Here is a 449664-nt window from a genome sequence, read left to right on the forward strand (position 1 = left end):
CCCGCGTCCTGACCGCCCGCATTGAAAAAGAGGTCGAGGTCGACCTGCCCTCCCTCGTCTCGACCGACAGCGTCGCCGCCTTCCGCGCCGTGCGCGCCCGCGTCCTGGTCGACGGCGACCTGGCCCGCATGACCCCCGACGTCGCCGCCGCCCTGAAGATCAAGGACGGCGCTGTCGTCCGCGTGAAATCCTGAACCGAGTGCCCGCCATGACCCGTTTCACCTCGACCAACCCCGCCACCGGCGAAACCGTCTGGGAGGGCGAAGCCGCCTCCGTCGAACAGGTCGGCGCCGCCGTCGAGGCCGCCCGCGCCGCCTTCCCCGACTGGGCCGACCGTCCGCGTCAGGACCGCATCGACGCGGTGAAGCGCTATCAGGCCGTCCTGAAGGAGCGCGCCCCGGAAATGGCCGAGGCCATCAGCCGCGAAACCGGCAAGGCCCTGTGGGAGACCAAGGCCGAACTGGCCTCCATGCAGGGCAAGGTCGACATCTCCATCCGCGCCTATGACGAGCGCACCGGCGAGCGGTCTAACGACACCGCCTTCGGCCGCGCTGTCCTGCGTCACCGCCCGCACGGCGTCTCGGCGGTGCTCGGCCCGTTCAACTTCCCGGGCCACCTGCCCAACGGCCACATCGTCCCGGCCCTGCTGGCAGGCGACACCGTGGTGTTCAAACCGTCCGAGGAAACGCCCCTGACCGGCCAGCTGATGGCCGAATGCCTAGAGGCCGCCGACCTGCCCGAGGGCGTGTTCAACATGGTGCAGGGCGGGCGCGAGACCGGCGCGGCCCTGCTGGATCAGCCCATCGACGCCCTGATGTTCACCGGCTCGGGCGCGGCGGGCGCGCACTTCCGGCGCAAGTTCGCCGATGATCCCCACGTCATCCTGGCGCTGGAGTTGGGCGGCAACAATCCGCTAGTCGTCTGGGACGCCGCCGACGCCGAAGCGGTCGCGGGCATCGTGGTCCAGTCCGCCTTCGTCACCACCGGCCAGCGCTGCTCCTGCGCCCGCCGCCTGATCGTGCCGGAAGGCGCCCAGGGCGACGCCATCGTCGAGGCCGTGGCGGCTATGTCCGACCGCCTGAACTTCGCTCCGTGGGACAGCGACCCCGAACCCTACGCCGGGCCGCTGATCTCGGAAAAGGCCGCCAGCAACGCGCTGGCCGCCCTGCAGCAGCGCATCGACGCGGGCGCGCGCGTGATCCGCGCTTCGGATCCGGTCGACAACCTGCCCGGCGCCTTCGTCAAACCCGCGATCATCGACGTCACTGGCGTCGCGGTCGAGGACGAAGAGATGTTCGCCCCCTTCCTGCAGGTGCTGCGCGTCCCAACCTTCGACGCCGCCGTCGCGGCCGCCAACGCCACCAAGTACGGCCTGTCCGCCGGTCTGGTCAGCGACGACGCCAAGCATTGGGACCGCTTCATCAACCGCATCCGCGCGGGCGTGGTGAACTTCAACCGTCCGACCACCGGCGCGGCGGGCGACATGCCCTTCGGCGGCCTGGGCGCCAGCGGCAACCACCGCCCCAGCGCCTGGTACGCCGCCGACTACTGCGCCTATCCGGTCGCCAGCTTCGAGGCCGATTCGGTCAAGAACATCGAAAGCGAGATCAAGGGCTTGCGGGGATGATCTCAGCAGTCGAGGCCAACGCCGACGGCCTGATCGGGCCGACGCACTCCTATGCGGGCCTGTCGCCGGGCAATCTTGCGTCCAGCCTGAACAAGGGCGAGGCGTCGAACCCGCGCGCGGCCGTCCTTCAGGGCCTCGACAAGATGAAGACCCTGGCCGACCTGGGCCTGCCCCAGTTCGTCCTGCCCCCGCATGAGCGGCCGAACATCCCCTTCCTGCGCTCGCTCGGCTTTTCGGGCTCCGACGCCCAGGTGCTGGAGCGCGCATGGAAGGATGCGCCCTCCTTCGCCGCCGCCGCCTGTTCGGCCTCGCCCATGTGGGCCGCCAACGCCGCCACGGTGACGCCCAGCGCCGACGCCCATGACGGCCGCGTCCATTTCACCCCCGCCAACCTGATCACCAACCTGCACCGCAGCCTTGAGCACGATCAGACCAAGCGCGCGCTGGACGCCCTCTTCCCCCACGCCAGCCGTTTCGCCGTCCACGACGCCCTGCCCTCGGTCGCCCATCTGGCGGACGAAGGCGCGGCCAACCACGTCCGCCTGTGCCGCGATCACGGCGAGCCGGGCGTCAATCTGATGGTCTGGGGCCGCGAGGCCTGGGAGCATTGGGACGGCCCCTATCCCGCCCGCCAGACGCGCGAGGCGTCCGAGGCGATCATGCGCCGCCACGCGGCGTCCGGCGCCGTCCTGGCGCGTCAGGGCAAGGCCGCCATCGCCGGCGGCACCTTCCACAACGACGTGGTCTGCGTCGGCGCGCTGGACACCCTCTTCTTCCACGAGCTGGCGTTCGAGGACACGGAGGCGACCAAGGCCGCCATCCGCGCCGCCGCCGACGGCTTCGAGCCTCAGTTCGTCGAGGTCTCGACCGCCGACCTGCCGCTGGCCGACGCCATCAGCTCCTATCTGTTCAACTCCATGCTGATCCGGGTTCCGGGCCAGGACCGCCTGACCCTGATCTGCCCGACCGAGACGCGCGACAACCCGCGTAGCCACGCGGTGGCGCAAGGGCTGGCCGCCTCCAACGGCCCGATCGGCCATGTCGAGTACGTCGATGTGCGCCAGTCGATGCGCAACGGCGGCGGCCCCGCCTGTCTCCGTCTCAGGGTCGTCCTGACCGAGGCCGAACTGGCGGCGACCAATCCCGCCATGCGCCTGACCGACACCCTGCACGCCCGCCTGTCCGACTGGGGCCGCCGCTGGTATCGCGACAGCCTGACGGCGCACGACCTGGCCGACCCCGCCCTGCTGGACGAGACGCGCGGCGCGCTGGACGAACTGACCCGGATCCTGAACCTCGGCGGCGGCTTCTACCCGTTCCAGCACGGCTAAGACGGGACCATCGGCCGCAGCCCGCGTCACCGCGCGGTCAAGCCGCCGTCATTGGACCGTAATGCACCGCTCGTAATCACGACGCATGATCGCTTCACGCCGCGCCTTCATGGCCTCCGCCGCCGCCCTCGCCCTGTCGGGCTACGCCAAACGCGCCCAGGCCGCAGCCGCCGAACCGGGCGGCTTCGTCGACGGCCCCTCGCGCAACGAGGTGTTCGGCTACGGCCCGATGAAGGCCGATCCCTACGGCCTGCTGGACCTGCCCGAGGGCTTCTCCTACCGCGTGGTGTCCCAGGCGGGCGAGACCATGGCCGACGGCCTGCTGACCCCTGACAAGTTCGACGGCATGGGCTGTTTCGGACTGGACGAGGACCGGGTGATCCTGGTCCGCAACCACGAGGTCAATCCGCTGGAGTTCAACGCCAGCGCCTGGGGCGCCAACCACCGGCTGGTCGGCGACCTGGATCGCGCCGATGTGTATGGCGTCTATCCTGACGAGTCCGGCGTCTACCCCCTGGGCGGCGGCACGACCACCGTCGTCTATAATCTCAGGACCGGCCGCACCGAGCGCCAGCACCTCAGCCTGGGCGGCACGGCGGTCAACTGCGCCGGGGGCGTCACCCCCTGGGGCTCGTGGCTCAGCTGCGAGGAGATCGTCGCCGGAACAAAGGACGGCCTGCCCCAGGATCACGGCTGGGTGTTCGAGGTGCCGTCGCGCGCCACCGGCCTGGTCGACCCGACGCCGATCCGCGCCATGGGCCGCTTCAAGCACGAGGCCGCCTGTATCGATCCGCGCACCGGTGTCGTCTACATGACCGAGGACACGAACGAGAGCCTCTTCTACCGCTACCTGCCGATCGACCCGCGCCGCCTGCAGGCGGGCGGCCGTCTTCAGGCCCTGGCCCTGGTCGATCAGGCGCGCGGCGACACCCGCAACTGGAACGACGTCCTGTGGCGTCAGGGCCAGCGCCTGGCCGTGCGCTGGGTCGATCTGGACCACGTTGAAAGCCCCGACGGCGACCTGTCGCTGCGCGGCCACGCCTCCGGCGCCGCCATCTTCGCGCGCGGCGAAGGCGTCCACTGGGCGGGCGACCACCTCTATTTCACCTGCACCTCGGGCGGCGTCGGCCGCCACGGCCAGATCATGCGCTACGTCCCCAGCCCGCGCGAGGGCCAGTCGGACGAGGCCAGCCAGCCGGGCATGCTGGAGCTGTTCGTCGAGGCGGGCGACCGCGCCGTGCTGGACTATGTCGACAACATCGCCATCGCCCCGAACGGCCACGTCATCGGCTGCGAGGACAAGCAGGTCGGCACCCAGCATGTGAAGGGCATCGCGCCCGACGGCCGCGTCTACGCCATCGCCCGCAACGCCATGCGCCACGACGCGGATGAATCGAACACCGAGTTCGCCGGCGTCTGCTGGGCCCCGGACGGCCGGACGATGTTCGTGAACCTGTACTCGCCTGGCATGACCCTGGCCGTCACCGGCCCTTGGGAGGGGTTCAGGGCCTAGGTTCCCGTCGCTCTCACGGTGCGGCTTGCCCGAGCGCGACGCAGATGGGGAGGACGTCAGCGCATCCTCCCCTTCCAAACGCAGGAATATCCCGGCGTCGGGGCGCGCGGACCCGCGCTTTCCTAACGCCGCCCGCGCCCATGCGATGATCTTTCCCCCGCGCCGCCGCAGAGGAGAGATTCAGACGATTCAGACGAATTGGACTCTGTTTTTTCGTCGGCTTTCGTCAGGCCGCGAAGCGTCCGCCCTTGGCCGCATAGGCTTGGGTGCCGCGCGTGAAGACCTTGTCCGTCGGCAGAACGGCCTCGATCGGCAGCGCCTCGGCGCCCTTCAGCCGCTCATAGACCGGACCGAAGTCCTGCAACGTCACCGTCTTCAGCGCCTCGATGCTGTCGATGACGAAATAGACCTGCTGGAAGTCGTCGATGCGGTACAGGGTCTTCATCACCCGCTCCAGGTCGAAGCCCAGGCGGTTCGGCGAGGGGTCTTCCAGGCTGAAGACGCTCTCGGTCGCCGACGAGACGATGCCCGCGCCATAGATGCGAAGGCCGTCCGCCTCCTGCATCAGGCCGAACTCGACGGTGTACCAGTACAGACGCGCCAGATTCGGCAGCATCCCCAGGGACGCCGCCCGCTGCCCGCCCTTGCCGTAGGCCTCCATATAGGCGGCGAAGTCGGGGTCGGTAAGCATCGGCACATGGCCGAACACGTCGTGGAAGATGTCCGGCTCCTGCAGGTAATCCAGTTGATCCGGCTTGCGGATGAACTGACCCGAGACGAAGCGGCGGTTGGCCAGGTGGTCGAAAAAGACCTCGTCCGGCACCAGTCCCGGCACGCACACCACGGCCCAGCCGGTCAGGGCCTGAAGCTTGGGGTTAATGACGTCGAAGTCGGGAATGCCGCCCGCGTTCAGGTCCAGGGCATCCAGCCCGCGCAGGAAGGCCTCGCTGGCGCGACCCGGCAGGACCTTCATCTGCCGCTCGTAAAGCGTGTTCCAGGTCTGATGCTCGACCTCGGTATAGGCCGACCAGTTCTGGGGAATGGTCCAGTCGGCGGCGGCGCCTTCCGGCGGCTGCTCGAAAACGTGCTCGAAGTCGGACATGGAACGCTCCTCACGGCTCTGATGGCCTTTCGGGGCAGATTAGCGCGGCGGTTCGTTGTCGTCACGCATGACTATTGCAACGCTGGGACGAGCCGCCTCATTCGTCACCGCCGGCGACGATGGGCTGGCGCGACAGGGAGTCGCGGTCTAACCTGTCGGAGACGGGCGCCGCTTCGGACCGCCCACATGAAAGCTCGGCCCATGCCGGAGACCCCTGGCGCGCCTGAACGGCGCGACTCGCGGTCCCTGCCTCGGCGTTCCCGCAGCGGCGGGAGCATCGATCGAGACGCCCCTCTGTACGGCGCGCTCGACCTGGGGACCAATAACTGCCGCCTGCTGATCGCGCGCCCGTCGCGCGATGGCTTTCGCGTGGTGGATTCCTTCAGCCGGATCGTGCGTTTGGGCGAAAGCCTGTCGCGCACCGGCCGCCTGGATGACCGGGCGATGGATCGGGCCTATGACGCCCTGGCCCTGTGCGCCGAGCGTCTGGTGCGCAAGGGCGTTGATCCCAAGCGCCTGACCGCCGTCGCCACCCAAGCCTGCCGCATGGCCGAGAACGGGCCTGCCTTCGTCGAGCGCGTGCGGCGCGGCACCGGCCTTCGCCTGCGGATCATCGACCCTTCCGAAGAAGCCGCCCTGTCGGTCGCGGGCTGTCTGAACCTGTTCGATCCGCGCGCCGAGGCGGTGCTGGTGATCGACGTGGGCGGGGGCTCGACGGAGCTGTCCTGGCTGATGAAGGGCGCGCGCGGCTTTGACACGGTCGCATGGATGTCGGCGCCGCTGGGCGTCGTCAGCCTGGCCGAGCGCCACCCGGAGCCCGAGGGCGGGACGAGCGAATGGTATGAGGCCATGGTCGCCGACTTCGGCGCCGCCATCGCCTCTGGCGGTCCCGACGGCCCCGACTTCCGCGCCCGCGTCGCAGAGGGCCGCGGCCACATGGTCGGCACCTCGGGCGCCATCACCAGTCTGGCCGGCATTCACCTCGGGCTGAGGCGTTATCAGCGCGACTTGGTCGATGGCCTTTGGATGACACGCGTGGACTGCGAGAAGGCGGCCGACCGCCTCATCGCTCTCGGCCCCGCCGGCCGCGCGGCGGAAAGCTGCATCGGTCCGGACCGCGCCGACCTGGTTCTGGCCGGCGCCGCGATCCTGGAAGCCGTCCAGCGCGCCTGGCCGTGCGAGCGCGTCCGCGTCGCCGATCGCGGCCTGCGCGAAGGCCTGCTGTTGCAAAAGATGCGCGAGGAGCGGCAAAAGCCCCGCCGTCGACGCCGCCGACGCGGTGGCGGCGCCAAGGCCGCCCCGTCAGAATAAGGCGGGGCTAGTCGACCTCGACGGGCAGATCGACGTCGCAGACCGAGAAGTCTGCCCCTCTGGCCGTCCGGGTCGCCTCGACCAGGGTTCGGAACGGGGCGCTGTCCGTGCTCAGCATGCGCACGGCAGGCCGCTCGCTCTGCGCCAAGTCGCCCGCCACCCGCACCCGCGTCATCGTGTCCGGGTCCGCGACGATGCCGTCAGGATTGGGGCTGAACTTCAAGGCCCGCACCACGTCCAGTCCCGAAACCACCCGGCCCCAGACCGTGTAACGCTTGTCCAACGCCGGATAGGGTTGGCGCATCAGGAAGAACTGGCTGTTGGCGCTGTCCGGCGCGTCATCGCGCGCCATGCCCGCCACGCCGGGGCAGTACAGTCCCCAGGCGTGAACCTTGCCGTCCGCCGTCGTGGCCATCACAGCGTCAGGCTGGGTCTGGACCGGCAGGGACTGCACGAAACCGACCAGCGCGCCCGCCGGGGCGGCCACGGCGGCGAAGGGCGTTTGGGCGTCGCGGCGGAAGGTGAACTCGGCCTTGAGGTCGGGGTGCCAGCTCTGCCCCTCGCCCGTGCCGAGCGGATCGCCCGTCTGGGCCATGAAGCCGTCGATGACCCGATGCCAGGGGATGCCGTCATAGAAGCCCGCCTTGGCCAGCAGGCGGATACGAGCGACATGGCCCGGCGCCGTCTCCGGTGTCATCTCCACCAGGATGCGGCCCTTGTTGGTGTCGATGACCAGCAGATTGTCCGGCGCGACAGCGCGCCAGTCGCCGGCGGCGATCGGCGACGCCTCGCTCTTTGAATCCGGGACCGCCGCCGCTCGGGCCTCGGCCGAGTTCACCAGAATGGCGGCTGTGAAAGCCGCTCCGATCGCAAGAAACCGCCGCTTCATGTCGCCGCCCCTCCCCGAGCGTGGCGAGCGCCTCAGCCGCCCTGCACAGGCGGCTGGACGTCGCAGATGTTGAATGTCCCGCCCTTTTCGGCGCGAGCCGCCTCGACGGCGGCGTTGAAGGGCGCTGAACCCGGCACTGCCACGCGGATCGTCGGCCGCTCGGCGTCAGGCATGGCGGAGGCCAGGCGAACGCGGGTCATCGCGTCGGCATCGGGGCCGACAGCGCCGTCGCTGGCCTCATCACCCTTCTTCAGCGATTTCACGACGTCCAGCCCCTGAACCACGCGCCCGAAGACGGTGTAGCCGCCGTTCAGATTGTCGTTCTGGCCCGTCATCAGGAAGAACTGGCTATTGGCGCTGTCGGGCGAGCCGGCGCGGGCCATGCCCGCCACGCCGGGGCAGAACAGCCCCTGCGCCGAGGTCTTGAAGTCGGCCGTGACGAACATCTGGGCGTCCGGTTGGGTGACGATGGGAATAGAGCCCATGACGCCGCGCAGGCCCGGCCCGCTGTTCTCGACCGGGGCGAAGCCGCTGTCGCGCCCGCGGCGGAAGGTGAACTCGCCCTTCAGGTCCGGCAGTTCGCTGCCGCCCTCGCCGGTGCCCTTGGGGTCGCCGGTCTGCGCCATGAAATCGGGAATGACGCGGTGGAATTTCAGCCCGTCGTAGAAGCCCTGATTGGTCAGGGTTCGGATACGCTCGATGTGGTTCGGCGCCGCGCGCGGCTCCAACTCGACCAGGATTCGGCCCTTGGCGGTGTCGATGACCCACAGGTTCTCGGGCGACACGGTGCGCCAATCACCCGACGGAGCGCTCGACTGAGCCATCACGCCGCCGGCCAGCAGGGCGGCCGTCGCCGCCAGCGCCATCACAGACTTGATCTTCAAACCCGACCTCAAACCTTCTGGACCTTGGCCAACACGCTCGCGGCGACGGCAGGGCTGACGAAGCTGTCGATCCGGCCGTCCAGCCGAGCGATTTCCTTCACCAGTCGCGAGGCGATCGCCTGATGCCGCGGATCGGCCATCAGAAACACCGTCTCTATGTCGCTGTTGAGGCGCTGATTCATCGCCGTCATCTGGAACTCATACTCGAAATCGGCGACCGCGCGCAGGCCGCGCACGATGACGCTGGCGTCCAGTTCCTCGGCGAAGTGCATCAGCAGGCTGGAAAACGGCCGCACCTCGATGTCGGCGTTGAAGCGCGCGACCTCAGACTTCAACATCTCGACCCGCTCGGCGGTCGAGAAGAGCGGGCCCTTGTCGTCGTTCTGGGCGACGCCGATCACCAGCCGGTCGACCAGCTTCACCGCCCGCCCGATGATGTCCAGGTGGCCGTTGGTGACCGGATCGAAGGTGCCCGGATAAAGTCCGATACGCATGGCCGCAGCCTCCCCATCGTTTGGGTCCGTTTAGCAGGTGCGAAATGAACGGCCTAGATTTTCTGACACGGCTGTGATCGCCACAGGGCGCCTATTTGCTGCACTGCACCAGTCGCGCCAGTGAAAACGTGGCCGTCGACGGCCGCGATTTCGGCCGCAGGGGTGGCGCTGTTGCACAGGAAAGCGCCGTCGAAACGGGGCAAGTCCCCCAGGCGCACCACCGCCGTGCGCTGCGGCGATCCGGCGCGGTCCAGCGCTTCCCGGATCAAGGCCTGCGCCACGCCGCTCAGCATGGACGCCTGGGGCCAGACGACCGAATCGCCTTGGATGAAACCGACATTCCACAGCGAGCCTTCGGAAACTCGGCCTTCGCCGTCCGTGAACAAAGCGTCGTCAAATCCCGCCAGCCGCGCCCCACGCCGCGCCCGCAGAAGGCCCATGGTCGCGACGTGCTTCAGATGTGGCGCCTCGCGGGCATAGGTCTGGCTTTGCAGGCGCACCCCGTGCGGCAGCGGCGACGGCAGCGGCGATACGCTGATCATCACCTGGGGCGCGCCCATCCAGTCCGGCTGTCGAAGGGATAGCTCCCGCGAGAACAGACTGATGCGCAGCCACGCCTCGGTGCGATCGGCCAGAGCCGTCCGCATTTGATCTCGCAGGCGGTCTTCAGCCACGGCCTCGCCGAACAGTTCGTTCGCCGAGGCGTGGAGCCTCTCAATGTGCCGGTCCAGCCCGCGTACGCCGCCCTCCTCCACGCCGAAGGAGGTCAGGGCGCCGTAGTTGAACAGGGCCTGATGGCCGAGATCCTCAAGCCCGGCGGGCCGGCCGTCGATCCAGAGTTCAGGAGCGACGGCCATGCAGGATCAGGCCTCGCCGCCCTCAACCGCCGGGGCATCGCCCGCGTCGCCGTCATCTTCGTCGTCGCCGCCAGAATCGGCCAGACGCTCGACCGAGACGACCTTCTCGTCCTTGCCGGTGCGGAAGATGGTCACGCCCTGGCTGGAGCGGCCGACGATGCGGACCTGGCTGACCGGGGTGCGGATCATCTGGCCGCCGTCGGTGACCAGCATCAGATCGTCCGACTCCTCGACCGGGAAGGCGGCGGCCAGGCGCGTGCCCGCGCGACCGCCCAGGCCGTGGGCCGTCAACCCCTGCCCGCCACGACCGGTGCGGCGATACTCATAGGCCGAGGACCGCTTGCCGAAGCCGGTTTCCGTGACCGTCAGGATGAACTGCTCGGCCGCGCCCAGCTCAGCGATGCGCTCCACCGACAGGGCGGCGTCGCCCGCATCCTCGTCGTCCGCCTCGACCGTGACGCCCTCGTCTTCTGCATCGGCCCCGGCCAGCGCCTTGCGCATGGCGTTGGCGTGCTTGACGTAGGCGGCGCGTTCTTCCGGCGACGCATCGACGCGGCCGAGGATAGCCATCGAGATGACCGTGTCGCCGTCCTGAAGACGGATGCCGCGCACGCCGGTCGAATCGCGGCCCTTGAACACGCGCACGTCGTCGGCCTTGAAGCGGATGGCCCGGCCCAGCGCGGTCGTCAGCAGCACGTCGTCTTCAGCCGTGCACAGGCCGACGCCGACCATGCCGTCGCCGTCCTCCAGCTTCATGGCGATCTTGCCCGCGCGGTTCACTGTGGCGAAGTCGCTGAGCTTGTTGCGGCGCACGTCGCCCGACTTGGTGGCGAACATGATGTCGTAGTCGCCCCAGGTCGCTTCGTCCTCGGGCAGCGGCAGCACGTTCATGATGCTGTCGCCCGGCTCGATCGGCAGCAGGTTGACGAAGGCCTTGCCGCGCGATTGCGGATTGCCCAGCGGCAGGCGCCAGGTCTTCAGCTTGTAGGCCTTGCCGTTGGTGGCGAAGAACAGCACCGGCGTGTGGGTCGAGGCGCTGAACACGCCGGTGATGGCGTCCTCGTCCTTCATCGACATGCCGCTACGGCCCTTGCCGCCGCGATGCTGTGTCCGATAAGCGTTCAGCGCCACGCGCTTGACGTAACCCGAGTGGGTGACGGTCACGACCATGTCCTCGCGCGGGATCAGGTCTTCGTCTTCCATCTCGGCGTCGCCCTCGCCGATGAGGGTGCGCCGGTCGACGCCGAACTGATCCTTCACCAGGAGCAGGTCTTCGCGGATGATGGCCAGGACGTTCTTGCGATCCGACAGGATGGTCAGGTGGCCCTGGATGGTGTCGGCCAGGGTGCGCGCCTCGCCGAAGATGTCGTCGCGGCCCAGACCCGTCAGACGCGACAGCGTCAGGGCCAGGATGGCGCGGGCCTGTTCGTCGGTCAGGCGGATCTTGTCGCCCTCGACCAAAACAGTGCGCGGGTCGGCGATCAGCTCGACCAGGGCCATCATGTCCCCGACCGGCCAGGCCTTGGCCTGCAGACGCTCGCGCGCCTCGGCCGGGTCGGCCGAGCTGCGGATGATGTGGATGACCTCGTCGATGTTGGCGACGGCGACGGCCAGACCGACCAGGACGTGGCCGCGGTCGCGAGCCTTGGCCAGCTCGAACTTGACGCGGCGGACTACCACCTCTTCGCGGAATTCGAGGAAGGCCTCCAGCAGGGCGCGCAGACCCATCTGCTCGGGCCGCCCGTGGTTCAACGCCAGCATGTTGACGCCGAACGAGGATTGCAGCGCCGTATAGCGATACAGCTGGTTCAGGATCACGTCGCCCGAGGCGTCGCGCTTCAGTTCGATCACGATGCGCATGCCCGCGCGGTCCGACTCGTCGCGGACGTCGGCGATGCCTTCCAAACGCTTCTCGCGCACCATTTCGGCGATGCGCTCGATCAGGGTCTGCTTGTTCACCTGATAGGGCAGTTCGGTGATGATGATGGCGTCGCGATCCTTGCGGATCTCTTCGACCGAGGCCTTGCCGCGCACGATGACCGAGCCGCGCCCGTCGCGCAGGGCGTTGCGCGGGGCCGTGCGGCCCATGATCTCGCCGCCCGTGGGGAAGTCGGGTCCCGGAACGATATCCAGCAGTGCTTCGTCCGAGACTTCAGGATCGTCCAGCAGGGCGACAGAAGCGTCGATCACTTCGCGCAGGTTGTGCGGCGGGATGTTGGTCGCCATGCCGACGGCGATGCCGCCCGCGCCGTTGACCAGCAGGTTCGGTATCCGCGCCGGCAGGACGACGGGCTCCAGTTCCTTCTCGTCGTAGTTCGGCTGGAAATCGACCGTGTCCTTGTCGATGTCGGTCAGCAAGGCCACGGCGGCCGGGGCCATCTTGGCCTCGGTGTAACGCATGGAGGCCGGCATATCGCCGTCGACCGAGCCGAAGTTGCCCTGACCGTCGACCAGCATCAGCCCCATGGAGAAGTCCTGGGCCATGCGGACCAAGGCCATATAGACCGAGGCGTCGCCGTGCGGGTGGAACCGGCCCAGCACGTCGCCGACCACACGGGCGCACTTCGAATACGACCGCTCGGGCGTCATGTTCAGGTCGTGCATCGAGTACAGGATGCGGCGGTGCACCGGCTTCAGACCGTCGCGCGCATCCGGTAGAGCCCGGCTGACGATCACGCTCATGGCGTAGTCGAGATAGGAGCGCTTCAGCTCATCCTCGATGGTGATGGTCGAGATATCGCCCGGCGCCGAGGGGGCGGCGTTTTGGTAGCTGTCGTCGGTCAATGAAATCAGGCTTTAAATGGCCGGAATCGGAACGTGATCCGCTGTTCCGGTTTCTATCATCCGGGGGCCGTGGTGGCAAAGAAACGCCGCTGAAATCCCCATGCCGAAAAGGACAGGAAAGCCATGCGTCTAGCCGCTTCGAAACTGATCGCTCCCAGCGCTCTCGCCATCACGCTGATCGCCGGGGCCGCTTGCAGCCAGAGCCCGGCCTCGCCGCCGGCTTCCGATGCCGCTCCTGCAGCTTCCACCGAGGCCGCCGCCCGCACTACGCCGGGTCAGACGGCGCAGGTGGCCATCATCAATGGCCAAGGCGCCGAAGCAGGCAGGGCGACGTTGAAGCAAGGCGCCACTGGCCTGCTGATCAAGGTCGAGGCCACGGGGCTGACGCCGGGCTGGCACGGCATCCATATCCACGCCACGGGCCAATGCGAGGCGACCTTCACCTCGGCCGGCGCCCACATCAATCACGGCGACCCGAAACAGCCGCACGGCCTGCTGAACGCCGACGGGCCTGACGACGGCGATCTGCCCAACGTCTTCGCCGACACATCGGGCGCCGTGAACGCCGAAGTCTTCACCACCCGCGCCCGTCTGGCGGACGCCGGTCCGGGCCAGTGGCTGCTGGACGACGACGGCTCGGCCCTGGTGATCCACGCCAACGCCGACGACCACTCCAGCCAGCCGATCGGCGGCGCGGGCGACCGCGTGGCCTGCGCCGTCATCAAGGCGCAGTAAGCAGACCTAAACCTTGGCGGGGGCGCCGGCGCGCAGGCCGCGCTCCCCCAGGGCCACCGTCACTACGCCCAGCAAGGAAATGGCGACGCCTGTCAGGATCTGCGGCGTCAGCACGTCGCCCATGAACAGGCCGCCGATCATGATCGACACCAAGGGCGAGCCCAGCAGATAGGGCGTCACCCGCCCGGCCTCGCGCCGCTGGACCAGCCAGAACATCAGGCTGGTGGCGAACACGGACGAAATCACCCCAGCCCAGATCAACGTGCCCCACACCAGCGGCGTCGCGGCCTTGGCGGCTTCCCACTGCCCGTTTTCGAACAGCGCAGACCCCAGGGTCAGAACCGGAAAGGCCATAAGAGCCAGCAGCCCCTGCATCTTCAGCGGCGGAATCGAGGTCGTCCGACGCGCGATCACCGTCGTCAGCGCCCAGGCCGAGGCCCCCAGCGCCCCGACCAGAATGGCCTTCCAGTCGTTCAGCGCATGCGGATCCAACGTCATCCAGGCCACGCCCGCAAAGGCGATGACCAGGCCAATGGAGGCCATCCTCGAAATCCGCTCACCCAGCATCAGGAAGGCGAACAGGGACGTGAGGGGGATCCACAGCTGGGTCGCCACGGTCACTGGGCTGACGTCGTTGGCGAGCCAGAACGCAAGATAGATCAAGCCATAATGGATCGGGCCGCCCACCACGGCGATGATCAGCAGGCTCTTCCAGTTCGGGAACGGCGGCCGCACGAACCAGACCATGCACGCGGCGGCGATGGCGAAGCGTAAGGCCCCTGTCATCAGGGGCGGCAGCACCTCGGTGGCCAGCTTGGCGGCGGCGTTGTTCACCCCCCAGATGACCAGAACGGCCACGATGGCCGCGATTTCGAGCGGCGTCAGCGCGTGCGGGGAGGAAGAGGAGGAGCTGGACACGCCCTCATGCTTGCCACAAGGCGCGACGTTTTGCCTCTCACGAAGCATGAGCGGAGGTTACCCCTCCCCCTCCCTACTCAACGAAAAAGGCCGCGCCCCCAGGCGGAGGCGCGGCCATTTTTCGATCCAGCGAGCCTTTAGAACGGAATGTCGTCGTTCAGGTCGTAGCTTTCCTTCGGACCCGAGGGCTTGTTGGCGCCGCCGGTCGAGAAGCCCGAGGAGTAGTCGTCGTCGCGGCCGCCGCCGTAGCCGCCGCGATCACCGCCGCCCTGGCTGTCGCCACGGCCGCCCAGCATGGTCAGCTGGCCGTTGAAGCGCTGGATGACGATCTCGGTCGAATACTTCTCGACGCCCTGCTGATCGGTCCATTTGCGGGTCTGCAGCGAGCCTTCGATGTAAACGGTCGAGCCCTTCTTCAGATAGTTCTCGGCCACCTTGACGATGTTGTCGTTGAAGATGACCACCGAGTGCCACTCGGTCTTTTCCTTGCGCTCGCCCGTCGACTTGTCGCGCCAGGTCTCAGAGGTGGCGATGCGCAGGTTGGCGACGCGGTCGCCGTTGTTCAGCGAACGGATTTCCGGATCGCGACCCAGATTGCCGATGAGGATGACCTTGTTGACGCTGCCCGCCATGACGAATGTCCTTTTATCTTCTTGCGTCGAGTCCTAGCGGATTTCGACGAGATGTTCCAGTTTTGTTCACGCTCGATTTCGAGCGCTGAATCAGTTTGGGGCGACCGCGACCGGGCGTCCGTCGATCTCTCGCTGGATCGCGCCCGGAATGGCCAGGCGGCCGTCCCCTGTGCGCGCCAGGGCGAAGAACCGGGGCCCGTTCAGGGATTTGCCGAACTTGACCCCCGCACGATCGATAAAGATGAACTGCCCCTGATAGGCGCCGATCATCTCGGTCTTGTTGCCGCCGATGCGCAGGAAATGCAGACGCATTTCTTCCAGGCGCGCCGCACAGAACTCGATCTGCGGCTGGTCGCGCGCGACGACGTTGAAGCGCGCCGCGCCCTCGGCGTCCTGGCCCATGTGATAGCAGACGCCCGCCCCGCCCGGCGCTTCGGCCGTGTTGGCGCAGGCAGCCAGGCCAGCCGCCGCGGCGATGGCCGCCAGCAGGCTGATTGAAGCGCGGCTCACGGTCACAGCTCCGGGAACTGACATTGGCGGTCCTGTTGGGCCAGGGTGCGGAAGCGGTTGTTGTCGGTCGACTGCTCCACGCGGCGCGGGACGAGCCGCAGGGTCGTATCGCCCCATCGGCCATAACGCGCCTCGCCCGGCGCGACGCAGGTTCCCGAGTAGAGGGCCTGCACGCAGGCGGCCAGGCTCATATTGCCCGACACCTGACGCCATTCCGATCCCGTGTGACGCAGGCAGGCCGTGCCCGTGTTCGAGGGCGCAGCGCGCGTATCGTCGGCGGCGCCCGGCTGGCCAGCCGGAGCGAGCTCGATCGCCGGCGTCGAAGGCAGTTCCGGCGGCGGCGCGAAAGAGGCGGTCGGCGCAGCGACCAGCGAGCCCGAGGCGTCCAGCCCGACGTCGAGGGCGCTGGTGGCCACGCCGTTGCGCTGGGCGCAATCGGCCAGGGTCGCCAGGCCCACAAATTGGCCGTCCACGAAGCAGCGCAGTTCGCGCGTCGGCTCCAGCGTCGGGGCCTCGGCCACGTCGATCGTCAAGCCGCCCTTGGACGCAGGCGGCGGCTCTGACGGCGCATCCTTCCCGCCGCTGAAGACCAGGGCGGCGGCCACGGCGCCGACGACGGCCAGACCCGCGCCGACGATCAGAACCGTACGATTGTCTTTCGAAAGGGCCATGCAGCTCTCAACGCGCCAAAGAAGGCCCCACTAACCCCGAGCGCCCCACAGCCGTCAACCGAAAGCGCCCTCAACCCCGGCTTAGCCTGTGAGTCTCGCCAGGGCGGCCTGGTAGTTGGCCAGTTGCGCCTGCAGGTAGGCTGGGGCCTGACCCGTCACCTTGGGCTTGGAGCTTTCCGGGGCCAGGGCGCGATAGGCGTCGCGCATCGCTTTGATCGCCAGTTGCACCTGATCCGTGGACTTGGCGATGGCGTCCGGGTCGGCCAGGTTCAGCAGCGGCGACAGGTCGATGCCGAAGGTCTTGGTCTTGTCCTCCGTCTTGCCGATGAAGCCGGGCGTCAGGCCCAGGCCCGCCAAAGCATCGCGTCCCGCCTCGCCGGGCGTCAGCACAGCGCCGGCCCGCCCATCGGCGCTGGTGATGGACAGGCGCTGGACCCCGCCGCTGGTCACCCGCTCATCGCCATCCATGCCGGTCAGGTAGTCGCGGTCGTTCTTGATCGTGACCTTCAGATGGCGACCCGACGCCATTTCGATCTTGCGCGCAAGCGACTGCAGCGTGTCCTTGGCGTCGATCGTCACCGCCGTTTTCCGGCCCGTGGCGGGGTTCTGCACATAGAACCGGTCGCCTGCGCGGACGGCTGTGGCGTCCACCAGGGTTTTGGACTGGCTCTGGCTGATCTCGCCTTGCGGCAGGCCCAGCCGATCCAGCACGCTGGCCCCGCCTGACGACACGGTCAGGGCCAGAGGCCTGGCCTGACCGTCCGCCGCCGTCCAGGTCTGGCTCCATTCCACCTGCCCGGTCTGCACGTCCAGCCGCGCCAGATAGCCGCGAGAGGCGTCTTCCGGCTTGGCGCCAATGGCGCGGTCCGACAGCCCCGTCAGCCACACCTTGCCGTCGTGCACCTTAACGTCGGCGGCGGTGTCGTCGCCCGCCCCGCCGTAATAGGTCACCCGATCTGCGCCCGAGGCGGCCAGATCCGTGGACAGGACAGCGACGAAGGCGTCCTGACCTCCCGCATGAGCATTGGCGACCTGGCCCGCATCCAGGGCGCCGCTGCGCGTGGCGCCCGATACGACCAGCCGGCCGTCCGCCACCGCCAGACCGGCGATCTCGCCTCCAGAAGCAGCGCCCAGATTACGCACGCTCAAAAGCTCGGGCTCGCCTGTCGCGCCGACGCGGAAATGGCGCACCACGAAGGCGCCGTTCTCGACGCCTGCCGTGTACAGATTGTCGCCATCGACGGTCATCGCCTGGACGTTGTCGTCGCCGACCGTCCCGAACTGGGTCGTCCCGGTCGCGGTCGCCTTGACCGGCGCCAGACTGTGGACCTGGCTTTCGCTGAAAGCCTGGACGTAGCCGTCCCAGCCGCCCACGGCCAAGGTCCCCGGCATGGCGGACTTGGCTCGTCCCGCCACATAGACCCGACCGTCGGCGCCGAAGGAAACGGCAGTGGCTTCATCCTCGGCCTTGGCGCCGCGCCTCTGGGTCCACTGTTCGCGCCCCTGGGCGTCGAAGACGGTGACGAAGCTGTCGGCCGTCGTGGCGGAGGCGCCCGCCTCGCCAGGGACAAGGGCGCCGATCACCGATCCGGCCACGGCCACACGCCCGTCCGCATCCACGGCGATGGCGTAACCGCTGGCCTTGGACGCCGCGCCCAAAGCGCGGCTGACGACCACATTGCCCGCCGAATCCAGCTTCATCAGAACGACGTCGCCCTGTCCCTTGATCGGCTGGGTGGAGGCGCCGGCGCTGACATCGGCCACGATCCACATCGAACCGTCCGGCCCGGCCGCGCTGGCCCGCACCGTCTCGACGCCGTCCGGCAGGGACGAGACGCCGCTGCGACCCTCAACCCAGAACCCGCCGCCAGAGCCCGCAACCGGATTGCCGTCCGGGTCGAACTTCAGCACCTCATGGGCGCCCTTGCTTCCTGCACCCTGCACGACCTGGATCGAATCTCGCGCCTCGGCCGGGGTGAAGCTGATCGTTTCCAGCGAGACGCCGGCCACCGTCAGCCCCCAGCGCGCCGGACCTGCCGGAAGGGTGATGGTCTTGTCGCCAGCCTTGATCGTTCGTGGCTCGGCTTCGATCGTCTGACGGTGGATGCGGGTCTGCACGCCCGCCTCCTCCAGCTTGCCGTTGATGTGCTGCACCACCGCATCCATCGTGCGCGGCGTCGATCCCATGTCGGCCAGGTCGATATCGACCGTCTGGCTTCCAGTCATGGTCTTCACCGTGATGCCGAAGCGCACATCGCCCTGGAAGACGGCGACCTCGTCAGTCAGGACGCCGTCGTGAATCGGACCGGTCAGGTATTTCGGATTGTCGCGCGGCACGGCGGCTGTCGACTGGCTCTGCGAGGCGGACACGCCCTGAACCACGCGCACGCCCTCGAACTGGGCTGCGGAGAGAAAATCCTTCACCTCGGCGATGCCCGAGGCGAATCGCCGCGACAACTGCTCAGATTCCATGCGGGTAACCCCGCGTTCGCCCGCGCGCGTCGTCAGCGCCTCAAGCATGGAGAGGCCCTGGTACAGGGCGAAAATCTTGCGGTAGTCGCTCGAAGAGACGCCTTTAAAGTCAAGGACCGCATTGTCCTCATTGACGAGCTTTCGACCGCTCAGAGCGGCGCGCAGAAGGTCCGACTGGTTCGGCTTTTCCTTGCCGGTCAAGGACCAGGGGGCGGTCGGCTGTGTCTTCGGCTTGGGCGCGGCCTGCGCGGACGGGAACGCGCCCGCTCCGCCAGCGAGACCGTAAAGACCCAGCAAATAGCTGTTGTTGATCACCGCCACGAAAGCCTCCGCAGACCAGCCTGCCGCAGATGCGGTAACGATTTGTTTAACCGCCGCGCGCAACCGCCCCGCGCCAGTCGCAGTTCCAGTTCGTCTGCAGCCTGATGTGGAGATGTTTCATGTCGCGCGTACGCTGGCTTCTGATGCGGCTGATGAGCCTTTACGGCCTGATGCCGCGCCCTGCCCCGCCGCGACGGCGACCGCCCGTCATCCTGGGATACGGGCCGACCCGGCGAATGGGCTAGCGTCCTTAGCCCTTGAACAGCGACAGGATGATCTGCGGCGCCTGGTTGGCGATCGACAGCGCCTGAGCGCCGAGTTGCTGTTGAACCTGCAACGCCTGCAGGCGCGCGCTTTCACGCGCCATGTCTGCGTCCACCAGATTGCCGACGCCGACTTCCAACGAATCCATCAGCTTGGTGACGAACAGCGTGTGCTTTTCGATCTGCTTGGACTGAGCGCCCAGCTCAGCGAGCTTGGAGTTAGCGTCGTTCAGCGCCGCCTCAACCGCTGCGAGAGCGATAGCAGGGTCTGTTTCAAGCGACAGCGTCATTATATGCCCCATGACAGCAGGAACCGCGGGAACAACCGGCGGACCCGGATCCTCGGGAATGGCCGCCGAGATTTCGCCCCAAGTCGCCAGTCCCAGTCCCGACAGAGACATATCCTGCCGATTCATGGTGATGGTTTCAGATGCATCCGCATTAGCCAGGAAATTAAGCGGCGTCAGTGTCGTCGGCGGCGTGGCTGAGGGGTCGGGGCGCGAACCGTTCACCTTGCCGTTCAGGATATTCTCGCCATCGAATGAGGCGTTGTCCGCAAACGACTGCAAGGACTTCAGCAGCGACTGAAATTCATCGTTGTAGGCCTTGCGCGTCGCGTCCGACGCTGACGGGTCAGCCGCCGCCGTGGCCTTCTGGCGAAGCTCCACCAGGATGTCGGAAATCTGCTGACCGGCCGCCAAGGCCACATCGGCGACCGATGTGGCGCGGTTCAGGCTGGTCTTGACCGATTCCAGCGCATTCATGTCGGCGCGCTGGTTCTGAGCGATGGCCCAGGTGGCGGCGTTGTCCTTGGCGCCCTGGACCTTCAGCCCGGTGTTCACTCGGCTCTGGGTCGCCGCCAACTTGGAGTTGGTGGCGTTCAGGTTCTGAAGCGCGATAAGCGCCGACGCATTGGTGATTACGCTGTTGGTCATGGCCATTCTCGCCTCAGATCCGATTCTGACGAGCAGTAATGACGCTGATTCCTGAGCGTATGGTTAACGGCGCCGCAACGCCTGTTAACGCCGCCGCCTTCCGGCGCCCAGACCGCCGCTCAGATCTCGGTCTTGATGATCTTGCCCACGTCATAGGCCGGGCTCTGACGCAGCTTCAGGACCTCTTCACGAGGGAACTGGCGAACCACCTCCCCGGTGACGCGATCCAGGGTCTTGTAGACGTAGCCGGTCGACTCGCGTTCGATCGTCAATCGGTAACGACCTGCGTCGTCGCTATCTTTCTGCACGTCCTGCACAGGTTGCTGCGCCTCGATGGCGCCGCCCTGCGGCTCGCGATCGAGGTAGGTTACGCTGGACACTCCCGCGACATTGTCAGCCATATCCTTTCGCGCGGACGCGCCGCGCCTCCCGTATCGAACGACACGAGAAAGGGGCGAACCTTACGGCCCGCCCCCTTCCTAATCGCGTCGGATTAGCGGAACAGGCCCAGCAGGATCGAGCTGGACTGGTTCGCGATCGACAGCGCCTGCACGCCCAGCTGCTGCTTGGTCTGCAGAGCCGTCAGGCGAGCGCTTTCCTTGGCCAGGTCGGCCGCCACCAGGTTGTCGACGCCGACTTCCAGGGCGTCTTGCAGCTTGCCGACGAAGACGTTCTGACGGCCCAACGACTTGGACTGGGTGCCCAGCGTCGCCAGATTGGCGGTGAAGCCCTCAATCGCCGTCTGGATGGCGTCAGCGTCGTCGTAGTCGCCAGCCGTGACGCCCGAGGTGACAGCGTCCTCGAAGCCCACGTCATAGGTCGCGGTCGAATCCAGGCCGGTGCGCACGGTCGTAACCGTGCCGTCGAACAGGTTGATGCCGTCGAACTTCGCGCCTTCAATGGCCGAGTCGATTTCTGCAACCAGCGCGTCATAGTCAGCCTGATAGGCCGTCTCGGCGGCGCTGTCGGTCTCGACGGTCTCCAGGGCGACGGCGATGCTCTTCAATTCCTTGAAGGCTTCGACGACGGTGTCGCCGGCCGCCAGGGCGACATCCACCAGCGACTGACCGCGCGAGACAGAGTTCTTGACTGCGTCCAGCGAGGCGATGTCAGCGCGTTGGTTGGTGGCGATGGCGAAGATCGCGCCGTTGTCTTTGGCGGTGGCGACCTTGAAGCCCGTGTTCACGCGGTTTTGCGTGACGTTGAGGTCACGGTTGGTCGCGTTCAGGTTTTGCAGCGCAACGAGGGCGCCAACGTTCGTGTTGATGCTGTTAGCCATTTTGGCTGTCCTTTGTCTTCAGACGATGTCCGACGCCATTTTGGCTGCCGGGAGCTTTCTGCTCGGAAGGTCAGGTCGCAAGTGGCGGGCCAACAGAGCGTCGCTGGTTCCAAAAGCCAGCGCATTGATTTTTCAGTGTTAGATTCTGGAAACCATATCAGAACGCCCGGCACTTCCTGCCGTCAGCGAGCGTAGGCGGCAATAAGTGCCGGGCTTATCGGCAAAAAAAGCCGCCTGCTGTCCTATCGAAAAGACAAACTCACGGACGGGAATGCACCCATGCGTCGATCAGGGCGCGTTCGGCCTGAAGCGTCTCAACCGCCAGTCGCCGCGCCGCATCGCACGTCAGGATCTGCCCGCCGCGCCGCACATAGGCCGCCTCCAGATCCGCCGTCGTGGCCGCCTCGGGCAGCACCGCCAGATCACAGGGCCGCGTCACGGCGTCAGAAAGGATCAGACGCGGCGGCGCAACCGGCGACGGCTGGGGCAAGGCGGCACAGCTCGCGGTCATGATCGCGCAGACGCTGAGCGCGAGCGGGGTCCAGAGGCGTATCGGCGTCATCGGCGGTCCTTGCTCGGGTTTCGGCCGTCGCGGTCGCCCGCGCCACGGCCTCGGCATGATGGTGAAAGGCGTCCAGAACCTCGACCTGGCGACCGCGCGCGGCGGCCTCCAGAGCGCGGGCGGCCGCCAGGGCCTCGGCCTGATCCGCGCGGCGCTGAACGGCTTCAAGACGGCGCGCCTGCAGGTGCAGCGGATCCCACCGCACCCCGAGTCCTCGCCCGACGATCAGGATCAGAACTACGACGACGCCGAACGCCGCCAGCCAGCCCAGCGGCGTCAGGGTGCGAAGAAGGCCGCCGCTCATGGATAGGCCCCCCGGTCCAGTTCGAAATGCGGGCCGTCGCGCAGACGCGGCCAGTCGCCTCCCCAAATCAACCGCACACCCCGCCCTTTCGCCGCCGCCTTGAAGGCCTCGGCGATACGCGGATAAAGCGGCCAGTCCCAGCGGACCTGCCCGTCGACCCAGGCGGCCACATCGATGGCGTGCCCGGTCAGGTGGCGCGAGTTCAGCGTCCGGCTGGCCCCTGCCCGCACCAGTTCCGCCTGACGCGCCGCCGTGCGCAGGCCCTCGGTGACCATGAAATCCACCGGCGTCAGCTCGATTGCGGCCTCGACCACGGCCACCAGGTCGGGATGCACCCCCTGCAGCGCGGCGCGCGAGCGTTGCGAAAGCCGGAAGCTCATGGCCGCCCGCCCGCGCGCAGGCGCATCATATTGACGATCTGCTGGGCGCTTGGCGCCACCAGATAGAGCAACAGCATCAGGGCGATCAGTCCCATCAGCCCCTCAGCGATGCGCGGCAGGTCCGAGGCCTCAGCCCGGCTCACCGCCAGCCGCAGCAACAGCCACAGGGCCAGGCTGGCCGCATAGACATAGATCCGCCGCCACAGCCAGCGGCCCTCAGCGAGATCATGCGTCGGTTCCTTGGGCGTCATCATTGGTCGTCCTCCGGATCAAAGGGCGCGGCGGAGACCCGCCAGTCGGCGCCCAGATGGTCGAAACAGTCGTCGGCGCTGAGCCGGTCAGGCGCGGACCAGGTCTCCTCGTCCGGCAGTTCAGGCAAAGGAGGCGCGGCCTCGTCCCACGGCTCCACAGTTTGAATGATGCGATGCAGGCGCTGGGTCATGACGTCACCCGATCGCCGTCAGCCGGACCACGCCGGGCGCGCCCGCGCCGCCTGCGCCCGCCGCCGTCACGCCCGCGCCGCCCCCGCCGCCGCCGCCGCCGTAAAGGCCCCCGTCGCCCCCTGCACGCCCGGCTCCGGACGCCTGAGCGCCGCCCCCCGCGCCGCCGCCGCCCGCCCAGTGCAGATCGTTCAGAGGCGCGTTCTGTCCGGCGTTTCCGACGCCAGCGCCGCCCGCCCCGCCGGTCGCCTTGACCGACAACAGGCCGCCATCGCCCCCGGCGCCGCCCGACTGGACGATATTGGCCGCGCCGACGCCCCCTCCTCCGCCGCCGCCGCCCGGTCCATCAGGCCGCGCGCCGGACTGGCCAGCCATGCCCATCGCCGTGACCGAAGAGGCTCCGCCCCCATTGGATGCCATCAGGCCGCCGCCGCCGGCGCCGCCAAGCCCGGCCGCGGACGCGCCGCCCGCCCCGCCGCGCCCGCCCTCGCCGGTCAACAGCGTCACGCCGCCCAGCGTGATGCGGCTATCGGCCCCCGGCGCGCCCGCAGCGGCCGAGCCGGAACCACCGCCCCCGCCAGCCCCGACGACGATGCTCAATCCGGCGCCTAGCGCCTCGACAGGCCAAAGGGCGCTCATCACCCCGCCCGCGCCGCCGCCGCCGCCGCCGTGGCGGCTGGTCCCGGCCGGACCGGCCAGCCCGGCCCCGCCTCCTCCGCCGCCGCCGACGCAGACCGCTTCGACCCAGCGCGCCCACTCCGGCGGGGACCAGGCGCCGCCCGCCGTCAGGGTGGTGGTCTCACGCCGCGTCGCGCCGCGGGCGAACCAGGCGCGGCCGGTGTGCCGGTCGGTCATCAGCACCTCGCGCCAGGTCCCGCCGTCCGCGCTGACCTTCAGCCGCAGGTCGTCGTCGCCGATCAGGCCCAGTTCAGCCCGGCCGCCCCAGCCGCTCTGGAACAGCAGGGACAGCACGTCCGCCGATGTCTGCTTGTTGAAGGTGAAGCGCAGGTCGCCGTCGCCGCCGCTCTCGCTTTCCAGCGCGGTCCACAGGGCCTTGTTCGCCCGCACCGTCACTACGTTCGTCGCGTCCGCCGTGGCGTTCACGCCCAGGCGGGTGATCTGCTGCAGTTCGTCCGGCGTCGCGGTCTGAAGCGGCGTCCAGTCGCCATTGCGGCGCACGACGATCTCTTCACTGTCCAGCACCACGGCCAGATGTCCATCCAGCGTGGGCGCCACGGTCCAGCCGCCCATCTCATGACGCATCAGCGCCCCCGCCGCCCGGCCCGACCAGTCATCGCCCGTCGCGCCTTCCGGCAGAATGTAGAGGTCGCCGTCCGACGCCTCGGCCGGCTGGGTCGCCGTGGTGCGGCTGACCACCGCCGTCTGGGTCAGGGCGTCCAGAAAGGTCAGCGCCTCGTTCAGAGTGACGTGCTTCTGCAGTTGTCCGGCCGCCAGATAGGGCAGGCCCAGCCGCGCGCTGGCGTCGATGCTCATGTTCAGTCTCCGTGGATCAGGAGATGTCAGTCTGTGCAGCCGCCCCATGCAGGCGCGTCGATCGGGTCAAGGCGTCGCCAAAGCCGGGAATTTTCAGGCATCGGCGTATTCGGTCGCGATAGCCGCGCCGTTTCTGCGCGCGGAACGGCCGCCTCGACAGCGCCCGGATCGGCGGCTAACCGGGACAGCCCCTCCCCCGCGTTCGCGATTGCTGCATGACCCTGTTTCAGGCCCTGGCGCGTCTGACCGCCCTGACCGTTCTGGCGCCGCCCGCCCTGGTCGCCGTCTCAGCGCTCAGCCGCGTCGGACACAGGCTGCCCGATCTACTGACGCAGTTCACCGCCCCGGCCCTGATCGCGACGGGTGCGGTGTGCGTGGTCTTCCTGTTGCTGAAGCTGTGGGACATGGCGGCGCTGGGCGCGGTCATCGCCGGGTTGCTGCTGGTCGCCGTCTGGCCGCAGTGGACGCCGCCGCGCGGGACGCCGGCCGACGGCGCCGAAACGCTCACCCTCTATTCCGCCAACCTGTGGGCGCGGAACAATGATGCGGACGCGGTCGCCCGCTCCATAGTCGCCGCAGACGCCGACATCGTCATGCTGATCGAGCTGGGCGACGGCCCCAACGCCCGGCTGGACGAGATCCTGGCGAGCTATCCCCACCGCGTCGCCACTCCGCGCAAGGATCGGCCCAGCGGCGCGGCGCGCTCGGTGATCGCCTCGAAACGGCCGCTGCACCGCGTGCGCGACGCCGACGGTCAGGGGCTGGCCGCCCTGGTCGCCGAGGCCGAGACGGCGCTGGGTCCGATCAATCTCATCGCCGTGCACATGACCCGCCCCTGGCCCTTCCAGCATCCCTACGGTCAGATCAGTCAGGCCGAGCGGCTGGCCGGACTGCGCCACGGACTGAAGGGCCCGGTTGTCGTGGCGGGCGATTTCAACAGCGTCTCGAGCGGTCGCATCGGCCGTCAGATCAAGGCTGAGACAGGCCTGATCCCGGCTCCCGCCTGGCCAGGCACCTGGCCCGCCATGGCCCCGTCGCCGCTGGGCATCACCATCGATCATGTGTGGCGCTCGCCCGATCTGGCGCTTTTAGACCGGCGGCTGGGCGGCAAGACCGGCTCGGACCACCGCCCGGTGATCGTCAAGCTTACGCGCGCGCAATAAGCGCCTTCAGCCGGACCTCATGATCGTGGTCGGGGAAGTCGTCGGCGATCCAGCCGTCTTCAAAGGCTTTCAGGACGCGCCCTGTCTCGGGCCCCGGTTTCAGGCCCAGTCGCGCCAGATCGCGCCCGCCGACCGGCAGCTTCGGCGGCGCCCAGTCGGCCGCGAGGGCCAGCAAGGCCTGCATCCTCGCCGCCTCGGCGCCCGCCGCCCAGGCACGCCTGACGCGATCCTCGAACGCTTGCCGCCCCTCGCGCCAGATGACGGCGCGCGCCTGAGCGTCGCTCGTATCCGGGTCGAGCGGCGCGCGGACGGCGGCGATCAGCCGGTCCTTCTGGGCGTTGGATAGCCGCAACCGGTTCGCCGACGCGCGCACCGCGTCAGCGTCTGCCGGCAGCAGGGCCGACAGCCGCAGCACCGGGTCCGGGCTGACCCCGACCATCGCCTCGAACAGCGTCAGGCCTCCGGGCGGCGGCAGAATACGACCCAGCACCCCCGCATCCCGCATCAGCCGCGCCGCCGGGCGCGGATCGGGCGCCGCCAGCAGCTTGAGCAACTCCTTAGACACCCGTTCGGCCGACAGCCGCTCGACCCCTTCGGCCAGGGCCGCGCAGGCGGCCACCGCGGCCGCATCCGGCGCGCCTCGCCCATACCAGGCGAAGAAGCGATAGAAGCGCAGGATGCGCAGATAATCCTCTTCGATGCGCTGTTCAGGCTCGCCGACGAAGACGATCCGTCCGGCCAGAGCGTCGTCATACCCCGCGCCCGTCGGATCCAGGATCACACCGTCGGAGTCGGCATAGAGGGCGTTCAAGCGAAAATCCCTCCGCGCCGCGTCCTCGGCCCAGTCGTCGGTGAAGGCGACGGTGGCGCGCCGTCCGTCGGTCGATACGTCTCGGCGCAGGGTGGTGATCTCGAACGGCTGACGCTCTGATATGGCCGTGACCGTGCCGTGGTCCATGCCGGTCGGCACGCTCTTCAGGCCCGCCGCCTTCAGCGCTTTCACCACCGCTTCGGGCGTGAGGACGGTGGCGATGTCCACGTCGTCGATCGGCGCACCCAGCACGGCGTTACGCACGCAGCCGCCGACGAAGCGGGCGCAGTCCGCCCCGCCCGCCGCCGCCAGAGCCGCCATCACCGCCTGCGTCGCACCGGCCGTAAGCCAGTCCTGTCCTTCAAGCACATGGTTCATCCCACGCGCTCGCTCGCGTCAGCCTCGGCGGCCCTGTGCGGCGCAGCTTCCTCGCCGTAGAGGCGGTTGAACAGGCCCTTCAGAATGCCCGCCGTCGCGCCCCAGATGTAGCGCTCGCGATAGGGCATGGCCCAGAACCAGCGGCGCGGCCCGTTCTCCTGGTCATAGTAGTCGCGGCGATGGTTCACCGGGTCCATCAGGAAGTTCCACGGCGCCTCGAACACCTCGGCCACCTCGGCAGGCGAAGGGGTGACGTCCGGCGGTATCGTCAGCCAGCCCACCACTGGCGTCACCAGAAAGCCGGTGCCGGTCTCATAAGGATCGCCAAGCCCCAAGGGCTCGACCACAGCCGGGTCGAGGGCAATCTCCTCCCACGCCTCGCGCAGGGCAGCGTCCAGCGCCGTCTCGCCTGGATCAAGCCGGCCGCCCGCAAAGGCGATCTGTCCCGTATGGCTGGCCAGACTGTCAGACCGCCGCGTCAATAGGACGGTGGGGCCATCCTCACGCGCGATGATGGGGATCAGGACCGCAGCAGGCTTCAGCTTGACCTTCGGACGGCTGAGATCGGGGTTCAGGTCATAGTCGGACCGCGTCGCCCCGCGCTGAGGGGACCACGCCGACACCGGGTCCAGCCGCTGTTGCAGCCGCGACTTCAAGCCGGAACAGGTCAAAGCCCTGCGCCTTCCGGCCCCAGCGGGAACGTCACCCCGCCCGAGCGCACCGCCAGCCGTCCGTCCGCCTCCTGCGCCCGCTCGACTAGTTCATAAAAGACAGGCCGCGCGATCCGCGCCCACAGATCGCCTCGCACATGGACGCGCGGCGCAGGCTCGCCCGTCGTCGCATCCGTCTCGACGACGATGACGTGGTCAGGTCCGGCGGCGGTCTCGTCGCCCTGATCCGTGGTGAAGACCAGGGCCTCGCCCTCTTCGCGCACGGCCACGGCGCGGAATGGCAGGTCCTCGACCGCGATCTTCAGCTTCTCGACGGGCGTGACCAGGTGATAGCCGTCCGGGTCTTTCCTCAGCACCGTCGAGAACAGCCGCACCAGTTCGGCCCGGCCGATGGGCGAGCCTTCATGCATCCACACGCCGTCGGCGCGGATCAGGATGTCGATCTCGCCGCAATGTTCAGGATGCCACAGATGAACGGGAGGCAGACCCCTGCCCGGCGCCTGACGAGCAGCATCGGCCACGCCTGTCAGACCCGAGGATGTCGGTGGGTTCGTCATGTCTGAACTATGGGATGCGTCGCCTCGCAAAGGAAGGCCGCGCCCGGCTCAGACGGCGGGGCGAACCGCGCCGACCGGCGCCGCTTCAGTGAAGGGCAGCCACATGACCCGGCGCTGATCCACCGGCCCCGGCAGCACGGCGTCCGGCGCAGGCACAAAGCCGAAACGGGAGAAATAGGGCGGATCGCCGACCAGCAGGATGCCGTCCAGCCCCAGCGCCCTCGCCTCTTCGATGCACGCCCGCACCAGTTCGCCGCCCAGCCCGGTGCTGCGGCTAGCCTGATCCACGGCGATCGGCCCCAGAAAGACCGAGCGCGCCTCGCCCGTGAGGATCGACCACAGCCGCACCGAACCAATCAGGCGGCCGTCTTCATGCAGACAAAACCCGGCCGCCCGCGGCGCGCGCTCACGCAGACGTTCGGCCGTCTTGGCGAACCGGCCAGGGCCAAAGGCGGCGATGACCAGGGCGTCGACAGCGGCCGCATCGGCCGTCGTCTCACGCGTGATCGGCCCCGCGATCTGCGGGTCGTCTGGAGGAGCGGAGGCGGGCGCGGCGTTCATGCGCGGCCCCTAGTCCCCCGCGCCCGTCGAATCAATCGCGATCTTCGGCGAAACCGCGAGAAATCAGCCCAGTTTGGAGAAGTCCGGCGCACGCTTCTGGCTGAAGGCCATGAAGGCCTCCATCGCCTCGGGGCTGCGCATCTGCGAGCCGAAGGCCTCAGCCTCACGCTGCATGACCGTCCACAGCGCCTCGGCGTCGCGCATCAGGGCCTTGGTCTTGCGGATGGAGTTGGGCGCCCGCGCGGCCAGCTTGGCCGCCAGTTCCGCCGCCGTCGCCTCGACCTGATCGGCCGGAACCGCGCGGTTGGCCAGTCCCCAGGCCAGCGCGGTCTTGCCGTCGATGGCCTCGCCCAAGGCGAAGAGCTCGAACGCCCGTTGATGTCCGATATTGGCGCCCAGCAGCAACGACGACGCCGCTTCCGGCGCCAGGGCCAGGTTGACGAACGGCACGGACAGCAGGGCGTCCTCGGCCACCACCACCATGTCGCAGTGCAGGAGAAGGGTCAGGCCGATGCCCACCGCCCGGCCGCGCACCGCCGCCACGGCGGGCTTGTCCAGCTCGGCCAGCGCCTTCAGGAAGCGGAACACCCCCATCTCGACCAGATCCCCCTCGGTCTGCCCCAGGGAAATGAAGTCGGCGATATCGTTGCCCGCCGAGAACGCGTCGCCCTCGCTGCGGAACAGGATGACGCGCACGGCGTCGTCGACCTTAGCCTTCTCCGTCGCATTGGCCAGCGCCGTATACATCGCCTGGGTAATGGCGTTCTTCTTGTCGGCGCGGTCGAAGACGACCGTCAGGACGCCGCCTTCCAGATGGGTTCGAATATGTTCGCTCATTGGCCTGTCTCCGAGAGGCTCCACCAGTCCACGCCGTCCCCGTCCCGCTCGCGGCGGACACGTCCTTGACGGTCTAGATAATTGAGGTGCGCCAGGGCTTCGCCCGTCGCCATGCCCAGCACGCCGTCGCCCACCGGACGGGCGAACAGGGCGCCGAACACATCGATGACGCGACGCGGCGTCCGCAGCGTCTTCTCCAGCCGCTTCAGCGCGGTTTCATGTCCGCGGATCAGGGCGTCCAGCCGCAGGGTCACGCCGTAGAAAGGCTCTCCATGCGAAGGCAGCACCAGCAGGTCGCCGGGAAGCTGGCTTCTCAACGCCGCCAGCGAGCGCAGCCAATCTCCCAGGGGATCAGCCAGCGGCTCCGTCGCCCAGACCGAAATGTTCGAGGAGATTCGCGGCAGGATCTGATCGCCGGCGATGAAGACGCCGTCCTTCTCGCGCCACAGGCAGACGTGTTCGGGGCTGTGCCCCTCCCCGACCACCACGCGCCATTCGTCTCCGCCGATGATCAGGACCTCGCCGTCTTGCACCCGGCGATAATCGCGCGGAAAATCCTGAACCATACGGCCAAAGCCGCCATAGCCGTCGCGCCAGCGCGCGATCTGCTCGTCCGACCAGCCCGCCGCCCGATAGAAGGTCTCGGCGCTTGACGGAGGCCCCAGGGTCTCGTCGCCGATCAGCAGTCGCGCCGTCACATACTCCGTCCGCGACATCAGCAGCGGCGCATCGAACTGCCCGCACAGCCACCCTGCCAACCCGATGTGATCGGGGTGCATGTGAGTGCAGATAACGCGTGTGATCGGCCGGCCGCCCAACGCGCCCGCCAGCGCCTCCATCCACCCCTCGCGTGAAGCCGCCGTCGCCATGCCCGCATCCACGACCGCCCAGCCTTCGCCGTCCTCGATCGCGTAGATATTGATGTGGTTTAGCGCCATCGGCAGGGGCAACCTGAGCCACAGTACGCCGGGCGCCGCCACGGTCGCCTCACCGGCGGCGGGCATTGCCAGGGCGGGATAGGTCAGACCGCGCTCCGTGCGGGTTCCTGCAAGGGTTTCGCCGTCAGACAAGTCCGTCTCCAATCGCAACTGCATAGTCAGCGGGTATTTGTCTGTCCAGCCGCTAAAAGTGCGCTTCTGACGACTTGACCGAGAAGGGGGGCATCGTCATGGCTGGATCAAACATGATCGGGAGAGTCTCGTGCTGAACAAGTCGCTAAATAGAACTGTCGTCGCGCTCAGTAGCGCGCTGGCTCTGACGGCCCTAACCGCCCTTCCAGCGCTTGCGCAAGACAATACAGGGACGGGCCACGGTCCAGCGTCTTCCCAAAGTCCTATTAGCGCCCCGTCAAGCCGCGTCACCCCATCCCGCATGGACCGGCAGCGCCAAAATCGGGAAAGTCAGCGTCGCGCCCCCGCTGCCCCTACACCCGAAGAAATCCAAACGGCTGCCCAAGGCTTGTTGGTCGCCACCAACACCAACTGTCAGATCACCGAAACCAAGCTTCTGGGCCAGTCGGCGGCAAAGGAGTCTCTCTATGAGGTGTCCTGCGCCAGTGGTCCTGGTTATTTACTGCTGGACTCAGCCGCTCCAGCGGCGACGGACTGCCTGACCCTCGCGGCGTCGGCAGAAGCGGCTCTAGCGCGCGACCCGAACGCCGATGTCGGCTCGCAATGCACCCTGCCCGCCAACGACAACGCCATGGCCGTCTTCACCGCCTTCGCCAAGGAAGCGGGCGTGGCCTGCACCGTCGACCAAGGCCGCATCGTCGGCGCCAAGTCGGGCGGCGCGGTGGTCTATGAAATCGGCTGCGCCGGCGTCGACGGCGCCCAGATCAACAAGGCCGGCGCCGGCTGGGAGGTCGTGAACTGCCTGGAACTGGCTTCGGCCGGCGCGTCCTGCACCTTCACCACGCCGCAGGAGCAAGCCGCCACGGTCAAGGCCATTCTGGCCGGTTCGGACGCCGCCTCGTGCGACGTGTCGCAGGTCCGCTACATGGGCAAGAACGCCAACGGCGCCTTCTATGAAGCCGCCTGCAACGGCGCCGACGGCCTCATCGCCCGCGTGAACACCGAAAACGCGGTGCAACAAGTGTATCCTTGCGCAACCGCGCAACAAATCGGCGGCGGCTGCAAGCTGACGACCACGCCGCCGGCCGCGACGCCGAACACCTGATCTTCGCATCAGACTGACGTTTCAGACGCCGCCGGAGCGATCCGGCGGCGTCTTTGTTTTGTCCGCCCCTCTTTCCCAAAGCAGCGGCTCACCTTAGCCTTGCGTCCCATGCGCATCGCCACTTGGAACGTGAATTCGGTCAACGCCCGCCTGCCTACGGTGCTGGAGTGGATTCAGGCCGCCAATCCCGACGTCGCCTGCTTCCAGGAGATCAAATGCGTGGACGAGAAGTTCCCGCGCGAGGCCTTCGAGGACCTGGGCTACAACGTCGAGACGCACGGCCAGAAGAGCTACAACGGCGTCGCCCTGCTATCAAAATACCCGCTGTCGGACGTGCGGCGCGGCCTGCCCGGCGATGATACGGATGACCAGGCGCGTTACATCGAGGCCCTGATCGAGGCGCCCCGGCCGGTCCGCGTCGCTTCCATCTACCTGCCCAACGGCAATCCGATCGGGACCGAGAAGTTCGCCTACAAGCTGGCCTGGTTCCAGCGGCTTCAGAACCACGCGCGCGAGCTGCTCGCGCTGGAAGAGCCGCTGGCCCTGTGCGGCGACTACAACGTCATCCCCGAGGCCGAGGACGCCAAGAACCCCGCCGCCTGGGCCGAGGACGCCCTGTTCCAGCCGCAGAGCCGCGAAGCTTTCCGCGCCCTGAAGTGGCTCGGCCTGGCCGATTCCCACGAACTGGGTCGCGAGCCGCCGGGGACCTTCACTTTCTGGGACTACCAGGCGGGCGCCTGGCGCCGCGACCACGGCATTCGCATCGACTTCGCCATGCTGTCGCCGCACGCCGCCGACCGCTTCCGCGCCATCGAGACCCACCGCGAGGCGCGCGACATGGATAAGCCCAGCGATCACGTGCCCGTCGTCGTCGACCTGGATCTGGAGGCCTGATCCATGGGCGACACGTTCAGGGCCATTCTGCTTATCGCCCTGATCGCCGCCTTCCTGACCACCAGCGTCCTGCTGTTCTCCTGGTGGATGGAATCCGAGCGGCGGCTGCGACGCGCGATGACCAAGGCGCTGGGAGCGCCAGCCGACACCCTGGCGCTTTCACCTTATGAAGGCCGCGCGGCCGGGCTCGACCTTGAGGGCGGCCAACTCGTCGTCCTGTGGAACCGGGGCGCCATGGGGCTGGTCTACGCCTTCGAAGAAGTGCTGGGGGCCGAGATCATCGTCGACAGCCATCTGGTCGCCCGCGTCCTGCGCGGCCAGATGCGCAAGGAGATCGATCTGGACGCGCCCGACGCCGAACTGGTCGTGCTGCGGCTGATCTTCAGCGACCCGCACAACGCCGAGTTCGAGATCGCCCTGTGGAACGGCACGCACAACGCGCCCGCCTCGGAGGCCGAAAAGACCAGCGGCGCCCGCTCGCCGGGCGAGGGCCTGCGGCTGGGGCGGCGCTGGTTGTCGCACGTCGAAGCCGTGATGCAACGCTGATCGCCCTTCACGGCTTGAGTCCGGGCGGCTAGAACCCCTCGTCCTCCTTTGCTTCTTTCTTCAGGAGCCCCCGTGGCCCGCCTTTTCGACGCCTACATCATCGCCAACTGGACCGCCGCCGAGGGCAAGAAGCTGGGCGAACAGACCCTGTGGGTCGGCGTCGCCAAGCGCGACGTGCGCTTCCGCCTGTATGCCGAGACCCACAACGTCGCCACACGCGCCGAGGGCGAGAAGCTGATCGCCGACCTGCTGGCCGAACACCGCAAGCGCGGCGACCGCGTGCTGGTGGGCTTTGACTTCGACTTCGGCTTCCCGGCTGGAACCGCCGCGCGCCTGAAGCTGGACGGCCGCCCGTGGGATGCGATGGGCAAGTTCCTGGCCGCCAACATCGTCGACAAGGCCGACAATTCGAACAACCGCTATCAGGTCGCGGCCAAGATGAACCGCCTGATGACGGACGAGCCCTGGCCTTTCTGGGGCGCGCCCGCCAGCCAGGCCCAGCGCTGGCTGACCACGACCAAGCCGCCCGAAGGCGCCGGCGCCGACATCCCCGAGTTCCGCGCCACGGAACTGGCCGCCCGCAAGGACAAGCTGCCGCCCAAGAGCGTCTGGCAGATGCACGGCGCGGGCGCCATCGGCGGACTGACCCTGGTCGGCGTGCCCATGCTGCGTCGCCTGCTGGACACGCTGGGCGCCTCGGCGGCCGTCTGGCCGTTCGGCACCGGCTGGCGCGAGCTGACCGAGGCCGACATCGCGCCTCTGTCGGCCGTCGTGGTCGAGGTCTGGCCGCTGATGTTCGAGGCCAAGCGCGGCGTGAACGCCGAAGGCGTCAAGGAATACAAGACGCAGGCCCAGGTCCGCGCCGCCGCCGAAGCCTTCGCCCGCATGGACGACACCGGAGCCCTCCAGAAGGCCTTTGCGCCGCCTGCTGGCGCGGATGAGACGCTGATCGCCCAGGTCGAAAACGAGGAAGGGTGGATTCTGGGGGTCTGAGCCTTCTCCCCTTGCGGGAGATGGGGGCGGTCAGCCGATCAGCACCCGCGCCGCCGCGCGCGCCTCATCGGTGATCTCGGCGCCGGACAGCATCCGCGCGATCTCTTCCTGACGCGGGCCTTCCGCCAGCACGTCGATGGATGTTCGGGTGCGCCCCTCGACATCCGCCTTGCGCACCTTCCAGTGGGCGTGGCCGCGCGCGGCGACCTGGGGGCTGTGCGTCACGACCAGGACCTGCGCCCCGCGCGACAGGCGTTGCAGGCGCCCGCCCACGGCTTCGGCCACGGCGCCGCCGACGCCCTGATCCACCTCGTCGAAGATCATGACCGGCTGGCGCTGGTCTTCACGGCTGGCCAGCGCCGCCTTCATCGCCAGGGCGAAACGCGCCAGCTCCCCGCCAGAAGCCACGGTGTCCAGCGGGCCAAAGGCGGTGCCGGAGTTGGTTGAGACCTCGAACCGCACCGTCTCGACGCCCAGCGGGCCGCGACGCCCCTCGATCGGTTCGAGCGTCACGCGGAAGCGCGCGCGTTCCAACTTCAGGGGGCCCAGTTCGTCCATGACGGCGTCCATCAGTCGATCCCCCGCCGCCTCGCGCGCCGAGGTCAGCAGAAGGGCGGCGACGTCATAGGCCTCGATCGCGGCGGCGACGTCGCGGCGGGCCTTGGTCAAGGCCTCCTCCCCGTCCTCGATCAGACGCAGTTGCTCGCGCAGGCGCACCCGCAGCGCCGGCAGGGCGTCGACCGTCGTGTTCAGCTTGCGGGCCGTGGCGCGCAGGGCGAACAACCGCTCCTCCGCCTTGTCCAGACGACCCGGCTCGAAGTCGAAGGCGTCAGCCGCGGCGTCGACGCAGGCCACGGCCTCGGTCGCCTCGACCAGGGCGCGGTCCACAGCCTCAGCGGCCTGGGCCAGCTTGACGATGATGGGGTTGTCGCCCTCGGCGCCCGCCTGCGCCGCCCGTTGGCGTGCGTGCTCCACCGCGCGCAGGGCCGACGCCAGGCGCTGGCTTAGCTTGTCCCCGCCCAACAGATTGCGCGCGTCGGCCAGATCGGCGACCGCTTTTTCCGCCGCGCCCAGGATGGCGCGTTCGCCCGCCAGTTCCGTCTCTTCGTCCGGCTTGGGGTCCAAGGCGTCGAGGTCCGCCAGATTCAGCGCGATTTCCTCAGCCTTGGCGGCCGCCTCGGCTGCGGACGCCTCGAGCTCGTCCAGATGGGCCTGCGCTGTCTTCAGGCGCTCGGCCGCCCCCGCCACGCCCGCCAGCTGCGGCTGCAACCCGCCGTAGTTGTCGAGCAGAGTTCGGTGCGTCTTCCAGTCCAGCAGGCCGACCGTCTCGTGCTGGCCGTGCACCTCGACCAGCAGAGAGCCGATCTCGCGCAGAGCCGTCACCCCGGCGGGCTGGTCGTTGACATAGGCGCGGCTGCGGCCGTCGGCAGACACCACCCGGCGCAGGATCAGTTCCTCGCCCGGCGCGATCTCGAAGCCGCGTTCGGACAGCAGGGCGATCAGGGCTTCATCATCAGGCGCCGTGAAAACAGCCGTAGCGGAGGCCTGCTTGGCCCCATTACGCACCAGTCCGGCGTCGGAGCGGGCGCCCAGCGCGAGGCCAAGCGCATCCAGAATGATGGACTTACCCGCCCCGGTCTCGCCCGTCAGCACGGTCAGGCCGTCCTCGACCTCAAGGTCCAGGGCGTCGACAAGAACGATGTCGCGGATCGAGAGCGTGGTCAGCATGGGCGATCTGATTCTAGGTTTCGCCGCATCCTATCCGGAAACAGAACAGGAACGCAGCGACTTAATCACCACGCGCCTGTTTTGCTGCGACCGGATCAGGCGCCGCCGGGAATCAGGCGTTGCAGCCAGGATTCGCGCTTGCCCTGCGGCTGGACTTCCGGGTTCTCGCCCCGCTCGCGCAGCAGGGCGTAGGCCTCGGCGTACCAGGGGCTGCCCGGATAGTTGTGGCCCAGGACGGCGGCGTTGCGGGTCGCCTCTTCGGTCAGGCCCAGGCTCAGATTGACCTCGACCAGGCGATACAACGCTTCAGGCGTATGCGAGGTGCGCTGGAAGGCCTCGTTGTTGATCACCGCCTTATAGCGGTTCAGGGCGCCCAGCGGCTGGTTTGCGCGCTGATAGAAGCGGCCCACGGCCATTTCCTTGCCGGCCAGCTGGTCATTGACCATGTCGATCTTGACCCGCGCGTCGGTGGCGTAGGTCGAACCCGGATAGCGGCGCACCACATCGCGCAGCCCCGCCAGAGCGGCCTCGGCGTAGCCCTGGTCCCGGCCGACGTCGACGATCTGCTCAAAATTACAAACGGCCTTCATGTAGAAGGCGTAGGCCGCCGAGGGATTGCCGGGGAACAGGGCGATGAAGCGGTCGGCCGCCGCGATCGCGTCCTGATAGGCGTTGTTCTGATAATAGGCGTAGACCTGCATCAGGATCGCCCGGCGCGCCCATTCCGAATAGGGGTGCTGACGCTCGACTTCCTGGAAGTAGTCGACGGCGTCCATCCAGCGCTTGGACTGGAGCCGCTGATAGCCCGCATTGTAGAGGGCCTCGACCGGACGCTCTTCATAGGCCAGGCGCTGGCGGGGCTTGGTGCCCGAGCAGGCGGAGACCGTCAGGGCCGCCGTCGCCGCCGCCAAAAGGATCAGGCCGGACCGGGATTTCGAAGCGAGCCGAGTGTTCGAAGCAGGCAAGTGCGACCTCATCAAGATGCCTTCGGGACGCGGACACGCGACACGCGCCCTCGTTAGCAGGATGCGTCCTCTATAACAGCGCCCGCGTCCAAGCCAATCGGCTGAAATCGAAGATACGTCCGGAACACGGCTGGACGCCGCTCCGTTCGCCGCCTAGAGAGCGCGTCCAGAAACGCCTCCGCGACTATTGGCGGGGCGATGACGGCGAAAGGATGACCGGTCAATGAAGCTGCTCGCAGGCAATTCGAACCGGACGTTGGCTCAGGCCATTGCGACCCACCTGGACATGCCGCTGACCAAGGCTCAGGTGAAGCGCTTCGCCGACAATGAAGTGTTCGCCGTCGTCGAGGAAAACGTGCGCGGCGAGGATGTCTTCATCATCCAGTCGACCTCCTATCCGGCCAACGACAACCTGATGGAAATGCTGATCATGACCGACGCGCTGGTGCGCGCCTCGGCTCGTCGCATCACCGCCGTCATGCCCTACTTCGGCTATGCCCGTCAGGACCGTAAGACCGGGGGCCGCACCCCGATCTCGGCCAAGCTGGTCGCCAACCTGATCACCCGCGCGGGCGCCGACCGCGTCCTGACCATGGACCTGCACGCGGGCCAGATTCAGGGCTTCTTCGACATCCCGACCGACAACCTGGTCGCCACCCCCGTGCTGGCGCAGGACATCAAGGATCACTATCCGAAAGGCGACGACCTGATGATCGTGTCGCCCGACGTCGGCGGGGTGGTGCGCGCCCGCTCGCTGGCCAGCCGCCTGAACGCCGACTTGGCCATCGTCGACAAGCGCCGCCCCAAGGCGGGCGAGAGCGAAGTCATGAACATCATCGGCGACGTCGAAGGACGCCGCTGCATCCTGTTCGACGACATCGTCGATTCGGGCGGCACCCTGGTGAACGCGGCCAAGGCCCTGATCGATCGCGGCGCGACCGAGGTGTCGGCCTATATCAGCCACGGCGTCCTGTCCGGCCCCGCTGTTGATCGCGTCACCAATGGCCCGCTGAAGGAGCTGGTGATCACCGACTCCATCGAACAGCCTGACGAAGTTTTGAACTGCTCGAAAATTCGGCGGGTATCCGTTGCGCCGCTTATGGGCGAGGCCATCCGGCGCATCGCCAATGAAGAGTCGGTCTCCAAGCTGTTCGATTAAGGTTCGGCTAACCATTCCCTCGGCGATATAAGAGACTGTAGTTCCGAGGCCTCGCGTCTCGGACGCCGTCCAAGTACGTATCGCTTAAACAAGGGAAGATCGCCGATGCCCCAGGCCTTCTTGCGCCGCGGCCTCTCCGTCGCCGCTGTCGCAGCCGCCGCCGTCCTGGCCAGCTGTTCGACGCCCGAACCGGAAGCGCCCCCTCCTCCCCCGCCGCCTCCGCCCCCAGCGTTGGCGCTGAATCAGAGCGTCGCTGAAGCTGCATCGGTCTACGTGGCCTTCGTGCGCGAGGTCGGGTCGATCCAGGCCGGCTTCCCGGACGCCGAATCCATTCAGGGGGCCCTGCGACGGGGCGCCGCCGTCGAGGCGGGCCAGCTGTCACGCGGCATGATCGCCTATGGCGCCATCCTGGCTCTGCAATCGCCGGAGTACGTCGCCGGCGTGCGTCAGTACGCCACCGATCCCGCCCAGCGTCAGCAGATGGTGGCGCGAATCGTCGCCGACCCCGCCTATGCCGCAACGCTGCCCGGCGCCGAATCGGCCGCCGGTCTCATCGCCAGCACCATGGGCCGCGACGCCGAAGCCATGACGGCTCTGGCCGAAGCGGTCGAGACCGACGCCTATACGATCCAGGAGCGCACCGACCCGCGTCGCCGCTGGGCCACCCAGCCTGTCGCCGACCGCGACGGCCGGCTGGAAGGCGCCAAGAGCTTGTCGGCGGTCCCGCGCCTGCCGTCGGCCGAAGACAGCGCCCGTCTGTTCGCCGCCGCCAACAGCGGTACGGGCCTGAATCTCACGGCTGCCCAGCGCGGCGCGCCCTTCACTCCGGCCATCGTCAACTCCCTCGCCATTGCGGCCCTGGCGGCGCTGGGCGCGGCCGGAGAGGACGCCAAGGCGAACACCGACGCCCTGACGACCGAATCGAACAATGAGTTCTGCCTCAACATGTCCAAGTTGATGCTTTTCCAGTGCCTGGCGGCCGCCAAGCCGAACTATGAGGACATCTTCTGCGCCGGCCGCCACGTCGTGCGCGACCTGGCCCAATGCACGGCCCAATACACGGGGCCCATGCCGACCATCACAGTGGCCGTGCCGCCTGCAGGCGCTCCCACGCCGATGGCCCAGGCGCAAAACCAGTCAGCGCCGGCGGTCTCGCCGCACGGTTAAGGCTGAATATCGCTGCGGGCTGAGCCGGGGCGGTTGCGTCCGCCCCGTGTTCCGTGTAATAGCCCGCCCTCTTGAATTCGAAGGGTTCATGACCCCGCCGCGCGGGCCCCGGTTCCGCGCAGGCGTTTACTTGTATTGAAGGCGAGCCCGATGGCCGAGATCATTCTGAACGTTGATGTCCGCGAAAACGTGGGCACCGGCGGCGCCCGCGCCGCGCGTCGCGACGGCGCTGTGCCCGGCGTGCTGTACGGCGGCGACAAGGCCCCGGTGGCCATCTCCGTGAACGAACGCGAGTTCCGCAAGTCGCTGTACACCGGCAAGCTGATCGGTCACCTGGTGACCCTGAAGTACGGCAAGGAAACCCAGCCGGTCATCGCCAAGGACATCCAGTTCGACCCGGTCAGCGACCGTCCGCTGCACTTCGACCTGATGCGCGTCGGCGCCAAGGAAGAGATCAAGATCGAAATCCCGGTCGCCTTCATCAACGCCGACGAAGCCCCCTACACCCGTCAGGGCGGCATGCTGGAAGTCGTGCGCCACACGGTCGAGATCATGGTCCGCGCTGACCGCATCCCGGCTGAACTGGTCGTCGACCTGAAGGGCCGCGAAATCGGCGAGAACATCCGCATGTCGGACATCCAACTGCCGGAAGGCGCCGCAGCGACCATTACCGATCGCGACTTCATGATCGCGGCGATCAAGAACTCGGCCGCTGGCCAGTCGGACGCTGGCGACACCACCGTCGAAGGCGAAGCCGAGGCCTGATCGGTTTTGTTGCTTCCCCCAACGCCCTGCGCTCGGCGCAGCGCTGCTTGAGGGGATCAGGAAATCAGCCCCGCCCGGTTCGCCCGGCGGGGCTTTTCTTTGCCTGAAGCACGGGGCATGAGGACCGCATGATCATCATCGCAGGCCTGGGCAACCCCGGCGCCAAATACGAAAAAAACCGCCACAACATCGGCTTCATGGCCGTGGACGAGATCGCCAGCCGCTGGCGTTTCGGCCCCGCGCGCGCCAAGTTCCAGTCGATCGTCGCCGACGGCGAGGTCGAGGGGACCAAGGTCCTGCTGATGAAGCCCCAGACCTATATGAACGAGAGCGGCCGGGCCGTCGGCGAAGCGGCGCGCTTCTACAAGGTGAAGCCCGAGCACGTCATCGTCTTCCACGATGAGATCGACCTGGCCCCCGGCCGTTTTCGCATGAAGAAGGGCGGCGGCGCAGCGGGTCAGAACGGCGTGCGCAGCCTGATCAGCCACCTGGGCGCCGACTTCCGCCGCGCCCGCATGGGCATCGGCCACCCCGGCGAGCCGCAGTTGGTCATGCACCACGTCCTGGGCGACTTCCACAAGGCCGACAAGCCGTGGCTGGACGCCATGCTTCAGGCCTGCGCCGACGCCTTGCCCTTTGCTGTGGCGGGCGACGACGAACGCTATCAGGGCGAGGTCATGCGCCTGGCCCCCGCACCCAAGTTCAGCCCGAGGCAGGCGGCCCGAGGGGAATAACCCTCGCCCGATCGGAGAGGGTCGCGACGGCTCAATCCGTCGTCGTCCACGCCGCCTTCAGCGTCGCCGCGCCGTTGGCAGGCACGGTCAGCGTCCAGACCGGATAGCCGGTGTCGTCCACCCGACTGCGCACCGACTGGCTGCGGAAGCGGAAGCCGCGCTGCATGGCGGCATCAGCAACCAGTTCCACAGTGACGGCCTCAGAGCGGGCGTTGGTGACCGTGGTCTCGATTTCGGAACGCCGGGTCGTCACAGCACCCCGTCGAGAACTGCCGCTCTTCACCAGCCGCGTCTGCACCCGCACATCCGCCGACTGGCCGAAATGCAGCCGCACCGGCAGGCCGACGCCCTTGTCCTCAAACCGGTCCTGACCGGCCAGCAGAACGCCGCCCTCACCATCCGGCTGCATCACCGCCACCGAGCCGCCCGGCAGGGCCACGCCCAGCCCGGCGCGTTCTTCGTTGCGCAGCTTCAGGACGACGCCCATGGGACGCGACTCGTCGTCTGCGTTCAGCACTCCGGCGCGATACACCCGCTCATAGGCCACTCCGTCGCGCTCCAGGAAGCGCACCTGCTTGGTCTGGCGCGCCGCGACGGTCGTCGGTTCGGGCAGGGAGTAGAGCTTGTAGTCGCCTAGCTCGCCCTGCCGGGCGATGCGGGAGCCAGTGACTACGATTTGGTCCATCGCCTCATTGGCCATCATCCGCATCATGGGCGCTGCGGGCGGCGGAGGCGGAGGCGCGGGCGGAGGGGGCGGCGGCGGAGCGCCTGCGAACCGTCCCGATCCAAGCGTCGTGGTCCCCTGGGGCCAGCACTCGTTCTGCTGATAGCGGATCAGAGGCTCGACCGGCGTGGTGCCTGCGTCCTTACGCAGCGTGCCCGCCACCACTTGCACCGGCGCGTCGGGGAAGCCTGTGCCGCCGAAATTGGCCAGCGTCACCCACCCCGTCAGGTCCAGCGTCCCGTCGCTCGGGTCCAGCCGCGCGACATAGTCGGCCGACCACTGCAGCCCCGTCGTCAGATAGGCCAGAGTCACCGTGTGTCGCCCCGCCCGCTCGGCGCGCGTGCGCACCGACAGGGTCGGCTGGTCGCCCAGCCCCTCGGGCACACGGTCGAACACGACCCGCTCGGTCAGGCCCGAGCAGTCCAGCGCCTCGAACCGGCCGTCGATCTCCAACACCACGCCTTGCGCGCCTGCGCGGATGACGGCGGCCTTTTCGACCTGTTCGCCGGTCGCCGGATTGGTGCGGACGACGCGCACCACCTCGCCCACCGACTTTTCCAGCAGGCTGGCGGGCGACAGCAGGTCGAAGTCGGCGTTGCGCTCGACCACATGCGCGGGCAGGCCCTCCAGCACCGCGCTCTGCGGCACAACGCCGGTGGCCAGCCCTCGGAAGCGGATGACCCCCTCCCCGGCGGGAAGATCGACCGTGCGGGTCTCGACGATCAGGGCCAGCCCCTGCCGGTCCAGCCGGTTCCACGGCTGGCGCGACTGCGCCATCAGTTGGACCGTATCGACCGGCTGGTCGCGATAGATGACCACCGTCGCCCCATCGGGACGCGCGGACACGCTTTCCGTCTGCGCCCAAGCCGTGGGCGCCAGAACGCTCAGCGCCGTGGTGATCGCCAGAAGGCGGCGCATGGATCAGCCGCCCGTCGTGATGGTCGCGGTCAGCTTGGTCTCGCCGTTGGCGGGCACCGGCACACGCCAGACGACGGTGCGCGCGTCGCGCATCTCGCCCTCGATGCTCTGTTCCGTCAGTTCGGTGTCGCGGCCCAGACCGCGCTGGCGCACCTCGACCGTGACCGCCTCAGGCCGGGCGTTGCGGACGGTGTATTCCATCGCGTAGCGAGTGCGGAAATAGTCGACCAACCGCTTCGACACCCGCTCGGACGAGACCAGGCGCGGCTGCACCGTCACGTCGAAGGCGTCGCCGGTCGTCACCACGATCTCGGACCCGGCCGGCGAGTGATCGACCTGGCTTTCGCCGATGAAGCGCGGCTCGCCCGCCTCATCCTTCACATAGACGCGGATCACCCCCGCCGGCAGGGCCCGCGCGGCGGCGCCTGATCCGTTGGTGAAGATGACGCCGACCTCGGCCGCTATCGGCTGTTCTGCGGTGAAGAAGCCGTTGATCACCCGCAGATAACGCTTGGTCGCGGGCACGCCGGCCGCGTCGATCAGTCCGACCTGCTTGGTCTGATTGTTGGCCACGGTGACGGCCTCAGGCAGCGGATAGACATAGACGTCGGCCAGAGCGCCTTCTCCGCCCGACTGGGTTCCATTGCCGCGCACGCCGCCGCCGCGAACCGGCTGGCGCGGATTATAGCCGCCCTGATTGCCGATCAGATTGACGTCGCCCGCCACCACCCGCGTCTGGGCGTTGCTGAAGGTCGCGCCCGAGTTGTTGGTCAGCGTCACCCAGCCGGTCAGGTCCAGCTGGCCCGCCTTCTCATCGAAACGAGCGACATAGTCCGCCTTCCACGTCAGACCACTAGTCAGATAGGACAGCGTCGTCTCGCGCCGACCGGCCCCTTCGGCGTCCAGGGTGACGCTGAGCGTCGGGCGCGGGCGCAGGTTCTGGGGTACGCGGTCGAAGATGACCCGCGTGGGCACGCCGTCGTCGCGCAACACCTCGATACGGTCGCCGATCTGCAGCACCACGCCCTGATTCGCCGCCAGCACGCGGGCGCGCTCGGTCGTTTGCGCCCCCGAGCCGGGGTTGGTGCGGACGATGCCGATCTCATTGCCGACAGCGCTTTCCATCAGCTTGCCGGGCGTCAGCAGGTCGTAGTCGAAGTTCTGCTCGACCACCGACAAACCGCGCCCCGACAGCCCCACCGTCTCGGGCCGGATGCTGGCGGATACGCCCGGAAACTCCTGGCGAGAGCGTCCGGCGGGCACGTTCAGGTTCCGCACGTCCTCAACCAGGGCGATGTTCTGATTATAGACCGTCAGGGAGACGCGGTCGGGACCGCCCGGCCCCTCCTCCACCTGTTGCGCGTTTGCGGGCGCCGCGAGAAGCAGGGCGAGAGCGAAAGGTCCGATGGCGCGGATCATGCGTATCCTCGATGGCTGTTCGACCGCCACGCTGGCATGGGTAAAGCGGCATTGTCGAGGCGCCGCGCGACCGTCGGTTGCCCTCCCCGGTCTGGCTTCGCGACATGGGAAGGTTTAAGGGGCCAGCATCGTGACCCGCTCCCAGGCTGAAAACTGGTCGACCTGGCGCTCGCTGGCCTTCCTGGCCGCGACGTTCGCCATCGTGATCGGCAGCCTGATGCCGTTTGCGGCGCTGGCGGCGTCGACGCCCGGCCAGCCTATCGTCATCTGCTCGGCCGACGGTCCCCAGACCATCCAGTCCGGCGGCGTCGACGGCCCGATCAAGGCCGAGATGGGCGCCAAATGCGCCGCCTGCGTCATGCCCCTGCTGGGCGCCCTGCCTGCGCCGCCTGCGCCGGAACCGTCGCCGGTCGTGCGCCTGTCGCAGGCCGTCGTCTACGCCCCCTTTATCGCCAGCCTCCCGCCCCCGGCCCGCGCTCCGCCGCGCCCGCCGTCGCGCGCGCCGCCTCACGCCTGAAACCAGAAACCTCTGCCGCTTCGCCCGCGTCCAATAGCGACGCCTGCGACTGCACCTCTGTTTTCAGGACTTCAGTTTCATGTTTCTCAAGACCGCTGCGGCGCCGTGCGCCCTGGTGATCGGCGCCGGCCTGGCGCCATCCCTCGCCCACGCCTACGACCTGCCCGGCCCGGACAGTCCCACCGTTGTCGACAGCATCATCGTCACTGGGCGCCGCAACGTCGAAGACCCGGCCGTCGTGGCCGAAGCTCGCGACCGCCTCAGCCGCACCCCCGGCGCCGTCGCCGTGGTGTCGGCCGAAAGCTATGCCGACCGCTTCGTCCAGGGCTTCTCCGACACGCTTCGCAACGTCCCCGGCGTCCTGGCGCAGAAGCGCTATGGCGAGGAGAGCCGTCTCTCCATCCGCGGCTCGGGCATCGCCCAGGGCTTCCACCAGCGCGGGGTCCTGTTCGCTCAGGACGGGGTGCCCTTCGCCGACGCCGACGGCTTCTCAGATTTCCAGAGCGTCGATTCCCTCAGCGCCCGCTATGTCGAGGTGTGGAAGGGCGCCAACACCCTGCGCTTCGGGGGCGCGCAGTTGGGCGGGGCGATCAACCTGATCACCCCCACCGGCCGCACGGCGAACCAGCGCGCCCTGATGCAGGTCGAGGGCGGCAGCTACGGCTTCGTGCGCGCCCACGGCGCCGTCGCCGAGACCTATGGCGACTGGGATGTCTACGCCGCCGCCACCGCCATGCAGGGCGACGGCTGGCGCGACCACAGCCAGCAGTCGCAGGGGCGCCTGACGGTCAATGCGGGCCGCTCATTCGGCGAGGACCGCGAGGTGCGCCTGATCGTTCAAGCCGCTGACATCAAACAGGACATGCCCGGCTCCCTGACCCTGAAACAGGCGCTGGAGAACCCGCGCATGGCCTCGGCCAGCGCCCTGTCCGGCGATCAGGCCCGCGACCTGACGGTCAAGCGGCTGACGCTGCAGACCCGCTGGCGCTTCAATGAATCCACCCTGTTCGAGGGCGCCATCTGGGGCTGGGAGAAGTCACTCTATCACCCGATCTTCCAGGTGATGGATCAGGACAGCGCCACGCGCGGCGCCTTCGCCCGCATCGACTGGACCGGCAATGTCGGCGGCCTGCGCGCCGACGCCTTCTACGGCTTCTCCTGGCGGGACGGAGTGGTCGAGGCCCTGCGCTATGTGAACCTGGCGGGCCAGCGCGGCGCCAAGACCGCCGATGCGCGTCAGAACGCCTCCGGGCTGGACATCTTCGGCGAGGGCCGCCTGTTCGTCACCGACCAACTGGCGCTGGTCGCGGGCGGCTCGTGGGGGCGCGCAACGCGCGACTATCTGGACCGGATGACCCCGGCCAACGACGCAGGCCGGGACTATGAGTGGTTCTCGCCGCGTCTGGGCCTGTTGTGGGAAGCCGAGGACGGCGCCCAGGTCTTCGCCAACATCACCCGCTCGGTCGAACCCCCGACCTATGGGGCCCTGGTGCAGGCGCCGCTGACCGGCTTCACCCCGGTCGAGGTTCAGGACGCCTGGACCGGCGAGATCGGCACGCGCGGCCGTCGCGGGCCTCTGGCCTGGGATCTGGTCGCCTATCGCAGCGAGATCGACGGGGAATTGCTGAACTTCATCACCGGCCCCGACATTCCCGCCGCCACCTTCAACGCCAGAAAGACCATCCACCAAGGCGTCGAGGCCGGGCTGGACTGGACCCTGCCGCTGGAACTGGCGGACGGGTCGTTGATTCTGCGTCAGGTCTATAACTGGAGCGACTTCCGCTTCGACGGCGACGCGCGCTGGGGCGACAACCGCCTGCCGGTCGTGCCTGAGCACCAATATCGGGCCGAGCTGACCTGGCGCCATCCGACGGGCATCTTCGTCACCCCCTCGGTCGAGTGGCGGCTGTCCAGCCCCTATGTCGACTACGCCAACACCATGAAGGCTCCGGACTACGCCGTGCTGGGCCTGACCGGCGGCTTCAGCATCGGCCCGAACGCCACGGTCTATATCGACGCGCGCAACCTGACCGACAAACGCTACGTCGGCGAGTTCTCGGCTGTGACGGACGCCAGCACAACACAGACGGCCGTCTTCTTCCCCGGCGAGGGCCGTTCGGTCTTCGTCGGCCTGCGGTTGGCCTACTAATGACCGTCTCTCTCAAGACCAAGGCGCCGGACGTGATGTCCGGCGCCTATCGGGCCGTCTGGCGCTGGCACTTCTACGCCGGGGGTCTGGTCATGCCGTTCCTGATGCTGCTGACGCTGACGGGCGGCCTTTATCTGTTCAAGGACGAGATCGACCACGCCCTCTATCGCTCCATGATCGAGGTTCCGGCCCGTTCGCAGCAGGCCGATCCCGATCAGTGGCTGGCCGCCGCCGCGCTTGCAGGCGAAGGCCGGGCGGCGAATGTGCTGGTCCCTGACCGCGCCGATCAGGCCGTGCGCGTCCGCGTCGACCGGCCCGACGGCGCCCAGCGCACCGTCTTCGTCGATCCGCATACGGCCACGGTCACCGGCGTCACCGCCTATGGCGGCGTGACCGAGACGATCAAGAAGCTGCACTCCCTCAGCCTGTTCGGCGGCCCCATCGGCACAGCGTTGAACATTCTGGTCGAGATCGTCGCGGGCTGGGCCATCGTCCTGTGCGCCACCGGCCTCTACCTGTGGTGGCCCCGCCGCCGCACGGGCGCAGTGCTGAAGCCCAGCGAGACGGACGCCCGCCGCCGCCCCTTCTGGCGCGACGTTCACGCCCTGACGGGCTTCTATGTCGGCGGAGTGATCATCTTTCTGGCGCTGACGGGGATGCCGTGGTCCGCCGTCTGGGGCGATCAGTTCATGGGCGTCATGCGCGGCACAGGACTGGGCCGTCCGCCCGCGCCCGCCGCCGCCAGTCCCTGGAGCCACGCCAAACCCCACGACGCGCCGTCTGGCGTGGGCTGGACGCTGGAGAACGCCGTCCTGCCCGCCCATGAGCACGGCCATGGCCACGCCGCAGCCCCCAGCCTGACGCGCGTGCTTCAAACGGCGCACGAACAGGGTCTGCCGCGCCCGTTCGTCGTCAGCATCCCCCAGTCGTCCGATCTGGCCTGGACCGTCGCGCGCGAAACCCGTCGGGCCGAAGGCGCGCGCAGCCTCTATGTCGACGGCGCCAGCGGGGCGGTCATCGCCGACCTGCGCTGGAGCCAGTTCGGCGTCATGGCCAAGGGCTTTGAATGGGGCATCGCCGTCCATCAGGGGATGCAGTACGGCTGGATCAACCGCATCGTCATGCTGATCGGCTGCATCGCCGTCTGGCTGCTGGCGATCAGCGGCCTGATCATGTGGTGGAAGCGCCGTCCGCCCAGCCTGTCGCGCCGCCGCTCCGGCGCACCTACGGCGCCGCCCGGCCCGCACGCGCGAATTGTCGTGCTGTGCATCGTCATCCCCCTGTCCATCCTCTATCCCTTGACGGGACTGAGCCTCGTGGCCGCCCTGCTGCTCGACCGAGCCGTGCGTGCGTTCACCGGGTCCAAGCCCGTCGCAGCCTCTTGATAAGGAGCTTCAACATGAAACGTCTGTTCGCCCTGACCGCCCTGTCGGCCGCCGCCCTGACCCTCGCCGCCTGCGGCCAGCCCGCCGAAAAGTCGGCCGAAGCCGCCAAGGACTCCACAGTCGCCCCCGGCACCGTGCAGGTCGCCGACGCCTGGTGCCGCCCCACGCCCAACGGCGCCAAGGCCGGGGGCTGCTACCTGACCCTGACGGCGGGTTCCGACGACCGTCTGGTCAGCGTCTCGACCGCCCTGGCGCAGTCGGCCGAGGTTCATGAGATGAAGATGGACAACGGGATCATGAGCATGGGCCACCTGCACGATGGCCTGCCCCTGCCCGCCGGAATCCCGATCGAGCTGAAGCCGGGCGGCAACCACATCATGCTGATGGGCCTGCGCGACCCGCTGGTCGACGGCCGCATCGCCTCCTTTACCCTGACCTTCGAGAAGGCCGGTCCGATCAGCGTCCACGCGGCGATCAAACAGCCGCCGGTGGTGGATTCGGAGGAGTAACGGCCTCTCTTGGCGGCGCGAGCCTGACAAACCGGCCCGAACCGGCTAAAGGCTCGCGCTCACGAGGAATACCATGGCCCTGAAAGTCGCGATCGTCGGCTTGCCCAACGTCGGCAAGTCCACCCTGTTCAACGCCCTGACCAAGACGGCGGCCGCCCAAGCGGCCAACTATCCGTTCTGCACCATCGAGCCGAACACCGGCGACGTGGCCGTGCCGGAACCGCGCCTGAACGTCCTGGCCGGCATCGCCGGGTCCAAGGAGATCATCCCCTCGCGGATCACCTTCGTGGACATCGCGGGTCTGGTGCGCGGCGCGTCCAAGGGCGAAGGCCTGGGCAACCAGTTCCTGGCCAACATTCGGGATTGCGACGCCATCGCCTTCGTCGCCCGCTGCTTCGTCGATGACGACATCACCCACGTCGAGAACCGCATCGACCCCATCTCGGACCTCGAGATCATCGAGACCGAGCTGATGCTGGCCGACCTGGAGAGCCTGGAGCGCCGCCGCGTCCAGATCGAAAAGCGCGCCAAGGGCGGCGACAAGGAATCCCAGCTGAACCTGAAGCTGATCGACGCCGCGCTGGAAAAGCTGCGCGACGGCAAGCCCGCGCGTCTGGCCGAGGTGTCCAAGGAGGACAAGAAGGCCTGGGACATGCTTCAACTGCTGACCGCCCTGCCCGCCCTCTACGTCGCCAACGTCGAGGAAGGCTCGGCCGACAAGGGCAATGAACTGTCCGACCTGGTGGCCAAGCGCGCCGCCGAGGACAACGCCAACTCGGTGGTCATCTCGGCCCAGATCGAGTCGGAGATCGCCGTCCTGGACGACGAGGAGCAGCAGGAGTTCCTCGAGACCCTAGGTCTGGAAGAGCCTGGCCTGAACCGCCTCATCCGCGAGGCTTACAAGCTGCTGGGCCTGCAGACCTACTTCACCGTTGGCCCCAAGGAAGCCCGCGCCTGGACCATCCCCGTCGGCGCCACCGCGCCGCAAGCGGCGGGCGTGATCCACACCGACTTCGAAAAGGGCTTCATCCGCGGCGAAACCATCGCCTTCGACGACTATGTCGCGCTGAAGGGCGAAGCGGGCGCCAAGGAAGCGGGCAAGATGCGCGCCGAAGGAAAGGCCTATATCGTCAAGGACGGGGATGTGATGCATTTCCTGTTCAACAACTAGGACGATTTCTCAGGGCGGTTAGAAAATCTGACCGCCCTGATAGAATTGCTGCAAACTTATGCCCTTGCGGGCACCGGCAAAGCCCTGGATGAATCAGCCCGACTGACGCTGAAAATTCTCCAGGGAAGCCATGAAGTTCGATACCCTCGCCGTGCACGCGGGCTACGCGCCCGATCCGACCACCAAATCGGTCGCCGTGCCCATCTATCAGACGACAAGCTACGCCTTTGACGACACCCAGCACGGGGCCGACCTGTTCGACCTGAAGGTGGCGGGCAACATCTACACCCGCATCATGAACCCCACGTCCGACGTGCTGGAGCAGCGTCTGGCGGCGCTGGAGGGCGGGGTCGCGGCCCTGACCGTGGCCTCGGGCATGGCGGCCATCACCTATGCGATCCTGACCATCGCTGAGGCGGGCGACAACATCATCGCCACGGGCGCCCTGTACGGCGGCACCTACAACCTGTTCGCCCACACCCTGCCTCAGTACGGCATCGAGGTGCGCTTCATCGACGCCGACGACATCGCGGCGGTGGCGGCCAACACGGATGCCCGGACCAAGGCCGTCTTCTGCGAATCCATCGGCAATCCGCTGGGCAATGTGGTGGACTTCGCCGCCCTGGCTGACGCCGCCCACGCGCAAGGCCTGCCGCTGATCGTCGACAACACCGTGCCGACCCCCTACCTGACCCGCCCGATCGAGCACGGCGCCGACATCGTCGTCCACGCCCTGACCAAATACATCGGCGGCCACGGGACCAGCATCGGTGGCGCCATCATCGACGGCGGGACCTTCCCCTGGGCCGAGCACAAGGATCGCTTCCCGCGCCTGAACACCCCCGAGGTCAGCTATCACGGCGTGGTCTATACCGAGGCCTTCGGTCCCGCCGCCTTTATCGGACGAGTGAGGACTGTGCTGCTGCGGAACACCGGCGCGGCCATTTCGCCGTTCAACAGCTTCCTGATCCTGCAGGGGCTGGAGACCCTGGCGCTTCGCATGGACCGCCACGTCGAGAACGCCACCGCCATCGCCCAGTGGCTGAAGGCCCACCCCAAGGTGGACTGGGTCAACTACGCGGGCCTGCCCGAGCACAAGGATCACGCACTGATCCAGAAATATTTCGGCGGCAAGGCGTCCGGTCTGCTGACTTTCGGCGTCAAGGGCGGCCGCGAGGCGGGCGCCCGCTTCCAGGACGCGGTCAAATTGTTCACCCGCCTGGTCAACATCGGCGACGCCAAGTCGCTGGTCTGCCACCCGGCCTCGACCACCCACCGCCAGCTGTCGCCCGACGAGCTGAAGAAGGCGGGCGTGACCGAGGACACCGTGCGCCTGTCGGTCGGCATCGAACACATCGACGACCTGATCGCCGACCTGGATCAGGCTCTGGCGGCGGTCTGATCGATCACCCTGCCAGAGTGGTGCAGCGGGTCAGCCGAACCGGCTGGTCCGCTGCCCGATCCAACCAGGTCAGATTCAGCGTCTCCGCTGTAGCGACGAAGCGGACGCGTTCAGACGTTTTCACGCCTTCGCCCTCACAGCTCAGGGCCGCCTCATAGCCGTTTGACTGCTCATCAATGCTGTCGATGGAGCAGCGGTTTTCGTATCCGCGCAACTCGCTGGTGGTGATCTCAATGGGGCCGCCCTCCCCGGTCGTCTGGGCGCACCATTCGGCCTTGGCCGCCCAGCGGCCGATGAAGGTAGGAGGCCCAGCCCCCGGCAAGATGCTTTCCATGCCAGCCGGCCGTTGCGCCGGCGGCGCTGCGGCGGCCGGTCCTTGAACAGGCTGAGCGGGTTCTGTGGGCGGATTGACCCCGCCCGGCCGGTCGCAGGCGCTCAGGCCCGCCACACACGGCGCCGACATGCAGATGACAGCCAGGGCGTGAAGCGATCTCATCACCCCATCAACGCCCCGACCGCCGCTGCGTTGCCGTTTAGCGCCGCGCGGCCTCGGTGCGCTCACGGACCTGGCCGAACTCAGAGGCCGGCTTCCAGGTCGGCCACTCGTCGCCGTTGGCCAGATCCAGACCCAGGCGATACAGCAGGGTCAGATTTTCGACCGCCGAGCGCAGGTCCCAGTCCGGCGACCATTCGTCGCTGGGCTTGTGGTAGTCGGCGGCGAACTTGGCCGTCCAGGCCGCCAGACCGGCCTCGCGTCCGCCCTCGACCCAATCCACGCCGTGCCAGGGCATCAGCGCCGGCACGCCCGCGCGGGCGAAGGGGAAGTGGTCGGAGCGATAATAGAAATTCTGCTGCGGCTGACCGTCGTCGGAGACATAGCGCCCCTCCTTCTCGGCCAGGGCCTGCAGATCGTCCTCAAGGCTGTTCTGCCCCTTGCCGAAGATCGGCACGTCCTTGGTCGGGCCGCTGAGGGGCAGCATGTCGATGTTGATGTCGGCCACCGTCGTCTCCAGCGGATAGACCGGATCGGCGACATAGGCGTAGGCGCCCAGCAGGCCCATTTCCTCGGCCGCCATATGGGCGAAGACGATGCTGCGCTTCGGCGTGGGCGCAGCCTTCAACTGGCGCGCCATCTCGACCACGCCGATGGTGCCAGAGGCGTTGTCCCAGGCGCCGTTGAAGATCTTGTCGTCGCCTGCGGTGTTCTCATTGACGCCGACATGGTCCCAGTGCGCCGAATAGATGATCACCTCGTTCGGACGCTCGCTGCCGGTGATGCGGGCCAACAGATTGTGGGTGCGCAGGATTTCGACTGCCTCCTCGGCCGAGGCGGTAATCCGCACATCCAGCGGATAGGCGCGGAAATCGCCGGTCTGGAGCCGAGGCTTCAACGTCGCCACATCCACGCCCATCGCGGCGGCGACATCGCCATTCACGGCGCCGCTGAGGCTCAATCCCGCCGACCCGGGAGTCAGGGTGCGGGTGCGGGCCGCCCCGCCCGTTTCGCGCCGCCAGGCCGCCGCGCCGGCGTCTCCCTCGATGACAGTCAGGACCGCCACAGCCCCCCGGCGCTTGGCTTCGTCCGCCTTATAGGCAGCGGACTGATAGTTGGTGGCGTAGGGGCCGTTGAACAGGTCGCCGTCAGGCTCGCCCGCAACGACCAGCACGACCGCCCCCGTCACGTCCAGATCGCCATAGTCGTCCCAGCCCCGTTCAGGCGCATGGATCCCGTAGCCGGCGAAGACGACGGGCGCATTGGTCACCGCCCCGGCCGCCCGGTCGTTCATGGCGCGCAGGGTGAAGTCCGTACCGGCGCTCAGGGCTCGGCCCTCCGACGTCGCGCTCGACCAGTTCAGGATCGGCTCGCCCTTGGGCGTCAACCGCTTCAGGTCGATCACCTGCAGCCATTGGCCGTCCGGGCCGCCTGGCTCCAACCCCATCGCCTCATACTGCGCCTGCAGCCAGTCCAGCGTCTTCTTCTCGCCTTCAGTGCCCGGATAGCGGCCCTGGAAGTCATCGGCGCTGATGGTGCGGATCTCATCCGACAGGCGTTGGGCCGAGAAGTCCTGAGCCGAAACGGCGCCCGCGACGAGCAGCAGAGCCGCAGCGGCGACGCCGCGAATGAAACGATGATGCATGGCGATTCCCTTGGCCTCCCCCACGAGGCTCTTGCGCACAGTCATAGGGCGGCCCCTTGCGAGGCCGCCCCTTACATTTTCGTCATGTTCGTGTCGGAAGACCGATCAACGTTGAGCGGCGCTCTTGGCCCGTTCGGGACCGAACTCCGAACCGGCCTTCCACTCAGGCCAGTCGCGGCTGTTGGCCAGTTCCTGGCCGACCTTGAACATGACCTCCAGGTCTTGGAGCATGCCGGAATAGTCCCAATCGGCCTCCCACTCGTCCGCCGCCTGGTGGTAGCGGTTGGCGCGATAGTCAGCGGCGCGCGCCTGACGCGGCTCGATCGGCGCGTCGACGAACTCGCCGGTCGAGGACAGATAGGCCATCGGCACGCCCTTCTTGGCGAGGGGGAAGTGGTCCGAGCGGAAGTAGATGCCCGCCGCTGCCCCGGCATCGCCCACGAAGCCGCGCCCCTGCGCCGCCGCCGCCGCGATCACCGGCTCGTCCAGCTCCGAATGACCGTAGCCAGTGACGCCCAGCTTGCTCATGCGGCCGAACACGGCGGCCGAGTCCAGGTTGAAGCCGCCGACCGTCTTCTCCAGCGGATACAGCGGGTTGGCGGCGTAGAACTCAGAGCCCAGCAGGCCGCTTTCCTCGCCGGTGAAGCTGATCATCACGATGGTGCGCTCAGGACGCGGCCCCGCCGACCATTGGCGCGCCATCTCCAGCAGGCCCGCCGTGCCCGAGGCGTTGTCGATGGCCCCGTTGAAGATGCGGTCGCCGTTGGCGTCCGGCTCGCCCATGCCGATGTGGTCCCAGTGGCCGGTGTAGAGGATGGTCTCGTCCGGGTGAGTCGAGCCTTCCAGCTTGGCCACGACGTTGTGGGTGACGATGCGGTCCGTCTTCACGTCGAAGCTGGCGTCGAGGGTCGCGCCCTTCAGCTCGACCGGCTGGAAGTCGCGGCTGCGCGCCTTGATCTTCTCCTGCTCGAAATCGAGCCCGGCGCGGCGGAACAGATCAACCGCCAGATCGCGCTGGATCCAGCCTTCCATCGCCACGCGCTCGGCCGAGGGATCGGCGCGGACGATGTCGAACTGCGGCACGCCCCACGAGTTGGCGACCGTGGTCCAGCCATAGGATGCGGGCTTGGTCTCATGGACGATCAGCACGCCAGCGGCGCCCTGACGAGCCGCCTCCTCATACTTGTAGGTCCAGCGGCCGTAATAGGTCATGGCCTCGCCGCCGAAGGTGTTCAGCGACGGATCTTCAAAGTCGGCATCGTTGACCAGGACGACGATGACCTTGCCGCGCACGTCGGTCTTGAAGTCGTTCCAATCGCGCTCGGGCGCGGTGATGCCGTAGCCGACGAAGACCAGGGGCGCGTCCTTCAGGTCGACCGCAGCGCCAGGCAGGCGCGTGGTCATGGTGACTTCCTGGCCCTGCGTCAGCGGCTGGCTCCAGTCGCCCAGCTTCAGCTGGCCAGCGACGTTAGCGACGGCGAAGCGGTTCAGACCCACTGCCTGGGTCCAGCCGCCGTTCTCGCCGCCCGGCGCGAAGCCAGCGGCGGCGTATTGGCGGCTCAGATAGTCGATGACCTTCTGCTCGGCCGGGGTGGCGATGCCGCGCCCCTCGAAGCTGTCATCCGACAGGACACGGATGTCTTCGGAAATCCGCGCGGCGTCGAACGCAGGCGCGCTCTGGGCCTGAGCGTAACCAGACACCCCCAGGGCGGCGGCGAAGGCCAGAACGGCGACGGACGATGAAATACGCATACAGGCTCACCCCTCGGAAAATTCGATGGTGGGACCGTAGTCAGCCGGATCGCGGGTGTCGACTGCCGGCAGGCGCCCACAGACCACGAAAAAACCCGCCGGATCGCTCCGGCGGGTTCATTCATTCCGATCGAACGAGCGCGGCTCTTAGTGAGCGACGCCCCTCCAGATGCGGCGATAGCTGGCGTAGGTCACGCCCGCAAAGGCCACCAGGAAGATCAGCACGCCGAAGCCCATCTGCTTGCGCTCGACCATCTTCGGCTCGGAGGTCCAGGCGATGAAGGCGGCGACGTCCTTGGACATCTGGTCCACGGTCGCCTCGGTGCCGTCGTCGTAGGTGACCTGACCGGCGCTCAGCGGCGCGGGCATGGCGATGAAGCCGCCCTTAGGCACGGGGCCCTTGCCCTCCCAGAACGGGGTCATGTCGCCCGGCATGTAAGGGTTGTAGTGCTGGCCCGCCGCCATGTTCAGCCCCGCCGGCGGAGCCGAATAGCCCGACAGCAGCGAGTAGATGTAGTTGGCGCCGTCGTGACGGGCCTTGGCCAGGACCGACAGATCCGGCGGCATGGCGCCGCCGTTGGCCGCAGCCGCCGCCGTCGCGTTCGGATAGGGGTTGGGGAAGCGGTCGGCCGTGGTGGCGTCGCGCATCAGGGCCTCACCCGTTTCCGAGTCGATGTCGCCGACCTGGATTTCCTTGGCCAGAGCCTTCACGACCGGGTTGTCGTTCGGATTCGGATACTTCGGATTCCAGAACGGCCCGTGCTTGTCGCCCAGGTTGCGGAAGTGCACCAGGTCCATGCCGTGGCAGGAGGCGCAGACCTCACGATAGACCTTGTAGCCGCGCTGCAGCTGGCCCTGATCGAAGGTGCCGAAGGGCCCGGCGAAGCTGAAGTCGCCGTCTCGCGGGTGCTTGGCGCCCCCGGCGGCCATCGCCGGAGCGGCGATGGCGACCAGGCCGACAGCGGCCGTCACGGAGACAAGGATCTTGCGGAAGGACACGGTCTTTTTCTCGTTGCTCATCATCGCGCTCAGGCCTTCTCGGCTGCGGTCGACGGGAGCACGGGCTCCGAGATCGTCGCCGGGATCGGCAGCGGCTTCTCCCGCAGGCCGATGACAGGCATCAGCACCAGGAAGAAGACGAAGTAGTAGGCCGTGAACAGGCGGGTCAGCCACAGGTAGGAGTTCAGCTGGCCGTCGATCAGGTTGAAGCTGGGCATGCCCGGCACGACCGGCGCGTCCGGCAGCTGCGCGCCGCACCAGCCAAGGCCGAAGCAGACGAACAGGAAGATGATGAAGAAGGTCTTCATCGTCGGACGGTAGCGCATCGAGCGCACCTTGGACGTGTCCAGCCACGGCAGGACGAACAGCACGCCGATCGCCGCGAACATGGCCACCACGCCGCCGAACTTGTCGGGGATGGCGCGCAGGATCGCGTAGAAGGGCAGCATGTACCACTCAGGCACGATGTGCGCCGGGGTCTGCAGCGGGTTGGCCGGGATGTAGTTGTCGGCGTGGCCCAGGGCGTTCGGCTGATAGAAGACGAAGACCGCGAACAGGATCAGGAACAGGATGATCGCGAAGCCGTCCTTGACCGTGAAGTACGGGTGGAAGGGCAGCATGTCCTTCTTGGCGCGGTCCTTCGGGATCAGGATGCCGACCGGGTTGTTCTGACCGGCGGCGTGCAGGGCCCACAGGTGCAGCACCACGCAGCCGGCGATGACGAACGGCAGCAGGTAGTGCAGCGAGAAGAAGCGGTTCAGCGTCGCGTTGTCGATGGCCGGGCCGCCGCGCAGCCAGATCAGGATCGGCTCGCCGACGACCGGAATGGCGCCGATCAGGTTGGTGATGACCTCGGCGCCCCAGAAGGACATCTGGCCCCACGGCAGGACGTAGCCCAGGAAGGCGGTGGCGATCATCAGGAAGAAGATCACGCAGCCGATGATCCAGATCATCTCGCGCGGCGCCTTATAGGAGCCGTAGTAGAGGCCCCGCAGCATGTGCAGATAGACGGCGATGAAGAACATCGACGCGCCGTTGGCGTGCACATAGCGGATCAGCCAGCCGCCGTTCACGTCGCGCATGATGCGCTCGACCGAGGCGAAGGCCATGTCGACGTGCGGGGTGTAGTGCATGGCCAGGACGATGCCGGTGATGATCTGAGTCATCAGGCAGAGCGCCAGGATGCCGCCGAAGGTCCACCAGTAGTTCAGGTTCTTCGGGGTCGGCAGGTTCGCATAGTCCATGCCGAAACGGATGATCGGCAGGCGGGTGTCCATCCACCGCTCAACAGCGGTTTTCGGGACGTAGGTGGATTCGTGATCGCTCATGGTTCCTCTGTCCGTCCTCAGCCGATCTTCACGCGGGTGTCAGACATGTATTCGTAGTTCGGCACGATCAGGTTCAGCGGCGCCGGACCCTTACGAATGCGGCCCGAGGCGTCGTAGTGCGAACCGTGGCACGGGCAGAACCAGCCGCCGTACTCGCCGGCGTTGAAGGTCGGCACGCAGCCCAGGTGGGTGCACGAGCCGATGACCACGAGATACTTCTCGTGACCGGCCTTGGTGCGCTCGGCGTCGGTCTCGGGCGGGGAGCCGACGGCGCCCTCGTCGATGACCTTGGTCAGCTCGGCCGGAGTGCGATAGCGCACGAAGACCGGCTTGCCCTGCCATTTGATGACAACCTGCTGGCCTTCCTGAACCTTGGTCAGATCGAATTCGATCGACGCCAGGGCCAGGGTGTCGGCCGCCGGGTTCATCTGGTTGATCAGCGGCCACGCCACCATCACGCCCGCGCCGGCCGCAGCTGCGCCCGCCGCAATGTGGATGAAGTCGCGGCGGGTGGCGTCGCCACCCCCGTGTTGGCCGTCAGGCCCGTCAGCATTCACGACCGATTCGGCCACGCGTTTCACCTCTGCATCGCCGGTCGTCCGCTCCGAGATGGAGCGTCAACCGAATGGAACCCTTTGCGAAAACGAATGCCTGTCCGTGCGGCCCTAGTTTCGCCTGCTCCAAAACAAGTCGCGAAAGCGATTTGCGAAACAGTCGCAACAAAAGCCGCGACAAGGCCCCGCCCCGCGCGTATGAGGGCCTTAGAATGCGTCTCGCCCTTTTTCAACCTGACATCCCCCATAATGTCGGCGCCTGCATCCGTCTGAGCGCCTGTTTCGGCGTGGAATTGCACGTCATCGAGCCCACGAGCTTTAATTTCGACGATCGCGCGATGAAGCGGGCGGCCCTGGATTACGGGCCCTTGTCCCACATGACGCGCCATGCCGATTGGGACGCGTTCCAGCGTGACCGTGCGCCGGGACGGCTGGTGCTGTTCACCACGCGCGCGGCCGAGCCGCTGGCGGATTTCGCGTTTCAGCCTGACGACGTCTTGCTGTTTGGCAAGGAGAGCGCCGGATCGCCCGACTACGTCCACGCGGCGGCCGATGCGCGAATCTATATTCCGATCCGGCCGGAGACCCGGTCGCTGAACCTGTCGGTCAGCGCCGGGATCGGCCTGCATGAGGCGCTCAGGCAGCTGAACGCCCTGCCGACGCGTTGATCCTTCTCCCTTTATGGGAGAAGGATTCGACTCGCTTTACTCCGGCGCGCCGTCGTCCGGCAGCTTGGCCAGGCTCGGCCGCTCGCCGCGCTTACTCTCGGCCACGCGCTCGACCGCCCGCATCACACGCAGCAGGTTCTCGCCCGAGATCTTGCGGATATCTGCCTCGCTCCAGCCGCGGCGCATCAGCTCGGCCAGCAGGCGCGGGTAGCCGTCCACGCCCTCCAGCCCGACCGGCAGGCTGTCCACCCCATCATAGTCACCGCCCAGACCAATGTGGTCGATGCCCGCCACGTCGCGAATGTGCTGGATGTGGGCGACGACGTCCTCCATCGTCGCCTTGGGCGCCGGGTTGGCGGCGTTCCATGCGTCCATGCCCGCCTTGACCGCTGCGGGATCGCCGGGGTTGAGAGCCGTAAGCCGCGTCATCTCTGCTGCACGCGCCGCGCCCGAGGCCCGCACGGCCTCGCTGATGAAGCCCGGCACGAAGGTCACCATGACGATGCCGCCGTTGCCCGCCATCTGGCGCAGCACGGCGTCAGGCACGTTGCGCGGATGAGCCGTCACCGCCCGCGCCGAGGAGTGGGAGAAGATCACCGGCGCCGAAGACACCCGGATCGCATCGACCATGGTGTCCTCGGACACGTGGCTGAGGTCGACCATCATGCCCAGGCGGTTCATCTCCCGGACCACGTCCTCGCCGAAGGCGTTCAGCCCCTTCCACTTGGGCGCATCAGTGCCGCTATCGGCCCAGGTGGTGCTCTTGGAGTGGGTCAGCGTCATGTAGCGCGCGCCCGAATCATAGAACTCGCGCAGCAGGCCCAGGGAATCATCGATGGAGTAGCCGCCTTCCATGCCGATCAGGCTGGCGATCTTGCCCGCGCGGTGGATGCGGACCAGGTCATCGGCGGTCGTGGCGATCTCGAAGGTGTCGGGATAGGCGGCGGCCATGCGCTTGACCGTGTCGATCTGCTCGAAGGTGGCCTTGGCGGCCTCGACCGGCGCCATGCTGGCCGGAACATAGACAGACCAGAACTGACCGCCCACGCCCCCGGCGCGAAGGCGCGGGATGTCCGTATGCAGGCGCGTCGAAGCCGACAAATCTGCATTTAGGTCAACGCCATGCGGGTCATTTCCAAAGCCCTGCCGCAAGGCCCACGGCAGGTCATTGTGTCCGTCGATCAAGGGCGTGCGTTTCAGAATCTGCATCACCCGCGCCTCTTGCGGCTGGCTTTGAGCCAAAGCCGGTCCCGCCAGAACGGCGATGGAGGCGGCGGCCAGCAGACTGGCGCGCATTCTGGCGTTCAGGGCGATGCGGATCATGATTTTCCCCTCTTCGAGATACTAGGCCCGCCCGGTCGCCCCACGGCGCCGCTCCTTACGGGCGCGGCAGGCTGGCACAGCCGGGACGCAGAGGGAACCGTTCGTATACCGTCCTGGCGCGGGCCGATTGTGATCTGGATCAAGGCCCCCTCGCCTCGCCTGCGGCATCAGGCCCTCATCCGCACACCCCGCCGGACTGTTCAGAAAGGCCGCGTCATGGTTGAAGCCCTCATGATCCAAGCTGACCCCGCCCTGATGATTGAGCGCCGCGAGCGCGCCCGCGTCTGGTTCGAGACCCTGCGCGACCAGATTCACGCCGGCTTCGAGGCGCTCGAAGACGCCGCGCCCGCTGACCTGTTCGCCGGAGACGCCGGTCGTTTCGTCCGCACCCCCTGGGACCGCCCGGAAGGCGGCGGCGGCGTTATGGGCATGATGAAAGGCCGCCTGTTTGAAAAGGTCGGCGTCCACTGCTCGACCGTTCATGGCGTCTTCCCCGCCGACTACGCCAAGAAGGTGCCGGGCGCAGAGGAAGACCCGCGCTTCTACGCCACCGGCATCAGCCTGATCTGCCACCCGGTCAGCCCGCGCGTGCCGGCCGTGCACATGAACACCCGGCTGATCTCGACGACCAAGACCTGGTTCGGCGGCGGCGGCGACCTGACGCCCGTGCTGGATGCGGACCGCCGCGACGACCATCCCGACACCATCGACTTCCACGCCGCCATGAAGGGCGCCTGCGACGCCTTCGATCCGGCGTGGCACGCCAAATACAAGCAGTGGTGCGACGAGTATTTCTTCCTGCCACACCGGAATGAACCGCGCGGCACCGGCGGCATCTTCTACGACCACCACGATAGCGGCGACTGGGAGAAGGACTTCGCCTTCACCCAGACGGTCGGCGAGGCCTTCCTGAAGGTCTATTCGGAGATCGTCGCCCGCCGGATGCAAGAGCCCTGGACCGCCGAAGAGCGCGAAGAGCAGTTGGTCCGTCGCGGCCGCTACGTCGAGTTCAACCTGCTGTATGACCGCGGCACCATGTTCGGACTGAAGACCGGCGGCAACGTCGATGCAATCCTCAGCTCCATGCCCCCTGTGGTGAAGTGGCCATGAAGTTCGCGGATCAGGCCGGGACCTGATCCGCCTCGCTTCTTACCGCCCCCTCGATCGCCTTTGTTAGGGCCGCCACTGTCAGGGGCTTGGTCAGATGGCCGTCAGCGCCGGCCGCACGTCCCGCCTCGACATGTTCTTTTAGCGCATTGGCGGTCAGCATCAGGACAGGGGTTCGCGACGCGCCGGTCGTGCGCTCGTGCTGACGTATGGCGGCGGTCGCGGTCAGGCCGTCCATCACCGGCATCTGCATGTCCATCAGCACCAGGTCGAACCCGTCGCGCCGCAAGGCCTCGACCGCTTCCGCGCCGTTTGCAACGCTGACCAGATCCACGGGCATGGTCTCAAGCATGACCTGAACGACCAGACGGTTGGCCGGATGGTCATCGGCCAGCAGAACCTTCAAACGCCCCTCAGAGGCGGCGGACAGCACCGTCGGCGCGACCGGCTGAACCTCTGAATCGGGCGCTGACGGCAAGGCGAGTTCAAACCAGAACCGCGCTCCTCCCTCCGCAGGCGAGTCGCAGTCCAGACGCCCGCCCATCAGTTGCACCAGGTCAGCTGAAATCGCCAATCCTAGTCCGCTGCCGCCGAAACGCCGGGTGATCGAACCGTCGGCCTGCTGAAAACGGTGAAAGATGCGCTGCTTGAACTCCTGATCGAAACCGATTCCGGTGTCTGAAACTGCAAATAAGGCGCGACCGTCGGCGGCGCGTCCGACCTCAAGCCGCACCTCGCCTACTTCTGTGAATTTCACCGCGTTGCTGACGAGATTGGTCAGCACCTGACGCAAACGAACCGCGTCGCCGACGAAGACGGCGTCAAGGCGCGGGTCAACGTCCAACGAAAGATCCACGCCCTTCTGCATGGCCAGCGGGGTCCACAACGCGACGATCTCGCGCAGCATGGCGCCCAGGTGGAAGGGCGCCGTGTCCAGCTTTATCTCGCCCGTCTCCACCTGCACCGTGTCGAGAATATCCGACAGCAGCCGTTCAAGAGTGACGCCGGACGAACGAATGATATCCACCAGCTCGCGGTCCTTGGGAGCCAGCTCTCGCCGCGAAAGGACATCCGTCATGGCGACGACCCCGTTCAGAGGGGTGCGGATTTCATGGCTCATATTGGCCAGGAACTCGCTCTTGGCCTGATTGGCCTCTTCAGCGCGCAGTTGAGCTGCCCGCAAGCGCCGGGACTGGCGGCGCTGCCAGACCACAACGAACAGCACCGACAGAACGAAGAGGAGCCCGATGCCCAGGATCCAGTTCTGGCCCCGAATAACCGCGCGTTGCAGATCAGTGTTGGCCCGGGCGGTCTGCAGCTGGCGGCGACGCTCGGCCAACTGTTCCTGCATGTCGCCGGTGACCTGATGGATCCCGGCGCTGAAGCGCTGCGCCGCCTGCACGGCGCGGCGCTTCTCATAGTCGCGCAGCACGTCAAAGGCCTCGGCTATCCTTCCGGTGGCCCTCAGCAACTCCGCTTCGACCAGCCGTTCACGCGGGTCGACGATGCCGTCCGGTGCAAGCTCTCGCAGGCGCTCCAGATCACGTCGCGCACCCGTCAAGTCTCCCATTCGCGCCCGCGCCACCCCGCGCATGGGCAGAATGTCGAGCGATAGGAAGGCCTTGCGGTCGATTAGATCCGAGTGAGGAGCCAAGCATTCCAGAACCTTGGCCGACAACTGCTGCATATCGGCGACCGACGCGCACAAGGCCGCGTCATAGGCGCGAATGGCGGCAATGCCAGACCGCTCAGCCAGACGGTGGTGTGCAGCGTAATAATGCTCAGCCCGCGGCAGGTCGCCGACCTGAACCGACATCTTCGTCAGATTGTAGAGGCTGTCGAAATCCGGACGAGGATAGGCCGGGTGCGAATAGTCCACTTCAAACCGATGAAAGGCGGTCGCCGCACCGGCTACATCATTGAGCTTCATCAGGCCCATGCCGGTCATTTCCCAGACCCCGGCGCGAGCCGTGCCTGCGAACGGATCGTCGGCCGGGATTTCGGACTCGACCATGGCCAGCAGACGCAGTCCCTCGCCCACTCGATCCTGGTCCATGAGGGCCAGCGCGGCAAGGCGAGCGGCGTGCGCCTTGACGAACCAGTCATCGGTTGTCGCCGCTATGCGCTCCATTTCGTCGGCGACGGCCATATCGCCCTGATCATACCGCGCGGTAAGCCCATTTAGCCGGGCGATCTCGATGTACCGCTGATCGTGCGCCGCCCTGGCTCGAGCCTGCAAGTGGCCGTTCCACAGAGCCGCGCGCTCGAAATCACCCTGATTCAGAAAGGTCCAGGCGACGTGATACAGGCGGTTCAGCCCCTCGCGGTCGCGACGATTGAGGGCCTGGCGACCAAAAGCCTCGAGCGCGTTGAAGTCGGTCCGCATCGCCCGCTGCTCGACCGCGTGAGCCAGCTCAACCGCCGCCACGGGAGGCGACGATTCGGCGCTGATCGGGTCAGCGCCGGCGATCGAGACCGCTGCGACGCCAGCGAGAACGAAGCCCCTGAATAAAACACGGCGCTTCAAAGTCTTCCTCCCGACTGGTCCGAGCGCGACAGTGAGGGCGAGATATTGAACAAGGCTTAGCAGCCCGCCGTCGTCACGCCTTATTTTTCGCTTGCGCTCGATACGTCGAGGAAGTTGCGGAGCCAGGCGCCCAAGATCGCCCTGTCGTCCGGTCGTTTCAGGCTTGCCTGCGCCTCGTCCACCAGATGCTCGGCGATCCGCCCGCGGCGCCCTTCAGTCAGAGCCGCGGCGAAGGCGGGATCGAACTCCGGGTGGCATTGAAAGCTGATGGCGCCATCCCCCCAGGCGACGCCGGCATGGGGCGTGAACGGGCTGGCCGCGATCACCCGCGCGTCGTCCGCCAGGGCGACCACCTGGTCCTGATGCGAGGCGGGGATCGACAGGGTCGCGGCCGGCGGCTGCATCCAGGCCTCGTCGCCGGTGACCTCATAAGTGTGGAGGCCCACGCCCCAGCCGCGCCCCGACTTCTCTACCCGGCCGCCGAACGCCTGAGCCAGGATTTGATGGCCAAAGCAGATGCCGACCAGGCGCGTCTTGCCGCGCGCATCGCGCAGCCACTGCGCCAGCGGCTCGATCCACGGAAGGTCCTCATAGACGCCCGCCGCCGAGCCCGTAACGATGACCCCGGCGAAGGCCGCAGCGTCATCCGGAAGGTCGCCGGCCTGAACGTCAAAACGCCGCGTCACCACGCCCTCGCCCAGCAGGGCGCGGAACTGCTCGACGTAGTCGCCGTATCGGGCGGCCAAGTCTGCAGGCGGTCGCCCGGTCTCAAGAATGGCGATGACGGTCATGCTCGATTTTTCACTCCAGCAGACGCACGAGAAAGAAGCGTCAGCCCTTGGATTGGGGTAGAAGACCCAGGAAGGCAATGGGACGAAACTTAATGGCGGCAACCGACGATCCGGTCGTGCTGATCAACATCTTCAAGTGCGACCAGCGCCACCTGGACGAACTGATCGAGCGCCTTGCGGGGCTGGCGAAGGTGCAGTCAGGCCTGCCCGGCTTCGTCTCGGCGACCCTGCATCGCGGACTGAACGGCCGCGTCGCCGCCAATCACGCCGTCTGGGCCAGCGCCACGGACTGGAAAGCCATGACGCGCCATCCTCAGGTCGTCGCCGCCATGGGCCCGATCCTGGCTATCGCGACGTTCGAGCCTCACCTCTACGAACCGGGCGAAACGACCGGCGGCTAGCCCGCGCGCCAGACCTCGGCTCGCGCCCCGGCGTCGCCCAGCGCCTGAACGGTCCAGCCGCAGATTTCAGCCGCCGCAGCTTCGGCCCCCGATGGTGCATTGACCACCGTCATCGCGCAGCCGTTCATCTTCATCGGGTTGTTCAATGGCCGCAGGCGCGCCTCAGCGACCAGCACCCGCGACAACCCCGCCTGCTCCAGCCGCCGAATGAAGCCGTCGAACGTCTCCAGGTCCTTCAAAGGCGTCCAGATCGCGACGCACGCCGTCGGGTCGGCGCGCACTACAGCCGCCGCCGTCTCGGCCGAGCGGACATAATCATCAGGCCGCTCGAACGGCGGGTCGATCAGCACCAACGGCGCCTTGACGCCTCTGGCCGCGCGCACCGCCTCTTCATAGCCGTCGCCCGCCCGGCCCGTCGCATTCGGCCATGCGGCGAGCGCCTCGGTCAGCAGGGCTTCGACAGGCGGGTTCAACTCGAAACCGCGATAGGAATCCTCGGCCCGCAGCGCCCGCGCCGTCAGCACCGGCGAGCCCGGATAGAACCGCACGCCGCCCTCAGGATTCAGCGCAGCGACCTCTGCGGCCAGCGCCTCGATCAGCGGCGGCCGCGCCTCGGCGGTCATCAGCCGCGCCACCCCAGCCTCGGCCTCGCGCGAGCGCTGGGCGTCTCCCGACAGATCATAGAGCCCCGCGCCCGCGTGGGTGTCGAGCACGGTCACAGGCCCCCTGGCCTGGCGATCCTTCAGCAGCCACAGCACCAGGGCGTGTTTGACCAGGTCGGCGAAGTTTCCGGCGTGAAAGCTGTGACGATAGTTCATCCCGCTCCGTCCCTCGCCCGCGCCTTCAGGTCAAGCCATCGGCAAACTCAGCTAAGGAACCGCCTGACGCCGCCGCCGTTGCCGTATGCCGCCTGAGAAGAGCCATGATGATCGACCACCCGGTCCTTTCCGATGAAGACCGCACCCCCAACGCCGCCATCGCCAAGGCGGCCCGGCAAGGCTTGGCCCTTCGCGAGCAACATGGGCGCGGCGGGACCGAGGTCGGGGTTCGCCGCGCCGAGCAGCTGATGTCCCGCAAGCCGCTCAGCGATCGCGACATCAAATCCATGTACAGTTATTTCGCCCGACACGCCGTGGACAAGCACGGTCGCCAGTGGGCCGATCCGATCAAGCCCTCGGCAGGGTACATCGCCTGGAACCTGTGGGGCGGCGACGAGGCCCGCGACTGGATCAACATCCTGCGCGCCCGCCTGCGAGAGGTCGGCGTGTGACGCACCCTCATCCCTCTCCGCCGAAAGGGCTGACCTGGTGCAACGACGACAGCCCCGGCTTGACGCGCCGTCGTTCCGGTCGCGGCTTCTGCTATCGAGGTGCTGACGGCGGTCTGATCCGGGACGCCGCCACGCTGGATCGCATCCGCAGCCTGGCCATCCCTCCGGCCTGGACCGATGTGTGGATCTGTCCGCGCGCCACGGGCCATATTCAGGCGACGGGGCGCGATGCGCGCGGCCGCAAGCAGTACCGCTATCACCCCGGCTGGACCGCCCATGCGGCCGAGAACAAGTTCGAGCGCCTGCCCGCCTTCGCCCGCGCCCTGCCCCGTCTGCGACAGCGCGTCGAGGACGACCTGTCCCGGCGCGGCCCCTGCCGGGAAAAAGTGCTGGCGACCGCCGTGCGCCTGCTTGAGATCACCCTGATCCGGGTCGGCAATGCCCAGTATGCCCGCCAGAACCGCTCCTATGGCCTGACCACCCTCAGCAAGCGGCACCTCGATGTGGACGGCGCCGCCCTGACCTTCGCCTTTCGCGGCAAGAGCGGCATCGAACACAGCGTCAGCGTTCGGGACCGGCGCCTCGCTACGGTGGTGCGATCGCTGCGCGACCTGCCAGGCCAGCAGGTGTTCAAATACCGCGACAGCGACGGAGCCCTTCATCCCGTCACCTCCGATGAGGTGAACACCTATATCCGCGAGGCGGCCGGAGACGAGTTTTCGGCCAAGGACTTCCGCACCTGGGCCGGCACGGTCTCGGCGGCGCGCGCCCTGCGCGACACGGAGGCGCCGATCTCGGCCGCCGACGCCAAACGCAAGGTGACGATCTGCATCAAGGCGGTGGCAGGCCTGTTGGGCAATACGCCGACGGTCTGCCGCTCGTCATACGTGCACCCGGCGGTCATCACCCTGTTCGAACAGGGCCGGTTGGCGCAAAGCCTGCCGAAGTCGGACGCGACGGCTTTTGAGACCGCCCTCATAAGGCTGCTGGCGGCGTCCTAGAAACCACGGTTGTTCCGATTGATGAACCTGCGTTATTCAATATAGTCCTCGGCTACAAACGATGACCGAGGGCTGGATATGGACCACCGCCTGTCGAACCGCCTCCTGCGACTCGCCGTCATCTTCGCCCTGATCGGCATGGGACTGGGATACTGGATGGGGGCCAGCCGGGATTTCACGGCCGCGCCGGTGCATGCCCACATTAACTTGCTGGGCTGGGTGGCGATGGCGCTCTACGGCCTATTTTACCGCATCCTGCCCCAGGCCGCACACGGCCGGTTGCCCCAGGTCCATTTCTGGACGGCCCTGGTCGGCCTCCTGATCTTCATGCCGGCGCTGGCCGCAGAGTTGGTCGGAGGCCCCGCGTGGGCGTCGTTCGCCCACATCGGCCTGATCGCGGGGCCGACCCTGACCCTGCTGTCGATGGCGGTGTTCGCTGCCATCGTGTTCCGGGCCACCAGGCCGCTGACGGCGGCTGTCTGAAGCGCCCCTGCCTCTCCCTACGAGAGGGAGAGGGAGAGGGAGAGGTCGCCGCGTGCCCTCAGTCGGCCCAGTTCAGGACGACCTTGCCGGACTTGCCCGACTTCATGGCTTCGAAGCCCGCCTCGAAGTCCTGATAGGGCATCTGGTGGGTGATCAACGGCTGCAGATCCAGCCCCGCCTTCAGCAGGCCCAGCATCTTGCGCCAGGTGGTGAACATCTCGCGCCCATAGACGCCCTTGATGGTCAGAGCCTTCAGGATGATCGCGCCCCAGTCCGTCTCCATCGGCCTGGAGGGAATGCCCAGCATGGCCATGCCGCCGCCCATGATCAGGGTGTCGACGCACTGTTTGAAGGCGACGGGCGAGCCCGACATCTCCAGCGCCACGTCAAAGCCGACCTTCAGCCCCAGCTCATGCATGACATCGCGCAGGTCTTCCTTGGTGGTATTCACCGTGCGCACGCCCGGCGCGACTTTCTGAGCAAGTTCCAGGCGGAAGTCATTGATATCCGTCAGAACCACGGTGCGCGCGCCCGCATGACGCGCCACCGCCGCCGCCATCATGCCAATCGGGCCGGCGCCGGTGACGATGACGTCCTCGCCCAACAGATCGAACTGCTGCGCCGTGTGCACAGCGTTGCCGAACGGGTCGAGGATGGAGCCGATCTCATAGGGCACGTCGTCCGGCAGTTCGATGACGTTGAAGGCCGGGGCGACCACGTACTCTGCAAAGGCGCCCTGACGGTTCACGCCGATCCCGCGCGTGTCGGGGTCCAGGTGGAAATGACCCGCGCGGGCCGCCTCGGAGTTCAGGTCGATGACGTGCCCCTCGGCCGAGACGCGCTGGCCCACCTTCAGGCGGCGATCCACGTCCTTGCCAATGGCGACGATCTCGCCCGAAAATTCGTGGCCGGTGATCATCGGCACGGGCACGTTCTTCTGGGACCACTCGTCCCAGTTCCAGATGTGGATGTCGGTGCCGCAGACGGCGGTGCGGTGCACCTTGATCAGCACGTCTTCGTCGCCCGCGACGGGGATGGGGGCGTCGATCAGCTCCAGCCCCTCGGCCGGTTTCGTCTTGGCCAGGGCCTTCATCGTGTCGGTCATGGTGGTGCTCCCGTTGCTCGGCTTCAGCCGCTAAGCCGCCTTGGGCCCGACCGCAAGCGGTTGACCGCGAAAACCAGAGTTGGCGAGTTCCTGGAACCACACTGAATAACAGCAGTCGATCGCCGCTGTCAGGCATCTCATGAATCAGTTAGCTACGGTGTTCCTAACACGCCGTCCTCATATCCGGCGGTCTCGTCCATAGGGATCAGTTCGCCGCCAATGCCGCGTTTTCTCAAGTCGCCCGCCGTTCAGTACCTAGCCCTGTTCGCCCTTATAGCGGTCGCCCTGTTCAGCGCCCTGGCGACCCCCTGGGCCGAGCGTCTTTTTGTCCAGCCCTTCACCCAGCTGCTGGTGGATATCTGCGCCGCCGTGCTGCAGCCGTTTGACGGGCGCGTTCAGGCGCAGGGCGACATCCTGCGCTTCAGCGACGGACTTGGCGCTGTGCAGGTGCTGGCCGGATGCAATGCGGTTGAGGTCTGCGCCCTGCTGACCGCCGCCATTCTGGCCTTTCCGGGACGGCTGCGGGACGGCGTGGTCGGCGCCGTCGTGGGGGTCGGGGCGCTGCAACTGGTGAACCTGCTACGGATCATCAGCCTGCTCTATCTCTCGCGCGGGTCGGAATCGCTGTTTGAGTTCTTCCACCACTACGTCTGGGACGCGATGATCGGCCTGGAGGGTCTGCTGGTCTTCTTCTTCTGGACGCGCTGGCAGGCACGTCAGCCGGCCAAGGCCGCCGCCCAGGAGACCGTCTGATGACCGCTTGGCTCCACACCCTGGGCGCCCGCACGCCTGAAGAGGCTGCACGTCGCCGGTTCGGCCTGTGGTCGCTGGGCATGTTCCTGCTTCTGCTGCCGCCCTGGTGGCTGTGGGGCGCCGACCTGGCCACGACCGCCCTTCGGCCGCTGGCGAGTGTGGTCTTCCCGATCTTCGGCCTCTCGGGCGAGATCATCACGCGCGCCGACGGCGGCTGGGGAGTCGGCACGCATCTGACCGCGGACGGCGCGCCGGTGATCCAGGAGGTGGCGCACACCGCCATCCGCCGACTGCTGCTGGGCGTTCCGCTGGCCGTCGCCTTCCTGACGGCGCCCCCGCGAACCGACCGCCCGATCAGAGCGGCTCTGATCGCGGCGGTGGTTCTCACTACGCTTTTCCTGCTGTCGCTGGTCTGCCTGATCTGGGGCGAGCTGGCGGCGCAGTTGAACCCCGAACTGGCGCCCCGCAGCGCCGGGATGCTGTCCTCGCTAGATCAGCCGCCGCTGCATCCGATCGCGGCCCAGGTCGCCATCGTCGGCCGCTATATCGGCATGTCGGTAGCGCCGCTGATCGCCGCCATCCTGCTGTGGGCAGCGCTCAATCCGACAGGCCGGTCAGTTGTCATGGCCGACGACAGCCTGAAGGACTGAACCGGCTCCGCCCGCTTGCGGGGGTCAGATGACCCCCAACTCCCTGCCCGCCTGAGTGAAGGCGGCCACGGCGGCGTCGATCTGTTCGAAGGTGTGGGCCGCCGACATCTGGGTGCGGATGCGGGCCTGGCCGCGCGGCACCACGGGGAAGCTGAAACCGATGACATAGACGCCCAGCTCCAGCAGGCGCGCCGCCATGTCCTGCGCCAGCTTGGCGTCGCCCAGCATCACCGGGATGATCGGATGTTCGCCCGGCAGCAGGTCGAAACCAGCCTCGGTCATCGCCGAACGGAATCGCGCGGCGTTGGCGAACAGTTGGGCGCGCAGGGCGTCGCCCTCCTCGCCCGAAGCGATGCGGATGGCCTCCAGCGACGAGCCGCACACGGCCGGCGCCAAGGCGTTGGAGAAGAGGTAGGGCCGCGCGCGCTGCTTCAGCAGCTCGACCACGTTCTTGCGGGCGCAGATGAAGCCGCCCATGGCGCCGCCCAGCGCCTTGCCGAAGGTGCCCGTGACGAAGTCGACCTCGACGCCGCAGTGGGCGAACGAGCCCTTGCCCTTGTCGCCCAGGAAGCCGGTCGCATGGCAGTCGTCGACCATGATCAGGGCTTCATACTGGTCAGCCAGGCCGCGGATCTGATCGATCTTGCCGATGTAGCCGTCCATCGAGAAGGCGCCGTCGGTGGCGATGATGATGTTGCGCGCCCCGGCGGCGCGCGCCTCCTTCAGCTTGGTCTCCAGATCGGCCATGTCCGAGTTGGCGAAGCGGTAGCGCTGAGCCTTCGACAACCGCACGCCGTCGATGATGGAGGCGTGGTTCAGGCTGTCCGAGACGATGGCGTCCTCAGCCCCGAACAGCGGCTCGAAAATGCCGCCGTTGGCGTCGAAGGCGGCGGCGAACAGGATGGCGTCCTCAAAGCCGAGGTAGTCGGCGATGGCGCGCTCCAGCTCCTTGTGGATTTCCAGCGTGCCGCAGATGAAGCGCACCGAGGCGGTGCCCGCGCCCCACTTCTCCTGCGCCTTGATCCCGGCCTGGGTGACACGCTCGTCGCCCGCCAGGCCCAGATAGTTGTTGGCGCAGAAGTTCAGCACGTCGCGGCCGTTGACGGAGATCACCGGCCCCTGGCGCGAGGCGATCACGCGCTCGGGCTTGGTCAGCCCCTGGGCGTCGATGTCGGCCAGTTCGGCGGAGACGCGATCGTAGAAAGCCTGGTTCGTATTCTGGGTCATGTTTGCTCCGCTACGCTGAATCTCGGCCGGTTTGAACCCCTAGCCTGCGGCGGCCACCGCGGGCTGAGTCGAGGCTTCGGCCACAGGGCGCAGGGGGCTGACCTCAACCTGCCCGCCGCAGGGCGTGAAGGCCAGCGGCAGGGCGATGGCGCTCGCCGCGCCCGGCGCCGTGACCCGCACCGTCTTGGCCGAAGGACAGGTCGTCTCGCCCTTGTCCTCGTGCGGGATGACGCTCCAGGCCAGATCAAACCAAGCAGCCTGCTGGGGGCGGATTTCAACCGGCGTCGGCGTCCCCCCCTGTGCGAAATAATTACCCGGCGCCTGAACCGCCCGAACGCCCGTCAGCAGCTTGCCCTCGCCGTCCAACAGGCTGACAGACGGATAGCCCGCGACCGTGCAGGCGGACGGGCCTGTGTTCCTGAGCGCCAGCGTCGTCACGCGGTGGCCCATGCCCGCATCGCCGCCCTCTACCGCTAGACGCAGCGTCTCGGCGGCGCAGGGCGCGCCCGAGGGCGGCGGCGCCACGGCGGCGACCGGGCGGCTGCAGCGTTCGATGATGACGCCGCCCGCCTGATCGCCCTGTCCCGGACGGCTCAGCGTGCCGCTTTCCGTCTCACCCCGGCTGGCCGTCCACCACTCCAGCCCCTGCCCCGCATAGCGTGCGCCGCTCGCGGAGACGACGCTGGTCAGGACGTAGTCCTTGCCGTCGTAAGAGACACGCGCGGTTTCGGCGTCAGGATAGGCGACCACCACCGTCTTGCCGCTCTCACAGGCATAGCCGATGGCCGCCGAGTTCTGAGCCGCCGGAGCTTCGATCGGCGAAGTCGGCTCGGGCGGCGCCTCGGGCGAACAACCCGCGACCAGAAGTGCCAGCCCGGCGGTCAGGGCGATGGTCGAAAAAGTGACGGATCTGCTCATAGCGGCCCCCTCGAAACAGCGACCCTGCTGCAACGTCGAGAGCCTGTGAAGGCTCCGCCAGCGGAAATCGACTAAGAGCGGTTGCGAAGTGATATACTATAACATATCAAGCCTCCCATCGTTGTAACGGGGATGCGTGATCATGCGTTTTCAGACCTTCCTGCTGACCGCCGTGGGCGCGGCCGCCCTGACCGGCCTGGGCGGCGTTGCGCCCGCGCTCGCCGAGGACGTGCTGCAGCGCCAATCGCAGGCCGATCCGCATAACCACGCCCCGACAGCCGCTGACGCCTATGAGGTGGACGAAGTCGTGGTGCGCGCCCTGCCCCTGGGCCGCTCAGGCGACGACGTCGGTTCGCACGTCGCCCTGCTGAGCGGCGACGATCTGGTTCACCGACGCCAGTCAACGCTGGGCGAGACGCTGAACAGCATCCCCGGCGTCAACTCTGACACCTTCGGCGGGGGGGCCAGCCGCCCGGTGGTGCGGGGCCAGACCTCGCCGCGCGTGAAGGTGCTGAGCGAGGGCGCTGGGCTGATGGACGCCTCCGAAGTCTCGCCCGACCACGCCGTCAGCGGCGAGCCGCTGCTGCTGGAAGGCGTCGAGATCCTGCGCGGCCCCGCAGCCCTGCTTTACGGCGGCGGCGCCATCGGCGGCGCGGTCAATCTTCTGGACAAGAAGATCCCGACCCGCATCCCGGCTGAGGGCGGGGAAGGCGTTGCCGAATATCGTCGCGGCTCGGTCGACAATGAGGAAGCCGGCGTGGTCGGCATGACGGTCGGCGCCGGCAACTTCGCCCTCCGCGTCGAGGCGGCGGCGCGCAAGTCGGACGACTACAAGGTTCCGGGCTGGGACGAACCGCGGCTGGACGGCTCCTACAACGAGACCTCGACGGCGACTCTGGGCGCCTCCTGGATCGGCTCGCGCGGCTATCTGGGCGCGGCCTATACGGAACAGACCAGCCGCTATGGCCTGTCCGGACACACCCACGAGTATGAGGGCTGCCACCCGCACGGCGACCACCTTCACTGCGGCGCCGGTCACGACCACGGTCATGACGACGATCATGGCCACGGCGACGATGATCACGGCCACGATCATGAAGGCGACCACGATCACGCCGCCCCCGAGGTCCGCCTGAAGAGCCGGCGCGTCGATCTGCGCGGCGAACTGCGCGACCCGCTGCCGGGTATCGAGAACCTGCGCCTGCGCGCCGGCTACACCGACTATGAGCACAGCGAGCTGGAGGAAGGCGTCGTCGCCACCACCTTCACCAACAAGGGCTACGACGGCCGCATCGAAGCGCAGCACCGCGAGATCGCGGGCCTGCGCGGCGTAGTCGGCCTGCAACTGAGCAAGAGCGACTTCGCCGCCGTCGGCGTGGAGAGCTATCTGGCGCCCAGCACGACCAAGAACACCGGCCTGTTCGTGATGGAGGAATACGAGATCGGCCTGTGGCACCTGGAAGGCGCGCTGCGTCAGGAGTGGCAGGAGGCCTCGGCTGTCGGCCTGCCCGACGTCGAGCACAAGCCCTTCTCCGTCTCCGGCTCTGCCGTGTGGCACTTCACGCCCGGCTGGTCGGGCGCCCTGTCGCTGTCGCGCTCGCAGCGCGCGCCTTCGGCTCAGGAGCTGTACGCCGACGGCGTCCACCTGGCGACCAACACCTATGAGATCGGCGACGCTGCACTCGACGTAGAGACGGCCAACTCCATCGAGCTGACCCTGCGCAAGACTGAAGGCCCCCTCACCGGATCGGTCAGCGCCTACCACTATGTCTATGACGACTACATCTTCGCCCGGACGCTGGACCAGTTCGAGGACTTCCGCCTGATCCGCTACAGCCAGGCCGATGCGACCTTCACCGGCATCGAGGGTGAGCTGACGCAACAGTTCACGCCCTGGCTGTCGGGCACGGTGTTCGGCGACTACGTCCAGGGCGAACTCAAGGGCGACGGCGGCAACCTGCCACGCATTCCGGCGGCGCGGGCGGGCGTTCGCCTGGCCGCCTTCCAGGGGCCGTGGTCGGGCGACGTCGAATATAGCCGCACCTTCAAGCAGACCGACATCGCGGCCTTCGAGACCGAGACGCCGGGCTATGACATGGTCAATGCCACCTTGGCCTACGACATCGACCTGGGGCCGGTGCGCTCGCAGATCTTCCTGCGCGGGACCAATCTGCTGGACGAGACGGCGTTCAACCACGCCTCCTTCCTGGCTGATACCGCCCCTCTGCGCGGGCGTAATGTGACGATTGGCGTACGCGCCCGCTTCTAGAGCTTTTCGCGACTGCAAAATAACAGGGACGGGATCCGACGGATTCCGTCCCTTTGCCCGTTGGAACCATGTCGGTTCGGATGGGACTAAGCCCCTTGTTACAGGAGTTTAATCCAGAAGAGCGAACGCGCCATTTTTCGGCGTGCATCGTTCTCTAGTCCAATCGATGCGACGGACGGGACAGGGCGTCGGTCGCAAACGTGCCTGCTTTTTTGGTTGCCTTAGGACTCGACATGTCGCCAGTCGCCTTGCTGTTCGCTCTCGCCTCCCTGTCTCCTGCCGACACTGCCTCCAGCACTCCGCCGCAGTCCGCCCCTGCCCAGACGGCCACCCCCGTGCCGCAGCAGGAGGTCGAGGCGGACACTTATGATCTCGGCACGCTTGAGGTCGTGACCACCGCGCGGCGCGGTGCGGCCCTGGGCGACTACGAACCCGAGCTGACCCTCGACGAGGAGCAGATCAAGGCCTACGGCGCCAGCAGCATCGAGGAGCTGATGACCCTGCTTGAGCCGGTCACGCGCAGCTCGCGCGGAGGCTCGCCGGTCTTCCTGGTCAACGGGCGGCGCATCTCTGGTTTCCGCGAGATTCGCGGCATCCCGCCCGAGGCCATCGAGCGCACCGAAATCCTGCCCGAGGAGACCGCCCTCTCCTATGGCTACAGCGCCGATCAGCGGGTGGTGAACTTCGTGCTCAAGGCCGACTTCCGTTCGGTCACCATGCAGGCGACGGCCCGTCGGCCGGATCAGGGCGGCCGCACCTTGACCGATCTGGAAAGCAACGTCCTTCGCATCGCCGGCAAACAGCGTTGGACGCTGGATCTGGAGTACGAGCGCGACACCCCCCTGTTCGAGACCGAGCGCAACATCGTCCGCGACGGAACGCCCTTTGACCTGATGGGCAACGTCACGTCGCCCGGCGGCGGCGAAATCGATCCTGCCCTGTCGGCTCTGCTAGGCCAGAGCGTGACGACCGCCTCGGTGGGCGCCGGCGCAGCAGGCGGCGCCAGCCTGGCCGACTTCGGCGTAGGGCCGCGCACCGACGATCTGACCGCCTATCGCACCTTGTCGCCCAAGCGCGAGAACAGCTCCATCTCCGGCTCCCTGGTGCGCGACCTGAACCAGACGATGTCGCTGACGCTCAGCGGCGAGTTGGAAGACACGTCCAGATTCTCTTACCTGGGCCTGCCGGGCCTCAGCCTCGCCCTTCCCTCGACCAGTCCCTACTCGCCGTTCGCCAGCGACGTCCTGCTGTACCGCTACGTCGATGCGCCGGGCGCGCTTGGTCGACAGACCGACACTTTGGCAGGCGAGCTCGGCTTCCTTGTCGACGGCTATCTGGGCGACTGGCGCTGGACGGTGAACGGCGGCTACGATCGCAGTGAAACCAAGACGCGCACCGGACGCGGCCTCAACGATGACGCGCTGCAGGCGGGCGTGACGGCGGGGACGATCGACCCCTTCGGCGACCTGGGCCAGCTGCCGACCAATCCGTTCGACACGGCGCGGTCAATTTCCAGCAAGTCCAGCATCGAGGGGGTCATCAACGGCACGGCCTGGGAGGGTCCCGCAGGCTCGCTGACCTCGACGTTCAAGGTCGGCTTCGACAGCCAGTCGCTGGATTCCGAGACCTTGCGTTTCTCGGAGCAGGAACAGGCCAGCGTCTTCTCCGAACGCTCGCTGTCGCGCGACCGCACCAGCGCCTCGGGCAACTTCAACCTGCCCATCGCCAGCCGCGACCGCGAGGTGCTGGGCGCACTGGGCGACCTGTCGGCCAATCTGAACCTGGCCTATGAGGACCTGTCGGACTTCGGCGGTCTGTCGGCCTATACGGTCGGGCTGAACTGGTCACCGTGGGAGCCGGTCAACTTCAACGCCAGCTGGGCCGACGAGCAGAAGGCTCCGTCGATGGCGCAGCTGAACGGCCCGACCCTGTCGACGCCGAACGTGCCGGTCTACGACTTCGCCACCGGCCAGTCGGTGACCATCACCCGCATCGAGGGCGGCAACCCCAACCTGTCGGAAGAGACCAAGCGCGTCCTCAAGCTCGGCGTCAATCTGACGCCGCTGAAGGACAAGGACCTGCGCCTCACCGCCAACTACACGCGGACCGAGACGGAAGGCTCCATCGCCTCCTTCCCGACCATCACGCCGGAACTCGAAGCCGCCCTGCCCGAGCGGTTCACCCGCGACTTGGACGGCAACCTGCTGTCGATCGACGCCCGGCCGCTGAACTTCCAGAAGGCCGAGCAGCAGGAACTCCGCTGGGGCCTGAACTTCTCGACCGCCTTCGGCAAGCCGGACCCGGCGGCGATGGCTCGCATGAACGCTCGCAATGGCGGTCAGCGCGGTCCGGGCGGCGGAGGAGCGGTCACGCGGGTCGAGGGCGGCCCGCCTGCGGGAGGCCGTCAGCGCGCCGGCGGCTCATCGTCGGGCGGGATGCGGATGCAGGGCGGCGGCCGCGGCCGGGGCGGCGGCATGATGCCCGGCCAGGGCCGGTTCAACATCTCGCTGTATCACACCTATCGCATCCAGGATGAGATCACGATCCGCGACGGCCTGCCGGTGCTCGACCTGCTGGACGGCGCCGCCATCGGCGCGCGCGGCGGCCAGTCCCGCAACGAAGTCCAGTTGCAGATGGGCGCCTTCAAGAGCGGCATGGGCGGCTTCCTGAACGCCAACTGGAAGGAATCCACCCGCATCAACGGCGGCTCGTCGCCCGATGACGACCTGAGCTTCTCGGACCTGACGACGGTGAACCTGAACCTGTTCGCCGACTTGTCGTCGCGCGAAAACCTGGTCTCGCGCTATCCGTGGCTGAAGGGGACGCGCGTCAGCCTCGGCGTGGAGAACATCTTCGACCAGCGGCTGGACGTGCGCGACGGCCTGGGGAACACGCCGCTGTCGTATCAGCCCGACTATCTCGACCCGATGGGCCGGACCTTCCGGATCAGCCTGCGCAAGATCTTGTACTGATCGGCGTCCCGCTACTCGCCGTCATAGAAAAGGCCCAGTCTCGCGACCGGGCCTTTTGTCTTCAGTGCGCCTCTTTCGGCGTCTCCATCAGTTCGATCAGCACCCCGCCCATCTCCTTGGGATGCAGGAACACCACCGGCGTGCCATGCGCGCCGATGCGCGGCTCGCCCGTGCCGAGGATGGTCACGCCCTTGGCGCGCATATCGGCGATGGCCGCGTGAATATCAGCCACTTCGAAACAGACGTGGTGCTGCCCGCCCTTGGGGTTCTTGGCCAGGAAGCCGGTGATCGGGCTGGTCTCGTCAAACGGCTCGATCAGCTCGATCTGGGCCGTCGGCGTGTCGATGAAGCAGACCTTCACCCCCTGCGCGGGCAGGTCGAACGGCTCGCCGATCTTCGTCGCGCCCAGCACGTCGCGATACAGTTTGATCGACTCGGCGATGGAGGGCGTGGCGACGCCGACGTGGTTCAGATTGCCGATCACTTCTTCGTCTCCACAGGCGTCGGCTGGGCATAGCCCAGGCGCTGGTTCAGCTTTTCGATCAGGTCCACGGCCGTCTCGGCGATGACCGAGCCAGGCGGATAGACCGCCGCCGCGCCCATATCGATCAGAGGCTGCACGTCCGACGGCGGGATGACGCCGCCGACCACGATCATAATGTCCTCGCGGCCCAGCTTGGCCAGTTCGGCCTTCAGTTCGGGCACAAGCGTCAGATGCCCGGCCGCCAGCGACGAGGCGCCGACCGCGTGGACATTCTTCTCGACCGCATCGCGCGCGGCCTCGGCCGGCGTCTGGAACAGGGCCCCCGCCATCACGTCGAAGCCGATGTCGCCATAGCCGGTGGCGACGACCTTCTGGCCCCGGTCGTGGCCGTCCTGGCCCAGCTTGGCGATTAGGATGCGCGGCGGGCCGCCGTCGTTCTCGACGAAGGCCGCCACCATCGAGCGGGCGCGGGCGACCTTGGGATCGTTCCCGGCCTCCTTGGCGTAGACGCCCGAGACCGTCTTCACCGTGGCGATGTGGCGGCCGAAGGCGGCCTCCAGCGCGTCGGAGATTTCACCGACGGTGGCCTTGGCGCGGGCGGCCCGCACCGCCAGCTCCATCAGGTTCTCATTGCCGCGCGCGCCCTCGGTGAGAGCATCGAGAGCGGCCTCAGTCGCCGCCTCGTCGCGCTCGGCCTTCAGGCGCTGCAGCTTCTCGATCTGGCGGGCGCGCACCTCGGCGTTGTCGACCTTCAGCATCGGAATGTCGTCGACCACGGGGTTCAGGTACTTGTTCACCCCCACGACCGTCTGCTGGCCGGTGTCGATGCGGGCCTGCGTCTTGGCGGCGGATTCCTCGATGCGCAGCTTGGGAATACCCGCCTCAATGGCCTTGGCCATGCCGCCGTAGGCCTCGACCTCCTCCATCAGGGCGCGGGCCTTGGTCGCCAGCTCCTGCGTCAGGCGCTCGACGTAGAAGCTGCCGCCCCACGGGTCGATGACGCGCGTCAGGCCGGTCTCGGCCTGCGCCAGGATCTGCGTGTTGCGCGCGATCCGGGCCGAGAAGTCGGTCGGCAGGGCCAGGGCCTCGTCCAGGGCGTTGGTGTGCAGGGACTGGGTCTGGCCGCCCGCCGCCGCCATGCACTCGACCATGGTGCGGGGCACATTGTTGAACACGTCCTGCGCCGCCAGCGACCAGCCCGAGGTCTGGCAGTGAGTCCGCAGGGACAGCGACTTGGGATTGACGCCGCCCTCCCGCTTCACCGCCTCGGCCCACAGCAGGCGGCCGGCGCGCATCTTGGCCACCTCCATGAAGTAGTTCATGCCGATGGCCCAGAAGAAGCTCAGGCGCGGCGCGAAACGGTCGATCTCCATGCCCGCCGCCTTGCCCGCGCGCAGGTATTCGACCCCGTCCGACAGGGTGTAGGCCAGCTCGATATCCGCCGACGCCCCCGCCTCCTGCATGTGATAGCCGGAGATGGAGATGGAGTTGAACTTGGGCGTTTCCTTCGCCGTCCACTCGAAGATGTCGGCGATGATCCGCATCGAGGGCGCAGGCGGATAGATGTAGGTGTTGCGGACCATGAACTCCTTCAGAATGTCGTTCTGAATGGTCCCGGTCAGTTTGGCGTGGTCGACGCCCTGTTCCTCGCCCGCCACGACGTAGAGGGCCAGGATCGGCAGCACCGCGCCGTTCATCGTCATGGACACCGACATCTGGTCCAGCGGAATGCCGTCGAACAGGGTCCGCATGTCCAGAATGCTATCGATGGCCACGCCCGCCATGCCGACGTCGCCCTTCACCCGCGGGTGGTCGCTGTCATAGCCCCGGTGGGTGGCCAGATCGAAGGCGACCGACAGGCCCTTCTGACCGGCCGCCAGGTTGCGGCGATAGAAGGCGTTGGACTCCTCGGCGGTCGAGAAGCCCGCATACTGGCGGATGGTCCACGGCGCGCCGGCATACATGGTCGGATAGGGACCGCGCACGAAGGGAGCGAAGCCCGGCAGGCCGTGGATGAAGTCCAGACCCTCGACGGCCTCGGGGCCATAGGCCGTCTCGACCGTCAGGCCTTCGGGCGTAGTCCAGGCCGCGCGCTCCGGCCCGGCGTCGGTGGCGTCGAGGTCGAGAGCGACCTTGGAAAAGTCAGGGAAACTCATTGGGCGGCCTCCTCGAAGGCGGCGGCGAAGCGGACGGGCGACAGGGCCTCGAACGCCTCGGCGACGGCAGGTGCGACGGGCGCGGGCGTCACCGGCGCGGGGCGCACGTCCGGGTCGACGAATTTGGTGACGCCGATAATCTGGGCGGCGCCGTCCTTGAAGGCTTTCTCGGCCGTGTCGCGGGCACGGGCGATGCGGGGCTGGATCAGCCCGCCTTCCAGACAGGCGATCACGCCGCCCTCAGCTTCGAGGGTCTGGAACTCGGCCCAGGCGGCCTGCGCCAACTCGCGGGTGCGCGCGTCAAGATACCAGGAGCCGCTGGCCGGATCGTCGACGCGGCCCAGGTTGGACTCCTCCATCAGGATCAGTTGGGTGTTGCGCGCCTGACGCTTGGCGAAGTCGTCCGGCAGACCCGCCGCGCGAGTGAAGCCGTCCAGCACCACCGCATCGGCCCCGCCCACGGCCCCGGCGAAACCGGCCGCCGTCAGACGCAGCATGTTCGGCCATGGATCGCGCGCAGACAGCATCCGCCGCGACGAGCGCGCCTCGATGATCGCGGGAAGTTCCACGCCGAACGCCTTGGAAACGCTGGTCCAGATCAGGCGCAGGGCGCGGATCTTGGCCAGGGAGTCGAAATAGGCCTGATCCGCGGCGACGCTCAGGACCACGCCCTTCAGCGCCGCCTCGACCGACAGGCCCGCCTCAACGGCGGCCTTCACATAGGCCACGGCAGACGACGCGGCGAAGGCCAGTTCCTGCGCGATGGAGCCGCCTGCCTCATGCGCCACACGGCCCGAGGCCATGAACAGCGTCGCCTCGGGATAGGTCGCGGCGTGGGCCGCCGCCGCCGTTGCCGTCTCGGCCATGACGGCCGCGAAATCGCTCGGCGCCCCGCCCGCCTCGGCATAGGCCGAGATCGGATCGAGGTGAAACGCCAGTTTGGCGCGGGGCGAACCCTTCGCGACCGCCGACAGGGCCTCGGCCGCCTTCACGCCGTCGAACCCGGCATCCAGCGCCACCGGCGCCAGCTCCAGCGCCACCCCGTCCAGGGCGCGGGCCAGCTTCGCAGCATCCGCCGCTGCCGGCCCGGCGATCAGGACGGAGGCCGCCCCGTTCTCTAGATCGGTCAGGATGGCGCGGTTAAGAGCGTCTGCGTCCTCGCCTTCATTCAGCGCCCGCACGTCCCAGGCCCGGCCTTCGGAATCTGAGGGCCGGGGCGCGAACACCGGCTCGCCGCCGTTCGCCGCCCCATACAGGGGCTTGGTCGCCAGATGGTCCGCATCCAGATGGATGAGGCTCTCCAGCGGACGCTCCTTCAGCGCCTTGACGGCGGCGTCGCGCCACTCGAGCGGGGTCGGGACGGCGAACTCGGTCATTTACTCGAACTCCACCAGCACGTCGTCAGCCGCCACCGGATCGCCGGCCTTGGCCTTGACGGCCTTCACCTTGCCGTCGCGCTCGGCCTTGAGGATGTTCTGCATCTTCATGGCTTCGATGATGGCCACGGTCTCGCCGGACTTGACCTCCTGGCCCTCGACAACGGGGATGTCGACCACCAGACCCGGCATCGGCGACAGCACCAGCTTGGAGGTGTCCGCCGCCTGCTTCTCGGGCAGCAGGGCGTATAGATGCGCCACGTCGGGACGCAGAATGCGCACCCGCGCCTTGGCCGCGCGGTGGCGGATATCGAAGCCGTCGGCGGCGCGCTTCACCTCGGCGGTGAAGGCGTCGTCGTCCAGCACCGCCTTGAACAGCGACAGGCCCGGACGCCAGTCGATCTCGGACAGGGAGACCTCCTCGCCGTCGATGGCGACGATCAGGTCCTCGGCCTCGTCATAGCCGACCTCGACCTCATAGGCCGTCTTGTCGACCAGCACGGTCCAGTCGGTGCGCTCGCTGGGGTCGCCGTCCTGTTCGGCGATGACCTCATTCATGGCGACGGCGCAGGCGATCAGGATCTTCACCTGCTCGGCCGACGGCGTCAGACCGTGGAAGCCGTCGGGGAACTCGTCCTTGATGTAGCTGGTCGACAGCTGGCCGGACTGGAAGCGTTCCTGATCCATGACCGCCGCCAGGAAGGGCACATTGTGGCCCAGCCCCGCCAGATGGGTGTCCTCCAGCGCGCGGGCCATGCCGCGCACGGCGTCGTCGCGCGTCTCGCCCCAGGCGCACAGCTTGGCGATCATGGGGTCGTAGAACATGCTGATCTCGTCGCCCTCGCGGACGCCCGAGTCATTGCGGACTGTATAGTCGCCCTGATCGCCCTCTTCCGGCTGCTCATAGCGCACCAGACGGCCGATCGACGGCAGGAAGCCGCGATAGGGGTCTTCGGCGTAGATGCGGCTCTCGATGGCCCAGCCGTTGATCGACAGGTCGTCCTGCTTGATCGCCAGTTGCTCGCCCCAGGCCGAGCGGATCATCTGCTCGACCAGATCGACGCCGGTGATCAGCTCCGTCACCGGATGCTCGACCTGCAGACGGGTGTTCATCTCCAGGAAGAAGAACGACTTGTCCTGACCGGCGACGAACTCGACCGTGCCGGCCGAGTCATAGTTCACCGCCTTGGCCAGGGCGACGGCCTGCGCACCCATGGCGGCGCGGGTGGCCTCGTCCAGCAGGGGCGACGGCGCCTCCTCGATGACCTTCTGATTGCGGCGCTGGATCGAGCATTCGCGCTCGAACAGGTGGATGACGTTGCCGTGCTTGTCGCCCAGCACCTGAATCTCGATGTGGCGCGGATCGACGATGAACTTCTCGAGGAAGACGCGGTCGTCGCCGAAGGCGTTCAGCGCCTCGGCCTTCACGGCGGCGAAGCCCTCGGCCATGTCGTCGTCTGAATGGGCGACGCGGATGCCCTTGCCCCCGCCCCCGGCCGAGGCCTTGATCATCACTGGATAGCCGATCTCGCGCGCGATCTTCACCGCCTCGTCCGGCGTTTCGATCAGGCCCATGTGGCCCGGCACGGTCGAGACGCCCGCCTCGGCGGCGAACTTCTTGGAGGTGATCTTGTCGCCCATGGCGTCGATCGCCTCGGGGTTCGGCCCGATGAAGGCGATGCCCTCGGCCTTCAAACGCCGCGCAAAGCTAGCGTTCTCCGACAGGAAGCCGAAGCCGGGGTGCACGGCCTGCGCCCCCGTCTGCTTCACGGCGTCCACGATCTTGTCCTGGATCAGATAGGACTGGGCGGCGGGCGACGGGCCGATGTGAACCGTCTCGTCCGCCATCTCGCACGCCAGCGAACCGGCGTCGGCGTCGGAGTAGACGACCACCGTCTTGATGCCCATGCGACGGCAGGTCTTGATGACGCGAACAGCAATTTCGCCGCGGTTGGCGATCAGAATTTTATCGAACATTTCTGTGCCTTACAGCGGGATGTTGTCGTGCTTCTTCCAGGGATTTTCCTGGGTCTTGTTCTTCAGCGTCTTCAGGGCCTTGATCAGGCGACGGCGGGTGCCGTGGGGCATGATGACGTCATCGATGTAGCCGAGCCCGGCCGCCACGAAGGGGTTGGCGAAGCGTTCCTTGTATTCGGCCTCGCGCGCCGCCAGGGCCTCGGGGTCGCCGGCCTCCTTGCGGAAGATGATCTCGACCGCGCCCTTGGCGCCCATGACCGCGATCTCGGCGGTGGGCCAGGCGTAGTTGACGTCGCCGCGCAGGTGCTTGGAGCTCATGACGTCATAGGCGCCGCCATAGGCCTTGCGCGTGATGACCGTCAGCTTGGGCACGGTGGCTTCGGCATAGGCGAACAGCAGCTTAGCGCCGTGTTTGATCAGGGCGCCGTATTCCTGCTTGGTGCCCGGCATGAAGCCCGGCACGTCCACGAAGGTCACCAGCGGGATGTGGAAGGCGTCGCAGAAGCGCACGAAGCGCGCGGCCTTGCGGCTGCTGTCGATGTCCAGCACGCCCGCCAGCGTCTGAGGCTGGTTGCCGACGATGCCGACCGGCTGGCCGTCCAGGCGGCCGAAGCCGCAGATGATGTTCTTGGCAAAGTCGGCGCCGATCTCGAAGAAATCGGCCTCGTCGACCGTCTTCAGGATCAGTTCCTTCATGTCATAGGGCTGGTTCGGATTAGCCGGGACCAAGGTGTCCAGCGAGGCTTCGTCGCGATCCGGCTCGTCATAGGTGTCGCGGACCGGCGGCGTCTCGCGGTTCGACAGCGGCAGGAAGCCGATCAGGCGGCGCACCTCCGACAGGGCCTCCAGATCGTTCTCAAAGGCGCCGTCGGCGACGCCCGACTTGCCCGCATGGACGCGGGCGCCGCCCAGATCCTCGTGGCTGACGACCTCGTTGGTGACCGTCTTCACCACGTCGGGGCCGGTCACGTACATGTAGGAGGTGTCCTTCACCATGAAGATAAAGTCGGTGATGGCGGGCGAATAGACGTCGCCGCCCGCGCACGGGCCCATGATGACCGAAATCTGCGGGATGACGCCGCTCGCCAGCGTGTTCTGCAGGAAGATGTCGGCGTAACCGGCCAGCGACTCCACCCCCTCCTGAATGCGCGCGCCGCCGGCGTCGAACAGGCCGATGATCGGGGCGCCGGCCGTCAGGGCCATCTTCTGGATCTTGACGATCTTGGCCGCGTGGGCGCCCGACAGCGAGCCGCCGAACACCGTAAAGTCCTTCGAGAAGACATAGACCAGACGGCCGTTGATCGTGCCGCGCCCGGTGACGACGCCGTCGCCGGGGATGCGCTGATCCTGCATCCCGAAGTCGTGGCTGCGGTGCTCCACGAACATGTCGGTCTCTTCGAAGGAGCCTTCGTCCAGCAGGACGCCGATGCGTTCGCGGGCGGTCAGCTTGCCCTTGGCGTGCTGGCTGGCGATGCGCTTCTCGCCTCCGCCCAGCTTGGCGGCGGCGCGACGGCGCTCGAGCTCCTCGAGGATGGCCTGGCTCATGGTTGGGCGACTCCCTGACTTCGTTCACGGTCCAACAAGCCGTTTCATCGCAGAAAGGCAATCGCAACTTTGCAAAAGGTGCGTAAGTGCGTAAGCCTGCCAAGGCGGACAAGCGTTTTTGCAAAGTTGCAACGCCTGCGACACGGCGCGGATCATGGCTCAGAAACTCTACCTCGGGACCAAGGTCCGCAAGCTGCGCGAGACGCGCGGATGGACGCTGGAGCAGTGCGCCGGGCGGTTGGCGCTGTCGCCCTCCTACCTGTCGCAGATCGAGACCAACCAGCGCCCGGCCACGGCGCGGGTGCTGATCGCCCTGACGCGCGCCTTCGACGTGGACGCCAGCCTGTTCGATCTGGACGGCGACGCCCGCCTGATCGCCGACCTGCGCGAGGCGACCACCGATGTCGCCGGCCACGCCGAAGCGCCGACGGCGGGCGAGCTGAAGCAGGCGGCCATGAACGCGCCCCGGCTGGCGCGGCAGTTCCTGGCCTTGCATCAGGACTATCGCCGTCTGGACGAGCGGCTGAAGACGCTGAACGAGACCCTGGGCCGTGACGAGCGGGGTACGCCGGCCGCCCCCGCCCTGCCCTATGAGGCGGTGCGCGACTTCTTCCACTATCGCGACAACTACATCGACGCTTTGGACCGGGCGGCCGAGGATCTGGCCGCACGGCTAAACCTGGGCGACGGCGCCCACCCGGAGCGGGCGCTGGAGGCCGCCCTGAACGATCTATGCGGCGTGCGCGTCGCCACCAGTCAGGGACGCGGCGCCATGCGGCGTTTCGATCCCGGCGCGCGCATCCTCTATGTCGACGCCAGCCTGCCGGGCGCCACCCGCGCCTTCCAGATGGCGCACCAACTGGTTCGCTTACGGTTCGAGGATCTGATCGAGCACGAACTGGATCGGGCCGCCTTCGACATTCCTGCCGCGCGCGACGTGTGCAGGGTCGGTCTGGCCAACTATGCGGCGGGGGCGCTGCTGCTGCCCTATCGCGCGTTTCTGGAGGCGGCGCGGGAGTTGCGGCACGACGTGGACCGCCTGCGCAACCGCTTCCATGTCAGCTTCGAACAGGCCTGCCACCGGCTGAGCACGCTACAGCGCCCCGGCTGGCGCGGCGTGCCCTTCTACTTCGCGCGGGTCGACATGGCCGGGAACATCACCAAGCGGCACAGCGCGACGCGCTTCCAGTTCGCCCGCTTCGGCGGCGCCTGCCCGCTGTGGAACGTGCATGAGGCGTTCAGCGCCCCGGATCGCATCCTGGTCAATCTATCGGAGATGCCCGACGGCGCCCGCTACGTCTGCATCGCCAAGAGCGTGTCCAAGCCCGGCGGGTCGTTTTTGGAGCCGGATCGGCGCTATGCCCTGGGTCTGGGATGCGAGATCGAGCACGCGGCTCAGTTGGTCTACGCCGACGGACTGGACCTGAACGGCCCGCCGACGCGCATGGGGGTCAACTGCCGCATCTGCGAGCGGACGGACTGCACCCAGCGCGCGTTTCCGCCGATCGACCGGACGCTGGCCGTGCCGGAGAATGAGCGGGGGGTGATCCCCTATACGCTGAGCTGACTTTCTCCTCCCCACTTCGTGGGGGAGGTGAATCGGACGCGGAGCGGCCGAGACGGAGGGGCCGCTTGGTTCCGCTGCCCTAAGAGGCCCCTCCACCACTTCGTGGTCCCCCTCCCCACTGGCGTGGGGAGGAAAGCGCGCGGCGTCAGCTCATCGTCGGGATGATGAAGCTGCTGTCCTCGTGCTCCAGCGCGCTGTCGGGCCAGCGGGCGGTGACGGTCTTGGTCTTGGTCCAGAACTTCACGCCTTCCATGCCGTACTGGTTGGTGTCGCCGAAGCCCGAGCGTTTCCAGCCGCCGAAGGAGTGATAGGCCACCGGCACCGGGATCGGCACGTTGATGCCGACCATGCCGACGTTGACGCGGGCGGCGAAGTCGCGGGCCGCGCGGCCGTTCTGGGTGAAGATGGCGACGCCGTTGCCGTACTGGTGCTTGCTGGGCAGGCTCAGCGCCTCTTCAAAGTTCGCGGCGCGGACGATCTGCAGCACCGGGCCGAAGATCTCTTCCTGATAGGACGACATGTCCGTCGTCACATGGTCGAACAGCGACGGGCCGATGAAGTAGCCCTTCTCATGCCCCTGCAGGCTGAAGTCGCGGCCGTCGACGACCAGTTCGGCGCCTTCCTCGACGCCCTTGGCGATCCAGCCGGCGACGCGGTCGCGGTGCTGGGCCGAGACCACCGGGCCATAGTGGGCCTGATCGTCGGTCGAGACGCCGACGCGCAGGGTGGGGATTTCCGCGACCAGACGCTCGCGCAGCTCATCGGCGGTCTTCTTGCCGACCGGCACCACGACCGGCAGGGCCATGCAGCGTTCGCCGGCCGAGCCATAGGCCGCGCCCGACAGGTCCTTGATCACCTGGTCCAGATCGGCGTCGGGCATGACGATGCCGTGGTTCTTGGCCCCGCCCATCGCCTGGACGCGTTTCCCGTGCTGGGCGCCCGTTTGATAGACGTAATGCGCGATGTCCGACGAGCCGACGAAGCTGACGGCGTGGATGTCAGGGTGGGCCAGGATGGCGTCGACCGCCGTCTTGTCGCCGTGGACGACGTTCAGCACGCCGTTGGGCGCGCCCGCCTCCATCATCAGTTCGCCCAGGCGGACCGGCACGGACGGGTCGCGCTCTGACGGCTTCAGGATGAAGGTGTTGCCGACCGCGATGGCGACGCCGAACATCCACATCGGGATCATGGCCGGGAAGTTGAACGGGGTGATGCCCGCCACCACGCCCAGCGCCTGACGCGAGGAATAGACGTCGATGCCCGGACCCGCGCCCAGAGTGTATTCGCCCTTCAGCGCGTGCGGGATGCCGCAGGCGAACTCGATCACTTCCAGACCGCGCTGGATGTCGCCCTTGGAGTCGGCGATGACCTTGCCGTGCTCGCTGGACAGCATTTCGGCCAGTTCGTTCATGTTCGCCTCGACCAGGCGCTTGAACTCGAACATGACGCGGGCGCGGCGCTGCGGGTTGGTCGAGGACCAGCCTTCGAAGGCGGCCTGCGCCGACCGGACCGCGCGGTCCAGCTCCGACGGCGTCGCCAGCTGGACGCGGGCCTGAACCTCGCCGGTATTGGGGTTGAAGACGTCGCCGAAGCGGCCCGACGCCCCTTCGAAAGCCGCACCGTCGATGAAGTGGCGAATGTCGCGCATTGGCGTCTCTCCCGCTGATTATCGTTCTTCGTGAGCCTGCCCTAGCAGAGCGGCGCAGTCAGGCCCATTGCAATCTTGCAGGTGATGATGTGCATATCTGCATATGTTCGACTGGGATGATCTGAGGGTGTTTCTGGCCGCCGCCCGCGCCGGCTCATTGGCCACGGCAGCGCAGCGGCTGGGCGTGGATGCGGCCACGGTGGGACGGCGCGTCGCGCGGCTGGAGACGGCGCTGAAGTCGACGCTGCTTGTGCGCTCGGCGGCCGGGCTTCAACTGACGGCGACGGGCGCCCAACTGCTGGAGCGAGCGCTGGACGCCGAAAGCGCGATGGAGGCCGCCGGGCGCGTCACCCAGCCCGACCTGATCGCGGGCGCCGTGCGGATCAGCGCCTCGGAGGGCTTTGGCGGCGCGGTGCTGGCCCCCGCCCTGCCCGGCCTGCTGGCGGCGCATCCGGGGCTCAACGTCGAACTGGCGGCTAGCTCCGGCTTCCTGTCGCCCAGCCGCCGCGAGGTGGACATGGCCATCACCCTCAGCCCCGCCGACAGCCCGCGTCTGATCGTCGAGCCGCTGACGACATACCAGCTCGCGCTCTACGCCTCGGCCGAGCATATGCAGCGGCACGGCGTGCCGGAAAGCATCGACGACCTGAACCGCTTCGACATGGTCGGCTATGTCGACGACCTGATCTATGCGCCCGAACTGCGCTATCTCGAGGAGATCCGGCCGAACCTGCGGCCGCGCCTGGCGTCCTCGTCCATCCGCGCCCAGCGGGACATGGTGGCGGCGGGCGGCGGCATCGGCGTGCTGCCCTGCTTCATGGCCGAAGGGCTGACCCGCGTCCTGGCCGATCAGGTGCAGATCGAGCGGCGCTTCTGGCTCAGCACTCACCGCGAGGTTCATGGGTCCGCGCGACTGAAAACCGTCCGGCGCTGGATCAAGGCCCTGTGTCGGGACGAGGCGCCTCGCTTGACGCCTCTGCCAAGCTTATCGGAAGAGGAATTCAACCTTTCCGCGAGGTGACCATATTTTACATTTACCGGCACCCCTAAACTGCCGCTTCCACCGTTATGCTTCACCTATTCCTGGAGCGTGAAGACTTATGAAAATCGCGGTGTTGGATGACGATCCGGTCCAGTTGGAGTTTATCTCCGACGTGGTCGAGGACGCCGGTTATCGCGCCACTCTTTTTTCGCGCGGCCAAGCGTTGATCTCGGCGCTGCGCAAAGACACTTTCGACATGATCATTGTCGACTGGAACCTGCCGGACCGGTCGGGCCTGGAAATCCTGACCTGGGCACGAACCAATCTGAAGCCGGCGCCGCCGATGCTGCTCGTCACCAGCCGCGCCGAGGACGAAGACGTCGTCGCGGGGCTGGACGCCGGAGCGGACGATTATCTGCCTAAACCTCTGTCCAAGCCGGTGCTGGCCGCCCGCATCAACGCCCTGATCCGCCGCGCCTACGCCCAGCCGGTCACCCCGGGCATAGAGACCTACGACGACATCGCCTTCCACGAAGCCGCTGGCAGCGTCGCCCGGAGCGGCGAGACGATCGCCCTGACGGCCAAGGAGTACGCCTTGGCCCTGCTGCTGTTCCGCAATCTGCACCGGGCGTTGTCGCGGACCTACATCCTGGAGACGGTCTGGGGCAACGAGCCCAATCTGAACAGCCGCTCGCTGGACATGCACGTCTCGCGAGTGCGCAACAAGCTGGAACTGCGGCCAGAGCAAGGCTTCCGCCTCACACCCATTTACAGCTACGGTTACCGTCTTGAGCGCGTCGCGGGGGCTGAAGCCGCCGTCGACGCCTGAGGTCCGCGGATGAGGCGAGGCATGAAGTCCAACTGGTCCTGTGTTCTGGCGGCTGCGGTTCTCCTGTCGGCCTCGCCGGCGCTTGGGCAATCGACCGCGCCTTCGCGCCCGACCGAGACTCTCGACTACGTGGTGCGCCGAGGCGACACCCTGTTCGACCTGGCCACCGCCTATATGAACAGGCCGCTGGATTATCGTCGGGTCCAACGCGAGAACCGCGTCGTCAACCCGCGCCGCCTGGCCATCGGCCGCACCCTGGCGCTTCCCGTGGATCTGCTGCGCGCCGATCCAGATCAGGCGCGCATCGCCGGCTTTCGCGGCGCCGTGACCTTGCATCAGGATGGCGTCGCAGCCGCGCCCACAGCCGGTCAGATTGTTCGCGAATCCGCCGTCCTGAGCACTGGCCCCAACGCATTCGTCCGCTTGGCGCTATCGGACGGCAGCCATGTGGTGGTGCCATCCAATAGCCGCGTACGTGTCAGCCGCCTGCGCCGCTACGCCATCAACGGCGCCGTAGACCACGCCCTGACGGTCGAGGCAGGCCGCGCGGAATCGAAGGTCACGCCCCGGACTCGCCCCGGCGGTTTCGCCATTCGTACGCCAGTCTCGGTGTCGGCCGTGCGCGGCACCGACTTCCGCGTCTCGTTCGACGAGGCGAGCGCGCGCTCCGCCACAGAAGTCTTGGAAGGCGCCGTCGTGGTGGCCGCCGGCGAGGCTGGAACCCTCGCTGCAGCCGATCAGGGCGTCAGCGTTGCGGTCGGCGCCGTCCTCCTGCTGCCCCTGCTGCCCGCCCCTGCCCTCGCCCGCCCTGACGCGCCTCAGACGCGGGCCCAGGTCGTGTTTGAGGTCGAGCCCCTGGCTGGCGCTGAGCGCTATCGCGGCCGCGTCGCTCAGGACGCCGGCATGGTCGAATCCTTCGCCGAGGCCGACAGCGCGCCCGGCGGCCCCCTGATGTTCGGAGAGATGGAAGAAGGCGCCTATTTCCTGCGCCTGACCGCCCTGTCGCCCGAAGGGCTGGAGGGGAAGGCCACAACCTATAGCTTCATTCGCGCGCGCAACGGCGTCGGCGGCCTGGCTTCGGCTATGGAACGACGGGAGCGCAGGCGGTTCTATCGCTTCCGTTGGGAGGCCGAGGGCGTAGGCCAGGCCGCCTTCCGCTTTCAGCTGTGGGGCGAAGCTGAAGACGGCGGCGTCGACGGCCCCATGCTGATCGACCAACCCGGCCTGACCGACGAGGCCTTCACGCTGAGCGACCTGCCGCCCGGCGTCTACAACTGGCGGGTGCAGAGCGCGCGCCATCGCTTCGGCCGCCTGCTCGAGGCCTGGTCCGAGCCTCAGCAACTGCGCATCGGGCGCTAGACTTGGCTGCGCCTGCCGCGCCGACTGGCGGTTGGAAAGGCTGGTTCGGCGCCAGGCTCTCAGGCCGTCGCGTTTTGATCGAATGGGCCGTTGTCGCGGCGTCGTCAGCCCTCCTGGTCGCCTGGCTGGCGCTGTCACCTGTGGCCGACGGCGCCGACCATCTGGCTTATGACGCCCTGATGCGGGCCCAGGCCGGACCGGCCGACGACGCCATCGTCATCATCGCCATCGACGACCGCAGCCTGGAAGCTTTGGGCCAGTGGCCCTGGCCGCGCGATCTCCATGCGAGACTGATCGACCGCCTGACCCAGGCCAGCGCCGGGCCGGTGGCCTATGACGTCCTCTTCACCGAACCCTCAGCCCAGGATGACGGCTTGGCTGGCGCCCTGAGCCGTAACGGCAAGGTCAGCCTGCCGGTTGTGGTGGACGCCCCGGGCCTGAACGGCGCCGCCTTTCGCGAAGACGCCCCCGCGCCTGTTCTCGCCGAGGCGGCGGCGGGGACGGGTCACGTCAATCTGACCGTCGATAATGACGGCGCCGTGCGACGCCTGCCGCTCTATCTACAGTCAGGCGATCGGACCTGGCCTCATCTGATCCTGCCTCTCGCCGCAACCCGGCGCGCTGTCCCGGTGCCGCCGGCGCCGCGTACCGATGACACGTTATATGCCGGATCGTCGGAAGCCGTCGTCTACCGTGGCCCGCCCGGAGCTTTCCGCACGCTGTCCTTCATAGACGTGCTGAACGGCGAAACGCCCGCTGGCTTCCTCAAGGACAGGCTGACGCTGGTGGGAGCCACGGCGCCCGGCCTGGGAGACCGATACGCTACGCCTGCCACCCCGCATGGCGAGCTGCGCCCTGGGGTCGAGGTACAGGCCGCCCTGCTGCAGACGCTGCTTGATGGCGGCGGGCCGCGAAGCCTGTCCCCTGGCTGGGTGCTGGCTTTATCGCTGCTGCCGCTCAGCTTGCTGATCGCGGGCTTCCTCGTTCTCCGCCCCGCCGCGAACATGGCCCTGGGCGCGGGCCTGATCGCACTGACCTTGTTCGCCTCGGCGTTCGCCTTCCTTGCGGGCGACCTGTGGTTCCCGCCCTCGGCGGCGGTGGCGGGTCTGGTTCTGGCCTATCCGTTGTGGAGCTGGCGCCGTCTGGCCGCCGCCTCAGCCTATATGCAGAGCGAGGTCGAGGCCTTCGAGCGCGACGGCGTGGGCCTGACCGGCCCGGCCCGAGGGGGCGACGTGGTCGCCCGTCAGGTTGACGCCTTGCGCGCCGCCGTGCGCCAGGTCCGCGACCTGGAGCGCTTCATCTCGGACGCCCTGCGCAGCCTGCCCGACGCCACGGTGGTGGCCGATCCTCACGCCCGCATCATCCTGTCCAATGACCGGGCCGAGGCTCTGTTTGGCGGCCGGTTGCAGACGGACGCCGATCTGCCCCTGTTGTTTCAGTCGCTGGGAGAGCCGGCCTGGCGCCGCTTCCTCGACCCTGACGGCGACCCCGGCGAGATCACGACCCCCGACGGCCGCATCCTGAAGGCGGCCGCTTCGGTTCTGACGGACGCTGAGGGGGAGCCGGTCGGCCACATCGTCCGCTTCGCCGACATGACCCGTTTCCGCGCCGCCGAGCGCCAGCGAACCGAGGCCCTGCAACTGCTCAGTCACGACATGCGTGCGCCTCAGGTGTCGATCCTCACCCTGCTGGACGGCCCCGCGCCGGGTCTAGATCCGGCCACGGAGCGCCGTATTGCAGACTACGCCCGCCAGACCCTGGACCTCGCCGAAGGCTACGTTCAGCTGGCCCGCGCCGAGAGCCAGCCCTATCGCTCAGAGCTCCTGGACCTGGGTCAGGTCGCGATGGACGCCGCCGACATCCTGTGGCCCCAGGCGTCGAAGAAGGGCGTGCGCATCCTGACGCCCGATAGCGAAGACGAATACCTGGTTCAGGGCGATCCCGCCCTGCTGCGCCGCCTGACCACCAATCTGTTGGACAACGCCCTGAAATACGGCCCCAAGGACGGCGCCATTCGGGTCAGCCTGAGCGGCGCTGAAGAAAACGGCCGCCCGGTCTGCGTCCTCAGCGTTATCGATCAGGGGCCCGGTCTGTCCGAAGACGCCGCCCGGCGCCTGTTCCAGGCCTTCGGTCACGGCGGCGCCGACCACAGGGGCGCGGGCCTCGGCCTCGCCTTTGTCCGAACGGTCGCCGAACGTCACGGCGGAACCATCCGTCACCAGGCCGGATCGCCGGGCGCGACATTCATCTTGACCTTACCGCGGGTGATGGACGCAGAGGACAGTCCGGTCAGCTAGTCGACAGCGCCCAGTTGGGACACAGCCGCATCCGCCAGCAGGCCCGGCGCTGCATCGGCCTGACCTGGCCCCAAGACCGAAGTCGCCGACACGCGATAGGCCCCAGCCTCATCACCCGGCCCTGTCAGGATCACGCTCAACGTATGGACCTGACGGCGGCGGCTCCAGAAGTGCGGCAGGCGCGGCGCCTCGGTCCATTCGCCGTCTCGCGCATCGACATCGGTGAAGACGCCGGTCTTCTGAGGCCGCACGGCGTAGGCCGTCTCGACCCGCCAAGCGGTCTTCTCATCGACCTCTCGCCATCCTCGCGCGGCCAGCGCCTGTCGCACCGCGTCGGCCGCCGCGCGGTCGGTCCCGGTCGGAGCGTCTCCCTCGAACAGGCGATAGGCCGTCACAGCATCGGGCACGGCGGCCGATAGTCGGGTCTCGATACGAGGCGGCGAGGCGCATCCCGCCAGGACCGCCACACTGATCAAAGGAAGAGCCAGACGTGAGAACATGATCGCGATACCTGCCCCGCCCGGACGCCCAAGTCCACAGCCGACGACGGGCCGAGATGAAAACCCTCTAGACGCCGGACGCGAGCGCCCCGCTGACGCCCAGCGTCCCGTCGGCGTTTTCGACAACGCCCAGTTCTTCGATCCGCGCCCCGCCTGCCTCTAGCGCCGCCAGCCAGCCGAAGGCCTGGGCCGTTGTGACACGCTCCAGTCGGAAGCCGAGCCGCCCGCCCTCCGACATCCCCAGGGTCGGCTGCACGCCCGCCGCCGAGGCCGTCGTTGCAACCAACGCCTGCAGGTCAACCGCCTCGGTCGGTCGCGCTCCGCGCTGCGCCGCCGCCGTCTGAACTTGAAGCAACTGACGCTCGGCCGCGACGCGGGCGCGGACCTGATCCGCCTTCCAGCCGTCCAGCGGCCGCACCACGGCTAACCAGACCACGACGCCCAGCACCAGCGCGCCCATAGCCGCCAGCATTCGCCGCTCGCGCACGGATCTGCCGTCCCACCAGGCGACGCCGGAGTCCCACTGAGCCTTCATCGGACGCCTCCAATCGTAAGAGTGCTGACCATACGACCCGCCTCCTCGGCGGAGGTTTCGTCGACCACGGCCAGACCGGCCTCGGCCAGATCGGCGCGGACCGCGTCAAGGTCGCTGAATCCGGGATGGGCCAGCGTGACCCGCAGTCCTTGTCCGCCCAAGGTCGCATCGTCCAGCTCTGCGCCCGGCACTCGCTCGACCGCGGCGAAGACGGCGGCCAAGGCGCGCGCGGTTCCGCCGGCAGGCGGACCGGCGTCAAGGCGGCTAAGGGCCTCGGACGCCGGATCATCGGCCGTCGCCAGCTCGGGATAGAGCGCCACCGCGCCCACTCTAGCGGCCGCCTCGGCCTGATCGGCCGCCGTCCGGTCGCGCAGACCTTCCGCCGCCAGCAGGATCAGGGGGGACACCAGCAGGGCCGCAGCCAGACCGGCCGCCAGCCGCCACCCCTTGGCGGACTTCACCCGTTCGCGCCGGTCGTGGGCTTGCAGCAGGTCCACCGGCGCCGCCAGCGCACCCATCGCCAGAGCCGCATCCAACGCCTCGCCCTCCAGCCAATCCAGGCTTCGTCCGGCCGCAATCGCCTCTACGAGATCAGGCTGCACCGTCACGCCGAAGGCCGAGCCCCGCAGAGCCACATCCGCCCCCGTCCGCGCGGCGGTCAGGGCATCGGGCGCCAGCGGCGCGGGCAGGCTGAGATTGTCCGGCACGACGGCTTCGGGCCGGATGTCGAAGGTCTCCATCCAGCGCAGCCAGGCCTGCAGAAGCTTGGCCGACACCGCCGCCGTCATGCGCGGGCCGCCGTCGGCAGGCGCCACGCCCAACGCCACGTCCAGCGCCTCGATCTCGCCCGCCGCCTGATCGCGCAGCGCCCAGCGTGCGGCGGCTCTGGCCTGCGCCATATTGCCCGGCGGCAGGTCCAGCCAGCGCGTCATGATGTCGGCGCCGGGCGCCACGGCGATGGTGCGGATTGTCGGCGGCGTATCCGCCTGATGCGGGTCCAGCTCGCCGCGCCCGACGACCCGGCCCTCGCGGTCGACCAGCAGGAAACGCGCGGGCAAGGTCGCGTTGGTCGGGATGAACAGGATGCGGGCGTGGCTCATGTCCTGGGGCTCATTCTTCTGGAGTCCAGCGGCGGATGACAGTGCGCGCCGCGCCATCGGGCGCGACGTGGATCAGGGCGGTGCGGACGGCGCGGGCGTCGCCGTGCTCGATCTCGACCCTCAGGTCGAAATAACGGGTGGCCAGGGTGACCTGACCCTTGACTTCTTCATCGACGACCACGCCCGACAAGGCGGGCTGAGCCCAGAAGGCGTCCGGGCTGCTCCAACCCGTCGCCGGGCGCGCCGCGATGGCCGCCTTGGCCGCGTTCAGCCCCACCACGCCCCGGCTGATGGCGACCAGAAGCACGGCGTCCTGCGGCTCCAGCGTATTGGGGTTCAGCGGCGACAGCCGCGCCTCCGGCAGGGCGCACAGATGGGGCCAGAGGCGGCGATAGAGCGCCTCATCCACCCCGGCCACGGCGCGCAGCTCGCTGACTTCGGCCAGCATGACCCCGCCGGTGCGATAGGGCGTCGGGCGGCTGGCGTAGGTCGAATCCTCTGCCCCCTGCGCCGAGACCTCGGCGTCGCCATCCATCCAGTCGGTCAGGGCCGCCGCGACCGCCGCCATCCGCCCGCGCGGCACGCCCAGCGCGGCTCCCAAGGCGATGAACTGCGCCGCGCCTTCGGGCCGCGCGATCAGGTCCTCGCCCTGGCCCAGAACCAGACTGTTGAGGTTGAAGCAGGACTGGCCGTCGCGGATCACCGCCCGCCCCTCGCCGTCTGCCAGCGGCAGGGTGAAGACGCGACCGTTCCACTGCGGCTGAAGCGGCGTGCGGGCGGGATCGGCGCGAACCAGGTCGGACAGGCGGCGCCGAGCCAATGCCTCCGCCCCCGCCGCAAAGCCTTGCGCCTGCGCCTGGCTCTCGGCGTTGGTCGTGCGGCGCACGGAAAAGCGCACGTCGTCCAGCAGCACCACGCACAGCGCCGCCATCACCGCCACCAGCAAAAGGACGGTCAACAGGGCCATGCCCTGACGGTTGCGCGCGCCCCGCGTCATGCAGCCGCGACCAAAAACAGCTGCTCGACCGCGCCGAAGCCGTCGAGCGTCAACGTCACCCGCACCGCGTCCGGCAGGGGCCGGTCGCTGCTGGCGGAAAAGGCGGGGGCCTCGGACCCGTTCTGAATGAAGGCGACGCGCGCGTCCTTCACCCCGCGATACAGCACCTGCGGCGGCCCGGCTCGCGCCCCGTCCAGGTAGGGCGCGACGCGGCGCTCCAGCCGATCCTCGACCAGCCGGTACTCGACCCGCTGCAAGGAGGCGCGCGGCGCGCCGTCGGGATTGCTCCACCCGCTGCGGGCCAGCACCAGCAGGGGATCGCCCGGCATTTGCGGCCCCATGATCGCCTGCGGCGCCGGACGCCCCGTGGGCCCGCGCACGCGCCGCCCCGTCGCCTGGGCCAGATCGGCGCGGAGCATCGCCCGCGTGCGTTGCAGCGCCGCCGTGCGGTCAGCGTTGGCCTTGACCGCGAACCTCGTCTCGATCGACTGCCCCAGCACCAACGCGCCCGCCCCCGCCAATAGGGCGAAGATCAGCAGGGCGATCATCACTTCGACCAGGGTAAATCCGGCTCTCTTTCTTCCGCTATCGCTCGCCGCGCGGCGGCTCGCTGCTTGAGCGGGTTTGCGCCACGCCTTCATGCGCCCGCCGCCCGGAACAGCACCCGCTCGGCGGCCTGCTCCTCATCGGCGAAGACGCGCACGTCGATGCGGCCGACGCCGGGCATATCCGTCGCGCTGACCACCCGCACCCAGCGCCAGTCGCGGCCGCCCAACGCCGTCTGCCCCGACACCGTGCCGCTCGGTAGGTCGCGCGCGATCATCGCTTCGGCGGCCACATTATCGGCGACGATGCCGCCCAGCGTCCGCGTCTCGACCCGCGCGGCGGAGCGCGTGCTCTCGCCGGACAGGTTCAGCAGCGCCATCGCCGCCAGACCGAACACGGCCAGCGCCACCAGACACTCGATCAGGGTGAAGCCCGTGCGGGGCGAACACTCACTCATGGATCGTCACCTCGCCCGCGCCGTCGATGGCGACGATCACGGCCTGGCCCTCGCGCTCCAGCCGTACGCTGGCGGCGTCGGCGCCGCCGGTCGGGTCGAACACCGCGCGCGCCGGCGCGGCGACGGCGGCGCCTTCCCCCCATGCCGTGGGCGCCAACACGCCGGTCAGCGGAGTCCAGACCGCGCCGTCAAAGGCCTCGAAGCCATAGCCGCCCGTGTCAGCCCGCAACGCGACCGGGCGGTTCGTCATCACCGCCTCTTCGCGCGCCAACGTCAGGCGCGCGGCGAACCGCTCAGCCTCCACCGCCAGCGTCGGGCGCGGGTCCGGCATGGACAGCAGCACCGCCCCCGCGGCCACGCCGATGATGGCGATGACCACCATTAACTCGACAAGGGTGAAGCCCATTCTTGGTGCGCTACCGCGCGCGCCTCGGGCGCGCGCTGCTTGAGCGAGTTGTCGTGGGCTACCGCTCGCCGCGCGGCGGCTCTCTACATGAGCGCATTGTGCGCGCGCCGACCGAGCCCGGTCAGCCCTGCCAGTTGCCGATGTCGGCGTCATTCCCCTCGCCCCCTTCCTGACCGTCGGCGCCGAAGGACCAGATGTCGAACTGGCCGCCGTGCGCGCTGCGGCGGCGGTACTGGTAGGGGTTGCCCCACGGGTCTTCCGGCAGGCGGCGGACATAGCCGCCCTGGCGATAGCGCTCCGGCCGCGCCAGATCAGCGGGCGGCGCTGTCAGGGCCTTCAAGCCCTGCTGGTCCGTCGGGAAGGTCAGGTTGTCGAGGCGATAGGTCTCCACCGCCTGCTCCAGCACCGAGATGTCGGCCCGCGCCTTGCCGACCATCGCCTTGTCCTGACTAGGCAGGACGTTGATCGCCACCACCGTCGCCAACAGGCCGATAATGACGATGACGACCATCAGCTCGACCAGGGTGAAACCCTGACGTTTCCGACGCTTGTCCTGAGTTTCTTCGCTGCGCATGGAAGGTCTCCTCACCCCAAGGCCAGGGTGTTGATCTGAAGGATGGGGAGCAGGATCGACAGCACGATCACGGCGACGATCCCGCCCATGACCACGATGATCGCCGGCTCCAGCAGGCTGAGCATCACGGCGGTGAAGTTGGAGAACTCGCGCTCGAGATAGTCGGCGGCGCGCTCCAGCATGGGCTCCAGCCGACCGCTGCTTTCGCCGGATGCGGTCATGTAGACCAGGATGGGCGGGAAGACCTCGGCGCGGCGCATGGCGGCCGACAGGCCCCCGCCCTCGCGCACGGCCTCGGCCATCTGTTCGGTGGCGCGGCGCAGGGCGCGGTTGGATACGGTGCGGGCGGTGATCGTCAGCCCCTCCAGGACCGGCAGGCCCGCCGCGATCATGGTCGACAGGGTGCGGGCCATGCGCGCCCCGTGCAGGTCGCGCGTCAGCCGCCCCACCAGCGGCAGCCTGAGCACCCAGGCGTCCAGCCTCAGCCGCACCGCCTCGCGCCGCCGCGCGATCAGCCCGGCGGCGGCGACGGCCGACAGCGTCAACAGGATCAGCCAGCCCCAGTCGCGCATCAGATCCGACAGGCCGATGACCAGCCGCGTCAGCAGCGGCAGGGTCTGGCCCATGCTATCGAACTGATCGACCACCTTGGGCACGATGTAGGTCATCATGGCGACGATGACGCCCAGCGCCACCACCGCCAGCACGCACGGATAGACCAGCGCCGTCAGCACCTTGCCGCGCACCTGCTCGTCGCGCTCCAGCCCATCGGCCAGCCGTTCGAGGATGGGTTGCAGCGCGCCGGACTGCTCGCCCGCCGCCGTCATCGCGCGATACAGCGGCGGAAAGGCCGCGCCCTGCTGGCCCATGGCGTCGGACAGGCGCCGCCCCTCGATCACCCCGGCATGGACGCCTTCCAGCACCCGGCGGACGTTCGGCCGGTCAGCCTGAAGCATCAGGTTGCGCAACGCCTCTTCCAGCGGAGAGACGGAAATCAGCGTCGCCAGCTGCCGCGTGGTCAGCGCCAGCGTCTTGGGCGACAGCCGCCCGACTTTGCCGACCTTCGACGGAGCGGCGACCGCGCCCGAACGACCGGGCGAAAGTTGCAACGGGGCCAACTGACGCTTCGCCAGCGCCTTGCGCGCGGCGGCTTCGTCGGTGGCGGTCAGGGAGCCGCTGACCGTGCGCCCCATGGCGTCGGCGGCGATGTAGTCGAAGGCCGCCATCAGGCCGCGACCTCTTCGGCGGCCGTCTCCTGACGCGCCACGCGCAGGGCCTCCTCGACCGAGGTGACGCCGTCCAGCACCAGCGCCCGCGCCCGATCGGCCAGCGTCCCGCCGCGCGCAAAGGCGGCGTCGAACACGGCGTCTTCGTCGGCGCCCGAGGCGATCAGGCGGCGCACCTTCTCGTCCACCGTCAGCGTCTCATAAAGGCCGATGCGCCCGACATAGCCGGTCGAGCCGCAGTCGGCGCAGCCGTGCGGCCGCCAAACGCGCACGCCTTCCTCGGCGCCGATCAACCGCGCTGTGGCCTTGTCCGCCGTCTCCTCGATCCGGCAGTGCGGGCACAGGCGCCGCACCAGCCGCTGCGCCACCACCAGCCGCAGGGTCGAGGCCAGCAGGAAGGGCTCGACCCCCATGTCGCGCAGGCGCGTCACCGCCCCGGCCGCGTCGTTGGTGTGAACCGTCGACAGCACCAGGTGACCGGTCAGGGAGGCCTGAACGGCGATGGACGCCGTCTCCGTGTCGCGGATTTCGCCGACCATCACCACGTCCGGATCCTGGCGCAGGATGGCGCGCAGACCGGCGGCGAAGGTCATGCCGACCTTGGGGTTCACCTGGGTCTGGCCCACGCCCTCCATGGCGTATTCGACCGGATCCTCGACCGTCAGGATGTTGCGCGAGCCGTCGTTCAGCAGCGACAGCCCGGCATAGAGGCTGGTGGTCTTGCCCGAGCCGGTCGGCCCGGTGACGAGGATGATGCCGTTCGGCTCGGCCAGCGCATGGCGGAAGGCCTCCAGCGCCGCCGGGTCCATGCCCAGCCGGTCCAGCGTCAGCCCGGCCTGATCCTTGTCCAGAATCCGCAGCACCACCCGCTCGCCCGCCCGCGACGGCAGGGTCGAGACGCGCACGTCCAGCGACTTGCCGCCCAGCGTCAGGGGGATGCGACCGTCCTGCGGCTTGCGCTTCTCGGCGATGTCGAGCCGCGCCATGACCTTGATGCGCGACACCAGCAGCGGCGCCACGCGCGGGTTCAGGCTCAGCGCCTCGCGCAGCACCCCGTCCACCCGCATCCGCACCAGCAGCCGCGTCTCATAGCTTTCCAGATGCACGTCCGAGGCGCCGATGCGGGCCGCCTCGGCGATGACGCCGTTGATCAGGCGGATGACCGGCGCGTCGTCTGTGGCGTCCAGCAGGTCCGCCGCCGCCGGAATGTCGTCCACCAGACTGTCGAGGCCCACCGGCAAGGACAGGTCGTCGCCGTCGGCGGCCGTGAGCTGCTCCCCGGCGTAGACTTCCGACAGCTTGCGGTCGTAGGCGGCGGCGCTGAACGGCGTCGCCTCCAGCGGGCGACCCAGCGCGCGGCGCGCCTCGACCAGAGCCAGAGGGTCGGCGCCCTCGCGCACCCCGACCGCCATCACCTCGCCCGCCGCCAGCAGCAGGACGCCGTGGGTTTTGGCGAAACCGTAAGGCAGGCGCGGATCGACGACGGTGATCACCGGGCAGCCCCCGTCACGGGCGGCAGCGGCTGGGCCGCGACCGGCGCTGCGGGAGCGATGACCAAAGGCTCGCCTGCGGCAGGCGCGGCGGGCGGTTGGGCCTGCATATAGTCGCGCAGCAGGGCGTCGAGGCTGGGCTCGCGATCGGGGTGAACCCGCTGCTGCTCGCCGCGCATATAGCCCCAGCGGTCCGCCGCCAGCCCCTGTGCGTCAGCAGACGTGCGCAGGATGGTCGGGCGCAGGAAGACCATCAGATTGGTCCGCCCCCGCTCGCGGCTGGTCGAGCGGAACAGGGCGCCGACGCCCGGAAGATCGCCCAGACCGGGCACTTTGCTGATCTCCAGGCGGTCGTTCTGGTCCAGCAGGCCGCCCGCCACGGCGATGTCGCCGTCATCGACGACCAGCGTCGTCTCCAACTCGCGCTTGTCGAGGATCAGGTCGTTAGCGCCGCTGGTCAGCAGGCCGTTGATGCTCGACACCTCCTGCCGCAGCGTCAGGGTGATGGAGCCGCCGGCGTTGATCTGGGGCCGCACCGTCAGGCGCACCCCGATGTCCTTGCGCTCGGTCGTGGTGAAGGGGTTGGAGTTGCCGTCCAGAATGGTCTGGCCGGTGGTGATCGGCACCTCCTGCCCGACCAGGAAGGTCGCCTCTTCGTTGTCCAGCGTCATGATCGACGGGGTCTGCAGCAGGTTGGAGCCCGCGTCGGTCTTGGCCGCATTGATGATGAAGCCGAACAGGCCGTCGCCCCACTTGCCGCCCGCACCGCCGACGAAGCCGTTGGCGCCCAGCAGGCTGTTCAGGGCCAGGTTCTGCAGCCGCTCGCGCAGAGGATCGTCCTTGTCGAGCTGACCGGCCGCCGCCCCGCCCGCGATGGGGACCAATGGCGCGGCGCGGTCGGAATAGTTGGTCAGGCCGACGCCCTGTTCCCCGGCCATCAGCCATTGCACGCCCAGGTCGCGCACGGCCTTGTCGCTCAGTTCGACGACGATGGCCTCGATCAGCACCTGCTGGCGGCGCACGTCCAGCTGGCGGATCACCTCGGTCAAAGTGCGTTGCAGGTCCGCCGGGCCGGAGATGACCAAGGCGTTCGCGCCGGGGAAGCGGGCGATGGTGGCGCGCTGGCCGGTGGCGGTCACGGAGGTCGAGCCGATCGGCCCGCTGTCGCCCTCGCCGGTCGTGGTCAGGCCGCCCTGCCCCATGCCGCTGGTCGTATTGGTCGCCCCGGCGCGGGCGGTGCGGAGACGCGGAGACGACGGCGTGGCCGCATCGGCAGGCTGGCCCACGATCTGCTGCAGGACCGGCAGCAACTGCTCGGCGTCGGCGTGCTCCAGGAACACGACGTTGACGTCCTGGCTGGCCCGCGCCCGGCCGTCCAGATCGGCGATCAGGCCGCGCACCCGCGCCAGCGCCTGGCCGTCGCCGCGCAGCACCAAGGCGTTGGAGCTTTCGACCGGCGTGATCGTCACCAGACCCGGACCGCCGGGGCCGCCCGTCACCTGTTGCAGCACGCCCGCGATCTCGCGCGCCGAGGCGTTCTCCAGCGCCACCACCTCATAGGCGGAACGGTCCACGTCGATGCGCCCCACCAGCGCCCGGATGCGCGCCAGGTTGTCGGCGAAGTCGGCCACCACCACGCTGTTGGCGCCGGGATTGGCCAGCACCTGCCCCTGCGCCCCGACCAGCGGCCGGATCGTCTCGGCGGCCGAGGCGGCGTCGATGTGGCGAAGGGTGAAGACCTCGGTCGAGAAGCGCTCGGCGCCGACGGTTGCCGGACCCTGCGCCGCGCCCTGGGCCGGACTGATGCGATAGGCGCCCGACGACGTCGGCGTCACCACCAGGCCGTTGGCTCGCAGGGTCGACAGGAAGACCTCGAACAGCTGGGTGCGGGTCAGGGGCCTCGGGCTGGACACCGTCACCGTGCCGGTCACCGCTGGATCGACGATGAAGGTGCGGCCTGTCGTGCGCGCCACATCCTGCACGAAGGCGCGGATGTCGGCGTTCTGGACGTTCAGCGTCTGACGCGCCTCCTGTGCTCCGACTTGGGCCATCACAGGTGCGGCGGCCAGCGGCTGAACCGCCAGGACGGCGGCCAGAACGCCGGTGAGCAGAGAGCGGCTGCGAGCCTTCATGGACGCGTCCTTACGGTGGTGGAGCGGACTTGGCCGTCGCGCTCGAACTGGATCTGGGCCGAGGGAGCGTCGGCGAGCTGGCCGCGCAGGGCGGCGAGCGCCTGCGGGCTGTTCAGGGCCGTGCCGTTGACCGACAGGATGACATCGCCCGAGCGCAGGCCGGCGTTGCGAAGCTCGCCCCCGTCGCCCGAGGCGGAGACGGTCAGGCCGTTGATCCCCAGCCCCTGGATGCGCGGCCGCAGCCCCGCCTGAGCGATCAGGCGCTGAGGATCGACCACCGCCCCCTCGGCCGAGGTCGGTTCGGACGCCGCGGCTGCCGGTTGTACGGTTGTCGAAGGCGCTGCTGGCGCAACGCCGGACGCCATGTCGGGAAAATCGAGTCGGAACGGCGCGCCGCCGCGCGACAGCATGACGTGATCAGCGGCGACCGAGGTCAGCTTAAGCCCCGGCTCCAGTTCCTCGCCTGCGCCGACCGAAACCTGGCGGCCGTCCGCCAGGCCGATGATGGCCGAGCCGCCGCCCGCACCGTCCGCGCGCACCCCGAACAGGGTCAGGCCGCCGCCATCCGACGGCGCCGCCTCGGCCCCGCCGCCGCCGTTGCGGAAGAAGGCGTCGAAGCGCGACAGCACGCCCAGGTCGATGTCCGGCAGGGGCCGCGCCTGCGGCGCTTCCGGGGTCGGCGCCGCAAACAGCCAGATCACCCGCCCGCCCTGCACCAGAAGCACAAGGATCAGCGCCGCCTCGACCGCGCGCCGCAGCGGCGGACGGCGAAGGGGCAGGCCGCCCTTGCCCAACGAAACGGCGCTCAATTTGCGAAGGCCAGCGAGCAAGGAAGACATCCCCCACGGCCTCTCGCGGCCGCCATGCCTCCCTAGGCGGATGCTCCGTACCCGGCCCGCTCCGAACCATGACAGCGCCGAGAATTTGTCACGACATATGAAGCGGGTTCGGATGAAATGACGCGTAATCGTCACCCACCGCTCTCGTCAGAGGAGGCAATGAAAAAAGCCGGGAGACCGCTGAGGACCTCCCGGCTTGATTGTCCGGCGTTGCCGCCGCTTAGAAGCGGGCGGTCAGGCTGACCGAGGCGCTCTGGCCCAGGTCGTACTGGTTGATGCGGATCCGGTTGCCCTTCTCCTGATACTCCTCGAAGTCCGTCCCGAGCAGGTTGCGCAGCTCCAGGGCGAAGCCCAGGTCGCGGCCCTTCACGGTGAAGTCCTTGCGATAGACGAAGTCGAGGAAGGCCCCCGGCTCCTGCAGGTAATCCGGCTCGCGCGCCGTGCCGACGCCTGCGCCGCGTGCGGTGATCCGCTCCGAGACGTAGTTCAGGATGAAGGTCGCCTGCGAGCGGGCCGTGTCGTCTTCCCAGCCCAGTTGCAGATTGGCGACGTGTTCCGACTGGCCTTGCAGACGGCTGCCGTCCTGAATAAAGAAGGCCGCCTGTTCGGGACGTCCGCCGCCGCCCAGGGTGATGACGGTGTCGCCCTCGCCCACCGAGACGTCAGAGTCTGACCAGGTGTAGTTGGCCTGCACCAGCCAGCGCTTGTTGGAGATGAAGGACGGCTGGTCGGCGAACTCGAAGTATTTCTTCACCTCGACCTCGACGCCCATGACCGTCGCTTCCGGCGCGTTCAGGAAGGTCTGCTGCCGCTGGTTGCCGACGTCGACGATCACCGCCTCGACCGGCTTGTCCAGCTTCTTGTAGAAGACGCCCGCCGTCACGAACTGCTGGCGGCCGAAATACCATTCCCAGCGCGCGTCCAGGTTCAGGATTTCGGTGTCGGTCAGATACGGGTTGCCGATGAAGACGCGGTCGCTTTCCGGGTCCGTATAGGCCTGGGGCGCCAGCTCGCGGAACTGCGGACGGCCGATGGTCTTCGACGCGCCGAAGCGCAGCTGCTGGTCTTCGGTGAAGTTCCACGTCGCCGTGAACGACGGCAGCCAGTACTGCTCCTCGATCTCCGTCGCGTCATAGGACGTCGTGCCGCCGAACAGGTCGCGCGGGGTCACGCTCTGCTGGCCGTCCTCGAAGCGGACGCCGAAGGTGGTGCGCACGGTCGGCACGAACTCGGCGTCGACCATGGCGTAAACCGCGTTGACCTTCATGTCGGCGTCGTAGGCGTTGGCGCCGTTCGAGCCGGCGATCTCACGCAGCTGCAGGGTCCACGGATTGATGTTGAAGTCCGAGAACAGATAGTCGATCCGCGAGTGCCGCTGGCTGTCGGTCAGGCCGTTGACGGCCTCGAACTGCAGGTCGTGACGCTCGGCCGAGCGGGTGTTGTCCAGGGTCGAGGCGCCGACGCTGATGGTCGCCTCGCGGCCCGCCGCCATCGGCAGCTTGTAGGCCAGGTCCACGCCGCCGGACCAGACTTCGTCGTCCAGTTCACTGAACGAGATCTGATTGCCCTGGACGTTGTGGATGAAGCGGTCCTGAGCGTCCACGCCGTACTGGAAGCGCGATTCATAAGGGGCGTCGCGCGACGTCGTGGCGTAGGCCGCACGCCAGTCCAGCTTCCACTCGCCGTCGGCGCCGAAGTAGTGCTCGCCGGCCAACTGGCTGGTGAACAGCTGGCGCACGAACCACTCGGTGTAATCGTTGCGGATCACGCTGCCGCCGGCGTCAAAGTCCGGCCCGGCCGAGGTGCGCGCGCGCTTGGTCGTGGTGCGAACGTAGAGGTTGGTCCACTTCACCTCATGATCGTCGGTCGTCAGCGACAGACCGCCCAGGAAGTTCAGGCGCACGTCGTTCTGGTTCGACTCGACGTCGAAGGTCGACACCGGCACCAGGTCGTCGCCCTGGAACTGGCCCTCTTCCTGGATCGCCTGACGGGTGCGCCAGGAGTTGTCGTAGCCGGCGACGGCGATGACGCCCAGGTCGCCGATCTCGGTCGGCGTACGGAAGCCGCCCGCCAGTTCCAGGCTTCCGTCGACCGGCGTCTGCTGGCGCTGCATCAGGCGCAGCGGCGCATTGACCAGCGAACGGCCCATGGCCTGCACTTCAGAGGCCGAGAAGTTGGCCAGGTTGATCTGCTTGCCGAGGCGGAAGGCCTGGGCGATCTGGCCCGGAACCTTGCGCGTCTCGTCGTCGAAGCCGGTCCAGTCGGTGTCCGAGCCGTAGTAGACCAGATTGTCGCGCGCGGTGGTCTCGGTGTTGCCGCCGACGCCGACCTTGAAGGTCAGGAAGGGATCGGCCGGGGCGTCTACGGTGCGCAGGTCGATGACCCCGCCGCCGAACTCGCCGGGATAGTTGGGGGAATAGGACTTCTGAACCGTCACGCCCGCCAGGATGCTGGAGGGGAACAGGTCCAGCGGCACCACGCGCTGCAGGGGCTCGGGGCTGGGCAACGGCGAGCCGTTCAGCAGGGCCGAGGAATAGCGCTCGCCGAGGCCGCGCACATAGACGAAGCGGCCATCGACGATCGACAGGCCGGTCACGCGGGTCAGGGCGGCCGCGGCGGTGGAATCGCCGGTGCGTTGCAGGTCCTCGGAGGTCAGGAAAGCAGCCACTTCGGCGCTCTGGCGATTCTCCTGCGGGATGTTGCGGCCCAGAACGACGATGTCGCCCAGCTGGGTGGCCGGGGTTTGCGACACCTGATCCGGGCTCTCCGGATCGGCGGGCAGTTCAGTGCTCAACGCCACGGCGGCGGCGGGGGCGGCCGTCTGTGCGACAGCCTGGGCGAGCGCGAGGCTGGGCGCGCCGAATGCGGCGACGAGGGCGCTGCTGGCCAGCAGCACCCCGTTACGGGTCAGGGTCTTGTTCTTCATGTTCGGCTGCCTTGCGAAGGTCGAGAGAGGCTGGACGCTCAATGGGTCGGCGGCGGCCCTTTCGGACCGCCGCCTCGCCAGAGGGTTCATCAGCACTTCAGGTTGGCCGTCAGGCCGCAGGTCCAGCCCTGCCACCAGGTGTCCGAAGCGTTCTTCACGGCGCCGATGTAGTCGGTGTCGGTGAAGGCGGCGTGGACGCTCGAGGCCTTGACCGGGGTCACGGCGGTCTCGTTGGCGCCGTTGATGAAGGTCAGGGTCTGGTTGGTGATGGTGACGCCCGAGGTCGGGGCGGCCAGGGTCGAGGTCCCCTTGACCGTGTTGTTCGAACCGGCCGTGAAGATCGGCTCCGAACGAGCGGCGCCGCTGGCGCGGTAGGAGATGCCGCAGGACATGAAGACCGAGTTGAACACCGGGTTCACGCTGGCGGTGTCGGCGTCGGCGATGTCCAGGCACCCGGACAGCGAGCCGGACACGCTGGTGAAGACCGAGTTGACCACGGTCGCCTTCGTGCCCGTGTCGAAGTGGGCGACAGTGTGGGCGTCGGTCGGCGAATTGCGGCCCACCAGCGTCCAGTTGGCGATCTTCGGCTGCGAGTTGTAGCGCTGGGCCAGCGGCGTCGAGGCCGGAGCGGCCGAAAACTCGAAGCCCGCCGAGCGGCTGGTCGCGTTCGGGGCGCGCTGGGTCACGATGCCGAACTGGGCGCCGCCGCGCCAGCCGGTGTCGGTGTCGAAGGCGTCGTCGTCAGCGCCGTTGATGACGATGTGCTTCAGGTTGACGTTGCCGCCGAAGATTTCGATGCCGTCGTCCGACGAATTGAAGGACTGGACGTATTCGATGGTGGTGCCGGCGCCGACGCCCGCCAAGGTGAGGGCCTGCAGCTCGTTGCCCGTCGAGATTTCAAAGCCCGAGTAGCGGATCTGGACGTAACGCAGACGGCCCGAGTTGTCGTTGGCGTTGCCGCCGCCGTAGAAGGCGTTGGTGCCTTCGACCTGGCCGGTGCAGGTGACCGGGGCGGTCAGCTGGCAGTTGGCTTGCGGCGCGCGGCCGGCGATGACGATGCCGCCCCACTGGCCGTGCGAGTTCTCGTTGGTCGTGCCTTCGACGTTCTGGCGGCTGGTGAAGATGATCGGCTGGGCGGCCGTGCCCTCGGCGTAGATCTGCGAGCCGCGGTTGACCAGCAGATAGTCGCCGCCGCCCGAGGCGAAGATGGTCACGCCCGGCTCGACCGTCAGAATGCCTTGCGTGCCGGAGTTGGCCGAGGCGTCGACGCCCCCGTCCGTGCCCACCGCCGTGCGGCCCGAGATCGAATAGATGGTGCCGGCGCGCAGCGGCACCGTCAGCGAGCCGTTGATCTGCTGCGGCAGCTGGCAGTTGCGCAGGGTGTTGTTGGCGATGGTGCCGACGTTAGCGAAGCCGGTCGGGCAATCCGCCGCCGCCTGGCCCGTACCCGGCGTGCCCGGACCGCCGGGGTTGCCGCCGCCGCCATTGCCGAAATCGCCTTCGCCCGGCGAGGCCACCTCGGCGGAGCCGCCGCAGGCCGCCAAGGCCAGGGTGCTGGCCGCCACCACGAGCAGGGTCTTGAAGCTGCTGTTCATCATCGTTCCACCGGTTGGGTCAAATAGCTGCGGCGGGAGACGGTCTTTGCCGACGGATGACGTCGACGCCCCTCCTGCCCGGCGGCGAGGGATAGCGAAAAGCGGGGCAGAAGCTTGCGCAAGGCGGTGACGGATCAGCCTCGGTTTCGTGCCGTTTCAGCGCAGAAATCGTGACGAGAATTCCGCCTTCGGATCAGAAATTCGGGCCGCAGGTCCGACAGAGCCGCCACGGACCCTTGTAATGGCCGCCTATCCACAGCAAACCCCCTGCCATTACGCACTCCCAGATAGGATCCACGATGGGCGGCCCCGACGCGCAACCGCGCTCCAACGCAGACTCAGGCGGCCAGAGCCTCGCGCGAAACCTCAGTTGGCCGCATCTGTTGGCCATGGGCGTGGGCGCGATCGTCGGCACAGGCATCCTGACGCTGATCGGCATTGGTGCGGACAAGGCGGGCCCCGCCGTCCTGCTGTCGTTCCTGATCGCCGGCTTCGTCTGCGCCTGCGCCGCCATGTGCTACGCCGAAATGGCCAGCACGGTGACGGCTTCGGGCAGCGCCTATACCTACTCCCGCGTCGTACTGGGCCAGGCCGCCGGATGGATCATCGGCTGGAGCCTGATCCTGGAATACAGCCTGGTGGTCAGCGCCGTAGCTGTCAGCTGGGCTGGCTACGCCGCGCCCCTGTTGCGCGACTGGCTGGGCCTGCCGATGGCCCTGATGCAAGGACCGCATGCTGGCGGGATCGCCAACATTCCCGCGTTGTTCATCATTGTGGCGGTGGGGGCCCTGCTCCTGACGGGCGCCAAGAAGAGCGCCACGCTGAACCTGCTGCTGGTGGCGGTGAAGCTGTCGGCGCTGGCCTTGTTCGTCTGGGCCGCCCTGCCCCATTTCAACGCCGCCAACCTGGAGCCCTTCAGCCCGTACGGCTTCGCTCGCCAAATGGGACCGGATGGCGTCGAGCGCGGCGTCATGGCGGCGGCGGCCATCATCTTCTCGGCCTTCTACGGCTTCGACGCCATCGCCACGGCGGCCGAGGAGACGCGCAATCCCAAGCGCGACCTGGCCATCGGCATCGTCGGCTCCATGCTGGCCTGTGCGGCGATCTACACCATCATCGCCACCGTAGCCCTGGGCGCGACGCCCTTCACCCGCTTCGCCAACAGCCCCGAGCCGCTGGCCCTGATCCTGCGCGAAATCAACCAGCCCGGCGCGGCTCACTTCCTGGCGGTTACGGCGGTGCTGACGCTGCCGACGGTGATCCTGGCCTTCTTCTACGGCCAAAGCCGCATCTTCTTCGTCATGGCGCGCGACGGACTGCTGCCGCGTGGTCTGGCTCGCGTGTCCAAGGGCGGCGCCCCGGTCCGGATCACCGTCTTCACCGCCTGCGTGGTCGGGACGATCGCCTTGTTCTTCCCATTGGAAGAGATCGTGGCCCTGGCCAACGCCGGCACCCTGGTGGCGTTCAGCGCCGTGGCCCTGTGCATGCTGATCCTGCGGCGCCGCTCGCCGGACATGCCGCGCGGCTTCCGCACGCCCCTGGGCTGGATCGTCGGCCCGATCGCCATCGCAGGTTGCCTGTATCTGTTGGCCAGCCTGCCGCAGAGTACGCAGATCTGGTTCGTGATCTGGAACGTGGTCGGCCTGGGCGTCTACTTCGTTTACGGGCGCAAGCGGGCAGCGAAAGCGGCCCAGGGCGACGTCACGGAAAGCTGAACCGACGGCTTTCGCCGAACAAAAAGGCCGCCCGAGCGAATCGGGCGGCCTTTTCATTTGCATCTGTGCGGAGGCTTAGTCGTCAGCCCCCGTCACGGCCGGTCCGTAGAACAGAGCGTTGAACAGCAGGCGCGAGGAAGCCCGCGCCTGAGCCCGGTTCACCACGTCGGGCCCCAGAACGATCACCCGGCCCTCGCCGTGCTCCAGATCCAGCACCGCATCGGCGCCCGACAGTCTGTCCGCCCCGATCGCCCAGCCGCTGGAAACCTCGACCTTCTGCGGATAGCGCACCATCGACGCCCCCTCGCCCGCATGACGGAAGCCCGCATTACGGTTGAAGAAGACGTTCATCCGCGACGGTGCCCCGAAGGTCAGCGGACGGCTGGTATCGACCTCGGTTTGCATCACCGCGCCCGGAATGAAGAAATCCGTCGAGGCCAGAGGCTTGCCGTCCGTTCCCGTCAGCACGTCCTGCACCGGCGCGCCCATGGCGGCGGCCAGTCGGTGGGCCGAGCCGATGGTCACCACGCTGCCGCCCGCCCGCGCAAAGGCGTCGATCTGTGGCACCGTCTTCTCGGCGGTGATGTGGCCCAGCCAGCCGCGGTATTCAGCGGGAATGCTCTCGGGCGCCGGCTGCTCACGCTGCGCCGAGGCGGCCAGGTCGGCCGGGATCATGTCCGAGGCGAAGACCAGAACGTCGAAATCCTTGTTCAGGTCGCCGGCGTCGAGGCGCTGGGGATAGATGACCTCGAACGGATATTCGAACTGCTCCAGCATCCACTGGGTCCAGCCCGAGGCCATCGAGCCCCCGTAGCGGTCGACCAGCCCGACACGCACCGGCTTCAGGGCGACGCGGTCACCGCCTGGGGCCCGGGCCACGGCGTGAGCGTTCAGGCCCAGGTCGCGCACGGCCGCCTCGACGATCGGGCGGGCCTTGTCGTCGGCCGGGATCCACAGGGCGCCGGGCGGCAGGGTCGTGCGGCCCGCGCGGGTTTCGCCTTCCTGCCAATAGACGGGCACGCCCGCCGCCAGCAGGCGGTTGGTCAGGATGTAGCCGTTGATCGGCGCGTGATCGATCAGCCAGCCCGCGCGGCCCGTCCCCTCGATGCGGCCCGGCGGCGGGGCCATGACGTCGGCGACGCGCTCGGTCGGCGCCTCGAAGCCGTCCAGGATGCGGTCGAACTGAACGCCCATCTGCATCGCCAGGGTGTAGCCGGTCGCGTCATAAGGCAGTTTGGGCGGGCCGCCCGGATACTGCAGGTCGTGCGGGTGGTCCTGCGGCTCGAACATGTCCAGCACATGCGGGCGATAGGCCTGGGCGGTCTTCACCACATACGAGCCCGCCGGATAGGTCTTAGCCCCGATGGTGAAGGCGCGCGTCGCCCGCTCCACGTCCACGCCGGTCTTGATCAGGCTGTTCAGGAAGGCGACGGCGGTGGGCAGGTCGGCCTGGTCCGCCGGGATGACATAGGCGCGCGGATCGCGCCGGGCCGGATCGCGCAGGACGCTGTCATACAGGCCGGGATCGACTCGGCGAGCGTTGTCGCCCGCCGCCGCGTTCAGGGCGTCGATCGCCGAGGGCGTGACCCGCCAGGTGTCGGCATTGCCCTTATCGATGGCGTTCTGGCCCATGCGCCAGATGTTGAACAGCACCCGGTCCTTGTTGCGCGAGGCGTAGTTCAGCACCGCGCGGTTGATCGACTGCGAGTAATCAATCGACTGGGCGAAATGCCAGGTTTGCGGCGCCACCGGCATGGGCAGGTCGTTGCGCGGCAGCTGGTTGTCCGGGATCAGGCTGATCTGGCTGGGCGTCGGATGGCCGGTGATCTCGGTCAGCAGGCCGACGGCGTTGTGGAAGTAGGTGACGGAGCGCTCCATCCCGTTGTTCCACGTCGAATAGCTAGCCCCGCTGCGCATGGTAGAGCCGGGCTTGCCCTCTTCAATCAGGCGGCTGTGCATGGCGGCCCCGACCTCAGAAAGGGTGCTCATGACCAGGGGGTCATAGTTGTAGTTGAAGGGGTCGCGGAACGGCGGCATGAAGACCACAGTCCCCGCCGGCGCCGTCTGGTGGTGATTATAGATGATCTGCGGGAACCACTCGCGGAAGAACTGCCGGTTGACGTTGGTCGTCTCCGCCATCGCCGACAGGTAGTAGTCGCGGTTGTTATCGTGCCCGACGTACTTCTGATACAGCCGAGGAATAGAGGCGTATTCGCGCTTCAGCGGGTCCTCGTTGCGCATATACCAGGTCGAGACCAGTTCCCATCCGTCCGGGTTCAGCGGGGCGAACAGGATGACCACGTCGTCCAGGATCCGCCTTGCCTCGGCGTCCTCGGCCGTCAGCCATTCATAGAGGGCGGCGATCAGGGCCTGGGGCGGCACGGTTTCGGTGGAGTGCAGGCCGCCGTCGATCCAGACCACGGCCTTGCCCTCGGCAGCCAGGGCGCGGGCCTCGTCCTCGCTGACGCCCTCGGCCTTGGCCAGGCGCCGCGCGATCTCCTGGTAGCGGTCAATGTTCGCCAGGTTCTGCGGCGAGGAAACGACCGAGAGATATTGCGTCCGCCCTTCGGAGGACTTGCCGATCTCCAGCAGCTTCATCCGGTCCGACTGGCCGGCCAGGGTGTGCAGATAGCGCTCGAACTGGGTGTAGGTGATCAGATGATAGTCCGCCCCCACCTCATGGCCGAAAGCCTCCAGCGGGGTGGTCAGCCCGCGCACGGGCGCTGCCTGGGCGACTATCGCCGCCGGGGCCGAACCGGCCTCCAGCGCCAGGGCGCTGACGGAAGACAGAGCCAGAATGGCCAGGCTGGCCGCAAGCACGGCGGGCGGACGGGTCATGGAATCTCCTGATGCGTTCACTCTCAGCCTTCTGCGAGGCTTGGCGGCAGCTTGGCGTTTTCGCGTCAGGGACGCAATTTGCCCGCCGACCTAAAATGCCCCGCGTTGCAGTTACCCACAGTCCGGCCCGAGATCGCGCCCTGCCCAGCGCCAGAAAACAAAAAGGGCGACCGGATCGCTCCGGCCGCCCTTTCGGCATTCCAGCGATGAAGCCTGAAATCAGGCTTCGTCGTCGCCCTCGATGGCGAAGACCGGACCAGAGTCCATGCCCTTGGCCTCGACGTCGCGATCCACGAACTCGATGACGGCCATCGCGGCGTTGTCGCCGTGACGGAAGCCCGCCTTCATGATGCGGATGTAGCCGCCGTTACGCTCGGCGTAACGAGGAGCCAGGGTCTCGAACAGCTTGCCGACTTGCGGCACGTCGCGAACGGCGCTGATGGCCTGACGACGAGCGTGCAGGTCGCCCTTCTTGGCCAGGGTGACCAGCTTCTCGACGAAGGGACGCAGTTCCTTCGCCTTGGGCAGAGTCGTCGTGATCTGCTCGTGCTTGATCAGCGAGGCGGCCATGTTGGCGAACATGGCCTGGCGGTGGCTGGCCGTACGGCCGAGCTTGCGATAGGCGGCGCCGTGGCGCATCGGGGTCTCTCCTACTCGACCCTGGTTTCTCGTCCCTACTTTGCGGACGAGACCTGGGGCCTCTCATTCTAACCGCCCCAACCGATCCACGCGGGACCTGGGCGGAGGGGTTAATGATCAGATCTGGTCGTCGAACTTCTTGGCCAGATCTTCGATGTTTTCCGGCGGCCAGTTCGGCACATCCATGCCGAGGCTCAGGCTCATGGACGCCAGAACTTCCTTGATCTCGTTCAGCGACTTGCGGCCGAAGTTCGGGGTGCGAAGCATTTCGCCCTCGGTCTTCTGGATCAGGTCGCCGATGTAGACGATGTTGTCGTTCTTCAGGCAGTTGGCCGAACGGACCGACAGCTCCAGCTCGTCCACCTTCTTCAGCAGGGCCGGGTTGAAGGGCAGTTCGGGCTTGCCGTCCGACTGCTCGACAGCCTTGGTCGGCTCATCGAAGGTGATGAAGATCTGCAGCTGGTCTTGCAGGATGCGCGCGGCGTAGGCCACGGCGTCAACCGGCGAGACGGCGCCGTTGGTTTCAACTTCCAGGATCAGCTTGTCGTAGTCCAGCGACTGGCCCTGACGGGTCGGCTCGACGCGATAGGCGACGCGCTTCACCGGCGAATACAGGGCGTCGACGGCGATCAGGCCGATCGGAGCGTCTTCCGGGCGGTTCAGTTCGGCGGCGACGTAGCCCTTGCCGTTCTGGACCGTCAGTTCCATGCGGACCGAGGCGCCGTCATCCAGGGTGCAGATCACGTGATCCGGGTTCAGCACCTCGATGTCAGCCGGCAGCTCGATCTGAGCCGCCGTCACCGGGCCGGGGCCCGTGGCGCGCAGCGTCATCCGCTTCGGACCTTCTGCGTGCATACGCAGGGCCAGTTGCTTGATGTTCAGAACGATGTCGACGACGTCCTCGCGAACGCCTTCCAGCGACGAGAACTCGTGAACAACGCCGTCGATCTGAATGGCCGTGACCGCCGCGCCTTGAAGCGAAGACAGCAGAACGCGACGAAGCGCGTTGCCGAGCGTCACACCGAAACCGCGCTCGAGAGGTTCGGCGATCAGACGCGCCTTGTGCTGCGGGTCAGACCCGCCCTCGACTTGCGGTTTCTCGGGACGGATCAGCTCTTGCCAGTTTCTTTCGATCATAAAGTCCCTCGAACGGGTTTCGGCGGCTCCGTGTTCTCACGTTCAGAACAACAGGAGCCGCCGGGAGAAGGGGTAGGCGGCGTGAACCTTAGACGCGACGGCGCTTCGGCGGACGGCAGCCGTTGTGCGGCATCGGCGTCACGTCGCGGATGGTCGTGATCGTCATGCCGACGGCCTGCAGGGCGCGCAGGGCCGACTCACGGCCCGAACCCGGACCCGAGACGTTCACTTCCAGCGTCTTGACGCCGTGCTCGGCGGCCTTCTTGCCAGCGTCTTCCGCAGCCATCTGAGCGGCGTACGGCGTCGACTTGCGCGAGCCCTTGAAGCCCATGTGGCCGGCCGACGACCAGGAAATCGCGTTCCCTTGAGCGTCGGTGATGGTCACCATGGTGTTGTTGAACGAAGCATTCACGTGGGCGACGCCCGAGGTGATGTTCTTGCGTTCGCGGCGCTTAACGCGACCCGGTTCCTTAGCCATCGGTCAGGCCTCTCTCTTACTTCTTCTTGCCGGCGATCGGCTTGGCCGGACCCTTGCGGGTGCGAGCGTTGGTGTGGGTGCGCTGGCCGCGGACCGGCAGGCCCTTACGGTGACGCAGGCCGCGATAGCAGGCCAGGTCCATCAGACGCTTGATGTTCATCGAGGTCTCACGACGCAGGTCGCCTTCGACGGTGTAGTCGCGGTCGATGGCTTCGCGGATCTGCAGGATCTCCGCGTCGGTCAGCTGGTTCACGCGGCGAGCCGGCTCGATGCCGATCTTGGCCGTGATCTCCTTGGCGTTGTGCGCGCCAATGCCGTGGATGTACTGAAGCGCGATTTCAACGCGCTTGTTGGTCGGAATGTTGACGCCTGCGATACGGGCCACGAAATTCTCCAAGTACGCGTTAATCAGACGCAGAAACCGCTCCGGTCAACAGACCAGGAGCGTGTACGCCCTTCGCGGAAGGCCGCCCTTATACAGGGGATTCCCGATGCGTCAACGGGCAAGCGCCGTGAGCAGGATGGTTCAGGGCCATTCAACCCCCACCCGGACCTCTCGACCATCAATCGGCGCTCCGTTCTGCGTCGGAGGACGAAAGCGGAAATATCGCGAGGCCGCAAGAGCCGCTTGACCGAATCCCATCCCAGGGGGCGCTTCGTCCACCAGGCGGCAGTCGCTTAGGGTGGTGTCCAGGCGGACGCGGCAGGCCAGCGTCGCCCGCCCTCCCCGCCGCTGGCGGAAGGCTTCAGGAGGATGCAGCGTCCTGAGTTCGCCTACGGTGGGGCCGCGAATGATACGCGGCGGCCCGTCACCGACTCCGGGTCCCGAGCCGGAACCGCTGCCGCCGCCGCTACCCGTCCCCTGCCCGCCCTGACCTTGGCCCGGCGTCGGACCCGGCTCGGGCGCCGCGCCGACGACCAGAGGCTGTTCAGGGGCCGGGCGCGGGGGCGCGACGATTTCGGGCGGAGGCGGCGCGGGCCGCGGACGCGGGGGACGCACGGTCGAGGCGGCCGCGGGCGCTCCGCCCCCTTGGGTCACGGCCGGCTCAACAGGGGGAGGCGGTGGCGGCTCAGGACGGTCGAACGGGACCAGGTCGACAATGATGAGCGGCGGCGGCGCGTCGAAGGTCGTCGCGGGCCGCCCTACGCCCAAAAGCACAAAGGCGCCGAGGTGCAGAAGAGCCACAAGCCCCGCTGCGCCCCAGCGCCATTGTTTCATTCGTTCCGGTCGCAACCGTCTCTCCCGCACAGGCTTCCGAAAGCTAACGCTTCAGAAGTCGAGGAGATCAGACCGCCCGTACGATCAAGCGTCCAGCGCCGCGTCGATGGCGGCGGCCACGGCGCCGATGTCGCCCATGCCGTCCACCTCGGTCAGCTTGCCTTGGCCTTCGTAGTAGGGAAGCAGCGGCGCGGTCTGGCGGTTGTAGACGGCCAGCCGGTCTTTGAAGGTCTCGGGGTTGTCGTCAGGGCGGCCCTGCTCGGCGAACCGCTTGCCGATCCGATCGGTCAGGGCGGCGTCGTCGACCTTCAGGCGGATGACGCTATCGATCTTGGCGCCGCGCTTGGCCAGCATGGCGTCCAGCGCTTCCGCCTGGGCCACCGTGCGGGGGAAGCCGTCGAAGATAGCCCCGCCGGCAGCTTCAGCTTCCGGCAGACGGGCTTCGATCAGTGCGATGACGATCTCGTCGGTGACGAGGTCGCCGCGCGCCAGCACGTCCTTGACCTTAAGGCCCAGCTCGGAGCCGGAAGCGATCGCCGCGCGCAGCATGTCGCCGGTCGAGAGCTGGACCATGCCGCGCCCTTCGACCAGCCGCTTGGCCTGGGTGCCCTTGCCGGCCGCAGGCGGCCCGAACAGGATCAGGTTCATTATGTCTTCGGGCCCCCTACCCGATCAGCGACGGGCAGGAGCGGAACCGCCCCGGCCACGGCCGCGCAACTTGGCCTTCTTGATCAGGCCCTCATACTGGTGAGCCAGCAGGTGCGACTGGATCTGGGCGACCGTGTCCATCGTCACCGAGACCACGATAAGGATGGACGTGCCGCCAAAATACACGGCGTTGCCCAGGCTGCTGATCATGAACTCCGGCAGCAGGCAGACGGCGGTGATATAGCCGGCGCCGATCACCGTCAGGCGGGTCAGCACGTAGTCCAGATACTCGGCCGTCCGCTTGCCCGGACGGATCCCCGGCAGGAAGCCGCCGTACTTGCGCAGGTTCTCGGCCGTGTCCTCGGGATTGAAGGTGATCGAGGTGTAGAAGAAGCAGAAGAAGATGATCAGGGCGGCGTACAGCACCATGAACACGGGCTTGCCGTGCGTCAGCTGCGCCGTCACCAGCGGCAGCCAGCTCATCCACTCAGGCAGGTTCGCGTTCGCCGTGAACTGAGCCACCGTCGTCGGCAGCATCAGCAGCGACGAGGCGAAGATGGCCGGGATCACGCCTGCGGTGTTGACCTTCAGCGGCAGGAAGCTGCGCTCGCCGCCCGTCATGCGATTGCCTTCCTGGCGCTTCGGATACTGGATCAGAAGACGGCGCTGGGCGCGTTCCATGAAGACGATGAAGACGATGACCGCCACCGCCATGATGGCGATGAAGAACAGGGTGAAGGCCGACATCTGGCCCTGCTGGGCCAGGCCCAGCATCCGCGCCACCGTCGACGGCAGAACCGCCACGATGCCCGCGAAGATGATCAGCGAGATGCCGTTGCCGACGCCGCGCGCCGTCACCTGCTCACCCAGCCACATCAGGAACATGGTGCCGCCGGTCAGGACCGTGACCGTCGAAATAATGAAGAACAGGCCGGGCTGGTCGATCAGGCCGGGCTGGGCGTTCAGGCCCACCGCGATGCCGAAGGACTGAGCCAGGGCCAGGAACACCGTCAGGTAGCGGGTGTACTGGTTCAGCTGCTTGCGGCCCGACTCGCCGCCTTCCTTCTTCAGCTTCTCCCACGGCGGATACACCGCGCCCATCAGCTGGACGATGATCGACGCCGAGATGTAGGGCATCACGTTCAGCGCGAACACGGCCATGCGCTCGACAGCGCCGCCCGAGAACATGTTGAACATGTCCAGGATGCCACGTTGGCCATCCGGATTCTGGAAGAAGGCCAGGAAGGCCTCGCCATTGATCCCAGGGATCGGAACATAGGTGCCGATCCGATAGACCAGCAGCGCGCCCAGCGTGAACAGCAGGCGCTTGTGCAGCTCGGTCGCCTTGGCGAACGAGCCCATGTTCATATTGGCAGCAAGTTGTTCAGCGGCCGAAGCCATCAGGCGCTCCCCACACGGTCACCATAGTCATGCCCGTGCTCAGATAGGCGGAAAGCGGCGCTCTTGCGAGGGCCGCTTTCGGAAAATCGTCATCCCTGTCCGGACGTTCCCGGCGGAGGCGCAGCGAACCGCGCCCCCGACGGATGACGATATCGGATTTTAGGCCTTGGCCGCGGCGCGCTTGGCGCGAGCCGAGACCTTGTTGGCGTCGCCCAGCGGAGCCTTCGGCGCCGGGGCCTTGCCGCGAGCCGCATTGCGCTTCTCGAGACGGGCGGCAGCCTTGGCTTCAGCTTCGATGCGCTCTTGCTTGACCGAACCGCCGGCGGCTTCCACCGCCTTGATGGCGCCGGCCGAGGCCGACCAGACCACCAGGTTCAGCTTGGCCTTCAGCTCGCCTTCGCCCAGGACGCGCACGCCGTCCTTGACGCGACGGATCACGCCGGCGGCGACCAGGGCCGCGCCGTTGATCTCGGCCTTGGCGTCCAGCTTGCCGCCGTCGATGGCCTCTTGCAGACGCCACAGGTTGACTTCAGCCAGCTTGGGCGCGTTCGGCACGTTGAAGCCGCGCTTCGGCATACGCATGTACAGCGGCATCTGGCCGCCTTCGAAGCCGACCTTGCCGCCGCCCGAACGCGAGTTCTGGCCCTTGACGCCGCGACCGGCGGTCTTGCCCTTGCCCGAACCCGGGCCACGGCCGACGCGCATGCGCTTCTTGGTTGCGCCTTCGTTGTCGCGGATTTCGTTCAGTTTCATTGCCTGATCCTTTCGGGTTCTAGCGCCAGGTCCGCCAGGCGGTCCTGACTCGGCGTTGGAAAAATTGAAGGGTCGCTGATTAAGCGACCCGCGTCTGCATCGCAAGATGCTTCCTGCATAAAGCGAAAACGCCCTCCCCCGCGAACGGGAGAGGGCGAACCGTCTTACTTCTCGACCACTTCGATCATGTGGGCGACCTTGGCGATCATCCCACGGACGGAAGGGGTGTCTTCCAGGGTCGACTCACGGCCGATCTGGTTGAGACCCAGGCCCACCAGGGTGGCGCGCTGATCGCCCTTGCGGCGGATCGGGCTCCCGACCTGACGGACGGTCACAGTCTTGTTTTCGGTCTTGGCCATCTATCAGCCCTCCACGGCTTCCGGCGCCGAAGCGCCGTCATTGCGGCGGCCCATCAGGTCGGACACCTTCTTGCCCCGCTTGGAGGCGATCTGGCGCGGCGACGACTGGACCTTCAGAGCTTCGAAGGTGGCGCGGATCATGTTGTACGGGTTCGACGAGCCGGTCGACTTGCCCACGACGTCCTGGACGCCGAGGGTTTCGAGGACTGCACGCATCGGACCGCCCGCGATGACGCCGGTGCCCGGAGGCGCCGCACGCATCATGATCTTGCCGGCGCCCCAACGGCCATTGCCGTCGTGGTGCAGGGTGCGGTTCTCGCGCAGCGGAACCTTGATCATGGTCTTCTTGGCTTCTTCGGTCGCCTTACGGATGGCTTCCGGCACTTCGCGCGCCTTGCCATGACCGAAGCCGACGCGGCCCTTGCCGTCGCCGACGACCATCAGGGCCGCGAACGAGAACCGGCGGCCGCCTTTGACGGTGGCGGCGACGCGGTTGATGTGCACCAGCTTCTCGACGATGTCCGAATCCGGACCATCAACGGGAGCGTTGCGGTTGTCGCGACGGTTGCGGTCGCCGCCGCCGCGTTGGGGTTCACGAGCCATGCTTGCCGTTCCCTTAGAAGTTCAGGCCGGCTTCGCGCGCGGCTTCCGCCAACGCCTTGACCCGGCCGTGATAGATGTAGCCGCCACGGTCGAAGACGACGTCGGTGACGCCCTTCTCGATGGCGCGCTCGGCGATCAGCTTGCCGATCATGGCAGCGGCTGCGACGTCCGAACCCTTGGACCCCTTGCCGCCTTCCAGCGACGAGGCGGCAGCCACCGTGACGCCCTGGGCGTCGTCGATGATCTGGGCCGAGATGTTCTTGTCCGAACGGTGAACCGACAGACGCAGGCGACCGTTGGCGACAGCCTTCAGGCGACGGCGAGTGCGCTCGGCGCGGCGCTTGGCTTGTTGTTGAAGAGAGAGAGCCATGACTTACTTCTTCTTGCCTTCCTTGCGCCGGACGAATTCGCCCTGATAGCGCACGCCCTTGCCCTTATACGGCTCCGGCGGACGCATCTTGCGGATGACGGCGGCGATTTCACCAACGACTTGCTTGTCGGCGCCCGAGATCTTGATCTCGGTCTGCTTCGGCACAGCGAAGGTGACGCCTTCCGGCGGAGCGATGTCGACGTCGTGCGAGAAGCCGAGCTGCAGCGAGAGATCCTTGCCCTTCAGGGCGGCGCGGTAACCGACGCCGACCAGTTCCAGGGTCTTCTCGAAACCGTCGGTCACGCCGGTCACCATGTTGGCGACCAGGGTACGCGACAGGCCCCACATGGCCTTGGCGCGCTGCGTGTCCGAACGCGGGGTCAGCGACAGTTCGTCGCCTTCCTGCTTGACTTCGATCTCTTCGGCGACGGTCCAGGAGCGTTCGCCCTTGGGACCCTTCACGGTGATGTCCTGGCCGTTGAGCGTGACAGTCACGCCCTTCGGCACAGCGATGGTTTTCTTGCCGATACGAGACATATCAGTAGACCCTGCACAGGACTTCGCCGCCGACGTTAGCGTCGCGGGCGGCGGCGTCGGACATGACGCCCTTCGAAGTCGAAAGGATCGAGATGCCGAGGCCGTTCTTGATCGGCTTCAGATCGCCGATGGCCGAATAGACGCGACGGCCGGGCTTCGACACGCGGGCGATCTCGGCGATCACCGGCTGGCCGTCGAAGTACTTCAGCTCAATCTCGAACTGCGGGAACTCGCCGGGGTTTTGAACCAGCGAATAGCCGCGGATGTAGCCCTCGTCCTGCAGCACGTCCAGGACGCGCTGGCGCAGGCGGGAAGCCGGGGTGAGCACCGACGAACGCTTGCGGGTGGCCGCGTTCTTGATGCGAGCGATCATGTCGCTCAGGGGATCGTTGATCATCATGTCTGTTCGCTCCCCTTACCAGCTCGACTTCGTCAGGCCGGGGATCTGACCCAGGTTGCCCAGCTCACGCAGGGCGACACGGCTCATCTTGAGCTTACGGTAATAAGCCCGCGGACGACCCGTCACTTCGCAACGGTTGCGAATGCGGCTCGGGGCCGAGTTGCGCGGCAGAGCCGCCAGCTTCAGGCGCGCATCGAAACGCTCCTCCAGCGGCAGGCTCTCGTCGTTGGCGATAGCCTTCAGGGCGTCCCGCTTCGCGGCATACTTCGCAACCAGGGCCTTGACGGCTTCGTTGCGGTTTACGGCGCTTTTCTTAGCCATTGTTCTCTTCCCTTCCCGCTCAGTTCACGAACGGGAACTTGAACTCGGTGAGGAGAGCCTTGGCTTCCTCATCGGTCTTGGCCGTGGTGCAGACGATGATGTCCATGCCCCACATCTGATCGATCTGGTCGTAGTTGATCTCCGGGAACACGATGTGCTCCTTCAGACCCGTGGCGTAGTTGCCGCGACCGTCGAACGAGGTGCCTTTCAGGCCACGGAAGTCCTTCACGCGCGGAAGGGCGATCGTGATGAACCGGTCCAGGAACTCGTACATCTGGGCGCCACGCAGGGTGACCTTGCCGCCGATGATCATGCCTTCGCGCAGCTTGAAGCCGGCGATGGAGTTACGAGCCTTGGTCGGCACGGCCTTCTGACCGGCGATGGCCGTCAGGTCCTTGAGGGCCGCAGTGGCCTTCTTGGAGTCAGCGACGGCTTCACCGATGCCCATGTTCAGGACGATCTTGTCCAGCTTGGGGATCTGCATCTCGTTCGTGTAGCCGAACTTTTCCTTCAGGGCGCCGCGAATGCGGTCCTGATATTCGGTCTTGAGACGCGGCATGTACTTGGTGTCGGCCATCAGATGACGTCTCCCGTCGACTTGGCGAAGCGGACCTTCTTGTCCCCCTCGACCTTGAAGCCCACGCGGGTCGCCTTGCCGTTGCCGTCGACGATGGCGACGTTCGACAGGTGAAGCGAGGCTTCCTTGTGCTTGATGCCGCCTTGCGGGTCAGCCTGGGTCGGGCGCGTGTGGCGCTGGACCATGTTGACGCCTTGCACGACGACGCGGTTCTCGGTCGGCAGGACCTGCAGCACCTGGCCGGTGCGGCCCTTGTCCTTGCCGGTCAGGACGACGACGTTGTCGCCCTTTTTGATCTTGGCGGCCATGTTACAGGACCTCCGGAGCCAGCGAGATGATCTTCATGTGGTTCTTGGCGCGCAGCTCGCGCGGAACCGGGCCGAAGATACGGGTGCCGACAGGCTCGTTTTGCTTGTTGACGATGACGGCGGCCGACTTGTCGAAACGGATGACAGAGCCGTCCTTGCGCTGGATGTCCTTGGCGGTGCGCACGACGATGGCGCGAACAACGTCGCCCTTCTTCACGCGGCCGCGCGGAATCGCTTCCTTCACCGAGGCGACGATGGTGTCGCCGATCGAGGCGTAGCGGCGCTTGGAGCCGCCCAACACCTTGATGCACATGACCCGGCGAGCGCCCGAGTTATCGGCGACCTCCAGGTTAGTTTGCATCTGGATCATGGGATCCGATCCTTCTTCTTACGAAGCCGAAGACGGGGAAATGATTTCCCAGCGCTTCAACTTGGACTTGGGGGCGCATTCGATAATGCGCGCGATATCGCCGACTTTGAGAGCGTTCGCCTCATCGTGAGCGTGGTAGTTCTTGGACTTACGAACCGTCTTGCGAAGCAGCGGGTGCAGCAGGGTGCGCTCGACCTTCACGACGACGGTCTTGTCGCCCTTGTCGGAGACGACCACGCCTTCAAGAATGCGTTTGGGCATCGGTGTTTCCTTACGAGGCCGCACGCTTCTCGCGCAGAAGCGTCGAGATGCGAGCGATGTCCTTGCGCACTTCCGAGACCCGGTGGGTCTTTTCCATCTGGCCGGTAGCGGCCTGGAAGCGCAGGTTGAACTGTTCCTTCTTGAGCTTCAGCAGCTCGTCGGACAGTTGGTCGACGGTTTGCGACCGGAGATCGGCGATCTTGGTCATTAGGCGGCTTGCTCCGTAACGATGCCGGCGTCCAGGCGGGTGACCACCTTGGTGCGGATCGGCAGCTTGGCGGCGCCGAGGCGCAGCGCTTCACGAGCCACGTCGTCCGGCACGCCGTCGATTTCGAACATGATGCGGCCCGGGGCCACGCGAGCGGCCCAATGGTCCACCGCGCCCTTGCCCTTACCCATCCGCACTTCGGCCGGCTTGCCGGAAACCGGCACGTCGGGGAAGATACGGATCCAGACGCGGCCCTGACGCTTCATCTGACGGGTGATCGCGCGGCGAGCCGCTTCGATCTGACGCGCCGTGATGCGCTCCGGCTCAACGGCCTTCAGACCGTAGGAGCCGAAGTTCAGCGAGAAACCACCCTTGGACGAGCCGTGGATGCGGCCTTTGAAGGCCTTGCGGTACTTGGTCTTTTTCGGTTGCAACATGGCCTATCAGCCCTCACGACCACGGCGAGGACCGCGATCACCGCGGGGGCCGCCACGGCCTTCGTTGGACGACGGACCCGAGGCTTCCTGGGCCCAGCGCTTGTCCTGAGCCATCGGGTCGTGCTCGAGCACTTCACCCTTAAACACCCAGACCTTCACGCCAATGATGCCGTAGGTCGTCTTGGCTTCATAGAAGCCATAGTCGATGTCGGCGCGCAGGGTGTGCAGCGGCACGCGGCCTTCGCGGTACCACTCCATACGAGCGATTTCGGCGCCGCCCAGACGGCCCGAGACGTTGATGCGGACGCCCTTGGCGCCCAGGCGCATGGCCGACTGCATCGAACGCTTCATGGCGCGGCGGAACGCGATACGGCGTTCCAGCTGCTGAGCGATGTTCTCGGCGATCAGCTGAGCGTCGGTTTCCGGCTTGCGGACCTCGACGATGTTCAGGTGAACTTCGCCTTCGGTGCGAGCGGCGATGTCCTTGCGCAGCTTCTCGATGTCAGCGCCCTTCTTGCCGATCACGACACCCGGACGGGCGGCGTAGATCGTCACGCGGCACTTCTTGTGCGGACGCTCGATGATGATGCGCGACACGCCGGCGGCCGACAGGCGTTCCTTCAGCCACGTGCGCAGCTTCAGGTCCTGGTGGAGCAGTTTGGCGTAGTCGGCGCCGCCGGCGAACCAGCGGCTGTCCCACGTGCGGTTCACGCCGAGGCGCAGACCGATCGGATTGATTTTCTGACCCATCAGGCGGCCTCACCTGCTTCGCGAACCACGATGGTGATTTCGCTGAACGGTTTCAGGATGCGCGACGAGCGGCCGCGAGCACGGCTCGCGAAACGCTTCATCACCAGGTTCTTGCCCACGAAGGCCTCGGCGACGACCAGGTTGTCGATGTCGAGGTTGTGGTTGTTCTCGGCGTTCGAGACGGCCGAGTACAGCACCTTGCGGACGTCGCCGGCGATGCGCTTGCGGCTGAATTCCAGCTCGTTGAGAGCCTTCTGTACCGGCAGGCCGCGGATCGATTGGGCCACCAGGTTCAGCTTCTGCGGGCTGATGCGGACGTTGACCAGCTTGGCGCGGGCCTCGGTCGTCGCAACGCGACGGGGGTTCTTGGTCTGGGCCATGGATTACTTCCTCTTGGCCTTCTTGTCCGCCGCGTGGCCCGGGAAGTTCCGGGTCGGGGCGAACTCGCCGAACTTCATGCCGACCATTTCTTCGGAGACCGACACCGGCACATGCTTCTGGCCGTTGTGGACGCCGAACGTCAGACCGACGAACTGCGGCAGGATGGTGGAGCGGCGCGACCAGGTCTTGATCACGTCCTTGCGGCCCGACGATTGAGCGGCGTCGGCCTTCTTGAGCAGATACCCGTCGACAAACGGGCCTTTCCAGGAGGAGCGGGCCATTCTTAGCGAGCCTTCTTCACGTGGCGAGTACGGATGATGAACTTATCCGTAGCCTTGTTCTTGCGGGTGCGGGTGCCCTTGGTGTCCTTGCCCCACGGCGTAACCGGGGTACGACCACCAGAGGTCCGGCCTTCACCACCACCATGCGGGTGGTCGATCGGGTTCATGGCAACGCCGCGGACGTGCGGACGCCAGCCCATGTGACGCTTGCGACCAGCCTTGCCCAGGTTCTGGTTCATGTGCTCGGGGTTCGACACGGCGCCGACCACGGCCAGGCACGAGTCCAGAACCATGCGCAGCTCGCCCGAGCCCAGACGGATCTGGGCGTAGCCCTGATCGCGACCGACCAGTTGAGCGTAGGCGCCGGCCGAACGGGCCAGCTGAGCGCCCTTGCCCGGCTTCATCTCCACGTTGTGGATGATGGTGCCGACCGGCATCGAACGCAGGGGCATGGCGTTGCCCGGCTTCACGTCGACCTTTTCACCCGCGACGATGGTGTCGCCGGCGTGCAGGCGCTGCGGAGCGATGATGTAGGCCTTCTCGCCGTCGGCGTAGTTCACCAGAGCGATGAACGCCGTACGGTTCGGGTCGTACTCCAGACGCTCGACCGTGCCGACCACGTCGAACTTGCGACGCTTGAAGTCGATCTTGCGGTACAGCTTCTTGGCGCCGCCGCCGCGGAAGCGGACAGCGATGCGACCGCCCTGACCACGGCCGCCCGACTTGGTCAGGCCCTCGGTCAGCGACTTCTCCGGGCGGCCCTTGTGCAGCTCGGAGCGGTCGACCAGCACCAGGGCGCGGCGGCCCGGCGACGTCGGATTGTAATGCTTCAGAGCCATGGTCTTAGAGCCCCGTCGTGACGTCGATCGACTGACCATCGGCCAGCGTCACGATCGCTTTCTTGATGTCCACGCGGCGACCGAGGATGCCCCGGAAGCGCTTGGTCTTGCCCTTTTGAACCAGGGTGTTGACCTTGAGGACGTTGACTTTGAACAGGCTTTCGACCGCAGCGGCGATCTCATCCTTGGTCGCCGTGCCGGCGACGCGGAAGACGACCTTGTTCTGCTCCGACAGGATCGTGGCCTTCTCGGTGATCACCGGAGCCAGGATGGTGTCGTAGTGCTTGGCGGTGGGTTGAGCGGCGGCCATTATGCGGCTTCCTTCTCAGCGAAGCGGGCCTCGATCGCCTCAACGGCGGCCTTGGTCAGCACCAGTTTGTCCGCCCGCAGGATGTCATAGACGTTCAGGCCGGCGTTCGGCAGCACGTCGATGTGCGGGATGTTGCGCGCGGCCAGGCCGAAGTTGGCGTCGACTTCCGGACCCGCGATGATCAGAGCCTTGGTCCAGCCCAGCTTGCCGAAGGTTTCGCGCAGGGCGGCCGTCTTGGCTTCCTTGACCGAAACGCTGTCGACGACGACCAGATCGCCAGCCTTGACCTTGGAGGACAGGGCGTGACGCAGGGCCAGAGCGCGGACCTTCTTGGGCAGCGAGAAGCCGTGGTCGCGAACGACCGGGCCGAACGCCGGCGAACCGCCGACGAACTGGGGCGCACGACGCGAGCCGTGACGGGCGCCGCCCGTGCCCTTCTGCTTGTACATCTTCTTGCCCGTACGAGAGTTCTCGTTGCGGGTTTGAACCTTGTGGGTGCCAGCGCGGCGCTTGGCCAGCTGCCAGTTGACGTAACGGGCCAGCAGGTCGCCGCGGATGTCGGAGATGCCGAAGACGGCGTCCGACAGCTCAACGTCGCCAGCAGCCTTGCCGTCGAGTTTGATGACCGAGAGTTTCATTACGCTTCACCGCCTTCGGTCGCTTCCACGGCCGGAGCTTCTTCAGCCGGCGTCGAAGCGGGTTGAGCAGCGGCCGACTTCACGGCGCCCGGGAACGGGGCGTCCGACGGGCGGGCCTTCTTGATGGCGTCGCTGATCTTGACGTAGGCGCCATCGTGACCCGGGACAGCGCCCTTGATCAGGATCAGGCCACGCTCGGCGTCGACGCGGACGACGGTCAGGTTCTGGGTGGTGACGACTTCCTGGCCCAGGTGACCGGCCATCTTCTTACCCTTGAAGACGCGACCCGGATCCTGACGCTGGCCGGTCGAACCGTGCGAGCGGTGCGAAATCGACACGCCGTGCGAAGCACGCAGACCGCCGAAGTTCCAGCGCTTCATGGCGCCCGCAAAGCCCTTACCAATGGTATGGCCCTGGATGTCGACCTTCTGACCCGCGAGGAAGTGGTCGGCCGACAGTTCGGCGCCCACGTCCAGCAGGGCGTCTTCGCCCACGCGGAACTCGGTCACATAGGCCTTCGGCTCAACCTCGGCCTTCGCGAAAACTTCGCGTTGAGCCTTGGCCGTGTTCTTGGCCTTCTTAACGCCAGCGCCCAGCTGAAGGGCGACGTAACCGTCGCGCTCCTTGGTACGTTGGCCGACGACTTGGCAGCCGTCGAGCTGGAGTACAGTGACCGGAACGTGTGCGCCGTCATCGGCGAACACGCGGGTCATCCCCAGCTTCTTGGCGATCACGCCCGTGCGCATGTCGGATCCCGCCTCTTTCTTTCTTAGATCTTGATCTCGACGTCCACGCCGGCGGACAGGTCGAGCTTCATGAGCGCGTCCACGGTCTGCGGGGTGGGGTCGACGATGTCGAGCACGCGTTTGTGCGTGCGGATTTCAAACTGCTCGCGCGACTTCTTGTCGACGTGCGGCGAGCGGTTCACGGTGAACTTTTCGATCAGGGTCGGCAGCGGGATCGGACCACGAACGGTCGCGCCCGTGCGCTTGGCGGTGTTGACGATTTCGCGCGTCGAAAAGTCGAGGACGCGGTGATCGAAGGCCTTGAGCCTGATGCGGATGCTTTGATCCATATCGGTTGTTATTCCCATGCGGCCGGAGCCGCGTCCCTGTGAACCATTTCAAAGACCGAAGCCCCGAGACGAAAACTCGTCCCCAGGAAACGCAAATCCGCAAAAACGAGCGGCCCACGCAGTCCCCCGCGAAGGCCGTAAGTTCCCAAGAAGCTGCAAAGAACAGTAACTTAGGTCGTTCCTGCGGACCGCGTCTGCACCCGAAAGTGCACAGCCGGTCCAACAAGAGGGGCGCTTATGCCCTCCGATTCCGTTTCCGTCAAGCGTGGAAATCCCCGCCCCGTCAGCGTTTGCGACTCGCAGGGCCCGCACGCCCCTGCGACGGGGTTCAGCGACATAACACAGGCCTTTCGTTAGGAACTGAGGCTGGATAACGGCCAGATGAACGCGCCGATAAGGCGCCGCCGCATTGCCTACTGCATGCTGACGCAGTTCTGCCGCAATGCGTCGCTTTTGGGCAACATTGCCCCTGATGTGACGACGCCATGACATGTTTGTTACGGCAAAGCGCGAAAGTGCGACCTATGTCTTGCGCATCGCCGGGCGGCTCAGCTTGCTCGGCGGCAGTACATAAGGACAAAAAAATGAAAACCGTCTTTCTCGCTTCGGTCGCCGCCGCGACCCTGATCGCCGCTCCCGCTTTCGCTCAAGACGCCATCGGCTCGGTCGGCGTCGCTTACAACTACGCCGACGTTGAAGGCGTGGACGTGAACCGCGGCGTCATCGACGGCACCGTCGCCTCGTCGGTGTTCGGCGACTGGACCGTCACCTTCAACGCTGAAGGCGCCTACACGGACATCGACGGCGCGGGCGACGAAACGACCCTGGCCGGCGCCGTCCACCTGTCGAAGAAGATCGAAGACATGCGCTTCGGCGGCTTCTACGGCGCTTCGGAACTGGGCGCGACCACGCTGAACACCTTCGGCCTGGAAGCCCAGAAGTACCTGGACCGCGCCACCCTGACCGGCGTCGTCTCGTACGGCTCGGCTGCTGACGCCGACATCTGGACCGTGGCCGGCGACGCCGCCTTCTACGCCACGCCGCAACTGCGCCTGAGCGGCGGCGCCGCCTACACCAACGTCGACGCCGACAACATCTTCGTCGGCGCTGGCGACGTGGACGCCTGGTCGGCTGGCGTGGCGGCTGAGTATCAGTTCGCTGACTCGCCGTACTCGGTCTTCGGCGGCTACGACTACGTCGAGTCCTCGGACCTGAACATGGACGCCAACGTCTTCACCATCGGCATGCGCTACAGCTTCGGCGGCGGTCTGCAAGCTCGCGACCAAGCCGGCGCCAACCTGGGCCGCACGCACAACGGCGTCTCCGCCCTGTTCGGCCGCTAAGCAGTCTGTGCGGCCTGCAAGGGCCGCTCGGAAACAGGAAACCCCGGCGGATCGCTCCGCCGGGGTTTTTTGTTTGCCGCCGTCCGCGCAACGGCAGGCGTGAAAAAGGCCCGGAGGGTTCCACGCTTCCGGGCCCTTTCTTCAGAGGCTTCGTGCGGCGTCAGCGGCCGATACGAAGATCCCCCGATCCGACGATCGAGCGCGACACCCGACCGGTAGCTTCAGCCACCCGCACATCGCCCGACCCGGCGATCGACGCCGACACGTCGCCAGCCTCTCCTTCAAAGCGCACGTCGCCGGACCCGCCGATCGAGACCCTCAGCACCGGTGCGTGGCCGCCGCGGACGCGCACGCCGCCAGAGCCGCCGATCGCGATGGCCGTCTCGCCATCCACTCGGGCGACATCTACGCTGCCCGAGCCGCCGACGCTGGCGTCCAGCGTCCCAGTGGCGCCTGCGAACACCGAACCAGAGCCGCCGACTGCAGCTTCCAGATTGCGCGACGTGCCTGCGCGGATGCTGCCCGAACCGCCGACCGACAGCTCCACATCTCCATCCACGTTGGCCACCGTCCAAGAACCGCAGCCGCCAGAACCGAGGTCTACCGAGCGAGCGCCGCGGCCGACGGCGCCGAACACGGCCCCACCCCCATTGACGTCAACGTCTCTGGGGGTCCGCAGCACGATCAGCGGCGCATCTTCCATGCGGATCCGCCCCTTGCCCCGAACCTCGACCGTTGCGCCTTCGCCCGGTTGGCGCGCATCAGCCGGTCCGCTGTTGCATGAGCCTATCGGTCCGCCGTTGAAGCTCATGCCCCGCCCGCGGCCCAGGCCGCCGTCTATGCGCACCTGGCCCCCTCGGCGCTCGAGGCGCAGTTCCGGCAGGTCCGCCGAGCCTTGCGTGATCTCGACACCCACATCTGCGCGGTCTTCAGGAATCACGATCACGCGCGCCACCGCATTGCGGATGGTCACTTCAGCGGCGAATGCGGGCGCCGCAAGCACGGCGGATACAGCCAGCGCGGATCCCAAGGCGGCGGCGATAGCGGCGGGTTTCATCAGCGAGCTCTCCCTGTCTCTGTGTCCAGACAAGACTGAGGTCCCCGCACCGCAAAGTCAGTTTAAATCGAGGTCATGAACCCCTTTTAACCTTGGCCTCCCGCCGCCTCGGCGTTCAGTCGACCGGCGCCGTCCACGGCGCCCGCCTCTGGCACGAAGTCGCGCTCGAAGTCCTCCAGGCGGCTCTTGAGAGCGCCCGTCTTCTTCAGCAACACCGACGCCGCCCAGCGCGCGGCCAGTTCAGGCGTTCCCATCTGATCGGTCGAACGGGGCGCCCCTCCCCGGCTTCGCAGCACGGCGTTGGTGTAGAGGGCGCCTCGTCTCAGGCGCGAGCTCCAGGTCTGGAAATCGACCGACAGGGAGACGCAGAACCGGTCCAGATTCTCCACCCGATGCGGCGCAAAGAAGGGCCAGGTCAAAGCCTGACCAGGCTCCAGGTCGATCGCTCGAGCGTCCTGCTCAAACGCGCGGACATAGGGAATCTCCTCGGTCGTCTGCCGCGCAATCACCTGCTCCATGCTGTGCTCGGACAGATGCGCCTCATCGCCGGGAAAGACGAACAGCCGCTTGCGGCCGCGCATGTGGAACAGGATCACCCCGGACGCGTCGAAGTGATAGGGCACCCGCGCCTTCGGCGACGACAGGATCAGCTGGCCGTTGCGACTGACCGCCTTCAGGCCCGGATAGGCGTCGCCCATGATCCGGTCGAACTCAGCCATGGTCGCCTGCCACAGCTCGGGCCAGCCGCGCTCGACATCGCGCATATTGACCCACAATCGGCCCTGCTGGATCGCTTCCAGAAGCTCGGCGCCGTTCAGCCGCCCGCGCGCGCCGGTGCGCAGGCTGACCTGTCCCTCGTCGTCGTAGTCATACAGGTTGATGTCGAACAGGTCGGCCGGATAGCGGTCCAGGACCTCGGCCAGCGCCTGATCCTCGGCGAAGCCGCTGGCGACCAGGCTGTGAGGATGCACCTCGGCCTGGCTGATCGGGCCCGCATAGCGCGTCATGGCATTCGTCATCGCGTTTCCCTGCTTCAGCGGCCGTGACGGCCGCCCTTTCTATTTCCGCACCATGTCCACGGCGGCGCGCAGCGCTCCCGAGGTTCGACCCGTCCAACTCGTCTCGCACGCCTCGATCACGGACCAGCGACGCTGGGTGCTTGTCCGCAACCGCCGGGCCCGCTCGCGCCCCACCAGGCCGACGACGGCGCTCGCCGAGTCGCAAAGCGCCTTGGTTAAGCCAGGTCGGGCCACGAGGCCTTCAACAGTCACAAGACCCCCGTCATCGTAATACTTCTTGTAATTGCCGCCTACGCCTACGCCGTAGTCAAAGACACGGTAGCCGCGCCCGGCCCCCAAACGGATGGTCTCCTGCGTCAGGACTATGCCCGGAGACCAGCGCGCCACCTCCTGCGCATAGACGGGGAACCACAGGTGGAAATGACGCCCCGCGTGCATCGAATACTCCATCGCCACCACGCGCCCGTCGACCCGCAGCACCGCCATCGAGGCGCCGAAGCCGTCTTCGCCTTCGCTGTCCATCAGAGCGTGCAGCACCTGGCCCGTCCAACCGCAGGAGAAAATGTCATGATGGCCGGTTCGGCGATACTGCTCGCTCTTCTCGATGATCAGGCGCTCCAGCAGGGCGTGATCCCGCAGGCAGATTTCGATCTCGACCGTCCCGAAGGCCCCGTCCAGCCCTCGACGCGAACGTTCCTTGTCCTTGAAGTACTTCGGAAAGGCCTTCCTGCGCCGCGCGTACCAGGCGTCAAAGCCGCCGTCGTCGGGCACGATCGACACCACGCTGGAGTAGCGCGGCATCTCTGCAGGGGCCTCGCCGATCCAGGCCGCCGCCGCGAACCTCGGTGCTCGAAGCAGGCGCGCGGCTTCCTGCATCGACGGCTTCAGGTCGCGAGGGCCGATAACTCCGTGATAGTCGTTCATTGGCGCGGCCAGCGGCTGGATCGTCCCGCCCCGACGCTGATGCGGATAATAGCCGACCACGCGACCGTCCCGTTTGAAGACAGCGACAGCCGACCCAGGACAGATGGGGCCCGCCGTCCGGGCGAACTCCCAGCGAAAATAGGGGCTGCTCAGGTCGGGATCCGCGCGCGCCCAGTCATTCCACTGCGCGCCCTCACCAGCCGACAGCTCAGCCACGCTACGAATTTCGACTGATAGTGGTCCCGACATGACGCTCCCTTCCGGAACAAGCACAGCAAGTCCCGTTCCAAGCCTGGCTGATACGTCCAAGCTCTTGAGGCCGGGTTAGCATCCGGCGGACAGCATCAAGGAACGGAGCCTCTTGTCCGCCCCCGCATTGTCTTGGGCAGGAGGTACCCATGACAACGCCCCGCCCCAAGACCCGAGAAACCGAGAACGAAGACCTGCGACCCGACACGGCCGGCCATCCGCCCCGCCCTGCCACAGAGCCGCGAGGCGCCGAGGGCAGCAGCAACTCTGGCCGCACCGAAACCGACCCGGCCACCGGCGAACCGAACGACTGACAGCAAAACGGCCCCCAGATCGCTCCGGGGGCCGCTCTGTTACGCTTTACGCTTGGCCTAACGCCCTTGCGGGCTGCTTGAGGCCATTACTGCGGCCTGCCGCCCTTTCGGGCTGCGTGAGGCCGGTACGCTTACTCGTTACTGGCGAACCAGCGAGGGCCGAAGCCCCCGCCCATTCTGACGTCGATTACTCGACGATCTTGGCCACGACGCCGGCGCCGACGGTGCGGCCGCCTTCACGGATGGCGAAGCGCAGCTTCTCTTCCATCGCGATCGGCGTGATCAGCTCGACGTCCAGCTCGGCGTTGTCGCCCGGCATGATCATTTCCACGCCTTCCTTCAGGTGCACGATGCCGGTCACGTCGGTCGTGCGGAAGTAGAACTGCGGACGGTAGTTCGTGAAGAACGGCGTGTGACGGCCGCCTTCTTCCTTGTTCAGGATGTAGGCTTCAGCCACGAACTTGGTGTGCGGGGTGATCGAACCCGGCTTGCACAGCACCTGGCCGCGCTCGACGTCTTCACGCTTGGTGCCGCGCAGCAGCACGCCCACGTTGTCGCCGGCTTGACCCTGGTCCAGCAGCTTGCGGAACATTTCAACGCCCGTGCAGGTCGTCTTCTGAACCGGACGGATGCCGACGATTTCGACTTCTTCACCGACCTTGACGATGCCGCGCTCGACGCGACCCGTCACCACGGTGCCGCGGCCCGAGATCGAGAACACGTCTTCGACCGGCATCAGGAACGGCATGTCGATCGGGCGTTCCGGTTGCGGGATGTAGGCGTCGACCGCCGCCATCAGCTCTAGGATGCGCTCTTCGCCGATGTGGGCGTCGCGGTCTTCGACGGCGGCCAGGGCCGAGCCCTTGACGACCGGGATGTCGTCGCCCGGGAACTGGTACGAGCTGAGCAGCTCGCGCACTTCCATTTCGACCAGCTCCAGCAGTTCCTCGTCGTCGACCATGTCGACCTTGTTCAGGAACACCACCAGGGCCGGAACGCCGACCTGACGCGACAGCAGGATGTGCTCGCGGGTCTGCGGCATCGGGCCGTCAGCGGCCGAGCACACCAGGATCGCGCCGTCCATCTGAGCGGCGCCCGTGATCATGTTCTTCACGTAGTCGGCGTGGCCCGGGCAGTCCACGTGCGCGTAGTGACGGTTGGCCGTCTCATATTCCACGTGCGACGTGTTGATGGTGATGCCGCGCGCTTTTTCTTCCGGCGCGTTGTCGATGTCGGCGTAGTTCATCGCCTTGTTGCCGCCGGCCTTCGCCAGCGTCATCGAGATCGCCGCCGTCAGCGTCGTCTTGCCGTGGTCAACGTGGCCGATCGTGCCGATGTTCACGTGCGGCTTATTACGTTCGAACTTTTCCTTGGCCATTCTCTAGCTCCTGGAATCCCCAAAACGGGGGTCCAAATGGGTTTGGGGATAGATGGGGCGATTTGTGCTCAAACCGCCCCGTTTTCAAGTGGGCCCGTCAGAAAGACGGACTTAGGCGTACTTCTTGATCACTTCGTCGGCGACGTGTTGCGGCACCGATTCATAGTGGTCGTACTGCATGGTGAACTGGGCGCGGCCCTGCGACATGCCGCGCAGCGTGTTCACATAGCCGAACATGTTGGCCAGCGGCACGAAGGCGTTCACGACGACGGCGTTGCCGCGCATGTCCTGACCCTGGATCATGCCGCGACGGCCGTTCAGGTCGCCGATGATCGAACCCAGGTACTCTTCCGGGGTCACGACCTCGACGGCCATGATCGGCTCGAGCAGCTTCGGTCCGCCCTTTTCCTTCAGTTCACGGAACGCGGCCCGCGAGGCGATTTCAAACGCCAGCACCGAGGAGTCGACGTCGTGGAAGGCGCCGTCGATCAGGGTCGCCTTGACGTCGATGACCGGGAAGCCGGCCAGCAGGCCGTTGTCCTTGGCCGACTTCAGGCCCTTTTCCACGCCCGGGATGTATTCCTTGGGCACGGCGCCGCCGACGATGGCCGACTCGAAGACGAAGTCCGAACCCGGCTCGCCCGGCTCGAACACCAGCTTGACGCGGGCGAACTGACCCGTACCGCCGGTCTGCTTCTTGTGGGTGTAGTCGATCTCGGCCTTGCGGCTGATGGACTCGCGATAGGCCACCTGCGGCGCGCCGATGGTCGCTTCGACCTTGTAGGTGCGCTTCAGGATGTCGATCTTGATGTCCAGGTGCAGCTCGCCCATGCCCTTCAGGATCGTCTGGCCCGACTCGTGGTCGGTCGAGACGGTGAAGGACGGATCTTCCGAAGCCAGCTTGGCCAGGGCGACGCCCAGCTTCTCCTGGTCGGCCTTGGTCTTGGGCTCGACGGCGATCTCGATCACCGGCGCCGGGAATTCCATCTTCTCCAGGATGACCGGCGACTTCAGCGGATCACACAGGGTGTCGCCGGTGCGAGTTTCCTTCAGGCCTGCCAGGGCGACGATGTCGCCGGCGTAGGCTTCCTTGATGTCTTCACGGTTGTTCGAGTGCATCAGCAGCATGCGGCCGACACGCTCGCGCTTGTCGCGCGACGAGTTCAGCAGCGACTGGCCGGTTTCCATCTTGCCCGAGTAGATGCGGCAGAAGGTGATCGAACCGACGAAGGGGTCGTCCATGATCTTGAACGCCAGAACCGACAGGGCTTCGTCGTCCGAGGCCTTACGCGTGGTCGGCTCTTCGGTCTTGAAGTCGATGCCCGGGATGGCGGGGATGTCCAGCGGCGACGGCAGGTAGTCGACAACCGCGTCCAGCAGGGGCTGCACGCCCTTGTTCTTGAACGCCGAGCCGCACAGCACCGGATAGAAGTGACCTTCGATCACGGCCTTACGGATGCAGCGCTTCAGGACTTCGACCGACGGCTCTTCGCCGCCCAGGTAGGCTTCCATCGCCTCGTCGTCGAGTTCGACGGCGTTGTCGACCAGGTACTGACGCGCGGCAGCGGCGGCGTCGGCCAGCTCAGCCGGGATGTCGCCGACGATGGCGGCGGCGCCGACCTGATCGGTTTCCCAGATCAGACCCTTCATTTCGACCAGGTCGATCACGCCCTTCAGGTTCGATTCCGAACCGATCGGCAGTTGAATCGGCACAGCCTTGGCGCCCAGGCGGTCGCGGATCGACTCGACCGACTTCTCGAAGTCGGCGCCGATCTTGTCCATCTTGTTGACGAAGACGATGCGCGGAACGCGGTATTTGTCGGCCTGGCGCCAGACGGTTTCCGTCTGCGGCTCGACGCCGGCGTTGCCGTCCAGCACCGTCACGGCGCCGTCGAGCACGCGCAGCGAACGTTCGACTTCAATGGTGAAGTCCACGTGGCCGGGGGTGTCGATGATGTTGAGGCGCTTTTCTTTCCAGAAGGCGGTCGTCGCGGCCGACGTAATGGTGATGCCGCGTTCCTGCTCCTGGTCCATCCAGTCCATCGTGGCCGAACCGTCGTGGGTCTCGCCCATCTTGTGGTTCTTGCCGGTGTAGAACAGAATCCGCTCGGACGTCGTCGTCTTGCCCGCGTCGATGTGGGCCATGATGCCGAAGTTGCGGTAGTCTTCGATTTTATGTGTGCGGGGCATTCGATTTGCCTTCCGGGAGCTTCGCGGACGCGCGAGCGCCCTGGGGTGTCGGATATGACGGCGCGGGCGGTTCAGTCTGAACGCCCGCGCCGGATCGTCTGATTGGCGACCGTCCCATTATCCGAAGAACAGGGACGGTTTTAAGACGTTTACCAGCGGTAGTGGCTGAAGGCGCGGTTCGCCTCGGCCATCTTGTGGGTGTCTTCGCGCTTCTTGACCGCGGTGCCGCGGTTGTTCGAAGCGTCCAGCAGTTCGGCAGCCAGCTTTTCCGTCATGGTGTTCTCGCCGCGGTTGCGCGCAGCGTTGACCAGCCAGCGGATGGCCAGGGCGCGACGACGGTCCGGACGGACCTCGACCGGCACCTGATAGGTGGCGCCGCCGACGCGGCGCGAACGGACTTCGACGGCCGGGGCGACGTTTTCCAGCGCAGCGTGGAAGGTCTCGACCGCAGTCTGCTCCTTCTTCTTGTCAGCCAGGATGTCGAAGGCGCCGTAAACGATGTTTTCGGCGACGGCCTTCTTACCTTCGTACATGACGTAGTTCATGAACTTGGTGACCACCAGGTCGCCAAACTTCGGATCCGGCAGAACTTCACGCTTCTGAGCGCGGTGACGACGGGACATGGATGTATCCTCTTAAATCTGTAGGGCGCTAAGGAGCGGATTACTTCGGACGCTTGGCGCCGTAGTGCGAACGACGCTGCTTGCGGTCCTTGACGCCCTGGGTGTCGAGCACGCCGCGCAGGATGTGGTAGCGAACGCCGGGCAAGTCCTTCACGCGGCCGCCGCGGATCAGCACGACCGAGTGCTCCTGCAGGTTGTGGCCTTCGCCGGGGATGTAGCACACGGCTTCGACGCCGTTCTTGGCCAGGCGGACCTTGGCGACCTTACGCAGGGCCGAGTTCGGCTTCTTCGGGGTCGTGGTGTACACGCGGGTGCAGACGCCGCGACGCTGGGGCGAACCCTCCAGGGCCGGGACCTTGTTGCGGACCGGCTTCGGCTTACGGGGCTTGCGGATCAGCTGGTTGATCGTGGGCATTCGAATTCGTCTCTTTTCGATGTGGAGGCGTGTGTCTTTCGACCGGAGCGCCTCATGAGCCTTCTTTTGGACGAGGCCGAAGCCCCGCCCGGGTGTTATCGAGCCGAACGAGACGCCCAAACAGAAAAACCGGAACGCGCGCTTCGGGCGTTCCGGCGGGCACAGCCCGTCCGTTCGATTGTCACGATCTGAGCGAACGGCGAACCGCCCACTTCTCGAAAGTGGGCGGCTTCTACGCGCGATCCGTTAACAGGTCAAGGGATTCGCGCACGCGGCCCGCCCGTCGATCGCCAAGGTCCGCCGCTGAGCGAGCGCGGTTCCCCATACGCTGATTTGCGCCCATATATGGCCATGCTTGGCTTGGCATGATCGCTCCACACGGGGGGAGGCTCAATGAGCGTTGCAGTTCTGGCCCAACTGAAGGCCCGGCGGCAACGCCCTGGCCTTCGACGCGCACTGACCGGCGCCGCATCGGTGCTGATGCATGTCGTCGTCTTCGGCGGCATGGCGCATATGGCGGCCAGAGACAAGCTGGCCCAGCCGTCCACTCCGCCCCCGCCGACCATCATACAGGTGGAGATCCAACGCCGGGAAATCCTCCCAGAGCCCCCACTGCGGCTCCCTCAGCCGACGCCCATCCCCACGCCGCCGCGCCCGGCGGAACGCGAGCGCCAGATCCCCGCTCCGGCCGAGGCGCCTCCCAGGCCGGCGCCGGCCGCGGCTGCGCCCCAAACGCCAGCGCCGGTTCCGGCTGCCGCTGAAACACCCCGACCGGCGGCGCCTGCGCAGGTTCCCGCTCCCGCCCTCGCACCGCCCGCCGCTGCCCCGGAACGAGCGCCCGCCGCTCCTGCGGTCGTCGCCCCGATCATTCGCCGCAAGAAGGACGAGGACGAAGGACGGGAAGGCGCGCCCGCCCCGCCGGCGCCGCGTCTGGCCAATCCGGCGGCCGGGGCCCCCTCCGCCGCAGCGTCCGGGGTTGCCGGGGTGTCTGACGCGTGGCGCGTGGCGCCCGAAAGCCAGGCCGACGCGAATGCCCGCGCGTTACGGACTTCCCCCGCCGGTTGCCCAGCGACGCAGATGCTGAGAAACGGCGAAAAGCTTATCTGCGACGAGCGCTACAACGAGCGAGCCGCAGAAGGCGCCGAGCGCGGCCGAATAACCGGCACTGGCAACGCCGGGCGCGACGCCCGCTTCGCTCGCGAAGGCGCCCGCGAGATGCAGCGCTATGAGGAAAGCCGTCGGCCGCCCAGCGGGGGCATCGGCATTACCCGCCCGCGGGACTGTCCCGGCTCCAATTTGGGCAGCGGCTGCGCCGGCGACCTTCTGGACCCGTCCATGCGCATGGATTCGACCCAGAACATCCGCACGTCCCGCGACGGCCCGGCGACTTCCGCGACGCCTGCGCCGCGGCCCCCTGCACGGCGACAGTAGCCCGCGCTCGGCAAGGATTAGCGACAAAGAAAAAGAGCGGCGCCTTTCGACGCCGCTCTCTTCAGTCTTTCAGGATCTGAACCCGGATCAGTCGGCCGACTGCTCCAGTTCCAGGGCCAGGTCCGCCGGAAGCGGCTCGACCGCCTCTTCGCGGGCCTGGGTCAGCTCAGCGTCCCGCTCGTTGGCGATCTTCTGCAGGCTGCGCAGGTAGGCGCCCGTACCGGCCGGGATCAGACGGCCGACGATGACGTTTTCCTTCAGGCCTTCCAGCATGTCCTTCTTGCCGTGGACCGAAGCCTCGGTGAGGACGCGGGTGGTCTCCTGGAACGACGCCGCCGAGATGAAGCTGCGGGTCTGCAGCGACGCCTTGGTGATGCCCAGCAGGACCGGCTGCGTGATCGCCAGACGGCCGCCACGCTTCTCGACCTTGGCGTTTTCGACAGCCGCTTCAGCCACTTCGACCGTGTCGCCACGGATCAGGGTGGTTTCGCCGGAGTCGATGACCTCGACCTTCTGCAGCATCTGGCGGACGATCACCTCGATGTGCTTGTCGTTGATCGGCACGCCCTGCAGTCGGTAGACCTCCTGCACTTCGTTCACCAGATACTCGGCCAGCGCCTCGACGCCCTGGATGCGCAGCAGGTCGTGCGGATCCGGGTTGCCGTCGATGATGTAGTCGCCCTTCTGGATCAGATCGCCGTCGTGGACGGAGATGTGCTTGCCCTTCGGGATCAGGAACTCGACCGCTTCGCCCTGGTTGCCGTCGGCATCCGGCTCCGGGGTGATCTTGATGCGGCGCTTGTTCTTGTAGTCGCGACCGAATTCGACGCGACCGTCCATCTCGGCGATGACCGCGCAATCCTTCGGACGACGAGCTTCGAACAGTTCCGCCACCCGCGGCAGACCGCCGGTGATGTCGCGGGTCTTGGCGCCCTCGGTCGGGATACGGGCGATGATGTCGCCCGGCTTGGTCTCGTCGCCGTTGGCCACCGACAGGATGGCGCCGACGGGCAGGAGGTAGCGCGCGTCGGAACCGCTCGACAGCTTGGCGTAGCTGTCGCCCTGGGTGACGCCCATGGCCGGACGCAGGTCCGCACCGCGCGGGCTGGCGCGCCAGTCGGAGACGACGCGCTGGGCGATGCCCGTGGCTTCGTCGGTCTCTTCCTTGACGGACAGGCCGTCGACCAGGTCCTCGAAGCGCACCACGCCGCCGACTTCCGTCAGGATCGGGGTGGTGTAGGGATCCCACTCGGCCAGGCGCTGGTTCTTGGCGACTTCAGAGCCTTCCTTGACGCGCAGGCGCGCGCCGTACGGCACCTTGTAGGATTCGCGGTCCTTGCCGTCGACGGTCACGGTGACCACGACGTTGCGGCTCATGGCCACCGGGTCGCCGTGAGCGGCGATAACGGTCGGACCGACGACCTTGATGACGCCGGCGTTGGTCGCCTCGAAGAACGAGGTCTCCGCCACCTGAGCCGTACCGCCGATGTGGAAGGTCCGCATCGTCAGCTGGGTGCCCGGCTCGCCGATCGACTGGGCGGCGATGACGCCGACCGCTTCGCCGATGTTGACGTTGGTCCCACGCGCCAGGTCGCGGCCGTAGCAGGTCGCGCAGATGCCGGTATCGGCTTCACAGGTCAGGGCCGAACGAACCTTGATGGACTGGACGCCCACCTTGTCGATCAGCTCGACTTCCTCTTCCTGCAGATAGGTGTCGGCAGGGAACAGGACTTCGCCGCCCGGCTCCTTGATGTCCTCGGCCGCGTAACGGCCCAGCACGCGCTGGCCCAGCGAGACGAGCACGTCGCCGCCTTCGACCACGGCGCGCAGGGTGATGCCGCGCGTCGAGCCGCAGTCTTCCTCGGTGACGATGGAGTCCTGCGCCACGTCCACGAGACGACGGGTCAGGTAACCCGAGTTGGCGGTCTTCAGCGCGGTGTCGGCCAGACCCTTACGGGCGCCGTGGGTGGAGTTGAAGTATTCAAGGACGGTCAGGCCTTCCTTGAAGTTCGAGATAATCGGCGTCTCGATGATCTCGCCCGAGGGCTTGGCCATCAGGCCGCGCATCCCGCCCAGCTGCTTCATCTGGGCCTGCGAACCACGGGCGCCCGAGTTGGCCATCATGAAGACCGAGTTGATGTCCGGCTCCTGACCCTTGATCAGGACGCGCGGCTGGGCGATTTCGCCCATCATCTCATCGGCGATCTTGTCCGTGGCCTTGGCCCAGGCGTCGACGACCTTGTTGTACTTCTCGCCCTTGGTGATCAGGCCGTCAGCGTATTGCTGCTCGTACTCTTCGACCTGGGTGCGGGTCTCGTTGACCAGAGCTTCCTTCTTGGCGGGAATGACGATGTCGTCCTTGCCCACCGAGATGCCGGCCTTGGCCGCTTCGCGGAAGCCCATCTGCATCATCTGGTCGGCGAAGATGACCGTCGCCTTCTGACCGCAGTGGCGATAGACCTGATCGATCAGGTTGCCGATTTCCTTCTTGGTCAGGTTCTTGTCCAGAAGGTTGTAACCGATGTTCGGGTTCAGCGGCAGCAGAGCGCCCAGCTTCATCCGGCCCGGCGTGGTGTCGATCACCTTGGTCACGACTTCGCCTTCCGAGTTCATCTCGGTCCAGCGCGCCTTGATCTTGGTGTGCAGGGTCACGACGCGGGCGTCCAGCGCCGCATCGATTTCGCCCATGTTGGCGAACAGCTTGCCCTCGCCCGGCTGACCTTCCTTGACCAGCGACAGGTAGTACAGACCCAGGACGATGTCCTGCGACGGCACGATGATCGGCTTGCCGTTGGCGGGCGACAGGATGTTGTTCGTCGACATCATCAGCACCCGCGCTTCCAGCTGGGCCTCGAGGCTCAGCGGGACGTGCACAGCCATCTGGTCGCCGTCGAAGTCAGCGTTGAACGCCGTACAGACCAGCGGGTGCAGGCGGATGGCCTTGCCCTCGATCAGCTTGGGCTCGAACGCCTGGATGCCCAGACGGTGCAGGGTCGGGGCGCGGTTCAGCAGCACCGGGTGCTCGCGGATGACCTCGTCCAGGATGTCCCAGACGGCGGGCTGTTCGCGCTCGACCATGCGCTTGGACTGCTTGACGGTGCCCGACAGGCCCTTGGCGTCCAGACGCGCGTAGATGAACGGCTTGAACAGCTCCAGCGCCATCTTCTTGGGCAGGCCGCACTCGTGCAGCTTCAGCTCGGGGCCCACGGTGATGACCGAACGGCCCGAATAGTCGACGCGCTTGCCCAGCAGGTTCTGACGGAAGCGGCCTTGCTTGCCCTTCAGCATGTCGGCCAGCGACTTCAGCGGACGCTTGTTCGCGCCGGTGATGACGCGACCGCGACGGCCGTTGTCGAACAGGGCGTCGACCGATTCCTGCAGCATCCGCTTCTCGTTGCGGATGATGATGTCCGGCGCGCGCAGCTCGATCAGGCGCTTCAGGCGGTTGTTCCGGTTGATGACCCGGCGATACAGGTCGTTCAGGTCCGACGTCGCAAAGCGGCCGCCGTCCAGCGGCACCAGCGGGCGCAGCTCGGGCGGGATGACCGGCACGATGGTCAGGATCATCCACTCGGGCTTGTTGCCCGACTCGATGAAGGCCTCCAGCAGCTTCAGGCGCTTGGACGCCTTCTTGGCCTTCAGCTCCGACGGGTTGTCGGCCAGCTCGGCGCGGTGCTTCTCGGCCTCGGCGTTCAGGTCGATCGCCATCAGCAGGTTGCGGACCGCCTCAGCGCCGATCTCGGCGGTGAAGCCGTCGTCGCCGAACTCTTCCTGGTAGTGATAGAACTCGTCTTCCGTCAGCAGCTGGTTCTGCTTCAGCGGGGTCAGGCCCGGCTCGGTGACGATGTAGTTCTCGAAATACAGGACGCGCTCGACGTCCTTCAGCGCCATGTCCAGCATCAGCGAGATGCGGCTCGGCAGCGACTTCAGGAACCAGATGTGGGCGACCGGGGCGGCCAGGTCGATGTGGCCCATCCGCTCGCGGCGGACGCGGGCCAGGGTGACCTCAACGCCGCACTTCTCGCAGATGATGCCCTTGTACTTCATGCGCTTGTACTTGCCGCACAGGCATTCGTAGTCCTTGGTCGGGCCAAAGATACGGGCGCAGAACAGGCCGTCACGCTCGGGCTTGAACGTGCGGTAGTTGATGGTTTCCGGCTTCTTGATCTCGCCGAACGACCACGAACGGATCTTTTCCGGCGAGGCCAGGGCGATCTTGATCTGGTCGAAGGTCGGCGTGACCGGGACCGGGTTGAAGATGTTCAGGACTTCCTGGTTCATCTTTTTTCCTTCTGCGGGACTGCCCCGCGAAAATCATTCAGAGAGGAGAACAGGCGGACCGCCCTCCCCCGCCGAGGCGAGGAAGGGCGCTTGATCCGATCAGCTGTTTTCCAGCTCCACGTTCAGGCCCAGCGAGCGCATTTCCTTCACGAGCACGTTGAACGACTCGGGGATGCCGGCTTCGAAGCTGTCGTCGCCGCGGACGATGGCCTCGTAGACCTTGGTCCGGCCAGCCACGTCGTCCGACTTCACCGTCAGCATTTCCTGCAGGGTGTAGGCGGCGCCGTAAGCTTCCAGAGCCCAGACCTCCATTTCCCCGAAGCGCTGACCGCCGAACTGCGCCTTACCGCCCAGCGGCTGCTGGGTAACGAGCGAGTACGGGCCGATCGAACGGGCGTGGATCTTGTCGTCGACCAGGTGGTGCAGCTTCAGCATGTAGATGTAGCCGACCGTGACCGGACGCTTGAACTGCTCGCCGGTCTGACCGTCGTACAGGATCGACTGGCCCGAACGGTCCAGGCCCGCCGATTCCAGCAGGTCCTCGATGTCCGAGATGCGCGCGCCGTCGAAGACCGGAGTCGCGAAGGGCACGCCCTTCGACAGGTTCTTCGCCAGCTCGATCAGGTCTTCCTCGTCGTCCGGCAGCGGGGTGTCGGCGCCATAGACCTCGGTCAGACGCTCGATCAGAGCCTGCTTCTGACCGCCATGCTGCCAGGCTTCCAGCAGACCGGAGATCTGCTTGCCCAGACCGGCGGCGGCCCAACCCAGGTGGGTCTCGAAGATCTGACCGATGTTCATGCGCGACGGCACGCCCAGCGGGTTCAGCACGATGTCGACGTGGGTGCCGTCTTCCAGATACGGCATGTCCTCGATCGGCAGGATCTTGGAGATGACGCCCTTGTTCCCGTGACGGCCGGCCATCTTGTCGCCCGGCTGCAGCTTGCGCTTCACGGCCACGAAGACCTTGACCATCTTCATGACGCCAGGCGGCATCTCGTCGCCGCGCTGCAGCTTCTCGACCTTGTCTTCGAAGCGGCGGTCGAGGGCCTTACGGGCGTCCTCGAACTGCTTCTTCATGGCCTCCAGCTCGCCCATCGCCTTCTCGTCGTCGAGGGCGACCTGCCACCACAGGCCCTTGGACACTTCGGCCAGCTTCTCTTCGGTGACCTCGCCGCGGCCCATGCCCTTCGGGCCGGACACGGCGGTCTTGCCGAGCAGCAGCGGCTTCACGCGGCCGTAGACGTTGCGCTCAAGGATCTTGAGCTCGTCGTCGCGGTCCTTGCCCAGACGCTCGATCTCGGCGCGCTCGATGGCCATGGCGCGCTCGTCCTTGTCGATACCGTGGCGGTTGAACACGCGCACATCGACGATGGTGCCGGCGACGCCGGGCGGCAGGCGCAGCGAGGTGTCGCGCACGTCCGAAGCCTTCTCGCCGAAGATGGCGCGCAGCAGCTTCTCTTCCGGGGTCATCGGGCTTTCGCCCTTCGGCGTCACCTTGCCGACCAGGATGTCGCCCGGCTGGACTTCGGCGCCGATGGCCACGATGCCGGCCTCGTCGAGGTTGCGCAGGGCTTCCTCGCCGACGTTGGGGATGTCGCGGGTGATTTCTTCCGGGCCCAGCTTGGTGTCGCGGGCCATGACCTCGAACTCTTCCAGGTGGATCGAGGTGAAGATGTCGTCGCGCACGATCCGTTCGGAGATCAGGATCGAGTCTTCGAAGTTGTAGCCGTTCCAGGGCATGAAGGCGACCAGGGCGTTGCGGCCCAGAGCCAGTTCGCCCAGGTCCGTCGACGGGCCGTCGGCGATGACGTCGCCGGCCTTCACCGCATCGCCCACGCGCACGATCGGGCGCTGGTTGATGCAGGTCGACTGGTTCGAACGCTGGAACTTCGACAGGCGATAGATATCGACGCCCGAGCGGCCGGCTTCCACGTCGCCCGTGGCGCGAACCACGATGCGGGTGCCGTCGATCTGCTCGACCACGCCTTCACGACGGGCGACCACGACAGCGCCGGAGTCCACGGCCACCACGGCTTCCATGCCGGTGCCGACCAGCGGCGCGTCCGACTTCACCAGGGGCACGGCCTGACGCTGCATGTTGGCGCCCATCAGCGCGCGGTTGGCGTCATCGTTTTCCAGGAACGGGATCAGGGCGGCGGCGACCGAAACGACCTGCTTCGGCGACACGTCCATCATGTCGACCGTTTCCTTGGTCAGCAGCTGAGAGTCGCCGTTGATCCGGCCCGGCACCAGCTCCTCGACGATCTCGCCGTCGTTCAGCTCGATGTTGGCCTGGGCGATGACGTGCTTCGCCTCTTCCATCGCCGAGATGTAGACCACCTCGTCGGTCGCCTTGCCTTCGACCACGCGACGGTACGGGCTTTCGATGAAGCCGTACTTGTTGACGCGAGCGTGGGTGGCCAGCGAGTTGATCAGACCGATGTTCGGGCCTTCCGGCGTTTCAATCGGGCAGATACGGCCATAGTGCGTCGGGTGAACGTCGCGGACTTCAAAGCCCGCGCGCTCGCGCGTCAGACCGCCCGGGCCAAGGGCCGAAAGGCGACGCTTGTGGGTGATTTCCGACAGCGGGTTCGTCTGGTCCATGAACTGCGACAGCTGCGACGAGCCGAAGAATTCACGCACCGCGGCGGCGGCCGGTTTGGCGTTGATCAGGTCGTGCGGCATGACCGTGTCGATATCGACCGAGCTCATGCGCTCCTTGATGGCGCGCTCCATGCGCAGCAGGCCGACGCGGTACTGGTTTTCCAGCAGCTCGCCCACCGAACGGACCCGGCGGTTGCCCAGGTTGTCGATGTCGTCGATCTCGCCGCGGCCGTCCTTCAGGCCGACCAGGATCTGCAGCACCTTCAGCACGTCGTCCTTCTGCAGGACGCGGATTTCGTCGGAGACCTCAGGGGTTTCCAGACGCATGTTCATCTTCACCCGGCCCACGGCCGACAGGTCGTAGCGCTCGGCGTCGAAGAACAGCGAGTTGAACATGGCCTCGGCCGCTTCCGGCGTCGGCGGCTCGCCCGGGCGCATGACGCGATAGACGTCGAACAGCGCGTCCTCGCGGCCCGTGTTCTTATCCACGCGCAGGGTGTTGCGCATGTAGGCGCCGACCGTCACGTGATCGATGTCCAGCACGTCGATGGTGGTGAAGCCGTTGGCTTCCAGCAGCTCGATCGCGGCGGCGTCCAGCTCGTCGCCCGCCTCGGCGTAGATTTCGCCGGTTTCGAAGTTGACGGCGTCGGAGGCCAGATACTTGGTCAGCAGGGCGTCAGCCGCCAGCGACAGCGACTTCAGACCCCCGTCGGCCAGCTTCTTGGCGGCGCGGGCGCTGATCTTCTGACCGGCCGGGGCGACCACTTCGCCGGTGTCGGCGTCGACCAGGTCGAACTCCGGCTTCACGCCGCGCCAGCGTTCCGGCTTGTAGGGCGTGACCCAGCCTTCGCCGCGCTTCTCGTACGGAACCGTCTCGTAGAAGGTCTTGAGGATCTCTTCCCCGTCCATGCCCAGGGCATAGAGGAAGGTCGAGGCCGGCAGCTTACGACGACGGTCGATGCGGACGTAGACGATGTCCTTGGCGTCGAACTCGAAGTCCAGCCACGAGCCGCGATAGGGGATCACGCGGGCGGCGAACAGCAGCTTGCCCGACGAGTGGGTCTTGCCCTTGTCGTGGTCGAAGAAAACGCCCGGCGAACGGTGCATCTGCGAGACGATCACGCGCTCGGTGCCGTTGACGATGAAGGTGCCCTTGTCCGTCATGAGCGGGATGTCGCCCATGTAGACGTCCTGCTCCTTGATGTCCTTGACCGAACGAGCGCCCGTTTCTTCCTCGGTCTCGAACACGATCAGGCGCAGCTTGACCTTCAGCGGCGCGGCATAGGTCATGTCGCGCTGGATGCATTCCTCAACGTCGTACTTCGGGTCCTCGAACTCGTAGGAGACGTATTCCAGAACGGCGCGTTCGTTGAAGTCCTTGATCGGGAACACCGACTTGAAGACCGCCTCGATGCCCTCGTCGTTGCGCAGACCGGGGCGCGACTCACGTTGCAGGAACTGCTCGTACGAAGCGCGCTGAACCTCGATCAGGTTCGGCATCTGCACGGCTTCGGGGATGCGCCCGAAGCTGTAGCGAATGCGCTTCTTGCCGGTAAACGACGTGGCGGCAGCGATCTTACCCAAGGCGAGACCGTCGGTGGACTTGGCCATTCTGTTTTCCCAATCGCGGCCCCTTGCGAGGCCCGCTCTCAATGCAGCAGCCACGGCGCGCCGACCGGCGATCCGTGACCGTTAAATGTCTCTCGGCGTCCACCCTCGATCCGCTCGCGGATCAGGACGCCTGGATGTATCCGCCCCCTTGGGGAGGGGCGACGCCTTCGCACCGGTCGGAGGGCGACAAACCGGGCCTCGGCGCTTTCGCGCGGGATTCATGGAATCTGCGGAGCGCGCATATATACGCCCTTCTTCGGCGAAATAAAGACCCCCGCACGCGGGCAGGTGACAGTTTCGATTAGCGTGATAAGCCTTGCTTCATGAAGCACATCGCCCTGCCCCTTCTCGCCGCCGTGTCGCTCGCCGCCTGCGCCTCGACGCCCGATGTCGGCTACCCCGGCCTGCGAGAGGCGGTCGGCCCGGCGACCCAGGAGAACTGGGAAGTCGGTCAGGCCGCCTATCTGATGTGGAACAGCCAGCGTCGCGGCTGGACCTCGACGCCGTCGGGGCTGCAATACCGGCTCGTCAGCAAGGCCAACCCCGAGGGCGCGCAGCCGACCGCGACAGACACGGTCAAGGTCCACTATCGCGGCACCTTCATCGACGGGCGCGAGTTCGACAGTTCCTATTCGCGCAATGAACCCGCCACCTTCCCGCTGAACCGCGTCATCAAGGGCTGGACCGAGGGCGTGGCTCTGATGCGCGAGGGCGAGACCTATGAGTTCGTCATCCCCGCCGACCTGGCCTACGGCTCACGCTGGATGGGGACGGAAATCCCCGCCAACTCGGCGCTGCGCTTCACGGTCGAACTGCTGGAAGTGAATCCGCAGGGCTGACGGACCGTCCGCGACACGGAATCGTCATCCGTCTTGACGACGCCTGCGACACGCTGTCGTCTGCGCCTCCTTGTCGAGGTCGCGTGGGGGCGGCCGTCCTGAGATAGCCGTCATGCAACGTTTCCTTCTGGCCGCCAGCGCCTCGGTTCTCCTGTTCGCGACGGGCGCGCCCGCGCTGGCGCAGGTCGGCACGCCCGCCCTTCCCGTCGCCCTGGCGCCGATTCCGGCGGCCAAGGACGAGGCCTATCCGGGCGTCATCAAGCTGGATGTCGACGCCACCGACATCGACCGCCGCCTGATCCAGGTGCGCCAGACCATCCCCGTCAGCGGCCCCGGCCCGCTGGTGCTGTTCTATCCGCAATGGATTCCCGGCCAGCACGGCCCGGTCGGCCCGGTCGCCAACGTCGGCGGCCTGACCTTCACCGCCAACGGCCAGCGACTGGAATGGGTGCGCAACACCGTCCAGCCATGGGCCTATCAGATCGAGGTTCCCGCCGGGGTGAGCGAGGTCGATGTCGCCTTCCAGTGGCTGACGCCGATCGAAGGCGCCCAGGGCCGCGTCGTCGTCACGCCCGAGATGCTGAACATCCAGTGGGAGAAGGCCCTGCTCTATCCGGCCGGCTATTACTCGCGCCAGATCACCTTCCAGCCGACGCTGAAGCTGCCGCAGGGCTGGAACTACGGCGCCGGGCTCGACACCGTCAGCTTCGAGAACGGCCTGGCGACCTTCGCCCCCATCACGCTTGAGCATCTGGCCGACAGCCCTGTCTTCGCCGGCGCCCACTATCGCCAGATCGACCTGGACCCGGGCGGCCGCTCGCCGGTGCGCCTGAACGTCGTCGCCGACACCGCCAAGATGCTGGAAGCGAGCGACGAGCATATCCAGTTGCACCGCAATCTGGTGCAGCAGGCCGACCGCCTGTTCGGGGCGCGCCACTACAACCACTACGACTTCCTGCTGGCAGTGACGGACAAGCTGGGCGGCATCGGCCTTGAGCATCACCGCTCGTCCGAGAACAGCGTCGATGTGAAGTATTTCACCGACCGCGAGGCGACCCTGGCCGACCGCGACCTGCTGGGCCACGAATACACCCACAGCTGGAACGGCAAATGGCGCCGCCCGGCCGACCAGCTGACGCCCAATCTGAACGAGCCGCTGCAGAACTCGCTGATGTGGGTCTATGAGGGCCAGACGCAGTATTGGGGCCTGGTCCTGACCGCGCGCGCCGGACTGATGTCCAAGCAGCAGGCGCTGGACGTGCTGGCCATGAGCGCGGCCAGCTTCCAGAACATCCCCGGCCGCCAGTGGCGCGCCATGCAGGACACCACCAACGACCCCATAATCAGCCAGCGTCGGTCGCAGCCGTGGGGCTCCTATCAGCGCAGCGAGGACTATTACCGCGAAGGCTCGCTGATCTGGCTGGACGCCGACACCCTGATCCGCGAGCGGACGGGCGGGAAGCAGTCGCTGGACGACTTCGCCAAGGCCTTCTTTGGCGTCGAGGACGGGAACTGGGATCCGGCCCCCTACACCTTCGCCGACGTGACCTCGACCCTGAACGGGGTGCAGGCCAACGACTGGGCCGCCTTCCTGCGCGAACGGCTGGACGCGGTCGGCCCCAACTCGCGCGGCCCCTTGGACGGCATCGAGCGCGGCGGCTACCGCCTGGTCTTCAAGGAGCAGCCGTCCGGCTACATGGGCGCCCTCTATAAAGAGCTGGGCCGCAACGACTTCACCTATTCGCTCGGCTTCATGATGAACGGGTCGAACAAGATCACCTCCGTCCTGTGGGGCGGCCCGGCGTTCGAGCTGGGCCTCACCTCGGGCTGGGAAGTGGTCGCTGTCGGCGGCCGCGCGGCCTCGGCCGATGTGCTGAAGGAGGCGGTCACAGCCGCCAAGGAATCCTCCGAGCCCATCGAGCTGATCCTGAAGAACGGCGAGCGCTTCAAGACGGTGCGCTTCGACTATCACGACGGCCTGCGCTACCCGCACCTGGAGCGGATCGAAGGCACGCCGGATCGGCTGGGCGACATCCTGTCGCCTCGCCGTCGCTGACGCCGCCTGCCAAGCCAAGACCTGACTGCTTTCCGAGTTCTGGATACCTGATGACCCGACGCCTGCCCGCCGCCGCCCTCGCCCTGCTGCTGACCTCGGCCGCCTCGACCGCCCTCGCCCAGCAATGGACCGGCCCGCAGGCGCCGGTCGCGCCCACGCCGCAGAACACGCCCCTGGCCCTGCCCCGCGCCCTGCCGCCGATCCCGGCCCCGACGGCCGAGGCCTATCCCGGCGTCATCCGCTACGAGGTCGACGCGACGGACGTCGAGAAGAAGATCGTCCGCGTGCGCCAGACCATCCCGGTCACGCCCGGCCACCTGGTTCTGCTCTATCCGAAATACCTGCCCGGCAACCACGCCGCCACCGGCCCGATCCAGCTGGTTTCCGGCGTCACAGTCCAGGGCGGCGGGGCGCGCATCGACTGGCTGCGCGACACCATCGACCCCTACGCCTTCCACATCGACGTGCCGCAGGGCGTCAGGGAGATCACCGTCGACTTCCAGTGGCTGACCCAGCCGGACAACTCGACCTGGCGCGTCGTCATGACGCCCGAGATGGTCAATCTGCAGTGGGAGAAGGCCCTGCTCTATCCGGCGGGTTATCGCTCGACCGGCATCACCTTCGCCCCGTCGATCCGCCTGCCGCAGGGTTGGCAGTACGGCGTCGCCCTCGACACCGAGAGCTTCGTCGACGGCCTGGCGACGTTCGCACCGACCGACCTCTACACCCTGATCGACAGCCCCCTGTTCGGCGGCGCCCACTTCCAGCGCATCGCCATCGACCCGCGCCGAGGGAACGGCGAAGGCGCCGTGCACCTGAACATCATGGCCGATACGGCCAAGGATCTCGCCCCCACGGCCGCGCAACTGAGCTGGTTCGAAAATCTGGTGACCCAGACCGACCGTCTGTTCGGCGCCCGCCCCTATGACCGCTACGACTTTCTGCTGGCGGCGACGTCCAAGCTGGGCGGCATCGGGCTGGAGCATCACCGCTCGTCGGAGAACTCGGTCCCGGCCGACTTCTTCACCAACTGGGGCAAGAGCCTGGGCGCGGTCGGCCTGCTGCCGCACGAGTTCACCCACGCCTGGAACGGCAAGCGCCAGCGCCCGGCCGACGAACTGACCGCCAACCACAACATCCCGACCCAGAACACCCTGCTGTGGGTCTATGAGGGCCAGACCGAATACTGGGGCGACGTGCTGACGGCGCGTTCGGGCCTGGCCTCCAAGGCCGACATCCTGACCAGCTTTGCCGAGGTCGCCGCCTTCTACGACAACCAGCCGGGCCGCGAGTGGCGTCCGCTGCAGGACACCAACAACCACAACCTGCTCGGCTACCGCACCGGCAATCCCTATTCGTCGTGGATGCGCGGCACCGGCGACTACTATCGCGAGGCCCTGCTGATCTGGCTGGACGCCGACACGCTTATTCGCGAGGCGACGGGTGGGAAGAAGTCGCTGGATGACTTCGCCAAGGGCTTCTTCGGCGGCGACGACGGCTCCTGGGCGCCGCGCGGCTATGTCTTCGACGACGTGGTCGCCGCCCTGAACGCGGTCCATCCGTATGACTGGGCGACCTTCCTGCGCACGCGCCTCGACGCCAACGGGCCGGACGCCAAGGCGCCGCTCGACGGTCTGGCGCGCGGCGGCTATCGCCTGACCTACACCGACAGCCTGTCCGCCGACGAGAAGCGCATCCAGTCGGGCTGGGCTAACGACTTCCAGTATTCGCTGGGCTTCACGCTGTCCTCGACCAACAAGCTGACCGGCATCCGCTGGGGCGGCCGCGCCTTCGAGGCCGACATCGGGCCGGGCTGGGAATTGGTCGCCGTCAACGACGTCGCCGCCTCGGCCGAGAAACTGCGCGACGCCGTCACCGCCGCCAAGGGAACCGACGCGCCGATCCGCCTTCTGCTCAAGAACGGCGACCGCTATCGCACGGTCGACTTCGACTACCACGACGGCCTGCGCTACCCGCGCCTGGAGCGCATTCCTGGCGCCCCGGACCGCCTGGGCGACATCCTCAGCCCCCGCCGGCGCTGATCGACACGAGACGCCGAAACGGCCCGGGAGCGATCCCGGGCCGTTTTCTTATGCGCGCGCCTAGCAGCCAAGAAAAACGGGCCGGAGGTTTCCCTCCGGCCCGCTTCGCTTTGACTTGTCTCTGGCGAACCAGAGGCCAGTTCCGAAATCTTACTTGATTTCGACCTTGGCGCCGGCAGCTTCCAGCTTGGTCTTCAGCTCTTCAGCGGCTTGCTTCGAGACGTTCTCGACGACCGGCTGCGGAGCGCCTTCGACCAGGTCCTTGGCTTCCTTCAGACCCAGGTCGGTGCGGACGCCGCGGACTTCCTTGATGACGTTGATCTTCTTGTCGCCGCCGTCCACCAGGACAACGGTGAACTCGGTTTGCTCTTCAGCAGCTTCGGCCGGAGCGGCGGCGCCGCCGGCGGCAGCAGCGACGGCGACCGGAGCGGCGGCCGAGACGCCCCACTTCTCTTCCAGCAGCTTCGACAGTTCAGCGGCTTCCAGGACGGTCAGAGCCGACAGTTCTTCAACGATTTTGGCGAGATCAGCCATGTTAGTCTTCCTTCGGTAGGATGAGGTTCAGAGAGATATGCAGAGATGACGGGGCTTAGGCGGCGTCTTTGGTCGCGTACGCGTTGAAGACGCGCGCCAGTTGGCCGGCCGGCGCCTGCAGGACGCCAGCAACCTTGGTCGCCGGGGCTTGCAGCAGGCCGATGAGCTTGCCGCGCAGTTGATCCAGCGACGGCAGCTTGGACAGGGCCTCGACGCCCTTGGCGTCCAGAACCTTGTCGCCCATGAAACCGCCAAGGATGTTGAACTTGTCGTTCCCCTTGGCGAATTCGGCCGTGACCTTGGCGGCGGTGACGGGGTCGGCTGCATAGGCGATGCCCACGGGGCCCTTGAACAGGCTGTGGTACTCGCTGCCTTCCTCAACGCCCAGCGCCTTGAGCGCCAGACGGTTCTTCACCACCTTGAACGCGGCGCCTTCTTTACGAAGACGACCACGCAGGTCTTCCATCTCCACAACGGTCAGACCCAGGTTGTGGGTCACGACCACGGCGCCCGCGTCGGCGAACACGCTCTTCAGCTGTTCGATCGACTCGGCTTTTTGTGCGCGGTCCATTGTGGTCTCCAGTTTTGGCATTCGCCGCCGGGCTTATTCCCGACGACGGATTTGGCTTAAGCGCCATGCATCGCTGCACAGCGTTCAGGCCGGTCTTATTGTCCGAAGGAAGCGCGGCCCGCCCGCCGGATACCGGCAGGACGAAAGCTCTTTGCATCCCCATCTCCCCACGGCGCCAGAGGGCTCTCTGGACGATTATGACGCGGGCGACCCCCGCATCCCGAAGTTCTCGGACAGGCATCGTCAGAACCGAGGTCCTGACGAGATGCGGGGTCTATACACGGCCCTGCGGGAAAATCAACGGCTGGGCGTGGGCGGGACGCAAAGCGCCCTACTCGGGCGCGCCGCTTGGCTGGAAATGAAGGATCAGCTCGGCCAGTTCCGCCTCGTCCACCACGGCTGCAGCGTCCTCAACCGACATCCAGCGACGTTCGCGCTGGGCGTCCTCGGGCCAGGCGCCCAGTTGGATGAAGACCTCCAGCGGATAGACGCTGGCGATGGTGGCCTGGACCCGGCCTGACTTGAGCCGCTTGCCGTACCGGAACCAGCCGATGGGGGCGCCCATGACGTCGCCCTGAACGCCCGCCTCCTCATAGGCTTCGATCACGGCGGCCTCGGCGTCGGTCTTGCCGGCCATGCGATTGCCCTTGGGAATGACCCAGCGGCGCGTCTCGCGCGAGGTGATCATCATGATCTCGACGCCGTCCGGGCCGTGCCGCCAGGGCAAAGCCGCGACCTGGCGCGTTTCCGATGACAGGGTGCGGGGCTTGCTCGACATCAGGTCAGGAACAGGCCGCCCAGGGCGTAGAACAGGGCGCCGATGGCGGCCGCGGCGGGCATGGTGATGAACCAGGCGGTGACGATGCTGCGCGCGACGCTCCAGCGCACGGCCGAAACGCGCTTGGCCGCCCCGACGCCGATGATGGCGCCGGTGATGGTGTGGGTGGTCGACACCGGGATGCCCATGCTGGTCGCGGCGAACAAGGTGATCGCCCCGCCGGTTTCAGCGCAGAACCCCTGCTGGGGGCTCAGCCGTGTGATCCGCGACCCCATGGTGTGCACGATCTTCCAGCCGCCGAACAGGGTACCCAGGGCGATGGCCGCCTGACAGGTGATGACCACCCAGAAGGGCACATGGAACTCGCCGCCCAGCATGCCGCGTGAATAAAGCAGGATGGCGATGATCCCCATCGTCTTCTGGGCGTCGTTGCCCCCGTGCCCCAGGGAATAGGCCGAGGCCGACACGAACTGCAAACCGCGGAAGATCCGGTCCGCGAAGTTCGGATTGGCCTTGGCGAACAGCCAGGACACGATCAGCACCAGAAGCAGCGCCAGCAGGAAGCCGATCGCCGGAGACATGAAGATGGCGCCAACCGTCTTCAGCACGCCGCTGACGACCACGGCCCCGCCGCCCGCCTTGGCGATCCCGGCCCCCAACAGGCCGCCGATCAGGGCGTGCGAGCTGGACGACGGGATCCCGAACATCCAGGTGATGACGTTCCAGCTGATGGCCCCCATCAGGGCGCCGAAGATCACCTGATCCGAGATCACGTCAGGAGAAATGATGCCCCGGCCGATCGTGTCCGCGACGTGAAGGCCGAAGAACAGGAAGGCGATGAAGTTGAAGAAGGCCGCCCACCCCACCGCATAGATCGGCGGCAGGACGCGCGTCGCCACGATGGTGGCGATGGAGTTGGCCGCATCGTGCAGGCCGTTCAGAAAATCGAACAGCAGGGCGACGCCGATCAGGAAGATCAGGATCAGGAGGGCGTGGTCCATGACGGTCCTACAGGTGCTCGACCAGCACGCCATTGATGCGGTTGGCCACGTCCTCGAAACGATCGATCACCTTCTCCAGGTGATCCAGCAGTTGGCTGCCGATGATGAAGCCCAGAGTGTTGCCGCCCGTGCTGTCATGGCGGTGCGCCTCATACAGGGCCTTCATCCCGGCGTCGTAAAGGTCGTCGCTGCGCGCCTCCAGATCCGTGATCTGCTCGGTCAGAAGGTTCAGCCGGTCATGATTCTTGCGCATGGCCGGCAGCAGGGTGAACGCCTCCTGCGTCAGCGCCGCGCACTGGACGGCGATGTCGGCGAGCTCCTGCATCTTTGGCGAGAAGGCGCGCATCTCATACAGGGTGACGACCTTGGCCGCCTTCTGCATCTGGTCGATGGTGTCGTCCAGCGAGTTGGTCAGGCCGCGGATGTCCGCGCGGTCGAACGGCGTGATGAAGCTGCGGCGCACGGCGAACAGAACCTCGCGCGCGACCTCGTCGGCTTCTTCCTCATGGGCGACCACCTTGGCGCACCAGTCGCCCGTCTCCGGGCCGCCGTCCATCATCTTGCGCAGCGCGGCGGCGCCGTGGACCAGGCTCAGAGCATGGGCGTCGAATAGCCGAAAGAAGTTGTCTTCCTTAGGCAGCAGCGCCTGAAACCAGTTGAGCATGAAGCCTCTCCGATGCGGTCGCCGCAGGGCGCACGGGCTCCAAGACCGGATTCCCCCCCTCCCCGTCAAGTCGTCCGGGTACAGAACAGTGGATTAGACGCCCGCGTCCCTTCCATCATACGCCGATTGCGACGCTGCGACCTGCGCCATGCGCGTTTCGGCCCAGTCGATCATTGGGCGCAGGGACTGCACCAACTCCTGTCCCAGCGGCGTGATCGCATAGGTGACCGATACGGGCACGCTGGCCTCCACCGTGCGGGTGACCAGACCGTCGCGCTCGATCTGACGCAAGGTCTGGCTCAGCATCTTCTGGGACACGCCCTCTATCCGGCGCTTCAGTGCGTTGAAGCGCATCGGGCCGTCGTCAAGCGTCGTCAGCAGCAGAACCGTCCATTTATCGGCGATCCGGTCCAGCAGCAGCCGCGTCGGACAATCGGCGGCGTAGACGTCGCCGCGCCCCTTATCCCGCGGAGCGGTCACCGTCGGGGAACCTGGTGAGGAAACAGTGCCTTCTTGCATGATTGATCCCCATATCACACCTGGTACCCATTGGTAACCTTAAGGGATCAAATCGATGAAAGTGACTGTCTTGGGCGCCAGCGGTCGCGCCGGTTCGGAGATCGTCAAGGAACTGGCCCGGCGCGGCCATACGGTAACCGCCGTCGCCCGGCGGCCTGAACGAGTTCCAGCAGCGCCGGGCGTGACTGCCGTGGCCGGGGATGTGAATGAACCCGAGACCCTCCCCCCTGCCCTGAGCGGCGCCGACGCCGTCGTCAGCGCCATCATGTTCGTCGACAGCAACCCGGAGCTGTTGATCAAGGCGGTCAAGGATGCTGGCGTCTCGCGCTATCTGGTCGTCGGCGGCGCCGGCAGCCTTGAGGTCGCCCCCGGAAAGGCCCTGGTCGACACCCCCGACTTTCCCGAGGCCTACAAGGCCGAAGCCTAGGCCGGCGGCCGTTTCCTAGAAGCGTTGCGGGCAGAGCCGGAACTGACGTGGACCTTCCTGTCGCCCTCCGCCCTTTTCGACGGATCAGAGCGCACCGGAACCTTCCGCCTGGGCGGCGACGCCCTGCTGACAGACGATCAGGGGAACAGCCGCATCTCCTTCCCCGACTACGCGATCGCCATGGTCGATGAGATTGAAGCCCCCCGCCATCCGCGCGCCCGCTTTACCGTCGGCTATTGAGCAACTCGCTCCCAAGCCGCGCCTAGGAGCATGGCTCAGAGCAAAGAAAACGGCCCCGGAAGATCGCTCTTCCGGGGCCGTCGTCATTCTTAGCCGTGAAGCCTTATCAGGCGCCCAGCGAAGCCGGGTCGACCTTGAAGCCCGGGCCCATCGTCGAGGACAGGGCGATGCGCTTCACATAGGTGCCCTTGGCGCCCGACGGCTTGGCGCGGACGAGGGCGTCCACGATGGCCTTGACGTTGGCTTCCAGGGCGTCCTGGGTGAAGGAGGCCTTGCCGATGCCGGCGTGGACGATGCCCGCCTTTTCGACACGGAACTCAACGGCGCCGCCCTTGGCGTCCTTGACGGCCTGAGCGACGTTCGGGGTCACGGTGCCGACCTTCGGGTTCGGCATCAGGCCGCGCGGGCCCAGCACCTTACCCAGACGGCCGACCAGGGCCATCATGTCCGGCGACGCGATCACGCGGTCGAACTCCATGAAGCCGCCGGCGATCTTCTCGTACAGGTCTTCAGCGCCGACGTGCTCGGCGCCGGCCGCCTTGGCTTCTTCAGCCTTGGCGTCCTTGGCGAAGACGGCGACGCGGACGTCACGGCCGGTGCCCGAGGGCAGGTTCACCACGCCGCGGACCTGTTGGTCGGCGTGACGCGGGTCGACGCCCAGGTTGATGGCGATTTCGATCGATTCGTCGAACTTGGCCTTGGCGTTGTCTTTCACCAGCTTGATGGCGTCCGAGAAGACCAGCAGGTCTTCGGTGACGCCCGTGCGGGCCTTATGGGCTTTGGTCTGCTTAGCCATGGATTAGCCCTCCACCACTTGAATGCCGATGGCGCGGGCCGAGCCCTCGATGATGCGCGACGCGGCGTCCAGGTCGTTCGCGTTCAGGTCCTTCATCTTCTTCTCGGCGATTTCGCGCAGTTGCGTCTGCGTGATCTTGCCAGCGAACTCGCGGCCGACGAGCTTGGAGCCCGACTTGATGCCGGCGGCTTGCTTCAGATACCAGGTCGCCGGCGGCGTCTTGGTGATGAAGGTGAACGACTTGTCCTGATAGACGGTGATGACGGTCGGAAGCGGGGTGCCCTTGGCTTCCTTCTCGGTCCGCGCATTGAACTCCTTGCAGAAGCCCATGATGTTCACGCCGCGCTGACCCAGAGCCGGGCCGATCGGGGGCGAAGGCGTGGCCGAGGCGGCCGGCACTTGCAGCTTGATATAGCCGAGAATCTTCTTGGCCATTGGTCTCTCCTATGAATGACCCGATGACGATGCGTCGGGCCGGTGAGCCGTGGTCGGGCATGGCTGCCTCCCACGGATTTGACGCCGAGCGACTCGAGGGTCGTCCAGCGAAGGCGCGCGTTTAGCAGGCAGACCCTGAAAACGCAAACGGGACCGCCCTGAGACGGTCCCGATCTCTGCGTGGCGTCAGCGGCCGATCAGGCGCTGACCTTCTCCACCTGATTGTATTCCAGATCGACCGGGGTCGGGCGGCCGAAGATCGAGACGGCCACGCGCAGGCGGGCGTTCTCTTCGTCGACGCTTTCGACCTGACCGTCGAAGCTGGCGAACGGACCGTCGGTGACCTTGACGTTCTCGCCGATGTCGAAGCGGATGGTGGGCTTCGGACGCTCGACGCCCTCTTCCACCTGGCCGATGATGTTCTGGACTTCACGTTCCGAGACCGGCAGCGGCTTGGTGCCGCCCGCGGCGCCCAGGAAGCCCGTGACCTTCGGCGTGTTCTTGACCAGGTGATAGGCCTCGTCGGTCATCTCCATCTTCACCAGCACATAGCCGGGGAAGAATTTGCGCTCGGCGTTGACCTTCTTGCCGCGGCGGATCTCGACGACATCCTCGGTCGGGACCAGGATTTCAGAGAAGGCGTCTTCCAGGCCCTGTTGCTTGGCCTGGTCGCGCAGCTGTTCCGCGACCTTCTTCTCGAAGTTGGAATAGGCGTGGACGATGTACCACTTGTGGCGGGGATTGGCCGCCGGCTTGGGCGCTGCATCGGTCATATGCGCGTCTCCTTTATTGGCCAAGGCTGAGGATAATGCGGGACGCGAAGCCAAGGCCCGTATCCACGATCCAGAAGAAGGCTGCGGCGATCAGCACCATGATGAAGACCATCACCGAAGTGATCCAGGTCTCCTTGCGGCTGGGCCAGGTGATCTTGCGGGCCTCAGCGCGAACTTCGCTGATGAACTGGGGGATAGACGTCTTTTTCTTCGGCGCGGGCGCGTCGACGGCCACGGTCGCTGCGCCTTGCGCGGCTGCTGCGGTCTTGGTCCCCGTGGTGCGGCGGCCGCCGGGGGTCTTCGCCTTGGCCATTTGACGTCTCTTCAACCTCTGGATCCTGCTGCTCCACATGGGAAGTCCCAGGCGATAACAACAGGGGGAATGGCAGGAGTGGAGGGACTCGAACCCCCGGCCCTCGGTTTTGGAGACCGATGCTCTACCAGCTGAGCTACACTCCTAGTGTCCCGGACAAAGATCAGCGCGCCGTGGAAATCGTTCCAGCGGCGCGACCCTCGCCAGAGGGGGGCGTATGCCCGAGCCCCACGGCCATTTCAAGGGCCATCTGCGCCGCAGACGCATGAAGTCGCGGATTTTCCTCAGAACAACCGCGCGACCGCGCTCGGCTCATAGCTCAGGCCTTTGACCAGAGCGTCAGCGTCGCCGATCGAGAACGTCTGGGCGCGACTGCGGCCATCGATCACCGCCACAGCCTCGATCTCTTCGGGAACAACCTTGACCACCGCCACGGCGTCCCCGCCCGGCGCCCACGGGCTGACTTCTGGCGAGCGCTTGATGATCAGATCATTGACCCGCTTCACCTCGTCGCCGTCCGTAACCTCTTCGGCGCGACCGTCGATGGAGACGCCGACCGCCTCGCCCTCTTCGCCCACGCCGCGCACGGCCACGCCCACGCGCGGATCTGCGGTCAGGTTCTTCAGCTTCTCGCTGTCGCGGCCAGTGACGAAGTAGAGGTTCAGGCCGTCGTTCAGATAGCCGAGCGTGGCAGCCTGAGGCCGCCCATCCGCCCGGTTCACCGCCAGGGTCATCAGCTTCTGACTGTCCAGCAGCTTCAGGATAGCGGCGACCGCCCCGCCATGGATCGGGGTCGTGCGCGAGGTCGAGCTCATGGCGATTCTCCAAAAGAAGGCGACAGCAGACTGGGCCGCCAGCTTCGACCCGGCCTTGACGCAGATCAAGGCGGCTGGACCCCGCTTCGGTTCCAATCGCCTCATGACAGAGTCCCGCCTCGCGCCTGAAGCGCCTCGTCTCGAGGTGTCCCCCCTCAGCAAAGCCGAGGCGCCCGCCGCCTTTGCGCTGGCGCGGTTGTGGCGCCCCAATCTGGAGCCCGCTCAGTGGGACGCCTTCCTGTCAGCCTGGCGCGCCGCGCCCGAAAGCCGGGGCATCCTCAGCGCCCGCAATCAGCGCGGCGGGGTTCTGGGCTTCGTCAGCTGGTGGCGGCAACCCGATCTGGAGTATGGCGAGACGCTGTGGGCCGGCCCCTTCGTGGTGCGCGAGATGGGCGTGCGGCCGCTGGTGCGTCAGAGCCTGGCCGTCGAGCTGACCGCTCTCGCCGCCCAACTGGGCGCTCGGCTGCGCTATGCCGAAGAGGCCCCTACTCCGGACAGCGCCGGCTAATGACGGCTAGGACAGGCTGACCTATTCGGATTCCGCGACGCATCGCCTAGACTGCCCCGTCATCCGGGAGACGACCTTCGTGAACACCGCTGCGGCCCAGCCCCCAAATGAACAGGTGCGTCTGGCGGACGTGCATCCGTGCGCCAACTGCGGCGCCCGTCCGCTGGGCGTCTGCGCCGACCTCAAGGGCCATGAGCTGCAAAGCATGGCCTGCGCCAGCGAGACCGTTACCGCACAGCCCGGACAGGCTCTGTTCCACGAAGGCGATCCGAATCCTTTCGTCTTCAACGTGGTGGACGGGGCGGTGAAGCTGTACCGGCTTCTGCCCGACGGCCGTCGCCAGATCACCGGCTTCCTCTTCCAGGGCGATTTCCTGGGCCTTGGCGGACGCGGAGCCTCCAGCTTCACCGCCGAGGCGCTGACGCCGCTGAGCGCCTGCCGATTCCGACGCAGCGACTTCGATCAACTGCTGAACGCCCTGCCCGCACTGGAACACCGTCTGGTGGCCCTTGCCGGGGATGAGCTGATGGCGGCCCAGGAACAGATCGTCCTTCTGGGCCGCAAGACGGCGCGCGAACGGCTGGCCAGCTTCCTGACCCGCCTCGCAGAACGTCAGGTGCAGTTGGGTGGCCGAAAAGGCCAGCTTCACCTGCCGATGACGCGGCTCGACATCGCCGACTACCTGGGCCTCACGATCGAGACAGTCAGCCGGGTCTTCACCCAGTTCAAGACCTCCGGGCTGATCCAGCTGCTGCCGGGCAACGAGGTCGCCCTGCCCGATCCGGCGGCGCTCAAGGCGCTGGGCGAAGGCGCCGCCTGATCCATTCCGGCAAATAGGGTTGAGGGGACGCGGCCTGACGTTCCGCGCCCCTGCCCGCCTCGGCTTTAGAACTTGCGGCCCACGCCCACCGACAGGACCCAAGGATCCAGACTGACGCTGCTCTTGAGCGCGCCGCCGTTGATCTTGGCGTCCGTGTCGAACCATACCTTCTTGGCGTCCGCGTTCAGCGTCCACGGCCCGGAAATATTCCAGTCGGCCCCGGCCTGCAGCGCCACGCCGAAGCCGTCGTCCAGGTCGACCTCGAAGCCGTTTTTGTCCTTGCCGCTGAAGAAGGCCATGTAGCTGACGCCCGCGCCGACATAGGGGCTGACCGTCGCGTTCGGCGTCGGCCGGTATTGCAGCGTCACCACCGGCGGCAGCACCCAGGTCTCATGCACCGCTACATCCGTTCCCGCCCCCTTGGCGCGGACCTCATGCTGGGTCGCGCCCAGAATGGCCTCGACGGCCCAGTGATCGGCGACGAAATAGGTGAAGCCCAGCGTCGGCATCCAGTCGTCGCCCACATCAACCTTCAGGCCGCTGGCGGCCCCGGCGGCGGTGACGAGGGCGTCGTCGGCCTGGGGCAGGACGCCGGTCGTGCGGGCGGTGACGATCAGCGAGCCCTTGCCAACCGGTTCGAGGGTGGTCGTCTGGGCCGAAGCTGCGCCCGCAATGGCCAACAGGCTGACAGAGGCGATAAGGGCGGCGGCGGTTTTCATCGGTTCAATCCCCGACATTCGCCGGGTCGGAGGGCCCGGCTTCGATGTCCTGATCACCCTGCGCCCGCCCCGTCCGCTTCGCCTTGATCCATCGCAAGCAACGGATATTCCGTCGGTTTCGTCCAAGAAAAATCCCCTCCGGCGGGCGCCGAAGGGGACAATTCAGTTCAGGCTGTCAGAGGACGGGATCAGGGCTCCGAGTGCCCCTCATCGCCCTCGTCGAACAGGCGGAACTCGTGCCACAGGCCGTTCAGGACGCCGAACGCGACCGCCAGGCCGAGGCCCAGGATCCAGGCGAAATACCACATGGAATGATCTCCTTTCGCGGGATCAGTAAAGGTCGGGATTGGTCTTCAGCGCGTCCATCGTCGAGCGGCCCCACAGCACCTTGTAGACCCAGGCGGTGTAGAGCAGGACGACCGGCATGAAGACCGCCGTCACGATCAGCATGATGAACAGGGTCGTGTGGCTGGATGAGGCGTTCCACACCGTCAGGCTGGACTGGGCGTCAATCGAGCTGGGCAGGATGAAGGGGAACATCGACAGGCCGACCGTCGAGATGATCCCGACCGCAGAGGCCGACGACCCGCCGAAGGCGAGCAGAGCCGACCGGCGCCACATGCCCAGCAAACCGACCGCCGCGCCAGCAAAGCCCAAGACCGGAGCAATGATCATCCACGGATAGCGGCCGTAGTTGTCCATCCAGGCGCCGGGCGCCGCCTCGACCGCCGTGCGCAGCGGGTTCGAAGCGCCGGCGGTGTCGAGCACGCCGGTAATGCGGAAGCCCATGTCGCCGAACGCGACCATGGCGCCGCCGATGGCGAACAGCGCCAGGCTGAGGACCCCGGCGCCCGTCCCGATGGCGCGCGCTCGGTTCAGCACCGGACCTTGCTCCCCCTTGATGGCCAGCCAGGCGGCGCCGTGCAGGACCAGCATGGACACCGACAGCAGGCCGCAGATCAGGGTGAAGGGCGTGAACAGGCCCAGCAGGCTGCCCTCATAGAAGCTGCGCAGGTCGCTGGTCAGGCGGAAGGGCGCTCCCATCAGGACGTTGCCCACCGCCACGCCGAACACCAGGGCCGGCACGAAGCTGCCGACGAACAGGCCCCAGTCCCACATCGAGCGCCAGCGCGCCTCGGGCCGCTTGGAGCGGTATTTGAACGACACCGGCCGCAAGATCAGCGCGGCCAGCACCAGGAACATCGCCAGGTAGAAGCCCGAAAAGCTGACCGCGTAAACCTGGGGCCAGGCGGCGAAGATCGCCGCCCCGCCGACGATAAACCAGACCTGGTTGCCTTCCCAGGTCGCGCCGACGGTGTTGATCACCATGCGGCGCTCTTCATCCGTCTTGGCCACGAAGGGCAGCAGGGCGCCGACGCCCATGTCGAACCCGTCGGTCAGGGCGAAGCCGATCAGCAGCACGCCCAGCAGTCCCCACCAGATCAGGCGGAGGGTGGTGTAGTCGAGGGGAAGTTCCATCTCTCTTTTCCTTCAACGACCGGGTCAGGCGACCGCGGGCTCGCCTTCCGTGCGGGCGTCTTCTTCGAGCGCTTCCTGTTCAGCGAACGGTCCCTTCTTGACCGCGCGCAGGATCAGTCCGACCTCGACCACGGCGAGAGCGCCGTACAGCAGGGTGAAGCAGACGATCGTGGTCCACAGGTGCGTGGTCGTCAGGCTGGATGCGCCCAGGAAGGTCGGCAAGACGCCTTCCACAGCCCAGGGCTGACGCCCCACCTCGGCCAGAATCCAACCCGACTCGATAGCGATCCACGGCAGCGGGATGGCCAGGACGGCCAGGCGCAGGAACCACTTCGTTTCATGCTTGCGCAGGGTGCACAGCACGAAGGCGGTGGCGAACAGTCCGATCATCAGGAAGCCGATGCCGGCCATGAATCGGAAGACCCAGAACATCAGCGGCACGTTCGGCACCGTCGACCAGGCCGCCAGCTTGACCTGGTCCGGGGTCGCCAGGCGCGGGTCCTCGACGTAGCGCTTCAACAGCAGGCCGTAGCCCAGGTCGTTGCGGACCGTCTCGAACTGGCCGCGGGCGGCCATGTCGGTCGGATCGGCCTTGACCTTCTCCAGGGCGTCATAGGCGACGACGCCGCGCTCGATGCGGTCTTCAGCGACGGCGACCAGCTCGAGGATGCCTACGACCGGCTTGTCCAGGCTTCGCGTCGAGATCAAGCCCAGCGCATAGGGCACCTTGATCTCGTAATGGGTGTGGCGGTCGTCCAGATTGGGCAGCCCGAACAGGGTTAGACCTGCCGGCGCCGGTTCGGTGCGCCACATGGCTTCCAGAGCCGCCAGCTTCATCTTCTGGTTGTCGGTCAGGGCGTAGCCCGACTCATCGCCCAGAACCACGACCGACAGCGACGACAGCAGGCCGAAGGCGGCGGCGACCGTCATCGACCGCTTGGCGAAGCCCTTGTGTTTGCCCTTCAGCAGATAGAAGGCCGAAATGCCCAGCACGACCACGGCGGCGCAGACGTAGCCGGCCGACACGGTGTGGACGAACTTGGCCTGGGCCACCGGGTTGAAGATCACCGCCATGAAGTCGGTGATCTCCATGCGCATGGTGTCGGGATTGAAGGCCGCGCCGACCGGATTCTGCATCCAGCCGTTGGCGATCAGGATCCACAGCGCCGACAGGTTGGTGCCCAGGGCGACCATGAAGGTGACGAACAGGTGGGCGTGCGGCTTCAGCTTGTCCCAGCCAAAGAACATCAGGCCGACAAAGGTCGCTTCCAGGAAGAAGGCCATCAGGCCCTCGATCGCCAGCGGCGCCCCGAAGATGTCCCCGACGTAGTGGGAATAGTAGCTCCAGTTCATGCCGAACTGGAATTCCATCGTCAGGCCGGTGGCGACGCCCAGCACGAAATTGATGCCGAAGATCGTGCCCCAGAAGCGGGTGATCGTCCGCCAGATCGGCCGGCGGGTCATCACATAGATGCTCTCCATGATGACCAGCATGAAGGAGAGCCCCAAAGTGAGAGGCACGAACAGAAAGTGGTATAACGCCGTCAGTGCGAACTGAAGGCGTGAAAGGTCTACGACCGCCAGGTCGATCATCGTTCCAGGCTCCTGACCGCCAGCCCCCATCGACCGGCGTTCTACTCTAACCTAAAGCGGCGCGGTTCGCCGCGCCTTGATCCTGATCAAAGTCGCCGTTGCAGGATTGGACTAGTCGGCGTTTCGCCCAAGGACCTTTCGTCCCATGGTCCTTTTGCCCAATCCCGCTGCGTCGGCGATCATGGCTGATCCGCTGGTCCACCCCGGAGACAAGATGACGGCCCAGCCGATCGCCCCCACCGCCCCTGCTCTAGACGACACGCCGCCCGCCGCCTGGTTGAAGGTCGCTCTGGCCCCGTGGCGGCGGCTGATGACTCTCGGCGGCGCGCTGGTGATCGCCGACACCGTGCCTGCGATCGGATTCGCAGCCGGTCTGGCCCTGGCGGTCGGCGCCCTGCCTCAGGGCATCGAACGCGCCCTGCCCGGCCTCGCTCTGGCGGCCGTCTCCCTGCTGGCGCGCGGCGTGCTCAGCCACACGGCGGTCAAGGTGAACACCCGAGCCGCCCGCGCCGCCAAGAACGGAATTCGCCGTTCCATCCTGACCGAAGCCCTGTCCGGCCGTCTGTCCGACGCCGCCGCCATGACCGCTGTGGTCGAAGGGGTCGAGGCGCTTGACGGCCATGTCGCGCGCTTCTCTCCCGCCCGCACGGCGGCCGCCGCTTCACCTCTTATCCTGATCGCCGTCACCGCCGTGGTCAGCCCTTTCACGGCGGGCATACTGATCTTCACCCTGCTGCCTTTCGTCATCGGCATGGCGCTTACCGGCATGGCGGCCGGCGCCGAGAGCCGGCGTCAGTTCCAGGCGTTGGAACGGCTGTCCGGCCTGTTCCTGGACCGGGTGCGCGCCCTGCCCGCCATCCTGGCCTTTCAGGCTGAGGACCAGCAGGCCCGCGTCATCGCCCGCGCTTCGGACGACCTGGCCCGCCGCACCGGCAAGGTGCTGAAGGTCGCCTTCGTGTCCTCGGCGGTATTGGAGTTCTTCTCGGCCCTGGCGGTGGCCCTGGTGGCCGTCTACTGCGGCTTCAACCTGCTGAAGCTGCTGCCCTTCCCGGCGCCGGAACAGCTCAGCCTGACTCGCGCCTTCTTCGTTCTGGCGCTGGCGCCGGAAGTCTATCAGCCGATGCGCCGCCTCGCCGCCGCCTACCACGACCGTCAGGCCGCCGAGTCCGCCGTCCCCAGCCTGCGTCGCCTGAGCGTCGAAATGAAGAGCCGCCAGCGCCCCGCCCGGCCTGATCAGGCGCCAGCCATCGCCTTTCAGGATGTCGCCATCGCCTATGACGGCGCGGCGGTGGTCGAGCATTTCAATCTGGATGTCGCCCCCGGGTCCATCGTGGCCCTGACGGGTCTCAGCGGCTCGGGCAAGAGCAGCCTGCTGCACCTGTTTATGGGCCTGTCGCCTCTCAGCGCGGGAGAGGTCATGGTCGGCGAGGCGCGCCTTTCGCAGGCGGCCGAGCTAACCGACTGGATCGCCTGGGCCGGCCAAGCCCCAGTCGTCATTCGCGGAACCCTGGCCGAGAACATCGCCCTGGCCCATCGCAGCGCGACACCCGAGGCGGTGGAAAAGGCTGCACGAAAGGCGGGCCTGAACGGCGCGCTGGATCGTCTGATCGACGAACGCGGCGGGGGCCTGTCGGGGGGCGAACGCCGCCGTCTCGGCCTGGCCCGCGCCTTCCTGAAGCCCGCGCCTCTGCTGCTGCTGGACGAACCCACCGCCAATCTGGACGCCGAGGCCGAAGCCGCCCTGCTGCCCGTCATCCGCGAGGCCGCGCGCGGCCGCACCGTGCTGATCGCCACCCATTCCGACGCCGTGGCCGCTTTGGCCGACAAGGTGGTGCGCCTGTGAGCCGTTCCGAATCGCCCGGCGTCGCCCGCGTGAAGGCCCTGATCCGCGCGCAGGAGAAGGCCCAGCGCCCGCGCCTGCTGGCCGCCTCCGTCACCGCCGCCCTGGTGTCGGCAGGCGCTGTCCTGCTGCTCGGCCTGTCGGGCTGGTTCATCACCGCCGCCGCCCTCGCCGGCGCCGCCGGGCCGGCCGTGGCCCATGTCTTCAACTACATGGTGCCTAGCGCCATGATCCGCTTCTTCGCCATCGTGCGCACCGCCTCGCGGTATGGCGAGCGCGTCACCGGCCATGACGCGGCGTTGAAGGCGCTGGCGGCTCTGCGTCCGCAGCTGTTCATCGGCCTGGCCCGCGCCCCCACGACCAAGGCCCTTTCCTTGGCGGGCGGCGAAGCTTCCGCTCGACTGGTTCAGGACGTGGACGCGATCCAGGACCGTTTCGTGCGCCTGTCGACGCCCTGGGGCGCGGGCGCCGGTTTGATCGCCGGCGTCGGCATGGCGGCCCTGGCCGGATGGGCCCCGGCGCTCGTCGTCGCGTCCGCCGCCGCTTTGGGCGTCATCCTGGCCGTCGTGATCGGACGCCGCTTCGCCGAACCTGCTGGCCGCCGCCTTCAGCAGGCCTCCGGCGCCCTGAAGACCGAGTTCGCCGCCCTGGCCGCCGCCGCGCCCGAGCTTCAGGCCTATGGCATGAAGGCCTGGGCCGCCGACCGGCTGGCCGAGCACGGCGACGCGGTCGAGCTCGCAGCCGAGCGGCTGGCCCGCGCCGGCGGTCTGATCATGGCCAGCCAGAGCCTCGCCATGGCATTTGGGGTGGCGGGCGCGGCTTTGGCCGCAGGCGCCGGCGCCCCCGCCCTGACCGCCCTGTCCATGCTGGCCGCCGTCGCCACGGTTGAGAGCGCCGGAACCCTGCTGAACGCCCTGCGCCAGAACGGCGCGGTCAAGGAGGCCGTCCAGCGCTTGGGCGAACTTCTGGACGATGAAGCGCCCGCGTCGCCGGTCGCTGACGTATCGCCGAGCCTGCGGCTGTCCGGCGCCGATCTGACGGTGGCCCCGCCGCAGCGCCTCGCGCTCACGGGCCCGTCCGGAGCCGGAAAGACGACCCTTATCGAGCGGCTGATGGGCCTGCGCGCGACCAGCCCGGGAGAAATACTGCACGGGGATATCGACGCCGCCGCCCTTGGCGCCGAGACGTTGAGGCCGCTGTTCGCCTATGCTCCGCAACAGGCCGTGCTTCTGACCGGCAGCGTGCGCGAAAACTTGCGCCTGGCGGCCCCGACCGCTTCCGACGAGGATCTGTGGTCCGCCCTGGAGGACGCTGCCCTGGCCGAGCGCATCCGCGCCGCGCCCGGCGGGCTGGACACGCCGGTGGGCGAGAACGGCGCGCGCCTGTCAGGCGGAGAGCGCCGCCGCCTCGGCCTGGCCCGCGCCTATCTGCGCCCCTCGCCCTGGCTGGTGCTTGACGAACCCACCGAGGGTCTGGACGCCGCCACCGAAGCCCTGGTTCTTGAGCGGCTCGCCGCACGGCTGCACCACAGCGGCCAGGGATTGATCGTCGTCAGCCACCGCCCTGCGCCTCTCGCCCTGTGCGGCGTGGCTCTGACGGTTACCGGCCTGGCGTCGACCGGCCGCGTCGAGGTCAGCGCAAGGCCCGTGCCCGCGGCCGCCTGATGGCGCGGCGACTTTGATCTCAATCAAGGCGGCGCAGGCGGTCAACCGCTTTTCTGTCGGCAGAGGAGATCACCAATGCCCGCAGACATCATCGCCCCCGTCGTCGCCATCAGCGCCTTCTTCATGACCTTCATCATCGGCATGGCCTACGGCTGCATCGCCAGCAACCTGCCGACGCCAGAGAAAGGCTGAGCCTCATGGCGCCTGCCCCGGCGGTCTGGCGCCGAGGTCAGGGCGAGCGGCCGACCAAACAGGAGGCCTTAGCGACGCCGCCTGAAATCAGGCGGCGTCGTCTGCATGTGTGTGGATCACTGGCCGGAACAACAGCTTGTCGATACGTCGGTCGTCCATATCGATGACCTCGACCTCGAAACGGCCCAGTTGCAGGATATCGCCCTCGTCCGGCACCCGCGACAGATGGTGCAGCACCAGGCCCGCTACCGTGTGGAAGCCTTCATGCTCGCCGAAGTCTTCGCCCAGCGCTTCGCCCAGCTCATCCAGATCGATCTGACCGTCGACAGCCCAGGTGCCGTCAGCGCGCTTGCGCACGGCCGTCTCGACCTCGTCATGGCTCTCGTTGAAGTCGCCGGCGATCATTTCCAGCAAATCCGTCGCCGTGACCACGCCTTCAAAGGCGCCGTACTCGTCGACCACGAAGGCCATGTGGACCTTCGAGCCCTTCAGGATCTCCAGCGCCTTCAGCACCGAGGTCGACTGCGGGATGAAGGCCGGTTCGGCCACCAGCGTCTCGACGTTGAACTCGCCATTGGTGAGCAGGCTGTCCAGCAGGTCCTTCTTGTGGACCACGCCCAGCGGATTATCGATATCGTTATCGCGCGCCACCACGATGCGCGAATAGGGGCAGGTGCGGATTTCCTCGCGCAGCGTCTCTTCGGAATCGTCCAGCGCGATCCAGTAGACCTCGTGGCGCGGCGTCATGGCCACGCGCACGGCCCGGTCGCCCAGGCGCAGGATCTCTTCGATCATCTCCTGCTCTTCCGGCTCGATCAGGCCCGCAGACGTGCCTTCCGCCAGAATGCTTTCCACCTCTTCCTGGGTGACGTCCGATCCATCGCGGTCCTTGACGCCCATCAGCTTGAGGATGCCGGAGGTCGACGCCGTCAGCAGCAGCACGAAGGGCTTCATCGCCAAAGCCAGCGTCGAGATCGGCACGGCCATCTTGGAAGCGATCGTCTCGGGGAAGATCAGGGCCAGGCGTTTGGGCACCAGTTCGCCGACGATCAGCGAAACATAGGTGATCAGCACCACCACCACGGCCGTGGCGATGATCTGGGAATAAGGCGCCAGGGCGGGCAGGTTCGCCTTGAGGATCTCATCCAGCTGACCAGCGATGGCCGCCTGGCCATAGGCGCCCGCCAGAATGCCGATCAGGGTGATTCCCACCTGGACCGCAGACAGAAACTGGGTGGGCTCTTCGGCCAGCTTGAGCGCGGCGCGGGCGCCGCGATCGCCTCTTTCGGCGCGGCTCTGAAGCTTGGATCTGCGGGATGACACGACCGCAAGTTCGGTCATGGCGAAAAGGCCGTTCAGCACCACGAGCAGCAGCACGACGACGATAGCGATGGTCAACATCGAAAAGGGAAAAGCCCTGACGCGGCGCGACTAACGGCGTCCGCGCGCGGATACTAGGGCCGATGAGGGTTTCGCGCCAGTTATTGTTGTGCTGGTTGGGCCGCTCAGCCGTTCCGTCCCGCCTCGATCGAGCCGTAGAAGCCGCCGGTAGCGCCTCGCCCGCCCATAGACGCGCAGGCGCTCAGGCCAATAACAAGGCCTATCAACATCCCGAGGCGAGCAGCACGAGCCATTTGCGTTAACAATACATCGACGACCCGCGACAAACGTCGATCAACCGCCCGCAGTTCCCGCACCCTGCAACGCGTCGCCCGCCGAGCGACTGACAGCAAAACGGCCCCCGGATCGCTCCGGGGGCCGCTCTGTTACGCTTTACGCTTGGCCTAGCGCCCTTGCGGGCTGCTTGAGGCCGGTACGCTTACGCTTACTCGTTACTGGCGAACCAGCGAGGGCCGAAGCCCCCGCCCATTCTGACGTCGATTACTCGACGATCTTGGCCACGACGCCGGCGCCGACGGTGCGGCCGCCTTCACGGATGGCGAAGCGCAGCTTCTCTTCCATCGCGATCGGCGTGATCAGCTCGACGTCCAGCTCGGCGTTGTCGCCCGGCATGATCATTTCCACGCCTTCCTTCAGGTGCACGATGCCGGTCACGTCGGTCGTGCGGAAGTAGAACTGCGGACGGTAGTTCGTGAAGAACGGCGTGTGACGGCCGCCTTCTTCCTTGTTCAGGATGTAGGCTTCAGCCACGAACTTGGTGTGCGGGGTGATCGAACCCGGCTTGCACAGCACCTGGCCGCGCTCGACGTCTTCACGCTTGGTGCCGCGCAGCAGCACGCCCACGTTGTCGCCGGCTTGACCCTGGTCCAGCAGCTTGCGGAACATTTCAACGCCCGTGCAGGTCGTCTTCTGAACCGGACGGATGCCGACGATTTCGACTTCTTCACCGACCTTGACGATGCCGCGCTCGACGCGACCCGTCACCACGGTGCCGCGGCCCGAGATCGAGAACACGTCTTCGACCGGCATCAGGAACGGCATGTCGATCGGGCGTTCCGGTTGCGGGATGTAGGCGTCGACCGCCGCCATCAGCTCTAGGATGCGCTCTTCGCCGATGTGGGCGTCGCGGTCTTCGACGGCGGCCAGGGCCGAGCCCTTGACGACCGGGATGTCGTCGCCCGGGAACTGGTACGAGCTGAGCAGCTCGCGCACTTCCATTTCGACCAGCTCCAGCAGTTCCTCGTCGTCGACCATGTCGACCTTGTTCAGGAACACCACCAGGGCCGGAACGCCGACCTGACGCGACAGCAGGATGTGCTCGCGGGTCTGCGGCATCGGGCCGTCAGCGGCCGAGCACACCAGGATCGCGCCGTCCATCTGAGCGGCGCCCGTGATCATGTTCTTCACGTAGTCGGCGTGGCCCGGGCAGTCCACGTGCGCGTAGTGACGGTTGGCCGTCTCATATTCCACGTGCGACGTGTTGATGGTGATGCCGCGCGCTTTTTCTTCCGGCGCGTTGTCGATGTCGGCGTAGTTCATCGCCTTGTTGCCGCCGGCCTTCGCCAGCGTCATCGAGATCGCCGCCGTCAGCGTCGTCTTGCCGTGGTCAACGTGGCCGATCGTGCCGATGTTCACGTGCGGCTTGTTACGTTCGAACTTTTCCTTGGCCATGGCCAAACTCCTGTGGCCCGGGTCCGGAACGGAGGGGCGCTGTGCTCAGTTCAAAAAACCTGGAGCGGGTAGCGGGAATCGAACCCGCGTATTCAGCTTGGAAGGCTGCTGCACTACCATTGTGCTATACCCGCGCGAAGAATGCGGCTGCACCGCTCTTCGTTGAAGAGCGACGTTTCCGCACCCGATTCCTTTCTGGACTCCCGGCCCGGCGGGCATTGAAGGCGCGTGGTGGGGGAAGCAGGACTCGAACCTGCGAAGCTTACGCAGCGGATTTACAGTCCGCCCCCTTTGCCGCTCGGGACATTCCCCCAGCGCGCCTTATGTCAATGCCGGTCTGGAAAACGCCGGAAATAATCTTTCGATCATTTCGCGACGAAAGCCTTCGCTGTCGGGCGACGCCTGCAGTAGAGGAAGCGCCTGAACCGAAAGCCCTGGGGCCCAAATCGGAGGCCGTCTTATAGTGTCGTCATTTCGAGAACGCAACGACCGGAAAACCGGTAGAAAACAATCTTTCCACAAGAGGGATGAAACCCGCCCAAATCGGGCTCAAACGCCTGCCCCACAAGGGCGCGGCACTGGCGAAAGCGAGCGCAAACCGGCTCGATCGCGCTTAGATGCCGATAATTTTCTTTGGGGACGCCACCCGGTTCTGGCCGCTTTGGCGAATCCGGCGCGTCGCGGAACGGGCCGTCTGATGGTCACCGAAGACCGCGCCGAAGAGATTCAGCGCGAGAATCTGGCGAACGGCCACCGAATCGAGGTGGTCGATTCGGTCGCGCTCGGCCGGATGCTGCCGGCCGGCGCCGTGCACCAGGGCATGGCCTTCAAGGTCCAACCCTTGGAAGGCGTGGATCTGGAAGACCTGGCCGAACCCGCTGAAGGCGTCATCGTCATGCTGGATCAGCTGACCGACCCTCAGAACGTCGGCGCCATCTTCCGCTCGGCGCTGGCGTTCGGCGCGCGCGGCATCGTCGTGCAGGATCGCCACTCGCCCGCCCTTGCCGGCGCCCTGGCCAAGGCCTCGGCCGGCGCGACCGAGCGCCTGCCTTGCGCCCGCGTGACCAACCTCAGCCGCGCGCTGGAGAAGCTGGCCGATCACGGCTGGCGCGCCATCGGCATGGACGGCGGCTCGGACCTGACGCTGGAACAGGCGCTGGACGCCCGGCCCACTGTCATCGTCATGGGCTCCGAGGGCGACGGCGTCCGCCGTCTGGTGGCCGAGCACTGCGAGGCCATGGCCCGCATCCCCATGCCCGGCGGCTTCGAGAGTCTGAACGTCTCCAACGCCGCCGCCATCGCCCTCTATGAGGTCGCCAGGGCCCAAAGCCGCGCGAGCTAAGAAGGCGAACGCCCGCGTCAACTCGTCCCAGCGACGTCTTGGCGCGGGCCCCGCCGGGCATTAAGAGTCCGGCATGGACTTCCTCTCAAATCCCGAACTGATCAGTCAGGCCTCGGCGCTCGGCAAGGTGCTGATGATCGACCTGGTGCTGGCCGGCGACAACGCCGTCGCCGTGGGCCTGGCCGCCGCCGCCTTGCCGCAGGAACAGCGCCGCAAGGCCATTCTGATCGGGCTGGCCGCCGCCGTCGTCATGCGCATCGGCCTGGCGCTGATCACCGTGCAGTTGCTGGCTATCGTCGGCCTGCTGCTGGCGGGCGGCTTCCTGCTGCTGTGGGTCTGCTGGAAGATGTGGCGAGAGCTTCGCGAACAGGCCACCCACGATCAGGCCGAAGCCGAGGCCGAGATCGAACGGGCCATGGCCATTGAACATGGCGGCGGCCCCTCGCCTGAGGAGTTGGGCCTCAAGCGCAAGACCTTCGGCGCCGCCCTGATCCAGATCATGATCGCCGATCTCACCATGTCGCTGGACAATGTGCTGGCCGTTGCCGGCGCCAGCCATGATCACCCGTGGATCATGGTGTTCGGCCTGGTGCTGTCGATCGCCCTGATGGGTCTGGCCGCCAGCTTCATCGCCAAGCTGCTGAACCGCTATCGCTGGATCGCCTACGTGGGCCTGGTCATCGTCCTCTACGTCGCCTTGCACATGATCTGGGACGGCGGACGTTCGGTGATCGTGCGCACTGGGCACACAGACCAGTTCAACGCCTCGGCCCCCGCCTTCCTCGGCATCAGCGACGAGGAAAAGGCCAAGCACCTGCGCCACAGCGGCGAAGGTCCGGGACGGCACACGCCCGAAGCCCTGCCTGGTGGTCGCGAGCGACGAGATCCGCCGCCGCCGACTGTCGCGCCGTCAGAGCCCGCCTCCTAGAAACACGAAAGGCCCGGAGCGATCCGGGCCTTTTTTTACTCGCCCGCTCGGCCTCTCCGACGTCGTCTTTACAAGAACAAAGATCTTGAAATACTCCTGGCCGTAACACTGATAGTCCAGGGTCGTAAATGTCGCTTCGTGTTCTCTCTTGGTCGCTCGCAGCGGCGACCCTCTATCTATCCAGCGCCGGTGGCGCCGAGGCCCAGATCACCATCGGCGGCAGCGCTACCAATGTATCGTGCTTTGGCGGCAGCAACGGCTCGGCGACCGCCATCCCTAGCGGCGGAACACCGCCCTACACCTACACGTGGTCGCCTGGCGGCGCGACGACCGCCAGCGCCACCGGCCTGTCCGCCCTCGACTACATCGTCACAGTGACCGACAGCAACGCACTGAGGCAGGCGCGAACATACGTCGTCACCCAGCCGCCCGCCCTTGCGACGAGCACTATCACCAAGTCAAATGTCACCAGCGCCGGCGGATCTGACGGCTCCGCCACGGTCGGCGTATCCGGCGGCATTGCCCCGTATACCTACTTGTGGTCGCCGTCCGTCGGCTCAGCCGCCACAGCCACCGGGTTGACGGCAGGAACCTATACGGTCGTCGTAACGGACAGGAATGGCTGCCAAAAGTCGCATAGTTTCTCGATAGTCGAAAGCCTTGCAGCAGGGGTCTCCAGCGTCAGCGTGCCTGCCGATGGAGCCTATGTGGCGGGGCAAAACCTGGACTTCACCGTAAACTTCAACCAAGCCGTCACGGTCGACACCGTCGGCGGAACGCCTCGACTCGAACTGATCGTGGGGTCGACCACGCGCTACGCCGCATACCTAGCCGGTTCCGGCGGTCCGAGCCTGACATTCCGCTACACGGTTCAGCCGGGCGACAACGACAGCGACGGCATCACCTTTAGCACTACCGCCCTTAGTCTTAACGGCGGTCGCATCGCTACCGGGTCGGGCACCGTCGTTCTAACCCTCAACGGCGTCCCTTCCACGGCCGGCGTTCGGGTTGTCGCCGCGCCGCCCGCTTCGGTTCCGACCCTGACGGAATGGGCGATGATTCTGTTGACCAGCCTGCTGGCTCTGCTCGGCGCGGGGCGTCTGGGCTTGCTGCCTGCCGGTCGAAAGGTCTGAAGTTCGGCGGCGACCGAACAACGAAAAGGCCCGGATCGCTCCGGGCCTTTTCTGTATTCGGGATCACAAACTCAGCCTTCGGCGCCGCCGAAGCGTTCAGTCCATTCGGCGACCTGCGCATCCTCGATCTTGGCAAACAGAACCTGGGGGGCCGCCACCGCCCGACCGGCAGGAACCAGGCTCAACAGGTCGCCATCAGCGCCGGGCCATGACAGATCGGTTGCGCCGACCGTGGCCGCGATCCGCCCCGCCGCCTCCGGCATAAAGGGCGCCGTCACGCGAGCGAACAAGGCCACCAGGCTCAGAGCCGTCCGCACTACGACAGCGGCCCGGTCGCGGTCCGTCTTCAACGCGGTCCACGGGGCCGCGACCTGCAGGTATTCGTTGCCCAGAACCCACAAGGCCCGAGCGGCTTGGGCCGCCTTGCGGAACTCCATCGCCTCGAACTCTTCAGTCAGGCTGGCCAGAGCCGCCTTGACGTCGGCCGCCAGCTTCTCCTCCAGCGCACCCGCCTCCCCGCCCGCCGGCACGACGCCGTCGAACTTGGACTCGGTGAACTTGACGATGCGGTTGACGAAGTTGCCCAGCACGTCGGCCAGATCCTTGTTCGTCGTCGACTGGAACTGCTCCCAGGTGAAGGCCGCGTCGGAGTGCTCCGGCCCATAGGCCGTCAGGTGCCAGCGCCAGTAGTCGGCGGGCAGCAGCTCCAGCGCCTGATCCATGAAGACGCCGCGGTTCTGGCTGGTCGAGAACTTGCCGCCGTACCAGTTCAGCCAGTTGAAGGCCTTCAGCTGGTCCACCGTCTTCCACGGCTCGCCCGAACCCAGGATGGTCGCCGGGAAGCTGACGGTGTGGAAGGCGACGTTGTCCTTGCCCATGAACTCCACGTAGCGCACGTCTTCGGCGCCTTCGTCCAGCCGCCACCACGAGCGCCAGTTGCCGCCGGTCTTCTGCGCCCATTCCTCTGTCGCAGCGATATATTCGATCGGAGCGTCGAACCAGACGTAGAAGACCTTGCCCTCCATGCCGGGACGCGGGCCGCCGTCCGGCCCGACGACGGGGACGCCCCAAGTCAGGTCTCGGGTGATGCCCCGGTCGATCAGCCCCTCGTCCAGGTGCTTGTAGGCGATGGATCGGGCCAGCGGCTGCCATGACGGCGAGCGTTCATCGACCCAGGCGCGCACCGTGTCGGCCACCTTGGTTTGCAGCAGATAGAGATGCCGCGTGTCGCGCACTTCCAGGTTGCGGCTGCCGGACACCGCCGAATAGGGATTGATCAGGTCGGTCGGGTCCAGCAGGCGGCCGCAGTTGTCGCACTGATCGCCGCGCGCCTTTTCATAGGCGCAGTGCGGGCACGTGCCTTCGACATAGCGGTCGGGCAGGAAGCGGGCGTCGTCGATCGAATAGATCATCCGGTCGACGCGCTCCTCGATCAGGCCGCGTTCCTCCAGCACCTTGGCGAAATGTTGGGTTAGCCGCTTGTTGGGCTCGCCCGAGCTGCGGCCGAAAATATCGAATGACAGGTTGAAGGCTTCGCCAGCGCGGCGCTGCACCTCGTGCTGCTCGTCGCAATAGGTGCGGACGTCCTGCCCCGCAGCGGCGGCGGCCAACTCGGCCGGGGTGCCATGCTCGTCAGTGGCGCAGACATAGAGGACGTCATGCCCCCGGCTTCGCATGAAACGCGCCCACACATCGGCGGGCAGCATCGACCCAGCCAGATTCCCCAGGTGCTTGATGCCGTTGATGTAGGGCAGCGCCGAGGTGATGAGGATGCGGGACATGATCTTCCAACGTCTGACAGGGAGGCGTCGGATATAGAGGGCGATTTGCCCGCCGTCACCTTATTCGCCGCCGCCTATGCCAACCGACGCGCGATCCGCACGAAGCGCCCGGTCAGCAGCGCGCCCGAGATCAGGCTGGCGACGATCACCGACCAGACCAGGCCGTCCACCCCGATCCGGTGCGCCAGGAACCAGCCCAACGGGATCATGATCACGCCATAGGACAACAGGTGCATCAGGGTCGGCCACACCACGTCGCCGGCCGCGCGGTTGGCTTGGGCGGCGACCACCTGCATGGCGTCGGCGACGAAGAACAGGGTCGCCAGCACCAGCGCCGGCGCCGCGATAGCCAGGATCGCCGGGTCGGTCGTATAGGCGCCGACGATCAGCCGCGCCGACGGCCAGATGATCAGGGCGATGATGAAGGCCAGCACCGTCACCACGCCGATCCCGGCCAGACCCCCACGCATCACGCCCGCCTTGTCCGCCGCGCCATAGCTGCGACCGACCAGCACCGCCGTCGCCGACGACAGTCCCATCGGCACCATGAAGACGATGGCCGAGATGTTGATCACGACCGCCCAGCTGGCGGTCTGCGCGGCGCCCAGCTGACCGGCGAACAGGGTCATGGCCGCAAAGGCGCCAACCTCGATGAAGTTCGACGCCCCGGCGCCCAGGCCGACCTTCATCTGCTGGCTCTCGACCGCCTTGTCGCGTTTGGGCTTCTTGAACACGCCCCAGGCCCGCGCCTCGGGCAGGCGCAGGATGAAGATCACCAGAAAGACCGCCAGCGCCGTGCGCGCGCCGAAGGTCGCCCAGGCCGAGGCCACCGCGCCATGCAGGCCGATGCCCAGCAGGTCCGGCACCAGCAGCAGGTTCAGCGCCAGATTGACCGCATTGGCCACCCACATGGCGACCATGCCCGCCTTGGGCCGGTGCAGTCCCTCAAGGAAGAACTGGGCGCAGACCGAAATCAGATAGGCGGGCATCGACAGGGCGAAGACCATCAGGGCGGGCGTCGCGCCCTCGCCCAGACCATCCTCCAGCCCCATGTGCACCAGACCGAACGGCCCCAGCAGCAGCAGACCGATCATCGAGACCAGACCGATCTGCAGCGAATAGGTCATGCCGCGCCGCAGGACGGCGCCGACTTCATCGCCCCTGCCCTCGCCCAGCAGGCGGGCGGTCATGACCTGCACCCCCATCATCAGGCCGACCGCCGTGGTCAGCACGACCGAAGACGGCGCCCACGCCAGAGAGTGATAGGCCAGCTCGCGGCTGGCGTAATGGCCGACGACGATGGCGTCCGTCAGCCCCATGGTCATGATGCCCAGACGCGCCAGCACGACCGGCCAGGCCAGCTTCAGCAGCTCGGACAGGGTCGCGCGGGTCTTGAAACTGAACAGGTGGGTCATCGGAGGCTGCAACAGCCACGCGCCCATGTGCGCGTCAATCGATTTTCCGTGCGTTTCGGGCGCCTACCAGGCGCCCAGTTCGCGCAGCTCCCGCGCCAGCTCGGGCGGCAGGTCCGTCGGCTCGGCTACGGACAGATCCGGCGGCACGTCCTTGTCGAAATAACGCCACCCCTGAAACGGCCGCCGGGCCAGGGGCGCAGTACGGATGACCTGGCTGTCCAGCTTGATCTCGCACCGGCTGGCCTTGCCCTCGCCCACGGTCGTGATGTCCAGAATCCGCTGACGGCAGGTCACGACGCCCTTCATCACCCAGTACAGCGAGCCGCCGTCCTCGATCTCGGCGGCGCGCTTGGGCGTCATGCGGGTGTGGACGATGCGCCAGTCGGACCGCCTGGCGTTCGCCTCCAGGGTCTCGACCTCGGCGACGCCGACGCACAGCTTGATCATGTGAAGGGGCATAAGTGGCCTCTAACATCAGATTCCCGGCGACGTCATGGCGGACATTTTGGATGAACGGCGCCATGCTGTTGTCATGTCCCTCGACCGCCGACAAATCCTCTCTGCTGGTCTGGGTTTGGCCGCCACGACCGTGGCGGCGCCAACGCTTGGAGAAACGCCCATGTATGGACTGATCGGCCGCATCAAGGCTCAGCCGGGCCAGCGAGACGCCCTCGCCGCCATTCTGCTGGAAGGGACCGACGTCATGCCTGGCTGCTTCAGCTATGTCGTCGCGCGCGATCCCGCAGACGCTGACGCGCTGTGGATCACTGAAGTGTGGGACGATCGCGAGAGCCACGCCGCCTCGCTGCAGCTTCCCGCCGTTCAGGCCGCCATCGCCAAGGGGCGTCCGCTCATCGCCGGCTTTGATAGCCGGACCGAAACCGAGCCGCTAGGCGGCGTGGGGCTCGCCCGCTGAGCCCCACCGCTTCGAGCTGAACTGGTTTCAGGCCGCGTCCGCCGCCTTCACCACAGCCAGCACCGCGCCGTCCGTGACCTGATCGCCGACCGCAACGTTGAATTCGGCAACCACGCCGTCGAAAGGCGCGGTCAGGGCGTGCTCCATCTTCATGGCCTCCAGCACCACGACTGGCTGGCCCTTGGCGACGGCATCCCCGGCCTTGACGGGCGCGGCGACGATCTTGCCCGGCATGGGGGCGCGGAGGCCGCCGTCGGAGACGGAGCCGCCCACCGGCCCGCTGGACTTGCGGCGGTGGAACTCGACCACGTCGCCGCCGTCGAACACCAGCACCCGCCCGGCGTCGGGCGACAGGGTGCTGACCACCTCGCCGTCCACCACAACCACGCCCGGCTCGCCATAGATCTGGGCCGAGCCGAAATCGCCGTTCACCGTGAAGCTGGACGAGCGGGCGTACCAGCCCGGCTCGCCCGACAGGGTCAGGGCATGGGCCGCGCCGTCATGATGGACCGCCGTATGCGCCTGGGGCGCCGCGTTCAGGCGGAAACCGAACAGCCCCGCGCGAGCGGGCGCCAGCACATTGTCCGGCGCGTCAAAGGCGGCGGCGTCCGCCTCCAGCCCGATCTGCCCGGCCGCAGCAGCCAGAGCGCGAGCGGAAACCTGAGCCGGGGCGATCAGCGCCCCCTCCTCCGCCGCGATGAACCCCGTGTCCACGTCGCCCGCGACGAAGCGCGGATGATCCAGACAACGCGCCATGAAGCCGGCGTTGGTCTTCACCGGCCAGACCTCGACCTCGCGGCAGGCGTCGGCCAGACGGGCGGCGGCAGCTTCGCGGCTGTCTTCGTGGACGATCAGCTTGGCGATCATCGGGTCGTAGAACTGGCTGACCTCGCCGCCCTGCATCACGCCGGTGTCGACGCGGATGTCGTCCGGCAGGACGAAGTGATCCAGCCGCCCGATCGACGGCAAGAAGCCGTTAGCCGGATCCTCGGCGTAGAGGCGGGCCTCCATCGCCCAGCCCTTCATCGGAATGTCTTCCTGCGCCAGCGGGATCGGCTGGCCCGCCGCGACGCGCAACTGCCATTCGACCAGATCGACGCCGGTGATGGCCTCGGTCACCGGGTGTTCGACCTGCAGCCGGGTGTTCATCTCCATGAACCAGATGCGGTCGGCCTTCAGCCCATCCGACGCGTCGGCGATGAACTCGATGGTGCCTGCGCCCTGATAGTCCACGGCCTTGGCGGCGCGCACGGCGGCGGCGGTGACGGCGTCGCGCGTGGCCTGATCCATGCCCGGCGCGGGCGCCTCTTCGATCACCTTCTGGTGGCGGCGTTGCAGCGAGCAATCGCGCTCATGCAGATGGACGACTTTCCCGTGGCTGTCGCCGAAGACCTGAACCTCGATGTGGCGCGGGCGGGTGATGTAGCTCTCGATCAGCACGCGCGGATCGCCGAAGGACGACTGGCCCTCGCGCTGCGCCGAAGCCAGTCCCTCGGCGAAGTCCTCAGCCCGGTCGACCTTGCGCATCCCCTTGCCGCCGCCGCCCGCGACCGCCTTGATCAGGACCGGGAAGCCGATGCGGTTCGCCTCGGCCGTCAGGGTCTCCAGCGACTGGTCCTCGCCCTGATAGCCGGGCGTGACGGGCACTCCCGCCTCGATCATCAGCTTCTTGGCCGCATCCTTCAGGCCCATGGCGCGGATCGAGGACGGCTTGGGGCCGATCCAGACGATGCCTGCCGCCGCCACCGCCTCGGCGAAGTCGGCGTTCTCGGACAGGAAGCCATAGCCAGGGTGGATGGCTTCCGCCCCCGTCGCCTTGGCCGCCGCCAGCACCTTGGCCGCATCCAGATAGGATTCGCGCGCCGCCGCCGGGCCGATCAGCACCGCTTCATCCGCCTCGCGCACATGCAGGGCGTCGGCGTCGGCTTCGGAATAGACGGCGATGGTGCGCAGGCCCATGCGGCGGGCGGTGCGGAAGACGCGGCAGGCGATCTCGCCGCGATTGGCGACCAGGACGGACTTGAACATACGGCTACCTTATTGCGCCCAGTTCGGCGCGCGCTTGTCGAGGAAGGCACGCACGCCCTCCTGGCCCTCGGCCGAGACGCGGGCGCGGGCGATGCGCTTGGCGGTCTCTTCCAGCAGACGGTTGTCGATATCCTCGCCTGCGACGTCGTTCACCAGCCGCTTGGCGTCGCCCATCGCGCCCGGCGCATTCGCCGACAAGCTGTCGGTCAGCATGGAGATGAACTCCTCCACCGAACCTTCCGGCAGCACCATGTCGATCAACCCCGCATGGGCGGCGTAGTCGGCGTCGAAGATGTTGGCCGTCAGGAACAGCTGGCGCGCGCGGCGCGCGCCGACCGCCTCGATGACATAGGGGGCGATGGTCGCCGGGATCAGGCCCAGCTTTACCTCCGAGAAGGCAAAGCGCGTCCCCTCGACGGCCACGGCCATGTCGCAGGCGGCGACGATGCCCGCTCCGCCGCCCATGGCCGCACCCTCGACCAGGGCCACCGTCAGCGCCGGCACGTCGTGCAGGGCCTTGAGCATCTTGGCCAGGCCCATGGCGTCGTCGCGGTTATCGCTTTCGGACCAGTCCGCGGCGTCGCGCATCCAGGTCAGGTCAGCGCCCGCGCTGAACGTCCCGCCCGCGCCGCGGATGAAGACCACGCGCACCCGGTCGGCGCCGTGCAGGGTCTCGAAGGCCTCATACAGGGCGGCGATGGTCGCCGCGTCGAAGGCGTTCTTCTTCTGCGGCCGGTTGATGGTGATGAAGACCACCCCGTCGGCCGTGGCGTCGATCTGCACCAGGTCGTCGTTCGCATCCGGCGCCGGATCCGCGACAAAAGGATGGGCGATGGCGTTCATCTCCGCCGCCTCGGCGTCGGTGATGTCCAGGGCGTTCAGCTCGTCTTCGGTGGGCTTCTGGTCGGTCATGGTCGGCTCCTTGCCGAAGTGAAACGCGGCAGTACGGCTTTGGTGCAGGCTTTCGCCGGTTACATCCGGAACACGCCGAAGGTCGTCTCGGGGATCGGGGCGTTCAGGCTGGCGCTGATGGCCAGGCCCAGCACATCGCGGGTCTGGGCCGGGTCGATGACGCCGTCGTCCCACAGGCGGGCGGTGGCGTAATACGGGTTGCCCTCATCCTCGTATTTCTGGCGGATCGGCGCCTTGAAGGCCTCGGCTTCGTCCGGCGTCCAGGTGTCCGCGTCGCGGTGGACGGTGGCGAGCACCGAGGCCGCCTGCTCGCCGCCCATCACGCTGATGCGGCTGTTGGGCCAAGTGAAGAGGAAGCGCGGCGAATAGGCCCGGCCGCACATGCCGTAGTTGCCGGCGCCGAAGCTGCCGCCGATCAGGACGGTGAACTTGGGCACCTCGGCCGAGGCGACGGCCGTCACCAGCTTGGCGCCGTGCTTGGCGATGCCTTCGGCTTCATATTTGCCGCCGACCATGAAGCCCGAGATGTTCTGCAGGAAGAGCAGCGGAATCTTGCGCTTGCAGGCCAGGTCGATGAAGTGCGCGCCCTTCTGGGCGCTCTCCGAGAACAGCACGCCGTTGTTGGCCAGGATGGCGACCGGCTGGCCCCAGATGCGGGCGAAGCCGCACACCAGCGACGTGCCGTACAGAGCCTTGAACTCGTCCATCTCCGAGCCGTCGACGATGCGGGCGATGACCTCGCGCACGTCATAGGGGGCGCGGACGTCCTCGGGGATGATGCCGTACAGTTCGGCCGGGTCGTAAGCCGGGGCGCGCGGCTCGCGCACGTCAAGCGGCTGGGGCTTGGTGGTGTTCAGATTGGCGACGATGGAGCGGACGATCTCCAGCGCATGCTCGTCGTTCTCGGCCACATGGTCGACCACGCCGGACCTACGCCCGTGGGTCTCGGCGCCGCCCAGTTCCTCGGCCGAGATGACCTCTCCGGTCGCGGCCTTCACCAGAGGCGGGCCGGCCAGGAAGATGGTGCCCTGATTGCGCACGATCACCGTCTCGTCGGACATGGCCGGCACATAGGCGCCGCCCGCCGTGCAACTGCCCATAACGCAGGCGATCTGCGGGATGGCCTTGGCGCTCATCCGCGCCTGATTGAAGAAGATGCGGCCGAAATGGTCGCGGTCCGGGAAGACCTCGGCCTGGTGCGGCAGGTTGGCCCCGCCGGAATCGACCAGATAAACGCACGGCAGATTGTTCTGCTCGGCGATCTCCTGCGCCCGCAGGTGCTTCTTCACCGTGATCGGGAAGTAGGCGCCGCCCTTCACCGTCGGGTCGTTGGCGACAATCATCACCTCGCGGCCCGACACCCGGCCGACGCCGCAGATCATACCCGCGCCAGGGGCCTCATCGCGATACATGCCGTTGGCGGCCAACTGACCGACTTCGAGGAAGGGCGAGCCCGGATCCAGCAGGCGCTCGACGCGATCACGCGGCAACAGCTTGCCCCGCGCTACGTGGCGCTCGCGGCTGGCGTCCGACCCGCCCCGCGCCGCCTTGGCGACCTTTTCATAAAGCTCGTCCCGCAGGGCGCGATTGTGCGCGTCCAGCGACTTGAAAGCAGGACTGTTGCGATCGACAGCGGAAATCAGCTTGGGCATGCCCAAGGTTTAGGAGGCTTCCGTCTCCGGGGGAAGCCGTTCGGTTCACTGAAGACGAAATCCGCTATATCTCCCCTTCATGGCCCCGCTTCGACCGGACACCCTCGCCGCCGCCCTGACCCGCGCCTTCGAGGGCGCGCAGGACAGCCGCGCCAGTTGGTTCGCTCTGACGCGGGGCGAGCGATTGTTTTCCGCCGCCGATAGGGCCGACACCCTCTATCTGCTGCGCGCCGGGCGACTGGGCGTCTTCCGTCGCGACGACGGCCGCGTCCCCCAGATGATCGCCGTCATCAAGCCGGGCGAGCCGGTCGGCGAACTGGCGATGCTGGCGGGGACCTCGCACATGTCCGACGTGACGGCCCTGCGCGACAGCGACGTGCTGGCCCTGCCGCGCGAGGCCTTCTTCGACGCCGCGCGCAATGATCCGCTTCTGATGTCCGAACTGGGTCAGATCATGCTGACCCGCGCGCGCGAGCGCGGCGGCGGGACCGAGCCCAACGTCTTCGGATTCGTCGCGGCCCGCGACAAGCCCGTCAGGGCCTTCGTTGAGCGCATCGCCCGTGCGGTGGAGGCCCAGGGCTGCACCTGCCACGTTATCGACAGCTCGGCCCTGACGTCGGCGGCGGAGTGGTTCTCACGCGTCGAGGACGCCCACGATTACGTCCTCTACGTCGCCGAGGCGGACGAGCCGAACTGGGCCGTCCTGTGTGCGCGCCAGGTCGATCGGTTGTTCCTGGTCGGAGCAGCCGACCGACCGCCGCCCCCTGCCCCGCCTGTCGCCGATGCGTGGGATGACGCGGGCCAGCGCACCGACCTGATCCTGCTGCGCGACCCTCGGATGCCGCGCCCCAGCAACACCCGCGCCTGGCTGGACGTGCTGAAGCCGGGCCGCTGGTTTCACGCGGTCGAGGGCCTGTTCGACGACACCGCGCGGATCGCGCGGCTGATCACCGGCTCTTCGGTCGGGGTGGTGTTATCGGGCGGCGGCGCGCGCGCCTATGCCCACATCGGCGTGCTCAAGGCCCTGCGCGAGGCGGGTACGCCCATCGACTTCATCGGCGGCGCCTCCATGGGGGCGGTCATCGGCGCCGGCCCCGCTCTCGGCTGGTCCGACGAGGAGTTGGAGCATCACATCCGCCAGGCCTTCGTCCTGTCCGACCCTCTGGCGGATATCGCCCCGCCCATCATCGCCATGACTCACGCCCGCAAGGTCAAGGCGCTGATGAAGGAGGCCTTCGGCGACGTGCAGATGGAAGACATGCTGCTGCCCTTCTTCGCCGTCTCGACCAATCTGACGGCGGGCAAGCTGGAGGTGCACCGCGAGGGCACGCTACGCCACGCCCTGCGCGCCTCCATCTCCATCCCCGGCGTCATGCCGCCTGTGGTGATGAACGGCCAGGTGCTGGTCGACGGGGCCGTTCTGCGAAACTTCCCCAGCGACGTGATGCGACGGCTGAACAGCGGCCCGGTCGTCGGCGTCGACGTGTCCCAGTCACGCGGCGTGGACGCCAAGGCGCTCGAGAACCCGCCCTCGTGGTGGCGCTGGATAATGTCGGGTGCGTGGAAGCACGGCCCGCCGATCGTCTCCATCCTGATGCGCTCGGCCACCCTGTCGAGCGAGGCCGAGCGGATGCAGGCCCGCGCCGAGACGGATCTGCTGATCCTGCCGCCCTCTGACGGCGTCGATATGCGCGACTGGAAAGCCTTCGAGCCCGGCGTGGCCGCCGGCTATGAGGCGGCACGGGCTGCGCTGGAAAGCCTTAACGGCCCTGTCGAGACCCTTCACCGACGTCGCTTCTCCGGCGCGCCAGAAGAAACAATCGAGGAAATGGCAGAAGTGTCCTTCCCTCAGGACGTTTTGGAAACGCCTGGCCCAACACCTGGCCCAGGCGCATCAGGAAGGCGTCGAGGATGGCTGAGTCTTCGCAAAGCGCGGTGAGATAGGGCCGCAGCGCGGTCCCCTTCATCCACTCCAGCACGGCGTCCTCGCCTTCAAGCACGTGCAGGTAGGTGGTCGACCAGATGTCCACGTCTTCGCAAAGGTCCGCCACAGCGTCGTAATAGCCCTCTGCCGCCAGCAGAGGCTGGATAGTGTCCACGCCTTTCAGTCGCGCGCGCCACGGGCCGTCGGCCGCAGTCTGACGCATCAGAGCGTGATGGCGCGTCTCCCAAGCCATCGGCATCTGCACCGCCAGAACGCCGCCCGGGGCCAAAACTGCCGCCAGGCGTCGAAAAAGATTCGCGTGATCAGACGCCCATTGCAGCGAAGCGTTGGCCAGGATCAGATCGACCGGAGCCTCGGGCTCCCACATCTGCAGATCGCCCAGGACCCAGTCCACCGCATCGGGCAGACTGCGCGCCTGCTCCAGCATAGCCGCGCTGGAATCTAGGCCATGGACCCGCGCGCCCGGCCAGCGTCGTTTCAGCAACGCCGCGTGTCGCCCTGTCCCGCAGCCGATGTCCCAGACCTCATGCGGATCCAGATCGCGCGGCAGCTGCGCTAGCAAGTCGATGACCGCGCGATCGCGCTGGCGCTCGAAACGGTTGTATTGCTGGGGGTCCCACGCCGGCGACGTCATCGTCGTTATTCTCCCTCGACCATCGCGAAAGCGATTCGAGGGAGAATGGTACAGCCTCTCAGGATTGAACTGAGGACCTCCGGCTCCACAAACCGGCGCTCTAACCAGCTGAGCTAAGGCTGCACATCTCTGCGCGAGGGCGGTTCTCTAGCGGGCCTCGCCGCCGGGGGCAAGCGGCCTTTTCGCCCTCGCGAAGAATTTATGTTTGATCCCCGTCAGTTCCAGCCGCGGCTGGCGATATATTGCTGCAACTGGGTGATCCGCGTCTCATCAGACGGGTGGGTCGAGGCGAACTCAGGCGTCCCGGACTGACGCCCAGCCGCCATGGTTCGCCACAGCGTCAACGACTCGGACGGCTTGTAGCCGGCCGCCGCCATGTAATCGACGCCCAGCCGGTCCGCCTCCAGCTCATGGCTGCGCGAGAATGGCAGCAGCACGCCTAACTGCGCGCCAAGACCGCCAAAGGCCTGCACCGCTTGGCCGTAATCCCCTGCCCGGCTCTGCACGGCGCCCAGCACCAGACCCGTTGTCTGCGTCGTCGAGGCCCGTTCGGCCGCATGGCGTGCGACAACGTGGCCGACCTCGTGGCCGATCACGGCCGCCAGCTGATCGTCGTTCTTGGCGATGGCGAGCAGCCCCGTCGTCACGCCCATATGGCCGGACGGCAGCACGAAAGCGTTCGGGGTGGCGTTGTCGAACACCGCGTAGTCCCAGTGACGGTTGGTCAGGTTGGCCGCCTGGACGATGCGATCCCCAACGCGACGAACGCGCGCGTTCTGGGCTGCGTTGTTCGACACCTTCTGGGTCTTCAGGGTCTCGGCCCAGGCGGCCTGCGACTGCTGGATAAGGGCGCTGTCGTCCATCAGCACGAACTGGCTTCGGCCCAGCGCCTCATTATAGGCGCAGGCTCCGATGCCGGCGCCGAAAACGCTCGCACCAATGGCCAGAGCAACGAGGATGGGTTTGTGGGACATGGGGCCTCCAGACAGCATTCTGGTCCCATAATGCACAGCCTGTCCGAAGGGCTCCATCTCTGGCGATCTTATCCCGCCGTCTCGGAAGGGGCCTGCGGCTCCAAAGGGCGGTCACCATGCCGCGCGCCCCCCGCGCTTGGTCTGCTTGACAGCTGCCCGCGCGGTACGATTTCGCGGGCCCGGCAAATCTCAGCCGGGACCCGCAGGGTCTCTTGCAACCACGCAACAAAAAACGCCCCGAGGCGAAACCTCGAGGCGTTTCTTTTGTTTCGATGCGATCGCTCGCTTAGTCCAGGTTAAACGGCACCCGGACCACGAACTTGGCGTTCGTTGCAGCGCCATCGACCGTGCGGGGCGAAAGTTGCCCGCGCTGGACGATGCGAACCGCGGCGGCGCCGAAGCCCATGCCCGACGGCTCTTCCGAGACGACACGACAGGCTTCCGGACGACCGCTCGGGGTCACCGTACATTCGACCGTGGCCGAACCACCCACGCCGCGATCAAGAGCGCGCTGCGGGAAGTCCCGTTCGGTCGGACGCGGCGGGCGAGCCCACTGCGGGTTGGTGATCACCGAAGGACGCGGCGGCGCGGGCGGCGCCGGCGGAGGCGGAGGACCCGGGACGATCACGGGCGGGCCCGTGTATTCGACGCGGTCTTCCTTCTTCGTCGGCTCGATCGGCAAGGTCACCGGCGGCGGAGGCGCCGAGGTGTTGACGACCGGCTCGCGTACCTGAAGCTTCGGCGGCGGAGGCGTATCCGGCGGCGGAGGCGGCGGCGGCGGAGGCGGAGGCGGCGGCGGCGGAGGCGCCATCAGCTCCACATCTACAGCCTCGTCCACATAGTTGAACTCTTGGAGTTCGAACTTGCTCTTGTAGAGGTAAAGACCCGCAAGAACGTGAACGGCGATCGAGATGCCGATTCCGACCATTGCGCCCGTCGAAAGTTTTTTCTTTCTCGGGGCGTCGAGCAGAGGGTCGCGATGCTCGCGATGTTCAGCAGTCATGCTTTGCGTCACGCCCCCTTACGACAGATCTTCGCCAACCAGGGCGACACTGTAAAAACCATTGTCCTGCAGGGCGTTCATGACCTGCATGAAGTCCCCGTACCGCGTGTCCTGGTCGGCGCGGATGAAGATCCGCTCCTGGTCCGGGTCACGCGTTCCGATTTGGGACTTCAGGTCATCGCCCAAAGTGCCCACCGAGGTCCGGAAGTCGCCAATCCAAACTTCACCGCCATTCTGAACGGAGATGAAGATCGGCTTGGGAGGATTCGGAGCCGGCGGAGCGACGGCACGAGGAAGTTTCACCGGCACCGACACGGTGGCGAGCGGAGCCGCCACCATGAAGATGATGAGGAGAACGAGCATAATGTCCACGAAGGGTGTGACATTGATATCGCTGTTCGCCTCGACGGTGTACTTGCCGCCGCCGGAACCGGAAAGTTTGGCGGCCATTCGTCTTACGCTCCCTTGTCGAGTTGACGCGAGATCGAGTTGATCAGCTCAGCGTTGAACCCGTCGGCGCGAGCGCCGTACGAAGCGATGCGGGTGTTGAAGTAGTTGTAGAAGATAACCGCCGGGATAGCCGCGAACAGGCCGATACCGGTGGCCAGCAGGGCTTCAGCGATACCCGGAGCAACGACGGCCAGGTTGGTGGTGTTCGATTCGGCGATGCCGATGAACGAGTTCATGATGCCGTACACGGTGCCGAACAGACCGATGAACGGACCACCCGAACCGACCGACGCCAGGAACTGCTGGCCGCCCGACAGACGGATGCCCAGGCCGCCTTGCACAGCGCCGATAGCGTTGTTGGCGCGATCGATCGTCGAACCGCGGTGAACGCCAGCGACGTCCAGACCGGCTTGACGCGACAGTTCGACTTCGCCGGTAGCGGCGGCGGCCATGTCGGCCAGCGGGTTGCCGTCGAACTCTTCCGAGGTGGCCAGGCGACGGATGTCAGCCAGGGTACGAGCACCGCGGTACTCTTCCAGGAAGCGGTTGGTCTTTTTGTTCAGCGAGCTGAACTCGACCAGTTTGATGAGCAGCAGCGTCCAGGAGAAAATCGAGGCCAGGACCAGGCCAGCCATCACGACCTTAACGACCGGGTGCGCCATCATGAACATGGCGATCGGGGTCAGGCTCGTGCCGCCATGGCCTTCTGCAGCGGCTTCTTCAGGGGCAGCGGCGTCAGCCGCCGGAGCAGCAGCATCGGCGGCCGGGGCGGCGGCGTCAGCTGCGGCGGGCGCCGAAGCGGCGGCCGGAGCGGCCGGAGCGGCAGCGTCCTGCGCCAGAACCGGCGAGCTCGCCATCAGGACGGCGGCGCCGGCCAGTGCGAGGAGGATATTCGTCTTCTTATCGAGCATGTTTCGCCAGTTCCTGCTTTGGTCTGACTCGTGGAACCCAAGACGGCGACCGCGTCAGTCGGCCGCGCCTTTACAGTGAAATCTAATCCTCCCGCCGGATTTCTCCCCCGCCGGTCGGCGCCGCAATCCCCCAAACGCCGAAGCGCCGCGGACTTGGCGACAGAGACAATATCTCGCCGCCCACAGCCTGCAAGCAGGAATGCGGTCCTGTCCCTTTGGCGAAGCCCTATCTTAGCGTCAAGGGCGGAAAATGTCTTTTCACCCTTGATCGGACGCGCGTCGGCGCGAGGCGCACGGAAAATGCACACCCATGATATAAAACGGCAACAAATATGCCGAAGTGACGAACGTTAAGAAAAGTTTAAGCCCGTGACGAATTTTCGGCTTTTTGAGGGCCGAGGCGAATATTCGACTGTTTGGGGGAAAGTGGTGCCTGGAGGCGGATTCGAACCACCGACACGCGGATTTTCAATCCGCTGCTCTACCAACTGAGCTATCCAGGCGTCGCTTCGCGTCGCGAGAGGCGGCTCTATAGGCGAGCCCGGACGGGCTGTCCAGCCGCCAATTCACTCAATTCCGCGATCTTTTTCATCATCGTGCGCTTCTTCAGCTGGAATGGCGTAGCCGCCGGTGAACCAGCGCTGCAGATCGACGTCGGCGCAGCGCTTGGAACAGAACGGCTTATAGGCCGCCACGGCCTCGGCGCGACGGCAGATAGGGCATTGGGCCATGCTTCAGCCCTCCTTGATATGAAACGCGCCCGGCGCGGCGTCAGGCTGCATGTGGGCGCGCGGGCCCAGTTCAGCCACCCATGGCGAGAGGATCGCCGCCGAAGCCGGACTGCAATGCAGCGTCAACCGCGGAGCCGCCCGATCCGTCTCCAGCGCCAGGCGCAGCCGATGGAGCGCAGCGCGTTCGCGCGAACCGGGCGCGGCCAGCCGTTCATCCGCCGGAGTTCGGCCCCACGGCAGGGATAGTTGCAGAAGGCCGAACCGGCTCAGCGGTCCTACCGCAGCCCCTTCCGTCTGGGCGAAAGCCTGGCGCGCCATGTTCAATGTGCTTTCCGGATGCAGGCCCACGCCCGCCAGATCGACTGCGACCAGGCCGCCCCAACCGTTCAGGCCGAGCAGGCGGGCGGCGTGACGCAGCCCTTCGCGGTTCACCGCGTCGCGCCCCTTTCGAGAATCTCTCCCGGCGACGGGCGCGTAATCAATGTCGACCGCGATGAGGGCCCGCGTGCGCTGGATCGCCAGATCCAGCCCCACCTCGGGGACCATGACGCCGCCTTGCAGCGCATCGTCCTGGGCGTCCATCGCCCCGCGAATAGCGTCGACGCCTTTTGCGACGGGCCTGTCAGGATAAAGGGCGTCTAGAATCGCTTGAACTTCCGGCCCGGGCGTCAGCAGGCGGGGCTCGCCGCTCGCCTCCCCTAGACGACGCAGTGCCGGCCCCTTGCGCTCGCGCGGTTCGGCGGTGACATCCAGTTCCAGTTTAGCGCCCTCGGAGAGCCGATCCGCCTTGCCCAGAGGCAGGAAGCCGAAGGGTTCGCCGCAGCCCAGATCGACAAAAGCGCCGCGAAGGCCTGGCGCCAGGCGCGCCACCCGGCCCACGACGCGCGCGCCCAGGCGATGCTCGGGCCGGTCGTCGTCTCTATGAATGATCAGCGTCTCGGCGCGACCGTCGCGGAACGCCACGCCTCGGGTCTCGCCCGGAGCCGCGTCCAGGAAGACCTCGATATCGGCCATCAGGCCCCCTCGCCTCGCCATCCGGCGCCGCGAAGAAGATTCGCCGCCTCATACAGAGGCAGGCCCATGACGGCGGGATGGCTGCCGACGATTCGGGTGATGAAGGCCGCCGCCCGGCCCTGGATGCCATAACCCCCGGCCTTGCCGCGCCATTCGCCCGAGGCGACATAGGCGGCGATCTCGCCGTCCGACAGCGGCTTGAAGCTGACGCGGGTTTCCACCACCCGCCAGGCGGTCCGCCCGCCGTGAACCACGGCCACGCCGGTGAAGACGCGATGATTGCGTCCCGACAGCAGCTTCAGGAACCGGATCGCCTCGGCCTCGTCAGAAGGCTTTTCCAGCAGACGGCGCCCCACAGCCACCACCGTGTCGGCGGCCAGGACCACGTCGTCGGGATGGCGTTCGGCCACGACGGCGGCCTTGGAACAGGCCAGCCGCTGGGCCAGACGCGGCGGCGTCTCAGCCTTTTCGGGCGTTTCGTCGATGTCGGCGGGGTCTACCAGATCGGGCGCAATGCCGATCTGCGCCAGCAGTTCGATGCGGCGCGGGCTCGACGAGGCCAGGATCAGCCTCGGAGCCAGGGCGTCAGGACGCGACACGCGCGTCCTTACTTGAAGCGATAGGTGATGCGACCCTTGGTCAGGTCATAGGGCGTCATTTCGACCAGCACCTTGTCGCCGGCCAGCACCCGGATGCGGTTCTTGCGCATCTTGCCCGCAGTGTGGGCGATGATCTCGTGATCGTTTTCCAGCGTCACGCGAAACGTCGCGTTGGGCAGCAATTCGCTGACCACGCCGGGGAACTCAAGCAGTTCTTCCTTAGCCATGCGGCCTCTCTCGCCCTGTGAATACGGCATAAGGCTCGCGCCGGACGTGAGCGCGAGCCGTAAAAGTGAGGGCGCCTAATGCACCAAAACGCTTAGATAGTCGAGTTCAGCCCCGACGATAGAGGGCGCAGACCAAGGTAAAGAGCCGTCGGGCGGTCTCCTGGTCGATCTCGACCTTGCCTTCCAGACGCGCTTTCAGCAGGGCCGCGCCTTCATTATGCAGGCCGCGGCGCCCCATATCGACCGACTCGATCTGGCTGGGCGAAGAGCCGCGCAGAGCCTCATAGTAACTCTCGCAAATCAGGCCGTAGTCGCGGATCACGGTCTTCATCGGCGTCAGCGACAGAACGTGGGCGCGGCTGAAATCCGGCCCGGTGATGTCGAAGGCCAGGCGATTGTCCTGCGACGACAGCTTCAGCGCATAAGGGCCGCCTGCGGCGCCTTCGGGCACGAAACTGTTCTGCTCCACCAGGTCGAAGATGGCGACGCGGCGCTCATGCTCGATCTCGGCCGTCGCGGCTGGCAGGGAGGCGTTGTCGATCTCGATCGCCGTCAGCTTGTGCGTCGCGCTCATCAGCCCGCCTCGTCCAGATGGGTCGGCGCCACCCGCGCAGGCCAGCGCTCGGACAGGTCGGTCAGGACCGCGTCCAAGCACTCCACGTCGATCCGCAGATCTCCGCCGCCAGCGAACATCATCATCACCCGTCCGCCCGGCGCCTCGGTCGGATAAAAGTCCATCGCCAGCAATTCCAGCGCCTGATCCGGCAGACGCGGCAGGCGTCGGCTCTTGACCGCCTGCACGTCGCCGAACTGCATGGCCGCCATCACCCTCGTGCCGCCGCATTCCCAGCAGAAGCGCGACAGGACGACCGTCAGACGGCGCGCGTCCCTTTCCCAGCGAATGTCGACAGGCCGCATGATCGCGTCCTGAAGCGCCGCAGAGATGATCTGCAGGTCGTCTGCATCCTCGGCCAGCAAGCGCAGCGGCGCGATCGGCGTCAGGCTTTCACTCGCCGCTTCTTCGTTCGTGGCCGATTGGTCGGGGGCCGAGATCGGGTCGCCGTCAGTGCTCATCGTCCTCCCCCTTTATCCTACGAACGTCGGCGCCGCAGGCGCCCAGCTTCTCTTCCATGCGCTCGAAGCCGCGATCCAGGTGGTAGACGCGGCCGACCGTCGTCTCACCTTCGGCCACAAGACCGGCGATGACCAGAGACATGGAGGCGCGAAGATCCGTCGCCATGACCGGCGCCCCCTTCAGACCCTCTACGCCGCGCACCACGGCCTGACCGGCGTGGACCGTGATGTCGGCGCCCAGACGCGCCAGTTCCGGCGCGTGCATGAAGCGATTCTCGAAGATGTTCTCCTGGATGACGCTCTCGCCTTCAGCCGTGGTCATCAGGGCCATGAACTGCGCCTGCAGGTCAGTGGCGAAGCCCGGATAGATCTCGGTCGTGGCGTCGACCGCCTTCAGCCGTTGTGTCGGATCGCGACGCACGATCAGGCCGTCGTCCGTGGGCTCGATCTCGACGCCCGCCTCGACCATCCTGTCGGTCAGGGCGGTGATCAGGTCAGCGCGGCCCTTGGTCAGGCGCACTTCGCCCCCGGCCATCGCCGCCGCCAGGGCATAGGAGCCCATCTCGATCCGATCGGGAATCACCGACCAGGTCGCGCCCGACAGGGACGAAACCCCGGTGATCGTCAGCACGTCGGTGTCCAGGCCTTCGATCTTGGCCCCCATGGCGATCAGGCAGCGCGCCAGGTCGCCGATCTCGGGCTCGCGCGCGGCGCGCTTGAGCACCGTCGTCCCGTTCGCCAGCACGGCGGCCAGCAGGGCGTGCTCGGTCGCGCCGACGGAGACGAACGGGAACTCGATCTCGGCGCCGCGCAGCCCCTTGGGCGCCGTGGCGGAGACATAGCCCTCTTCCAGTTCGATCGCCGCGCCCATCGCGGTCAGCGCCTGCAGGTGCAGATCCACTGGACGGGCGCCGATGGTGCAGCCCCCGGGCAGGGAGACCTTGGCGTGCCCCGTGCGCGCCAGCAGCGGCCCCAGCACGTTGAACGAGGCCCGCATCTGACGCACCAGGTCATAGGGAGCGAAGGTCGAGGTCAGCTCCGGCGCGTGGAACAGCGTCTCTTGGCCGTCCGCCCCGTCGCGCTCGGTCACCTCCACGCCGAACTGGCGCAGCAGCTGCCCCAGGAATCGCGTGTCGGCCAGGCGCGGCATATTCGTCAGCAGCAGGGGCTGATCGGTCAGAATCGACGCCGCCATCAGCTTGATCGCCGAATTCTTGGCGCCGCTGACCGGAATGGAGCCGTTGAGGCGGTTGCCGCCGTGGATGACGATGCTGTCCATGGGTGTCGGGGAAGTCCTGGGAGGTCCGGACCCCTACGGTCCGGCGAACCGGCTATCTAGCAAGCCTCGCGGCGCAGGCGAAAGGCCGGAACGTCGCAAGCGAGAGACTTTCAGTTGGTTTCCTTGGCCGGCCTCGCGCCGCCTGCTCCGGGCGCCTTGCGGCGACGAAGATTCGTACGCAGCGCGGCCGCCAGACGCGCCGTTCGCTCCGCCTTGGCGGAGGCGGCCGGACCGGGGCCTGTATTGGCGAAAGGAGGCGTTGCGGCGTCAAGGCCCGCCTCATCGTCGTCTTTGGTCGGCTTATCCATGGCCGCAGCAGACCGCGCCCAAAGATTTTGATCAAGCATGCATTTTGGGCTTGGCCCGGCGAAAACCTTTGGCTATACGGCCGCTTCCTCAGTGACCCGCCGCCGTAGCTCAGTGGTAGAGCGCATCCTTGGTAAGGCTGAGGTCGGCAGTTCAATCCTGCCCGGCGGCACCATCGGAGCCCAAACCTGCAAGGTTTGGGCTCCGGCCATTTCTGGCCCCCTTCCCCGATAAAAGCTGCGGCTCTGCAAGGCGTCAGGCTAGTGTGCCCAGCCCTTGGGCCACTGTGCGGCCGCTGCGCCGACAGCCCGAAGAATATTCGGGGCCGTTGGCCTTATCCCGACTAGCCAAGGTCCCGCTGCTGCCGTTAGCCTCGCCTCATCTGTATACGTTTGATAGCCGAGGGGGCTTTCATGAAGCGCGTTCTAATGACTACGGCTGCGGCTTTGACCGTGGCTTTTCCAGCCTTCGCCCAGGAATCTAACCCGACTGCGACGGCAAAATGGGACGTTCAGAACCCCATCGGCGCCCAGCGCGACATCAATATCAACGTCGACGAAGGCACGTGGATGGCCGTCGATGTCAGCCCTGACGGCCGCGAGATCATTTTCGACCTGCTGGGCGACCTCTATGTGATGCCCATCAGCGGCGGCGAGGCCCGTCCGATCGCCTCGGGCGTATCCTGGGACATGCAGCCTCGTTATTCGCCGGACGGCCGCTTCATCGCCTTCACCTCGGATCGCGGCGGCGGCGACAACCTGTGGGTCATGGATCGCGACGGCTCCAACCCGCGCCAGGTGTCCAACGAGACCTTCCGCCTGCTGAACTCGCCGACCTGGACGCCGGACAGCCAGTTCGTCGTCGGCCGCAAGCACTTCACCTCTTCGCGCTCGCTGGGCGCGGGCGAGATGTGGATGTACCACCGCGCAGGCGGCGGCAGCGGCGTGCAACTGACCGAGCGCCGCACCCAGCAGAAGGACACGGGCGAGCCCGCCTTCTCGCCCGACGGCCGCTACATGTACTTCAGCGACGACGCCACGCCGGGCGGCGTGTTTGAATATTCCAAGGACCCGAACACCCAACTGTATGTGATCCGCCGCCTGGATCGCGAAACCGGAGAGATCAAGCCGTTCGTCACCGGCCCCGGCGGCTCGGTGCGCCCGACGCCCTCCCCGGACGGCAAGTCGCTCGCCTTCGTGCGCCGGGACCGTTACCAGTCGGTCCTCTACGTCATGGATCTGGAATCAGGCCGCGAGACGCCGATCTACGACGCCCTGGACCGCGACATGCAGGAGACCTGGGCCATTCACGGCGTCTATCCGGGCTTCGCCTGGACGCCGGACAACGGCTCCATCGTCATCTGGGCCGGCGGCAAGATTCGCCACATCGACGTGGCCTCCAAGGCCGTCAGCGAGATCCCCTTCCGCGTCACCGACACCCGCCGGGTGCAGGAGACGGCCCGCTTCCCCGTCGAGGTGGCGCCCGAAAAGTTCGACGTGAAGATGATCCGCTGGGCCCAGACCTCGCCCGACGGCTCCAAGGTGGTGTTCGAAGCCCTGGGCAATCTGTGGGTGCGCGATCTGCGCAACGGGGTGGCTGGAACGCCCCGCCGACTGACGCGCCAGAGTGATCATTTCGAACTCTATCCGTCCTGGTCGCGCGACGGCCGCTCGATCGTCTACACGACCTGGAGCGACGACAAGCTCGGCTCCATCCGCGTCGTCCCTGTCGCAGGCGGCGAAGGCCGGACCATCACGACCAATCCCGGCCACTATCTGGAGCCGCGCTTCTCGCCGGACGGCCAGACGGTCGTCTATCGCAGCTCCAGCGACGGCTATCTGCGCTCGGCCCTGTGGAGCCGCGAGCCGGGCGTCTATCGCGTCTCCGTGCGCGGGGGCGAGCCTGTGAAGATCACCGACGCGGGGACGAACCCGCAGTTCGGCGCCCGTAACGACCGCATCTTCCTCAGCGCCCGCGAAGGGGACAAGCGCGTCCTGAAGTCCATGAACCTGTCGGGCCAGGACGAGCGCACGCATCTGAGCAGCGAGTGGGCTGCGGAATTCTCCATCTCGCCCGACGAGCGCTGGATCGCCTGGACCGAGCGCTTCAACGCCTATGTCGCCCCCTTCGCCTCGACCGGTCGCGCGATCACGGTCAGCGCCGACAGCAAGGCCCTGCCGCAGACGCGCGTGACGCATGACGCCGGCGAGTGGCTGCATTGGTCGGGCGACTCTCGCCAGTTGCAGTGGTCGATGGGGCCGGAGCTGTTCTCGCGCCCGCTGAGCGACAGCTTCGCCTTCATGGACGGCGCGCCGGCCGACCTGCCCAAGCCGGCTGAGCATGGGATCAAGATCGGCTTCACCGCCGACTACGCCCGTCCGACCGGCGTCACCGTCCTGTCCGGCGCGCGCCTGATCACCATGAACGGCGAGGAAGTCATCGAGGACGGCGTCGTCGTCATCAACGGCAACCGCATCGAGGCCATCGGCCCGCGCGCCTCTGTCACGGTTCCCGCCGGCGCGCGCGTCATGGATATGGCCGGTAAGACGATCATGCCCGGCCTGGTCGACGCTCACTGGCACGGCCGCATGGGCTCGGACGAGATCATCCCGCAGCAGAGCTGGGTGAACTACGCCGCCCTGGCCTTCGGCGTGACCACGCTGCACGACCCGTCCAACGACACCAGCGAGATCTTCGCCCACAGCGAACTGGCCAAGGCCGGGCGCGTGGTGTCGCCGCGCATCTTCTCGACCGGCACCATCCTGTACGGGGCGGCGACGCCTACGACAGCCGTGGTCAACAACCTGGACGACGCCCGCTCGCACCTGCGCCGGATGCAGGCCATCGGCGCCTGGAGCGTCAAGAGCTACAACCAGCCCCGCCGCGACCAGCGCCAGCAGATCATGCAGGCCGCCCGCGAACTGGGCATGATGGTCGTGCCCGAGGGCGGCTCCCTGTACCACGCCAACATGAGCATGCTGGTCGACGGCCACACCACGATCGAGCACTCGGTGCCGGTCGAGCGGATGTACGACGACGCGGTGCAACTGTGGTCGCAGACGGGTACGGCCTACACCCCGACGCTGATCGTGGGCTTCGGCGGCGCCTGGGGCGAGAATCACTGGTACGAAGTGGATGACGTCTGGAAGGATCCGATCCTGACCCAGTACGTGCCGCGCCGCATTCTGGACGCACGCTCGCGGCGTCCGGTGAAGACCCCGCCGGAAGAGCTGAACCACATCTCCATCGCCCGCGAATCCAAGCGGCTGATGGATCAGGGCGTCTCGGTCCAGATCGGCGCCCACGGCCAGCGTGAAGGCCTCGGCGCCCACTGGGAGCTGTGGATGTTCCAGCAGGGCGGGATGAGCGCCCACGAGGCCTTGCGCGTCGGCACCATCAACGGCGCCCGTGCGCTGGGCATGGACAAGGACATTGGCTCGCTGGAAGTCGGCAAACTGGCCGACCTGGTCGTGCTGGACGCCAACCCGCTGGAAAACCTGCGGGACTCGACCAAGATCAGCCACACCATGATCAACGGCCGCCTGTTCGATAACCGCATGAACGAGGTCGGCGGCGCCGAACGCAAGCCGTTCTGGTTCGAGAGCGAAGACGGTCAGGCCTGGAGCGCCTCGGGCACGGCTACGGCCGCCGAGAGCCACGGCCACACTCACGACTGATCTCGCCGCAGGGCAAGAACGCGAAAGGGCCCGGCTTCCGCCGGGCCCTTTTTCGTGGGCGCTGAGAACTGACCCTCATGCCCTCTAGGGCGGCATGAGACCGGGGAGCCTACTCCCCCAGGCCGCGCACCGAGGCTTCCAGCAGAGCGTTGCGCCGCGCCGCGCGCCCTTTCAGCCAGCGCATGGCAACAACCAGGGCGGCCACCACAACGCCGAACGCCAGCAGCCACAAGGTCGGATTGTGCGCCTCGCTCATCATCTCCAGTCGCGCCAGCCCCTTGGCTGCCAAATAGCCCGGCGCCAGCATAGCCAGCACCCACACGAAGGCCGAGGTCACGTTGGCGAACTGAAACACCCGCTGCCGCATATGCAGCACGCCCACCATCACCGGAACGAAGGCCCGCAAGGGGCCGAAGAAGCGGCCGATGAAGATCGAGGCCACGCCGTAGCGACGGCAGTAAAGGCGCGTCCAGGCCAGCTTGCGACGGTGCGGGACCAGCAGGTGGTGACGCAGCACGCGCGTGCCCAGCCGCCGGCCGATCCAGTAGGAAATGGCGTCGCCCATGACCGCGCCGATGACGCAGCCGCCGATGACGGTGAAGGGATCCAGCACGCCTGCGGCCACCAGTCCCCCTGCCGCGACCAGAAGCCCCGTCGCCGGCACGAAAGCGCCGATGACGACCAGCGACTCGAAAAAGGTCACTGCGCCAAGGATCACGCCGGCCCACATGGCGTTGCGGGCGATGAAGTCGGCGGCCGAAGTAAGTAAGCTGTCCATACTGATCCTTTGCCCGAGGGCATATGGGATCAGGAGCTACCAAGGGAATGCGACGATGCGACGCCCGGCCCTAAAAAAGGTCGGCGTGGCCTATGGGACGCACTTTATCGGCGCTCTGACTATCGATGAGCGTCGCCGCCACGGTCGCGGGCCGGCTCGGCCTGCCTCTCGTCCGTGCTAAAGGGTCGGATATGGCTGGGGCGGTCGTGCGGGCTGCGCACCCCCATAGGCCCTGGCATGGCGCCATAGGCGTCGCGCCAGCCGTAGCCGTTCAGCCCATACCGTCCCGCCTCATAGCCATAGGGCGTGTAGCCGTAGGGCCCGTAGCCATAGGCCCATGGCGCATTCTTGGTCTGGCTGACGCTGAGATTGAGGGTGCCGTTCTCGCCCAGCGGCATGGAGACGGCGGCCGCAAAGTCGCGATAGCCGCCGGTGCCGATCCCGGCGCTGACCTCGCCGTGCATCTTGCGCGGCGCAGCCTCTTCCCACGCATCCGCCCATTGCTCGACCGGGCGCGCATCGCCCTTGCCTTCGCCGATCCAACGGGAAATCTGGTCTGCGGTGCTCAGGCCGTGCGGAACCGCCGTCTGCAACGTCACCGACGGCGAAGCATCCGCGACCGTCTCGGCCAGGGCGTCTGCGCTGGCGGTCGGCACGGCCCCAGGCCCCGCTCGCGGCGCGGTCGAAACCACGCCTTCGGGATCGTAGCTCGCCAGCAAGAGAGAGGCGGTCATGAGTTCGATCAGCATACGCATCTACTCCCGTTCATGATCACCCTACCCTCAAATGAGGCCAAGGTCAGGCGGTCCCATCGCCGCGCCCCAACGGATCCGGCAGCGCGCCCCCTTCAGCCACGAAGCTCAACGCGACCGAGTTGATGCAGTAGCGCAGGCCCGTGGGCGGCGGACCATCGGGGAAAACGTGGCCCTGGTGGCTGTCGCAGCGGGCGCAGCGCGTCTCGACCCTCACCATGCCATGGCTGTCGTCGCGCACGGCGCGGACGTGGGCCGGATCAACCGGCTGGGTGAAGCTGGGCCAGCCGGTGCCGCTCTCGAACTTGGTCCCCGACCGAAACAGCGGCAGGCCGCATTCGCGACAGCAGAACACCCCTGCCCGCTTTTCGCCCAGCAGGGTGCCGCAAAACGGCGCCTCGGTGCCGTGGGCCAGCAGCACGCGCTTCTCTTCAGGCGACAGATCGGCCTCCAGCGCCACGCGCTGGCTGTCGGTCGGCGGCGTCAGGTCAAAGCCGGAGGCGGAGCGCATAGGTGTGTGAGAATCGGTCTGGGTCATGGCTCTCAAATAGGAAGGGCCGGACGGTCGTTCCACCGTCCGGCCCTCAATAGCCTCGTGATCGTTCGGATCAGGCGCCGAACAGACCATTCACCCAGGCGCGGACGGCCGTCTCATCGGTGGCGTCGCCCGTGTAGGCCAGCGCCCCCGCAGGCGCGTACGGCGCGTTATTGCCGCGCTGACGCGTCGTCCAGGCCTTATGGCCATAGCTCAGGTCAGCGTAGTTGGACGGCAGGCGCAGGACGGTCGGCTCGATGAAGATGGTGTCCTCGGCCGTCGTGGAACCGGCGATGCGCACGTTCGGCAGGCGGCTCAGCAGGTCCAGCGTGTCCAGGCAACCGCCCGAGCAGCCGGCATCGACCAGCACGATCACCTGACCCTGCACCGGATTGGCGGCGCCGGTGTCCGGGGTCGCCGGACGGCCCGGCATGACGAAGGTCGGCTGACCGGCGGCGATGGCGCTGTCGAAGGCGGCGACGATGGCCTGCGTCTGTTCGATCACTGCGCCCGATTCCTGAACGAAGCGCGGGTCCGCCTGCATCCGGTTCAGGGTGTCGGCGAACCACTGGCGGTTGCCGGGCGTGGCGCGATAGGTGATCTGACCCGCTTCCGGCTGGCGGCTGACGGTGAACTCCGGCGACCAGATGCGGTTGGCCAGCCCATAGCCGCGCGAGGTGGCGTTGACCGACGAACCGACGGCGCCGCGCAGATCCAGTACAAAGCCCTGCGGGCCGCGAATGGCGGCGGATTGGGCCTCGACCTGGGCGAAGAAGGCGTCCCAGGCGGCGTCATCGGCCAAGGAGTGAACATTCACCCACGGACGGCCGTCAACCGTCTCAACCGACAGCGGCGCGCCAGACGGCACGTAGACCGAGGCGCGATAGGCGGCTTCAAGGTTCTGAGCCGTGGCCGGCTGCGGCGACAGGGTGAAGCTGCGAGCGCGGCGCCCGACCTGGAATTCGCAGGTGCTGGGCACGCCCGTCGTCATCGGGTTGTTGCGGTTCCACAGCAGATACGGGGCGCTGCGGACACGACCGGCTTCGGTCGTCAGATCACCCTCGAACTGGTCCAGCTTGGCCTTGGCCAGGTTCTCGATCGGCTCGGCGTTGCAGCTCTTGAGTACGGCGCCCAGCGGCGGCGCACCGCGCACGCCGTCCTGCACATAGGAAACGACGTACTGGCCATTGCGCCAGGCCGTGGCCACGCCGGGCCAGCTGGTGGCGAAGTACGGGCCGAGGCCCTCGTAGGTGGGGCGGGCGGCGATGTTGGAATCGCGGAAGCCGTTGGCGTACCAGCGCAGCAGATAGGCGTGGCTGTCGCCGCTGTTGACCTGTCCGGCCTTGGACTGTGCTTCTTGCAGACCGGCGTCGAGCCAGCTGCGGAAGTTCGCGCTCGCCTCACCCGGCACCACGGCCGCGGGGTGGTTGTCGCGCAGGGCCGCGTGCATGGCCTGAAGGTCCTGCCGCGCCAGATCGCTGAAGTTCTGGGCCGAAGCGGCCGAAGCGGCGAAGGTCAGGGCCAGGGCGGCCGCGGATGCGCAAAGCAAGCGTTGCATGAGGGAATCTCCCGGTGTCCGTCTAAAACGCGGTGTCGCCGGGTTTTAAACTCATTAACGGCGCCGTCGCCACCCCTGCGTCGAATTGCGCAGCTTATTCACCCTGCGCCGCTCACCCCCGCCCCATGCTATTTTGATGGCTGGCGCCGCCGAGGCGAATGGGGTCAAAAGGCAGCGCTCATGATCGCTTTGACCGACCTTTTCCTGACTTCGACTGGACGCGTGGGACGCGCCCGCTTCATTGCGGCGACCGCCGTGCTGTTGAGCCTGTGGGCTGTCGTCGATTTACGGCTAGGGCTCGCCCTGCCCGCTTGGCTTCATGCCTTGATCGCGGCCGCCTTTCTTTACGGCGGCTTATGCGTGCTGTCCCAGCGCCTGCATGACCGGGGACGCTCGGGCTGGTGGAGCGGGCCGATCCTGCTGATCTTCGCGCTGGCCTGGCCCCAGCCGACCGCGCTGCTGGACTGGGTCGCCACGGCGGGACTGGCGTTGGCGGCCGTCGACCTTGCGATCCTGCCGGGCCAGAAGGCCTTTAACCGCTACGGCGCCGCACCGGGCGCCCGACGTCACAGCGGCGCGACGCCCGGCTGAACCGGCCCAAACACCCGCTGGAAGGATGACTTCAGCGCGTCGTCCGCCTCATCCATCGTCGCCAGTACGCCCAGATCCACCAGGCTGGTCACGCCATGTTCGGTGATGCCGCACGGCACGATGCCGCCGAAATGGTCGAGGTCCGGCTCCACGTTCAGGCTGATCCCGTGAAAGCTGACCCATTTGCGGACCTTGACGCCGATGGCGGCGATCTTGTCCTCGCGGCTCCAGCCCGCGCCCTTGCGCTCGACCCAGACGCCGACGCGGCCCTCGCGCATTCCGGCCTCGACGCCGAAGCGGTCCAGGGCGCCGATGATCCAGTCCTCCAGCCCGTGAACGAAGCCCCGCACGTCCTTGCCGCGCTTGTTCAGGTCCAGCATCACATAGACCACGCGTTGGCCCGGCCCATGATAGGTGAACTGTCCGCCCCGGCCCGTCCGGTGCACCGGAAAGCGATCCGGCGCCAGCAGGTCGTCGTCCTTGGCCGAGACGCCTGCGGTGTAGAGCGGCGGATGCTCCAGCAGCCAGACCAGCTCCTCGGCCTCTCCAGCCGCGATGGCGGCCACGCGCGCCTCCATGGCGGCCTCGGCGGCGGCGTAGTCGACATAGCCGGACGACAGCGCCCACTGGACGGGGCGCCCGTCCTCGCGGAGCAGGCTGCGTTGGGAAGAGTTTAACGGGTCGGCAAGCATGATGCCCTCAATGTGGGGCCGAACGCGGCGGCGCAAGGGCCGCCCGTTGATTTGCGAGTATCCTCTTTGAGCCAGATCGAAGCCGTCGATGTCGAGATTTCGGTCGTGCTGGGCCGTTCGGTCTTGCCGATGCAGCAACTGCTGCGCATGGGCCGGGGCGCGGTGATCCCGCTGGACGCCTCGGAAAAGGACGAGGTCTGGATCCTGGCCAACAACCACCCTGTCGCGCGCGGCGAGATCGAGATTCGCGACGACCGCATCGCCATCACCGTGACCCGGCCGGCTGACGTCTATGACTTCATGGCGGGCGCGGCCTGAGCCTTCCGACTCCCATTGGGAGAAGAATTGCTCGCCTCGCCTCATTTTCCGCAAAACGCTCTTTTCTTTCCGCTCTCTCTCCGCTATTGCCCGCCCTCCGATGCGAGCGGTCGTGGCGGAATTGGTAGACGCGCAGCGTTGAGGTCGCTGTGGGGCAACCCGTGGAAGTTCGAGTCTTCTCGACCGCACCATCTGATCTGACAGGGCGAATCTCGGCTAGATACGGCTGATACCAACTGCAGAGGAGGCAGACACGTGACCAACACGGATTACGCCCCTCTGCGCCCCGAAGACCCGCAGCTGCAAGACGAAGATCACGCCGCCCTCGGTGAAGACTACGCCCTGACGGCGGCCTTCGTCGAAAAGGTCGTGGACGCGGCGGACGACGGCGACGGCATGCGGCTTCGCAGCCTGCTCGAGAATCTTCACCCCGCCGACGTCGCCGATCTCATGGGCTTCCTGACGGCCGAGCACCGCTCCGTCGTGGTCCAGTGGCTGCCGCCCGACCTGCTGGCTGAATCCCTCCCGGAGATGGACGACGGCATCCGCGAGCAGGTGCTGGAGCGCGTCCCCTCGGCGACCCTGGCCGAAGCCCTGCAGGAGCTCGATTCGGACGACGCCGCCTCGGTGGTCGAAGACCTTGAGGACGATCAGCGCGAACGCGTGCTGGCCGCCATGCCCGAGGTTGAACGCGCCGCCATCGAATCCTCCCTGGGCTATGAAGAGGATTCGGCTGGCCGCCTGATGCAGCGCGAGTTCATGGCCGCGCCGCAGTTCTGGAACGTCGGCGACACCATCGATCACGTCCGCGCCCAGGGCGACGACCTGCCTGAGCTCTTCTTCGACATCTATGTCGTCGATCCGATGAACCGCCCGGTCGGCGGCGTCGCCATCAGCCGGATGCTGCGCAGCCCGCGCTCCACGCCGCTGGTCGATCTGATGGAGCCGGTCAACGTCATCGAGGTGGACGTCGATCAGGAAGAAGTCGCCTATATCTTCGAAAAGTACCACCTGATCTCGGCCCCCGTCGTCGATACGGGCGGGCGGCTGGTCGGCCAGCTGACCGTCGATGACGTCGTCAACATCATTCAGGAAGAGAACCGCGAGGACATCCTGCGTCTGGCCGGCGTCTCGGACGAGGACCGCTCGTCCAGCGTGCTGGAGATCGTGCGCGGTCGGGTGCCGTGGCTAGGCATCAACCTGTTCACCGCCGTCCTGGGCGCCAGTGTCATCGCTCTGTTCGAGGGCACGATCCAGGAGATCGTCGCCCTGGCCGTGCTGATGCCCATCGTCTCGGCCATCGGCGGCAACGCGGGGACTCAGGCTCTGACCGTCACCGTGCGCGCGCTGGCGACGCGCGAGCTGAACGCGTCGAACGCCCTGCGCACCTTCTGGCGCGAGATGGCCGTCGGCCTGGCCAACGGCTTCATTCTGGCGCCGCTGATCGGCCTGGCGGCAGGTTTCTGGTTCCAGGATTGGCGCATCGGCGCCGTCATCGGAACAGCCATGATCCTGAACCTGCTGGTCGCCGCCAGCGTGGGGGTGCTGACGCCTTTGACCCTGGCCAAGCTGAAGTTCGACCCGGCCGTGTCCTCGGCGGTGTTCGTGACGGCGACCACAGACTTCTTCGGCTTCCTGATCTTCCTCGGGCTGGCGACCATGGTCCTGCTGTAAATCTGACCTGAAACGGCCCGGCCCGTTTCGGAACAAGGCTTGCTCAGCCCTGGTCGGGGCGAGAACGCCCGTTTCGAATTGGGTCAGTCCGTGTCCGCAGCCGCGCCGCAACGCCGCAAGGTCTCTCGCGAAGGCCTTCTGCTGATCAAGAGCTTCGAGGGCTTTCGCCCGCGCACCGTGCTGCGCCGCGACGGGACCCCCGTCATCGGCTATGGCCACTCGCGCTCCGCCCGCCCCGGCGCCGTGGTCAGCGAGGCCGAGGCCGAACTGCTGCTGCAATACGACCTGATGCCTATCGTGGCCCTGTTGAACGAGCGGGTGCGCCTGCCGCTGAACCAGCATCAGTTCGACGCCCTGGCCAGCTTCATCTTCTCCATCGGACTGGAGCGCTTTCAGGGTTCCGACGTGCTGGAGAAGCTGGACGCCCACGCCCTGACCGAGGCCGCCGACGCCCTGTCCGCTTGGCCCGAGCGCGCCTCGCCGCCGGTCGACGCCCTGTATCGCCGTCGCTCGTCCGAACGCGCCCTGTTCGACACTGCGCCCGACCAGCCCGCCCCGCTGGACGCCCTGCTGACCGCCCCCGTGCGAGGTCCCGGCGCCGAAGCGACGCCCACCGACGCCGCACCGCCCAGCATGCCCGTCCTCCGTCACGAAAAGCGCGCCGCCAAAGACTCCGCGAGCGACGCAGCTTTGGGCGACAAGGGCGCCGTCCTGTTCATCGGCGGCGTCGGCGCCCTGGCCTTCGCTGCCGGGATCGCCGCCTTCCGACGCGCGCTTAACGCCCCGGCTTCAGGCGACGCCGCGGTGCTGATCGGCGCCGGCCTGGCGGCCGCGGGTCTGGTCTTTATCGGGGTCGCCGCCTGGAGCTTCCTGCGCGGCAAGGATCGCCCCGCAGAGCACAAACAGTCGCGCTAACGGGAGTCTTTGCGAAGGCCGCTCGCGATGCTACGCCATTGGGCATGAGCATTCCCTTCGCGCCCCAATCCATGGAATTCGGCCTCGGCGAGACCGCTGACGCCATCCGCGACACCACCGCCCGCTGGGCCGCCGAACGGCTGGCCCCGCGCGCCGCCGAAATCGACGAGAAGAACGAGTTCGCCCGCGACCTGTGGCCCGAGATGGGCGAACTGGGCCTGCACGGCATCACGGTCGAAGAAGAGTTCGGCGGCCTCGGCCTCGGCTACCTCGAACACGTGGTGGCGATGGAGGAGGTGTCGCGCGCCTCGGCCTCGATCGGCCTGAGCTACGGCGCCCACTCCAACCTGTGCGTCAACCAGATCCGTCGCTGGGGCACGCCCGAGCAGAAGGCGAAATACCTGCCCAAGCTGATCTCGGGCGAACACGTCGGCTCCCTGGCCATGTCCGAGGCCGGCTCGGGCTCGGACGTCATGTCCATGCGCACCCGCGCCGAGAAGAAGGGCGACCGCTACGTCCTGAACGGGACCAAGTTCTGGATCACCAACGCCCCGTCGGCCGACACACTGGTGGTCTATGCGCGCACCGGCGAGGGTAACGGCGGCGTCACCGCCTTCCTGATCGAAAAGGGCATGAAGGGCTTCAGCGTCTCCAAGAAGCTGGACAAGATGGGCATGCGCGGCTCGGACACCGCCGAACTGGTGTTCGAGGATTGCGAAGTCCCCGAAGAGAACATCATGGGCGGCGAAGGGCGCGGCGCGGCCGTGCTGATGAGCGGCCTGGACTATGAGCGCGCCGTGCTGTCGGCCGGTCCGCTGGGCATCATGCAGGCGGCGCTGGACGTGGTCCTGCCCTACGTCCGCGACCGCAAGCAGTTCGGCAAGGCCATCGGCAGCTTCCAGCTGATGCAGGCCAAGGTGGCCGACATGTACGTCGCCCTGAACAGCGCGCGCGCCTATGTCTATGCGGTGGCCCGCGCCTGCGACCAGGGCAAGACCACCCGCTATGACGCCGCCGGAGCGATCCTGCTGGCCTCCGAGAACGCCGTGAAGGTTTCGCTGGAGGCCGTCCAGGCGCTGGGCGGAGCCGGCTACACCAAGGAATGGCCGGTCGAACGTCTGGTCCGTGACGCCAAACTCTACGACATCGGCGCCGGCACCAATGAAATCCGCCGCTTCCTGATCGGCCGCGAGCTGCTGGGAAGCTGACGGAACCCTTGAGGCGGGCGGGCGCTTGCTCCTTCTCGAAAGGAGCTCGTCATGCCCGCCAAGTCCGCCGCCCAGCAGAAAGCCGCCGGAGCCGCCCTGTCGGCCAAGCGCGGCGATACGCCCAAGTCCAAGCTGAAGGGCGCGTCGAAATCCATGATGGAATCGATGAGCGAGGAGCAGCTTGAGGAGTTCGCCCACACCAAGCGCAAGGGCAAACCCGAACACGTCTCGAAGCATTAGGCGTCTAGTGCACCGCAACCGTAGCAGTGGGGATGGCGCAAGGCGCTGCGGCCTCCTAACTACGCGTATGACATCGTTCTGAGTCTCGCTTTATGACGTTCGTTTCCGCCCCACCGCCCGATGAGGGACGGACCTTTTCCGACGTGCTGGAGCAACTGGGCCAGGGCGAGGCGGAGAAACTGTCTCTGCGCGAGATGATCGAGGCGTTTGGCGAGCGGGGTTTCGGCGCAGTCATCCTGATGCTGGCCTTGATGGCGCTGTTTCCCTGGCCGCCGGGCGGCAAGGCGGTGTTTTCAGTTCCCATCATCCTGATCGCCGCCGAGTTGGCGCTGCAGCGAGACAAGGTTTGGCTGCCCCGCTGGCTGCTGAACCTGTCAGTAAACCGCCAGTCCTATCGCACCGCCACGGCGAAGCTCCTGCCCCGCCTGCGCAGAGTGGAGCGCCTCACCCGCCCCCGCTGGCCTGCGCTGACGGGAGAGATCGCCGACAACGTCATCGGCGTAATCTGCATTCTACTGGCCCTGATGATGGCGTTGCCAGTGCCCTTCGGCGACGCCCTGCCCGGCCTGACGCTCGCCCTATTCGGCCTGGGAATCATACAGCGGGACGGAGCCTTCATCCTCGCCGGCTTGTTCGGCACGGCGGCCTGCGGCGTCTATCTGGCTGTGGTGTGGACCACTGTGGTGGCTGTGGTTTCGGGCATCGCGCACTGGGCGGCGAACTTGTTCTAGAAGCAGCTCAGCCTGCGTCCGTCTGACCGCTGAGCCCCTGCATGATCATGCGATTGATCTCGATCAGGGTGGAGAAATCGTCCTCGCCGCGCATCACTTCGGACGTGTTGCGGCTGACGAACAGACTCAGGGAAATGAACTGCGCCCGCATCGCCTGCGGGAGGGCGTTGTCGGGGTCTGAACAGGCCGTCGCCAGCGTCGACCATAGGCGCCGGTTCCAGTCCAACGCATCCATTCGACCGACGACATCCGACTTTTCCAGGGTCGAGGCGTGCATCAGGGCGCGCGTCACCTGGCCGAACAGCCGGTACTCCATTGCGCGCGGGGATTCAGCCCGCGTCGCCGCCGTTTTGTACGCCTGAAGCGACATTACCGAGCCTTTGATCTTCGTAATCAACGATTTTGCGAGCGCCCATCAGGGCCTTGTAATACTGGCGCGCCAGGACGTGCTTCGAGCAGGCGACGCATTCCGTCAGGATATCCGGATTGCGCACCGCGCCCATGAACTCGGTCAGGCGCAGGGCGAACTCATCATAGAATTTCGGCGCGTCGGCCTCATCAAGATACATCATCATGACGGGGAAATAGATGCGGCGCGCAGGGCTGTTGACGTCCTCGGGCTGCATGATGTCCTTCTCGCGCAGGACGCTGGCCTTGTTCTGCAGGATCAGGACGCCGCGACGGTCGCCGTTCTGGACGACGGCTCCGTTCAAGACGAATTTCTCGCCGGGTTTCAGCGACAGTTTCAGAGGCAAGGGAAGGTCTCCGTGGCGCCGCCTTCACCGTGACGGCCGGCCGCTGACGAACTGTAAACCGACGTGGTTAACCATCCCTTCACTTCGCGTCCTTCCACCGTCACAACCGCATAGGCGGGAACGCCCTGCCGAGCCGGGCCGTTGATCTCTCGGAAGGGAGACGATGATGCCAGGACCAGACTTCGACACCGACGCCCAGGATCAGGCCGAGGTCTATGACGAAACCCATCTGGACGACGACGGCGACGGCGATCTGTCGTTTGACGAGGCCGAGGACGTTCTGGACGTCACGCAGCTCGACGGCGACGCAGACGCCGAGCGGTTCGACGAAGATCACCTCGACCTGGACGCCGAGCTGGCTCTGGACGGCATCGAGGCCGAAGCGGACGCCCTGCTGGGAGTCGACAGCATTCGGCTGAGCCAGGCGGACGGCGACGGCGCCACAGCCTCCAGCGCCGACGAGGTGGAGCTGGTCTACGCCGGCTTGATGCGCAACCAGCGGGGGGCCCAAGCCAGCGCCGCTCACTGGGAAGCCAAACGTCTCTCCGACGACGACATAGAGGACCTGGGCTACGGCCCTGACAAATGAGGGATTTCATGACGGAACATCAACCGACCAAGGCTCAGCAAGAGGCCGACCCCAACACGCCGCCCGCTAAGCGCGCCCCTCATCAGGAAGGGAAGACCGACCAGCTCAAAGATAAGGAGAAGGACGCCGAGAACCGTCAGGAAGCGCTCATTGACGAAGGCGTCGAAGAAACCTTCCCCGCCAGCGACCCGGTGTCGGCTAAGCGCATCACCTGATCCTGCCGCCCGTTCACGAGCATCTCTTTAAGCTACCTGCTCCCTTCCCCCGGAATGGAGCAGGTTTCGCATGAGCCGGTTCGAAGGCACGTCCAACTACATCGCCACCGACGACCTGAAGGTCGCCGTCAACGCCGCCGTGGCGCTGGAACGGCCGCTGCTGATCAAGGGCGAGCCCGGCACGGGCAAGACGGTGCTGGCCTATGAACTGGCGCGCGCGCTGAACGCGCCACTGATCACCTGGCACGTCAAGTCCACGACCAAGGCGCACAACGGCCTTTACGAATACGACGCCGTGTCCCGCCTGCGCGACAGCCAACTGGGCGACGAGCGCGTGCACGACGTCCGCAACTATTTGAAGAAGGGCAAGCTGTGGGAGGCCTTCACCGCCCCGGTCCGCCCCGTCCTGCTGATCGACGAGATCGACAAGGCCGACATCGAGTTCCCCAACGACCTGCTGCAGGAACTCGACCGCATGGAGTTCTACGTCCAGGAGACGGACGAGACGATCCGCGCCGAGGTCCGCCCCGTCGTCGTCATCACCTCGAACAATGAGAAGGAATTGCCGGACGCATTCCTGCGTCGCTGTTTCTTCCACTACATCCGCTTTCCTGACGCGCAGACCATGCAGGACATCGTCGAGGTCCACTTCCCCGGCATCAAGCCGCGCCTGGTCTCCGAGGCGCTGAAGACCTTCTATGAGATCCGCGACACGCCGGGCCTGAAGAAGAAGCCTTCGACATCCGAACTGCTCGACTGGTTGAAGCTGCTTCTGGTCGATGACGTCTCGCCGGAAACGTTACGTGAAAAGACGCCTGGGAAGTTGATCCCGCCGTTGCATGGAGCCCTGTTGAAGAACGAGCAGGACGTGCATCTGTTCGAGCGCCTGGCCTTCATGACCCGCCGCGAAGGCGCCCGCCCCGGCGGTTGATTTTCGCCCTGTTTCAGTCGTCATTCGGTTACCGCGATTTCACTAGGCCCGCGGCGTTTAGGGCCCACAATCAGGCCATTAAGTGGAGCCGACTATGCAACACATGACTTGGCCTGTGATCGCCCTGACGCTGATGGCCGCCGCCTGCGACAACCCCAGCACGGTGCGCATCACCACCTCCTCGACCTCGGATTCGTCCGGCGTCTTGAAGGTTGTTGACGCCTTGCAATGCCCTCAGACCCAGGGGGTTCTGACGCGCAAGGGTTCGGCTCGCGCCGATGGCTCCTGCCTCTATGGCGGGCCACGCGGTTCGGAAGTCATCCTGCAACTGGTCCAACTGAACGGCCGCTCGTCCGCCGAGGCTCTCAAACTCTTCGAGAATCGCCTGACCTCCGACCTCCCCGAGGCGATGGCCCAGGTTGAGGCGGAGAACGCACGCGTCGAGGCTGAGGCTGCGAAGGCCGATGCGGACGCCGCCCGCGCCGATGCCGATGCGTCCCGCGCCGCCGCCGAGGCCGAGGTCGAAGCCGCCGCCGGCGATTCCGCCCAGGTCCGGATGCCCGGCCTGCGCGTCGACGCCCAGGGCGACAAGGCCACCGTTCGCCTGCCCGGCATGCGCATCGACGCCGACGGCGACCGCGCCAACATCCGCATCGGCGGCCTGACCATTCGCGCCGACGACAAGTCCAGCCGCGTCAACGTCTCGTCCGCAAACGACGCGGTGAAGATCGACGCCGCCGACGGCGCCGCCCGCGTCCGCACAAGCGGCTCCGGCGAGGCCGTACGCGCCACTTTTCTGATGACCGGCAAGGAAGCCTCGGCCAGCGGCTGGCGCACCGTAGGCTATGAGGCGCGTGGCCCGGTGGGCGGGCCGGTCGTCGTCGCCACTGTCCGCAGCAAGGACCGCGACCCGGACCGCCTGTTCGACGCGGCCAAGGCGCTGGTGACGCTTAACGTCGGCGATTAACCCCCATCTATCGCAACGGTCGCCCTTGATCGCGCGTTCGGTCTGAGTCACCAGCCTGAGCATGCGCAACATCAAGACCTTGGCCGAAGAAATCGAAGACGCCGGCCCCGCGCCCCGAGTCCGCAAGCCCAAGCCGCCCCGCGCCTGGCAGCGGATGCTGTCGGGCCGCCGCCTGGACCTGCTCGATCCCTCGCCCTTCGACATCGAGATCGAGGACATCGCCCACGGCCTGGCCCGCGTCGCCCGCTGGAACGGCCAGACCATCGGCGAACACGCCTTCTCGGTCGCGCAGCACTCGCTCGTCGTTGAGGAGATCGCTGCCCATATCCGGCCGGGGCTGGAGCCGAAATGGCGCCTGGCCGCCCTGCTGCACGACGCCTCGGAATACGTCATCGGCGACATGATCTCGCCGTTCAAATCGGCGCTGGGCGCCAGCTACAAGGATTTCGAGGCCCGTCTGGAGGCGGCCATCCACGTCCGTTTCCAGCTGCCGCCCAAGACGCCGCAGACGATCAAGACCCTGATCAAAAAGGCCGACAAGGCCTGCGCCTTCTACGAAGCCACCCAGTTGGCCGGCTTCACCCGTCGAGAGTCGCTACAGATCTTCGGCAGCCCGCCCCAGGGCTATGATCTGGTGATCGAGCCGCTGCCGGCCGCGGTGGCCCAGCAACGCTATCTGGACCGCTACCGTGTTCTGGCCGAAGCTGTCGGCATCCTGCCCGGCGCCGACGCCTGGCATACCGAATAGGACGCTTGATGAAGCTTGGGGGCGAACAGGGCGTGCGGATCGGTCTGTCGGCCGTGGTCATCGCCCTGCGCGACCGTCAGGCCGTGCTGCTGACAACCCATGCTCCGGACGGCGCCGCCGCCCTGCCCTTCGGCCCCTTCGACCCCGCACGCGACCGCACGTTCGAACTGGCCCTGCGCGCCTTCGTCACCGAACAGACCGGCTTCCCGCTCGGCTTTGTCGAGCAGCTCTACACCTTCGGGGACGCCGGTCGCGCCTCGCCCCGCGCCACGCCGGGGCCGGAACGCGCGCGCGAAGTCTCGGTCGGCTATCTGGCCCTGACCGCCGAGGCGCCAGACGCCCCCGGCTTCGCGTCGGGCAGAGACGCCGCCTGGACGCCCGTGTTCGACATCTTTCCCTGGGAGGATTGGCGTCAGGGCCGGCCCGCCATGCTGGCGAGCCTGCGTTCAGACCTGTCCGACTGGGCCGGGAACGACGCTGCCCGACGCGGACGCGCCGAGTCCCTGTTCGCCTTCTCGCCCGACGCGCGCTGGAACGAGGAGCGCGTGCTGGAACGCTACGAACTCCTCTATGAGGCGGGGCTCGTCGCCGAATCCGCGCGTGATCATGACCGCCCCATCCCGGCGCCTCTGGGTGACCTGTCGATGGCCTCGGACCACCGCCGAATCGTGGCCACCGGCCTTGGCCGGCTGCGCTCCAAGCTGAAGTACCGCCCGGTGCTTTTCGACCTGACGCCGCAGACCTTCACCCTGTCCGCCCTGCAGAGCGCCGCCGAGGCGGTGGCGGGCCTTTCGCTACACAAGCAGAACTTCCGGCGCGGCGTCGAGCGCACTGGTCTGGTCCAGCCCACCGGCGTTTTCGCCAGCGACACCGGAGGCCGTCCGGCCGAACTTTTTCGCTATGTCGGCCCCGATCCGGCAGGCGGCGCCCCTTCGGGCCTGGCGCTTCCCGGACTGCGTTGAAGCGACAGTCGATTTTCTTCGACATACGGCTTGCAGCCCGGCACGGCTTTCATTACAGAGGCCGCTCGCTCAGCCCCATTAGGGACTATCGACCCGCGGAGAGGTGGCAGAGTGGTTGAATGTACCGCACTCGAAATGCGGCGTACGTGGAAGCGTACCGGGGGTTCGAATCCCCCCCTCTCCGCCACACACTTTCCTTCCTGAAATTGTAGAATTGCGCTCCCGCCCGATAGCTTGGGTGGTTGGACGGCCAGGCGCGCCATCTTCATGCCGGAGTTACGAGCGTCTCACTGGGGCGACTTGGATTTCCCGTCAGTTCCCGCCCCGTTTCCAAACTTTTCGTGTAGCGCTGCTGTAGGAACCGGCTTCACCCCTGTCGCTTGACTTCACTCAATCAACAGGGAGAACCGCCATGACCGACGTCCAACCGAACGACCCCAATCGCGACGACGAGACCGGCCTCGATGGCGACGAGGTCGAAGCTGGCCGAGCCGCCCGGAAGGCGGCCGCCAATCAAGATTCAGAGCAAACCAGCAACCCCGCTGACCGAAGCGCGACGCCGTCAACCGGCGGCGCTGGCGCTGCTGGCGCCGGTGGTCCCAAGGGCTTTGGCACAGGAACCTGAACAGTGTGGAGGGGAGAGGGTGAGAGCTACGACCTCGTTCTCCCCTCCTTCGCAGGGAGAAGACGATGACGGCAAACGATCAAGACCCTCGCAGCCCCGCTGACAAAGACAGCCTCCAGGCGCAGGCCCGCCGCGAGACCGATGACGCAGAACGTCGCGACCGACAAGCCGATCCCAGCGTCACCACCCCTCAACCGGACGGAGACCCTGACCAACGCCGAAGGCTGGAAGCAGAAGCCGCCAAGACTCCTCCGCCGCCGGCGCCGATCGCCAACCCGGATTGAGCCGTCGAAAGGTCAGACAGAAGCCGCGACCCAACTGGAGCCCATTCGTTGAGATAGGCGCATATTGCTCAATATTCTGAGCAGCAAAGACGCCAAATCAGCAACTTACCTCTCATGTGAAAAGGGCTTGTTGCATAATACGTAATGCGGCCCACTCTCAGGTCAGCGATCCCTCAGAGAAGATCGCGGATCGAATGGGCGGGAAACGGATGGCGGCGCCATTTTCCACGGAAAAGATTTTCATTGGCGGCGTGTGGCGGTCCGCCGCCGACAGCGCGACCCTGCCGATCGAGAACCCTTCGACCGGTCAGGTCATGGGCGCCCTGGCCGCCGGACACGCCGCCGACGTAGATGCCGCCGTCAACGCCGCGCGCGAGGCCTTCAACGGAGACTGGGGCCGCATGACGGCCGTGGAGCGCGGCCGCATCCTGTCGCGCATGAGCCGCGAGGTCGAAGCCCGCATCGACATGCTCGCCGAGCTTGAGGCGCTGGACGTCGGCAAGCCGCTGAAACAGGCCCGCAACGATGTGGTCGCCCTGGCCCGCTACCTCGAATTCTATGCAGGCGCGGCGGACAAGCTGCACGGCGAAACCATCCCCTTCCAGGACGGCTACACCGTCTACACCCTGCGCGAGCCGCATGGCGTGACGGGGCACATCATTCCCTGGAACTATCCGATGCAGATCATCGGCCGCTCGGTCGTGGCCGCCCTGTGCGTCGGCAACGCCGTGGTGCTGAAGCCCGCCGAGCAGGCGTCGCTGACCGCGCTGGCCTTCGCCCACATCGCCGCCGACTGCGGCCTGCCCGACGGCGCGCTCAACGTCGTGACCGGCACGGGGGCCGAGGCGGGCGCGGCGCTGGCGGCCCATCCGGGGATCAACCACCTGTCCTTCACCGGCTCGACCGGGGTGGGCGTGGCCATCCAGCAGGCGGCGGCGGTCAACGCCGTGCCGGTGACGCTGGAACTGGGCGGGAAGTCGCCCCAGTTGGTGTTCGACGACGCCGATCTGGACAAGGCCCTGCCCTTCCTCGTCAACGCAGGCGTCCAGAACGCAGGCCAGACCTGCTCGGCCGGGTCGCGCGTGCTGGTCCAGCGCGGCGTCTATGACGAGGTCGTGCGCCGCATGGCCGAACGGTTCAGCGCCCTGAGCGTCGGCCCCGCGATGGACGACCGCGACGTTGGCCCGCTGGTGTCGAAGAAGCAGCAGGCCATGGTCGAGAGCTTCATCGACAAGGGCCGCGCCGACGGCCTGATCGTGGCCCAGGCGAGCCTGGCCGACCTGCCGCCCGGCGGCGCCTATGTCGCCCCGACCCTGTTCGCCAATGTCGCGCCCGATCATCCGCTGGCGCAGCAGGAGATCTTCGGTCCCGCCGTCGTCGTCATTCCGTTCGAGACCGAGGACGACGCCGTCACCATCGCCAACGGCACCGACTACTTCCTGGTCGCGGGCGTCTGGACCGCTGACGGCGGGCGGCAGATGCGGCTGGCGAAACGGCTGCGGGCCGGACAGGTCTTCATCAACAACTACGGCGCGGCGGGCGGGGTCGAACTGCCCTTCGGCGGCGTCGGAAAATCGGGCCACGGTCGCGAGAAGGGGTTCGAGGCGCTCTACGCCTTCACCACCCTCAAGACCGTCGCGGCCCACCACGGATAGCGAAAGGGAGTAGCGGCTTGGGGGAGAACAGATCGAAGCGGCTGGAGGGCAAGCGAGCGATCGTCACAGGCGGGGCCTCCGGCTTCGGCGCCGGCATCGCGCGCCGCTTCGCCGATGAAGGCGCCCGCGTCATTGTCGCCGACCTGAACTTTGATGCTGCCCGCACGCTGGCCGTTGAACTGGGCGACGCCGATCTGGGCGTGAAGGTCGACGTATCCAACGCCGCTGATGTGACCGCTCTGGCCGAGGCGGCGAACCGCCTGCTGGGCGGCGTCGACATCGTGGTCAACAATGCGGGCGTCGGACACACGCCCCAGCCGCTGGACGAACTGTCGGACGAAATGTTCGACCGCATAGCCGCCGTCAACATGCGCTCCATCTATCTGATGTCGAAGGCCTTAGTTCCGGCGATGAAAGCCCAAGGGTCCGGCGCCATCCTGAACATCGCCTCGACAGGCGGCGTCAGCCCCCGCCCAAACCTGACCTGGTACAACGCCTCCAAGGGCTGGGTCATCACGGCGACGCGGGCCATGGCGGTCGAGCTGGCGCCCTTCCAGGTGCGGGTGAACGCCCTGAACCCGGTCGCGGGCGACACCCCCCTGCTGAAGACCTTCATGGGCGCCGACACGCCCGAGGTGCGGGCCAAGTTCCTGGCCTCCATCCCCATCGGCCGCTTGTCGACGCCCGAGGACATGGGCGCCGCCGCTGCCTTCCTGTGTTCGGACGACGCCTCGATGATCACGGGCGTGGCGCTGGAGGTCGACGGTGGCCGCTGCATCTGACCGCGTGTTCAAGCTGCTGGTCCTGCCCGGCGACGGCATCGGGCCCGAGATCGTCCGCGAGACCCTGCGCGTCGTCGACTGGGCCCGGAACGCCGGGCTGCGCATCGAACTGAGCGAGGCCCTTGCGGGCGGCGCCAGCATCGACGCCGTGGGCGCGCCGATCGCCGAGGATGTGGTCGAGCAGGCGCTGGCGTCGGATGCCGTCCTGTTCGGCGCCGTCGGCGGGCCGAAGTGGGACCACCTGCCCCGCCCCCAGCGGCCCGAGATGGGCATCCTGCGCCTGCGCCAGGCGCTGGACCTCTACGCCAACCTGCGGCCCGCCGTCTGTTTCGACGAACTGCTGGACGCCTCGGCGCTGAAGCCCGAACTGATCCGCGGCCTCGACATCCTGATCGTGCGTGAAGCCACGGCGGGCGTCTATTTCAGCCTGCCGCGCGCCAATGAGGTCGGCCCCGACGGCCAGCGCCGCGCCTATGACACCCAGGCCTACACCGAGGCCGAAATCGCCCGCGTCTGCCGCACGGCGTTCGAACTGGCCCGCACGCGCCAGCGCCGTGTCTGCTCGGTCGACAAGGCCAATGTCATGGAGACCGGCGCCCTGTGGCGGGCCGTCGCGACCGAGGTCGCCGCCGACTATCCCGATGTGGAGCTGAGCCACATGTACGCCGACAACTGCGCCATGCAGTTGGTCCGGCGACCGGATCAGTTCGACGTCATCGTCACCGACAACCTGTTCGGCGACATCCTCTCGGACGCAGCAGCGGCCCTGACCGGCTCGCTGGGCCTCTTGCCTTCGGCCTCGCTCTCGGGGCTTGGTCAGGGCGGGAACAGCCGGGGCCTGTACGAGCCGATCCACGGCTCGGCGCCCGATATCGCGGGCCAAGGCGTCGCCAACCCGATCGCCACCATCCTGTCCTTCGCCCTGTGCCTGCGCTGGTCGTTCGACCGCGCGGACCTGGCCGACCGGCTGGAGCGCGCCGTGCGGCGCGTCGTGTCCAGCGGCGTGCGCACCCCCGATATCGCCCACCCCGGCGTCGCCGCCGTTTCCACCATTGAGATGACCGACGCGGTGCTGGCCGCCTTGGCTGCCGAGTGAGGTTCCACCGATGAGCGCCCCGACCCTGCAGACCGTCATGGACCTGATCGACGGCCGCACCGACGAACTGGTCGCCCTGACCCAGGACCTGATCCGCTTTCCCACCATCAACCCGCCGGGCGAGGCCTATCGCCCCTGCGCCGAATACATCGGCGAGCGGCTGAAGAGGCGCGGCTTCGCCGTCGAATATGTGCGCGGCGAGGGCTCGCCGGGAGACAGCGACCAATACCCCCGCACCAACGTCATCGCCCGCTGGACCGGCAGCGAACCGGGCCCTTGCGTCCACTTCAACAGCCATATCGATGTGGTCGAGGTCGGCGCGGGCTGGACCGTCGATCCCTTTGCAGGTGTAGTGAAGGACGGCCGCGTCTATGGCCGGGGCGCCTGCGACATGAAGGGGGGCCTGGCCGCCTCCATCATCGCGGTCGAGGCCCTGATCGATTCCGGCCTGCCCCTGCCGGGCGCGCTGGAAATCTCCGGCACGGTGGACGAGGAATCGGGCGGCTATGGCGGCGTCGCCTACCTGGCCGAGCGCGGCTGGTTCTCCGAGCCGCGCGTCAACCACGTCATCATCCCCGAGCCGCTGAACGTCGACCGGGTCTGCATCGGCCATCGCGGCGTCTGGTGGGCCGAGATCGAGACCAAGGGCCGCATAGCCCACGGCTCCATGCCCTTCCTAGGCGACTCGGCCATCCGTCACATGGGCGCGGTGATGGAGGAGTTCGAGAGCAAGCTCTATCCCGCCATGGCCGCCCGCCGGTCCGACATGCCGGTGGTGCCCGAGGGCGCCCGCCAGTCGACGATGAACATCAACTCGGTCCACGGCGGTCAGGACGAAGGCTTCGACGGCTTGCCTGCCCCCTGCGTCGCCGATTCCAGCCGCATGGTCATCGACCGCCGCTTCCTGATCGAGGAGACTCTGGAGGAGGTGAAGGGCGAGGTGCAGGCCATCCTCGACGGGCTGGCGGCGCAACGCCACGGCTTCCGCTACGAGATGCGCGACCTGTTCGAGGTGGCGCCCAGCATGGCCGACCGCGACGGCCCCGTCGCCAGCACGACCGCCGCCGCCATCGAGACGGTGCTGGGCAGAAAGGCCCAGTTCGTCTGCTCGCCCGGCACCTATGACCAGAAGCACATCGATCGCATCGGCCGGCTGAAGGACTGCATCGCCTACGGCCCCGGCGTGCTCGATCTGGCGCACCAGCCCGACGAATGGGTGGGCATCGAGGACATGAGCAACTCGGCCAAGGTCATGGCTAGAGCGGCCTACGACCTGCTGACCCGCAAGCGGGGCTGAGGGGATGGCGCGTGGCGATATGGACGAAGAGAACATCATCGGCCCGCGGCTGCGGGCGCTGCGGGACCGCCTCGGCCTGTCGCAACGCGCGCTCGCCCGCAAGGCGGGCGTGCCGTCCAGCACCGTCAGCCTGGTCGAGAGCGGCCGCACCAGCCCTTCCGTCGGCTCGCTGAAACGCCTTCTGGACGCGGCGGGGATATCGCTGGGCGATTTCTTCAGTTCGGAGTTCGAGAGCCCGACCAAATACTTCTATCGCCACGACGAACTGACCGACATTTCGCGCGGCGAAGTCTCCTATCGCCAGTTGGGGTCCAGCCAGGATTCCAGTCTTCAGATCCTCTACGAGACCTATCAGCCCGGTTCGGACAGCGGCCGGGTCATGCTCTCCCATGAGGGCGAGGAAGGCGGCCTGATCATCTCCGGCCGCCTCGAAGTCACTGTCGACGGCCAGTCGCGGGTGCTGAAAGCGGGCGACGGCTATCTGTTTCCCAGCCTGCTGCCGCACCGCTTCCGCAACGTCGGCGACACCCCTTGCGTGGTCATCAGCGCCTGCACGCCGCCGACCTTCTGACCGCATTGTTGCGGGCGATCACTATAACGATCATTGGAATATTTATCCCATCGATCTCATAGACATAGGCTAAGCAAGAAACAGGCTTGCCGCCAATCTCGATCCATCGACTACTCATGCCCGAAAGGGTTCCTGCCGGCCATGAAGACCCCAGACGGCGCAGGCCGCGACGAAGGATGAACGCATGACCGCCGCCAGAGCCGCCAACGATCTCGATCCGTTCTGGATGCCGTTCACGGCGAACCGCGCCTTCAAGGCCCAGCCGCGCCTGTTCGCCTCGGCCAAGGACATGCACTACTTTACGCCCGACGGCCGGGCGGTGATGGACGGCACCGCCGGCCTGTGGTGCGTCAACGCCGGCCACGGCCGCAAACCCATCGTCGAGGCCATCCAGCGTCAAGCCGAGATTCTCGACTACGCCCCGACCTTTCAGCTGGGCCATCCTCTGGCGTTCGAGCTGGCGTCGCGTCTGGGCATGCTGCTGCCCGGCGACCTGAACCACGTCTTCTTCGCCGGTTCGGGGTCCGAGGCGGTGGACAGCGCCCTGAAGATCGCCCTCGCCTATCAGCGCGCCAGAGGGTTCGAGAACCGCACCCGCCTGATCGGACGCCAGAAGGGCTATCACGGCGTCGGCTTCGGCGGCATTTCGGTGGGCGGGCTAGAGAACAACCGGCTCGGCTTTCTCACCCTGCCCGGCGTCGACCACCTGCCGCACACGCTGAACCTTGACGAGGCCGCCTTCACGCGCGGCCAGCCGACCTGGGGCCTGCACCTGGCCGATGAGCTGGAGGTTCTGATCGAGGCCCACGGCGCCGAGACCATCGCCGCCGTCATCGTCGAGCCGTTGTCCGGCTCGGCCGGGGTGATCGTGCCGCCGCTTGGCTATCTGGAGCGCCTGCGCGAAATCACGGCGCAGCACGGCATCCTGCTGATCTTCGACGAGGTCATCACCGGCTTCGGCCGTCTGGGCGCGCTGACTGCGGCCGAGGCGCTGGGCGTCACGCCGGACCTGATGACCTGCGCCAAGGGGCTGACCAACGGCGCCGTGCCTATGGGCGCCGTCGGCGTCAGCGCCGCCGTCTATCAGGCCGTGGTCGAGGGCGCGGCCGGGCCGGGCATCGAGTTCTTCCACGGCTACACCTATTCCGGCCACCCGCTGGCGGCCGCGGCCGGGCTGGCGACGCTGGACGTCTATGAAAGCGAAGGCCTGTTCCAGCGCGCGACCGAACTGACGCCCTATTGGCAGGATGCAGTGCATGGCCTGAAGGGCCTGCCCCATGTCATCGACGTGCGCGACCTGGGGCTTGTCGCCGGCATCGAGCTCGAACCTCGCCCTGGCGCGCCCGGCGCCCGCGCAACAGAGGTGTTCCACCGCGCCTTCGACGACGGAATTCTAGTTCGGGTCACGGCAGACGTCATCGCCCTGTCGCCTCCCTTGATTATCAGCCGCGCCCAGATCGACGAGTTGATCGATCGACTTTCGACAATCATCAAGCAAACGTCTTGATACTTACGGGATTGAGGGGGACTAAGTGAAGAAGTATATCCTCGCGTCATCGGTCAGCCTGCTGACGATATCTCTGTGCACTGTCGCCAACGCTCAGAGCGGAACGCGCAACGAACAACAGGCCACGCGCGTCGACGAGGTCATCGTCACCGCCCAGCGCCGCGAGCAGGCCAGCCAGGACGTGGGCGTCTCGCTCAGCGTCATCGGCGGCGAACAGCTCGATGAGAAGGGCATCTCGGTCGTCAACGACCTGGAGAACGCCGTCCCCAACATGGAGGTCGACAGCCAGTTCGGCGGCGGCCAGCCCCAGTTCCGCATCCGCGGCATCGGCGCGCGCGAATATTCCTCGAACAACGCCTCAACGGTCGGCATCTATGTCGATGAAGTGGCCCACCCCTATACGGTCACTACGCAAGGCGCCCTGTTCGACATCGCTCGCATGGAAGTCCTGCGCGGTCCGCAGGGCACCCTGTACGGCCGCAACACCACCGGCGGCGCCGTCAACATCATCACCAACGCCCCGACCGCCGACTTCCGCGCCGGCTTCAACGCCGAATACGGCACCTTCGACCGCTATAAGGTCGAGGGCTATGTCTCGGGCCAGATCGCCCCGAACCTGCTGGGCCGCCTGGCCGCCGTCACCGAACAGGGCGGTGCCTGGCAATACCACCGCGACACCGGCGAGAAGCTGGGCGACCTCGACAAGAGCGCCATCCGCGGCCGCCTGACCTGGGACGCCAGCGAGACCGTCACCGTCGATCTGGCCGCCACCTATTCCATAGACAAGTCCGACGGTCGCGGCTTCCGCCTGCTGGGACCGTACACCGTCGCCAACGGCAGCGTGACCTATCCCAAGGACACGGCCTGGCGGATTACGGGCTGGGGGATTTCCCCGCAACTGGCCGCCAAGGCCGGCGTCTCGACCAACGCCAAACCCTTCCGCGACAATGACGGCTTCGACATCAACGCCCGCGTCCGGGCCGATCTCGGCTGGGCGGACCTGACGTCGATCACCGCCTACCAGACCTTCTCGCGCAAGGAGTTCAACGACTGGGACAGCACCCGCTTCCACGAGTCGAACGTCCTCTTTTACAATGACATCGACGTCTTTGCTCAGGAGTTGCGCCTGAGCTCAAACGGCGACGGCCCGTTCAACTGGATGGTCGGCGCCCACTATGCCGACGAAAGCATCGACGGCGGCTTCTACACCGAGTTCCGGGGCAACCCGAACCTCATCGACACCGCCTATGATCAAAGCGTGTCGGCCTTCGGCATCTTCACCCACAACACCTACCAGGTGAATGAGCGGCTGAACCTGATCGTCGGCCTGCGCTGGGAAACGGAAGAACGAACGCTCAGAAGCGGCGGCACCTATGTCGCGCCCAACCCGCCGCCGCCCGCCGTCACCTACGACACCGACCTCAGCGAAGTCTCGGGCCGCCTGGGGCTGGAGTATAAGGTCACTGATGACGCCTTGTTCTACGCCAGCCTAGCGCGCGGCGTGAAATCCGGCGGCTTCACCACCTACAACGCCACCTCTGCGACTCCGTTCAAGCCGGAAATCGTCATCGCCTATGAGGCGGGCCTGAAATCAGACCTGTTCGATCGCCGCCTGCGGTTGAACGGCGCCTTGTTCTACTATGACTACAAGGACCAGCAGGTTCAGGGTCTGGAGTACGACCGCGACAACGGCCGCCTCGGCAAGATCACCAACGTGCCCAAGTCACACATCATGGGCGGCGAGATCGAGCTGACGTGGGTGCCGATGGACGGCCTGATGATCAGCCAAAACATCGGCTACAAGACCGGCGAATACGACGAATATTTCGCCATCGACGGACCCAAGACCGACGCCGCCAACCCGGTCGACGGCCCCTGGGACGTCATCATCACCAACGACCGCTCCGGCGAACGCCTGGCCTTCCCGAAGATGAATTACGGCGGCGCCATCTCCTATGACTGGGAGATGTCGGGCTGGGAGCTTCGCGCCGAGACCAACTACAACTATCGCGACGAGCTGTATTCGGTCAGTTCCGCCTCGATCATCGAGCCCTTCTGGCTGTGGAACTCCAACTTCAGCGTCAGCCCGGCCGGCGCCAACTGGCGGGCGGGCCTGTGGGTGCGCAACATGTTCAACACCTACTACGAAGAGACCCGCAACGGCTTCAACAGCTCGTCGCGGCCGACCACCTCGCCCAGCCAGGGCCGCACCTACGGCGTGCGCCTGTCGATGGACTTCTAAGGAGCTTCCTCCCAAGCGGGGCGGGTCGGTTCCGACCGGTCCGCCTCGCACCTTTCTGTTTGCTGATGAGCTGATGTCCTTTTCCGCTTCCCGCCTTGATCGCCGCGCCCTGCTGACGGGTCTAGTCGTCGCGCCCGCCGTGCTGAGCTTCGGCCGGGCGCAGGCGGGCGGCGCCTATCTGTTCCCGCTCGGCGTCGCCAGCGGCGATCCGGCCCACGACGGCTTCGTCATCTGGACACGTCTGGCGGCTGATCCCCTGGCCGCCGATGGGCTGGGCGGCCTGTCCGCAGACATTCCGGTGCGCTGGGAAGTCGCCGCCGACGCCCAGTTCCGTCGCATCGTCGCCGCCGGAAACGTGACCGCCGCCACCGACGCCGCGCACAGCGTCCATGTCGAGGTCGCGGGCCTCGCCCCTCACCGCCCCTACTGGTACCGCTTCACCGCCCAGGGCCAGCAGAGCCCGACCGGCCGCGCCCTGACCACGCCCGCGCCAAACGCCGCCGCCGACCGCCTGCGTCTGGCCGTCGCCTCCTGCTCGAACTGGGAACGCGGCTATTTCAGCGCCTATGGCCACATGGCCGACGAGGCGCCTGACCTGACCCTCTTCCTGGGCGACTACATTTATGAATACAGCCTGGGCCCGGACCGCGCCGACGAGGTGGTGCGGCCCTACAACCTGGAAGAAGCCACGACGCTGGCGGGCTATCGCAACCGCTACGCCCTGCACCGCACCGACGCGAACCTGCAACGCCTGCACGCCGTTGCCCCCTGCCTCGCCGTGTGGGACGACCATGAGGTTCAGGACGACTATTCCGGCGTCTGGTCCAAGATCCGGGGCGTCGCGCCCGACAACTTCCTGGAACGTCGCGCCGCCGCCTATCAGGCTTTCTACGAGGCCATGCCGATCCGCCGCACGCGCCTGAGCGCCGCCCTGCAGATGCCGATTTATCGTCGCGTTCGCTATGGCAAGCTGGCCGAGTTCTTCATGCTGGACGGCCGCCAGTACCGCTCGAAACAGCCGTGCAGCGACGGCGAGAACGGCGGCAAGGGCCAGATCGTCACCGACGCGACCTGCACCGACCGGCTGGATCCCTCGCGCACCTTCCTCGGCTTCGAGCAGGAGCGCTGGCTGTATGACGGCCTGGCCCGCGCCGAGGCGCGCTGGAACATCCTGGGCCAGAATCTGGTGATGGCGGGCCTGCGTCTGGCCCGCAGCCCGGCCGAGGAAAACCGCTACTGGACCGACACCTGGGATGGCTTCCCCGCCGCCCGCGACCGCCTGACCTCCGCCCTGTCCGAACTGAAGCCGTCCAACCCTGTGGTGCTCAGCGGCGACTACCACTCCTTCTGGACCAATGACGTGAAGCTGGACAGCCGCGACCCGTCCTCGGCCACCGTGGCGACCGAGTTCGTCGGCACCTCCATCACCTCGACCGGCCCCAGCTACGACGGTCTGATGGCCGTCATGCCCAATAATCCGCAGGTGAAGTTCTTCGACAGCCGCCCGCGCGGCTATATGTCGATCGACGTGCGCCCCGACCGCATGGATACGCGCTATCAGGTCATCAGCGACGTGCGCGACCCCAAGGCCAGCCTGTCGACCCTGAAATCCTGGACCGTTGAATCGGGCCGCCCCGGCGCCGTCGCCGCATGATCACTGCCTACAGGAGTTTCCCAATGACCACGCCGCGCCTTGCGTCCTCTCTCGTCGCGATGAGCCTCGCTCTCGCCCTGGGCGGTTGCGCCGGCGCGGTTTCGACGCAGACGGCGGCGGTCGTCGCGCCTGCGCCCGCGACCTTCTGGGAAGGCTTCCGCGACCACCCGCACGGCTATCTGACGGCCGAGAACACGCCCAACGCCGCCAACTTCCTGCCGCCGCCTCCTGCCGAAGGCTCCCTGCGCGAACAGGCCGACATCGCCGCCTATCGCGAGATGCGCGCCCTGGAAGGCACCGAACGCTGGGCAATCGCCCGCGCCGACAATGAGATCGAAACGCCCGGCGCCCCGCGCGCCTTCGACTGCGCCCTCGGCTTCAAGTTCGAGCCGGAGAAGATGCCGACGCTCACCCTGCTGATGGGCAAGATGCTGGGCGATCTGGAGATGATCCAGACCCCGGCCAAGAAGGGTTACTTCCGCAAGCGCCCCTTCGTGGTCGAGCCCCTGCCCACCTGCATCGCGCCGGAAAGCTGGCTGGCGGCCAGCGGCTCCTATCCGTCGGGTCACTCGGCGCTGGGCTGGGCCTGGTCGCTGGTGCTGGCCGAACTGGCGCCCGACCGCGCCGACGCCATCCTGCGTCGCGGCCTGGCCTATGGCGAAAGCCGCGCCGTCTGCGGCGTCCACTATCCCAGCGACGTCGAGGCGGGCCGGATCGTCGGCGCGACCATCGTCACCCGGCTGAAGGCCGACCCGGCGTTCCAGGCCGACTTCGCCCGCGCCAAGGAAGAGTTCGAGGCCGCCCGCGCCGCGGCGACCGAAGCGACGGCCGCCTGCCCCGCCTCTCTGACGCGTCAGCCGTGGTGAGACGCGCTTAATCGATGGCGTGAGGGGAAAGCGATGACGTAGGCTGACGAAGATCGGCCGCGTCGCAAGGGGGAGATCGAGGGACGGTGACAAAGACAGGGGCGAAGACTCCAGCGGCCAGACAGGCGCGACGCGGGCTGGCTGCGCAGCTGCTGCTTGCGCTGACGCTGACCCTTTCGCTCGCTCTGGGCGTCGCCGCCCCCTCTCACGCCCAGGCGACGGCCGCGCGCGACCGCCTGGTGCTGGGTCTGCCGCTGGAGCCGCCGAACCTCGATCCAACCTCGGGCGCGGCGGCGGCGGTGGACGAGGTGGTCTACGCCAACATCTTCGAGGGCCTGACCAGGCTGACCCAGAACGGCGCCGTCGCCCCGTCGCTGGCTCAATCGTGGGAGCCCGCGCCCGACGGCCTGACCTGGACCTTCCACCTGCGGCGCGGCGTGACCTTCTCCGACGGCTCCCCCTTCGACGCCGCCGTCGCCAAATTCTCTCTCGACCGCATAACCGCCGAGGGCACGACCAACGCCCAGAAGGCCCTGTTCGAACCGATCCGCACCGTCGAGGTCGTCGACCCGGCCACCATCCGCATCCACCTGTCCCGACCAATGGCGACCCTGCCCTACGTCCTGGCCTGGGGCGACGCGGTCATGCTCTCGCCCAAGAGCGCCGCGACCAACGCCGTCACCCCGATCGGCACCGGCCCGTTCAAGCTGCAGAGCTGGCAGCGCGGCAGCCAACTGACCCTGATCCGCCGCGACGGCTACTGGGGACCGGCGCCGCGCCTGAATACTGTCGTCTTCCGCTTCATCAGCGACCCGACCGCCGCCTTCGCCGCCGTAAGCGCGGGCGACGTGGACGCCTTCCCCAACTATCCCGCGCCGGAAAACGTGGCCCAGTTCCAGCGCGACCCGCGCTTCCGCGTCGTCGTCGGCGCCTCCGAAGGCAAGGTCGTCCTGGGCATCAACAACACCAAGGCGCCGTTCAACGATGTGCGGGTGCGCCGCGCCCTGTCCTACGCCATCGACCGCGAGGCCCTGATCCAGGGCGCCATGTTCGGCTTCGGCCAGCCGATCGGCAGCCATTATTCGCGTCAGGCGCCGGGCTATGTCGACCTGACCGGCCTCTATCCGCATGACCCGGCGAAAGCGCGCGCCCTGTTGGCCGAGGCGGGCTATCCGAACGGCATTGACGTGACGCTGCGCCTGCCGCCCCGCCCCTACGCCCGGCGCAGCGGCGAGGTGCTGATCTCGCAACTGGCCGAGGCTGGCATCCGCGCGAAGATCGAGAACCTGGAATGGGCCCAGTGGCTGGATCAGGTATTCAAGCGCCGCCAGTTCGACCTGACCATCGTCGAGCACGTCGAGCCGATGGACTACGACATCTATGGCCGCAAGGACTACTATTTCGGCTACGACAGCCCGGCCTTCGACGCCCTGCTGGCCCAGGTGAACGCCGCCCCGGACGAAGCCACGCGCAACCGCCTGCTGGGCGATCTGCAACGCCGCATCGCCGACGACGCGGTCAACGGCTTCCTGTTCCAGTCCTCGCGCATCGGCGTGTGGAAGGCGGACGTCAACGGCCTTTGGATCAACGGCCCCATCGCCGCCAACGACGTAACCGGCGCCTACTGGACCGGCGTAGGCGCAGCGGGCGCAGCGACTGCCGAACGCACCGGCGGCGCCCTGCCCTGGGGTTGGATCAGCCTGATCGCGGGCGCCGCGCTCCTCGCCTTCGTCGCCTGGCGCTTCGGCGCGGTCTGGCTGCTGAAGAAGCTGGGCGGTCACGCCCTAACGCTGCTGGCGGCGACCGTCGTCATCTTCCTGCTGCTGCAGGTCGTGCCGGGAGATCCGGCCGCCTACATGATGGGCCTGAACGCCAGCCCGGAATCCATCGCCGCCCTGCGCCAGCAGATGGGCCTCGAAGGCTCGGGCCTTGAGCGCTACTTCGCCTGGCTCGGCGACCTGCTGACCGGAAAGTTCGGGACCAGCTACACCTATCAGGTGCCGGTCGGCGGCCTGATCGCGGAACGTCTGGCGGTGTCCGCGCCGCTGGCCCTGATGGCCACCGTCCTGTCGCTGGTGGTTGCCCTGCCCATCGGCGTCACCGCCGCCAGCCGCAGGGGAACCGCCGTCGACACCGGCCTGATCGGCGTCACTCAGATCGGCGTCGCCCTGCCCAACTTCTGGATCGCCATGCTGCTGATCCTGCTGTTCTCGGTGAACCTGGGCTGGTTCTCGGCGGGCGGCTTCCCCGGCTGGAGCGCGGGTTTCTGGCCCGCCTTCAAGGCCCTGATCCTGCCCGCCGTAGCGCTGGCCGCGCCGCAGGCCGCCATTCTGGCGCGCGTGCTGAGAACCGCCCTGCTCGACACGATGAACGAGGACTATGTCCGCACCGCCCGCGCCAAGGGTCTGTCGGTCAATCAGGCCCTGTGGCGACACGCCCTGAGGAACGCCTGGATCCCGGTCCTGACCATCCTCGGCCTGCAATTCCCCTTCCTGCTGGCCGGCGGAATCATCATCGAGAACGTCTTCTCCCTGCCCGGTCTCGGCCGACTGGTCTTCCAGGCCATCACCCAGCGCGACCTGATCGTGGTGCAGAGCGTGGTGGTGGTGCTGGTCTTCGCCGTGGTCCTGGTCAGCTTCCTGATCGACCTGGCCTATCTGTTCGCTGATCCGCGCCTGAGGGGACGCCGCGCATGACCGACGCCCCCGCCATCACCGCCCCCGCCAAACCCCGCGTGCGCTGGCCTCTGTCGTTGATCGTCGGCGCAGGCCTGACCGCCGTGGTGCTGGCGACCGCCCTGCTGGCGTTGGCCTGGACGCCCTATGACGTGGAGGCGGTGGACATCGCCGCCAAGCTGACCGCCCCCTCCGCCGCCCACTGGATGGGCACGGACCACTTCGGCCGCGATGTGCTGTCGATGATCATGGCGGGGGCGCAGAACTCCCTCGTCGTGGCCTTCGTCGCCGTCGGCATCGGCGTCGCAATCGGCACGCCCCTAGGCCTGACCGCAGCTGCGCGCGGCGGCTGGGTCGACGAACTGGTCATGCGCGGCAACGACCTGATCTTCGCCTTCCCCGCCCTGCTGCTGGCCGTGATGATCACCGCCGTCATGGGACCGGGCGCGATCAACGCCGTCATCGCCATCGGCGTCTTCAACATCCCCGTCTTCACCCGCGTGGCGCGCGGCGCGGCGCAGGGCCTGTGGACCCGCGAATACGTCCTGGCCGCCCGCACGGCGGGCAAGTCCAAGGCCCTGATCTCGCTCCAGCACATCCTACCCAATCTGATGAGCCTGCTGGTCGTGCAGGCCGCGATCCAGTTCGCCGTCGGTATCGTCGCCGAAGCGGGCCTGTCCTACGTCGGCCTGGGCGCCCAGCCGCCCGCGCCCAGCTGGGGCCGGATGCTAGCCGAGGCCCAGACCATGATCGGCTTCGCGCCGTGGCTGGCCATCATGCCGGGGCTGGCCATCTTCGTGACCGTGCTGGGCCTCAGCCTGACTGGCGACGGCCTGCGCGACCTGTTCGACCCGCGCGTGCGGCGGGAGCGTTGACCATGACCGTCCTCGACATCCGCGACCTCAGCCTGTCGATCGGTTCGACGCCGATCCTGAAAACCGTCAGCCTGTCCGTGGCCCCCGGCGAAATCCTCGGCCTTGTCGGCGAGAGCGGCTCGGGCAAGTCCATGACCGCGCTGGCCGTGCTGGGCCTGACGCCGCCGCGCGCGACCATGACCGGCGAGATCCGCCTGAACGGCCAGGTCGTCTCAAACGCCCCCGACTCCGTGATGCAGCAGGTGCGCGGCCGCGACGTGGGCATCATCTTTCAGGAGCCGATGACGGCCCTGAACCCCGTCATGACCATCGGCGATCAGGTCGCCGAGACCGTGCGCCTGCACAAAAAGGCCTCGCGCAAGGAAGCCCTCGCCATCGCCCGCGCCGTGCTGGATCGCGTCGGCCTGCCCGCCGAACGCTTCCCGCTGAGCCGCTATCCGCACGAACTGTCAGGCGGTCAGAGACAGCGCGTCGCCATCGCCATCGCCATCGCATTGACGCCGAAACTGCTGATCGCGGACGAGGCGACGACGGCGCTGGACGTGACGACGCAGGCTCAGGTGCTGGACCTGCTGAAGCGGCTGGTGCGCGAGGACGGCATGGGCCTGATCCTCATCACCCACGATCTGGCCGTCGTGGCCGAAACCGCCGACCGGCTGGCGGTGATGAAGGACGGCGAACTGGTCGAGGAGGCGCCCGTCGACCTCATCCACACCGGCATGGCGCATCCCTATTCCCAACGCCTGCTAGCCAATGCCACCCACGCACCCACGCGTCGCAGCGTCCCGCAAGCCGACGCCGCCCCCGTGCTTCAGGTCGAGGGTCTGGTGCGCGAATACGGCGGCGCCCCCGCCCTGTTCGGCAAGTCCAAAGCTTTCCGGGCCGTCGATCAGGTCAGCCTGTCGATCCAGCCGGGCGAGAGCGTCGGCCTGGTCGGCGAGAGCGGCTGCGGCAAGTCCACCCTGCTGCGCGCCATCCTGGCTCTGGAGACGCCGCAGGCGGGCCGCGTCCGGGTCAAGGGCCGCGACATCACCGCCGCGCGCGGCGCCGCGCTGAAGTCCATCCGCCGCGACATTCAGGTGGTGTTCCAGGATCCCTACGGCAGCTTCGATCCGCGCTGGAAGGTCAGCGATCTGGTGGCCGAGAACTTCCACCTGCTGGACGCCCGCCCCAGCCCCGCCGAGGCCCGCCGCCGCGTCGATGAAATGCTGGAGCGCGTGGGCCTGAGCAGCAGCGCCGCCGACCGCTATCCGCACGAGTTCTCGGGCGGCCAGCGCCAGCGCATCGCCATCGCCCGCGCCCTGATCACCGAGCCGTCGGTTATTTGTCTGGACGAGGCGGTCTCGGCGCTGGACGTCTCGATCCGGGCGCAAATTCTCGACCTTCTGGCCGACCTGTCGGATCGCCTCGGCCTGTCCTACCTGTTCGTCACCCACGACCTCAGCGTGGTGCGCACGGTTACGGATCGCCTTCTGGTCATGCAGGCCGGACAGATCGTCGAACAGGGCCAGACGGCCGCCGTCTTCGCCGCCCCCTCGCATCCCTATACGCAGAAACTTCTGGCGGCGACGCCGGACCTGGTTCGCAATAGAGCTCTGAAAAAGGAAACCGCCGGATGAACCGCAGAACCGTCCTCGGCTCGGCCCTGATCGGCGCCGCAGCCTCCGCCGCCGGCGCGGCCAGCGCCAAACCCGCCGCCCAGAGCGCCGCCCGCGCTTCCGGCCGCACCGGGCCGCTGAACCTGATCACCGATGTCGAGGGCATCAAGGTCGGTCAGGCGCATGACGCGGGCGTCCGCACCGGCGTCACCGTCATCCTCGCCGAAAAGCCCGCCACAGCCGCCGTGGACGTGCGCGGCGGCGGCCCCGCCGGGCGCGAGACCGACGTGCTGCGCCCCGAAAACCTGGTGCAGGAGGTGGACGCCATCATCCTGTCGGGCGGGTCGGTCTATGGCCTCGGCTCGGCCGACAGCGTCGCCGCCTGGATGGGCATGCGCGGGCGCGGATACGGCATGGGCGGGGCGCCGGGCGTGCCGCCCTCGCCCATCATCCCGACCGCCTGCCTCTATGATCTGGCCAACGGCGGGAACAAAGCGTGGGAGATGGAGCCGCCCTATCGCCGCCTGTCGGTCCAGGCGCTGGAGGCGGCGGGCGACCGCTTCGACCTCGGTACGGCAGGCGCGGGCTATGGCGCAGAAGCCGGGGCGCTGAAGGGCGGCATCGGCTCAGCCTCGGCGGTCATGGAGGCGGGCTGGACTGTCGGCGCTATCGTGGCGGTCAACAGCGTCGGCTCGGTCGTCGCGCCGGGCGGCAAGACCTTCTGGGCCGCGCCCTATGAGATCGGCGAGGAGTTCGGCGGCCTCGGCGCCTCAGGCCTTCACGCCTCGGCCGAGGACTGGGGCCTGTCCAAGTTCCGGCCCCAGCCGCGCGAGAACACCACCATCGCCTGCATCGCCACCGACGTGGCCCTGACCCGCGTCGAGCTTCAGCGCGTAGCCATCATGGCGCAGGACGGCATGGCCCGCGCCATCCGCCCGGCCCACGCCCCGTTCGACGGCGACACCCTGTTCAGCCTCTCGACCGGCAAGAAGGTCATCGACAATCCGGCCCTGCGTCAGGTCGTGGTCGCGCAGCTGGGCAACGTCGCCGCCGACGTTCTGGCCCGCGCCGTGGCGCGCGGCGTCTATCACGCGACCAACTATGAAGGCGTCACCGGCAAGACCTGGCGCGAGATGGCCTGACCCTCTCCCGCCGGGAGAGGGTCCTGATCAGCCGCCGGTTTAGCGGACGCCCAGCGCCAGGGCGTCCGGACGGCGGGTGTCGGCGGCGCCCAGGAAACGATCGCCGTCGACCAGGATGGACTGGGTGCTGCCCATCGTCATGGACGGACGCACCGTGTGGCCGCGCTCGCGCAGCAGCCGCTCCACGTCGGGCGAGAAGCCGCCTTCCAGCTCCAGCGGGCTGTCGCCGCCGCCCTGATTCAGGCGCGGACGCATGGCGGCCTCGGCCACGTTCAACTGGTGGTCGATGACGTTGGAGACCAGCTGCACCATCGTCGCGATGATATAGCCGCCGCCCGGCGTGCCGGTGACCAGCCACGGCTTGTCGTCCTTGAACACGATCATCGGCGTGATGGTCGAGCCCAGACGCTTGCCCGGCGCCGGCGAGTTCGGCCGCCCTTGCGTGCCCCAGTAGAAGTTGTCCAGGTGGTTGTTCAGCAGGATGCCCGTCCCGACCGGCGCGACGTGGGCGCCGTAGGAGTTCGACAGCGTATAGGTGTTCGACACCGCATTGCCGTAGGCGTCGGCCACCGAATAGTGCGTCGTGTCCTTGCTCTCGAACGGATAGGGATTGCCCTCCGGCACGTCCTCGGCCTTCAGCGTCTTGTCCAGCGAGATCAGTTTGACGCGCTCGGCGGCGAATTCCTTGCTGGCGAGGCCCTTGGCCGGAGTCGTCCACTGCGGCGCCCCGCCGATCAGGTTGCGGTCGGACGAGGTGATCTTCATCGCCTCGGAGATCAGATGCAGGCTGTCGACGCTGCCCCACCCCATCGCGCGCAGGTCGAAATGCTCCAGCAGGTTCAGCGCCTCGGCGACGCTGACGCCCGAGGCCGTCGGCGGCATGAAGGAGATGCGGTGACCGCGATAGCTGCCCCAGATCGGCTCTGACACATCGGCGCGATAGGCCGCCATGTCTTCGAGAGTCATGACGCCGCCGCCCGCTTGAACGCCCGCCACGATCTGACGCGCCAGGTCGCCCCTGTAGAACTCATCTGCGCCGCCGCGCGCCAGTTTGCGCAGGCTCTCGGCCAGCAGGGGCTGACGGAAGACTTCGCCCGCCCGATAGACCGACCCGTCGGCCTTCAGATAGGCCTCGCGCGCGCCCGGATCGGTCGCCAGGACACGGGCGCGGCCGCCGGTGGCGTCCGCCTCGCCGTCTGACAGGACATAGCCTTCCTCGGCCAGGGCGATGGCCGGGGCCACCAGATCCGCCCAGGGCATGGAGCCGAAACGCTGGTGCGCCTCCCACAGGCCCATGACGGTGCCCGGCACCGCCACATTCTTGAAGCCCGACGGCTTGGAACGGTCGAACTTGCCGTCCGGTCCCAGCAACAGGTCAGGCGTCGTCGCCGCCGGGGCCGTGCCGTAATAGTTGATGGCGATGTCCTGGGCCGGACGATCCTGCGTGGCCGCCATGTGCACGACCATATAGCCCGAGCCGCCGATGTTGCCCGCGCGCGGCAGGGTCACCGCCTCGGCGAAGGCCACCGCAATGGCCGAATCCACGGCGTTGCCGCCCTGGCGCAGGATGTCGACGCCGACCCGGGTCGCCGGATCGCTCTGGCTGACCACCATGCCGCCGCGGCCCACCACGGGGCTGTGGATCTGGCCGTAGTTGACGATGTCGCCGCCGCTGCCCGTGCTCGGCCGGACCTGAACCGCCGTCTCCTGGGTCAGCCCCGGCCCAGCCAGCAACATCAGGGCAGCCGCCGAAACAGCCGTCGCCGACTTCATCAAACCCAAACGCATACAGATTCCCCGCCTTAAGCCCGTTCGTCGCAGAAGGCTGAGCCGCCGCCACGCTTTCCCACAGGACAATATTATCAAAGGGTATAGCGATAGCATTGCCGAAAACCGCAGTTCAAGGCGGCACGAGGGGGTTTATCGCGCTCAATATCTCGGATACCGGCAATATTTATTCGGCAAAGGTTGACTGCCGCGACTGTGGCCGCTTGAAGACCGAACTGAGGCGAACTTTCTGCGCGGCGCCAGGTTGACGATTCGTCGATACGGCCACCGCGGAGCTCGTCTCGCTCGACACACAATCAGTCACCGACGCGACGCCTGCTTCAAACGGGGGCGCTGAACGGCGACACAATGGGGATGACAAATTCATGAGCACTGTCTTCGCGCGCGGCAGCATGCGGACGGCCCTGCTGGCCACCACAGCCTTGTTCGGCACCACCGCCGCCTTCGCCCAGGAAGCGCAGGACGACGTCACTCAGGTCGACGAGATCGTCGTCGTAGGGTCGCAGATCCGCGGCTCCAAGGTGACGGCCGCCTTGCCGGTGACCGTCGTCAGCGAAGACGACATCGTCGCCGCCGCTCCCGCCTCGGGCGACGACCTGTTCCGCTCCATCCCGCAGATGGGCGACGTGACCTTCAACTCGTCCTACCTGCCCTACACCTCAAACGCGGCGCGCGGCGACACCGGCTCGGTGAACCTGCGCAGCCTGGGCATCGGCAACACCCTCGTGCTGCTGAACGGCCGCCGCGTCGTCGGCCACCCGACGTCGCAGGCCAACGAGCACCTGGTGCCGGTGCTCACCTACAACACCAACGCCATTCCGGTGTCGGGCCTGAAGCGCATGGAAGTCCTGCGCGACGGCGCCGCCGCCATCTACGGCGCTGACGCCGTGGCCGGCGTGGTCAACACCGTCCTGCGCGACGACATGAACGGCCTGACGGTCTCGACCCAGTACGGCGGCGCCGAAGGCACCGGCATGCGCGAACTGAACCTGTCGATCTACGGCGGCAAGGACATTCAGGACGGCCGCGGCAATATCTCGGCCTTCTTCAACTACGACCACCGAGACGAGCTGAGCACGCTCGACCAGGAATACACCGCCTCCAACGACCTGACGTCGTTGTTCGCGGGAACGGGCTTTGAAAACAACAGCAGCCTGATCGGCACCTCGCCGCTGACGCCGTGGGGCCGCTTCACGGTCAACGGCTCCGGCGCGACGATCAACGGCCGAGCCTACAGCGCATTCACCGTCCTGCCGGGAACGCACAAGGACTGCGTCACCTCGATCGGCGATGGCCTGTGCGTCATGAGCGGGGCCAACCTGCCGTCGGACCTGAACACCGACATGGCGAAGCTCGGCCTGACGGTCATGCCCGAGGTTGATCGCTTCAACCTGTTCGTGACCGGCAAATACCAGATCAACGACGCCGTCGAGGCCTTCGGCGAACTGGGCGGCTACTACGCTGAATCCCAAGCCTGGCAGGAGCCGATCGCAACGGCCTCGGCCGTGCCCTTCATCATCCCCGGCACGAACCACTACAACCCGCTGGACGGCAATCAGAACCTGACCCTGACCGGCTATCGGTTCATGGACATGGGTCCGATCAGCGTCAATGTGGTGAACAAGCAGTACCGCATCCTGGGCGGCCTGCGCGGCGATTGGAACGGCTGGAACTGGGAAACCGCCCTGACCTGGTCGGAAGCGTCGGCCGAAGACGTGTCGGACAACATCTCCGCCACCAAGCTGCAGGAGTGGGCCGCCAAATCGACCCCGGACGCCTACAACTTCTTCAACGGCGGCTCGCTGACCAACCCCAAGGTCGGTGACGACACCCTGTCGAACCAGGCGGCCCTGGACGGCATCCGCGTTGACATGGTCCGCAAGACCAAGACCGAATTGGGCATGTGGGACTTCCGCATCTCGCGCCCGGACGTCTATCAGCTGCCCGCCGGCCCCGTCGGCGTCGCCGCCGGCATCGAGCTGCGCACGGAAACCCAGCTGGACGACCGCGACAGCCGCGTCGACGGCACGATCCGCTTCACCAACCTGGCTGGCGTCCAGTCTTCGGACCTGATCAACCAGTCGGAGAACCCGGACACCTACGGCGAGCGCGACGTCTTCTCGGCCTATGTCGAAGTCGCCGCCCCGCTGATCTCGCCGGAAATGGGCGTGCCGCTGGTCCACAACCTGGAAGTCCAGCTCGCTGGCCGCTTCGAGGAGTATTCGGACTTCGGTTCGGTCGCCAAGCCCAAGTTCGCTGCAGCCTGGGACATCGTCGACGGCTTCCGTATCCGCGGCTCGTGGGCGCAAGGCTTCCGCGCACCGAACCTGGAGCAGATGAACGCCACCGTCATCACCCGCTCCAACACCAGCAACGACTGGATCTACTGCGAAGCCCTGCGCGTTCAGGGCGGCTTGCTGACGGGGGCAGGCGGCACGGTCGACAACACGCTGCGCGGCTGCGGCGCCTCGATGAGCTCGCGCATCGCGCCGGAGTTCCGGGCGAACTTCAGCCAGACCCACGCCCGCAAGTCGACGCAGGAGCGCCGCTCGGGCAATCCGGACCTGGCGCCGGAAGAGTCTGAAACCGTCTCGCTGGGCTTGGTCGTCCAGCCGCGCTTCATCCCGGCTGAGTACGGCGACTTCACCTTCACCGCTGACTGGTGGCAGGTGAAGCAGGAAGGCATGGTGGGCCTGTTCCGCGGTCAAAACGCCCTGACCCTGGACTACCTGCTGCGCAAGCAGGGCTCGTTCAATGAGAACGTCGTCCGCGCCGATCCGACCGCTGCCGACATCGCCATCTTCGCCGGCTCGGGCCTGACCGCGGCGGGCGAAGTCCTGTACATCAAGGACGCCTATACCAACCAGCAGCCCCAGACGGTCGAGGGCCTGGACCTGGGCGCGATGTGGCGTCTGCGCGGCACCCGGTACGGCGACTTCAACGTCAACCTGAACGTCTCGCACCTGATCAAATACTATTTGGACATGGCGCCGGACACCAAGATGCTGGCCGACGCCCAGGCTTCGGGCGAGTTGGACGAAGCCATTTTCCTGTCGGGTTCGTTCGGCGACATGATCGCCGACTTCGGTCGCCCGGAATGGAAGTGGTCGCTGTCGACGACCTGGCGCAAGGACAACTGGACGGTCGGCGCCTTCACCCAGTACATCTCGTCGCTCTATGACGACAGCCTGACCAACTCGGCGGGCGACTACTGGACGGTCGACTCGACCATCACCGCCAACCTGTACGCCGAGTATGCCTTCGACGGCTCGCGCTTCAGCGAGGCGCTGGCGGATTCGGCCGTTCGTGTCGGTGTACGCAACATCACCGACGAGCAGCCCCCGCTGGCCAGCGGCGGTTATGTCGGCACGGTGTACCAGCCCTACGGGCGCTACTGGTACGCCAGCTTCCGCAAGACCTTCTGATCCGGTCTTGAGATCTTTGGGGCGGGAGGCGTCTACGTCTCCCGCCCTTTCCATGTGTAGAGTTTCGTCCCTTTCTGGAGTTACCGATGAAACCCGTCTCGATGCGCGCCCTCGCCCTCGCCGCCGCCCTGACCGGCCTCGCGGTCCCTGCCGTCGCTGCTGAACTGTCTCCGCAGGCCAAGGCTCAGATCGTTGCGACGGTGGAGCACAATCAGCCCGCCCTCGACCACGCCGCCCTGGAAATCTGGAAGTTCGCCGAACTCGGCTACCAGGAGACCCAGAGCTCCAACCTGCTTCAAGGCCAGTTGCGCGACGCCGGCTTCACCGTCACGCCCGGCATCGCCAATGAGCCGACCGCCTTCCTGGCCAGCTTCAAGAACGGCGCCGGCCCCGTGATCGCCGTCCTGGCCGAATACGACGCCCTGCCCGGCCTGTCCCAGACCCTGAACCCGGTCCAGGAATCCGCGGGCGGCCACGCCGGTCACGGCTGCGGCCACAACCTGTTCGGCGCCGCCTCGGTCCATGCCGCCATCGCGGTCAAGGACTGGATGGTCGCCAACAACATCAAGGGCGAGCTGCGCGTCTATGGCACGCCCGCCGAAGAAGGCGGCTCGGGCAAGGTCTACATGGTCCGCGACGGCCTGTTCGACGACGTGGACGTGTCACTGCACTGGCATCCCGGCAATGTGAACTCGGCCCGCCAGGGCGACACCATGTCCAACGTCTCGGGCAAGTTCCGCTTCTACGGCACCTCATCCCACGCCGCCGCCGCGCCGGACAAGGGCCGCTCGGCGCTCGACGGCATCGAGGCCATGAACGCCATGGTCAACCTGATGCGCGAGCACGTGCCCGACCGCACCCGCATCCACTACGCCATCACCGACGGCGGCAAGGCCCCGAACGTGGTCCCGGCCTATGCCGAGGCCTATTACTACGTCCGCCACAACAATCCCGAGATCGTCCGCGACGTGCTGGAGCGGGTGAAGCTGGCGGCGGACGGCGCCGCGCTGGGCACCGGCACCCGCGTCGAGTTCGAGGCCATCGGCGGCGTTTATTCCATGCTGCCCAACCAGGCCCTGATGACTGTCATGGACCGCAACCTGCGCAGCGTTGGCGGCATCACCTGGACGCCCGAAGAGATCGCCTTGGCGACCGAAATCCAGAAGACCCTGACCAGCAAGCCGGACCTGGCCTCGGTCGGTCAGATCGAGCCGGCGGTGATCGGCGGCGACTTCGGCGGCTCGACCGACGTGTCGGACGTGTCCTGGGTCACGCCGACCGTGGGCCTGTCGACGGCGACCTTCGTGCCCGGCTCAGCGGGCCACAGCTGGCAGAACGTCGTGGCTGCGGGCACGACCATCGGCCTGAAGGGCGCCCACCTGGCGGCCAAGACCCTGGCCCTGACGACCGCCGAGCTGTTCCAGAGCCCGGACACCATCGCCGCCGCCAAGGCCGAGTTCGAACAGCGTCGCGGCGCGAACTTCGAATACCGCGCCCTGCTGGGCGACCGCGCCCCGGCGCTGAACTACCGCGACTGATCCGTCGCCGCTTCGCCGCCTTTTCCCGCAAGGGAGAAGGCGGCCCCGAGCGCCCTCACCTTTCAATCGTTTCCGAGATGGTGGTGATGGTCTCCTCAAGGCGCACCCCCGGCTTGCCCTTGATTGCGCGGGCTGGATGGCCGGCGTGGATGTCGCGCGCCCTCAACTCCACCTCCTCAAGGATTACCGCCAGCTCCTTGTCGGTCAGATGCTCGATGCCGATGAAGCGGGAATCGGCCTTCCTCACCGCATAGATCAGCTCGTCCATCTTGGTGTGCATGGCGGCGGCGTCGCGGTTCTGGGTGTTCTGGATCAGGAACACCATCAGGAAGGTGACGATAGTGGTGCCGGTGTTGATCACCAGCTGCCAGGTCTCGCTGTATTTGAACACCGGCCCGCTCAGGGCCCAGACCAGCACCACCGCCAGGCAGATGATGAAGGTCCAGGGCCGCCCGGCGAGCTTGGCCGTCGCGTTCGCCAGGTGATTGAACAGCTTTTCCATCCCGGCGGAACGGCGGCCGTTAGGCCGGGTTCCGCCGGATCAGGACGGGCTTACTCGCCCTTGGCGGGCGCCCGAGTCCCGATGGTGCGATCCAGGAAGTCGAGGTAGGTGCGCCACTGGTGCAGCTGGCGGTCGTTGCCGCGAATCCCGTGGCGCTGGCCCGGATAGAGCATCGTCTCGAACGGGATGCTCTTTTCCTGCAAGGCGTTCAGGACGCGCGTGGTGTTCTCGAAGATGACGTTGTCGTCGGCCATGCCGTGCATCAGCAACAAGCGGCCCGTCAGGTTGTCCAGACGGCCCAGCACGTCCGAGGCGGCGTAGCCCTCCACATTCGCCTGCGGGGTCGACATGTACCGCTCGGTGTACGCCGTATCGTACAGGCTCCACTCCGTCGGCGGGGCGCCGGCCAGGGCCGAGGCCAGGCCCATCTTGGGCTCGGTCAGCGCCATCAGGCTCATGAACCCGCCATAGGACCAGCCCATCATGGCGATGCGGCTGTCATCGACGTAGGGCAGCGAGCGCAGATAGTCGGCGCCGATGACCTGATCCTCGATCTCGGGCTGGCCCATCTTCAGATAGAGGGCCTGCTTGAAGGCGGCCGAACGGTCGCCCTCGCCCCGGTTGTCGAGGCGGAAGACGATATAGCCGGCTTCGGTCAGCAGTTGGGTCGTCGCGCCCTGCCAGGCGTTCTTGACCCCGCCGCCCGACGGGCCGCCATAGACCTGCATCACCACCGGATATTGCTTCGACGGATCAAAGCCCGGCGGCGTGGTCATCTGCCAGACCAGCGTCTCGCCGTGGCTTTGCAGCGTGCCGAAGGTCGGCTTCTGCTGGCGCTCGGCATAGGGCCAGAAGGGGTGGCCGGGCTGGAGCTTGTTCTCCTCGATCCAGCGCACGCGCTGGCCGTTGATCGAATACAGGGCCGACTGCGACGGGGTGTTCACGTCGCTGTAGTTGCCGACGTAGGCCGTGCCCGTGCCGTTGACCGTGGCGCTCCACCAGCCGCCGCGCGGCGTGACCTCGGTCGGCGCCAGCGTGCGCTTGTAGCTGGCGCGGAACAGCTGCTGCTCGATCGGGTATTCCTTGCCGTCGCGCATGGAGGCGGTGAAGAAGACTTCGCCCGTATCCTGATTGACGCCCGCCAGCGACTTGACCGGATAGTCGCCGCGCGTGATCGCGCGCAGGCGGCGGCCGTCCTTGGCGTAGAGATACAGGTGACGCCAGCCGCTCTCCTCGCTGGACCAGATGAAGTTCCCGTCCTTCAGCGCTTTGAAATCGTGGGTGACGTTGACCCAGGCCTTCGAGGTCTGGCTGGTGATCACCCGGCTGGCGCCCGTGGCCGGATCGACGCTGAGCAGGTCCAGCCGCTTCTGGTCGCGCGACAGGCGCTGGACATAGGCGACCGAACCGTCTGCGGCCCAGTTGACCCGGCCCAGGTAGATGTCGGTGTCGGCGCCCAGGTCGACCTTGACCCGCTGGCCGCTCTGCACGTCCTGCACATAGAGCTCGACCACGGCGTTGGGCCGCCCGGCGCGCGGATAGCGTTGCGAGATGACCGAGGCCCCGCCGCCCGTGATGTCCAGACGCGGGATGATGTCGACGGTGCTCTCGTCCGTGCGTTGCAGGGCGATGTAGCGCTCGTCCGGGCTCCACCAGTAGCCGGTGTCGCGGTCCAGCTCTTCCTGGGCGATGAACTCAGCCGTGGCCCAGGTGATCAGGTCCTTGCCGTCATTGGTGATCGCCTGCTCGGCGCCCGTCTCCAGATTGACCACAAACAGGTTCTGGTCGCGCACAAAGCTGACGAAGGCGCCCTTGGGCGAGACCTTGGCGTCGATTTCATCCGCCGTGGTCTCGGTCAGGCGGCGCACCGAGCCGTCGGCGCGGTTGGCCAGGAAGACGTCGCCTTCCAGCGGCGCCAGGATGTAGCGGCCCTGCTCGTCCCACGAATATTCGACCACGCCGCGCTGGCTGATGCGCATCCGTTCACGCCTCGCCTTCTCGGCCTCGGACAGTTCGCCCGCATCGGGGACAAGGGCGCGGGCGTCGATCAGCTTGAACGGCTCGCCGCCCTTCACCGGCGCGGCCCACAGGTCCAGCACGTCCACGTCATCGTCGCGCGAGCGCAGGAAGGCGACCAGTTCGCCGTCCGGCGACAGGCTGACGCCGCGCGCCACCGGCCCGGCCAGCGACGGATTGGAGAAGACCCGCTCGACCGTCAGGATCGAGGACGCGGGCGCCGTGGCGGCGGGCGGCGTCGCGGGCTGCGGCGTGGTTTGGGCGAAGGCCGAGCTCGCAGCCATCAGGATCGTCGAAGCAAGGAGAAAAGTGCGCATGGCGGCGAAGCTAGAGGCGGAATCCTCCGTCGTCATCCGCAATCTGTTCCTTTCCTGTTGTGAGGCCAGGAAGAAAAACAGAGTCCAATTCGTCTGAATCGTCTGAAATCCCATGCGACGCGCGATCACCCTCCCCCTGGATATGACGCAGCCTATCACAGGGCGAGAGGCAGGCTGGCTGATCGCCGTCCGGCGCCCCCTGCGCGGCAAGGGCGGAAGGATCGCCGCAGCGCCCTTTCGCAATCGCCCTCGACCGCCTAGTTAGGCCCCATGTCTGACGCCTCTCTCGCCGCGCCGCCCGTCAAGGCCAGTCCGTTCCATGAGTTGGAAGTCCTGTGGGTCCGCCACTGGAACGACCAGCTGTTCAGCTTTGGCGTGAAGCGGCCCGAGGATTTCCGCTTCCGTTCGGGCGAGTTCGTGATGATCGGCCTGCCGGGCGAAGACGGCGGCAAGCCGGTGTTGCGCGCCTATTCGATCGCCAGCCCCTTCTGGGCCGAGGAGCTGGAGTTCTTCTCCATCAAGGTCCAGGACGGCCCCCTGACCTCGCGCCTGCAGAAGATCGTCGCCGGCGACAGCGTGCTGATGGGCAAGAAGCCGACCGGGACCCTGGTGCTGGACGCCCTGACCGGCGGCGAGCGCCTGTGGCTGATCGGCACCGGCACGGGCCTGGCGCCCTGGCTGTCGGTGGCGCGCGATCCGGACACCTATTCGCGCTTCAAGCAGGTCATCGTCTGCCACACGGTGCGCAACGTCGCCGACCTGGCCTATCGCGACTTCTTCAGCCATGAGATCCACGACGATCCGCTGATCGGCGATGAGGCCAAGGCCCAGCTGACCTATTACCCGACGGTGACGCGCGAACGGTTCGAGACGCCGGGCCGGATCACCGACCGCATCAAGTCCGGCGACCTGTTCGCCGACCTGCAACTGCCCATCGGCTTCTCGCCCAACAGCGACCGCGTCATGCTGTGCGGCTCGATGGCTATGATCAAGGAGACCGGCGAACTGCTGGAATCCTACGGCCTGAAAGAAGGCTCGAACGCCGAACCCGGCGACTATGTTCTGGAGCGCGCCTTTGTCGGCTGACCTGATGACCTCTCCCCGCACCGTCGCCATCGACGAGCGCAAGGCCCCCGAAGACTGCGTCACCATGGTCGATGTGCGGCAGGGGGTGGATGCGCTGGACCGCGCGCTGGTGACCCTGCTGGCCGAGCGTCAGCGCTATATGGACGCCGCCGCCCGCATCAAGCCGAACCGCGACGCCGTCTTTGATCAGGCCCGCATTGACGACGTGGTGGCCAAGGTGCTGAAGGCGGCCGAGCCCGCCGGCCTGTCGCCCGACATCGCCGAGCCGGTCTGGCGCCTGCTGATCGACCGCTGCATCGCCCACGAGTTCGGAACCTGGGACCAGACGCGGGCCTAGTCTTCGCTTCAGCCCTTCAGGCTTCTGAGCGCCAGTTCATGGCGATAGGCGGCGACGTCGGCCAGGGCCGCGTCCAGCGCCGTCTTCACCCGCTCCAGCCCGGCGGGCGCAGCCGCCTGCTCGCCGAACTCGACCTCTTCGCAGATCTGGGCCAGGGCCTTGGCGCCGATGCCCGCTCCGGCGCCGCGGATGGTGTGCACGGCGTCGCGCCAGCCTTCGCTGGAGGCGTCCAGCATGGCCGACCACATGCGGGCCTGTTCCGCGAACAGGCCCAGCACTTCTTCCGTCACTTCATCCATGCCGCCGGTCATGGCTTCGAGGACGGTGAAATCCACCGCCCCCGACAGGTCGCGCCTGGCCATTAACCTTCGACCTCTTCGCCCTTGGCGAGGCGCGAGTTGCGCGACGACCAGACCAGGTAGACGGCCAGGCCGAGCAGGTTCCACAGCAGGAAATACAGCTGCGTCGAGGTCTTCAGGCTGAAGAAGAAGACGATACAGCCGACGATGGCGACGCCGCCGACCAGCCACCACAGCGGCGCCTTGAACTTACGCTCGCGGTTGGGCTCGCGCACGCGCAGCACGATCAGGCTGATCCCCACGGCCATGAAGGCCATCAGGGTGCCGGCGTTGGCCAGCGACGCCAGTTCGTCCAGGCGCATGATGCCCGCCAGGAAGGCGACGACGATGGCGGTGAAGATCGTCACCACGGTCGGCACGCCGCGATTGGAAATCTTGGCTAGGCGGTTGGGCAGCAGACCGTCCCGGGCCATGCCCAGGAAGATGCGGCTCTGGCCGAACAGGAAGGCCAGCAGCACGGTCGGAAGGGCGACAACGGCGGCGGCGGCGATCCACTGAGCGGCGACGCCCTGGCCCAGGCCGCGCATGATGTGCGCAAGCGGCTCGGGGCTGTCGGCGAAGCTGGCGACCGGAGCGGCGCCGATCGCAGCGGCGGCGACGGCGATATAGAGGACGGTGCAGACCACCATCGAACCAACGATGCCGATGGCCAGATCGCGCTCGGGCTTCTTGGTCTCTTCAGCCGCCGTGGCGATGGCGTCGAAGCCGTAGAAGGCGAAGAAGATGATGGCCGCCGCGGCCATGACGCCGGTCTGGACGAAGGGCGCCCCGAAGCCGTGCGGCATGAAGGGGGTGAAGTTCGCCGCATCGAAGTTCGGAAGCGCGATGGCGACAAAGGCCACCAGGGCGGCGATCTTGATGACCACCAGCACCGCGTTCAGCGTCGCGCTCTCGCGCGTGCCCATCAGCAGCAGGCCCGTGACGATGGCGATGATGAAGACCGCCGGGAGATTGATCAGCCCGCCTTCGACGTGCGGCCCGACGGTCAGGGCGAACGGCAGGTCGATCCCCAGCCCCGCCAGGAAGGGTGCCGCATAGCCCGACCAGCCCACGGCGACGGCCGAGACGACGAGCGAATACTCGAGGATCAGGCTCCACCCCACGACCCAGGCGAAGATCTCGCCCAGAGCGGCATAGGAGTAGGTATAGGCGCTGCCTGAGGCGGGCATGATGGTCGACAGCTCGGCATAGGCCAGGGCGGCGCAGGCGCACACCAGACCGGCCAGAGCGAAGCTGATCAGCACCGCCGGACCCGCCAGGCCCGCCCCGACGCCGATCAGGGTCAGGATGCCGGTGCCGACGATGGCCCCGACGCCCAGCGCCATGAGGTGCGGCCAGCTTAGGGTCTTCTTGAGCTCCGGCCCCGAGCTCGGGGCCAGCATCGCGTCGATCGATCGACGACGGTTCCAGAACGCCATGATGTTTACTCCCCCTCGCCGCGTCTTCCGGCGGCTGATTCAAGCCGCGACCTTAGCGCGCGTTGCAATCACGATAAAAGACGCATTTGGCGCTTGCGCCGTCTCATCGCTGCGAGTAATAGGAGCGCCCTTCGCCGAGGTGTTCACGCCGCTGCGAAGGACCGGCGCCTCACCAAGGGCGCAGACGACGGTACGGGTGATTAGCTCAGTTGGTAGAGCAGCTGACTCTTAATCAGCGGGTCCACAGTTCGAACCTGTGATCACCCACCATCGTCTCTCTAACCTCTTGAAATCGCTAAGAAGGCCCGCAGACATTGGCTTTGCGCGCCGCATGGGTTATCCAAAAGTTATCCAAATTTGGGGTAGTTGATGGCGACCAAGAAGGGGCTTGTCCGCCCGCGCCGCAAGGTCGGGGACCAATGGGTTGAGTTGGACGGCCGTACCGCTAACGTCCGTATGGCGGTTCCTGGCGACGTGCGCGCCATCGTTGCCGCTCTGCCCTCCGATGATCCCCGCCGGGCTCTCTTTGTCCGGGCCGATGGGAAGCCAAAAGTCGAACTGGTTCGGACGACGCGGCGACGCGACCAAGACGATGCAGAACGGGTCGGCGCGGCGATCAAGGCAGAATGGAAACGGGCTATCGCGGCGCTCCGCGCGACCGGCAACCCGCAGGACGTTGCGGCCGTCCTCGCCAGGATCGAGGACTGGCGCGAACGCGCCATCGCCCGCGCCCAAGGCTACGACGTGGACATCGCCATCTTGGACTTCACGGCGACCATGGAGCGGGCGGCAGACCGCCCTCCCCCGGCACCTGGGCTGGATCATGGCGGGCCGGAGTGGGCGCGATTGTATTTCACGGAACGGCCGCAGACGTCGCGGGACGTTACACCACCGCCTGAGACGTTCCGGCGGGTCGAGCGCCTCCGGACTGCTGAGACCGGGGGCGAAGCGTGGCGGGACGTGCAGGGCTTTGAAGAAACGCTATCGCAGGTGGTCGGGGCCATAGACCACCGAGTCCGCGCCGCCGTGCGCCCGGCCTTCGCCAAAGCGTGGCGCGAGGTGCTGGAAGCCGAAGAGGTGGAGCGGCGCCTCGCGGCCCGCATCCTCGCGATCATGTCGGACCACGCGACCCCGGCACCGGTGGTTCCGCCCGCGCCAGGGGCCTATGAGGTGCGCCACGGCGACAGGACCGTGGGCGAATTGTTGGACGCCTACCTTGCGGCGGCGAAGGCCGCGCGGGGCGAGGCGGCGGTCAAGGAGTCCAAGGCGATCTTTCGGGCCATCAAGGAGTTCCTGGGCGAGGAAACGCCGGTGCGCGCCGTCAAGCGCGACGACGCCCGGCGGGTGCGCGAAGCGCTCCAGCGGGTCCCGACGAACGCAGTCAAACGGTTTGGGACGAACGTGACGTTGTCGGAAGCCATTGAGCGCGCAGACAAGGACGACCTTCCACGACTGACCCACAACAGCGTCAAAAACTACATGACCAACGCGGCCATGGTCTGGAATTGGGCTATCGACGAACGCGAGGGCTGGGCCGATCTCAACCCGTTCAAAGGACTCGCTGGGGAAGCGAAAGACAGCGTGAGGCGGCGCGGCTTCCGGGACGCCGAATTGGTCAAGCTGTTCGACCATCTATCTCAGTATAAGGCGCAAGGATTGGCCCGGTTTTGGGTCCCCGCCCTCGCCCTCAACGGCTGTCGCTTGTCGGAATTGTGCCAGCTTCGGACCACCGACGTTAAGATGCACGGCGATATTGTCTATCTGGACCTAAGCGAATTCGACGCCGATGGTCGGCGTGATCAAAGCAAGAGCCTCAAGACGCTCAACAGCGAGCGTTTCGTTCCTGTTCACCCGCTCTTGGTCGAGGCTGGCTTTAAGGATTTCGTCGCCAAGCGCAGGAACGATAAGTCGGAGCGCCTATTTCCTGAAATCGAACCTTACAAAGGGGACTGGTCGCACTACTTTTCGAAATGGTTCGGCGAAATGTTGGATGACGTGGTCTCGGATGACCCGGCTATCGTCTTTCACTCGTTCCGCCATGGTCTTCGCCAGCGCGGCCGGACTGCTGGGCTGTCTCGGGAAATACTCGACGCAATCGGCGGCTGGGCGAAGCGTTCGACGGGCGAGAAATATGGCCTGGACGAAATCGTTGATCTTCACGCGCACAATGCGCGGATCAGCTTCGGCGCGCTTCACCTGTAGCGGACTCCATCCCACTGTCGCGCTTACGACATTGTCTAAGTCAGTATTTAAACGAAACTGTCTTGGAGTCCAGATCGTCATCGGTCGGGAAGGCGGTCGCAGGCACTTCATTGATACGGAGTCCGCTACCTCAATTTCATCCGGAGTTCCTTGGCGCCGGGTCGGAATTTGGCAGGGACACCCCGCTTTGGGTCCCTCCGGTCGGATAAATTTTCGTCCCTGGCATGGGGGGGGGGCGCCGGTCAGAACAAGAGGGCGATCACCGCGCTGGGCATCCTGTTTTCGCTGCCGGCACCCTGGCAAAGAGAATGCCGACGTTCCGAAATGCAACTTGTGATGCTAGGAAGATTCCAAGCCTCTAAAGAGGCATGCGACCAAATTTGACGCATGGGTCGAGATGATGTCGCGCGCTCTTGAGTGCGTGACTCCGATCCTGCGTGGGGGACGACTGTGTCAGTGAATGATTTTGACAAACTTAGCCGAGAAGACCTCATCCGGCTTCTGACCGAGGAGCGCGAGAGCGACGAAAACGGCATCCGCCTTCGCTACCCCGGCCAAACTCCTCCCTGGCAGATCATCCGAAAAGTTCAGCCTCGGTCCCAGAAGATCGAGGATAAGCTTTCTGTAGGTTCGGTAGAAGATCAGGCCTGCAACCTTTTAGTGGAGGGCGAAAATCTTCAGGCGTTGGTCAGCCTGTATAAATATAGAGGCCAGGTTGATCTGGTCATCGCCGATCCGCCCTACAACACGGGCCAAGACTTCCGTTACAATGATCGCTGGGATGAAGACCCCAACGATCCAGACCTCGGACGGCTTGTGCCAGCCGATGACGGTTCTCGCCACTCAAAGTGGCTTCGGTTTATGACGCCCCGTCTCTGGATGATGAAGGAGATGCTGAGACCGGGAGGGGTCATCGCCATATGCATCGACCACCGCGAAATGTTCCGGCTGGGGATGATGCTGGACGAGATGTTCGGTGAAGCCAATCGCATTGGCATCATCAACTGGCAGAAGAGTTACGCCCCTCGGAATGATCACAAGCATCTGTCTACGGCAACTGAATACGTCCTGATCTACGCAAAGGACATTGATCGTTCGAAAACCGGTCTTCTCGCCAGGACTGAGGCGATGGATGCTCGCTACTTCTCGCGTGATGGCGATCCCGAGCCTTGGAAGCCGGGCGACCTAACTGCGCCCGGCGACAGCACCCATCCGGGTATGGTCTACGCGATCCAGTCTCCCTTCACCGGCCAACTTCACTACCCTTCAAAGGGCAGGCATTGGGGCTCTGAGAAGCGGCGGATGAAGAGCTGGCTGGAGCAATGGGGTTCCAGTTACGTCGAACGTGATCTCGGGGACGGTCACCCCAAGGCGTTGGTAATCAAGAGCGCACCGCTGCCCCACGAACGCGAATTCGCCGACGACAACCGTGTGCTGAAGAAGGCGCGCGAGACAGCCCGATCAGTCATGGACCGGGGGAACTGGCCAGCCGCCCATTGGCGGGACGACGGCCTCGGCACGTTCGGGCTCAAAAAATATCTCAAGGAGGTCAAACAGGGCATCGTGCCGACTACATACTGGTCCGATGACGACTATGATCAGCCGTTTGAGATGGGTGCTACATCTTGGCCCCACGCTGCATCCGGTCATAGCCAAGCTGGTGTAAACGAACTCTCGGCCATCGTCGGCAAAGGGCACGGCTTCGAAACCGTCAAACCGATGCGGTTGATCAAGAAGATCATCCAAATTTGGTGCCCGCCCAAAGGCATTGTGCTCGACCCGTTCGCTGGATCGGGAACGACTGGTCACGCAGTCATGGAGTTGAACGACGAGGCGGGCACTGACCGAAGATTCGTTCTGATCGAACAGGGACGACCAGAAAAAGGCGATGCCTACGCCCGCAGCCTGACTCAGAAGCGGCTCCAACACGCTATCGAGGGTAAGCGCGTCGTTGACGGCAAGCTAGGCGTCGTGGCCAAGCCTCTCGCGAGTGGGTTCCGATTCCAGAAACTCATGGCAAAGGTGGATGCCAAAGCAGTCTTGGCCCTTGAGCGCGAAGAGATGATCGATCTCCTCCTCACCAGTCATTGGGATCAGGCGGAGAGATCAGCTTCTCACCTTCATCGACTCCCTGCTGGAACGCATAATCATCTGTTCGCAAAGAACTCGCGCGGCGAAGGTTACTTCCTGGTGTGGAGCGGACCCGAGAATCCGTCTGTGCTGAACCGCGAAGCCTTCCGGTCTATCGTGAAGGAAGCCGAAGCCGAGCGCCTGTCTTCACCCTTCCACGTCTACGCGCGCATCTCTACTTACGGCGGCCCCAACGTTGAGTTCTATCAGATTCCAAATCGCATCCTGGAAAAGCTGGGGTTCAACGAAGCTTTGCATACCTACTCGGCCGGGGACGATAACTACGAGGCCCGAGCGTGAATTTCGAACTCCTGCCGTTTCAGTCCAAGGCATCGAGCCAGATAGCGGCGAGGTATGTCCTACTGGCGAGTGATCGGCGTCGCCCGATGGAATACGCGGACTGGCCCACCCCATACTATCAGGCGCTCTCCGCGCTTACCGGCGCCGGCAAGACTCCGATCCTCGCCGATGCGGTGGCTCAGATGCGCGCGCACATGTCGCTGGAGCCCGTCGTGCTATGGGTATCGAAAAGCCGAGCGGTCGTGGATCAAACTCTGGGCAACTTCCGGCCCGGTGGCAAATACGAAGGTCTTGTCGAAGGCTTTGTCGTCTCTCCCCTAGCCGAGGTGCCGAGAGATGCAATTGGCGACGCTTCCCAGGCTGTTCTCGCTCTCGCCACGGTCGGCAGTTTCAACCAGCAAGATCGCGCCGATGGCTCGCTAAAAGTCCACCAAGTGGCTCTAGACCATAGCGATGAGTCGCTCTGGGCGAACCTCACCCGGCGTGGTGCCGAGGACGGCCAAGCCCGCAGACCGCTTATCGTGGTCTATGACGAGGGCCAAAACCTTTCGGACCAGCAGACAGAAATCTTGCTGGAACTGGAGCCAGACGCGATCCTGGTAGCCTCGGCCACTATGCGAACGCCTGCGCGACTGGGGCAAGTTATCAGCCGTTTGACCCAGAGTGGATGGACGGCACAGCCACTTGAGGACGACGGGTTCTCCGATCCTCAACGGAGCTTGGTAACCGCAATCCGGAGCGTTGACGCAGTGGAAGCCGGGCTGGTGAAGCGGCAAATCATCCTTGGCGGTTACTCGACCGAAATGGAAACGGCCCTGTCGGACATGATGGCCGAGTTTCAGGTCGCTGACGAAAAGGCCAAGGTTCTGGAAGCCGGGTTTGCGCCTAAGGCGATCTACGTTTGCCGCACAAACATCACGCAGGACGACGGAACCGCCGACGTCATTTCACGCCCGTTCGTTGAACGTAGGGCACCGCCCATTGTCATCTGGCGCTACCTGGTTGAAGTCGCAGGCATCGATCCGGCAGAGATCGCGGTCTACCTCGACCTTAAAGTTGATCGGAAGAACCATCCGCTGCCCCCAGATTTCAACCTTTTCTCTGGTGGGGAAGATGATTTCGCGGCATTCACCGCAGGCAACTTCAGGCACATCATTTTCAACCAGTCGCTCCAAGAAGGATGGGACGACCCCAGTTGTTGCTTTGCATATATCGACAAATCGATGGGTTCGGCGATCCAAGTCGAGCAGGTAATCGGTCGTGTGCTTAGGCAGCCGGGCGCTCGCCACTATCCCGACCCAGACCTGAACACGGCGAACTTTTTCCTCAGGGTCGATGATCGCCAGGAGTTCGAAAAGACGCTCAGGGCAGTCCAGGTCAAAATCGCCGCTGAACTTCCGGAAGTGAAGCTGGAGGGTTTTGTGGACGGACGAGAGCGCGCAAGAGCGCGCCTCGATCCACGGCATCCGATGGACGTTCCAGAAATCCATATCGACGCAGATGAAGCGGTTGAACCGATGGCTGCTGTTGTCGCCACCCTGCCGGATTATGGCGGCGACAACGTGAACAGCCAGGGACCGGGTGAGCAGGTCAGGGCGGTTCAGGCAATTGGGGACGGATCGAGCGCCACGGTGACGGTGACTGCGCGCGAGCATTCAAACCGGGTGGTCGCACGCTGGCTGGTCCGGCGAACGATGCAGAGCCTTTATCCCGAAGCGGTCAAAACCATCGACTGGGCCGATCCCAGGTTCGAAGCACGAGTTGAGATCACCAGCCGCGCGGCGAGCCACCTCCGAAATGAGGCTGAACGGATGGTCGATGCTTACCTAACGAACGCAGACTTGGCGTTTGAGGCCAGCAACCCCTATCGTGTCGGCAGTGTGTTGGCGAAGCCGGATCAACTTCGTCGGTTCAAGCACTCAGTGCATGAGGGATACAGCGATCTCAATGATCTGGAAGTCGAGATTGCAGAAACCATCGACGCGACAGGACTCAGGTGGGCTCGCAACCCTTCCAATGGCGGCTATTCAATTCCGTTGTTGGAGAAGGGGAGCGGCCGACGATTCTTCCCAGATTTCCTCGTGTGGAAGGATGACCTGATCTACGCGGTCGATCCGAAAGGAAGCCATCTGATCGTCGATGACGCCGGGAAAAAGCTTCTGGCGATCCGAGATGAACGTCGGACGAAGCGGGTTATTGTTCGCCTTATTACCGAGGGGCGCTGGAGCCATGAGCCGATCAAAAAGCTGAGCGGTTCAGGTTACTCCCTCTGGAAAATCACCAACGCAGGCCAAGTGCGCGCCTCTCACAGCACTTCGGTCGCTGACGTAGTGAAGCGGGCGCTCGACCTATAGACTAAAGCCGTGATCGACCAGTTCCGGCCCCAGGTCGAGCGCCCCGCCATAGGGGCGGACGGCAGCCAGGTCGCGCCCGTCGTCAGCAGTAAAAGACACGTGCGGCAGATACCGGCGAAATCTCCAATGCGCGCCCGCCGCGAATAGGAGACGGTGGCGCCGCGCCAGGGCGAGCGACACCACCGCCAGAACTATCAAGCCGCCCATACGGGTCACCGCGCGGGCTGTAGACGGCGGGAGTGTGAGCCCGGCCGGATCGAGGCTGACGCCCTCAGGGAGTCCACCGGCGACGGTGACGTGCCATGCGGAGGGGCGCAAATCGATGAAGCCTTCGCCGCGCGCCCAGGCGGCGACGTCGGCCGAATTCAGCAGCGGCCGCATGACCGGCCCGCCGATCACTGGAGCGGGATTAGGAAAACCCGGTCATAGCCGTGGCGGCCGTCAACCGTGGGGAAGGCGGCAAAATCCTCCCCCGCGTTCTCGATCAGGTCGCGCGCTAATTCGGTGAAGCGGTCAGCTTGGCCGTCGCGGGCTGTCAGCAGCAAACCGTCATCGGTCGCCACCATTTCATAGCTGGGATCGTGGCACCTTAGACAATCTAGCAGCCTTCCAATGCGCCGATATTACGTCGGTCGCCCAAGCCTCGCAACGTCGCCGGGTGTCGCGGGTGGAAAGCGAAATTAAGTCCGGGAACGGCTGGCGCCCTTAAGGTAAGCGGAAGCCTACCACCCGTCACGGGTCCCCGGCGGTCGAAATTTCGGCCGGGGTGTCCCTCCCAGGCGGGGGTTATCGCGCGATCATGCCAGACACGACGTTGGGGCTGTAGGGGCGGCCTCCCTTGCCCACGAACCCCAAGGCGGCGAGTTCGGCGGCGATCTGGCGAAGGGACCGGACCCTGCCGGTTTTGGGGTTCCGCCGGGCGAGGCGCCGTGCCTCTCGCGCAAGGCCGGGCTGAGTCTCGACGTGGGCCTTGCGCCCCTCGCATCTGCCTGTCAGGGCGCGCTTTCGGTCGCGCGCGGCGCGTAGCCGCTGAACAGTCTTAGCCTTGTCATAGCCCGCCACCGCGCCCGCGATTTGCCTCATGAGCAGGCGTTCAGGACTAGAGTCATCGGACAGGTCGAGCCCAGCGGCCGTGACCACGCGGACGTCCAGGGCGGCTAGCTGGCGAAGGCCAAGTTCTTGCGCGAGTAGGTCGCGGGCGAAGCGGTCGGCGTTCTCGATTAAGATCGCCGACACGCCCGCCTCGACCGCACGGTCAAGTAGGGCGGCAAAGCCCGGCCGCGATTCCACTGGATCAGCGCCGGACACGGCTGCATCCCAGAAGCAGGAATCGAGTTCATATCCGGCGGCGATGGCAAACGCCTCTACCGCGCGGGCCTGGCGATGAACCGAGTCGCCGTCCGTGTTCGTGGCAGACGACGTTCTGAAATAGGCGATGGCGCGGGTCATTTGTCTCTCCCTTTCACCCTATTCTGTAGGCCGGACGCCCTTACGGAGTCTCGGATAAAGAGGGTTAATCTGTCCTGAATTCTTGAGAATTCCGAACAGCAAACCAACTACTAAGCCGTAACTCTTCGCCCTTAGGTTCCCTTCGCACAACCAAGCGAGGCAAGCATGACCGACGACACGCAAGACCGCATCGAAGAGGAACGGGTAGCGGAGGACGAAGTGTTTGAGGCGCTTTGTGTCATCTGGACGCCCAGGCCCGAACGCGGCACGGTCGTCGATGCACATAAGCACCAGTTGCGGCTAGACGCGCTCGAAGCGATGGCGGGCAAGCGATGGTTTGCGCGGGGCGATCAAGAGGGCGAATTCAAGTTGACTTCGGCCGGACTGAGCGAATTGGGCAGACGCAACATGGGGCGAAAGCCGATCACGCGCCGTTAAAACCGCCGCCCGACAAGTCCGGCTGTCGAAACGGGCGGGCGTCAAGCTGACGTTGACAGCCTGTCAGAACGCGCCCGTGAACACATGCCAATCTTGATCGATGGCTGTCCAATTTCCTGCGTGGGGCTTGTCGTCGGCGAAGGCGCCAAAGCCCAGGACGATTCCCAGGTTCGATACGACCGAGTTCAATTTTCCCCGTTCATACCCCATGCCGTCTTTCCCGTGGTGGTCGTCGAGCAGTTCTTGCAAACGGTCGCCGTAGGCCGTGGCGGCCGCAAAAAGTGAAGCGCGCTCGACCACTGACAGATCGGTCCGGCGAGCCTCGGCTATCACGTGGTCCAAGGCTGCAAAGTTGTAGGCGTTCGTCGTCACGGTGACCCCCATGGTTTGAAAGCGAGCCTACCTGTCGCCCGAGCACATCGGCAAGTTGTCGTTGGAATTCGTGATCCAGCAGCACGACGTTCAACGCTCGCGTCGTGACCATCGCGCGTCAAAGTGGCGATGAGCGCCGGGAATCGGGGCGAGAACGAGTGACAAAAAACGACCAAACGTCCCGTATCTCTTTCACGGAAACGGATTCTGTCTCCCTGGAAAGATGCAGGGGGGGGGTATGGGTTTGGTCGTTTTTTGTCCCTCGTTTTGGAGGGGTTCAGGGGGTTCGACCTCGGGACAGCGCCACGGCATCGCCGCTAACTGCCTGGGCGAACGCGCGCCAACAGGCCGCTGACAAGGCGTCACCCGCCCAGGGCGTCCCCAGGCGGCGCCCTTCCTCCAGTTCCGCCCAGGTGAGCGCGAGGGCGTCGGCTTCACAGATGCGCGCCAGCCGTGCGCGCCACCACTCACTCAGGCGCATCCCCTTGGCGGTGGTTAGCACCAGGGCGTCGGACCTCGCGAGGTCCGCAGCCAAGAGCGCGCCCACGTCGCCCTCCATCAGCTTCTCAATGTCCAGGCCCGCAGCAGCGCGCGCCCGCCTGACCCCAGCGGCGATGCGCGCCCGCATGGCGTTGTCGGTGCCCAGGTCATAGGTGCCGTGTTCCAGCCTGACCGCCATGGCGATACGCCAGCCCGGCAGAACAGCATCACGCCACGTCAGGTCCGGAGCCAGCCACCATCCGCATCCGATCGGCAAGTATCGACCGCGCCGCAAAGCCCTCGCCAAGGCCTTTCGATCAGCTTCACCGTTCAGACCCAAGGCGTCCCTCAGTTCATGAACAGACGCCATTCCGGCGTTGTCGTTCATGAACAGCGCGACGCCTTCAGCCATGCCGCATCCACGTCCGAGCCGCCCCGCCTCCTCCAGTCCGCACCCCGCGACGAAAACACCTCGGTCGGCGGACGCCAGCACACCAGAAGACCGCAGCGTCTTCAACGCCCGCCCCAGGCGTGGCGAGTCCTCGCCAAGCCGCGCGGCGATGTCGCGGCGCCGGAAGCCGTGGGGGTCGTCGTTCAGCAACCCTCGCGCCTTTTCGACCACCGCGATCTTGAACGCGCAGGGGCTCATCCATCCCCCCGCTTGGGCGGCGCGATCAAAAGCCAACCGTCACCGGCGCGAACGGCCATGCGCGGGGACTCCTGAACGGTGAAGGTGCGCCCCTCCAGCCGATCCAGCAGGCGGCCGAACGCGCGCCGTTGATCGCCCTCGCGCCACCCCTTCAACGCCCCCAACTCCAGCAGCTTGACGTGATCGAACAGCGCGCTCTCCGTTACGGGCACATTCGGCCACTTCGCCGCCCAGGCGGAAACCACTTCCACCACTTCAGCGGCGTCACGGCTGACCTTCGCGTCGCGCGGATTTGCCAGGAATCCGGACACGCCAGCAGCCTTCAGAACACCGCCCACGGCGCGCGACCAGCCTTCAAACGAGGGAAGGAAATCATTGCTCAGCGGCCGCTCTTGCACGACCCAAAAGCGAATGAGCGTCAGCAAGGCCGCGATCAGTTCGCCGCGATTGCTCAGAACCCAATCTTTGAAGGTGATTTCCCGCCCATCGGCATCTTGCCGCTTGCGAAACACTCGATCCTTAGGGTTCTCCGTCAGGGTGTTGAGGTTGATGCGCGCGACCCGCCGGATCAGGTCTTCATGCAGGAAGACGTTGTTGCCCGTATAGACCCACATGAGGGTGTTAGGGGCCTCAATCGTCTTGTTCTGACCCAGCGCCCGCCCGCCAATCTTGCCCGCCGTTAGGGCCATGATGAGCGCCGGAGAGGTAAGTTCTTCAGCGTTGTCCAAAAGGAAGTGCGAGTCCCCGGCGCGCACCTTGGTCACGACGATCTTCCCCAACTCTTCCTCGGTGGTGTAGGCGGTCGGCGTGGCCTCTTCGCCATCCAGCAGCAACGCGGAAAGCTTTGCCAGTTCGGTGCCGCCCGTGCCCGGCTTCGGCTTGTCGATTCCGAACATCGGCACAAGGCCGCTGAACAGGTCGCGCATGTAAGGCGTCAACAGCATCGCTAGCGCATTGGCGCGGGACGCCCCACCGTCCGGCCGCCCGTCCGAATTGGTCTTATCGTAGAAGGGGAAATCCACCAGCAAGTCGCCGGTCAGCCGCCCAAGCGCGGCGCCCACGTCTTCTCGGGTCGGATTGTCGGGGATGGGCGGAACCTCCAGGCCGCCCAGGTCCACGAATACGTCGCCGTGCCAGCCGTCGCGGTCCAAAAGAGAGCCGTCCGCCGCCATCGTGGGCGCGCGCCGGACCTCCGGTGTCTTAGGAAGGTCGCCCCCCTCCAGGCCATGGAACACCAAATCGCACAGATGACGGTCGGGGGCCTGACGCGGCCCCCGCGCGCCGGTGTCGTTGACGCGGGCGAACGAACACCGCTTCGCCAGCGCCGACTTGAATTCGGGCGCGGACAGGGGGACGAACTCAGCCCGGCCAGTCTCGTGCTCCAGATGCATCAACTCGCCCTGGTGAAGCGTATAGGTGGGATCAGACTTGTTCGCAGTCCTCGTCACCGCCAGCAGAAACGTCCGCGCCTCGACCTGATCGGGGCCGTCGCCCTGATAGATCAGGACGGCGTGTCCGTCATCGCCCATGACCGCTCCGGACGTCACCGGCTCCGGCAGCATGATATGCGCCGCGATCTCGCCCTTGAGCGTGGAAATCTTGATCTTCGTGCGATCCTTGAGGGCGGACAGCGCCACTTCCTGATCCCCCACAGGCAGCAGGGCGATCCGCTTCACCACGACGCCGCGCCCCTTGGAGTCCGCCTTATCCAGCGCGTCGATTTGGGCAATCACTTCGGTCAGGTCGGGCGGCGTCGCCGCAACCGGCGGGGGCTCCGCAACCCCCAGGTCATGCCAGTCCACGGGCGAGCCGTCCAACTCCATGACCACCGGCTCCGCGCCGGGGCGGCGGCCGGGCATGGCGACCATGGCGGCGGGGTCGCGCGCCGCCTTAGTCAGGGCGATGCGGCCGCTGACGCTGTATTCCACCATCGTCAGCACCTCGCCCCACAGCTTCCAGCCCGCCGCCTGGGTGGACGCGGCGTCGATAGGCTTGAAGGCTGGGCCCAAGGGCACCGCGACCAGGTACGACGGGAGTGGACCGTGGTGGATAACCACCGCCGCACCGTCCGCCGTCTGGACGTTCTCAGCGGCGATCTCCACCGACTCGGAGACGTCGAACCAGCCGCGCACTTCGCCCAGGTAATAGGCGAGGCTGGCCTTGTTGATCTCGGCGCCGCCGTGCTGGGCGCGGCCATGCCGCACCAACCACTTCACCACGGCATCGCGGTTCAACGTCGTTTCCGTGCGGCCATTCGCCCAGGTCGAAACGATAGCGCCGGACCAGCCCCGCTCATCCAGGCGGTCGCAAACGTCGTGCAGACCGACGCCCTCGACCTCGATCAGAGCGACATTGATTTCGCTTACGGCGCTCTTGCGCGGTTCCCCGCCTACCAGTCCCGCCGTCACCACCGCCCCGCCGGGCGGCGTCATGGATTCCGTCATGGCGGCGCTCGCCAGGAAGGCGATGAAGCCCGGCCAGTTGGACGCTTGCGCGGTCCAGCGCGCGGCCTTTGCGGTCGGGTCACTGGACGTATGGAAGTTGATTTGAACGTCGTCGCTATTGAGCGTGCGCGATTCCTTGCTCCCCGCCGCCGGGGTGCTACAATTCTTAGGCATTGGAAGTCCTTGGCCCGTCGCCGTTCTCACCGGTGGCGGGTCTCTTGTTTAGTTGCAACGGATTGAACGCGCGGGACCGACACGCGCGGGCTGGATCGCTAAGACTAGGGCTAAGACTAACGCGCGCCTCGCCGCCGATGATGGCGGCGCGGATCAGGCGCGACTTAACTAGTTTGGGGCGCTCTGCATCAAAGGGCGGGGCCTAGGGCGAGCGAGGACACCCACCTTTTCTCACGCGTTGAGGCGGCGGGGAAGAATTTTCGACGCGCCGCCGCCAAGATTCCCCTGGGGATTGATCTCGGCAGCCGCCCCCGCGTCAGGGTGCGATCTGGGACGGGTCGGCGGGTTCGCCGTCAAATTCCGGCGTCAGGAGCGTCGGCGGCGCCCGGTGCGGCACCGGAACCGTAAACGGCCGGGGCGCCGGGATGGTCAAGCCGGCGCCAGGAAAGCGACGGCTCGGGAACCGGCGGACCGGCGCGGGGCGGACGAGGCGCTCGCACATCTAGGCCGCCTCCTCCAGGGCGGCGTCGCCGTCCAGCGACACCACCGCCGCCGCGATCATCTGCGAAAGCGCGGTGGTCAGTGCCTCACCGGCGTCACTGGCGCCCAGCAGGATCGTGACCGGCCGCGAAGCCACCGCCGTCGGAGGATTCAATCGCAAGGTCTTCAGGCCGCGCGCGGGCCAGCCCAGGCCAATCGTGATCGGCGCCAAACAGCCCTGCCGCGCCACCACCAGGGCGGACGGACGCAGCGTATCCAAGTCGGCGTCGTCGTCGGCCGGATAGTCCAGCCAAACATCAACGGCGCGCCCATTCATCCGGAGCGCATCGACAAAATGACGTTCGATCAACAGGCGAAGGCGGCCCTCAAAGGAGCGCGGAGCCGGGGCGTTCTGAGAGCCCTGCAAACCGCCGTAGCCGTAGCTGAAGCGGTGGTGCAAGCTGACTACCGCATCCTCAAGATAGGCCGCCAGCTTCTCGACTTCGGCGCTCACGACATGGACTCCGACACCGCCTGCCTAGCCGCCTCGCGCCGCGCCTCTTCCCAGCGCTGGCCGATCCAAAAATCCACGGCGTCGCGGGACCACCGAAGGCTACGGAACCCCAGCCTCAGAATCGGCTTGGGCGAGCCCTCCAGGCGGCTAAAGGCCGCCGGGGTGAGTCCAAGCGGACGGAGGCGAGCCGCCAGTTCGCGGCTACTCAGCAGGGAGATGGGCTCGCTCACTTCGCACCCCCCTTCCGAAATTGGCTAACCCAGGCACCGGTCACCCCTTGGGCGTTGGCGGCCTCCAGGCGGGCGCCGGGGTTCATGGCCTTCAGCTTGGCCCGCGACGCGGCGGCGGCTTCAGCCTGGGCGGGGGCTCCCGCCGTGTTGAACAGGTGGGGAGCCTGGACCCGCAAGGCGTCCAGTAGGGTGTTAAGGTCGGACCCCGAAGCCCAGCGAAGCGCGCCAATATTGGCGCCGCTTTCGATGATCTCCGGTGCATCGTCGGCATCGGCGATGATCCGACGCGTGATGTCGCCGACTTGACTGTCGGACGCAGCCGGACAGGCGCGGGCCACGGCCGCGCCCACGGCTGCGCGCAGCACGGCGGCCTGGGTGGTGATGGTCATTGTAATGAGTGGACTCAAGGGCGTCGCCGCCCCTGGGGCGAAACCTAGATGATTGTTAACCGGGGGCGAAGGCTCGAAGAATCGAGGGGGCGCCGCCGCCCCCGGCCGTGTCGGTGAGGCCCCCTCATCGACTTTCGAACCCTACCCGATATTAACCATTTTGTCAAGGATTTTGGCTTTTTCCCTCTTGACGATTCTGCGTTATTGTGAACATGGACGAATTTGGGAAGGCAGAACCATATCCAAAAGTTATCCAAATTTTGGCGGCGAAATTCAGCGTAACTTATTGAATTTTCAATACTTACTCTGCTCGCAGTTCATCCCTGTGATCACCCACCATCGTCTCTCTCTTCCTGCATCGCAGAAGACCCCCGCCCTGGCGGCAGGCCATCCGACTGCGGTTGGTTTCTGCTAGAAGGCGCGTATGTCCGACGCCGCCGCGATTCCCGCCTCCGCCCTTTCGCCCTCCGGCCCCCTGACGGGCGTGCGGGTTCTGGACCTGTCGCGGGTGCTGGCGGGGCCGTGGGCGACGCAGACGCTGGCGGACCTGGGCGCCGAGGTCATCAAGATCGAGCGGCCCGGCGTCGGCGACGACACCCGTCATTGGGGCCCGCCCTTCACCACCACGGCCGACGGCGCGCCCGGCGACGCCGCCTATTTCCTGTGCGCCAACCGCGGCAAGAAGTCGGTCGAGCTGGATATCGCCAGCCCGGAAGGCGCCGAGGCCGTGCGCCGTCTGGCCGCGACCTGCGACGTGGTGGTCGAGAACTTCAAGACCGGCGGACTGAAGAAGTACGGCCTGGATTACGCCGCGCTGGCGGCGGTGAATCCGAAGCTGGTCTATTGCTCCATCACCGGCTTCGGGCAGGACGGACCGGACGCGCACCGCGCGGGCTACGACTACATGATCCAGGCCATGGGCGGGCTGATGTCGATCACCGGCCAGCCTGACGGCGCGCCGGGCGCAGAGCCGATGAAGGTCGGGGTGGCGGTCGTCGACCTGTTCACCGGACTTTACGCCTCCAACGCCATACTGGCGGCCCTGTGGCACGCGCGGGCGACCGGCGAGGGCCAGCACGTCGACATCGCCCTGTTCGACGTTCAGGCCGCCATGCTGGCCAATCAGGCCACCAACTACTACGTGTCCGGCAAGGCGCCGACGCGGATGGGCAACGCCCATCCCAACCTGGCCCCCTATCAGCCGTTCGGCTGTTCCGACGGCATGGTGATCATCGCCGTGGGCAACGACGGCCAGTTCCGCGCCCTGTGCGGCGCCCTGGGGCTGGAGGCCGAGGATCGCTTCGCCACAAACGCCCTGCGGGTCGCTGAGCGCGAGGCGCTGGGTTCGCTGATCGCGGCGAAGACGGCGGGTTTCACCATGCAGGGGCTGATGCAGGCGCTGGAGGCGGCGGGCGTGCCCTGCGGTCCCGTCAACACCATCGATCAGGTGTTCGCCGAGCCTCAGGCGATCCATCGCGGCCTGACGGTTGAGCAGACCCGGCCCGATCTGGCTGGTCCGGTCCGCACCGTGGCCTCCCCCATCCGCCTGTCGAAGACGCCGGTGCGATACGATGCGCCCCCGCCGAAACTGGGCCAGGACACGGAAGCGGTGCTCGGCGATTTGGCGCCGAAGGACTGAGCCTGCTCTCCCGCACGGACCCGCGAAAGCGCGGGTGAGCGGTTTAGCTAGCTGACCTGACGCTTCTCCAGCTTCCGCGCGAGGGTGCGGCGGTGCATCCCGAGACGTCGCGCGGCCTCGGAGATATTGAAGTCCGTCTCGGCCAGCACCTCGTGGATGCGCTCCCACTCCAGCGTCTTGATCGAGGTCGGGCGGGCGGTCAGGGGGGCGTCGGGGTCGCCCGCCTCGCGACCGAAGGCGGCCTCGATGTCGTCCGTGCCGGCAGGCTTGGCCAGATAGTGACGGGCGCCCAGCTTGATGGCCTCGACCGCCGTGGCGATGCTGGCGAAGCCAGTCAGGACCACGATCACCAGATCAGGGTCGAAGGCGTGCAAGGTCTGAACGCAGGTCAGGCCCGACGCCGCCCCCAGCTTCAGGTCGACCACGGCGTAGTCGGGATGGTGCGTCTTCAGCAGCTCGACCATCTGATCGTGGCTGTGCGCGGCGAGCACCTGATAGCCGCGTCGCTCGAACGAGCGCCGCAGGGTGCGGGAAAAGGACTCGTCGTCCTCTACGATCAGAAGCTGGCGGGGTTCGTCCGTCATTTCATGCCCTCTTTCCAGACTGCTTATCTCGGCGCCAGGGCGTCTATGGGCAAGGTCAGCCGCACCACAGCCCCGCCGCCCGCCGCGCCCGGTCGGTTGGCGGCGATGACCGTGCCGCCCAGCTTGCGAACCACATTGACCAGCAGGAACAGACCCAGCCCCGCCCCTGCCCGCGCCTTGGTCGATTGATAGGGCTGGCCCAGCTTTTCCAGAATGCCGGGCGCGAAACCGGGACCGTCGTCCTCGAAGGCGATGAACAGGCCGCCCGCGTCGGCGACGGCCCGGACCTCAAGATTTCGCGCGCCCGCCTCCTGCGCATTGTCCAGCAGGGCGCTGAACACCTGTTTCAAGGCCGGGTCGGCGATGATGGACGGATCGCGCGGCGTCGGGCCGCTGAGGGCGACCTGCATGGCTTCTGCGGGCCGGTTGGCCGACCAGTCATCAATGATCTCGCTCAGGAAGGCGCCGAGGGCGGTGACGGTCGGCGCCTCGCCGCGCGCCTCGCCCGCCGACATCAGGATGTTGGTGACGATGGATTTGCAGCGGTCGACCTCGGCCTGCATCTGGTCGATGTCGTGGCGCAGGTCCTCGTCGCCGGTCAGGGCGGGCATGCGCCGCCAGTCGCTGAGAATGACCGACAGGGAGGCCAGCGGCGTGCCCAGTTCGTGCGCCGCGCCGGAGGCCAGCAGCCCCATGCGCACGATGTGGTCCTGCTCCGCCGCCTGCTGGCGCGCCTCGGCCAGATAGGCGTCGCGAGCGCGCACGTTCTGGCTGATGCGGGTGACGAAGGCGACCAGCAGCACGGCGATCAGGATGAAGTTGATCAAGGCGCCCTGCTGGAGCAGCCCCAGCCGCGCATCGGCGCCTGCCGGCAGGTTCAGCGGCTGACGCCACACGGCCAGAAAGGCCAGGCAGGCGCCCGTCGCCAGCACGAAGCCCCAGGCGTAGACCGGACGCAGCAGCACTGCCGCCAGCACCACCTGCATCAGGTAAAGCGCCGCGAAGGGATTGGTCGCCCCGCCGCTGAAGTAGAGCAGCCAGCTGAGCGCCGCCACATCGACGCACAGGGCCAGCAGGATCTCGGGGTCGGTGACGATCTTGCGCCGCAGGGTGACCGGCGCACTGACCAGATTCATCACCGCCAGAGCCGTCGGCGCAAGCAGCAGCGGCCCCAGAGGGACGCTGATTTTCAGGCCCCAGTGGACGATGACGATGGTCGCCACCTGACCGATCACCGCCAACCACCGCAGCTGGATCAGCAGCAGCATGTTGCGCCGCCCGGCCGCGCCCGGCGACACCGGCGTCTCGGCGTTGGCGTCCATGCCCAAAATGGTTCGGAAGAAGCGGTTCAAAGCCTCGGCTTGCATCCACGCCCCCCAGCCCGGCGTCGGCGCTCATCGCGCAGCCACAGGACGGCGCCGGCCGCCGACATGAAGGCCAGGCCGAACCAGGTCAGGGCGTAGACCAGATGGCTGTTGGCGAACCGCACCACCGTCAGCCCGCCGCGCGGCCAGCCGCCGGGACTGGGCGTAGCGTCCGCGTCGATGAAATAGGGCGCGACGGCCCCTTCCAGCCCTTTGGCCTTGGCGATCGCCGCCACGTCGCGCGAGAACCAGCGGTCGTTTGTCGGATCATTGTCGCGCAGGAAGCCGCCCTTGGGCTCGCTGATCCGCAGCAGGCCGGTGACTGAGACGGGACCTTCGACCCGTCCTTCGAGGCGGGTCTCGGGAGCCGCGCGCTCTGGTGGGACAAAGCCCCGGTTGATCAGGACGGTGAAGCCGCGCGCATCCTCCAGCGGCGTGACGACCCAGAAGCCTGGCCCCAGGTCCGTCACCGCCTTCACCCTGACCTCGCGGTCCTGCAGGAAGCGGCCGCTGGCGGTGACGCGACGGTACTGGTCCGCCTGGCGCGTCACGGCGGCGAAGCTGGCCGGCCCGGGCGCGGGAACGGGGGCGGCGTGGATGCGGCTATCGACCTGATGGATAAGCTCCTGCTTCCAGGCCAGGCGCTGAACCTGCCAGACGCCGAGGGCGCAAAAGCCCGCGATCAGCACGGCGAAGGCCGCCAGCCCCGCGGCCGTGCGGCGGCGCGACGCCGGACGCGCGGCTGGATCAGGGGCCGACGATGACGTCAAGCGGCGTCTCCGCGTGCGAGAGGGCTCAGCCCATCCCCTGCATGTTGTGGGTGGGCATCATGTTGGTGTTCAGGTGATACATGACCCAGACCGAACCGGCGACGGCGATGACCACGATCACCAGGGTGAAGATCAGCGCCAGCATGTTCCACCCGCCCTCGGACCTGTGGTTCATGTGCAGAAAGAAGATCATGTGGACCACGATCTGCACCACGGCGAAACCAGTGATGATCAACCCTGTCAGCTGAGGCGCCAGCACCCCGGCCATGACCAGCCAGAAGGGAATAGCCGTCAGTACGACCGACAGGGCGAAGCCGATCAGATAGCTCCTGTAGGTGCCGTGATCATGCCCATCGGCATGATCATCGCCGTGGTGATCGTCGTGGGTCACGGCGTGCTCGTTGTGGGCTTCAGCGCTCATCGCAGCATCCCGAACAGATAGACGAAGGTGAAGACGCCGATCCAGATGACGTCCAGGAAGTGCCAGAACAGGCTGAGGCACATGAGGCGGCGCCGGTTGGCCGGGATCAGGCCCTTTTGTGCCACCTGCACCATCAGGGTGACCAGCCAGATGCAGCCGAAGGTGACGTGCAGACCGTGGGTGCCCACCAGGATATAGAAGGCCGACAGGAAGCCGCTGCGCTGGGGCGTGGCGCCCAGGTGGATCATGTGGGCGAACTCATAGAGCTCGATCCCCAGGAAGCACAGGCCGAACAAGCCGGTGATCGCCAACCAGGCCTGCGTCTGCGCGACCCTGTTGCGGTACATCGCCAGCATGGCGAAGCCGTAGGTGATCGACGAAAACAGCAGCATCGACGTGTTCACCGCCACCAGGGGTAGGTCGAACAGGTCCTTGGGCGACGGGCCGGCCGCATAGTTGCCGCCCAGCACGGCGTAGACGGCGAACAGGATCGCAAAGATGAGGCAGTCGCTCATCAGATACATCCAGAAGCCCAGCATGGTGCTGTGGCCTTCCGGGTGATGCGGCTCCTCGGCCGGGTGGAAGATCGGCCGCCCGGTCTCGTCGACGTACTCGGGGTTGAGGGTTGGCGCGTGGCTCATCGGATCACCCCTGCGTCGCTGCGGCGGCCGCCAGGGCCTGGGTGCGCGCGTCCTCGGTCGCCTGAACCGTCTCGGCCGGGATGTAGTAGTCGCGCTTGTAATTGAAGGTGTGGAAGATGGCGTAGCCGATCAGGGCCGCGAAGCCCGCCGCCGCCAGCCACCACATGTACCAGATCAGGGCGAAGCCGACGATCAACGACAGGACCGACAGAATGAAGCCGGCGCCGGTATTGGCGGGCATGTGGATCGCCTTGAAGCCCCCGACCGGCCGCTCATAGCCGCGCGCCTTCATGTCCCACCAGGCGTCGCCGTCGTGGATGATGGGCGTCTTGGCGAAGTTGTAATCCGCCGGCGGAGACGATGTGGCCCACTCCAGCGTGCGGCCATGCCAGGGATCGCCCGTCTCATCGCGCAGCTTGTCGCGATGGATGATGCTGACGGCGAACTGGATGAGCATGGCTAGGATGCCTACGGCGATGATCGCCACGCCGACGCCCGCAATGACGAACCAGATCTGATAGGCCGGGTCGTCGAAGACCCGCATCCGCCGCGTCACGCCCATGAAGCCCAGGACGTACAGCGGCATGAAGGCCATCCAGAAGCCGACCACCCAGCACCAGAAGCTGACCAGGCCCCACTTCTTCTCCAGCCGGAAGCCGAAGGCCTTGGGCCACCAGTAGTTGATGGCGGCGAACAGGCCGAACAGCACCCCGCCGATGATGACGTTGTGGAAGTGGGCGATCAGGAACAGGGAGTTGTGCAGCACGAAGTCCGCCGGCGGCACCGCCAGCATGACGCCGGTCATCCCGCCGATCACGAAGGTCAGCATGAAGGCGACCGTCCACATCATCGGCAGTTCGAAGCGGATGCGGCCGCGGTACATGGTGAAGAGCCAGTTGAACAGCTTGGCCCCTGTCGGGATCGAGATGATCATCGTCGTGATCCCGAAGAAGGAGTTCACCGACGCGCCCGAGCCCATGGTGAAGAAGTGGTGCAGCCACACCAGGTAGGACAGGATGGTGATGACCACCGTCGCATAGACCATCGAGGTGTAGCCGAAGAGCTTCTTGCCCGAGAAGGTCGAGGTGACTTCGGAAAACACGCCGAACAGCGGCAGGATCAGGATGTAGACCTCGGGGTGGCCCCAGATCCAGATCAGGTTCACGTACATCATCGGGTTGCCGCCGAAGTCGTTCGTGAAGAAGTTGGTGCCGATGTAGCGGTCGGCCGACAGCAGGACCAGGGTCGCCGTCAGGATCGGGAAGGACGCCACGATCAGGACGTTGGCGCACAGGGAGGTCCAGGTGAAGACCGGCATCTTCATCAGGCCCATGCCCGGCGCGCGCATCTTCACGATGGTGGCGATCAGGTTGATGCCGGATAGGGTCGTCCCTACCCCCGCGATCTGCAGCGCCCAGATGTAATAATCGACCCCGACGCCGGGGCTGTAGCCGATGCCCGACAGCGGCGGATAGGCCAGCCAGCCGGTGCGCGCGAACTCGCCGATGAAGAGGGAGGCCATGACCAGCACGGCCCCCATCGTCGTCATCCAGAAGCTGAAGTTGTTCAGGAAGGGGAAGGAGACGTCGCGCGCCCCGATCTGCAACGGCACCAGATAGTTCATCAGGCCGGTGATCATGGGCATGGCCACGAAGAAGATCATGATCACGCCGTGGGCGGTGAAGATCTGATCATAGTGGTGGGCGTTGAGGTAGCCCTCGGACCCGCCGAAGGCCATCGCCTGCTGCAGGCGCATCATGACCGCATCGGCGAAGCCCCGCAGGAACATGACCAGCCCCAGGATCATGTACATGATCCCGATCTTCTTGTGGTCCACGGTCGTGAACCACTCCTTCCAGAGATAGCCCCACAGCTTGTAGCGGGTGATCAGGCCCAGCATCCCCACCCCGCCGATGACGACGACGGCGAAGGTGGCGACCAGAATGGGCTCGTGGAACGGAAGCGATTCCCAGTTCAACCGGCCCAGAAGCGGCGATGTGGAATGTTCGACAGTCATGATCGTTCAGACGCTCAGGATTGCGACGCCGCGGGCGCGGAGAAGAGGGAGGCGAAACGCTCGCCCGGTTGGGACTGGCCGGGGCGCTCCAGCCCCTGCCCCATGACGCGGTTCAGCGGCGTGTCGCGGGCGATGTCATCGCCGAAGGCCTGGCGGCGACGGGCGGCCTCGACGGCGGCGGCCTCGGCCTCCAGCGGGGTGCAGATGGTCAGCACATAGGACTCGCCGGCGCCGAAGACGGCGTCGCCGCGACGGGCGTATTTGTCATAGACCAGCGGCAGGGTGTTCTTGACGGCCGTCAGACCCAGACCGCCCTTGCGGTCGATATCCATCATCTCGCCCATGCACATCTTGCCCGGCTCGACGCACATATTGACGACGGCGTCGAACAGACGGTCGTCGACCGAGGCGTAGTGGATGACCGGGACTTTCTCGCTGGGCTTCTCCAGCTCCAGATAGGTCTCGCGGTCCAGACCCTGACCGGCGGCGCGAACGCCCGCGACCCACTGAGCAAAGCCCGCTTCATCCAGACCGTGGAAGGCGAAACGCATGTTGGAGAAACCGTCGCCCGAATAGTTGGCCGAAAAGCCGACGTACTCGCCCGGGCGGTTGATCACGGCGTGCAGCTTCGTCTCCATGCCCGGCATGGCGTAGATCTGACCGGCCAGCGCCGGGATATAGAAGGAGTTCATCACCCCGGTGGAGGTGATGTGGAAACGGATCGGCCGGTCGACCGGCGCGGCCAGCTCGTTCACAGTGGCGATGCCGTATTCGGGGTAGATGAACAGCCACTTCCAGTCCATCGCCACCACCTCGACCTGCAGCGGACGATGTTCCTCAGCCACGGCCTGCCCCTTGGCGATGCGGTCCAGCGGGCGGTAGGGGTCGAGCAGGTGCGTCCCGGCCCAGGTGATGGCGCCCAGGCAGATGATGATCAGCAGCGGCGCCGCCCAGATCACCAGCTCCAGATGGGTCGAGTGGTCCCAGTCCGGCTCGTAGCGGGCTTCCTTGTTCGATTCCCGATACTTCCAGGCGAAGAAGACGGTCAGAAACATCACCGGGATGATGATGATCAGCATCAGCACCACGGACATGACCAGCAGGTCGCGCTGCTGTGCGGCGATGTCGCCAGCGGGCGCCAGCACCACGGCTTCGCAGCCGGGCAGCAGGGCGAGAAGAGGCAACAGCAACAGGGGGCGCAGTCGGCGCACGGCGGCTCCAGTCGAGGTCATGGGCACGTTTCCAGGCGGGGGCGCGGTCATCGTGCAGGCCCCGTAAACCCGTGACCGGACCGACGACATTGGACAATCTGCCCTATCCCGCGCTCCGACCATCGGGAGCAAAGGGGCGTCTGCAACATTCTATTGTCGCGGGCGCGCGTGCGCCCCGGTTCCCGGAGCCTCATCGGTCATGAACGCAGCCAGCGGCGCGCCTTCTTCAGAGCCCCTTGAACGGGACGCCAGCCGGATCAACGCGCGAGACGGCAAAATCGACGCGGGCGAAATCGCTATCGGCGTCATCATCGGCCGGACGTCGGAGTTTTTCGACTTCTTCGTCTACGCCATCGCCTCGGTCGTGGTGTTTCCGCAGCTGGTGTTTCCTTATGCAGGGCCGCTGGGCGGGACGCTGCTGTCCTTCGCCGTCTTCGCCGTGGCCTTCATCGCCCGGCCGTTCGGCACGGCCCTGTTCATCGCCATCGACCGGCGCTTCGGGCGCGGCACAAAGCTGACCATCGCCCTGTTCCTGCTGGGCTTGTCCACCGTCTGCCTGGGCTTCCTGCCTAGCCATGCGCAGGTCGGTCACTGGGCGGCCGCCATGCTGATCGCTCTGCGGATCGGCCAAGGGGTAGCCCTGGGCGGCGCCTGGGACGGCATGGCCTCCCTGCTGTCGGTCAGCGCGCCTGAGAAGCGCCGCGGCTGGTACGCCATGGTGCCGCAATTGGGCGCGCCGATCGGCCTGATCGTGGCCAGCGCCCTGTTCGCCTATTTCCTGAGCAAGCTGTCGGCCGCCGATTTCATGGACTGGGGCTGGCGCTATCCGTTCTTCGTCGCCTTCGCCATCAACGTGGTGGCCCTGTTCGCGCGCCTGCGCATCGTGGTCACCCCGACCTTCCAGGCCGCCTTCGAGACTCTGGAGCTGCACCCTGCGCCCGTCGGCAAGGCGGTGCGCGAAGAAGGCGGCAGCATCGTCATCGGCGCCTTCGCGCCCCTGGCCAGCTTCGCCATGTTCCACATGGTGACGGTGTTCCCGCTGTCGTGGGTTTTCCTTTACACCGACGAGGCGCCCAGCCGCTTCCTGATCATCGAACTGATCGGCGCCGTCTTCGGCCTGTTCGCCATTCTGGCCTCGGGTTGGCTGGCCGACCGCTACGGCCGCCGCGCCCTGCTGGCGGTCACGGCGGCGGGCATCGCGGCCTTCTCGGGCTTCGCGCCCCAGCTTCTGGACGGCGGCCCTACGGGCGAACTGACCTATATGATCCTGGGCTTCATCCTGTTGGGCCTGTCGTTCGGCCAGGCCTCGGGCGCCGTGGCCTCCAGCTTCAGCCTGGCCAACCGTTACACCGCCTCGGCCCTGACCTCGGACCTGGCGTGGCTGTTCGGTGCAGGCTTCGCTCCTCTGGCGGCCCTGGCGCTGTCGGGCAAGTTCGGCCTGGTGGCGGGCGGCGCCTATCTGCTGTCGGGCGCAATCTGCACCCTGCTGGCCCTGTGGCTGAACCGCGAACTGGCCAAGGGCCGCGCGGGCGCCAAGGCGTAAGATCTTTCTCCCCCGCCTGGAAAAAAAGGGGCGCGGCCAGCCGGTCGCGCCCCTTCTTCTGTTTGCGCTATCGCTCGGCGCGCGGCGCTTCGCTGCTTAAGCGCGGTGGCGTGTGTGGTCAGCCCCGCGCCTTGGCCTTGCGGCGCCAGTGAGTCAGCAGGTGTTCGGTGTAGCCGTTGGGCTGTTCCCTGCCCTTGAACACCAGATCGCAGGCCGCCTGCCACGCCGGACCGTCATATCCCGGCGCCAACGGGCGATAGGCCGGATCACCCGCGTTCTGGCGATCCACCACCACGGCCATGCGCTTCAGCGCCTCCATGACCGCGTCCTCGGTCCTGACGCCATGGCGCAGCCAGTTGGCCAGGTGCTGGCTGGAGATGCGCAGCGTCGCCCGATCCTCCATCAGGCCCACGTCGTGGATGTCCGGCACCTTGGAGCAGCCGACGCCCTGATCCACCCAGCGCACGACGTAGCCGAGGATGCCCTGGGCGTTGTTGTCCAGCTCCTGCCGGATTTCATCCGCGCCCGGCGTTCCGGTCGCGAACGGCGGCGTCAGCAGGGGCGTCAGGCCGGTCGGTGCGCGCGTCGCGATCTCGGCCTGACGCGCCCAGACGTCGACCTCGTGATAGTGCAACGCGTGCAGGGTCGCCGCCGTCGGCGAGGGAACCCAGGCCGTCGAGGCGCCCGCGCGCGGATGGCCCGCCTTGGCCGCCAGCATGTCGCCCATGCGGTCCGGCGCGGCCCACATCCCCTTGCCGATCTGCGCCCGCCCCGACAGGCCCGCCTTCAGGCCGATGTCGACGTTGCGGTCCTCATAGGCCTTGATCCAGCCGGTCTCGCGCACCGCCTCCTTGCGAACGACAGGGCCGCCTTCCATCACCGTGTGGATCTCGTCGCCGGTGCGATCCAGGAAGCCGGTGTTGATGAAGACCACCCTGCTCTTCGCCGCCGCGATGCAGTTCATCAGGTTGACGCTGGTGCGGCGTTCCTCGTCCATGATGCCCATCTTCAGCGTCAGGGCAGGCAGACCCAGCATGGTCTCGACCGCGCCGAACAGCTCGTCGCTGAACGCCACTTCGTCCGAGCCGTGCATCTTGGGCCGCACCACATAGACCGAGCCGGCCGGGCTGTTGCGCGCCTCAATCGGGCGGCGCAGGTCGTGCAGGCCGATCAGGCCGGTCATGGCGATGTCCAGCAGATGCTCGGGCGTCTCACGCCCATGGGCGTCCAGCACGGCGTCGGTCGTCAGGTGCAGGCCGACGTTGCGCACCAGCATCAGGCTGCGCCCCTTCAGGGCCAGCGTCGATCCATCCGGCGCCGTATAGAGGCGGTCCGGGGTCAGGCGCCGCTCGACCGTGCGGCCGTCTTTCTCGAAATCCGCCTGAAGATCGCCGCGCATCAGGCCCAGCCAGTTGGCGTAGACCAGCCGCTTGTCCGCCGCGTCGACGGCGGCGACGCTGTCTTCGGCGTCGGCGATGGCCGACAGAGCCGCCTCGACCACGACATCGGCGACGCCCGCCGGGTCGTCCCGGCCGATGGGGTGCGCGCGGTCGATGACGATCTCCAGATGCAGGCCGTTGTGACGCAGCAGGACGCCGGACGGCGCCGCCGCCTGTCCCGCATGACCGGCGAAAACGGCCGGATCGGCCAGCCCCGTCTCGCGCCCCCCGGACAGGACAACGACCAACCGCCCGCCGTCGATGCGATAGCCGACCGCCTCGGCATGGCCGCCTTCCGCCAACGGCGCCGCCTGATCCAAGAGCGCGCGAGCGCGGGCGATCACGCGAGCGCCGCGCTCGACATCATAGCCACCCGCCTTCGGCGCCTCGCCCAGGGCGTCGGTGCCGTAAAGCGCGTCATACAGGCTGCCCCAACGCGCATTGGCCGCGTTCAGCAGATAGCGGGCGTTGGTCAGGGGCACGACCAGTTGCGGCCCGGCCATGCTGGCGATCTCAGGGTCGACCTCAGCGGTCTCGGCCCGCACGCCGTCGCGCTCGGGCTCGATGTAGCCGATCTCGCGCAGATAGGCCTGATAGGCCGCCTGATCCGGCCGGCCCGGATAGGCGCGGTGCCAGTCGTCCAGCTTGCGCTGCAGTTCGTCGCGATGCTCCAGCAGGTCGCGGTTGCGGCGGCCGAAACGGGCCAGCAGCCCCTCGACCCCAGCCCAGAAGGCGTCGGCGCTTACGCCGGACCCCGGCGCCGCCTGCTCACGCACGAAGGCGTCCAGCTCGACGGCGACCTTCAGGCTGCCGTGGCGGACATAGGCGTCGGCGGGGGTGGTGGGGGCGTCGAACATGGCGGTCTCCTTCAGGCTGAAGACTACGCCTGAATGGCCGCCGCTATCCACGGCGCAGAATGCGGCCTATCTTTGCGGAATCCACAATGGTGAGAACCCGTCATGCTGGCAGAGTATGAAATCTTCGTCCGCGCTCTGGAGGAAGGCAGCCTGTCCGCCGCCGCGCGTCGGCTGGACCTGTCGCCCGCCGTGGCCTCGCGCAGGCTGGCGCGGCTGGAGGACCGGCTGGGGGTGCGGCTGATCGAGCGGACGTCGCGCCGTCTGGCCCCAACCGAGGCCGGGCGGCTGGTCTATGATCGGGCGGCGCAGCTTCTGGAAGGGGTCGAGGACCTTGAGGCCGTGGTGTCGCGCCGCACGACCCAGGCGCGCGGCCTGCTGCGCGTATCGGCGCCGACCTCGTTCGGGCGGCGGCGGCTGGCGCCGCTGCTGGCCCCGTTTCTGGAGGCGCAGCCGCGCCTGACACTGGAGCTGAACCTGACCGACGCCTTCGTGGACCTGATGGCCGAGGACGTGGACGTGGCGGTGCGGATCGGCGGCTATGAAGCGGAAAACCCGCTGATGCACCGACTGGCGCCGAACCGGCGGGTGCTGTGCGCCTCGCCCGCCTATCTGGCCGAGCACGGCGCGCCGGACAGTCTGGACGACCTGCGCCGCCACGCCCAGCTGGCGGCCGAGAACCAGTCGACCTGGCGGCTGGAGGGTCCCGAAGGTCCTGTCGTCTTCCGCGCCCGCAGCCGGGTGCGGACCAACTCAAGCGAAGTGGCCCGCGAGTTGGCTCTGGCGGGCCTCGGCGTCGCCCTGCGTTCGACCTGGGATGTCGGGGACGAACTGCGCGACGGGCGGCTGAAGGTAGTGCTGCCTCAATATGCCGGCTCGTCCGACGTGGCGATCTTCGCCCTGACGGCAGGGCGGGCGCGGGCCGAAACCCGCGTCCGCGCCTTCATCGACTTCCTGACCGGCCTCTATGGAGAGACGCCGGAGTGGGATCGCTGATCACTCCTGTCCGGTCGTCGCCGCCGGCTTCATCCAGCGATCCAGCCAGGCGCCCATTTCATACAGGGTGTGGCCGACGGACTCCCGCGCGCGATAGCCGTGCGCCTCCAACGGCAAGACGACATAGCGCGCCGTGGCGCCGTTGCCCTTCAGCGCCGCATAGAAGCGCTCGGTCTGCACCGGGAAGGTGCCCGAGTTATCGTCCTCTTCGCCGTGGATCAGCAGGATCGGCTCGTTGACCTTATTGGCGTAGGTGAAGGGCGACATGGCGTTGTAGGTGTCGGTCGCCTCCCAATAGGACCGCTGCTCGGCCTGGAAGCCGAACGGCGTCAGGGTGCGGTTATAGGCGCCCGAACGGGCGATGCCGGTCTTGAACAGGTCGGTGTGGGCCAGCAGGTTCGCGGTCATGAAGGCGCCGTAGGAGTGGCCGCCGACGGCGATGCGCTCCCGGTCGGCCACGCCCAGGGCCACCACGGCGTCGACCGCCGCCTTGGCGCTGGCCGACAGCTGCTCGATGTAGGTGTCGTTCGGCTCGGCCCCGTCGCGGCCGATGATCGGCATCGTCGGGTTGTCCAGGATGGCGTAGCCCTGCGTCAGCAGGAACAGGTGGCTGGAGCCGCCCGGCCGCACGAAGCGGTTGTCGGTGTCGACGACCTGACCGGCGACGGCGGCGTCGGTGAACTCGGCCGGATAGGCCCACATCAGCAGCGGCAGCGGGCCGTCGCGGCCCTTATCGTAGCCGGCGGGCAGATACAGCGTCCCCGACAGCTCGACCCCGTCGTCGCGGGTGTAGGTGATCAGCTCGCGGCTGACACCGGCCAGTTGCGGCGCCGGATCCGGGAAGGCGGTCAGGGCCGTCACGCCACCGTCCAGATCACGCACGCGCAGGTTGGCCGGGTCGGTGCGGCTTTCGCGATAGGTGACCAGCTTGCGGCCGTTCTCGTCCAGCACGCCGACCACGGTCTCGTACTCGCCCTGGGCCGAGCGCCACAGACGTTCGCTCTGGCCGGTCTTCAGGTCCATCAGGTCGAGGAAGGGATACTGGCCCTCGCGCGTCGCGCCGTTGCCCTCGACGAAGACCTTGGAGCCGTCGGCGTTGAAGCGCATGACCGAGCGGCCGCGCGCGTTCGGCTCGGTCATCACCGAGCCCGGATCGTTGTAGCGGTCCTGATAGTTGCGATCGACCAGGACGCGGCCCTGCCCCGGATTGGACGGGTCGACCAGGGTGCGGGTCTCGTGGCGGGTGTTGAACCAGCGGCTGTCCACGATGGCGACGTCGTCGCGGCCCCAGGTGGTCCCGGCGTACCGCTCCTTCAGGTCGAGCAGGACCTGCGGGCGGTCGTTGAACGGCGCGCGCAGCATGAAGACGCGGTCGCGCACCTCGGCGGCGTTGCGCGGATCGCCGCCGTCCTGAGCCTCGGCCCAGACCAGGGTGGCGTCGGCGTCGGCGCGCCACTGGACCGACCGCGGCCCCGGCGCCACGGCGTCGAACGGCGTCGGCACATTGTCCCGCAGCGGCAGATCAGCGACGCGGTGAACTTCGCGCCCGTTCAGATCCGTGACGACCACGTCCGTCGGGAACAGCCGCGCCGGAACCACATAGCTGTAGGGCTTCTTCACCCGCGTCTGCAGGAGGTAACGGCCGTCCGGCGAGGTCGACAGGCCCAGAATGACGCCCGGCTGTCCCACGGTGCGGGCGCGGCCGTTCAGCGTCACCACCGTCGGCTGGCTGGTGAAGTAGTGGTTGAACAGCGCCTCGTCGCCCGCATTGGACAGCAGGTCCTGATAGGTCCGAACGGGCGCGGCCTGTCCGCCTGTCTCGGTGATGATCGGCCCCTCGGGCGGATGATCCACGTTCGGGGCCACGCCGCGCCCGGTCGGAACGGCCAGAACCAGCAGGCCTGAGGAGTCCGGCAGCCAGGAGAATCCCGAACCGGAGGCGGCGTTGACCATCGGCCCGTTCAGCTTGCGCGCCTTGGCCTGGGCGACATCGGCGACCCACAGCTCCAGTCCGTTGGGGACGTTGACCAGGAAGGCGACCGTCTTGCCGTCCGGCGCCCAAGCGGCGTTCGTCAGGCGCGCATTGGCGGGCAGGCCCGACACGGACCGCGCGGCGCCGCCGCCGATCGACTGGAAGCTGAGCCCCGTCAGCCAGGAGACGCGGCTGTTGGCCGGGCCGTTATTGCGCGGGTTGATGCGATATCCCGCCAGCCGCAGCATCGGCTCGGACAGCTCCGCGATGCTGGGCAGGTTGGAGCGGTCGGTCAGCAGCAGGGTCTTGCGATCGGGGCTGACGCTGACGCCCGGGTTCGGCTTGGCGTCCAGAATCTGGGCGATCGGCGCGGGCGGTTGCTGATAGGTCGGCGCCGCATCCTGGGCCATCGCCACGACGGGCAGCATCAGAGCCGGCACGGCCGCTGCCAGAACCAGGGCGGGCAAGGCCACCCCCAGCAGTCGATTGCGCATAAAGTTTCCCCACTGAGTCAGTCTTGTGTGGCCGTAGGTGTGTCGCCCCAAGGTCGCGGGGTCAACCGCCAAGCCTTTCGACGCAACGCGCTTGCTCCCTCCTCTCGCCCGCTTTAAGGACGAAGAAGACCGCGATATTCATCAGACGGTGAAAAAGGGAGCCCGATGAGCAAGATTTACGCTGACGTGACGTCCGCGCTGGAGGGGTTTACATTCGACGGCATGACCGTCATGTCTGGCGGCTTCGGCCTGTGCGGCATCCCCGAGAACCTGATCGCCGGGCTGAAAGCCTCGGGCGTGAAGGGGCTGACGGTGATCTCCAACAACGCCGGCGTGGACGGCTTCGGCCTGGGCCAGCTGCTGGAGACGCGCCAGATCGCCAAGATGATCTCGTCCTACGTCGGCGAGAACAAGGAGTTCGAGCGCCAGTATCTGGCCGGCGAGCTGCAGCTGGAGTTCAATCCCCAAGGCACCCTAGCCGAGCGCATCCGCGCGGGCGGCGCGGGGATTCCCGCCTTCTTCACCGCCACCGGCGTCGGCACCCTGGTCGCCGAAGGCAAGGAAGTGCGCGAGTTCAACGGCCGCAACTACGTGATGGAGACGGGGCTGGTCGCCGACCTGTCCATCGTCAAGGCGTGGAAGGCCGACGAGCGCGGCAATCTGGTGTTCCGCAAGACGGCGCGCAACTTCAACCCGATGATGGCCACTGCCGGCAAGGTCACGCTGGTCGAGGTCGAGGAGATCGTCCCCGTCGGCTCGATCGATCCGGACCACATCCACACGCCGGGGGTCTATGTCGACCGCCTGATCCAGACCGTGTCCGAAAAGCGCATCGAACAGCGCACCGTGCGTCAGAAGGAGTCCGCGTAATGGCTCGTACTCGCGAACAGCTGGCTGAACGCGCCGCCAAGGAGCTGCAGGACGGCTTCTATGTGAACCTGGGCATCGGCATCCCGACCCTGGTGGCCAACTACATCCCCGAAGGCATGACCGTCACGCTGCAGAGCGAGAACGGCATGCTGGGCATGGGTCCCTTCCCCTATGAGGGCGAGGAAGACCCCGACCTGATCAACGCCGGCAAGCAGACGATCACGGAGATTCCCGAGAGCAGCTATTTCAGCTCCTCGGAAAGCTTCGCCATGATCCGCGGCGGCCACATCAACCTGTCGATCCTGGGCGCCATGGAAGTGGCCCAGAACGGCGACATCGCCAACTGGATGATCCCCGGCAAGCTGGTGAAAGGCATGGGCGGGGCGATGGACCTGGTCGCGGGCGTCAAGCGCGTGGTCGTGGTGATGGATCACGCCAATAAGCATGGCCAGTCCAAGGTGCTGAAGGCCTGCACCCTGCCGCTGACCGGCACGGGCGTGGTCAGCCGCATCATCACCGATCTGGCGGTGTTCGACGTCAAGCCGGACGGTTCGGGCCTGGAGCTGATCGAGTTGGCCGACGGCGTCTCGCTGGACGAGGTCGCGGCCAAGACCGAGGCCGACTACACGGTGGCGCCGGGCGTGGGCTGAACCGCCCTGCTCCCGTTCTGAAAATGGAAACCCCGGCGGCCGCGCGGCCGCCGGGGTTTTTCATGCGCTTGCGTACTAGGAGCCTCGCGCCGCCTGGCTGGCTTGCTGGTCGGTCCAGACGACGATCTGGCGGCTGACCTCAGCGGTGGCGCGGTCGAAGGCGGCGACAATGGCGGACTGACGGTTCTCGCCCGCGCTGTCGCTGACCGAGATGCGGTCCTCGGCGACGATCGAGCGGTCGCCGGGCTGCATCAGACGCAGCAGCACCACGATGTTTGCATCCGGCACAGCGCCCGGCGCGGCGTAGGTCGCCTCGAACCGGCGGACGTCCACGTTCAGCAGCAAGCCGTCGCGCGCGATCGGGCCGCTGCTCAGCACGGTGCAGGCCGCACCGTCCAGGAAGGCGTTGCGCAGGGCCTCCTCGAATAGGATCTCCGAAGGCGAGACCCAACGGGCCCCCTTGATGTAGGCCGCCTCGGCCCCGGTCACGGCGAGCACGCGGTCGCCGCGCGCGGCCTCGACGAAATCCACGCGCCGCAGCGCGACATGGACCTCGGGGCAGGCTGACGTCGCTCCCGTCCCCGCAAACGCCGAAGCGCCGCCAAAGCGATAGAGCTGAACCGGGTCGGGCGTCGACAGCAGGGCGCAGCCCGACACACCCCCGGCCAGGGCGACAGCCGCCGCCGCAATCATCAGTCTGGAACGGATCACGGCTGCACCTCGATTTCCTTGGATGCCGGCTTGGTGATGAAAGCCCGCGGGCTTTCGCTCACGTTGTCGATCAGCGACTGGAGCGAGCGCGTCGCCCGATCCAGTTGGCGGATGGTGTCATTGAGTTGCGGCACCGTCTGAGTGCCGAAGTCGCCGAGCGGCCCTTCCAGTCCGGTCGCCGAGCGGTTGATGGAGGCGATGGCGGCCTGCGCCTCCTGCGTCGCCTTGTTGATATTTGCGATCGCCTGCTTGCCGTCAGTGTCGATCATCTGGCGGGCGCTGGCGCCCAGGGCCTGATACTCGCCGACAGCGGCGTTGGCCTTGGTGATCGTCTCTTCAAGCTGCTGGAACATCCCCTTGCGCGCTTCGAGTTCGGCCGTCAGCGCCTCGACATTCTTCACGCTGGTCGAGAAGCTGCGGATGTTGTCGTCGGACATGACGCGATTGATGCGGTTCAGGGCGTCCACCGTCTGGGCCAGCACCGTGCCGGACCCGCTCAGCAGTTCGGCGATGGGGCTGGGCTGGCTCTGGATCACCGGCACCACGTTGTCGGGATACTGTTCCTTCAGCAGGGCGCTTTCCGGCGTGCCCGCAGTGATCTGGATGTAGTTCAAGCCGGTGATCCCCTGCGGCTCCAGCTGGGCGCGAGAGGTCACCCGCACCGGGGTCGTCCCGTTCAGTCGCACCCGGGCGATGACCTGGTCCCCCTTCTTGGGGTCCAGGTTCAGGTTCGTCACCTCGCCGACGCGGATGCCGTTGAAGTGGACCTCGCCGCCCTCCGAAAGGCCGCGCACAGGCCCGTAGAACACGATGTCATAGACATCGAAATCCTTACTGAACTGCAGCCGCGCCAACCAGATCGTGAAGACCGCCAGCGCCACCAGAAGGGCGACGGTGGCGATGCCGACGGCAGCGTAATGAGCGTCTCTTTCCATCGTTTCGCGTCCTCCTCAGGCCGCCGTCTTGTGGGCGGCGCGTCCGCGCGGCCCCAGGAAGTATTCCTTGATCCAAGGGTGGTCCGAGCGTTCCAGCTCTGTGACCGGGGCCTTGGCCACCACATGTTTGTCCGCCAGAACCGCCACCTGGTCGCAGATGGCGTAAAGGCTGTCGAGATCGTGGGTGATCATGAAGACCGTCAGCCCCAGGTCGTCCGACAGCTGACGGATCAGGTCGTCGAACGCCGCCGCCCCGATAGGGTCCAGCCCCGCCGTCGGCTCGTCCAGGAAGACCAGTTCGGGGTCCAGCGCCAGGGCGCGAGCCAGGCCGACGCGCTTGCGCATCCCGCCCGACAGCTCGGCCGGCTTCAGATAAAGCGCCTCGGGCTTGAGACCCACCATGGCGACCTTCATCTCGGCCAGTTCGCGGATGGTGCTCTTGGGCAGCTTCGTATGCTCGACCAGCGGCGAGGCCACATTGTCCAGCACCGTCAGCGAGGAGAACAGCGCCCCCTGCTGGAACAGCACGCCGGTGCGGCGCTCCACGGCGGCGGCCTCTTCCTTGGTCATGGCGCTGCGGTCCTGACCGAACAGGCGCACTTCCCCGCCTTCGGGCTCCTTCAGGCCGATGATGGAGTTCAGCAGCACCGTCTTGCCGGTGCCGGACCCGCCGACGACGCCCAGCACTTCGCCGCGCATCACGTCCAGGTCGAGATCCTGGTGGATGACCCGGTCGCCGAACTGGCTGAGCAGGCCCCGCACCTGGATGAGCGCCTCGCGGTCGCCGACTGCTGCGCGCGTCTCGTCCGTCATATTTTCAGCTCGATGAAGATCAGGGCGAAGACAGCGTCCAGCAGGATGATGGCGAAGATGGCCTGCACCACCGCCGCCGTGACGCGACGCCCCAGGCTTTCGACGTCGCCCGCCACCGACATGCCCTGGCGGCAGCCGATGGCCGCGACGACAAGGGCGAAGACGGGCGCCTTTATCAGACCCACCATCATGTGGGTCGGCATGTAACCGTCCTCGACCAGCCGCTGGAAAAAGAAGGCCGGGCCCAGGTTCAGTTGGCTCCACGACACCAGCACGCCGCCAAGCAGCCCGCCCAGCATGGCCAGGAACGTCAGCAGCGGCAGCATGATAAGCAGGGCCGCCAGACGCGGAATGACCAGGGCCTGGAAGGGATCGACGCCCATCACCCGCATCGCGTCCACTTCCTGCGTCATGCGCATCGAGCCGATTTCGGCGGCGAAGGACGAGGCCGAACGACCCGCCAGCAGCACCGCCGTGATCACCACCGCGAACTCGCGGAAGACGGCCACGCCGATCAGTTGAACCGAGAACACCCCGGCGCCGAACTGGGTCAGCAGGTCCACGCCGATGAAGGCCACCACGGCGCCGATAAAGAAGTTGGTCACCACCACGATCGGAATGGCGTCCAGCCCCGTGCGCTCAGCCTGGCTGAACCAGGCGGCCCAGCGGATCTTGCCGGGATGCTTCAGCGTCGTGACCATAGCGGCCATCAGCCGGCCCAGGAACGCCAGCGACAGCATGGCCTCCGCGCCGAAGTCATAGACGCCGCGTCCGACCTTGGCGAAGCCGCGCGTCATCGGCGCCGACCGGCGCGGCGGCTCGGCTGTCATGCAGTCCAGCTTGGCCACCATGCGATACAGCCGCCCCGCCTCCGGCCGAGCCGACCAGGCGGATTCGGGGATAGGACGGCTCATCGCCTGGGCCACGGCCAGGGCCCCCGCCGTATCGAAACGGCCGAGATCGTCCAGGTCCAACGCCGTGACCGGCCGCCCGTCAAGCTCGGTCTTCAGTCGGTCGCCCAGACTGCCGACCGACACCGTCGACCAGTCTCCGGCCAGCCGCAACCGGGCCTGGCCGTCCTGTTGGTCGTCAATCTGAAAGTCCGCCCGATTCATGAGTTCGACACTGACACAGGCCCGTTCGCACGCCTACGCGGCTTAAAGCTATGCTTTTCGCCGGGCGTCAACGACTGATGACAACACTTGAACTCTTCCGGCCTTGCTGAGCGCAAGCCAAGCCCTCCCCGTCACGGCGCAGCTTTGTGAACGTCGCGGAGCCGGTTTTGTTCAGAAGGACCGGAAAGCGAGGCGCTAGCGCAGATAGTCCAGCAGCGAGACCTGTCGGAGCTGGCTGATCACCTGGGCCGACGCCTGCAGGGCCATCTGGGCCATCTCCAGCTCGACCACGGCCTCCGCCATGTTGGCGTCGGTCTTGCCAGACAGGATCGTGTCGACCGAGATCTTGCGCGCCTCCTGCGATTCCAGCAGGCGATCGACCCGGTTCTGCATCCCGCCATTGACAGCCTGCCGTTCGACGACGCCCTTGGCCGCCCCCTCGAACAGCCTCATCTGCGTCGTCAGAAAGTCCTTCTGCGCGTCGGTCATCTGCCCTTCCAGCGGCGCCGCCTCATGGGCCAGCTGGATCTCGCGGAAGATGGCGAACAGCTCTGTCCCCAGGGCGTCCGCCAGGAAGCCGGTGTCCATCGACACGTTCTCGTCCAGCCAGGACGACTGATTCAGCTGGTCGTTGCGGAAGGCCGCGCTCTCATCAGGCAAGGCCGCCAGCTTGGCCATCATGGTGGCGCCGGGCTGGCCGACGATGTCAGGCAGGTCCACAGGCGCGCGGTCAGTGGCCCCTCCGCTGAACAGATACTTGCCCTGATGCTTCATGTTCAGCCCGTCCTGAGCCTCCATGAACAAGCTTTCCAAGGAAGCCATCATCGCGTCCATCCGCCCTGCGGCGATGGCGTCGGCAAGGACCTGGCGCGCGGCGGTGGCGGCGTCTGCGACCCGCTCCATCGCCAGGTTCTGGGTCTCCAGCCTGGCGGCGACGGACTTGTTGGTTTCGATGAAGGTCTGGATGCGGGTCTGGCTGGACTTCAGCGCGCTGACCGTCTCTGATCCCCGCCCGAAGCCGGACAGATCGGTGGCGTTCTTCTGGGTGTTGACCTTCTTCTGGGCCATCTCGGCGCGCGATTGGGCCGACATCAGGTCCAGCAGGGCCGACTGATAATTTCCATACGTCGAGACGCGGGTCATCGCACCATCCCCAGCAGGATATCGTACATGTCCTTGGCGGCCTGAACCATGCGCGCCGAAGCGTTAAAGGCTTGCTGATAGGTGGTCATCAGCACCAGTTCCTCGTCCAGATTGACGCCTTCGACGGAAACGCGACGAGCCGTCGCCTCCTTGGCCAGGGCTGCAGCGCTGGCGGCGTTGTTCTTGGCCATAGCGGCCCGACTACCGATCTCGCCCGACATTTCCGACGCATAGCGCGACAGAGACATGGAGCCGCCCGCGGATCCGCCCGCCGTCGAGAAGGTCGTGGCGTTCTCGCCCGCGGCGGCGAGAAGCCGAGCGCCGCGCGCGTCGTTCTTGCCGACGACCGCCGTGCCAAGACCGCCTGTCGCGTCCGCCTTGGCGAAGGCCATCAAGGCCGGATCGCGCACAATATCCGCCCGCACCGAGAAGGCGTCCGCGCGCGAGGCGCGCGCGCCGCCAAGACCGAACAAGGCGCTCAGCGACACGCCCGACGGAACTTGGGTCGTGCGGTCCTGAAGCACCGAGAGCTGCGCGCCGGAACCCGGCCGCGGCGTGAACGCCATCTCGCCCGCCGTGTTGAGGCTGAAGGTTCCCATGCGCCCGGCGCCGGTCATCGGATCGTTCAGCGCCGCCAGCAGGCTGGTCATGTCTCCCCCAGCGGGGACCGCCACCTGGATATCGCGCAGCTTGGCGCTCGCGGCGTCGCTGAAGCGGAAGGTGATGGTCTCGCCGGCCGGGAAGCCATGCTGCGACGTGCCTATCATGCCGGTTTCGTAGACCGCCGGCTGGTTGCTGGCGATCAGGTCGTTCAGGCCGAAAAAGTGCGAAAAGCCGCGCCCGCCCTTGGTCGACGGCGCAGCGGGGTCATCGACCACCACGACCCCCGTGCCCGGCGCGCCCTCTATTTTCAGTCGTCCATCGACAAAGCTGGCGCTGCCGTTGGTTCCCAACTGGGCGTTCAGATCGGCCAGGAAGGTCGCCGGGTTCATCGTCGCCAGATCCAGGTCTGCCTTGTGCAGGGCGACGCCCTGATCATTGGTGATGACGATGGAAGTTCGGCCGGTAAAGCCCGCCAGCGCGGTCTCCAGCGACTGGCCCACATTGCGCCCGGTCAGGCTGTTCGGCGGCGGCGCGGCCGAGGAGGCGTTGTGCGCCCGGTTCAGTTCGTCGGCCAGCCGCGACATCAGTTCAGCCAGACGCTCGGCGGTGGCCGGGGCCTCTCCGTCGCGCAGTTCCAGCAGGCCCTTGATCTCGCCCGAACCCAGCCCTTCGGCCAGGGAGCGGGCCTTTCCGGCAGGCGGCTCTATGACCGTGATCTCGTTGAACACCGTCTCAGCCGCGACAGCGCCCGCGCGCGCATAGTCCAGCTTGGCCGCGCCCTGCCCCGCCAGCAGGATGCCGGCGCCGGTGCGGATTTCGACCCCGCCGACCGCGCGCCCGGTGATGCGAACGTCCATCAGGCCGGACAACTGGTCGATCAGGGCGGCCTGCGCTGTCTGGGCGCCGGATGAGTCCGCATTGACCACCGTGGCCTTGGCGATCTCGACGTTCAGCTTTTCGATCTGCTCCAGCAGGCTGTTGGCCGTCTCGACCGCGCTCTTGATGCGGGCGTCGGCGTCTTCGCGCACCGACTGAATCTGACTGTTGATGCGAGCCGCTTCGTCGAACAGCCCTTGGGTCTTCCAGATGGCGTCCTGACGCGCGGGACCGGATGTCGAATTCTCGGCCGAGGCGGCGAAGGCGGCGAAGACGCTGTCGATCTGCGAGAAGAAACCGCTGTTGGCGCCGGGGTCGCCGAACATCGACTGGATACGGTCATACAGTTCATAGCGCACCGTCTGGCGCCCGACGTCGGCGCTGGCGTTCAGGCTGGCCGCCTGCAGGAAACGGTCGGTCGCCAGGCGGATGCGGGCGATCTCGACGCCTGCGCCCACGCCTTGACTGGCCCAGGACTGCTGGTCGGCGATCTTGCGGACATAACCGGGCGTGTTGACGTTGGAGACGTTGTCCGAAACCACCCGCAACTGCGTCTGGGCCGCATTCATGCCCGAGGTGGCGATGTTCATGATCGAGTTGAGGGACATCAGACGGCTCCTGCGCCCAGGCTGATCGATGGGCGGATCGACGGGCGCGCGCTCGGCAAGCCTTGCAGGCAAGCGTGCAGATCTTGCCCGGCGAATTGAGCGGGTCTTCTGACCATCTCTTTGATTTTCCTCGACATCGGCATTCGGCCCCTGTGCGTTCCCAGGTGAGGGAGGCAAGGCGCGGGCCAAGTCGCGCGGCGCCGTCTTCGCCCGGCAAAAAGCGACAGGCGCGGCAAGAAGCGCCCGGCGCTGGAGAGTGCGGGCAGCGTGCCGCCAAGACAGAAGATACAGTTATATCAAATGGTTAGCGCCTACACCTCGATTTGGCCCGGGGCTTGCGGAGGCTTTGCCGAATGACCCAGGCGCAGCAGGCGCCGCCCTACCGACCGAAAGCGCCTGCCTCCGCATGTCCGCCCTCAGCATTCTGTCTGTCCTGACGCCCGCCGCCCCCGACGGTGCGGGCCCGGACGCCTCGATCGAGGCGGCGGCGGACAGCGCCATGTTCGCGGACCTGATGCTCAAGGAAGAGGCGCCCGAGGCCCCAGCCGCCGCTCCCTCGCCCGTCAGGGCGCCCGCCGCGCAAACTGAGCCCGAGGACAGGGGCGCGGCCATCGCCATGATTCCGATCTGGTTCGCTCCGGCGCCTGGGCCTCAACAGCTTGCCGCCAGCGGACTGGCGCTGGCAGGTGAGAGCGACAGCGCGCCGCTGCACACGCCCCCCGCGCCCGAACAGCCCATACTTGAACAAATCGCCGACGCGTCTCCCGAAGCGGAGACGCCGAACGCAGACGCGTCCCTCGTCGCCGCGCCTGTCGCTCCGGCTGCTCTCGCTCCGTCCGCATTCGCCGCCCCCGCCGGTCCGACAGTCCCTGAGACGCCCGCTGCGACCGAGCCCGCAGCCCTGTCCGTTCCCGGCGTTGTTTCAGTCTCCAAGGCGCCGCCTGCCGTCGGCGCCGAGGAGTCAGACGCCCCGGCCGATGGCCCGCCTGCCGAAGGCGAGGAGCCGACCGAGGCTGTCGCGCCGGCCCGCCCGGCCTCGCCTGCGTCGTCCAGCCCGATCCCCACCCTGCCGGGCGTGACCGGATTCCGCTCGGGCGCCGGAGAGCGACTGGCCTCAGCGCGCGAAGCCATCCAAGCATCAGCGTCGGCGGAGGGCGGCTCGGAGCGGTCATCGGCCGAGCGCCTCACGTCAACCGATAATCCGGCGGCCGCCACAGCGCCCGCCGCTCGGCCCTCCCCCGCAGCATCGCCCGCCGCGCCAACCGCGCCCCCGCCCGCGCTCGCTCCGCCTTCGGCTGACGCGGACGCGCCGGTTCCGCCCCCGGCCTTCGCCGAAACGGTCGGGCCCGAGGCGTCTGCCGCGTCGCGCGACCTCGGCCTGTCGCAGCTATCGCGCGCCACGGTCGAGACCACAGCCCAGATCGCCGCCCAGATCATCAAGAAGCTGGACGGCCGCTCGACCCGCTTCGACATGGCGCTGACGCCTGAGGGTCTGGGCCGGGTCGATGTCAGCCTTGAGATCGAGTCCGACGGTCAGGTCACGGCCCGTCTGGCCTTCGACACCCCGGCCGCCGCCGCCGACCTGCGCGCCCGCGCTGATGAACTGCGCCGCCAGCTGATGGAGGCGGGTCTTCACCTGTCGAGCGATGACCTGGAGTTCGCTGAACGCGATCCCTCGTCCGGCTTCGGCGGCGGCGCCTTCGAGCGCCAACCCGACCGCCGCGCCTTTACCGGCGCCGCCCGACTGGCCGCAGAGGCCGATTCCGTCGTTCCGCCGCACAGCGCCTGGACGTCCCTTTCCCTGACGCCTGACCGCGTCGATCTGAAGGTTTGACGATGGTTGACGCCGTCTCCTCCAACAACGCCGCAGGCCGGGTGAACGCCGGAGGCCAGATGCTGGCCTCCAACTTCCAGACCTTCCTGTCGCTGCTCACCACCCAGCTGAAGAACCAGGACCCGCTGTCGCCGGTCGACTCCAATGAGTTCACCGCCCAGTTGACCCAGATGGCGGGCGTCGAGCAGCAACTGCTGACCAACGACCTGCTGACCGGTCTGCTGAAGGCCCAGCAGGGCGACGGCCTGACCGGCGCCGCGCCCTATATCGGCAAGGACGCCACCGCCGTCTGGTCCGCCACACGCTTCGAAGACGGCGAAGCCAGCTGGAGCTATGAGCTGGCGGCCGATGCGACCGACGCCACGCTTCAGGTGCTGGACGCCTCGGGCAAGGTGGTCTGGAGCGGCCCGGCGCCGGACAAGACCAACGGCCTGCATGACTTTAAGTGGGACGGAAAGACCACCGGCGGCGGCCAGGTGGACGATGGCGGCGTCTATACGCTGAAGGTCGTCGCCAAGGACGGCGCGGGCAAGGATGTCGGCAGCCAGGTGCTGATCCGCGGCCGCGTCACCGGGGTCGAGATGTACGACAACACCCCCTTCGTCGTCATCGGCAAGTCGATCATGCCCGTGTCCAGCCTGATCGCGCTGGAAGAACACAAGGCCGCCGCCAAACCCGATTCCAACGAGGACGCAGGCGCGCTCAGCGCCCTGGCTTCGAAACTCAACCCCTTCAATCTTCTCTCGTAAGGAACCCCAGCCATGAGCATCAACGGCGCCATGCTGGCCGGCGTGTCCGGCCTGACCGCGAACGCCGCGGCCCTTTCGACGATCTCGCAGAACATCGCGAATGTGAACACGGTCGGCTACAAGCGTGCGGCGACGGAGTTCTCCACCGTCGTCAACGCCCAGACCCAGGGCGTCGGCTATTCCGCCGGCGGGGTTCAGGCGACCGCCCGTCACTTCATCAGCCAGGCGGGCCAACTTCAGCGCACCACCTCGGGCACCGACCTGGCCATCGCCGGTCAGGGCTTCTTCGTCGTCACCGAAAAGTCCGAAAACCTGGCCCCGTCCGACACGCGTCTGTTCACTCGCGCGGGTGCCTTCAAGATCGACGATCTGGGCTATCTGCAGAACACCTCGGGCCTGTATCTGCAGGGCTGGCCAGTAGCCGCCGATGGCACGGTCAATGTCGACCCGTCCGACATGACGCGTCTGCGCACCATCAACGTCGGCTCGGTCGGCGGCGCCGCCGAACCGACGACCCGCGTCGGCCTGAACGCCAACCTGAAATCCAGTCAGAGACCGTCAGAGGCTGCCGAGCAGGCCGCGCTCGCCCCTCCGGGTCTGCTCGCTTATGATCCAACCTCAGCCACTCGCTCCATGGCCTCTTATGACCCGGCCGCGCCCAATCAGGGAACCAGGGCGGACTTTCAGATCAGCGTGCCGGTGTCCGACTCCAAGGGCGGAGCGCGAATGATGACGATCTCCTTCCTAAAGAAGGCCGATGAGCCCAATACTTGGTTCGCGGAAATTCATGCCCCGGACGGCTCAGTCGAAAACGCGGACTTGCCGCTGAAAAGCGGTCTGGTGAAGTTCTTACCGGACGGCCGTCTGGACACCGGCTTTGCCGGCCCCAACGCGCTTTTTCCTGATACGACCAAGGCTACCATCACCCTCGCCGCCTCTGGCGCTGCGCCAGGCCCCGACGATAACGGCGTCTGGTCTGGCTCGGAAGGTCTAGCGGCCCAGACCATCACTTTCGACCTGGCCGCTTCCACTGGCGGCCTGACGCAGTACGACAGCACCTCCATCGTCCAGGCCACCTATACGAACGGCACCGCCTTCGGGAACCTGACCGAGGTGAAGATCGATGAGGCGGGCTTCGTCACCGCCATCTTCGACAACGGCGTCATGCGCAAGATCGCCCAGGTCGCCCTGGCCACCTTCCCCAGCGCCGACAGCCTGACCGAAGTCGCGGGCAACGCCTTCCGGGTCAGCCAGAACTCAGGCACCTTCAACCTGAAGGCCCCCGGCACGGGCGGCGCAGGCCTGTTGGGCGCGCAACAGCTGGAAGCCTCGACCGTCGACCTGTCGACGGAGTTCACCGGCCTGATCACCACCCAGCGCGCCTATTCGGCCTCGTCCAAGATCATCACCACCGCCGACGAGATGCTGGCGGAGCTGATCAACATCAAGCGCTGATCGGCCAACAGGAATCCATGAGCAAGGTCTCGTTAGACTCGATGAATCCTTCCTTTAGGCGGCGCAGAAGGCGCCCGGCCGGACGGATGCGTCTTAGCCATTCCTTCACCACGACGCTTAAACGCCCTTTAGCGGGCGGGGGCCTAGCCTGCGCGTCTATGGTGGTGGTGAGAGAGGCTTAAGCCCATGCTGCAAGAGCGACGCCTTAACAGTAACGGCGAACAGTACGTAGTCGGGCCGACGGGCACGCCCCTGACCCTGCGCGACCTTCCGCCCTCGGACACGAACCGCTGGGTTATCCGGCGCAAGGCCGAGGTGGTGGCCGCGGTGCGCGGCGGGCTGATCAGCCTGGAAGACGCCCTTGAGAAGTATCGACTGACGGCCGAGGAGTTCCTGGCCTGGCAGAAGGCCATCGACAAATGGGGCATGCAGGGCCTGCGCACCACGCGCATCCAGAGCTATCGCGACTAGGCCTTTTCGCCTGAACGCATGATCACGGCCGCTCCAGAAACGGGGCGGTCTTTTTCATTGGCGCGTCATCGTTTTAAGCCAGGCCTCGAAATCGCGCGCCTTAAGGCCTAAATGGCGGCGATGACTATGGACGCCCTGACCGACGACATCCTCTGCCCCGTTCCCGACATCGCCCCCATGTCGCAAGCCGACATGGACGCCGCGATCGAGAGCGTGCGTCAGGCCGTGGGCCTGCCCGCCGGCGCGCGCGTGGTCGCCGCCATGTCGGGCGGCGTGGACTCCACCGTCGTCGCCGCCCTGCTGCACAAGGCGGGCTATGACGTGGTGGGCGTGACCCTGCAACTCTACGACCACGGCGAGGCGCTGAAGAAGAAGGGCGCCTGCTGCGCCGGTCAGGACATTCACGACGCCCGTCTGGCCGCCGATCTAATCGGCATTCCGCACTATGTCCTCGACTATGAAAACCGCTTCAAGGACGCGGTGATCGACCAGTTCGCCGACTCCTATCTGAAGGGCCAGACGCCGGTTCCCTGCATCCGCTGCAATCAGACGGTGAAGTTCCGCGACCTGCTGGACGTCGCGCGCGATCTGGGGGCCGAGGCGATGGCGACCGGCCACTACGTCCGCCGCGCCACGCACGGCAACCGCTCGCAGATGAGGAAGGCGGTCGATCATTCGCGCGACCAGTCCTACTTCCTGTTCGCCACGACCCAGGATCAGCTCGACTATCTGCGCTTCCCCCTGGCCGATCTGGAGAAGCCCCAGGTGCGGGGCGTCGCCGCGTCGCTGGGCCTGCGAATCGCGTCCAAGCCGGATAGCCAGGACATCTGCTTCGTTCCCACCGGCGACTACCGCACTCTGATCGACCGCCTGCGCCCGCAGGGGCGCGAGGCCGGCGACATCGTCCACATGGACGGCCGGGTTCTGGGCCGCCATTCGGGCATCACCGACTACACCATCGGCCAGCGCCGGGGGCTGAACGTCGCCGTGGGCGAGCCTCTGTTCGTGGTCAAGCTGGATCCTGAGCATCGCCGCGTCATCGTCGGCCCGCGCGAAGCCCTGCTGACTGCGCGCCTGACGCTGGAGGAAACCAACTGGCTGGGCGACCAGGCCACCATCGAGGAGGCCGCCCGCGACGGCGCCCCGGTGCTGGCCCGCGTCCGCTCGACGCGCCAGCCCTCCCCGGCCCATCTGGCCTTTGCAGATGACGCCGTTCAGGTGGTGTTCGATCAGGGCGAGGAAGGCGTCGCCCCGGGCCAGGCCTGCGTGCTCTACGATCCGGCCGACGACGAGCGCGTGCTGGGTGGAGGCTTCATCCAGTCGACCGAGGCGGCGGCTGTCTGAGGCCTATGCCGCCTCGTCCTTGGTCGGCATGACCTCGCCGACGGTCGCACGGTTCTTCGCAAAAAGGACCTCGACGTCGCGCGGTCGGACCATCTCATTGCAGCATCCGCAGGCAATGCGGGGCTGCAGGTCGTGGCCGCAGCTCTTGTGGCGCAAGATGACGCCCGACGGCTCCTCGCCGTACACATGCTTGGCGCCCCAGGCGTTCAGCGTGACCAGGACGCCGTACAGATCCTTGCCCTTGGCCGTCAGCACGTATTCGTTGCGCGGCGGGCGTACGGAATAGGGTCGCGGCTCCAGCACGCCGTGACGCACCAGCGACTTCAGCCGCGCGGCCAGAACGTTGCGCGCCACGCCCAGCCGGTCCTGCCATTGCTCGAAGCGGGTGACGCCGTTGAAGGCGTCGCGGATGACCAGCATGGTCCACGGGTCGCCGATCACCTCGAGGGTGGCGGCGACCGAGCAGCTCTGTCGCGAATAGTCAGCGGTGCGTCCCATGCCGTGAAAGTGACCCCGCGTCAGGCTTTTGACAAGGGTTGCCAATCGCGACGGAGTAGGTAAGTTTCTATTCGCAACGGACACGGCCGATTGCTGGCCGTATCCTTCCCTCGACTCGGGGGCGGCGCCCTCGCAGGTTCCGCCTCCGCTTTTCGAAGTGCCTCATGACCGAGTCTGACCTGATCCAAGCCGCCTTCCGCCTGACCCCCTCGGATCACGGCGCCTTGGCCGCCCATCTGTCAGGTGACTTTTCCAACGGCCCGGTCAGCGCCCCGCCCGAAGCGGGCTTCCCCTTCGGCGGCCTGCTGGCGGCGCTGTGCGCCGGCGCCATGCGTCAGGGGCTGAAGATCGAGGCGCCGCTGCGCAGCCTGACGGTTCAGTATCTGGCCGCCGCCCGTTACGGCCAGCCCCTTCAGTTCCGCCCCCGGATGCTGCGCGGCGGACGCAACGTCGCCTACGCCGTGGTCGAGGGCGGGCAAGGCAGCCGCCTGACCCATCACGCCAGCGCCACCTACGGCGCCGACGGCCCCACGCCGACCCCATTGACCCCGCTGGCGGCGGCGCCGCCCTCGTTGGACAGCCTGAAGGACGCGCCGGGCATCAGCGGCCCGATGGCCCCCCGCTTCGCCCAACACGTGGAATATCGCTTCAACGGCGGCCCCAACATTCTGGGCGGCAACGAGGATAAGCCGATCGTCGAGCGGGTCTGGATGCGGGTGAAGGACGGCGCGCCGCTGGACGAACTGCGGATGTGCTACCTGCTGGACGCCCTCTATCCGCCCGCCTGGACGGCGTTCAAGGCGCCGCCGATGATGACGACGGTGGACCTGCGCTGCGACTTTCTGAACGATCCGACGCCCGACAATGCGCCCGAGGGCTGGGCCTTCTTCGAATACCGTCTGCTGGACCACGGTCTGGGCTGGTCGGTTGACGAGGCGATCGCCTGGGGCGCGGACGGACGGCCGCTGGCCCTGGCTCGCCAGCGCCGCAAACTGCTGTGAGGCGCCGCTTGCCAGCTGGCCTTGGCCTCCCCTAATCCCCCTCGAAACGATTCACTAACGGAAACGCCCGCCATGACCGCCGCCGCTGATCCTGTCGTCATATGCTCCTTCGCCCGCACGCCGATGGGCGGCTTTCAGGGCGCCCTGTCGCCGGTGAAGGCGACCGATCTGGGCGCCGCCGCGGTCAAGGCCGCCGTCGAGCGCGCCGGCGTCGCGCCTGAAAAGGTCGAGCAGATCTTCATGGGCTGCGTCCTGCCCGCCGGCCTGGGCCAGGCCCCGGCGCGTCAGGCCGCCATCGGCGCGGGCCTCGGCCAGCATGTCGAGGCGACGACGGTGAACAAGATGTGCGGTTCGGGGCTCCAGGCCGCCATGATGGCGCATGACGCCCTGCTGGCCGGCACGGCCGAGGTCATCGTGGCGGGCGGCATGGAGTCCATGACCGGCGCCCCCTATCTGATGAACAAGCACCGCGGCGGCGCCCGCATCGGCCACGACGTCATCGTCGACAGCATGATGATGGACGGCCTGGAAGACGCCTATTCCCCCGGCAAGGCCATGGGCGTCTTCGCCGAGGATGCGGCGGCTCAGTATCAGTTCACCCGCGAACAGATGGACGAATACGCCATCGAGAGCCTGACGCGCGCCAAGGCCGCCATCGCCTCGGGCGCCTTCAAGGCCGAGATCGTCCCGGTCGAGGTCTCTACCCGCAAGGGCCCGGTGACGGTCAGCGAGGACGAGCAGCCGGGCAAGGCCGACGCCGCCAAGATTCCGACCCTGCGCCCCGCCTTCACCAAGGACGGCGCGATCACTGCCGCCAACGCCTCCTCGATCTCGGACGGCGCCGCCGCCCTGGTCATGACGCGCGAAAGCACGGCCAAGGCGCTGGGCCTGCCCATCCTTGCCCGCGTGGTCAGCCACGCCGCCCACGCCCATGAGCCGGGCCTGTTCACCACCGCCCCCGTCCCGGCCATGCAAAAGGCGCTGAAGAAGGCCGGTTGGTCGGTCGAGGACGTCGACCTGTGGGAGATCAACGAAGCCTTCGCCGTCGTCGCCATGATCGCCCAGCAGGAGTTGGGCATCGACCGCGCCAAGCTGAACGTCAACGGCGGCGCCACGGCCCTGGGCCACCCCATCGGCGCCTCGGGCGCGCGCATCCTGTCCACCCTGCTGGCGGCGCTTCAGGCGCGCGGCGGCAAGAAGGGCGTAGCCTCTCTGTGCATCGGCGGCGGCGAGGCCGTGGCCATGGCGGTGGAACTGGCCTGATCCTGCGGCGTTGTCGGCGCTCAAGCTAACTGTCGGGACCTCCGCCTTGAAACTCCCTACCCTCCTCGCCGCGGGCGTAGCCGCCCTCGGCCTGACTGCCTGCGCCGCCGCACAGGCTGAAGGCGCCATGACCCAGGCTGGCGCAGCGAACGGCCAGGCCGCTTCGGCCGACCTCAAGGCCTTCCCGGCCGCGACGGCGGGCCAGACGCGCCACGTCATCAATCTGCCGGCCCAGTCGGACGAGGATGGACTGAAGGTCGAACTGATCCTGGGCAAGACCCAGACGGTCGACTGCAACCGTCAGTTCTTCGGCGGTCGTCTTGAAACGCGCACGGCCGAGGGCTGGGGCTACGACTACTATGTCCTGCCTGCCCTGGGGAACGCGGCCAGCACCCTGATGGGCTGCCCGCCCGGCTCGGAGCGTCAGTCCTTCGTGACGACGCAGGAACAGCCGCTGATCCGCTACAACTCGCGCCTGCCCGTGGTGGTCTACGCGCCGTCGGATGTCGAGGTGCGCTATCGGATCTGGCGCGCGGGCGAGACCCGGACGGCGCGCTGATCGGCGTCATTTTTTGAGATCAGACACGGGCGTCGGTCGGTTGCGATCGACGCCCGTTTCGATTCCAGCTCGCACCTTCCATCCGCATCCCGCTGCATCAGCGAGGCCAGAGAGGCGCATCCGGCGCTCAGGACAATCATGGGCCGACTCCTGCATTTGCGAACCATTTGCAGATTTGCGCAGAAGCGGACGTCGTGCAAGCGTCCTTCTCCATTCCTTTCGGAGAGTCGCGATGCGCGAAGACGGCAAGCTGGACTATCTCGAACTGCCCGCGACCGACATGGCGGCGCACAAGGCCTTCTACGCCCAGGCGTTCGGCTGGAGCTTTCAGGACTATGGGCCGGACTATGCGGCCTTTAACGAGGGCCTGGACGGCGGTTTCACGCCCGACGCCATGACGCCCAAGCCCCTGCCCATCCTGTACGCCCATGATCTGGAGGCGATGCAGGCCAAGGTCGAGGCGGCGGGCGGCGCCATCACCCACGCCATCTTCGCCTTCCCCGGCGGGCGGCGCTTCCATTTCCGCGATCCGTCCGGCAACGACCTGGCCGTCTGGTCCGAGAAATAGGCCCTTACTTCGGGTCCACCGTCTGGGCGATGCGCTCGGCCTCGTCGCGGTCGGCCCCGTCCTGGGCCATCACCCAGACGTGGATCTCGGCGGGTTCGCCCGAGCGCTGGAACAGGTGCTCCATGGCGATGCGGCGCGGCCCTTCGGTCGTCACCACTGAGATGCGTCCGCCCACAGTCGCCTGCTCCCCGTCATAGATGGGAAACTGGGACGAAGGTCCGGCGTAGATCATCACAAAGGTCTTCCCGGCCTTGCGCGCCGAATAGACGTGCGCGCCCGGCGCAGCGCGCCCCTCGACCAGTTGGAAGCCCGACGGCAGATCGATGCGGAACGGCAGAACGGCGCGCTCTGCGGCGCTCAAGCCCTGAGGATCGGGCGCCGGCGCGGTCTGGACGGGCGCAGCCGGGCGACTGGCCGGCGCCTCGGCGGCCGGACGCGTCGTCGCCGTCGGGCTTGCCGGCGCGGGCTGAGGGCGCGCCTCCTGCACCGGCCGGGGCGCAGGCGACGGGGCCGGGCTTGGGCGCGGCGCGACGGCCGCGGCGGGGGCCGGAGCCGAAGAGGCTGCAGGAGCCGGGACAGAAACAGAAGCCGGCGCCGACGGCGCGCCGTTCAGGCGGCGGGTCAGCTCCTCAATGCGCGCGCGCTCTGTCGCGTCCGGACGCGAGGCCGGCGGCGGGGCGGCGGGCGCCGTCGGTCGGGATGACACAGGCGCTTGCGCTGGGGCCGACTGCGGCGCGGCAGGCGCGCCGTTCAGGCGGCGCGTCAGTTCCTCGATGCGGGCGCGTTCCACCGGATCCTGCTGAGCGGCGACCGGCGCGGCGGCCACAGCCAGAGGAGCGACGAGCGACAGGGCGACGATTGCAGCTTTCATGTCCCGACATTGGCGGCGCGCGCCGCGCCGGGTCAAGCGGCCATATCGGGGCAGTTCGGCTCAGACGCCGGGCAGCTCCACCCAGAAGGTCGCGCCTTGTCCGGCCACGGAATGCACGCCGATATCGCCGCCCTGCAGTTCCACCAGCCGCTTGGCTAACGTCAGGCCGACGCCGTGCCCTTCGACGCTGGACCGGTCCAGCCCCAGGCGGTTGAAGGGCTCGAAGAGCTGCGCCTGCTTTTCCTCGGACAGGCCGGGGCCCCGGTCAGTCACCTCGATGCGGATGCGGTCTCCACGCCACTCAGCGCGCAGGATGACCACGCCCCCGGATGCGCCGTACTTCATGGCGTTATTGGCCAGATTGCCGACCACCTGCGTCAGTCGTTGAGAATCGGCCATCGCCACCAGAGCGTCGCCGTCGGCGATCACGTCTATCCGCAAGCCCTTCGCCTCGGGCAACAGCATCATGGAGCGGCGCACGTCCTCCAGCACGCCGCTGACCTCCGTAGGCCGCAGGTCGACCTTGACCGCGCCGGCCTCTGCGCGCGCGACGTCCAGCAGATCGTGCGTCAGCGCCTCGATCTGGCGCGATGTCTTGACCAGCATCTGGGCCATCTCGACCTGGCTGTCCGAGACCTTGCCCAGATGACCGCCCGCCCACAGTTCGCCGATGCCGATAACCCCGCCGATGGGGCTCTTGATCTCATGCGCCACATTGGCGAGCAGACGAGACTTGGCGGCCGACGCGCGCTCGGCGCGCAGCCGTCCGTCCTTGGCGCGCTGCATCAGTTGGTCGCGCTCCTCCAGCAAGGCCGCGACGAGCAGGATCGGCATATAGCCCAGCAGCACCAGCAGCTGCGCCAGCAAAGCGCGATCCTCGATCGCAAACTGATGGTAGGGACCGTGCCCGGCCATGGTGCCGCCGATGGCCATCACCGTCACGACCAGCAGCGCCCAGGCGGCGCCGATGACGCGGAATCGCACCGCCGCAAGCAGGATCAGCGGCAACAGCAGGAAACCGAACGGCATGCTTAGATGCGAAAAAAGCGCGTAGCAGGCGCCGCTAAGCAGAAGGCCCAGGCCGACGCCTTCAGCGAGTCGCGCAGGCTGTTTGAGCAGCTTCAGGTGGGCTTTGCGCAAGCTCAGTCCGACGACGCCGATGACGGCGAAGCCCAGGGCGTGACCTCCCCACCAGATACGGAAGGCTTCGATGAAGTCCTGGCCGGCGAGATTCGCCACGGTCCCGCTGGCAAGCAGCGCCGCCGGCACGGGAGCGATGGCGCAGATGGTCAGAAACCGCGCCAGCCCGTGAACACTATCGACGTGCAGTCCCGTCAACAGTCGGCGCGCCAGCAAGACCGCCAGCACGATTTCCAGCACATTGCTCAGGGTGAACACGGCCGAAAGCCACAGAGTGTTTCCGGCCAGAATTTCGCCAGCAAACACGCCCGCCGCCACCAGGACGCCGAAGCCCAGATCATACTGCAGGCCGCGACCGCTGCGCAGCCAGGCGGCCATCGCCAGCCCCCCGGCGCCCCATAGGCCGGCGATCAGTCCATTAGCGCGGGCGAAGCTGATAGCCAGCACGACAAGGACCGCGACCCCGAGGGCCGTCAGGATCGGCGCCAGCGGCTGGCGGAAAAAGTCTGCGTTAGGGGGGGCCTTGGCTTCGACGCCGACCGTCCCCTTCGCTGACGCTTCCAATGCGACCTCACTCCTCTGGAGCGCGCGGCTCATGCTCATCAATCCGGCCCAAACGCGAGTTTCAGGGCCTAATCATGATCCATGATCCTAAACATCCTCTGAAATCCGCGAGGAGCCTCAGGATTTGGCGCTCAGCGCCTCAGCGAAGGCGCGCACGGCCGCTGCAGGGCCGTCGGGATGCAGCCAAACGCCACCGCTGACCGCTACGAAGTCGGCGCCGGCCGCCGCCAGTCCGGCCGCGTTGTCGACCGTCACCCCGCCGATGGCGACGCAAGGGACCTCCATCGTTTCCTGCCAGATGGTCAGGATGTCCGGCTCGGCGTGATGCACGACGTCCTTGGTCTGCGTCGGGAAGAAGGCGCCGAAGGCCACGTAGTCGGCGCCCCCCTCGGCGGCCTCCATCGCCAGATGGCGGCTGTCATGGCAGGTGACGCCGATCATGGCGTCCTCGCCCATGATTCGGCGCGCATCGGCGAGCGACGCGTCGTCCTGGCCGACGTGAACCCCGTCGCAGCCCGTGGCGCGGGCCAGATCGGGACGGTCGTTCAGGATCAGAGCCACGTCGTGCGCCTGACAGATCGGCTTCAGCCGAGCGACGGCGGCGCGGATCTCATCGTCCGAGGCCTCCTTCAGCCGGATCTGCAGGGCGGCGCAGTCGCCGGCGGACAGGGCGGCCTCCAGCTGGACGGCGAAGGCTTCCAGGTCCGGCAGGGCCGAGGGCGTGATCAGATACAGCCGGCAGGGCGGACGGGCGGGAATTTGCGGTTGACGAGCCATGACACCGCCCTGCCCTCCGACGCCGACGGCGTCAATGTCGCAGAGCGCATGAGAATGATTTGCACCCGCCTTAATAGATGCTATAGCGAGCCATTCTCAAGTTCCGGGTGCCTCGCCTTGTACGTTTGCAACTGTAACGGTCTCCGCCAGCGTGATGTCGCTCTCGCCATCGAGGGGGGCGCCAGCCGCCCGAAGGACATCTTCGCCAGCCACCAGTGCGCGCCGCAATGCGCCAAATGCGTCTGCGAAATGCGCCAGATGATCCAGGAGCAGCAGTCCGCCTTCGCCATGGCGGCGGAATAATCCGTTTTTGAAAGCGGATTTCACTCGCATTATCAATGCAGTGATAAAAACTCGCAAATAAGCTGCGACGGCAAAGCCGTGGTATGTAGTCGTCACGGGCGGTCCCGAGGCTCGGTCTTGCGTCAAGACCGACTCGCCGCTGCTGCAAAGGACGACGACCATGAAGGGCGATCCCGCGATCATCCGCACCCTCAACGCGGTGCTGACCAATGAACTGACGGCGGTGAACCAGTACTTCCTGCACGCCCGCATGTTCGAAAGCTGGGGCCTCAGCCACCTCGGCAACGTCATCTACGAAGAATCGATCGGCGAGATGAAGCACGCCGACATGCTGATCAAGCGCATCCTCTTCCTGGACGGCCTGCCCAACCTGCAGGACCTGCACAAGCTGAAGGTCGGCGAAGACCCGATCGAGTGCCTGGGCGCGGACCTGCAACTGGAGATCGACAGCCGCGCAACGACGCGCGACGCCGTCACCCAGTGCGAACAGGCCCGCGACTACGTCAGCCGCGACCTGCTGATGAAGATCCTGGCCGACACTGAGGAGCACGTGGACTTCCTCGAGAACCAGCACAGCCTGATCCAGCTGATGGGCGCGCAGAACTATCTGCAGTCCGCCATGAAGGAAATCGTCACGGATGGGGCCGCCACCGGCAACTGATTCAAAGGCCGGGCGCGGCGTCAGAGAGCGGGAACGTCCGCCGCGCCCGGTTGTTTTGGCTGCATGAGCAGCATGGACGACGCCCTCGACGCCGCCCGCGATCACGCGGCGGATTTCCTCAATGCTGAAGGCCGCGACTGGCGGCACGTCGCCCTGGGGGCGGCGCTGACCGTCGGCTTCGCCCTGGCGGCCACCGTGGTGGCTACCCGCGCCGTTCCCCCGCAAACCCGCAGCCTGACCGGCGTCCGAAAGCGCGAAGGCCCGATCACCGAACGCCCGCGCGGGCCGTTCAGCCTCATCCTGCCCGCCGTCTTTTCGGCCACAACCCTGTCGGCTCTGCGCGTATGGAACGCCCCGGCCCGGCCCGGCCGCAACGCCGCCATGGGCCTTTGGGCCGTCGCCCAGGCCGTCAACGCCGTCTGGCTGGCCGCTCGTCCGACCGGGCGCTGGACCCAAATCCTGGCCGCCATGTCCTCGGCCGGCCTGGCCGCCGCCTTCGCCCATGAGGCGCGCAAGCTCGACCTCGGGGCAGCCAAGCTGGCGGCTCCGACCGGCATCGGCGTGCGTCTGGCCAATCGGGCTGAGCGCAGCCTGGACGGCCCTTCCTGAAACAACGCGCGGCGACGCCGCCGCCATTGCCCTTTTTCGCCTTATCCTCTAGGGCTCGCGGCGATTTGGCGCGCCACGCTCTGGCGGTCGGCGCCAGCCGCCCCCCAGCAACGAGCCCTACGGTTCTCATGAAAATCAACGCCAACACCATCAAGCCCGGCATGGTCCTGCAACACAACGGCGGCCTGTGGGTCGTCACCAAGGCCAGCCACGTCAAGCCCGGCAAGGGCGGCGCCTTCGCCAACGTCGAGGCCAAGAACCTCGAAACCGGCAACAAGCTGAACGAACGCTTCCGTTCGGAAGACAAGGTCGAGCGCGTCACGCTGGAACAGCGCGACTACTCCTATCTGTTCGACAACGGCGAGACCCTCGTCTTCATGGACGACGAGTCCTACGAGCAGATCGAACTGCAAAAGGGCTGGGTCGGCGAAGACCGCATCCCCTACCTGCAGGAAGGCATGAAGGTCATCATCGAGTCGCACGAAGAGCGTCCGATCGGTCTGGAACTGCCGGAACAGGTCGTTCTGGAAGTCGTCGAGACCGAGCCGACCGTGAAGGGTCAGACCGCCTCGTCGTCCTACAAGCCCGCCAAGGCCTCGAACGGCATCCGCGTCATGATCCCGCCCTTCATGTCGACGGGCGAGAAGATCGTCGTCGACACCTCGACCGGCGAATACGTCCGCCGCGCGGACTAAAAAACACCGCCTTTCCCGGCCAAGGTCGGGCAAGCTAAGACTACAGGGGCGCGGATGGTCCGCGCCCCTTTTGCTTCTCCGTCCATCCGGGCCGCAGGCCTTTTGAGGATCGACGGATCAGGAGAACCGCCTATGGCCCTCGCTTCCGCCCTGCTCCAGGTCATGATGGACGCCGTCCGCAAGACCGCCCGCCCGATGCTCCGGGATTTCGGCGAGGTGTCCCAGCTCCAGGTGTCCCGCAAGGGCCCCGGCGACTTCGTCACCGCCGCCGACGTCAAGGCGGAACAGACCCTGTTCGAGCTGCTGCTGAAGGCCCGCCCCGGCTACGGCTTCCTGGGCGAAGAGCGCGGCATGATCGAAGGCACCGACAAGACCCACACCTGGATTGTCGACCCCATCGACGGCACCACCAACTTCATGCACGCCATGCCCCACTTCGCCATTACGGTGGGCCTGGAGCGCAAGCATCCCGACGGCACGGCCGAGATCGTGGCCTGCGTCACCTACAACCCGGTGCTGAACGAGATGTTCTGGGCCGAAAAGGGCAAGGGCTGCTACCTGAACGACACGCGCATCCGCATCGCCGGACGCGCCGACATGGCCGAGTGCCTGATCGCCACGGGCCTGCCCTTCATCGGCAAGACGGGCCACGGCCAGGCCATCAAGGACATCCACGCCGTCGGCCAGCGCGTGGCGGGCATCCGTCGCCTGGGCGCGGCCTCGCTGGACTTCGCCTGGGTCGCCGCAGGCCGCTACGACGCCTATTTCGAGCGCAACCTGCAGCCGTGGGACGTGGCGGCGGGCATTCTGCTGGTCACCGAGGCCGGCGGCGTCGTCACCACCATCGACCAGGACGGCGATCCGATGAACGGCAAGCAGATCGTCGCCGGCAACCCGGAAATCCAGGCCAAGCTGCGCAAGATCTTGCGCGAGGCGTAAGGCGCTTCTTCCTCCTCCTCACCGGGAGCGTGGACGAGCTCGTATAGGGCCAAGGGGGCGGCGCTTCGCAAGAGGCGCCGCCTTTTCCTTGTTCGACTTCCGCTCGAGCCCGCAGAGGCGGGGATCAGCGGAAATATAAGACCGAGAGGATCTTTCACGCCTTCGTCGCCAAGCCCCCCTACCCTTCGGCCATGATCGCCGCCATCCTGACCGCCGCCCTTCTGTCGTCGAGCCCACCGGCCATGTCCGCTCCCCCAGCCAAGCCGATCGTCATCGCCCACCGGGGCGCCTCGGGCGAGCGGCCAGAGCACACCCGCGCCGCCTATGAGTTGGCGATCGACCAGGGCGCGGACTTCATCGAGCCGGATCTGGTCATGACCCGCGACGGCCACCTGGTCGTCCGCCACGAGAACGAGATCGGCGAGACCACCGACGTGGCCGACCATGCCGAGTTCGCGGCGCGGCGCACCATCCGCGAGGTGGACGGCGTGGCCATTCCCGGCTGGTTCACCGAAGACTTCACCCTGGCGGAACTTAAGACGCTGCGCGCCCGCGAACGCCTGCCGGCCCTGCGCCCCGCCTCGGCCGCCTTCGACGGCCAGGAGCCGATTCTGACCTTCGACGAAGTGGTCGAGATCGCCCGTGACGCCAGCGCCCGCGCCGGCAGCGTCATCGGCGTCGCGCCCGAACTGAAGCACCCCAGCCACTTCGCCGCCCTCGGCCTGCCGATGGAGGACGCCTTCGTCGCCGCCCTGCAGCGTCACGGCCTGACCGGTGCGGACGCCCCCATCCTGATCCAGTGCTTCGAGGTCGGGACGCTGCAGCGGCTAAAGGCCCGCCTCGACGCGCCGCTGCTGCAGTTGATGCAATCGAGCGGCGGCCCCGCCGACCGGCCCGGCGCGACCTACACTGAGATGGCGACGCCCGCCGGACTGGCCGAGATCGCCCGCTACGCCGACTATATCGGCGTACAGGATCTGATGGTCGTTCCTCGCGACGATGCGGGCCGCGCGTTGAACGAATCCGGTCTGACAACCGTCGCCCATGCGGCCGGTCTAAAGGTCGCGGTCTGGACCCTGCGGGCAGAGAACATCTTCCTGCCCGCGCAATATCGCTTAGGGGACGCGCCCGCCGGCCATGGCGATTTTGAGGGCTGGCTGAAGGCGATCTCCGCGCTCGGCGTCGACGCTGTATTCAGCGATTTTCCCGCGGCGGCGGTGAAGGCCCGCTGACTCCTTTCCTCCCCATGCAATGGGGAGGGGGACCGCGAAGCGGTGGAGGGGCTTCGCGACGGCGGAACCAAGTAGCCCCTCCGTCACGTCGCCTAAGGCTCCGCGCCACCTCCCCATGTCATGGGGAGGAGAAGGCTCACGTCCCCTGGAACTGCAGCTTGGCCAGACGCGCGTAAAGCCCGCCCTTGGCCGACAGTTCGGCATGGGTGCCTTCCTCGACCACCTCGCCGCCGTCCATCACCACGATGCGGTCCGCGCGCAGCACCGTCGCCAGGCGGTGAGCGATGACCAGGGTCGTGCGCTCGGACATGGCCTGATCCAGCGCGGCCTGCACCAGACGTTCGTTCTCGGCGTCGAGCGCGCTGGTCGCCTCGTCCAGCAGCAGGATCGGCGCCTCGCGCACCAGAGCCCGCGCGATGGCCAGACGCTGGCGCTGGCCGCCCGACAGGCTCTTGCCGCGCTCGCCCAGCGGGGTGTCGAAGCCCTCTGGCAGGGCGTCGATGAAGCCCAGCGCCTGGGCCTCGGCGGCGACGGCGCGGGCTTCGTCCAGCGTGGCGGCCTCGCGGCCGAAGCGGATGTTCTCTAGCGCCGAGCCCGAGAACAGCGGCGCCTCCTGCGACACCCAGGCGAAGCGGTTGCGCACCGCGACCGGATCGGCCGCGCGCACGTCCACCCCATCCACCGACACGAGACCGGACTGCGGGTCATAGAAGCGCAGCAGCAGGCGGAAGACCGTCGACTTGCCCGCCCCGGACGGCCCGACCAGGGCCACGGTCTCGCCCGGCCGCACGGTCAGGCTGAAGCCCTTCAACGCCGGCAGGTCGGGGCGGCCCGGATAGGCGAAGTCCACCGCCGACATCGACACCTCGCCGCGCGGCTGAGGCAGGGCCACCGGGCTGGCGGGCGGCGCGATGGCGGGGGTCGCCCGCATCAGCTCGTCGATCCGCTCCATGGCCCCGGCGGCCTTCTGAACATCGCCCCAGCTTTCGCCCAAGGCGCCCACGGCGCCCGCCGCGAACACCGACAGCAGAACGAACTGCAGCAGGGCGCCCGGCGTCATGGTCCCGGCGATCACGTCCTGCGCGCCCAGCCACAGCACCAGGGTCACGCCGCCGAACATGACGACGATGATCATGGCGGTCATCACCGCCCGCGCCCGCATCCGCTTCAGGGAGACGCCGAACGCCTCCTCCACCGCCGCGCCGAAACGACCGATGGCGCTCTTTTCGCGGCCGAAAGCCTGGACCGTCTCGATGGCGTCGACGCTTTCCCCGGCGAAGCCTACGGCCCCGGCGAAGGTGTCCTGCGACTTCACCGTCAGCTTGCGCACGATGCGCCCGAACAGGAACAGCGGCACGATCAGCACCGGCACGATCAACAGGACGAATGCCGTCAGTTTGGGGCTGACGAAGAACAGCAGGACCACCCCGCCGATCAGGGTCAGGAAGTTGCGCAGCGCATAGCTGATGGAGGTGGTCAGCAGGGTGTCGACCAGCTGGATGTCCGTGGTCAGGCGCGACAGCACCTCGCCCGTTCGCATATGGGCGAAGAAGACCGGGTCCAGCGTCAGGATGCGCTGGAACAGGGCCGTGCGCAGGTCGGCGATGATCCGCTCGCCGGTCTTGGTCACGTAGAAATACCGCAGCGCCGTCGCCAGCCCCAGAATCACGGCGTTCAGGCCCAGGATCAGGAACCACTTGTCGATGTCGGCGCCGCCGTTCTCGAATCCCTGATCGATGGCGCCGCGCGCCGTCGCCGTCAGGGCCAGGGAGGCGATGGTCGAGCCGATCAGCCAGAGCGCCGAAATGCCCGCATCCACCTTGTGCCGTCCCAGAAAAGGCAGCAACCGCCCGAGCGGACGGATGTTGCGGCTCTTGGCGCGCTTGCCCCCCGCTTCATCCATCTGTTCGGCCAGGACGGCGCCTGCGCCGGGGCGGCCCTCGGGTTGTCCTGTGGGTTGGGCGTGACGTTGCGGTTCAGCGTGGGTCATGGCCGCGCTCTTGCCCCGGATCGCACCCCGGTGTAAACGCCGCCCCTCGCTCCCGTCGCGCTCCGTGGCGGGATTCTCTAATTACGCGCAGTGACGGTCGGCATCGTCGTCGCGCAGAGACGGACAAGATCGATGAAAGCGGACACGCACCCCGACTACCACTTCATCACTGTTGTGATGACCGACGGCACCTCCTACCAGACCCGTTCGACCTACGGGAAAGAGGGCGCCACGCTGAACCTGGACATCGACCCGACGTCTCACCCGGCCTGGACCGGCGGCAACCAGCACCTGATGGACCGCGGCGGCCGCGTCTCGCGCTTCAACAACAAGTTCGGCGGCTTCATCAAGAAGTAAGCCACGCTTGCTGCGACATGTTCGCCACAAAAGCGTCGGTCCCCGGGCCGGCGCTTTTTTGTTGCCTGGAACGCCGTTAGCATGGGCGCGTTCGATCCCTCGGGGCGTGGGCGTTGGGTCCGGGCCGAGATCGGACCACAAGAGTTGCAGACGATGAATCGACGGGAACTGGGCCTTGGCGTCGCTACGACAAGCCTGACGCTGGCCGCTGCGGGCGGCGCAATGGCCCAGACGCGCACGACTGACCCCCAGGTTTTCATCGCCGGTTTCGACGCTCAGGCCGGACGCCTGCCTGCGGCCCAGCAGGCTGAAGTCCGCGCCGTCTACGAACTGACCCAGGGCAAGCCGATCTGGACCGCCGACCGCCTGCGCGTGCTGCAGGAAGTTGCTGCCGGGGCCGAGCGCCACGGCCTGCCGGCCGGAGATTTCTTCGACTTCGTCGGCCTGGCCGCCGACCGTGAAACGGCCGAGATCCGCACCACCGCCGCCGCCCTGGCCTACGCCCGGGTCTTGGCCGAGGGCCGCATCCGGCCCGAGACGGTCGAGGAACTGTGGGAGATGCAGAAAAACAGCGTTGACCTGCCGCGCGGCCTGGTCGACGCCGTCGCCGCCAACAAGCTGAGCCAATGGTTCGATGCCCTGCCCCCGACGGACCTTGGCTACACCAATCTGTCGGCCGGGTACGCCCGCTATCGCCGCATCGCCCGCGAGGGCGGCTGGCCCGCCTTCCGTCTGGACAGCGGCACGATTGAACCGGGGACCAGCGATCCGCGCATGCCCGCCCTCGTCGCTCGGTTGGCCGCCGAGGGCGATCTGAGCGCCGCCAACGCCCAGCGCCTGAAAGGCAATCTGGCTTACGGCCCTGAGTTGCAGCAGGCGGTGCGCAGCTTCCAGACCCGCCACGGCCTGGGCGCCGACGGCCGCATCGGCGCGGCCACCCAGCGCTCGCTGACCGCGACGGCCGAGGATCGCGCGCGTCAGATCGCCCTGAACCTGGAACGCCGCCGCTGGCTGAAGCGCGACCTGAACCCCGAGCGCATCGAGGTCAACACCGCCGCCGCCATCATGGTCTACTGGAAGGACGGCAAGCCGGTTCACTCCAACCGCGTCATCGTCGGCACCGCGGCCAACCAGACGCCCAGCCTTGAAAAGCCCTTCGCCTCGGTCGTGGCCAACCCGCCGTGGACGGTGCCGATGGGGATCGCGCGTCGCGAAATCCTGCCCAAAGGTCCCGGCTACCTCGCCGCCAACGACATGTACGTGAACGCCGACGGCTGGGTCGTGCAACGCGCCGGCCCGAAGTCGTCGCTGGGCAATGTGAAGTTCGAGCTGCAGGACAGCTACGCCATCTTCCTGCACGACACCCCGGCCAAGCACGCCTTCAACCTGTCGGTGCGCCAGCGCAGCCACGGCTGCGTGCGGGTGCAGGACGCCATTGGTTTCGCCCGCCTGCTGCTGTCGCCCGACGCCACGCGCCTCGCCACCTTCGACGAGGCGCAAGCCAGCGGCGAGACCAAGCGGGTGACCACCGGCCGCAACATTGGCGTGCGCCTGCTGTACTGGACCGCCTTCGTCGACGGCCAGGGCCGCGTCGCCTTCCGCGAGGATGTCTACAAGCGTGACGCCAAGCTGGCCCAAGCGCTCGGCATCGCCGTCAACCTGCCGCAGGTGGTGGCCGACGCCCCGATCGACCCGGACGAAGTGACGCCTTAAGCCGCCCTTGGCTTTCCTCCCCATTTCATGGGGAGGGGGACCACGAAGTGGTGGAGGGGCTTACGGCGGCGGAACCAAGCAGCCCCTCCGTCTCGTCGCTTGCAGCGCCGATCCACCTCCCCATTGCATGGGGAGGAGAAGCCTTAGCCGAAGGCGGCGCGCAGCAGGTCCATCTGGCTCTGCACCGGATTGGCGGAGGTCGTCGCCGGCTCGACATACATCTGTCGATCCAGGTGCAGGACGCGGTCGTAAAGCTTCTCGGCCCGCACGGCGTATTCGATCAGGGCGATCGGCAGGTCGCCGCGACGCGGCTCCGTCTCGATGCGGCGATCGGCCAGCCGGTAGCGGGGATCGCCCGCCGCCTCGGCGCTCATGTCCTGTTCGCGCACGGCGCGCTGGACCAGCAGCCACGAAGCGATCTGCATCAGCCGCGTGGTCAGCTTCATGCTCTCGCCCGCATAGGACAGGGCCGCCGCCCGCGATAGCAGGCGCGAGTCCTGGCGACCGTCCCCGTCCAGATAGGCGGCGGTCTCCTCGACCAGTTCCATGCCTTCGCGGAACGTCCGCTCGAACAGCTCGGAGCGGGCGAAATCCAGCACTTCGGCTCCGGACAGGCCTGCCGGGCTCAGATTGGCTTCAATGGCGGTCACAGGCGTCCATCCAAGAATTTCATGCATCCGCTGGCTGCAATCGTCATGCCACGGAAGTCGCCTCTTCGGGAGAGGGCGGTAAAAACCATCCCCAGCCGCCGTCTCTCAGCGGAAGTTGAAGAGCGCATCGGCGGCGCTGCGTTGCGACGACTTGCCGTCGATGGCCGCCTTGCAACGGGCGATCTCGGCCTCAAGAGCGGCGATCCGCTCCTGAAGTTCGTCCACGGCGTAGAGGTCCAGGTCTTCGCGGCCCAGGGCGGCGATCGCCTCGCCCCGCTGCGGCCGGGGCTCCAGATCTTCGAAACTCAACCTCGCCTCCTTGGCCATTGAGGGCGCGAACCCCTATGTGAACGCCGCATTGAAGAGGAATGCAAGCAAGGGAGGCTCCGCCATGCAGGCCATAGAGATCGAAAACGGACGCGGCCCCGCCGACGCCCTGCGCCTGACGACGCGCCCCCTGCCCGTTCCGGCTCCCGGCGAGATCCGCATCCGAATGCGGGCTGCCGGGGTCAACCGCCCCGACATTGTCCAGCGTGAGGGCCGCTATCCGCCCCCGCCGGGCGCCTCGGACATCCTGGGATTGGAGGTCGCCGGCGAAGTCGAGGCCGTGGGCGACGGCGTGACGCGCTGGGCCGTCGGCGACCGGGTCTGCGCCTTGCTGGGCGGCGGCGGCTATGCGGAGTACGCCGTGGTCGACGCCCGGCATGCCCTGCCGATCCCCGACGGTCTCGACTTCGTGCAGGCCGCAGCCCTGCCTGAGACCGCCTTCACCGTCTTCGCCAATGTCTTTGAGGGCGGCGGGCTAAAGGCGGGCGAGACCCTGCTGATCCACGGCGCCACCAGCGGCATCGGCGTGATGGCGATCCAGATGGCCAAGGCGGCCGGCGCCCGCGTCATCGCCACCTCGCGCGGTGCCGCCAAGGCCGAGGCCGCGCGCGCCCTGGGCGCCGACGTCAGCCTGGACGCGACTCAGGACGACCTGGCCGCCGCCATCAAAGAGGCAGGCGGCGTCGACGTGGTGCTGGACATGGTGGGTTCGGCCTATGCCGAACTGAACCTTAACGCCCTGAAGCCAGGCGGGCGCTGGGTGGTGATCGCCACCCTGACCGGAGCCAAGGCCGAGGTCGACCTGATGCGCATCATGCTGAAGCGTATCGTGCTCACCGGCTCGACCCTGCGCAGCCGCCCCGCCGACGAAAAGGCGCGCCTGGCCGCCGCGATCGAAGCGACCGTCTGGCCTTGGGTCGCTGCCGGCGCCGTCAAGGCGCAGGTGGAGGCGACCTTCCCTCTGGCCCAAGCCGCCGCCGCGCACGCCCATCTGGAAGCCGGGTCCCACGTCGGCAAGATCGTGCTGCTGCCCTGATAAAGAAAAGGCGGGAGACCGAAGCCTCCCGCCTTCACCATCGAACCGTTGTTACAGCCTACCAGCGACCGCCGGCGCGAGCCGGGCGCAGGGACGAGATCTTGTCGTTCATGCCCGTATTGCGCAGGTCGCGGACATCGCCGCGCACGACCTCGCAGCGCCCGCGGTAGTTGGCGTCTTCGCAAACTTCCCACGAGCCGCGCGACAGGCGGATCGAGCTGATCGCGTCGTTCATGCCGACATTGCGCAGGTTCGGGATCTCGTCGCGGAAGCTCATCGACTGGCCGCGATAATTGGCGTCGCGGTAGACGGTGATCGAGGACTGATTCCAGCCGCTGCCCTGACCGGGGCGATCGTCATTCCAGCCGCCGCCGGGACGGCCCGGGCGGCCGCTGTTCTCGAAATCGCCCTGCACGCGGCCGCAGGCCAGCCGGCCGTCGCGGTTGACGATCTCGTCGTTGGAGCAGCGCGACAGCTCGATCGAAGTTTCGCGAACGTTGCCGCGCATGTCGCGACAATCCGCATAGAGCCGGCCACGGTTCACATAGGAGCCGGTGCAGCTTTGCGTGTAGGAGCCGCGCGGCGCGCCGCGCGTCTGGGCCTGCGCTTCAGCCGTGCCCACGTTGACGACGGAGAAGCCGCCCGCCGCCATGACCAAACCTGCCGCTGCAACCACGAACTTCTTCATGACACGGTCTCCCTAGAGGTCTCTTCCGGCGCACAACGCGCCCTGGTCCTGAATGTTCATCAGTTCAGATGAACCTTTGCTGTACGGTCCCGACAGACGACGTTTTCATTTCGAGCGAAATCACCTATAACGGGTCTCTCGCGCCCGGCCGAAAAGGTCGGGCGCCGTCGATTCAAACGCCCGTTTTTCGGGCCGCAACCGCCGGGATCCATGCCCATGACCGACATCCTGATGCCCAAGGCCACCGCGGTCTGGCTGGTGGACAACACCTCGCTCTCGTTTGAGCAGATCGCCGACTTCTGCGGCCTGCACCCGCTGGAGGTGCGCGGCATCGCCGACGGCGACGTGGCTCGCGACATCCGCGGCGCCGACCCCATCGTCAACGGCCAGCTGACCCGCGAAGAGCTGGACAAGGCCCAGAACGACGCGAACTACCGCATGAAGGCCGTGGTCAGCCGCCACGCCGAACTGCTGAAGCCGGCCAAGTCGGGTCCGAAGTACACGCCGGTGTCGCGCCGTCAGGACCGCCCGGACGCCATCATGTGGTTCGTCCGCAACCACCCCGAAGTGACCGACGCTCAGATCGCCAAGCTGCTGGGCACCACCAAGGCCACCATCGAGAGCGTGCGCAACCGCACCCACTGGAACTCGGCCAACATCAAGCCGGTCGACCCGGTGAGCCTGGGGCTCACGGGCCAGCTGCAGCTGGATGATGTGGTCCGCAAGGCTGCTGACAAGAAGGCCAAGGACGACGCCAAGAACGGCGTCCTGCAACCCATCGCGGCCGAGCCCGAGCCGGAAGTCGTCGTCGAAGACACCGAAGAAGAATACGGCATGGGCGCCGATCACACCGCTGAATCGGTGTTCGGCTCGCGCGACTGATCCTTTCGGTTCGTCGACGAATTCAAAACGGCCCCGGAAGAGCGATCTTCCGGGGCCGTCGTCGTTTTCAGATGGGGCGCCGCGTCAGTGAGCGCGGGCTTCCAGGCTGCTGATCTCTTCCTTAAGTCGAAGCTTTCGCTGCTTCATCTCCCTGAGGTGTGTCGGGTCCGCGGAGGGGCGGCGCATCTCCTGCTGGATGGTCTCATCCAGCGACCGATGCCGATTACCCAGTTCGCGAATACGAGCCTCGATGGTCATGGCTTGCGCCTCCATGTGTAAGGGACCACTACACTGAGCGCCCGGTTCGGCGGGGTGTGGAATCACATTGCAGTGACCCTTGCCGCTCCGGACACGGAGAGATTGGAGGCGAATTTGGCCGATGTTGTGAACTCCACCGTTCGGGCGCCAGCGCCCTCTCGGCTAGTCGTTGGAATCTCTGGCGCTTCCGGAGTCGTTTATGGCGCGCGCGTGCTGGATGCGCTGCGCGAACTGGGCGTCGAGAGCCATCTGGTCGTCACCCGCGCCGCCCTGCTCACATTGTCGCAGGAGACCGATCTCACCCCCGACGAACTGACGGCCAAGGCCGACGTGGTCCATCGGCTCAATGACGTGGGCGCCACCATTTCCTCCGGCTCCTTCCGCACCCTGGGAATGATCGTGGCGCCTTGCTCGGTGCGGACGATGAGCGAGATCGCCACCGGCGTGACCTCGACGCTTCTGACCCGCGCCGCCGACGTGACGCTGAAGGAGCGCCGCCCGCTGGTGCTGATGGTGCGCGAAACGCCGCTGCACCTGGGCCATCTGCGCACCATGACGGCCCTGGCCGAGATGGGCGCCGTCATCGCCCCGCCCCTGCCCGCCTTCTACGCCCGGCCCGAAAGCCTGGAGCAGATGATCGACCAGTCCGTCGGGCGGGCGCTGGACGTCTTTGGTCTGGACTGGGCGCCGGTGCGGCGCTGGGAAGGGCTGAAGGGCGGGATCGAGGCATGAGCGACGACCTGTGGACCTGGGCCTGCGCCGCCTACGCCGCGCCGGGGGTGAGCGAGGCCTGCCTGTCGCTGCAGGACTATCACGAGCAGAACGTGCCCCTGCTGCTGTGGGCGGCCTGGACCGCCGTCACCGGCCGGCGCCCGGACGAAGAGACGATCGAGGCCGCCTGCGACACGGCGCGCGCCTGGCAGACGACCACTATCGCGCCGCTGCGCGCGGTGCGACGCACCTTGAAAGGGCCGGTGCCGGACCTCGAGACCGAGGCCCGCCTGGCTGTGCGCGAGCAGGTGAAGGCCGCTGAACTAGCGGCCGAGCGCCATCTTCTGGAAAGCCTGCAGGGCCTGTCCCCCGCCCCTTCCGGCGCTGCGCGTCCGGCCGTGGACGCCATGGCCGACGCGGCGCGCCTGTGGGACCGCGTGGTGCCGCGACCGGGGCTGACAACCCTGGCCGACCTGCTTCCGAGCTGACCCCGGCTCAGCTATAATCGCCTGGTCCGGGGCCCGATGATGAACGACGACGAACCTTACCTGTCCGAAGAAGACGAGGCGCTGCGCGCCGAGTTGACCCGCCTGCTGCAGGAGCACGCCGACCTCGACGCCTCGATCGAGGCGCTGGGCCATATGCCTGCGCCCGATCAGCTGATGATCGCCCGGCTCAAGCGCAAGAAGCTGGCCCTGCGCGACGACATCGTGAAGCTGCAGGATCAAATCCTGCCCGACATCATCGCCTAGAGCGGCAGGACCGAGGTATCCTTGACCTCTTCCATCACGGCGTAGGTTCGCGTCTCGCGCACGCCGGGCATGGTGATCAGGGTGTCGGCCAGGAAGACGCGATAGGCGGCCATGTCCTTCATCCGCACCTTGACCAGATAGTCGAAGCCGCCGGCCACCATGTGGCACTCCAGCACCTCGGGCGAGCGCCGGATGCGGTCGGCGAATTGGTCAAAGATGTCCGAGGTCGTGCGGTCCAGCAGCACCTCGATGAAAATCAGCAGTTCCCGCTCGGCGAACTTCGGATCGATCAGGGCCGTATAGCCGACGATCACGCCCCGTTCGCGCAGGCGGCGCACCCGCTCAAAACATGATGACGCCGACATGTTGCAGGCGGAGGCCAGGTCCTGGTTGGTGATGCGGCCATCCTGCTGCAACACCCTCAAGATGCGGCGATCCGCGTCATCCAACTTGTAATCCGCTGTGCTCATGCGCGGCTCCCCCTTACGCATCTACCCCACTCCAACTTTGTCAAACCGCCTGCTGATCCGCAATGGACCAGCAGGCGGGCAGACCGCGATCTGGGAGGAAATCGTCGGCCAGAAGATCGCCTATGTGGAAAAGGCCCGCCTATTCGGCGCGGCGGGCCCCGGCGGCCTGTTTACTCTCGGCGATGAAGGCTTCCATTTCAGCCGTCATGGCCGGAATGGTGGCGACGCCCAAGGCCAGCAGGTGATCGTGGAACGCTTTGATATCGAAGTTCGCGCCCAGTTCGGCCTCGGCCTGACGGCGCAGGCGCACGATTTCGATCTCGCCCAGCTTGTAGGCCAGGGCCTGACCCGGCCAGGTGATGTAACGGTCGATTTCGGTGCCGACCTCATGGTCCGAAAGGGCCGTGTTGCCGCTCAGGAAGGCGATCGCCTGGTCGCGCGTCCAGCCCTTGGAATGCAGGCCGGTGTCGATCACCAGGCGCGCCGCGCGCCACATCTCGTAGTTGAGGCGTCCGAAATCCTCATAGGCGTCTTCATAGATGCCCATCTCGACGGCCAGTTTTTCCGTGTAGAGCGCCCAGCCCTCCCCGAAGGCGGAGATGCCCGCCTGCGAACGCCATTCGGGCAGTTCGGCGTGCTCGCGGCGCAGGACGCCGTGCCAGGCGTGGCCAGGGTTGCACTCATGAACCGTCAGGGCGGGGATGTTGTAGCGCGGCCGCGAGGGCAGGTCATAGGTGTTCAGCAAGCACGCGCCATTGCCGCCGCGGCCTGCCGTATAGAAGGGCGCGATGGCCGGCGGAACCGGGATCAGGCTGAAGGTGTCGCGCGGCTTCAGGTTGAAATACTGCCCCATCTTGCCGTCGACCTTCTTGATCACCCAGGCGCCGTGCCAGAGCAGATACTCGGGCTTGTCGTACTGGAATTGACGGTCGGTCTTCAGGAAGGTCAGGAACTCGGCGAAGCTGCCGGTCCAGCCGGTGCTGCGCATCACCGCTTCCATTTCGGCGCGGACGCGGGCCACCTCGGCGCGGCCGATCTCATGGATCTGGTCCGGCGTCAGGTTGACGCTGGTGTATTGGCGAATCTGCGTCTGATAGAAGTCGTCGCCGTCCGGCAGGCGGTTGGCGCCCAGGGTGTCGCGCGCGCCCGGCACATAGTCCTCGCGGATGAAGCTGAGCAGGGTGCGATGGGCGGGCACGACCTGCTGCTGGATCACCTGGACAGCCTCAGCGCGCAGACGCTGCTTGTCGGCGTCCGAGATCGTCGACGGCATGTCGATGAACGGCTTGTAGATCGGGTTGGCCTGCGGTTCGCTTGGCTCGGTCACGGCCAGGATGGAGACGTCCCGCCCAGCCAGAGAGGCTTTCGGCTGGGTGAAGCCGCGCGCCAGGCCGGCGCGCATATTGGCGATCTGCTGGTCGAAATAGCGCGGCGTGTCGCGCAGTTGGGACAGGTAGCGGTCATAGTCCTCCACCGAAGTGAAGGTCTGGTTCGCCATGCCCGAGATCGAGGACCAGAACGAGCTGTCCGAGTTGAAGGGCATCTCGTACAGGCGGTGGCGGCCGTCATCGACGAAGTTGTCGATCTGGTGCTTGTAGACCGCGTAGTTGGTGCGCTCGGACGGCGAGAGTTGGCCCGGCGCAATGGCGCTCAGGCGGCGCTGCACGTCGGTCCAATAAGCCAGCCGGCGCTGCTGGGTCGCGGCGCTGACGTCGGGCAGGTTCGACGGTTTGGAAGCGCGCGAAGGAATCTCTTTCCGGCGCCAGGCGTATTCCTCTTCGGCGATGGCGCGGAACTGGGCGTCGAGCGCGCTGGCGGTCGACGCCGTGGCGTTTGCGGGCGCCGAGGCCAAGGCCGATGTCGGCAGGGCAGCGAAGGCCAGCGCGCCGACGGCGGCGGCGATGGCGCTGTATGCGGTCAGGGTCTTCATCGGTTTCTCCCCCATAGTCGTCGGACGCCTGCTCCAGGCCGCCCAGAGTGAAAGGCCGCCCGTCGCCGGGCGGCCTTCCTTGTTTGCGGATTAGAAGCGCGCGTTCACGCCGATATAGGCGTAACGGCCCAGGTTGTTGTAGACGCTGGCGTTGAACCCGGTGTTCAGCGAGGTTCCGGTCCAGGTGAACGGCGTCTGCGGCGGCTCTTCATTGGTGAAGTTGTTCACCCCGGCGAAGACCGAGAACTTGTCGAACCGGTATTCCGCCCGGATGTCGTGCGTCAGCCAGGACGGCGCCTTGTAAGGCTCATAGGCGCCCGCCGGATCCTGGTTGCTGCGCACCATGCTGCTCAGATACTGGTTGGCGTAGGACAGCGAGACCCGGTCGTAATCCCAGGTGACGCGGAAGTTCATCCGGCGCTTGGGATTGGGCAGTTCGCCCGCCTGCTCGTCGCGCACGCTGGCGTCGCCGGGAACCGGATCATAGGTCAGATCCTCCAGGAAGCCGGCCGCCGCGTTGAACGACAGCGAGCCGTAGTCCGGCAGCCCCAGCTTGGCCAGATCGGTGCGGTAGGACGCCGTCACGTCCCAGCCCGAGTTGGTGTACTCGGCGACGTTCAGCACCTGGTTCATCACCCGGGTGATGTTGCCGTCCGAGCCGCGCGACACGCTGGCGCAGAACGGGTTGCTCAGGTTCGGGCTATCGACGCAGTTGTTGATGATGTTGCGCCAGCCCAGCGAGGCGATGACGTCGCTCATCTTGATGTCGTAGTGGTCGATGGTGACGGCCAGGCCGGGCAGGAACGACGGCGTCAGGACCACGCCCAGGGTCAAGGTCTCCCCCTCTTCCGGGTTCAGATCCGGGTTGCCGCCGCTGACCACCGGCCGGGTCGCCGTCGACTGGACGAAGTCGGGCGACAGGCCCAGGGCCGCACAGTTTGCCCGGCGGTTGGCCGAGGCGCTGCCCAGGTTCAGACGCGTGGCGTCGCACGGGTCTTCAATCTGGCTGTAGCCTTCGCTGCCGCCGCCGAACAGTTCGTTGATGTTGGGCGAACGTACAGCCTTGGCGAAGTTGCCGCGGAAGCGGATGTCGCGGTTGACCGTCCATTCCAGACCCAGGCCGTAGCTGCTGTCGCCGCCCGTGGTGGTGTAGTCCTGGTAGCGATAGGCCGCCGTCAGATCCAGGTACTGCACGAACGGGACATCGGCCATCAGAGGAAGATTGATCTCGCCGAAGACCTCCTTGGACTCATAGCGGCCGTCGGTGATCTGCTGGGCGTTCTGGAAGATCAGCCCCTGCTGAGAACGCTCGTCCGGGACGGAACGCGCATATTCCTTGCGCCACTCCACGCCCGCTGCGAAGGCGACCGGCAGGCTGGTCCCGCTGAACAGGGACGGATACGAGAACAGCTCGCCATTGACGCTGGCCACGGCGTTCCACTGACGCGTGACGTCGTTTCGCACCGTGTGGATGTAGGAGTAGTCGATCGCTTCCTGTGAGGCGATGCCCGCCCCGAACAGGTTCAGCGGCTGACACCCGCGCGACCGAGCGTCTGCGCTGCGACAGACGATCTGGCCGTTCAGGTTGATGGCGTCGATCGACTCATAGAATTCCTTCTGCAGGCGATCGAAGTTGGTGAACTCCGACTCGGTCTGGCCGTAGTTGACGTAAGCCTCGAACCGCCAGCCGTTGCTGAAGGCGCCGTCCACCCCGGCGACGAAGCGGGTGGTGTCGTACACGCTCTCGTAGGTGCGGATGCCGAAGTCGCGGTCGTTGCGGGTGATGTCGAACTGAGTCACCCCGGCGGTGGCCAGCATGGCGCGCAGGTCGCTGGGCAGGAAGGCGTTGTCGGCCTGAATCCGATAGGCGTTGCCCGTCGCCATGCCGGGCACGTCGCCGGCGAAGGTGCCGTTCTCGCGCTGGCTGGTCGCTTCGGTGTGGAAATACTTCGCTTCGGCGAACAGGTTCAGTTCGCTGACCACGTCGCCCGACGGCTGGAACTGGTGGCGCATCTGCAGTTCGCCGCCGTACCGCTCGACCGGGGTGCGCAGGGCGTCTTCGCTGAACTTGAAGCCGTCGCCGCCGATGGAGACCTTTTGCGGGCGGCCGTTGCCGTCCACCACAACCTGTCCGCGGTCGAACGGCACCAGCTTGCCGTCCGGCGTGAAGGTCAGGCTGTAGGCCGCATTGCCGCCGATCGGCGTGACGATCACCGGGGTGAAGCTGTCGTTGGTGATGTTCGTATAGACGTCCCGGGCCATGATGAAGGACGGCTGCCCGTCGTCCGGGCTCTTCTTGTTCGGGTTCGGGATGTAGGCCAGGCCGCTCATCGCGTAGTCGCGCTCGTGCCGGTACAGGCCCTCGGTCTTGTCATAGGTGGCGGCGGCCATGACGTTGGTGCGGCCGTCGTTGAAGTTCCGGCCGATCGCCACGGAGCCATAATAGGTGTTCGGGCCGTCGGCGGAGCCGTACTGGGCCTGGGCCGCGACGCCCTCGAAGTCCTGTTTGGTGATGAAGTTCACCACGCCGGCCACGGCGTCGGCGCCATAGACCGCCGAAGAGCCGCCCGTCACCGTGTCGACGCGAGCGATGGTGGTCTTGGAGATGGTGTTGACGTCCACGGCGCTGGTGCCGCTCGACCCCGCCACATGGCGGCGACCGTTGACCAGGACCAGGGTCCGGCTGGCCCCGAGGTTGCGCAGGTTCAGCGTCGCCAGGCCCTGGCCGGCCACCGTATTGGTGGTGCTGGACGCCGATGCGCCCAGGCCGACCTGCGGCTGGCGGGCCATGGCGTCGATCAGGTTGGTGACGCCGATGTTCTCGATTTCCTGGGCATCGACGACGTTGACGGGCGTCGACGCCTCCACGTTCGGGCGGCGGATGCGCGAGCCGGTCACGACAATGTCAGCGACGGCGCTGGCTTCCGGCTCAGGAGCCGGGGTCTGGGATTGAGCCCAGGCGGGTTGGGCGGCGGCGGCCGTGACAGCCAGACCGGCGATCATCGTCCCGGTCTTCAGGTACGCAGACAGTCTCATTGGATCACCCCTCGTTTTTTTTGATGTGAAGCAGACGCCGCCGTCCCCTCTCGGCAGCGCCCGCCTCGTCTGTTGTGGATCAGCGCTCTGCTGGCGCCTCTCCTCGTTCGGCTTTTTGCCGATCGACCATGGCCCGCACGTCGGCCAGCAGGGCCGGCGCGTCGTAGGCGACGCCGCGCGCCACCGTCCAACGCACCCCGCCGACCGTCTCGATGCGGTTCTCAGGGCTCAGGCGCTCATGCCCGGTGCCGTAAAGCGTCTTGAAGTTGGCCAGCGGGTTCTCGGTCGTGATGACCAGATCCGCGCTCATGCCCGGCCGCACGATGCCGAAGGTCGGCGCCTTGCCGGTCGGCTCGGCCAGGGTCATGGCGCCGTCCATCGTCGCCGCGCGGACGATCTCCAGCGGGTGGAAGCCCGCCTCCTGCAGCAGCTCCAGCTCTTCAACGTAGCCGAAGCCGTACAGCTTCCAGATGAAGCCCGAATCGGACCCCACCGTCACTCGGCCGCCGACTTTCTTGTAGTCGTTCAGCAGCCGCATGAACCGCTCGTAGAAGCGGCGCCACGCCACCTCGTTCGACGTCGTCCAGTCGAAGAAATAGCTGCCGTGGTTGTCGCGCGTGGATTGGAAATAATCCGCCAGCGTCGGCAGGGTGTAGGCCTGGTGCCAGGGGGCGTTGCGCGCCTTCATCAGATCGCGCGACGCGGCATAGATGGTCATCGTCGGATCGAAGACGACGCCCGCCTCCTTCTGGGCCTCCAGATAGGCGTACCACTGCGGCGAGCCGGGCTCGACCTCGTCCCAGATCTCGGCGGCCTCACCGAAGCGTTTCTGCTCATCGTAGAAGTTGTAGTCGGCCGGATAGTCCTGGATCGTCCGCCCGCCCAACAGCGACTCGAAGTGGCCGTAGAAGTGGGTGATCGTCCCCAGGCCCGCCGCCGCCAACTGTTCGGCGTTCAGCTGAGCCACGCCTGGTTGGGCGATGTGGGCCACCGTGCCCATGCCGACCTTCTTGGCCTCGTCGAGGGCGGCCAGGACCACCTCAGGCGTCTCGTCGCCACGCAGGAAGAATTTGATCCCGTCCACGCCGTTGGCCGCGCCCCAGCGCACCCATTCACGCGCCATCTCGGGGTTGCGGATGCGGCCGCGCGACCAGCCCGAGCCGATCGTCTGATAGTTGTAGATGCGTGGGGCGACGATCTCGCCCCGGGCGGAACGGGCCTTTTCCGACACGGCGATGTCGTGCGGCGCCAGGCTGACGCCGCGCACCGTCGTCACCCCGTGGGCCAGCCACAGCTTGTAGACATACTCCAGGTCCGGCGCCTTCTGCGGGCTGCCGCCGTGGGCGTGGGCGTCGACGAAGCCCGGCATGACGTACATCCCGCGCGCATCGATCTCGTGCGCGGCGTTCAGCGGCGGGCGCCCCTCGCGTTCCGGCAGGCCCGGCCAGCCGGCCTGGATGATGTCGGTGATCTTGTCGTTCTCGATGACGATGTCCACCGGCCCCATGGGCGGCGCGCCCGTGCCGTCGATCAGCATGGCGCCGCGGACCACCATCAGCGGATAGGGGCCGTACCCCTCCCCCGCCCGGCGCGCCGGCGCCGGGTTCAGGCTGGCGCGAGCCGGGGCCGCCTGAGCCTGCGCTTGGGCCTGAGCTTGGGCCGAAGCCACGCTCGGCGCCGTCGCCAGCATCAGGGCGGCCGCACAGGCCGCGCCGGCGCCGCTGAAGATAGACCTAGTCTCTAAACGCGTCCGCAAGCTCCAATCCCTCCCAAGATCGACGGTCTTTCAGACCCGTGCCAGCGCAAGTCCGGCCCCTCAGCCCGACCCCAATTCGCTACCACCCCAAGGCAGACAAGAGCTTCGGATATTCTCCGCCCTGCGGAATAAAATTCACGAAGAAGCGCCTAGTCGTATACGTTCTTCGAAACCCAATATTTCTGACCTACAAAGCGAAAGAGGCGTTGTTTATCCGACAATTCTGATTTTATGATCCACTGAAGGCGACAAAACGCGGCAGATTGGGGTCGTTTTTTTTAGCCACGTTCAGCCGCCGATTGCGCTGCGCGCCAAGAATGCTGCGTCATATCGACGGTATTCCGAATATATTTTGTTCCATCGAACAACATTCGCAACGTCTGGGGGAGACGCATGAGTTTCTTGACACGCCGCAAGGCCCTGCCTGCGCTGGGGGGCGCAGCACGCAAGGCAAATGGGCTGAAGCCCACCCTGTCCTGGCCGCACCTGGTCGCCCTGGGCGTCGGCGCCATTGTCGGCACAGGGATCTACACGCTGATCGGCGTAGGGGCGGAAAGAGCCGGGCCAGCTGTCATGCTCGCCTTCCTCATCGCCGGGATTGTCTGTGTCTGCGCCGCCCTGGCCTATGCCGAACTGGCGACGATGATCCCGGAATCAGGATCGGCCTACACCTATTCCTACACCACGCTCGGCGAAGGCGCGGCCTGGATGGTCGGGTGGAGCCTGATACTTGAGTACACCGTCGTCTGTTCGGCGGTGGCCGTTGGCTGGGCGGGGTATTTCTCCGGAATGATGGAGGGCATCGGCCTGGGCCTGCCCGCAGTGCTGACCTCGGCGCCGTCCCAGGGCGGCATCGTCAACCTGCCCGCCGTCGTCATCGTCGCCGCCGTGGCGGGTCTGCTGGTCGCCGGCACGAAGGAAAGCGCCTCGATCAACGCCGCCCTGGTGGTGGTCAAGATCGCCGCCCTGATCGCCTTCGTGGCCATCGCCCTGCCCCACTTCAATGCAGACAACCTCAAGCCCTTCATGCCCTACGGCTTCTCGCACGGGGTCGGGGCGCAGACCGGCGTGATGGCGGCCGCGGCCATCATCTTCTTCGCCTTCTACGGCTTCGACGCCGTGGCCACGGCGGCGGAGGAGACCCGCAACCCCGCCCGCGACCTGACCATCGGCATCATCGGCTCCATGGTCGCGTGCGTAGCCATTTATATGGCCGTGGCCATCGCCGCGCTGGGCGCCATGCCCTTCACCGAGTTCATGAAGTCGCCTGAGCCGCTGTCGCACATCATCCGCACCGTCGGCTCGGACCTGTGGGCCACCCTGATCGCGGGCGCGGCCGTCGTGGCCCTGCCCACCGTCATCCTGGCCTTCATGTTTGGCCAGAGCCGCATCTTCTTCGTCATGGCGCGCGACGGACTGCTGCCGCGCAGCCTCGCCCATGTGTCCAAGCGCTCGGGCGGCCCTGTGCGCGTCACCGCGGGCACAGCCGTGCTGATGGCGATCATCGCCGGCTTCTTCCCGCTGGGCGACCTGGCGGCGCTGGCCAATGCGGGGACCCTAGCCGCGTTCGCGTCGGTCGGCCTGTGCCTGATCGTGCTCCGGCGCCGCGAGCCGGGCCGTCCGCGCGTCTTCCGCGCCCCGGTCTGGTGGCTGGTGGGGCCGATCGCCATCGCCGGCTGCGTCTATCTGTTCTTCAGCCTGCCAGCCTCGACCCAGATCAACTTCGTCATCTGGAATGCGATCGGGGTGGCGGTCTATCTGCTCTACAGCCGGCGCAACAGCCTGCTGAACGGCTAAACAGAAATGGGCGCCGAGGCTGACCTCGGCGCCCATTTCAATTCGTCAGCGGCTCGCTTCAGGCCGCGCCTTCTTCCTCAGCCACATGGCCGCGTCGGCCTCGGACAGCCACACCTCGGCGTCAACCTGGTCCGCATAGGCGCGCACGCCGAACGAGCCGCCCAGAGGCAGACGCTCGCCTTCCCAGACGAAGCCTTCGCTGTTCAGCGCCTCGCTCAGCCGCAGGGCCTTCTCGCGACCTTCCTCGGCGCCCGCGTTCATCAGCACCACGGTGAACTCATCCCCGCCCATGCGGCCCACGGCGTCGGACTCGCGCACATTCGCCAGCAGCAGCTCGGCCACCGCAATCAGGGCCGCGTCGCCCGCCGCATGGCCCAGGCGGTCGTTGACTCCCTTGAACCCGTCCAGATCGAGATACAGCAGCGCCGCCTCGATCCCGTGGCGGCGGCAATAGGCCAAATTGCGCGCCAGCACCGTCATGAAGCCGCGCCGGTTCAGCGCAGGCGTCAGCACGTCGTGATCGGCCAAGGCCTCGGCTCGTTCAGCCCGCTCGGTAAGCGCCGCTATCTCGGCGCGCAGACGCGTGATCTCAGCCTGCAAGTCCGCCTTCGCGTCCGCAGCGGTCGTCTGTTCGGCCAGGTGGTTCAAGGCAGGCTCCGACGCCGCATTTCCGGCCGACTCAAGGCCCCGCGACGCAGCTGAGTCTAGCGTCCTCGGTTGCGGGCGCAACGCGGGTGCTGTAACGGGCCGCTTTCCGCATGGGGAGCCTTTGCGCATGACCGCCTCCACGCCGCCGGCCACGACGCCTCCTGTCGCCATCATCATGGGCAGCCGCTCGGACTGGCCCACGATGAAGCTGGCCGCCGACCGCCTGGACCAGCTGGGCGTCGCATGGGAGGCCAAGGTCGTCAGCGCCCATCGCACGCCCCAGCGCCTCTATGACTTCGCCACGACGGCCAAGGACAAGGGCTTCAAGGTCATCATCGCGGGCGCTGGGGGCGCGGCCCACCTGCCGGGCATGGCCGCCTCGATGACCGACCTGCCGGTGCTGGGCGTACCGGTCCAGTCCAAGGCGCTGAAGGGCCTCGATTCCCTGCTCTCCATTGTCCAGATGCCCGGCGGCGTGCCCGTCGCGACCCTGGCTATCGGCGAGGCGGGCGCCGCCAACGCCGGAATTCTAGCGGCGCAGATCCTGGCCCTGTCTGACGTCGCCCTCGCGGAGCGTCTATCCGCCTTCCGCGCCGCCCAGACCGAATCCGTCGCCGAAAGCGTCGAAGACTGATGCCCGATCTTCCCCTGCCTCCCGGTTCGACCCTCGGCATTCTCGGCGGGGGTCAGTTGGGCCGGATGCTGGCGCAGGCCGCCGAACGTCTGGGCTTCGACGTGGTGATCCTCGACCCCCAGCCGGACTGCCCGGCCGCCCGCGTCTCGCGCGCCCAGATCACCGCCCCCTATGACGACCCCGACGCCCTGCAGGCGCTGGGCCGCCTGTGCGACGTCGTCACCTTCGAGTTCGAGAACGTCCCCGCCGCCTCGGTCGAGACCCTGGCCGAAGCCGGCGCCCTGGTCGCACCGGGACCGACGGCCCTGGCCGTGGCTCAGGACCGGGTGGACGAGAAGACCTATCTGAACGCCGTCGGCGCCCCGACCGTCGATTTCGCCGCCGTGACGACGCTGGACGACCTGACCGCCGCCATCGACCGCCTAGGCCTGCCCGCCCTGCTGAAGACTCGCCGCGAGGGCTATGACGGCAAGGGGCAGGTCTGGATCCGCGACGCCGCCGACGCCCAGGCCGCCTTCGACGCCATCGGCCGCCGCCCCGCCGTGCTGGAAGCCGCCGCCGTCTTTAATCGCGAGCTGTCCGTGATCGCCGCGCGCGGCCGCGACGGCGCCGTCGCCGTCTATCCCTTGGGCGACAATGTCCACCAGAACGGGGTGCTGAAGACCACCACCGCCCCCGCCGCCGTCGATCCGGCCACGCAAGGACGCGCCGAAGCCATCGCCGCGGCGGTGCTGGACGGCCTCGACTACATCGGCGTCATGGGCATCGAACTGTTCGACATGGGCAGCGGAGAGTTGCTGGTGAACGAGGTCGCCCCTCGCGTCCACAACACCGGCCACTGGACCCAGGACGGCTGCGTCTGCGACCAGTTCGAGCAGCACGTCCGCGCCGTCGTCGGCTGGCCGCTGGGCCCGAGCAACGCCCACGCCCGCATTGAGATGACCAATCTGCTGGGCGACGAAGTCGAGCAATGGCGCACGCTGGCCGCCGAGCCGAACGCCCGGCTGCACCTTTACGGCAAGCACGACGCCCGGCCGGGGCGGAAGATGGCGCACGTCAACCGCATCCTCTGAACCCTCTCCCATCGGGAGAGGGTTGGTTACGCCTTCGCGCCGTAGCGCAGCCGCCCCAGCGCCTCGGTGATCGTGCGGACGGGGGCGTCGAAATCCTTGCCCGCCTTCCACTTCTCGAAGGCCATGACGTTTTCGATGCGGCGGGCGACAAAGGCTTCCGCCGCCTCGCGCCCGTCGAACCAGCGCATGGTCAGGGCGGGAATCAGGATGCCGCCCAGAATCGCCCGCTTGGAATAGTGATTCTGGTCCGTCGCCGTGTCCCCGGCCCAGCGCCAGAGATGATCCGCTGTCTCCCACGCCAGCTTGAAGCCAAGGTCGACATTGGTCGGCAGGCTGAGGAAGCCCGCGCAACGCTTGGCCGCTTCGATGTCCTGCGCTCCCGCCTCCATACGCGCCGAGACGGCGGCGGCGATTCGTTCGCGAATCTTCATCGTCGATGCGGGCGTGGCTTCCAGCGCCTTCAAGGCGCGCGCGTCGTGGCGGCGCGACAACAGGACCGCCAGATCGCGCGCCCCGTTAGGCAGCAGCAGCTCCTGGTCGCCTAGCGTCAGGCCGCACGCCTCGCACGCGGCGCGCGTCAGGCGCGCGTTCCAGCCCAGCGCGGGCGCGCGTTCTATGGCCGCGTCCAGAACGGCCTGTTCTGTGCGGTCGGCCCAATCGCCTTTCGGAGCGGTCTCGGCTGTCTCGGTCATGGGCGGCACGATACGCCCATACGGCGGGCGTTTCGACCCATCACGATTAGGCGCGACGATCTGGACACGCCCCCCCCGATCATGTATCAGCGCGCCTTCACTCGAGAGGGCTTCCTCTTGAGCGTGGTTTTGTTTTGTCTGCCCGTCTCCCTTGGAAAGGACGCGGCGGGCGGCCAAAGGAGAGAGACCCCTGGTTCAGATTTTTGTCCGCGACAACAATGTCGATCAGGCGCTGAAAGCCCTGAAGAAGAAGATGCAGCGCGAAGGCAGCTTCCGCGAAATGAAGCGTCACGTGCACTTTGAAAAGCCGTCGGAAAAGCGCGCTCGCCAAAAGGCTGAAGCCGTCCGTCGCGCCCGCAAGCTGGCCCGCAAGCGCGCCCAGCGCGAAGGCCTGCTGCCGGCCCCGAAGGGTCGCGGTCGCTAAGACCCGCTGACGCCTGAAAGATCAAAGGCCGCCCCGGATCGCCGGGGCGGCCTTTTTCTTTGCCTGGTACTTTCCGCGGGGATGAGCGGGAGAGAGGCCGAGCCTCCCTCCCCGCAAACTCACCGCCCCGTCACGGCGCCCATGAAGCTCTTCCAGCTCAGCTTCACGTCCGACAGGGCGCCGGCGCGGAAGGCGCGGCCCGCCGCCCAGACCATCAGCGCGGCGAACAGGAACATGCCGAGCAGACCGCCGATCATTTCGATCAGCGGCGGTCCGCTGGGCGCGCGCGCGGCCATGACGAAGGGGGTGAAGGGCGGGATCAGGCTGATCACCTTCACCACTATGGCGTCGGGGGTGCGGATGGCCATCTGCATGACCAGGATCGGCACGATCAGCACCATCATGATCGGCCCCATCAGGGTCTGGGCGTCGCGCGGCGTGTCGCAGAAGGCGCCGATGGCGGCGAACAGCACCGCATACATCAGATAGCCGCCGACCAGCAGCAGCAGGAACCAGACGAACAGGCCGTCGGTCAGCAGCACCGATCCGATGTCGCGCGCCACGTCCGGCACGCTCGCCATCAGGCCGATGGCGCCGATACCGCCCCAGGCGCCCAGCACGGCCACGGTCAGCAGGGCCACGCCCAGCACCTTGCCCGTCAGAATCTCGGTCGCCGAGGCCGAGGACAGCAGCACTTCCAGAATCTTGTTCGACTTCTCCTCCATCACGCTGTTCAGCAGGATGGAGGCGCCGGTCATGACGAGGGACCACAGAAGGAAGCCCACCGCCAGGCCGACGATGACCGGCAACTTGTCGCGGAACGAAACTTCGCCTCCCGACGCGGCGCGCGGCGAGAAGACCGACACTTCCGGCCGGAAGCGTTCGGTCTGCGCCACCACCGAAGGATCGATGCCGCTGGACACAAAGACGCGGCTGCGGTTGGCGGACTTCAGGGCGTCCCGCACGGCGTCTTCCACCACATCGTCGGTGGCGCGGCCGGTCCAGACGCGCGCGCCGGGCTGGCCGTCCTTTTCGGTCAGGAAGACCACGGCGTTCAGACGCTCGCCCTCGGGCGCGTCCTTGTCGACATAGCGACGGGCCAGGGCGTCGCGCGCCTCGCCCGGAGCGGCGGCCAGCAGGTCAGCGGGCGCCTCGACCAGCTCAAACGACCGCTTGGGCGTCTTGAAGCCAGCGGCGGCGCGCGGCGCCTCCTTCTTCAACGCCTCAAGCCCGGCGTCGAAGCCGCCCTTCTCGGCGGCCTCGCGCACGCGGTCGCCGCCGGCCGTCCCCGCCTCGGGCACGGCGGCCATGCGCAGGGCGGCGATGTCGCCGCGCCCGCGTTCCGTCTCCAGCGCCTGCCGCACGGCGGCGGCCAGGCCGGACCCGGCCGGGGTCTCGTCGACGATCACGGCTTCACGCTGAGGCTCGGCGTGTTTCATCAGCACCGGAATCGCGCCGCCCAGCACGGCGAACAGCGGAAAGGCCAGCAGCGACAGCCAGAAGCCGACCGTCTTGGCGTAGGCCAGAAACTCGCGGCGCGCGATCAGAAGAATGCGGCTCATCGCGCGGCCTCCATCGTGTCGGTCTTGCCGACGGATTGGTCCTCGTCGGGGTGGTCGCCGGTCAGGGCGATGAAGGCGTCATGCAGGGTCGGCTCCTTCATCTGGAAGCGCCGCACGTCCAGCCCGCCCAGGAAGGCGGCGCGCAGGGCGGATTGCGCCTCCGCCCCCGGCGTCAGGCCGACGCGCAGGGTGCTGACGGCGCCATCCTCAGCCAAGGTCTCGATTGCGCTGACGCCCGGCAAGGCCGCCACCGCGTTGCGATCCAGCGCCCCTTCCAACTCCAGAAAGCGCGGCGAGGTGGCGCGCGCCTGATCCACCGTGCCCTCGAACGCCTTGCGCCCGCGCGCCAGCAGCACGACCTTGTCGCACAGACGCTCGGCGTGCTGCATCACGTGGGTCGAGAACAGCACCGTCGCCCCATCGGCGGCCAGGGCGCGGATCATCGCCTCCAGCCCCTGCTGGTTCATCGGGTCCAGACCCGAGAACGGCTCGTCCAGGATGACGAACTCCGGCTGATGCACCACCGAGGCGATCAGCTGGACCTTCTGGGCCATCCCCTTGGACAGCTCCTTCATCTTCTTCTTGCTGGCCTCGCCCAGGCCCATCTGCTCCAGCATCTCGCGGCCGCGACGGCGACCCTCGGGCAGGGGCAGCCCCTTCAGGGCGCCGAAGAAGGCGATGGCGTCCACCGGCGTCATCTTCTTATAGAGGCCGCGCTCTTCGGGCAGGAAGCCGATCCGGTCGCGCACCTTGCGCCCGTCGTCGGCGCCCAGGATGTCGATGCGGCCGCTGGTGGCGGGCTGCAGGCCCAGGATCATCCGCAGGGTCGAGGTCTTGCCCGCCCCGTTCGGCCCCAGAAAGCCGCAGATCGAGCCCTTCTCGACCTGGAAGCTCAGGTCGGAGACCGCCTGGAAGCCCCCGTATCTCTTACTGATTCCGTCCAGCGTCAGCGCCGCGACCATTCGGTTCCCCTGCGATAGTTCGAGGGGCGAGGGTAAGGGCGCAAGCGGCTTCGCGTAAAGCGACTTTTACATTACAGATTGGTCATGACGCCGCGCCGTTTGCCGCGGTCAGATCGGCGACTTCACCCGGATGTCGAAGCTCTGGCCGACGATCTTGGCGGGGTCGACCTGGCCGCCGTTGCGGCGAACCTCGAAGTGCAGGTGCGGGCCGGTCGAATAGCCGGTCGAGCCGACCAGACCGATGCGCTCGCCGGCCTCGACCGTCTTGCCCGAGTGCACGTCGATGCTGCTCAAGTGGCCATACAGGCTAGTCATGCCGTTGGGGTGTTGGACCTCGATGAAGTTGCCGTAGCCGCCCGCCTGATAGCCGGCGCGCAGCACCTTGCCCTCGGTCGTGGCGAAGACGCCCGTGCCGGTCGGGGCGGCGATATCCACGCCCTTGTGCGCACGGGCCTTGGCTTCGATCGCCAGCTTGCGCAGGCCGAACGACGAGTTGATGCGATATCCCTTCACCGGGGCTTCGAAGACGATCTTGCGTGTCACCGGGCCTGCGGGCTCCGCCACCGCCTTTACGGGCGGGGCGATGGGAGCCGACACTTCGACGACCTTCTCAGGCGCGGCGGCGATCATGCCGACGGGCGCAGCGGCCATAGCCAGGACCGACATGGCGACCAGGGCGCCGGTTTGACCAAAACGGATGACATGCGGCCGAACGGCCGGGGGGACTAGACGCATACTCAAACGACTCATTCTGAGCGCTTCGTCAGCGCGGGGGAGCCGTCAGGAAGGCGCGAACACGCACGCAAAGCGAACAACCAAGGCTCGCCGACGGCCGGATTTGACCGCCTTTTGCAATTTCACCGGGACATGAATGGGGCGCCCCGAGGGCGACACGAGGTCGCACCCCGCAACTTTCGACATCGAGAGCTAGAGCGGCAGACTGAGCTTCACCGCCGCCATATGGCTGTCGGCATGGTCTCCGAAGCGGCCCTTGTAGCCGATCGACACCTTCAGCCGCTCCATCACCGTACCCTCGATTCCCGCGGCGGCCAGCACCTGTCCGCCAAACGGCAGGTCCACGTCGCGCCCCAGGACACGAGCCGGATTGCCGACGATGCCGGTCCGCACGGCGTCGCTGTCGTCGCTCAGGCTGTCGCGATAGCCGCCTTCGGCAAAGAAGCGGACCCGCTCGGTCCCGCCCTCGGCGCGCAGGGCGATCTCGGCCGTCGTCGCCTGCACCGAACGGTCGGCATAGGCGTACTGCGCCGCCGGGCCCTGCTCGCCGAAGCCGTCCACGTCGGCGTTGATCCAGGCCACCGCCGCGCGCGGCGACAGGGCGAACCCGCCCATGTCGAACCACATCCCACCCTGCAGCCGCGCCCCGGTCGAGACGCCGCGCGTCGAGCCGCTGTGTACGATCGGCGCGAGGCTGGTCAGGCGGTTGATGTCGTTGAAGTCGTCCTGAGCCACGCCCGCCGCCGCATTGACGAACAGGTCGCCCGAGCGCCAGCCGCCGTAGACGTCCAGCCCGAAGCTGTCGATGTCCGCGCGCAGGGCGCCTGCATCGACATCGGCGTTGCGATAGGAACCGGACATGCCGAAACGCCAGGTCTCGCTGCCCGACTCAAGGGCGATGCGCACGCCGTAGCCGTCGGACGTCGCCTTGCCTATGGCGCCGCGCGCGTCCGTCTCGGTCTTGTCAACCAGGGCGCCGACGGAGATCGAGGTTCCGCCCATCCACGCCTCGCGCCCCGACAGGGCCGCCGTCGAGCCGTCCAGGGCGTCCTCGCGGTGGCGCCAGGCGGTCTCGCCCAGCACCGCCGTCTGACTGCCCTGGTCGCCGTAGTAGAGGTAGTCGTTCGCCAGACGCGCGATCACTGCATGGCCCCTGGCCGTCGGGTGCACCCCGTCGAAATAGAAGTAGTCGTCAGGGTTAGAGCACAGGGTGACGCCGTTGAAGCAGGCCTGGGTCACGTTCGACACGCCAAAGGCGCTGGGGTTGGCCGAGATCACGTCTCCGACCTTGAACAGGTCCATCAGGATGATGTTCGTGCCGGGCCGCGCCGTCGCCGTCGCGTTCAGGCCCGTCAGCAAGGCCCCGTTGAAGGTGCTGACTGCGAAATCCGCCAGGGGCGCGGCGGGCGTGCCGCGGAATTGCGGGGTCAGGCTCAGCTTGGGCAGGTTGGTGACCAGGATGGTCCCCGCCCCCGCCTGGGCGATCGCGCCCACGATGAAGTTCATGTCCGACGCGGCGCCCAGGGCCACGGGCGTGATGGACCCTGTCGGATTGGACGAAGCGCCGGCCGCCGGCAGGCCCTGGAAGATGTTGTTCGCCCCACCCAGCACGCTGACCAGATCGTTGGCCCCGAACGTCCCGCCGCGCTGCTGATACTGGGCCAGTTGCAACCGCATCCCCAGGGGTTGAGCCTGGCTGTCCGTGCGCGCGCCGCCGAAGGCGTAGTTGATGCTGCCCGTCACAGGACCCATGAAGTTCGCGGCGTTGAAGCCCAGCTGTTCGGTAAAGACCGGACCGTTGGAGAATCGCCCCGCGCCATAGGGCGGCGATGCTGGCGTCGATCCGCCGGTCGCCAGATAGAGGTTGCCGTTGTCCGAAAGGCTGTCGCCGAACACCACCAGGCGGCTGTAGCTCTGGGCCGAAGCGGCCCCGGCGACAGACACGGCGGCCAGGCTCAGGGCGGCCAGGGCCGCCCCGCGAAGAAGACGAGTCATCGCAATCCCTCCCATCGACCGTCAGTATGCGGCCGTTGAACCGCACTCTGCGCCCCTTTTTTCAGGACGCAAGATGCCCCTGCGGAAGGTGATCGATGATCAGTGCAGTCGGCGGAAGCGAATGGTGCCAGGAAGCTGTTTCAGCGCCGTCAGCGCCTCGCGGTCATAGTCGCGGTCCACGTCGGTGATGACGTAGCCCGTACGCTCGTCTGTCTTCAGATGCTGGCCCAGAATGTTGAGCCCCGCATCCGACAGCGCCCGGTTCAGTTCGGCCAGCACGCCCGGCTGGTTCCGGTGGATGTGCAGCAGACGGTGCGCGCGGCTCACCTCGGCCAGCTGCACGTTCGGCAGGTTGACGCAGAAGGTGGTGTCGCCCCGGTTCAGATAGCCCAGCAGACGCTCGGCTGCGAACTCGGCGATGGCTTCCTGCGCCTCCTCGGTCGAACCGCCGATGTGCGGGGTCAGGATGGTCTTGTCCAAGCCGACCAGAGGGCTGTCGAACGGGTCGGCGTTGGTGCGCGGCTCTTCGGGGAAGACGTCGACCGCCGCCCCGCCCAGACGGCCCGACTTCAGCGCCGCCGCCATCGCGTCCACATCGACCACATGGCCGCGCGACAGGTTCAGGAACAGGGCGCCCGGCTTCATCCTGGCGAACTGATCGGCGCCGATGATGGCGGTGTTCTCCTTGCGGCCGTCGACGTGCAGCGTCACCACGTCCGCCTCGGCCAGCAAAGCGTCCAGCGAGCGCATCCGCCGCGCATTGCCCAAGGCCAGCCGCTCGGACAGGTCGTAGAACAGCACCCGCATGCCCAGGTTCTCGGCCAGCACCGAAAGTTGGCTGCCGATGGCGCCGTAGCCGACGATGCCCAGCGTCTTGCCGCGCACTTCGCGCGAGCCGGTCGCCGACTTGTTCCACTTGCCCTTGTGCATCTCGCGCGACTTGTCCGTCACGTCGCGCATCAGCACGATCATCATGCCGATGGCCAGTTCCACCACCGAGCGGGTGTTGGAATAGGGCGCGTTGAACACCGCCACGCCCTTGTCCGCCGCCGCATCCAGATCGACCTGATTGGTGCCGATGCAGAAGGCCGCCACGGCCATCAGCCGGTCGGCCGCGTCCAGGACCTTGCGGCTGACGTTGGTCTTGGAGCGGATGCCCAGGACGTGCACGCCCTTGATCGCCTCGATCAGATCGTCCTCATCCAGCGCGCCCTTCATCGTCTCGACGGTATAGCCCGCCTCCTCCAGCCGCTCGACGGCGGCGGGGTGGACGTTTTCCAGCAGCAGCATGCGGATGCGGTTGCGCGGATAGGACCAGCGTCCGGCCACGCCCTCGGCGTAGAGCACCTCGTCCAGCGAGGACGCGACGGCATCGGCGGCCTCGACCACCTTGTCGCGGCTGACGATCTCGGTGAAGGCGTAGAAGCGGTCGGCCGCGCCCTGAATCTTGACCTCGGCGTCGGTCCAGCCGTCGCCGACCATGACAACGGGGCCTTCCAGTTCCAGCGCACGGATGACCTCGGGCTTGCCGTTCTCGCGCGACAGGGGGTTGGCCGTACCCACGCCCGTCACCCGGTCTTCGTCGTCATAGATCAGGTCGTTGGCCAGCACATGGTCGGCGGCCACGCCCAGCCGCTCGGCCAGGGGCGCGATCACCTCGCGGAAACCGCCGGACAGGATGTAGATGCGCTCGGCGTTGCGCTGGAAGAAGTCGACGTTGCGGCGGATGGAGACGGTCGCCTCGTCCAGAATCCGGTCCGTCAGGGCCTCGACGTGCTCACGGCGCAGCGCCAGAAGATCCAGACGCTGCTTCAGCGCCTCGCCAAAGCCGATGCGGCCGTTCATGGCGTCGTCGGTCAGGGCGGCGATCCGGGCTTTGCGCTCGGCGGCGTCCGGCGCGTCCTTGAGCGCCAGGTCGGCCAGAGCCTCCAGCGTCTCGATGCGAACCAGGGTGGAATCGAAGTCGAAGATGAAGACGGGCGAGATCATGCGCGGGCTCTAGCCCCTCTTCGCATCCGCAGCAATAAAAAGGGGCGCCGCAGCGCCCCTTTCCGCATGTTTCTTCCACCTGACGGCGAAGGCCGGCTCAGCCGCCCCGCGTTAGCTCTTGCGACGGCTTTCCAGCGCCGCCGCACCGATCACGGCGGCGATGGTGGCGACGGCCAGAAGGGCACCGCCCTCCTTGGCGTGGTCGCGGGCGAAGTCGCCGGCGTCTTCGGCGTAGCGACGGGCCTGCTTGGTGTAGCGGCGCATCGGGCGGCGCGACTTCTTCTTGGCCTGGCGATACCATTGGTCGGCCCGGTCGCGAGCCTCAGCGCCAAAGCGGCCGGCCCGTTCGTGGGCGGAGCCGCCCAGGTCGGCGGCGCGATGGTTCAGATCGTCAGCCCCGTGGCGCACGCCGCGCGCGATGTCGTCGAACCGGTGACGCAGGGCCTCGGCGTCGAACCAGCCGCGCGGGTCGATGCGCGTCTTGATCCGCTCATAGCGGGTCGGGCCGCTGCGCTGGTTCAGCAAGATCGTCGCCAGGCCCACGCCCGCCAGCACAGCCACGACGCCCGCCACGATCCCGGGGTGTTTGCGGACCTCGTCCACGACGTTGAACTCATGATCCATCATGTCAGACCTCATGTAGGCGGATGGGAAAGGAAGGGCTTTTTCAGCTAAGGGAGCGAGCTTCAGCACAAAGAGTTCCCTGGTCCCGGTCAAGCCTGACGAACCGCGCCTGCTCGTGGCGTGAGCGACACGCCCTCCCCTTACCAAGCGGCCTTTGCCTCCCTATGTTGCGCCGCTTCCGACAGTTTGCAGGATTTTCGCCGTGACCGATCACGTGCCTGACGCCCCCATCGCCGCCCCGACGGACGACTTCGCCGCCGCCTTCCAGATCGAAGGCTGGCCGGTGCGCGGCCGCCTGGTCCGCCTGGGCGAGGCGATCGACAAGGTGCTGTCGGCCCACGCCTATCCGGAACCGGTCGCCGCCCTGTTGGGCGAGGCCTGCGTGCTGGCGGCCATCGTCGGCTCGGCGCTGAAGTTCGACGGCCGCCTGATCGTTCAGGCCCAGGGCGACGGCCCGGTGCGCTATGTCGTCGCCGACTACGGCACCGACGGCCATCTGCGGGGCTTCTGCCGCTTCGATCCTGAAGAAGTGGCCAAGGCTGCCGAAGGCTTCGCCCGTCCGGGCGCCAAGACCCTGTTGGGCGGCGGCGTCTTCATCATGACGGTGGATCGCGGCGCCGACTTCGAACGGACCCAGGGCGTGACCCCCATCGAGGGCGAAAGCCTGTCGCTGTGCGCCGAACACTATTTCTCCCAGTCCGAGCAGGTGCCGACCAAGGTGCGCCTGGCCGTTGGCGAGGTCGAGACCGAAGCGGGCCGCACCTGGCGCGCGGGCGGAGCGATGATCCAGGTCATCGCCGGCGACGAGTCGCGCGGCTCGACCGAGGAGGTGTGGGAGCGGACCCGCGCCCTGTTCAACACCCTGGGCGACGACGAACTGATCGACCCGACCATCAGCGCCGAGACCCTGCTGTATCGTCTTTTCCACGAGGACGGCGTGCGGCTGGAAGGCGCCAAGTCGCTGGCCGCCGTCTGCCGCTGTTCGAGGGACCGCATCGCCACCGTGCTGCAATCCTTCCCGGCGGAAGAACGCGCCGAGATGGTCGAGGACGACGGCAAGATCCGCGTGACGTGCGAATACTGCTCGACCGCCTATGAGATCGACCCGGCCGAGCTGGAAACGGCCGAGGCCTGATCCCTCAGACCAGCATGAAGACGGCGTTGCCGTAGTTGTGCAGCAGGACCGGCAGCAGCACGCTGCCGGTCTTTTCGCGCAGCCAGACCAGCAGCAGGCCCGCCAGACCTGTCGTCGCCATCGGAATCCAGTCGAAGGTGAAGCCGCCGTCCCGGTAGCCCAGGGCGTGGGTCAGACCAAACGCCAGGGACGCCAGCAGCGCGCCCCAGCCCATGTGCGCGCCGAGCACCCGGACCGGCCGTCCGAACGCCTCGTTCAGCATCAGCAGCAGCACGCCGCGATAGAAGATCTCCTCGTCCAGCCCCGGCATGGTCAGTTGGAACGCCAGGCTGTCGACGTCGAACCCTTCGCCCGGCATCCAGATCGCCAGCCCGAGGAACAGCAGAACCAGCAAGCCCGACAGGATCAGCGCGCCCTTCAGCCCCTGCCGGTCGTGATGCAGGGTCAGGCCGCTGCGCCGCCATCCGACGACCGGCAGGCTGGCGACGGCCAAGGACAGCAGGACGGCCAGCGTCTTGCCCTCCCAATTCCATCGCGAAGGTCCGAAATCCAGAGGGATATGACCGTAGCCGCGCGTCAGCACGGCGTCATAGACCGCCATCAGCAGCAGGGCGGCGAACAGCCAGCCCCAGCGCACCTTGCCGCGCGAAAGGGCGGCGGCCGCCCCGCCCGCCAGCGCGACCGCGCCCACCCAGCCCAACATGGCGATGACAGCGTCCGGCATGACTTCCCTCCCCCGATGCGACGTTGTCGTTCAGATGCGGCCGGCGGGGTCTGCGGATGCAGATGAAGAAAAGTTAAGCTCCCCGAACCGAGCAGGGGTCAGGTCAGTTATTCAGATCCAGCGAATAGCCCGCCGAGCGCACGGTGCGGATCGGGTTGACCGTGCCTTCGACGTTCAGCGCCTTGCGCAGACGGCCGACGTGGACGTCGACGGTCCGCGCCTCGACATAGACGTCCGAGCCCCAGACCGCGTCCAGAAGCTGCTCGCGGCTGAACACGCGGCCCGGATGCTTCAGGAAGTGATCCAGCAGGCGGAACTCGGTCGGGCCCAGGTGGACCTCCTTGCCCGCGCGGCTGACGCGGTGAGCGACGCGGTCCATGATGATGTCGGCGTGGTTGACCCGGTCGTCGGCCAGACCCGGCCGAATGCGGCGCAGCACGGCGCGGATGCGCGCGGTCAGTTCCGACATCGAGAACGGCTTGGTCATGTAGTCGTCGGCGCCGGTGTCCAGGCCGCGCACGCGGTCCGTCTCCTCGCCGCGCGCGGTCAGCATGATGATCGGCAGGTTACGCGTCTCGGCCCGGCCGCGGATGCGGCGGCAGACCTCGATGCCCGACAGCTTGGGCAGCATCCAGTCCAGCAAAATCAGGTCAGGCGTGCGTTCGTCGACCTGCAGCATCCCTTCCTCGCCGTCGGCGGCGACGGCCACGTCATAGCCTTCCTTCTCCAGATTGTACTGGAGCAGGGTGGCCAGGGCGTCCTCGTCTTCCATCACCAGGATATAGGGTTGCACGTCAGGGCCTCCGGTCCGTCGAAGTCGTCAGCGATGTAGGGGGATCAGTCTTCCGCCGCGTTGGGAGACGCGGAGAGATGCGGGGTCGGCGTCGGCTCTTCGCCGGGACCGGGCACGGCCTTCGGCCGCTCGCCCAGCATCTCCTCGCCGGTGATCTCATAGTGGACCGTTTCGGCGATGTTGGTCGCGTGGTCGCCGATCCGCTCCAGGTTCTTGGCCATGAACAGCAGGTGGGTGCAGGCCGTGATCGTGCGCGCGTCGCCCATCATGTAGGTGAGCAGTTCGCGGAACAGGGCGTTGTAGTGCTCGTCGACCTCATCGTCGGTCTGCCAGACCGACAGGGCGCGCTCGATCTCCGAGGCCGTATAGGCGTCCAGCACGTCGCGCAGGCGGTTCGACACCAGCCGGCCCATACGCTCGATCGAGCGCGTCAGCGGCTGCATCGGCTCGGCCTCGGCCAGGATCAGCGCCCGCTTGGCGATGTTCTTGGCCAGGTCGCCGGTCCGCTCCAGGTCCGAGGCCAGCTTCATCGCCCCCAGCGTCCGGCGCAGGTCGCTGGCGACCGGCTGGCGCAGGGCGATCAGGCGGATCGCCTTCTTCTCGATATCGCGATGCAGGGCGTCCAGGCGGCTGTCGCGCTCGACCACCGCCTTGGCCAGCGCCACGTCGCGGCGGGCGACGGATTCAATGGCGTCCGCCACCTGCGCCTCGGCCAGGCCGCCCATGCGGACCACCTCGGCCGTCAGTTGGTTCAGTTCGTCGCCGTAAGCCTTGACCGTATGCTGGTTCATCGTGGCGTCCTCAGCCGAAGCGGCCGGTGATGTAGTCGAGCGTGCGCCGCTCGCGCGGGTTGGTGAAGATCTCTTCGGTGTCGCCGGTCTCGACCAGCTTGCCCATGTGGAAGAAGGCCGTGCGCTGCGACACGCGCGCCGCCTGCGCCATCGAGTGGGTGACGATGACGATGCAGTAGCGCTCGCGCAGTTCGTCGATCAGCTCCTCGATCTTGGCCGTGGCGATCGGGTCCAGCGCCGAGCACGGCTCGTCCATCAGGATGACTTCCGGCTCGACCGCGATGGCGCGGGCGATGACCAGACGCTGCTGCTGGCCGCCCGACAGGCCGGTGCCCGGCGAATGCAGGCGGTCGGCGACTTCGTCCCACAGGCCGGCGCGCTTCAGCGACTTCTGGACGATCTCGTCCATCTCGCCCTTGGTCGAGGCCAGGCCGTGGATCTTGGGCCCATAGGCCACGTTCTCGTAGATCGACTTGGGGAACGGGTTCGGCTTCTGGAACACCATGCCGACCTGGGCGCGCAGCAGCACCGGGTCGATCTTGCGGTCGTTGATGTCGCCGCCGTCCATCTCGATCCGGCCGGTCACGCGGGTGCCGGGGATGGTGTCGTTCATGCGGTTCATCGTCCGCAGGAAGGTGGACTTGCCGCAACCGGACGGGCCGATCAGCGCGGTCACCGTCTTGTCCGGGATGTCCAGCGACACGTCGAACAGGGCCTGCTTGTCGCCATAGAAGACGCTGACGTCGCGCGCGGCGATCTTGATCGGGCCCATCGGCGCCGAGGCGTGGGCGCCGACAGTCGGAACGGTCGTCAGGGTGGCGGGCTCGGAGGCGCCGCCGTTCGACGTGCCTTCGGGAGCGCGGAGGATGCGGGACTTCATAGGATTTACCACCGGCGTTCGAAACGACGGCGCAGCAGGACTGCGGCGGCGTTCATGACGATCATGAAGGCGAGAAGGACAAGGATGGCGGCCGCCGTGCGTTCGTGGAAGGCGCGCTCGGAGGCGTTCTCCCAAATGTAGATCAGCGACGGCAGGGCGCCGACAGGCTCGTCGATCGCGTGCGGCACGCCCGGAACGAAGCTGATCATGCCGATCAGCAGCAGGGGCGCCGTCTCGCCCAGGGCGTGGGCCATGGAGATGATGGCGCCGGTCATCACGCCGGGCATGGCCAGCGGCAGGACGTGGCCGAACACCGTCTGGGTGCGGCTGGCGCCCATGGCCAGGGCCGCCTCGCGGATCGAGGGCGGCACCGCCTTCAGCGAGGAGCGGGTGGCGATGATGATGGTCGGCAGGGCCATCAGCGCCAGCACCAGACCCCCGACCAGCGGACTGGCGCGCGGCAGGTGCAGGAAGTTGATGAACAGCGCCAGACCCAGCAGGCCGTAGACGATCGACGGCACCGCGGCCAGGTTGTTGATGTTGACCTCGATGATGGCCGTGATGCGGTTGCGCGGAGAATATTCCTCGAGCCACACGGCGGCGCCGACGCCGACCGGGATGGCGATCAGGGCCGTCACCAGCAGCATCAGGGCCGAGCCGACCACGGCGCCCAGCAGGCCGGCCAGCTCCGGCTGCGTCGAGTCCCCCTTGGTGAACAGGGCCGCGTTGAAGTGGGCGCGCACCGCGCCCGACGCCTTCATCTGGTCCAGCCAGTCCATCTGTTGATTGGAGACCCGGCGCTGGTCCTCGGGCTGATCGCGGGTAATCTTGCCCTTCAGATACATCTCGGCGTCGTCGGACAGCGGGGCGGCGACCGGCACGGTCTGGCCCAGAAGGCTGGGCTGGCGCGCGATCATCTTGGCGGCCTGGAACTTCAGCTCCGAGGACAGCAGCCCCTTCATGGCCGAGGCCTGCGTCCCCTGTTCGTCGTCCTGGACGCCCAGTCGGCGGATCTGCTGCTCGGCGACGATCTGCTCGAAATTGGCGCCCTGAGGATACGAGCGGTCGATCCGCGCCGGGTCCATATAGACCGGCAGGGTCACCGTGTGGGCGTAGAAGGCGGTGTAGCCCTGGGTGATGATGCTGCCGAGCAGGATCACCAAGAAGGCCAGCGCCACGCCGATGGCCGCACGGCCGTACCAGCGGAAGCGGGTCTCGCGCGCATAGCGGGCGCGCAGGCGGGCCTTCAGGCGCTGGGTGCGCGGGCTGACGCCGGTCAGGGGGGAAGCCGCGTCAGTCATACTGTTCCCGGTAGGCTTGCACGATACGCATGGCGACGATGTTCAGCAGCAGGGTGACGACGAACAGCGTCAGCCCCAGGCCGAAGGCGGCCAGCGTCTTGGGACTGTTGAACTCCTGGTCGCCGGTCAGCAGGGTGACGATCTGGACGGTGACGGTGGTGACCGTCTCCAGCGGGTTCAGGGTCAGATTGGCGGCCAGGCCGGCGGCCATTGTCACGATCATGGTCTCGCCGATGGCGCGCGACACGGCCAGCAGCAGGGCGCCGGCGATGCCCGGCAGGGCGGCGGGCAGCAGCACCTTCTTGACCGTCTCGGACTTGGTCGCGCCCATGGCGTAGGACCCGTCGCGCAGCGACTGCGGCACGGCGTTGAGGATATCATCCGACAGCGAGCTGACGAAGGGGATCAGCATGATCCCCATGACCGCGCCCGCCACAAGGGCCATCTGGTTCTGGACCAGCGACAGGTAGACGCCGAGGCCGTTCAGCGGTCCGCCGACCAGCATGTCGCCGATGCCGTTGAAGAAGACGCGCAGCGCCGGCCCCACCGTCAGAGCGGCGAAGAAGCCGTAGACCACGGTCGGCACCCCGGCCAGGACTTCCAGCGCCGGCTTGACCATGGCGCGGGTCTTCCGGCCCGAATATTCCGACAGATAGACGGCCGAGAACAGGCCGATCGGCGCGGCCACGGCCATGGCGATCAGCATGATTAGGAAGGTGCCGGCGAACAGAGGCACGGCCCCGAAGGCGCCCGACGACCCGACCTGGTCGGCGCGGATGGCGATCTGCGGGCTCCACTTGGTCCCGAACAGGAACTCGGTGATCGGGACCATGCTGAAGAAGCGCAAGGAGTCGATCACCAAGGAGAAGATGATGCCCAGGGTGGTCAACACGGCCACCACCGAACAGGCGAACAGAACGCCGGTGATCCATCCCTCGACCTTGTTGCGCGCGCGCAGGTCCGGGCGGATGCGGGTCAAGACAAACAGCCCGCCCAGCACGGCGGCGATCAGGGCGGCGACGCCCCCGCCCCAGCTCAGGGTCGAGGCGATGCGGTGGGCGCGGCGGCCCTCGGCCGGCAGCTCCTCGGCGTAGGGGGCCGGCCAGATCTGGCGCGCCTCCTGCCCGGCTCCGACCAGACGAGCGTCGGCGAAGAAGGCCTCGCGGCGGAAGGGCTCAAGCTGGGCCACGCTGTCCGGCGCACCGGCCCGCATCATCTGTTGTTCGATGGAGGTCGAGAAGAGCGAGGCGGCGATCAGCATCGCCAACGCCGGCGCCCCCACCCAGATCAGGGCGTAAAGCCCGTGTTGGCTAGGCCGCGAATGCGACTTCGCGCCTTGGCTTCGACGCACGGCCAAGGCTCGCCCCGCCACATAGGCCAGGACGACAAAGGCGATCAGCAGCAGCAGGAAAATCCAGATCATCCGGTCCGATCAGCGCAGGAATCAGCAAACGCGCCGGGGGCCAGTGCGTTTCGGCCGGGAAACTGCCCGCGTTACGTCAGCGGATTAAGACGACTGGATGACAGTTATGTTACGGCGCACGTCCGTCATGTCGCAGTCGCGTGACGGTCGATCCGCAAACGTCCGGATTTTCTTCGCTTCCATCACCCTTCGGATGTCGGAGCCAGCGGGAAACAGGCCGCGAAAATCGCGCCTTGTCCCGGCGCGCTGTCCACCGACAGCCCGCCTCTGTGACGGATAATGATGTGCCGGACGATCGCCAGCCCCAGTCCCGTGCCCTGGCGATCACCGCTCTTCTGACCCTCGACGCGATAGAAGCGCTCGGTCAGTCGCGGCAGGTGCTCGCGCGCCATGCCTGGTCCGTGGTCTTGCACCGTGACGACGGCGTAGCGCTGGCCGGCTTCACGGTCGGGGGTCGCCAGGGACAGGCGGTTGCCGTCGGCCATCCGGGCCGCCATGGCTTCGTCCAAAGTGCGATCGATCTCGATGCCGACCTCGATGGCGCCGCCCGCGCTGGAATATTTCAGGGCGTTGTCGATCAGGTTCTGGACCACCTGGGCGATCTCGTCCCGGTCGCCGATCACGGCCGCGCCTCCGTGCGGCAGGTCCGCCTGGATCGTCACCTGACGCTCGCGCGAGATGACGCTGACAGCATCGACCACGTCCGCCGTCGCCCGCGCCAGGTTGACCCGGCCCAAGGGCGCGATGTGTTCGTTCAGCTCGATCCGGCTGAGCGACAGCAGATCGGCCACCAACCGCCGCATCCGGTCCGCCTGCACGGCCATGATGTCCAGGAACTTGTCGCGCGCCTTGGGGTCGTCCTTGGCGTGGCCTTTCAGCGTCTCGATGAAGCCGGACAGCGACGCCAGAGGGGTCCGCAGTTCGTGGCTGGCGTTGGCCAGGAAGTCGACCCGCATCTTCTCCATGCGCCGCACGTCGGTCTCGTCGCGCAGCGCCAGCAGAGCCAGGGCCCCGCCGCCCCAGTCGTGCGCCTGGCGCGCCGGCAACGGCCGGATCATGGCGCGCCAGTGCCGCTCCTGGGCGCCGCCGCCGAGGTAATCCACAGCGGCAGGAACGCCATCGAACAGGGCCTCGTCCACCGCTTCCAGAACCCGCGGCTCCCGGATCACCGACACCAGCAGCCCCGCGCCGGTCCCGCCCAGTCGAAACAGGTCGCGCGCGGCCGCGTTGGCCAGGGCGATGCGGCGTCCGGCGATATCGTCCGCTTCGCCGCCGCTGATGATGAACAGAGGGTCGTCCAGCGCCTCGAACACATCGCCCAGCAGCGCCGCATCCGGCCCCAGATCCACGACGCCGCCGTCCAGATCGGAAATATCCACCGGCGTCGGGGGCGTGCGGTTGACCAACCAGGTCGCCAGGATCACCGCCGCCGCGCCCGCCGCCAGCCACCCTGCCAGCTCAGGCTTCATCACGGCCAGCACGGCCATGACCACGACCGCCACGCCGCTGGCGCCGGCGGTCCATAGTCGGGAGGTCGCCGTAGGGGCTACGGGTGAGGGCGGATGCTCATAAGGCATAGGAATCGATGTTATCTCATTCTTTAGCAGACCGACGTTACGGTTGCAGTCAGTGCGACGAGTCGTACGCGCCCGGACAGCTCTAGCGACGTTTGTTCACGGATTTGCGGCGGATTTTTCAACAGTTTTCGGAGCAAGCGAGACACCACTCATGAGGACCGTCATCAGTTGTCTCGTCAATGATCACGACTGGCGCCTGCTTATCGTCGCGGTCCTCGTATGCCTGTTCAGCCTGGCCACCGCCTTCGTCTTGACCGACCAGGCCCGGCGCGTGACCCGGCGCTCGCGCCCGCCCTATACGGCGGCGGCGGCTCTGGTGGGCGGGCTGGGGGTCTGGAGCACCCACTTTATCGCCATGCAGGCCTACGACGCCGGGGCGCCGATGCGTTACGATCCCGCCCAGACCCTGCTGTCCCTGGCTGTCATCATCCTGAGTCTGGGCGCCAGCCTCAGCCTGGGCTTCGCCGCCCTGGACCCGCGACGCAGATCGATCGTCACTCTTGGACGAAGGGCGCCTGCAGGCCTTTTGCCGGCCGTGACGGCGGGCTTCGGGGTCGCGGCCATGCATTTCGTCGGCATGGACGCCGTGCGCCTGTCCGGAGCGGTGATCCTCTGGAACCTGCCGCTGGCGATCGTCGCCGTCGCCGGCGGCGTCGCCATCTTCGCCTCAGCAGCCTTCATGCCCGCATGGCGAGACTGGCGTGCGCTGGCGGCCGCGACCGTGATCGGCGCGCTGGGCGTCTGCTGGTTGCATTTTGTCGGCATGAGCGCCGGTACGGTCACGCTCTCGCCCGGCGTCCTCATGCCGGAAGCGGCCGCGTCAGCTCGGCTGATCGGCTTGTGGGCCATGATCGGCGTCGGCCTGACGCTGCTGATCGCGGCCTTCCTGACCGGAATGATCTGGTGGTCGCGCCGCAGCGTCCTGGGCCAGGTGCTCGAGGCGATTCACGCCATGCCGGACGGCCTGGGCGTCTACGACGCCGACGACCAGTTGCAGATCTGGAACCAGCGCTTCCTTGACATCAGTCCGCACCTCGCCGGAGCGCTGAAGGTCGGAATGTCCTTCGAGGACGTCGTCACTATCGGCCTGAAAGCTGGCGTCTATCCCGACGCCGTCGGGCGCGAACGCGATTGGGCCGCCGAGCGCCTAGCCGAGCGTCGCAATCCGCAGGGTCCGCGAGAACTGCAGGTCGGCTCTCGCTGGCTGCGCCTGCAAGACCGTCGCACCAGCGGCGGAGGTATGGTCACGGTCTGCTCCGACATTACAGACATGGTGCGCAGCGCCGACGTTCTGGCCGAGGCCCGCGACGCCGCCGAAACCGCCAATCGCGCCAAAAGCCGCTTCCTGGCCAATATGAGCCACGAGATCCGCACCCCCCTGAACGGCGTCATCGGCGTCGCGCAGGCCCTGGCGCGCACCAACCTCGACGCCAGTCAGCATGAGATGCTGGACCTGATTCAGGCGTCCAGCCGCACTCTCCAGACCCTGCTCAGCGACATTCTGGATCTGGCCCGCATCGAATCGGGGCGGCTGGACCTGAAGGAGGAAGTCTTCGATCTGGCCCGTGTCGTGGAGGAAGCCGCCCTGCTCTACGCCGCCGCCGCGCGCGACAAGGGCCTGCAGTTCATTGTCGAGGTTGCGCCCGAAGCGCGCGCCTGGGTTGCGGGAGACCCCGTACGCCTGAAGCAGGTGCTAACCAATCTGGTCTCCAACGCGGTCAAGTTCACGACTTCCGGCTTTGTCAGCCTGACCGTCGACGCCACGCCGGCCCACGCGCCCGAGACCCTGCGCTTCGTCGTGCAGGATACGGGCATCGGCTTCGACGGGCCGACCCGCGACCGCTTGTTCAACCGCTTCGAACAGGCCGACGGCGACATCACCCGCCATTACGGCGGGTCGGGCCTGGGGCTGGCGATTTCGCGCGATCTGGCGGCCATGATGGACGGCGACCTGGACTGCGAGAGCGAGCCGGGCGCGGGCGCCGCCTTCATCCTGACCCTGCCCTGGCGAAAGGCCGCCGCCCCCCAAGCCGCTTCGCCGGCCGCCTTGACGCTGCCGGTTGAGCGGGCGGGGCCGGAGCTGGCGCCGCGCCGCCTGCGCATCCTCGCCGCCGACGATCACCCCACCAACCGCAGGGTGGTGGAACTGATCCTCGATCCATCCCTGTTCGATCTGGTCTCGGTCGAGAACGGCGCCGAGGCTGTGGCGGCCTATCGCGCCCAGGCCTTCGACCTGGTGCTCATGGACATGCAGATGCCGGTCATGGACGGCTTGACCGCTGTGCGCGAAATCCGTCTGCATGAGGCGGTGCTTGGCCTTCCGCCGACCCCTGTCGTCATGCTGACCGCCAACGCTCTAGCCGAGCACCTGGACCAGGCCCTGGTCGCCGGCGCTGACCGGCATATGGCCAAGCCGTTCAGCGTCGAGGCCCTGCTGGCCATTGTCGCTGAACTGACCGCGCAAACGCCTCAGGCCGCGGAAGCCGCGGCCTGAGATCGTCTTCATTCAATGGCGACAGCGCCTATTCGTAGCCATGCGCCGCTTCATTGATGACCTGACTGGGCATGGACGAGAAGTCCACGCTCAGCGGCCGGTTGGCCTTTGACTGGAACGTCTTGATGACGTGCTCCAGACGGCGGCGCGCCTCACGTTCGCCCTCGCCCGATCCGTCGAGCCCCAGCGGCGCCAGACAGAAGTCGATAATGGCCTGTGGTCTGCTCAGCGGTTCCATGAGGTTTCCTTTCGTGTGAAGCGTGGGGACTCAGGCGGCGTGGAACTGTGCGGTCTCGGTCGAGTCCTTCAGGGCCGTGGTCGAGGACTGGCCCGAAGAGATGACCGTGGCCACGTCGTCGAAATAGCCGGTGCCGACCTCGCGCTGGTGGCGGGTGGCGGTGTAGCCGGTCGCCTCATTGGCGAACTCGCGCTGCTGCAGCTCGGAGTAGGCCGCCATGCCGCGATCGCGATAGCCGCTGGCCAGCTCGAACATGCCGTTGTTCAGGCTGTGGAAGCCCGCCAGCGTCACGAACTGGAACTTGTAGCCCATGGCCCCCAGCTCGCGCTGGAACTTGGCGATGGTCTCCTTGTCCAGCTTGGCTTCCCAGTTGAACGAGGGCGAGCAGTTGTAGGCCATCAGCTTGCCCGGATGCGCCTTCTGGATCGCCTCGGCGAACTTCTTGGCGTCGTCCAGATCGGGGTGCGAGGTCTCCCACCACAGCAGGTCAGCGTATTTGGCATAGGACAGGCCGCGCGCGATGCAGTGGTCCAGACCCGTGCCCGGCTTCAGACGATAGAAGCCCTCCGGCGTGCGGTTCTCGCGGTCGATGAAGGGGTGATCCCGCTCGTCGATGTCCGAGGTGATCAGTTGGGCCGATTCCGCATCGGTGCGCGCCACCGTCAGGGTCGGCGTACCGCAGACGTCGGCCGCCAGACGCGCCGCGATCAGGTTGCGCTCATGCGCCTGGGTCGGGATCAGCACCTTGCCGCCCAGGTGGCCGCACTTCTTCTCGCTGGCCAGTTGGTCCTCGAAGTGGACGCCCGCAGCGCCCGCCTCGATGAAGGCCTTCATGATCTCGAAGCTGTTCAGCGGCCCGCCGAAACCGGCCTCGGCGTCGGCGACGATGGGGGCGAACCAATCGCGCTTGGCCCCGCCTTCGGCGTGCTCGATCTGGTCGGCGCGCTGCAGGGTGCGGTTGATGCGGCGGCACAGTTCCGGCGCGGCGTTGGCCGGATACAGCGACTGGTCCGGGTACATGGCGCTGGCCGTGTTGGCGTCGGCCGCGACCTGCCAGCCCGACAGATAGATGGCCTTCAGGCCCGCCCGGACCATCTGCATCGCCTGATTGCCGGTCACGGCGCCCAGGGCGTTGATGTAGGGCTCCGAATGCAGCAGCTCCCACAGGCGGTTGGCGCCGCGCTCGGCCAGGGTGTGGGTGACCGGCACTGAACCGCGCAGGCGCAGGACATCTTCTGGCGAATAGGGGCGCTCAATGCCATCGAAACGGCCGGCGGGCGAAGGAACCAGATCGGCGAAGGTCGTCATGTCTCTCGGTCTCGATAAAGGCGCGGCCGGAGCCGCCGTCTCGGAGACCTGAACACGCTCGCGTCATGATTGACACAGCAGCGGCTGCTCCTAAGAAGTCAAACTGTCACATCATGACACTTGCCATGAAGTCATGATGTGACATGATCGCACCATGAGCGCCGCTGCTGATCGCAAACTGTTCCTGGGCGGCCGCCTCAAGCGGCTTCGGCGCGAGCTTGACCTGTCGCAGACGGCGATGGCGGCGGACCTGGGCGTCTCGCCCTCCTACCTGAACCATATCGAGCGCAACCAGCGCCCCGTCTCGGCCCAGCTGCTGCTGCGTCTGGCCGAAACCTATGACGTCGATCTGCGCAATCTCGGCCAGTCCGGCGGCCCGGCGTCCGAGGCGGAACTGTCCGAGGTCTTCGCCGACCCTCTTTTTCAAGGTCTGGCCGTGCCGCGCCACGAGATCATGCAACTCGCCGAGGATCAGCCCGCCGCCGCTGACGCCGTGCTGCGCCTCTACTGCGCCTTCACCGACCGCCGCGTGCGCGACCGGGCCGAGGTCGAGGCGGGCGGCGGCGCGGCCCCGACGGACAGCCCCTCAGAATGGGTGCGCGAATACGTTCAGGCCCGTCACAACCACTTCCCGGACCTCGACGCGCTGGGCGAAGCCCTGCACGACGCCCTGCGCGCCGAAGCCCCCGGCCCCGACGACAGTTTCGAGGCCCTGGCCCGCGCACGTCTGTTCTCGCGCCACGGCCTGACGGTCCGCACCCTGCCCGCCGAGGTCATGGTCGAATGGACCCGCCGCTTCGACCCGCACCGGGGGCGGCTGCTGCTGTCCGATGCGCTCGGCCCCTCCTCGCGCGCCTTCGCCGTCGCCAATCAACTGGTCCTGATGGAGCATGGGACGGAGCTTCAGGCCCTGACCGAGGCAGCGAACGCGCCCGACGCCCCGACGCGCAATCTGCTGAAGGCGTCGATGACCAACACCCTGGCCGCCGCCGTGCTGATGCCCTACGCCGCCTTCCAGCGCGCGGCGGAGGAGACCGGCTACGATCTGGCACGGCTGCAAGCCCGCTTCGGCGTCGGCTTTGAACAGGCGGCGCACCGGCTGACCACCCTGTCGCGGCCGACGGCGCGCGGCGTGCCCTTCTTCCTGATGCGGGTGGACCAGGCGGGCAATGTGTCGAAACGCTATGCGTCCGGCGCCTTTCCCTTCTCGCGTTTCGGCGGCGCCTGCCCGCGTTGGCGGCTGCACTCGGCTTTCCGCACGCCGGGCCGCATCGTCACCCAGATCATCGAGACGCCGGATGGGGGCCGCTGGTTCACCCTGGCCCGCACCGTCGATCGTCAAGGCCAGGACGCCTTCACCGAGGGGCACGACCTCGCCATCGGCCTGGGCTGCGAACTGCGTCACGCCCACCGCCTGATCTATGCGCGCGGTCTGGACCTGCTAAAGCCCGAGGTCACGCCCATCGGCCCCGCCTGCCGCCTGTGTGAGCGCCACCCCTGCGCCGAACGCGCGGCGCCGCCGGTCGGGAGAGCGCTGACGGTCGACGACTGGTCAAAGTCGGTCAGTCCCTACCCCTTCGCCTAGTCTGGCCGCCCCCGCTAGGAGCGGCCGGTCAGTGCGCCAGCAGCAGCGCCACGGGCGCCTCGGTCAGCAACGTCTGCGTCACTCCGCCGAAGATCCATTGCCGCATCCGCGCATGACCCCAGGCCCCGGCGACGATCAGCCCCGCCCCCGTCTCTTCGGCGCAATCGATCAGGCGGCGCCCGCCCGAGCGATCATCATGGGCGCGGGCGTCGGGCTCGGCGGCGATCCCGTGTCCCGCCAACCACCGGACGACGTCCTGCGTTCTGACCCGCGCCCCGTCGACATCTTCGGGATCGCATAGCTCGACCACCCGCACGCTTTCAGCGCGCTTCAGCAGAGGCAGAGCCGCCAGCGCCGCGAGACGGCTTTCGCGCGTGTCGGTCCAGGCCAGCAGCGCCGGAGCATCCACCATCGTCCGGATCGGATTGGGCGGCAGCACCACGACCGGCCGGCCGGCTCGCATGGCCAGGTCTGCCGGATGCGGCGCGCGCCACGCGCTGACCCCGCCCGCATCGCGCCCGACAAGGGCCGCATCCGCCGCCCGCAGGTGTCGCAACGTCAGCGTCGTAGGATCGCCCACATCGCCGCGCCATTCGCCTTCGACCCCAGCCGCCTCGACGGCGGCGCGAAAGCGCTGCTCGGCGGATTTCAGCGTGGTTTCATTACGCGCCTGTTGCGCCGCCATCACCTCGCCGAGCAGTATGCCCGCGCCATAGGCGTCGGCGACCGGGGTCTCGGGCGCGCAACCGGACACGCCGATCAGGCGCGCTCCATGTGCGCTGGCCATGGCGCAGGCCTCTGTCAGGCGGGCGGGGTTGTCGGCTTCGTCATCGACATAAAAGATCAGACTGGTCCAGGGCATGGCGGCCTCCTGTTTCAGGACACGTCCCATCAACGCACAAACCGCCGTTCCGCGCATTGAGCCTGATCAATTCGCCCCGTCAGGTCGTCAGGATGACGCGCCCGCCTTCGACCCGATGCGGCACGCCCGCACGACGGAACAGGCTGGCGATCTCGGCGGCAGGGTCGGCCGCACCCTGATCCAGCATCCGCTCGATATCCGTCGCCAGTGTCGGATCGCCCGAGGCGCGCGACAGGGCGCCCAGCCATTCGGCGCGGGTCAGCACCCCGTCCCGGCGGTTGGCGTCCAGCAAGGTCGCCAGGAAGCTGAACCAGTCGCCGCCGTCGCGCCTGGCCTGCGCCGCCTCGGCCGTCATGGCGAAGACGGCGCCGCAAGCGTAATAGGCGCGGTGTTCGCCGCGCACGCCCGCTTCGGCCACGCCGCGCCCCTGGCTCAATGAGACGCAGTCGTCGACCTCTTCCTGCAAAGCCCGGCGGTCGTCATAGGCGGGGTCCAGCGCCTCCAGCGCCCGCACCGCCATCAGGTCCGCCCCGCCCTCGGTGATCCAGGCGTCGCGAGCGAACTCGTAACGCACCGCCTGGCCCAGCCAGAAGTGGGCGCTCTCGTGGGCGATGAACCAGCGGGATACCCGCTCCATCTCGGCTGTCGGACGAGTCACGCCGGTCCCCTCGAACGACATGACGATCAGGCCGGGCAGGACGCTGCCGCCCATGCTGGTCATCCGTTCGGTCGGGCCATTCCAGGAGACCATGACCACCGGCTCGTCGCCGCCCGCGCCTGACCGGCCCAGCCGTTGCATATAAAACTGCCCCACGCGGGGGGCGAAAGCGCGGATCTTCTCGCCGATCCAGGGCGGCAGATTGGGATCCATGACCGTGGTCAGGCCCTCGCCGGGCGTCACCCGGGCCTGGCCCAGCAGGACATAGGACCGCTCGCCCGTCGTCGTCAGTTCGGCGTGGCGCTCGCCGTTGAACAGCACGGGACCGTCCAGATCGCGCCAGGTCACGCGCGATGGTCCACCGTCCAGGGTGACGCCGTTCAGGTCCGCCGGCACCGCCGCCGCCGCCTCGGGCGAGCCCAGGGCGAAGACATCCATCTGCCGCGTAGGCAAGGCCACGGCGCCATCCGAGAAGACCAGCGTCTTGTATTCGGCCTCCAGTTCAACCGCCTTCGGCGTCACGCTGAAGCGGACATGGCGCGGCACGGGACCGCCGGTCGCGCTGCGGATGATGTCGTAGTGGCCGCGTCGCTCCATCACCACGCCGGGCGTTTCGACCGTCCACTGGCGCGGCCGCCACGGCTCGCGCACGTCGGAGATCAGCGCCGAATCCATGAAGGCCCAGACAACAGCGTCGCGATTGAAGACGTAATCGACCGTCAGCCGCCCGTCGGCCCGCGTCACCGTCACCTGCGGCGCCGCCTCGATGTTCCAGGGCCCGGGCGCCGGGCTGGCGGCGCACGCGGTCAGGAGGGCGACTACGGACAGGGCGGTTGCAGACAGGACGTTCAAACGCACGAAGAGCAGTCTCCCACAAGGAACGGCGCAGCTTAGAAGGGCCGAGCGCGGCCCGTCATGTTACGGTTTGCTCAGCTTTACGCCCGTTCGAGGGCGCGCCCCGCCGCCGCCAGCGCTTCGGCCATCACCGCCTTCAGCCGATCCGGCCCCACGATCGTCGCCTGCTCGCCCCAGGTGAACAGATGCCAGGCCAGTTCTCGCATGCCCGAGGCGCGGAACCGGACCACGACCGAACCGTCATCCTGATCCTCGATGGTCTGGGTCGGGTGCCAGCGCCAGCCGCGCGCCTCGTCCGCACCTTCAGGCGCGATGCGTAGGGCGACCTCTTCGATCTCGTCCTGATAGATGCCGAAAGACTGGCTGGCGAAGGCGCCCAGATCGAAATCTTCGGGCGGCCGGGCCGTGCCCTCGCCCGCCTCGACCGCGCTCATCCGATCCAGGCGGAAGGTCTGGATGCGCCCGCTCTCACGATCCGCGGCCACCAGATAGTTGGCCCGCCCGAACATCAGGCCGCACGGCGTCATGGTGCGCGTCCGCGCCTCGGCGCCCGGCCGGGCGTAGATGAAGTTCAAAGGCCGCTCGGCCAGCACCGCCCCGCGAATCTCGGCCAGAACCGTTTCATCGGCGCTGGGACGCGGCCCGGCCTGCACAGCGATGGTCTCGGCCCGGACCAGGGCCTCCAGATCCGGCGCCATACGGTTCAGGGTGGTCGAGCGCATCGCCGCCTTGACCTTGCGCTCCAGACTTTCCAGCGCCGCCGCTCGCGCCGGTTCGCCTGCGCCGCGCAGGGCGGCCGCCGCCTTGGTCAGCTCCAGCATCTCGGTCGCCGTCGGCGCCTGTTCAAACGCCGACAGCCCGCCCCGGATGCGCCAGCGCTTGGTCGGCGGATCCGACACCTCCTCCACCTGCGGGAACAGCATCAGGACGGCGTCGCGCATCCGTTCGGCCGTGCGGCGTCCGACGCTCAGCTGAGCGGCCATCTCGTTCAGCGTCAGGCCCTCGGCGCTTGCCGCCATGCCCCGCGCCAGGTCGATGACCATGGCCGCCTTGTCGTGCCGCAAGAAACTTCTCCACAGCGATACGTCCGAAACTGGCGCAATGCTGTCGCATCCTCTCATCATCAGCAAGAGGCAATCGCTTCAAGGAGATCACGACATGGCCTTCGCCCGCACCCCGACGGTTCAAAAGCCCGCCCGCAAGACCTTCGCCGACCGCTACATGATCGTGCCGTGCGAAACCGAGAGCGATCTGGCCGTCATCTGGGACCGCCAGGAGGAGCAGGTGGTGGACGTCATCAGCGCATCGACCAGCCGCTACACCAACGAGGACGCCCTGTGGGATGAGTTCCACACCCCGCCCTTCAACGCGCGCTCGGACTGGCGCGCGGCGGCCTGAGCGCCAGCTTCGATCAGGACGCCGGCGAAGGCGTGAAGCTGGCGTTGCGCGCCGCGACCCGAGCGCGGATTTCGGCCCGCATCCGCTCCAGTTCGGCCGCATCGATCAGGCGACCGCGCAGCACCACGGCCTCGGCGCTCCGGGTGGCGCTGACGTCCTTCAGGGGATCGGCGTCCAGCACCAGCAGGTCCGCCGACTTGCCCGCCGCCACGGCGCCGTAACGCTCGCCCTGATTGAGGAAGCGCGGCCCGTCCACGACCGAGCCCATCAAGGCCTCGCGCGGCGTCAGGCCCAACTCCACATAGAGCTCCAGCTCGTTGTGCAGCGAGAAGCCCGGATAGTTGAACGAGTTCAAGAAGCCCGCGACCGTCCCGGTCAGGATGGTCACGCCCGCGTCGCGCAGCATGGGCAGGGTGCGCGCGGTGACGTCCTTGACGAAGTGGCGGTCCGCGACCTGCTGCGGCGTGGCCTGCGCCGCGCGCTGGATGCGCCAGTCATAGGTCGCCCGGATACCCGGCCCGACATAGGCCAGGCCCTCGTCGTGCGAGTGGTCGTCCAGATCGAGGTTCGCCAGCGTGGTCGAACCGTAGAGGGTCGGCGACACTGCCGTGCCCAGCTCCCTCAGCCGCGCATAGACCCGCCGCGCCGTCTCCGTGTCGAAGGTGTCGGCGTAACGCCGCATGGTCTGGGCGTAGGTGTATTTGCCCGCCAGATAGTCGGCGGCGATGGCCGCCTCATCCTTCGAGCCCGCCTTCATGGCGTAGTCCAGATGCTCAATCGACGACAGGCCCGCCTCGGCGGCCTCCAGCACGGTGATGCTGGCCGGGATGTGCGCCGACGTCTTCATGCCCCGCTTCTTCGCCTCGCGCACGGCGTAGAGGAAAAGCTCCGGCTTCAGGGTGTTATCGGTGATCTTGACGAAGTCGACGCGCAGGGCCTGCAGCCGGTCCAGGGCCGCGTCCACGTCCGCCTCGCTGCCCGTTTCGATCACGCCCTTCCAGACGGGGGCGATGCCCTCGATCTTGGGGCCGGAGGTGAAGATGCGCGGACTGTCCGGGCTTGGCGGCGCATCACGCCAGTCCAGCACCTGCTGCGCCAGATCGCCCGCCGCGTCGCGCACCGCGACCACGCCGTTGATCACAAACAGCGGCATCAGTTCGGCGTTCTCCTCGATCAGAGGCTCGCCGCCGCCGAAGTGGACATGCATGTCCCACAGGCCCGGCATGACGTAGCGGTCGCCCAGATCCAGCGTCCGCGCGGCCTGATAGCGGCCCGCCTCGCCCTCGGGGCCCACAGCCACGATGTCGCCACCGCGCAGGGCCACCAGTTGATCCCGCGTGGTCGACCCCTTCTCGACATCCACCACCGTGGCAGAGGTCAGCAGCAGGTCGACCGGCTGAACCGGCGTCTGAGCAGCGGCCAGCGGCGCCAGGGCGCAGGCGGACAGGAGGGCGGAGGCGGCGATCAGAAAAGTGCGCATGAATCCGCTATAGGCCCTTCGCGCGCGCCGGCAAGCCAATCAGGGATAGCAGCGTCTCATCTCGTCCCAGCTGGCGGCGCAGAGCTCGCGCAGCACGTCCATGTCAGCCCGATCCAGCCGCTTGATGTACAGGCACGCCACGCTCGTCGTGTGCGGCCCCAGCTTCGCCAGCATCGCCTCGGTCCGGGGCGTCGAGGCGAGATAAAGCGTGAGGGCCGTCTTGCGGGGCGAAAACCCCATGCGAGGCCAGTCGGCGCTTTTTCCGGTTCCGGTGACGTTGGCGTAGCGACCGAAACCGACGATCGACGGCCCCCACATCACCGGCGCCTCGCCTGACACTTCTCGCATCAGAGCGCACAGCGTGCGTCCTTCTTCGCGTCGCCGCGCCGGTTCGAGCGCCGCCAGAAAATCATCGACCGAGGCGTCGGTGGGCTTGGTCTTAGGTTCGCTCATTCCCGGCCTCCGCTTCAGGACAGCCCGTCACCCTGCACCGGTCCGATCCGCCCCGCCAGACACCATCCGCCGATCGCCCGCGTCCGAATCCAGCCGCCTTCAGGAACCGTGAGCCAGCGGCCCGATCCGGCCGTCAGCGTTTCCAACCGCACGCCTGCTTCGCTCGCCAGTTCAAGCTCCAGCGCCGCGCCCATATAGGCGGTCCAAAGCTCCTCCGCCTCGACCACACGCCAGTCGCACGGCGTCTCGGTCGTGATCAGGCGATAGGCGCTGACCACGCCGTTCTGCACAGCGCCCCCTTCCTCTCCCATCACACGCCCCCAAGCGCCATCGCCCAGGGCTCGCAGCCCCAGGTTGTCGATGACTTCCTCGACCGTGAAATCCACGCCTACTCGCCCGCTCCCGATGTTCGCCAGCAGCGCTAAATGCCGCTGTTCGCCTCCCTCGCCAATGCCCCCGCGCATCAGACACATTTCAGCCGCAGAACGTCGTTTTCATGATCGAGCATTCGGGGAGTCTGAAATGTTGATGGTTCTGATTTCCTTGGCGCTCGCTCAGGCGGCCCCTGCCGCCGCCAGCGACACATGCGCCCATGACCGCGCTGCGCTTCTGGCGCTGTCGCCTGCGGACTTTGATCAGGATCTGGAAGGCGGCTGGCGCCCGTTAGGCGAAAAGCCGGAGTGCGCCGAGGTCGCCGCCGATCTGCTGGCCAGCTACCGCAAGGCGCGCTGGGGCGAGCTGACGCCGGGCGAGCTCCACCTCAACTATTGGCACGAGGGGCAATTGCGCGCCGGGCTGGGTCAAACGAATGCGGCGACGCGGCTGATGATGGCCGGGGTGAATCCGGAAATGTCCCGCAGCGGTTTTTCCGACTATGCGTTGGGAACCATCGCCTTCCTGCATCAGGACCGATCAGGCCTGCTGGCAGCGCGAGAGCGGCTGGCCGCCCTGCCCAAACCGCCCGAGTTTGATGACGCCGCCCGGCGGTTCAAAGCCCAATACGGGTTCGAGCTGACGTGGCCCGCCAATCTCAGCGTTCTGGACGGGTTCATCGCCTGCTTCGATCGCCCCTACAACGAGGCCTACGGCGCCTGCCCGGCCGACGACGAACCGCCGCCTGCATCACCGCCTGAACAGCCGCAATAGGCGGCGCCGCTCGCGACGATGCGCGCGCACTCAAAGCGCCTTCACGATCCCCTCGACCATCTTCTTGGCGTCGGCGAACAGCATCATGGTGTTGTCGCGGAAGAACAGCTCGTTCTCGACGCCGGCATAGCCGCTGCCCATCGACCGCTTGATGAACAGGACGGTGCCCGCCTTCTCCACATCCAGAACCGGCATGCCGTAGATGGGCGACTGCGGATCGGTCTTGGCGGCCGGGTTGGTCACGTCGTTGGCGCCGATGACGAAGGCGACGTCGGCCGAGGCGAACTCGCTGTTGATGTCCTCCAACTCGAACACCTCGTCATAGGGGACGCTTGCTTCTGCCAAGAGGACGTTCATGTGGCCCGGCATTCGGCCCGCGACGGGGTGGATGGCGTATTTCACCTCGACGCCTTCTTCCTTCAGCGTGTCGGCCATTTCGCGCAGGGCGTGCTGGGCCTGGGCCACCGCCATGCCGTAGCCGGGCACGATGATGACCTTCGACGCGTTCTTCATGATGAAGGCGGCGTCCTCGGCCGAGCCCTGTTTGACCGGCCGCGTCTCGACCGCCCCGCCGCCCGCCGCCGCGCCCGCCTCGGCGCCGAAGCCGCCCAGGATGACGCTGACGAAGCTGCGGTTCATCCCCTTGCACATGATGTAGCTGAGGATGGCGCCTGACGACCCGACCAGGGCGCCGGTGATGATCAGGGCGATGTTCTCCAGCGTGAAGCCCAGCGCCGCCGCCGCCCAGCCGGAGTAGGAGTTCAGCATGGACACCACCACCGGCATGTCGGCCCCGCCGATGGGGATGATCAGGGTCGCGCCCAGGATCAGGGCGATGGCGAACACGCCCCAGAAGGCCCAGACCGCCGTCCCGCCCGTGCCGATCAGGATGCCGATCAGGAAGACCAGGGCCAGAGCCAGCGCGATGTTGATCAGGTGCCGCGCGGGCAGCAGGATCGGCGCCCCGCTCATCCGCCCATCCAGCTTGGCGAAGGCGATGACCGAGCCGGTGAAGGTGACGGCCCCGATGGCGACGCCCAGGCTCAGTTCGACGATGGACAGGGTCTTGATCCCGCCGCTGGCGGTGACGATGCCGAAGGCGTCGGGCGCATAGACCGCCCCCACCGCGACCAGACAGGCGGCCAGCCCGACGAGGGAGTGAAACGCCGCCACCAACTGCGGCATGGCCGTCATCGGCACGCGGTTGGCGATCACCGCGCCCGCGCCGCCGCCGACCACGACCCCGCCCGCGATCAGGGCCAGCGTGAGCGGGTCCAGCGCCCCCGAGGCGCCCAGCGTCAGCAGGGTGACGCCGACGGCCAGGGCCATGCCGACCATGCCCAGCGTATTGCCCCGTCGGCTGGTCTCGGGGCTGGACAGGCCCCTAAGAGAGAGGATGAACAGAACCCCCGCCGCCAGATAGGCCAGCGCCGCGATGGATGCGTTCATCCCCCTCCCCCTCTTTCAGTCCTGAATCAGAAAACGTTGACGATGGCGGGCGCGCCGCCGTTGGTGCCCGCCGCGGTGGCCTGACCGTTCTTGACCACAGCCAGACCGACGGGCCCCTCGCCGCCGGTCTTGGTCACCTTGCAGCGGCCGTTGTCGCCGGGCAGGCGACCGGCCATCCGGCCCGAGCCGGTGTGGTTGATGCGGTTCATGTGGACGCCCCGGATCGTCACCGGCGTGAAGCCGCACTCCAGCGCCCAGCTGGCGCCCTGCGGGGCGACGACGGACCAGTGCAGGCCGCTATAGGGGTTGTTGCCCACCTCGCGGCTCGACTGAGCCGAGGCGGCGCCAGCGGCGAAAACGACGGCCGACAGGAACAATGCGGAAATCAGGGAAGCTTTCATCACGCGATACTCTTCGTTGGGTTAGCGTTTGACGGATTGAGTGCGCGACAGGCGCCACAGCGCGGCCGCGATGAAAAGAGGGCCCAGCAGCATCATCGCCCAGTCGAAGACCGTCATCTCACGATCCTGAATGATGATGCGCGTCAGCACGGCGGCGAACACCATCACCACGCCGCAGTCCTGGAACCGCAGCCGCCCGATGGGATCCTTGATCCGCACCCAGCTCACGATCCACAGCGCCACGCCCAGACCGGTGATGATCCAGGAGGCGTAAAAGGCCAACAGATAGGGGGACAAACTCACGAGGCCTTGGGCCTTTCCTTCTTCTTGTACATGGCCAGCATCCGGCGCGTGACCATGAAACCGCCGAAGATGTTGACGCTGGCCAGCGTCACGGCGGCCACGCCCGCGCCCTTGGCGATCCAGGCGTTCGGCCCGCCCGCCTGGGCGCTCATCGCCGCCGCTGCGATCAGGCCGCCGACGATGATGACGCTGGAAATGGCGTTGGTCACGGCCATCAGGGGCGTGTGCAGCGCGGGCGTCACGCTCCAGACGACATAGTAGCCGACGAAGATCGACAGAACGAAGATCGCCAGACGGAAGACGGTGGGGTCGACGTGTTCCATCAGCCTCTCACTCCTTCATGCACCACGGCGCCGCCGTGGGTGACGACGGCGGCCTTGAGGATCTCCTCCTCCAGATCGACCGACAGGGCGCCGTCCTTGATCATCAACCCCAGGAAGGCGACGAGGTTGCGGGCGTAAAGGGCGCTGGCGTCCGCCGCGATGCGGCCGGGCATGTTGCTCCAGCCGACAATCTTCACCCCATTGGCCGTGGTCACCACCTCATTGGGCTTTGAGCCTTCGACATTGCCGCCGGCCTCAACCGCCAGGTCGACGATGACCGAGCCGGGCTTCATCGAGGCGACGTGCGCCGCCGTCACCAGCTTGGGCGCCGGGCGGCCGGGAATCAGCGCCGTTGTGATGACGATGTCTTGTTTGACGATATGGGCGGCGGTCAGGTCCGCCTGCTTGGCCTGATACTCGGCCGACATGGCCTTGGCGTAGCCGCCCGCCGTCTCGGCCGCCTTGAACTCCTCGTCCTCGACGGCGACGAATTTGGCGCCCAGGCTCTCGACCTGTTCCTTGGCGGCGGGGCGCACATCAGTCGCCGTGACCACCGCCCCCAGGCGCCGCGCCGTGGCGATGGCCTGCAGCCCCGCGACCCCCGCGCCCATGACGAAGGTCTTGGCGGCGGCCACCGTCCCGGCGGCCGTCATCATCATGGGGAAGCCCTTGCCATAGGCGTAGGCCGCCTCGATCACCGCCCGGTATCCAGCCAGGTTGGCCTGGGACGACAGGACGTCCATGACCTGGGCGCGGGTGATGCGCGGCACGAACTCCATGGCGAAGGCGGTGGCCTGCGCGCCCCTCAACGCCTCGACGGTCGCCTTGTCGCGCCAGGCGTCCAGCAGGCTGACGACCACCGCGCCGGGCTTCAGGGCGCTGATCTCGGACGCCGTGGGTCCGCGCACCTTCAGCAGCACGTCCGCCCCGGCCAGAGCCGCCGACAGGTCGGACTTCACGCTGGCGCCAGCCTCGGCGTAGTCGCCGTCGGGAATGGAGGAGCCCAGGCCCGTCCCGGCCTCCACGCTGACTGTGGCCCCCAGGGCGATAAGCTTCTTCACCGTCTCCGGCGTTGCAGCGCAGCGCGTTTCGCCTTCACGGCGTTCGCGGGTCACGGCGATGGCGACAGCCAAGCGAATCCCTCCCACTCCCCAGGGTCGAACCGACGTTAGGCTGAAGCCGAAGCGGGCGTCAAAGGCGCGTCTGCGACGGGGGCGATTTTCTTGCCTCCTTGGCTAGCCGCGCGGCCAACACAGGAAGTTTCGACCACCCAAGGCGCATGACGCGCAAGCAAAAAGCCCGCCGGACGCGCCGACGGGCCTTTCAATCACTTCAGTCCGGAAGACCGGGCTTAGTGGGCTTTCTTGGTCTTCAGCATGAAGAAGCCGACGACCGACACCACCACCGAGACGATGAAGGCCGGGACGAAGCCAGCGCCCACGCCGAACCACACCGTCAGGAACAGGATCGTGACCGCCGTGGCCAGCGACACCCACTTGGTCAGGCCCAGGAACAGAGCCCAGGTCCAGGCCTGTTCGGAGATGTTCATTTCCCCGTGGACGTGGGGGGCGGTCGCTTCAGCGTGCTGGTCGGCCATGGGGTCTTCCAAAAAAGAGTCGGGATTTCGACGGCTCTTATAGCGAGGCCTGCGCGCGGCTCAAGTCCGTGGGGCCTCAAGCGCCTCAGTCGAGGCTTTCAAGCACCGCGCGGGCGAAGGCGGCGACGTCGAACGGCTTGCCCGCCGGGTCTTCGCCGCGCCGCACGATGACGACGTCGCGACTGGGCACGATCACCACATACTGGCCCCGGTTGCCGAAGGCGGCGAAGGCGTCGGCGGGCACGCCTTCGGAGCGGTTCATCAGCCAGAAGGTCGCGCCATAGCCGAAGTCGCCCGTCGGCGGCTGCGGCCCGGAAGGCGCGGTCACATAGTCGCGCCAGCCCTGCGGCAGGATGCGCTCGCCCTCCCACACCCCGTCCTGCAGATACAGTTGGCCGAGACGCGCCAGATCGCGCGCCGTGGTCCAGACCTGGCTCGACAGGATGTAGTTGCCGCGCCAGTCGGTCTCGGCCCAAGTGTGCGTCATGCCCAGCGCGTCGAACAGTTCGGCAGGCGGATGGGCGGCGAAGCCCGGGGCCGCCGCCATAGTCGCCAGCAGGGTGTCGTTGTTGGCGTAGCGATAGACCGTCCCCACCGGCGCCAGCAGCGGCCAGCCCGGCGCCTGCTCGTCCACGGCCACGCCCCCGAAATACAGGGCGTCGGTGCGGTTGCCCGCCGTGTCGCTGGTCAGTCCCGACGACATCCGCATCAGGGCGTCGACGGTGATGGCCGCGCGCGGGTCGCCCGACGTGCGCCAGTTCGGGATGGAGGCGGGCGCCTTCACATCCAGTTCGCCGCGCTGGACCGCCGCGCCGATGACGGTTCCGGCCAGGCTCTTGGCCACCGACCAGGTGCGCTGGGGCGTGTTCGGGCCAAAGTCGGGCGCATAGCGTTCCGCCACCCGCTGGCCGCCCTGCATCACCACCACGCCGGTGGTGTTGGTCCCCGCGCCGAAGCCCTGATCGAAGGCGCGGCCGACGGCGGCCTCCAGCGCACGGGCGTTCCCCTTGGGTCGCGCGGTCGGCATGTCCGGCGCTGAAGCCCGGCGCGCCAGCGGGGCCCGTTCAGGCGCAGCGCCCGACACATAGCCCATCGGCTCGATGACGCAGCCGCGCCCGTCGGTCCAGGTCGCCACGCGCGGCGGGGCGGCCTGATCCCAGGCGACGGCGACCGTGTTCCCGGCCATCTCGGCCGTCATGGCGGCGACCAGCGGCTGGATTTCGGGATAGATCCCGACCAGTTCGTTCGCCTCGACGCTGGCCACGGTCCGTTCGGCCCCTGCGGCCCCCGCCGTATGCACGGCGCTGCACACCGTCAGAGCCTTGTAGCCGGCCGCCAGGGCGCGGTGATTGGCCGAAGGCTCGGCCTGGGCGAAGGCCGTCGCCGGCAGGGACAGGACGGCGGCGACAAAGAGAATGCGGGACGCGATTTTCATGCGGCCACGCTTCAACGCCTCGCCCGGCCTGTCAACGCATTCCCGTCAGCCCAGCGCCTCGAACCGATCGATCAGGCCTTCCAGCCGCTTTGTCCCAATGGTCCAGAAGGCCGGGTCGCGCGGGTTCAGGCCGAACGGCTTCAGCGCCTCGACATAGGTCCGCGCGCCGCCGCCCGACAGCAGGTCGCGATACAAGGGCGTAAAGGCCGCCGGGTCCTTGGCCCGGGTCTCCATCAGCGCCGCCACCAGCAGGTCGCCGAAGGCGTAGGCATAGACATAGAAGGGCGCGTGGACGAAGTGGCTGACATAGGCCCACCAGTCCTCATAGCCGCTCAGATCGACGGACGGGCCGAGGCTGGCGCCCAGCTCCTCCATCCAGATTTCGCGGATGCGCTCGACCGGGACCTCGCCCGCCGTCCGCTCGTCGTGGAAGCGCGTCTCGAAGCGGTGGAAGGCGATCTGGCGCACCACCGTGTTCAGCCCGTCCTCGATCCGGCCCGCCAGCAGGGCGCGCTGCTCGTCCGGCGTCGCCTGGGCCAGCAGGCGGTCGAAGGTCAGGCCCTCGGCGAAGATCGACGCCGTCTCGGCCAGCGTCAGCGGCGTGTCGGCCAGCAGCGACCCCTGCCCCGCCGCCAGCGTCTGGTGCACGCCGTGACCCAGCTCGTGCGCCAGCGTCAGCACGTCGCGCCGCTCGCCCATCCAGTTCAAAAAGACATAGGGGTGGCGATCCGCCGTCACCGGGTGGGCGTAGGCGCCGGACTGCTTGCCCGCTCGCGCCCGCGCGTCGATCCACGGCCGGTCGAAGAACCAGCCCGCCCGCTCGGCGAAGTCGCCGCCCAGGTCGGCGAAGCTGGACAGCACCACCTCGCGCCCGCCCGCCCAGTCATAGGCGCGCGACGCCGCCGCCTCGATCGGGGCGTTGCGATCCCAGTGGGCGAGCCTGTCCTGGCCCATCGCCTTGGCCTTCAGCGCATAATAGCGGTGCGACAGGCGCGGATAGGCCTGCGCCACGGCCTCGGCCATGGCGTCCACGCTCTCGCCGTCGACTTCGTTGCCCAGGTGGCGGCTGTCGGCGGGACGTTTGAAGCCGCGCTTGCGATCCTCCAGCGCCTTTTCGGCGGCGACGGTGTTCAGCACCATGGCCATGGTCCGGGCGATGCCGGAGAAGGCTGCCGACAGGCCCTCGCCCGCCGCCTGACGCTTGGCCGCGTCCGCGTCGGTCAGTCGGTTCAGCCCCTCGGCCAAAGTCAGTTCTTCCTCGCCCACCGAGGCGCGCAGTACGGCCAGGGTCTCGTCGAACAGGCGCGGCCATTGGGCCTGGATGGGGCCGCGCTCGGCGATGAAGGTCTCCAGTTCGGCCGACAGCTCATGCGGCTTCATCGCCCGCAACCGGCGCAGCCACGGCGCCCAGCGCGCCGCCGGCGCATGAGCCGCCAGCGCCGCCTCCACCGCCGCCTCGTCCAGGGCGTTGATCTCCAGCGTCAGCCAGACGGTCGGCGTGGCGATGACGGTCAGCTTCTCGCGCACATCGGCCTCGAACCCTTGCGCCGCCGCGTCTTCGCGGTTGGTCGAGGCGGCCAGGAAGGCGTAGGCGCCCAAGCCTCCCATCACGTCCGCCGCCTGTTCGTAAAGCCCGATCGTCTCGTCCAGCGCGCGGCCCAACTCGGCGCCCGACAGGGCGGCCAGCCGCCCCTGGAAGGCGTTCATCCGCTCCACCAACGCCTTTGCGCGCTCCAGATCGGCGGCGATGCGCGGGTCTTCGCGCGAGGCGTAAAGGTCGGACAGGTCCCACAAAGGGGCGTCGGCGAATTCGGTCGGTTTGACGGGGGCGTTCATAGGTTTGGTTGTGGGGAGGCCAAGGGCGCGATGCAAGCCGCCGGTCGCCTTACGGCGGGAGAGAGTGGACGCAGCGCCCGTCGCCAGTCCAACATCGCCGCGCATCAGCAAGAGGCGCCTATGACTCAATCCGCTCCCGATCCCACTGGCCGCGCCTCGCTGGACGGCGCGCGCGGGCTCGCCGCCATTCGTATCGGCATCGGGCTGGCGCAGGGCGTGCTCCTGTATCTGCTGTATCGGTCTGCGGCGCAGGCGGAGGGGCTGTCCTGGCCCGCTACCCAGCCGCCGCTGTTCGCCGCCCTGGTGCTGGCGGCCTTGTTCACGCCGGTGATGCTGCTAGCGGGCGTGGGGCGGATGGGATGGAAGGCGCTTTCGCTGTGGGGGGCGGTGGCGGCGATGATCCTGGCCTTGCTGGGCTGGCACGACGCGGCCCAACAGGCGCGCGACTATTTCCACCCGCCCTATCTGCGCTTCCCGGTCGTCGCCTTCGCGGCGGCCGCCCTGTTCATCGCCCACCACCTGATCACGCCAGCCATCCAGAGCCATCGCTGGATCGCCGATTTCGACGACTATTTCGACACGGCGTGGAAGGCCGGGGTGCAGCTGGCGCTGTCGCTGGGCTTCACCGGCGCATTCTGGTTGCTGCTGTTCCTGGGCGCTGCCCTGTTCCGCGTCATCGGCCTCAGCTTCCTGGCCGATCTGATCGATGAGAAGTGGTTCTCCATCCCCGTCTCCTGCCTGGTCTTCGCGGTGGCGGTGCAGTTGACCGACGTGCGCGGCGGGCTGATCCGGGGCGTGCGGACGGTGGCGCTGATGCTGCTGTCCTGGCTGCTGCTGGTCATCACCGTCCTGGTCGCGGGTTTCCTGGCCGCCCTGCCCTTCACCGGACTGGACGGGCTGTGGAAGACGGGCAGCGCCACGGCCCTGGTGCTGTCGGCGGCCGCCGCCCTCATCGTGCTGATCAACACCGCCTATCAGGACGGCCGCGAGGATAATCTGCCGCCCGCCGCGCTGCGGATCGCCGTGCGCGTCGCCGCCGTGCTGCTGACGCCGCTGATCCTGATCGCGATCTGGGGTCTTTCGCTGCGTATCGGCCAGCACGGCCTGACGCCCGACCGCATCATCGCCTCAGCCTGTGCGCTGGTCGGCCTGCTCTACGCCGTCGGCTACGGCTGGGCGGCGCTGTCGCCGCTGTGGCGCAAGACCGCGTGGATGAAGCCGCTGGAGCGCACCAACATCCTGGCCGCCATCCTGACCGTGCTGGTCATCCTGGCTCTGTTCAGCCCTGTGGCCGATCCGGCCCGCCTGTCGGTCAACGACCAGATGGCGCGGCTGAAGCGCGGCGTCGTCAGCGCGGCCCGGTTCGACTACGTCTTCCTGCGCTATGATGCAGGCAAGGCGGGACGCGCCGCCCTGGCCGAACTGGCGAAGTCCTCCGACGCCGAGATCGCCCGCCACGCGAAAGCGGCCCAGGCGTCGACCTCGCGCTATGATCTGGCGGAAACGACGACGCCCCCGCGCACGCCAACCATCGCGGCCTGGCCTGCGAACCAGCCGCTGCCTGCGGCCTTCGTGGCGTCGGCGCCCGCCGGCGACCCTCGCTACGACTGCAGCGAACAAAATGACTGCCTGGCCGTCCAGCGAGACCTGAACGGCGACGGCCGCGAAGAAATCCTGCTGGCGTCCTCGTATAATATCGCCCTCTTCGCGCAAGGCGACGACGACCGCTGGGTCCATCAGGGCGACTATCAGGTCGCGCACTGCCCTGGCCCGGACGCGGCCCGCCGCGACCTGCGCGAGGCGCTGAAGCGTCCCGATCTGGAAGCGGTCGCCACGGCTTGGCCGGATCTGGGCGTGGGCGGGCAAACCGGGCGGTTCCAGCCCAAAGACAACTGCCCGCCAAAACCCTCCGGCGTTAACCCCTGACTCAGGTCTCCGAAACCCGATCTTCATTCCCTCCATTTTAGGGTTGTGTCGAAACGAGCCAGTCCCGACCTAATGAGGACGGCCGTTCGATGGTGATGTTGAAGGGTGTGTTCCTATGGCCAAGACCGTTCTGGTCGTCGACGATGATCCCACGCAGCGCCGCCTGATCCAGGCGGTGCTTGACCGCGAAGGCTATGCGGTCGTCCACGCCGAGAGCGGAGGCGAGGCGATCGACCGTCTGACCAAGGGCGGCGGCGCCGATGTGGTTCTGCTGGACCTGGTCATGCCGGGCCTGTCGGGCCTTGAAGCCCTGGCCGAGATGCGCACGGCGGGCGTCGCGACGCCGGTCATCGTGCTGACGGCCAACGGCGGCATCGAGACCGTGGTCAAGGCGATGCAGGCCGGCGCCCAGGATTTCTTCGTCAAGCCGGTCGGCCCCGAACGTCTGCTGGTGGGCGTGCGCAACGCCCTGCAGATGACCCAGTTGACCGCCGAGATCGGCCGCCTGAAAAAGCGCGCTGCAGGCCGCTCCTCCTTCGACGACATGGTCGGCGGCAGTCCGCCCATGCGCATGGTCAAGGCGCTGGGCCAGCGCGCAGCCACCTCGTCCATCCCGGTGCTGATCACCGGCGAAAGCGGCGTGGGTAAAGAGGTGATCGCGCGCGCCCTGCACGGCGCCTCGGAGCGGGCGGGCAAGCCCTTCGTCGCGGTCAACTGCGGCGCCCTGCCCGCCAATCTGGTCGAGTCGATCCTGTTCGGCCACGAGAAGGGCGCCTTCACCGGCGCCCATGAAAAACACGCCGGTAAGTTCGTCGAGGCCAACGGCGGCACCCTGTTCCTGGACGAGATCGGCGAGCTGCCGCTAGACATGCAGGTCAAGCTGCTGCGCGCCCTGCAGGAAGGCGAAGTCGATCCTGTCGGCGGCAAGCGCCCGGTCAAGGTCGACGTCCGCATCGTCTCGGCCACCAACCGCGACCCGGCTCAGCAGGTGAAGGAGGGCGCGTTCCGCGAAGATCTCTTCTATCGCCTGAACGTCTTCCCGATCGAGGCCCCGGCCCTGCGCGAACGACGCGAGGACATCCCGGCTCTGGTCGACCACTTCATCGCCCGCTTCAACGTCGAGGAAGGCAAGCGCGTCACCGGCTGCTCGGCCGAAACCCTGAACCTGCTGCAAGGCTTTGACTGGCCCGGCAACGTGCGCCAGCTGGAGAACGCCGTATATCGCGCCCTGGTGCTGGCCGATTCGCCGCTGCTGCAGCCGCATGACTTCCCGGCCATTTCGGGCGTCGCGGCGCCGCTGGCCTCAACGCCCGCCGTTTCGCCGGCCACGCCGTCCGGAGCGGCGACGGGCGGCGCCGACGCCTCCGCCCATGACGACTCGGGCTCGCCCGACAGCCCGGTGCGCATCACCGACGAGCGCGGCCATGTCCGCACGCTGGAGGAGATCGAGCGCGACCTGATCCAGCACGCCATCGAGGTCTATGCCGGCCACATGTCAGAGATCGCCCGCCGCCTGGGCATCGGCCGCTCGACCCTCTACCGCAAGGTCCGCGAGCAGGGTCTGGAAGAACAGGTCAGGGAAGCGGGCTGACCGCGCAGGTCTTTCCGTTCAGGGTTCCAACAGCGCGCGTTTCAAGCCACACCTCTTCGTCCTGTTCACGGAGGGGAGTTTTCCATCTTGTTTCGTCAAACCGCCGTCGCCCTGAGTCTGGCGTCCGTCGCCGCCCTGACCGCCGCCTGCTCCAACTCTGACGCCGCGGCCAAGCCGGACGCGTCAACCTCGGCCTCAGCCAAAGCTGTCGCCCTGCCGCCAGAGTGCGAGAATCACCCGCTGCTGCCCGCCATGCCGGCCGCGCAGACCCTCGCCGGCAAGCCGCTGACCGAGGTCGACTGTCAGGCCTTCTCCGTCGCGATGACCTATGGCGAGCCGGGGACCAGCGCCAAGATTACGCTGATCGACGCCCAGGCGCCGATTCCCGAGGACGTCGGGCCGATGGCCGGGCTGCTCGTCGCAGCGCAGAAGACCGCTTATGAGAGCGTTTCTCGCGGCGTCATCCTCGCGAAGGGCATGCGCGAGGCCACCCTCTCCTCACCTGCCGCCGTCGCCTCCATCGGCGGCGAAAACTATCTGTCGGTCGTGATGGACGGCCCGACGGGCGAACCGGCCGTCATCAGTGTCGAGCCCCAGGACGCCGAAGGCCGCGTCGGCGGGTTGATGAGCGCGCTCAAAGGCCGTTACGCGCTGACCATCGGCATCGAACAGGATGAGTTGTCCGGAGCCGAAGCCGCGCGCGCGGCCTATCAGCCCTATTTCGACGCCATGCGCCTGAACGCCCTGCCTTAAGGCATCCGGCTGGCGGGCAGGCCCCTGTTTTCTTGGCTTCGCCCCGCCGCTCCGCTTGACGCGTTCAGTCGCCGCCGCTACGTCCGCGGCGTCGAAAAGATTTCAGGCCGGTGCGGTTATTCCGGCCCTCGCTAAGGCGAGATTTAGTCGCGTAGCTTTGCGCGAACCCGCGGCGCCACCTGATCAGGATGGCGCGCGGGGTCATTCGCTCTCGTTCGCCGTCCGCAAATTGCGAGAACGACGTGAACGAGAAAAAAATCCTTCTGCTGGCTCAGGGCTTCATCACCATGATGATGGCCTTCTCCATGTCGGGCGTCATGAGCCTGATTACGCTCGGCCCGTCCCGCGAATGGCTGATCGAATGGCCCATCGCCTTTATCATGGCCTGGCCCATCGCCTTCTGCTTCACCCTGGTCATCGGCCCGCTGGGCTTCAAGATGGCTCACAGGGTCATGGGCCTGCTGGGCACCCGCGCCGCGCGCTAGGCCGCAACGGAGCCGCCGCGGCGTGGCCGGGCTCAGGTCTGGGGCTTGCGCGCCCATGGCCGTCGTGGCGGCTCGCCCTTGGCCTTGGCGGTGATCTCTTTCAGCTTGCGGCCCTGCATGGCCGAGAGCGCCTGCCCCGGCGCGCCTTTTTCAGGATCGGCGAAGGCGCGGCCATGCTCTCGAATCCGTTCGTCGACCGAATCGAGGAACTCGTCTTCCCAGTCGGACAGGGAAACGCCCGCCTTCTCGGCCGAGCGGCGGGCGCGTTTCAGGGCGTTGAGCGCCGACCGCTTGGCGGCCGCGCGCTGCATTTCATAAGGGCTGAGCGGCGGCTTCCGCTTCAAGCCCGGGCGCCTCAGATCTCGCCGAGGGCCGAGAGGTAGAGGTCGAGAATCGCTTCTTCTTCCTGACGCTTGGCCTTGTCCTGCTTGCGCAGGCGCAGAACCTTGCGCAGCACCTTGACGTCATAGCCTTCGCCCTTGGCTTCGGCGAAGACCTCCTTCATGTCGCCCATGACGGCCTGCTTGTCCTCTTCGAGGCGCTCCAGGCGTTCGATGATGGAGCGCAGACGGCCCTGGGCCGTGGCGGTCAGGACGTCGGGGCTGGCGTCGAAGGAAGCGTCGTCCATGACTGAACTCCAGAACTCATAAACAGGCTGCGCCCTCAAACAGGCCAAGGGCCGTTAGGGCAAGAAATAAAGCTCTCAAACAGGCCGAAAGCCGTTAGGGCGACTAAGCACGTCCTCAAGCAGGCCAAGGGCCGTTAGGGCCGCTTGAGAAAGAATCACTAATCACGCGCAGGCGCAGGGCTCAACGCCGGACGCGAAAAAGCCGCGGACAACGCCCGCGGCCCTGTGGATAGTCATCCCATCCACCGACGATCGGCGCGCGCCTCGCCTTCAGCAGGCAGGGCGCGCCGGATCGCGCCTGATCAGCCTTGCTTGGCTTTGAAGCGCGGGTCGGTCTTGTTGATGACGTACAGAACGCCCTTGCGACGAACGATCTTGCAGTCGCGGTGGCGACCCTTCAGCGATTTCAGCGAGCTACGGACCTTCATGGTCGGACGTCCCGGATTTGGAGGCCCGTGAGGGCGGGTAAAACAAAAGAGCCGCGGGCGAACCTGCGGCGGAGGCGGTCGTATAGAGAGGCCTTGGCCTTTCGTCAACATTCCGCGCGGGGAATCCGCTGGAGGCCTGGCCTCCGAGTCGAACGGAGGATCTCCGGACATGCACGTCCGACGCGTCGCCCCTCCGCCACCAGGCCGTGCTCAGGGAACGGCGCAATGTAAATTCTCTCCCCTTAACCGCCTACTGTCGAAAAGGGTTAACGGCGCTTTCACCCTTATCACGGAAACTGATCTCGCCTTCGCGCGCTTGTGATTGGTCGTGGAATTCGGGGGCGTTAGCCTGTGCTCATGCGTATCGCTTATCGCCTTGTGTTGTTGGGTTCGGTCGCCGCCTGCACCCCTATGGTCCCGACGCCGCCGCAGCCTCAGCCGGCGCCGCCGCCCGTGGTCGAGCCCGCCCCCGCGACGCCTGCCCCGATGCCGCCGCCCGCTCAGACCGATCTCAGCGACGCCTATGACCACGCCAGCTTCGACGCCTGGAAAAAGAGCTTCCTGGAGCGCCACGGCGGCGCGCATAAATGGGAATACGCCCGCGAACTGGAAGGCGTGACGCCCAATCCCAGCGTCGTGCGCCTGGACCGCAACCAACCTGAATTTTCTCGCCCCGCCGGCGTCTACATCCAGAACGCCACCACCCCGGCGCGAATCGCCATGGCCCGCCAGCGCGTCGACCGCGTGCCGTGGGACGTGACCCAGAAATACGGCGTGCCGACCGAAATCCTGCTGGGCGTCTGGGCCCAGGAAAGCGCCTTCGGTCAGGTTCAGGGCGATTTCGACGTCATCCGCTCGCTGGCGACCCTGGCCTATGACGGCCGTCGCCGCGCCTGGGCCGAGGAGCAGTTGAAGAACGCCCTCGACATCGTCGTGTCGGGCAAGCGCGACCGCGCAGGGCTGAAGGGCAGCTGGGCCGGAGCGATGGGCCAGACCCAGTTCATGCCCGACAACTATCTGAAGCTGGGCGTCGACCAGAACGGCGACGGCAAGGTCGATATCTGGGGCTCGGACGCCGACGCCCTGGCATCGGCGGCGAATCTGCTGGCCCAGGCGGGCTGGAAGCGCGGCCAGGGCTGGGCCTATGAGGTCACCCTGCCTTCCAACTTCGATTACAGCCAGGCCGAGGGGCCGAAACACCCCTGGTCCTATTGGGTCGCGCGCGGCGTGCGGCTGGCCGACGGCTCCTCGCCCAACAGCGCCGAGGCGGCGGAGGGCGCCGCCATCCTGCTGCCGCAGGGCGCCAAGGGCCCGGCCTTCCTGGCCCTGCCCAACCACTATGTGATCCGCCGCTACAACAACTCGGTCAGCTATGCGCTGGCCATCGGCATGATCGCCGACGGGGTGGCGGGTAAGCCGCCCCTCAAGGCCTCATGGCCGAACGACGGCCCCCTGACGCGGGATCAGAGAATCGGCGCCCAGCAGGCCCTGACGAGCATGGGCTTCGACACGCAAGGCGTCGACGGCGTCATCGGCTCCAACACCCGCGCCGCCCTGCGCCGCTGGCAACAGGCGAACGGGCGCACGGCGGACGGCTATCTGACGGACGTGCTGGCGGAAGAGTTGATCAGGCGCGCGCGCTGACCCTCTCCCGCCGGGAGAGGGTTCCTTCAGTTCACCCCTTCATTCGCCAGGTCGCGCCCTGCGGCCCGTCCATGACGACGACGTTCAGTTCGTTCAGCCGGTCGCGGATACGGTCGGCCTCGGCCCAGTTCTTGGCCGTGCGCGCAGCGGCGCGCTGCTCCAGCAGCCCCTCGACTTCGGCCTTCAGCCCTTCGTCGACGCCAGAGAACCATTCCGCCGGATCGGCCTGAAGCACGCCCAGGATCGAAGCCGCCGCGATCAACTGCCCCTTGGCCGTCGCCACCGCCGCCTCATCGCCCGCCGTCATGCCGCGCTCGATCTCGCTGGACAGGGCGAACAGGGTCGCCATGGCGCCCGGCGTATTCAGGTCGTCCTCGATGGATTTCAGGAACTCCGCAGGAGGTTCCTGCGTCGAATGTTCGACCGATGCGGCCCGATGCAGGGCGCCGTAGAGGCGGTCCAGGTTCTTGCGGCTCTGCTCCAGCAGGGTCTGGTTCCAGTCCAGAGGCTGACGATAATGCGCGCTCAGCAAGGCCCAGCGCACCACCTCGCCCGGCATGGCCTGCACCAGATCGTGCAGCAGCAGGACGTTGCCGATCGACTTGGACATCTTCTCGGCGTCCACGGTCAGGAAGCCGTTGTGCATCCAGTAGCGGGCGTACTCGTCATGCGCGTCGTCGCCATGCGCATGGCCGTGGGCGCAGACGCCCTGCGCGATCTCATTCTCGTGGTGCGGGAAGACCAGGTCGATGCCGCCGCCGTGGATGTCGATGGGCAGGCCCAGCGTCTCTTCGATCATGGCCGAGCATTCGATATGCCAGCCGGGACGCCCCTCGCCCCACGGCGACGGCCAGGACGGCTCGTCCGCCTTGGACGGCTTCCACAGCACGAAGTCGTGCGGGTTCTTCTTATAGGGGGCGACCTCGACGCGGGCGCCGGCGATCATGTCGTCCAGGTTCCGCCCCGAAAGCGCACCGTAGGACGGATAGGAAGACACGTCGAACAGCACATGACCCTCGGCCGCATAGGCGCAGCCGGCGTCGATGATGGCCTGGATCTGCTTGGTGATCGCCTCGATGTAGTCGGTGACGTGCGGGGCGATGTCGGGCGGCGAGACGTTCAACAGGCCCATGTCGGCCAGATAGGCGGCTTCATAGCGGGCCGTGATCTCGCCGATGGCGACGCCCTCACGGGCCGCCTTGGCGTTGATCTTGTCGTCCACGTCGGTGACGTTGCGGGCATAGACCACCTTGTCGGCGCCATAGGTGCGGCGCAGCAGCCGCACCAGCACGTCGAACACGACCGGCGGGCGGGCGTTGCCGATGTGGGCGTAGTCATAGACCGTCGGGCCGCAGACATAGAGGCTCACCCGGTTCGGATCACGCGGCGTGAACAGGCGCTTTTCACGGCGCAGGGTGTCGTGGATGTGCAGGGCCATAGGTCAGGTCTTTTGCGAGTTTTCTTGCGGGACGGACGAGGTGTCCCATATAGCGGCCTGATAGACAGTCAGGGCCGCGCGCCCAAGTCCATATATAATAGTATTCTGAACAGGCGCTCTCGCCGCCGCCGGATCGTTTCATGAGCAGCACCCCCGCCAAGCCCGTCCTCGTCGCCAATGAGGCGCCCCAGCGTCCCAGCCGCGAACAGGCTCTGGAGGCCGTGCGCACCCTGATCGCCTGGGCCGGCGACAACCCCGACCGCCCCGGCCTGCTCGACACGCCCAAGCGCGTGGTCGACGCCTATGGCGAATGGTTCGACGGCTATGACGCCGACGCGGGCAAGGAGCTGAGCCGCACCTTCGAGGATGTGACCGGCTATGACGACATGGTCATCCTGCGCGACATCGAGGTCGAGAGCCACTGCGAGCACCACCTGGCCCCCTTCCTGGGCAAGGCCTACGTCGCCTATCTGCCGGGCGAGAAGGTAGTGGGCATCTCCAAGCTGGCGCGGGTGGTCGAGATCTTCGCCCGCCGTCTCCAGAACCAGGAGACCCTGACCAACGATATCATCGACGCCATCGAATCGCACCTGCAGCCCAAGGGCGTGGCCGTGCTGGTCGATGCGGCGCACCAGTGCATGACGACGCGCGGCGTGCATCACCGCCACGTCTCGACCATCACCACCCGCTTCACCGGCGCCTTCAAGAACGACCCGGCCCTGGCCGAGCGATTCCTCAAGCTGGCCCGAGGCTGAGCTTAACGGGGCGGGAAGCGGGGCTGAATTGATCGCGGCCAAGGCGGGCCTGCGCCGAATTCGCAATCTTATTCCCCCGGCGGCGTCATTTCCTCGCATTCGACGGCTTTACAAGCTCGTCTCAGGACGCCAAGAGACGAGCAAGACTTTCAGTGTGGTCCGCCGGAGGGTGCGGGCCTTGATGGAGATGAGGGCGTAATGGGCGCGAAACTTTCTTCGGGCGGCCGCGGCGGCAGCGGCAAGCTGGCGGCGCAGAACGCGGACATCAACGTGACGCCGTTCGTGGACATCATGCTGGTGCTGCTGATCATCTTCATGGTCGCCGCCCCGATGGCCACCGTGTCGATCCGCCTGGACCTGCCGCCGGCGACGCCGCCGGCCGACAACGCCGAGCCCAAGGAACCGGTGTACATCACCATCCAGGAATCCGGCTCGCTGTTCATCGCTGAACAGGAAACCACCCTGGCCAAGCTGGCCGCCGACGTCTGCGCCGCCCAGGGCGCCGTGGCCGACTGCCGCGACGAGCGCGTCTTCGTCCGCGCTCAGCCGGAAGTGAAATACAATCAGTTCATGGAAGTCATGAACACCCTGCAGGAGAACGGCTACTTCAAGGTCGGCCTGCTGAACGAAGACATCACCTGATCGGGTCTTCAGCTGAACGTGAAAAGGGTCGCCCTCGGGCGGCCCTTTTTCTTTTGCCCGAAGCCTGTCTGCGGCTTGCGCCCTCCCCCTGTTCCGGCCTCAATGCGCGCCTCGAACGAGGGGGAGTAAATCATCATGCGTCGTCGCACTTTTCTGTCCGCCCTGCCGGCCGGAGCCCTGATGGCGGGCGCCGCCCGCGCCCAACAGGCGCCCGCTGGCGCGCCGGTCGCCAAGCCGGCGTCCGTTCAGCCCGCCCCTGCGCCGGACCCCTATGCCGGCGTCGGCATCGGCGACCGCATCACCGGGCCCCGCTTCGTCGGCCGCTCGACCGTCTGGGGGGCCAACGGCGCCGCCGCCACGGCCCACCCCGCCGCCACGATGATCGGGCTGGATACCCTGCGGCGCGGCGGCTCGGCCATCGACGCCGCCATCGCCATCAACGCCGCCCTGGGCTTTCTGGAGCCGACCGCCAACGGCATCGGCGGCGACGCCTTTGGCCTGATGTGGGACCCGGCCCAGAAGAAGGTCGTCGGCTTCAACGGCTCGGGCGCCAGTCCGCGCGGCCTGTCGCTGGAAGCCGCGCGCGGCAAGGCGGGGCGCGACGGCTACCTGCCGCGCTACGGCGCCGTGACGGTCAACGTCCCCGGCACCGTCGACGCCTGGTGGAGCGCGCACCAGCGCTACGGCAAGCTGCCGTGGAAGGACGTGCTGCTGCCGGTCGCCGAACTGTGCGAACAGGGCGTGCCCGTGCCGCAGGTCGTGGCCTACTACCTCGAACGCAACATGGCCGGCTTCGACCGCAGCGCCGCGACGATCGAGGAGAACGACAACCGCAAGAAGGTCTGGATCCACGGCGGCCGCACGCCCAAGACGGGCGAGGTCTTCGCCAATCCCGACCTGGGCCGCACCTACCGCATGATCGCCGAGGGCGGACGCGACGCCTTCTATGACGGCGCCATCGCCGACCACATCGAGCGCTACTTCAAGCGCATCGGCGGCTGGATGACCCGCGCCGACCTGGCCGCCCACCGCACCGAATGGGTCGAGCCGCTGATGACCACCTATCGCGGGGTCGAGGTCTATTCCCTGGGTCCGAACACCCAAGGGCTGTCGACCAACCAGATCCTGAACATCTGCGAGCAGTTCGACCTGAAGGCCATGGGCTTCCAGTCGGCCGCCTCGATCCACGTTCAGGCCGAGGCCAAGCGCCTGGCGTTCGAGGACCGCGCCCGCTACTTCGCCGACGAGCGCTTCGCCAAGGCTCCGACCGAGTGGCTGAACTCCAAGGCCTATGCCGCCGCACGGGCGAAGCTGATCAACCCCAACCGCGTCATGGACCGCGTCTTCCCCGGCGACGCGCCGACGCAGGGCGACACGACCTATTTCAGCGTGGCCGACAGCGACGGGATGATGGTCAGCTGGATCCAGTCCAACTATCGCGGCATGGGCGGCGGCCTGGTCGCCGACGGCCCCGACGGCCGCACCCTCGGCTTCATGTTCCAGAACCGCGGCGAACTGTTCGCCCTGAGCGACGGCCACCCCAACGTCTATGCGCCGGGCAAGCGGCCCTTCCACACCATCATCCCCGGCTTCGCCTGCAAGGACGGAGAGCCGTGGATGGCTTATGGCGTCATGGGCGGCGGGATGCAGCCGCAAGGGCAGGCCCAGATCATCATCAACATGGTCGACTACGGCCTCGATCCCCAGGAAGCCGGCGACAGCCCGCGCTGGCAGCACTACGGCTCGTCCGAACCAACCGGCCAGCCGGCCGAGGGCATCGGCAAGCTGCACCTCGAATCGGGCGTGCCGGAAGCCACAAAGCAGCAACTGACCGCCATGGGCTGGGACCTCGGCCCGCCCGACGGCGGCTTCGGCGGCTATCAGAACGTGATGAAGCAGATCAACGAACAGGGCCGTTGGACCTACGGCGCCGCCACCGAAATGCGCAAGGACGGCAACGCCCTGGCGTATTGATCCAAGCTGTCGAGGAAGTTTCATGATCGCGACCTTGCTAACCGCCGCCCTCGTTTCTTCCTCGACCTGCGCGCCCGTTCCCGGCGCCGAGGCGCTCTGGAACGACGACACCCGTTATGTCGTCGTCGGCGAGATGCACGGCACGACGGAAACGCCCGCCGCCTTCGCCGCTTTGGTCTGCGCGGCGCGGGCGCAGGGGCCGGTGACGGTCGCGCTGGAGTTTTCGGAGAGCATGCAGCCGACGCTGGACGCCTTCATGGCCGCCGACAGCGACGAAGCCGCACGCTCGCTTCTCGCCGCCTACCCGCACGGCCCTTTCGTGCATCATGACGGGCGTGGCAGCATGGCCATGCTGGACCTCCTGCTGCGCCTGCGCGCCATGCAACGCGAAACGCCGAGCCTGAAGGTGATCGCCTTCGCACCGGACAGTCCGCGCGTCGCCGGCTTCAGCCAGTCCTACTACGAACTGGATATGGGCCACCGTTTGGCGAGCGCCGCCCGCAGGACGCCGGACAGTCGGATGATGATCCTGGTGGGCAACATCCATGCCCAGAAGAGAATGATCGAGAGCAGGAAGCTGACGCCCGCAGTCGTTCACCTGCCGTCTTCCGAGGTCATCAGCCTGTACGTGGTTCAACAGGGCGGAACGACGTGGAGTTGCGGGCGCGATACGTGCGGCGCCAATCCGCTGCCCGAAGCCTACGACGCGCAAACGCGAGGCGTCGTTCTTCAGCCCTACGGTGGCGGCGCCTTCGATGGCGTCCTGGCGCTGGGGCCAACGACGGCATCTGAACCGGCGAAGCCTTGACCTGACGCAGCGTCAATCGCCTAGAGTTCGTTTCTAAACAGGACGGACCTGATGACCGATCTCGTCACGCGCGACTTCACCGCCCCGGCCGCCGACGGCTATGCGCTGTCGATGCGGCTGGTCTCGGCCGCCGAACCCAGGATCGCCGTGCTGGTTTCGTCCGGCACCGGCTTTCCCAAGGGATTCTACGAGCGCTTCGCCCGACATCTGGCGGACAAGGGCGCGGCGGTTCTGACCTATGACTTCCGGGGCATCGCCGGGTCGCGGCCCGACGACCTGAAAGCCATGGCGATGGACTATCCCGACTGGGGCCGGCTGGACATGCCCGCCGCCCTCGACGCCCTGATCGCAGCGGCGCCGGGCCTGCGCGTCGTCCATGTCGGCCACAGCGTCGGCGGCCACTTCCTGGGCATCATGAGCAACCAGGATCGGATCGACCGCCACGCCTTCCTTTCGGTCGGCACCGGCTGGTGGGGCGGACACCACCGCGCCTACAATCCGCTGGAGCTGTTCTTCTGGCTCGGTTTCGGCCCGTTCAGCCTGATGCGGCACGGCTATATAAAGGGCGGCGGCCTGTGGGCCGGCACCGACCTGCCGCGCGGGGTCTTCACCACCTGGCGGCGCTGGTGCCTGAAGCGCGAGTACTTCTCAGGCGAGCTGGAGACGACGCTCAAGCCGCATCATTATGAGGCCGTGACCGCCCCGATCCGATCGTGGATCTTCACCGACGACCCCATCGCCACGCCGAACACGGCGCGCGACCTGCTGAGCGTCTATCCCAACGCCCCGTCCCAGATCAGCGTCCATGCGCCCGGCGACTTCGGCGTCCGCCGCATCGGCCACGAGGGGGCCTTCCGCAAAGGGATGGAGCCGTTGTGGGATCAGGTTTTCCACTGGCTGGACAATGGCGAGGCCTGAGCGGGCGCCTATATCCGAAGCTCCTGATCTAGCGGAGCCTCCCCATGCCCTATTCGCATTCCTTCTCGGGCCGGCCGACCGTGACCGCCTCGGGCGTGGAGATTCCGCTGCTCGGCTTCGGCACCTGGCAGCTTGAGCCGGACGACGCCCGCCGCATGGTGCGCGAGGCCCTGCGCATCGGCTACCGCCACATCGACACCGCCTGGATCTACAAGAACGAGAAGGCGGTCGGCGACGGCATCGCCGACGCCGTGGCCGAAGGGATCGTTACGCGCGACGACATCTTCGTCACCACCAAGATCTGGGTCGAGCATTTCCATCGCGACGCCCTGCTGCGTCAGGCAGAGGAATCGGCGCTCAGCCTGGGGCTGACGCCGGACCTTCTGCTGCTGCACTGGCCCAAGCCTGCGCCGGCGCTGGCGGAAACCATCGGCGCCCTGAACGAGGCGAAGGACGAGGGCTTCACCAAGAACATCGGCCTGTCCAACTTCCCCTCGGCCCTGTTCCGCGAGGCCGCCAGCCTGTCGAGCGCGCCGCTGATCACCAATCAGGTCGAGTACCACCCCTATCTGTCACAGAGGACGCTGATCGAGACGGCCCGTGAACTGGGGTCGTCCATCACCGCCTGGTCGCCGCTGGCTCAGGGCAAGATCGCCAATGACGCCGTGATCGGCGAGATCGCCCGTGCGCACGGCAAGACCAACGGCCAGATCACCCTGCGCTGGATCATCCAGCAGGGTATCGCCGCCATCCCCCGCACCACCAAGGAGAGCCGCGCGGCCGAGAACTTCGGCATCTTCGACTTCGAGCTTTCGGCGGACGAGATGGGCCGCATCTCCGCCCTGGCCCGCCCCGACGGCCGCATCGGCGACTGGCTGGACGAGGCCTTTGAGTGGGATCAGGATGCCTGACGCGACGCCGATCTAGGCTCGCGGTCGCACAGGAGGGGGCTTTGGGTTCAGTTCTGGATTTCCCGGCGAGCGATCCGAACGACGCCGTCGTCGGCGCCCGCATCCGCCGCTGGCGCGACCGGCGCGGTGTGCCTTTCGAGGATCTGGCCGCCGCCCTCGACCTGACGCCTGAAGCCCTGCGCCGTGTCGAGACCGGGCGTCAGCGGCTGGATTCGGCCCGCCTGGACGCCGCCACCCGCGCCCTTCGCCTGCCAGTGTGGGCGCTGGTGTCCGACGCCCCGGCCTATTGAAGCGCGCATGGCGTGACAGACGGCTCGCGTCCGCCTAAGCGTCAGCGCATGGCCTACAAGTCCCTGCGCGATTTTCTTGCGACCCTCGAAGCCGACGGCGAACTGGTCCGCGTGTCGGAGCCCGTCTCCACCCATCTGGAGATGACCGAGATCCAGACCCGGCTGCTGCGCAACGGCGGCCCGGCGGTGCTGTTCGAGAAGCCGGTCATGCCGGACGGCTCGATCAGCCCCATCCCCTGCCTCGCCAACCTGTTCGGCACGGTTAAGCGCGTCGCCATGGGCGTGACGCTGGAGGGCAAGCCACGCACCACCGCGGGCGAACTGCGAGAAGTCGGCGAACTGCTGGCCTTCCTGCGCAACCCGACGCCGCCGCGCGGGTTCTCCGACGCCATGGAGATGCTGCCGCTGGCCCAGACCGTCATGTCCATGCGGCCCAAGACGGTGAAGAAGGCCCCGGTTCAGCAAGTGGTGCTGAAGGGCGATCAGATCGACCTGACCGCCCTGCCCATTCAGGGCTGCTGGCCTGGCGAGCCTGCGCCGCTGATCACCTGGGGTCTGGTGGTGACCAAAGGGCCGTCGGACGAGCGAGAGGACGACTTCAACCTGGGCATCTATCGGATGCAGGTGCTGGGCAAAGACAAGGCCATCATGCGCTGGCTGGCCCATCGCGGCGGCGCCCAGCACTACGCCCGGCACAAGAAGGCGGGCAAGCGCGAGCCCCTGCCCTGCGCCGTCGTGCTCGGCGCCGATCCGGGGACGATCCTGGCCGCCGTGACGCCGGTGCCGGAAACCCTGTCGGAGTATCAGTTCGCCGGCCTGATGCGCGGCTCCAAGGCCGAGCTGGTTCCCTGCAAGACCGTGCCGCTGATGGTTCCGGCGCAGGCCGAGATCGTGCTGGAAGGCCATGTCCTGCTGGACGAGTTCGAGGACGAAGGCCCCTACGGCGATCACACCGGCTACTACAACTCGGTCGAGAAGTTCCCGGTCTTCCAGGTCAGCGCCATCACCATGCGCAAGGACCCCATCTATCTGACCACCTTCACCGGCCGCCCGCCGGACGAGCCGTCGGTGCTGGGCGAGGCGCTGAACGAGGTCTTCATCCCACTGATCCGCCAGCAGTTCCCCGAGATCATCGACTTCTGGCTGCCGCCCGAGGGGTGCAGCTACCGCATCGCCGTGGTGTCGATGAAGAAGGCCTACCCCGGCCACGCCAAGCGCGTGATGATGGGCTGCTGGAGCTATCTGCGCCAGTTCATGTACACCAAGTGGATCATCGTCGTGGACGACGACATCAACGCCCGCGACTGGAAAGACGTCATGTGGGCCGTCTCGACCAAGATGGACCCGGCGCGCGACATCACCGTCATCGAGAACACCCCGATCGACTACCTGGACTTCGCCAGCCCCGAGAGCGGGCTGGGCTCCAAGATCGGCCTGGACGCCACCGACAAGTGGGAGCCCGAGACCAAGCGCGAATGGGGCGAGGAGATCCGCATGGACGCGGATGTCATCGAGCGGGTCAACGACATCTGGGATCGCCTGGGCCTGCCAGGCGACAAGACGCCGATCTGGAAGTGAGCCGCTTTTCCTCGGAGATGGATCAGACGCCCTTCCACGCCTAGGGGCGAACGATCCGTTCGGCGGCGACGAACGTATTGCGCTGAAACGCCACGGGATCGCGCCATGAACATCGCCATCGCCTACCTTCTGACCCTGGTGGTCTTCGCCGTGATCGACACGGCCTGGCTAGGGAGCATGGGGGACCGGCTCTATCGCCCGTTCATCGGGTCGATGCTGGCGGAGAATTTCCGCCTGGCCCCGGCCGTGGCCTTCTACGCAATATACGCCGCCGGCCTGACGATCTTCGCCGTCATGCCGGGCCTTGCCGAGGGCGGCTGGAAGAAAGCCCTGCTCTGGGGCGGACTTTTCGGCTTCTTCGCCTATGCGACCTATGACCTGACCAACCTCGCCACGCTCAAGACCTGGAGCCTCAAGCTGTCGCTGATCGACATGGCTTGGGGGGTGTGCGTCAGCGCCGGATCGTCAGCCATCGCCTGCGCCCTGGCCGCGCGACTGCTGCGGATCCTCTAACGCCTTGGCGGACGGGGAAAGAAGCGGCTGGTTCGCGCTTCGTAGGCGGCGAATTCGTCGGGGCGCGAACGCCGCATATGCGCTTCCAGCAGCGGGACGCCCGACACTTCGTTCAGCAGCCAATAGATGTAGGCCGCACCGCTCAAGGCCAGCCAGCCCCAAGGCCATTCGCCGCTGAAGTCGATCGCGAAAATCGACCACGCGCACCAGCCCAGCCATTGGAAGAAGTAGTTGGGGTGCCGCGACCAGGCCCAAAAGCCAGTGTCGCAAACGCCGCCTCGGTTGGCCGGATCCGCCTTGAACGCTGCAAGCTGGCGGTCGGCGACGCCTTCCCCCAGCAGGGCGCAAGCAAAGATCAGGGTCGCGAAAGCATCCTGCAGGGTCAGCCCCGGCGTGGGATTGCGGGCCGCCAACAGAACGCTGAGCGCCAAGAAGGCGGCGGCGCCGGCCTGCAGCATCAGGAAGCCGAACATTCGGGCCTGAAAGTTCTCGCGCCATTCCAGACGCAGCCGGGCATAGCGAGCGTCCTCGGCCGTGGCGGAGACGGTTCGCCGGGCGATGTGCAAGCCGAGCCGCAAGCCCCACAGCCCGATCAGCGCGGCGACCAGCCACTGACGCGCGGATGGGGCCGTCTCGCCGACCGGGACAAGGGCGACGCCGACGCCGGCGGCGCCCAGGCCGAAGGACCAGAAGACGTCCGCCCAGCCGCCCTGGCCGGTGCGGCGCTGCACCAGCCATGCAGCGCTCATGACGACGACAAGAAAGAGCGCCGCCGCAGCCCACAGCGGCAGCAGCGAGATCACAGCCGCACGAACGGCTGCATCACCCGGCCCAGCCAGCCGTCGAGCTGAATCTGCCCGTCTAGAGCGACGAGGCAGAGGCAGGGCTCATCCGAGACCACGCGCGGCCGGTGCAGCACGTCCTCGTCAGCCTCTTCCAGATCACCGACCTCAAAGCGCTCGGTCTCGGTCGCATAGGCGCCGCTCAGCACGCAGGTCAGCTCGACGCCGCCATGGGTGTGGCGCGGCGTCTCCCGGCCGGGATCGATTTTCAGAAGGATGACCCTACAGTCGCCATCGCGTGGCGCATGGACGTCGCGTACGCGCATGCCCGGTCCGATCCAGCGCCAGGGGCCAAGCGCATAGCGGCGCAAGGGCGCCGGCAACTCGGGCATCTCATTCAGCGGCGCTTGTGCTCTGACCTCGCCGGCGTCGGTTTCGATCCGCGCCATGGCGCGAGACAAGGCGCCGTCTGACAGCGTCTGCGGGATGGTGGTCTCCAGAAACTCGCCGCCGACGCTCTGGAGCCGGCGGACCCAGGCGTCGTTGGCGGGCCGCAGCGCCAGGTGAGCCGCAACGACAACGGCCTCTGGGGGGCTCAGCGTGCCGGCGGCGTAGGCCAGCAGACGCTCTTCGGACGGATTACGGGCGGGGTTCATCGAGGCGCCTCCTCGGAGGGTTCGAGGATGGTGCGCAGCTTGATCATGGCGTTACGGATGCGGGACTTCACAGTGCCCAGCGGCAGGTTGAGTGTTTGAGCGATTTCCGAATGGGGGCTGTCCATAAAAAAGGCCAGACGCAGGACCTCGACCTGATCGGGCTTCAGCCGGGTCAGGGCGGCGCGGACGCGTCGGGCGTCGTCCGCCATGGCCAGTATGGCGTCGGGCCGCATGGCTTCGTTCTCGCTGGGCTCGATTTCAGGCGTCGGCAAGGCCCGGGAGTCTCGCCGGAGCATATCCAGCCGGCGGTTGCGGGCGATCGTGAAGATCCAGGTGGCCGCGCGCGCCTTGCGGGCGTCGAACAGGTCTGCCTTGCGCCAGACCGTCAGCATCGCGTCCTGTGCGAAGTCCTCGGCCGCAGCAGCGGTCGCGCCCGATTTCATCAGCCAGGCCTTCAGGCGCGGCGCGAAATGTTCAAACAGTCGAGCGAAGGCTTCGCGGTCGCGACGAAGCGCCACCGCCTCGATCAGCCGGTCGTGGGCGCACGGGTCCTCGGACTCGCCGCTCATGGCGCCGCCGCGCGGAACACTAGATGCGAAAGACGGAGCGTCGACATGCATGGAGCCTAATACGCTGCGCGCAAAAGTCTGGATCAATCGTCATCCGTCACCCTGCTCCGGTCGTATCAGCGGAACCTGCATCGTCTGGAATTGCGGGTTTGCCCGGAGCTACCATGTCGTCATCCCCCGCCCCCCCATCCAACGCGCCCCTGAAGGTCGCCGTCGTGGGGTCTGGCATTGCCGCGCTATCGGCGGCCTGGCTGCTGTCCCGCAAGCATTGCGTCACCCTCTATGAAAAGGCCGAACGGCTGGGCGGCCACTCCAATACGGTTATGGCTGGCGCGTCGCCCGGCGCGATCCCGGTGGACACGGGCTTCATCTGCTTCAACGACGCCACCTATCCCAATCTGATCGCTATGTTCGAGCACCTCGGAATACAGACGCGCGTCACCGACATGTCGTTCGCCGTGTCTCTGGACCAGGGGCGGTTCGAATACGCCGCGCCAGGCCTGTTCGCTCAGCGCCGCAACCTGCTACGGCCGCGTTTCTGGACGATGCTGGGCGAGATCCTGCGCTTCTATCGCCAGGCGCCGAAGGATTTGGCCGAGCTCACCGATCCCCAGCTGACCCTCGGCGACTATCTGAAGCGTCAAGGGTTCAGCGAGGCCTTCCGCGATGATCACCTGCTGCCGATGGCGGCGGCCATCTGGTCCTCGCCTGCGCATCTGCTGATGGACTATCCGGCGGAGGCCTTTATCCGCTTCTGCGGCAATCATGGCCTGCTGAAGCTGGTCGGCCGCCCCCAGTGGCGCACGGTCGAGGGCGGTAGCCGCGTCTACGTCGAACAACTGGCGCAGGCGATCCAGGACATTCGCCTGGACTGCGGGGTGACGACCGTGCGGCGCGTGGGTGAAGGCGTCGTGGTGCATGACAGCCGGGGCGGCGCCGAGCGGTACGACCACGTGGTCATCGGGGCCCACGCGGATCAGGCGCTGGCCATGCTGGCCGAGCCCACGCCGCGCGAACAAGAAGTGTTGGGGGCTTTCCGCTACAGCCGCAACCTGACCGTGCTGCACACGGACAAGAGCCTGATGCCGCGGCGCCGACGCGCCTGGGCGAGCTGGAACTACATGGGCGCCGACGGCGGCCTGTGCGTCACCTACTGGATGAACCGGCTTCAGGGGCTTCCAGGACAGGACCTGTTCGTCACTCTCAATCCGCCCCGCCCGCCGCGGCCGGACACGTTGCTGCGCAGCGAGATTTACGAGCATCCGATCTTCGATCCGGCCGCCCTTCAGGCCCAAAAGCAATTGTGGAGCCTGCAGGGGCGCGGCGGGATCTGGTTCTGCGGCGCCCATTTCGGCGCGGGCTTCCACGAGGACGGCCTGCAGTCCGGCCTCGCCGTCGCCGAGCAGCTGGGCGGCGCCCGCCGCCCGTGGTCGGTGGATGATGAGAGCGGCCGTATTCACCTGCCGCCGCCGGCGCAGACCGCCCTGGAGGCGGCGGCGTGACGCCGGGCTCGGCCCTCTATCGCGGAGCCGTCTCGCACAGGCGGCTGCGACCGCGCGTCCATCGCCTGAATTACCGCGTTTTCTGGCTGCTGGTGGATCTCGACGAGGTGGACGGGCTGGATCGGCGGCTGCGCCTGTTCTCGCGCAATCGCTTCAACCTGCTGTCCTTCCATGACCGGGACCACGGCGACGGTTCGGGGGCGGGGCTGCGCCGTCACATCGAAGCCTTGCTGCGTCGGGCGGGGCTGGACCTCGAAGGCGGGCCGATCCGCCTGCTGACCATGCCGCGCGTGCTCGGTTATGTCTTCAACCCGATCAGCCTCTATTATTGCCACCATGCCGACCATCGGCTGGCGGCGATGGTCTATGAGGTGACCAGCACCTTCGGCATCCGCCACGCCTACGTCATTCCGGTCCCGCTCGAGGATCAAACGACAGGGCTGATCCGGCAGGGCGCTGCGAAAGCCCTGTATGTCTCGCCCTTCATGGGGATGGAGATGGACTACGAGTTTCGTGGTCACGCGCCTGGCCCCCGCCTGGATCTGACCATTGACGGCATCGACGCCGAGGGCGTTCTGATTACGGCCTCTGTGGCCGCAGAGCGTCGCGAACTCACCGATTGGAACCTGCTGGGCGCAGTGGCCGCCATGCCGTTCCTGACGCTGAAGGTCATGACCGCCATCCACTGGGAGGCGCTGAAGCTATGGATCAAACGCGTTCCGCTGACCCGCCAGCCGCCGCCGGCCTGGGATCCGGTCACGATACAGCGCTGCGCTCGGGAGAGTCGTCTTGACCGATGACGCCATCCGCCCGGTCATCGCTGGCACGATCATTCTAGCGCGCGAAGGTTCCACGACGTCATGACCACCACCTTCTACGGTGGCGACCGCGCCCAGCGCGCGTCATCGCCCGTCCTCGACGTGCTGCTGCGCCTGCTATCCTCGAACTGGACCTGGGGGCGCCTGACTCTCGTCCTGCCAGACGGGACGAACCGGCAGCTGAGCGGACGCACGCCTGGGCACGCCGCTGTGCTGACAATCCGCGATGCGCGCTTCGCCGCTCGGGTGCTGAAGGGCGGGGATATCGGGTTCGCCGAAGGCTATATGGCGGGGGAGTGGGATACGCCCGACCTGGCGGTTCTGCTGGAGACCCTGGTCAACAATTACGACCACATCCGTCGCCTTTTCGACGGCAATGCCTTGATCAACGCCATCAACTGGCTGGGGCATCGCTTGAACCGGAACAGCCGCCGGGGGTCGCGACGGAACATTCACGCCCACTACGACCTGGGGAACGCCTTCTACGGCGCCTGGCTGGATCCTTCGATGACCTATTCCTCGGCCCGCTTCGAGCGGCCGGGCCAGTCGCTGCAAGCGGGCCAGAGGGCCAAATACGCCGCCCTCGCGCGCCTGATGGATCTGCAGCCAGGCCGCAGCGTGCTGGAGATCGGTTGCGGGTGGGGCGGCTTCGCCGAGTTCGCCGCGCGCGAAGTCGGGGCCATCGTCACTGGCGTGACGATTTCGCGAGAGCAGCACGACTATGCGCGTCGTCGGATGTTCGAGGCGGGCCTTGCCGAGCGCGTGGACATTCGCCTGACGGATTATCGCGACGTTCAGGGGCGCTTCGACCACGTCGCGTCGATCGAGATGTTCGAGGCGGTGGGCCGGGAATACTGGTCCACTTACTTCCAGAAGGTGCACGAGGTCCTCAAGCCCGGCGGACGCGCGGGCCTGCAGATCATCACGATCCAAGACGACCTGTTCGAAGAGTACGACGCCCGCACCGATTTCATCCAGAAATACGTCTTCCCCGGCGGATCCCTTCCTTCGGAGGCTCGCATGGCCCCGGTGGTTGAAAAAGCGGGCCTCACCCAGACCGCCATCGAGCGCTTCGGTCCCGATTACGCCGACACCCTGGCCGAATGGATGCGCCGCTTCGACGCTGCCTGGGTCGAAATCCGCGGCGCCAGCGAAGCCTTCGATGAGCGGTTTCGCCGACTTTGGCGTTTCTACCTGGCGTACTGCGAGGCCGGGTTCCGATCCGGTCGAACGGACGTCATCCAGGTCGCCCTGGACCGCGCCGTCTGAAATCCAACTATGATCGTGGAGCCGACTATGAGCCTGAAACGAACTTCGCTTGTTCTTCTTATTGCGGCCGCGTCTGTCGCCACCCTGTCCGCCTGCGCCACGCTGCAGCGAGGCCCTGTTGGCAATCAGGCGGTGCCTCAACCCGCCAAGGCCGTCGATCTGAATCGCTATGTCGGGCTCTGGTATGAAATCGCCCGGTACGAGAACGGCTTCGAGCGGGGCTGCGAGGCGGTGACGGCGGAGTACGCTCTACGCGATGACGGCCTGGTCAGCGTGTTGAACTCCTGCCGCCAGGGCGCTGTCGATGGGCCTGTGAAGACCTCCGAAGGCAAGGCGAAGATCGTGCCAGCGTCCGATAACGCCAAGCTGAAGGTCTCCTTCTTCGGCCCCTTCTACGTCGGTTACTATTGGGTCCTCGACCGAGCCGACGACTATTCCTGGTCGATCGTCGGCGAGCCCTCGGGCCGATATCTCTGGCTGATGAGCCGAACCGCCCAGCCATCCGACGCGACGCGCGCCGCCATCATGGAGCGGACGCGGTCGCTGGGCTACGACCTCTCCCTAGTGCGCGACACCAAACACTAAGGGGCGATGTCGCGATCCAGACCCCTCCCGCCTGCGTAATGCTAGAAACAGGAGGGATCGAATGGTTCGCGGAATCACACGCCTGGCCGTCACGGCAGGTCTTTCGGGGGCGCTGGGCGCTTGCGCCACAGCCGAGGTCAAGCCCGGGTCGGGCTTTCTCTCCTCCTATGACGGATTGGAGCCGCGCACCGACGTGGTCAGGGCTTCGGTGCTTCAACGCCGGGACGAAGTCCTGACCACATCTGTCGATCGCGTCTGGCTGGCGCCCGCCGAGGTCTTCGGGGTCACCGATCCGATCCTGTCGGAGGAAGAGCGGCGAGCCGTGCTGTACGAGGTCGATCGTCAGGTCTGCTATGAACTGAGCGAGCGGTTCGAGATCGCTGAACAGCCAGGCCCCCAAGCCGGAACGGTGCGGGTCGGCGTAACCCATATCCGCCCCAACAATCAGGCAGGCTCGGCGGCTGCGGCGGTCGCCAACTTCTTCATTCCCGGCCCCATCAAGGTGCGCGCGCCCGGCGGAACCGGCGGTCTGGGAGCTGAGGCCGAACTTCTGGCGCCGGATGGGCGTCAGGCCGCCGCCATCGTCTGGCGTCGCGACGCCATGGTGGTAGGCACGGACAAGCCCTCGCTGTCGCGCATCGGCGACGCCCATCAGTTGGCCGAACCCTTGGGGGACATGGTGGCCGAGGCCCTGGCGCCCAGCGATCGAAAGGCGCGATCGATCCCCGATCCCGATCCCTGTCAACGCTTCGGCCCGCGCGTACGGGTCGCCGGCTTCGTCGCCGGCTTCGCCACGGGCCTGTATGATCCCGCATTAAGCGGTGGACGCGAAACACCCAGAGATGAGCCGAAAGACGGCGACCAATGACCCTCAGCAGGCCGGCAGGAGAGCCGTAGCCCGTACCAGGCGCACCATGCCGTAGCCGGTTCGGGCCAAAGCGTGGACGCGAAGACTTGCCTCGTTGAGCCATTCGGCCCACCAAAGCGCATGCGCTTCAGCTTTGTGTTCGCCGCCGCCCTTCTGCTCGCGAGTCCCGCCATGTCCCAGACCCTGCCCAATGTCGCGCCGTGGGATCAGGCCTTTCTGCCGCCGGCGCCGACGTGGAATGGCGCCAGCCGCGTCTTGCTGCGGGGCGCGGCCGATCCATGGGTCACGGCCTTCGAGGCCGATCCGGCGCATGACTTCTCGCCCTCCTATGCCGACACCCGCGCCTGGTTCGACCGGCTGGACGCGGCCAGCGACCTGATCCGCATCGAACAGTTCGGAACCTCGCCCGAAGGCCGGCCGATCTACGCCGTGATCGCCTCCAAGGACGGCGCGACGCTGGACCCGAACAAGCCGCTGCTGCTGGCCCAGGCCGGCATCCACCCGGGCGAGATCGACGGCAAGGACGCGGGCATGATGCTGCTTCGCGACATGGCCTTCTACGGCAAGGACGGCCTGCTGGACCGCGCCAACCTGATCCTGATCCCGATCCTCAGCGTCGACGGGCACGAGCGGACCGGCCCCTATTCCCGCCCCAACCAGCGCGGGCCGCGCAACCAGGGCTGGCGCCACACCGCGACCAACCAGAACCTGAACCGCGATTTCATGAAGCTGGATCAGGCCGAGATGCAGGCCGTGATGGGCCTGATCCACAAGTACAAGCCGGACCTCTACGTCGACATCCACGTCACCGACGGCATCGACTATCAGTACGACGTCACCTTCGGCTACAACGGCGAGGACGGCGTCTGGAGCCGCAGCCCCGCCATCGCGAAGTGGCTGGACGACGCCTTCAAGCCCGCCGTCTATGACGCGCTGGAGGCTCAAGGGCATATCCCCGGCGAACTGGTCTTCGCTGTGGACGACCGCGATCCCAAGAAGGGGCTGAACGACGGCGGCCTGGGCGAGCGCTATTCCAACGGCTGGGGCTCGGCGGCCCACATTCCGACCATCCTAATCGAGAACCACAGCCTGAAGCCGCACGAGCAACGGGTGCTGGGGACCTATGTCTTCCTCGAGGCCGCGCTGAAGCGGCTGGCCGAGGCGTCCGACGGCCTGCGCCAGGCCATCGCCGCCGACCGCGCCCTGCGCCCGGCCGAATTGCCCGCCAACTTCGACGGCGACGACCAGCCCAGCCGTGTCCGTCCCTTCAAGGCCATCCGCTACGAGACCTACGACAGCCCCGCCTCGGGCCGCAGCGAGGTCCGCTGGCTGGGCCAGCCGGAGCCGGAGCTGTGGCAGGCGCCCTTCTACGGCTCGCACTCCACGCTGACGCTGAAGCGCCCGACGGCCTACTGGGTCCCGTCCTACCGCACGGACGTGATCGAACGGCTGCGCATTCACGGCGTGCAGATGGAGACGCTGGACGCCCCGCGCACCGTCGCCGTCGACATGCTGCGCCTCGTCGATCCCAAGGTGTCGGCGCGCACCAATGAGGGCCATGTGCCGATCTCGGTCAGCCAAGTCCGGCCCGAAGCCCACGACTGGACCTTCCCGGTCGGCTCCGTCCGCGTGCCGACCGACCAGCCGATGGGCGACGTCGCCATCCTGCTGCTGGAGCCGCAGTCGAACGAGAGCTTCTTCGCCTGGGGCATGTTCCCCGAGGTGCTGAACCGCGTCGAATACATCGAGGCCTACGCCATCGCGCCCCTGGCCGAGAAGATGCTGGCCGCCGATGCGGCGCTGAAGGCCGAGTTCGAAGCCAAGCTGGCGGCCGATCCCGCCTTCGCCGCCGACGGCGACGCGCGTCTGGCCTGGTTCTATGAGCGCACGCCCTTCTACGACCAGCGCTATCGGCTCTATCCGGTGGGGCGCGAGAATTGAGCCTGATCCCCACCATCCAGGCGGCCTCACTGTGGGGCGGGCTGCTGATCCTGCTGCTGTTCGTCCTGTCGGGCGTGGTGGTGAACCGGCGGCGCAAGCATCTGGTCGAGTTCGGCGACGGCGGCGTGCGCGAACTGGTCTGCGCCACCCGCGCCTTCTCCAACGCAGCGGAATACATTCCCGCCGGAATGTGCGGCCTGATCCTGCTGGCCTTTCTCGGCGCTCCGGCTCTGCTCATTCATGCGGTCGGCGGGATGCTTTTCGCCGGGCGGGTGGTCCACGCGCTGGGCCTGCTGTTTCAGGCGGGGCCGTCGCTAGGTCGCTCAGTCGGCATGATCCTGACCTGGCTGGCGCTTCTGGTGGCGGCGGTCAGCCTGATCGCCTGGTCCATTCTCTAGTCCGGCTGTTGCGGGCGCGAGTTCCGTCCGCCATATCGGGGCATGTCCCATAAGACGCCCTCCCCCGACATCCTGAACGATCTGATCTCCGCCGCGCTGAAGGCCGGCGCCGATGCGGCCGAGGCCGTGTCCGCCCATCGCGCCTCCCTGTCCGTCGGCGTGCGCAACGGCGCGCTGGAAGACGTTGAGCGTGAAGAGGCCCGCGATCTGGGCCTGCGCGTCTTCATCGGGCGGCGTCAGGCGACGGTGTCCGCCTCCGACCTGTCCGACGCCACCCGCGCCCGCCTGGTCGAGCGCGCCGTGGCGATGGCCAGGCTCGCGCCGGAAGACCCCTATGCAGCCCTCGCACCGCAGGATCGTCTGGCCGCCGCGCCGCACGCGAACCTCGACCTCTACGATCCCGCCGAACGCTCGGCCGAGGCGCTCGAAGCGGCCGCCGCCGAGACGGAAGGCGCCGCCCTGGCCGTATCCGGCGTGTCCAAGTCCGAGGGCGGCTACGCCTCCTGGTCATCCAGCGAATGGCGCCTCGTCACCTCGCACGGCTTCGACGGCCGTCATCGCGGCAGCGCCTTCTCGCTGGGCGTCGGCGTCATCGCCGAGAAGGACGGCGCCATGGAGCGCGGCGGCGAAAGCCGCACCGTCCGCCACCTGTCTGACCTGCCGGATGCGCAATCCATCGGCCTGAAGGCGGGCGAGCGCGCCATCGCCCGCGTCGGCCCGCGCAAGATCGCCTCGACCACCGCCCCCGTCATCTTCGAGAACCGCGTGGCGACCCAGGTGATGTCGCCGCTGCTGGGCGCCATCTCTGGCCCCGCCATCGCGCGCGGCAGCTCCTTCCTGAAGGACAAGCTGAACCGGAGCGTGCTGCCGGCCGGCGTCGATCTGATCGACGACCCGTTCCGCCCGCGTGGTCTGGGCTCCACCCCCTTCGACGACGAGGGCGTGGCGGTCGAGCGGCGCGAGATCGTTCGGGACGGCGTCCTGACCACCTGGCTGCTGAACACGGCGTCGGCGGCGCAGCTGGGCCTTCAGACCACCGGCCACGCCTCGCGCGGGCTGGCGGGGCCGTCGGGCGTCTCGACCCACAACCTGCACCTGGCGCCGGGCGAAGGCGATCTGGACGCCCTGATGGGCCAGGCCGGGGCAGGCTTGCTGATCACCTCCATGTTCGGCCCCTCGCTGAACGGCAACACCGGCGACTGGTCGGCGGGGGTGTCTGGCTTCTGGTTCGAGAACGGCCAGCGCGCCTATCCGGTCAGCGAAGTCACCGTGGCGGGCAATCTGATCGAGCTTTACGCTCGCCTGCAGCGCGCCGGGGATCTGGAGTTCCGCGGCTCGTTCAACAGCCCCTCCCTGCTGTTCGACAAGGTGGCGATCGCGGGCAAATGAGCGATTACAGCGCCGACCTCGCCCTGATCCGCGACGCGGCGCTGGCCGCCGGTCGGCTGGCGCTTGAACACCGCGAGGCCGGGCTGAAGGTCTGGTCCAAGGACGGCGGTTCGCCCGTCACCAGCGCCGATCTGGCGGTGGATCAGCTGCTGCGCGACGCCCTGCTGAGCGCTCGGCCCGACTACGGCTGGCTGTCCGAGGAGACGGTCGACAGCACGGAACGCTTGTCGAAGAAGCGCATCTTCGTCGTCGACCCGATCGACGGCACCGTCGCCTTCATGAAGAACAAGCCGTGGTGGTGCGTGCCCATCGCCGTGGTCGAGGACGGCCGTCCCGTCGCCGCCGTCATCCACGCCCCGATGATGGACGAGCTGTTTGAAGCGACGCTGGGAGGCGGCGCGCGCCTGAAGGGACGGCCGATCAGCGCCTCCGACACCGACGACCTGGAGGACGCCGAGCTTCTGGCCGACGCCCGGCTGATGGAGGCGCGCGAATGGGACGAGCCGTGGCCGCCGATGCGCTTTTCCAAGCGCAACGCCCTGGCCTATCGCATGGCCCTGGTGGCGGCCGGGGCCTTCGATGCGGCCATCGCCATCAGCCCCAAGTGGGATTGGGACGTCTGCGCCGGCGCGCTGATCGCCGAGGAGGCTGGGGCCAAAGTCAGCGACCATATGGGCCGTCCCTGGCGCTTTAATCGCCCCGATCCGCGTCAAACCAGCCTGATATGCGCCGCACCAGCCCTTCACCCGTTGATCGTAAGGCGCACAGCGCCTATCCCGCTGGCCATCTGATCTCCCTGCAATGGACCCCCTCTCCATGGCTGACGCCCCCCACGACCCCCAATTGCTCCACCTCGTCATCGGCGGCGAAATGCGCCACCCGGCCGAGCCCGTCTTCCGCGACCTGACCCAGGTCGAGTTCGTCGGCGCCTTCGGCAGCTACGACGAAGCCAAGAAGGCGTGGAAGGCCCGCGCCCAGGCGACCGTCGACAACGCCCACATGCGCTACTTCATCCTGCATGCGCACAAGCTGATCGACCCGCGCACCGACGCCTGATCCAGCACTCGCGGCGTCATCTCGCCGCTGCTCCGGAACCGCACAGGCGGCTGACGCGCTTTCGTGTCAGCCGCCTTTGTTCTTGGACAGGATTCCCCATGCTGCCGACCTTCATCGTCCTGCTTCTGGTCGTTGTCGCCGTCGCGGCGATCGTCTGGGTGGTTCGAAGGGGCCCCAAGCACGTCCCTCGCCCTGGCGAAGACCAGGACACCGCCTGGAACGACCCCATCACGCCGGCTGATCGAGACCCCCGACCTTGACCCTTTTCGGCCAGACGCTGGACGGCCAGCAAATCTTCAGCCTGATCTCCATGCTCGCCGTGCTTGCCCTGTGCATGGTCACCCTGCGTCGCCGGCGCGAGCACGATCGTCAGGTCAAGCGCTGGAAGAAGGAGCAGGAGCCGCGCCAGGCTCAGTCGCGCGACCCGCGCCATAGCGGTCCCTGGGGCTGACGTCCGCTCAGGGCGCTTAGCGCCCTATTCGCGTTTCAGCAGGCGATCCACCACAAGCTTGCCCCACCAGCCGGCCTTGAACTCGGCGCGGATGGCCTTGGGATCATAGGCGTCGCTTTCGACCCAATCCTCAAAGCTGACGCCGGCCGGCTCAACCTCGGCGACATACTTCTCGAGCGTATAGTCCAGCACGCCGGTCAGCCCCTCTCGGCTGTGCAGAGTGCGCTTGCCAAGCTCCGCCATCGCCGCCGAGATCGGCTCGCCCAGATGGAAGTGGCGATAGAAGACCGCCATCATCCCCGCCCGGTCCGCACCGGACTTGCAGTGGATCAACGCCGGGTACTCCATGGTCTGGAACAGGGCCTTGGCCCGGCGCACCCTGTCCTTGCCCGGCGGGTCGCGTGAATCCAGAGGCGCGTCGATCAGGGTCAGCCCCAGCCGTTCGCAGGCGTCCTTCTCCAGCCAGTAATAGGCTTCGTCCCGCTGGCCGCGCAGATTGACGACGGTCTTGATCCCCTGCCGCTTCCACCAGGCCAACTGGCCCGGAGAGGGCTGGTTGGTCCGCACCAGGTCCGGGCCCAGCCAGTGGGCGTTGGTGAACACCGTGCGCAGGAAGGCGTGATCCTTCCAGAAATAGGACCAGCGCGCCTTGAAACGGCCGAACGGCGTAGTCAGATCGTAGCGCCCCATGACGGCCAGATAGCGCCGTTTGCACCCGGCGTCACCCGTCCGGCGCCGTCGCTCGCGCGCGCGGCCGCTTGACTTGCCGCCTCAGCCGTTCGACCGAAGGCCGATGACCGTTCCCGCCCCCCATGCCGACGCCCGAGAGCCGCTGCGGCCCCTGCTCGCCCGCATCTGGCGCGAGTATCTGTCGAGGCACAAGCCGGCCTTCTTCACCTCCATGCTGCTGGCGGGCGTGTCGGGCGGCCTGACAGCCCTTCTGCTGAAGTTCCTCGAGCCTGCGATCGACCTGCTGTTCGGCCAGCATCAGGGGCCTGTGACGATCTGGAACACCGTCACCTTGCCGGCGGACAAGGTGCTGATCGCCATCCCCCTGTTCATCATCGTCGTGGCGGTGATCCGTTCGCTGAGCATGGCGGGCCAGGCGGCGCTGGTGAACCGGCTGGGTCACGGCATCGTCGGCGACATCCAGAAGCAGCTGTTCTCGGGCATGATCCGGGCGGACCTGTCGCGCCTGCGCAGCCAGCACTCGGGGACTTTCGTCTCCTCCGTCCTGTTCGACGCCAATCTGGTGCGCGAGGCCTTCACCTCGGGCGTGGTCAACTACACCCAGAACGCACTGATGCTGCTGGGCGTCATCATCGCCATGGGCTTCATCGACCTGCCGCTGACGCTGATCGTCCTGCTGGGCGTGCCGGTCGTCAGCTGGATCATCCGCCGCTTCGGCAAGAAATCGCGCAAGGCTGCGCGCGGCGCCATGGTCGAGACCGAGGCCCTGTCCAGCGCCCTGATGGAGAACCTGGACGGCGTCCGCATCATCAAGATCGAGAACCGGGAGGAGGTCGAGGAAAGCCGCGTCGCCGCCGTCATCGACCGCCGCCAGCGCCACGTCATCAAGGGCGCCGACAGCCGCGCCTTCTCCGGCCCGGCCAGCGACATCGTGGCCTATGCGGTCGTCGCCGCCGTCATGGCCTATGCCGGATGGAGCGCCAGCCAGGGTCAGATGACCGTCGGCGCCTTCGCCTCCTTCATCGGCATGCTGCTGCTGGCCGGCCAGGCGCTGCGACAGGTGACCAACCTGACCACGGTGCTGAGCGAGGGCTTCACCGCCGCGCGCCGCCTGTTCGCCGCCCTGGACATCGAGCCTGAGATCCGCGAGGCCGCCGACGCTGCAGAGGTCGCGCCCGGCCCGGTCACCGTCGCTCTGGAGCACGTCTGCTTCGCCTATCGCGCGGACGAGAACGGCGTGGCCCCCACCCTTGCGGATGTCAGCCTGCACGTCGCGCCGGGCGAGACGATCGCCCTGGTCGGGCCCTCCGGCGGGGGCAAGTCCACCATCCTCAGCCTGCTGCCGCGATTCTATGACGTGACGGCGGGGCGGGTGACGTTGAACGGCCGAGACATCCGCGACCTGAGCATTGCATCCCTGCGCGATCACATCGCCCTGGTCACGCAGGAGCCCTTCCTGTTCGACGACACGATCGCCGCAAACATCGCCTACGGCCGCCCGGGCGCCACAGCGCAAGACATTGTTGCGGCCGCACGCGCCGCCGCCGCCCACGACTTCATCGCCGCCTTGCCCGACGGCTACGCCACCCGCGTCGGCGAAGGAGGCGCCCGCCTGTCCGGGGGTCAGCGCCAGCGCATCGCCATCGCCCGCGCCTTCCTGAAGGACGCGCCGATCCTGCTGCTGGACGAGGCGACCAGCGCGCTAGACACGGAAAGCGAAGCCCTGGTTCAGGCGGCTCTGGATCGCTTGATGGACGGCCGCGCCACCTTGATGATCGCCCACCGCCTTTCGACCGTGAAGAACGCCGACCGCATCTACGTCATCGACAACGGACGCGTGGTCGAAGAGGGCGCGCACGACGCCCTGATCGCTCAGGGAGGCCTCTACGCCCGCCTGGCGCGGCAGCAGTCGCTCGACGTCGATCCGGTCGGCCTTCCGCCGCTGGTCGAGCTCCCTGACGAGACTGGCGCATGAGGCCGCTGCGCAATCCCGCGATCCAGGGCGCCGCAGCCTGGCTGCTGTCCGAATGGATGCGTTTCTGTTTCGCCACCATCCGCTGGACGCACGAGAACGAGCAGGTCGCCGAAGAGGTCTGGCGCGACGGCGGCGGCGTCCTGTGCGCCTTCTGGCACTCTCGCATCGCCCTGGGGCCCGTCTGCTGGCCGATGGAGCGGGCGCAGCCGGTCAAGGGATTGGTGTCCCTGTCGGCCGACGGAGAGTTCATCGCCCGGGCGGTCGCGCGCCTGGGCATTCCGGCCGTGCGCGGCTCGTCGGCCAACAAGGACAAGGCGGCCCGGTCCAAGGGCGGAACCCAGGCCCTGCGAGACGGGCTGAGACAGTTGAAGGTCGGCGGCCTGGCCGTCACCCCCGACGGACCGCGCGGCCCCGTGCGGCAGATGGCCGAGGGCCTGCCCTTGATGGCGAAGATTTCGGGCGCGCCCGTGCTGTTCATCGGCCTGTCGTGCAGCCCCGCGATCCGCTTGAACAGCTGGGACAAGGCCGTGCTGCCGCTGCCCTTCGGCAAGGGCGCCATCGTCTGGGACAAGGCGTGGTACCCTGAAGGCGCCGACCTGGCTGAGGTCGCGGAGGCCTGGACCGCCCGCCTGACCGCCGTCGAGGCGCGCGCCGACGCCATCACCGGGCTGGAGCGCGTCTGACCTTGGCCTTCAGCCCCGCCCTTCTCGCCTATCAGTTGCTGACGCGCCTGCTGGAGCCGCTGGCCCCGCGCCTGCTGGACGCCCGCGTCCGCAAGGGCAAGGAAGACTCCGCCCGCGTCGACGAACGGCTGGGCCTGCCCGGCCTGGCGCGCCCGGACGGGCCGCTGGTGTGGATCCACGGCGTCAGCGTGGGCGAGGCCCTGTCGATCCTTCCGCTGGCCGAGCGCATCCGCAAGGACCGGCCCGATGTGACCGTGCTGGTCACCACCGGCACCCTGACCTCGGCCCAGGTGCTGGCCAGCCGCCTGCCGCGCGGCGTCATCCATCAGTTCGCCCCGGTGGACGCCCCCTCTGCGGTCGCCGCCTTCCTCGACCACTGGCGGCCCAATGTCGGCGTCTTTGTTGAAAGCGAGTTGTGGCCCAACCTGCTGACTACGGCCCGCAAGCGCGGCGTGCCGCTGGCCCTGGTCAGCGCCCGCATCACCGACAGGACGGCGCAAGGGTGGAAGAAGGCGCCCGGCATGGCCCGCGCCCTGATGAACGGCTTTCAGCACGTCTGGCCCCAGGATCAGGACAGCGCCGATCGTCTGACGGCCCTCGGCGCGCGCGTCGACGGTCAGGTGAACCTGAAGCTGTCCGGCGAGCCCCTGCCCTATGACAAAGGCGAGTTCGCCCGCCTGTCGGCCCTGATCGACGACCGCCCTGTCGTCGTCGCCGCCAGCACCCATGAGCATGAGGAAATGGCCATCGTCGGCGCGCTGGATCATCTGGCCGACCGGCTGTTCCTGATCGTCGTGCCGCGCCACCCCGAACGCGCCGACGCTATCGCCGAGGCCCTGAGCCACGACGGCTACGGCTTTGCGCGGCGCAGTCAGGGCCAGCCGATCTGCGACCAGACCGACATCTATCTGGCCGACACGCTGGGCGAGCTGGGCCTGTTCCTGCGGCTGGCCGATGTGGTGGTCATGGGCGGCTCCTTCGCACCGGCGCTGGGCGGCGGCGCGGTCGGCGGCCACAACCCGCTGGAGCCCGCGCGTCTGGCCAAGCCCATCGTCACCGGCCCCGACGCCAGCAACTGGCAGGCCGTGACCCGGATGCTGAAACAGGCGGGCGGCCTCGTCTCCGTCCTGTCGCCCGCCGAACTGCCCTCGGTCGTCGGCCCCATGCTGGCCGACCCGGACGCCGCCCGCGACATGGGCGAGCGCGCCCGCCGCTCCGCAGAGGCCGCCGCCGCCGGTCTGGACCGCCTGTGGCTGGCGCTTCAGGCCCACCTGCCCGCCGCCCCGTCGCGGAGACGCCCGTGAAACTGAACACCCCCCGTTGGTGGTACAGCCGCGACGCGCGCCACGCCCCGGTGACGCGAATGCTGCTGAAGCCCGCCTCATGGCTGTGGGCGGGCGTGACGGCGCGCAAGATCGCCCGCGCCACGCCGGTCGATCCGGGCGCGGCGGTCATCTCCATCGGCAATCTGACGGTCGGCGGCTCGGGCAAGACGCCGATCGCGCGTGAGACGCTGCGCCTGCTGCGTGACCGGGGGATCGAGGCGGCCGCCCTGTCGCGTGGCTATGGCGGCAAGCTCGAAGGCCCGATTCGTGTCGATCCAGCCGTCCACACGGCCGCCGACGTCGGCGACGAGCCGTTGATGCTGGCGCAGGGATCGCCCGCCTGGATCGCCCGCGACCGTGTCGAAGGCGCCCGCGCCGCTGCGACCGACGGCGCCGCCGTGTTGGTGTTGGACGACGCCCATCAGAATCCTGCTCTGAAGAAGGCAATCAGCCTGATCGTGGTCGACGGCGAGACGCGCGGCGACGAATGGCCGTTCGGGGACGGTTCGGTCTTTCCCTCCGGCCCGATGCGCGAGCCCCTGAAGGCGGGTCTGGCGCGCGCCGACGCCGTGGTGGTGCTGCTGCCCACCGACCTGGCCGAGGCTGATCCTGAACTGATCGAAGTGTTCGACGGCCTGCCCGTCTTCATCGCCCGATTGGCGCCCGAAGGGCCGCCGCCGCCGGGGCCGCAGGTCGGCTTCGCGGGCATCGCCAAGCCGTGGAAGGTGGAGCGGTCGCTGGTCGCCGCCGGGTGCGATCTGAAGGACTTCGTGCCTTTCGCCGACCACGCCGAACTGTCGGACCGCGACTTCGCCTTCCTGAACGACCGGGCCTCGGTCTACGGCGCCGGTCTGGTGACGACGGAAAAGGACTGGGTCCGGCTCAGCCCAGAAAGAAGGGCCAGGGTTTCGCCCTGGCCCGTCGTCGCTCGTTTCGAGGATGAGGCGGCTTTCGCCGCCTTCCTGCTGGATCGGCTGAAACCTCAGTCCTGACGGAAGACCTGGCCGCCCTTCATGACGAAGCGGACGCGCTCAAGCTCGGTCACATCGTTCAGCGGGTCGCCGGCGACGGCGATCAGATCGGCCGGCATGCCCGGCGCGATACGGCCCGCTTCGGCCGAGATCCTCAGGTGTTCGGCGGCGCCGATCGTGGCCGACTGGATGGCCTGAAGCGGCGTCAGACCTGCGCGCACCAGCAGGGCGAACTCCTGGGCGTTGTCGCCATGGGCCGAGACGCCCGAGTCGGTGCCGAAAGCGATCTTGACCCCGCCGCGATGGGCGCGAGCGGCCATGTCCAGCATCTTGGGACCGGCTTCCAGGGCCTTGGCGCTTTGGGCCGGGGTGAAGAAGTTATCGGGGCCCGAGGCCACGCGCGCGACGAAATCGCCCGCCAGCAGGGTCGGCACCAGCCAGGCTCCGTTGGCCTTGAACAGACGCATGGATTCGTCGTCCAGATAGGTGCCGTGCTCGATAGAATCGCCGCCGGCCTTCAGGAAGGCGTTGATGCCGTCGGCGCCGTGGGCGTGGGCGGTCACCTGGCGCCCCATCCGGTGCGCGACCTCGACGATCGAGGCCAGTTCATCCTGGGTGAATTGCTGGTTCAGACCCGCGGCGGTGTTCGACAGCACCCCGCCCGTGGCCGTGATCTTGATGATGTCGGCGCCCGCACGGACCTGGGTTCGCACGGCGCGGCGGCAGTCTTCGGCCCCCGAGCAGACGCTCTCGTTCGACAGGACGTGCAGGATGTCCTCGCGATAGCCGTTGGCGTCGCCATGGCCGCCGTGGACCGAGACGGACGAGCCGGCGGCGATGATGCGCGGGCCGGCCACGTCGCCGCGCCGCACCGCGTCGCGCAGGGCGAAGATCGACTCATTGGCGCCGCCCAGGTCGGCCACGGTGGTGAAGCCCGCATTCAAGGTGCGACGGGCGTGACGCGCCCCGACCATGGCCTGGTCGGCGTTCGACATGGTCAGGCGGTCCAGACGGCTGGTCGGGCTCTGCTCGCTGCCCAGGTGCACGTGACTGTCGATCAGGCCGGGCAGCACGAAGGCCGAGCGCAGATCGACGACGTCGCCATCGCCGACGAAGCCGTCGCGGATCTCGACGACCTGGTTCCCTCTGATCACGAGAGTTTTATCGCGCAGCACGCGGCCGCTGGCCGGATCGGCCAAAAGCCGCCCCACTTGGACGAACTTCGTCGCCTGTTCCGCCGAAATCGGCGCTGCCGCCAGGGCTTGCCGCGCCTCGGCGCCGGTCGCGGCCAGCACGGCCGCGGTCACAATCAGGGCAAGTTTTTTCATAGATCCCTCCCGTTACTGAAGCCCGCAACATAACCGTTCCAATCTTCCCGCCAAGGCCAAGGTTGCGTTGCAAGGATGGTTTATGAAACAAGCCGGTACAGTTGTTTAACCGTGCGAGGGGCGTCGCATGCGGCTTTCCAGACGAGGCTTGATCTTGGGCGGTTCGGCCCTGTTGGCGGGGTGCTCCTCCGCCGCCTCGACCTCCCAGCTTCAGCTCGCCGGAGCCGTGGCTCCAACCCTGCCGATCCTGCCTGAGCGCACAGCCGCAACCCATGTCCAGGTCGCAGACACCGGGACGGCGATCGATCCGCACGGCATCGTCCGCAAAGACCTGATCGAGCGCGCTCGCGCCGCGATGGACGTGCACGGTCATAAGATCTCGAAGCGCGACCGGATGTACCTGGTCGATTTCCAGAAGTTCTCGGGCGAAGACCGCTTCTACGAAGTCGATCTCGAAGGCGGCTGGGTCACGGCCTATCGCACCAGCCACGGCCGCGGCTCGGACCCGGCGCACTCAGGCTATGCGCAGCAGTTCTCGAACCGCCCGGACAGCCATATGTCCTCGATCGGCGCCTACGCCACGGCGGGCGCCAGCTGGGGCAGCCAGCAAGGGCCGAACGTCCTTCTGGACGGGCTGGAGTATTCCAACAATCTGGCGCGCGAACGGGCCATCATCATCCACGGCGCCGACTACGCCGACCCGGCCTTCCTGGCGCGCCAGGGCAAGCTGGGCCGCTCCTACGGCTGCTTCTCCGTGTCCCACGCCGACCTGATCCCCTTGCGCGAACGTATGGGCGAGGGCCGGCTGCTGTTTGCGATGACCTGAAGCCGCGTTGGCCGCCTCAGCGCGGCTCCAGCGCCCGCCAGCCGATGTCGGTGCGGTGGAAACCGCCCGGCCAGTCGATCTTGGCGATGGCCTCATAGGCGCGCTCGCGCGCCTGGGCCACGTCGTCGCCATAGGCGCAGACGTTCAGCACCCGACCGCCCGCCGCCGCCAAGGCGCCGTCGTCACGCAGCTTGGTCCCTGCGTGGAAGACCTGGACGTGCGGCCCGAAGTCCTGATCCGCGCCGCGAATGACCGAGCCTTCCAGCGGGCTGTCGGGATAGCCCTTGGCCGCCAAGACGACGCAGATCACCACGCCCGGCTTGAAGACCGGCGCCGGCGCCTGGGTCAGGTCGCCGCGCGCACAGGCCAGCAGCAGCGGCACGACATCGCTGTCCAGCCGCATCATCAGCACCTGGCATTCGGGGTCGCCGAAACGGGCGTTGAACTCGACGACCTTGGGACCTTCGCTGGTCGCCATCAGCCCGACATAGAGGACGCCGCGATAGGGAACGCCTTCCTCGGCCATCTTCTGGATGGTGGGAACGACGACACGTTCATTAGCCGCGTGGGTGAGGTCGGCCGTGAAGACCGGCGCGGGCGAATAGGCGCCCATGCCCCCGGTGTTCGGGCCCAGATCGCCGTCAAAGGCGCGCTTGTGGTCCTGGGCGCCGCCGAACAGAACGAACCGCGTCCCGTCCGACAGGACGAACAGGGAGCCCTCCTCCCCGTCCATGAATTCCTCGATCACCACACGCGATCCGGCCGTGCCGAAGCGGCCGCCCAGCATCCGCTCGATCTCGGCCTCGGCGTCGGCGCGATCCGGGCTGATGGCCACGCCCTTGCCCGCCGCCAGGCCGTCGGCCTTGATGACATAGGGGGCCGAATAGATATCCAGAGCCGCCTTGGCCGTGGCGACGTCCTCATACACGCCATAACCCGCCGTGGGGATGCCGTGACGTTGCAGGAAGGCCTTGGAGAAGGCCTTGGACGTCTCCAGCTGCGCCGCCGCCTGGGTCGGGCCGAAGCAAGGGATGCCCGCCGCGTTCAGACGGTCGGCCAGACCCTCGGCCAGCGCCGATTCCGGCCCGACAACGACCAGATCCGCCTGCATCTCGCGCGCCAGAGCCGTCAGGCCCTCCGCATCCGTCGCCTTCAGGTCGGGGCGCATCTCGCCGAGCGATGCCATGCCGGGATTGCCGGGCGCGACGACGAGCCGCGTGACCAGCGGCGACTGGGCGATCTTCCAGGCCAGGGCGTGTTCACGCCCACCCGATCCGACGAGCAGAATGTTCATGAAGGCGGAATGGCCGGACGCGTGGCCCCGGTCAAGCGCCGGAAAGGGTTACCGCCTGCAAGGCCAGCCAAATCAGGCGCCCCAGGCGGGCATAGCCTTCAACTGCTCCAGTGTCGTGCTCGACACCAGAGATCATAGCCGTCGCCGTCCTTGCGGGTCGTAAGGCCATCCAGGGGGATGCGCACACGGCGCGGCCCGGTCTCGCCTTGCGGCTCGATGATCAGGCCGGTGATGGCGCCCGCGGCGTCGACATCGACTCGCTCGACGTCGCCCAGATCCGCGCCGGAAGGACTGACGAGGTCGGCGCTTTCCAGCTGGGCGATGGTCAGGCCCAGGGCCATCGCCCCGGTCGCCGCGGCGGGGGTATGCGTCATGATCGGCGCCGAGGCGGCGTCCGGCGAGGCCTCTGGCGTCTTGGTCGGCTTGGACGGCGCCGGGGAGCAAGCCGCTAAGGCGACGGCCGCAACGACCGCTGGGGCGAACACAGTCCTCTTCATCTCATTCTCCTGCCTAGATCAGGGCCGAGACCACATAGACGCCGGCGGCGGCCAAAAGAATCACCCCCAGGATCAGCCACGGACTGAGGGCCGGATTATTGCTCCGTCTGGCCAGGTCGCGCTCTCGCGCCTGGTCGGCCGGAACGGGTTCGTCCGGGGCCTCTTCCGGTGTCGGATCTGGGGACTGCGCCATGAGGGGCGAACGCGCGCGGCGAGCCGCCCGTTCCGCCACGCTTTCGGCCCCCCGCTTTGCGAGCGCGACGGCGGCGGTTAGGGTGCCCCCATGAGCTTCGACGACGACTACGCCTTTGAGGGCGCGGCCCCCGCGCCCGCCCGCGACAACAATCCGCCGCTGTCGATTTCGGAGCTGAGCTTCGCCCTGAAGCGCACGCTGGAGGAACGCTTCGGCCACGTGCGCCTGCGCGGCGAAATCTCCAAGGTCAACCGCCACGCCTCGGGCCACGTCTACCTGACGCTGAAGGACGACAAGTCGGCGATCGACGGCGTGATCTGGAAGGGCGTGGTGCGCGGCCTGGGCGTCCAGCCCGAGACGGGACTGGAAGTCATCGTCACCGGCAAGATCACCTCCTATCCGGCGCGGTCCTCCTATCAGATCGTCATCGAGAGCATGGAGGCGGCGGGCGCTGGCGCGCTTCTGGCCCAACTGGAGCGGCTGAAGGTGAAACTGCGCGACGAGGGCCTGTTCGATCCGGCGAAGAAGAAGGCCCTGCCGACCTTCCCGGCGACCATCGGCGTCATCACCAGCCCGACCGGCGCCGTCATCCGCGACATCCTGCACCGCATCGCCGAGCGCTGGCCCTGCCGCGTCATCGTCTGGCCGGTGGTGGTCCAGGGCGACGCCGCCTGCGGCCAGGTGTCCAACGCCATCCGCGGCTTCGACCAGATGACGCCGGACGGGCCGATCCCCCGCCCGGACCTGCTGATCGTCGCGCGCGGCGGCGGCTCGGTCGAGGACCTGTGGTGCTTCAACGACGAGGGCCTGGCGCGCACGGTCGCGGCCGCCCGCATCCCCATCATCTCGGCCGTGGGGCACGAGACTGACACCACCCTGATCGACTTCGTCTCGGACCGCCGGGCGCCGACCCCGACCGGCGCGGCCGAGATCGCCACCCCGGTGCTGGCCGATCTGCGCTGGGCGCTCAGCGATCTGGAGGGCCGTCTGTCGCGCGCCGGGGCGCGAATGCTGGAGGACCGCCGCACCCGCCTGCGCGCCGCCGCGCGCGGCCTGCCCGCCCGTCCCGAGGACCTTCTGGCCCTGCCGCAGCAACGCCTGGACCACGCCGCCAGCCGCCTGGGCTCGGGCCTGCACCGCAACGTCGCCGTGCATGAGCGCCAGCTGGCGGTCGCCGCAGGTCGGCTGACGCCGGGCCTGCTGCGCGCCCGCGTCGAGCGCGGTCAGGACCGCCTGCGCGGCGCCGCCGACCGTCTGGGCGCCGCGCTTCAGGCCGGGGTCGCCCGCAACGAACGTCGGCTGCTGCAAACGGCGGGCCGCCTCAGCCCCGCACCCCTTCACCGCCGCCTTGATCAGCGGCAGGCGCGGCTGGAGGCCCTTGGCGTGCGTCTGGATGGCGTCATGCCAAGGCGGTTGGAGCGCGCCGAGGACCGCCTCGCCGCCCTGTCCCGCGCCCTCACGACGCTGGACCCCAAGCGGCCAAAGCCTGGCTTCGCTCGCATCGAGAACGCCGACGGGGCCATGATCGCCTCCGCCGCGGCCTTGTCGCCGGGGCAGGAAGTGCGCATCGTTTTCGGCGATGGCGCGAAAGGAGCGATCATCGAAGGCGAAGGCCCGGCGCCGCGTCCGGCGCCTACGCCCAAACCCGCCCCGCGCCCGAAAGCGCCACCAGTGGGTCAAGGCGACCTGTTCTAGCTGACTTTCTGCTGGCGGCGACCGGGTAAGCGGGGGCTGGCGCGCCATTCGGCTCTCGTCCCGCGCCCTGTCCGGGTTATGATGGCGTCATGAGCACGCAGATTCCTCAAGACTCGAGCCAGGCGGCCCGCCTGCATTACGGCGACGGCGAGTTCGCCGTTCTGTCCGCGGGCGCCTTTGTGCGCTGCGCGGTCACAGGCGCCGCCATCCCGCTGACAGCCGTTCGCTACTGGTCCGTGGAGCGTCAGGAGGCCTACGCCGGCCCTCGCGAATATCTGACCGCTGCGTCGACGAGTTAAAACGCGTCGGCGGTTTGCCCCTCCTGTCCGCCGGCTCGTCCGGTTTTTCCGTCTGCCGGTGCTCCGATGTCCGCCCTGAGTTCGATCCATGTTCTGCTGGTCGATGACAATCCGAACATGCGCGCCATCGTCGCCGCCATGCTGAAGTCCGTCGGCGTCGGCCGCCTGACCGAGGCGGAGGACGGAGCCGCCGCGCTCGAACTGCTGCGTCAACAGTCCATCGACATCGCCATCGTCGATTTCCGCATGAAGCCGATGGACGGCGCGGCCTTCACCCGCGCCGTGCGCAACGAGGCCGACAGCCCCAACCCCTATCTGCCGGTGATCATGATGACCGGCCATTCCGAGAAAAGCCGCGTGACCGAAGCCCGCGACGCCGGGGTCACCGAGTTCGTCGCCAAACCCGTCAAGGCCCAGACACTGCTGAGCCGGATCGAGGCGGTGATTCTGCGCCCCCGCCCCTTCGTGCGCGCGACCGGTTATTTCGGCCCGGATCGCCGTCGCACCCGAAGCGAGGGCTACGCCGGGCCGTTCCGCCGCGCCGAAGACGGGCAGGCTTAGGCGTCCGACGCTCGCAGCGCCTCATAGACCTGAGGCGGCCAGCGCTTGTGCACCCAGAACCAGTCGACCGGATGCTCGCGCACCCGGTCCTCGACAAAGCGATTGGCCGCCTGGACGCCCGCCAGGACATCAGCCGCCTTGTCGCCCGTGTCGGGCACGGCGATCGGCTCGTGCGCCGTTACGCGGAAGCGCACGCCGGGCAGGCGCACTACTGACAGGGGCTGCATCACCGTGCCGAACTTCAGCGCCATGCGCGCCGCCCCGGGCGACGCGTTGACCGGCTGGCCGAAGAACTCGACCTCCGGCCCCTGATTGTATTTCTGGTCGACCAGCAGGGCGATGGATTCGCCGCGCTTCATCCCCATCATCAGCTCTCGCGTGCCGTCGCCCTTGGGCGCGAACAGCTTGATGCCGTAACGCTCGCGGCTCTGGCGGATCAAGGCGTCGACGTAAGGGTTGTTGGCCGCGCGATAGGTCACCTGGCACGGCACCCCCGCCGCCATGATGACCGCCGCCATGACCTCGAAATTGGCCAGATGGCCCGAAATCAGCACCACCGGGCGGCCAGAATCGCGCACGGCGTGCAGCCGCTCCAGCCCGACAATGTCGATGCGGCCGCTTTCCGGCGTCAGCCGGTCCATGACCGCCAGTTCGGCGAAGGTGCGGCCCGTCTGCTCCCACTGATCCACGGCCAGACGGTCGCGCTCGCTCGCGTCCATGTCGGGGAAGGCGATGCGCAGGTTGCGCGTCACCGTTTTGTGGGTGCCGGTCAGCGGCCCCAGCGTCCGCAGCAGCGCGCCGCCGAAGCCCGAGGCGCGCTCGACGCCCATCAGGCGCAGAAAGCCGAACAGCCCCTGGAAGGCCGCCGCTTCAAGCCGCCAGTTCAGGTCCCGCAGAAACGGGACCTCTGTATGTGCGCTACCGCCCTTTGGGCTGCTTGAGCGCGTTTGTTCACCAGGCAATCGTCAGTCCGCCGTCCACCACCAGGGTCTGGCCGGTCACATAGGCCGACGCAGGGCTGCACAGATAGACCGCCGTGCCGGCGATTTCATCCGGTTGACCGATCCTTTTCAGCGGAGCGGGGTCGGTGACGGTCTTCAGCAGCTCGGGATTCTCCCACAGGTAGCGAGCGAAATCGGTCTGGACCAGGCCCGGAGCAATGCAGTTCACCCGCACGTTCGACGGCCCGTATTCCACCGCCAGATTGCGCGCCAGCTGCATGTCCGCGGCCTTGGAGATATTGTAGGCGCCGATCAGGCCGTTTCCGCGCAGGCCGCCGATGGAGGAGATGATCAGGATCGCCCCGTCCTTCCGCTCCAGCATCTCGGGGGCGACCATCTGGATCAGCCAGTGGTTGGAGATGACGTTGTTCTGCAGGATCTTTTCGAACTGCTCGTCGGCGATGCCGGCCATCGGCCCGGCATAGGGATTGGTCGCCGCATTGCACACCAGAATGTCGATCCGGCCGAAAGCGGCGCGGGTGTCGTCGACCAGCCGCTGCAGGTCTTCCTTGGAGGCGATGTTGGCGGGAATGGCGATGGCGCGGCCCTCGCCGTGCTTGTCGTTGATGGCGACGGCGACCTCTTCGCACGGCCCGGCCTTGCGCGAGGAGATGACGACGCGCGCGCCGTGTTCGGCCAGACGCTCGGCGATGGCCTTGCCGATGCCCTTGGAGGAGCCGGTGATGATGGCGACCTTGCCGCTCAGATCGAACAATTCCATGCGTTAACCTCCTTTTACCGCCCGTTTAACGGTGCAGACCCTAGCCGTTAGGCTTCGTTAACGTGATACTTGATCGATTCTATAGGGAAAGGCGGTTCTGACCGGCCTCATGCGAAAGATCACCGGCGGCTTCCTGTTCTTCGGCTACCTGTTCCTCGCCCTGACCATCGGGGCGATGATTTGGCGCGCCGGTCTGGGAGCGGGCGCGGGCGCGGCCGGGGTGCTGGGCGCGCTGGGGATACTGGCTGGCGCCCACGCCATTGTCACGGGCATGGCCGACCGCCGCGCCCTGCGTCTGGAGATCGGCAAGGTGCGCGAGGCCCACCGCCTGCTGGCCGACGCGATGGAGTCGACGCAAGGCGCCCTGACCGAACTGGCGCAGGCCATCGAGACCGGCGCCCTGTCGCGCACCGACGCCCTGACCGGCGAGGTGCGCATGCTTGAAGGTCTGGTCCAGCAGATGAGCGCCTCGATCGAGGAGCGGCTGGCCGCCTCCACCCTGACCGCCGACACCTTCGAGGGCCGTCGCCAGGTCCAGTCGAACACCCTGCTGAAGACCGTCCACGACGCCCTCAGCGAGAACCGCGTCGACCTGTATCTGCAGCCCGTCGTGACCCTGCCCCAGCGGCGGACGGTCTATTATGAGAGCTTCACCCGTCTGCGCGATCCGTCGAACCGGGTGATGATGCCCGCCGAATACCTGTCGGTGGCCGAGGGCGAAGGCCTGCTGCCGGCCATCGACAATCTGCTGCTGTTCCGCTGCGCCCAGATCGTGCGCCGCCTGGCCGCGCAGGACCGCAAGGTCGGCGTCTTCTGCAACATCTCGCTCGCCTCGCTAGGCGACGAGACCTTCTTCCCGCAGTTCCTCGACTTCCTGAACCAGAACCGCGACCTGAAAGACGCCCTGATCTTCGAACTGGGTCAGGCCACTTTCGACGCGCGCGGCGCCATCGAGGCCCGCAACATGGCCAAGCTGGCTGACCTGGGCTTCCGCTTCTCCATCGACAAGGTGCAGACGCTGGACCTGGACTTCGCCGACCTGCAACGCTCGGACGTGCGCTTCATCAAGGTGGCGGCCGACCTGCTGATCGAACAGCTGCTGGATCTCGACGGCGCCGCCCCCCTGCCCAGCCAGCCCGATATCCGCGCCGGAGACTTCGCCCCGCTGACCCGCCGCCACGGCCTGGAGCTGATCGCCGAAAAGGTCGAGAGCGAGAAACAGGTCGTCGACATCCTCGAACTGGACGTCGCCATGGGCCAGGGACACCTGTTCGGGGAGCCGCGCGCCATCAAGGAAGCCGTCCTGGCTGAAACCGATCCGCCCGCCGACTTCGTCCTCTCGACGCTGAAATCGGCCGAGCAGAGGGTGCGGCTCTAAGAGCCGGCTTCTTCTCCACTGGATCGCGAAAGACGAAAAAGGCCCCTCCGTCGAAACGAAGGGGCCTGATCCTTTAAGCCTTTTGCGCGTCCAGCCAGCGGACCGCGTCAGCATCCCGGGCCGACAGGTCGGGATAATCGACGTCCGAGCCGACATCCGGCACCCGGCGCCATGAGCGGGCGCACTTTGGATGATCAGCCAGCTTGACCTCGACGGTCACCGCATCGCCCCCAGCGACCAGTTCGGCGCCCGAGGTGCGGAACACCTCGGCGGCGTCCAGCCCTTCGAACGGGGCCAGCAGTTCGGCCGGAGCCGTCACCACCGGCCAGGCGTCCAGCGCCCCGCCGATGGCCTTGTCGCGTCGCGCCGCTTCCAGCGCCTCGTTGACGACCTCCAGCACCGTCTCGACGTTGGCCCAGCGTTCGGCCTCGGCCGTGTTGCGCCACTGGTCCGGCGTCTCGGGGATCATCCGCGCGCAGTTGGTGCCGGCGTCGGGGAAGCGAGTCGTCCACGCCTCGTCCATGGTGAAGGGCGTCAGCGGCGCCAGCCAGGCGGTCAGGCGAGCGAACACCTCATCCATCACCGTGCGCACGGCGCGGCGCTTGATGCTGTCGGGACGGTCGCAATAAAGGCTGTCCTTGCGCACGTCGAAATAGAGGGCCGACAGGTCGCCCGAGCAAAACTCCAGCACCGGTCGCACCACGTCCTGGAAGCGATACTCCTCGTAGGCCCCGCGCACCTGGCCATCCAGTTCCCACAGGCGGTGCAGGATGAACTGCTCCAGCGGGGGCATCTGGTCGTAAGGCAGGCGCTCGGCCTCGTCGAAGCCGTTCAGCGCGCCCAGCAGATAGCGGACGGTGTTGCGCAGCTTGCGATAGGCGTCGACCGTGGTCTGCAGTATCTGCTTGCCGATGCGCTGATCGTCGGAATAGTCGACCAGGGCCACCCACAGGCGCAGGATGTCGGCGCCCGACTCCTTGATGACGGTCAGCGGATCGACCGTATTGCCGCGCGACTTGGACTGCTTCTCGCCGTTCTCGTCGAGGGTGAAGCCGTGGGTCAGGACGGCCTTGAACGGCGCCCGCCCGCGCGTGCCGCAGCCTTCCAGCAGCGACGACTGGAACCAGCCGCGGTGCTGGTCCGAGCCTTCCAGATAGAGGTCGGCGGGCCAGTGCGACGGGCGGTCGCCCGTGTAGCCGCTCTCGGCCGTGCGCGGGTCCAGCGTGAAGGCGTGGGTCGAGCCTGAGTCGAACCACACGTCGAGGATGTCGGTGACCTTCTCGAACCGCTCAGGATCGTGCGCACCTAGGAAGTCGGCGTCGGGGGCCGAGAACCAGACGTCGGCGCCGCCTTCGGCCACGGCCTTGACGATGCGGGCGTCGACCTCGGGATCGTGCAGCGGCTGGCCGGTCTGCTTGTCGACGAACATGGCCAGCGGAGTGCCCCAGGCGCGCTGACGGCTGATCAGCCAGTCGGGGCGGCCCTCGACCATCGAGCGGATGCGGTTCTTGCCCGCCGCCGGATGGAAGGCGGTGGCGTCGATGGCGTTCAGGGCGCGGTCGCGCAGGGTGTCGCCGTCCTCCAGCGCCTCATCCATGCGGATGAACCACTGCGGCGTATTGCGGAAGATGATGGGGGCCTTCGAGCGCCACGAATGCGGATAGGAGTGCTCCATCCGGCCGCGCGCCAGCAGGTTGCCGGCCTCGATCAGCTTCTCCATCACCGCGCCGTTGGCGGGACCGAACTTGCCGGTCTTCTTGCCTTCGGTCTCCAGCACCTTCAGACCCGCGAACAGGGGAACGTGCTCATAATAGGCGCCGTCGGGATCGACCGTGTCCGGCACCTCGCGATGACCGTGGGCCAGCCAGACGGCGAAGTCGTCCGCGCCGTGGCCCGGCGCCGTGTGGACGAAGCCGGTCCCGGCGTCGTCCGTGACGTGGTCGCCCGCCAGCAGCGGCACGGAGAAGCCGTACCCGCTGTCCAGCGCGGCCAGCGGGTGGGCGCATTCCAGACCCGACGGGTCGATGTCGTAGACGCGCGTCCAGGCGGCGATCTTGGCGGCCTTGAACACCTCTTCGGCCAGTTTGTCGGCGATGATGAAGCGGTCGCCCGGCTTGGCCCAGGGCTCATAGTCCAGCCCTTCTTCCAGGGCCGTGACCTCATACAGGCCGTAGTTGATTTCGGGGCCGTAGCTGATCGCGCGGTTGGCCGGGATGGTCCACGGCGTGGTGGTCCAGATCACGATCGACGGCGTCGCCGTGCGAAAGGCCAGCAGGTCGTCCGGGTGGCTGTCCGTCGCGCCGACCACCGGGAACTTCACCCAGACGGTGGGCGAGACGTGGTCATGATACTCGACCTCGGCGTCGGCCAGCGCCGTGCGCTCGACCGGCGACCACATCACCGGCTTGGAGCCGCGATACAGCTGGCCCGAGTTCTTGAACTTGTGGAACTCCGCGACGATGGCCGCCTCGGACGTGAAGTCCATGGTGGCGTAGCGATTGGCGAAGTCGCCGGTGATGCCCAGACGCAGGAACTGGTCGCGCTGCAGGTCGATGTATTTGCCGGCGTACTCGCGGCAGGCGGTGCGGAACTCCTCCTTGGAGACCTCATCCTTGCGGCGGCCCTTGGCGCGGAACTGCTCCTCGATCTTCCACTCGATCGGCAGGCCGTGGCAGTCCCAGCCGGGGACGTAGTCGACGTCGTAACCCAGCAGGAAGCGCGAGCGGACCACGAAGTCCTTCAGCGTCTTGTTCAGGGCGTGGCCGATGTGGATGTCGCCGTTGGCGTAGGGCGGGCCGTCGTGCAGCACATACAGCGGCGCCTTTTGGGCCTGACGGACGCTCCGCAGATGACCGTAGAGGTCGCCCCACTGGGCCAGGATTTCCGGCTCCTTCTTGGGCAGCCCCCCGCGCATGGGGAACGGCGTCTCGGGCAGGAAGACGGTGTCGCGATAGTCGCGGCCGGAAGGGGTCTGAGTGTCGGCGTCGGCCATGAGATGTCTTTTCGTCTTGTCGCGCGCGGCCGCTTGAAAAGCGGCGTCAGGCGTCAGTCTAGCGTGAAGGCGCCGGACGGCCCATGCCCTGATGGCTCAAGGCGGCGTCGTCTCGGCGGAATGTTTCGAGAAATCCCGACGTGCGCGGGGCTGTCAGCCCTGCAGCGCTACGCCGGGCGGCTAATCGAAATCGGACGGATCACGCGAACGGTCATGATGGGAAAGCTCTAGCAGACCCCGCGCCCCCTGCGCCATAGTCCAGACGAACAGATGGGAGAGGGATCCGATGCGTGTTCAAGCCTTGGCGACGGCGGCCGTGTTGGCCCTGACAGCGGCCGCCTGCTCGGAACAGAAGAGCGCCCCTGCCCCTGCGGAATCGGCGGCCCCCGCCCTGACCGGCCGCGCCGCCGTCTATGCGGCGGGCGAAAAAGACGCCGAAGCCTTCGTGCGCGCCCTCTACGCCCGCGTCAGCGAGCCGAAGGACACGCCCGACCCGGCCGAAGCGACCATCACCCCCGGCCGCGACCCGCTCTATTCGCGCACCATGAACGCCCTGATCGGTGTCGACGACCGCGAAGCCAAACGCAAGAAAAGCGCGCCTCACCTCAACTACGATCCGATCTGCGCCTGCCAGGACGCCGAGGCCTTCGCCCTGAAGAGCGTGACGATGACGCCCGACGGCCCGCAGGCCGCGACCGCCGAGGTCGTTTTCGCCAACGCCGGCAAAGACCACCGCCAGACGCTCAAGCTGCTGAAGGAAGGCCCGATGTGGCGCATCGCCGACGTCATCGACGACAAGGGCAAGTCGCTGCATGATGACCTGATGGCCATCGCCGAAAAGGCGCCGGGCTGAGGCGTCAGCCCAGTACGGCCCTCGCGGCGGCGGCGTCGGCGTCGATCTGAACCTTGAGCGCGTCGAGGCCGTCGAACTTCATCTCGCCGCGCAGGAAGGCGATCAGTTCGGTCTCCAGCACCTGACCGTAGAGGCTCTCATTGAAGTCCAGCAGCCAGACTTCCAGCAGGGGCTGTTCGATCTCGAACATCGGGCGGACGCCCAGATTGGCGACGCCGTTGATGACTCGCCCGTCCGGCAGGCGGGTGCGCGTCGCATAGACCCCATAGGCGGGGCGCATATAGTCGCCCATGGCCATGTTGGCGGTGGGCACGCCGATGGTGCGCCCGCGCTTGTCGCCGTGGATCACCTCGCCCTGAATGGCGAACGGCCGGCCCAGGATGACGGCGGCGCGGTCCATGTCGCCGGCCTTCAACGCCTCTCGCACGGCGCTGGACGACAGCTTGAGCCCCGAGGCGTCGTCGATGCGGTCGGTGACGGAGACGGTGAAGCCCAGCGTCTCGCCGTAGGTCCGCAGCAGGGCCGGCGAGCCTGAGCGGCCCTTGCCGAAGGTGAAGTCGAAGCCGACGGCGGCGTGGACGATCCCCAGACCTTCGGACAGGACGCGGCGGGCGAACTCCTCGTCCGACATGCCGGCCATCTCGCGGTCAAACGGCAGCAGATACAGGCGGTCGACGCCCAGCGGCGCCAGAGCGCGGGCCATCTGGTCCGGCGTCATCAGGCGAAAGGGCGCCGCCTCGGGCTGGAACAGACGGCGCGGATGAGGATCGAAGCTGACCACGGCCAGGGGCACGCCCAGGCGTTCCGCCGCCTCGCGCGCCGAGGCGATGACCGCCTGATGGCCGCGATGCACGCCGTCGAAAGCCCCGACGGCGACGGCCGCCCCCTTCTGCGCGTCCGTCAGGCCGCGCCAGCCGCGGATGACCTCGACTTCCTTGGAGACCATCGCCTCGGCTTTCAGCGGGCCGAAGGCTTGCGGCGACGCGGCACGCGCACGACGGCCACGCCGTCCATGACCAGCTTGTCCTCGACAAAGCCTTCGCAGCGCAGTTCGCCGCGCGCGCTGTCATGGTCCAGGGCGATGACGGTGATGACGATCCGCACCGTGTCGCCGATGCGCACCGGGAAGTGGAAAGCCAGCGTCTGGGAGATGTAGATCGAGCCCGCGCCCGGCAGGATCGTTCCCACCACCGCCGAACCGAAGGCCGCCGACAGCAGGCCGTGGGCGATGCGGCCGCGATAGGCCGTCTTGGCGGCGAAGGCCTCATCCAGATGCACCGGATTGAAGTCGTCGGACGCCTCGGCGAACAGACGAATCCGCTCTTCCGTGACGTGGACCGTCTTCTCGGCGGCCATGCCGACGTGGAGTTCGTCGAGGATGTAGCCCCCCGAGGGGTGCGCTTGGACCAGATCAACCATGTGCGGCCTTTAAGGCAGGAGCGACGAAATGGCGAGACTTACCAGGTCAGTTCCAGCGCGGCGTAGCGAGCGAACGTCGTCTCGGCTCGGAGCAATTCCGCCGCGCGGGCCGGATCCAGGGTCCCGTCGGCCGCCTTGGCCGCGTCGCCGTGGATGCCCTGGGCGATGAACAGGCAGTCCAGCGCCTGCTCGGCGGCGCCGAGGACATCGGTCACCACCCCGTCGCCGATGCACAGCACACGCGAGCGATCCGCCGGACCGCCCAGCAGCTTCTCGGCTTCCTTCAGCGCCAGGGCGTAGATCGGAGCGAACGGCTTGCCCGCCATGATCACCCGCCCGCCCATCGACTCGTACAGATCAGCGATGGCGCCGCCGCAATAGATGATCGTGTCGCCGCGCTGCACCACGCGATCGGGGTTGGCGCAGATCAGCTCCAGTCCGCGTTCAGCCGCCGGCGCCAGACGTTCGCGATAGTCCTCGGGCGTCTCGGTGGTGTCGTCATAAGGCCCGGTGACGGAAATGAAGGCGGCGTCTTCGGCGCCGTGGGCGTCGGTCAGGTCCAGGCCCTCATACAGGGCGAAGTCCCGTTCCGGGCCAATGATCCAGGCCGGGCCGGGCGCGCGGCGCGCCAGCTCCATCCGGGTGGCGTCGCCCGAAGTGACAAAGGCCTTCCAGGCGCTGCGCGGCACGCCCAGGCCGTCCAGTTGAGCCACCACGTCCGAAGACGGGCGCGGCGAGTTGGAGATCAAGACGACATGGCCGCCCTTCTCGTTGAACTTCGTCAGGGCGTCGCAAGCGGCGGCCCAGCTCTCGCGGCCGTTGTGGATCACGCCCCAGACGTCGCAGAGCAGGATATCGTAGTCTGCGGCGACGGCGGACAGGCGGGGCAACGGATGAGGCTGGGTCATGCCCCGCTTATAGCGAGTGAAAACCGGGGGGAAAGGCCGGGACCATGATCGGGTGGTCTGCGCTTTCCCTCTTCGCCCCCGCACGTCTTCCTGCTAACCGGCTGGACATGAAGATTTCCCGTCTCGCGCTGGGCGCCTACGGCATCGCCCTGGCCGTCATCATCCTGGACCAGTTGACCAAGGCCTGGGTGCTGGGGGCCATCGACGCCGCCCATATCTCACACATTCCTGACGGCTATCGCATCGCCGAGGTCGCGCCCCCGGTCTTCAACCTGACCTATGTGCTGAACACGGGCGTCAGCTTCGGCCTGTTCGGCGGCGGCGCCGGGCGCTGGATCCTGAGCATCTTCTCGGTCGTGGTGGCGGGCCTGCTGGCCTGGTGGGCGTTGCGGGCGGATCGCCGCCTGCTGGTCGCCGCGATCGGCCTTGTCATGGGCGGCGCCGTCGGCAATGTGATCGACCGCATCCGCTTCGGCGGCGTGGTGGACTTCCTCGATTTTTCGCGCACCGGCCTGTTCCCCTGGATCTTCAACGTGGCCGACAGCGGCATCACGGTCGGCGTCATACTGCTGATCCTGGACAGCTTCCTGTCCGAGCGTCGCACGACAGTTGGCGCGGCCCACGAAAAGTCGTAATCACACCCTCTTAACTTATCGACCCGAGCCAGCGTCCCGATGGGCGCGCCTCCCGGAGCCGAACGACCCATGCGTATCCGTCCCGTCCTGATCGCGACCCTGGCCGCTGGTGCGGCCCTCAGCCTGAGCGCTTGCGGATCGATGAAGCAGAGCATCGGCCTGACCAAGGTCGTGCCGGACGAATTCGTCACCGTAGCCAGCGCCCCCCTGGTTGTGCCGCCTGAGTACGGCCTGACCCCGCCCTCGCCGGGCGCACCGCGTCCGCAGGAACTGGCCCCCGAAAGCGCCGCCCGCCAGATCCTGCTGGGTCAGCGCCAGGCCGTGACCCGCACGCCGGGCGAACAGGTCCTGGCCGCCGAGGCCGGCGCCGACCGCGCCGATCCGCTGGCCCGCTATGTCGTCGACGACGAGTTCGGCAATCTGGCGCACAAGGAAGAAAGCTGGGCCAATCGCCTGATGTTCTGGCGCAAGGACGATCCCGCCAGCCAGGCCGCCACGGTCACCCAGACGCCCGAAGGCGCCAAGACCATCGATCCCTCCAGCGAACACGCCCGTCTGGAAGCGCTGACCGGCGGCCGCGAAGGCATCACCATCGCCCCGCGTCGCGACACCCGGTTCAAGCTGCCGGGCCTGTAAGCGGCCCCAAGCGTTCGAAACTTTAGAGGCGCGTTCGTTTCGACGGACGCGCCTTTTTCTTGTGCGGTTCAGGTCGTCAGGGCGCGGGGCAGTTTGAAGGTCACCGTCTCGCGGGCGCCATCGTCCTCGGTCACTGTCACGTCGAAGCGGGTCCTCAGGGCGTCGATCACCCCCTGCACCAGCGGTTCGGGCGCCGAGGCCCCGGCGGTCAGGCCGACCGTCTCGACCCCGTGGAACCAGCTCCAGTCCAGATCGCCCGCATCATCGACCAGACGCGCGTCGCCCGCCCCGGCCTTCAGCGCCACATCCACCAGCCGCGCCGAGTTGGACGAGTTCTTCGACCCCACCACCAGCACCAGGCCGCAACCGTCGCCCAGACGCTTAACCGCCTCCTGACGGTTGGTGGTGGCGTAACAGATGTCTTCCTTGTGCGGGTCGGGCAGTTCGGGGAAGCGCCGTTTCAGCGCCGCCAGGATCTCGGCCGTATCGTCCACCGACAGCGTCGTCTGGGTGGCGTAGGCCAGCGGCTGATCGCCGGGACGCTGGAAGGCTTCCGCATCCTCGACCGTCTCCACCAGACTGATGGCCCCGGCGGGAAGTTGGCCCATCGTGCCGACGACCTCGGGGTGGCCCGCGTGGCCGATCAGGATGACGTGGCGGCCGGCCGCGAAATTGCGCTCGGCCTCGACGTGGACCTTGGACACCAGCGGGCAGGTGGCGTCGAGGAACAGCATCTCGCGCGAGCGCGCCGTCGCGGGCACCGACTTGGGCACGCCGTGCGCCGAGAAAACGACTGGCCGGTCGTCCGGGCACTCGTCCAGTTCCTTGACGAAGACGGCGCCCAGCCCCTTCAGCCGATCCACGACGTGGCGGTTGTGGACGATCTCATGGCGCACATAGACCGGAGCGCCATATTTCTCGATGGCGCGCTCGACGATCTGGATGGCCCGATCGACGCCGGCGCAGAAGCCGCGCGGCGTCGCCATGCGGACCGTAAGGGAGCGTCGTTGAAACTGTGAGGGCGGGACAGGCGCGTTCATGACCGCGAACTTAGGCCTTTGCGCACCGGATCGCCACCGGAAGTCCGCGCGCCGTTTGCCGCGCCTCGCTTTAGCCGCTATCACCACCCAGCGTGGCCCGTTCGGGCGTCTGATCGGCCCGCCTTCATCGACTGCCGGAAAGCTCCTGATGCGTCGCGTCCTGACCGCCCTCGCCGCCCTTTCTCTTACGGCCGCGCTGATCCCCCACGCCGCCGAGGCCCAGAGCAGGGGCCAGGGACAGCAGGCTGAAAAGGCGCCGGCGCGCCCGATGCGTTTCGCTCCGCTCAACCGCCGCGCCAACGCCGGCCCCTGCCCCTATGTGAAGATTCTGTACGACGCCGCCCGCTACGTCGAACTGTCGGACTATGAGCGTCCCACGACCACCGGCGTCGGCTTCACCGGCGAGATCGAAGGCGTGACCTCGGACTGCACCTATCGCGAAGACGATCCGATCCGTCTGGACATGAATTTGCTGTTCAGCCTGGGCAAGGGTCCGCAGGCGCAGGGCGACGCCCGCACCTATCGCTACTGGATCGCCGTGACCGAGCGGAACTCCGCCGTTCTGGCCAAGGAATATTTCGATCTGCCGGTGACCTTCGGCGGCGCCGACCGCACCCAGGCCGAGGCCAGCCAGACCATCGTCATCCCGCGCGCCGAGGCCACCACCAGCGGCGGCCACTTCGAGGTCCTGATCGGCTTTGAGGTCACGCCCGAAATGGCCGAGTTCAACCGTTCCGGCAGCCGCTTCCGCCCGACTGCGGGCCAACAGACCAACTAAGACATGACCGACCTCAAGACTTCTCTCAGCGAAGCGGTCGGGGCCGCCTTCGCCGCCGAAGGCGTGGACAAGGCCCTGGCCCGCGTCACCGCGTCCGACCGTCCCGACCTAGCCGACTTCCAGTCGAACGGCGCCTTGGCCGCCGCCAAGGCGCTGAAGGCCAATCCGCGCGAACTGGCCGCCAAGGTGGCCGAGCGTCTGGCCGCCGACCCGCGCCTGGCCTCGGTCGAGGTCGCCGGTCCCGGCTTCATCAACATGAAGCTGTCGAACGCCGCCCTGGCCCAGCGCGCGGCCGAGGTCGCGGCTGACGAAGAACTTGCCGGCGCTTCGCGCGTCGAGCCACGCAAGGTGGTCATCGACTACGGCGGCCCGAACGTGGCCAAGCCGATGCACGTCGGCCACCTGCGCAGCGCCATCATCGGCGAGAGCCTGAAGCGGCTGTTCCGCCTGCGCGGCGACGAAGTGGTTGGCGACGCCCACTTCGGCGACTGGGGATTCCAGATGGGCCTGCTGATCACGGCCTGCGGCGACGAGGGTCTGGCTGACGCCTTCATGGCCGAGGGCGACGGCCCCTTCCCGGCCGAGACGCCGGTGACGCTGGCCGATCTCGACCGCCTCTATCCGCTGGCGGCAGGCAAGGCCAAGGAAGACCCCGCCTTCCGCGACCGCGCCCGCAAGGCGACCGCCGAACTGCAGGGCGGGCGCCCCGGCTATCGCGCCCTGTGGCGCCACTTCGTCGCCGTCAGCCGCGAGGCGCTGAAGCGCGAGTATGACGACCTGTCGGTCGACTTCGACTTGTGGAACGGCGAAAGCGACGCAGATCCCCTGATGGACGAGATGATCGCCGACCTGAAGGCCAAGGGCCTGCTGGTCGAGGACGACGGCGCCCAGGTGGTTCACGTCGCCCGCGACGGCGAGACGCGCAAGAAGAAGCTGGCCGACGGCTCGGTGATCGAGGCCCCCTCGCCCCCGCCGCTGCTGGTCATCAGCTCGGAAGGCTCGGCCATGTACGGCACGACCGACCTGGCCACGATCCTGGACCGCAAGAAGTCGATCGGCCCCGACCTGATCCTCTACGTCGTCGACGAGCGTCAGGCCGAGCATTTCGAACAGGTCTTCCGCGCCGCCTATCTGGCCGGCTATGCGCCTGAGAAGTCGCTGGAGCACCTCGGCTTCGGCACCATGAACGGCGCCGACGGCAAGCCCTTCAAGACCCGCGCGGGCGGCGTCCTGAAGCTGCGCGACCTGATCGATCAGGCGACGGAAAAAGCGCGCGAGCGCCTGCATGAGGCCAAGCTGGGCGACGACCTGCCCGCCGAAGAGTTCGAGGACATCGCCCACAAGGTGGCGGTGGCCGCGCTGAAGTTCTCGGACCTGTCGAACAACCGCACCACCAGCTACGTCTTCGACCTCGACCGCTTCATGAGCTTCGAGGGCAAGACCGGCCCCTATCTGCTGTATCAGGCCGTGCGGGTGAAATCCCTGCTGCGCAAGGCGGCCGAACAGGGCGTGGCGCTGGCCCCCATCGTCATCGAGGAAGCCGCCGAACGCGATCTGGCCCTGACGCTGGACGCCTTCGACGCGGCCACGGCCGACGCCTATGACAAGCGCTCGCCCAACCTGATCGCCGAGCACGCCTATCGGCTGGCGCAGAGCTTCTCGAAATTCTACGCCGCCTGCCCGATCCTGGTCGCGCCGGACGATGCGACCAAGGGCTCGCGCCTGGCTCTGGCCGCCGCGACCCTGCACCAGTTGGAGACGGCGCTGCGCCTGCTGGGCATCGAGACGCCCGAGCGGATGTAATGTGATAAGGGGGAAGCGACCGCCAAGGAGCCTCCCCCATGTCCCTCGACGCCTTCATCGCCGGCCTGCCCAAGGCCGAGTTGCACCTGCACATCGAAGGCAGTCTTGAACCCGGACTGATGTTCGAGCTGGCGCAGAGGAACGGCGTCGCCATCCCCTATGACAGCGTCGAGGCCGTGCGCGCGGCCTATGATTTCTCGAACCTGCAGGACTTCCTCGACATCTATTACGCGGGCGCGGCCGTGCTGCTGACCCGTCAGGATTTCGAGGATCTGGCCTTCGCCTATTTCCAGCGCGCCGCCGCCGATAACGTCCGCCACGCCGAGATCTTCTTCGATCCCCAGACCCACACCGACCGGGGCGTGCCCTTCGCCGTCATGGTCGAGGGCCTGATCGCGGGCATGGACCGGGCCAAGGCCGAGCTGGGCGTGACCAGCGGCCTGATCCTCAGCTTCCTGCGCCACCTCAGCGAAGACGAAGCCTTCGCCACCCTGGAGGCCGGCAAGCCGTACCTGCACCACTTCATCGGCGTCGGACTGGATTCGTCCGAGGTCGGCCACCCGCCGTCGAAGTTCCAGCGCGTCTTCGCCGCCGCCCGCGAACTGGGCCTGAAGCTGTGCGCCCACGCCGGCGAGGAAGGCCCGCCCGAATACGTCCGCGAGGCGCTGGATCTGCTGCACATCGACCGCATGGACCACGGCAACCGCTCGATGGAGGACGAGGCCCTGATCACGCGTCTGGCCGCCGAGCAGATGACCCTGACGGTCTGCCCCCTGTCGAACCTGAAGCTTCGCGTGGTCAAGGATCTGAAGGACCACCCGGTCCCCGAGATGCTGCGCCGGGGCCTGCACGTCACCCTGAACTCGGACGACCCGTCCTATTTCGGCGGCTATGTGAACGCGAACTACAGCCAGTTGGCCGAGGCGGTCGGCCTGACGCGCGAACAGGTGGTGCAACTGGCAAAGAACAGTTTCGAGGGCAGCTTCCTCGGCGATGCCGACAAGGCCGCGCGGATCGCCGAGGTCGAGGCCTACGCGGCGGCGAACTGAGCATGCTCACCAAAATAATCGGCCTGACCGCCTTCGTCCTATTGGCTGCAGCAAAGCTCTGCTGGTTCAACGTCACGGTGCGTTCAGCCCGCCTTCGTCATCGCGGCATAGGTCGTGGGCAGCGCGTGTGGGGCAAGGGATGGAGCCCTATGAACATCCCTGCTTTCGCTTTCGTCTATTCCGACGACCATCGCGCTTTCAACAGCCCCAGCATTACTGCGACTGTCTGGATGCTACGCCTTCTCATACCAGCAATCGCGGCATGCTCTTCAGCTTTCGTGTGGCTTGTTTTCACCCACTCAAGCTGAACGGCCAACGATAAAGGGTGCACCTTACTCCCATAGCCCACCGGTCGCATGCCCGCAGAATATAGGGAGATAGGCGCTTTAGCCGAGAAGCAATCCGGCTTCGATCTCGGCAACCTCCAGCGCGGCGAAACTGGCCTTGGCCGCCGCCGCCGTGTCCGGCGCGATCGCGCGGCAGGCGTCTTCGATGACCACGGCCTCGAACCCTTCCCGCATCGCGTCCTCGGCGGTGAAGCGGACGCAGTAGTCATAGGCCAGGCCGCACAGGAAGACGCGCTTCACGCCCAGATCGCGCAGCAGGCCCGCCAGACCCGTCGCCGTCCTGTGGTCGTTCTCATAAAAGCCGGAATAGGAATCGACCGCCGGATTATAGCCCTTGCGGACCACGGCCAGCGCCTTGGTCACGGCAGGCGCTGCGTCGGGATGGAAGTCCGCCCCCGGCGTCCCCTGCACGCAGTGATCCGGCCACAGCATCTGAGGACCATAGGCCACCTCGATCTGCGTGAAGGGCGCCGCACCGGCATGGTTGGAGGCGAAGCTGATCTGATCCGGCGTATGCCAGTCCTGGGTGGCGATGACGGTCGCGAACCGCTCGGCCAGTTGGTTGATCAAAGGCATGATCGCCGCCCCGCCCTGCACCGCCAGGGCGCCGCCCTCGCAGAAGTCGTTCTGGGCGTCGATGACCAGGAGCGCGTCGGTGGCGGCGATCTCCATGGCGTCAGGCCGCCGCGATCTGGTCGACTTCGTTGGCCGAGCCGAGGACGACCGGCACCCGCTGGTGCAGTTCGGTCGGGATCACGTCCATGATGGCCTGTTTGCCATCCGTGGCGGACTTGCCGCCCGCCTGCTCGACCAGGAAGGACATGGGGTTGCCTTCGTACATGAGGCGCAGCTTGCCCGGCTTGTTCGGCTCGCGCTTGTCCCACGGATAGAGGAAGACGCCGCCGCGCATCAGGATGCGGTGCACGTCGGCGACCATCGCCGCGACCCAGCGCATGTTGAAATTCTTGCCGCGCGGGCCGTCAGCGCCCTTCAGGCAGCCGTCGACGTAGCGCTGGACGCTCTCGGCCCAGTGGCGCTGGTTCGACATGTTGATGGCGAACTCTTTCGTATCCGCCGGGATGCGGATGTCCTCATGCGTCATCAGCCAGCGGCCGTCGGGCGCCAGGGTGAAGCCCGCCACCCCCTTGCCCGTGGTCAGCACCAGCATGGCCTGACCGGCGTAGACGGCGTAGAGCGCCGCGACCTGCTGACGGCCGGATTGCAGGAAGTCGGCCTCGCTCGGCTGGGCCGACGGCGCCTTCAGCACCGAGACGATGGTGCCGACCGGCGCATTGATGTCGATGTTGGAGGAGCCGTCCAGCGGGTCGAACAGCACCAGATACTCGCCCGCCGCATTTGCCGAGGGCTGCACCGTGTCCTTTTCCTCGGACGCCACGCCCGCCACGGCCGGGCAGGCCAGCAGGGCCTCGGTCAGCAGATCGTCGGCGATGACGTCGAGCTTCTTCTGCTCTTCGTCCTGCACATTGACGGCGCCCGATGCGCCCAGGGCGCCGACCAGGGCGCCGCCCGCCACCACCTGGCGGATCTCGACGCAGGCGGCGGCCGCCGTCATCAGCGTCGCGACCAGTCCCTGCGGCAGGTCGAGGGAGGCGAGGTGGGCGGCGAGATCGGTGCGGGCGGTCATGACGTCCTTCAAATCCTGTGGGCGAAGCGCGGTTCCGCCCCTCATGGCCCTTCGGATCGGTCGCGGCAAGTCCGGCGCCGCTTGACTCTGCGCCGGAGTCGGGGCCTTAGGTCGAACGCTCTCGCGGGAGAGATCGGGACCGTTCGCGGCGCCCGGAGCCGAAGGCGCAACCGCCCCGGAAACGCTCAGGCAAAAGGACCGCGAAAGCGCACGGACGCTGGAAAGTCGCTGACGGATCGGAGGGTCCCGACGCGCGCCGACGGAGCAAGGCCGAGCCTTTTCGGGAACGGTCGGAATCTCTCAGGCTTCGAGACAGCGGGGGCGCGACGACGGCGAAGCTATCGCCGCAACACGCGACCGGAGGCGACGCCATGAGCGATCAGGCCCTTAAGACCACCCCCCTCAACGCCGCGCATCGCGCGCTGGGCGCCCGCATGGTCGGCTTCGGCGGCTATGACATGCCGGTCCAGTATGAAGGGGTGCTGGCCGAGCACCGCTGGACCCGCGAGCACGCCGGCCTGTTCGACGTCTCCCACATGGGCCAGGCCAAGATCACCGGCGCCGACGCCATCAAGCAGTTCGAACGCTTCGTGCCCGGCGACTATGAGATCGTGAAGCCCGGCAAGCAGAAATACACCCTGCTGCTGAACTCGCAGGGCGGCGTCATGGACGACCTGATGGCGGGCAAGCCGTTCGAGGACGGTCTCTACATCGTGGTCAACGCGGGCAACAAGGATGCGGACTTCGCCTTCCTGAACGCCGAGCTGTCGGGCGACGCCAAGCTGGAGGTGCTGGACCGCGCCTTGCTGGCCATCCAGGGCCCGGAGGCGGCCGAGGTCATGGCCGCACACTCAGCCGAACTGGCCGACATGGGCTTCATGGACTGCCGCGCCATTCGCCTGTTCGACGAAGACTGCATCGTCTCGCGCTCGGGCTACACCGGCGAGGACGGCTATGAGATTTCGCTGCCCAACGCCGCCGCCGAGCGGGTGTGGAACCTGCTGCTGTCGGACGCGCGGGTGAAGCCGGTCGGCCTGGGCGCGCGCGACTCCTTGCGTCTGGAAGCCGGCCTGCCGCTGCATGGCCACGACGTCGACGCCGAGACCACCCCGGTCGAGGCTGGCCTGACCTTCGCCCTGTCCAAGTCGCGCAAGGAGCGCGCCGACTTCGCTGGGGCTGAGACCATCCTGAAGCAGTTGGCCGACGGGCCGGCCCGCGTCCGCGTGGGCCTGCACGTCAAGGAAGGCGCCCCGGCCCGCGAAGGCGCCGAGATCGCCGACATGGACGGCGCCGTGATCGGCAAGATCACCTCGGGCGGCCCCTCGCCGACGCTGGGGCGCAACATCGCCATGGGCTACGTCCCGCCGGCCTTCGCCGAGCTGGGCACTGAGCTGAAGGCTCTGGTGCGCGGCCGTCCGGCCGCCGCCGAAGTCGTCGCCACCCCCTTCGTGGCGACCCGCTACTATCGGAAGCCGAAGGCCTAACGCCTTTCCTTCCGCTCCTCGGCGCAGGGCCGGGGTAGACGCCTTGAAACAAAGCCTGGGCCACAGGCTCTATGAGGAAGACCAAGATGAAGTTCACCAAGGATCACGAGTGGGTTCGCCTGGACGGCGACGTCGCCACGGTCGGCATCTCCAAGCACGCCGCTGACGCCCTGGGCGACGTGGTGTTCGTTGAGACGCCGGAAGCCGGCAAGACCGTCGCCGTCGGCGACAGCTTCGCCGTCGTGGAATCGGTCAAGGCCGCCTCGGACGTCTACGCCCCCATCGCGGGCGAAGTGATCGAGGGCAACGCCGTGCTGGCGACCGCCCCGGAAACCGTCAACGCCGACGCCGAGGGCGAAGGCTGGTTCGCCAAGATCAAGGTGTCCGACGCCTCGGTGCTGGACGGCCTGATGGACCGCGCCGCCTACGACGCCTACCTGACCACCCTCTAAGTTCCGCTGTCGTCCCGGACGGCGCGGCGCGCCGGTCCGGGGTCGCCGGATTTCCCGCCGCTTGAAGCGCTCCCGGAGCGTCGCGCCCCGCGACCTCCGGGATGCCGCCGAGGACCTGTAATGCGCTACCTCCCCCTGACGCCCGACGACCGTGAGGCCATGCTGGCCGCCATCGGCGCCGACTCCATCGACGACCTGTTCATCGACGTGCCGCAGGCCGCGCGCCGCGACGGCTTCGTCGACCTGCCCCGCGTGGCGGGCGAACTGGAGGTCGAACGCGCCCTCGGCGCCATGGCGGGCAAGAACGCCACGGCCGGCACGGTGCCCTTCTTCTGCGGCGCCGGCGCCTATAAGCACCACGTCCCGGCCACCGTGGACCATGTGATCCAGCGGTCGGAGTTCCTGACCAGCTACACCCCCTATCAGCCGGAAATCGCGCAAGGGACCCTGCAGTACCTGTACGAGTTCCAGACCCAGGTCGCGAACCTGACCGGCATGGAAGTCGCCAACGCCTCGCTTTATGACGGCTCGACCGCCATGGCCGAGGGCGTGCTGATGGCCACCCGCGTGACCCGCCGCAACAAGGCCGTCATCTCGGGCGGCGTCCACCCGCACTACGTCAAGGCGACCGAGACCGTGGTCCACGCCGTCGGCGTCGAGACCCAGGCGCTGACGCCCGCGGTCGACGCCGAAGACGCCGTCATCGCCGCCATCGACAAGGACACGGCCTGCGTCGTCGTCCAGACCCCGAACGTGTTCGGCACCGCCACCGACGTGACCAAGATCGCCGAGGCCGCCCAGGCTGCGGGCGCCCTGCTGATCGTCGTGGTGACCGAGGCCGTGTCGATGGGCCTGCTGAAATCGCCGGGCGAAATGGGCGCCGACATCGTCGCGGCCGAGGGCCAGTCGATCGGCAACGCCCTGAACTTCGGCGGCCCCTACATCGGCCTGTTCGCCACCCGCGAGAAGCTGCTGCGCCAGACGCCCGGCCGCTACTGCGGCGAGACGGTGGACGCCGACGGCAAGCGCGGCTTCGTCCTGACCCTGTCGACGCGCGAGCAGCACATCCGCCGCGACAAGGCGACCTCGAACATCTGCACCAACTCTGGGCTCTGCTGCCTGGCGTTCAGCATCCACATGAGCCTGCTGGGCGAGACGGGCCTGCGCCAGCTGGCTCTGCTCAACCACGAGAAGGCGCTCGCCACCCGCGACGCCCTCGCCGCCATTCCGGGCGTCGAGATCCTGACCCCGCGCTTCTTCAACGAGTTCGCGGTCAAGCTGCCGAAGAACGCCGCTGATGTGGTGCAGACGATGGCCGACAACGGCGTTCTGTGCGGCGTGCCCTACAGCCGCCTGAACCCGGATGCGGGCCTGGACGACGTCCTGCTGGTCGCCGCCACCGAGACGACGCTGGACGCCGACATCAAGATCCTGGCGGGTGCGCTCGCCAAGGTCCTGGCCGCCTAAGGGGAGATTGGAATCATGAGCACGATGAACACTGTCGGCCGTCCGACCGCCCCCAACGAAGGCCTGGACGCCAACTACAAGCCCGCCACCCTGACCGGCGGGCGCGGCCTGCTTCAGGACGAGCCGCTGATCTTTGAAGGCGAAGGCTGGGGCAAGACCGGCGTCGATCTGCCGAAGCCCGCCAACGACGGCTCGGACCTGGGCGACCTGGTCCGCAAGGATCCGATCGGCCTGCCCGGCCTGTCGGAGCCCGAGGCCATGCGCCACTATGTGCGCCTGAGCCAGAAGAACCACGCCATCGACCTGGCCGTCTATCCGCTGGGCTCGTGCACGATGAAGCACAACCCGCGCCTGAACGAGAAGATGGCGCGCCTGCCGGGCTTCTCGGACATCCACCCGCTGCAGCCGCAGTCGACGGTGCAGGGCGCGCTGGAGCTGATGGACCAGTTGGCCCACTGGCTGACGACACTGACGGGGATGCCCGCTGTGGCCCTGTCGCCCAAGGCGGGCGCCCACGGCGAACTGTGCGGCCTGATGGCCATCCGCGCCGCCCACCAGGCCAAGGGCGAGCATGAGCAGCGCCGCAAGGTGCTGGTCCCGACCTCGGCGCACGGCACCAACCCGGCCACCGCCGCCTTCGTCGGCTATTCGGTCGTCGAAGTGGCCCAGACTGACGACGGTCGCGTCGACGTGGCCGATCTGGCCGCCAAGCTGGGTCCGGACGTGGCGGCCATCATGGTCACCAACCCGAACACCTGCGGCCTGTTCGAGCGCGACATCCTGGAGATCAGCCGCCTGACCCACGAGGCGGGCGCCTACTTCTATTGCGACGGCGCCAACTTCAACGCCATCGTCGGCCGGGTGCGCCCCGGCGACCTGGGCGTCGACGCCATGCACATCAACCTGCACAAGACCTTCTCGACGCCGCACGGCGGCGGCGGTCCGGGCGCTGGTCCGGTCGTGCTGTCGGAAGCCCTGGCCCCGTTCGCGCCCGCGCCGTGGGTCGTGAACACGGGCGACGGCTACAAGCTGGTCGAGCGCGAGGAAGACGAGGCCGAACAGGCCTTCGGCCGCCTGTGCGCCTTCCAGGGCCAGATGGGCATGTATGTGCGCGCCCTGTCCTACATGATGAGCCACGGCTCGGACGGCCTGCGTCAGGTCGCCGAGGACGCCGTCCTGAACGCCAACTACATCAAGGCCCGCCTTGAGGACCTGATGAGCCCGGCCTTCCCCGAAGGCCCGTGCATGCACGAGGCCCTGTTCGACGACGAATGGCTGAAGGGCACGGACATCACCACGCTCGACTTCGCCAAGGCGATGATCGACGAGGGCTTCCACCCGATGACCATGTATTTCCCGCTGGTCGTCCATGGCGCCATGCTGATCGAGCCGACCGAGACGGAGTCCAAGGCCGAGCTGGATCGCTTCATCGAGGCCATGCGCCTGCTGGCGGGCGCCGCCAAGGCCGGTGACGTCGACCGCTTCAAGGGCGCCCCCTTCCATGCGCCCCTGCGGCGCCTGGACGAGACCCGCGCCGCCCGCGCGCCGCGCCTGCGCTGGTCTGCGCCGGAAGGCTCCAACCGGGCCGGTTGATCGGTCCTGCAAGCCTGAATGCAAGGAACGCCGTGTCTTTCGGGACACGGCGTTCTTCATTTATGGGCCGACTTACAAAAGCGTCATGGCGACGCCGCCTTTCGGCCTTGTCTCGTGCGTTTACTGATCATCGGCCCTCCCCTGGCCGACCGAACCCTATTCCGAGACGCCCGCCCCGTGACCCTCGTCCTGCCATCGCTGCGCCCGCCTCCGCCGCCCCGTCCAGGGCTGGCGCGCCGTCTGCGCCGGCTGGGTCTCATGGCCGTCGGTTTCGTGGTCATCCTGCTGGGCATCATCATAGCCCCTCTGCCCGGCCCCGGCGGCGTGCCCGTCATCGCCCTGGGTCTGGTGATCGTGCTGCGCAACTCCTGGTGGGCCAAGCGACAGTTCATCCGCGCCCAGCGCGCGCGGCCGAAATGGGTCTATCCCTTCCGCCGCCTGATGCGGAAGAAGCCCGAGATCGCCCCGGTCTTCTGGCAGCAGACCCTGCGCGCCGAAAAGATGGTGTTGCGCCGCCGTCGACGCCCGCTGGCGCGCTTTCGCCGGCGCCTGCGCCGGACCTGGCGCGCCTTCCGCCAATAAAGGCCAAGCTAAGGCTCACACGGGAATGTGAACGAGGTTCACTCCCGAGCGCCCCTGAACGGCGTATGCTCTCCCTCGCGTAGTCTCGAAGTTGAAAGCGTTGGGAGGCGCTGTTCACATGATGTCACGCGTAAAAAAGGGAATCATCGCCGGCTTCGTCGCTACCGTCGCGGTTTCCGTGCTTGAGCTCGCCAATCTCTTTCTCAATCACATGTTCGACCCCTTCCCGGGGATCGTCGCTCAGATGTTCGGCATGCCGGGCAATATGGCGGCCGGGTGGGCCATCCACCTGGTCATGGGCACCTTCGTCCTGGGGTCATTGTTCGGCGTCGTCTATCCGCGACTGCCGACCGCCACGCCGATCACCAAGGGCATCGTCTTCGCCGTGGGCGCCTGGGTGGCCATGATGTTGGTCATCACCATGGTGGGTGACTACCGGACCTTCACCGGCTCGTCGGGCTTCGGCACCATTGGCTGGATGCTGGCGCTGCATATGGTCTTCGGCGCCGTCCTGGGCAACGTCTACGCCCGGCTGGTCGAACGCGAGAAGCGGGGCGCCGCTCCGATTGGGGCCGCTCCGGCACACTAGGGGGCCATCGAAACCGTCCTCGATCCCGACAACCGGATCCTGAACAGCAAAAGGCCCCGCCGGCGACGGCGGGGCCTGATGCTTTCTGGGGCTGATCGATCGCCTGCGCGATCAGTTCAGCTTGCCGCCAATCTGGCCGATGGCCTGATCCAGCAGCGGGTCGGTCTTGGCGCCGGCGATGCGGGCGGCCAGGATCTGTTGCGCGGCCTTGGCGGCCAGGTCGGCGGCCGCAGCCTTGACCTCTTGCGTAGCCTCGGCCTCAGCCTGGGCGATCCGGCGCTCGGCCAGAGCCTGACGGCGAGCGGTCGATTCCTCGATACGCGCCTTGGCTTCGGCTTCAAGACGCTTGGCGTCCGCTTCGGCGGTGGCCAGCAGGTCGGCGGCCTGGGCCTCGGCCTCGGCCTTCTCCTGACGGATCTGGGCCAGCATGGCTTCAGCTTCGGCGCGCAGGCGAGCGGCCTCGTCCAGGTCGCCCTGGATCTTGGCGGCCTTGGCGTCCAGGCTGGTGGCGACCAGCTTGGGCACGCCCGCCATCACCACGATGGCGATGAAGATCAGCAGGCCGACGGCGACCCACAGTTCAGGGTTGGCGACATCATAGAAATGGCCGGTCAGGAAGGCGGGCATATCAGGCGGCTCCCTTGATGGCGGCGGCCAGTTCGGCGTCGGTCGCGGCCTTGCCGGTCAGACGCTCGAGCATGGCGCCCGCCGCGTCTGAGGCGATGGTCGAGACGTTCGCCATGGCGGCGTCGCGGGTCTTGGCGATGGCGCCTTCGGCTTCGGCGATGCGCGCGTTGACCACGGCTTCATCGGCGGCCAGGCGCGCATTGAATTCTTCGGTGACGCGCTGCTTGGCGGCGACAGCGGTCGCGCGGGCGTCGGCGCGGGCCTTGTCCACCTCGGCGCGGGCGGCCTCGGCTTGAGCGGCCGCTTCGGTCTGGACCGAGCGGGCGGCGGCGATCGCGGTGTCGATCGTGTCGGCGCGTTCGTCCATCACCTTGCGCAGGCGCGGGGCGAAGACCTTGGCGACCAGGACGTACAGAAGGACGAACAGGATCAGCAGATAGCCGATCTGGCCCGCCCAGTGCTGGAATTCGAACTGGGGCAGACCGCCCGAGGCATGCTCGGCCGTCGCCTGCGTCTCCGCATGGAGGTCGCCCGGCGCCGGGGTCTGAACGTCAAGTGTGGGTGTGCTGGCCATGAACCGTCTTCGCTAGATCAGGACAGCGGCGCGCAGGTCAGGCCCGCGCGCCGCCGATTCTGAGAGATCGTGGGCTGGGATCAGCCGAAGATCATCAGGACGCCCAGCACGAAGGCCAGGATGCCCAGGGCTTCGGCCAGAGCCGCGCCGACGAACAGGTTGCCGACTTGCGAGGCGGCAGCAGCCGGGTTGCGCAGAGCGCCGGCCAGGAAGTTGCCGAAGATGTTGCCGACGGCCAGGGCCGAGCCGATCATGCCGAGGGTGGCCAGACCAGCGCCGATGTACTTAGCGGCTTCAGCGTCCATGATGATTTCCTAATTTCTTGGAGCGTTGGAGGGTAGGGTTACGAACTGAACTCAAGCCTTAGTGGCCATCGCCCAGGTTGACCACATCGTTGAGGTAGATGCAGGTCAGAACGGTGAAAACGAAGGCCTGAAGGAAGGCCACCAGGAACTCAAGCGCCGTCATCGCCACGACCATGCCCAGCGACAGGGCCGCCACCGGGATGAAGGCGTAGGCCAGGCCGCCGGTGACGATGGCCACCGCGCCCAGCTGAACGACGAACTGGGCGAAGATCTTCAGCGCCACGTGACCGCCCAGCATGTTGCCGAACAGACGAAGGGCCAGGGTGGCCGGGCGCAGCAGGAAGGAGACGAACTCGATCAGGCCGACGACCGGGCGCAGCAGCAGCGGCGCGCCTGCGGGCCAGAACAGCTTCAGGAAGCCGACGCCGTTCTTGACCAGACCGACCACGACAACCGTCAGGAAGGAGATCAGGCCCAGGGTGACGGTCACGGCCAGTTGCGAGGTGGCGGTGAAGGTCAGGAACATGCCCAGCAGGTTCATCGACAGAACCATCAGGAACATGGTGAAGGCGAAGGGGAAGTATTTGCGGCCTTCGTGCCCGATGATGGAGTTGGCCAGGTTGTCGACCATGCCGAACAGGCTTTCGCCCGCCGCCTGCATCCGGCCCGGAACCACCTTGGCGCCCGAGGTCGCCAGGGCCAGGAAGCCCACCACGCCGGCGAAGGCGATGGTCATGGCCACGTGCGAATTGGTGATCGCGATCACCTGCTCGCCCAGGACGGGAACATTGACCGTGCCGAACTCTACGAGCGGCTTGACCTCAAATTGTTCAATCGGACCGGCCATTAAGCCTATCGTTCCCTGTTTTCTTCGTCAGCCTCGACGATAGGTTCGCCCTGTTGGGGCAAACCCGCCGCCTTGGCCTGCGCCATCAGCCGGTTGGCTGTGCGGCGCGCCATATAAACCGATAAGGCGAAGCCCAGAAGGACCCCGCCTACAACGCCTATCGGCGTCGTCCCGAACAGCCGGTCGACGCCAAAACCAAGTGCAAGACCGATCAGCACCCCGCCCAGCAGTTCGGCGATGATGCGATAGGCCTGGCCGACCACCTTCTGCGCAGCGACCTCGACGGACTTGTCCGCCTGAACCTTCGCCTCCAGCGCGGATGCGCTTTGGTGGAGGCGTTTGATCGCCTCTTCGCGCGATTCCTTCGTCGGGGACATGGGCCTGTTTGGTCAGCGCCCGGCCGGGGCCGGATCGGGTCTGAATTTCGGCGCGGAACCTATAGGCGGGAGGCCTTCAGGTCAAGGCGGCCTCCTTGGGACTTAAGTCCATGAGTTTTCGCGGTTTCTTGTGAGCGCGACGATCCGTCCCGGCTAAGGTTGCGACTCTTCGTCCTCGCTGATGAAATCCTGGGCGAATTCGGGGGTCCCGCCGTCCAGTCCCGTCAGCAGATCCTCGCCCTCGTCCTCGCCGGCGCGCGAGGGGTCCGGCACCTCAAAACCGACCGGCATGGACAGGTCCAGCAGGCCCGCCGCCTTCATCTCCTGCACGCCCGGCAGGTCATAGAGGCTCGCCAGACTGAAATGCTCCAGGAAGCGGTCGGTCGTGGCGTAGGTCACCGGCCGTCCGGGCGTACGGCGCCGCCCGCGCAGGCGCACGAAGTCCATCTCCAGCAGCAGGTCCAGCGTTCCCTTCGACAGAGAGACGCCGCGCACGCTCTCGATCTCGGCGCGCGTGCAGGGCTGGTGATAGGCGATGATGGCCAGGGTCTCGAGCGCGGCCTTGGACAGGCGGCGCGGCTCCTCGCGCTCCTCGGTCATCAGGAAGCCGAGGTCGGGCGCGGTGCGGAACCGCCAGCGCTCGGCCACGCAGTCCAGCTCGACGCCCCTGCCCTGATAACGCTCCTGAAGCGCGGTCAGCGCGCCGCCGACGTCGGCGCCTTGCGGCAGGCGGCGGGCGATCTCGGCCAGCGACAACGGCGCGGCGGCGGCGAACAGCAGGGCCTCGACGCGGCGTTCGATCTCGAGGTGATCGGGGGTGAAGTCGAGGTCAGACATGGACGCCTCCCTCCCCGCTCATCTCGACGAAGGCCGGGACCCAGATGCAGGCACCCCGCCAGCAAGGCGGGCGGCGCCTGACGGTGCTGGTGTCGAGTCTTACAATCTGGGTCCCGGCCTTCGCCGGGATGAGCGGTTGAAGGCGGCTCACGGCGTCAGCTCCAGCGGCTGGCCGAGCCCTCTGCGCTTCAGCCACACCGCGTCGAATGGCCGCTCCTGGCGGATGTCCATGCCGCCTTCCTTCACCAGCTCCAGACTGGCCGACAGGGTGGAGGCGGTATAGCTGGCCTGGCTGGGACCTTCCTGCCCGTCCGGCTTCTGCGGCGCCACGCGCTCCAGCGGCGTCCATTCGGCCAGGCGCGGCATGATCTCGCGCAGCCAGTCGCGCGCTGCCTCCAACTGGAAGGCCTCGACCCGCTGGCCGGGGGCGTATTTGCGGCGCTCTTCGCGGCGGCGTTGGGCGACATAGGCGCTCATCAGCTCATAAAGGCTGGCGTCCACCCGGTCGGACGGGATGATGACGGTCGCCTGCGGGTCGCCGCGCGTGAAGACATCGCGCTTCAGCTGCGGGCGGCTGGTGATGGCCTCCACCGCCGTGCGCATGGCCTCCAGCTTCTGCAGGCGGAAGGCCAGGGCGGCGGCGATCTCCTCGGCCGGCGGCTCCTCCGGCTTGTCCTTCTCGTTGCGCGGGATCAGCAGGCGCGACTTCAGATAGGCCAGCCACGACGCCATCACCAGATAGTCGGCCGCCAGCGCGAAATTCCGCCGCCGCGCCTCATGCACGAAGGCCAGATACTGTTCGGCCAGGCGGGTGATGGACAGCTTGAGCAGGTCCACCTTCTGCGTCCGCGCGAGGGCCAGAAGGACGTGCAGCGGGCCTTCATAGCCCTCCAGGTCGACGACAAAGGCCTCCTGCGCCTCGACCTGTTCGACGGCGGTGAAGTCGAGATTCGGCTGGAAGGCCTCGCTCATGCGCCCTCCCCGGCGATCACCCTTGCGCCTCGCCCACGTCCGGCCCCTTGGCGGCGTCGAAGCGGCCGCTCAGGGCCGCCTCCAGCCGGGCGCGGCCCTCGGCGACATCCAGCGGCTCGGGCGCACGCACGATGCGGTTCAGCGCGGCCTCGGCGCGGCGCTTGGCCCCGCCTTTCAGCTTCTTCGTTCCCTCGGCGACGGCGGCCATCTCCGTCAGGTCGCCGTTGCAGTGAAGCACCACGTCGCAACCCGCCTTCAGCGACTGCTCCGCCCGCTCGGTCAGCGTCCCCGACAGGGCCTGCATCGACAGGTCGTCGGACATGATCAGACCGGAGAAGCCCAGCCGTTCGCGCATCAGGCGGATCGCCTTCTTCGACGTGGTGGCGGGGCGCTTGGCGTCGACGGCGGTGAAGACCACGTGGGCCGTCATCGCCATCGGCATGTCCGACAGAGCCTTGAACGGGGCGAAGTCCCAGGCGTCCAGTTCCTCGATCGCCGTCTCGACCACCGGCAGGTCGTGGTGGCTGTCCGAGAAGGCGCGGCCGTGGCCGGGGATGTGCTTGATGATCGGCAGGACGCCGCCCGCCAGCAGGCCCTCGGCGGCGGCCCGGCCCAGTTGGGTCACGGTCGCCGGGTCCTGGGCATAGGCGCGGTCGCCGATGATGTCGTGGGCGCCCGGCACCGGCACGTCCAGCACCGGGACGCAGTCGACGTTGATGCCCAGCTCGCGCAGGTCATGGGCGATCAGGCGCGCGCCTAGCCGCACCAGTTCGCGCGCCGCCGCCGGGTCGTTAGTCGCCTTCAGATAGGCGGCGCCCGGCGGATATTTCGGCCAGTGCGGCGGTCCGAGGCGCTGCACCCGGCCGCCCTCCTGATCGATCAGCACCGGGGCGTCGTCGCGCCCCACGCTGTCGCGCAGCTCGGACACCAGCGCCTTGACCTGTTCGGGGCTGTCCACGTTGCGGCGGAACAGGATGAAGCCCCACGGCTTGGCCTCGGCGTAAAAGGCGCGCTCCTCCGCCGTCAGCCTGTGGCCGGAGCAGCCGTAGATGGCGGCGGAGGTCATGTGCGCTCGCCCCTTAGCGGACGATGCAGTCGCGGCCCGCAGCCTTCAGCGCATTGCAGAAGGCGACGGCGCGTTCACGGCTCATGCCGGTGAAGGTGGTGCGGTAGACGGTCGAACCGTTGGAGGCGGTGACTTCCTGAACGCGCTTCTCGGCGCCCGAGGCGTACTGGCCGAAGCGCGCTGCAACGGCGGCGTATTCGCGGTCGGCGATGGCGGTCGAGGAGAAGGCGCCGATCTGGACGCCGGACGATCCACCGGCCGCGGCCGGGGCCGGCGCGGGCGCCGGGGTCGGCGTCGGAGCCTTCGTCGCCGGAGCCGGCGTTGCGGGGGCCGGCGCAGGTGCAGCGGGCGCCTTGGTCGCCGGCGCAGGCGCGGCGGGGGCCAGGGGCGAGGATTCAACCGGCGCGGCCGGGGTCGTCGGCGCGGGGCGCGGCAGCACCTCTTCCGGGCCCGGAGTGAAGGTCGGCGCGGCATCGGACGGCTCGCCGCCGTCGCGATAGACGCGGATGTCGGCCTCAGGGTCGATCGGCTGCGCGTCCAGCGGCGCCTCGACCTTCATGCTTTCGACCGGCGTGCCGACGGCCGGCGGCGCATCCGTCGAGGAGCGCACGCCCGAGCGGTAGAAGACCACCACGGCCACGATCAGCAGAAGCAGGACGATGGCGCTGATGATCAGGGTGATCGGCGGCGACTTGGCGGCCGGCGCCCGGCGCGGGTCATAGCCGCCGCGCGTAAAGGGCAGATCATCGTCGGTCGGCGGCGTATAGGCGCCCCGGTCGCGGCCCCCATTCGGCCCAGCGTTGGGGTTGCCTCGGTGATCGTCGTCGTAGGACATGGGTCGCGCCTTGGTGGTCGTGGGACACGCGCGCGAATCGGCGCGCCTCGGCGCTCAGTCTAACGCGCCGCGAAGCCGTTCTCGAATCACAGATCGAGGGCGAGGTCGAGACTGAACAGCTTGCGATGCACCTCGATGGCGTAACGATCTGTCATCCCGGCGATGTAGTCGCACACGGCCCGCGCCCGCGCGTTCTGGTCGTCGGTCAGGGCCGAGGCCTGCCACTCGGGCGGCATCACCTCCGGCTCGGCCATGAACAGCTGGAACAACTGGGCCAGCACCCGGCGCGCCTGACTGCGGGTTCGGTTGACGCGGTAATGGCGGTACATCCGCTCGAACAGGAAGCGCCGCAGCACCGCCAACTCGGCCATCATGCCGACCGAGAACTGGACCAGGGTCTCGGGCGCGTTGCGGACATCCTCGACAGTCTCGATCCGATGCTTGGCCAGACGGGCTGAGGTCTCGGCGAGAACGTCGTCGACCATGACCCCGATCATGCGGCGCACCGCCTCCAGCCGCAGCATCCGCTCATCGATATGCGGCCAGTCGGCGCGCGCGCTGGCGATGCAGCGCCCGATCAGGGGCACGTCGGCCAGGTCGGCCAGGCTGAACAGCCCCGCCTGCACCCCGTCGTCCACGTCGTGGTTGTTATAGGCGATGTCGTCGGCGATGGCCGCGCACTGGGCCTCCAGCGAGGCGAAGGTGCCCAGACGCAGGTCCCAGTCGGCGTCGCCGCAGGGCGCATAGGCGGCGACCGCCTTCCACGCCGGGTCCGACAGCAGGTGCGCCACCGGACCGTTGTGCTTGACCACGCCCTCGACCGTCTCCCAGCTGAGGTTAAGGCCGGGGAAGCCGGGATAGCGGGTCTCCAGCTCGGTCACGACGCGGAAGCTCTGGACGTTGTGGTCGAAGCCGCCGAAGGCCTTCATCTGTTCGTGCAGCTCGTCCTCGCCCGCGTGGCTGAACGGCGGGTGGCCCAGGTCGTGGGCCAGGGCCACCGTCTCGGCCAGATCGTCGTCCAGCCGCAGGGCGTGGGCCAGCGAGCGGGCGATCTGCGCCACCTCGAGGCTGTGCGTCAGCCGGGTGCGATAGTGGTCCCCCTCATGCGCCACGAAGACCTGCGTCTTCTCCTTCAGGCGGCGGAAGGCGGTGGCGTGGATGATGCGGTCCCGGTCGCGGGCGAAGGCGGTGCGGGTGCGGCTGGCGGGCTCGAAAACATGGCGGCCGCGGCTCGCGGCGGGGTTTTCGGCGTAGGAAACGCGGGGCAGGCTCAAGGCGGCAGCACTTCGTGATGGCGACAGGCCTTTGCGAACGCCTGTCAGACCCTCATATAGAGGGCTGTGAGCACCGTCCAACCTACAGAATCAGACCGCGACCTGTCGCTGTCGATCGCAACCCGGTCGCCCGAAGGCATCACGCTGGCCGAAAGCGGCGCGCGCCGCCTGTCCAAACTGTCCGAGACCGAAGGCAAGCAGGTCCTTCTGCGCGTCGCCGTGGACGGCGGCGGCTGCTCGGGATTCCAATACCGCTTCGAGCTGGTGGACGGTCCCGAGGCCGACGATCTGGTGGTGCGCCGCGACGGTCAGGCCGTGGTCATCGACCCGGTGTCCGTACCCTTCCTGAAGGATTCAGAGATCGCCTTCGTCGATGAACTGGCCGGGGCCCAGTTCGTGATCCGCAATCCCAACGCATCCTCAAGCTGCGGCTGCGGCGTCAGCTTCTCGATCTGACGGCCTAATGGGCTGACGGCCGCGCTTCTTCCGACTTCGTCTTGGCTCGGCCCGCGCGCGGAGCCTCGGCGAAGGCCTGGATCATCGCCGCGTTGAAGGCGGGCAGATCGTCGGGGCAGCGGCTGGTGATCAGGCCGTCATCGACGACCACCTCCTTGTCCACCACCTCGGCGCCGGCGTTGCGCAGATCGGTGCGGATGGACTTGTAAGCCGTCAGGGTGCGCCCCTCGGCCACGCCCGCTTCAATCAAAATCCACGGCGCGTGACAGATGGCGGCCACCGGCTTGCCCGCGTCGAAAAAGGCGCGGACGAATTTGAGCGCCGCCTGCTCGGTGCGGAGCTGATCCGGATTCGCGACTCCGCCCGGCAAAACCAGACCGTCGTAGCGAGAGGCGTCCGTCGTTTTCAGCGTCTTGTCGACCGCGATCCTCTCATCGGGCGTCAGGTGATCAAAGCCCTGGATCCAGCCCGGCTCCAGCGAGACGATCTCGACCGTCGCGCCTTCTGCGCGCAGCGCCTTCACCGGCTCCTGAAGCTCGATCTGCTCGACCCCGTCGGTCGCCAGGACGGCGATGGTCTTTCCATCAAGGGTCTTGTCGGCATGGTCAGGCATGGGGTGCTCCTTGGCGTGAAGGGATGAGATCGGCTGTCCGCCTAGAACCGCTTGTCCGAGCAGAGGTTGCGGCTTCGCTTGGCGTGACAGGACGCGGCGCCCATCTTCATCCTATGCGCCGCCTCCCCTTCCTTCTGTTGCTGATCGCCGCCCAGTGCGGCGCCGCTGGCCTGGCCCAGGCGCAGCCCTGGCCGGGTTGGCCCGGCCCCCCGCCAGCCGGCTACAGCGCGTCTGCGACCACCGCCGAGCGGCATCGGCAGGCTATCGAGCAGTTGCGCGCCCAGGCCGACCAGCGCGAGGCCGAAGCTGAGCGCCAGAGGCTTCAGACGGACCGCGTCCTGCGTCTGCTGGAGGGCGCGCGGATTCCCGCCCCCGCCCCGCCGCCCGCGACGGCCTATGCGCCGCGCCTCGCCCCCTTGCCCCCGCCGGCGCGCCTTGCGCCTCCGCTCGATCAGAACGCGGCGGGCGTGCGCGAGATCGACGCTTGGCTCAGCCGACAACCGCACTGATCCCCGACCTGTATTGCATCTCTTCACCTGCCCCTGCGTTTCAGCCTAGCTTCGGAACAGACAGCACAGCGGAGAACGGCAGATGCGTTGGCAGGGCGGACGGCGCGGCGGCGGGGTCGAGGATCGTCGAGGCATGGGCGGCGGCGCGGTCGCAGGCGGCGGCATCGGCGTGCTGGTGCTGGCGGCGATCGGCTATTTCGTCTTCGGCATCGATCCCAACACCACCCAACAGCTAGCCAGCCAGTTCGGCGGCGCCGGCCAGGCGGAACAGCAGGGCCAGATGGGCTCGCCCGAGGATCAGGACGGCCACTTCGTCGAAGTCATCGGCTCCAACATCAACGACGTCTGGGCGACCAAGCTGAAGGGCTACACGGCGCCCACCACCGTCCTTTACGAGCAGGGCACCCAGACCGGCTGCGGCTTTGGGCAGGCGGCGATGGGGCCGTTCTACTGTCCGACCGATCAGAAGGTCTATCTGGACCTGAGCTTCTGGCGCGAGATGGAAAGCAAGCTGGGCGCGTCCGGCGCCGACTTCGCCAAGGCCTATGTCATCGCCCACGAGTTCGGCCACCACGTCCAGACCCTGACCGGCGCCAGCCAGCAGGTGCAGCGCGCCCAGCAAGCGGCGCGCTCACAGGCGGAGGGGAATCGCTACTCCGTGGCGCTGGAGCTTCAGGCCGACTGCTACGCCGGGGTGTGGGCCAGCAACGCGGCCGCTGTCTCGAACGGCCAGGTGGCGCTGGAGCCGGGCGATCTCGAAGAAGGCATGAAGACGGCGCAGGCCATCGGCGACGACACGCTGCAGCGGCGCGGCGGCGGCCGCGTCTCGCCCGAAAGCTTCACCCACGGCTCCTCGGCCCAGCGGGTCGAGTGGCTTCAGCGCGGCTATCAGACCGGCGACCCGGCCGCCTGCGACACCTTCTCCCAACTTTGAGGGCGTGACCGATCAGGCGGCCTTCGTGCGTCTGATGGGCGAGGGCCGCGCATAGGCGAACCAACGCAGCGCCCATTCCAGCGGCCCCATGCTGAAGGCGCGCAGCCACAGCGCGCTGAACGTCATCTGGAACACCCAGATGCCCGCCGCGACGCCCCAAAGGCCCCACCAGTCGAGCCGGCCCCACAGGTTCAGGCCGTAAAACAGCAGGCCGGCGATGGCGGACTGGCCCAGATAGTTGGTCAGCGCCATCCGCCCCAGACCTCGCAAGGCCCGCCCGACGAAGCCGAGAAGGTTCATTTTCCACAGCGACAGCAGCAGGCCCACGTGCCCCAGCGTCATGGCGCATCGCCCCAGCTCATAACTTGTCTGCGCCGCCCAGGATTCGGAGGAGAACTGGCTGTTCCACAAGACCAAGGCCTGTCCGCCGTTGACCGCCAGACCCAGGGCGTAGCCGACGCCCGCCAGCGCCAGATAGAAGCGGAGCGACCGCCCGCCGCCTAGAACCCCCAGCTTGAACAGCGCCATGCCCAGCAGCATGAAGGCGACTGATTCAATGACCAGGGTGATGGTGTAGCTGGAGGCGGCGTAGTCCAGCCAGGTCCGCACGCTCCATTTCAGCAGCCCCGCAGCGTCGCCCGTACGCACGGCGACTTCTTCGGCGAGGGCGTCCGGCGACAACGCCTGGGCCGCTTGGGCGCGACCGTGCACCTTCAACGCCTCGGCGTCTTCGGATGACAGAACGGCCCCAGCCTCGACCTGCAACGCCAGTTCGGCGCCGCGCCGCGCCTCGGCCGCCTGATAAGCCCCCACTGCGGCCGACTCCGCCGTCAGCAACAGCAGAAGCGCCGCCGACATGGCGATCAGCGTGCGCGGCCGCGCCGTGCGGAAAACGAACAGCAGAAATCCCGACAGGCCGTAGACATAAAGAATGTCTCCGGGAAACAGCAGGGCGGTCGCGTTGAACACGCCCAGCGCCAGCAGCGCCATGCAACGACGGAAGTAGACGTCCGCCGCCTGGATGGTTCCTTGTCCGTCGTCGCCCCGCAGGGTGATCAGCAACATCCCCGCGCCGAACAACAGCGTGAACAGCCCGCGCATCGAGCCCTGCACGAACAGGTGCTGGATGATCCACGCCGACCAGTCGGGGTTGGTCAGGGTCGGCGGCAGATCCGGGTGATATTGGTCCCAGACTCCGCCCATCATCATGATGTTGACCAGCAGGATGCCGCACAGGGCAAACCCCCGCAAAAGGTCCAGGCTTTCCAGCCTTTGACCAGGCGCGACTGCTGTCATGGACGGCGAGGCGATCATTCAGGGCCCTTATCCCCGTTCAGGCCAGGCACGAAACGGATTCCCCTCGGGAGATTCCGTCAAAGCTAAACAATGGTCACATCCATCAACGGCGCAAGGTGCAGCTGTCCGCCGCCAAGGTTCAGGATAACGTCGCGCCCCGCAAACGCCTCCATGCCCAGCAAGGCGTCGGGATAGTTGGGCAGCGGGCGGTCGGCGTAAACGGCCGTCGTCACGTCGCGCCACAACTCCTGGCCCAGAGCCACCGTTCGCGCCTGGATCAGCCGAGCCTTGGCCACCCCGCCCAGGACGATGCTTGACCCTTCCTGTTCCGAACGGCCGTCGAGCAGGCCCGCCGACTGCGCGACGCCTTCGCTCAGCGCCAGCAGGGCCGAAGAGCCGGTGTCGACCAGAGCCCGTATCCGAGAGCCCTCGACAACCGCTTCGGCGATCAGAGCCGTGCCGGCGCGCCGGACCGGCAGGGCGCGATAGGCCGGAGCCAGCTCAGTCTGCCCGGCGCGAGCCAGCCGCAATCGCCGCCGGCGCAGGTCCATTTCCAGCACCGCCTGCATCAACAGGTCTTGCCCCAGGATCAGCGGCGCCCCCAGCCCCTCCTCTTCCGACAGCGGCCCCAGGTCCAGAATCCCGGCGCGCAGGCGCTCGATGCGCGCCTCGCCGACCGTCAGGTCCAGCGTCACCCCCCGCCCCATCTGGGCGCGCCCGTCCACGCCATAGGCGATCAGCGGCATGTCGAAGAATCGATCCAACCCCAGCTCGGCCACCAGACGGCGGTCGATCACCGAATACTGGGCGCCGCTGTCGATCAAGGCCGTCATCTCACGGCCCGCCAGGGTCACGGTCACGGTCGGCAACAGGGTCCGGGGCGCGACGAACCCCAGCCAGCCGCTGCTTCCGTCCGCGCCGAAGGTCACGCCGGGACGTCGCCACAGCACATGATCCTTGAGCCACAGCCCGCCGCCGACGGCGGCGGCGGCGGCTCCGGCGCGAATGAAAAGAGAGCGGCGGTTCATCGGCCTGACATGAACTGCGCGCCGATCTAACGCCAGTCCTTTTCCCTCAGCCGCGCCGTCCGCGCCCCCACCGCCCCATCACGGCCAGGTTGTTGCGTCATCTCATGAAATTTCCCTTCGCATGCGCAAAATAATCATGACGGTCCCGTCAACGGCGGCTAGAAACGACCCCGATATGACGAATTCAGCTGACCGCTACATCTCGACGCGCGGCGACGCCGCTCCGACCAATTTCGCCGACGCCCTGCTGCGCGGCATCGCCCCCGACGGCGGCCTCTACATGCCCCAGGCCTGGCCTGCGCTGCCGGTCGACGCGACCCGACCGGGCCGCAGCTACGCCGAGATCGCCAAGGCGGCGATGGCGCCCTTCATCGGCGACGCCCTGCCGGCTGGCGCGCTGGACCGCGCGCTGGACCGTCTGACCAAGGGCTTTGACCATCCGCTGGTGACGCCCCTGGTCGAGCTGGAGCCCGGCCTGTTCGTGCTGGAGCTGTTCCACGGCCCGACGGCGGCGTTCAAGGACCTGGCCATGCAGTTGGTCGCCGCCCTGTCGGACGAGGCCCTGGCCGCGACGGGCGAGACCCTGACCCTGCTGACCGCCACCAGCGGCGACACAGGCGCCGCCGCCGTGCGCGCCTTCGCCGGGGCCGAGCGCATCAAGCTGATCGTGCTGCACCCGCTGGACCGCGTCTCGCCGGTGCAGCGCAAGCAGATGACGACAGTCGAGGCGGACAACGTGCTGAACCTGGCCGTGCGCGGCGACTTCGACGACTGCCAGCGTCTGGTGAAGGGGCTGCTGGCCGAAGAGTCCCTGCGCGAACAGGGGCGCCTGTCCTCGGTCAACTCGATCAACTGGGGCCGCCTGGCGGGCCAGATTCCCTATTACGTCTCGGCCACGGCCCAGCTGGGCCAGGCGGCGACCTTCGTGGTTCCGACCGGCAATTTCGGCGACGCCTTCGCCGGCATCGCCGCCCGCAGGATGGGCCTGCCCGCCGCCGGCTTCGTCGCCGCCGTCAATCAGAACGACGCCCTGGCCCGCGCCATCAACGAGGGCGTCTATGCCCGCCGCCCCGCGGTCGAGAGCGGCAGCGTGTCGATGGACGTGCAGGCGCCCTCCAACTTCGAGCGGCTGGTCTATGAAGCCTCGGGCCGCGACGCCGAGGCGACCCGCGCCGTGTTCGAGACCTTCGCCCGCGAGGGGGCCGTCACCCTGTCGCCTGACCTGCTGGCCGCCCTGCGCGCCGAGGTCTCGGCCGTCTCGGTCGACGAGGCGACGACCAAGGCCGAGATCGCCCACGCCCACGCCGCCTGGGGCCGCGTCGTCTGCCCGCATACAGCGGTCGCCCTGGCCGCCGCGCGCCGCATGGACCGCAACGGCGCGCCCATCGTCGCCCTGTCCACCGCCCACCCGTCCAAGTTCGGCGCCTTCGTCTCGGACGTCCTGGGCGTCGAGCCGGAACCGGCCCCCGTCATCCGAGCCCTGGGCGACCGCCCCGAACGGCTGACGGTGATCGAGAACACGCCCGAGGCGGCGCTGGCGGCGGTGAAGGGGTTCGCGGGCTAAAGCTCCTGCGACGTGCTCACCCCACCCGTCGCGGATGACGCAGGCGTCCCTCCTCGCAGTCCAGCGCGGCGCGATCCCACCCGCCTAGATCAGCGGCGGCCGCATAGGTGGTTTCAAGGAAGGCGCCCAGAACCGCGTCGGGATCGGCCGCCGTGCGGACAGCCTCATAGGGCAGGATGAACTCTCCGAGCGCCGCATCCCAGCGCGCCTCGGTCGGCGCGACCGTCGCCTTGTCGAACCCCGCCGGCGCGGGATAGGCGTAGGCGTAGAAGGCCGGCCCTCGGCCGGGATCGCCGGGCCAGAAGCCTGCGCTGGCCACCTCGTGGGAATAGGCCTCGCGCGTGACGGCGTCCGGCAGGTTCGGGATCCCGCCCGGATGCAGCGGCGCCCGCCGCCCTGAGAAGCGCGTCACCGCCAGGTCGAACGCGCCCCAGAACAGCTGAACGGGGCTGCACTTGCCCAGGAAGCGGGTGCGGAATCGGTTGAAGACGCGATCGGCCTGCACCAGGGTGCGCCAATAGTCGCGCGCGACCTCCGGATCGTAAAGACGATGCCGACGGTCCTCCGGAAAGGGCGTCGCCTCCGCCATCTCGTCCGGCGTCAGATTGATGCGGCAGGCGACGCCCAGTTCCGCCAGCGCGGCCATGGTCTCGGCGTAGAAGTCCGCCACCGCTCCGGGCCCGAGCGCGACGCGGCGTTCGCCGCCGTCGCTGACGCGGATGACAAGGGTTCCGGCGATGAAGTCGAACTCCAGCTCGAGGTCCACGGCGCCATGCGGGATGAGCCCGGTCGACAATCCCCGCGCCGTCACCCGCAGCGTCACATGCCAGCCGTGGTTGAGCCAGGGCGTCTGCGACAGCCGCACCTTGCCCACGATCTGGGTCCACAGCTGCAAGGTCTCCAGCGTCGGCCACAGCGCCGAGGGCTGCAGTTCGGGCCATGTTTGAGCGTCGTGCGCCATCGCGAAGCCTCCTCGCCTCCCCTCCCTCAAGTCCCGCGTGGCGGGATCGTTGCATGGCGGCGGCGGGAAGCGAACTTGATGAAGGGCAACGAAGGATGGGAAGCGGACTTCGGATAGACGCCTTGTCAGCGATAGAATGACCGCTGCTCCAAATCCTTGCGGCAGCTGTGATGAGAAGTCGTGCCTGGCGGCAGTCCCAGGAGATGCCGCACTTCATTCGCCTCCGCAGCGGACGCGACCCTTCGGGCTTCGACAAGTAGGGGAACGCGCTGTCCTTGAACCCAGGCCTCATCACGGAACACTTTGAGTTCAGTCGCCATGGGGACCGTGATCTTGAGGCCAAGATCATTGTAGTCCGCGAGCGGAGCCATCCCGTTCTGGTAAGACGCTACGGCGCTACATCCCCGCTCTGGGTGGCAAAGTTGCACGATCCATATGTCATCCGATGGATTGCCAGCGGAATAGGCGCTCAATCGCATAAGCAATCCAGGCGCGACCTCCTTGGCGCCGCAATGGCTGACGCTGGCGACAGCCTGAGCGACTTCTTCACCATCGCTGCAACCGGATAGAAGGATCGCGCCCGCAGCAATAGCAGCTAATGTCGAGGGCAGTTTTTTCACGGGAACTCCCAGAGTCGAATAGATGCTATCCACGGCAGAACCGAATGAAGGTTCTTCACGGCTAGGACGAGCGCGCGTCCTTCAAGGTCGCTTGGGATCGTGAGGCGAACGGTCGTTAGCAAAATCCAGAAAGCAGATTGGATGTCGATGCTCTCGCTGGTCCAGCGCTTTGTCAGGAAGCAAACTGATAGGCATGTGGACGCCGTCCTGGTAGCCAAAGGCGGAACCTCTGCATTGCTAACTGCAAACGCGCCCGGGACGAGGGATTATGCGCTTGTGACGGCAGAGCAGGCAGGCCTTGTCGTCAAAACCGAACGGTTGGGTCAGATCGACTTGGTTCGGTATGGGCCTATTTTCGATTTTCAAGTTACCGCCGAAGGCGAAGTAGCTCGCAGGCGCTTGATGTCCAGCGAGCCGAACAAGCGATAGCGCCCGGCACGGGTCGAAAACGGCCTCTTGCATCAATGCGAGAAGCCGCCCCCCCCTTCACGCCGCCTCCGCCGCCTTCCAATAGTCCAGCCGCCGGAAGAAGGGCGTCGGGTCCTTGGGGGTGACCAGGTTGGCCGGGTCGTGGAACAGGCGGTCGTGCAGGCGCGTCAGGGTGAAGCGCACCGCCGCCGCCGCGCCCAGGTCGGGCAGGACCGCGCGCTCGGCGTCGGACAGGGGCCGCACCGACTCATAGCCCTTCTGGAAGGCGCGCAGGGCCGACGGCAGCGGGCGGCCCTCGGCGTCGAACCCCCAGGCGCTGAGGGCGATGGCCAGGTCGTAGGCCAGCACGTCGACGCATGCGAAATAGAAGTCGATCACCCCGCCCACGTCGGTCGCCCCATGCTCGTTCGTCGCGAACAGGACGTTGTCGGGGAAGTAGTCGGCGTGGATCGGCCCGCGCGGCAAGTCGGGGTCGCTCCACGGCCGGGCCAGATCGGGCAGCAGGAGCTGCATCTGGTCCAGCATCCGGCGGTCCTCACCCTTGGCGACGGTATCGCAGCGCGCGGCCAGATCGGCCCAGGCGCGAGGCCCGACGGGGTTGTCGCGCACGCCTTCATAGTCAGCCGCATCCAGATGCAGCAGGGCCAGAACCTGGCCCGCGCGGTACTGGTCCTTGTCCGTCGGCTGACGCTTCCAGGCGCCTGCCGTCCATTCGACGATGGCGGCGGCGCGGTCGTTCAGGCGACCGATAACCTGCCCTGCACGGTCGGCGACGGGCGCGGGCGTCGGGAAGCCCTGCGCCGCCAGCTGTCCCGTCAGTCCGAGGCAGAACGGCAGGGCCGAGGCCTCCGTCCGCCCCTCGAACAAGGTCAGGACATAGGCGCCCTTGCTCGTCACCAGACGGTAGTTGGTGTTCTCGACCCCCTCGGCGATCGGGGTCAGTTCGACCAGGCCGCCGAGAGGGTAGCGCATGAGATAGTCGTCGGCCTGTTGCGGCGTGACGGGCGTGAAGACAGCCATGACTAGACAAGCTCCGCAGCGGCGCGCCGGGCGCGCATGACGTCGGCGACATCGGCCAGCACGCTCTCGGTCGTGGCCCAGCGCCCAGCGCCGCGCCCCTTGCACGTCCAAACCCGGCCGTCCTGACCATAGACCTTCAAGGCGTTGCGCTCTCCGTTCAGCGACAGGAAGAGCGCGTCCTCAAGCGCGCCGTCAAGACGGACATAGGCGTCCAGGGCGCCGTCGCGGTCGAAGCAGGCGCCGATCTGGCGCACCGGCGCCTCGCCCAGCGGGGTTTCGGCGGCCAACACGTCGCGCGGCAGGGCGTCGGGCGAACGACCGAAGGCCTCGAACGACAGCAGCTTGACCTTGGCCTCGGCGTCGAAGCCTTCCAGGTCCGACGACGGGTCCTCCTCGGCGAAACCGGCGGCGCGGGCGTCGGCCAGGGCGTCGGAGAAGGTCGCCCCCTCGCCCAGACGCTGCAGCATGAAGTTGACCGTGCCGTTCAACACCGCCTCAAACCCGACCACCGGACCGGCGGCGCGGGCGGCGCGCAGGGTCTCGATCATCGGCGAGCCGCCGCCGACGGAGGCCGACCAGGCGACGCGACAGCCGTTGGCGTCGGCCAGGGCCTGGAGCCCCGCTGGGTCGCGGGCGACGGCCTGTTTGTTGGCGCTGACGACGTCGCAGCCGGCTTCCAGGGCGCGGCGGATCAGGGCATGGCCGGCCTCGCCCTCGGACAGGGCTTCCAGCAGAAGGTCGGGTTTCTTGGCCAGCAGGGCGTCCACGTCATTGGTGAACAGTTCAGCCGGCGCGGCGACGTCGCGCTTCTTCTTAGGGTCACGGACCAGGACGCCGACGACCTCAAACCGGCTGTCCGGCAGCAGGCGGCTGAGCAGGCCGCCGCCCACCACGCCGCAGCCGGCCACGGCCACTTTCAGCGGCGCCGCAGCCTGAACCGGGCCGGGAGGCGCCCCGCGCTCACCGACCACCGTGCCCTCGGCGCGGCCCAGGGCGGCCACTTCGATCTCGACCGCGCGGGCCTGAGCCAGGTCGATAGCGTCATGCTGGACCAGCGCCCCGCCCACCTGACGCGCCGTGTCCCAGTTGGCGCGGCGATAGCGCAACGGCGTCCCGGCGCTGACGGCCGGATCGCGGTCGTACAGGCCGTCCACATCCTTGACCAGGCGCACGCGGTCCAGCCCCAGTTCGGCAGCCAGAACCACCGCCGTCAGGTCGGATCCGCCCCGGCCCAGCAGGGCCACGCGGCCGTTGGGTCGGACCGCGCCAAAGCCCGGCACGACCACCACCTCATGCGCCTCCAGCGCGCGCCGGAGATGGTCGCCCTTGAGGCAGACCGGGCGGGCGTGCTGGCTCGGCCCCTCAGCGACGATGCCCAGTTCGCGCACCGACAGGCCGATGGCGTCCAGCCCGACCCGATCGCAGGCGACGGCGACAAGGGCGGCGGCCTTCTCTTCGCCCAGCACGACATAGGCGGGCAGAAGTTCGTTCTCGTGATCCAGACCCAGGCTGCGCGCCTCGGACAGCAGCTTGTCCGTCTGGCCGGCAAGGGCCGAGACAACGGCGACCACCTTACGGCCGGCGCGGACGTGGCTGTAGATTTCGCTTGCGACGGCGGGGGCCTGGGAGGCGTCTCGCAGAACGGACGAGCCGAACTTCAGCACCACCACTTCGGCAGCGGGAGCGGCGGCGGGAGCGAGCGCTTCGACCGGTTTGGGCTGATCGGCGACAAGGGCGAGCGAGGCGGACATTGGGCGTTTCCTGGAGGCTGGGTCGGGGGAGGATTTCGTGGGAGGAAGGGCGGGTCTGGAGTGGATCTGAGGCAATAAAAAACCCGCCCGGAGGTCCGGGCGGGTGATCGGTTTTCTGCGTATTTCGCCTAGACGGCGCGCATCATCCGGTCCCCGCCCGCGAGGGCATGGTGGTGGTACCGGTGGTGGTAATGACGGACGCGAAGAGGCCCGTCGCCGAGGCGGCGATCGTGGTCATCTTCATGCTGGCGAGGCGGTAAGGCACAGGCGGCGTCCGGTTGAAATCGTGCCTTAGGGTGATCCAGGGCGCCGCGCCGCGTCAACCCCATGTCGGAATAATTTTTCGGGACGCCGGGCAAGATCGCCGTTTTCACCACTCAAGCTCGACCTTGCGCGCCTTCAGGGGTGAAATTTTTCACTTGACCGGCGCTGTTCGCAACCGCACCGTAAGCTCACTCATCAAGACCGGCTGAGGGATTAGGCCCTTTGACGCCGGGGCAACCATCGGGTTCCGCCCGAAACGGTGCCAACTCCTGCGGGGTTCTTCGGGCTTGCCTGAATGGACCGCGAGAGATGGGTGGAGCGTCGACGAGGCGACGCGCCACAGGTCTGTCACTGCATGGGTTCCTTGGCGAGCCGTATCTGCTGAGTGACCGAGACCCATGAGCCTGGCCCTGATCAACCCCGCCGTCCCCGCTGAAGCGCCCGTGCGCCGTCGGTCCGAACTGCTGCAACGCGACGGCGCCCATGACGTCGTGGTTCCGATCCCGGACGGCTTCGAGCTGGATTTCGGCGGCTGCCTGACGCAGAGGCGGGTCATCGGCCGCCTGCACGGCAAGCCCGGCGCTCCCCTGATCGTGGTCGCGGGCGGCATTTCCGCCGACCGCTACGTGCACCGCACCGAGACCAAGGGCCTGGGCTGGTGGTCCGGCGCCGTGGGCGTGCGCGCACCGATCGACCTGACCCGCTTTCGCGTTCTGGCCTTTGATTTTGCGCCGGAATTCGGCGACGGCGTGACGGAACCCAAAGCTCCTTTGACCATCACTACTCAGGACCAGGCGCGGCTGCTAGCCCACCTTCTGGACCATCTGGGCGTCGACAAGGTCGCCGCCTTTATCGGCTGTTCCTATGGCGGCATGATCGCCCTGGCCTTCGGCGAGCTTTTCCCCGACTGGGCCGAGCAGTTGGTGGTGGTGTCCGCCGCTCACCGCCCTCACCCGCTGGCCACCGCCTGGCGCGGCATTCAACGCCGCATCCTGCAACTGGGCCTGGAAACCGGCCGCATCGATCAGGCCGTCAGCCTGGCGCGCGAACTGGCCATGACCACCTATCGCACCCAGGAAGAGTTCGGCGACCGTTTCGATTTCGAGGCCCCCAGCCATGCCGGCCAGGCCTATCCGGTGTGCGACTATCTGACCTCGCGCGGCCGGGCCTATCGCGACCGCACCACCCCTTCACGCTGGCTGACGCTGTCGGACTCCATCGACCGCCACCGCGTCGAGCCGGAGGCGATCACCGCCCCCGTCACCCTGGTCGGCTTCACCACCGACCGCCTGTGCCCCATCGACGACATGAGGGAACTGGCCGACCGCCTGCCTAACCTCTGGCGCTTCGAACAACACGCTTCCGTCTACGGCCACGACGCCTTCCTCAAGGAAGACGTGCTGGTCGGCGACATCCTGACTTCCGTACTGAAGGACATCGAACAATGAGCCGCGCCCGTCCCGCCGATCCCCGCACCATCGCCGCCCGCTCGGGCGTCGATACGGACACGGCCCACGGCGCGGTCATGCCGGCCCTTTATCTGTCGTCCAACTATTCCTTCGCCGCCTTCGGCCAGCCGCGCAAATACGACTATTCGCGCTCGGGCAATCCGACCCGCGACGTGCTGGCCGAGACGCTGGCCGAGTTGGAAGGCGGCGCCGGGGCCGTGGTCACCGCCACCGGCATGGCGGCGGTCGACCTGCCGCTCAGCCTGCTGGAGCCGGGCGACCTGCTGATCGCTCCGCACGACTGCTACGGCGGCACCCACCGCCTGCTGTCCGCCCGGGCCAGGAAGGGCCATTTCCGCGTCGCCTTCGTCGATCAGAACGACAGCGCCGCCCTCGACGCCGCCCTGGCTGACGGGTGCAGGCTGGTGCTGGTGGAGACCCCGTCCAACCCCCTGCTGCGCGTCACCGACATCGCCGATGTCTGTCGCCGCGCCCACGCCGTGGGGGCCAAGGTCGTGTGCGACAACACCTTCCTGTCGCCGGCCCTGCAACGGCCGTTGGAGCTGGGCGCCGACATCGTGGTCCACTCGACCACCAAATACATCAACGGCCATTCCGACGTGGTCGGCGGGGCGGTGATCGCGGCCGATCCGGCCGATCACGAACAGCTGGCCTGGTGGGCCAACTGCCTGGGCGTCACCGGCTCGCCGTTCGACGCCTATCAGACGCTGCGGGGGCTGCGGACCCTGTTCACCCGCATCGAGCGTCAGCAGGCGACGGCGGGCGCCGTGGCCGCAGCGCTGGAACAGCACCCCGCAGTCAAGGCGGTCCACTATCCGGGCCTGCCCAGCCACCCCGGCCACGCCCTGGCCGCGCGTCAGCAGTCCGGGCCGGGCGCCATGCTCAGCTTCGAGCTGACCGGCGGGACCGAGGCCGTGCGCCAGGTGATCGAGCAGTTGGAGATCTTCACCCTGGCCGAATCTCTGGGCGGCGTCGAAAGCCTGATCGCCCACCCGGCCACCATGACCCACGCCGCCATGACGCCGGAAGCCCGAGTGACCGCCGGCATCACCGACGGCCTGCTGCGCCTGTCGGTCGGGCTGGAGCATCAGGACGACATCCTGGCCGATCTGACCCGGGCGCTAGACGCGGTGACGCTGAAGGCGGCCGCCTGATCGAAAGACGCGTCTCCCTCCCCTTGGCGGAGAGGGAGAGAACCCGCGCTCTAGGCCACCGCCCGCGCCAAGGCTTCCAGCCGCCCGCGCGCATCGAGGTCGCGCGCGTCGTCCAGGGCGAACTGCCCCATCAAGCGATCCAGCTCGACCGCGTCGGACGCCAACGCGTGGCTGGCGGCGGTCGATTGCTCGACCATGGCCGCGTTTTGCTGCGTCACCTGATCCATCTGTGTCACAGCGATATTGACCTGTTGCAGGCCGGTTGACTGCTCCTGCGACGAGGCCGCGATCTCTTCGGCGATGAGGGTCAGGCGTTTGATCTGATCGGCGATGCGCTCCAGGGCCTGACCGGTGTCGCCGACGAGGGCCACGCCCGCGCCCACCTGGCGACCGGATTCCGAAATCAGCGTCTTGATCTCCTTGGCCGCAGCGGCCGAACGCAACGCCAGGGCCCGCACCTCCGAAGCGACGACCGCGAAGCCGCGCCCGGCGTCGCCCGCTCGCGCCGCCTCGACGGCCGCGTTCAGAGCCAGGAGATTGGTCTGAAAGGCGATCTCGTCGATCACGCCGATGATGGCGCTGATCTGGCTCGAAGACTGTTCGATGGCGCCCATGGCGGCGATGGCGCGGCCGACCACGACCTGTCCTTCGACCGCCTCGGACTGCGCGCCGCGCACGACGCCGCCCGCCTCGTTCGCGCCCTCCGCCGAGCGCGCCACGGTGGCGGTGATCTGCTCAAGGGCGGCCGCGGTCTCTTCCAGGCTGGCGGCCTGCTGTTCGGTGCGGCGCGACAGATCATCAGACGCCTGTGAAATCTCGCGGGCGCTGGCGCCGATGGCGGCGGCGCGCTCCACGATCACGCGCATCACCCCTTGCAGCTTATCCATCGCCGCGTTGAAATCGGCGCGCAGACCTTCGTATGCCGGCGCAAACGGATCGTTGAGACGGAAGGCCAGCTGCCCGTGCGACAGTCGGTCCAGCCCCTTGGCCACGCCATCGACCACGCGGGCCTGCTGTCGAGCGGCCTCCGCATCGCGTTCGGCCTGCGCCTCGCGTTCAGCATCAGCGGCGAGGCGCGCCGTCTCGGCCTCGGCTTCCAGCCGCGCCTTCTCTTCGGCGTTGCGCTTGAAGGTCAGGACCGCATCGGCCATGCGACCGATCTCGTCGCGGCGGCCGGCCGCCGGGACGGCGACGTTCAGGTCGCCGCCGGCCAGGCGGGTCATGGCGCGGGTCATGGTTTCGACCGGGCGGCTGAGGGCGCCGATCAGCCACAGAGCCGCGCCCACGGCGATGCCGAGCGCCAGAACCCCGCCGATCGCGAAGGCGACATAGGCCTCGGTGAAGGCGAAGGCCTTGGCTTTGGCCCGGTCTTCGGCCAGCACGGCTTCCTGCTTCTGGATCGAGGCTACGGCCGCTCGAATGTCCGAAAGACGCGCCGCCGAGGCGACCTGCGTCAACGCCAGGGTGTAGGTCGCGGGCTCGCCCGCCAGAGCCATCACCTCGCCGGCGCTCTTCTCGAACGCGGCAGAGGCGCCCAGCAGGGCCTGTTGTT

432 protein-coding genes, 9 tRNA genes, 1 pseudogene and 2 riboswitches (2 of these 444 only partly in view) are annotated in these 449664 nt (G+C 67.3%); of the genes and pseudogenes, 183 read left to right on the forward strand and 259 right to left on the reverse strand.

Going from position 1 to position 449664, the window contains the following annotated elements:
* The 4 genes from H9656_RS04615 to H9656_RS04630 form a co-directional block, all read left to right on the forward strand.
* Window positions 1-194: the end of an arginine N-succinyltransferase gene (locus tag H9656_RS04615; RefSeq protein WP_191743059.1), read on the forward strand. The gene continues 814 nt to the left of window position 1, outside the view; the window shows 194 of its 1008 coding nt (coding positions 815-1008); the start codon falls outside the window, past its left edge; its stop codon occupies window positions 192-194.
* A gap of 14 nt (window positions 195-208) precedes the next feature.
* Entirely contained in the window at window positions 209-1627 is a 1419-nt protein-coding gene (gene astD / locus H9656_RS04620; RefSeq protein ID WP_191743060.1) for a succinylglutamate-semialdehyde dehydrogenase, read from the forward strand.
* Window positions 1624-2958, forward strand: coding sequence for an N-succinylarginine dihydrolase (astB, locus tag H9656_RS04625; RefSeq protein WP_191743061.1), 1335 nt, complete (start codon window positions 1624-1626; stop codon window positions 2956-2958). Before astD ends, astB begins: the two co-directional genes overlap by 4 nt.
* An 85-nt stretch (window positions 2959-3043) precedes the next feature.
* Entirely contained in the window at window positions 3044-4471 is a 1428-nt protein-coding gene (locus H9656_RS04630; RefSeq protein WP_191743062.1) for an alkaline phosphatase PhoX, read from the forward strand.
* 226 nt (window positions 4472-4697) lie between these two features.
* Here the strand turns inward: H9656_RS04630 and phhA are convergent, their stop codons facing one another.
* Window positions 4698-5573, reverse strand: a complete 876-nt coding sequence (phhA, locus tag H9656_RS04635; RefSeq protein ID WP_191743063.1) for a phenylalanine 4-monooxygenase — start codon at window positions 5571-5573, stop codon at window positions 4698-4700.
* A 201-nt stretch (window positions 5574-5774) separates the two neighbouring features.
* Between phhA and H9656_RS04640 the strand changes: the two genes are divergently transcribed.
* Window positions 5775-6884 (forward strand): Ppx/GppA phosphatase family protein, encoded by a 1110-nt coding sequence (locus H9656_RS04640; RefSeq protein ID WP_191743748.1) that lies wholly within the window; start codon window positions 5775-5777, stop codon window positions 6882-6884.
* Between the two features lie 7 nt (window positions 6885-6891).
* Here H9656_RS04640 and H9656_RS04645 read toward each other — a convergent pair whose 3' ends face one another.
* From H9656_RS04645 to gyrA, 5 genes are read right to left on the reverse strand one after another with little or no spacing between them, the layout of a single operon-like run.
* Entirely contained in the window at window positions 6892-7773 is an 882-nt protein-coding gene (locus tag H9656_RS04645) for a peptidylprolyl isomerase (RefSeq protein ID WP_191743064.1), read from the reverse strand.
* A 32-nt stretch (window positions 7774-7805) separates the two neighbouring features.
* Window positions 7806-8639: a peptidylprolyl isomerase gene (locus H9656_RS04650; RefSeq protein WP_191743749.1), complete on the reverse strand. Its 834-nt coding sequence runs from the start codon at window positions 8637-8639 to the stop codon at window positions 7806-7808.
* A 26-nt stretch (window positions 8640-8665) separates the two neighbouring features.
* On the reverse strand, window positions 8666-9151 hold the full coding sequence (gene coaD, locus H9656_RS04655; protein ID WP_191743065.1) for a pantetheine-phosphate adenylyltransferase: 486 nt from the start codon (window positions 9149-9151) through the stop codon (window positions 8666-8668).
* Between the two features lie 53 nt (window positions 9152-9204).
* Window positions 9205-10008, reverse strand: a complete 804-nt coding sequence (locus H9656_RS04660) for an aminotransferase class IV (RefSeq protein ID WP_191743066.1) — start codon at window positions 10006-10008, stop codon at window positions 9205-9207.
* A 6-nt stretch (window positions 10009-10014) separates the two neighbouring features.
* The gene (gene gyrA, locus H9656_RS04665; protein ID WP_191743067.1) at window positions 10015-12792 is read right to left on the reverse strand and encodes a DNA gyrase subunit A; all 2778 of its coding nucleotides are present in this window, start codon (window positions 12790-12792) and stop codon (window positions 10015-10017) included.
* A 123-nt stretch (window positions 12793-12915) separates the two neighbouring features.
* On the opposite strand from gyrA, the gene H9656_RS04670 reads away from it, so the two are divergent.
* Window positions 12916-13527, forward strand: a complete 612-nt coding sequence (locus H9656_RS04670; protein WP_191743068.1) for a superoxide dismutase family protein — start codon at window positions 12916-12918, stop codon at window positions 13525-13527.
* A gap of 6 nt (window positions 13528-13533) precedes the next feature.
* Here H9656_RS04670 and H9656_RS04675 read toward each other — a convergent pair whose 3' ends face one another.
* The 14 genes from H9656_RS04675 to H9656_RS14205 all read right to left on the reverse strand — a co-directional run bounded on the left by H9656_RS04675 (window position 13534) and on the right by H9656_RS14205 (window position 24708).
* A complete protein-coding gene (locus H9656_RS04675; protein WP_191743069.1) occupies window positions 13534-14493 on the reverse strand; it encodes a DMT family transporter in 960 nt (319 codons plus the stop codon).
* An 89-nt stretch (window positions 14494-14582) separates the two neighbouring features.
* On the reverse strand, window positions 14583-15077 hold the full coding sequence (gene ssb, locus H9656_RS04680) for a single-stranded DNA-binding protein (protein ID WP_191743070.1): 495 nt from the start codon (window positions 15075-15077) through the stop codon (window positions 14583-14585).
* 90 nt (window positions 15078-15167) lie between these two features.
* Window positions 15168-15587, reverse strand: coding sequence for a hypothetical protein (locus tag H9656_RS04685; RefSeq protein WP_318240593.1), 420 nt, complete (start codon window positions 15585-15587; stop codon window positions 15168-15170).
* A 2-nt stretch (window positions 15588-15589) separates the two neighbouring features.
* A complete protein-coding gene (locus H9656_RS04690; RefSeq protein WP_191743072.1) occupies window positions 15590-16258 on the reverse strand; it encodes a hypothetical protein in 669 nt (222 codons plus the stop codon).
* A gap of 81 nt (window positions 16259-16339) precedes the next feature.
* Entirely contained in the window at window positions 16340-19051 is a 2712-nt protein-coding gene (locus H9656_RS04695; protein WP_191743073.1) for a transcriptional regulator, read from the reverse strand.
* A 250-nt stretch (window positions 19052-19301) separates the two neighbouring features.
* Complete coding sequence (locus tag H9656_RS04700) at window positions 19302-20249, reverse strand: flagellin (protein WP_191743074.1); 948 nt, start codon at window positions 20247-20249, stop codon at window positions 19302-19304.
* A gap of 119 nt (window positions 20250-20368) precedes the next feature.
* Window positions 20369-20650, reverse strand: coding sequence for a flagellar protein FlaG (locus H9656_RS04705; RefSeq protein WP_191743075.1), 282 nt, complete (start codon window positions 20648-20650; stop codon window positions 20369-20371).
* A 92-nt stretch (window positions 20651-20742) separates the two neighbouring features.
* Window positions 20743-21528, reverse strand: a complete 786-nt coding sequence (locus H9656_RS04710) for a flagellin (protein ID WP_191743076.1) — start codon at window positions 21526-21528, stop codon at window positions 20743-20745.
* Between the two features lie 259 nt (window positions 21529-21787).
* On the reverse strand, window positions 21788-21967 hold the full coding sequence (locus tag H9656_RS04715) for a hypothetical protein (protein WP_119411759.1): 180 nt from the start codon (window positions 21965-21967) through the stop codon (window positions 21788-21790).
* 4 nt (window positions 21968-21971) lie between these two features.
* The gene (locus H9656_RS04720) at window positions 21972-22394 is read right to left on the reverse strand and encodes a hypothetical protein (protein WP_191743077.1); all 423 of its coding nucleotides are present in this window, start codon (window positions 22392-22394) and stop codon (window positions 21972-21974) included.
* A complete protein-coding gene (locus H9656_RS04725) occupies window positions 22391-22774 on the reverse strand; it encodes a M15 family metallopeptidase (protein WP_024353084.1) in 384 nt (127 codons plus the stop codon). The genes H9656_RS04720 and H9656_RS04725 overlap by 4 nt, the downstream gene beginning before the upstream one ends.
* Window positions 22771-23028, reverse strand: a complete 258-nt coding sequence (locus H9656_RS04730) for a hypothetical protein (RefSeq protein ID WP_191743078.1) — start codon at window positions 23026-23028, stop codon at window positions 22771-22773. The genes H9656_RS04725 and H9656_RS04730 overlap by 4 nt, the downstream gene beginning before the upstream one ends.
* Complete coding sequence (locus H9656_RS04735) at window positions 23025-23216, reverse strand: hypothetical protein (protein WP_191743079.1); 192 nt, start codon at window positions 23214-23216, stop codon at window positions 23025-23027. The genes H9656_RS04730 and H9656_RS04735 overlap by 4 nt, the downstream gene beginning before the upstream one ends.
* Window positions 23217-23220: 4 nt before the next feature.
* Window positions 23221-24708: a DUF2793 domain-containing protein gene (locus H9656_RS14205; RefSeq protein WP_191743080.1), complete on the reverse strand. Its 1488-nt coding sequence runs from the start codon at window positions 24706-24708 to the stop codon at window positions 23221-23223.
* A 215-nt stretch (window positions 24709-24923) separates the two neighbouring features.
* Between H9656_RS14205 and H9656_RS04745 the strand changes: the two genes are divergently transcribed.
* Window positions 24924-25871, forward strand: coding sequence for an endonuclease/exonuclease/phosphatase family protein (locus H9656_RS04745; RefSeq protein ID WP_191743081.1), 948 nt, complete (start codon window positions 24924-24926; stop codon window positions 25869-25871).
* Here the strand turns inward: H9656_RS04745 and H9656_RS04750 are convergent.
* The 6 genes from H9656_RS04750 to H9656_RS04775 all read right to left on the reverse strand — a co-directional run bounded on the left by H9656_RS04750 (window position 25855) and on the right by H9656_RS04775 (window position 30756).
* Window positions 25855-27060, reverse strand: coding sequence for a CCA tRNA nucleotidyltransferase (locus tag H9656_RS04750; RefSeq protein WP_191743082.1), 1206 nt, complete (start codon window positions 27058-27060; stop codon window positions 25855-25857). The genes H9656_RS04745 and H9656_RS04750 overlap by 17 nt on opposite strands.
* On the reverse strand, window positions 27057-27731 hold the full coding sequence (locus H9656_RS04755; protein ID WP_191743083.1) for an NUDIX hydrolase: 675 nt from the start codon (window positions 27729-27731) through the stop codon (window positions 27057-27059). Before H9656_RS04755 ends, H9656_RS04750 begins: the two co-directional genes overlap by 4 nt.
* Entirely contained in the window at window positions 27728-28288 is a 561-nt protein-coding gene (locus H9656_RS04760; RefSeq protein WP_191743084.1) for a DUF1285 domain-containing protein, read from the reverse strand. The genes H9656_RS04755 and H9656_RS04760 overlap by 4 nt, the downstream gene beginning before the upstream one ends.
* Window positions 28289-28336: 48 nt before the next feature.
* Entirely contained in the window at window positions 28337-28849 is a 513-nt protein-coding gene (locus H9656_RS04765) for a GNAT family N-acetyltransferase (RefSeq protein ID WP_191743085.1), read from the reverse strand.
* Between the two features lie 63 nt (window positions 28850-28912).
* Complete coding sequence (locus H9656_RS04770; protein ID WP_191743086.1) at window positions 28913-29686, reverse strand: enoyl-CoA hydratase; 774 nt, start codon at window positions 29684-29686, stop codon at window positions 28913-28915.
* Window positions 29683-30756 (reverse strand): MBL fold metallo-hydrolase, encoded by a 1074-nt coding sequence (locus tag H9656_RS04775; protein WP_191743087.1) that lies wholly within the window; start codon window positions 30754-30756, stop codon window positions 29683-29685. The genes H9656_RS04770 and H9656_RS04775 overlap by 4 nt, the downstream gene beginning before the upstream one ends.
* Window positions 30757-31144: 388 nt before the next feature.
* Between H9656_RS04775 and H9656_RS04780 the strand changes: the two genes are divergently transcribed.
* The 4 genes from H9656_RS04780 (at window position 31145) to H9656_RS04795 (ending at window position 34294) form a co-directional block, all read left to right on the forward strand.
* Window positions 31145-31861: a hypothetical protein gene (locus tag H9656_RS04780; RefSeq protein WP_225212224.1), complete on the forward strand. Its 717-nt coding sequence runs from the start codon at window positions 31145-31147 to the stop codon at window positions 31859-31861.
* 108 nt (window positions 31862-31969) lie between these two features.
* Complete coding sequence (gene xth / locus H9656_RS04785) at window positions 31970-32755, forward strand: exodeoxyribonuclease III (protein ID WP_191743088.1); 786 nt, start codon at window positions 31970-31972, stop codon at window positions 32753-32755.
* Window positions 32756-32758: 3 nt separating this feature from the next.
* Window positions 32759-33301 carry a hypothetical protein gene (locus tag H9656_RS04790; protein WP_191743089.1) on the forward strand — a complete coding sequence of 181 codons (543 nt, stop codon included), beginning with the start codon at window positions 32759-32761 and terminating at the stop codon, window positions 33299-33301.
* 72 nt (window positions 33302-33373) lie between these two features.
* The gene (locus H9656_RS04795; protein ID WP_191743090.1) at window positions 33374-34294 is read left to right on the forward strand and encodes a cobalamin biosynthesis protein CbiG; all 921 of its coding nucleotides are present in this window, start codon (window positions 33374-33376) and stop codon (window positions 34292-34294) included.
* A 30-nt stretch (window positions 34295-34324) separates the two neighbouring features.
* Here the strand turns inward: H9656_RS04795 and recN are convergent, their stop codons facing one another.
* Window positions 34325-36022 carry a DNA repair protein RecN gene (gene recN / locus H9656_RS04800; protein WP_191743091.1) on the reverse strand — a complete coding sequence of 566 codons (1698 nt, stop codon included), beginning with the start codon at window positions 36020-36022 and terminating at the stop codon, window positions 34325-34327.
* A gap of 95 nt (window positions 36023-36117) precedes the next feature.
* The gene (locus tag H9656_RS04805; RefSeq protein ID WP_191743092.1) at window positions 36118-36999 is read right to left on the reverse strand and encodes an outer membrane protein assembly factor BamD; all 882 of its coding nucleotides are present in this window, start codon (window positions 36997-36999) and stop codon (window positions 36118-36120) included.
* 211 nt (window positions 37000-37210) lie between these two features.
* On the opposite strand from H9656_RS04805, the gene H9656_RS04810 reads away from it, so the two are divergent.
* The 4 genes from H9656_RS04810 (at window position 37211) to pth (ending at window position 40812) form a co-directional block, all read left to right on the forward strand.
* Window positions 37211-38146 (forward strand): ribose-phosphate pyrophosphokinase, encoded by a 936-nt coding sequence (locus H9656_RS04810; protein ID WP_191743093.1) that lies wholly within the window; start codon window positions 37211-37213, stop codon window positions 38144-38146.
* Window positions 38147-38251: 105 nt separating this feature from the next.
* Entirely contained in the window at window positions 38252-39313 is a 1062-nt protein-coding gene (locus H9656_RS04815; protein WP_191743094.1) for a hypothetical protein, read from the forward strand.
* Between the two features lie 150 nt (window positions 39314-39463).
* Window positions 39464-40078 (forward strand): 50S ribosomal protein L25/general stress protein Ctc, encoded by a 615-nt coding sequence (locus tag H9656_RS04820; RefSeq protein WP_191743095.1) that lies wholly within the window; start codon window positions 39464-39466, stop codon window positions 40076-40078.
* Between the two features lie 128 nt (window positions 40079-40206).
* Window positions 40207-40812 carry an aminoacyl-tRNA hydrolase gene (pth, locus tag H9656_RS04825; protein WP_191743096.1) on the forward strand — a complete coding sequence of 202 codons (606 nt, stop codon included), beginning with the start codon at window positions 40207-40209 and terminating at the stop codon, window positions 40810-40812.
* A gap of 31 nt (window positions 40813-40843) precedes the next feature.
* On the opposite strand, the gene H9656_RS04830 is transcribed toward pth, so the two are convergent.
* Window positions 40844-42454 (reverse strand): DUF4139 domain-containing protein, encoded by a 1611-nt coding sequence (locus H9656_RS04830; protein ID WP_191743097.1) that lies wholly within the window; start codon window positions 42452-42454, stop codon window positions 40844-40846.
* 3 nt (window positions 42455-42457) lie between these two features.
* Entirely contained in the window at window positions 42458-43873 is a 1416-nt protein-coding gene (locus H9656_RS04835; protein ID WP_191743098.1) for a DUF4139 domain-containing protein, read from the reverse strand.
* Window positions 43874-44003: 130 nt separating this feature from the next.
* Between H9656_RS04835 and H9656_RS04840 the strand changes: the two genes are divergently transcribed.
* The 6 genes from H9656_RS04840 to H9656_RS04865 all read left to right on the forward strand — a co-directional run bounded on the left by H9656_RS04840 (window position 44004) and on the right by H9656_RS04865 (window position 51006).
* A complete protein-coding gene (locus H9656_RS04840; RefSeq protein ID WP_191743099.1) occupies window positions 44004-44390 on the forward strand; it encodes a DUF2946 family protein in 387 nt (128 codons plus the stop codon).
* A 79-nt stretch (window positions 44391-44469) separates the two neighbouring features.
* Entirely contained in the window at window positions 44470-46539 is a 2070-nt protein-coding gene (locus tag H9656_RS04845) for a TonB-dependent receptor family protein (protein WP_191743100.1), read from the forward strand.
* Complete coding sequence (locus H9656_RS04850; protein ID WP_191743101.1) at window positions 46539-47924, forward strand: PepSY-associated TM helix domain-containing protein; 1386 nt, start codon at window positions 46539-46541, stop codon at window positions 47922-47924. The genes H9656_RS04845 and H9656_RS04850 overlap by 1 nt, the downstream gene beginning before the upstream one ends.
* Before the next feature lie 14 nt (window positions 47925-47938).
* The gene (locus H9656_RS04855) at window positions 47939-48433 is read left to right on the forward strand and encodes a copper chaperone PCu(A)C (protein ID WP_191743102.1); all 495 of its coding nucleotides are present in this window, start codon (window positions 47939-47941) and stop codon (window positions 48431-48433) included.
* Window positions 48434-48506: 73 nt separating this feature from the next.
* Entirely contained in the window at window positions 48507-49604 is a 1098-nt protein-coding gene (ychF, locus tag H9656_RS04860; RefSeq protein ID WP_191743103.1) for a redox-regulated ATPase YchF, read from the forward strand.
* Window positions 49605-49734: 130 nt separating this feature from the next.
* Window positions 49735-51006 (forward strand): O-acetylhomoserine aminocarboxypropyltransferase/cysteine synthase family protein, encoded by a 1272-nt coding sequence (locus H9656_RS04865; RefSeq protein WP_191743104.1) that lies wholly within the window; start codon window positions 49735-49737, stop codon window positions 51004-51006.
* Between the two features lie 4 nt (window positions 51007-51010).
* On the opposite strand, the gene H9656_RS04870 is transcribed toward H9656_RS04865, so the two are convergent.
* The 6 genes from H9656_RS04870 to petA all read right to left on the reverse strand — a co-directional run bounded on the left by H9656_RS04870 (window position 51011) and on the right by petA (window position 57795).
* The gene (locus tag H9656_RS04870; RefSeq protein WP_191743105.1) at window positions 51011-51340 is read right to left on the reverse strand and encodes a hypothetical protein; all 330 of its coding nucleotides are present in this window, start codon (window positions 51338-51340) and stop codon (window positions 51011-51013) included.
* Between the two features lie 199 nt (window positions 51341-51539).
* Window positions 51540-53189 carry a M28 family peptidase gene (locus tag H9656_RS04875; RefSeq protein WP_191743106.1) on the reverse strand — a complete coding sequence of 550 codons (1650 nt, stop codon included), beginning with the start codon at window positions 53187-53189 and terminating at the stop codon, window positions 51540-51542.
* Window positions 53190-53249: 60 nt separating this feature from the next.
* Window positions 53250-54896 (reverse strand): M28 family metallopeptidase, encoded by a 1647-nt coding sequence (locus H9656_RS04880; protein WP_191743107.1) that lies wholly within the window; start codon window positions 54894-54896, stop codon window positions 53250-53252.
* Window positions 54897-55043: 147 nt separating this feature from the next.
* Window positions 55044-55919 (reverse strand): cytochrome c1, encoded by an 876-nt coding sequence (locus tag H9656_RS04885; protein ID WP_191743108.1) that lies wholly within the window; start codon window positions 55917-55919, stop codon window positions 55044-55046.
* Window positions 55920-55924: 5 nt separating this feature from the next.
* Complete coding sequence (locus tag H9656_RS04890) at window positions 55925-57223, reverse strand: cytochrome b (protein ID WP_191743109.1); 1299 nt, start codon at window positions 57221-57223, stop codon at window positions 55925-55927.
* A gap of 17 nt (window positions 57224-57240) precedes the next feature.
* Window positions 57241-57795, reverse strand: a complete 555-nt coding sequence (petA, locus tag H9656_RS04895; RefSeq protein WP_025978101.1) for a ubiquinol-cytochrome c reductase iron-sulfur subunit — start codon at window positions 57793-57795, stop codon at window positions 57241-57243.
* 194 nt (window positions 57796-57989) lie between these two features.
* Between petA and H9656_RS04900 the strand changes: the two genes are divergently transcribed.
* Window positions 57990-58445 (forward strand): tRNA (cytidine(34)-2'-O)-methyltransferase, encoded by a 456-nt coding sequence (locus H9656_RS04900; protein WP_191743751.1) that lies wholly within the window; start codon window positions 57990-57992, stop codon window positions 58443-58445.
* 36 nt (window positions 58446-58481) lie between these two features.
* On the opposite strand, the gene H9656_RS04905 is transcribed toward H9656_RS04900, so the two are convergent.
* Window positions 58482-59768 carry a dipeptidase gene (locus H9656_RS04905; RefSeq protein ID WP_225212226.1) on the reverse strand — a complete coding sequence of 429 codons (1287 nt, stop codon included), beginning with the start codon at window positions 59766-59768 and terminating at the stop codon, window positions 58482-58484.
* Between the two features lie 255 nt (window positions 59769-60023).
* Between H9656_RS04905 and hemF the strand changes: the two genes are divergently transcribed.
* Window positions 60024-60878: an oxygen-dependent coproporphyrinogen oxidase gene (gene hemF / locus H9656_RS04910; RefSeq protein ID WP_191743753.1), complete on the forward strand. Its 855-nt coding sequence runs from the start codon at window positions 60024-60026 to the stop codon at window positions 60876-60878.
* Between the two features lie 10 nt (window positions 60879-60888).
* Here the strand turns inward: hemF and H9656_RS04915 are convergent, their stop codons facing one another.
* Complete coding sequence (locus tag H9656_RS04915) at window positions 60889-63303, reverse strand: ATP-binding protein (protein WP_318240594.1); 2415 nt, start codon at window positions 63301-63303, stop codon at window positions 60889-60891.
* Window positions 63304-63482: 179 nt separating this feature from the next.
* The gene (locus H9656_RS04920) at window positions 63483-64193 is read right to left on the reverse strand and encodes a type 1 glutamine amidotransferase (protein WP_191743111.1); all 711 of its coding nucleotides are present in this window, start codon (window positions 64191-64193) and stop codon (window positions 63483-63485) included.
* Window positions 64194-64285: 92 nt separating this feature from the next.
* Between H9656_RS04920 and H9656_RS04925 the strand changes: the two genes are divergently transcribed.
* Window positions 64286-64594 carry an antibiotic biosynthesis monooxygenase family protein gene (locus H9656_RS04925; RefSeq protein ID WP_191743112.1) on the forward strand — a complete coding sequence of 103 codons (309 nt, stop codon included), beginning with the start codon at window positions 64286-64288 and terminating at the stop codon, window positions 64592-64594.
* Here H9656_RS04925 and rlmJ read toward each other — a convergent pair.
* Entirely contained in the window at window positions 64591-65412 is an 822-nt protein-coding gene (gene rlmJ, locus H9656_RS04930) for a 23S rRNA (adenine(2030)-N(6))-methyltransferase RlmJ (protein ID WP_191743113.1), read from the reverse strand. The two genes, H9656_RS04925 and rlmJ, sit on opposite strands and share 4 nt — an antisense overlap.
* Before the next feature lie 107 nt (window positions 65413-65519).
* Here rlmJ and H9656_RS04935 point away from each other — a divergent pair, with 107 nt between their 5' ends.
* The 3 genes from H9656_RS04935 (at window position 65520) to H9656_RS04945 (ending at window position 67348) form a co-directional block, all read left to right on the forward strand.
* Window positions 65520-65864: a hypothetical protein gene (locus H9656_RS04935; RefSeq protein WP_191743114.1), complete on the forward strand. Its 345-nt coding sequence runs from the start codon at window positions 65520-65522 to the stop codon at window positions 65862-65864.
* Window positions 65861-66865 carry a DNA topoisomerase IB gene (locus H9656_RS04940; RefSeq protein ID WP_318240595.1) on the forward strand — a complete coding sequence of 335 codons (1005 nt, stop codon included), beginning with the start codon at window positions 65861-65863 and terminating at the stop codon, window positions 66863-66865. Before H9656_RS04935 ends, H9656_RS04940 begins: the two co-directional genes overlap by 4 nt.
* Before the next feature lie 78 nt (window positions 66866-66943).
* Entirely contained in the window at window positions 66944-67348 is a 405-nt protein-coding gene (locus H9656_RS04945) for a hypothetical protein (protein ID WP_191743115.1), read from the forward strand.
* A 58-nt stretch (window positions 67349-67406) separates the two neighbouring features.
* Here the strand turns inward: H9656_RS04945 and tdh are convergent, their stop codons facing one another.
* The gene (tdh, locus tag H9656_RS04950; RefSeq protein ID WP_191743116.1) at window positions 67407-68453 is read right to left on the reverse strand and encodes an L-threonine 3-dehydrogenase; all 1047 of its coding nucleotides are present in this window, start codon (window positions 68451-68453) and stop codon (window positions 67407-67409) included.
* Between the two features lie 219 nt (window positions 68454-68672).
* Between tdh and xrtH the strand changes: the two genes are divergently transcribed.
* Complete coding sequence (xrtH, locus tag H9656_RS04955) at window positions 68673-69206, forward strand: exosortase H (protein ID WP_191743117.1); 534 nt, start codon at window positions 68673-68675, stop codon at window positions 69204-69206.
* On the forward strand, window positions 69206-69856 hold the full coding sequence (locus H9656_RS04960) for an exosortase H-associated membrane protein (protein ID WP_191743118.1): 651 nt from the start codon (window positions 69206-69208) through the stop codon (window positions 69854-69856). The genes xrtH and H9656_RS04960 overlap by 1 nt, the downstream gene beginning before the upstream one ends.
* Window positions 69857-69880: 24 nt before the next feature.
* On the opposite strand, the gene H9656_RS04965 is transcribed toward H9656_RS04960, so the two are convergent.
* Window positions 69881-71083: a glycine C-acetyltransferase gene (locus H9656_RS04965; protein WP_191743119.1), complete on the reverse strand. Its 1203-nt coding sequence runs from the start codon at window positions 71081-71083 to the stop codon at window positions 69881-69883.
* A gap of 39 nt (window positions 71084-71122) precedes the next feature.
* The gene (locus H9656_RS04970) at window positions 71123-72001 is read right to left on the reverse strand and encodes a DUF4232 domain-containing protein (RefSeq protein WP_191743120.1); all 879 of its coding nucleotides are present in this window, start codon (window positions 71999-72001) and stop codon (window positions 71123-71125) included.
* A 142-nt stretch (window positions 72002-72143) separates the two neighbouring features.
* Between H9656_RS04970 and H9656_RS04975 the strand changes: the two genes are divergently transcribed.
* Both H9656_RS04975 and H9656_RS04980 read left to right on the forward strand, forming a co-directional pair.
* Window positions 72144-74270, forward strand: coding sequence for a TonB-dependent receptor domain-containing protein (locus H9656_RS04975; protein WP_191743121.1), 2127 nt, complete (start codon window positions 72144-72146; stop codon window positions 74268-74270).
* A gap of 233 nt (window positions 74271-74503) precedes the next feature.
* Window positions 74504-77242 carry a TonB-dependent receptor gene (locus tag H9656_RS04980; RefSeq protein ID WP_191743122.1) on the forward strand — a complete coding sequence of 913 codons (2739 nt, stop codon included), beginning with the start codon at window positions 74504-74506 and terminating at the stop codon, window positions 77240-77242.
* Window positions 77243-77303: 61 nt separating this feature from the next.
* On the opposite strand, the gene mce is transcribed toward H9656_RS04980, so the two are convergent.
* The 5 genes from mce to H9656_RS05005 are packed head-to-tail and all read right to left on the reverse strand — an operon-like array spanning window position 77304 to window position 84780.
* A complete protein-coding gene (gene mce, locus H9656_RS04985) occupies window positions 77304-77726 on the reverse strand; it encodes a methylmalonyl-CoA epimerase (protein WP_191743123.1) in 423 nt (140 codons plus the stop codon).
* Entirely contained in the window at window positions 77723-79882 is a 2160-nt protein-coding gene (scpA, locus tag H9656_RS04990; protein WP_191743124.1) for a methylmalonyl-CoA mutase, read from the reverse strand. The genes mce and scpA overlap by 4 nt, the downstream gene beginning before the upstream one ends.
* A complete protein-coding gene (locus tag H9656_RS04995) occupies window positions 79879-81258 on the reverse strand; it encodes a methylmalonyl-CoA mutase family protein (RefSeq protein WP_191743125.1) in 1380 nt (459 codons plus the stop codon). The genes scpA and H9656_RS04995 overlap by 4 nt, the downstream gene beginning before the upstream one ends.
* Window positions 81259-83235 (reverse strand): acetyl-CoA carboxylase biotin carboxylase subunit, encoded by a 1977-nt coding sequence (locus H9656_RS05000; RefSeq protein WP_191743126.1) that lies wholly within the window; start codon window positions 83233-83235, stop codon window positions 81259-81261.
* Between the two features lie 9 nt (window positions 83236-83244).
* Window positions 83245-84780 carry an acyl-CoA carboxylase subunit beta gene (locus H9656_RS05005; RefSeq protein ID WP_191743127.1) on the reverse strand — a complete coding sequence of 512 codons (1536 nt, stop codon included), beginning with the start codon at window positions 84778-84780 and terminating at the stop codon, window positions 83245-83247.
* A gap of 154 nt (window positions 84781-84934) precedes the next feature.
* Here H9656_RS05005 and H9656_RS05010 point away from each other — a divergent pair, with 154 nt between their 5' ends.
* Window positions 84935-86347, forward strand: coding sequence for a short-chain fatty acyl-CoA regulator family protein (locus H9656_RS05010; RefSeq protein ID WP_191743128.1), 1413 nt, complete (start codon window positions 84935-84937; stop codon window positions 86345-86347).
* A gap of 145 nt (window positions 86348-86492) precedes the next feature.
* Here H9656_RS05010 and H9656_RS05015 read toward each other — a convergent pair whose 3' ends face one another.
* Entirely contained in the window at window positions 86493-87995 is a 1503-nt protein-coding gene (locus tag H9656_RS05015; protein WP_191743129.1) for a CoA-acylating methylmalonate-semialdehyde dehydrogenase, read from the reverse strand.
* A gap of 103 nt (window positions 87996-88098) precedes the next feature.
* Between H9656_RS05015 and H9656_RS05020 the strand changes: the two genes are divergently transcribed.
* The 4 genes from H9656_RS05020 to H9656_RS05035 all read left to right on the forward strand — a co-directional run bounded on the left by H9656_RS05020 (window position 88099) and on the right by H9656_RS05035 (window position 93462).
* On the forward strand, window positions 88099-89016 hold the full coding sequence (locus tag H9656_RS05020) for a LysR family transcriptional regulator (protein ID WP_191743130.1): 918 nt from the start codon (window positions 88099-88101) through the stop codon (window positions 89014-89016).
* Between the two features lie 79 nt (window positions 89017-89095).
* A complete protein-coding gene (locus tag H9656_RS05025; RefSeq protein ID WP_191743131.1) occupies window positions 89096-89806 on the forward strand; it encodes a response regulator transcription factor in 711 nt (236 codons plus the stop codon).
* Window positions 89807-89827: 21 nt separating this feature from the next.
* Window positions 89828-91165, forward strand: a complete 1338-nt coding sequence (locus H9656_RS05030) for a FecR domain-containing protein (RefSeq protein WP_191743132.1) — start codon at window positions 89828-89830, stop codon at window positions 91163-91165.
* Window positions 91166-91239: 74 nt separating this feature from the next.
* Window positions 91240-93462: a CHASE2 domain-containing protein gene (locus H9656_RS05035; RefSeq protein ID WP_225212228.1), complete on the forward strand. Its 2223-nt coding sequence runs from the start codon at window positions 91240-91242 to the stop codon at window positions 93460-93462.
* Here the strand turns inward: H9656_RS05035 and H9656_RS05040 are convergent.
* The 14 genes from H9656_RS05040 to H9656_RS05105 form a co-directional block, all read right to left on the reverse strand.
* Window positions 93459-93962, reverse strand: a complete 504-nt coding sequence (locus tag H9656_RS05040) for a hypothetical protein (RefSeq protein ID WP_191743134.1) — start codon at window positions 93960-93962, stop codon at window positions 93459-93461. The genes H9656_RS05035 and H9656_RS05040 overlap by 4 nt on opposite strands.
* Window positions 93963-94029: 67 nt before the next feature.
* On the reverse strand, window positions 94030-94497 hold the full coding sequence (gene gspM / locus H9656_RS05045; RefSeq protein WP_191743135.1) for a type II secretion system protein GspM: 468 nt from the start codon (window positions 94495-94497) through the stop codon (window positions 94030-94032).
* Window positions 94494-95597 (reverse strand): type II secretion system protein GspL, encoded by a 1104-nt coding sequence (gene gspL, locus H9656_RS05050; protein WP_191743136.1) that lies wholly within the window; start codon window positions 95595-95597, stop codon window positions 94494-94496. The genes gspM and gspL overlap by 4 nt, the downstream gene beginning before the upstream one ends.
* Before the next feature lie 10 nt (window positions 95598-95607).
* A complete protein-coding gene (gspK, locus tag H9656_RS05055) occupies window positions 95608-96594 on the reverse strand; it encodes a type II secretion system minor pseudopilin GspK (RefSeq protein ID WP_191743137.1) in 987 nt (328 codons plus the stop codon).
* Complete coding sequence (gspJ, locus tag H9656_RS05060; protein ID WP_191743138.1) at window positions 96591-97235, reverse strand: type II secretion system minor pseudopilin GspJ; 645 nt, start codon at window positions 97233-97235, stop codon at window positions 96591-96593. The genes gspK and gspJ overlap by 4 nt, the downstream gene beginning before the upstream one ends.
* Window positions 97232-97597: a type II secretion system minor pseudopilin GspI gene (gspI, locus tag H9656_RS05065; protein WP_191743139.1), complete on the reverse strand. Its 366-nt coding sequence runs from the start codon at window positions 97595-97597 to the stop codon at window positions 97232-97234. Before gspI ends, gspJ begins: the two co-directional genes overlap by 4 nt.
* A complete protein-coding gene (locus H9656_RS05070) occupies window positions 97590-98003 on the reverse strand; it encodes a GspH/FimT family pseudopilin (RefSeq protein WP_191743140.1) in 414 nt (137 codons plus the stop codon). The genes gspI and H9656_RS05070 overlap by 8 nt, the downstream gene beginning before the upstream one ends.
* Window positions 98004-98124: 121 nt before the next feature.
* Complete coding sequence (gene gspG / locus H9656_RS05075) at window positions 98125-98577, reverse strand: type II secretion system major pseudopilin GspG (protein ID WP_191743141.1); 453 nt, start codon at window positions 98575-98577, stop codon at window positions 98125-98127.
* Window positions 98578-98588: 11 nt separating this feature from the next.
* The gene (gene gspF, locus H9656_RS05080; protein ID WP_191743142.1) at window positions 98589-99803 is read right to left on the reverse strand and encodes a type II secretion system inner membrane protein GspF; all 1215 of its coding nucleotides are present in this window, start codon (window positions 99801-99803) and stop codon (window positions 98589-98591) included.
* Window positions 99803-101296: a type II secretion system ATPase GspE gene (gene gspE / locus H9656_RS05085; RefSeq protein ID WP_191743143.1), complete on the reverse strand. Its 1494-nt coding sequence runs from the start codon at window positions 101294-101296 to the stop codon at window positions 99803-99805. Before gspE ends, gspF begins: the two co-directional genes overlap by 1 nt.
* Window positions 101293-103425 carry a type II secretion system secretin GspD gene (gene gspD / locus H9656_RS05090; protein ID WP_191743144.1) on the reverse strand — a complete coding sequence of 711 codons (2133 nt, stop codon included), beginning with the start codon at window positions 103423-103425 and terminating at the stop codon, window positions 101293-101295. The genes gspE and gspD overlap by 4 nt, the downstream gene beginning before the upstream one ends.
* Window positions 103422-104234, reverse strand: a complete 813-nt coding sequence (locus H9656_RS05095) for a type II secretion system protein N (protein ID WP_225212229.1) — start codon at window positions 104232-104234, stop codon at window positions 103422-103424. The genes gspD and H9656_RS05095 overlap by 4 nt, the downstream gene beginning before the upstream one ends.
* A gap of 250 nt (window positions 104235-104484) precedes the next feature.
* Complete coding sequence (locus tag H9656_RS05100; RefSeq protein ID WP_191743146.1) at window positions 104485-107190, reverse strand: TonB-dependent receptor domain-containing protein; 2706 nt, start codon at window positions 107188-107190, stop codon at window positions 104485-104487.
* 89 nt (window positions 107191-107279) lie between these two features.
* On the reverse strand, window positions 107280-108785 hold the full coding sequence (locus H9656_RS05105) for a hypothetical protein (RefSeq protein WP_191743147.1): 1506 nt from the start codon (window positions 108783-108785) through the stop codon (window positions 107280-107282).
* Window positions 108786-109084: 299 nt separating this feature from the next.
* Here H9656_RS05105 and H9656_RS05110 point away from each other — a divergent pair, with 299 nt between their 5' ends.
* The gene (locus H9656_RS05110; RefSeq protein ID WP_191743148.1) at window positions 109085-110500 is read left to right on the forward strand and encodes an amino acid permease; all 1416 of its coding nucleotides are present in this window, start codon (window positions 109085-109087) and stop codon (window positions 110498-110500) included.
* A gap of 75 nt (window positions 110501-110575) precedes the next feature.
* On the opposite strand, the gene H9656_RS05115 is transcribed toward H9656_RS05110, so the two are convergent.
* From H9656_RS05115 to rpsJ, 29 genes are all read right to left on the reverse strand, one after another.
* A complete protein-coding gene (locus H9656_RS05115; protein ID WP_191743149.1) occupies window positions 110576-113338 on the reverse strand; it encodes a M14 family metallopeptidase in 2763 nt (920 codons plus the stop codon).
* Between the two features lie 219 nt (window positions 113339-113557).
* A complete protein-coding gene (gene rplQ, locus H9656_RS05120) occupies window positions 113558-113977 on the reverse strand; it encodes a 50S ribosomal protein L17 (protein ID WP_191743150.1) in 420 nt (139 codons plus the stop codon).
* A gap of 117 nt (window positions 113978-114094) precedes the next feature.
* Window positions 114095-115114: a DNA-directed RNA polymerase subunit alpha gene (locus tag H9656_RS05125; RefSeq protein ID WP_024353160.1), complete on the reverse strand. Its 1020-nt coding sequence runs from the start codon at window positions 115112-115114 to the stop codon at window positions 114095-114097.
* Window positions 115115-115202: 88 nt separating this feature from the next.
* A complete protein-coding gene (rpsK, locus tag H9656_RS05130) occupies window positions 115203-115592 on the reverse strand; it encodes a 30S ribosomal protein S11 (protein ID WP_003164390.1) in 390 nt (129 codons plus the stop codon).
* 16 nt (window positions 115593-115608) lie between these two features.
* On the reverse strand, window positions 115609-115977 hold the full coding sequence (gene rpsM, locus H9656_RS05135) for a 30S ribosomal protein S13 (RefSeq protein WP_024353161.1): 369 nt from the start codon (window positions 115975-115977) through the stop codon (window positions 115609-115611).
* Window positions 115978-116118: 141 nt separating this feature from the next.
* Entirely contained in the window at window positions 116119-116811 is a 693-nt protein-coding gene (locus tag H9656_RS14310) for an energy transducer TonB (RefSeq protein ID WP_191743151.1), read from the reverse strand.
* Window positions 116812-116895: 84 nt separating this feature from the next.
* The gene (locus H9656_RS05145; protein ID WP_191743152.1) at window positions 116896-117459 is read right to left on the reverse strand and encodes an adenylate kinase; all 564 of its coding nucleotides are present in this window, start codon (window positions 117457-117459) and stop codon (window positions 116896-116898) included.
* A gap of 24 nt (window positions 117460-117483) precedes the next feature.
* Window positions 117484-118860 (reverse strand): preprotein translocase subunit SecY, encoded by a 1377-nt coding sequence (gene secY / locus H9656_RS05150; protein ID WP_191743153.1) that lies wholly within the window; start codon window positions 118858-118860, stop codon window positions 117484-117486.
* A 159-nt stretch (window positions 118861-119019) separates the two neighbouring features.
* On the reverse strand, window positions 119020-119613 hold the full coding sequence (gene rplO / locus H9656_RS05155) for a 50S ribosomal protein L15 (RefSeq protein ID WP_025978148.1): 594 nt from the start codon (window positions 119611-119613) through the stop codon (window positions 119020-119022).
* 164 nt (window positions 119614-119777) lie between these two features.
* Window positions 119778-119972, reverse strand: coding sequence for a 50S ribosomal protein L30 (gene rpmD, locus H9656_RS05160; RefSeq protein WP_191743154.1), 195 nt, complete (start codon window positions 119970-119972; stop codon window positions 119778-119780).
* Window positions 119973-119975: 3 nt separating this feature from the next.
* Window positions 119976-120575 carry a 30S ribosomal protein S5 gene (gene rpsE / locus H9656_RS05165; RefSeq protein WP_024353167.1) on the reverse strand — a complete coding sequence of 200 codons (600 nt, stop codon included), beginning with the start codon at window positions 120573-120575 and terminating at the stop codon, window positions 119976-119978.
* A 13-nt stretch (window positions 120576-120588) separates the two neighbouring features.
* Window positions 120589-120945 (reverse strand): 50S ribosomal protein L18, encoded by a 357-nt coding sequence (rplR, locus tag H9656_RS05170; RefSeq protein WP_025978150.1) that lies wholly within the window; start codon window positions 120943-120945, stop codon window positions 120589-120591.
* 3 nt (window positions 120946-120948) lie between these two features.
* Window positions 120949-121482 carry a 50S ribosomal protein L6 gene (gene rplF, locus H9656_RS05175; protein ID WP_024353168.1) on the reverse strand — a complete coding sequence of 178 codons (534 nt, stop codon included), beginning with the start codon at window positions 121480-121482 and terminating at the stop codon, window positions 120949-120951.
* 1 nt (window position 121483) lies between these two features.
* The gene (gene rpsH / locus H9656_RS05180; RefSeq protein ID WP_191743155.1) at window positions 121484-121882 is read right to left on the reverse strand and encodes a 30S ribosomal protein S8; all 399 of its coding nucleotides are present in this window, start codon (window positions 121880-121882) and stop codon (window positions 121484-121486) included.
* Between the two features lie 15 nt (window positions 121883-121897).
* Window positions 121898-122203: a 30S ribosomal protein S14 gene (rpsN, locus tag H9656_RS05185; RefSeq protein WP_191743156.1), complete on the reverse strand. Its 306-nt coding sequence runs from the start codon at window positions 122201-122203 to the stop codon at window positions 121898-121900.
* A gap of 19 nt (window positions 122204-122222) precedes the next feature.
* Entirely contained in the window at window positions 122223-122780 is a 558-nt protein-coding gene (gene rplE / locus H9656_RS05190) for a 50S ribosomal protein L5 (RefSeq protein ID WP_025978152.1), read from the reverse strand.
* A complete protein-coding gene (rplX, locus tag H9656_RS05195; RefSeq protein ID WP_191743157.1) occupies window positions 122780-123088 on the reverse strand; it encodes a 50S ribosomal protein L24 in 309 nt (102 codons plus the stop codon). Before rplX ends, rplE begins: the two co-directional genes overlap by 1 nt.
* A gap of 1 nt (window position 123089) precedes the next feature.
* Window positions 123090-123458, reverse strand: a complete 369-nt coding sequence (rplN, locus tag H9656_RS05200) for a 50S ribosomal protein L14 (protein ID WP_003164378.1) — start codon at window positions 123456-123458, stop codon at window positions 123090-123092.
* 18 nt (window positions 123459-123476) lie between these two features.
* Window positions 123477-123719 carry a 30S ribosomal protein S17 gene (gene rpsQ, locus H9656_RS05205; protein WP_003164377.1) on the reverse strand — a complete coding sequence of 81 codons (243 nt, stop codon included), beginning with the start codon at window positions 123717-123719 and terminating at the stop codon, window positions 123477-123479.
* A 10-nt stretch (window positions 123720-123729) separates the two neighbouring features.
* Window positions 123730-123927 carry a 50S ribosomal protein L29 gene (gene rpmC, locus H9656_RS05210; RefSeq protein ID WP_003164376.1) on the reverse strand — a complete coding sequence of 66 codons (198 nt, stop codon included), beginning with the start codon at window positions 123925-123927 and terminating at the stop codon, window positions 123730-123732.
* Window positions 123927-124364 carry a 50S ribosomal protein L16 gene (rplP, locus tag H9656_RS05215; protein WP_003164375.1) on the reverse strand — a complete coding sequence of 146 codons (438 nt, stop codon included), beginning with the start codon at window positions 124362-124364 and terminating at the stop codon, window positions 123927-123929. Before rplP ends, rpmC begins: the two co-directional genes overlap by 1 nt.
* A gap of 6 nt (window positions 124365-124370) precedes the next feature.
* Window positions 124371-125114, reverse strand: coding sequence for a 30S ribosomal protein S3 (gene rpsC, locus H9656_RS05220; protein WP_025978154.1), 744 nt, complete (start codon window positions 125112-125114; stop codon window positions 124371-124373).
* Entirely contained in the window at window positions 125114-125494 is a 381-nt protein-coding gene (rplV, locus tag H9656_RS05225; RefSeq protein ID WP_024353170.1) for a 50S ribosomal protein L22, read from the reverse strand. Before rplV ends, rpsC begins: the two co-directional genes overlap by 1 nt.
* A gap of 3 nt (window positions 125495-125497) precedes the next feature.
* On the reverse strand, window positions 125498-125776 hold the full coding sequence (gene rpsS / locus H9656_RS05230; RefSeq protein ID WP_003164372.1) for a 30S ribosomal protein S19: 279 nt from the start codon (window positions 125774-125776) through the stop codon (window positions 125498-125500).
* A gap of 2 nt (window positions 125777-125778) precedes the next feature.
* Window positions 125779-126615 carry a 50S ribosomal protein L2 gene (gene rplB, locus H9656_RS05235; protein WP_191743158.1) on the reverse strand — a complete coding sequence of 279 codons (837 nt, stop codon included), beginning with the start codon at window positions 126613-126615 and terminating at the stop codon, window positions 125779-125781.
* A gap of 4 nt (window positions 126616-126619) precedes the next feature.
* A complete protein-coding gene (locus tag H9656_RS05240; RefSeq protein ID WP_003170030.1) occupies window positions 126620-126925 on the reverse strand; it encodes a 50S ribosomal protein L23 in 306 nt (101 codons plus the stop codon).
* Window positions 126925-127563, reverse strand: coding sequence for a 50S ribosomal protein L4 (gene rplD, locus H9656_RS05245; RefSeq protein ID WP_003170031.1), 639 nt, complete (start codon window positions 127561-127563; stop codon window positions 126925-126927). Before rplD ends, H9656_RS05240 begins: the two co-directional genes overlap by 1 nt.
* Window positions 127563-128309 (reverse strand): 50S ribosomal protein L3, encoded by a 747-nt coding sequence (gene rplC / locus H9656_RS05250; protein WP_191743159.1) that lies wholly within the window; start codon window positions 128307-128309, stop codon window positions 127563-127565. Before rplC ends, rplD begins: the two co-directional genes overlap by 1 nt.
* Window positions 128310-128332: 23 nt before the next feature.
* Entirely contained in the window at window positions 128333-128638 is a 306-nt protein-coding gene (gene rpsJ / locus H9656_RS05255; protein ID WP_003164367.1) for a 30S ribosomal protein S10, read from the reverse strand.
* A gap of 584 nt (window positions 128639-129222) precedes the next feature.
* Between rpsJ and H9656_RS05260 the strand changes: the two genes are divergently transcribed.
* Window positions 129223-129981 (forward strand): outer membrane protein, encoded by a 759-nt coding sequence (locus H9656_RS05260; RefSeq protein WP_191743160.1) that lies wholly within the window; start codon window positions 129223-129225, stop codon window positions 129979-129981.
* Window positions 129982-130141: 160 nt separating this feature from the next.
* Here the strand turns inward: H9656_RS05260 and H9656_RS05265 are convergent, their stop codons facing one another.
* From H9656_RS05265 to H9656_RS05275, 3 genes are all read right to left on the reverse strand, one after another.
* Entirely contained in the window at window positions 130142-131038 is an 897-nt protein-coding gene (locus tag H9656_RS05265; RefSeq protein ID WP_191743161.1) for a head GIN domain-containing protein, read from the reverse strand.
* Window positions 131039-131124: 86 nt separating this feature from the next.
* Window positions 131125-132045 carry a cupin-like domain-containing protein gene (locus H9656_RS05270; RefSeq protein WP_225212230.1) on the reverse strand — a complete coding sequence of 307 codons (921 nt, stop codon included), beginning with the start codon at window positions 132043-132045 and terminating at the stop codon, window positions 131125-131127.
* Window positions 132046-132096: 51 nt separating this feature from the next.
* Window positions 132097-133197, reverse strand: a complete 1101-nt coding sequence (locus tag H9656_RS05275; protein ID WP_318240596.1) for a GNAT family N-acetyltransferase — start codon at window positions 133195-133197, stop codon at window positions 132097-132099.
* 182 nt (window positions 133198-133379) lie between these two features.
* Here H9656_RS05275 and H9656_RS05280 point away from each other — a divergent pair, with 182 nt between their 5' ends.
* A complete protein-coding gene (locus H9656_RS05280) occupies window positions 133380-133544 on the forward strand; it encodes a hypothetical protein (RefSeq protein ID WP_191743164.1) in 165 nt (54 codons plus the stop codon).
* Window positions 133545-133731: 187 nt separating this feature from the next.
* Here H9656_RS05280 and tuf (H9656_RS05285) read toward each other — a convergent pair whose 3' ends face one another.
* The 4 genes from tuf (H9656_RS05285) to rpsL all read right to left on the reverse strand — a co-directional run bounded on the left by tuf (H9656_RS05285) (window position 133732) and on the right by rpsL (window position 138150).
* Window positions 133732-134922 (reverse strand): elongation factor Tu, encoded by a 1191-nt coding sequence (gene tuf / locus H9656_RS05285; protein ID WP_191743165.1) that lies wholly within the window; start codon window positions 134920-134922, stop codon window positions 133732-133734.
* Between the two features lie 111 nt (window positions 134923-135033).
* Complete coding sequence (gene fusA / locus H9656_RS05290; RefSeq protein ID WP_191743166.1) at window positions 135034-137112, reverse strand: elongation factor G; 2079 nt, start codon at window positions 137110-137112, stop codon at window positions 135034-135036.
* A gap of 149 nt (window positions 137113-137261) precedes the next feature.
* The gene (gene rpsG, locus H9656_RS05295) at window positions 137262-137735 is read right to left on the reverse strand and encodes a 30S ribosomal protein S7 (protein ID WP_025976278.1); all 474 of its coding nucleotides are present in this window, start codon (window positions 137733-137735) and stop codon (window positions 137262-137264) included.
* Window positions 137736-137775: 40 nt separating this feature from the next.
* A complete protein-coding gene (gene rpsL, locus H9656_RS05300; protein ID WP_003165508.1) occupies window positions 137776-138150 on the reverse strand; it encodes a 30S ribosomal protein S12 in 375 nt (124 codons plus the stop codon).
* A 393-nt stretch (window positions 138151-138543) separates the two neighbouring features.
* On the opposite strand from rpsL, the gene H9656_RS05305 reads away from it, so the two are divergent.
* The gene (locus tag H9656_RS05305) at window positions 138544-139581 is read left to right on the forward strand and encodes a hypothetical protein (protein ID WP_191743167.1); all 1038 of its coding nucleotides are present in this window, start codon (window positions 138544-138546) and stop codon (window positions 139579-139581) included.
* A gap of 87 nt (window positions 139582-139668) precedes the next feature.
* On the opposite strand, the gene rpoC is transcribed toward H9656_RS05305, so the two are convergent.
* Together rpoC and rpoB are read right to left on the reverse strand one after the other, a co-directional pair.
* Window positions 139669-143862, reverse strand: coding sequence for a DNA-directed RNA polymerase subunit beta' (gene rpoC, locus H9656_RS05310; RefSeq protein WP_191743168.1), 4194 nt, complete (start codon window positions 143860-143862; stop codon window positions 139669-139671).
* Between the two features lie 99 nt (window positions 143863-143961).
* Window positions 143962-148077: a DNA-directed RNA polymerase subunit beta gene (gene rpoB / locus H9656_RS05315; RefSeq protein WP_191743169.1), complete on the reverse strand. Its 4116-nt coding sequence runs from the start codon at window positions 148075-148077 to the stop codon at window positions 143962-143964.
* A 323-nt stretch (window positions 148078-148400) separates the two neighbouring features.
* Between rpoB and H9656_RS05320 the strand changes: the two genes are divergently transcribed.
* The 3 genes from H9656_RS05320 to H9656_RS05330 all read left to right on the forward strand — a co-directional run bounded on the left by H9656_RS05320 (window position 148401) and on the right by H9656_RS05330 (window position 153014).
* A complete protein-coding gene (locus H9656_RS05320; RefSeq protein WP_191743170.1) occupies window positions 148401-148916 on the forward strand; it encodes an FKBP-type peptidyl-prolyl cis-trans isomerase in 516 nt (171 codons plus the stop codon).
* 112 nt (window positions 148917-149028) lie between these two features.
* Window positions 149029-150972, forward strand: coding sequence for a M61 family metallopeptidase (locus H9656_RS05325; protein ID WP_191743171.1), 1944 nt, complete (start codon window positions 149029-149031; stop codon window positions 150970-150972).
* 50 nt (window positions 150973-151022) lie between these two features.
* Window positions 151023-153014 (forward strand): M61 family metallopeptidase, encoded by a 1992-nt coding sequence (locus tag H9656_RS05330; protein WP_191743172.1) that lies wholly within the window; start codon window positions 151023-151025, stop codon window positions 153012-153014.
* 150 nt (window positions 153015-153164) lie between these two features.
* Here the strand turns inward: H9656_RS05330 and rplL are convergent, their stop codons facing one another.
* The 6 genes from rplL to H9656_RS05360 form a co-directional block, all read right to left on the reverse strand.
* Window positions 153165-153548, reverse strand: coding sequence for a 50S ribosomal protein L7/L12 (gene rplL, locus H9656_RS05335; RefSeq protein WP_191743173.1), 384 nt, complete (start codon window positions 153546-153548; stop codon window positions 153165-153167).
* Window positions 153549-153603: 55 nt separating this feature from the next.
* Entirely contained in the window at window positions 153604-154119 is a 516-nt protein-coding gene (rplJ, locus tag H9656_RS05340; RefSeq protein WP_191743174.1) for a 50S ribosomal protein L10, read from the reverse strand.
* A 331-nt stretch (window positions 154120-154450) separates the two neighbouring features.
* Window positions 154451-154897, reverse strand: a complete 447-nt coding sequence (locus H9656_RS05345; protein WP_191743175.1) for an NUDIX hydrolase — start codon at window positions 154895-154897, stop codon at window positions 154451-154453.
* The gene (locus H9656_RS05350; protein ID WP_191743176.1) at window positions 154897-155898 is read right to left on the reverse strand and encodes an inorganic phosphate transporter; all 1002 of its coding nucleotides are present in this window, start codon (window positions 155896-155898) and stop codon (window positions 154897-154899) included. The genes H9656_RS05345 and H9656_RS05350 overlap by 1 nt, the downstream gene beginning before the upstream one ends.
* A 7-nt stretch (window positions 155899-155905) precedes the next feature.
* Window positions 155906-156562: a DUF47 domain-containing protein gene (locus tag H9656_RS05355; protein WP_191743177.1), complete on the reverse strand. Its 657-nt coding sequence runs from the start codon at window positions 156560-156562 to the stop codon at window positions 155906-155908.
* 93 nt (window positions 156563-156655) lie between these two features.
* Window positions 156656-157042, reverse strand: coding sequence for a winged helix-turn-helix transcriptional regulator (locus H9656_RS05360; protein WP_191743178.1), 387 nt, complete (start codon window positions 157040-157042; stop codon window positions 156656-156658).
* A 94-nt stretch (window positions 157043-157136) separates the two neighbouring features.
* Between H9656_RS05360 and H9656_RS14090 the strand changes: the two genes are divergently transcribed.
* Complete coding sequence (locus H9656_RS14090; RefSeq protein ID WP_225212231.1) at window positions 157137-157508, forward strand: NAD(P)-dependent oxidoreductase; 372 nt, start codon at window positions 157137-157139, stop codon at window positions 157506-157508.
* A 24-nt stretch (window positions 157509-157532) separates the two neighbouring features.
* Window positions 157533-157748: an NAD(P)-dependent oxidoreductase gene (locus H9656_RS14095; RefSeq protein ID WP_225212232.1), complete on the forward strand. Its 216-nt coding sequence runs from the start codon at window positions 157533-157535 to the stop codon at window positions 157746-157748.
* Between the two features lie 106 nt (window positions 157749-157854).
* Here H9656_RS14095 and rplA read toward each other — a convergent pair whose 3' ends face one another.
* From rplA to H9656_RS05395, 6 genes are all read right to left on the reverse strand, one after another.
* Window positions 157855-158544 (reverse strand): 50S ribosomal protein L1, encoded by a 690-nt coding sequence (rplA, locus tag H9656_RS05370; RefSeq protein WP_134580334.1) that lies wholly within the window; start codon window positions 158542-158544, stop codon window positions 157855-157857.
* 3 nt (window positions 158545-158547) lie between these two features.
* Window positions 158548-158979: a 50S ribosomal protein L11 gene (gene rplK / locus H9656_RS05375; protein ID WP_024355292.1), complete on the reverse strand. Its 432-nt coding sequence runs from the start codon at window positions 158977-158979 to the stop codon at window positions 158548-158550.
* Window positions 158980-159176: 197 nt separating this feature from the next.
* Entirely contained in the window at window positions 159177-159752 is a 576-nt protein-coding gene (gene nusG, locus H9656_RS05380) for a transcription termination/antitermination protein NusG (RefSeq protein ID WP_003168512.1), read from the reverse strand.
* A 13-nt stretch (window positions 159753-159765) separates the two neighbouring features.
* The gene (secE, locus tag H9656_RS05385) at window positions 159766-160065 is read right to left on the reverse strand and encodes a preprotein translocase subunit SecE (protein WP_025976264.1); all 300 of its coding nucleotides are present in this window, start codon (window positions 160063-160065) and stop codon (window positions 159766-159768) included.
* 70 nt (window positions 160066-160135) lie between these two features.
* A tRNA-Trp gene (locus tag H9656_RS05390) sits at window positions 160136-160211 on the reverse strand.
* A 138-nt stretch (window positions 160212-160349) separates the two neighbouring features.
* Window positions 160350-160880 (reverse strand): pyridoxamine 5'-phosphate oxidase family protein, encoded by a 531-nt coding sequence (locus H9656_RS05395; protein ID WP_191743179.1) that lies wholly within the window; start codon window positions 160878-160880, stop codon window positions 160350-160352.
* Between H9656_RS05395 and H9656_RS05400 the strand changes: the two genes are divergently transcribed.
* Together H9656_RS05400 and H9656_RS05405 are read left to right on the forward strand one after the other, a co-directional pair.
* Window positions 160879-161388: a hypothetical protein gene (locus tag H9656_RS05400; RefSeq protein WP_225212233.1), complete on the forward strand. Its 510-nt coding sequence runs from the start codon at window positions 160879-160881 to the stop codon at window positions 161386-161388. The two genes, H9656_RS05395 and H9656_RS05400, sit on opposite strands and share 2 nt — an antisense overlap.
* 79 nt (window positions 161389-161467) lie before the next feature.
* Window positions 161468-162208 carry a Crp/Fnr family transcriptional regulator gene (locus H9656_RS05405; protein WP_191743180.1) on the forward strand — a complete coding sequence of 247 codons (741 nt, stop codon included), beginning with the start codon at window positions 161468-161470 and terminating at the stop codon, window positions 162206-162208.
* Between the two features lie 65 nt (window positions 162209-162273).
* Here H9656_RS05405 and H9656_RS05410 read toward each other — a convergent pair whose 3' ends face one another.
* From H9656_RS05410 to H9656_RS05425, 4 genes are all read right to left on the reverse strand, one after another.
* Window positions 162274-162927: an OmpW/AlkL family protein gene (locus tag H9656_RS05410; protein ID WP_225212234.1), complete on the reverse strand. Its 654-nt coding sequence runs from the start codon at window positions 162925-162927 to the stop codon at window positions 162274-162276.
* A gap of 188 nt (window positions 162928-163115) precedes the next feature.
* The gene (cydX, locus tag H9656_RS05415; protein ID WP_024355286.1) at window positions 163116-163235 is read right to left on the reverse strand and encodes a cytochrome bd-I oxidase subunit CydX; all 120 of its coding nucleotides are present in this window, start codon (window positions 163233-163235) and stop codon (window positions 163116-163118) included.
* A 22-nt stretch (window positions 163236-163257) separates the two neighbouring features.
* The gene (cydB, locus tag H9656_RS05420; protein ID WP_191743182.1) at window positions 163258-164406 is read right to left on the reverse strand and encodes a cytochrome d ubiquinol oxidase subunit II; all 1149 of its coding nucleotides are present in this window, start codon (window positions 164404-164406) and stop codon (window positions 163258-163260) included.
* Window positions 164407-164430: 24 nt separating this feature from the next.
* The gene (locus H9656_RS05425) at window positions 164431-165996 is read right to left on the reverse strand and encodes a cytochrome ubiquinol oxidase subunit I (RefSeq protein ID WP_191743755.1); all 1566 of its coding nucleotides are present in this window, start codon (window positions 165994-165996) and stop codon (window positions 164431-164433) included.
* 148 nt (window positions 165997-166144) lie between these two features.
* Here H9656_RS05425 and cydD point away from each other — a divergent pair, with 148 nt between their 5' ends.
* Window positions 166145-167842, forward strand: a complete 1698-nt coding sequence (gene cydD / locus H9656_RS05430; RefSeq protein ID WP_191743183.1) for a thiol reductant ABC exporter subunit CydD — start codon at window positions 166145-166147, stop codon at window positions 167840-167842.
* Complete coding sequence (locus tag H9656_RS05435; RefSeq protein ID WP_191743184.1) at window positions 167839-169503, forward strand: amino acid ABC transporter ATP-binding/permease protein; 1665 nt, start codon at window positions 167839-167841, stop codon at window positions 169501-169503. Before cydD ends, H9656_RS05435 begins: the two co-directional genes overlap by 4 nt.
* Window positions 169504-169782: 279 nt before the next feature.
* On the opposite strand, the gene H9656_RS05440 is transcribed toward H9656_RS05435, so the two are convergent.
* From H9656_RS05440 to H9656_RS05455, 4 genes are all read right to left on the reverse strand, one after another.
* Window positions 169783-171096, reverse strand: coding sequence for a hemolysin family protein (locus tag H9656_RS05440; protein ID WP_191743185.1), 1314 nt, complete (start codon window positions 171094-171096; stop codon window positions 169783-169785).
* 480 nt (window positions 171097-171576) lie between these two features.
* Entirely contained in the window at window positions 171577-172767 is a 1191-nt protein-coding gene (gene tuf / locus H9656_RS05445) for an elongation factor Tu (RefSeq protein ID WP_191743165.1), read from the reverse strand.
* A 60-nt stretch (window positions 172768-172827) separates the two neighbouring features.
* Window positions 172828-172901, reverse strand: a tRNA-Gly gene (locus H9656_RS05450).
* Window positions 172902-172996: 95 nt separating this feature from the next.
* Window positions 172997-173080: transfer RNA gene (locus tag H9656_RS05455), tRNA-Tyr, on the reverse strand.
* Between the two features lie 150 nt (window positions 173081-173230).
* Between H9656_RS05455 and rlmB the strand changes: the two genes are divergently transcribed.
* The 3 genes from rlmB (at window position 173231) to H9656_RS05470 (ending at window position 176170) form a co-directional block, all read left to right on the forward strand.
* Window positions 173231-174109 (forward strand): 23S rRNA (guanosine(2251)-2'-O)-methyltransferase RlmB, encoded by an 879-nt coding sequence (rlmB, locus tag H9656_RS05460; protein WP_191743186.1) that lies wholly within the window; start codon window positions 173231-173233, stop codon window positions 174107-174109.
* Window positions 174110-174182: 73 nt separating this feature from the next.
* Window positions 174183-175037, forward strand: a complete 855-nt coding sequence (locus H9656_RS05465) for a TerC family protein (protein ID WP_191743187.1) — start codon at window positions 174183-174185, stop codon at window positions 175035-175037.
* Window positions 175038-175165: 128 nt separating this feature from the next.
* Window positions 175166-176170 carry a SprB repeat-containing protein gene (locus H9656_RS05470; RefSeq protein WP_191743188.1) on the forward strand — a complete coding sequence of 335 codons (1005 nt, stop codon included), beginning with the start codon at window positions 175166-175168 and terminating at the stop codon, window positions 176168-176170.
* A gap of 71 nt (window positions 176171-176241) precedes the next feature.
* Here H9656_RS05470 and metG read toward each other — a convergent pair whose 3' ends face one another.
* The 3 genes from metG to H9656_RS05485 all read right to left on the reverse strand — a co-directional run bounded on the left by metG (window position 176242) and on the right by H9656_RS05485 (window position 179825).
* Window positions 176242-177951 carry a methionine--tRNA ligase gene (metG, locus tag H9656_RS05475; protein ID WP_191743189.1) on the reverse strand — a complete coding sequence of 570 codons (1710 nt, stop codon included), beginning with the start codon at window positions 177949-177951 and terminating at the stop codon, window positions 176242-176244.
* A gap of 74 nt (window positions 177952-178025) precedes the next feature.
* Window positions 178026-179366 (reverse strand): MATE family efflux transporter, encoded by a 1341-nt coding sequence (locus H9656_RS05480; protein ID WP_225212236.1) that lies wholly within the window; start codon window positions 179364-179366, stop codon window positions 178026-178028.
* Between the two features lie 63 nt (window positions 179367-179429).
* The gene (locus tag H9656_RS05485) at window positions 179430-179825 is read right to left on the reverse strand and encodes a DUF1489 family protein (protein WP_191743191.1); all 396 of its coding nucleotides are present in this window, start codon (window positions 179823-179825) and stop codon (window positions 179430-179432) included.
* 160 nt (window positions 179826-179985) lie between these two features.
* Here H9656_RS05485 and H9656_RS05490 point away from each other — a divergent pair, with 160 nt between their 5' ends.
* Entirely contained in the window at window positions 179986-180282 is a 297-nt protein-coding gene (locus H9656_RS05490; protein ID WP_191743192.1) for a putative quinol monooxygenase, read from the forward strand.
* A 27-nt stretch (window positions 180283-180309) separates the two neighbouring features.
* Here the strand turns inward: H9656_RS05490 and H9656_RS05495 are convergent, their stop codons facing one another.
* The 3 genes from H9656_RS05495 to H9656_RS05505 are packed head-to-tail and all read right to left on the reverse strand — an operon-like array spanning window position 180310 to window position 184874.
* Window positions 180310-182310, reverse strand: coding sequence for an acetyl/propionyl/methylcrotonyl-CoA carboxylase subunit alpha (locus H9656_RS05495; protein WP_191743193.1), 2001 nt, complete (start codon window positions 182308-182310; stop codon window positions 180310-180312).
* Between the two features lie 9 nt (window positions 182311-182319).
* Entirely contained in the window at window positions 182320-183222 is a 903-nt protein-coding gene (locus H9656_RS05500) for an enoyl-CoA hydratase-related protein (RefSeq protein WP_191743194.1), read from the reverse strand.
* 59 nt (window positions 183223-183281) lie between these two features.
* Window positions 183282-184874 (reverse strand): carboxyl transferase domain-containing protein, encoded by a 1593-nt coding sequence (locus tag H9656_RS05505; RefSeq protein WP_191743195.1) that lies wholly within the window; start codon window positions 184872-184874, stop codon window positions 183282-183284.
* Between the two features lie 79 nt (window positions 184875-184953).
* On the opposite strand from H9656_RS05505, the gene H9656_RS05510 reads away from it, so the two are divergent.
* Window positions 184954-186813, forward strand: a complete 1860-nt coding sequence (locus H9656_RS05510) for a patatin-like phospholipase family protein (RefSeq protein WP_191743196.1) — start codon at window positions 184954-184956, stop codon at window positions 186811-186813.
* A 241-nt stretch (window positions 186814-187054) separates the two neighbouring features.
* Here the strand turns inward: H9656_RS05510 and H9656_RS14100 are convergent.
* The 14 genes and pseudogenes from H9656_RS14100 to murA form a co-directional block, all read right to left on the reverse strand.
* A pseudogene (locus H9656_RS14100) lies at window positions 187055-187453 on the reverse strand (methyltransferase domain-containing protein); the annotation flags it as partial.
* Between the two features lie 46 nt (window positions 187454-187499).
* A tRNA-His gene (locus H9656_RS05515) sits at window positions 187500-187576 on the reverse strand.
* 92 nt (window positions 187577-187668) lie between these two features.
* Window positions 187669-188427 (reverse strand): M48 family metallopeptidase, encoded by a 759-nt coding sequence (locus H9656_RS05520; protein WP_191743197.1) that lies wholly within the window; start codon window positions 188425-188427, stop codon window positions 187669-187671.
* Between the two features lie 286 nt (window positions 188428-188713).
* On the reverse strand, window positions 188714-189430 hold the full coding sequence (locus H9656_RS05525) for an energy transducer TonB (RefSeq protein WP_191743198.1): 717 nt from the start codon (window positions 189428-189430) through the stop codon (window positions 188714-188716).
* Window positions 189431-189448: 18 nt separating this feature from the next.
* A complete protein-coding gene (locus H9656_RS05530; protein WP_191743199.1) occupies window positions 189449-189880 on the reverse strand; it encodes an ExbD/TolR family protein in 432 nt (143 codons plus the stop codon).
* A 5-nt stretch (window positions 189881-189885) separates the two neighbouring features.
* Window positions 189886-190791 carry a MotA/TolQ/ExbB proton channel family protein gene (locus H9656_RS05535; protein ID WP_191743200.1) on the reverse strand — a complete coding sequence of 302 codons (906 nt, stop codon included), beginning with the start codon at window positions 190789-190791 and terminating at the stop codon, window positions 189886-189888.
* A 427-nt stretch (window positions 190792-191218) separates the two neighbouring features.
* Window positions 191219-191294, reverse strand: a tRNA-Phe gene (locus tag H9656_RS05540).
* A 63-nt stretch (window positions 191295-191357) separates the two neighbouring features.
* Window positions 191358-191522 (reverse strand): DNA gyrase inhibitor YacG, encoded by a 165-nt coding sequence (locus H9656_RS05545; protein WP_191743201.1) that lies wholly within the window; start codon window positions 191520-191522, stop codon window positions 191358-191360.
* 3 nt (window positions 191523-191525) lie between these two features.
* A complete protein-coding gene (locus H9656_RS05550; RefSeq protein ID WP_191743202.1) occupies window positions 191526-192536 on the reverse strand; it encodes a S1 domain-containing protein in 1011 nt (336 codons plus the stop codon).
* On the reverse strand, window positions 192536-193135 hold the full coding sequence (locus tag H9656_RS05555) for a Maf family protein (protein ID WP_191743203.1): 600 nt from the start codon (window positions 193133-193135) through the stop codon (window positions 192536-192538). The genes H9656_RS05550 and H9656_RS05555 overlap by 1 nt, the downstream gene beginning before the upstream one ends.
* An 8-nt stretch (window positions 193136-193143) precedes the next feature.
* The gene (gene infA, locus H9656_RS05560; RefSeq protein WP_003164348.1) at window positions 193144-193362 is read right to left on the reverse strand and encodes a translation initiation factor IF-1; all 219 of its coding nucleotides are present in this window, start codon (window positions 193360-193362) and stop codon (window positions 193144-193146) included.
* Window positions 193363-193468: 106 nt separating this feature from the next.
* Complete coding sequence (locus H9656_RS05565) at window positions 193469-193936, reverse strand: UPF0262 family protein (RefSeq protein WP_191743204.1); 468 nt, start codon at window positions 193934-193936, stop codon at window positions 193469-193471.
* Window positions 193936-194436: a DUF2948 family protein gene (locus tag H9656_RS05570; RefSeq protein WP_191743205.1), complete on the reverse strand. Its 501-nt coding sequence runs from the start codon at window positions 194434-194436 to the stop codon at window positions 193936-193938. The genes H9656_RS05565 and H9656_RS05570 overlap by 1 nt, the downstream gene beginning before the upstream one ends.
* The gene (murA, locus tag H9656_RS05575; RefSeq protein ID WP_191743206.1) at window positions 194426-195715 is read right to left on the reverse strand and encodes a UDP-N-acetylglucosamine 1-carboxyvinyltransferase; all 1290 of its coding nucleotides are present in this window, start codon (window positions 195713-195715) and stop codon (window positions 194426-194428) included. Before murA ends, H9656_RS05570 begins: the two co-directional genes overlap by 11 nt.
* 406 nt (window positions 195716-196121) lie before the next feature.
* On the opposite strand from murA, the gene H9656_RS05580 reads away from it, so the two are divergent.
* Window positions 196122-196196: transfer RNA gene (locus H9656_RS05580), tRNA-Thr, on the forward strand.
* 238 nt (window positions 196197-196434) lie between these two features.
* Entirely contained in the window at window positions 196435-199698 is a 3264-nt protein-coding gene (locus H9656_RS05585; RefSeq protein ID WP_191743207.1) for an amidohydrolase family protein, read from the forward strand.
* 109 nt (window positions 199699-199807) lie between these two features.
* Here the strand turns inward: H9656_RS05585 and H9656_RS05590 are convergent, their stop codons facing one another.
* The 4 genes from H9656_RS05590 to H9656_RS05605 form a co-directional block, all read right to left on the reverse strand.
* Entirely contained in the window at window positions 199808-200476 is a 669-nt protein-coding gene (locus tag H9656_RS05590; RefSeq protein WP_191743208.1) for a DedA family protein, read from the reverse strand.
* Window positions 200477-200595: 119 nt separating this feature from the next.
* The gene (locus tag H9656_RS05595) at window positions 200596-201225 is read right to left on the reverse strand and encodes a hypothetical protein (protein ID WP_225212237.1); all 630 of its coding nucleotides are present in this window, start codon (window positions 201223-201225) and stop codon (window positions 200596-200598) included.
* Between the two features lie 49 nt (window positions 201226-201274).
* The gene (gene msrB, locus H9656_RS05600; protein WP_191743210.1) at window positions 201275-201766 is read right to left on the reverse strand and encodes a peptide-methionine (R)-S-oxide reductase MsrB; all 492 of its coding nucleotides are present in this window, start codon (window positions 201764-201766) and stop codon (window positions 201275-201277) included.
* A gap of 70 nt (window positions 201767-201836) precedes the next feature.
* Entirely contained in the window at window positions 201837-203321 is a 1485-nt protein-coding gene (locus H9656_RS05605) for a hypothetical protein (RefSeq protein ID WP_191743211.1), read from the reverse strand.
* Window positions 203322-203501: 180 nt separating this feature from the next.
* On the opposite strand from H9656_RS05605, the gene H9656_RS05610 reads away from it, so the two are divergent.
* Complete coding sequence (locus tag H9656_RS05610; protein WP_191743212.1) at window positions 203502-203912, forward strand: DUF805 domain-containing protein; 411 nt, start codon at window positions 203502-203504, stop codon at window positions 203910-203912.
* On the opposite strand, the gene lipB is transcribed toward H9656_RS05610, so the two are convergent.
* Window positions 203888-204604, reverse strand: coding sequence for a lipoyl(octanoyl) transferase LipB (gene lipB / locus H9656_RS05615; RefSeq protein WP_191743213.1), 717 nt, complete (start codon window positions 204602-204604; stop codon window positions 203888-203890). The genes H9656_RS05610 and lipB overlap by 25 nt on opposite strands.
* Window positions 204605-204616: 12 nt before the next feature.
* Here lipB and H9656_RS05620 point away from each other — a divergent pair, with 12 nt between their 5' ends.
* The 7 genes from H9656_RS05620 to H9656_RS05650 all read left to right on the forward strand — a co-directional run bounded on the left by H9656_RS05620 (window position 204617) and on the right by H9656_RS05650 (window position 209690).
* Window positions 204617-204922, forward strand: coding sequence for a FliM/FliN family flagellar motor switch protein (locus tag H9656_RS05620; protein WP_191743214.1), 306 nt, complete (start codon window positions 204617-204619; stop codon window positions 204920-204922).
* Window positions 204923-205028: 106 nt separating this feature from the next.
* Window positions 205029-205113, forward strand: a tRNA-Leu gene (locus tag H9656_RS05625).
* A 64-nt stretch (window positions 205114-205177) separates the two neighbouring features.
* Complete coding sequence (mgtE, locus tag H9656_RS05630; protein WP_191743215.1) at window positions 205178-206596, forward strand: magnesium transporter; 1419 nt, start codon at window positions 205178-205180, stop codon at window positions 206594-206596.
* Between the two features lie 90 nt (window positions 206597-206686).
* A complete protein-coding gene (locus tag H9656_RS05635; protein ID WP_191743216.1) occupies window positions 206687-207511 on the forward strand; it encodes a lysozyme in 825 nt (274 codons plus the stop codon).
* 44 nt (window positions 207512-207555) lie between these two features.
* Window positions 207556-208719 (forward strand): isovaleryl-CoA dehydrogenase, encoded by a 1164-nt coding sequence (locus H9656_RS05640; RefSeq protein ID WP_191743217.1) that lies wholly within the window; start codon window positions 207556-207558, stop codon window positions 208717-208719.
* 51 nt (window positions 208720-208770) lie between these two features.
* Entirely contained in the window at window positions 208771-208959 is a 189-nt protein-coding gene (locus H9656_RS05645; protein WP_191743218.1) for a DUF3008 family protein, read from the forward strand.
* A 92-nt stretch (window positions 208960-209051) separates the two neighbouring features.
* Window positions 209052-209690 carry an exopolysaccharide biosynthesis protein gene (locus H9656_RS05650; RefSeq protein WP_191743219.1) on the forward strand — a complete coding sequence of 213 codons (639 nt, stop codon included), beginning with the start codon at window positions 209052-209054 and terminating at the stop codon, window positions 209688-209690.
* A gap of 7 nt (window positions 209691-209697) precedes the next feature.
* Here H9656_RS05650 and flaF read toward each other — a convergent pair whose 3' ends face one another.
* Window positions 209698-210060, reverse strand: a complete 363-nt coding sequence (flaF, locus tag H9656_RS05655; protein ID WP_191743220.1) for a flagellar biosynthesis regulator FlaF — start codon at window positions 210058-210060, stop codon at window positions 209698-209700.
* Complete coding sequence (gene flbT, locus H9656_RS05660) at window positions 210020-210445, reverse strand: flagellar biosynthesis repressor FlbT (RefSeq protein WP_191743221.1); 426 nt, start codon at window positions 210443-210445, stop codon at window positions 210020-210022. The genes flaF and flbT overlap by 41 nt, the downstream gene beginning before the upstream one ends.
* Before the next feature lie 166 nt (window positions 210446-210611).
* On the opposite strand from flbT, the gene H9656_RS05665 reads away from it, so the two are divergent.
* The 21 genes from H9656_RS05665 (at window position 210612) to H9656_RS05765 (ending at window position 233726) form a co-directional block, all read left to right on the forward strand.
* Window positions 210612-211034: a hypothetical protein gene (locus tag H9656_RS05665; RefSeq protein ID WP_191743222.1), complete on the forward strand. Its 423-nt coding sequence runs from the start codon at window positions 210612-210614 to the stop codon at window positions 211032-211034.
* Window positions 211031-211249 (forward strand): hypothetical protein, encoded by a 219-nt coding sequence (locus tag H9656_RS05670; RefSeq protein ID WP_191743223.1) that lies wholly within the window; start codon window positions 211031-211033, stop codon window positions 211247-211249. The genes H9656_RS05665 and H9656_RS05670 overlap by 4 nt, the downstream gene beginning before the upstream one ends.
* A 70-nt stretch (window positions 211250-211319) precedes the next feature.
* Window positions 211320-212180 carry an AAA family ATPase gene (locus tag H9656_RS05675; protein ID WP_191743224.1) on the forward strand — a complete coding sequence of 287 codons (861 nt, stop codon included), beginning with the start codon at window positions 211320-211322 and terminating at the stop codon, window positions 212178-212180.
* A 94-nt stretch (window positions 212181-212274) separates the two neighbouring features.
* Window positions 212275-213147: a methyltransferase type 11 gene (locus H9656_RS05680; protein WP_191743225.1), complete on the forward strand. Its 873-nt coding sequence runs from the start codon at window positions 212275-212277 to the stop codon at window positions 213145-213147.
* A gap of 154 nt (window positions 213148-213301) precedes the next feature.
* Entirely contained in the window at window positions 213302-213895 is a 594-nt protein-coding gene (locus tag H9656_RS05685) for a YfbR-like 5'-deoxynucleotidase (protein ID WP_191743756.1), read from the forward strand.
* 8 nt (window positions 213896-213903) lie between these two features.
* Window positions 213904-214857, forward strand: coding sequence for an NUDIX hydrolase (locus tag H9656_RS05690; RefSeq protein ID WP_191743757.1), 954 nt, complete (start codon window positions 213904-213906; stop codon window positions 214855-214857).
* A gap of 97 nt (window positions 214858-214954) precedes the next feature.
* A tRNA-Ser gene (locus tag H9656_RS05695) sits at window positions 214955-215044 on the forward strand.
* Between the two features lie 225 nt (window positions 215045-215269).
* Window positions 215270-215482, forward strand: a complete 213-nt coding sequence (locus H9656_RS05700; protein ID WP_191743226.1) for a hypothetical protein — start codon at window positions 215270-215272, stop codon at window positions 215480-215482.
* A 535-nt stretch (window positions 215483-216017) separates the two neighbouring features.
* Window positions 216018-217421 (forward strand): aldehyde dehydrogenase family protein, encoded by a 1404-nt coding sequence (locus H9656_RS05705; protein ID WP_318240597.1) that lies wholly within the window; start codon window positions 216018-216020, stop codon window positions 217419-217421.
* 17 nt (window positions 217422-217438) lie between these two features.
* Window positions 217439-218203, forward strand: coding sequence for a glucose 1-dehydrogenase (locus H9656_RS05710; protein WP_191743228.1), 765 nt, complete (start codon window positions 217439-217441; stop codon window positions 218201-218203).
* Between the two features lie 4 nt (window positions 218204-218207).
* Window positions 218208-219299: a 3-isopropylmalate dehydrogenase gene (gene leuB, locus H9656_RS05715; RefSeq protein WP_191743758.1), complete on the forward strand. Its 1092-nt coding sequence runs from the start codon at window positions 218208-218210 to the stop codon at window positions 219297-219299.
* A 10-nt stretch (window positions 219300-219309) separates the two neighbouring features.
* Window positions 219310-220596, forward strand: a complete 1287-nt coding sequence (locus H9656_RS05720) for an acetylornithine deacetylase/succinyl-diaminopimelate desuccinylase family protein (RefSeq protein ID WP_191743229.1) — start codon at window positions 219310-219312, stop codon at window positions 220594-220596.
* Between the two features lie 4 nt (window positions 220597-220600).
* Entirely contained in the window at window positions 220601-221167 is a 567-nt protein-coding gene (locus tag H9656_RS05725) for a cupin domain-containing protein (protein WP_225212238.1), read from the forward strand.
* Window positions 221168-221351: 184 nt separating this feature from the next.
* Window positions 221352-222674 carry an aspartate aminotransferase family protein gene (locus tag H9656_RS05730; RefSeq protein ID WP_191743230.1) on the forward strand — a complete coding sequence of 441 codons (1323 nt, stop codon included), beginning with the start codon at window positions 221352-221354 and terminating at the stop codon, window positions 222672-222674.
* 25 nt (window positions 222675-222699) lie between these two features.
* Window positions 222700-224916 (forward strand): TonB-dependent receptor, encoded by a 2217-nt coding sequence (locus H9656_RS05735; protein WP_191743231.1) that lies wholly within the window; start codon window positions 222700-222702, stop codon window positions 224914-224916.
* A 73-nt stretch (window positions 224917-224989) separates the two neighbouring features.
* Entirely contained in the window at window positions 224990-226570 is a 1581-nt protein-coding gene (locus H9656_RS05740) for an alkaline phosphatase D family protein (protein WP_191743232.1), read from the forward strand.
* Window positions 226571-226593: 23 nt separating this feature from the next.
* A complete protein-coding gene (locus H9656_RS05745; RefSeq protein WP_225212239.1) occupies window positions 226594-227436 on the forward strand; it encodes an acid phosphatase in 843 nt (280 codons plus the stop codon).
* An 86-nt stretch (window positions 227437-227522) separates the two neighbouring features.
* Window positions 227523-230132: an ABC transporter substrate-binding protein gene (locus H9656_RS05750; protein ID WP_318240598.1), complete on the forward strand. Its 2610-nt coding sequence runs from the start codon at window positions 227523-227525 to the stop codon at window positions 230130-230132.
* Window positions 230129-230986 carry an ABC transporter permease gene (locus tag H9656_RS05755; protein ID WP_191743233.1) on the forward strand — a complete coding sequence of 286 codons (858 nt, stop codon included), beginning with the start codon at window positions 230129-230131 and terminating at the stop codon, window positions 230984-230986. Before H9656_RS05750 ends, H9656_RS05755 begins: the two co-directional genes overlap by 4 nt.
* Before the next feature lie 2 nt (window positions 230987-230988).
* The gene (locus tag H9656_RS05760; RefSeq protein WP_191743234.1) at window positions 230989-232605 is read left to right on the forward strand and encodes an ABC transporter ATP-binding protein; all 1617 of its coding nucleotides are present in this window, start codon (window positions 230989-230991) and stop codon (window positions 232603-232605) included.
* A complete protein-coding gene (locus tag H9656_RS05765; protein WP_191743235.1) occupies window positions 232602-233726 on the forward strand; it encodes a P1 family peptidase in 1125 nt (374 codons plus the stop codon). Before H9656_RS05760 ends, H9656_RS05765 begins: the two co-directional genes overlap by 4 nt.
* A 39-nt stretch (window positions 233727-233765) precedes the next feature.
* Here H9656_RS05765 and ggt read toward each other — a convergent pair whose 3' ends face one another.
* Window positions 233766-235514 (reverse strand): gamma-glutamyltransferase, encoded by a 1749-nt coding sequence (ggt, locus tag H9656_RS05770; RefSeq protein ID WP_191743236.1) that lies wholly within the window; start codon window positions 235512-235514, stop codon window positions 233766-233768.
* Between the two features lie 365 nt (window positions 235515-235879).
* On the opposite strand from ggt, the gene H9656_RS05775 reads away from it, so the two are divergent.
* A complete protein-coding gene (locus tag H9656_RS05775; protein ID WP_191743237.1) occupies window positions 235880-238939 on the forward strand; it encodes a TonB-dependent receptor plug domain-containing protein in 3060 nt (1019 codons plus the stop codon).
* An 86-nt stretch (window positions 238940-239025) separates the two neighbouring features.
* Complete coding sequence (locus tag H9656_RS05780) at window positions 239026-240477, forward strand: amidohydrolase (protein WP_191743238.1); 1452 nt, start codon at window positions 239026-239028, stop codon at window positions 240475-240477.
* Between the two features lie 55 nt (window positions 240478-240532).
* Here H9656_RS05780 and H9656_RS05785 read toward each other — a convergent pair whose 3' ends face one another.
* Window positions 240533-240979: a low affinity iron permease family protein gene (locus H9656_RS05785; RefSeq protein ID WP_191743239.1), complete on the reverse strand. Its 447-nt coding sequence runs from the start codon at window positions 240977-240979 to the stop codon at window positions 240533-240535.
* 50 nt (window positions 240980-241029) lie between these two features.
* Window positions 241030-243279, reverse strand: coding sequence for a S9 family peptidase (locus H9656_RS05790; protein WP_225212240.1), 2250 nt, complete (start codon window positions 243277-243279; stop codon window positions 241030-241032).
* Between the two features lie 303 nt (window positions 243280-243582).
* On the opposite strand from H9656_RS05790, the gene H9656_RS05795 reads away from it, so the two are divergent.
* Together H9656_RS05795 and H9656_RS05800 are read left to right on the forward strand one after the other, a co-directional pair.
* Entirely contained in the window at window positions 243583-244398 is an 816-nt protein-coding gene (locus H9656_RS05795) for a ferredoxin--NADP reductase (protein WP_191743241.1), read from the forward strand.
* Window positions 244399-244402: 4 nt separating this feature from the next.
* On the forward strand, window positions 244403-244735 hold the full coding sequence (locus H9656_RS05800; RefSeq protein ID WP_024353237.1) for a chorismate mutase: 333 nt from the start codon (window positions 244403-244405) through the stop codon (window positions 244733-244735).
* A gap of 8 nt (window positions 244736-244743) precedes the next feature.
* Here H9656_RS05800 and H9656_RS05805 read toward each other — a convergent pair whose 3' ends face one another.
* Entirely contained in the window at window positions 244744-245097 is a 354-nt protein-coding gene (locus H9656_RS05805; RefSeq protein ID WP_191743242.1) for an Hpt domain-containing protein, read from the reverse strand.
* Entirely contained in the window at window positions 245097-246512 is a 1416-nt protein-coding gene (locus H9656_RS05810) for an amino acid permease (protein ID WP_191743243.1), read from the reverse strand. The genes H9656_RS05805 and H9656_RS05810 overlap by 1 nt, the downstream gene beginning before the upstream one ends.
* 194 nt (window positions 246513-246706) lie before the next feature.
* On the opposite strand from H9656_RS05810, the gene H9656_RS05815 reads away from it, so the two are divergent.
* The 4 genes from H9656_RS05815 to H9656_RS05830 all read left to right on the forward strand — a co-directional run bounded on the left by H9656_RS05815 (window position 246707) and on the right by H9656_RS05830 (window position 253498).
* Window positions 246707-246782: transfer RNA gene (locus tag H9656_RS05815), tRNA-Lys, on the forward strand.
* Window positions 246783-246881: 99 nt separating this feature from the next.
* The gene (locus H9656_RS05820; RefSeq protein WP_191743244.1) at window positions 246882-248714 is read left to right on the forward strand and encodes a site-specific integrase; all 1833 of its coding nucleotides are present in this window, start codon (window positions 246882-246884) and stop codon (window positions 248712-248714) included.
* A gap of 456 nt (window positions 248715-249170) precedes the next feature.
* Window positions 249171-251144: a site-specific DNA-methyltransferase gene (locus H9656_RS05825; RefSeq protein ID WP_191743245.1), complete on the forward strand. Its 1974-nt coding sequence runs from the start codon at window positions 249171-249173 to the stop codon at window positions 251142-251144.
* Complete coding sequence (locus H9656_RS05830; protein WP_191743246.1) at window positions 251141-253498, forward strand: DEAD/DEAH box helicase; 2358 nt, start codon at window positions 251141-251143, stop codon at window positions 253496-253498. Before H9656_RS05825 ends, H9656_RS05830 begins: the two co-directional genes overlap by 4 nt.
* On the opposite strand, the gene H9656_RS05835 is transcribed toward H9656_RS05830, so the two are convergent.
* The 3 genes from H9656_RS05835 to H9656_RS05845 all read right to left on the reverse strand — a co-directional run bounded on the left by H9656_RS05835 (window position 253493) and on the right by H9656_RS05845 (window position 254947).
* Window positions 253493-253879, reverse strand: coding sequence for a hypothetical protein (locus tag H9656_RS05835; RefSeq protein ID WP_191743247.1), 387 nt, complete (start codon window positions 253877-253879; stop codon window positions 253493-253495). The genes H9656_RS05830 and H9656_RS05835 overlap by 6 nt on opposite strands.
* A 14-nt stretch (window positions 253880-253893) precedes the next feature.
* Window positions 253894-254064 (reverse strand): hypothetical protein, encoded by a 171-nt coding sequence (locus H9656_RS05840; protein ID WP_191743248.1) that lies wholly within the window; start codon window positions 254062-254064, stop codon window positions 253894-253896.
* Between the two features lie 220 nt (window positions 254065-254284).
* Entirely contained in the window at window positions 254285-254947 is a 663-nt protein-coding gene (locus H9656_RS05845; protein ID WP_191743249.1) for a recombinase family protein, read from the reverse strand.
* A 165-nt stretch (window positions 254948-255112) separates the two neighbouring features.
* On the opposite strand from H9656_RS05845, the gene H9656_RS05850 reads away from it, so the two are divergent.
* A complete protein-coding gene (locus H9656_RS05850; RefSeq protein ID WP_191743250.1) occupies window positions 255113-255385 on the forward strand; it encodes a hypothetical protein in 273 nt (90 codons plus the stop codon).
* 63 nt (window positions 255386-255448) lie between these two features.
* Here H9656_RS05850 and H9656_RS05855 read toward each other — a convergent pair whose 3' ends face one another.
* The 5 genes from H9656_RS05855 to H9656_RS05875 form a co-directional block, all read right to left on the reverse strand.
* Window positions 255449-255757 carry a hypothetical protein gene (locus H9656_RS05855; protein ID WP_191743251.1) on the reverse strand — a complete coding sequence of 103 codons (309 nt, stop codon included), beginning with the start codon at window positions 255755-255757 and terminating at the stop codon, window positions 255449-255451.
* A gap of 277 nt (window positions 255758-256034) precedes the next feature.
* Complete coding sequence (locus tag H9656_RS05860; RefSeq protein WP_191743252.1) at window positions 256035-256886, reverse strand: hypothetical protein; 852 nt, start codon at window positions 256884-256886, stop codon at window positions 256035-256037.
* Window positions 256883-259534, reverse strand: coding sequence for a hypothetical protein (locus tag H9656_RS05865; protein WP_191743253.1), 2652 nt, complete (start codon window positions 259532-259534; stop codon window positions 256883-256885). Before H9656_RS05865 ends, H9656_RS05860 begins: the two co-directional genes overlap by 4 nt.
* Window positions 259535-260006: 472 nt before the next feature.
* Entirely contained in the window at window positions 260007-260498 is a 492-nt protein-coding gene (locus tag H9656_RS05870; protein WP_191743254.1) for a hypothetical protein, read from the reverse strand.
* A 226-nt stretch (window positions 260499-260724) separates the two neighbouring features.
* Window positions 260725-261117: a hypothetical protein gene (locus tag H9656_RS05875; protein WP_191743255.1), complete on the reverse strand. Its 393-nt coding sequence runs from the start codon at window positions 261115-261117 to the stop codon at window positions 260725-260727.
* A gap of 424 nt (window positions 261118-261541) precedes the next feature.
* Between H9656_RS05875 and H9656_RS05880 the strand changes: the two genes are divergently transcribed.
* On the forward strand, window positions 261542-262756 hold the full coding sequence (locus H9656_RS05880) for a CaiB/BaiF CoA transferase family protein (protein WP_191743256.1): 1215 nt from the start codon (window positions 261542-261544) through the stop codon (window positions 262754-262756).
* A 47-nt stretch (window positions 262757-262803) separates the two neighbouring features.
* Here the strand turns inward: H9656_RS05880 and H9656_RS05885 are convergent, their stop codons facing one another.
* The 7 genes from H9656_RS05885 to cyoA are packed head-to-tail and all read right to left on the reverse strand — an operon-like array spanning window position 262804 to window position 269785.
* The gene (locus tag H9656_RS05885; protein WP_191743257.1) at window positions 262804-263340 is read right to left on the reverse strand and encodes a response regulator transcription factor; all 537 of its coding nucleotides are present in this window, start codon (window positions 263338-263340) and stop codon (window positions 262804-262806) included.
* 23 nt (window positions 263341-263363) lie between these two features.
* Window positions 263364-264707, reverse strand: coding sequence for an ATP-binding protein (locus H9656_RS05890; protein WP_191743258.1), 1344 nt, complete (start codon window positions 264705-264707; stop codon window positions 263364-263366).
* Window positions 264689-265474 carry an SURF1 family protein gene (locus H9656_RS05895; protein ID WP_191743259.1) on the reverse strand — a complete coding sequence of 262 codons (786 nt, stop codon included), beginning with the start codon at window positions 265472-265474 and terminating at the stop codon, window positions 264689-264691. Before H9656_RS05895 ends, H9656_RS05890 begins: the two co-directional genes overlap by 19 nt.
* 25 nt (window positions 265475-265499) lie before the next feature.
* Complete coding sequence (gene cyoD / locus H9656_RS05900; RefSeq protein ID WP_191743260.1) at window positions 265500-265895, reverse strand: cytochrome o ubiquinol oxidase subunit IV; 396 nt, start codon at window positions 265893-265895, stop codon at window positions 265500-265502.
* Complete coding sequence (cyoC, locus tag H9656_RS05905; protein WP_191743261.1) at window positions 265892-266536, reverse strand: cytochrome o ubiquinol oxidase subunit III; 645 nt, start codon at window positions 266534-266536, stop codon at window positions 265892-265894. The genes cyoD and cyoC overlap by 4 nt, the downstream gene beginning before the upstream one ends.
* 4 nt (window positions 266537-266540) lie before the next feature.
* Window positions 266541-268553, reverse strand: a complete 2013-nt coding sequence (gene cyoB / locus H9656_RS05910) for a cytochrome o ubiquinol oxidase subunit I (RefSeq protein ID WP_191743262.1) — start codon at window positions 268551-268553, stop codon at window positions 266541-266543.
* 14 nt (window positions 268554-268567) lie between these two features.
* Window positions 268568-269785 (reverse strand): ubiquinol oxidase subunit II, encoded by a 1218-nt coding sequence (gene cyoA / locus H9656_RS05915; protein ID WP_225212241.1) that lies wholly within the window; start codon window positions 269783-269785, stop codon window positions 268568-268570.
* Window positions 269786-269963: 178 nt separating this feature from the next.
* Between cyoA and H9656_RS05920 the strand changes: the two genes are divergently transcribed.
* Window positions 269964-271307 (forward strand): MFS transporter, encoded by a 1344-nt coding sequence (locus H9656_RS05920; protein ID WP_191743263.1) that lies wholly within the window; start codon window positions 269964-269966, stop codon window positions 271305-271307.
* Between the two features lie 118 nt (window positions 271308-271425).
* On the opposite strand, the gene H9656_RS05925 is transcribed toward H9656_RS05920, so the two are convergent.
* Complete coding sequence (locus H9656_RS05925) at window positions 271426-273603, reverse strand: malate synthase G (RefSeq protein ID WP_191743264.1); 2178 nt, start codon at window positions 273601-273603, stop codon at window positions 271426-271428.
* A 102-nt stretch (window positions 273604-273705) separates the two neighbouring features.
* Between H9656_RS05925 and H9656_RS05930 the strand changes: the two genes are divergently transcribed.
* The gene (locus tag H9656_RS05930; RefSeq protein ID WP_191743265.1) at window positions 273706-274596 is read left to right on the forward strand and encodes a LysR family transcriptional regulator; all 891 of its coding nucleotides are present in this window, start codon (window positions 273706-273708) and stop codon (window positions 274594-274596) included.
* Here the strand turns inward: H9656_RS05930 and H9656_RS05935 are convergent, their stop codons facing one another.
* On the reverse strand, window positions 274597-277062 hold the full coding sequence (locus H9656_RS05935) for a S9 family peptidase (RefSeq protein WP_191743266.1): 2466 nt from the start codon (window positions 277060-277062) through the stop codon (window positions 274597-274599). It lies immediately after the preceding gene.
* A 165-nt stretch (window positions 277063-277227) separates the two neighbouring features.
* On the opposite strand from H9656_RS05935, the gene H9656_RS05940 reads away from it, so the two are divergent.
* Both H9656_RS05940 and H9656_RS05945 read left to right on the forward strand, forming a co-directional pair.
* Complete coding sequence (locus H9656_RS05940; protein ID WP_191743267.1) at window positions 277228-277932, forward strand: CoA transferase subunit A; 705 nt, start codon at window positions 277228-277230, stop codon at window positions 277930-277932.
* Window positions 277932-278582 carry a 3-oxoacid CoA-transferase subunit B gene (locus H9656_RS05945; RefSeq protein WP_191743268.1) on the forward strand — a complete coding sequence of 217 codons (651 nt, stop codon included), beginning with the start codon at window positions 277932-277934 and terminating at the stop codon, window positions 278580-278582. The genes H9656_RS05940 and H9656_RS05945 overlap by 1 nt, the downstream gene beginning before the upstream one ends.
* A gap of 75 nt (window positions 278583-278657) precedes the next feature.
* Here the strand turns inward: H9656_RS05945 and H9656_RS05950 are convergent, their stop codons facing one another.
* The 6 genes from H9656_RS05950 to flgK all read right to left on the reverse strand — a co-directional run bounded on the left by H9656_RS05950 (window position 278658) and on the right by flgK (window position 285386).
* Window positions 278658-279293 (reverse strand): ABC-type transport auxiliary lipoprotein family protein, encoded by a 636-nt coding sequence (locus tag H9656_RS05950; protein ID WP_318240599.1) that lies wholly within the window; start codon window positions 279291-279293, stop codon window positions 278658-278660.
* Window positions 279290-280228, reverse strand: a complete 939-nt coding sequence (locus H9656_RS05955; protein ID WP_191743269.1) for an MlaD family protein — start codon at window positions 280226-280228, stop codon at window positions 279290-279292. The genes H9656_RS05950 and H9656_RS05955 overlap by 4 nt, the downstream gene beginning before the upstream one ends.
* Before the next feature lie 15 nt (window positions 280229-280243).
* A complete protein-coding gene (locus H9656_RS05960; protein WP_191743270.1) occupies window positions 280244-281041 on the reverse strand; it encodes an ABC transporter ATP-binding protein in 798 nt (265 codons plus the stop codon).
* On the reverse strand, window positions 281038-282156 hold the full coding sequence (locus tag H9656_RS05965) for an ABC transporter permease (RefSeq protein ID WP_191743271.1): 1119 nt from the start codon (window positions 282154-282156) through the stop codon (window positions 281038-281040). Before H9656_RS05965 ends, H9656_RS05960 begins: the two co-directional genes overlap by 4 nt.
* A gap of 195 nt (window positions 282157-282351) precedes the next feature.
* Window positions 282352-283299, reverse strand: a complete 948-nt coding sequence (locus H9656_RS05970; RefSeq protein WP_191743272.1) for a flagellin — start codon at window positions 283297-283299, stop codon at window positions 282352-282354.
* A complete protein-coding gene (gene flgK / locus H9656_RS05975) occupies window positions 283296-285386 on the reverse strand; it encodes a flagellar hook-associated protein FlgK (protein ID WP_191743273.1) in 2091 nt (696 codons plus the stop codon). The genes H9656_RS05970 and flgK overlap by 4 nt, the downstream gene beginning before the upstream one ends.
* A gap of 406 nt (window positions 285387-285792) precedes the next feature.
* Here flgK and H9656_RS14105 point away from each other — a divergent pair, with 406 nt between their 5' ends.
* From H9656_RS14105 to mnmA, 5 genes are all read left to right on the forward strand, one after another.
* The gene (locus H9656_RS14105) at window positions 285793-287220 is read left to right on the forward strand and encodes a flagellar hook-length control protein FliK (RefSeq protein WP_225212242.1); all 1428 of its coding nucleotides are present in this window, start codon (window positions 285793-285795) and stop codon (window positions 287218-287220) included.
* Window positions 287221-287222: 2 nt separating this feature from the next.
* Complete coding sequence (locus tag H9656_RS05985; RefSeq protein ID WP_191743274.1) at window positions 287223-287969, forward strand: flagellar hook assembly protein FlgD; 747 nt, start codon at window positions 287223-287225, stop codon at window positions 287967-287969.
* A gap of 12 nt (window positions 287970-287981) precedes the next feature.
* Window positions 287982-289424 carry a flagellar hook protein FlgE gene (locus H9656_RS05990; protein ID WP_191743275.1) on the forward strand — a complete coding sequence of 481 codons (1443 nt, stop codon included), beginning with the start codon at window positions 287982-287984 and terminating at the stop codon, window positions 289422-289424.
* Window positions 289425-289610: 186 nt separating this feature from the next.
* On the forward strand, window positions 289611-289895 hold the full coding sequence (sciP, locus tag H9656_RS05995; protein WP_025978210.1) for a CtrA inhibitor SciP: 285 nt from the start codon (window positions 289611-289613) through the stop codon (window positions 289893-289895).
* 111 nt (window positions 289896-290006) lie between these two features.
* The gene (mnmA, locus tag H9656_RS06000) at window positions 290007-291239 is read left to right on the forward strand and encodes a tRNA 2-thiouridine(34) synthase MnmA (RefSeq protein ID WP_191743276.1); all 1233 of its coding nucleotides are present in this window, start codon (window positions 290007-290009) and stop codon (window positions 291237-291239) included.
* 3 nt (window positions 291240-291242) lie between these two features.
* Here the strand turns inward: mnmA and H9656_RS06005 are convergent, their stop codons facing one another.
* Window positions 291243-291737, reverse strand: coding sequence for a winged helix-turn-helix transcriptional regulator (locus tag H9656_RS06005; protein ID WP_191743277.1), 495 nt, complete (start codon window positions 291735-291737; stop codon window positions 291243-291245).
* Between the two features lie 164 nt (window positions 291738-291901).
* On the opposite strand from H9656_RS06005, the gene H9656_RS06010 reads away from it, so the two are divergent.
* The 4 genes from H9656_RS06010 to H9656_RS06025 all read left to right on the forward strand — a co-directional run bounded on the left by H9656_RS06010 (window position 291902) and on the right by H9656_RS06025 (window position 295128).
* Window positions 291902-292738: an acyl-CoA thioesterase gene (locus H9656_RS06010; protein WP_191743278.1), complete on the forward strand. Its 837-nt coding sequence runs from the start codon at window positions 291902-291904 to the stop codon at window positions 292736-292738.
* Window positions 292739-292810: 72 nt separating this feature from the next.
* Window positions 292811-294001: a thiolase family protein gene (locus H9656_RS06015; protein ID WP_191743279.1), complete on the forward strand. Its 1191-nt coding sequence runs from the start codon at window positions 292811-292813 to the stop codon at window positions 293999-294001.
* 46 nt (window positions 294002-294047) lie between these two features.
* Window positions 294048-294560, forward strand: a complete 513-nt coding sequence (eco, locus tag H9656_RS06020; RefSeq protein ID WP_191743280.1) for a serine protease inhibitor ecotin — start codon at window positions 294048-294050, stop codon at window positions 294558-294560.
* A 232-nt stretch (window positions 294561-294792) separates the two neighbouring features.
* The gene (locus H9656_RS06025) at window positions 294793-295128 is read left to right on the forward strand and encodes a VOC family protein (protein WP_191743281.1); all 336 of its coding nucleotides are present in this window, start codon (window positions 294793-294795) and stop codon (window positions 295126-295128) included.
* A gap of 4 nt (window positions 295129-295132) precedes the next feature.
* On the opposite strand, the gene H9656_RS06030 is transcribed toward H9656_RS06025, so the two are convergent.
* The 3 genes from H9656_RS06030 to thiE form a co-directional block, all read right to left on the reverse strand.
* Complete coding sequence (locus H9656_RS06030; RefSeq protein WP_191743282.1) at window positions 295133-295999, reverse strand: hypothetical protein; 867 nt, start codon at window positions 295997-295999, stop codon at window positions 295133-295135.
* A gap of 60 nt (window positions 296000-296059) precedes the next feature.
* Window positions 296060-297736, reverse strand: a complete 1677-nt coding sequence (locus H9656_RS06035; protein ID WP_225212243.1) for a sensor histidine kinase — start codon at window positions 297734-297736, stop codon at window positions 296060-296062.
* A gap of 84 nt (window positions 297737-297820) precedes the next feature.
* Window positions 297821-298480, reverse strand: a complete 660-nt coding sequence (gene thiE / locus H9656_RS06040; RefSeq protein ID WP_191743284.1) for a thiamine phosphate synthase — start codon at window positions 298478-298480, stop codon at window positions 297821-297823.
* A gap of 117 nt (window positions 298481-298597) precedes the next feature.
* Between thiE and H9656_RS14110 the strand changes: the two genes are divergently transcribed.
* The 6 genes from H9656_RS14110 to H9656_RS06070 all read left to right on the forward strand — a co-directional run bounded on the left by H9656_RS14110 (window position 298598) and on the right by H9656_RS06070 (window position 302919).
* A complete protein-coding gene (locus H9656_RS14110) occupies window positions 298598-298783 on the forward strand; it encodes a (2Fe-2S)-binding protein (protein ID WP_225212244.1) in 186 nt (61 codons plus the stop codon).
* Window positions 298784-298943: 160 nt separating this feature from the next.
* Window positions 298944-299444 (forward strand): bacterioferritin, encoded by a 501-nt coding sequence (bfr, locus tag H9656_RS06050; RefSeq protein ID WP_025978199.1) that lies wholly within the window; start codon window positions 298944-298946, stop codon window positions 299442-299444.
* A 72-nt stretch (window positions 299445-299516) separates the two neighbouring features.
* Window positions 299517-300053, forward strand: a complete 537-nt coding sequence (locus H9656_RS06055) for a TspO protein (RefSeq protein ID WP_225212245.1) — start codon at window positions 299517-299519, stop codon at window positions 300051-300053.
* Window positions 300054-300181: 128 nt separating this feature from the next.
* Window positions 300182-300748 carry an elongation factor P gene (gene efp / locus H9656_RS06060; protein ID WP_024353283.1) on the forward strand — a complete coding sequence of 189 codons (567 nt, stop codon included), beginning with the start codon at window positions 300182-300184 and terminating at the stop codon, window positions 300746-300748.
* A gap of 132 nt (window positions 300749-300880) precedes the next feature.
* Window positions 300881-301687 (forward strand): inositol monophosphatase family protein, encoded by an 807-nt coding sequence (locus H9656_RS06065; protein ID WP_191743287.1) that lies wholly within the window; start codon window positions 300881-300883, stop codon window positions 301685-301687.
* A 191-nt stretch (window positions 301688-301878) separates the two neighbouring features.
* The gene (locus H9656_RS06070; protein ID WP_191743288.1) at window positions 301879-302919 is read left to right on the forward strand and encodes a glycerophosphodiester phosphodiesterase; all 1041 of its coding nucleotides are present in this window, start codon (window positions 301879-301881) and stop codon (window positions 302917-302919) included.
* A gap of 136 nt (window positions 302920-303055) precedes the next feature.
* Here H9656_RS06070 and H9656_RS06075 read toward each other — a convergent pair whose 3' ends face one another.
* On the reverse strand, window positions 303056-304909 hold the full coding sequence (locus H9656_RS06075; protein WP_191743289.1) for an ABC transporter transmembrane domain-containing protein: 1854 nt from the start codon (window positions 304907-304909) through the stop codon (window positions 303056-303058).
* Window positions 304910-305041: 132 nt separating this feature from the next.
* Here H9656_RS06075 and rpmE point away from each other — a divergent pair, with 132 nt between their 5' ends.
* Together rpmE and H9656_RS06085 are read left to right on the forward strand one after the other, a co-directional pair.
* On the forward strand, window positions 305042-305266 hold the full coding sequence (gene rpmE / locus H9656_RS06080) for a 50S ribosomal protein L31 (RefSeq protein ID WP_025978193.1): 225 nt from the start codon (window positions 305042-305044) through the stop codon (window positions 305264-305266).
* Between the two features lie 153 nt (window positions 305267-305419).
* Window positions 305420-306979 (forward strand): L,D-transpeptidase family protein, encoded by a 1560-nt coding sequence (locus H9656_RS06085; protein ID WP_191743290.1) that lies wholly within the window; start codon window positions 305420-305422, stop codon window positions 306977-306979.
* 143 nt (window positions 306980-307122) lie between these two features.
* Here H9656_RS06085 and rcdA read toward each other — a convergent pair whose 3' ends face one another.
* Both rcdA and H9656_RS06095 read right to left on the reverse strand, forming a co-directional pair.
* Window positions 307123-307527 carry a protease adaptor protein RcdA gene (gene rcdA / locus H9656_RS06090; RefSeq protein ID WP_404821555.1) on the reverse strand — a complete coding sequence of 135 codons (405 nt, stop codon included), beginning with the start codon at window positions 307525-307527 and terminating at the stop codon, window positions 307123-307125.
* A 207-nt stretch (window positions 307528-307734) separates the two neighbouring features.
* Entirely contained in the window at window positions 307735-307956 is a 222-nt protein-coding gene (locus H9656_RS06095) for a DUF1192 domain-containing protein (protein ID WP_191743292.1), read from the reverse strand.
* A 64-nt stretch (window positions 307957-308020) separates the two neighbouring features.
* Here H9656_RS06095 and H9656_RS06100 point away from each other — a divergent pair, with 64 nt between their 5' ends.
* The gene (locus H9656_RS06100) at window positions 308021-308992 is read left to right on the forward strand and encodes an NAD(P)H-quinone oxidoreductase (RefSeq protein ID WP_191743293.1); all 972 of its coding nucleotides are present in this window, start codon (window positions 308021-308023) and stop codon (window positions 308990-308992) included.
* A 58-nt stretch (window positions 308993-309050) separates the two neighbouring features.
* Here H9656_RS06100 and H9656_RS06105 read toward each other — a convergent pair whose 3' ends face one another.
* On the reverse strand, window positions 309051-309680 hold the full coding sequence (locus H9656_RS06105) for a beta/gamma crystallin-related protein (protein ID WP_191743294.1): 630 nt from the start codon (window positions 309678-309680) through the stop codon (window positions 309051-309053).
* A gap of 216 nt (window positions 309681-309896) precedes the next feature.
* Here H9656_RS06105 and H9656_RS06110 point away from each other — a divergent pair, with 216 nt between their 5' ends.
* Window positions 309897-310562 (forward strand): DUF1013 domain-containing protein, encoded by a 666-nt coding sequence (locus H9656_RS06110; protein WP_191743295.1) that lies wholly within the window; start codon window positions 309897-309899, stop codon window positions 310560-310562.
* Window positions 310563-310646: 84 nt separating this feature from the next.
* On the opposite strand, the gene H9656_RS06115 is transcribed toward H9656_RS06110, so the two are convergent.
* On the reverse strand, window positions 310647-310820 hold the full coding sequence (locus H9656_RS06115) for a YdcH family protein (protein ID WP_191743296.1): 174 nt from the start codon (window positions 310818-310820) through the stop codon (window positions 310647-310649).
* A 126-nt stretch (window positions 310821-310946) separates the two neighbouring features.
* On the opposite strand from H9656_RS06115, the gene H9656_RS06120 reads away from it, so the two are divergent.
* From H9656_RS06120 to H9656_RS06130, 3 genes are read left to right on the forward strand one after another with little or no spacing between them, the layout of a single operon-like run.
* On the forward strand, window positions 310947-311552 hold the full coding sequence (locus tag H9656_RS06120; RefSeq protein WP_191743765.1) for a UbiX family flavin prenyltransferase: 606 nt from the start codon (window positions 310947-310949) through the stop codon (window positions 311550-311552).
* Window positions 311549-312019 carry a TIGR02444 family protein gene (locus H9656_RS06125; RefSeq protein WP_191743297.1) on the forward strand — a complete coding sequence of 157 codons (471 nt, stop codon included), beginning with the start codon at window positions 311549-311551 and terminating at the stop codon, window positions 312017-312019. The genes H9656_RS06120 and H9656_RS06125 overlap by 4 nt, the downstream gene beginning before the upstream one ends.
* Before the next feature lie 39 nt (window positions 312020-312058).
* Window positions 312059-312283 carry a YdcH family protein gene (locus H9656_RS06130; RefSeq protein ID WP_191743298.1) on the forward strand — a complete coding sequence of 75 codons (225 nt, stop codon included), beginning with the start codon at window positions 312059-312061 and terminating at the stop codon, window positions 312281-312283.
* Here H9656_RS06130 and H9656_RS06135 read toward each other — a convergent pair.
* The 4 genes from H9656_RS06135 to H9656_RS06150 all read right to left on the reverse strand — a co-directional run bounded on the left by H9656_RS06135 (window position 312280) and on the right by H9656_RS06150 (window position 319475).
* On the reverse strand, window positions 312280-312753 hold the full coding sequence (locus H9656_RS06135; RefSeq protein WP_191743299.1) for an Lrp/AsnC ligand binding domain-containing protein: 474 nt from the start codon (window positions 312751-312753) through the stop codon (window positions 312280-312282). The two genes, H9656_RS06130 and H9656_RS06135, sit on opposite strands and share 4 nt — an antisense overlap.
* Window positions 312754-312892: 139 nt before the next feature.
* Window positions 312893-314683, reverse strand: a complete 1791-nt coding sequence (locus tag H9656_RS06140) for a DUF885 domain-containing protein (protein ID WP_191743300.1) — start codon at window positions 314681-314683, stop codon at window positions 312893-312895.
* A gap of 90 nt (window positions 314684-314773) precedes the next feature.
* Window positions 314774-317719, reverse strand: a complete 2946-nt coding sequence (locus H9656_RS06145) for a TonB-dependent receptor domain-containing protein (protein ID WP_191743301.1) — start codon at window positions 317717-317719, stop codon at window positions 314774-314776.
* Window positions 317720-317798: 79 nt separating this feature from the next.
* Window positions 317799-319475 (reverse strand): amidohydrolase family protein, encoded by a 1677-nt coding sequence (locus tag H9656_RS06150; RefSeq protein WP_225212248.1) that lies wholly within the window; start codon window positions 319473-319475, stop codon window positions 317799-317801.
* A gap of 393 nt (window positions 319476-319868) precedes the next feature.
* Between H9656_RS06150 and H9656_RS06155 the strand changes: the two genes are divergently transcribed.
* Entirely contained in the window at window positions 319869-321272 is a 1404-nt protein-coding gene (locus tag H9656_RS06155; RefSeq protein ID WP_191743302.1) for an amino acid permease, read from the forward strand.
* 45 nt (window positions 321273-321317) lie between these two features.
* Here the strand turns inward: H9656_RS06155 and H9656_RS06160 are convergent, their stop codons facing one another.
* The gene (locus H9656_RS06160) at window positions 321318-321920 is read right to left on the reverse strand and encodes a GGDEF domain-containing protein (RefSeq protein WP_191743303.1); all 603 of its coding nucleotides are present in this window, start codon (window positions 321918-321920) and stop codon (window positions 321318-321320) included.
* A 127-nt stretch (window positions 321921-322047) separates the two neighbouring features.
* Here H9656_RS06160 and purE point away from each other — a divergent pair, with 127 nt between their 5' ends.
* Entirely contained in the window at window positions 322048-322554 is a 507-nt protein-coding gene (gene purE, locus H9656_RS06165; protein WP_191743304.1) for a 5-(carboxyamino)imidazole ribonucleotide mutase, read from the forward strand.
* Window positions 322554-323627 carry a 5-(carboxyamino)imidazole ribonucleotide synthase gene (locus H9656_RS06170; protein ID WP_191743305.1) on the forward strand — a complete coding sequence of 358 codons (1074 nt, stop codon included), beginning with the start codon at window positions 322554-322556 and terminating at the stop codon, window positions 323625-323627. Before purE ends, H9656_RS06170 begins: the two co-directional genes overlap by 1 nt.
* A gap of 26 nt (window positions 323628-323653) precedes the next feature.
* Here H9656_RS06170 and H9656_RS06175 read toward each other — a convergent pair whose 3' ends face one another.
* Window positions 323654-324319: a COQ9 family protein gene (locus tag H9656_RS06175; protein WP_191743306.1), complete on the reverse strand. Its 666-nt coding sequence runs from the start codon at window positions 324317-324319 to the stop codon at window positions 323654-323656.
* Window positions 324320-324509: 190 nt separating this feature from the next.
* Between H9656_RS06175 and rpsU the strand changes: the two genes are divergently transcribed.
* A complete protein-coding gene (gene rpsU / locus H9656_RS06180) occupies window positions 324510-324743 on the forward strand; it encodes a 30S ribosomal protein S21 (RefSeq protein WP_087139870.1) in 234 nt (77 codons plus the stop codon).
* A 119-nt stretch (window positions 324744-324862) separates the two neighbouring features.
* Here the strand turns inward: rpsU and H9656_RS06185 are convergent, their stop codons facing one another.
* The 6 genes from H9656_RS06185 to H9656_RS06210 all read right to left on the reverse strand — a co-directional run bounded on the left by H9656_RS06185 (window position 324863) and on the right by H9656_RS06210 (window position 332613).
* Window positions 324863-326305: an ABC transporter permease gene (locus tag H9656_RS06185; RefSeq protein ID WP_191743307.1), complete on the reverse strand. Its 1443-nt coding sequence runs from the start codon at window positions 326303-326305 to the stop codon at window positions 324863-324865.
* A complete protein-coding gene (locus H9656_RS06190) occupies window positions 326302-327267 on the reverse strand; it encodes an ABC transporter ATP-binding protein (protein WP_191743308.1) in 966 nt (321 codons plus the stop codon). The genes H9656_RS06185 and H9656_RS06190 overlap by 4 nt, the downstream gene beginning before the upstream one ends.
* A 108-nt stretch (window positions 327268-327375) precedes the next feature.
* Window positions 327376-328002 carry a M23 family metallopeptidase gene (locus tag H9656_RS06195; RefSeq protein ID WP_191743309.1) on the reverse strand — a complete coding sequence of 209 codons (627 nt, stop codon included), beginning with the start codon at window positions 328000-328002 and terminating at the stop codon, window positions 327376-327378.
* Between the two features lie 192 nt (window positions 328003-328194).
* Window positions 328195-329997 (reverse strand): autotransporter domain-containing protein, encoded by a 1803-nt coding sequence (locus tag H9656_RS06200; protein ID WP_191743310.1) that lies wholly within the window; start codon window positions 329995-329997, stop codon window positions 328195-328197.
* A 99-nt stretch (window positions 329998-330096) separates the two neighbouring features.
* Window positions 330097-331986, reverse strand: coding sequence for a phosphoglycerate dehydrogenase (gene serA / locus H9656_RS06205; protein WP_191743311.1), 1890 nt, complete (start codon window positions 331984-331986; stop codon window positions 330097-330099).
* 111 nt (window positions 331987-332097) lie between these two features.
* Window positions 332098-332613 carry a hypothetical protein gene (locus H9656_RS06210; protein ID WP_191743312.1) on the reverse strand — a complete coding sequence of 172 codons (516 nt, stop codon included), beginning with the start codon at window positions 332611-332613 and terminating at the stop codon, window positions 332098-332100.
* A 199-nt stretch (window positions 332614-332812) separates the two neighbouring features.
* On the opposite strand from H9656_RS06210, the gene H9656_RS06215 reads away from it, so the two are divergent.
* Complete coding sequence (locus tag H9656_RS06215) at window positions 332813-333745, forward strand: Hsp33 family molecular chaperone (RefSeq protein ID WP_191743313.1); 933 nt, start codon at window positions 332813-332815, stop codon at window positions 333743-333745.
* Between the two features lie 4 nt (window positions 333746-333749).
* Here the strand turns inward: H9656_RS06215 and H9656_RS06220 are convergent, their stop codons facing one another.
* The 7 genes from H9656_RS06220 to H9656_RS06250 form a co-directional block, all read right to left on the reverse strand.
* Window positions 333750-334469: a CPBP family intramembrane glutamic endopeptidase, BDIM_20840 family gene (locus H9656_RS06220; RefSeq protein ID WP_191743314.1), complete on the reverse strand. Its 720-nt coding sequence runs from the start codon at window positions 334467-334469 to the stop codon at window positions 333750-333752.
* Between the two features lie 103 nt (window positions 334470-334572).
* On the reverse strand, window positions 334573-335262 hold the full coding sequence (gene phoB, locus H9656_RS06225) for a phosphate regulon transcriptional regulator PhoB (protein WP_191743315.1): 690 nt from the start codon (window positions 335260-335262) through the stop codon (window positions 334573-334575).
* 44 nt (window positions 335263-335306) lie between these two features.
* Window positions 335307-336053: a phosphate signaling complex protein PhoU gene (gene phoU / locus H9656_RS06230; RefSeq protein WP_191743316.1), complete on the reverse strand. Its 747-nt coding sequence runs from the start codon at window positions 336051-336053 to the stop codon at window positions 335307-335309.
* Window positions 336054-336063: 10 nt separating this feature from the next.
* Window positions 336064-336933, reverse strand: coding sequence for a phosphate ABC transporter ATP-binding protein PstB (gene pstB / locus H9656_RS06235; protein ID WP_191743317.1), 870 nt, complete (start codon window positions 336931-336933; stop codon window positions 336064-336066).
* A gap of 5 nt (window positions 336934-336938) precedes the next feature.
* Entirely contained in the window at window positions 336939-338234 is a 1296-nt protein-coding gene (pstA, locus tag H9656_RS06240; RefSeq protein ID WP_191743318.1) for a phosphate ABC transporter permease PstA, read from the reverse strand.
* Window positions 338227-339657 carry a phosphate ABC transporter permease subunit PstC gene (gene pstC / locus H9656_RS06245; RefSeq protein WP_191743319.1) on the reverse strand — a complete coding sequence of 477 codons (1431 nt, stop codon included), beginning with the start codon at window positions 339655-339657 and terminating at the stop codon, window positions 338227-338229. The genes pstA and pstC overlap by 8 nt, the downstream gene beginning before the upstream one ends.
* Window positions 339658-339839: 182 nt before the next feature.
* The gene (locus H9656_RS06250; RefSeq protein ID WP_318240600.1) at window positions 339840-341159 is read right to left on the reverse strand and encodes a sensor histidine kinase; all 1320 of its coding nucleotides are present in this window, start codon (window positions 341157-341159) and stop codon (window positions 339840-339842) included.
* A 226-nt stretch (window positions 341160-341385) separates the two neighbouring features.
* On the opposite strand from H9656_RS06250, the gene H9656_RS06255 reads away from it, so the two are divergent.
* Complete coding sequence (locus H9656_RS06255; protein WP_191743321.1) at window positions 341386-343728, forward strand: ATP-binding protein; 2343 nt, start codon at window positions 341386-341388, stop codon at window positions 343726-343728.
* A gap of 28 nt (window positions 343729-343756) precedes the next feature.
* Here H9656_RS06255 and H9656_RS06260 read toward each other — a convergent pair whose 3' ends face one another.
* Both H9656_RS06260 and aceA read right to left on the reverse strand, forming a co-directional pair.
* Window positions 343757-343966, reverse strand: a complete 210-nt coding sequence (locus H9656_RS06260; protein ID WP_003168852.1) for a hypothetical protein — start codon at window positions 343964-343966, stop codon at window positions 343757-343759.
* 30 nt (window positions 343967-343996) lie between these two features.
* Complete coding sequence (gene aceA / locus H9656_RS06265) at window positions 343997-345274, reverse strand: isocitrate lyase (protein WP_191743322.1); 1278 nt, start codon at window positions 345272-345274, stop codon at window positions 343997-343999.
* A gap of 154 nt (window positions 345275-345428) precedes the next feature.
* Here aceA and H9656_RS06270 point away from each other — a divergent pair, with 154 nt between their 5' ends.
* On the forward strand, window positions 345429-346859 hold the full coding sequence (locus H9656_RS06270) for a helix-turn-helix domain-containing protein (protein ID WP_191743323.1): 1431 nt from the start codon (window positions 345429-345431) through the stop codon (window positions 346857-346859).
* A gap of 28 nt (window positions 346860-346887) precedes the next feature.
* On the opposite strand, the gene H9656_RS06275 is transcribed toward H9656_RS06270, so the two are convergent.
* The 3 genes from H9656_RS06275 to H9656_RS06285 all read right to left on the reverse strand — a co-directional run bounded on the left by H9656_RS06275 (window position 346888) and on the right by H9656_RS06285 (window position 350298).
* Complete coding sequence (locus H9656_RS06275) at window positions 346888-347721, reverse strand: universal stress protein (protein WP_191743324.1); 834 nt, start codon at window positions 347719-347721, stop codon at window positions 346888-346890.
* A 79-nt stretch (window positions 347722-347800) separates the two neighbouring features.
* A complete protein-coding gene (locus tag H9656_RS06280) occupies window positions 347801-349237 on the reverse strand; it encodes a gluzincin family metallopeptidase (RefSeq protein WP_191743325.1) in 1437 nt (478 codons plus the stop codon).
* Window positions 349238-349314: 77 nt separating this feature from the next.
* Window positions 349315-350298, reverse strand: coding sequence for a helix-turn-helix transcriptional regulator (locus H9656_RS06285; protein ID WP_404821543.1), 984 nt, complete (start codon window positions 350296-350298; stop codon window positions 349315-349317).
* Window positions 350299-350392: 94 nt separating this feature from the next.
* On the opposite strand from H9656_RS06285, the gene H9656_RS06290 reads away from it, so the two are divergent.
* Entirely contained in the window at window positions 350393-350632 is a 240-nt protein-coding gene (locus H9656_RS06290) for a hypothetical protein (RefSeq protein ID WP_191743326.1), read from the forward strand.
* Window positions 350633-350645: 13 nt separating this feature from the next.
* Here H9656_RS06290 and H9656_RS06295 read toward each other — a convergent pair whose 3' ends face one another.
* The 3 genes from H9656_RS06295 to H9656_RS06305 are packed head-to-tail and all read right to left on the reverse strand — an operon-like array spanning window position 350646 to window position 352951.
* Entirely contained in the window at window positions 350646-352112 is a 1467-nt protein-coding gene (locus H9656_RS06295) for an amidohydrolase family protein (protein ID WP_191743327.1), read from the reverse strand.
* A gap of 39 nt (window positions 352113-352151) precedes the next feature.
* A complete protein-coding gene (locus H9656_RS06300) occupies window positions 352152-352565 on the reverse strand; it encodes a DUF1801 domain-containing protein (protein ID WP_191743328.1) in 414 nt (137 codons plus the stop codon).
* A 14-nt stretch (window positions 352566-352579) separates the two neighbouring features.
* The gene (locus H9656_RS06305) at window positions 352580-352951 is read right to left on the reverse strand and encodes a cupin domain-containing protein (protein ID WP_191743329.1); all 372 of its coding nucleotides are present in this window, start codon (window positions 352949-352951) and stop codon (window positions 352580-352582) included.
* 136 nt (window positions 352952-353087) lie between these two features.
* Between H9656_RS06305 and H9656_RS06310 the strand changes: the two genes are divergently transcribed.
* Window positions 353088-353711 (forward strand): hypothetical protein, encoded by a 624-nt coding sequence (locus H9656_RS06310; RefSeq protein WP_191743330.1) that lies wholly within the window; start codon window positions 353088-353090, stop codon window positions 353709-353711.
* Window positions 353712-353741: 30 nt separating this feature from the next.
* Here H9656_RS06310 and H9656_RS06315 read toward each other — a convergent pair whose 3' ends face one another.
* The 8 genes from H9656_RS06315 to H9656_RS06350 form a co-directional block, all read right to left on the reverse strand.
* Window positions 353742-355160 carry an NAD(P)(+) transhydrogenase (Re/Si-specific) subunit beta gene (locus H9656_RS06315; RefSeq protein WP_191743331.1) on the reverse strand — a complete coding sequence of 473 codons (1419 nt, stop codon included), beginning with the start codon at window positions 355158-355160 and terminating at the stop codon, window positions 353742-353744.
* A gap of 26 nt (window positions 355161-355186) precedes the next feature.
* Complete coding sequence (locus H9656_RS06320; protein WP_191743768.1) at window positions 355187-355561, reverse strand: hypothetical protein; 375 nt, start codon at window positions 355559-355561, stop codon at window positions 355187-355189.
* 21 nt (window positions 355562-355582) lie between these two features.
* Window positions 355583-355864, reverse strand: coding sequence for a hypothetical protein (locus tag H9656_RS06325; RefSeq protein ID WP_191743332.1), 282 nt, complete (start codon window positions 355862-355864; stop codon window positions 355583-355585).
* Window positions 355861-356187, reverse strand: coding sequence for an NAD(P) transhydrogenase subunit alpha (locus H9656_RS06330; protein ID WP_024353336.1), 327 nt, complete (start codon window positions 356185-356187; stop codon window positions 355861-355863). The genes H9656_RS06325 and H9656_RS06330 overlap by 4 nt, the downstream gene beginning before the upstream one ends.
* Complete coding sequence (locus tag H9656_RS06335; protein ID WP_191743333.1) at window positions 356187-357320, reverse strand: Re/Si-specific NAD(P)(+) transhydrogenase subunit alpha; 1134 nt, start codon at window positions 357318-357320, stop codon at window positions 356187-356189. Before H9656_RS06335 ends, H9656_RS06330 begins: the two co-directional genes overlap by 1 nt.
* A 218-nt stretch (window positions 357321-357538) precedes the next feature.
* Complete coding sequence (locus tag H9656_RS06340; RefSeq protein WP_191743334.1) at window positions 357539-357784, reverse strand: aa3-type cytochrome c oxidase subunit IV; 246 nt, start codon at window positions 357782-357784, stop codon at window positions 357539-357541.
* Between the two features lie 85 nt (window positions 357785-357869).
* The gene (locus H9656_RS06345) at window positions 357870-359219 is read right to left on the reverse strand and encodes a serine hydrolase domain-containing protein (protein WP_191743335.1); all 1350 of its coding nucleotides are present in this window, start codon (window positions 359217-359219) and stop codon (window positions 357870-357872) included.
* Window positions 359220-359264: 45 nt separating this feature from the next.
* Window positions 359265-361055 (reverse strand): M3 family oligoendopeptidase, encoded by a 1791-nt coding sequence (locus tag H9656_RS06350; RefSeq protein ID WP_191743336.1) that lies wholly within the window; start codon window positions 361053-361055, stop codon window positions 359265-359267.
* A gap of 120 nt (window positions 361056-361175) precedes the next feature.
* On the opposite strand from H9656_RS06350, the gene H9656_RS06355 reads away from it, so the two are divergent.
* The 4 genes from H9656_RS06355 to H9656_RS06370 all read left to right on the forward strand — a co-directional run bounded on the left by H9656_RS06355 (window position 361176) and on the right by H9656_RS06370 (window position 365810).
* Complete coding sequence (locus tag H9656_RS06355; protein WP_191743337.1) at window positions 361176-362981, forward strand: DUF4153 domain-containing protein; 1806 nt, start codon at window positions 361176-361178, stop codon at window positions 362979-362981.
* Between the two features lie 115 nt (window positions 362982-363096).
* Window positions 363097-364572: a sigma-54-dependent transcriptional regulator gene (locus tag H9656_RS06360; protein ID WP_191743338.1), complete on the forward strand. Its 1476-nt coding sequence runs from the start codon at window positions 363097-363099 to the stop codon at window positions 364570-364572.
* Window positions 364573-364659: 87 nt separating this feature from the next.
* A complete protein-coding gene (locus H9656_RS06365) occupies window positions 364660-365325 on the forward strand; it encodes a hypothetical protein (RefSeq protein WP_225212250.1) in 666 nt (221 codons plus the stop codon).
* A 242-nt stretch (window positions 365326-365567) separates the two neighbouring features.
* On the forward strand, window positions 365568-365810 hold the full coding sequence (locus tag H9656_RS06370) for a DUF2798 domain-containing protein (protein WP_191743339.1): 243 nt from the start codon (window positions 365568-365570) through the stop codon (window positions 365808-365810).
* 32 nt (window positions 365811-365842) lie between these two features.
* On the opposite strand, the gene H9656_RS06375 is transcribed toward H9656_RS06370, so the two are convergent.
* From H9656_RS06375 to ykgO, 3 genes are all read right to left on the reverse strand, one after another.
* Window positions 365843-366154 carry a hypothetical protein gene (locus H9656_RS06375; protein ID WP_404821544.1) on the reverse strand — a complete coding sequence of 104 codons (312 nt, stop codon included), beginning with the start codon at window positions 366152-366154 and terminating at the stop codon, window positions 365843-365845.
* A gap of 11 nt (window positions 366155-366165) precedes the next feature.
* Entirely contained in the window at window positions 366166-366438 is a 273-nt protein-coding gene (locus tag H9656_RS06380; protein WP_024353345.1) for a DUF2312 domain-containing protein, read from the reverse strand.
* A 302-nt stretch (window positions 366439-366740) separates the two neighbouring features.
* Window positions 366741-366866, reverse strand: a complete 126-nt coding sequence (gene ykgO, locus H9656_RS06385) for a type B 50S ribosomal protein L36 (protein WP_003165750.1) — start codon at window positions 366864-366866, stop codon at window positions 366741-366743.
* Between the two features lie 357 nt (window positions 366867-367223).
* On the opposite strand from ykgO, the gene H9656_RS06390 reads away from it, so the two are divergent.
* Window positions 367224-368510, forward strand: coding sequence for a lytic murein transglycosylase (locus H9656_RS06390; RefSeq protein ID WP_191743340.1), 1287 nt, complete (start codon window positions 367224-367226; stop codon window positions 368508-368510).
* 31 nt (window positions 368511-368541) lie between these two features.
* On the opposite strand, the gene cysS is transcribed toward H9656_RS06390, so the two are convergent.
* Entirely contained in the window at window positions 368542-369948 is a 1407-nt protein-coding gene (gene cysS / locus H9656_RS06395) for a cysteine--tRNA ligase (protein WP_191743341.1), read from the reverse strand.
* Between the two features lie 140 nt (window positions 369949-370088).
* Between cysS and folE the strand changes: the two genes are divergently transcribed.
* The 9 genes from folE to H9656_RS06440 all read left to right on the forward strand — a co-directional run bounded on the left by folE (window position 370089) and on the right by H9656_RS06440 (window position 378337).
* A complete protein-coding gene (folE, locus tag H9656_RS06400; protein ID WP_088411897.1) occupies window positions 370089-370703 on the forward strand; it encodes a GTP cyclohydrolase I FolE in 615 nt (204 codons plus the stop codon).
* Between the two features lie 198 nt (window positions 370704-370901).
* A complete protein-coding gene (locus H9656_RS06405; protein ID WP_191743342.1) occupies window positions 370902-371345 on the forward strand; it encodes a biopolymer transporter ExbD in 444 nt (147 codons plus the stop codon).
* Between the two features lie 135 nt (window positions 371346-371480).
* Window positions 371481-373319, forward strand: coding sequence for a gamma-glutamyltransferase family protein (locus tag H9656_RS06410; protein ID WP_191743343.1), 1839 nt, complete (start codon window positions 371481-371483; stop codon window positions 373317-373319).
* A 22-nt stretch (window positions 373320-373341) separates the two neighbouring features.
* Window positions 373342-374127 (forward strand): hypothetical protein, encoded by a 786-nt coding sequence (locus tag H9656_RS06415; RefSeq protein WP_191743344.1) that lies wholly within the window; start codon window positions 373342-373344, stop codon window positions 374125-374127.
* Window positions 374128-374178: 51 nt separating this feature from the next.
* Window positions 374179-375045, forward strand: a complete 867-nt coding sequence (locus H9656_RS06420) for an alpha/beta hydrolase family protein (protein WP_191743345.1) — start codon at window positions 374179-374181, stop codon at window positions 375043-375045.
* A 44-nt stretch (window positions 375046-375089) separates the two neighbouring features.
* A complete protein-coding gene (locus H9656_RS06425) occupies window positions 375090-375956 on the forward strand; it encodes an aldo/keto reductase (protein ID WP_191743346.1) in 867 nt (288 codons plus the stop codon).
* A gap of 41 nt (window positions 375957-375997) precedes the next feature.
* Window positions 375998-376246: a helix-turn-helix domain-containing protein gene (locus tag H9656_RS06430; RefSeq protein WP_119412963.1), complete on the forward strand. Its 249-nt coding sequence runs from the start codon at window positions 375998-376000 to the stop codon at window positions 376244-376246.
* A gap of 48 nt (window positions 376247-376294) precedes the next feature.
* Window positions 376295-377824 carry a UbiD family decarboxylase gene (locus H9656_RS06435; protein WP_191743347.1) on the forward strand — a complete coding sequence of 510 codons (1530 nt, stop codon included), beginning with the start codon at window positions 376295-376297 and terminating at the stop codon, window positions 377822-377824.
* A gap of 105 nt (window positions 377825-377929) precedes the next feature.
* Window positions 377930-378337 (forward strand): DUF2177 family protein, encoded by a 408-nt coding sequence (locus H9656_RS06440; RefSeq protein WP_191743348.1) that lies wholly within the window; start codon window positions 377930-377932, stop codon window positions 378335-378337.
* On the opposite strand, the gene H9656_RS06445 is transcribed toward H9656_RS06440, so the two are convergent.
* The 3 genes from H9656_RS06445 to H9656_RS06455 are packed head-to-tail and all read right to left on the reverse strand — an operon-like array spanning window position 378334 to window position 380344.
* Complete coding sequence (locus H9656_RS06445; protein ID WP_318240601.1) at window positions 378334-379140, reverse strand: DUF1295 domain-containing protein; 807 nt, start codon at window positions 379138-379140, stop codon at window positions 378334-378336. The genes H9656_RS06440 and H9656_RS06445 overlap by 4 nt on opposite strands.
* Window positions 379137-379775, reverse strand: coding sequence for a cadmium/peroxide/UV radiation responsive anti-sigma factor ChrR (chrR, locus tag H9656_RS06450; protein WP_191743349.1), 639 nt, complete (start codon window positions 379773-379775; stop codon window positions 379137-379139). The genes H9656_RS06445 and chrR overlap by 4 nt, the downstream gene beginning before the upstream one ends.
* Window positions 379772-380344 carry a sigma-70 family RNA polymerase sigma factor gene (locus H9656_RS06455; RefSeq protein WP_225212251.1) on the reverse strand — a complete coding sequence of 191 codons (573 nt, stop codon included), beginning with the start codon at window positions 380342-380344 and terminating at the stop codon, window positions 379772-379774. Before H9656_RS06455 ends, chrR begins: the two co-directional genes overlap by 4 nt.
* A 164-nt stretch (window positions 380345-380508) precedes the next feature.
* Between H9656_RS06455 and H9656_RS06460 the strand changes: the two genes are divergently transcribed.
* The 12 genes from H9656_RS06460 (at window position 380509) to H9656_RS06515 (ending at window position 390621) form a co-directional block, all read left to right on the forward strand.
* On the forward strand, window positions 380509-381846 hold the full coding sequence (locus tag H9656_RS06460; RefSeq protein ID WP_191743351.1) for an NAD(P)/FAD-dependent oxidoreductase: 1338 nt from the start codon (window positions 380509-380511) through the stop codon (window positions 381844-381846).
* Window positions 381843-382646, forward strand: coding sequence for a DUF1365 domain-containing protein (locus H9656_RS06465; RefSeq protein WP_191743352.1), 804 nt, complete (start codon window positions 381843-381845; stop codon window positions 382644-382646). The genes H9656_RS06460 and H9656_RS06465 overlap by 4 nt, the downstream gene beginning before the upstream one ends.
* Window positions 382647-382706: 60 nt before the next feature.
* Window positions 382707-383933: an SAM-dependent methyltransferase gene (locus H9656_RS06470; RefSeq protein WP_191743353.1), complete on the forward strand. Its 1227-nt coding sequence runs from the start codon at window positions 382707-382709 to the stop codon at window positions 383931-383933.
* Window positions 383934-383960: 27 nt separating this feature from the next.
* On the forward strand, window positions 383961-384518 hold the full coding sequence (locus H9656_RS06475) for a lipocalin family protein (RefSeq protein WP_191743354.1): 558 nt from the start codon (window positions 383961-383963) through the stop codon (window positions 384516-384518).
* A 61-nt stretch (window positions 384519-384579) separates the two neighbouring features.
* Window positions 384580-385386 carry a DUF3313 family protein gene (locus H9656_RS06480; protein WP_191743355.1) on the forward strand — a complete coding sequence of 269 codons (807 nt, stop codon included), beginning with the start codon at window positions 384580-384582 and terminating at the stop codon, window positions 385384-385386.
* A 120-nt stretch (window positions 385387-385506) separates the two neighbouring features.
* Window positions 385507-387327: a M14 family metallopeptidase gene (locus H9656_RS06485; protein ID WP_191743356.1), complete on the forward strand. Its 1821-nt coding sequence runs from the start codon at window positions 385507-385509 to the stop codon at window positions 387325-387327.
* Entirely contained in the window at window positions 387324-387725 is a 402-nt protein-coding gene (locus H9656_RS06490) for an MAPEG family protein (protein WP_191743357.1), read from the forward strand. Before H9656_RS06485 ends, H9656_RS06490 begins: the two co-directional genes overlap by 4 nt.
* Window positions 387726-387767: 42 nt before the next feature.
* Window positions 387768-389114 (forward strand): TldD/PmbA family protein, encoded by a 1347-nt coding sequence (locus tag H9656_RS06495; RefSeq protein ID WP_191743358.1) that lies wholly within the window; start codon window positions 387768-387770, stop codon window positions 389112-389114.
* Complete coding sequence (locus tag H9656_RS06500; RefSeq protein WP_191743359.1) at window positions 389111-389905, forward strand: 3'(2'),5'-bisphosphate nucleotidase CysQ; 795 nt, start codon at window positions 389111-389113, stop codon at window positions 389903-389905. The genes H9656_RS06495 and H9656_RS06500 overlap by 4 nt, the downstream gene beginning before the upstream one ends.
* A 10-nt stretch (window positions 389906-389915) precedes the next feature.
* The gene (locus H9656_RS06505; protein WP_191743360.1) at window positions 389916-390170 is read left to right on the forward strand and encodes a DUF4170 domain-containing protein; all 255 of its coding nucleotides are present in this window, start codon (window positions 389916-389918) and stop codon (window positions 390168-390170) included.
* Window positions 390171-390268: 98 nt separating this feature from the next.
* Window positions 390269-390430 (forward strand): hypothetical protein, encoded by a 162-nt coding sequence (locus H9656_RS06510; protein WP_191743361.1) that lies wholly within the window; start codon window positions 390269-390271, stop codon window positions 390428-390430.
* Window positions 390427-390621: a hypothetical protein gene (locus H9656_RS06515; protein ID WP_191743362.1), complete on the forward strand. Its 195-nt coding sequence runs from the start codon at window positions 390427-390429 to the stop codon at window positions 390619-390621. The genes H9656_RS06510 and H9656_RS06515 overlap by 4 nt, the downstream gene beginning before the upstream one ends.
* Window positions 390622-390645: 24 nt before the next feature.
* Here H9656_RS06515 and H9656_RS06520 read toward each other — a convergent pair whose 3' ends face one another.
* Entirely contained in the window at window positions 390646-391311 is a 666-nt protein-coding gene (locus tag H9656_RS06520; RefSeq protein ID WP_191743363.1) for a fused DSP-PTPase phosphatase/NAD kinase-like protein, read from the reverse strand.
* Window positions 391312-391414: 103 nt separating this feature from the next.
* Here H9656_RS06520 and H9656_RS06525 point away from each other — a divergent pair, with 103 nt between their 5' ends.
* From H9656_RS06525 to lpxK, 4 genes are read left to right on the forward strand one after another with little or no spacing between them, the layout of a single operon-like run.
* Window positions 391415-393286 (forward strand): ABC transporter ATP-binding protein, encoded by a 1872-nt coding sequence (locus H9656_RS06525; protein ID WP_191743364.1) that lies wholly within the window; start codon window positions 391415-391417, stop codon window positions 393284-393286.
* Entirely contained in the window at window positions 393283-393969 is a 687-nt protein-coding gene (locus tag H9656_RS06530) for a lysophospholipid acyltransferase family protein (RefSeq protein WP_191743365.1), read from the forward strand. The genes H9656_RS06525 and H9656_RS06530 overlap by 4 nt, the downstream gene beginning before the upstream one ends.
* Before the next feature lie 2 nt (window positions 393970-393971).
* Complete coding sequence (locus tag H9656_RS06535) at window positions 393972-395273, forward strand: 3-deoxy-D-manno-octulosonic acid transferase (protein ID WP_191743366.1); 1302 nt, start codon at window positions 393972-393974, stop codon at window positions 395271-395273.
* Window positions 395270-396286 (forward strand): tetraacyldisaccharide 4'-kinase, encoded by a 1017-nt coding sequence (lpxK, locus tag H9656_RS06540; RefSeq protein WP_191743367.1) that lies wholly within the window; start codon window positions 395270-395272, stop codon window positions 396284-396286. The genes H9656_RS06535 and lpxK overlap by 4 nt, the downstream gene beginning before the upstream one ends.
* Here lpxK and H9656_RS06545 read toward each other — a convergent pair.
* Entirely contained in the window at window positions 396277-397593 is a 1317-nt protein-coding gene (locus tag H9656_RS06545) for a metal-dependent hydrolase family protein (RefSeq protein ID WP_191743368.1), read from the reverse strand. The genes lpxK and H9656_RS06545 overlap by 10 nt on opposite strands.
* Before the next feature lie 127 nt (window positions 397594-397720).
* Here H9656_RS06545 and H9656_RS06550 point away from each other — a divergent pair, with 127 nt between their 5' ends.
* Window positions 397721-398419 carry a murein L,D-transpeptidase catalytic domain-containing protein gene (locus tag H9656_RS06550; RefSeq protein WP_191743369.1) on the forward strand — a complete coding sequence of 233 codons (699 nt, stop codon included), beginning with the start codon at window positions 397721-397723 and terminating at the stop codon, window positions 398417-398419.
* 16 nt (window positions 398420-398435) lie between these two features.
* On the opposite strand, the gene purD is transcribed toward H9656_RS06550, so the two are convergent.
* From purD to H9656_RS06565, 3 genes are all read right to left on the reverse strand, one after another.
* On the reverse strand, window positions 398436-399713 hold the full coding sequence (gene purD / locus H9656_RS06555) for a phosphoribosylamine--glycine ligase (protein ID WP_191743370.1): 1278 nt from the start codon (window positions 399711-399713) through the stop codon (window positions 398436-398438).
* Window positions 399714-399811: 98 nt separating this feature from the next.
* Window positions 399812-400210 carry a PRC-barrel domain-containing protein gene (locus H9656_RS06560; protein ID WP_191743371.1) on the reverse strand — a complete coding sequence of 133 codons (399 nt, stop codon included), beginning with the start codon at window positions 400208-400210 and terminating at the stop codon, window positions 399812-399814.
* 13 nt (window positions 400211-400223) lie between these two features.
* Window positions 400224-400403 carry a hypothetical protein gene (locus H9656_RS06565; protein WP_191743372.1) on the reverse strand — a complete coding sequence of 60 codons (180 nt, stop codon included), beginning with the start codon at window positions 400401-400403 and terminating at the stop codon, window positions 400224-400226.
* 90 nt (window positions 400404-400493) lie between these two features.
* Between H9656_RS06565 and xseA the strand changes: the two genes are divergently transcribed.
* The 3 genes from xseA (at window position 400494) to H9656_RS06580 (ending at window position 402958) form a co-directional block, all read left to right on the forward strand.
* Window positions 400494-402098, forward strand: a complete 1605-nt coding sequence (gene xseA, locus H9656_RS06570) for an exodeoxyribonuclease VII large subunit (RefSeq protein ID WP_191743373.1) — start codon at window positions 400494-400496, stop codon at window positions 402096-402098.
* An 89-nt stretch (window positions 402099-402187) separates the two neighbouring features.
* Window positions 402188-402397, forward strand: coding sequence for a DUF2093 domain-containing protein (locus H9656_RS06575; protein WP_191743374.1), 210 nt, complete (start codon window positions 402188-402190; stop codon window positions 402395-402397).
* Window positions 402398-402463: 66 nt separating this feature from the next.
* Window positions 402464-402958 carry a response regulator gene (locus tag H9656_RS06580; protein ID WP_191743375.1) on the forward strand — a complete coding sequence of 165 codons (495 nt, stop codon included), beginning with the start codon at window positions 402464-402466 and terminating at the stop codon, window positions 402956-402958.
* Here the strand turns inward: H9656_RS06580 and H9656_RS06585 are convergent.
* Both H9656_RS06585 and H9656_RS06590 read right to left on the reverse strand, forming a co-directional pair.
* Window positions 402955-403854, reverse strand: coding sequence for a lysophospholipid acyltransferase family protein (locus tag H9656_RS06585; protein ID WP_191743772.1), 900 nt, complete (start codon window positions 403852-403854; stop codon window positions 402955-402957). The genes H9656_RS06580 and H9656_RS06585 overlap by 4 nt on opposite strands.
* A gap of 55 nt (window positions 403855-403909) precedes the next feature.
* On the reverse strand, window positions 403910-404680 hold the full coding sequence (locus H9656_RS06590; RefSeq protein ID WP_119412983.1) for an SDR family NAD(P)-dependent oxidoreductase: 771 nt from the start codon (window positions 404678-404680) through the stop codon (window positions 403910-403912).
* Window positions 404681-404789: 109 nt separating this feature from the next.
* Here H9656_RS06590 and tipF point away from each other — a divergent pair, with 109 nt between their 5' ends.
* Complete coding sequence (gene tipF / locus H9656_RS06595) at window positions 404790-406058, forward strand: flagella assembly cyclic-di-GMP phosphodiesterase TipF (protein WP_191743376.1); 1269 nt, start codon at window positions 404790-404792, stop codon at window positions 406056-406058.
* A gap of 73 nt (window positions 406059-406131) precedes the next feature.
* Here the strand turns inward: tipF and ileS are convergent, their stop codons facing one another.
* Window positions 406132-409050, reverse strand: coding sequence for an isoleucine--tRNA ligase (ileS, locus tag H9656_RS06600; protein ID WP_191743377.1), 2919 nt, complete (start codon window positions 409048-409050; stop codon window positions 406132-406134).
* 286 nt (window positions 409051-409336) lie between these two features.
* On the opposite strand from ileS, the gene H9656_RS06605 reads away from it, so the two are divergent.
* Window positions 409337-409903 carry a DUF3828 domain-containing protein gene (locus H9656_RS06605; RefSeq protein ID WP_191743378.1) on the forward strand — a complete coding sequence of 189 codons (567 nt, stop codon included), beginning with the start codon at window positions 409337-409339 and terminating at the stop codon, window positions 409901-409903.
* Window positions 409904-409907: 4 nt separating this feature from the next.
* Here the strand turns inward: H9656_RS06605 and H9656_RS06610 are convergent, their stop codons facing one another.
* The 3 genes from H9656_RS06610 to H9656_RS06620 are packed head-to-tail and all read right to left on the reverse strand — an operon-like array spanning window position 409908 to window position 412230.
* On the reverse strand, window positions 409908-410849 hold the full coding sequence (locus tag H9656_RS06610) for a bifunctional riboflavin kinase/FAD synthetase (RefSeq protein ID WP_191743379.1): 942 nt from the start codon (window positions 410847-410849) through the stop codon (window positions 409908-409910).
* Window positions 410850-410860: 11 nt separating this feature from the next.
* Window positions 410861-411322, reverse strand: a complete 462-nt coding sequence (locus H9656_RS06615; RefSeq protein WP_191743380.1) for a MaoC family dehydratase — start codon at window positions 411320-411322, stop codon at window positions 410861-410863.
* Window positions 411323-411360: 38 nt separating this feature from the next.
* On the reverse strand, window positions 411361-412230 hold the full coding sequence (locus tag H9656_RS06620; RefSeq protein ID WP_191743381.1) for a TIGR01459 family HAD-type hydrolase: 870 nt from the start codon (window positions 412228-412230) through the stop codon (window positions 411361-411363).
* A gap of 107 nt (window positions 412231-412337) precedes the next feature.
* On the opposite strand from H9656_RS06620, the gene lspA reads away from it, so the two are divergent.
* Window positions 412338-412865, forward strand: a complete 528-nt coding sequence (lspA, locus tag H9656_RS06625) for a signal peptidase II (protein WP_191743382.1) — start codon at window positions 412338-412340, stop codon at window positions 412863-412865.
* Between the two features lie 69 nt (window positions 412866-412934).
* Window positions 412935-413501: a DUF3035 domain-containing protein gene (locus H9656_RS06630; RefSeq protein ID WP_191743383.1), complete on the forward strand. Its 567-nt coding sequence runs from the start codon at window positions 412935-412937 to the stop codon at window positions 413499-413501.
* 68 nt (window positions 413502-413569) lie between these two features.
* Here H9656_RS06630 and ispH read toward each other — a convergent pair whose 3' ends face one another.
* Window positions 413570-414541 (reverse strand): 4-hydroxy-3-methylbut-2-enyl diphosphate reductase, encoded by a 972-nt coding sequence (gene ispH, locus H9656_RS06635; protein ID WP_191743384.1) that lies wholly within the window; start codon window positions 414539-414541, stop codon window positions 413570-413572.
* 148 nt (window positions 414542-414689) lie between these two features.
* Here ispH and H9656_RS06640 point away from each other — a divergent pair, with 148 nt between their 5' ends.
* From H9656_RS06640 to H9656_RS06650, 3 genes are read left to right on the forward strand one after another with little or no spacing between them, the layout of a single operon-like run.
* Entirely contained in the window at window positions 414690-415319 is a 630-nt protein-coding gene (locus H9656_RS06640) for a Tat pathway signal sequence domain protein (RefSeq protein ID WP_191743385.1), read from the forward strand.
* Between the two features lie 3 nt (window positions 415320-415322).
* The gene (gene argS / locus H9656_RS06645) at window positions 415323-417122 is read left to right on the forward strand and encodes an arginine--tRNA ligase (RefSeq protein ID WP_191743386.1); all 1800 of its coding nucleotides are present in this window, start codon (window positions 415323-415325) and stop codon (window positions 417120-417122) included.
* A 38-nt stretch (window positions 417123-417160) separates the two neighbouring features.
* Window positions 417161-418171, forward strand: coding sequence for an adenosine deaminase (locus tag H9656_RS06650; protein ID WP_191743387.1), 1011 nt, complete (start codon window positions 417161-417163; stop codon window positions 418169-418171).
* Between the two features lie 386 nt (window positions 418172-418557).
* Here H9656_RS06650 and pncA read toward each other — a convergent pair whose 3' ends face one another.
* Together pncA and H9656_RS06660 are read right to left on the reverse strand one after the other, a co-directional pair.
* Window positions 418558-419190 (reverse strand): bifunctional nicotinamidase/pyrazinamidase, encoded by a 633-nt coding sequence (gene pncA, locus H9656_RS06655; RefSeq protein ID WP_191743388.1) that lies wholly within the window; start codon window positions 419188-419190, stop codon window positions 418558-418560.
* 4 nt (window positions 419191-419194) lie between these two features.
* Window positions 419195-420163: a class 1 fructose-bisphosphatase gene (locus tag H9656_RS06660; protein WP_191743389.1), complete on the reverse strand. Its 969-nt coding sequence runs from the start codon at window positions 420161-420163 to the stop codon at window positions 419195-419197.
* A 114-nt stretch (window positions 420164-420277) separates the two neighbouring features.
* Window positions 420278-420374, forward strand: a riboswitch (glycine riboswitch).
* Between the two features lie 160 nt (window positions 420375-420534).
* On the opposite strand from H9656_RS06660, the gene gcvT reads away from it, so the two are divergent.
* From gcvT to H9656_RS06690, 6 genes are all read left to right on the forward strand, one after another.
* A complete protein-coding gene (gene gcvT / locus H9656_RS06665; protein WP_191743390.1) occupies window positions 420535-421647 on the forward strand; it encodes a glycine cleavage system aminomethyltransferase GcvT in 1113 nt (370 codons plus the stop codon).
* Window positions 421648-421733: 86 nt separating this feature from the next.
* The gene (gcvH, locus tag H9656_RS06670) at window positions 421734-422099 is read left to right on the forward strand and encodes a glycine cleavage system protein GcvH (protein ID WP_191743391.1); all 366 of its coding nucleotides are present in this window, start codon (window positions 421734-421736) and stop codon (window positions 422097-422099) included.
* A 120-nt stretch (window positions 422100-422219) separates the two neighbouring features.
* Complete coding sequence (gcvPA, locus tag H9656_RS06675; RefSeq protein ID WP_191743392.1) at window positions 422220-423566, forward strand: aminomethyl-transferring glycine dehydrogenase subunit GcvPA; 1347 nt, start codon at window positions 422220-422222, stop codon at window positions 423564-423566.
* 15 nt (window positions 423567-423581) lie between these two features.
* A complete protein-coding gene (gene gcvPB / locus H9656_RS06680; protein ID WP_191743393.1) occupies window positions 423582-425159 on the forward strand; it encodes an aminomethyl-transferring glycine dehydrogenase subunit GcvPB in 1578 nt (525 codons plus the stop codon).
* Window positions 425160-425417: 258 nt separating this feature from the next.
* Window positions 425418-425741 (forward strand): PGPGW domain-containing protein, encoded by a 324-nt coding sequence (locus H9656_RS06685; RefSeq protein ID WP_191743394.1) that lies wholly within the window; start codon window positions 425418-425420, stop codon window positions 425739-425741.
* Between the two features lie 118 nt (window positions 425742-425859).
* Window positions 425860-426330, forward strand: coding sequence for a DUF6789 family protein (locus H9656_RS06690; RefSeq protein WP_191743395.1), 471 nt, complete (start codon window positions 425860-425862; stop codon window positions 426328-426330).
* Window positions 426331-426441: 111 nt separating this feature from the next.
* Here the strand turns inward: H9656_RS06690 and H9656_RS06695 are convergent, their stop codons facing one another.
* The 10 genes from H9656_RS06695 to H9656_RS06740 form a co-directional block, all read right to left on the reverse strand.
* Window positions 426442-426957, reverse strand: coding sequence for a F0F1 ATP synthase subunit B (locus H9656_RS06695; RefSeq protein ID WP_191743396.1), 516 nt, complete (start codon window positions 426955-426957; stop codon window positions 426442-426444).
* A gap of 1 nt (window position 426958) precedes the next feature.
* Window positions 426959-427531 (reverse strand): F0F1 ATP synthase subunit B family protein, encoded by a 573-nt coding sequence (locus H9656_RS06700; RefSeq protein ID WP_025978383.1) that lies wholly within the window; start codon window positions 427529-427531, stop codon window positions 426959-426961.
* 80 nt (window positions 427532-427611) lie between these two features.
* The gene (locus H9656_RS06705; protein ID WP_003168985.1) at window positions 427612-427836 is read right to left on the reverse strand and encodes a F0F1 ATP synthase subunit C; all 225 of its coding nucleotides are present in this window, start codon (window positions 427834-427836) and stop codon (window positions 427612-427614) included.
* 58 nt (window positions 427837-427894) lie between these two features.
* Window positions 427895-428683: a F0F1 ATP synthase subunit A gene (locus H9656_RS06710; protein ID WP_025978384.1), complete on the reverse strand. Its 789-nt coding sequence runs from the start codon at window positions 428681-428683 to the stop codon at window positions 427895-427897.
* Between the two features lie 5 nt (window positions 428684-428688).
* Window positions 428689-429060: an AtpZ/AtpI family protein gene (locus H9656_RS06715; RefSeq protein WP_024353399.1), complete on the reverse strand. Its 372-nt coding sequence runs from the start codon at window positions 429058-429060 to the stop codon at window positions 428689-428691.
* A gap of 153 nt (window positions 429061-429213) precedes the next feature.
* The gene (scpB, locus tag H9656_RS06720) at window positions 429214-429897 is read right to left on the reverse strand and encodes an SMC-Scp complex subunit ScpB (protein WP_191743397.1); all 684 of its coding nucleotides are present in this window, start codon (window positions 429895-429897) and stop codon (window positions 429214-429216) included.
* Between the two features lie 147 nt (window positions 429898-430044).
* Window positions 430045-430869 (reverse strand): segregation and condensation protein A, encoded by an 825-nt coding sequence (locus H9656_RS06725; RefSeq protein ID WP_087140843.1) that lies wholly within the window; start codon window positions 430867-430869, stop codon window positions 430045-430047.
* A 16-nt stretch (window positions 430870-430885) separates the two neighbouring features.
* A complete protein-coding gene (nagZ, locus tag H9656_RS06730; protein ID WP_191743398.1) occupies window positions 430886-431935 on the reverse strand; it encodes a beta-N-acetylhexosaminidase in 1050 nt (349 codons plus the stop codon).
* A gap of 13 nt (window positions 431936-431948) precedes the next feature.
* Window positions 431949-432770: an SPOR domain-containing protein gene (locus tag H9656_RS06735; RefSeq protein WP_191743399.1), complete on the reverse strand. Its 822-nt coding sequence runs from the start codon at window positions 432768-432770 to the stop codon at window positions 431949-431951.
* 86 nt (window positions 432771-432856) lie between these two features.
* Window positions 432857-434071 (reverse strand): deoxyguanosinetriphosphate triphosphohydrolase, encoded by a 1215-nt coding sequence (locus tag H9656_RS06740; RefSeq protein WP_404821556.1) that lies wholly within the window; start codon window positions 434069-434071, stop codon window positions 432857-432859.
* An 87-nt stretch (window positions 434072-434158) separates the two neighbouring features.
* On the opposite strand from H9656_RS06740, the gene erpA reads away from it, so the two are divergent.
* A complete protein-coding gene (erpA, locus tag H9656_RS06745) occupies window positions 434159-434500 on the forward strand; it encodes an iron-sulfur cluster insertion protein ErpA (protein WP_318240620.1) in 342 nt (113 codons plus the stop codon).
* A gap of 4 nt (window positions 434501-434504) precedes the next feature.
* Here erpA and H9656_RS06750 read toward each other — a convergent pair whose 3' ends face one another.
* Window positions 434505-435113 (reverse strand): type 1 glutamine amidotransferase domain-containing protein, encoded by a 609-nt coding sequence (locus tag H9656_RS06750; protein ID WP_191743401.1) that lies wholly within the window; start codon window positions 435111-435113, stop codon window positions 434505-434507.
* A 113-nt stretch (window positions 435114-435226) separates the two neighbouring features.
* Here H9656_RS06750 and H9656_RS06755 point away from each other — a divergent pair, with 113 nt between their 5' ends.
* Together H9656_RS06755 and ypfJ are read left to right on the forward strand one after the other, a co-directional pair.
* A complete protein-coding gene (locus H9656_RS06755; protein ID WP_191743402.1) occupies window positions 435227-435622 on the forward strand; it encodes a hypothetical protein in 396 nt (131 codons plus the stop codon).
* A gap of 82 nt (window positions 435623-435704) precedes the next feature.
* Window positions 435705-436556 (forward strand): KPN_02809 family neutral zinc metallopeptidase, encoded by an 852-nt coding sequence (gene ypfJ / locus H9656_RS06760; RefSeq protein ID WP_191743403.1) that lies wholly within the window; start codon window positions 435705-435707, stop codon window positions 436554-436556.
* 12 nt (window positions 436557-436568) lie between these two features.
* On the opposite strand, the gene H9656_RS06765 is transcribed toward ypfJ, so the two are convergent.
* On the reverse strand, window positions 436569-437870 hold the full coding sequence (locus H9656_RS06765; RefSeq protein ID WP_191743404.1) for a DUF418 domain-containing protein: 1302 nt from the start codon (window positions 437868-437870) through the stop codon (window positions 436569-436571).
* Window positions 437871-437935: 65 nt separating this feature from the next.
* Entirely contained in the window at window positions 437936-438880 is a 945-nt protein-coding gene (locus H9656_RS06770; protein WP_191743405.1) for a retropepsin-like aspartic protease, read from the reverse strand.
* A gap of 175 nt (window positions 438881-439055) precedes the next feature.
* On the opposite strand from H9656_RS06770, the gene thrC reads away from it, so the two are divergent.
* Window positions 439056-440444, forward strand: coding sequence for a threonine synthase (gene thrC / locus H9656_RS06775; protein ID WP_191743406.1), 1389 nt, complete (start codon window positions 439056-439058; stop codon window positions 440442-440444).
* Between the two features lie 16 nt (window positions 440445-440460).
* On the opposite strand, the gene H9656_RS06780 is transcribed toward thrC, so the two are convergent.
* The 4 genes from H9656_RS06780 to H9656_RS06795 form a co-directional block, all read right to left on the reverse strand.
* Window positions 440461-441405 (reverse strand): DUF5996 family protein, encoded by a 945-nt coding sequence (locus tag H9656_RS06780; protein WP_225212253.1) that lies wholly within the window; start codon window positions 441403-441405, stop codon window positions 440461-440463.
* A 125-nt stretch (window positions 441406-441530) separates the two neighbouring features.
* Window positions 441531-442025, reverse strand: a complete 495-nt coding sequence (locus H9656_RS06785; protein ID WP_191743407.1) for a hypothetical protein — start codon at window positions 442023-442025, stop codon at window positions 441531-441533.
* 486 nt (window positions 442026-442511) lie between these two features.
* Window positions 442512-443474 (reverse strand): homoserine kinase, encoded by a 963-nt coding sequence (locus H9656_RS06790; protein ID WP_191743408.1) that lies wholly within the window; start codon window positions 443472-443474, stop codon window positions 442512-442514.
* A gap of 2 nt (window positions 443475-443476) precedes the next feature.
* Complete coding sequence (locus H9656_RS06795; RefSeq protein ID WP_191743409.1) at window positions 443477-445225, reverse strand: amino acid kinase family protein; 1749 nt, start codon at window positions 445223-445225, stop codon at window positions 443477-443479.
* Window positions 445226-445678: 453 nt separating this feature from the next.
* A riboswitch (SAM riboswitch) is annotated at window positions 445679-445805 on the forward strand.
* 82 nt (window positions 445806-445887) lie between these two features.
* On the opposite strand from H9656_RS06795, the gene metX reads away from it, so the two are divergent.
* Both metX and metB read left to right on the forward strand, forming a co-directional pair.
* Window positions 445888-446937: a homoserine O-succinyltransferase MetX gene (gene metX, locus H9656_RS06800; RefSeq protein ID WP_191743410.1), complete on the forward strand. Its 1050-nt coding sequence runs from the start codon at window positions 445888-445890 to the stop codon at window positions 446935-446937.
* The gene (gene metB, locus H9656_RS06805; RefSeq protein ID WP_191743411.1) at window positions 446934-448112 is read left to right on the forward strand and encodes a cystathionine gamma-synthase; all 1179 of its coding nucleotides are present in this window, start codon (window positions 446934-446936) and stop codon (window positions 448110-448112) included. The genes metX and metB overlap by 4 nt, the downstream gene beginning before the upstream one ends.
* A gap of 50 nt (window positions 448113-448162) precedes the next feature.
* Here the strand turns inward: metB and H9656_RS06810 are convergent, their stop codons facing one another.
* A protein-coding gene (locus tag H9656_RS06810) for a methyl-accepting chemotaxis protein (protein ID WP_191743412.1) crosses the window boundary here: on the reverse strand, window positions 448163-449664 show its 3' portion. The gene runs 322 nt beyond the window's last position; the window shows 1502 of its 1824 coding nt (coding positions 323-1824); the start codon falls outside the window, past its right edge; the stop codon is at window positions 448163-448165.

Origin of the sequence: Brevundimonas guildfordensis (assembly GCF_014836405.1) — a bacterium.
Lineage (GTDB): Bacteria > Pseudomonadota > Alphaproteobacteria > Caulobacterales > Caulobacteraceae > Brevundimonas > Brevundimonas guildfordensis.

What these genes read in the sequence shown, in the direction of transcription:
- H9656_RS04855 (WP_191743102.1), top strand. Translation starts at nt 47,939, where the DNA reads ATGAAACGTCTGTTCGCCCTGACCGCCCTGTCGGCCGCCGCCCTGACC.
- H9656_RS05790 (WP_225212240.1), bottom strand. Translation starts at nt 243,279, where the DNA reads ATGGCTGCGAGCTCGGCCTTCGCCCAAACCACGCCGCAGCCCGCGACG.
- H9656_RS05495 (WP_191743193.1), bottom strand. Translation starts at nt 182,310, where the DNA reads ATGTTCAAGTCCGTCCTGGTCGCCAATCGCGGCGAGATCGCCTGCCGC.
- H9656_RS05545 (WP_191743201.1), bottom strand. Translation starts at nt 191,522, where the DNA reads ATGGCCCAATGCCCTATCTGCCGTCGCGCCGAGGCCGTGGCGGCCTAT.
- H9656_RS04865 (WP_191743104.1), top strand. Translation starts at nt 49,735, where the DNA reads ATGAAGTTCGATACCCTCGCCGTGCACGCGGGCTACGCGCCCGATCCG.
- H9656_RS04905 (WP_225212226.1), bottom strand. Translation starts at nt 59,768, where the DNA reads ATGATCCGCATCGCCCTGAACGCCAGAATGCGCGCCAGTCTGCTGGCC.
- H9656_RS06770 (WP_191743405.1), bottom strand. Translation starts at nt 438,880, where the DNA reads ATGAACCGCCGCTCTCTTTTCATTCGCGCCGGAGCCGCCGCCGCCGCC.
- H9656_RS04970 (WP_191743120.1), bottom strand. Translation starts at nt 72,001, where the DNA reads ATGAGCAGATCCGTCACTTTTTCGACCATCGCCCTGACCGCCGGGCTG.
- H9656_RS05530 (WP_191743199.1), bottom strand. Translation starts at nt 189,880, where the DNA reads ATGGCCGCCAAACTTTCCGGTTCCGGCGGCGGCAAGTACACCGTCGAG.
- H9656_RS05330 (WP_191743172.1), top strand. Translation starts at nt 151,023, where the DNA reads ATGACCCGACGCCTGCCCGCCGCCGCCCTCGCCCTGCTGCTGACCTCG.
- gspJ (WP_191743138.1), bottom strand. Translation starts at nt 97,235, where the DNA reads ATGAAGGCGTGGCGCAAACCCGCTCAAGCAGCGAGCCGCCGCGCGGCG.
- H9656_RS06315 (WP_191743331.1), bottom strand. Translation starts at nt 355,160, where the DNA reads ATGAACGCATCCATCGCGGCGCTGGCCTATCTGGCGGCGGGGGTTCTG.
- nagZ (WP_191743398.1), bottom strand. Translation starts at nt 431,935, where the DNA reads ATGACCTCCGCCGCCATCTACGGCTGCTCCGGCCACAGGCTGACGGCG.
- H9656_RS06405 (WP_191743342.1), top strand. Translation starts at nt 370,902, where the DNA reads ATGGGCGCGAAACTTTCTTCGGGCGGCCGCGGCGGCAGCGGCAAGCTG.
- H9656_RS04835 (WP_191743098.1), bottom strand. Translation starts at nt 43,873, where the DNA reads ATGATCCGCGCCATCGGACCTTTCGCTCTCGCCCTGCTTCTCGCGGCG.
- phoU (WP_191743316.1), bottom strand. Translation starts at nt 336,053, where the DNA reads ATGAACCAGCATACGGTCAAGGCTTACGGCGACGAACTGAACCAACTG.
- H9656_RS05000 (WP_191743126.1), bottom strand. Translation starts at nt 83,235, where the DNA reads ATGTTCGATAAAATTCTGATCGCCAACCGCGGCGAAATTGCTGTTCGC.
- chrR (WP_191743349.1), bottom strand. Translation starts at nt 379,775, where the DNA reads ATGAACCCCGCCCGTAATCCGTCCGAAGAGCGTCTGCTGGCCTACGCC.
- H9656_RS05730 (WP_191743230.1), top strand. Translation starts at nt 221,352, where the DNA reads ATGACCGCCGCCAGAGCCGCCAACGATCTCGATCCGTTCTGGATGCCG.
- H9656_RS04630 (WP_191743062.1), top strand. Translation starts at nt 3,044, where the DNA reads ATGATCGCTTCACGCCGCGCCTTCATGGCCTCCGCCGCCGCCCTCGCC.
- H9656_RS06015 (WP_191743279.1), top strand. Translation starts at nt 292,811, where the DNA reads ATGACCGCCGCCGCTGATCCTGTCGTCATATGCTCCTTCGCCCGCACG.
- H9656_RS05115 (WP_191743149.1), bottom strand. Translation starts at nt 113,338, where the DNA reads ATGACCCGTCCGCCCGCCGTGCTTGCGGCCAGCCTGGCCATTCTGGCT.
- H9656_RS05850 (WP_191743250.1), top strand. Translation starts at nt 255,113, where the DNA reads ATGACCGACGACACGCAAGACCGCATCGAAGAGGAACGGGTAGCGGAG.
- H9656_RS06095 (WP_191743292.1), bottom strand. Translation starts at nt 307,956, where the DNA reads ATGGCCAAGGAGGCGAGGTTGAGTTTCGAAGATCTGGAGCCCCGGCCG.
- H9656_RS05745 (WP_225212239.1), top strand. Translation starts at nt 226,594, where the DNA reads ATGACCACGCCGCGCCTTGCGTCCTCTCTCGTCGCGATGAGCCTCGCT.
- gspL (WP_191743136.1), bottom strand. Translation starts at nt 95,597, where the DNA reads ATGAGCCACGCCCGCATCCTGTTCATCCCGACCAACGCGACCTTGCCC.
- H9656_RS06690 (WP_191743395.1), top strand. Translation starts at nt 425,860, where the DNA reads ATGATGTCACGCGTAAAAAAGGGAATCATCGCCGGCTTCGTCGCTACC.
- H9656_RS06210 (WP_191743312.1), bottom strand. Translation starts at nt 332,613, where the DNA reads ATGATGGATCATGAGTTCAACGTCGTGGACGAGGTCCGCAAACACCCC.
- rplE (WP_025978152.1), bottom strand. Translation starts at nt 122,780, where the DNA reads ATGGCCGACACCAAGTACATGCCGCGTCTCAAGACCGAATATCAGGAC.
- H9656_RS06575 (WP_191743374.1), top strand. Translation starts at nt 402,188, where the DNA reads ATGAGCACGCAGATTCCTCAAGACTCGAGCCAGGCGGCCCGCCTGCAT.
- H9656_RS06580 (WP_191743375.1), top strand. Translation starts at nt 402,464, where the DNA reads ATGTCCGCCCTGAGTTCGATCCATGTTCTGCTGGTCGATGACAATCCG.
- H9656_RS14205 (WP_191743080.1), bottom strand. Translation starts at nt 24,708, where the DNA reads ATGAGCATCGACGCCAGCGCGCGGCTGGGCCTGCCCTATCTGGCGGCC.
- H9656_RS06700 (WP_025978383.1), bottom strand. Translation starts at nt 427,531, where the DNA reads ATGGCCAGCACACCCACACTTGACGTTCAGACCCCGGCGCCGGGCGAC.
- msrB (WP_191743210.1), bottom strand. Translation starts at nt 201,766, where the DNA reads ATGACCCAGACCGATTCTCACACACCTATGCGCTCCGCCTCCGGCTTT.
- H9656_RS06660 (WP_191743389.1), bottom strand. Translation starts at nt 420,163, where the DNA reads ATGACCGCCCGCACCGATCTCGCCGCCCACCTCGCCTCCCTCGACCTG.
- H9656_RS05765 (WP_191743235.1), top strand. Translation starts at nt 232,602, where the DNA reads ATGAACCGCAGAACCGTCCTCGGCTCGGCCCTGATCGGCGCCGCAGCC.
- H9656_RS06765 (WP_191743404.1), bottom strand. Translation starts at nt 437,870, where the DNA reads ATGATCGCCTCGCCGTCCATGACAGCAGTCGCGCCTGGTCAAAGGCTG.
- rplA (WP_134580334.1), bottom strand. Translation starts at nt 158,544, where the DNA reads ATGGCTAAGCAGACCAAAGCCCATAAGGCCCGCACGGGCGTCACCGAA.
- H9656_RS05010 (WP_191743128.1), top strand. Translation starts at nt 84,935, where the DNA reads ATGGCTCAGAAACTCTACCTCGGGACCAAGGTCCGCAAGCTGCGCGAG.
- rpmE (WP_025978193.1), top strand. Translation starts at nt 305,042, where the DNA reads ATGAAAGCGGACACGCACCCCGACTACCACTTCATCACTGTTGTGATG.
- H9656_RS05780 (WP_191743238.1), top strand. Translation starts at nt 239,026, where the DNA reads ATGAAACCCGTCTCGATGCGCGCCCTCGCCCTCGCCGCCGCCCTGACC.
- rplB (WP_191743158.1), bottom strand. Translation starts at nt 126,615, where the DNA reads ATGGCTCTGAAGCATTACAATCCGACGTCGCCGGGCCGCCGCGCCCTG.
- H9656_RS04850 (WP_191743101.1), top strand. Translation starts at nt 46,539, where the DNA reads ATGACCGTCTCTCTCAAGACCAAGGCGCCGGACGTGATGTCCGGCGCC.
- H9656_RS06650 (WP_191743387.1), top strand. Translation starts at nt 417,161, where the DNA reads ATGTCCCTCGACGCCTTCATCGCCGGCCTGCCCAAGGCCGAGTTGCAC.
- cyoC (WP_191743261.1), bottom strand. Translation starts at nt 266,536, where the DNA reads ATGAGCCACGCGCCAACCCTCAACCCCGAGTACGTCGACGAGACCGGG.
- mnmA (WP_191743276.1), top strand. Translation starts at nt 290,007, where the DNA reads ATGGCGGCGATGACTATGGACGCCCTGACCGACGACATCCTCTGCCCC.
- H9656_RS05935 (WP_191743266.1), bottom strand. Translation starts at nt 277,062, where the DNA reads ATGCGCAATCGACTGCTGGGGGTGGCCTTGCCCGCCCTGGTTCTGGCA.
- rpmC (WP_003164376.1), bottom strand. Translation starts at nt 123,927, where the DNA reads ATGACCAAGATCGCCGATCTCCGGTCGCAAACCGTCGACCAACTGTCC.
- H9656_RS06715 (WP_024353399.1), bottom strand. Translation starts at nt 429,060, where the DNA reads ATGTCCCCGACGAAGGAATCGCGCGAAGAGGCGATCAAACGCCTCCAC.
- gspI (WP_191743139.1), bottom strand. Translation starts at nt 97,597, where the DNA reads ATGAGTGAGTGTTCGCCCCGCACGGGCTTCACCCTGATCGAGTGTCTG.
- H9656_RS04675 (WP_191743069.1), bottom strand. Translation starts at nt 14,493, where the DNA reads ATGCTTCGTGAGAGGCAAAACGTCGCGCCTTGTGGCAAGCATGAGGGC.
- H9656_RS06505 (WP_191743360.1), top strand. Translation starts at nt 389,916, where the DNA reads ATGGACCCCCTCTCCATGGCTGACGCCCCCCACGACCCCCAATTGCTC.
- rpsG (WP_025976278.1), bottom strand. Translation starts at nt 137,735, where the DNA reads ATGTCCCGTCGTCACCGCGCTCAGAAGCGTGAAGTTCTGCCGGATCCG.
- tuf (WP_191743165.1), bottom strand. Translation starts at nt 134,922, where the DNA reads ATGGCCAAGGAAAAGTTCGAACGTAATAAGCCGCACGTGAACATCGGC.
- H9656_RS06290 (WP_191743326.1), top strand. Translation starts at nt 350,393, where the DNA reads ATGGCCTTCGCCCGCACCCCGACGGTTCAAAAGCCCGCCCGCAAGACC.
- H9656_RS06055 (WP_225212245.1), top strand. Translation starts at nt 299,517, where the DNA reads ATGGACGACGCCCTCGACGCCGCCCGCGATCACGCGGCGGATTTCCTC.
- H9656_RS04670 (WP_191743068.1), top strand. Translation starts at nt 12,916, where the DNA reads ATGCGTCTAGCCGCTTCGAAACTGATCGCTCCCAGCGCTCTCGCCATC.
- tuf (WP_191743165.1), bottom strand. Translation starts at nt 172,767, where the DNA reads ATGGCCAAGGAAAAGTTCGAACGTAACAAGCCGCACGTGAACATCGGC.
- gcvT (WP_191743390.1), top strand. Translation starts at nt 420,535, where the DNA reads ATGAGCGATCAGGCCCTTAAGACCACCCCCCTCAACGCCGCGCATCGC.
- H9656_RS05585 (WP_191743207.1), top strand. Translation starts at nt 196,435, where the DNA reads ATGAAGCGCGTTCTAATGACTACGGCTGCGGCTTTGACCGTGGCTTTT.
- H9656_RS06130 (WP_191743298.1), top strand. Translation starts at nt 312,059, where the DNA reads ATGAACGACGACGAACCTTACCTGTCCGAAGAAGACGAGGCGCTGCGC.
- secY (WP_191743153.1), bottom strand. Translation starts at nt 118,860, where the DNA reads ATGGCTTCGGCCGCTGAACAACTTGCTGCCAATATGAACATGGGCTCG.
- H9656_RS04660 (WP_191743066.1), bottom strand. Translation starts at nt 10,008, where the DNA reads ATGGCCGTCGCTCCTGAACTCTGGATCGACGGCCGGCCCGCCGGGCTT.
- H9656_RS04880 (WP_191743107.1), bottom strand. Translation starts at nt 54,896, where the DNA reads ATGCGTATTTCATCGTCCGTCGCCGTTCTGGCCTTCGCCGCCGCCCTG.
- H9656_RS04645 (WP_191743064.1), bottom strand. Translation starts at nt 7,773, where the DNA reads ATGAAGCGGCGGTTTCTTGCGATCGGAGCGGCTTTCACAGCCGCCATT.
- H9656_RS04725 (WP_024353084.1), bottom strand. Translation starts at nt 22,774, where the DNA reads ATGAGCTTCCGGCTTTCGCAACGCTCGCGCGCCGCGCTGCAGGGGGTG.
- H9656_RS05725 (WP_225212238.1), top strand. Translation starts at nt 220,601, where the DNA reads ATGGCGCGTGGCGATATGGACGAAGAGAACATCATCGGCCCGCGGCTG.
- H9656_RS06610 (WP_191743379.1), bottom strand. Translation starts at nt 410,849, where the DNA reads ATGGTCTCCAAGGAAGTCGAGGTCATCCGCGGCTGGCGCGGCCTGACG.
- H9656_RS05590 (WP_191743208.1), bottom strand. Translation starts at nt 200,476, where the DNA reads ATGGACAGCTTACTTACTTCGGCCGCCGACTTCATCGCCCGCAACGCC.
- H9656_RS06100 (WP_191743293.1), top strand. Translation starts at nt 308,021, where the DNA reads ATGCAGGCCATAGAGATCGAAAACGGACGCGGCCCCGCCGACGCCCTG.
- H9656_RS06710 (WP_025978384.1), bottom strand. Translation starts at nt 428,683, where the DNA reads ATGGCCGGTCCGATTGAACAATTTGAGGTCAAGCCGCTCGTAGAGTTC.
- argS (WP_191743386.1), top strand. Translation starts at nt 415,323, where the DNA reads ATGACCGACCTCAAGACTTCTCTCAGCGAAGCGGTCGGGGCCGCCTTC.
- H9656_RS05650 (WP_191743219.1), top strand. Translation starts at nt 209,052, where the DNA reads ATGACGTTCGTTTCCGCCCCACCGCCCGATGAGGGACGGACCTTTTCC.
- phhA (WP_191743063.1), bottom strand. Translation starts at nt 5,573, where the DNA reads ATGTCCGACTTCGAGCACGTTTTCGAGCAGCCGCCGGAAGGCGCCGCC.
- H9656_RS04820 (WP_191743095.1), top strand. Translation starts at nt 39,464, where the DNA reads ATGGCCGAGATCATTCTGAACGTTGATGTCCGCGAAAACGTGGGCACC.
- H9656_RS04805 (WP_191743092.1), bottom strand. Translation starts at nt 36,999, where the DNA reads ATGAGGTCGCACTTGCCTGCTTCGAACACTCGGCTCGCTTCGAAATCC.
- H9656_RS06620 (WP_191743381.1), bottom strand. Translation starts at nt 412,230, where the DNA reads ATGACCCAGCCTCATCCGTTGCCCCGCCTGTCCGCCGTCGCCGCAGAC.
- H9656_RS06300 (WP_191743328.1), bottom strand. Translation starts at nt 352,565, where the DNA reads ATGAGCGAACCTAAGACCAAGCCCACCGACGCCTCGGTCGATGATTTT.
- H9656_RS04920 (WP_191743111.1), bottom strand. Translation starts at nt 64,193, where the DNA reads ATGACCGTCATCGCCATTCTTGAGACCGGGCGACCGCCTGCAGACTTG.
- H9656_RS05925 (WP_191743264.1), bottom strand. Translation starts at nt 273,603, where the DNA reads ATGTTCGACGCCCCCACCACCCCCGCCGACGCCTATGTCCGCCACGGC.
- efp (WP_024353283.1), top strand. Translation starts at nt 300,182, where the DNA reads ATGAAAATCAACGCCAACACCATCAAGCCCGGCATGGTCCTGCAACAC.
- rplO (WP_025978148.1), bottom strand. Translation starts at nt 119,613, where the DNA reads ATGAAACTGAACGAAATCCGCGACAACGAAGGCGCAACCAAGAAGCGC.
- ychF (WP_191743103.1), top strand. Translation starts at nt 48,507, where the DNA reads ATGGCCCTGAAAGTCGCGATCGTCGGCTTGCCCAACGTCGGCAAGTCC.
- H9656_RS05490 (WP_191743192.1), top strand. Translation starts at nt 179,986, where the DNA reads ATGTATGGACTGATCGGCCGCATCAAGGCTCAGCCGGGCCAGCGAGAC.
- H9656_RS06255 (WP_191743321.1), top strand. Translation starts at nt 341,386, where the DNA reads ATGAGGACCGTCATCAGTTGTCTCGTCAATGATCACGACTGGCGCCTG.
- H9656_RS06795 (WP_191743409.1), bottom strand. Translation starts at nt 445,225, where the DNA reads ATGTCCGCCTCGCTCGCCCTTGTCGCCGATCAGCCCAAACCGGTCGAA.
- rpsJ (WP_003164367.1), bottom strand. Translation starts at nt 128,638, where the DNA reads ATGGATCAAAGCATCCGCATCAGGCTCAAGGCCTTCGATCACCGCGTC.
- rpsH (WP_191743155.1), bottom strand. Translation starts at nt 121,882, where the DNA reads ATGATGATCAACGATCCCCTGAGCGACATGATCGCTCGCATCAAGAAC.
- H9656_RS05570 (WP_191743205.1), bottom strand. Translation starts at nt 194,436, where the DNA reads ATGAGCACTGACGGCGACCCGATCTCGGCCCCCGACCAATCGGCCACG.
- H9656_RS05860 (WP_191743252.1), bottom strand. Translation starts at nt 256,886, where the DNA reads ATGAGCCCCTGCGCGTTCAAGATCGCGGTGGTCGAAAAGGCGCGAGGG.
- H9656_RS05885 (WP_191743257.1), bottom strand. Translation starts at nt 263,340, where the DNA reads ATGACGGACGAACCCCGCCAGCTTCTGATCGTAGAGGACGACGAGTCC.
- ssb (WP_191743070.1), bottom strand. Translation starts at nt 15,077, where the DNA reads ATGGCGGGCAGCGTCAACAAGGTCATCCTCATCGGCAATCTGGGTCGC.
- H9656_RS06565 (WP_191743372.1), bottom strand. Translation starts at nt 400,403, where the DNA reads ATGGCGCAGTCCCCAGATCCGACACCGGAAGAGGCCCCGGACGAACCC.
- H9656_RS06125 (WP_191743297.1), top strand. Translation starts at nt 311,549, where the DNA reads ATGAGCGACGACCTGTGGACCTGGGCCTGCGCCGCCTACGCCGCGCCG.
- H9656_RS05520 (WP_191743197.1), bottom strand. Translation starts at nt 188,427, where the DNA reads ATGTCCCACAAACCCATCCTCGTTGCTCTGGCCATTGGTGCGAGCGTT.
- H9656_RS05990 (WP_191743275.1), top strand. Translation starts at nt 287,982, where the DNA reads ATGAGCATCAACGGCGCCATGCTGGCCGGCGTGTCCGGCCTGACCGCG.
- H9656_RS05690 (WP_191743757.1), top strand. Translation starts at nt 213,904, where the DNA reads ATGAAGCTTGGGGGCGAACAGGGCGTGCGGATCGGTCTGTCGGCCGTG.
- H9656_RS04705 (WP_191743075.1), bottom strand. Translation starts at nt 20,650, where the DNA reads ATGGCTGACAATGTCGCGGGAGTGTCCAGCGTAACCTACCTCGATCGC.
- metG (WP_191743189.1), bottom strand. Translation starts at nt 177,951, where the DNA reads ATGTCCCGCATCCTCATCACCTCGGCGCTGCCCTACATCAACGGCATC.
- rplV (WP_024353170.1), bottom strand. Translation starts at nt 125,494, where the DNA reads ATGGCCCAGACCAAGAACCCCCGTCGCGTTGCGACGACCGAGGCCCGC.
- H9656_RS05675 (WP_191743224.1), top strand. Translation starts at nt 211,320, where the DNA reads ATGAGCCGGTTCGAAGGCACGTCCAACTACATCGCCACCGACGACCTG.
- H9656_RS04735 (WP_191743079.1), bottom strand. Translation starts at nt 23,216, where the DNA reads ATGACCCAGCGCCTGCATCGCATCATTCAAACTGTGGAGCCGTGGGAC.
- H9656_RS06085 (WP_191743290.1), top strand. Translation starts at nt 305,420, where the DNA reads ATGAATCGACGGGAACTGGGCCTTGGCGTCGCTACGACAAGCCTGACG.
- H9656_RS06410 (WP_191743343.1), top strand. Translation starts at nt 371,481, where the DNA reads ATGCGTCGTCGCACTTTTCTGTCCGCCCTGCCGGCCGGAGCCCTGATG.
- H9656_RS05320 (WP_191743170.1), top strand. Translation starts at nt 148,401, where the DNA reads ATGAAGCACATCGCCCTGCCCCTTCTCGCCGCCGTGTCGCTCGCCGCC.
- pstB (WP_191743317.1), bottom strand. Translation starts at nt 336,933, where the DNA reads ATGAAGTCCCGCATCCTCCGCGCTCCCGAAGGCACGTCGAACGGCGGC.
- ggt (WP_191743236.1), bottom strand. Translation starts at nt 235,514, where the DNA reads ATGCGTTTGGGTTTGATGAAGTCGGCGACGGCTGTTTCGGCGGCTGCC.
- rplC (WP_191743159.1), bottom strand. Translation starts at nt 128,309, where the DNA reads ATGCGCACGGGCGTGATCGCCAAGAAGCTGGGGATGACCCGCGTGTTC.
- gspK (WP_191743137.1), bottom strand. Translation starts at nt 96,594, where the DNA reads ATGACGCGGGGCGCGCGCAACCGTCAGGGCATGGCCCTGTTGACCGTC.
- H9656_RS06190 (WP_191743308.1), bottom strand. Translation starts at nt 327,267, where the DNA reads ATGGTCGCGGCGCTGACGCTGGACGGAATCAGTAAGAGATACGGGGGC.
- H9656_RS06070 (WP_191743288.1), top strand. Translation starts at nt 301,879, where the DNA reads ATGATCGCCGCCATCCTGACCGCCGCCCTTCTGTCGTCGAGCCCACCG.
- H9656_RS05535 (WP_191743200.1), bottom strand. Translation starts at nt 190,791, where the DNA reads ATGCTCGATAAGAAGACGAATATCCTCCTCGCACTGGCCGGCGCCGCC.
- H9656_RS05270 (WP_225212230.1), bottom strand. Translation starts at nt 132,045, where the DNA reads ATGACGCGCTATGCGGGCCCGATCAGCCAGGCCGAGGTGCATCCTCAC.
- H9656_RS06605 (WP_191743378.1), top strand. Translation starts at nt 409,337, where the DNA reads ATGCGTGTTCAAGCCTTGGCGACGGCGGCCGTGTTGGCCCTGACAGCG.
- H9656_RS06510 (WP_191743361.1), top strand. Translation starts at nt 390,269, where the DNA reads ATGCTGCCGACCTTCATCGTCCTGCTTCTGGTCGTTGTCGCCGTCGCG.
- H9656_RS06390 (WP_191743340.1), top strand. Translation starts at nt 367,224, where the DNA reads ATGCGTATCGCTTATCGCCTTGTGTTGTTGGGTTCGGTCGCCGCCTGC.
- H9656_RS05100 (WP_191743146.1), bottom strand. Translation starts at nt 107,190, where the DNA reads ATGAAGAACAAGACCCTGACCCGTAACGGGGTGCTGCTGGCCAGCAGC.
- H9656_RS04770 (WP_191743086.1), bottom strand. Translation starts at nt 29,686, where the DNA reads ATGAGCGAACATATTCGAACCCATCTGGAAGGCGGCGTCCTGACGGTC.
- H9656_RS05680 (WP_191743225.1), top strand. Translation starts at nt 212,275, where the DNA reads ATGCAACACATGACTTGGCCTGTGATCGCCCTGACGCTGATGGCCGCC.
- ykgO (WP_003165750.1), bottom strand. Translation starts at nt 366,866, where the DNA reads ATGAAGGTCCGTAGCTCGCTGAAATCGCTGAAGGGTCGCCACCGCGAC.
- H9656_RS06485 (WP_191743356.1), top strand. Translation starts at nt 385,507, where the DNA reads ATGCGCTTCAGCTTTGTGTTCGCCGCCGCCCTTCTGCTCGCGAGTCCC.
- rpsL (WP_003165508.1), bottom strand. Translation starts at nt 138,150, where the DNA reads ATGCCCACGATCAACCAGCTGATCCGCAAGCCCCGTAAGCCGAAGCCG.
- H9656_RS04765 (WP_191743085.1), bottom strand. Translation starts at nt 28,849, where the DNA reads ATGAACGCCGCGCCCGCCTCCGCTCCTCCAGACGACCCGCAGATCGCG.
- H9656_RS05700 (WP_191743226.1), top strand. Translation starts at nt 215,270, where the DNA reads ATGACCGACGTCCAACCGAACGACCCCAATCGCGACGACGAGACCGGC.
- cyoD (WP_191743260.1), bottom strand. Translation starts at nt 265,895, where the DNA reads ATGAGCGCTGAAGCCCACAACGAGCACGCCGTGACCCACGACGATCAC.
- scpA (WP_191743124.1), bottom strand. Translation starts at nt 79,882, where the DNA reads ATGAGTTTCCCTGACTTTTCCAAGGTCGCTCTCGACCTCGACGCCACC.
- H9656_RS06560 (WP_191743371.1), bottom strand. Translation starts at nt 400,210, where the DNA reads ATGAAGAGGACTGTGTTCGCCCCAGCGGTCGTTGCGGCCGTCGCCTTA.
- H9656_RS06530 (WP_191743365.1), top strand. Translation starts at nt 393,283, where the DNA reads ATGAGGCCGCTGCGCAATCCCGCGATCCAGGGCGCCGCAGCCTGGCTG.
- rplD (WP_003170031.1), bottom strand. Translation starts at nt 127,563, where the DNA reads ATGAAACTCTCGGTCATCAAACTCGACGGCAAGGCTGCTGGCGACGTT.
- H9656_RS06260 (WP_003168852.1), bottom strand. Translation starts at nt 343,966, where the DNA reads ATGGAACCGCTGAGCAGACCACAGGCCATTATCGACTTCTGTCTGGCG.
- H9656_RS06275 (WP_191743324.1), bottom strand. Translation starts at nt 347,721, where the DNA reads ATGCCCTGGACCAGTCTGATCTTTTATGTCGATGACGAAGCCGACAAC.
- H9656_RS06425 (WP_191743346.1), top strand. Translation starts at nt 375,090, where the DNA reads ATGCCCTATTCGCATTCCTTCTCGGGCCGGCCGACCGTGACCGCCTCG.
- H9656_RS05110 (WP_191743148.1), top strand. Translation starts at nt 109,085, where the DNA reads ATGGGCGGCCCCGACGCGCAACCGCGCTCCAACGCAGACTCAGGCGGC.
- H9656_RS06035 (WP_225212243.1), bottom strand. Translation starts at nt 297,736, where the DNA reads ATGAGCCGCGCGCTCCAGAGGAGTGAGGTCGCATTGGAAGCGTCAGCG.
- lipB (WP_191743213.1), bottom strand. Translation starts at nt 204,604, where the DNA reads ATGCTTGCCGACCCGTTAAACTCTTCCCAACGCAGCCTGCTCCGCGAG.
- gcvPA (WP_191743392.1), top strand. Translation starts at nt 422,220, where the DNA reads ATGCGCTACCTCCCCCTGACGCCCGACGACCGTGAGGCCATGCTGGCC.
- H9656_RS05070 (WP_191743140.1), bottom strand. Translation starts at nt 98,003, where the DNA reads ATGGGCTTCACCCTTGTCGAGTTAATGGTGGTCATCGCCATCATCGGC.
- rpsE (WP_024353167.1), bottom strand. Translation starts at nt 120,575, where the DNA reads ATGGCTCGTGAACCCCAACGCGGCGGCGGCGACCGCAACCGTCGCGAC.
- H9656_RS04700 (WP_191743074.1), bottom strand. Translation starts at nt 20,249, where the DNA reads ATGACCAACAGCGTAATCACCAATGCGTCGGCGCTTATCGCGCTTCAG.
- H9656_RS04690 (WP_191743072.1), bottom strand. Translation starts at nt 16,258, where the DNA reads ATGGCCCTTTCGAAAGACAATCGTACGGTTCTGATCGTCGGCGCGGGT.
- H9656_RS14310 (WP_191743151.1), bottom strand. Translation starts at nt 116,811, where the DNA reads ATGAAACAATGGCGCTGGGGCGCAGCGGGGCTTGTGGCTCTTCTGCAC.
- metX (WP_191743410.1), top strand. Translation starts at nt 445,888, where the DNA reads ATGAGCCTGGCCCTGATCAACCCCGCCGTCCCCGCTGAAGCGCCCGTG.
- H9656_RS04885 (WP_191743108.1), bottom strand. Translation starts at nt 55,919, where the DNA reads ATGATGAGCAACGAGAAAAAGACCGTGTCCTTCCGCAAGATCCTTGTC.
- H9656_RS05835 (WP_191743247.1), bottom strand. Translation starts at nt 253,879, where the DNA reads ATGCGGCCGCTGCTGAATTCGGCCGACGTCGCCGCCTGGGCGCGCGGC.
- H9656_RS06415 (WP_191743344.1), top strand. Translation starts at nt 373,342, where the DNA reads ATGATCGCGACCTTGCTAACCGCCGCCCTCGTTTCTTCCTCGACCTGC.
- fusA (WP_191743166.1), bottom strand. Translation starts at nt 137,112, where the DNA reads ATGCCCCGCACACATAAAATCGAAGACTACCGCAACTTCGGCATCATG.
- H9656_RS06065 (WP_191743287.1), top strand. Translation starts at nt 300,881, where the DNA reads ATGGCCCTCGCTTCCGCCCTGCTCCAGGTCATGATGGACGCCGTCCGC.
- cyoB (WP_191743262.1), bottom strand. Translation starts at nt 268,553, where the DNA reads ATGACTGTCGAACATTCCACATCGCCGCTTCTGGGCCGGTTGAACTGG.
- H9656_RS05125 (WP_024353160.1), bottom strand. Translation starts at nt 115,114, where the DNA reads ATGATCGAAAGAAACTGGCAAGAGCTGATCCGTCCCGAGAAACCGCAA.
- H9656_RS05595 (WP_225212237.1), bottom strand. Translation starts at nt 201,225, where the DNA reads ATGCTGATCGAACTCATGACCGCCTCTCTCTTGCTGGCGAGCTACGAT.
- H9656_RS06755 (WP_191743402.1), top strand. Translation starts at nt 435,227, where the DNA reads ATGCGCCGCCTCCCCTTCCTTCTGTTGCTGATCGCCGCCCAGTGCGGC.
- cydX (WP_024355286.1), bottom strand. Translation starts at nt 163,235, where the DNA reads ATGTGGTATTTCGCCTGGATCCTGGGCCTCGGCCTGGCGGTCGCGTTC.
- H9656_RS06435 (WP_191743347.1), top strand. Translation starts at nt 376,295, where the DNA reads ATGGCCTACAAGTCCCTGCGCGATTTTCTTGCGACCCTCGAAGCCGAC.
- H9656_RS05020 (WP_191743130.1), top strand. Translation starts at nt 88,099, where the DNA reads ATGTTCGACTGGGATGATCTGAGGGTGTTTCTGGCCGCCGCCCGCGCC.
- coaD (WP_191743065.1), bottom strand. Translation starts at nt 9,151, where the DNA reads ATGCGTATCGGACTTTATCCGGGCACCTTCGATCCGGTCACCAACGGC.
- H9656_RS04900 (WP_191743751.1), top strand. Translation starts at nt 57,990, where the DNA reads ATGCGTCTCGCCCTTTTTCAACCTGACATCCCCCATAATGTCGGCGCC.
- H9656_RS04830 (WP_191743097.1), bottom strand. Translation starts at nt 42,454, where the DNA reads ATGCGCCGCCTTCTGGCGATCACCACGGCGCTGAGCGTTCTGGCGCCC.
- pth (WP_191743096.1), top strand. Translation starts at nt 40,207, where the DNA reads ATGATCATCATCGCAGGCCTGGGCAACCCCGGCGCCAAATACGAAAAA.
- thiE (WP_191743284.1), bottom strand. Translation starts at nt 298,480, where the DNA reads ATGGCTCGTCAACCGCAAATTCCCGCCCGTCCGCCCTGCCGGCTGTAT.
- H9656_RS04745 (WP_191743081.1), top strand. Translation starts at nt 24,924, where the DNA reads ATGACCCTGTTTCAGGCCCTGGCGCGTCTGACCGCCCTGACCGTTCTG.
- H9656_RS05840 (WP_191743248.1), bottom strand. Translation starts at nt 254,064, where the DNA reads ATGGTGGCGACCGATGACGGTTTGCTGCTGACAGCCCGCGACGGCCAA.
- rpsS (WP_003164372.1), bottom strand. Translation starts at nt 125,776, where the DNA reads ATGGCCCGCTCCTCCTGGAAAGGCCCGTTTGTCGACGGGTATCTGCTC.
- H9656_RS04925 (WP_191743112.1), top strand. Translation starts at nt 64,286, where the DNA reads ATGGCGGCAACCGACGATCCGGTCGTGCTGATCAACATCTTCAAGTGC.
- H9656_RS06185 (WP_191743307.1), bottom strand. Translation starts at nt 326,305, where the DNA reads ATGAGCCGCATTCTTCTGATCGCGCGCCGCGAGTTTCTGGCCTACGCC.
- astB (WP_191743061.1), top strand. Translation starts at nt 1,624, where the DNA reads ATGATCTCAGCAGTCGAGGCCAACGCCGACGGCCTGATCGGGCCGACG.
- H9656_RS05395 (WP_191743179.1), bottom strand. Translation starts at nt 160,880, where the DNA reads ATGAGCTCGACCTCGCGCACGACCCCGATCCATGGCGGGGCGGTCGCC.
- folE (WP_088411897.1), top strand. Translation starts at nt 370,089, where the DNA reads ATGAGCAGCACCCCCGCCAAGCCCGTCCTCGTCGCCAATGAGGCGCCC.
- rplL (WP_191743173.1), bottom strand. Translation starts at nt 153,548, where the DNA reads ATGGCTGATCTCGCCAAAATCGTTGAAGAACTGTCGGCTCTGACCGTC.
- H9656_RS06025 (WP_191743281.1), top strand. Translation starts at nt 294,793, where the DNA reads ATGCGCGAAGACGGCAAGCTGGACTATCTCGAACTGCCCGCGACCGAC.
- H9656_RS06695 (WP_191743396.1), bottom strand. Translation starts at nt 426,957, where the DNA reads ATGCCCGCCTTCCTGACCGGCCATTTCTATGATGTCGCCAACCCTGAA.
- H9656_RS06155 (WP_191743302.1), top strand. Translation starts at nt 319,869, where the DNA reads ATGAGTTTCTTGACACGCCGCAAGGCCCTGCCTGCGCTGGGGGGCGCA.
- H9656_RS04975 (WP_191743121.1), top strand. Translation starts at nt 72,144, where the DNA reads ATGCGTTTTCAGACCTTCCTGCTGACCGCCGTGGGCGCGGCCGCCCTG.
- H9656_RS06615 (WP_191743380.1), bottom strand. Translation starts at nt 411,322, where the DNA reads ATGGTTGATCTGGTCCAAGCGCACCCCTCGGGGGGCTACATCCTCGAC.
- H9656_RS06310 (WP_191743330.1), top strand. Translation starts at nt 353,088, where the DNA reads ATGTTGATGGTTCTGATTTCCTTGGCGCTCGCTCAGGCGGCCCCTGCC.
- lspA (WP_191743382.1), top strand. Translation starts at nt 412,338, where the DNA reads ATGAAGATTTCCCGTCTCGCGCTGGGCGCCTACGGCATCGCCCTGGCC.
- H9656_RS05485 (WP_191743191.1), bottom strand. Translation starts at nt 179,825, where the DNA reads ATGCCCCTTCACATGATCAAGCTGTGCGTCGGCGTCGCCGAGGTCGAG.
- rplJ (WP_191743174.1), bottom strand. Translation starts at nt 154,119, where the DNA reads ATGGACCGCGCACAAAAAGCCGAGTCGATCGAACAGCTGAAGAGCGTG.
- H9656_RS05800 (WP_024353237.1), top strand. Translation starts at nt 244,403, where the DNA reads ATGACCTCTCCCCGCACCGTCGCCATCGACGAGCGCAAGGCCCCCGAA.
- H9656_RS06420 (WP_191743345.1), top strand. Translation starts at nt 374,179, where the DNA reads ATGACCGATCTCGTCACGCGCGACTTCACCGCCCCGGCCGCCGACGGC.
- H9656_RS04875 (WP_191743106.1), bottom strand. Translation starts at nt 53,189, where the DNA reads ATGACTGTGCGCAAGAGCCTCGTGGGGGAGGCCAAGGGAATCGCCATG.
- rpsQ (WP_003164377.1), bottom strand. Translation starts at nt 123,719, where the DNA reads ATGCCCAAACGCATTCTTGAAGGCGTGGTCGTCTCCGACAAGGGCGAC.
- gspG (WP_191743141.1), bottom strand. Translation starts at nt 98,577, where the DNA reads ATGCGCAGCGAAGAAACTCAGGACAAGCGTCGGAAACGTCAGGGTTTC.
- metB (WP_191743411.1), top strand. Translation starts at nt 446,934, where the DNA reads ATGAGCCGCGCCCGTCCCGCCGATCCCCGCACCATCGCCGCCCGCTCG.
- H9656_RS06140 (WP_191743300.1), bottom strand. Translation starts at nt 314,683, where the DNA reads ATGAAGACCCTGACCGCATACAGCGCCATCGCCGCCGCCGTCGGCGCG.
- rplQ (WP_191743150.1), bottom strand. Translation starts at nt 113,977, where the DNA reads ATGCGCCACGGCGCCGCCTATCGCAAGCTCGGCCGTACGGCCAGCCAC.
- H9656_RS05355 (WP_191743177.1), bottom strand. Translation starts at nt 156,562, where the DNA reads ATGCTCAACTGGTTTCAGGCGCTGCTGCCTAAGGAAGACAACTTCTTT.
- H9656_RS06480 (WP_191743355.1), top strand. Translation starts at nt 384,580, where the DNA reads ATGGTTCGCGGAATCACACGCCTGGCCGTCACGGCAGGTCTTTCGGGG.
- H9656_RS05875 (WP_191743255.1), bottom strand. Translation starts at nt 261,117, where the DNA reads ATGACCATCACCACCCAGGCCGCCGTGCTGCGCGCAGCCGTGGGCGCG.
- H9656_RS05565 (WP_191743204.1), bottom strand. Translation starts at nt 193,936, where the DNA reads ATGAGCGCGACGCACAAGCTGACGGCGATCGAGATCGACAACGCCTCC.
- hemF (WP_191743753.1), top strand. Translation starts at nt 60,024, where the DNA reads ATGATTGAGCGCCGCGAGCGCGCCCGCGTCTGGTTCGAGACCCTGCGC.
- H9656_RS05955 (WP_191743269.1), bottom strand. Translation starts at nt 280,228, where the DNA reads ATGGAAAGAGACGCTCATTACGCTGCCGTCGGCATCGCCACCGTCGCC.
- rplN (WP_003164378.1), bottom strand. Translation starts at nt 123,458, where the DNA reads ATGATCCAGATGCAAACTAACCTGGAGGTCGCCGATAACTCGGGCGCT.
- cyoA (WP_225212241.1), bottom strand. Translation starts at nt 269,785, where the DNA reads ATGACCTCGACTGGAGCCGCCGTGCGCCGACTGCGCCCCCTGTTGCTG.
- rplR (WP_025978150.1), bottom strand. Translation starts at nt 120,945, where the DNA reads ATGGCTCTCTCTCTTCAACAACAAGCCAAGCGCCGCGCCGAGCGCACT.
- H9656_RS06075 (WP_191743289.1), bottom strand. Translation starts at nt 304,909, where the DNA reads ATGACCCACGCTGAACCGCAACGTCACGCCCAACCCACAGGACAACCC.
- H9656_RS05775 (WP_191743237.1), top strand. Translation starts at nt 235,880, where the DNA reads ATGAGCACTGTCTTCGCGCGCGGCAGCATGCGGACGGCCCTGCTGGCC.
- H9656_RS05005 (WP_191743127.1), bottom strand. Translation starts at nt 84,780, where the DNA reads ATGAGCCAGGCCATCCTCGAGGAGCTCGAGCGCCGTCGCGCCGCCGCC.
- thrC (WP_191743406.1), top strand. Translation starts at nt 439,056, where the DNA reads ATGACGAATTCAGCTGACCGCTACATCTCGACGCGCGGCGACGCCGCT.
- sciP (WP_025978210.1), top strand. Translation starts at nt 289,611, where the DNA reads ATGCTGCAAGAGCGACGCCTTAACAGTAACGGCGAACAGTACGTAGTC.
- pncA (WP_191743388.1), bottom strand. Translation starts at nt 419,190, where the DNA reads ATGGAGATCGCCGCCACCGACGCGCTCCTGGTCATCGACGCCCAGAAC.
- aceA (WP_191743322.1), bottom strand. Translation starts at nt 345,274, where the DNA reads ATGACGACCTTCGCCGATCTGGTTCCTTCGCCCGCCGGCCGTTTCGAT.
- H9656_RS05030 (WP_191743132.1), top strand. Translation starts at nt 89,828, where the DNA reads ATGAAGTCCAACTGGTCCTGTGTTCTGGCGGCTGCGGTTCTCCTGTCG.
- H9656_RS05260 (WP_191743160.1), top strand. Translation starts at nt 129,223, where the DNA reads ATGAAAACCGTCTTTCTCGCTTCGGTCGCCGCCGCGACCCTGATCGCC.
- H9656_RS05940 (WP_191743267.1), top strand. Translation starts at nt 277,228, where the DNA reads ATGAGCAAGATTTACGCTGACGTGACGTCCGCGCTGGAGGGGTTTACA.
- nusG (WP_003168512.1), bottom strand. Translation starts at nt 159,752, where the DNA reads ATGACCGATGCAGCGCCCAAGCCGGCGGCCAATCCCCGCCACAAGTGG.
- H9656_RS05025 (WP_191743131.1), top strand. Translation starts at nt 89,096, where the DNA reads ATGAAAATCGCGGTGTTGGATGACGATCCGGTCCAGTTGGAGTTTATC.
- H9656_RS05945 (WP_191743268.1), top strand. Translation starts at nt 277,932, where the DNA reads ATGGCTCGTACTCGCGAACAGCTGGCTGAACGCGCCGCCAAGGAGCTG.
- H9656_RS06630 (WP_191743383.1), top strand. Translation starts at nt 412,935, where the DNA reads ATGCGTATCCGTCCCGTCCTGATCGCGACCCTGGCCGCTGGTGCGGCC.
- H9656_RS05605 (WP_191743211.1), bottom strand. Translation starts at nt 203,321, where the DNA reads ATGCAACGCTTGCTTTGCGCATCCGCGGCCGCCCTGGCCCTGACCTTC.
- H9656_RS06545 (WP_191743368.1), bottom strand. Translation starts at nt 397,593, where the DNA reads ATGAAAAAACTTGCCCTGATTGTGACCGCGGCCGTGCTGGCCGCGACC.
- H9656_RS04980 (WP_191743122.1), top strand. Translation starts at nt 74,504, where the DNA reads ATGTCGCCAGTCGCCTTGCTGTTCGCTCTCGCCTCCCTGTCTCCTGCC.
- H9656_RS05810 (WP_191743243.1), bottom strand. Translation starts at nt 246,512, where the DNA reads ATGGCGTTCTGGAACCGTCGTCGATCGATCGACGCGATGCTGGCCCCG.
- astD (WP_191743060.1), top strand. Translation starts at nt 209, where the DNA reads ATGACCCGTTTCACCTCGACCAACCCCGCCACCGGCGAAACCGTCTGG.
- H9656_RS05325 (WP_191743171.1), top strand. Translation starts at nt 149,029, where the DNA reads ATGCAACGTTTCCTTCTGGCCGCCAGCGCCTCGGTTCTCCTGTTCGCG.
- H9656_RS05820 (WP_191743244.1), top strand. Translation starts at nt 246,882, where the DNA reads ATGGCGACCAAGAAGGGGCTTGTCCGCCCGCGCCGCAAGGTCGGGGAC.
- H9656_RS06200 (WP_191743310.1), bottom strand. Translation starts at nt 329,997, where the DNA reads ATGACTCGTCTTCTTCGCGGGGCGGCCCTGGCCGCCCTGAGCCTGGCC.
- rplF (WP_024353168.1), bottom strand. Translation starts at nt 121,482, where the DNA reads ATGTCTCGTATCGGCAAGAAAACCATCGCTGTGCCGAAGGGCGTGACT.
- H9656_RS05265 (WP_191743161.1), bottom strand. Translation starts at nt 131,038, where the DNA reads ATGAAACCCGCCGCTATCGCCGCCGCCTTGGGATCCGCGCTGGCTGTA.
- H9656_RS04890 (WP_191743109.1), bottom strand. Translation starts at nt 57,223, where the DNA reads ATGAGCGATCACGAATCCACCTACGTCCCGAAAACCGCTGTTGAGCGG.
- flgK (WP_191743273.1), bottom strand. Translation starts at nt 285,386, where the DNA reads ATGTCCCTCAACTCGATCATGAACATCGCCACCTCGGGCATGAATGCG.
- H9656_RS05510 (WP_191743196.1), top strand. Translation starts at nt 184,954, where the DNA reads ATGGCCCCGCTTCGACCGGACACCCTCGCCGCCGCCCTGACCCGCGCC.
- H9656_RS06330 (WP_024353336.1), bottom strand. Translation starts at nt 356,187, where the DNA reads ATGGAACACGTCGACCCCACCGTCTTCCGTCTGGCGATCTTCGTTCTG.
- H9656_RS05755 (WP_191743233.1), top strand. Translation starts at nt 230,129, where the DNA reads ATGACCGACGCCCCCGCCATCACCGCCCCCGCCAAACCCCGCGTGCGC.
- xrtH (WP_191743117.1), top strand. Translation starts at nt 68,673, where the DNA reads ATGCCGCGTTTTCTCAAGTCGCCCGCCGTTCAGTACCTAGCCCTGTTC.
- H9656_RS04815 (WP_191743094.1), top strand. Translation starts at nt 38,252, where the DNA reads ATGCCCCAGGCCTTCTTGCGCCGCGGCCTCTCCGTCGCCGCTGTCGCA.
- H9656_RS06470 (WP_191743353.1), top strand. Translation starts at nt 382,707, where the DNA reads ATGACCACCACCTTCTACGGTGGCGACCGCGCCCAGCGCGCGTCATCG.
- H9656_RS05920 (WP_191743263.1), top strand. Translation starts at nt 269,964, where the DNA reads ATGAACGCAGCCAGCGGCGCGCCTTCTTCAGAGCCCCTTGAACGGGAC.
- H9656_RS04845 (WP_191743100.1), top strand. Translation starts at nt 44,470, where the DNA reads ATGTTTCTCAAGACCGCTGCGGCGCCGTGCGCCCTGGTGATCGGCGCC.
- H9656_RS05880 (WP_191743256.1), top strand. Translation starts at nt 261,542, where the DNA reads ATGTCCGACGCCGCCGCGATTCCCGCCTCCGCCCTTTCGCCCTCCGGC.
- H9656_RS04870 (WP_191743105.1), bottom strand. Translation starts at nt 51,340, where the DNA reads ATGGAAAGCATCTTGCCGGGGGCTGGGCCTCCTACCTTCATCGGCCGC.
- H9656_RS05400 (WP_225212233.1), top strand. Translation starts at nt 160,879, where the DNA reads ATGGCGATTCTCCAAAAGAAGGCGACAGCAGACTGGGCCGCCAGCTTC.
- H9656_RS04965 (WP_191743119.1), bottom strand. Translation starts at nt 71,083, where the DNA reads ATGACCCAGAATACGAACCAGGCTTTCTACGATCGCGTCTCCGCCGAA.
- H9656_RS05500 (WP_191743194.1), bottom strand. Translation starts at nt 183,222, where the DNA reads ATGACCGACCAGAAGCCCACCGAAGACGAGCTGAACGCCCTGGACATC.
- H9656_RS06105 (WP_191743294.1), bottom strand. Translation starts at nt 309,680, where the DNA reads ATGAAGAAGTTCGTGGTTGCAGCGGCAGGTTTGGTCATGGCGGCGGGC.
- H9656_RS06345 (WP_191743335.1), bottom strand. Translation starts at nt 359,219, where the DNA reads ATGAAAATCGCGTCCCGCATTCTCTTTGTCGCCGCCGTCCTGTCCCTG.
- H9656_RS05015 (WP_191743129.1), bottom strand. Translation starts at nt 87,995, where the DNA reads ATGCGCGACATTCGCCACTTCATCGACGGTGCGGCTTTCGAAGGGGCG.
- cydB (WP_191743182.1), bottom strand. Translation starts at nt 164,406, where the DNA reads ATGGAACTTCCCCTCGACTACACCACCCTCCGCCTGATCTGGTGGGGA.
- H9656_RS04935 (WP_191743114.1), top strand. Translation starts at nt 65,520, where the DNA reads ATGATCGACCACCCGGTCCTTTCCGATGAAGACCGCACCCCCAACGCC.
- H9656_RS06145 (WP_191743301.1), bottom strand. Translation starts at nt 317,719, where the DNA reads ATGAGACTGTCTGCGTACCTGAAGACCGGGACGATGATCGCCGGTCTG.
- H9656_RS06295 (WP_191743327.1), bottom strand. Translation starts at nt 352,112, where the DNA reads ATGCGCACTTTTCTGATCGCCGCCTCCGCCCTCCTGTCCGCCTGCGCC.
- gspM (WP_191743135.1), bottom strand. Translation starts at nt 94,497, where the DNA reads ATGAAGGCTCAGTGGGACTCCGGCGTCGCCTGGTGGGACGGCAGATCC.
- recN (WP_191743091.1), bottom strand. Translation starts at nt 36,022, where the DNA reads ATGCTGACCACGCTCTCGATCCGCGACATCGTTCTTGTCGACGCCCTG.
- flaF (WP_191743220.1), bottom strand. Translation starts at nt 210,060, where the DNA reads ATGTCGCTTCAGGCGTACAAAACGGCGGCGACGCGGGCTGAATCCCCG.
- H9656_RS06525 (WP_191743364.1), top strand. Translation starts at nt 391,415, where the DNA reads ATGACCGTTCCCGCCCCCCATGCCGACGCCCGAGAGCCGCTGCGGCCC.
- H9656_RS06590 (WP_119412983.1), bottom strand. Translation starts at nt 404,680, where the DNA reads ATGGAATTGTTCGATCTGAGCGGCAAGGTCGCCATCATCACCGGCTCC.
- H9656_RS06010 (WP_191743278.1), top strand. Translation starts at nt 291,902, where the DNA reads ATGACCGAGTCTGACCTGATCCAAGCCGCCTTCCGCCTGACCCCCTCG.
- H9656_RS06340 (WP_191743334.1), bottom strand. Translation starts at nt 357,784, where the DNA reads ATGGCCGACCAGCACGCTGAAGCGACCGCCCCCCACGTCCACGGGGAA.
- pstC (WP_191743319.1), bottom strand. Translation starts at nt 339,657, where the DNA reads ATGATCTGGATTTTCCTGCTGCTGCTGATCGCCTTTGTCGTCCTGGCC.
- H9656_RS05890 (WP_191743258.1), bottom strand. Translation starts at nt 264,707, where the DNA reads ATGCAAGCCGAGGCTTTGAACCGCTTCTTCCGAACCATTTTGGGCATG.
- xseA (WP_191743373.1), top strand. Translation starts at nt 400,494, where the DNA reads ATGAGCTTCGACGACGACTACGCCTTTGAGGGCGCGGCCCCCGCGCCC.
- H9656_RS06170 (WP_191743305.1), top strand. Translation starts at nt 322,554, where the DNA reads ATGCCCGATCTTCCCCTGCCTCCCGGTTCGACCCTCGGCATTCTCGGC.
- cysS (WP_191743341.1), bottom strand. Translation starts at nt 369,948, where the DNA reads ATGGCCCTGCACATCCACGACACCCTGCGCCGTGAAAAGCGCCTGTTC.
- purE (WP_191743304.1), top strand. Translation starts at nt 322,048, where the DNA reads ATGACCGCCTCCACGCCGCCGGCCACGACGCCTCCTGTCGCCATCATC.
- H9656_RS06550 (WP_191743369.1), top strand. Translation starts at nt 397,721, where the DNA reads ATGCGGCTTTCCAGACGAGGCTTGATCTTGGGCGGTTCGGCCCTGTTG.
- rpmD (WP_191743154.1), bottom strand. Translation starts at nt 119,972, where the DNA reads ATGGCCAAGACCGAAAACAAGACTGTGACCGTCCGTCAGGTCGGGAGC.
- H9656_RS06705 (WP_003168985.1), bottom strand. Translation starts at nt 427,836, where the DNA reads ATGGACGCTGAAGCCGCTAAGTACATCGGCGCTGGTCTGGCCACCCTC.
- ileS (WP_191743377.1), bottom strand. Translation starts at nt 409,050, where the DNA reads ATGGCCGACGCCGACACTCAGACCCCTTCCGGCCGCGACTATCGCGAC.
- rpoC (WP_191743168.1), bottom strand. Translation starts at nt 143,862, where the DNA reads ATGAACCAGGAAGTCCTGAACATCTTCAACCCGGTCCCGGTCACGCCG.
- H9656_RS05345 (WP_191743175.1), bottom strand. Translation starts at nt 154,897, where the DNA reads ATGTCGAGCAAGCCCCGCACCCTGTCATCGGAAACGCGCCAGGTCGCG.
- rpsN (WP_191743156.1), bottom strand. Translation starts at nt 122,203, where the DNA reads ATGGCTAAGAAAAGCGCCGTAAACCGCAACGAAGCCGTCAAGGCCCTG.
- tdh (WP_191743116.1), bottom strand. Translation starts at nt 68,453, where the DNA reads ATGACCGACACGATGAAGGCCCTGGCCAAGACGAAACCGGCCGAGGGG.
- rplK (WP_024355292.1), bottom strand. Translation starts at nt 158,979, where the DNA reads ATGGCCAAGAAGATTCTCGGCTATATCAAGCTGCAAGTGCCGGCCGCC.
- H9656_RS05960 (WP_191743270.1), bottom strand. Translation starts at nt 281,041, where the DNA reads ATGACGGACGAGACGCGCGCAGCAGTCGGCGACCGCGAGGCGCTCATC.
- H9656_RS05410 (WP_225212234.1), bottom strand. Translation starts at nt 162,927, where the DNA reads ATGAAAACCGCCGCCGCCCTTATCGCCTCTGTCAGCCTGTTGGCCATT.
- H9656_RS05350 (WP_191743176.1), bottom strand. Translation starts at nt 155,898, where the DNA reads ATGGACCACGCCCTCCTGATCCTGATCTTCCTGATCGGCGTCGCCCTG.
- ispH (WP_191743384.1), bottom strand. Translation starts at nt 414,541, where the DNA reads ATGAACGCGCCTGTCCCGCCCTCACAGTTTCAACGACGCTCCCTTACG.
- scpB (WP_191743397.1), bottom strand. Translation starts at nt 429,897, where the DNA reads ATGTCTGACCTCGACTTCACCCCCGATCACCTCGAGATCGAACGCCGC.
- rplP (WP_003164375.1), bottom strand. Translation starts at nt 124,364, where the DNA reads ATGTTGCAACCGAAAAAGACCAAGTACCGCAAGGCCTTCAAAGGCCGC.
- gspD (WP_191743144.1), bottom strand. Translation starts at nt 103,425, where the DNA reads ATGAAGGCTCGCAGCCGCTCTCTGCTCACCGGCGTTCTGGCCGCCGTC.
- H9656_RS06355 (WP_191743337.1), top strand. Translation starts at nt 361,176, where the DNA reads ATGACTCAATCCGCTCCCGATCCCACTGGCCGCGCCTCGCTGGACGGC.
- murA (WP_191743206.1), bottom strand. Translation starts at nt 195,715, where the DNA reads ATGGACAGCATCGTCATCCACGGCGGCAACCGCCTCAACGGCTCCATT.
- H9656_RS05550 (WP_191743202.1), bottom strand. Translation starts at nt 192,536, where the DNA reads ATGGCCGATATCGAGGTCTTCCTGGACGCGGCTCCGGGCGAGACCCGA.
- H9656_RS04790 (WP_191743089.1), top strand. Translation starts at nt 32,759, where the DNA reads ATGGGCGACACGTTCAGGGCCATTCTGCTTATCGCCCTGATCGCCGCC.
- H9656_RS14105 (WP_225212242.1), top strand. Translation starts at nt 285,793, where the DNA reads ATGTCCGCCCTCAGCATTCTGTCTGTCCTGACGCCCGCCGCCCCCGAC.
- H9656_RS06030 (WP_191743282.1), bottom strand. Translation starts at nt 295,999, where the DNA reads ATGAAAGCTGCAATCGTCGCCCTGTCGCTCGTCGCTCCTCTGGCTGTG.
- H9656_RS04760 (WP_191743084.1), bottom strand. Translation starts at nt 28,288, where the DNA reads ATGACGAACCCACCGACATCCTCGGGTCTGACAGGCGTGGCCGATGCT.
- H9656_RS06350 (WP_191743336.1), bottom strand. Translation starts at nt 361,055, where the DNA reads ATGAACGCCCCCGTCAAACCGACCGAATTCGCCGACGCCCCTTTGTGG.
- H9656_RS05105 (WP_191743147.1), bottom strand. Translation starts at nt 108,785, where the DNA reads ATGAACAGCAGCTTCAAGACCCTGCTCGTGGTGGCGGCCAGCACCCTG.
- H9656_RS05480 (WP_225212236.1), bottom strand. Translation starts at nt 179,366, where the DNA reads ATGACCCACCTGTTCAGTTTCAAGACCCGCGCGACCCTGTCCGAGCTG.
- H9656_RS05640 (WP_191743217.1), top strand. Translation starts at nt 207,556, where the DNA reads ATGAGCATTCCCTTCGCGCCCCAATCCATGGAATTCGGCCTCGGCGAG.
- H9656_RS06475 (WP_191743354.1), top strand. Translation starts at nt 383,961, where the DNA reads ATGAGCCTGAAACGAACTTCGCTTGTTCTTCTTATTGCGGCCGCGTCT.
- H9656_RS06360 (WP_191743338.1), top strand. Translation starts at nt 363,097, where the DNA reads ATGGCCAAGACCGTTCTGGTCGTCGACGATGATCCCACGCAGCGCCGC.
- H9656_RS04995 (WP_191743125.1), bottom strand. Translation starts at nt 81,258, where the DNA reads ATGACCGAGTTCGCCGTCCCGACCCCGCTCGAGTGGCGCGACGCCGCC.
- H9656_RS06460 (WP_191743351.1), top strand. Translation starts at nt 380,509, where the DNA reads ATGTCGTCATCCCCCGCCCCCCCATCCAACGCGCCCCTGAAGGTCGCC.
- H9656_RS05280 (WP_191743164.1), top strand. Translation starts at nt 133,380, where the DNA reads ATGACAACGCCCCGCCCCAAGACCCGAGAAACCGAGAACGAAGACCTG.
- H9656_RS05740 (WP_191743232.1), top strand. Translation starts at nt 224,990, where the DNA reads ATGTCCTTTTCCGCTTCCCGCCTTGATCGCCGCGCCCTGCTGACGGGT.
- H9656_RS04810 (WP_191743093.1), top strand. Translation starts at nt 37,211, where the DNA reads ATGAAGCTGCTCGCAGGCAATTCGAACCGGACGTTGGCTCAGGCCATT.
- gcvH (WP_191743391.1), top strand. Translation starts at nt 421,734, where the DNA reads ATGAAGTTCACCAAGGATCACGAGTGGGTTCGCCTGGACGGCGACGTC.
- H9656_RS06110 (WP_191743295.1), top strand. Translation starts at nt 309,897, where the DNA reads ATGACCGACATCCTGATGCCCAAGGCCACCGCGGTCTGGCTGGTGGAC.
- H9656_RS06500 (WP_191743359.1), top strand. Translation starts at nt 389,111, where the DNA reads ATGAGCGATTACAGCGCCGACCTCGCCCTGATCCGCGACGCGGCGCTG.
- H9656_RS05525 (WP_191743198.1), bottom strand. Translation starts at nt 189,430, where the DNA reads ATGACTGCTGAACATCGCGAGCATCGCGACCCTCTGCTCGACGCCCCG.
- rlmJ (WP_191743113.1), bottom strand. Translation starts at nt 65,412, where the DNA reads ATGAACTATCGTCACAGCTTTCACGCCGGAAACTTCGCCGACCTGGTC.
- infA (WP_003164348.1), bottom strand. Translation starts at nt 193,362, where the DNA reads ATGGCTAAGGAAGAACTGCTTGAGTTCCCCGGCGTGGTCAGCGAATTG.
- gcvPB (WP_191743393.1), top strand. Translation starts at nt 423,582, where the DNA reads ATGAGCACGATGAACACTGTCGGCCGTCCGACCGCCCCCAACGAAGGC.
- rplX (WP_191743157.1), bottom strand. Translation starts at nt 123,088, where the DNA reads ATGGCCGCCAAGATCAAAAAGGGCGACAACGTCGTCGTCCTGACCGGC.
- H9656_RS06005 (WP_191743277.1), bottom strand. Translation starts at nt 291,737, where the DNA reads ATGGGACGCACCGCTGACTATTCGCGACAGAGCTGCTCGGTCGCCGCC.
- H9656_RS04945 (WP_191743115.1), top strand. Translation starts at nt 66,944, where the DNA reads ATGGACCACCGCCTGTCGAACCGCCTCCTGCGACTCGCCGTCATCTTC.
- H9656_RS04750 (WP_191743082.1), bottom strand. Translation starts at nt 27,060, where the DNA reads ATGAACCATGTGCTTGAAGGACAGGACTGGCTTACGGCCGGTGCGACG.
- H9656_RS06270 (WP_191743323.1), top strand. Translation starts at nt 345,429, where the DNA reads ATGAGCGCCGCTGCTGATCGCAAACTGTTCCTGGGCGGCCGCCTCAAG.
- bfr (WP_025978199.1), top strand. Translation starts at nt 298,944, where the DNA reads ATGAAGGGCGATCCCGCGATCATCCGCACCCTCAACGCGGTGCTGACC.
- H9656_RS05465 (WP_191743187.1), top strand. Translation starts at nt 174,183, where the DNA reads ATGGACTTCCTCTCAAATCCCGAACTGATCAGTCAGGCCTCGGCGCTC.
- H9656_RS04710 (WP_191743076.1), bottom strand. Translation starts at nt 21,528, where the DNA reads ATGGCTAACAGCATCAACACGAACGTTGGCGCCCTCGTTGCGCTGCAA.
- H9656_RS05965 (WP_191743271.1), bottom strand. Translation starts at nt 282,156, where the DNA reads ATGAATCGGGCGGACTTTCAGATTGACGACCAACAGGACGGCCAGGCC.
- H9656_RS05985 (WP_191743274.1), top strand. Translation starts at nt 287,223, where the DNA reads ATGGTTGACGCCGTCTCCTCCAACAACGCCGCAGGCCGGGTGAACGCC.
- H9656_RS05470 (WP_191743188.1), top strand. Translation starts at nt 175,166, where the DNA reads ATGTCGCTTCGTGTTCTCTCTTGGTCGCTCGCAGCGGCGACCCTCTAT.
- H9656_RS06685 (WP_191743394.1), top strand. Translation starts at nt 425,418, where the DNA reads ATGGCCGTCGGTTTCGTGGTCATCCTGCTGGGCATCATCATAGCCCCT.
- H9656_RS04720 (WP_191743077.1), bottom strand. Translation starts at nt 22,394, where the DNA reads ATGAGCGGCGGCCTTCTTCGCACCCTGACGCCGCTGGGCTGGCTGGCG.
- H9656_RS05610 (WP_191743212.1), top strand. Translation starts at nt 203,502, where the DNA reads ATGATCGCTTTGACCGACCTTTTCCTGACTTCGACTGGACGCGTGGGA.
- serA (WP_191743311.1), bottom strand. Translation starts at nt 331,986, where the DNA reads ATGATCTCGCCCGTCTTCATCTTCGACTTCGATTCCACCCTGGTTCGC.
- H9656_RS05670 (WP_191743223.1), top strand. Translation starts at nt 211,031, where the DNA reads ATGAGGGATTTCATGACGGAACATCAACCGACCAAGGCTCAGCAAGAG.
- H9656_RS06195 (WP_191743309.1), bottom strand. Translation starts at nt 328,002, where the DNA reads ATGCGTCTAGTCCCCCCGGCCGTTCGGCCGCATGTCATCCGTTTTGGT.
- H9656_RS06135 (WP_191743299.1), bottom strand. Translation starts at nt 312,753, where the DNA reads ATGAGCACAGCGGATTACAAGTTGGATGACGCGGATCGCCGCATCTTG.
- H9656_RS05040 (WP_191743134.1), bottom strand. Translation starts at nt 93,962, where the DNA reads ATGTTCTCACGTCTGGCTCTTCCTTTGATCAGTGTGGCGGTCCTGGCG.
- secE (WP_025976264.1), bottom strand. Translation starts at nt 160,065, where the DNA reads ATGGCCAAGGCGAAGACCCCCGGCGGCCGCCGCACCACGGGGACCAAG.
- H9656_RS04730 (WP_191743078.1), bottom strand. Translation starts at nt 23,028, where the DNA reads ATGATGACGCCCAAGGAACCGACGCATGATCTCGCTGAGGGCCGCTGG.
- cydD (WP_191743183.1), top strand. Translation starts at nt 166,145, where the DNA reads ATGGTCCTTTTGCCCAATCCCGCTGCGTCGGCGATCATGGCTGATCCG.
- H9656_RS04650 (WP_191743749.1), bottom strand. Translation starts at nt 8,639, where the DNA reads ATGGCGCTGGCGGCGACGGCCGCCCTGCTGGCCGGCGGCGTGATGGCT.
- H9656_RS06750 (WP_191743401.1), bottom strand. Translation starts at nt 435,113, where the DNA reads ATGCCTGACCATGCCGACAAGACCCTTGATGGAAAGACCATCGCCGTC.
- H9656_RS05795 (WP_191743241.1), top strand. Translation starts at nt 243,583, where the DNA reads ATGTCTGACGCCTCTCTCGCCGCGCCGCCCGTCAAGGCCAGTCCGTTC.
- H9656_RS06220 (WP_191743314.1), bottom strand. Translation starts at nt 334,469, where the DNA reads ATGCCGGACGCTGTCATCGCCATGTTGGGCTGGGTGGGCGCGGTCGCG.
- H9656_RS05685 (WP_191743756.1), top strand. Translation starts at nt 213,302, where the DNA reads ATGCTGTCGGGCCGCCGCCTGGACCTGCTCGATCCCTCGCCCTTCGAC.
- H9656_RS05305 (WP_191743167.1), top strand. Translation starts at nt 138,544, where the DNA reads ATGAGCGTTGCAGTTCTGGCCCAACTGAAGGCCCGGCGGCAACGCCCT.
- H9656_RS04640 (WP_191743748.1), top strand. Translation starts at nt 5,775, where the DNA reads ATGCCGGAGACCCCTGGCGCGCCTGAACGGCGCGACTCGCGGTCCCTG.
- H9656_RS05805 (WP_191743242.1), bottom strand. Translation starts at nt 245,097, where the DNA reads ATGGCCAGGCGCGACCTGTCGGGGGCGGTGGATTTCACCGTCCTCGAA.
- H9656_RS05645 (WP_191743218.1), top strand. Translation starts at nt 208,771, where the DNA reads ATGCCCGCCAAGTCCGCCGCCCAGCAGAAAGCCGCCGGAGCCGCCCTG.
- H9656_RS06495 (WP_191743358.1), top strand. Translation starts at nt 387,768, where the DNA reads ATGTCCCATAAGACGCCCTCCCCCGACATCCTGAACGATCTGATCTCC.
- H9656_RS06380 (WP_024353345.1), bottom strand. Translation starts at nt 366,438, where the DNA reads ATGGACGACGCTTCCTTCGACGCCAGCCCCGACGTCCTGACCGCCACG.
- H9656_RS06735 (WP_191743399.1), bottom strand. Translation starts at nt 432,770, where the DNA reads ATGTCCTACGACGACGATCACCGAGGCAACCCCAACGCTGGGCCGAAT.
- H9656_RS06175 (WP_191743306.1), bottom strand. Translation starts at nt 324,319, where the DNA reads ATGACCGAGACAGCCGAGACCGCTCCGAAAGGCGATTGGGCCGACCGC.
- H9656_RS05845 (WP_191743249.1), bottom strand. Translation starts at nt 254,947, where the DNA reads ATGACCCGCGCCATCGCCTATTTCAGAACGTCGTCTGCCACGAACACG.
- rpsC (WP_025978154.1), bottom strand. Translation starts at nt 125,114, where the DNA reads ATGGGTCAGAAAATCAATCCGATCGGTCTGCGCCTCGGCGTGAACCGC.
- H9656_RS05785 (WP_191743239.1), bottom strand. Translation starts at nt 240,979, where the DNA reads ATGGAAAAGCTGTTCAATCACCTGGCGAACGCGACGGCCAAGCTCGCC.
- gspF (WP_191743142.1), bottom strand. Translation starts at nt 99,803, where the DNA reads ATGGCGGCCTTCGACTACATCGCCGCCGACGCCATGGGGCGCACGGTC.
- rpsK (WP_003164390.1), bottom strand. Translation starts at nt 115,592, where the DNA reads ATGGCTAAGGAACCGGGTCGCGTTAAGCGCCGCGAACGCAAGAACATC.
- H9656_RS04960 (WP_191743118.1), top strand. Translation starts at nt 69,206, where the DNA reads ATGACCGCTTGGCTCCACACCCTGGGCGCCCGCACGCCTGAAGAGGCT.
- rcdA (WP_404821555.1), bottom strand. Translation starts at nt 307,527, where the DNA reads ATGGAACTGGTCGAGGAGACCGCCGCCTATCTGGACGGGGACGGTCGC.
- H9656_RS05240 (WP_003170030.1), bottom strand. Translation starts at nt 126,925, where the DNA reads ATGGCCGCCGCTCAACCCACCGCCAAGCACTACGACACCATCCTGGCT.
- H9656_RS05145 (WP_191743152.1), bottom strand. Translation starts at nt 117,459, where the DNA reads ATGAACCTGATCCTGTTCGGGCCGCCTGCGGCCGGCAAGGGCACCCAG.
- H9656_RS06780 (WP_225212253.1), bottom strand. Translation starts at nt 441,405, where the DNA reads ATGGCGCACGACGCTCAAACATGGCCCGAACTGCAGCCCTCGGCGCTG.
- H9656_RS05440 (WP_191743185.1), bottom strand. Translation starts at nt 171,096, where the DNA reads ATGTTGACCATCGCTATCGTCGTCGTGCTGCTGCTCGTGGTGCTGAAC.
- H9656_RS05930 (WP_191743265.1), top strand. Translation starts at nt 273,706, where the DNA reads ATGCTGGCAGAGTATGAAATCTTCGTCCGCGCTCTGGAGGAAGGCAGC.
- xth (WP_191743088.1), top strand. Translation starts at nt 31,970, where the DNA reads ATGCGCATCGCCACTTGGAACGTGAATTCGGTCAACGCCCGCCTGCCT.
- H9656_RS06115 (WP_191743296.1), bottom strand. Translation starts at nt 310,820, where the DNA reads ATGACCATCGAGGCTCGTATTCGCGAACTGGGTAATCGGCATCGGTCG.
- H9656_RS06520 (WP_191743363.1), bottom strand. Translation starts at nt 391,311, where the DNA reads ATGGGGCGCTACGATCTGACTACGCCGTTCGGCCGTTTCAAGGCGCGC.
- H9656_RS05720 (WP_191743229.1), top strand. Translation starts at nt 219,310, where the DNA reads ATGAGCGCCCCGACCCTGCAGACCGTCATGGACCTGATCGACGGCCGC.
- H9656_RS14090 (WP_225212231.1), top strand. Translation starts at nt 157,137, where the DNA reads ATGAAAGTGACTGTCTTGGGCGCCAGCGGTCGCGCCGGTTCGGAGATC.
- tipF (WP_191743376.1), top strand. Translation starts at nt 404,790, where the DNA reads ATGCGAAAGATCACCGGCGGCTTCCTGTTCTTCGGCTACCTGTTCCTC.
- H9656_RS06440 (WP_191743348.1), top strand. Translation starts at nt 377,930, where the DNA reads ATGAACATCGCCATCGCCTACCTTCTGACCCTGGTGGTCTTCGCCGTG.
- purD (WP_191743370.1), bottom strand. Translation starts at nt 399,713, where the DNA reads ATGAACATTCTGCTCGTCGGATCGGGTGGGCGTGAACACGCCCTGGCC.
- H9656_RS06725 (WP_087140843.1), bottom strand. Translation starts at nt 430,869, where the DNA reads ATGAGCGAGGCCTTCCAGCCGAATCTCGACTTCACCGCCGTCGAACAG.
- H9656_RS06320 (WP_191743768.1), bottom strand. Translation starts at nt 355,561, where the DNA reads ATGAAAGCTTCCCTGATTTCCGCATTGTTCCTGTCGGCCGTCGTTTTC.
- H9656_RS06790 (WP_191743408.1), bottom strand. Translation starts at nt 443,474, where the DNA reads ATGGCTGTCTTCACGCCCGTCACGCCGCAACAGGCCGACGACTATCTC.
- H9656_RS05760 (WP_191743234.1), top strand. Translation starts at nt 230,989, where the DNA reads ATGACCGTCCTCGACATCCGCGACCTCAGCCTGTCGATCGGTTCGACG.
- rpoB (WP_191743169.1), bottom strand. Translation starts at nt 148,077, where the DNA reads ATGGCCAAGTCCACCGACGGTCTCGCCTTGGGTAAGATCGCTGCCGCC.
- H9656_RS05665 (WP_191743222.1), top strand. Translation starts at nt 210,612, where the DNA reads ATGCCAGGACCAGACTTCGACACCGACGCCCAGGATCAGGCCGAGGTC.
- pstA (WP_191743318.1), bottom strand. Translation starts at nt 338,234, where the DNA reads ATGACTGACGCGGCTTCCCCCCTGACCGGCGTCAGCCCGCGCACCCAG.
- H9656_RS06640 (WP_191743385.1), top strand. Translation starts at nt 414,690, where the DNA reads ATGCGTCGCGTCCTGACCGCCCTCGCCGCCCTTTCTCTTACGGCCGCG.
- H9656_RS05970 (WP_191743272.1), bottom strand. Translation starts at nt 283,299, where the DNA reads ATGACCCGCGTCTCGACGTATGGAAATTATCAGTCGGCCCTGCTGGAC.
- ypfJ (WP_191743403.1), top strand. Translation starts at nt 435,705, where the DNA reads ATGCGTTGGCAGGGCGGACGGCGCGGCGGCGGGGTCGAGGATCGTCGA.
- H9656_RS06455 (WP_225212251.1), bottom strand. Translation starts at nt 380,344, where the DNA reads ATGAGCGGCGAGTCCGAGGACCCGTGCGCCCACGACCGGCTGATCGAG.
- H9656_RS05505 (WP_191743195.1), bottom strand. Translation starts at nt 184,874, where the DNA reads ATGCCCAAGCTGATTTCCGCTGTCGATCGCAACAGTCCTGCTTTCAAG.